The sequence below is a fragment of the Pantoea cypripedii genome (assembly GCF_002095535.1).
Lineage (GTDB): Bacteria > Pseudomonadota > Gammaproteobacteria > Enterobacterales > Enterobacteriaceae > Pantoea > Pantoea cypripedii.
Window position 1 is genome coordinate 2,186,461 of the sequence record NZ_MLJI01000001.1, and the last position, 461,373, is coordinate 2,647,833.

General features: G+C 54.2%; 419 protein-coding genes, 4 tRNA genes, 1 pseudogene and 1 other annotated feature (2 of these 425 cut by a window edge). Of the genes and pseudogenes, 182 read left to right on the forward strand and 242 right to left on the reverse strand.

Translation table 11 applies throughout. From position 1 onward, the window contains the following. The 3 genes in view from rhaD to rhaB are tightly spaced (at most 10 nt apart) and all read right to left on the reverse strand, a layout consistent with a single transcriptional unit that may run on beyond the window. Positions 1-648, reverse strand: the 5' portion of a protein-coding gene (gene rhaD / locus HA50_RS10160) for a rhamnulose-1-phosphate aldolase (RefSeq protein WP_084874920.1). It extends 195 nt beyond the left edge of the window; the window shows 648 of its 843 coding nt (coding positions 1-648); it begins with the start codon at positions 646-648; the stop codon falls past the left edge of the window. A 10-nt stretch (positions 649-658) separates the two neighbouring features. Continuing rightward, entirely contained in the window at positions 659-1,915 is a 1,257-nt protein-coding gene (locus HA50_RS10165; RefSeq protein ID WP_084874922.1) for an L-rhamnose isomerase, read from the reverse strand. Further along, the gene (gene rhaB, locus HA50_RS10170) at positions 1,899-3,380 is read right to left on the reverse strand and encodes a rhamnulokinase (RefSeq protein WP_084874923.1); all 1,482 of its coding nucleotides are present in this window, start codon (positions 3,378-3,380) and stop codon (positions 1,899-1,901) included. The genes HA50_RS10165 and rhaB overlap by 17 nt, the downstream gene beginning before the upstream one ends. A 292-nt stretch (positions 3,381-3,672) precedes the next feature. Here rhaB and rhaS point away from each other — a divergent pair, with 292 nt between their 5' ends. Together rhaS and rhaR are read left to right on the forward strand one after the other, a co-directional pair. After that, the gene (rhaS, locus tag HA50_RS10175; protein WP_084874926.1) at positions 3,673-4,494 is read left to right on the forward strand and encodes an HTH-type transcriptional activator RhaS; all 822 of its coding nucleotides are present in this window, start codon (positions 3,673-3,675) and stop codon (positions 4,492-4,494) included. Between the two features lie 15 nt (positions 4,495-4,509). Next, positions 4,510-5,373, forward strand: a complete 864-nt coding sequence (gene rhaR / locus HA50_RS10180) for an HTH-type transcriptional activator RhaR (protein WP_084874929.1) — start codon at positions 4,510-4,512, stop codon at positions 5,371-5,373. A gap of 37 nt (positions 5,374-5,410) precedes the next feature. On the opposite strand, the gene rhaT is transcribed toward rhaR, so the two are convergent. Further along, the gene (gene rhaT / locus HA50_RS10185) at positions 5,411-6,445 is read right to left on the reverse strand and encodes an L-rhamnose/proton symporter RhaT (protein WP_084874930.1); all 1,035 of its coding nucleotides are present in this window, start codon (positions 6,443-6,445) and stop codon (positions 5,411-5,413) included. 368 nt (positions 6,446-6,813) lie between these two features. Here rhaT and HA50_RS10190 point away from each other — a divergent pair, with 368 nt between their 5' ends. The 3 genes from HA50_RS10190 (at position 6,814) to aldA (ending at position 8,898) form a co-directional block, all read left to right on the forward strand. Further along, a complete protein-coding gene (locus HA50_RS10190) occupies positions 6,814-7,137 on the forward strand; it encodes a hypothetical protein (protein WP_084874933.1) in 324 nt (107 codons plus the stop codon). A gap of 24 nt (positions 7,138-7,161) precedes the next feature. Then, positions 7,162-7,260, forward strand: coding sequence for a YoaK family small membrane protein (locus tag HA50_RS31035; RefSeq protein WP_139807978.1), 99 nt, complete (start codon positions 7,162-7,164; stop codon positions 7,258-7,260). 201 nt (positions 7,261-7,461) lie between these two features. Next, positions 7,462-8,898, forward strand: coding sequence for an aldehyde dehydrogenase (gene aldA / locus HA50_RS10195; RefSeq protein ID WP_084874935.1), 1,437 nt, complete (start codon positions 7,462-7,464; stop codon positions 8,896-8,898). Positions 8,899-8,980: 82 nt separating this feature from the next. Here aldA and HA50_RS10200 read toward each other — a convergent pair whose 3' ends face one another. Then, positions 8,981-10,255: an MFS transporter gene (locus tag HA50_RS10200; RefSeq protein ID WP_084874937.1), complete on the reverse strand. Its 1,275-nt coding sequence runs from the start codon at positions 10,253-10,255 to the stop codon at positions 8,981-8,983. Beyond that, a complete protein-coding gene (locus tag HA50_RS10205; RefSeq protein WP_084874940.1) occupies positions 10,252-11,673 on the reverse strand; it encodes a M20 family metallopeptidase in 1,422 nt (473 codons plus the stop codon). Before HA50_RS10205 ends, HA50_RS10200 begins: the two co-directional genes overlap by 4 nt. Before the next feature lie 150 nt (positions 11,674-11,823). On the opposite strand from HA50_RS10205, the gene HA50_RS10210 reads away from it, so the two are divergent. Together HA50_RS10210 and pepT are read left to right on the forward strand one after the other, a co-directional pair. Beyond that, entirely contained in the window at positions 11,824-12,756 is a 933-nt protein-coding gene (locus HA50_RS10210; protein WP_084874942.1) for a LysR family transcriptional regulator, read from the forward strand. A 100-nt stretch (positions 12,757-12,856) separates the two neighbouring features. Continuing rightward, a complete protein-coding gene (pepT, locus tag HA50_RS10215; RefSeq protein WP_084874945.1) occupies positions 12,857-14,083 on the forward strand; it encodes a peptidase T in 1,227 nt (408 codons plus the stop codon). A 47-nt stretch (positions 14,084-14,130) separates the two neighbouring features. Here pepT and HA50_RS10220 read toward each other — a convergent pair whose 3' ends face one another. Both HA50_RS10220 and HA50_RS10225 read right to left on the reverse strand, forming a co-directional pair. After that, positions 14,131-14,910: an ABC transporter substrate-binding protein gene (locus tag HA50_RS10220; RefSeq protein ID WP_084874947.1), complete on the reverse strand. Its 780-nt coding sequence runs from the start codon at positions 14,908-14,910 to the stop codon at positions 14,131-14,133. Between the two features lie 15 nt (positions 14,911-14,925). After that, positions 14,926-16,092 carry a methionine aminotransferase gene (locus HA50_RS10225; RefSeq protein WP_084874949.1) on the reverse strand — a complete coding sequence of 389 codons (1,167 nt, stop codon included), beginning with the start codon at positions 16,090-16,092 and terminating at the stop codon, positions 14,926-14,928. 130 nt (positions 16,093-16,222) lie between these two features. On the opposite strand from HA50_RS10225, the gene HA50_RS10230 reads away from it, so the two are divergent. Further along, on the forward strand, positions 16,223-17,104 hold the full coding sequence (locus HA50_RS10230) for a LysR substrate-binding domain-containing protein (protein ID WP_084874951.1): 882 nt from the start codon (positions 16,223-16,225) through the stop codon (positions 17,102-17,104). Here the strand turns inward: HA50_RS10230 and HA50_RS10235 are convergent. Beyond that, entirely contained in the window at positions 17,062-18,738 is a 1,677-nt protein-coding gene (locus tag HA50_RS10235) for a methyl-accepting chemotaxis protein (RefSeq protein WP_084874954.1), read from the reverse strand. The two genes, HA50_RS10230 and HA50_RS10235, sit on opposite strands and share 43 nt — an antisense overlap. 213 nt (positions 18,739-18,951) lie before the next feature. Beyond that, a complete protein-coding gene (locus HA50_RS10240) occupies positions 18,952-20,469 on the reverse strand; it encodes a carboxylesterase/lipase family protein (RefSeq protein ID WP_084878468.1) in 1,518 nt (505 codons plus the stop codon). A 192-nt stretch (positions 20,470-20,661) separates the two neighbouring features. Between HA50_RS10240 and HA50_RS10245 the strand changes: the two genes are divergently transcribed. After that, complete coding sequence (locus HA50_RS10245) at positions 20,662-21,096, forward strand: DoxX family protein (protein ID WP_084874956.1); 435 nt, start codon at positions 20,662-20,664, stop codon at positions 21,094-21,096. 32 nt (positions 21,097-21,128) lie between these two features. Here the strand turns inward: HA50_RS10245 and hglS are convergent, their stop codons facing one another. Both hglS and HA50_RS10255 read right to left on the reverse strand, forming a co-directional pair. Further along, positions 21,129-22,466 (reverse strand): 2-oxoadipate dioxygenase/decarboxylase HglS, encoded by a 1,338-nt coding sequence (hglS, locus tag HA50_RS10250; protein WP_208617281.1) that lies wholly within the window; start codon positions 22,464-22,466, stop codon positions 21,129-21,131. A 90-nt stretch (positions 22,467-22,556) separates the two neighbouring features. Then, entirely contained in the window at positions 22,557-23,879 is a 1,323-nt protein-coding gene (locus tag HA50_RS10255; protein ID WP_084874959.1) for an MFS transporter, read from the reverse strand. Positions 23,880-24,203: 324 nt separating this feature from the next. Between HA50_RS10255 and HA50_RS10260 the strand changes: the two genes are divergently transcribed. After that, positions 24,204-25,124 (forward strand): LysR substrate-binding domain-containing protein, encoded by a 921-nt coding sequence (locus HA50_RS10260; RefSeq protein ID WP_084874961.1) that lies wholly within the window; start codon positions 24,204-24,206, stop codon positions 25,122-25,124. Here the strand turns inward: HA50_RS10260 and smrA are convergent. After that, on the reverse strand, positions 25,121-25,687 hold the full coding sequence (smrA, locus tag HA50_RS10265; protein WP_084878472.1) for a DNA endonuclease SmrA: 567 nt from the start codon (positions 25,685-25,687) through the stop codon (positions 25,121-25,123). The genes HA50_RS10260 and smrA overlap by 4 nt on opposite strands. 297 nt (positions 25,688-25,984) lie before the next feature. Between smrA and HA50_RS10270 the strand changes: the two genes are divergently transcribed. Together HA50_RS10270 and uspE are read left to right on the forward strand one after the other, a co-directional pair. Then, positions 25,985-26,737: an FNR family transcription factor gene (locus tag HA50_RS10270; protein ID WP_084874964.1), complete on the forward strand. Its 753-nt coding sequence runs from the start codon at positions 25,985-25,987 to the stop codon at positions 26,735-26,737. A gap of 119 nt (positions 26,738-26,856) precedes the next feature. Continuing rightward, complete coding sequence (gene uspE / locus HA50_RS10275) at positions 26,857-27,819, forward strand: universal stress protein UspE (RefSeq protein ID WP_084874966.1); 963 nt, start codon at positions 26,857-26,859, stop codon at positions 27,817-27,819. Between the two features lie 35 nt (positions 27,820-27,854). Here uspE and pntB read toward each other — a convergent pair whose 3' ends face one another. Together pntB and pntA are read right to left on the reverse strand one after the other, a co-directional pair. Beyond that, positions 27,855-29,243, reverse strand: a complete 1,389-nt coding sequence (pntB, locus tag HA50_RS10280) for a Re/Si-specific NAD(P)(+) transhydrogenase subunit beta (protein ID WP_084874968.1) — start codon at positions 29,241-29,243, stop codon at positions 27,855-27,857. An 11-nt stretch (positions 29,244-29,254) separates the two neighbouring features. Beyond that, on the reverse strand, positions 29,255-30,787 hold the full coding sequence (gene pntA / locus HA50_RS10285) for a Re/Si-specific NAD(P)(+) transhydrogenase subunit alpha (RefSeq protein WP_084874970.1): 1,533 nt from the start codon (positions 30,785-30,787) through the stop codon (positions 29,255-29,257). 540 nt (positions 30,788-31,327) lie between these two features. Between pntA and ydgH the strand changes: the two genes are divergently transcribed. Both ydgH and HA50_RS10295 read left to right on the forward strand, forming a co-directional pair. Continuing rightward, positions 31,328-32,281, forward strand: a complete 954-nt coding sequence (gene ydgH / locus HA50_RS10290) for a DUF1471 family protein YdgH (RefSeq protein WP_084874972.1) — start codon at positions 31,328-31,330, stop codon at positions 32,279-32,281. A gap of 207 nt (positions 32,282-32,488) precedes the next feature. Beyond that, complete coding sequence (locus HA50_RS10295; protein WP_084874974.1) at positions 32,489-33,880, forward strand: basic amino acid/polyamine antiporter; 1,392 nt, start codon at positions 32,489-32,491, stop codon at positions 33,878-33,880. Here HA50_RS10295 and HA50_RS10300 read toward each other — a convergent pair. Beyond that, a complete protein-coding gene (locus HA50_RS10300; protein WP_084874976.1) occupies positions 33,877-34,290 on the reverse strand; it encodes a hypothetical protein in 414 nt (137 codons plus the stop codon). The two genes, HA50_RS10295 and HA50_RS10300, sit on opposite strands and share 4 nt — an antisense overlap. A 177-nt stretch (positions 34,291-34,467) precedes the next feature. Between HA50_RS10300 and rstA the strand changes: the two genes are divergently transcribed. The 6 genes from rstA (at position 34,468) to HA50_RS10325 (ending at position 39,699) form a co-directional block, all read left to right on the forward strand. Next, positions 34,468-35,193, forward strand: coding sequence for a two-component system response regulator RstA (rstA, locus tag HA50_RS10305; RefSeq protein WP_084874978.1), 726 nt, complete (start codon positions 34,468-34,470; stop codon positions 35,191-35,193). After that, a complete protein-coding gene (gene rstB, locus HA50_RS10310) occupies positions 35,190-36,497 on the forward strand; it encodes a two-component system sensor histidine kinase RstB (RefSeq protein ID WP_084874980.1) in 1,308 nt (435 codons plus the stop codon). Before rstA ends, rstB begins: the two co-directional genes overlap by 4 nt. Before the next feature lie 14 nt (positions 36,498-36,511). Next, a complete protein-coding gene (locus tag HA50_RS10315; protein WP_084874982.1) occupies positions 36,512-37,999 on the forward strand; it encodes a carboxypeptidase M32 in 1,488 nt (495 codons plus the stop codon). A 169-nt stretch (positions 38,000-38,168) separates the two neighbouring features. Further along, positions 38,169-38,612, forward strand: a complete 444-nt coding sequence (gene asr, locus HA50_RS10320) for an acid resistance repetitive basic protein Asr (protein ID WP_021183150.1) — start codon at positions 38,169-38,171, stop codon at positions 38,610-38,612. A gap of 83 nt (positions 38,613-38,695) precedes the next feature. Continuing rightward, a complete protein-coding gene (gene ydgU / locus HA50_RS32270; RefSeq protein ID WP_462982560.1) occupies positions 38,696-38,776 on the forward strand; it encodes a small membrane protein YdgU in 81 nt (26 codons plus the stop codon). Positions 38,777-38,892: 116 nt separating this feature from the next. Further along, on the forward strand, positions 38,893-39,699 hold the full coding sequence (locus tag HA50_RS10325) for a trypsin-like serine peptidase (RefSeq protein ID WP_084874984.1): 807 nt from the start codon (positions 38,893-38,895) through the stop codon (positions 39,697-39,699). A gap of 76 nt (positions 39,700-39,775) precedes the next feature. Here HA50_RS10325 and hrpA read toward each other — a convergent pair whose 3' ends face one another. Continuing rightward, positions 39,776-43,672, reverse strand: a complete 3,897-nt coding sequence (hrpA, locus tag HA50_RS10330; RefSeq protein WP_084874986.1) for an ATP-dependent RNA helicase HrpA — start codon at positions 43,670-43,672, stop codon at positions 39,776-39,778. Between the two features lie 243 nt (positions 43,673-43,915). Here hrpA and azoR point away from each other — a divergent pair, with 243 nt between their 5' ends. Next, positions 43,916-44,515, forward strand: a complete 600-nt coding sequence (azoR, locus tag HA50_RS10335) for an FMN-dependent NADH-azoreductase (RefSeq protein ID WP_084874988.1) — start codon at positions 43,916-43,918, stop codon at positions 44,513-44,515. A 51-nt stretch (positions 44,516-44,566) separates the two neighbouring features. Here the strand turns inward: azoR and HA50_RS10340 are convergent, their stop codons facing one another. From HA50_RS10340 to HA50_RS10350, 3 genes are read right to left on the reverse strand one after another with little or no spacing between them, the layout of a single operon-like run. Beyond that, positions 44,567-44,887 carry a YdbL family probable chaperone protein gene (locus HA50_RS10340; RefSeq protein ID WP_084874990.1) on the reverse strand — a complete coding sequence of 107 codons (321 nt, stop codon included), beginning with the start codon at positions 44,885-44,887 and terminating at the stop codon, positions 44,567-44,569. An 11-nt stretch (positions 44,888-44,898) separates the two neighbouring features. Beyond that, entirely contained in the window at positions 44,899-45,087 is a 189-nt protein-coding gene (locus HA50_RS10345; protein WP_013509194.1) for a YnbE family lipoprotein, read from the reverse strand. Then, entirely contained in the window at positions 45,084-47,705 is a 2,622-nt protein-coding gene (locus HA50_RS10350; protein ID WP_084874992.1) for a YdbH family protein, read from the reverse strand. Before HA50_RS10350 ends, HA50_RS10345 begins: the two co-directional genes overlap by 4 nt. Positions 47,706-47,868: 163 nt before the next feature. Between HA50_RS10350 and HA50_RS10355 the strand changes: the two genes are divergently transcribed. Next, positions 47,869-48,861: a 2-hydroxyacid dehydrogenase gene (locus tag HA50_RS10355; protein WP_084874994.1), complete on the forward strand. Its 993-nt coding sequence runs from the start codon at positions 47,869-47,871 to the stop codon at positions 48,859-48,861. Between the two features lie 15 nt (positions 48,862-48,876). Here the strand turns inward: HA50_RS10355 and HA50_RS10360 are convergent, their stop codons facing one another. Continuing rightward, complete coding sequence (locus tag HA50_RS10360) at positions 48,877-49,149, reverse strand: putative hemolysin (RefSeq protein WP_084874997.1); 273 nt, start codon at positions 49,147-49,149, stop codon at positions 48,877-48,879. A 340-nt stretch (positions 49,150-49,489) separates the two neighbouring features. On the opposite strand from HA50_RS10360, the gene nifJ reads away from it, so the two are divergent. Continuing rightward, on the forward strand, positions 49,490-53,020 hold the full coding sequence (nifJ, locus tag HA50_RS10365; RefSeq protein ID WP_084874999.1) for a pyruvate:ferredoxin (flavodoxin) oxidoreductase: 3,531 nt from the start codon (positions 49,490-49,492) through the stop codon (positions 53,018-53,020). A gap of 36 nt (positions 53,021-53,056) precedes the next feature. On the opposite strand, the gene HA50_RS10370 is transcribed toward nifJ, so the two are convergent. Next, the gene (locus tag HA50_RS10370) at positions 53,057-53,257 is read right to left on the reverse strand and encodes a DUF2767 family protein (protein WP_084875001.1); all 201 of its coding nucleotides are present in this window, start codon (positions 53,255-53,257) and stop codon (positions 53,057-53,059) included. Between the two features lie 138 nt (positions 53,258-53,395). Beyond that, positions 53,396-54,601 carry an FAD-dependent oxidoreductase gene (locus HA50_RS10375; protein WP_084875003.1) on the reverse strand — a complete coding sequence of 402 codons (1,206 nt, stop codon included), beginning with the start codon at positions 54,599-54,601 and terminating at the stop codon, positions 53,396-53,398. Positions 54,602-54,776: 175 nt separating this feature from the next. Here HA50_RS10375 and HA50_RS10380 point away from each other — a divergent pair, with 175 nt between their 5' ends. Both HA50_RS10380 and ttcA read left to right on the forward strand, forming a co-directional pair. Then, on the forward strand, positions 54,777-56,006 hold the full coding sequence (locus HA50_RS10380) for a DUF6056 family protein (protein WP_084875005.1): 1,230 nt from the start codon (positions 54,777-54,779) through the stop codon (positions 56,004-56,006). Positions 56,007-56,196: 190 nt separating this feature from the next. Then, complete coding sequence (ttcA, locus tag HA50_RS10385) at positions 56,197-57,132, forward strand: tRNA 2-thiocytidine(32) synthetase TtcA (protein ID WP_084875007.1); 936 nt, start codon at positions 56,197-56,199, stop codon at positions 57,130-57,132. Positions 57,133-57,181: 49 nt separating this feature from the next. Here the strand turns inward: ttcA and HA50_RS31530 are convergent, their stop codons facing one another. From HA50_RS31530 to HA50_RS10395, 3 genes are all read right to left on the reverse strand, one after another. Continuing rightward, positions 57,182-57,328 (reverse strand): hypothetical protein, encoded by a 147-nt coding sequence (locus HA50_RS31530; protein ID WP_167379243.1) that lies wholly within the window; start codon positions 57,326-57,328, stop codon positions 57,182-57,184. A gap of 319 nt (positions 57,329-57,647) precedes the next feature. After that, positions 57,648-58,631 (reverse strand): zinc transporter ZntB, encoded by a 984-nt coding sequence (gene zntB, locus HA50_RS10390; protein ID WP_084875009.1) that lies wholly within the window; start codon positions 58,629-58,631, stop codon positions 57,648-57,650. Between the two features lie 113 nt (positions 58,632-58,744). Continuing rightward, a complete protein-coding gene (locus tag HA50_RS10395; RefSeq protein WP_084875011.1) occupies positions 58,745-60,364 on the reverse strand; it encodes a peptide ABC transporter substrate-binding protein in 1,620 nt (539 codons plus the stop codon). 164 nt (positions 60,365-60,528) lie between these two features. Here HA50_RS10395 and mpaA point away from each other — a divergent pair, with 164 nt between their 5' ends. Next, positions 60,529-61,242: a murein tripeptide amidase MpaA gene (gene mpaA, locus HA50_RS10400; protein ID WP_084875015.1), complete on the forward strand. Its 714-nt coding sequence runs from the start codon at positions 60,529-60,531 to the stop codon at positions 61,240-61,242. Here mpaA and ycjG read toward each other — a convergent pair. Next, a complete protein-coding gene (gene ycjG, locus HA50_RS10405; RefSeq protein WP_084875018.1) occupies positions 61,211-62,197 on the reverse strand; it encodes an L-Ala-D/L-Glu epimerase in 987 nt (328 codons plus the stop codon). The two genes, mpaA and ycjG, sit on opposite strands and share 32 nt — an antisense overlap. 154 nt (positions 62,198-62,351) lie before the next feature. On the opposite strand from ycjG, the gene tpx reads away from it, so the two are divergent. Continuing rightward, the gene (gene tpx, locus HA50_RS10410; protein ID WP_084875021.1) at positions 62,352-62,855 is read left to right on the forward strand and encodes a thiol peroxidase; all 504 of its coding nucleotides are present in this window, start codon (positions 62,352-62,354) and stop codon (positions 62,853-62,855) included. Positions 62,856-62,910: 55 nt separating this feature from the next. Here the strand turns inward: tpx and tyrR are convergent, their stop codons facing one another. From tyrR to pspA, 7 genes are all read right to left on the reverse strand, one after another. Beyond that, a complete protein-coding gene (tyrR, locus tag HA50_RS10415; RefSeq protein WP_084875024.1) occupies positions 62,911-64,476 on the reverse strand; it encodes a transcriptional regulator TyrR in 1,566 nt (521 codons plus the stop codon). Between the two features lie 212 nt (positions 64,477-64,688). Then, the gene (locus HA50_RS10420; RefSeq protein WP_084875026.1) at positions 64,689-65,762 is read right to left on the reverse strand and encodes a YcjF family protein; all 1,074 of its coding nucleotides are present in this window, start codon (positions 65,760-65,762) and stop codon (positions 64,689-64,691) included. Continuing rightward, the gene (locus HA50_RS10425; protein ID WP_084875029.1) at positions 65,759-67,144 is read right to left on the reverse strand and encodes a YcjX family GTP-binding protein; all 1,386 of its coding nucleotides are present in this window, start codon (positions 67,142-67,144) and stop codon (positions 65,759-65,761) included. The genes HA50_RS10420 and HA50_RS10425 overlap by 4 nt, the downstream gene beginning before the upstream one ends. Beyond that, positions 67,125-67,373: a phage shock protein PspD gene (gene pspD, locus HA50_RS10430; protein WP_084875032.1), complete on the reverse strand. Its 249-nt coding sequence runs from the start codon at positions 67,371-67,373 to the stop codon at positions 67,125-67,127. Before pspD ends, HA50_RS10425 begins: the two co-directional genes overlap by 20 nt. Positions 67,374-67,388: 15 nt before the next feature. Further along, entirely contained in the window at positions 67,389-67,748 is a 360-nt protein-coding gene (gene pspC, locus HA50_RS10435; RefSeq protein WP_084875035.1) for an envelope stress response membrane protein PspC, read from the reverse strand. Further along, entirely contained in the window at positions 67,745-67,972 is a 228-nt protein-coding gene (gene pspB / locus HA50_RS10440) for an envelope stress response membrane protein PspB (RefSeq protein WP_084875037.1), read from the reverse strand. The genes pspC and pspB overlap by 4 nt, the downstream gene beginning before the upstream one ends. A 42-nt stretch (positions 67,973-68,014) precedes the next feature. Further along, on the reverse strand, positions 68,015-68,680 hold the full coding sequence (pspA, locus tag HA50_RS10445) for a phage shock protein PspA (protein WP_084875040.1): 666 nt from the start codon (positions 68,678-68,680) through the stop codon (positions 68,015-68,017). A 163-nt stretch (positions 68,681-68,843) separates the two neighbouring features. Here pspA and pspF point away from each other — a divergent pair, with 163 nt between their 5' ends. The 8 genes from pspF to HA50_RS10490 all read left to right on the forward strand — a co-directional run bounded on the left by pspF (position 68,844) and on the right by HA50_RS10490 (position 78,095). Beyond that, positions 68,844-69,830 (forward strand): phage shock protein operon transcriptional activator, encoded by a 987-nt coding sequence (gene pspF, locus HA50_RS10450; RefSeq protein ID WP_084878474.1) that lies wholly within the window; start codon positions 68,844-68,846, stop codon positions 69,828-69,830. Positions 69,831-70,566: 736 nt separating this feature from the next. Beyond that, on the forward strand, positions 70,567-72,189 hold the full coding sequence (gene sapA, locus HA50_RS10460; RefSeq protein ID WP_084875045.1) for an ABC transporter substrate-binding protein SapA: 1,623 nt from the start codon (positions 70,567-70,569) through the stop codon (positions 72,187-72,189). A gap of 2 nt (positions 72,190-72,191) precedes the next feature. Next, positions 72,192-73,157, forward strand: coding sequence for a putrescine export ABC transporter permease SapB (gene sapB / locus HA50_RS10465; protein WP_084875048.1), 966 nt, complete (start codon positions 72,192-72,194; stop codon positions 73,155-73,157). After that, positions 73,144-74,034, forward strand: coding sequence for a putrescine export ABC transporter permease SapC (gene sapC, locus HA50_RS10470; RefSeq protein WP_084875050.1), 891 nt, complete (start codon positions 73,144-73,146; stop codon positions 74,032-74,034). Before sapB ends, sapC begins: the two co-directional genes overlap by 14 nt. Then, positions 74,034-75,029: a putrescine export ABC transporter ATP-binding protein SapD gene (sapD, locus tag HA50_RS10475; protein ID WP_084875052.1), complete on the forward strand. Its 996-nt coding sequence runs from the start codon at positions 74,034-74,036 to the stop codon at positions 75,027-75,029. Before sapC ends, sapD begins: the two co-directional genes overlap by 1 nt. Before the next feature lie 2 nt (positions 75,030-75,031). Further along, positions 75,032-75,835, forward strand: a complete 804-nt coding sequence (sapF, locus tag HA50_RS10480) for a putrescine export ABC transporter ATP-binding protein SapF (RefSeq protein ID WP_084875054.1) — start codon at positions 75,032-75,034, stop codon at positions 75,833-75,835. 141 nt (positions 75,836-75,976) lie between these two features. Next, on the forward strand, positions 75,977-76,765 hold the full coding sequence (fabI, locus tag HA50_RS10485; RefSeq protein ID WP_013509224.1) for an enoyl-ACP reductase FabI: 789 nt from the start codon (positions 75,977-75,979) through the stop codon (positions 76,763-76,765). A gap of 217 nt (positions 76,766-76,982) precedes the next feature. After that, positions 76,983-78,095: a carboxymuconolactone decarboxylase family protein gene (locus HA50_RS10490; RefSeq protein ID WP_084875056.1), complete on the forward strand. Its 1,113-nt coding sequence runs from the start codon at positions 76,983-76,985 to the stop codon at positions 78,093-78,095. Here the strand turns inward: HA50_RS10490 and HA50_RS10495 are convergent. The 3 genes from HA50_RS10495 to HA50_RS10505 all read right to left on the reverse strand — a co-directional run bounded on the left by HA50_RS10495 (position 78,092) and on the right by HA50_RS10505 (position 81,392). Continuing rightward, a complete protein-coding gene (locus HA50_RS10495) occupies positions 78,092-78,988 on the reverse strand; it encodes a LysR family transcriptional regulator (protein ID WP_084875058.1) in 897 nt (298 codons plus the stop codon). The genes HA50_RS10490 and HA50_RS10495 overlap by 4 nt on opposite strands. A 14-nt stretch (positions 78,989-79,002) precedes the next feature. Then, positions 79,003-79,722, reverse strand: a complete 720-nt coding sequence (locus tag HA50_RS10500; protein ID WP_084875060.1) for a YoaK family protein — start codon at positions 79,720-79,722, stop codon at positions 79,003-79,005. A gap of 80 nt (positions 79,723-79,802) precedes the next feature. Continuing rightward, complete coding sequence (locus HA50_RS10505; RefSeq protein WP_084875062.1) at positions 79,803-81,392, reverse strand: PTS transporter subunit EIIC; 1,590 nt, start codon at positions 81,390-81,392, stop codon at positions 79,803-79,805. 247 nt (positions 81,393-81,639) lie between these two features. Between HA50_RS10505 and HA50_RS10510 the strand changes: the two genes are divergently transcribed. The 5 genes from HA50_RS10510 to pdeR all read left to right on the forward strand — a co-directional run bounded on the left by HA50_RS10510 (position 81,640) and on the right by pdeR (position 90,684). Then, the gene (locus HA50_RS10510; RefSeq protein WP_084875064.1) at positions 81,640-83,946 is read left to right on the forward strand and encodes an FdhF/YdeP family oxidoreductase; all 2,307 of its coding nucleotides are present in this window, start codon (positions 81,640-81,642) and stop codon (positions 83,944-83,946) included. Positions 83,947-84,069: 123 nt separating this feature from the next. Next, positions 84,070-86,004 carry an exoribonuclease II gene (locus HA50_RS10515; protein WP_084875066.1) on the forward strand — a complete coding sequence of 645 codons (1,935 nt, stop codon included), beginning with the start codon at positions 84,070-84,072 and terminating at the stop codon, positions 86,002-86,004. A gap of 185 nt (positions 86,005-86,189) precedes the next feature. Beyond that, positions 86,190-88,256, forward strand: a complete 2,067-nt coding sequence (locus HA50_RS10520) for a carbon starvation CstA family protein (RefSeq protein WP_084875069.1) — start codon at positions 86,190-86,192, stop codon at positions 88,254-88,256. Beyond that, a complete protein-coding gene (locus tag HA50_RS10525) occupies positions 88,249-88,545 on the forward strand; it encodes a YbdD/YjiX family protein (protein ID WP_084875071.1) in 297 nt (98 codons plus the stop codon). The genes HA50_RS10520 and HA50_RS10525 overlap by 8 nt, the downstream gene beginning before the upstream one ends. A gap of 156 nt (positions 88,546-88,701) precedes the next feature. Further along, positions 88,702-90,684 (forward strand): cyclic di-GMP phosphodiesterase, encoded by a 1,983-nt coding sequence (gene pdeR / locus HA50_RS10530; RefSeq protein ID WP_084875073.1) that lies wholly within the window; start codon positions 88,702-88,704, stop codon positions 90,682-90,684. Between the two features lie 15 nt (positions 90,685-90,699). Here pdeR and HA50_RS10535 read toward each other — a convergent pair whose 3' ends face one another. The 3 genes from HA50_RS10535 to araD form a co-directional block, all read right to left on the reverse strand. Beyond that, positions 90,700-91,566 (reverse strand): crotonase/enoyl-CoA hydratase family protein, encoded by an 867-nt coding sequence (locus HA50_RS10535; protein WP_084875076.1) that lies wholly within the window; start codon positions 91,564-91,566, stop codon positions 90,700-90,702. Positions 91,567-91,706: 140 nt separating this feature from the next. Further along, entirely contained in the window at positions 91,707-92,690 is a 984-nt protein-coding gene (gene kdgT / locus HA50_RS10540; protein ID WP_084875078.1) for a 2-keto-3-deoxygluconate transporter, read from the reverse strand. A gap of 225 nt (positions 92,691-92,915) precedes the next feature. Further along, positions 92,916-93,614: an L-ribulose-5-phosphate 4-epimerase gene (araD, locus tag HA50_RS10545; protein ID WP_084875080.1), complete on the reverse strand. Its 699-nt coding sequence runs from the start codon at positions 93,612-93,614 to the stop codon at positions 92,916-92,918. A 350-nt stretch (positions 93,615-93,964) separates the two neighbouring features. On the opposite strand from araD, the gene osmB reads away from it, so the two are divergent. Further along, complete coding sequence (osmB, locus tag HA50_RS10550) at positions 93,965-94,180, forward strand: osmotically-inducible lipoprotein OsmB (RefSeq protein WP_084875083.1); 216 nt, start codon at positions 93,965-93,967, stop codon at positions 94,178-94,180. 73 nt (positions 94,181-94,253) lie between these two features. Here the strand turns inward: osmB and yciH are convergent, their stop codons facing one another. The 5 genes from yciH to pgpB form a co-directional block, all read right to left on the reverse strand. Next, complete coding sequence (yciH, locus tag HA50_RS10555; RefSeq protein ID WP_084875085.1) at positions 94,254-94,577, reverse strand: stress response translation initiation inhibitor YciH; 324 nt, start codon at positions 94,575-94,577, stop codon at positions 94,254-94,256. After that, positions 94,577-95,284: an orotidine-5'-phosphate decarboxylase gene (pyrF, locus tag HA50_RS10560; RefSeq protein ID WP_084875088.1), complete on the reverse strand. Its 708-nt coding sequence runs from the start codon at positions 95,282-95,284 to the stop codon at positions 94,577-94,579. Before pyrF ends, yciH begins: the two co-directional genes overlap by 1 nt. Positions 95,285-95,484: 200 nt before the next feature. Continuing rightward, positions 95,485-96,654, reverse strand: a complete 1,170-nt coding sequence (gene lapB / locus HA50_RS10565; RefSeq protein WP_084875090.1) for a lipopolysaccharide assembly protein LapB — start codon at positions 96,652-96,654, stop codon at positions 95,485-95,487. A 6-nt stretch (positions 96,655-96,660) separates the two neighbouring features. Beyond that, the gene (locus HA50_RS10570; protein WP_084875092.1) at positions 96,661-96,966 is read right to left on the reverse strand and encodes a LapA family protein; all 306 of its coding nucleotides are present in this window, start codon (positions 96,964-96,966) and stop codon (positions 96,661-96,663) included. Between the two features lie 125 nt (positions 96,967-97,091). Further along, positions 97,092-97,856 carry a phosphatidylglycerophosphatase B gene (pgpB, locus tag HA50_RS10575; protein ID WP_084875094.1) on the reverse strand — a complete coding sequence of 255 codons (765 nt, stop codon included), beginning with the start codon at positions 97,854-97,856 and terminating at the stop codon, positions 97,092-97,094. Positions 97,857-98,083: 227 nt separating this feature from the next. Here pgpB and ribA point away from each other — a divergent pair, with 227 nt between their 5' ends. Further along, a complete protein-coding gene (gene ribA, locus HA50_RS10580; RefSeq protein ID WP_084875096.1) occupies positions 98,084-98,677 on the forward strand; it encodes a GTP cyclohydrolase II in 594 nt (197 codons plus the stop codon). Between the two features lie 30 nt (positions 98,678-98,707). Here the strand turns inward: ribA and acnA are convergent, their stop codons facing one another. The 4 genes from acnA to topA all read right to left on the reverse strand — a co-directional run bounded on the left by acnA (position 98,708) and on the right by topA (position 106,436). After that, the gene (gene acnA, locus HA50_RS10585) at positions 98,708-101,386 is read right to left on the reverse strand and encodes an aconitate hydratase AcnA (RefSeq protein ID WP_084875098.1); all 2,679 of its coding nucleotides are present in this window, start codon (positions 101,384-101,386) and stop codon (positions 98,708-98,710) included. A gap of 631 nt (positions 101,387-102,017) precedes the next feature. Further along, a complete protein-coding gene (locus HA50_RS10595) occupies positions 102,018-102,176 on the reverse strand; it encodes a YmiA family putative membrane protein (protein WP_084875103.1) in 159 nt (52 codons plus the stop codon). 492 nt (positions 102,177-102,668) lie between these two features. Continuing rightward, on the reverse strand, positions 102,669-103,643 hold the full coding sequence (cysB, locus tag HA50_RS10600) for an HTH-type transcriptional regulator CysB (protein WP_021183095.1): 975 nt from the start codon (positions 103,641-103,643) through the stop codon (positions 102,669-102,671). Between the two features lie 192 nt (positions 103,644-103,835). Then, positions 103,836-106,436, reverse strand: coding sequence for a type I DNA topoisomerase (gene topA, locus HA50_RS10605; protein WP_084875105.1), 2,601 nt, complete (start codon positions 106,434-106,436; stop codon positions 103,836-103,838). Positions 106,437-106,806: 370 nt separating this feature from the next. Here topA and HA50_RS10610 point away from each other — a divergent pair, with 370 nt between their 5' ends. Then, positions 106,807-107,055 carry a DUF2498 family protein gene (locus tag HA50_RS10610; RefSeq protein ID WP_084875108.1) on the forward strand — a complete coding sequence of 83 codons (249 nt, stop codon included), beginning with the start codon at positions 106,807-106,809 and terminating at the stop codon, positions 107,053-107,055. Positions 107,056-107,081: 26 nt separating this feature from the next. On the opposite strand, the gene sohB is transcribed toward HA50_RS10610, so the two are convergent. Further along, entirely contained in the window at positions 107,082-108,128 is a 1,047-nt protein-coding gene (gene sohB, locus HA50_RS10615; RefSeq protein WP_084875110.1) for a protease SohB, read from the reverse strand. A gap of 177 nt (positions 108,129-108,305) precedes the next feature. Here sohB and HA50_RS10620 point away from each other — a divergent pair, with 177 nt between their 5' ends. After that, complete coding sequence (locus HA50_RS10620) at positions 108,306-109,070, forward strand: YciK family oxidoreductase (protein ID WP_084875112.1); 765 nt, start codon at positions 108,306-108,308, stop codon at positions 109,068-109,070. Beyond that, entirely contained in the window at positions 109,067-109,657 is a 591-nt protein-coding gene (gene cobO / locus HA50_RS10625; RefSeq protein WP_084875114.1) for a cob(I)yrinic acid a,c-diamide adenosyltransferase, read from the forward strand. The genes HA50_RS10620 and cobO overlap by 4 nt, the downstream gene beginning before the upstream one ends. A 38-nt stretch (positions 109,658-109,695) precedes the next feature. On the opposite strand, the gene rluB is transcribed toward cobO, so the two are convergent. Further along, entirely contained in the window at positions 109,696-110,568 is an 873-nt protein-coding gene (gene rluB, locus HA50_RS10630; protein ID WP_084875117.1) for a 23S rRNA pseudouridine(2605) synthase RluB, read from the reverse strand. Between the two features lie 821 nt (positions 110,569-111,389). On the opposite strand from rluB, the gene HA50_RS10635 reads away from it, so the two are divergent. After that, positions 111,390-112,046 (forward strand): trypsin-like peptidase domain-containing protein, encoded by a 657-nt coding sequence (locus HA50_RS10635; protein ID WP_167379244.1) that lies wholly within the window; start codon positions 111,390-111,392, stop codon positions 112,044-112,046. On the opposite strand, the gene HA50_RS10640 is transcribed toward HA50_RS10635, so the two are convergent. Next, a complete protein-coding gene (locus HA50_RS10640) occupies positions 112,047-112,667 on the reverse strand; it encodes an L-threonylcarbamoyladenylate synthase (RefSeq protein WP_084875122.1) in 621 nt (206 codons plus the stop codon). A 12-nt stretch (positions 112,668-112,679) separates the two neighbouring features. Further along, the gene (gene rnm / locus HA50_RS10645; RefSeq protein ID WP_084875124.1) at positions 112,680-113,564 is read right to left on the reverse strand and encodes an RNase RNM; all 885 of its coding nucleotides are present in this window, start codon (positions 113,562-113,564) and stop codon (positions 112,680-112,682) included. A 154-nt stretch (positions 113,565-113,718) separates the two neighbouring features. Continuing rightward, positions 113,719-113,823: a sequence feature (Trp leader region), on the forward strand. 23 nt (positions 113,824-113,846) lie between these two features. Here rnm and HA50_RS10650 point away from each other — a divergent pair. The 5 genes and pseudogenes from HA50_RS10650 to trpA all read left to right on the forward strand — a co-directional run bounded on the left by HA50_RS10650 (position 113,847) and on the right by trpA (position 120,409). After that, positions 113,847-115,409 carry an anthranilate synthase component 1 gene (locus HA50_RS10650; protein WP_084875127.1) on the forward strand — a complete coding sequence of 521 codons (1,563 nt, stop codon included), beginning with the start codon at positions 113,847-113,849 and terminating at the stop codon, positions 115,407-115,409. After that, positions 115,409-117,002: pseudogene (gene trpD, locus HA50_RS31685) on the forward strand (bifunctional anthranilate synthase glutamate amidotransferase component TrpG/anthranilate phosphoribosyltransferase TrpD). The gene HA50_RS10650 and the pseudogene trpD overlap by 1 nt, the downstream one beginning before the upstream one ends. 1 nt (position 117,003) lies before the next feature. Beyond that, positions 117,004-118,371 (forward strand): bifunctional indole-3-glycerol-phosphate synthase TrpC/phosphoribosylanthranilate isomerase TrpF, encoded by a 1,368-nt coding sequence (gene trpCF / locus HA50_RS10665; RefSeq protein ID WP_084875134.1) that lies wholly within the window; start codon positions 117,004-117,006, stop codon positions 118,369-118,371. A gap of 44 nt (positions 118,372-118,415) precedes the next feature. Then, positions 118,416-119,606 carry a tryptophan synthase subunit beta gene (trpB, locus tag HA50_RS10670; protein ID WP_084875136.1) on the forward strand — a complete coding sequence of 397 codons (1,191 nt, stop codon included), beginning with the start codon at positions 118,416-118,418 and terminating at the stop codon, positions 119,604-119,606. Then, on the forward strand, positions 119,606-120,409 hold the full coding sequence (gene trpA, locus HA50_RS10675; protein ID WP_084875138.1) for a tryptophan synthase subunit alpha: 804 nt from the start codon (positions 119,606-119,608) through the stop codon (positions 120,407-120,409). The genes trpB and trpA overlap by 1 nt, the downstream gene beginning before the upstream one ends. Before the next feature lie 80 nt (positions 120,410-120,489). On the opposite strand, the gene HA50_RS10680 is transcribed toward trpA, so the two are convergent. Both HA50_RS10680 and HA50_RS10685 read right to left on the reverse strand, forming a co-directional pair. Then, positions 120,490-120,711 (reverse strand): hypothetical protein, encoded by a 222-nt coding sequence (locus HA50_RS10680; protein WP_084875140.1) that lies wholly within the window; start codon positions 120,709-120,711, stop codon positions 120,490-120,492. Next, positions 120,686-121,318, reverse strand: coding sequence for a hypothetical protein (locus HA50_RS10685; RefSeq protein WP_084875142.1), 633 nt, complete (start codon positions 121,316-121,318; stop codon positions 120,686-120,688). The genes HA50_RS10680 and HA50_RS10685 overlap by 26 nt, the downstream gene beginning before the upstream one ends. Positions 121,319-121,606: 288 nt before the next feature. Between HA50_RS10685 and HA50_RS10695 the strand changes: the two genes are divergently transcribed. Further along, complete coding sequence (locus HA50_RS10695) at positions 121,607-121,921, forward strand: BON domain-containing protein (RefSeq protein WP_084875146.1); 315 nt, start codon at positions 121,607-121,609, stop codon at positions 121,919-121,921. Positions 121,922-121,966: 45 nt separating this feature from the next. Here HA50_RS10695 and ompW read toward each other — a convergent pair whose 3' ends face one another. Continuing rightward, entirely contained in the window at positions 121,967-122,599 is a 633-nt protein-coding gene (gene ompW / locus HA50_RS10700) for an outer membrane protein OmpW (protein WP_084875149.1), read from the reverse strand. A gap of 248 nt (positions 122,600-122,847) precedes the next feature. On the opposite strand from ompW, the gene HA50_RS10705 reads away from it, so the two are divergent. From HA50_RS10705 to yciA, 4 genes are all read left to right on the forward strand, one after another. Continuing rightward, complete coding sequence (locus HA50_RS10705) at positions 122,848-123,264, forward strand: YkgJ family cysteine cluster protein (protein WP_084875151.1); 417 nt, start codon at positions 122,848-122,850, stop codon at positions 123,262-123,264. A 27-nt stretch (positions 123,265-123,291) separates the two neighbouring features. Next, positions 123,292-124,026, forward strand: a complete 735-nt coding sequence (locus HA50_RS10710; protein ID WP_084875153.1) for a YciC family protein — start codon at positions 123,292-123,294, stop codon at positions 124,024-124,026. Between the two features lie 52 nt (positions 124,027-124,078). Continuing rightward, positions 124,079-124,618, forward strand: a complete 540-nt coding sequence (locus HA50_RS10715; RefSeq protein WP_084875155.1) for a septation protein A — start codon at positions 124,079-124,081, stop codon at positions 124,616-124,618. A gap of 68 nt (positions 124,619-124,686) precedes the next feature. Beyond that, on the forward strand, positions 124,687-125,103 hold the full coding sequence (yciA, locus tag HA50_RS10720; protein WP_041525794.1) for an acyl-CoA thioester hydrolase YciA: 417 nt from the start codon (positions 124,687-124,689) through the stop codon (positions 125,101-125,103). A gap of 38 nt (positions 125,104-125,141) precedes the next feature. On the opposite strand, the gene tonB is transcribed toward yciA, so the two are convergent. Then, complete coding sequence (gene tonB, locus HA50_RS10725) at positions 125,142-125,888, reverse strand: TonB system transport protein TonB (RefSeq protein WP_208617282.1); 747 nt, start codon at positions 125,886-125,888, stop codon at positions 125,142-125,144. Between the two features lie 205 nt (positions 125,889-126,093). Here tonB and HA50_RS10730 point away from each other — a divergent pair, with 205 nt between their 5' ends. Both HA50_RS10730 and HA50_RS31040 read left to right on the forward strand, forming a co-directional pair. Next, a complete protein-coding gene (locus HA50_RS10730) occupies positions 126,094-126,390 on the forward strand; it encodes a YciI family protein (protein ID WP_084875159.1) in 297 nt (98 codons plus the stop codon). Continuing rightward, complete coding sequence (locus tag HA50_RS31040; protein WP_139810918.1) at positions 126,380-126,562, forward strand: hypothetical protein; 183 nt, start codon at positions 126,380-126,382, stop codon at positions 126,560-126,562. The genes HA50_RS10730 and HA50_RS31040 overlap by 11 nt, the downstream gene beginning before the upstream one ends. A 15-nt stretch (positions 126,563-126,577) precedes the next feature. Here HA50_RS31040 and HA50_RS31045 read toward each other — a convergent pair whose 3' ends face one another. Next, on the reverse strand, positions 126,578-126,751 hold the full coding sequence (locus HA50_RS31045) for a YciY family protein (RefSeq protein ID WP_013509336.1): 174 nt from the start codon (positions 126,749-126,751) through the stop codon (positions 126,578-126,580). Positions 126,752-126,913: 162 nt separating this feature from the next. Here HA50_RS31045 and cls point away from each other — a divergent pair, with 162 nt between their 5' ends. Together cls and HA50_RS10740 are read left to right on the forward strand one after the other, a co-directional pair. Then, positions 126,914-128,374, forward strand: a complete 1,461-nt coding sequence (gene cls, locus HA50_RS10735) for a cardiolipin synthase (protein WP_084875161.1) — start codon at positions 126,914-126,916, stop codon at positions 128,372-128,374. A 36-nt stretch (positions 128,375-128,410) separates the two neighbouring features. Then, positions 128,411-128,740 carry an HI1450 family dsDNA-mimic protein gene (locus HA50_RS10740; protein ID WP_208617283.1) on the forward strand — a complete coding sequence of 110 codons (330 nt, stop codon included), beginning with the start codon at positions 128,411-128,413 and terminating at the stop codon, positions 128,738-128,740. A gap of 41 nt (positions 128,741-128,781) precedes the next feature. Here HA50_RS10740 and oppF read toward each other — a convergent pair whose 3' ends face one another. From oppF to HA50_RS10775, 7 genes are all read right to left on the reverse strand, one after another. After that, complete coding sequence (oppF, locus tag HA50_RS10745; protein ID WP_084875163.1) at positions 128,782-129,783, reverse strand: murein tripeptide/oligopeptide ABC transporter ATP binding protein OppF; 1,002 nt, start codon at positions 129,781-129,783, stop codon at positions 128,782-128,784. Beyond that, the gene (gene oppD / locus HA50_RS10750) at positions 129,780-130,793 is read right to left on the reverse strand and encodes an ABC transporter ATP-binding protein (protein WP_084875165.1); all 1,014 of its coding nucleotides are present in this window, start codon (positions 130,791-130,793) and stop codon (positions 129,780-129,782) included. The genes oppF and oppD overlap by 4 nt, the downstream gene beginning before the upstream one ends. An 11-nt stretch (positions 130,794-130,804) precedes the next feature. Further along, a complete protein-coding gene (oppC, locus tag HA50_RS10755; protein WP_084875167.1) occupies positions 130,805-131,713 on the reverse strand; it encodes an oligopeptide ABC transporter permease OppC in 909 nt (302 codons plus the stop codon). Positions 131,714-131,728: 15 nt separating this feature from the next. Then, positions 131,729-132,649, reverse strand: coding sequence for an oligopeptide ABC transporter permease OppB (oppB, locus tag HA50_RS10760; protein ID WP_084875169.1), 921 nt, complete (start codon positions 132,647-132,649; stop codon positions 131,729-131,731). 79 nt (positions 132,650-132,728) lie between these two features. Then, on the reverse strand, positions 132,729-134,369 hold the full coding sequence (oppA, locus tag HA50_RS10765; protein WP_084875171.1) for an oligopeptide ABC transporter substrate-binding protein OppA: 1,641 nt from the start codon (positions 134,367-134,369) through the stop codon (positions 132,729-132,731). A gap of 162 nt (positions 134,370-134,531) precedes the next feature. Beyond that, positions 134,532-136,166: an ABC transporter substrate-binding protein gene (locus HA50_RS10770; protein WP_084875173.1), complete on the reverse strand. Its 1,635-nt coding sequence runs from the start codon at positions 136,164-136,166 to the stop codon at positions 134,532-134,534. A gap of 575 nt (positions 136,167-136,741) precedes the next feature. Next, the gene (locus HA50_RS10775; RefSeq protein WP_084875175.1) at positions 136,742-137,389 is read right to left on the reverse strand and encodes a YchE family NAAT transporter; all 648 of its coding nucleotides are present in this window, start codon (positions 137,387-137,389) and stop codon (positions 136,742-136,744) included. A gap of 448 nt (positions 137,390-137,837) precedes the next feature. On the opposite strand from HA50_RS10775, the gene adhE reads away from it, so the two are divergent. Then, entirely contained in the window at positions 137,838-140,525 is a 2,688-nt protein-coding gene (adhE, locus tag HA50_RS10780) for a bifunctional acetaldehyde-CoA/alcohol dehydrogenase (RefSeq protein ID WP_084875177.1), read from the forward strand. Between the two features lie 37 nt (positions 140,526-140,562). On the opposite strand, the gene tdk is transcribed toward adhE, so the two are convergent. After that, positions 140,563-141,183, reverse strand: coding sequence for a thymidine kinase (gene tdk / locus HA50_RS10785; protein WP_084875179.1), 621 nt, complete (start codon positions 141,181-141,183; stop codon positions 140,563-140,565). Positions 141,184-141,599: 416 nt separating this feature from the next. On the opposite strand from tdk, the gene hns reads away from it, so the two are divergent. Then, the gene (gene hns, locus HA50_RS10790; protein WP_084875182.1) at positions 141,600-142,007 is read left to right on the forward strand and encodes a histone-like nucleoid-structuring protein H-NS; all 408 of its coding nucleotides are present in this window, start codon (positions 141,600-141,602) and stop codon (positions 142,005-142,007) included. Between the two features lie 97 nt (positions 142,008-142,104). Here hns and HA50_RS10795 read toward each other — a convergent pair whose 3' ends face one another. From HA50_RS10795 to rssA, 5 genes are all read right to left on the reverse strand, one after another. After that, positions 142,105-143,112, reverse strand: a complete 1,008-nt coding sequence (locus HA50_RS10795) for an NAD-dependent epimerase (protein ID WP_084875184.1) — start codon at positions 143,110-143,112, stop codon at positions 142,105-142,107. 14 nt (positions 143,113-143,126) lie between these two features. Further along, on the reverse strand, positions 143,127-144,467 hold the full coding sequence (locus HA50_RS10800; protein WP_084875186.1) for a UDP-glucose dehydrogenase family protein: 1,341 nt from the start codon (positions 144,465-144,467) through the stop codon (positions 143,127-143,129). 23 nt (positions 144,468-144,490) lie between these two features. Next, positions 144,491-145,399, reverse strand: coding sequence for a UTP--glucose-1-phosphate uridylyltransferase GalU (galU, locus tag HA50_RS10805; protein WP_084875188.1), 909 nt, complete (start codon positions 145,397-145,399; stop codon positions 144,491-144,493). Between the two features lie 193 nt (positions 145,400-145,592). Further along, positions 145,593-146,609: a two-component system response regulator RssB gene (rssB, locus tag HA50_RS10810; RefSeq protein ID WP_084875190.1), complete on the reverse strand. Its 1,017-nt coding sequence runs from the start codon at positions 146,607-146,609 to the stop codon at positions 145,593-145,595. Positions 146,610-146,711: 102 nt separating this feature from the next. After that, the gene (gene rssA / locus HA50_RS10815) at positions 146,712-147,617 is read right to left on the reverse strand and encodes a patatin-like phospholipase RssA (protein WP_084875193.1); all 906 of its coding nucleotides are present in this window, start codon (positions 147,615-147,617) and stop codon (positions 146,712-146,714) included. Positions 147,618-147,713: 96 nt separating this feature from the next. On the opposite strand from rssA, the gene HA50_RS10820 reads away from it, so the two are divergent. From HA50_RS10820 to HA50_RS10835, 4 genes are all read left to right on the forward strand, one after another. Continuing rightward, the gene (locus HA50_RS10820) at positions 147,714-148,169 is read left to right on the forward strand and encodes a YchJ family protein (protein ID WP_084875195.1); all 456 of its coding nucleotides are present in this window, start codon (positions 147,714-147,716) and stop codon (positions 148,167-148,169) included. 57 nt (positions 148,170-148,226) lie between these two features. Further along, positions 148,227-149,075 carry a formyltetrahydrofolate deformylase gene (purU, locus tag HA50_RS10825; RefSeq protein ID WP_084875197.1) on the forward strand — a complete coding sequence of 283 codons (849 nt, stop codon included), beginning with the start codon at positions 148,227-148,229 and terminating at the stop codon, positions 149,073-149,075. Positions 149,076-149,219: 144 nt separating this feature from the next. After that, positions 149,220-149,304: transfer RNA gene (locus HA50_RS10830), tRNA-Tyr, on the forward strand. 42 nt (positions 149,305-149,346) lie between these two features. Beyond that, positions 149,347-149,431: transfer RNA gene (locus HA50_RS10835), tRNA-Tyr, on the forward strand. Between the two features lie 51 nt (positions 149,432-149,482). On the opposite strand, the gene HA50_RS10840 is transcribed toward HA50_RS10835, so the two are convergent. Then, positions 149,483-150,376, reverse strand: a complete 894-nt coding sequence (locus HA50_RS10840; RefSeq protein ID WP_084875199.1) for a LysR family transcriptional regulator — start codon at positions 150,374-150,376, stop codon at positions 149,483-149,485. A gap of 102 nt (positions 150,377-150,478) precedes the next feature. Here HA50_RS10840 and HA50_RS10845 point away from each other — a divergent pair, with 102 nt between their 5' ends. Both HA50_RS10845 and xthA read left to right on the forward strand, forming a co-directional pair. Then, positions 150,479-151,108, forward strand: coding sequence for an NADPH-dependent F420 reductase (locus HA50_RS10845; protein ID WP_084875201.1), 630 nt, complete (start codon positions 150,479-150,481; stop codon positions 151,106-151,108). A gap of 138 nt (positions 151,109-151,246) precedes the next feature. Beyond that, positions 151,247-152,053, forward strand: a complete 807-nt coding sequence (xthA, locus tag HA50_RS10850) for an exodeoxyribonuclease III (protein ID WP_084875204.1) — start codon at positions 151,247-151,249, stop codon at positions 152,051-152,053. A 33-nt stretch (positions 152,054-152,086) separates the two neighbouring features. Here xthA and HA50_RS10855 read toward each other — a convergent pair whose 3' ends face one another. From HA50_RS10855 to HA50_RS10870, 4 genes are all read right to left on the reverse strand, one after another. After that, positions 152,087-152,383: a YnjH family protein gene (locus HA50_RS10855; RefSeq protein ID WP_084875205.1), complete on the reverse strand. Its 297-nt coding sequence runs from the start codon at positions 152,381-152,383 to the stop codon at positions 152,087-152,089. After that, positions 152,383-154,311: a DNA topoisomerase III gene (locus HA50_RS10860; RefSeq protein WP_084875208.1), complete on the reverse strand. Its 1,929-nt coding sequence runs from the start codon at positions 154,309-154,311 to the stop codon at positions 152,383-152,385. The genes HA50_RS10855 and HA50_RS10860 overlap by 1 nt, the downstream gene beginning before the upstream one ends. Before the next feature lie 22 nt (positions 154,312-154,333). Continuing rightward, a complete protein-coding gene (gene selD, locus HA50_RS10865) occupies positions 154,334-155,377 on the reverse strand; it encodes a selenide, water dikinase SelD (RefSeq protein WP_084875209.1) in 1,044 nt (347 codons plus the stop codon). Positions 155,378-155,530: 153 nt separating this feature from the next. Further along, positions 155,531-156,082 (reverse strand): NAD(P)H nitroreductase, encoded by a 552-nt coding sequence (locus tag HA50_RS10870; RefSeq protein WP_084875212.1) that lies wholly within the window; start codon positions 156,080-156,082, stop codon positions 155,531-155,533. 169 nt (positions 156,083-156,251) lie between these two features. On the opposite strand from HA50_RS10870, the gene sppA reads away from it, so the two are divergent. From sppA to pncA, 3 genes are all read left to right on the forward strand, one after another. Next, positions 156,252-158,117, forward strand: coding sequence for a signal peptide peptidase SppA (gene sppA / locus HA50_RS10875; protein ID WP_084875214.1), 1,866 nt, complete (start codon positions 156,252-156,254; stop codon positions 158,115-158,117). A 227-nt stretch (positions 158,118-158,344) separates the two neighbouring features. Continuing rightward, a complete protein-coding gene (gene ansA, locus HA50_RS10880; protein WP_084875217.1) occupies positions 158,345-159,358 on the forward strand; it encodes an asparaginase in 1,014 nt (337 codons plus the stop codon). A gap of 16 nt (positions 159,359-159,374) precedes the next feature. Further along, positions 159,375-159,983 carry a bifunctional nicotinamidase/pyrazinamidase gene (pncA, locus tag HA50_RS10885; protein ID WP_084875219.1) on the forward strand — a complete coding sequence of 203 codons (609 nt, stop codon included), beginning with the start codon at positions 159,375-159,377 and terminating at the stop codon, positions 159,981-159,983. A 34-nt stretch (positions 159,984-160,017) separates the two neighbouring features. On the opposite strand, the gene HA50_RS10890 is transcribed toward pncA, so the two are convergent. Both HA50_RS10890 and msrB read right to left on the reverse strand, forming a co-directional pair. Then, entirely contained in the window at positions 160,018-160,299 is a 282-nt protein-coding gene (locus tag HA50_RS10890; protein ID WP_084875222.1) for a YeaC family protein, read from the reverse strand. A 2-nt stretch (positions 160,300-160,301) separates the two neighbouring features. Beyond that, on the reverse strand, positions 160,302-160,712 hold the full coding sequence (gene msrB / locus HA50_RS10895) for a peptide-methionine (R)-S-oxide reductase MsrB (RefSeq protein ID WP_084875225.1): 411 nt from the start codon (positions 160,710-160,712) through the stop codon (positions 160,302-160,304). A gap of 339 nt (positions 160,713-161,051) precedes the next feature. On the opposite strand from msrB, the gene gapA reads away from it, so the two are divergent. Further along, on the forward strand, positions 161,052-162,050 hold the full coding sequence (gene gapA, locus HA50_RS10900) for a glyceraldehyde-3-phosphate dehydrogenase (RefSeq protein WP_084875228.1): 999 nt from the start codon (positions 161,052-161,054) through the stop codon (positions 162,048-162,050). A 73-nt stretch (positions 162,051-162,123) separates the two neighbouring features. After that, positions 162,124-162,999 (forward strand): D-hexose-6-phosphate mutarotase, encoded by an 876-nt coding sequence (locus HA50_RS10905; protein WP_084875231.1) that lies wholly within the window; start codon positions 162,124-162,126, stop codon positions 162,997-162,999. Positions 163,000-163,021: 22 nt separating this feature from the next. Here the strand turns inward: HA50_RS10905 and HA50_RS10910 are convergent, their stop codons facing one another. Further along, positions 163,022-163,873, reverse strand: a complete 852-nt coding sequence (locus HA50_RS10910; RefSeq protein WP_084875233.1) for an aldo/keto reductase — start codon at positions 163,871-163,873, stop codon at positions 163,022-163,024. Between the two features lie 772 nt (positions 163,874-164,645). On the opposite strand from HA50_RS10910, the gene yeaG reads away from it, so the two are divergent. The 6 genes from yeaG to HA50_RS10940 all read left to right on the forward strand — a co-directional run bounded on the left by yeaG (position 164,646) and on the right by HA50_RS10940 (position 173,381). Further along, complete coding sequence (yeaG, locus tag HA50_RS10915) at positions 164,646-166,580, forward strand: protein kinase YeaG (RefSeq protein ID WP_084875236.1); 1,935 nt, start codon at positions 164,646-164,648, stop codon at positions 166,578-166,580. A gap of 90 nt (positions 166,581-166,670) precedes the next feature. After that, positions 166,671-167,948: a YeaH/YhbH family protein gene (locus HA50_RS10920; RefSeq protein ID WP_084875239.1), complete on the forward strand. Its 1,278-nt coding sequence runs from the start codon at positions 166,671-166,673 to the stop codon at positions 167,946-167,948. A 230-nt stretch (positions 167,949-168,178) separates the two neighbouring features. Beyond that, positions 168,179-169,906 (forward strand): potassium/proton antiporter, encoded by a 1,728-nt coding sequence (locus HA50_RS10925; protein ID WP_084878479.1) that lies wholly within the window; start codon positions 168,179-168,181, stop codon positions 169,904-169,906. A gap of 77 nt (positions 169,907-169,983) precedes the next feature. After that, complete coding sequence (locus tag HA50_RS10930; RefSeq protein WP_084875241.1) at positions 169,984-170,217, forward strand: DUF1480 family protein; 234 nt, start codon at positions 169,984-169,986, stop codon at positions 170,215-170,217. 381 nt (positions 170,218-170,598) lie between these two features. Further along, positions 170,599-172,065 carry an undecaprenyl-phosphate galactose phosphotransferase WbaP gene (gene wbaP, locus HA50_RS10935; RefSeq protein WP_084875244.1) on the forward strand — a complete coding sequence of 489 codons (1,467 nt, stop codon included), beginning with the start codon at positions 170,599-170,601 and terminating at the stop codon, positions 172,063-172,065. 122 nt (positions 172,066-172,187) lie between these two features. Beyond that, positions 172,188-173,381 (forward strand): multidrug effflux MFS transporter, encoded by a 1,194-nt coding sequence (locus HA50_RS10940; protein WP_084875246.1) that lies wholly within the window; start codon positions 172,188-172,190, stop codon positions 173,379-173,381. Here the strand turns inward: HA50_RS10940 and dadX are convergent. Together dadX and HA50_RS10950 are read right to left on the reverse strand one after the other, a co-directional pair. Beyond that, the gene (dadX, locus tag HA50_RS10945; RefSeq protein WP_084875248.1) at positions 173,374-174,444 is read right to left on the reverse strand and encodes a catabolic alanine racemase DadX; all 1,071 of its coding nucleotides are present in this window, start codon (positions 174,442-174,444) and stop codon (positions 173,374-173,376) included. The genes HA50_RS10940 and dadX overlap by 8 nt on opposite strands. 21 nt (positions 174,445-174,465) lie before the next feature. After that, complete coding sequence (locus HA50_RS10950; protein WP_084875250.1) at positions 174,466-175,767, reverse strand: D-amino acid dehydrogenase; 1,302 nt, start codon at positions 175,765-175,767, stop codon at positions 174,466-174,468. A 505-nt stretch (positions 175,768-176,272) separates the two neighbouring features. Here HA50_RS10950 and HA50_RS10955 point away from each other — a divergent pair. Further along, positions 176,273-177,808, forward strand: coding sequence for a SpoVR family protein (locus HA50_RS10955; RefSeq protein ID WP_084875252.1), 1,536 nt, complete (start codon positions 176,273-176,275; stop codon positions 177,806-177,808). 53 nt (positions 177,809-177,861) lie between these two features. Here HA50_RS10955 and fadR read toward each other — a convergent pair whose 3' ends face one another. After that, positions 177,862-178,581 (reverse strand): fatty acid metabolism transcriptional regulator FadR, encoded by a 720-nt coding sequence (gene fadR / locus HA50_RS10960; RefSeq protein WP_084875254.1) that lies wholly within the window; start codon positions 178,579-178,581, stop codon positions 177,862-177,864. 210 nt (positions 178,582-178,791) lie between these two features. Here fadR and nhaB point away from each other — a divergent pair, with 210 nt between their 5' ends. After that, positions 178,792-180,315, forward strand: a complete 1,524-nt coding sequence (nhaB, locus tag HA50_RS10965; protein WP_084875256.1) for a Na(+)/H(+) antiporter NhaB — start codon at positions 178,792-178,794, stop codon at positions 180,313-180,315. Between the two features lie 120 nt (positions 180,316-180,435). Then, positions 180,436-180,966, forward strand: coding sequence for a disulfide bond formation protein DsbB (gene dsbB / locus HA50_RS10970; protein WP_084875258.1), 531 nt, complete (start codon positions 180,436-180,438; stop codon positions 180,964-180,966). Positions 180,967-181,004: 38 nt separating this feature from the next. On the opposite strand, the gene HA50_RS10975 is transcribed toward dsbB, so the two are convergent. The 3 genes from HA50_RS10975 to HA50_RS10985 all read right to left on the reverse strand — a co-directional run bounded on the left by HA50_RS10975 (position 181,005) and on the right by HA50_RS10985 (position 182,712). Continuing rightward, positions 181,005-181,451, reverse strand: a complete 447-nt coding sequence (locus HA50_RS10975) for a YcgN family cysteine cluster protein (RefSeq protein WP_084875260.1) — start codon at positions 181,449-181,451, stop codon at positions 181,005-181,007. Between the two features lie 65 nt (positions 181,452-181,516). Next, entirely contained in the window at positions 181,517-182,176 is a 660-nt protein-coding gene (locus tag HA50_RS10980; RefSeq protein WP_084875262.1) for a fumarylacetoacetate hydrolase family protein, read from the reverse strand. 260 nt (positions 182,177-182,436) lie between these two features. Beyond that, positions 182,437-182,712, reverse strand: coding sequence for a YcgL domain-containing protein (locus HA50_RS10985; RefSeq protein ID WP_084875264.1), 276 nt, complete (start codon positions 182,710-182,712; stop codon positions 182,437-182,439). A gap of 153 nt (positions 182,713-182,865) precedes the next feature. Here HA50_RS10985 and minC point away from each other — a divergent pair, with 153 nt between their 5' ends. The 3 genes from minC to minE are packed head-to-tail and all read left to right on the forward strand — an operon-like array spanning position 182,866 to position 184,695. Then, on the forward strand, positions 182,866-183,576 hold the full coding sequence (minC, locus tag HA50_RS10990; protein ID WP_084875266.1) for a septum site-determining protein MinC: 711 nt from the start codon (positions 182,866-182,868) through the stop codon (positions 183,574-183,576). 33 nt (positions 183,577-183,609) lie between these two features. Continuing rightward, positions 183,610-184,422 (forward strand): septum site-determining protein MinD, encoded by an 813-nt coding sequence (gene minD, locus HA50_RS10995; RefSeq protein WP_084875267.1) that lies wholly within the window; start codon positions 183,610-183,612, stop codon positions 184,420-184,422. Between the two features lie 3 nt (positions 184,423-184,425). Continuing rightward, on the forward strand, positions 184,426-184,695 hold the full coding sequence (gene minE, locus HA50_RS11000; protein ID WP_013509389.1) for a cell division topological specificity factor MinE: 270 nt from the start codon (positions 184,426-184,428) through the stop codon (positions 184,693-184,695). Between the two features lie 54 nt (positions 184,696-184,749). Here the strand turns inward: minE and rnd are convergent, their stop codons facing one another. From rnd to HA50_RS11025, 5 genes are all read right to left on the reverse strand, one after another. Further along, positions 184,750-185,871 carry a ribonuclease D gene (gene rnd, locus HA50_RS11005; protein WP_084875269.1) on the reverse strand — a complete coding sequence of 374 codons (1,122 nt, stop codon included), beginning with the start codon at positions 185,869-185,871 and terminating at the stop codon, positions 184,750-184,752. 98 nt (positions 185,872-185,969) lie between these two features. After that, a complete protein-coding gene (gene fadD, locus HA50_RS11010) occupies positions 185,970-187,646 on the reverse strand; it encodes a long-chain-fatty-acid--CoA ligase FadD (protein ID WP_139810976.1) in 1,677 nt (558 codons plus the stop codon). A 210-nt stretch (positions 187,647-187,856) separates the two neighbouring features. Next, positions 187,857-188,450 (reverse strand): Slp family lipoprotein, encoded by a 594-nt coding sequence (locus HA50_RS11015; protein WP_084875273.1) that lies wholly within the window; start codon positions 188,448-188,450, stop codon positions 187,857-187,859. A gap of 60 nt (positions 188,451-188,510) precedes the next feature. Further along, a complete protein-coding gene (tsaB, locus tag HA50_RS11020) occupies positions 188,511-189,209 on the reverse strand; it encodes a tRNA (adenosine(37)-N6)-threonylcarbamoyltransferase complex dimerization subunit type 1 TsaB (RefSeq protein ID WP_084875274.1) in 699 nt (232 codons plus the stop codon). A gap of 53 nt (positions 189,210-189,262) precedes the next feature. Continuing rightward, positions 189,263-191,173, reverse strand: coding sequence for a DNA repair helicase YoaA (locus HA50_RS11025; RefSeq protein WP_084875276.1), 1,911 nt, complete (start codon positions 191,171-191,173; stop codon positions 189,263-189,265). Between the two features lie 124 nt (positions 191,174-191,297). Here HA50_RS11025 and HA50_RS11030 point away from each other — a divergent pair, with 124 nt between their 5' ends. After that, positions 191,298-191,642, forward strand: coding sequence for a RidA family protein (locus tag HA50_RS11030; RefSeq protein ID WP_084875278.1), 345 nt, complete (start codon positions 191,298-191,300; stop codon positions 191,640-191,642). A gap of 13 nt (positions 191,643-191,655) precedes the next feature. Here the strand turns inward: HA50_RS11030 and HA50_RS11035 are convergent, their stop codons facing one another. Continuing rightward, the gene (locus HA50_RS11035) at positions 191,656-191,841 is read right to left on the reverse strand and encodes a YoaH family protein (protein WP_084875280.1); all 186 of its coding nucleotides are present in this window, start codon (positions 191,839-191,841) and stop codon (positions 191,656-191,658) included. A gap of 111 nt (positions 191,842-191,952) precedes the next feature. On the opposite strand from HA50_RS11035, the gene pabB reads away from it, so the two are divergent. The 4 genes from pabB (at position 191,953) to HA50_RS11055 (ending at position 197,255) form a co-directional block, all read left to right on the forward strand. Beyond that, the gene (gene pabB, locus HA50_RS11040; RefSeq protein ID WP_084875282.1) at positions 191,953-193,311 is read left to right on the forward strand and encodes an aminodeoxychorismate synthase component 1; all 1,359 of its coding nucleotides are present in this window, start codon (positions 191,953-191,955) and stop codon (positions 193,309-193,311) included. 1 nt (position 193,312) lies between these two features. Next, positions 193,313-193,891, forward strand: a complete 579-nt coding sequence (locus HA50_RS11045; RefSeq protein WP_084875285.1) for a CoA pyrophosphatase — start codon at positions 193,313-193,315, stop codon at positions 193,889-193,891. Between the two features lie 194 nt (positions 193,892-194,085). After that, positions 194,086-195,450 (forward strand): L-serine ammonia-lyase, encoded by a 1,365-nt coding sequence (locus HA50_RS11050; protein WP_084875287.1) that lies wholly within the window; start codon positions 194,086-194,088, stop codon positions 195,448-195,450. Between the two features lie 242 nt (positions 195,451-195,692). Further along, positions 195,693-197,255, forward strand: coding sequence for an EAL domain-containing protein (locus HA50_RS11055; protein WP_084875288.1), 1,563 nt, complete (start codon positions 195,693-195,695; stop codon positions 197,253-197,255). 29 nt (positions 197,256-197,284) lie between these two features. On the opposite strand, the gene HA50_RS11060 is transcribed toward HA50_RS11055, so the two are convergent. After that, positions 197,285-198,847 (reverse strand): TerC family protein, encoded by a 1,563-nt coding sequence (locus HA50_RS11060; protein ID WP_084875291.1) that lies wholly within the window; start codon positions 198,845-198,847, stop codon positions 197,285-197,287. 510 nt (positions 198,848-199,357) lie between these two features. Between HA50_RS11060 and manX the strand changes: the two genes are divergently transcribed. The 4 genes from manX to HA50_RS11080 all read left to right on the forward strand — a co-directional run bounded on the left by manX (position 199,358) and on the right by HA50_RS11080 (position 202,588). Beyond that, positions 199,358-200,320 carry a PTS mannose transporter subunit IIAB gene (gene manX / locus HA50_RS11065; RefSeq protein ID WP_084875293.1) on the forward strand — a complete coding sequence of 321 codons (963 nt, stop codon included), beginning with the start codon at positions 199,358-199,360 and terminating at the stop codon, positions 200,318-200,320. Positions 200,321-200,381: 61 nt separating this feature from the next. Further along, positions 200,382-201,182 (forward strand): PTS mannose/fructose/sorbose transporter subunit IIC, encoded by an 801-nt coding sequence (locus HA50_RS11070; RefSeq protein WP_084875295.1) that lies wholly within the window; start codon positions 200,382-200,384, stop codon positions 201,180-201,182. 15 nt (positions 201,183-201,197) lie between these two features. Continuing rightward, positions 201,198-202,043: a PTS mannose transporter subunit IID gene (locus tag HA50_RS11075; RefSeq protein WP_013509404.1), complete on the forward strand. Its 846-nt coding sequence runs from the start codon at positions 201,198-201,200 to the stop codon at positions 202,041-202,043. 86 nt (positions 202,044-202,129) lie between these two features. After that, positions 202,130-202,588 (forward strand): DUF986 family protein, encoded by a 459-nt coding sequence (locus HA50_RS11080; protein ID WP_084875297.1) that lies wholly within the window; start codon positions 202,130-202,132, stop codon positions 202,586-202,588. Here HA50_RS11080 and rlmA read toward each other — a convergent pair. The 5 genes from rlmA to HA50_RS11100 all read right to left on the reverse strand — a co-directional run bounded on the left by rlmA (position 202,585) and on the right by HA50_RS11100 (position 205,728). Further along, positions 202,585-203,391, reverse strand: a complete 807-nt coding sequence (gene rlmA / locus HA50_RS11085) for a 23S rRNA (guanine(745)-N(1))-methyltransferase (RefSeq protein WP_084875299.1) — start codon at positions 203,389-203,391, stop codon at positions 202,585-202,587. The genes HA50_RS11080 and rlmA overlap by 4 nt on opposite strands. A gap of 139 nt (positions 203,392-203,530) precedes the next feature. Continuing rightward, positions 203,531-203,740 carry a transcription antiterminator/RNA stability regulator CspE gene (cspE, locus tag HA50_RS11090; RefSeq protein ID WP_001062678.1) on the reverse strand — a complete coding sequence of 70 codons (210 nt, stop codon included), beginning with the start codon at positions 203,738-203,740 and terminating at the stop codon, positions 203,531-203,533. Between the two features lie 79 nt (positions 203,741-203,819). Beyond that, positions 203,820-203,900 (reverse strand): DUF2627 domain-containing protein, encoded by an 81-nt coding sequence (locus tag HA50_RS31055; RefSeq protein ID WP_139810977.1) that lies wholly within the window; start codon positions 203,898-203,900, stop codon positions 203,820-203,822. 529 nt (positions 203,901-204,429) lie between these two features. After that, the gene (locus HA50_RS11095; protein WP_084875301.1) at positions 204,430-205,440 is read right to left on the reverse strand and encodes an MBL fold metallo-hydrolase; all 1,011 of its coding nucleotides are present in this window, start codon (positions 205,438-205,440) and stop codon (positions 204,430-204,432) included. An 18-nt stretch (positions 205,441-205,458) separates the two neighbouring features. Continuing rightward, positions 205,459-205,728 (reverse strand): YebO family protein, encoded by a 270-nt coding sequence (locus HA50_RS11100; protein WP_084875304.1) that lies wholly within the window; start codon positions 205,726-205,728, stop codon positions 205,459-205,461. A gap of 219 nt (positions 205,729-205,947) precedes the next feature. Between HA50_RS11100 and HA50_RS11105 the strand changes: the two genes are divergently transcribed. Further along, on the forward strand, positions 205,948-206,184 hold the full coding sequence (locus HA50_RS11105; protein WP_084875306.1) for a YobH family protein: 237 nt from the start codon (positions 205,948-205,950) through the stop codon (positions 206,182-206,184). Between the two features lie 42 nt (positions 206,185-206,226). Here the strand turns inward: HA50_RS11105 and kdgR are convergent, their stop codons facing one another. After that, the gene (gene kdgR / locus HA50_RS11110) at positions 206,227-207,018 is read right to left on the reverse strand and encodes a DNA-binding transcriptional regulator KdgR (protein WP_084875308.1); all 792 of its coding nucleotides are present in this window, start codon (positions 207,016-207,018) and stop codon (positions 206,227-206,229) included. A 191-nt stretch (positions 207,019-207,209) separates the two neighbouring features. Between kdgR and HA50_RS11115 the strand changes: the two genes are divergently transcribed. Further along, on the forward strand, positions 207,210-208,592 hold the full coding sequence (locus HA50_RS11115; RefSeq protein WP_084875310.1) for an MFS transporter: 1,383 nt from the start codon (positions 207,210-207,212) through the stop codon (positions 208,590-208,592). Between the two features lie 42 nt (positions 208,593-208,634). Here the strand turns inward: HA50_RS11115 and htpX are convergent, their stop codons facing one another. From htpX to HA50_RS11135, 4 genes are all read right to left on the reverse strand, one after another. Continuing rightward, entirely contained in the window at positions 208,635-209,516 is an 882-nt protein-coding gene (htpX, locus tag HA50_RS11120) for a protease HtpX (protein WP_021182993.1), read from the reverse strand. A gap of 211 nt (positions 209,517-209,727) precedes the next feature. Then, a complete protein-coding gene (gene prc / locus HA50_RS11125; protein ID WP_084875312.1) occupies positions 209,728-211,767 on the reverse strand; it encodes a carboxy terminal-processing peptidase in 2,040 nt (679 codons plus the stop codon). A 19-nt stretch (positions 211,768-211,786) separates the two neighbouring features. Next, entirely contained in the window at positions 211,787-212,467 is a 681-nt protein-coding gene (proQ, locus tag HA50_RS11130; protein WP_084875314.1) for an RNA chaperone ProQ, read from the reverse strand. Positions 212,468-212,563: 96 nt separating this feature from the next. Beyond that, positions 212,564-213,064 (reverse strand): GAF domain-containing protein, encoded by a 501-nt coding sequence (locus HA50_RS11135; RefSeq protein WP_084875316.1) that lies wholly within the window; start codon positions 213,062-213,064, stop codon positions 212,564-212,566. A gap of 217 nt (positions 213,065-213,281) precedes the next feature. On the opposite strand from HA50_RS11135, the gene yebS reads away from it, so the two are divergent. The 3 genes from yebS (at position 213,282) to rsmF (ending at position 218,633) form a co-directional block, all read left to right on the forward strand. Then, complete coding sequence (gene yebS / locus HA50_RS11140) at positions 213,282-214,526, forward strand: membrane integrity lipid transport subunit YebS (protein ID WP_084875318.1); 1,245 nt, start codon at positions 213,282-213,284, stop codon at positions 214,524-214,526. Then, a complete protein-coding gene (locus HA50_RS11145) occupies positions 214,495-217,134 on the forward strand; it encodes a PqiB family protein (RefSeq protein ID WP_084875320.1) in 2,640 nt (879 codons plus the stop codon). The genes yebS and HA50_RS11145 overlap by 32 nt, the downstream gene beginning before the upstream one ends. 80 nt (positions 217,135-217,214) lie before the next feature. After that, positions 217,215-218,633, forward strand: a complete 1,419-nt coding sequence (rsmF, locus tag HA50_RS11150) for a 16S rRNA (cytosine(1407)-C(5))-methyltransferase RsmF (RefSeq protein ID WP_084875323.1) — start codon at positions 217,215-217,217, stop codon at positions 218,631-218,633. A 3-nt stretch (positions 218,634-218,636) separates the two neighbouring features. Here rsmF and HA50_RS11155 read toward each other — a convergent pair whose 3' ends face one another. Further along, complete coding sequence (locus HA50_RS11155) at positions 218,637-219,284, reverse strand: metallophosphoesterase (protein WP_084875326.1); 648 nt, start codon at positions 219,282-219,284, stop codon at positions 218,637-218,639. 537 nt (positions 219,285-219,821) lie between these two features. Here HA50_RS11155 and HA50_RS11160 point away from each other — a divergent pair. Then, entirely contained in the window at positions 219,822-220,100 is a 279-nt protein-coding gene (locus HA50_RS11160; protein ID WP_084875329.1) for a DUF6388 family protein, read from the forward strand. A gap of 62 nt (positions 220,101-220,162) precedes the next feature. On the opposite strand, the gene HA50_RS31535 is transcribed toward HA50_RS11160, so the two are convergent. The 3 genes from HA50_RS31535 to HA50_RS11170 all read right to left on the reverse strand — a co-directional run bounded on the left by HA50_RS31535 (position 220,163) and on the right by HA50_RS11170 (position 222,415). After that, complete coding sequence (locus tag HA50_RS31535) at positions 220,163-220,330, reverse strand: hypothetical protein (RefSeq protein ID WP_167379245.1); 168 nt, start codon at positions 220,328-220,330, stop codon at positions 220,163-220,165. A gap of 97 nt (positions 220,331-220,427) precedes the next feature. Continuing rightward, positions 220,428-220,748 carry a hypothetical protein gene (locus HA50_RS11165; RefSeq protein WP_084875331.1) on the reverse strand — a complete coding sequence of 107 codons (321 nt, stop codon included), beginning with the start codon at positions 220,746-220,748 and terminating at the stop codon, positions 220,428-220,430. Between the two features lie 479 nt (positions 220,749-221,227). Beyond that, on the reverse strand, positions 221,228-222,415 hold the full coding sequence (locus HA50_RS11170; protein WP_139810919.1) for a hypothetical protein: 1,188 nt from the start codon (positions 222,413-222,415) through the stop codon (positions 221,228-221,230). A gap of 320 nt (positions 222,416-222,735) precedes the next feature. Here HA50_RS11170 and HA50_RS11175 point away from each other — a divergent pair, with 320 nt between their 5' ends. Next, positions 222,736-223,050: a DUF1493 family protein gene (locus HA50_RS11175; RefSeq protein WP_084875335.1), complete on the forward strand. Its 315-nt coding sequence runs from the start codon at positions 222,736-222,738 to the stop codon at positions 223,048-223,050. A 281-nt stretch (positions 223,051-223,331) separates the two neighbouring features. On the opposite strand, the gene HA50_RS11185 is transcribed toward HA50_RS11175, so the two are convergent. Genes HA50_RS11185 through copC form a run of 3 tightly spaced genes read right to left on the reverse strand, consistent with a single transcriptional unit; the run spans position 223,332 to position 224,971 of the window. Beyond that, on the reverse strand, positions 223,332-223,679 hold the full coding sequence (locus tag HA50_RS11185) for a YebY family protein (protein ID WP_084878481.1): 348 nt from the start codon (positions 223,677-223,679) through the stop codon (positions 223,332-223,334). A gap of 33 nt (positions 223,680-223,712) precedes the next feature. Then, positions 223,713-224,594, reverse strand: a complete 882-nt coding sequence (gene copD / locus HA50_RS11190) for a copper homeostasis membrane protein CopD (protein WP_084875339.1) — start codon at positions 224,592-224,594, stop codon at positions 223,713-223,715. Further along, positions 224,594-224,971: a copper homeostasis periplasmic binding protein CopC gene (gene copC, locus HA50_RS11195; protein ID WP_084875341.1), complete on the reverse strand. Its 378-nt coding sequence runs from the start codon at positions 224,969-224,971 to the stop codon at positions 224,594-224,596. Before copC ends, copD begins: the two co-directional genes overlap by 1 nt. 152 nt (positions 224,972-225,123) lie before the next feature. Between copC and HA50_RS11200 the strand changes: the two genes are divergently transcribed. Next, positions 225,124-225,354 carry a DNA polymerase III subunit theta gene (locus HA50_RS11200; RefSeq protein WP_084875343.1) on the forward strand — a complete coding sequence of 77 codons (231 nt, stop codon included), beginning with the start codon at positions 225,124-225,126 and terminating at the stop codon, positions 225,352-225,354. A gap of 3 nt (positions 225,355-225,357) precedes the next feature. Continuing rightward, positions 225,358-226,026: an exodeoxyribonuclease X gene (gene exoX, locus HA50_RS11205; protein WP_084875346.1), complete on the forward strand. Its 669-nt coding sequence runs from the start codon at positions 225,358-225,360 to the stop codon at positions 226,024-226,026. On the opposite strand, the gene HA50_RS11210 is transcribed toward exoX, so the two are convergent. Then, positions 226,020-228,083, reverse strand: coding sequence for a prolyl oligopeptidase family serine peptidase (locus tag HA50_RS11210; protein ID WP_139810978.1), 2,064 nt, complete (start codon positions 228,081-228,083; stop codon positions 226,020-226,022). The genes exoX and HA50_RS11210 overlap by 7 nt on opposite strands. A 119-nt stretch (positions 228,084-228,202) precedes the next feature. Further along, positions 228,203-228,856: a tellurite resistance TerB family protein gene (locus HA50_RS11215; protein WP_084875350.1), complete on the reverse strand. Its 654-nt coding sequence runs from the start codon at positions 228,854-228,856 to the stop codon at positions 228,203-228,205. 163 nt (positions 228,857-229,019) lie between these two features. Here HA50_RS11215 and purT point away from each other — a divergent pair, with 163 nt between their 5' ends. Then, a complete protein-coding gene (gene purT, locus HA50_RS11220) occupies positions 229,020-230,198 on the forward strand; it encodes a formate-dependent phosphoribosylglycinamide formyltransferase (protein ID WP_084875352.1) in 1,179 nt (392 codons plus the stop codon). A gap of 39 nt (positions 230,199-230,237) precedes the next feature. Here purT and HA50_RS11225 read toward each other — a convergent pair whose 3' ends face one another. After that, positions 230,238-231,017, reverse strand: a complete 780-nt coding sequence (locus HA50_RS11225) for an alpha/beta fold hydrolase (protein ID WP_084875354.1) — start codon at positions 231,015-231,017, stop codon at positions 230,238-230,240. Positions 231,018-231,136: 119 nt separating this feature from the next. On the opposite strand from HA50_RS11225, the gene HA50_RS11230 reads away from it, so the two are divergent. Then, positions 231,137-232,036: a LysR family transcriptional regulator gene (locus HA50_RS11230; protein ID WP_084875356.1), complete on the forward strand. Its 900-nt coding sequence runs from the start codon at positions 231,137-231,139 to the stop codon at positions 232,034-232,036. Between the two features lie 42 nt (positions 232,037-232,078). Here the strand turns inward: HA50_RS11230 and HA50_RS11235 are convergent, their stop codons facing one another. The 5 genes from HA50_RS11235 to HA50_RS11255 all read right to left on the reverse strand — a co-directional run bounded on the left by HA50_RS11235 (position 232,079) and on the right by HA50_RS11255 (position 236,859). Then, the gene (locus HA50_RS11235; protein ID WP_084875359.1) at positions 232,079-232,717 is read right to left on the reverse strand and encodes a bifunctional 4-hydroxy-2-oxoglutarate aldolase/2-dehydro-3-deoxy-phosphogluconate aldolase; all 639 of its coding nucleotides are present in this window, start codon (positions 232,715-232,717) and stop codon (positions 232,079-232,081) included. Between the two features lie 139 nt (positions 232,718-232,856). Beyond that, positions 232,857-234,281, reverse strand: a complete 1,425-nt coding sequence (gene dhaM / locus HA50_RS11240; protein WP_084875361.1) for a dihydroxyacetone kinase phosphoryl donor subunit DhaM — start codon at positions 234,279-234,281, stop codon at positions 232,857-232,859. Positions 234,282-234,311: 30 nt separating this feature from the next. Beyond that, entirely contained in the window at positions 234,312-234,935 is a 624-nt protein-coding gene (gene dhaL / locus HA50_RS11245; protein WP_084875363.1) for a dihydroxyacetone kinase subunit DhaL, read from the reverse strand. A 73-nt stretch (positions 234,936-235,008) separates the two neighbouring features. Then, positions 235,009-236,073: a dihydroxyacetone kinase subunit DhaK gene (dhaK, locus tag HA50_RS11250; protein ID WP_084875366.1), complete on the reverse strand. Its 1,065-nt coding sequence runs from the start codon at positions 236,071-236,073 to the stop codon at positions 235,009-235,011. A 57-nt stretch (positions 236,074-236,130) separates the two neighbouring features. After that, entirely contained in the window at positions 236,131-236,859 is a 729-nt protein-coding gene (locus HA50_RS11255; RefSeq protein WP_084875369.1) for an MIP/aquaporin family protein, read from the reverse strand. 435 nt (positions 236,860-237,294) lie between these two features. Here HA50_RS11255 and dhaR point away from each other — a divergent pair, with 435 nt between their 5' ends. Beyond that, positions 237,295-239,280: a dihydroxyacetone kinase operon transcriptional regulator DhaR gene (gene dhaR, locus HA50_RS11260; RefSeq protein ID WP_084875371.1), complete on the forward strand. Its 1,986-nt coding sequence runs from the start codon at positions 237,295-237,297 to the stop codon at positions 239,278-239,280. A 53-nt stretch (positions 239,281-239,333) separates the two neighbouring features. Here the strand turns inward: dhaR and zwf are convergent, their stop codons facing one another. Then, the gene (gene zwf, locus HA50_RS11265; protein ID WP_084875373.1) at positions 239,334-240,809 is read right to left on the reverse strand and encodes a glucose-6-phosphate dehydrogenase; all 1,476 of its coding nucleotides are present in this window, start codon (positions 240,807-240,809) and stop codon (positions 239,334-239,336) included. A 364-nt stretch (positions 240,810-241,173) separates the two neighbouring features. Between zwf and HA50_RS11270 the strand changes: the two genes are divergently transcribed. From HA50_RS11270 to HA50_RS11285, 4 genes are all read left to right on the forward strand, one after another. Continuing rightward, on the forward strand, positions 241,174-242,052 hold the full coding sequence (locus HA50_RS11270; protein WP_208617315.1) for a MurR/RpiR family transcriptional regulator: 879 nt from the start codon (positions 241,174-241,176) through the stop codon (positions 242,050-242,052). Between the two features lie 108 nt (positions 242,053-242,160). Beyond that, positions 242,161-243,603, forward strand: a complete 1,443-nt coding sequence (gene pyk, locus HA50_RS11275) for a pyruvate kinase (RefSeq protein ID WP_084875375.1) — start codon at positions 242,161-242,163, stop codon at positions 243,601-243,603. Between the two features lie 86 nt (positions 243,604-243,689). Beyond that, positions 243,690-244,922, forward strand: coding sequence for an MFS transporter (locus HA50_RS11280; RefSeq protein ID WP_084875376.1), 1,233 nt, complete (start codon positions 243,690-243,692; stop codon positions 244,920-244,922). A gap of 515 nt (positions 244,923-245,437) precedes the next feature. Beyond that, complete coding sequence (locus HA50_RS11285; RefSeq protein WP_084875378.1) at positions 245,438-246,376, forward strand: omptin family outer membrane protease; 939 nt, start codon at positions 245,438-245,440, stop codon at positions 246,374-246,376. 41 nt (positions 246,377-246,417) lie between these two features. Here HA50_RS11285 and lpxM read toward each other — a convergent pair whose 3' ends face one another. The 3 genes from lpxM to znuA form a co-directional block, all read right to left on the reverse strand. Further along, complete coding sequence (gene lpxM / locus HA50_RS11290) at positions 246,418-247,392, reverse strand: lauroyl-Kdo(2)-lipid IV(A) myristoyltransferase (protein ID WP_084875380.1); 975 nt, start codon at positions 247,390-247,392, stop codon at positions 246,418-246,420. A gap of 126 nt (positions 247,393-247,518) precedes the next feature. Further along, on the reverse strand, positions 247,519-248,853 hold the full coding sequence (gene mepM / locus HA50_RS11295) for a murein DD-endopeptidase MepM (protein WP_084875383.1): 1,335 nt from the start codon (positions 248,851-248,853) through the stop codon (positions 247,519-247,521). Between the two features lie 14 nt (positions 248,854-248,867). After that, the gene (znuA, locus tag HA50_RS11300) at positions 248,868-249,836 is read right to left on the reverse strand and encodes a zinc ABC transporter substrate-binding protein ZnuA (RefSeq protein WP_084875385.1); all 969 of its coding nucleotides are present in this window, start codon (positions 249,834-249,836) and stop codon (positions 248,868-248,870) included. A gap of 77 nt (positions 249,837-249,913) precedes the next feature. Between znuA and znuC the strand changes: the two genes are divergently transcribed. Further along, entirely contained in the window at positions 249,914-250,669 is a 756-nt protein-coding gene (gene znuC, locus HA50_RS11305) for a zinc ABC transporter ATP-binding protein ZnuC (protein WP_084875388.1), read from the forward strand. Beyond that, positions 250,666-251,451, forward strand: coding sequence for a zinc ABC transporter permease subunit ZnuB (gene znuB / locus HA50_RS11310; protein ID WP_084875391.1), 786 nt, complete (start codon positions 250,666-250,668; stop codon positions 251,449-251,451). Before znuC ends, znuB begins: the two co-directional genes overlap by 4 nt. A 681-nt stretch (positions 251,452-252,132) precedes the next feature. Here znuB and ruvB read toward each other — a convergent pair. The 6 genes from ruvB to aspS form a co-directional block, all read right to left on the reverse strand. Continuing rightward, positions 252,133-253,140 carry a Holliday junction branch migration DNA helicase RuvB gene (gene ruvB, locus HA50_RS11315; RefSeq protein WP_084875393.1) on the reverse strand — a complete coding sequence of 336 codons (1,008 nt, stop codon included), beginning with the start codon at positions 253,138-253,140 and terminating at the stop codon, positions 252,133-252,135. An 8-nt stretch (positions 253,141-253,148) separates the two neighbouring features. Continuing rightward, positions 253,149-253,763: a Holliday junction branch migration protein RuvA gene (gene ruvA / locus HA50_RS11320; RefSeq protein WP_084875396.1), complete on the reverse strand. Its 615-nt coding sequence runs from the start codon at positions 253,761-253,763 to the stop codon at positions 253,149-253,151. Between the two features lie 82 nt (positions 253,764-253,845). Further along, positions 253,846-254,373, reverse strand: a complete 528-nt coding sequence (gene ruvC, locus HA50_RS11325) for a crossover junction endodeoxyribonuclease RuvC (RefSeq protein ID WP_084875399.1) — start codon at positions 254,371-254,373, stop codon at positions 253,846-253,848. A gap of 37 nt (positions 254,374-254,410) precedes the next feature. After that, complete coding sequence (locus tag HA50_RS11330) at positions 254,411-255,154, reverse strand: YebC/PmpR family DNA-binding transcriptional regulator (RefSeq protein ID WP_084875402.1); 744 nt, start codon at positions 255,152-255,154, stop codon at positions 254,411-254,413. A gap of 143 nt (positions 255,155-255,297) precedes the next feature. Then, the gene (gene nudB, locus HA50_RS11335; protein WP_084875404.1) at positions 255,298-255,729 is read right to left on the reverse strand and encodes a dihydroneopterin triphosphate diphosphatase; all 432 of its coding nucleotides are present in this window, start codon (positions 255,727-255,729) and stop codon (positions 255,298-255,300) included. Beyond that, complete coding sequence (gene aspS / locus HA50_RS11340) at positions 255,729-257,510, reverse strand: aspartate--tRNA ligase (protein ID WP_084875407.1); 1,782 nt, start codon at positions 257,508-257,510, stop codon at positions 255,729-255,731. Before aspS ends, nudB begins: the two co-directional genes overlap by 1 nt. A gap of 221 nt (positions 257,511-257,731) precedes the next feature. On the opposite strand from aspS, the gene HA50_RS11345 reads away from it, so the two are divergent. The 3 genes from HA50_RS11345 to cmoB all read left to right on the forward strand — a co-directional run bounded on the left by HA50_RS11345 (position 257,732) and on the right by cmoB (position 260,339). Next, positions 257,732-258,553, forward strand: coding sequence for a DUF72 domain-containing protein (locus HA50_RS11345; RefSeq protein WP_084878485.1), 822 nt, complete (start codon positions 257,732-257,734; stop codon positions 258,551-258,553). A gap of 92 nt (positions 258,554-258,645) precedes the next feature. After that, positions 258,646-259,374: a carboxy-S-adenosyl-L-methionine synthase CmoA gene (cmoA, locus tag HA50_RS11350; RefSeq protein WP_084875409.1), complete on the forward strand. Its 729-nt coding sequence runs from the start codon at positions 258,646-258,648 to the stop codon at positions 259,372-259,374. Further along, the gene (gene cmoB, locus HA50_RS11355) at positions 259,371-260,339 is read left to right on the forward strand and encodes a tRNA 5-methoxyuridine(34)/uridine 5-oxyacetic acid(34) synthase CmoB (protein ID WP_084875412.1); all 969 of its coding nucleotides are present in this window, start codon (positions 259,371-259,373) and stop codon (positions 260,337-260,339) included. Before cmoA ends, cmoB begins: the two co-directional genes overlap by 4 nt. 3 nt (positions 260,340-260,342) lie before the next feature. On the opposite strand, the gene HA50_RS11360 is transcribed toward cmoB, so the two are convergent. Further along, a complete protein-coding gene (locus tag HA50_RS11360) occupies positions 260,343-260,963 on the reverse strand; it encodes a LysE family translocator (protein WP_084875415.1) in 621 nt (206 codons plus the stop codon). Positions 260,964-261,138: 175 nt separating this feature from the next. Between HA50_RS11360 and HA50_RS11365 the strand changes: the two genes are divergently transcribed. After that, the gene (locus tag HA50_RS11365) at positions 261,139-262,236 is read left to right on the forward strand and encodes a glycerol dehydrogenase (protein ID WP_084875417.1); all 1,098 of its coding nucleotides are present in this window, start codon (positions 261,139-261,141) and stop codon (positions 262,234-262,236) included. 95 nt (positions 262,237-262,331) lie between these two features. On the opposite strand, the gene HA50_RS11370 is transcribed toward HA50_RS11365, so the two are convergent. Beyond that, a complete protein-coding gene (locus tag HA50_RS11370; protein ID WP_084875420.1) occupies positions 262,332-263,180 on the reverse strand; it encodes a hypothetical protein in 849 nt (282 codons plus the stop codon). A 384-nt stretch (positions 263,181-263,564) separates the two neighbouring features. On the opposite strand from HA50_RS11370, the gene HA50_RS11375 reads away from it, so the two are divergent. Beyond that, entirely contained in the window at positions 263,565-263,753 is a 189-nt protein-coding gene (locus HA50_RS11375; protein ID WP_084875423.1) for a ribbon-helix-helix protein, CopG family, read from the forward strand. A gap of 150 nt (positions 263,754-263,903) precedes the next feature. Here the strand turns inward: HA50_RS11375 and HA50_RS11380 are convergent, their stop codons facing one another. Continuing rightward, complete coding sequence (locus tag HA50_RS11380) at positions 263,904-264,179, reverse strand: hypothetical protein (protein ID WP_244193572.1); 276 nt, start codon at positions 264,177-264,179, stop codon at positions 263,904-263,906. Between the two features lie 304 nt (positions 264,180-264,483). Beyond that, entirely contained in the window at positions 264,484-265,236 is a 753-nt protein-coding gene (gene cutC, locus HA50_RS11385; protein ID WP_084875425.1) for a copper homeostasis protein CutC, read from the reverse strand. An 87-nt stretch (positions 265,237-265,323) separates the two neighbouring features. On the opposite strand from cutC, the gene HA50_RS11390 reads away from it, so the two are divergent. Further along, complete coding sequence (locus HA50_RS11390; RefSeq protein WP_084875429.1) at positions 265,324-266,469, forward strand: MalY/PatB family protein; 1,146 nt, start codon at positions 265,324-265,326, stop codon at positions 266,467-266,469. Here HA50_RS11390 and HA50_RS11395 read toward each other — a convergent pair. Next, positions 266,466-267,026 carry a VOC family protein gene (locus HA50_RS11395; RefSeq protein ID WP_084875432.1) on the reverse strand — a complete coding sequence of 187 codons (561 nt, stop codon included), beginning with the start codon at positions 267,024-267,026 and terminating at the stop codon, positions 266,466-266,468. The two genes, HA50_RS11390 and HA50_RS11395, sit on opposite strands and share 4 nt — an antisense overlap. A gap of 314 nt (positions 267,027-267,340) precedes the next feature. Between HA50_RS11395 and HA50_RS32000 the strand changes: the two genes are divergently transcribed. Further along, positions 267,341-267,463: a hypothetical protein gene (locus tag HA50_RS32000; RefSeq protein WP_276329370.1), complete on the forward strand. Its 123-nt coding sequence runs from the start codon at positions 267,341-267,343 to the stop codon at positions 267,461-267,463. 176 nt (positions 267,464-267,639) lie between these two features. Further along, positions 267,640-269,370: an arginine--tRNA ligase gene (gene argS / locus HA50_RS11400; RefSeq protein ID WP_084875435.1), complete on the forward strand. Its 1,731-nt coding sequence runs from the start codon at positions 267,640-267,642 to the stop codon at positions 269,368-269,370. Positions 269,371-269,406: 36 nt separating this feature from the next. Here argS and flhE read toward each other — a convergent pair whose 3' ends face one another. The 11 genes from flhE to HA50_RS11455 all read right to left on the reverse strand — a co-directional run bounded on the left by flhE (position 269,407) and on the right by HA50_RS11455 (position 285,547). Continuing rightward, entirely contained in the window at positions 269,407-269,802 is a 396-nt protein-coding gene (gene flhE, locus HA50_RS11405; RefSeq protein ID WP_084875438.1) for a flagellar protein FlhE, read from the reverse strand. A 1-nt stretch (position 269,803) separates the two neighbouring features. Next, entirely contained in the window at positions 269,804-271,891 is a 2,088-nt protein-coding gene (gene flhA / locus HA50_RS11410; protein WP_084875441.1) for a flagellar biosynthesis protein FlhA, read from the reverse strand. Continuing rightward, on the reverse strand, positions 271,884-273,038 hold the full coding sequence (gene flhB, locus HA50_RS11415) for a flagellar biosynthesis protein FlhB (protein ID WP_084875444.1): 1,155 nt from the start codon (positions 273,036-273,038) through the stop codon (positions 271,884-271,886). Before flhB ends, flhA begins: the two co-directional genes overlap by 8 nt. A 139-nt stretch (positions 273,039-273,177) precedes the next feature. Next, a complete protein-coding gene (locus HA50_RS11420; protein WP_084875447.1) occupies positions 273,178-273,363 on the reverse strand; it encodes a hypothetical protein in 186 nt (61 codons plus the stop codon). Positions 273,364-273,620: 257 nt separating this feature from the next. Next, on the reverse strand, positions 273,621-274,436 hold the full coding sequence (cobA, locus tag HA50_RS11425) for a uroporphyrinogen-III C-methyltransferase (protein WP_084875450.1): 816 nt from the start codon (positions 274,434-274,436) through the stop codon (positions 273,621-273,623). 11 nt (positions 274,437-274,447) lie between these two features. Continuing rightward, positions 274,448-277,051, reverse strand: coding sequence for a nitrate reductase (locus HA50_RS11430; protein ID WP_084875454.1), 2,604 nt, complete (start codon positions 277,049-277,051; stop codon positions 274,448-274,450). After that, positions 277,048-281,112, reverse strand: coding sequence for a nitrite reductase large subunit NirB (gene nirB / locus HA50_RS11435; RefSeq protein WP_208617284.1), 4,065 nt, complete (start codon positions 281,110-281,112; stop codon positions 277,048-277,050). Before nirB ends, HA50_RS11430 begins: the two co-directional genes overlap by 4 nt. A gap of 10 nt (positions 281,113-281,122) precedes the next feature. Further along, entirely contained in the window at positions 281,123-281,911 is a 789-nt protein-coding gene (locus HA50_RS11440; protein ID WP_084875459.1) for an ABC transporter ATP-binding protein, read from the reverse strand. A 12-nt stretch (positions 281,912-281,923) separates the two neighbouring features. Further along, positions 281,924-282,799, reverse strand: a complete 876-nt coding sequence (gene ntrB, locus HA50_RS11445; protein WP_084875462.1) for a nitrate ABC transporter permease — start codon at positions 282,797-282,799, stop codon at positions 281,924-281,926. An 11-nt stretch (positions 282,800-282,810) separates the two neighbouring features. After that, entirely contained in the window at positions 282,811-284,061 is a 1,251-nt protein-coding gene (locus tag HA50_RS11450; protein WP_084875464.1) for a CmpA/NrtA family ABC transporter substrate-binding protein, read from the reverse strand. A gap of 265 nt (positions 284,062-284,326) precedes the next feature. Further along, positions 284,327-285,547: a nitrate regulatory protein gene (locus HA50_RS11455; RefSeq protein WP_084875467.1), complete on the reverse strand. Its 1,221-nt coding sequence runs from the start codon at positions 285,545-285,547 to the stop codon at positions 284,327-284,329. A 495-nt stretch (positions 285,548-286,042) separates the two neighbouring features. On the opposite strand from HA50_RS11455, the gene HA50_RS11460 reads away from it, so the two are divergent. The 8 genes from HA50_RS11460 (at position 286,043) to HA50_RS11495 (ending at position 295,042) form a co-directional block, all read left to right on the forward strand. Next, positions 286,043-286,534, forward strand: a complete 492-nt coding sequence (locus tag HA50_RS11460; protein WP_244989071.1) for an SH3 domain-containing protein — start codon at positions 286,043-286,045, stop codon at positions 286,532-286,534. A gap of 85 nt (positions 286,535-286,619) precedes the next feature. Further along, a complete protein-coding gene (icmH, locus tag HA50_RS11465; protein ID WP_084875470.1) occupies positions 286,620-287,834 on the forward strand; it encodes a type IVB secretion system protein IcmH/DotU in 1,215 nt (404 codons plus the stop codon). Beyond that, positions 287,834-289,948, forward strand: coding sequence for a type VI secretion system membrane subunit TssM (tssM, locus tag HA50_RS11470; RefSeq protein ID WP_084875473.1), 2,115 nt, complete (start codon positions 287,834-287,836; stop codon positions 289,946-289,948). Before icmH ends, tssM begins: the two co-directional genes overlap by 1 nt. Positions 289,949-289,961: 13 nt before the next feature. Then, positions 289,962-290,660, forward strand: coding sequence for a type VI secretion system-associated protein TagF (gene tagF / locus HA50_RS11475; RefSeq protein WP_084875476.1), 699 nt, complete (start codon positions 289,962-289,964; stop codon positions 290,658-290,660). Positions 290,661-290,696: 36 nt separating this feature from the next. Beyond that, complete coding sequence (gene tagH, locus HA50_RS11480) at positions 290,697-291,827, forward strand: type VI secretion system-associated FHA domain protein TagH (protein WP_084875479.1); 1,131 nt, start codon at positions 290,697-290,699, stop codon at positions 291,825-291,827. Beyond that, positions 291,824-292,600, forward strand: coding sequence for a PP2C family protein-serine/threonine phosphatase (locus HA50_RS11485; protein WP_084875482.1), 777 nt, complete (start codon positions 291,824-291,826; stop codon positions 292,598-292,600). The genes tagH and HA50_RS11485 overlap by 4 nt, the downstream gene beginning before the upstream one ends. A gap of 13 nt (positions 292,601-292,613) precedes the next feature. Next, positions 292,614-293,564: a hypothetical protein gene (locus HA50_RS11490; RefSeq protein ID WP_084875485.1), complete on the forward strand. Its 951-nt coding sequence runs from the start codon at positions 292,614-292,616 to the stop codon at positions 293,562-293,564. Between the two features lie 65 nt (positions 293,565-293,629). Beyond that, entirely contained in the window at positions 293,630-295,042 is a 1,413-nt protein-coding gene (locus HA50_RS11495; protein WP_084875487.1) for a serine/threonine protein kinase, read from the forward strand. Here the strand turns inward: HA50_RS11495 and HA50_RS11500 are convergent. Continuing rightward, positions 295,039-295,716, reverse strand: coding sequence for a gamma-glutamylcyclotransferase (locus tag HA50_RS11500; RefSeq protein ID WP_167379246.1), 678 nt, complete (start codon positions 295,714-295,716; stop codon positions 295,039-295,041). The two genes, HA50_RS11495 and HA50_RS11500, sit on opposite strands and share 4 nt — an antisense overlap. Positions 295,717-295,964: 248 nt before the next feature. Beyond that, a complete protein-coding gene (gene chaB / locus HA50_RS11505) occupies positions 295,965-296,195 on the reverse strand; it encodes a putative cation transport regulator ChaB (protein WP_084875493.1) in 231 nt (76 codons plus the stop codon). Between the two features lie 368 nt (positions 296,196-296,563). On the opposite strand from chaB, the gene chaA reads away from it, so the two are divergent. Beyond that, positions 296,564-297,655, forward strand: a complete 1,092-nt coding sequence (gene chaA, locus HA50_RS11510; RefSeq protein WP_084875495.1) for a sodium-potassium/proton antiporter ChaA — start codon at positions 296,564-296,566, stop codon at positions 297,653-297,655. A gap of 57 nt (positions 297,656-297,712) precedes the next feature. Here chaA and kdsA read toward each other — a convergent pair whose 3' ends face one another. From kdsA to hemA, 6 genes are read right to left on the reverse strand one after another with little or no spacing between them, the layout of a single operon-like run. Continuing rightward, entirely contained in the window at positions 297,713-298,567 is an 855-nt protein-coding gene (kdsA, locus tag HA50_RS11515) for a 3-deoxy-8-phosphooctulonate synthase (protein WP_084875498.1), read from the reverse strand. Between the two features lie 25 nt (positions 298,568-298,592). Next, complete coding sequence (gene sirB1 / locus HA50_RS11520; RefSeq protein WP_084875501.1) at positions 298,593-299,402, reverse strand: invasion regulator SirB1; 810 nt, start codon at positions 299,400-299,402, stop codon at positions 298,593-298,595. Further along, complete coding sequence (locus tag HA50_RS11525) at positions 299,399-299,797, reverse strand: SirB2 family protein (protein WP_084875503.1); 399 nt, start codon at positions 299,795-299,797, stop codon at positions 299,399-299,401. Before HA50_RS11525 ends, sirB1 begins: the two co-directional genes overlap by 4 nt. Before the next feature lie 13 nt (positions 299,798-299,810). Beyond that, positions 299,811-300,641 carry a peptide chain release factor N(5)-glutamine methyltransferase gene (gene prmC, locus HA50_RS11530; RefSeq protein ID WP_084875506.1) on the reverse strand — a complete coding sequence of 277 codons (831 nt, stop codon included), beginning with the start codon at positions 300,639-300,641 and terminating at the stop codon, positions 299,811-299,813. Further along, a complete protein-coding gene (gene prfA / locus HA50_RS11535; protein ID WP_084875509.1) occupies positions 300,641-301,723 on the reverse strand; it encodes a peptide chain release factor 1 in 1,083 nt (360 codons plus the stop codon). Before prfA ends, prmC begins: the two co-directional genes overlap by 1 nt. Positions 301,724-301,758: 35 nt before the next feature. Beyond that, positions 301,759-303,015: a glutamyl-tRNA reductase gene (gene hemA, locus HA50_RS11540; protein ID WP_084875511.1), complete on the reverse strand. Its 1,257-nt coding sequence runs from the start codon at positions 303,013-303,015 to the stop codon at positions 301,759-301,761. Positions 303,016-303,231: 216 nt separating this feature from the next. On the opposite strand from hemA, the gene lolB reads away from it, so the two are divergent. The 4 genes from lolB (at position 303,232) to HA50_RS11560 (ending at position 307,201) form a co-directional block, all read left to right on the forward strand. Next, a complete protein-coding gene (gene lolB, locus HA50_RS11545; protein WP_084875514.1) occupies positions 303,232-303,858 on the forward strand; it encodes a lipoprotein insertase outer membrane protein LolB in 627 nt (208 codons plus the stop codon). After that, on the forward strand, positions 303,855-304,712 hold the full coding sequence (gene ispE / locus HA50_RS11550) for a 4-(cytidine 5'-diphospho)-2-C-methyl-D-erythritol kinase (RefSeq protein WP_084875516.1): 858 nt from the start codon (positions 303,855-303,857) through the stop codon (positions 304,710-304,712). Before lolB ends, ispE begins: the two co-directional genes overlap by 4 nt. A 138-nt stretch (positions 304,713-304,850) precedes the next feature. After that, the gene (gene prs / locus HA50_RS11555; RefSeq protein WP_021182910.1) at positions 304,851-305,798 is read left to right on the forward strand and encodes a ribose-phosphate diphosphokinase; all 948 of its coding nucleotides are present in this window, start codon (positions 304,851-304,853) and stop codon (positions 305,796-305,798) included. A gap of 233 nt (positions 305,799-306,031) precedes the next feature. Beyond that, positions 306,032-307,201, forward strand: coding sequence for a GGDEF domain-containing protein (locus tag HA50_RS11560; protein WP_084875521.1), 1,170 nt, complete (start codon positions 306,032-306,034; stop codon positions 307,199-307,201). 2 nt (positions 307,202-307,203) lie between these two features. On the opposite strand, the gene ychH is transcribed toward HA50_RS11560, so the two are convergent. After that, positions 307,204-307,479, reverse strand: a complete 276-nt coding sequence (gene ychH, locus HA50_RS11565) for a stress-induced protein YchH (protein ID WP_084875523.1) — start codon at positions 307,477-307,479, stop codon at positions 307,204-307,206. A 262-nt stretch (positions 307,480-307,741) separates the two neighbouring features. Between ychH and pth the strand changes: the two genes are divergently transcribed. From pth to HA50_RS11580, 3 genes are all read left to right on the forward strand, one after another. Then, positions 307,742-308,329, forward strand: coding sequence for an aminoacyl-tRNA hydrolase (gene pth, locus HA50_RS11570; RefSeq protein ID WP_084875526.1), 588 nt, complete (start codon positions 307,742-307,744; stop codon positions 308,327-308,329). 112 nt (positions 308,330-308,441) lie between these two features. Further along, the gene (gene ychF / locus HA50_RS11575; RefSeq protein ID WP_084875528.1) at positions 308,442-309,533 is read left to right on the forward strand and encodes a redox-regulated ATPase YchF; all 1,092 of its coding nucleotides are present in this window, start codon (positions 308,442-308,444) and stop codon (positions 309,531-309,533) included. Positions 309,534-309,884: 351 nt separating this feature from the next. Beyond that, positions 309,885-311,567, forward strand: coding sequence for a hypothetical protein (locus HA50_RS11580; protein WP_139810921.1), 1,683 nt, complete (start codon positions 309,885-309,887; stop codon positions 311,565-311,567). Positions 311,568-311,640: 73 nt separating this feature from the next. Here the strand turns inward: HA50_RS11580 and phoA are convergent, their stop codons facing one another. Then, positions 311,641-313,047: an alkaline phosphatase gene (phoA, locus tag HA50_RS11585; protein WP_084875533.1), complete on the reverse strand. Its 1,407-nt coding sequence runs from the start codon at positions 313,045-313,047 to the stop codon at positions 311,641-311,643. 246 nt (positions 313,048-313,293) lie between these two features. Between phoA and HA50_RS11590 the strand changes: the two genes are divergently transcribed. Then, positions 313,294-313,381, forward strand: a tRNA-Ser gene (locus tag HA50_RS11590). Positions 313,382-314,198: 817 nt separating this feature from the next. Here the strand turns inward: HA50_RS11590 and phoH are convergent. Beyond that, the gene (gene phoH, locus HA50_RS11595) at positions 314,199-314,987 is read right to left on the reverse strand and encodes a phosphate starvation-inducible protein PhoH (protein ID WP_084875535.1); all 789 of its coding nucleotides are present in this window, start codon (positions 314,985-314,987) and stop codon (positions 314,199-314,201) included. A 707-nt stretch (positions 314,988-315,694) separates the two neighbouring features. Continuing rightward, a complete protein-coding gene (putP, locus tag HA50_RS11605; protein WP_084875538.1) occupies positions 315,695-317,179 on the reverse strand; it encodes a sodium/proline symporter PutP in 1,485 nt (494 codons plus the stop codon). A gap of 269 nt (positions 317,180-317,448) precedes the next feature. Here putP and putA point away from each other — a divergent pair, with 269 nt between their 5' ends. Continuing rightward, positions 317,449-321,393, forward strand: a complete 3,945-nt coding sequence (gene putA / locus HA50_RS11610; protein WP_084875541.1) for a trifunctional transcriptional regulator/proline dehydrogenase/L-glutamate gamma-semialdehyde dehydrogenase — start codon at positions 317,449-317,451, stop codon at positions 321,391-321,393. 140 nt (positions 321,394-321,533) lie between these two features. Here the strand turns inward: putA and HA50_RS11615 are convergent, their stop codons facing one another. The 10 genes from HA50_RS11615 to HA50_RS11660 all read right to left on the reverse strand — a co-directional run bounded on the left by HA50_RS11615 (position 321,534) and on the right by HA50_RS11660 (position 335,248). Beyond that, positions 321,534-322,616, reverse strand: coding sequence for an acyltransferase family protein (locus tag HA50_RS11615; protein ID WP_084875543.1), 1,083 nt, complete (start codon positions 322,614-322,616; stop codon positions 321,534-321,536). A gap of 366 nt (positions 322,617-322,982) precedes the next feature. Beyond that, positions 322,983-323,735 carry an L-cystine ABC transporter ATP-binding protein TcyN gene (gene tcyN, locus HA50_RS11620; protein ID WP_084875546.1) on the reverse strand — a complete coding sequence of 251 codons (753 nt, stop codon included), beginning with the start codon at positions 323,733-323,735 and terminating at the stop codon, positions 322,983-322,985. Next, entirely contained in the window at positions 323,732-324,400 is a 669-nt protein-coding gene (gene tcyL, locus HA50_RS11625) for a cystine ABC transporter permease (protein WP_084875548.1), read from the reverse strand. Before tcyL ends, tcyN begins: the two co-directional genes overlap by 4 nt. Then, the gene (tcyJ, locus tag HA50_RS11630) at positions 324,400-325,200 is read right to left on the reverse strand and encodes a cystine ABC transporter substrate-binding protein (protein WP_084875552.1); all 801 of its coding nucleotides are present in this window, start codon (positions 325,198-325,200) and stop codon (positions 324,400-324,402) included. The genes tcyL and tcyJ overlap by 1 nt, the downstream gene beginning before the upstream one ends. Positions 325,201-325,336: 136 nt before the next feature. Further along, entirely contained in the window at positions 325,337-326,323 is a 987-nt protein-coding gene (locus HA50_RS11635; RefSeq protein WP_084875554.1) for a D-cysteine desulfhydrase, read from the reverse strand. A gap of 131 nt (positions 326,324-326,454) precedes the next feature. After that, the gene (fliZ, locus tag HA50_RS11640) at positions 326,455-326,958 is read right to left on the reverse strand and encodes a flagella biosynthesis regulatory protein FliZ (protein WP_013509525.1); all 504 of its coding nucleotides are present in this window, start codon (positions 326,956-326,958) and stop codon (positions 326,455-326,457) included. 49 nt (positions 326,959-327,007) lie between these two features. Next, a complete protein-coding gene (locus HA50_RS11645) occupies positions 327,008-327,730 on the reverse strand; it encodes an RNA polymerase sigma factor FliA (protein ID WP_084875557.1) in 723 nt (240 codons plus the stop codon). A gap of 143 nt (positions 327,731-327,873) precedes the next feature. After that, positions 327,874-328,842 carry an HNH endonuclease signature motif containing protein gene (locus HA50_RS11650; RefSeq protein WP_084875560.1) on the reverse strand — a complete coding sequence of 323 codons (969 nt, stop codon included), beginning with the start codon at positions 328,840-328,842 and terminating at the stop codon, positions 327,874-327,876. A gap of 149 nt (positions 328,843-328,991) precedes the next feature. After that, positions 328,992-331,973, reverse strand: coding sequence for an OTU domain-containing protein (locus HA50_RS11655; protein WP_139810922.1), 2,982 nt, complete (start codon positions 331,971-331,973; stop codon positions 328,992-328,994). Positions 331,974-332,308: 335 nt separating this feature from the next. Next, positions 332,309-335,248, reverse strand: coding sequence for an OTU domain-containing protein (locus HA50_RS11660; RefSeq protein WP_139810923.1), 2,940 nt, complete (start codon positions 335,246-335,248; stop codon positions 332,309-332,311). Positions 335,249-335,537: 289 nt separating this feature from the next. Here HA50_RS11660 and HA50_RS11665 point away from each other — a divergent pair, with 289 nt between their 5' ends. Next, positions 335,538-336,719: an ATP-grasp domain-containing protein gene (locus HA50_RS11665; RefSeq protein ID WP_084875567.1), complete on the forward strand. Its 1,182-nt coding sequence runs from the start codon at positions 335,538-335,540 to the stop codon at positions 336,717-336,719. After that, entirely contained in the window at positions 336,716-337,861 is a 1,146-nt protein-coding gene (locus tag HA50_RS11670) for a Gfo/Idh/MocA family protein (RefSeq protein ID WP_084875569.1), read from the forward strand. Before HA50_RS11665 ends, HA50_RS11670 begins: the two co-directional genes overlap by 4 nt. 54 nt (positions 337,862-337,915) lie before the next feature. Here the strand turns inward: HA50_RS11670 and vioA are convergent, their stop codons facing one another. From vioA to HA50_RS11690, 4 genes are all read right to left on the reverse strand, one after another. Continuing rightward, entirely contained in the window at positions 337,916-339,067 is a 1,152-nt protein-coding gene (gene vioA, locus HA50_RS11675) for a dTDP-4-amino-4,6-dideoxy-D-glucose aminotransferase VioA (RefSeq protein ID WP_084875572.1), read from the reverse strand. Next, entirely contained in the window at positions 339,067-342,522 is a 3,456-nt protein-coding gene (locus HA50_RS11680; RefSeq protein ID WP_084875574.1) for a glycosyltransferase family 2 protein, read from the reverse strand. The genes vioA and HA50_RS11680 overlap by 1 nt, the downstream gene beginning before the upstream one ends. Positions 342,523-342,637: 115 nt before the next feature. Then, the gene (locus HA50_RS11685; RefSeq protein ID WP_084878491.1) at positions 342,638-346,165 is read right to left on the reverse strand and encodes a glycosyltransferase; all 3,528 of its coding nucleotides are present in this window, start codon (positions 346,163-346,165) and stop codon (positions 342,638-342,640) included. A gap of 174 nt (positions 346,166-346,339) precedes the next feature. Beyond that, positions 346,340-347,647 carry a FliC/FljB family flagellin gene (locus tag HA50_RS11690; RefSeq protein ID WP_084875576.1) on the reverse strand — a complete coding sequence of 436 codons (1,308 nt, stop codon included), beginning with the start codon at positions 347,645-347,647 and terminating at the stop codon, positions 346,340-346,342. A gap of 338 nt (positions 347,648-347,985) precedes the next feature. Between HA50_RS11690 and fliD the strand changes: the two genes are divergently transcribed. The 3 genes from fliD to fliT are packed head-to-tail and all read left to right on the forward strand — an operon-like array spanning position 347,986 to position 350,187. Continuing rightward, a complete protein-coding gene (gene fliD, locus HA50_RS11695) occupies positions 347,986-349,410 on the forward strand; it encodes a flagellar filament capping protein FliD (protein ID WP_084875578.1) in 1,425 nt (474 codons plus the stop codon). Between the two features lie 10 nt (positions 349,411-349,420). Further along, entirely contained in the window at positions 349,421-349,828 is a 408-nt protein-coding gene (gene fliS / locus HA50_RS11700) for a flagellar export chaperone FliS (protein ID WP_084875580.1), read from the forward strand. Further along, positions 349,828-350,187, forward strand: coding sequence for a flagella biosynthesis regulatory protein FliT (fliT, locus tag HA50_RS11705; RefSeq protein WP_084875582.1), 360 nt, complete (start codon positions 349,828-349,830; stop codon positions 350,185-350,187). The genes fliS and fliT overlap by 1 nt, the downstream gene beginning before the upstream one ends. Before the next feature lie 53 nt (positions 350,188-350,240). On the opposite strand, the gene yedD is transcribed toward fliT, so the two are convergent. Beyond that, entirely contained in the window at positions 350,241-350,708 is a 468-nt protein-coding gene (gene yedD / locus HA50_RS11710; RefSeq protein ID WP_084875584.1) for a lipoprotein YedD, read from the reverse strand. A 180-nt stretch (positions 350,709-350,888) separates the two neighbouring features. Here yedD and HA50_RS11715 point away from each other — a divergent pair, with 180 nt between their 5' ends. Further along, a complete protein-coding gene (locus HA50_RS11715) occupies positions 350,889-351,212 on the forward strand; it encodes a DUF6388 family protein (protein ID WP_084875586.1) in 324 nt (107 codons plus the stop codon). Positions 351,213-351,399: 187 nt separating this feature from the next. On the opposite strand, the gene iraP is transcribed toward HA50_RS11715, so the two are convergent. After that, complete coding sequence (gene iraP, locus HA50_RS11720; protein ID WP_084875588.1) at positions 351,400-351,693, reverse strand: anti-adapter protein IraP; 294 nt, start codon at positions 351,691-351,693, stop codon at positions 351,400-351,402. 126 nt (positions 351,694-351,819) lie between these two features. Here iraP and HA50_RS11725 point away from each other — a divergent pair, with 126 nt between their 5' ends. After that, a complete protein-coding gene (locus HA50_RS11725; protein WP_084875590.1) occupies positions 351,820-352,059 on the forward strand; it encodes a DinI-like family protein in 240 nt (79 codons plus the stop codon). 17 nt (positions 352,060-352,076) lie between these two features. Here the strand turns inward: HA50_RS11725 and HA50_RS11730 are convergent, their stop codons facing one another. From HA50_RS11730 to HA50_RS31385, 3 genes are all read right to left on the reverse strand, one after another. Beyond that, positions 352,077-352,343: a hypothetical protein gene (locus tag HA50_RS11730; RefSeq protein ID WP_084875593.1), complete on the reverse strand. Its 267-nt coding sequence runs from the start codon at positions 352,341-352,343 to the stop codon at positions 352,077-352,079. A gap of 167 nt (positions 352,344-352,510) precedes the next feature. Then, on the reverse strand, positions 352,511-352,759 hold the full coding sequence (locus HA50_RS11735; RefSeq protein ID WP_084875595.1) for a hypothetical protein: 249 nt from the start codon (positions 352,757-352,759) through the stop codon (positions 352,511-352,513). A gap of 51 nt (positions 352,760-352,810) precedes the next feature. Continuing rightward, entirely contained in the window at positions 352,811-352,981 is a 171-nt protein-coding gene (locus HA50_RS31385; protein WP_158087401.1) for a hypothetical protein, read from the reverse strand. 26 nt (positions 352,982-353,007) lie between these two features. Between HA50_RS31385 and HA50_RS11740 the strand changes: the two genes are divergently transcribed. Beyond that, positions 353,008-354,219 carry a diguanylate phosphodiesterase gene (locus tag HA50_RS11740; protein WP_084875597.1) on the forward strand — a complete coding sequence of 404 codons (1,212 nt, stop codon included), beginning with the start codon at positions 353,008-353,010 and terminating at the stop codon, positions 354,217-354,219. A gap of 209 nt (positions 354,220-354,428) precedes the next feature. Here the strand turns inward: HA50_RS11740 and fliE are convergent, their stop codons facing one another. Beyond that, entirely contained in the window at positions 354,429-354,740 is a 312-nt protein-coding gene (fliE, locus tag HA50_RS11745) for a flagellar hook-basal body complex protein FliE (protein WP_084875599.1), read from the reverse strand. Between the two features lie 231 nt (positions 354,741-354,971). Here fliE and fliF point away from each other — a divergent pair, with 231 nt between their 5' ends. The 15 genes from fliF (at position 354,972) to HA50_RS11820 (ending at position 368,847) form a co-directional block, all read left to right on the forward strand. Then, positions 354,972-356,690 carry a flagellar basal-body MS-ring/collar protein FliF gene (gene fliF, locus HA50_RS11750; RefSeq protein ID WP_084875601.1) on the forward strand — a complete coding sequence of 573 codons (1,719 nt, stop codon included), beginning with the start codon at positions 354,972-354,974 and terminating at the stop codon, positions 356,688-356,690. Beyond that, the gene (fliG, locus tag HA50_RS11755) at positions 356,687-357,679 is read left to right on the forward strand and encodes a flagellar motor switch protein FliG (RefSeq protein WP_084875603.1); all 993 of its coding nucleotides are present in this window, start codon (positions 356,687-356,689) and stop codon (positions 357,677-357,679) included. The genes fliF and fliG overlap by 4 nt, the downstream gene beginning before the upstream one ends. Next, complete coding sequence (gene fliH, locus HA50_RS11760) at positions 357,672-358,373, forward strand: flagellar assembly protein FliH (protein WP_084875605.1); 702 nt, start codon at positions 357,672-357,674, stop codon at positions 358,371-358,373. Before fliG ends, fliH begins: the two co-directional genes overlap by 8 nt. Continuing rightward, complete coding sequence (gene fliI, locus HA50_RS11765; protein ID WP_084875607.1) at positions 358,373-359,734, forward strand: flagellar protein export ATPase FliI; 1,362 nt, start codon at positions 358,373-358,375, stop codon at positions 359,732-359,734. Before fliH ends, fliI begins: the two co-directional genes overlap by 1 nt. A 21-nt stretch (positions 359,735-359,755) precedes the next feature. After that, a complete protein-coding gene (fliJ, locus tag HA50_RS11770; protein ID WP_084875609.1) occupies positions 359,756-360,199 on the forward strand; it encodes a flagellar export protein FliJ in 444 nt (147 codons plus the stop codon). After that, positions 360,196-361,476: a flagellar hook-length control protein FliK gene (locus HA50_RS11775; protein WP_084875611.1), complete on the forward strand. Its 1,281-nt coding sequence runs from the start codon at positions 360,196-360,198 to the stop codon at positions 361,474-361,476. The genes fliJ and HA50_RS11775 overlap by 4 nt, the downstream gene beginning before the upstream one ends. A 129-nt stretch (positions 361,477-361,605) precedes the next feature. Next, positions 361,606-362,091 (forward strand): flagellar basal body-associated protein FliL, encoded by a 486-nt coding sequence (gene fliL, locus HA50_RS11780; RefSeq protein ID WP_084875612.1) that lies wholly within the window; start codon positions 361,606-361,608, stop codon positions 362,089-362,091. 4 nt (positions 362,092-362,095) lie between these two features. After that, positions 362,096-363,103: a flagellar motor switch protein FliM gene (fliM, locus tag HA50_RS11785; RefSeq protein WP_013509553.1), complete on the forward strand. Its 1,008-nt coding sequence runs from the start codon at positions 362,096-362,098 to the stop codon at positions 363,101-363,103. Continuing rightward, on the forward strand, positions 363,096-363,506 hold the full coding sequence (fliN, locus tag HA50_RS11790) for a flagellar motor switch protein FliN (protein ID WP_084875614.1): 411 nt from the start codon (positions 363,096-363,098) through the stop codon (positions 363,504-363,506). The genes fliM and fliN overlap by 8 nt, the downstream gene beginning before the upstream one ends. Positions 363,507-363,508: 2 nt before the next feature. Next, positions 363,509-363,907, forward strand: coding sequence for a flagellar biosynthetic protein FliO (gene fliO / locus HA50_RS11795; RefSeq protein WP_084875616.1), 399 nt, complete (start codon positions 363,509-363,511; stop codon positions 363,905-363,907). Further along, positions 363,907-364,638, forward strand: a complete 732-nt coding sequence (fliP, locus tag HA50_RS11800) for a flagellar type III secretion system pore protein FliP (protein ID WP_084878493.1) — start codon at positions 363,907-363,909, stop codon at positions 364,636-364,638. Before fliO ends, fliP begins: the two co-directional genes overlap by 1 nt. A gap of 40 nt (positions 364,639-364,678) precedes the next feature. Beyond that, entirely contained in the window at positions 364,679-364,948 is a 270-nt protein-coding gene (fliQ, locus tag HA50_RS11805) for a flagellar biosynthesis protein FliQ (RefSeq protein WP_084875618.1), read from the forward strand. Next, positions 364,948-365,736 (forward strand): flagellar biosynthetic protein FliR, encoded by a 789-nt coding sequence (fliR, locus tag HA50_RS11810; protein WP_084875622.1) that lies wholly within the window; start codon positions 364,948-364,950, stop codon positions 365,734-365,736. Before fliQ ends, fliR begins: the two co-directional genes overlap by 1 nt. Positions 365,737-366,360: 624 nt before the next feature. Further along, the gene (rcsA, locus tag HA50_RS11815; RefSeq protein ID WP_013509559.1) at positions 366,361-366,996 is read left to right on the forward strand and encodes a transcriptional regulator RcsA; all 636 of its coding nucleotides are present in this window, start codon (positions 366,361-366,363) and stop codon (positions 366,994-366,996) included. Positions 366,997-367,146: 150 nt separating this feature from the next. Beyond that, positions 367,147-368,847: a methyl-accepting chemotaxis protein gene (locus HA50_RS11820; RefSeq protein WP_084875624.1), complete on the forward strand. Its 1,701-nt coding sequence runs from the start codon at positions 367,147-367,149 to the stop codon at positions 368,845-368,847. Between the two features lie 122 nt (positions 368,848-368,969). Here HA50_RS11820 and dsrB read toward each other — a convergent pair whose 3' ends face one another. After that, complete coding sequence (dsrB, locus tag HA50_RS11825) at positions 368,970-369,164, reverse strand: protein DsrB (RefSeq protein ID WP_084875626.1); 195 nt, start codon at positions 369,162-369,164, stop codon at positions 368,970-368,972. A 342-nt stretch (positions 369,165-369,506) separates the two neighbouring features. Here dsrB and HA50_RS11830 point away from each other — a divergent pair, with 342 nt between their 5' ends. From HA50_RS11830 to HA50_RS11840, 3 genes are all read left to right on the forward strand, one after another. After that, positions 369,507-369,740 (forward strand): DUF2525 domain-containing protein, encoded by a 234-nt coding sequence (locus tag HA50_RS11830; RefSeq protein WP_084875628.1) that lies wholly within the window; start codon positions 369,507-369,509, stop codon positions 369,738-369,740. Between the two features lie 364 nt (positions 369,741-370,104). After that, entirely contained in the window at positions 370,105-370,902 is a 798-nt protein-coding gene (locus tag HA50_RS11835; RefSeq protein ID WP_084878495.1) for a mannosyl-3-phosphoglycerate phosphatase-related protein, read from the forward strand. 32 nt (positions 370,903-370,934) lie between these two features. Beyond that, positions 370,935-372,155 (forward strand): glycosyltransferase family protein, encoded by a 1,221-nt coding sequence (locus HA50_RS11840; RefSeq protein WP_084875630.1) that lies wholly within the window; start codon positions 370,935-370,937, stop codon positions 372,153-372,155. Here the strand turns inward: HA50_RS11840 and dgcQ are convergent. The 6 genes from dgcQ to HA50_RS11865 form a co-directional block, all read right to left on the reverse strand. After that, positions 372,152-373,804, reverse strand: a complete 1,653-nt coding sequence (gene dgcQ / locus HA50_RS11845; protein ID WP_084878497.1) for a cellulose biosynthesis regulator diguanylate cyclase DgcQ — start codon at positions 373,802-373,804, stop codon at positions 372,152-372,154. The two genes, HA50_RS11840 and dgcQ, sit on opposite strands and share 4 nt — an antisense overlap. A gap of 133 nt (positions 373,805-373,937) precedes the next feature. After that, positions 373,938-374,117, reverse strand: a complete 180-nt coding sequence (locus HA50_RS11850) for a YodC family protein (RefSeq protein ID WP_021182850.1) — start codon at positions 374,115-374,117, stop codon at positions 373,938-373,940. 181 nt (positions 374,118-374,298) lie between these two features. Next, the gene (locus tag HA50_RS32005) at positions 374,299-374,433 is read right to left on the reverse strand and encodes a hypothetical protein (RefSeq protein ID WP_021182849.1); all 135 of its coding nucleotides are present in this window, start codon (positions 374,431-374,433) and stop codon (positions 374,299-374,301) included. A 45-nt stretch (positions 374,434-374,478) separates the two neighbouring features. Further along, positions 374,479-375,381: a DUF808 domain-containing protein gene (locus HA50_RS11855; protein WP_084875632.1), complete on the reverse strand. Its 903-nt coding sequence runs from the start codon at positions 375,379-375,381 to the stop codon at positions 374,479-374,481. Positions 375,382-375,391: 10 nt separating this feature from the next. Next, positions 375,392-375,667 (reverse strand): hypothetical protein, encoded by a 276-nt coding sequence (locus tag HA50_RS11860; RefSeq protein ID WP_084875634.1) that lies wholly within the window; start codon positions 375,665-375,667, stop codon positions 375,392-375,394. Positions 375,668-375,736: 69 nt separating this feature from the next. Continuing rightward, complete coding sequence (locus HA50_RS11865) at positions 375,737-376,213, reverse strand: very short patch repair endonuclease (protein ID WP_084875637.1); 477 nt, start codon at positions 376,211-376,213, stop codon at positions 375,737-375,739. A gap of 190 nt (positions 376,214-376,403) precedes the next feature. Between HA50_RS11865 and dcm the strand changes: the two genes are divergently transcribed. Further along, entirely contained in the window at positions 376,404-377,807 is a 1,404-nt protein-coding gene (gene dcm / locus HA50_RS11870; RefSeq protein ID WP_084875640.1) for a DNA (cytosine-5-)-methyltransferase, read from the forward strand. 120 nt (positions 377,808-377,927) lie between these two features. Next, complete coding sequence (locus HA50_RS11875; RefSeq protein WP_084875642.1) at positions 377,928-379,529, forward strand: methyl-accepting chemotaxis protein; 1,602 nt, start codon at positions 377,928-377,930, stop codon at positions 379,527-379,529. Positions 379,530-379,569: 40 nt separating this feature from the next. On the opposite strand, the gene HA50_RS11880 is transcribed toward HA50_RS11875, so the two are convergent. Together HA50_RS11880 and HA50_RS11885 are read right to left on the reverse strand one after the other, a co-directional pair. After that, on the reverse strand, positions 379,570-379,821 hold the full coding sequence (locus HA50_RS11880) for a hypothetical protein (protein WP_084875645.1): 252 nt from the start codon (positions 379,819-379,821) through the stop codon (positions 379,570-379,572). Between the two features lie 76 nt (positions 379,822-379,897). Beyond that, entirely contained in the window at positions 379,898-380,596 is a 699-nt protein-coding gene (locus HA50_RS11885) for a phosphohydrolase (protein ID WP_084875647.1), read from the reverse strand. 591 nt (positions 380,597-381,187) lie between these two features. Between HA50_RS11885 and HA50_RS11890 the strand changes: the two genes are divergently transcribed. The 3 genes from HA50_RS11890 (at position 381,188) to HA50_RS11900 (ending at position 382,994) form a co-directional block, all read left to right on the forward strand. After that, positions 381,188-381,865: an ASCH domain-containing protein gene (locus HA50_RS11890; RefSeq protein WP_084875649.1), complete on the forward strand. Its 678-nt coding sequence runs from the start codon at positions 381,188-381,190 to the stop codon at positions 381,863-381,865. A gap of 172 nt (positions 381,866-382,037) precedes the next feature. Beyond that, on the forward strand, positions 382,038-382,814 hold the full coding sequence (gene mtfA, locus HA50_RS11895) for a DgsA anti-repressor MtfA (protein ID WP_084875651.1): 777 nt from the start codon (positions 382,038-382,040) through the stop codon (positions 382,812-382,814). Positions 382,815-382,918: 104 nt separating this feature from the next. Next, positions 382,919-382,994 (forward strand) — tRNA-Asn (locus HA50_RS11900). 61 nt (positions 382,995-383,055) lie between these two features. Here HA50_RS11900 and HA50_RS11905 read toward each other — a convergent pair. After that, positions 383,056-384,087, reverse strand: coding sequence for an OTU domain-containing protein (locus tag HA50_RS11905; RefSeq protein ID WP_084875653.1), 1,032 nt, complete (start codon positions 384,085-384,087; stop codon positions 383,056-383,058). Further along, positions 384,077-385,777 carry an AAA family ATPase gene (locus HA50_RS11910; protein WP_084875655.1) on the reverse strand — a complete coding sequence of 567 codons (1,701 nt, stop codon included), beginning with the start codon at positions 385,775-385,777 and terminating at the stop codon, positions 384,077-384,079. The genes HA50_RS11905 and HA50_RS11910 overlap by 11 nt, the downstream gene beginning before the upstream one ends. Before the next feature lie 309 nt (positions 385,778-386,086). Here HA50_RS11910 and HA50_RS11915 point away from each other — a divergent pair, with 309 nt between their 5' ends. Continuing rightward, on the forward strand, positions 386,087-387,376 hold the full coding sequence (locus HA50_RS11915) for a carbohydrate porin (protein WP_084875657.1): 1,290 nt from the start codon (positions 386,087-386,089) through the stop codon (positions 387,374-387,376). Between the two features lie 146 nt (positions 387,377-387,522). On the opposite strand, the gene HA50_RS11920 is transcribed toward HA50_RS11915, so the two are convergent. The 7 genes from HA50_RS11920 to HA50_RS11950 all read right to left on the reverse strand — a co-directional run bounded on the left by HA50_RS11920 (position 387,523) and on the right by HA50_RS11950 (position 396,120). Continuing rightward, a complete protein-coding gene (locus HA50_RS11920) occupies positions 387,523-388,665 on the reverse strand; it encodes a hypothetical protein (protein WP_084875659.1) in 1,143 nt (380 codons plus the stop codon). Further along, complete coding sequence (locus tag HA50_RS11925) at positions 388,652-390,433, reverse strand: AAA family ATPase (protein ID WP_158087402.1); 1,782 nt, start codon at positions 390,431-390,433, stop codon at positions 388,652-388,654. The genes HA50_RS11920 and HA50_RS11925 overlap by 14 nt, the downstream gene beginning before the upstream one ends. Before the next feature lie 180 nt (positions 390,434-390,613). Next, a complete protein-coding gene (aroD, locus tag HA50_RS11930) occupies positions 390,614-391,498 on the reverse strand; it encodes a type I 3-dehydroquinate dehydratase (protein ID WP_084875663.1) in 885 nt (294 codons plus the stop codon). A 139-nt stretch (positions 391,499-391,637) separates the two neighbouring features. Beyond that, positions 391,638-393,092 (reverse strand): NosD domain-containing protein, encoded by a 1,455-nt coding sequence (locus HA50_RS11935; RefSeq protein ID WP_244193573.1) that lies wholly within the window; start codon positions 393,090-393,092, stop codon positions 391,638-391,640. Between the two features lie 195 nt (positions 393,093-393,287). Continuing rightward, positions 393,288-394,007 (reverse strand): DUF554 domain-containing protein, encoded by a 720-nt coding sequence (locus HA50_RS11940; protein WP_084875667.1) that lies wholly within the window; start codon positions 394,005-394,007, stop codon positions 393,288-393,290. Next, positions 394,004-394,624, reverse strand: coding sequence for a UbiX family flavin prenyltransferase (locus HA50_RS11945; protein WP_084875669.1), 621 nt, complete (start codon positions 394,622-394,624; stop codon positions 394,004-394,006). The genes HA50_RS11940 and HA50_RS11945 overlap by 4 nt, the downstream gene beginning before the upstream one ends. Next, complete coding sequence (locus HA50_RS11950) at positions 394,609-396,120, reverse strand: UbiD family decarboxylase (protein WP_084875671.1); 1,512 nt, start codon at positions 396,118-396,120, stop codon at positions 394,609-394,611. The genes HA50_RS11945 and HA50_RS11950 overlap by 16 nt, the downstream gene beginning before the upstream one ends. A 212-nt stretch (positions 396,121-396,332) precedes the next feature. On the opposite strand from HA50_RS11950, the gene HA50_RS11955 reads away from it, so the two are divergent. Next, entirely contained in the window at positions 396,333-397,220 is an 888-nt protein-coding gene (locus HA50_RS11955; RefSeq protein ID WP_084875673.1) for a LysR substrate-binding domain-containing protein, read from the forward strand. Here HA50_RS11955 and HA50_RS11960 read toward each other — a convergent pair whose 3' ends face one another. Further along, positions 397,221-398,126: a pyridoxal-phosphate dependent enzyme gene (locus HA50_RS11960; protein WP_084875675.1), complete on the reverse strand. Its 906-nt coding sequence runs from the start codon at positions 398,124-398,126 to the stop codon at positions 397,221-397,223. 1 nt (position 398,127) lies between these two features. Continuing rightward, the gene (locus HA50_RS11965; RefSeq protein ID WP_084875677.1) at positions 398,128-398,523 is read right to left on the reverse strand and encodes a RidA family protein; all 396 of its coding nucleotides are present in this window, start codon (positions 398,521-398,523) and stop codon (positions 398,128-398,130) included. Positions 398,524-398,742: 219 nt separating this feature from the next. On the opposite strand from HA50_RS11965, the gene HA50_RS11970 reads away from it, so the two are divergent. Further along, positions 398,743-399,417, forward strand: coding sequence for a helix-turn-helix transcriptional regulator (locus HA50_RS11970; protein ID WP_084875679.1), 675 nt, complete (start codon positions 398,743-398,745; stop codon positions 399,415-399,417). Between the two features lie 68 nt (positions 399,418-399,485). Beyond that, the gene (locus HA50_RS11975; protein ID WP_084875681.1) at positions 399,486-400,301 is read left to right on the forward strand and encodes a lysozyme inhibitor LprI family protein; all 816 of its coding nucleotides are present in this window, start codon (positions 399,486-399,488) and stop codon (positions 400,299-400,301) included. Between the two features lie 9 nt (positions 400,302-400,310). Here HA50_RS11975 and ybiX read toward each other — a convergent pair whose 3' ends face one another. The 16 genes from ybiX to HA50_RS12050 all read right to left on the reverse strand — a co-directional run bounded on the left by ybiX (position 400,311) and on the right by HA50_RS12050 (position 419,453). Further along, positions 400,311-400,988: a PKHD-type hydroxylase YbiX gene (ybiX, locus tag HA50_RS11980; RefSeq protein WP_084875683.1), complete on the reverse strand. Its 678-nt coding sequence runs from the start codon at positions 400,986-400,988 to the stop codon at positions 400,311-400,313. A gap of 50 nt (positions 400,989-401,038) precedes the next feature. Next, a complete protein-coding gene (locus HA50_RS11985) occupies positions 401,039-403,318 on the reverse strand; it encodes a catecholate siderophore receptor Fiu (protein WP_084875685.1) in 2,280 nt (759 codons plus the stop codon). Positions 403,319-403,730: 412 nt separating this feature from the next. Next, positions 403,731-403,898, reverse strand: coding sequence for a hypothetical protein (locus tag HA50_RS31540; protein ID WP_167379247.1), 168 nt, complete (start codon positions 403,896-403,898; stop codon positions 403,731-403,733). 101 nt (positions 403,899-403,999) lie between these two features. Continuing rightward, positions 404,000-405,322, reverse strand: a complete 1,323-nt coding sequence (locus HA50_RS11990; RefSeq protein WP_084875687.1) for an NAD(P)/FAD-dependent oxidoreductase — start codon at positions 405,320-405,322, stop codon at positions 404,000-404,002. 8 nt (positions 405,323-405,330) lie between these two features. Further along, complete coding sequence (locus tag HA50_RS11995) at positions 405,331-406,215, reverse strand: ABC transporter permease (protein ID WP_084875689.1); 885 nt, start codon at positions 406,213-406,215, stop codon at positions 405,331-405,333. A gap of 9 nt (positions 406,216-406,224) precedes the next feature. Next, entirely contained in the window at positions 406,225-407,175 is a 951-nt protein-coding gene (locus tag HA50_RS12000) for an ABC transporter permease (protein ID WP_084875691.1), read from the reverse strand. A gap of 53 nt (positions 407,176-407,228) precedes the next feature. Continuing rightward, positions 407,229-408,911 carry a peptide ABC transporter substrate-binding protein gene (locus HA50_RS12005; protein WP_084875693.1) on the reverse strand — a complete coding sequence of 561 codons (1,683 nt, stop codon included), beginning with the start codon at positions 408,909-408,911 and terminating at the stop codon, positions 407,229-407,231. A 51-nt stretch (positions 408,912-408,962) separates the two neighbouring features. Beyond that, entirely contained in the window at positions 408,963-410,294 is a 1,332-nt protein-coding gene (locus HA50_RS12010; RefSeq protein ID WP_084875695.1) for an NAD(P)/FAD-dependent oxidoreductase, read from the reverse strand. A gap of 132 nt (positions 410,295-410,426) precedes the next feature. Next, positions 410,427-410,900, reverse strand: a complete 474-nt coding sequence (locus HA50_RS12015) for a MarR family winged helix-turn-helix transcriptional regulator (RefSeq protein ID WP_084875697.1) — start codon at positions 410,898-410,900, stop codon at positions 410,427-410,429. A 127-nt stretch (positions 410,901-411,027) separates the two neighbouring features. Then, on the reverse strand, positions 411,028-412,659 hold the full coding sequence (locus HA50_RS12020) for an ABC transporter ATP-binding protein (RefSeq protein WP_084875700.1): 1,632 nt from the start codon (positions 412,657-412,659) through the stop codon (positions 411,028-411,030). A 247-nt stretch (positions 412,660-412,906) separates the two neighbouring features. Continuing rightward, on the reverse strand, positions 412,907-414,322 hold the full coding sequence (locus tag HA50_RS12025) for an EmmdR/YeeO family multidrug/toxin efflux MATE transporter (protein WP_084875703.1): 1,416 nt from the start codon (positions 414,320-414,322) through the stop codon (positions 412,907-412,909). A gap of 114 nt (positions 414,323-414,436) precedes the next feature. Then, the gene (locus HA50_RS12030) at positions 414,437-415,186 is read right to left on the reverse strand and encodes an ABC transporter ATP-binding protein (RefSeq protein WP_084875704.1); all 750 of its coding nucleotides are present in this window, start codon (positions 415,184-415,186) and stop codon (positions 414,437-414,439) included. Further along, on the reverse strand, positions 415,179-416,054 hold the full coding sequence (locus HA50_RS12035) for an ABC transporter ATP-binding protein (RefSeq protein ID WP_084875710.1): 876 nt from the start codon (positions 416,052-416,054) through the stop codon (positions 415,179-415,181). Before HA50_RS12035 ends, HA50_RS12030 begins: the two co-directional genes overlap by 8 nt. Further along, positions 416,047-417,330, reverse strand: a complete 1,284-nt coding sequence (gene livM / locus HA50_RS12040) for a high-affinity branched-chain amino acid ABC transporter permease LivM (protein ID WP_084875712.1) — start codon at positions 417,328-417,330, stop codon at positions 416,047-416,049. The genes HA50_RS12035 and livM overlap by 8 nt, the downstream gene beginning before the upstream one ends. A 10-nt stretch (positions 417,331-417,340) precedes the next feature. Continuing rightward, complete coding sequence (locus tag HA50_RS12045; protein WP_084875715.1) at positions 417,341-418,255, reverse strand: ABC transporter permease subunit; 915 nt, start codon at positions 418,253-418,255, stop codon at positions 417,341-417,343. A gap of 82 nt (positions 418,256-418,337) precedes the next feature. Further along, entirely contained in the window at positions 418,338-419,453 is a 1,116-nt protein-coding gene (locus HA50_RS12050) for a branched-chain amino acid ABC transporter substrate-binding protein (RefSeq protein ID WP_084875717.1), read from the reverse strand. Positions 419,454-419,790: 337 nt separating this feature from the next. Between HA50_RS12050 and HA50_RS12055 the strand changes: the two genes are divergently transcribed. From HA50_RS12055 to HA50_RS12065, 3 genes are all read left to right on the forward strand, one after another. Then, positions 419,791-421,245 carry an AMP nucleosidase gene (locus tag HA50_RS12055; RefSeq protein ID WP_084875719.1) on the forward strand — a complete coding sequence of 485 codons (1,455 nt, stop codon included), beginning with the start codon at positions 419,791-419,793 and terminating at the stop codon, positions 421,243-421,245. Positions 421,246-421,470: 225 nt separating this feature from the next. Then, positions 421,471-422,478 carry an isopenicillin N synthase family dioxygenase gene (locus HA50_RS12060; RefSeq protein ID WP_084875721.1) on the forward strand — a complete coding sequence of 336 codons (1,008 nt, stop codon included), beginning with the start codon at positions 421,471-421,473 and terminating at the stop codon, positions 422,476-422,478. Continuing rightward, positions 422,475-423,197 (forward strand): SDR family oxidoreductase, encoded by a 723-nt coding sequence (locus HA50_RS12065; protein WP_084875723.1) that lies wholly within the window; start codon positions 422,475-422,477, stop codon positions 423,195-423,197. Before HA50_RS12060 ends, HA50_RS12065 begins: the two co-directional genes overlap by 4 nt. Before the next feature lie 64 nt (positions 423,198-423,261). On the opposite strand, the gene HA50_RS31390 is transcribed toward HA50_RS12065, so the two are convergent. After that, entirely contained in the window at positions 423,262-423,423 is a 162-nt protein-coding gene (locus tag HA50_RS31390; RefSeq protein WP_158087403.1) for a hypothetical protein, read from the reverse strand. Positions 423,424-423,512: 89 nt separating this feature from the next. Between HA50_RS31390 and HA50_RS31065 the strand changes: the two genes are divergently transcribed. Continuing rightward, the gene (locus tag HA50_RS31065; protein WP_139810925.1) at positions 423,513-423,779 is read left to right on the forward strand and encodes a hypothetical protein; all 267 of its coding nucleotides are present in this window, start codon (positions 423,513-423,515) and stop codon (positions 423,777-423,779) included. A 117-nt stretch (positions 423,780-423,896) separates the two neighbouring features. Then, a complete protein-coding gene (locus HA50_RS12070) occupies positions 423,897-424,154 on the forward strand; it encodes a helix-turn-helix domain-containing protein (RefSeq protein WP_084878499.1) in 258 nt (85 codons plus the stop codon). A 389-nt stretch (positions 424,155-424,543) separates the two neighbouring features. On the opposite strand, the gene HA50_RS12075 is transcribed toward HA50_RS12070, so the two are convergent. Beyond that, a complete protein-coding gene (locus HA50_RS12075; RefSeq protein WP_217621306.1) occupies positions 424,544-425,842 on the reverse strand; it encodes an NCS2 family permease in 1,299 nt (432 codons plus the stop codon). A 431-nt stretch (positions 425,843-426,273) separates the two neighbouring features. On the opposite strand from HA50_RS12075, the gene HA50_RS12080 reads away from it, so the two are divergent. After that, positions 426,274-427,020, forward strand: coding sequence for a response regulator (locus HA50_RS12080; RefSeq protein WP_084875725.1), 747 nt, complete (start codon positions 426,274-426,276; stop codon positions 427,018-427,020). Here the strand turns inward: HA50_RS12080 and HA50_RS12085 are convergent. From HA50_RS12085 to HA50_RS12110, 6 genes are all read right to left on the reverse strand, one after another. Continuing rightward, positions 426,957-428,009 carry a carbohydrate kinase family protein gene (locus tag HA50_RS12085; RefSeq protein ID WP_084875727.1) on the reverse strand — a complete coding sequence of 351 codons (1,053 nt, stop codon included), beginning with the start codon at positions 428,007-428,009 and terminating at the stop codon, positions 426,957-426,959. The two genes, HA50_RS12080 and HA50_RS12085, sit on opposite strands and share 64 nt — an antisense overlap. A gap of 1 nt (position 428,010) precedes the next feature. Continuing rightward, positions 428,011-428,871, reverse strand: coding sequence for a ketose 1,6-bisphosphate aldolase (locus HA50_RS12090; protein WP_084875729.1), 861 nt, complete (start codon positions 428,869-428,871; stop codon positions 428,011-428,013). Between the two features lie 12 nt (positions 428,872-428,883). Then, positions 428,884-429,567, reverse strand: a complete 684-nt coding sequence (locus HA50_RS12095; protein ID WP_084875730.1) for a D-lyxose/D-mannose isomerase — start codon at positions 429,565-429,567, stop codon at positions 428,884-428,886. 59 nt (positions 429,568-429,626) lie between these two features. Then, positions 429,627-430,565 (reverse strand): ABC transporter substrate-binding protein, encoded by a 939-nt coding sequence (locus tag HA50_RS12100; protein ID WP_084875732.1) that lies wholly within the window; start codon positions 430,563-430,565, stop codon positions 429,627-429,629. Between the two features lie 113 nt (positions 430,566-430,678). Next, entirely contained in the window at positions 430,679-431,662 is a 984-nt protein-coding gene (locus tag HA50_RS12105) for an ABC transporter permease subunit (RefSeq protein WP_084875734.1), read from the reverse strand. A gap of 10 nt (positions 431,663-431,672) precedes the next feature. After that, positions 431,673-433,178, reverse strand: a complete 1,506-nt coding sequence (locus HA50_RS12110) for a sugar ABC transporter ATP-binding protein (protein WP_084875737.1) — start codon at positions 433,176-433,178, stop codon at positions 431,673-431,675. 144 nt (positions 433,179-433,322) lie between these two features. Here HA50_RS12110 and HA50_RS12115 point away from each other — a divergent pair, with 144 nt between their 5' ends. Next, positions 433,323-435,899, forward strand: a complete 2,577-nt coding sequence (locus tag HA50_RS12115) for an ATP-binding protein (RefSeq protein WP_084875739.1) — start codon at positions 433,323-433,325, stop codon at positions 435,897-435,899. Here the strand turns inward: HA50_RS12115 and phnE (HA50_RS12120) are convergent. The 13 genes from phnE (HA50_RS12120) to phnF form a co-directional block, all read right to left on the reverse strand. After that, positions 435,853-436,737: a phosphonate ABC transporter, permease protein PhnE gene (phnE, locus tag HA50_RS12120; RefSeq protein WP_084875741.1), complete on the reverse strand. Its 885-nt coding sequence runs from the start codon at positions 436,735-436,737 to the stop codon at positions 435,853-435,855. The two genes, HA50_RS12115 and phnE (HA50_RS12120), sit on opposite strands and share 47 nt — an antisense overlap. Next, positions 436,734-437,597, reverse strand: coding sequence for a phosphonate ABC transporter, permease protein PhnE (gene phnE / locus HA50_RS12125; protein WP_084875742.1), 864 nt, complete (start codon positions 437,595-437,597; stop codon positions 436,734-436,736). The genes phnE (HA50_RS12120) and phnE (HA50_RS12125) overlap by 4 nt, the downstream gene beginning before the upstream one ends. 149 nt (positions 437,598-437,746) lie before the next feature. Then, on the reverse strand, positions 437,747-438,676 hold the full coding sequence (gene phnD / locus HA50_RS12130) for a phosphonate ABC transporter substrate-binding protein (RefSeq protein WP_084875744.1): 930 nt from the start codon (positions 438,674-438,676) through the stop codon (positions 437,747-437,749). 26 nt (positions 438,677-438,702) lie between these two features. After that, on the reverse strand, positions 438,703-439,533 hold the full coding sequence (gene phnC / locus HA50_RS12135) for a phosphonate ABC transporter ATP-binding protein (RefSeq protein ID WP_084875746.1): 831 nt from the start codon (positions 439,531-439,533) through the stop codon (positions 438,703-438,705). Between the two features lie 786 nt (positions 439,534-440,319). Beyond that, positions 440,320-440,847, reverse strand: coding sequence for a ribose 1,5-bisphosphokinase (gene phnN, locus HA50_RS12140; RefSeq protein WP_084875748.1), 528 nt, complete (start codon positions 440,845-440,847; stop codon positions 440,320-440,322). Continuing rightward, the gene (gene phnM / locus HA50_RS12145; RefSeq protein WP_084875750.1) at positions 440,847-441,983 is read right to left on the reverse strand and encodes an alpha-D-ribose 1-methylphosphonate 5-triphosphate diphosphatase; all 1,137 of its coding nucleotides are present in this window, start codon (positions 441,981-441,983) and stop codon (positions 440,847-440,849) included. Before phnM ends, phnN begins: the two co-directional genes overlap by 1 nt. Then, positions 441,980-442,684: a phosphonate C-P lyase system protein PhnL gene (phnL, locus tag HA50_RS12150; RefSeq protein ID WP_244193574.1), complete on the reverse strand. Its 705-nt coding sequence runs from the start codon at positions 442,682-442,684 to the stop codon at positions 441,980-441,982. Before phnL ends, phnM begins: the two co-directional genes overlap by 4 nt. A gap of 14 nt (positions 442,685-442,698) precedes the next feature. After that, positions 442,699-443,460: a phosphonate C-P lyase system protein PhnK gene (gene phnK / locus HA50_RS12155; protein ID WP_084875754.1), complete on the reverse strand. Its 762-nt coding sequence runs from the start codon at positions 443,458-443,460 to the stop codon at positions 442,699-442,701. Further along, entirely contained in the window at positions 443,450-444,298 is an 849-nt protein-coding gene (locus tag HA50_RS12160; protein WP_084875755.1) for an alpha-D-ribose 1-methylphosphonate 5-phosphate C-P-lyase PhnJ, read from the reverse strand. Before HA50_RS12160 ends, phnK begins: the two co-directional genes overlap by 11 nt. After that, a complete protein-coding gene (locus HA50_RS12165; protein ID WP_084875758.1) occupies positions 444,291-445,367 on the reverse strand; it encodes a carbon-phosphorus lyase complex subunit in 1,077 nt (358 codons plus the stop codon). The genes HA50_RS12160 and HA50_RS12165 overlap by 8 nt, the downstream gene beginning before the upstream one ends. Further along, on the reverse strand, positions 445,367-445,942 hold the full coding sequence (phnH, locus tag HA50_RS12170) for a phosphonate C-P lyase system protein PhnH (protein WP_084875760.1): 576 nt from the start codon (positions 445,940-445,942) through the stop codon (positions 445,367-445,369). Before phnH ends, HA50_RS12165 begins: the two co-directional genes overlap by 1 nt. Next, a complete protein-coding gene (gene phnG / locus HA50_RS12175; protein ID WP_084875762.1) occupies positions 445,942-446,388 on the reverse strand; it encodes a phosphonate C-P lyase system protein PhnG in 447 nt (148 codons plus the stop codon). The genes phnH and phnG overlap by 1 nt, the downstream gene beginning before the upstream one ends. Next, complete coding sequence (gene phnF / locus HA50_RS12180) at positions 446,388-447,101, reverse strand: phosphonate metabolism transcriptional regulator PhnF (RefSeq protein WP_084878503.1); 714 nt, start codon at positions 447,099-447,101, stop codon at positions 446,388-446,390. The genes phnG and phnF overlap by 1 nt, the downstream gene beginning before the upstream one ends. A 312-nt stretch (positions 447,102-447,413) precedes the next feature. Here phnF and HA50_RS12185 point away from each other — a divergent pair, with 312 nt between their 5' ends. Both HA50_RS12185 and HA50_RS12190 read left to right on the forward strand, forming a co-directional pair. Further along, positions 447,414-449,573: a putative bifunctional diguanylate cyclase/phosphodiesterase gene (locus HA50_RS12185; RefSeq protein ID WP_084875764.1), complete on the forward strand. Its 2,160-nt coding sequence runs from the start codon at positions 447,414-447,416 to the stop codon at positions 449,571-449,573. Between the two features lie 197 nt (positions 449,574-449,770). After that, positions 449,771-450,211 (forward strand): transposase, encoded by a 441-nt coding sequence (locus tag HA50_RS12190; RefSeq protein ID WP_084875766.1) that lies wholly within the window; start codon positions 449,771-449,773, stop codon positions 450,209-450,211. Positions 450,212-450,312: 101 nt separating this feature from the next. Here HA50_RS12190 and HA50_RS12195 read toward each other — a convergent pair whose 3' ends face one another. The 10 genes from HA50_RS12195 to HA50_RS12240 all read right to left on the reverse strand — a co-directional run. Next, positions 450,313-451,155 (reverse strand): oxidoreductase, encoded by an 843-nt coding sequence (locus HA50_RS12195; protein ID WP_084875768.1) that lies wholly within the window; start codon positions 451,153-451,155, stop codon positions 450,313-450,315. A 104-nt stretch (positions 451,156-451,259) separates the two neighbouring features. Beyond that, complete coding sequence (locus tag HA50_RS12200) at positions 451,260-453,233, reverse strand: hydantoinase B/oxoprolinase family protein (RefSeq protein ID WP_084875770.1); 1,974 nt, start codon at positions 453,231-453,233, stop codon at positions 451,260-451,262. Position 453,234: 1 nt separating this feature from the next. Next, complete coding sequence (locus HA50_RS12205) at positions 453,235-455,283, reverse strand: hydantoinase/oxoprolinase family protein (protein ID WP_084875772.1); 2,049 nt, start codon at positions 455,281-455,283, stop codon at positions 453,235-453,237. Positions 455,284-455,298: 15 nt separating this feature from the next. Next, positions 455,299-455,745: a GNAT family N-acetyltransferase gene (locus HA50_RS12210; protein ID WP_084875774.1), complete on the reverse strand. Its 447-nt coding sequence runs from the start codon at positions 455,743-455,745 to the stop codon at positions 455,299-455,301. A 223-nt stretch (positions 455,746-455,968) separates the two neighbouring features. After that, positions 455,969-456,481, reverse strand: a complete 513-nt coding sequence (locus HA50_RS12215; RefSeq protein WP_021182786.1) for an Lrp/AsnC family transcriptional regulator — start codon at positions 456,479-456,481, stop codon at positions 455,969-455,971. A 141-nt stretch (positions 456,482-456,622) separates the two neighbouring features. Further along, entirely contained in the window at positions 456,623-457,939 is a 1,317-nt protein-coding gene (gene gabT / locus HA50_RS12220; RefSeq protein ID WP_084875776.1) for a 4-aminobutyrate--2-oxoglutarate transaminase, read from the reverse strand. Positions 457,940-458,070: 131 nt separating this feature from the next. Next, complete coding sequence (locus HA50_RS12225) at positions 458,071-458,997, reverse strand: 2-hydroxyacid dehydrogenase (RefSeq protein ID WP_084875778.1); 927 nt, start codon at positions 458,995-458,997, stop codon at positions 458,071-458,073. Next, entirely contained in the window at positions 458,997-459,845 is an 849-nt protein-coding gene (locus HA50_RS12230; protein WP_084875780.1) for a GNAT family N-acetyltransferase, read from the reverse strand. The genes HA50_RS12225 and HA50_RS12230 overlap by 1 nt, the downstream gene beginning before the upstream one ends. A 10-nt stretch (positions 459,846-459,855) precedes the next feature. Then, positions 459,856-461,187 carry an NAD(P)/FAD-dependent oxidoreductase gene (locus HA50_RS12235; RefSeq protein WP_084875782.1) on the reverse strand — a complete coding sequence of 444 codons (1,332 nt, stop codon included), beginning with the start codon at positions 461,185-461,187 and terminating at the stop codon, positions 459,856-459,858. Between the two features lie 124 nt (positions 461,188-461,311). Next, a protein-coding gene (locus tag HA50_RS12240) for an ABC transporter ATP-binding protein (protein WP_084875784.1) crosses the window boundary here: on the reverse strand, positions 461,312-461,373 show its end. It continues 1,603 nt past the right edge of the window; 62 of the gene's 1,665 nt are visible here — the last part of the coding sequence; its start codon lies beyond the right edge, outside the window — the gene reads right to left on this strand; it ends in the stop codon at positions 461,312-461,314.

Sequence of the window (461,373 nt, forward strand, 5' to 3'; positions counted from 1 at the left end):
GCCAAAGATGCCGTGGAAAGGCCACATCACCAGGCTATGCGTCGCCATTTCATCTGCCGTTGCCTGACCAATGCCATCGGTGCCAGGGACCATCCACGGCAGGATACCCACGCCATCCGGGAACACCACCAGACATTCGGTGCTGCCTTCCCATAACAGACGAGTGAAACGCGCGGAATCCAGCTCTACCACGTAACTCAGCGCCATAAAGTTGGTGGCATGACAATGCATAATCACGCGGTCAGCACCGTGACTCACCTGCTTACGTACGCTGTGCGACTGGAAATGGGCAGCCAGTTCTGAGGTCGGCAAGCCGCCATTGCTCAATCCCCAGTGAATTTTGTACGACAGCCCGCGATCATCAACCTGCAGCAGTACCAGACTGTCGGCGGGATCCAGTTGTACATTGCGGAAAAACTTGCCGGAGCCGGTCACCAGAAACCAGTCATTTGCCAGTGCCGGAGCCGGTTTGCTAAGTTCAATACAACGTGGTTCAGCATAGAAATCCGCAGCATACGGCTGCACTTCTTCTGGCAGCAGACGCAGGCTAACGTTACCGCCGTTGCGCTCGTCCCAGCCCTTCAGCCACATATCACTGGTCGCTTTAACCATTCCCTGTACAAACGCGGAAGTGAGAATACTTTGCATGGTGTGTCCCTTAACGTTGAGCCAGAATTTGTTGTTCGTAATGGCGGACATCGCTCAGCCAGCTGGCATCTGCCGGTACGTCATGGCGCAGGCACCAGGCTTCCCAGACCGCCTGCCACGGCAGCGATTTTTGTTCTTCCAGCAGCGCGAGGCGGGCGGTGTAATCCCCTTCACTTTCCAGTTTGCGCAGCTGTTCCGTCGGCTCCAGCAGCGCGCGCAGCAGGGCTTTTTTGGCATTGCGCGTACCAATCACCCAGGCGGCAATACGATTGATGGAAGCATCAAAAAAGTCGAGGCCGATATGGACTTTGTCGAACAACTTCTGGCGGGCGATTTCATTAGCGATGGCCTGCGTTTCGTCATCCAGCAGCACCACATGGTCGCTGTCCCAGCGTACCGGGCGGCTGACATGCAGCAGCAGGCGTGGTACATACAGCATCGCGGTGGAAATTTTGTCGGAGATCACTTCTGTCGGGTGGAAGTGGCCGGCATCAAGCGTCAGCGCGATCTGACGGCTACAGGCATATCCGAGGCAGAACTCGTTAGAGCCAACGGTATAACTCTCAGCACCGATGCCAAACAGTTTGCTTTCAACCGCATCGATATGATGTTGCGGATTGAGTTTTTCGCTGATGATCTCATCCAGCGCCGCCAGCAGTCGCTGACGCGGTGCCAGCCGATCCACCGTCAGATCTTTCATCCCGTCCGGCACCCAAATGTTCATTACTGACGCCGTACCCAACTGTTCGCCGAACGAAGCCGAAATGCGGCGGCTGGCCTTGCAGTGGTCAATCCAGAACTGGCGGATGTTTTTATCTGCATGCGCCAGAGTAAAACCGTCGGTGCTCAGCGGGTGTGAGAAACAGGTCGGGTTGAAATCCAGTCCCAGTTTGTTGCTCTTTGCCCACTCGACCCAGTTACTGAAATGTGCCGGTTCAATGGCATCACGCTCTACCGGCTTATCGCTTTCCAGATAGATAGCGTGCAGATTGAGGCGTTTTGCGCCCGGAATCAGCGACATCGCTTTATCGAGATCAGCGCGCAGTTCCTCAGCATTACGCGCCTTACCAGGGTAATTGCCAGTGGCCTGGATACCGCCGGTCAGAGCACCTTGTGGGTTCTCGAATCCGCGCACGTCATCACCCTGCCAGCAGTGCATCGACACCGGAATATCATTCAGTTGCGTCATTACCTGTTCCACATCCACGCCGATCGCGGTGTAGCGTTGTTTCGCCAGGTCAAAGGCCTGTTCAATCAGCTTTGTCATAAGCAAGTTCCTTAGCGGGTTGGCTCAGCGCGGCAAAACGTGCCTGGCTGGCACGAAACGCGCTGTTGTTAAGCGGTTCGAATTTTTCTAACGGGAAGTTCTGGCTGATACAGCGACGCAGATCGGCAACATCACGCAGCTCACCGAGAGCGATCAACTGGCAGCCGACATTGCCCAGCGTCGAGGCTTCCACCGGTCCGGCAAACACCGGCAGCTGGCAGGCATCGGCGCAAAGCTGGTTGAGCAACGGATTCTGGCAACCCCCGCCAACCACATGCAGCTGACGCAAAGGTGCTGAACGTAGCTGGCCGAGTTCGCAGATGACCTGGCGATACAGCAAGGCCAGGCTGTCAAAAATGGTGCGGGCCAACGCGGCAGGCGATTGGGGAACCGGCATATGTTGTTCCGCACAGGCGTTCTGAATTTCCTGCACCATACTGGCGGGATTGATAAAGCGGCTGGCGTTGGGGTTGATCAGGGCACGGCAGGCAGGTTCATCCGCCGCCTGCTGAATCAATCCACAGAGATCGCTGATTTGCAGTTCGCTGCACACTCGCTGCAACAGCCACAGGCCCATGATATTTTTCAATACCCGATACCCCTCCGCCCCCCCTTCATTGGTGAAATTGGCGTCGAGCGCGGCACGGCTCAGGCAAGGTTGCAGGCTCTCAATCCCCATCAGCGACCAGGTGCCAGAGCTAAGGTAAGCGGCATCCTCCTGCATTAAAGGCGTTGCCAGCACGGCACTGGCGGTGTCGTGGGTGGCGACCGCCATCACCGGAATCCTGTGCCCACGGGGGCTGGACCAAAAACCGACGGTGTTACCCGGTGCGGAGGGTTTGCCAAACCAGCTGGCATCTACCCCCGCCCAGGCCAGTAAATCCGCGTCCCATTCGCCACTGGTGATGTTCAGCAATTGGGTCGTCGTGGCGTTGGTGTATTCCCAGTTCATGTTGCCGGTCAATTGATAATGCAGATAGTCCGGAATCATCAACGCATGTGCCACCTGCGCCTGCCAGTCTGGCTGTTGCAGATGCAGCGCGCGCAGCTGATAAAGGGTGTTAAACGGCAGAAACTGAATGCCGGTGCGCTGATAAATGGCCGGTTTGCCAAGATCGCTGATCGCCTGCGCCATCTGGCCGTCGGTGCGGGCGTCGCGATAGCTCACTGCCTCACCGACCCGCTGCCCATCGGCATCCAGCAGCACCAGGTCAACACCCCAGGTATCGATACCGATGCTGTCCGGCACGATACCTTCTTCATCCAGCTGTTGCAGCCCGCAACGTATCTCCTGCTCCAGATGGTCCAGATCCCAGCAGTCGTAACCGGCACGGCGCACGCGCTGATTAGTAAAACGGCGCACTTCCCGCAGGGTGATGCGCTGAGACGCGGGAGTCCATTGTGCGAGCATGACGCGCCCGCTGGATGCGCCTAAATCAATGGCAACAATGTTACGCATACTCATGGCGTGTTCTTCCTGTGATGAGATGCGTACAGAGTAAAAATCCTGTCGTCTGGTCACCTTCCCCTTACTGCCAGCGCGCCAATGCTGCTGGCATCGTTGCAAAGATGTTCGTGAGACAGCTCACAGAACCACACAAGCGCCGGGTTGTGACCTTCGCCGCATTTTCCCGAACAACACGCGAGATCTTGAAAAATTAGCCATTTTCCTGCATCGGCCGGTTGAAAATTCAAGGTAAGGCGGCAGCCGCCTGAGTAGACTCGGTTACGGTTTTGTTAATAATGAGAGGCGAGCCATGACCGTTTTACACAGCGCAGATTTTTTCCCTGCCGGGGATTACGCCATCGCCATCGAGCCACGCGTACCGCAGCAGGCGTTTCCTGAACATCACCATGATTTCCACGAAATTGTGCTGGTAGAACAGGGTTCCGGCATTCATGTGTTCAATGGTCAGCCGCAGGCGCTGTGCGCCGGTTGTGTGTGTTTCGTCCGCGATCACGATCGCCACCTTTATGAGCAAACCGACAATCTGTGTCTGACCAACGTGTTGTATCGCAGTCCGGCAGCCTTCCGTTTTCTCTCTGGTCTGCAAGCCCTGCTGCCGCGCGAGGAGGATGGCAATTACGCGTCTCACTGGCGAATTAACCACAAGGTGATGGGCCAGGCCTTGCAGATTGTTACGCAGATGAATCCGCCAGGTGTCTGGTCACTGGAGAAGCAGGCGCGTCAGGAACAGTTATTCCTGCAACTGCTGGTGTTGTTGCGCGAGGCGGGTCACAACGATGAAGCCCAGGATCAGGAAGCCCGATTGCATCGGTTGCTTGACTGGCTGAATGAGCACTACAGTGAAGAAATTGGCTGGGAGGCACTGGCTGACCAATTCTCACTGTCGCTGCGCACGCTGCATCGTCAGATGAAGCAGCAAACCGGGAATACGCCGCAACGCTACCTGAACCGGTTGCGCTTGCTTCAGGCACGCCATCTGTTACGGCACAGCGATTTGCGCATTACGGATATCGCCTTTCAGTGTGGATTTGGTGACAGCAACCATTTCTCCACCTTGTTCCGGCGGGAATTTGGCTGTGCGCCCAGAGCGGAGCGCCAGCAGATGTTGTGATTAGGAGTGACCCTCATGTCGCTAATATTGTCGCGCGAAGACTATTTCCCGGCCCCCTCTTTGCCGATTGCGGTAGCTGAACGCCTGCCGCAGCCTTCCTTCCCGCCGCATCGTCATGAGTTCAGTGAAATTGTGATTGTCTGGCGCGGCAACGGCTTGCATGTGCTCAATGATCGGCCATGGCTGATTACCTGTGGCGATGTGTTTTATATCCGTGATAACGACTGCCACAGCTATGACAGCGTCAACGATCTGGTGCTGGACAATATTCTCTACTGTCGTGACCGCTTTCATCTTGGACTGGACTGGAGCCAGCTGCTGCCGCCTGACGATGCGGAATCGCCCGGTTGCTGGCGCTTAACCACGCGCGGCATGGCGCTGGCACGCGGGGTGATCACCCAGCTGGAGCGGGAAAGCCGCAAAAGCGATCCTCTCTCCATTCAGCTTTCTGAAGCGCTTTTTTTGCAGCTGGCGCTGATCCTGCGACGCCACGGTTATGCAGCGGATCGTCCCTGGGTGTTGCCGGAGGGAGAACAGCTGGACCTGCTGATGTCAGCCTTGCAGGGCGCGATTGACCGCCCTTTCGACCTCGCCATGTTTTGTCAGCAAAATCAGTTGAGTGAACGGGCGCTAAAACAATTATTTCGCCAGCAGACCGGCATGACCATCGGCCATTATCTGCGTCAGTTACAGCTATGCCAGGCAAAATACCTGCTGCGTACTCAGGATTGGCTCATCAGTGAAGTGGCTGCTCGTTGCGGCTTTGATGACAGCAATTATTTTTCGGTGGTATTTACGCGTGAAACCGGCCTGACGCCGAGTGCGTGGCGGCAACGTTTTTTGCCAAACCGCCCGATAATGGTGAATGAAACACATTAAATCATTGCGGCGCGATAATTCGCGCCGCAATGATTAATCAGGATGCCATGCCCAGCCCGACAATATTCGCCGCAATGATGATCACCACACAGCCCAGCGACAGCACACGTACCGGACGTTGCCCAACGGCTTTCCACTCCTTCATGACCAGCCCAACCAGGCCACCGCACAGCACATACAGGCTCATATGCAGCATCCAGCTGACGAAGTCATACTGTGCCGGGATTTTGGCGTGTCCCCAGGCATAGAAGAAGAATTGCAGATACCACATGGTGCCGCCCAGCACGGCAAAGGCGATGTTGGCGAGCAGCATCGGCTTCGCAATTGAGAAATCGGCCCGTACAGAGAGATCCGACTTCACCGCCAGACGGATAAAGCAGTAGGCCAGGTTGACCAGCGCCCCGCCACCCATGATCACCACATAACTGGGCAGTGCCACATACAGCGGGTTAATGCCAAGGGCCGCAGCCGCTTCGTGCATCGGTTTTGCAGCGTCCATCGCAAAAGACATCCCGGCTGAGAAGATGCCGCAAATCACCGCCAGCACCAGCCCCTTCTTCAGATTGAACTCTTCCGCGTTGATACCCAGGGCGCGTTCTTTTAACAATCCGGCGCGTGAGACGATGGCGACGCCAATTAACGCCACAAACACGCCGAGCAACGTTAATCGCCCGCCTTCCGAGCTGAACAACTCAACAAAGCGGCCCTGGAGCAGCGGCGTCATCAGCGTACCTACCACCAGGGTAATCCCTATGGCGATACCGATGCCCATTGACATACCGAGATAACGCATCGTCAGCCCGTAGTTGATGTTGCCGATACCCCACATGGCACCAAACAGAAACACCGGCAGCAACTGCGAAAAGCTGAAGCTACCGTAGTAAGCCCAGAAATTCGGTAACAGCACCGCACTGACCACCCAGGGCAGAATCAGCCATGACATCACGCCACCGACCGACCACATGGTTTCCCATGACCACTTTTTCACCTGTTTAAACGGAGCATAAAAGCATGCGGCACTGGCGGCACCCACCAGATGCCAGAAAATACCTGCAATGATGGCACTGTTCATTGTTATTCCTTCGTAAGGTTGAGGCCAACAGGAAACCGACGGTCTCCCGATTACCCGAGAGTCTACGGCGGTCAGCTTTTACTCAGCCTTTGGATGGTTGCCGGGGAACGGGCGGAGTTGGCAATATCCGGTGGGTATTCAACATTCGGATCACAAATCCGCATTTGCAGGCAGTTACTCAGGGAAAATGGATAACTCATTTATTATTATCGATTTTTTCCGGGAATGTTGTGTTGATCAGCACAGTTTTAACCTGATTGCCAGACTCCCTCTTAACATGGCAATCACACAAAGCACGGATCATGCCTTCCCCCGGCTGCAATTAATCCGTATAACGTTGAGGAAAATCATCAGGACGAAGGATTGGGATGAATACCAAATGGTTGACGCTGATGCTCTCAAGGCCGGTAAGCCGCGTGATGCTGGATGATATCCGCGCGATCGTACCGCCTGAGTCGCTCAACATCTTCATAAATGGACTGGAAGAGATCCGCTATGCCCGTGTTGAATGCGTGCAAAGCGAAGATAACTGCGCCCTGCTGGCGTCGGCTATCGTGGTCTGGCGGCAACTTGGGCATATCCATAGTATTCATTATCAAAAAGGTGAACATCTGCGTGAAGTTGACGATGCCACGCAGTTTCAGCTGTTCAGTATGATGAAAACGCATCGTGCCCTGGTTCAGCTGGGCTGAACCCGCATTCACTTTAGGATAATCATGAAAATCGGACTGCTTTTTCCTATCGCCATTATTGTTGCCGGTGTCAGCTTTCTGGCCTGGTTTATTGCCAGCGGCGCGATGATGCCGGGTTCCTGACGTTTTCAGACTCTGCCGAACCACATAGTAACCTGCTGAATACGCAGCATTTCGCCAGTTATGCTGCGTTTATCATGTTGTTCTTCCCGTCTTTGCCATCCCTTCGCCCGCCGTGGCAGTCATAAAAAGGTGCTACACCTTGATCTGTTTCACTCTGCATTTCACACAAATTTAACGAAACCGATCGCGGAGACCCTACAGATGACAACGCACCATCAACATTTCATTAATGGCGAGTTTGTTGCAAACCAGAATGATAAATGGATTGAAGTGATTAACCCGGCCACCGAAGCGCTGCTGTCACGCGTGCCGGAAGGGACAAAGCAGGACGCCAGCCGGGCTATCGCAGCGGCAGAAGCGGCGCAACCTGGCTGGGAGGCGTTACCGGCGATTGAGCGCGGCAACTGGCTGCGTAAAATCGCCGCCGGTATTCGTCAACATGAGACGGAATTGACCGCTACCATCGTTGCCGAAGGCGGGAAAACCCAGGGGCTGGCGCAAACCGAAGTGCTGTTTACCGCCGATTATCTTGAATATATGGCGGAATGGGCGCGCCGCTATGAAGGGGAAATAGTTAACAGCGACCGCCCCAATGAAAACATTTTTGTCTTTAAAAAGGCAATTGGCGTCACCACCGGTATTCTGCCGTGGAATTTCCCCTTCTTCCTGATTGCGCGTAAAGCGGCACCGGCGCTGGTCACTGGCAATACCATCGTGATCAAACCAAGTGAACTGACCCCCAATAACGCGGCGATCTTCGCCCGCATTCTCCATGACATCAGCCTGCCTAAAGGGGTGATTAACTTTGTTTACGGCTATGGCCCGGAAGTCGGCCAGGAGCTGGCGGCGAACCCGAAAGTCGGGCTGGTAAGCCTGACAGGCAGCGTCAATGCCGGTATCGCCACCATGGAAGCCGCAGCGAAGAACGTCACTAAAGTGTCACTGGAACTGGGTGGCAAAGCCCCGGCCATCGTGATGGATGATGCCGATCTCGATCTGGCGGTGAAAGCGATTGTCAGTTCTCGCGTGATCAATACCGGGCAGGTGTGTAACTGTGCCGAGCGTGTTTATGTGCAGGAAGGCATTTACGATCGCTTTATCAACGCGTTGACCGAAGCCTTTAAGCAGGTGAAATTCGGCAACCCCGCTGAGCTGACCGACATCGATATGGGGCCGCTGATCACCGCTGCGGCACTGGGGCGTGTTGAACAGAAAGTGGCGAAGGCGGTTGAGCAAGGCGGCAAAGTGCTGCTGGGCGGGAAGCGTGCTGGCGATAAAGGCTTCTATTTTGAACCGACCATCATCACCGGTGTGCGTCAGGAGATGGAGATCATGCGTGAAGAGATCTTTGGACCGGTGCTGCCCGTCATGGCGTTTAAAACGCTGGATGAAGCCATCACGCTGGCAAATGATTGTGAATATGGGCTAACGTCGTCGATCTACACGCAAAACCTCAATACCGCAATGATCGCCCTGCGTCAACTGAAGTTTGGTGAGACCTATATCAATCGCGAGAACTTCGAAGCGATGCAGGGTTTCCATGCAGGCTGGCGTAAATCGGGCGTCGGCGGTGCCGATGGCCGTCACGGGCTGGAAGAGTATCTGCAAACCCATGTGGCGTATTTGCAGTTCTCGTAAATAAGACTTGCGCGCTAAATCGCGCCGCTGCGGAACTGTGCGTTTATTGACCGGGTCGGCATCAATGCCGACCCGGTGTTGATTAACTCAGGCGCTGCTTACTGCGCACCAGCGCGATACCACTCAGCAAGGCCACTGCCATCAGATAATAGCTCGGTGCCAGGCTGGTGCCGGTCGCGCTGATCAGCAGGGTACAAATCAGCGGCGCAAAACCACCAAACACCGTCACTGCGATGTTATAGCTGATAGCCATGCCACTTGCGCGGGTACCCACCGGGAACAGATCGGCCATCACCGAAGGCACCGTCGAGAAATATACCGACTTCAGCAGCGCCATCCAGCCCACCAGCAGGATCAGCGTGGTCGGGGTGGTGTGGTTGACCACCATCTTAAACGCCGGATAGATAGTTACCAGCAGCAGAAGCAGCGATCCCCACATCAACGGCACACGCCCGACTTTCTCAGCCCACAGCCCCATCAGCGGCGTAACCACCGTCAAAATTACCCCAGCCAGCAGCGTCGCGGTGAAGGCCACCGACCCCGGCAGATGCAGCGTTTTGGTGGCATAGGTCGGCACATAGTTGAGCATGTAGTTGACCGCAGTGGAGATCACCATCAACCCGATTGCCAGCAACATCAGCTCTTTCTGGCGGCCAAACAGGCGCTTCAGCGGTGCCGCTTCCGGCTGTTGTGCGGCGAAGCTGGCCGGTTCATGCACATGGCGACGGATATAAATGCCCAGCGGACCGATCAGCAAGCCAAACGCGAACGGAATACGCCAGCCCCACTCCTGAATCTGGCTCTCGCTGAGGATCTGCGTCAGACCCAGACCAAACGCTGACGCCATCAGGGTGCTCGCCCCCTGGGTGGCGAACTGCCAGCTGGCGATAAAGGCTTTACGCTCCGGAAAATGCTCAACCAGGAACGCCGTCGAGCTGCCGAACTCGCCACCGGCGGAGAATCCCTGAATCAGGCGCGCCAGCAGAATCAGCACCGGGGCAATCAGGCCAATCGAGGCGTAACCCGGCATAAAGGTAATAATCGCCCCGCCCAGCATCATCAGGTTGATCGACAGCAGCAGCGCCTTTTTACGGCCATGACGATCGGCGTAGTTGCCCAGCACAATCGCCCCCAGCGGACGAATCAGGAACGAAACGCCGAAACTGCCAAAGGTCAGCAGCAGCGATACCGAGGGATCGCTGGTTGGGAAGAAAGCATGGGCAATATAACTGGCGAAGAAGCCATAGACCGCAATATCGAACCACTCCAGCGCATTGCCGATACAGGTGGCGAACAGGGTTTTGTGCAGGCTGGGTTTAACCGCGCTGGCCGGTGCACTTTGGCTGAGGCTGCTCATTTGGCACCTCCGGCATGGGCACGGTGACGGGCCATCAGTTCCTCGCCCTGCTCACCCAAATCCCACAGCAGGCGCGTCATGATTTGCAGACCCTCACGCGCAATGGATTTCAGCATATGTTCGTTAACGCCATGCTGACCACAGGCCGGATACGAGTGCGGCACCCACAACGTCGGCAGTCCGAGGATATCGGAGAACACTTCGTTCGGCAGCGAGCCACCGAGATTCGGCAGCAGCGCCGGTTTTTTCCCGCTGGTCTCCGCCATGCTTGTCAGCACCCAGTGCACCAGCGGATCGGTGGGATCAAGGCGTGTGGCAGGCGATCCACGCATAAACTCCACTTTCACCTGATCAAAGCCATGTTGTTGCAGATGCGCCTCAATGTGTTGCACCAGGTTTTGCCAATCCGTTCCTACCACGAAACGCAGCTGACAAACCGCGCTGGCCTCTCCAGGAATGGCGTTCATCGGCCGTGCCGGATTGCCGGTGAGAAATGCCAGCACTTCCAGCGTGTTCCAGCCATACAGGCGTTCGGTTGGCGTCAGTCCAGGCTCACCCCAGTTAACCTCAATCTGCGGGTCGCCTGGCATGCCCCCTACTTCGATATCACTCAGAATGGCACGCACTTCATCCGTCAGTGAGGTTGGCTTCAGTGCCGCCACCTGTAATACGCCGTTGGCGTTTACCAGCGAGGCAATTGCATTCGCCAGCTGAGTTCCGGGGTTGGTGAGCAGACCGCCCCAGTTGCCGGAGTGGTAGGCATTGTCGCGTGCGTTGATGGTAAGACGAAAATTGACGCAGCCGCGCGAACCCAGGAACAGCGTCGGACGGATCGCATTGAGGCGCGGGCCATCGGAGGCAATAAACAGGTCCGCTTTCAGCAATTCGCCGTGTTCCAGACACAGCTGCGCCAGACCCGGCGAGCTGATCTCTTCACCCATTTCAAACAGCATCTTACAGTTAAAGCCGAGGCGTCCACCGCGTGCCTTAAAGACCTGTTCCAGCGCCGCCAGATTGACGCAGTGCTGGCCTTTATTATCAGCGCTGCCGCGACCGTACCAACGATCGCCCTCTTCGGTCAGCTGCCACGGCGATAATCCGTCGCACCAGTTTTCATCATCGCCAAATACCACATCGCCGTGACCGTAACTCAGCAGCGTTGGCAGCGCCGGATCTTCGATGCGTACCGCGACCAGGAACGGACGCTGGGCGGTGACCGGGTTGTCGATAAAGTGCAAAGTGAAACCGAGTGCCTCAAGTTGCGGCCCGATTTCCTGATGCAGATAGTGATGCAGTTCGTTATCGCGATCCGCACGCTGGCTTTCCGTCACCAGCGCCACGCGGCGCGCCAGTAATTGCTGGAATTCCCCGCTGTCAAAATAGTCGCTGGCCTGATTAACGACCTGTTGTACTGTCATGTTTGCCCTGTCTTTTGTTGGTTTTATCATCATCCTTATCTTTGCGGAAAGGCTGATTTGCCACAATTATCAATTTATCGAGTAAGATTTGCTTTTAAAGCAAAGGTCAGCTGCCCGATTACGAGGCATGCACCATCAGGAGGCAGGTCAGTGCTCAGCAGTGAAATTCGTTATTTTATGACGGTCGCCAATGCCGGATCGCTCAGCGCGGCCAGCGAGCAGTTGTTTGTCGCCATTTCGGCGATCAGCCGCCAGATTCAGCGGCTGGAAGCTGAAGTCGGTGTGCCGCTGTTTGACCGCCACGCCCGTGGCATGGTGCTGAACGAAGCCGGAGAAATCTTTGCTCATCACGTGCGGAAAAATATGCTGGATATGGAATATGCCCTGGCGGAAATTAAGGGACTCACCGCCGTGCGCCGCACGCAGATTCGCGTGGCCTGCACCGATGGCATGGCGTTTACCCTGCTGCCGCGCCTGTTTGCCGATTTCCGCGTCAGTAACCCAGGCGTGCTGTTCAGTCTGAAAGTCGCCAGCACCCAGGGCGTGGCTGAGTTAATTCGTAACGGCGAGTGTGATCTGGCGTTGCAGTTCAGCCTGTATGCCGAGCGTGGCGTTGAAGTCATCGGCTCCTGGCCCGCGCCAGTGCAGCTGGTGATGCATCATAACCATCCACTGGCGCAGGCTGATGAGGTGACACTGGCTGACCTGGGTCAATATCCGCTGGCGTTACCGGAGCAAAACACCACGGTGCGCCAGTTGTTTGATCTCTCCTGCCATATGAGTGGCTATGTCATTGAACCGGTGCTGACCTGCGATAACTTTTCCACCCTGTTCCATTTTCTGCTGCGAACGCCGCTGGCGGTCACCATTTGTAGCCCGTTTACCGTGATGTATGAGGCGAAAACCCACGGGTTGCTATTGCGCACGGTAGGCATTGATCAATTGAACCAGCGTACGCTGCAATTGCAGACATTATCAGGACGGCCACGCAGTGCCGCCCTGAATTTATTCCTGGATTTTCTGCACCAGCAGCTGAACACACTGGAACAATCGAGCGGTCAAAATCCGATTTCTCGCGATTAGTTGACTTCAATGAGTCTGCATCGTTATACAAGGCATTAATTAATAATTTGATTTAGTCGTTCTGCGAACGAACGCCCCGTTAAATTGATAAGGACTCCCGATGACAGATCAACTCGCCCGCCAGCTGACTCAGCGGTTTTACCGTTATCTGGCCGTTTCCAGCCAGAGCGATGCCAAATCCACTACGCTTCCGAGTACCCCCTCACAACATGCCATGGCTGAGATGCTGGCAGCAGAGCTGCGCGAGCTGGGGCTGGAAGAGATCGTCATCGACCAACATGCCACGGTAACGGCACTGAAGCGCGGTAATCGCCCTGACGCCCCCCGCATCGGGTTTATCACCCATATCGATACTGTTGATGTCGGGCTGTCAGCAGATATCCACCCACAAACGTTAACCTTTACCGGCGATGACCTGTGCCTGAATGCTGTGCAGGACATCTGGCTGCGCGTGGCTGAGCATCCCGAAATCGTGCCCTACCACGGCCAGCAAATTATCTTTAGCGACGGCACCAGCGTGCTCGGTGCAGACAACAAAGCGGCGGTCACGGTGGTGATGACGCTGATGGAGAATTTACAGGGCGATCATGGCGATATCGTGGTGGCCTTTGTACCCGACGAGGAAATTGGCCTGCGCGGTGCCAAAGCGCTCGATCTGGAACAACGCTTTGCCGTTGATTTTGCCTGGACCATCGACTGCTGCGAACTGGGCGAAGTGGTCTACGAAAACTTCAATGCCGCCGCCGCTGAGATTATTTTTACCGGCGTTCCGGCACACCCGATGTCCGGCAAAGGCGTGCTGGTCAATCCGCTGCTGATGGCGCATGACTTTATCCAGCGTTTTGATCGTCTGGCGACACCAGAGCATACCGAAGGGCGCGAAGGCTATATCTGGTTTAACGATATGCAGGCCAATGCCAGCCGTGCGGTGCTGAAAGCATCGATTCGTGATTTTGATCTCAATGGTTTTGATGCGAAGAAGCAGCAACTGGTGGAAATCGCCGATGAGATTGCCGCGCAGTATCCCACCGGGCAGGTGGCGCTGAGCATCAATGATGTCTACAGCAATATCAGCAATGCCATCGGTGAAGATCGGCGGGCAATTGATTTAATTTTTACCGCGCTGGCGCAGCTGGGGATTGAACCGAAGGTGATTCCAATGCGCGGGGGGACCGATGGGGCGGCATTGTCGGCTAAAGGCTTGCTGACACCGAATTTCTTTACCGGTGCGCACAACTTTCATTCGCGTTTTGAATTCCTGCCGGTGCCGTCGTTTGTGAAGTCGTATCAGGTGGCAGAAGCCTTGTGTTATCTGGCAGCGAGATAACACCGCGCAATCAGGTGTGCATCATTTTCGATGCACACCTGCATATGTTATTTCGCTACGCTAACGTCGATGCCCGGGAAGAATTTCGCCGCCAGTTTGGTCACGGTGCCGTCAGTCTGCACTTTGGTGATCGCCGCATCCAGTTCCTGTTTCAGCTTGGCATCACCCTTGCGCAGGCCAAAACCGATGCCAGAACCGAGGATAGTATCGTCTTCCACTGGCTTGCCAACGAAAGCAAAGCCTTTGCCCTGCGGCTTATCAAGGAAACCGGACTGACCCGCAGCTGACATCACCAGCGTGCCATCCAGACGCCCGGCGACCATGTCGTTATACACCTGATTTTGATCCTGATAGGACGTTACGGTCACGCCCTCCGGCTCCCAATGCTTTTTGGCATAGGTTTCCTGGATGGACCCCTGCAACACGCCGATGTTTTTCCCTTTCAGCGATTCTGCAGTCGGCAGCAGGCCCTGGCCCTCTTTCGCCACCAGCATGGTCGGAATACGGTAAATCGGTTTGGTGAAGTCGATGCTTTTCGCACGTGCTTCGGTGATGTTCATCGCTGAGTTGATGGCGTCAAACTTCTTCGCCTGCAACGCCGGGATCAGGGCATCAAAGCTGCTTTCAACCCAGCTGCATTTGAAGTTACCGCTCTGGCAAATGGCTTTACCCAGCTCGATATCGAAACCTTCCAGCTCACCCTGAGCGTTGCGGCTTTCAAACGGCGGGTACTGTGATTCCAGACCGTAGCGTAAGGTGTCCTGGGCGAATGCATGCACAGAGGTCATCATGCCCAGCGCCACAAAAAGTACGTTTAATTTTTTCATTGTTATACCCCTAAGTTACCCTTTGACCCGGCAGAGTGCTTCTGCTCCGGCCTGTAATGTCGCGTCGTCTTTGGCAAACGACAGACGGATTAATTTATTGTCTGTGCCATCCATATAAAACGCCGACAACGGAATGGTCGCCACACCGTGATCGACGATGAGACGTTTTACCATTTCGCTATCACTTTCGTCACTGAAATGTCCGTAACTGGCTAAAACAAAGAAAGAACCGGCGCACGGCAGCAGTTTAAACGGCGAATCCGCCATCAATGACATCAGGCGATCGCGCTTCTGCTGATAGAACGGCGACAGCTGCAAATAATTTTCCGGGTGTTGCAGATAGTGGGCGAAACCCACCTGCATCGGGGTATCCGCGGCGTACATCATAAACTGATGCACCTTGACGATTTCCGTCATCAGCGCGGCCGGTGCCAGCGCATAACCGACGCGCCAGCCGGTGACGTGGAAGGTTTTGCCAAAGGAGGAGACAATCACGCTGCGCTGCGCCAGCTCCGGATGCGTTGCCATGCCGCAGTGCGGACGACCATCAAACACGATGTGTTCGTACACTTCGTCGGACAACACCACGATATCGGTATTACGCGTCAGTGCTGCCAGCTGATCCAGATCCGCCGGGGTTAACACCTGCGCACTCGGGTTGTGCGGCGTGTTGATGATGATCATGCGGGTACGCGGCGTAATGGTGGCACGCAGTTCGTCCCAGTTGATGGCAAAATCCGGCACCTGCAATTTCAGGCCAATCGGCGTACCACCCTGCAAACGGACCACCGGTGCATAGCTGTCGAAGGCCGGTTCGAAGAAAATCACTTCATCACCCGGATGCACCAGCGCGGAAATCGCCATATAGATCCCCTGGCTGGCGCTGCCGGTGATCAGCACTTCACTGCCGACATCGTACTGCTGGCCATACAAAGTATGCACCTTCTGCGCCAGTGCCTCTTTCAGTGCAGGCAGCCCCGTCAGCGGCGCATACTGGTTATGCCCCTCGCGCATCGCTTTGCTCACCAGCTCGACCAGCTGAGGATCGCAGGGGAAATTCGGTGCGCCCTGGGACAGGTTGATGGCTTTATGCTGCGCCGAAAGCTGACCAATCACACTGAAAATAGTGGTGCCAACATCGGGTAATTTTGAAGAGGTCTGAACACTTGATTGAAGAGACATCGTAACTCCGCCAGATAGGTTGCATAACCACGTAATAAAATCAGATTTCTATTCAACGGCCTGCTGCTTGAGTCCACAAGCGAATTGTTGTCATAATAGCCATGACTTAAAATCATAGCTTGAGGCTGTTATGTCCCGCTCTGCTCTGCCGCTCAACGCCATTCACGCCTTTCTGGTCACGGCGCGTCACCTTAATCTGACGCGTGCCGCCAGTGAGCTTTGCATTACGCAGGGCGCGGTCAGCCGCAAAATTGCCGCACTGGAGAGCTGGCTGGGGTTCGCATTATTCGAACGTCACGCGCGTGGGCTGCATCTGACCTCGCAGGGGGCGGCGCTGCTGCCTGAGCTGCAACAGGGATTCGCCATGCTGGTCAATGCCACAGAAAAAGCCAGCCGCAGCAATGCTTCGATTCGCCTGAAAGCCCCCACCTGTGCCATGCGCTGGCTGGTGCCGCGTCTGGTGGCGCTGGAGCAACAGCGACCGGACATCCATGTGGCGCTCACCACCACCCTCGATCATGCTTCGCAACTGGATAACTTCGATGCGGCGATTGTCTACGGCATTGCCCCCGCCGAGGCCATCCATTTATTCGATGAGCGTCTGACGCCGGTGCTGACCAGCAGCGTCACGCCACCCGCCAGCGTGGCTGCCCTGTCCCGCTTCACCTTTTTACATCCCACCAATGACACCCGCGACTGGCAATTGTGGCTGCATGCGCAGCAGGCCAGCGTTCCGATGGCGCGCAACCAGCATTTTGCCACCATGGATCTGGCGATCAGTGCGGCGATTCAGGGATTTGGTGTGACGGTGGCGGATGTGTCGCTGGTGCAGAATGATTTGGCAAATGGTCGGTTGATCGCCCCGTTTGACCACTGCGTCTCTACCGGGGCGAGTTATAGCTTATTACAGCGAGCGGAACGTGATGCGCCACCCTTCCTGCAGGAACTGGTGGCGTGGTTGTGTCAGCCTCAGAATGAAACCCATTCGTCGGCGCTGGCGGATTTGGATTGAGCCACCGGTGGCGCGTTGAGCGCCGGACGGCGTAACACGGGGCCAGCCGGGGGTTTGGCAGCGTTCGTAACCGGCGCGCTCGGCGCAAGGCGGAATTTCGCCACTGACGCCTGCAACTCTTCGGTCTGACGCTCCAGCGCGCTGGCCGCCGCAGAAACTTGCTCAACCAATGACGCGTTCTGCTGCGTCACGCTGTCCATCTCCGTCACTGCCGTGCCCACCTGCGAAATCCCTTTGCTTTGTTCTTCCGAGGCGGCGGCAATGTGCTTCATGATCTCATTCACATCCTGAACCGATTTCAGGATGTCATTCATGGTATGACCGGCGTTGTTCACCAGCTCTGAGCCTTTACCGACACGCTGTACCGAATCTTCAATCAGGGTGGCAATCTCTTTCGCCGCATTGGCGCTGCGCTGGGCGAGGTTACGCACTTCGCTGGCAACCACGGCAAAACCACGCCCCTGCTCACCGGCGCGCGCAGCTTCCACCGCCGCGTTCAGCGCCAGGATATTGGTCTGGAAGGCAATGCTATTGATGACGTTGGTGATTTCAGCAATTTTCTTCGAACTGCCGGAAATCCCTTCCATGGTGGTCACCACTTCACCCACCAGACGGCCACCCTGCTGTGCGGTACCAGAGGCAGTTTCCGCCAGTGAACTGGCCTGACGCGCGTTGTCGGCGTTAAATTTCACCGTGGCGGTCAACTGCTCCATGCTGGCTGCGGTTTGCTCCAGCGCGGCGGCCTGCTCTTCGGTGCGGGAAGAGAGATCGTTGTTGCCTGCGGAAATTTCCGCCGCACCACGGTAAATGTTTTCCGTCCCGCTGCGAATGGCGCTCACCGCTTCACGCAGGCTGTCCTGCATCGCGCGCAGTAACGGCACCAGTTTGCCCACACAGTTGCGGCCAAACTCCTCTACCGGCTGGCTAAGATCGCCCTGAGCGATAATGGCGAAGTGATCGCGAATCTTATCCAGCGGCTTAACCAGCATGGTGACCAGGTAACGATCGGTAAACAGCAGGATCAACAGACCGACCCCCACCGCCACCAGAATAATCACCTTCGTCACATTGGTCAGTTTATCGACGGTGACACGGGTGTCTTCCAGTTTGATCGCCGCCGCCTGATTAAAACTTTCGGCGCTGGCACCAAAGGCACGGCTCAACGCTGGCGTGACATTATTGGCCTGCGCACGGTAAGCCTCCAGCGTGCCCTGCTGCGCCAGCGCAACCTGCGGCGCAATCCCTTCATCCAACAGTTTTTGCCAGTTGGCGATCACGTTATTGGCGGTATCCGCATCCATCGGACCCGGTGCCATCGCTTTAAACTGTTCCAGCTGCTGCTTCATGCTGTCCAGCGCCTGTTGCACCGGCCCGAAGGCATCGGCCGGGGGTGTGGCACCAGAGGCACGGATTTCCATCACGCGCGACATACGTGTGACCACACGAAAATATTGATCGTTGCCTTTACTCAGCACCGTCATTTGATTGACCAACTGACGATCAACCTCGTTGCCGTCACCCAGAGCGTTTAGCGAGTGCACGCTAAACAGGCCGACGACGCACCACAGCAGGCAGAACAGCCCAAGAATGGTCAGCATGACGGCACGAATAGTAAAATTTTTTAAGATACCCATACGAAATCCCTTGATGTGAAACGCAATGGAGGCCCGATAAAATCGGGCATATTGCGTTTATCGGCAGCAGATTCAGAAAATGTACGGGTTTTGCAAGCTAATTAATTGCTGGATCAGCTGCGAATCCAAAAGGATTGTCTGAGCTAAATCAGAGGGATGCGAGAAAATTTGCCTTAAAAAAACGTTTGCGGAATTTAAGCATTAGCAAATTAATTAAAGTTTCACCATGCTGCGCATCATCAGGCGGAACAATCGCAGTCGCCCACGCATAAAACGAGGCTGTAACCTCAGGGGATGTTCTGTCTCCTGGCTAAACACCAGCGTCACATCTTCACTGGCACGCCAGGCGGGCCAGGCAATGTCACCCTGCAACTGATGGCTGAACTCATTGGCGTCCCGGGCAAACGTCACCCAAAAAGCGCTGACTTTGGCGGCGAAGGCATGGTCGGCTGCGGTATACGTTCGCCCTTCTGGCGGCGGCAGCGATTGCAGCGTATTGAAGACATAGGGGATTTCGTTGCCATGCCAGGCTCCGTGGGGATAGAGATCGCGTGATTGCTCGGAAACATAATCGAACCAGTAACGCCAGCCAGGCATACCGATATTATGTTGCGCTTTGACGATCAACAGCGGCATCACCGAAAAAGCCATGTCACGCGCCACCGCGCGCCCCAGCAGCCTATCATCGTGAATATCGTACAACCACTTGATCACCCGATAGCTGAAGCGGTTTTTACGCCGTAGCTGCTGGAGCACCTGGGTGGCATCGACGCCAAAAAACTCCAGCACGCTGGCCTCATCGCTATTGCTGCCAATCATCAACGGCACCCGGTGCTGTTTGCCCGCCAGAAAAGTGGCCAGCATCGGCCTGGGCAACACCGCATCGCCACTGATCGGCACCGGCCCCAGCGCCAGTGGACGTTGTAACGGCCAGAACGACTCCGCAGGCAACTCGCGTAACTGAGCGGCCGAGACGTTTTCCGCCAGCCCGAAATGCGCCGCCACCTTTTTGCCCGCCTGCTGCGCTTCTGCACGCGGAATATCCGGCAGACTATAGGCGCTCTGCACAATGCCTTTGTGGAACAATCCCTCAGCCAGCGGGGAACAACATAAAGACAATACGCTACGCGCCCCCGAAGACTCACCAAACAAGGTGATATTGTGGCGATCGCCGCCGAATGCCGGGATATTGCGCTGCACCCATTGCAGTGCCGCAATCTGATCGAGCAGCGCAAAGTTATTCACGATACCATCCGATGGATATTCCGCATCCAGCGCCGGGTGAGCAAAAAAACCGAAATGGCCGAGACGGTAGTTGAGGGTTATCACCACCACGCCCTGCGCGGCCAGCGCTTTGCCACGATAAGGATCGAGGCTGCCAGCGCCAATGGCAAATCCGCCGCCATGTAGCCACACCATGACCGGCAACGGCCTGGAAGGCTCGATATCAGGCGTCCAGATATTCAGATAAAGGCAATCTTCGCTAAAACGCCCAGGATCACCGCCACCTGCCGCGACGCAGTAGTCCCGATTTTGCCAGCTGGCATCACCCCATGCTGTGGCATCATGCACCCCCTGCCAGGGCCGCAATGGCTGTGGTGGCCGCCAGCGCAAGGCGCCAACCGGAGGGGCGGCATAGGGTATCCCCTTGAAGACAAAAAGATCATCATCCATTGTGCCTCTGAGTTCACCTTCCGCTGTCACGATCCTCAGACGTCGTTCGTTTTTCATCTCGGCTTCCCTGATCATGGATTCCTCCATTATTTGCAGGCCCGGCGTGATTGTCCATGTTGCTGAGGAATTTGCAGATTAAGCCGAAAACCCGTGCGCGAGATTCAACACCCCATTCTGATTTTTTGTCGGGTTGCCATTTACCGATTAGATTTAATGTTACAGGTTGACCTGGCGAAATGGAGAAGCGCAATGTTCGGTGGTATTAACCAGCTGTTTACCCGGATGTGTGATCATCCGGACTTCGCTAAATTACTGCTCCGCCTGACGTTTGGCGGATTACTGTTGTTTCATGGTGAATTTAAAGTCGTGCACGGCGTGGCGTGGATTGAGCATCTGCTCACCGTCAGAGGTATGCCTGGCTTCATCGCATACGGTGCTTACATCGGAGAAATTCTGGCACCCGTGATGATGATCATTGGTTTCATGACACGCCCTGCGGCGTTCATTATTGTGATCAACATGATTGTCGCGACGTTGCTGGTAAAAATGGGCGTGGTCTGGCACCTGACGGATGTGGGTGCATGGTCGCTGGAGACGGAAGCCCTTTACACGCTTGGCGCACTCGCCATTATGTTTCTGGGTGCCGGGAAGTACTCGCTGGTGCGGACTCCACGCCTGCAATAATGATACAAAGCCGGTCCGCAGACCGGCTCTTTTTATGCCAGGCCGCAGCGTACCAGGCTGCGCTGCTGCATCTGCTGATACAACACCATTTCATCCTGCACCGCTGCACCCAGCGCGCTTTCAAAGGCTTCGCGGCTGGCGTTGCCCGCACTGCGGACCTGGGCTTCATCTCCCAGATTAGACTGGAAAATCCCCGCTGCGCTTACCGGTAAAAAGTCTTCATAGGTAATGGGTTCTGCCAGCAATCGACCTTCTTTCATCAGCTGTTCCATACTCTCTTCCGCACGCGGAGGAGACTGGATGCCCTGTTCCGTTAACCGATAGCGGAACCACGCCAGCTGCTGTTCCCGCAGGCTGGTTTCATCATCAGGAAAGTCACTGAACACCGCTGCCAGATGTTGCTGATGGTGCTGGTTATCCGGGCCGGTTCCCGCTTCGGCCAGCAACTTATCATACAGCGCGCGGCCTTTCGGCGTCAGCGCCACACCACGCTGCTCGATCTCGCCGAACCGGGCGGTATGCGTCCCCTGAAAGCCATCCTGAAAATGGACCGGTTCTTCCAGCGCCTTGAAGCTGGTCTGGCGCAACAGAATCGGCACCTGACGTTGCGGTGGACCTTCGATCAGCGTTTTAGGATCGATACCGCGTGACGGCATCAGCGCCTGCACGCGGTCAATGTCCAGCGTACGCGGTGTCAGATGGTTGATGTGGCAACCGCGGAAGCACACCACATCGGCGATCAAACGATGCTGCTGACTCAGCGCACGATAGGTGGCGCTGTCAACCGTGGTATGCGCATGCCAGCGGAAGGTTTCCAGTGCTTCTTTGACGAATAACGCGGCATCGGCAGCGGTAAGTCCGCCCTGCTGCTGGTGTTTCGCAATCAGCGCCCGGCAGCCTGGGGTAAAAATATCGCGTGCCGCGAGGATAGCGGCAGCTTTGGCACGCAGCGCCTCATCGTTAATCAACTCCAGCCGCAACAGTGAGGTAAAAACGCGGAAGGGATTACGCCGCAGCGCACTATCGCTGACCGGACGAAACGCGGTGGAGTGCACCGGCACGCCAGCCTGTGACAGATCGTAGTATCCCACCGGATACATACCCATGACGGCAAACATCTGCCGTAACAGGCTTAACTCCGCAGCCGTACCCACACGGATGGCACCATGACGCTCCACGCTTAAGCGGCTGAGTTCATCGGCAGCAGCCAGACGATTTTTCAGGGCGGGATTGGCTTCCAGCGTCCGTTCGTTAACGGCGCTGACCAGTTGCGTCAGAGTGCCATATTGCGGCACCTCTTGCTGGTACATCGCCGACATGGCCTGAGAAAACAGCGTGCGAATGGCATCGCTGGCGAGAAAGTTGTCCATGATCATCACCTCGGGCTAAAGGGTTGTTGCTACTGTAGATCAACCGCTTAACACCGGGTAACAATTTCGTGGAACTGTGATCTCGCCTGCTTACTCCGGGTCACCAAAGCGAAATTTCAGGACCAGCATCACCGTGGTTAACACCGCCGGTAAGGCCAGCATCAGGAAGATATGGCTGAATGACCAGCCAAGCGACAGCAATTCCGCGCCGACAAAGGCACTGAGGATGGCACCGACGCGCCCTACACCATGCATCCAGCTGGAACCGGTCGCACGCGCATGGGTGGGATAATAGCTGGCAGCCAGCGCGTTCATGCCGGTATTGGCACCGTTAAAACAAAAGCCGCTGCAAAAGGCGATGCCACTCATCAACCCGACCTGGGCTGGGGAGAAACCGAGGACGATAATCGCGATACCGCCACAAAAATAGATCACTGCCAGCGCCAGGTTGGCATTGACGCGGTCCATCAGCCAGCCAGCGAACAGTGACCCCAGAGTGCCGCCTGCCTGGTACATCGCGGTGATGATCGCGGCTTCAGTGACCGACATCCCCAGCGTATTCACCAGTGACGGCAGCCAGCTGCCAATCAGATAAACCAGGAACAGCCCCATGAAATAACCGCCCCACAGCATCAGGCTGCCAAACAGGTAGCGGCGGGAAACCACGGTGGCTATCGCGCCATGACGTGCGGTGGCTGGCTCGGCACTGAGAAAATGGCTGTTAGCTTGCACTGCACCCGGCATCATACGATCGAGAATGGCATGAATCCGCGCCGCGGGTGCCCGACGACTGATAAGAAAACGCACCGACTCCGGTAAACCACGCAGCAGGAAAGGCAGTACCACCAGCGGCAGCACGCCACCGAGCAACATCACCGCATGCCAGTTATAACGCGGCAGCAGACAGGAGGCGGCAAAACCACCCGAGGCGGCACCGAAGGTGAAACCGCAAAATACCACGGTGATAATGAAGGAGCGACGGCGTTCAGGGGCGTATTCCGCCACCAGCGTACCCACGTTGGGCATGGCCGCGCCAAGGCCTAATCCGGTCAGAAAACGGAACAACATCATCTGTTCGATGTTTTGTGCCATCGCAGTGGCCAGCGTCCATATGCCGAAGAACAGGACGCTTTGCAGAATCAGCAGGCGGCGACCAAAGCGGTCGGCCAGTGGCCCCGCCACCACAGCACCCAGTGCCAGCCCCACCAATGCGGCGCTGATGACCATGCCGAGTTGATGATTGCTGACTCCCCAGGCGGCTTTGAGCGTCGGTGCGATAAAGCCCATCAGCGCGATGTCCATACCGTCCAGCGCCACAACAATGAAGCAGAGTGCAATCAGGCGCTTTTGCCAGCTGCTTAATGCGCTCTGATTAATGAGCTGGCGGACATCTACTGCTTCAACGCTGGTCACGTCAGAACCCCTGCTTCGGCTTACCGATTTAAACATCAGTTTTGGTAAAAAAAACGGCGCTTATGATAGCTCATCGTTAACAATAGCGGGCAGTAATTTTGAATGTAATTGAGAATTATTCAGGATTTGTGATCTTAACCCTCTGATATTACTGACGGTAATAACCTGGCAGGTAGATTAATATCCGGTATTCCCCGTGATTACAGTGACTTATGCGTTTAGCGCCACACAAGCTAAAATTGTTAATATAATTTTGCAGCGAGGTTAACAAAATTTCAGTTTGCCAGTTGCCTGCGCGCTGGAAATCTCATTAAGTGTGAGGTTATGGACAAAAATATCCTTTTCAATCAGCGCATTCGCTTGCGCCACTTACATACCTTTGTTGCGGTAGCGCAGCAGGGCACACTGGGCCGGGCAGCGGAAACTCTCAGCCTGAGCCAGCCTGCGCTATCGAAAACCCTCAACGAGCTGGAGGAACTGGCGGGTGCCCGTCTGTTTGAACGTGGCCGTCTCGGTGCGCAGCTCACCACGCTGGGGGAACAATTTCTTACCCATGCGGTGAAGGTGCTGGATGCACTGAATCATGCCGGGCAGAGCTTCAACGCCCCGCTGCCAGGACGCCCCATGGTGATCCGTCTTGGCGCACTGACGACGGCAGCGATGGGCATGCTGCCGCAAATTCTCGATCGTTTTCATCAGCAGCAACCCAACACCACGGTTCAGGTGGCGACCCTGCATAACAACGTACTGCTGGCGGGTTTACGCGCCGGGGAATTTGATATCGGTATTGGCCGCATGGCCGACAGCGAGATGATGGCGGGTCTGACTTATGAGTTGCTGTTTCTGGAGTCGCTGAAGCTGGTGGTGCGACCGGAACATCCGCTATTAGGTGACAACGTCACGCTATCCAGAGCGATGCAATGGCCGGTGGTGATCTCCCCGGAGGGCACTGCGCCGCGCCGTATCGCCCAGCAGATGCTGGATGATCAGGATTGTTCCCTGCCCGCCAACTGCGTTGAAACCTCTTCCACCTCGCTGGCACGTCAGCTGGCACTGCGTTACGACTATGTGTGGTTTGTGCCATCCGGGGCCATTAAAGAAGATTTGAGCCATAATGCGCTCTGCGCCCTGCCCATCAGTTCCGGTGGACCTGGCGAGCCGGTGGGTATTATCACCCGCACCGGTAATACCTTAAGCCTGAGCGCAGAAGTATTAATGGCGACGATCCGTAAGTTCCACAGTTAACGGCTGCGCTTGGCATGCCGTTCGCGGTTATCCAGGCGCGCCTTATCGGTTTTACGCAATCCAATGTAGAGCGCGCCCGCACCGCCGTGTTGCGGTTGTGCCACGCAAAAGGTTTGCACTTCATCAAACTGTTGCAGCCAGCGAGCGAGGTAACTGCGCACGATATTGGCATGCGATTCATCCTCCCGCCCCTTGCCGTGAATGATCAGCAGATTGCGTAACCCCTGCTTGCGCGCCTGCATCATAAAGCTGAACAACGACTGGCGGCAGGTTTCCACCGGCTGACGCAGCAGATTGAGGCTGGCATCCAGCGGGTATTTGCCCAGCCGCAGTTTATCCAGCACCCCTTGCTGGATACCATCGGCTTTGTACTCCAGCGGCGTCGCCAGCGGAATAATCTCCAGAAAGCCACGCGTGAGAAAGTTTTCCTGTTCATCATTGCGGTGTGGTTCCCGTGGCGCTTTGGTGGATGGTGCGCGCAGCCACTGGGTATTGGCGCAATCTTTCAACGGTGTCACATCACCCATGGCATCCCGGAAAAGGTCATCATCATCAAGGTTCATGGTTTTTTCCCACATAACAATTCAGCGAAGAAAGAGTAGCAAAAGCTTTCTGGCATCACATCTGTCACTTTTTGCACAAAAATCCAGCTACGAGTGGTGCCAAAAAAGTGTCAACAAATCGTTCCAGATCAAAAAACACCCTTGCGGAAATTATTGGCAAATAGCGGAATTAGCGCTGATCAACTATTTTTGCGCCACCCCCACTTTTTTTGAGGATTATTACTGCTCGGATGAGTGTCCTTTGCACGGAAAAATGTTAAAATTGACCGCAGTCAATAATCATCGAGCGTAGACATTATGATCCCGGAAAAACGCAGCATTCGACGTATTCAGTCTGGCGGTTGTGCCATCCATTGTCAGGATTGCAGTATCAGCCAGTTGTGTATTCCCTTCACGCTGAACGAGCACGAACTGGATCAGCTGGATAATATCATTGAACGTAAAAAGCCGATTCAGAAAGGCCAGACATTGTTCAAAGCCGGTGATGAACTGAAATCTTTATACGCTATTCGCTCTGGCACCATCAAAAGTTACACCATCACTGAACAGGGTGACGAACAGATTACCGGCTTCCATCTGGCAGGTGATTTGGTAGGTTTTGACGCCATTGTCAGCGCCCATCACCCGAGTTTTGCTCAGGCACTGGAAACCGCGATGGTGTGCGAGATCCCCTTTGAGACCCTCGACGATCTGTCCGGCAAAATGCCTGCCCTGCGTCAGCAGATGATGCGCCTGATGAGTGGCGAGATTAAGGGCGATCAGGACATGATTCTGTTGCTGTCGAAAAAGAACGCTGAAGAACGTCTGGCTGCCTTTATCTGGAACCTGTCACGCCGCTTCGGTCAGCGTGGTTTTTCCCAGCGCGAGTTCCGGTTGACCATGACGCGTGGCGATATTGGTAACTATCTGGGACTAACCGTAGAAACCATCAGCCGTTTACTCGGTCGTTTCCAGAAAAGTGGCATGCTGGCGGTAAAAGGCAAATATATCACTATTGAAAACCATGCTTTGCTGGCAGAACTTGCTGGTCAGACTGAACAGGCTGCCTGACACTCAGCCGGATCAATAAATGTTATTTTATTGATCCGGCAACAACTTTTTCCCTTCTGCACTGTCCTAACTTAGGCTATCTTTAACCCAACTTGCTTTGGTTTTGAGGAGATTGCCTTATGTCCCGGTACCAAAATATTCTGGTCGCGATTGATGCACAGCAGGATGATCAACCCGCGCTGCGGCGTGCGGTTTATCTCAATCAACGCATCGGCGGAAAAATCAAAGCTTTCCTGCCTATCTATGATTTTTCATACGAAATGACCACGCTACTGTCGCCGGATGAGCGTGGCAATATGCGCAAAGGCGTGATAAGCCAGCGTACCGAGTGGATCCGTGAACAAGCCCACGCCTACTTAGAGGCGGGTGTCGATATTGAAATCAAAGTGATCTGGCATAACCGCCCCTTTGAAGCGATTATTCATGAGGTCATGACCCATCAGCACGACCTGGTGCTGAAGATGGCGCACCAGCACGATCGGCTGGAAGCGGTGATCTTCACCCCCACCGACTGGCATCTGCTGCGCAAATGTCCGTGCCCGGTGTGGATGGTTAAAGACCAGCCGTGGCCGGAAGGCGGCAAAGCGCTGGTGGCGGTGAACCTTGCCAGCGAAGAACCTCATCATGATGCCCTCAACCAAAAATTGATTCAGGAAACCACGGTGCTGGCGGAAATGGTTAACCATACCGAAGTGCATCTGGTGGGTGCCTACCCGATTACCCCGATAAACATCGCTATCGAACTGCCGGACTTCGATCCCAGCGTTTATAACGATGCGATTCGCGGCCAGCATCTGGTGGCGATGAAAGCACTGCGTCAGAAGTTTTCCATCAGTGAAGAGTTCACCCATGTGGCAAAAGGCTTGCCGGAAGAAGTGATCCCCGATATCGCGGCCCATTTAGGGGCGGGAATTGTGGTGCTGGGCACCATTGGCCGTACCGGATTATCTGCGGCGTTTCTGGGGAATACCGCTGAACAGGTGATCGATCATCTGCGTTGCGATTTGCTGGCCATTAAGCCTGATGACTTTAAATCACCCATCGAACTTGATGATGATGACGAAGAAGACGATGACGAATAACGCAAAGGGCGACCAACTGGTCGCCCTTCCTTTTATTACAGCGCGCGCAGAATGCCTTCTACGCTGGCCTTCGCATCACCAAACAACATTTGCGTGTTGTCTTTGAAGAACAGCGGGTTCTGCACACCGGCATAGCCAGTATTCATAGAGCGTTTGAAGACGATAACGTTCTGCGCCTTCCAGACTTCCAGCACTGGCATACCCGCGATAGGACTGCGTGGATCTTCCTGCGCTGCCGGGTTCACGGTGTCGTTCGCACCGATAACCAGTACGGTGTCGGTATCGCTGAAATCATCGTTGATCTCATCCATCTCCAGCACCACGTCATACGGCACTTTGGCTTCCGCCAGCAGTACGTTCATATGACCCGGCAGACGACCGGCCACCGGATGAATACCAAAACGCACTTTGATACCGCGTGCACGCAGCTTCTCGGTGATTTCCGCCACCGGGTACTGCGCCTGTGCCACCGCCATGCCGTAGCCAGGGGTGATGATCACTGAGGTTGAAGCTTTCAGCAGCTCGGCGGTTTCTTCGGCATTGATCTCACGGTGTTCACCGGCTTCTTCGCTCTCACCACCGACGCTGGTGTCCGTACCAAAGCCACCGGCAATCACGCTGATAAATGAACGGTTCATCGCCTTACACATAATGTAAGACAGGATGGCACCGCTCGAACCCACCAGCGCACCGGTGACGATCAACAAGTCATTGCTCAGCATGAAACCTGCTGCGGCCGCCGCCCAACCTGAGTAGGAGTTCAGCATCGAGACCACCACCGGCATGTCAGCTCCGCCGATGGAAGCCACCAGGTGCCAGCCAAAGGCCAGCGCGATGAGCGTCATCAGCAGCAATGCAAACACCTGCGCCCCAGTGCTTTCCGTGCGGACAAACCACACCAGCAGCGCAAATGAAACCACCAGCGCCAGCAAGTTCAGCTTATGGCGATGCGGCAGCATCAGCGGACGCGATGAAATTTTACCGCGCAATTTACCAAAGGCGACGATTGAACCGGTGAAGGTGACCGCACCGATAAAGATGCCGAGGAACACTTCGGTCAGATGGATGTTTTCCATCACCGCCGACAGGCCCGGTGCGTGGTCGAGGTAGCTATTAAAACCGACCAGTACCGCTGCCAGACCGACGAAACTGTGCAGGATAGCAACCAGTTCCGGCATTTCGGTCATTTCGACTTTCTTCGCCAGACGGACACCAATTGCACCGCCGATCACCATCGCCAGCAGGATCCAGGCAACGTTACCGCTGTTGGGGCCAAAGATGGTTGCAAGCAGCGCGAGAGCCATCCCGCTCATGCCAAAAATGTTACCCTGCTTTGAAGTCTCATGTTTAGAGAGACCGGCAAGGCTGAAAATAAACAGAATCGCGGCAACAATGTATGCTGCAGTGACTAATCCGCCAGACATGTTGTTACCCCTTAATTCTTACGAAACATTTTCAGCATGCGCTGGGTGACAGTAAAGCCACCAAAGATGTTGATACTGGCGATCAGCACCGCGATAAATGCCAGCAGCGTAACCCAACCGCCGTGCCCCATCTGCAACACTGCGCCAACCACGATAATGCCGGAAATGGCGTTGGTCACGGACATCAGCGGGGTATGCAGCGCGTGGCTGACGTTCCACACCACGTAGTAACCCACCACGCAGGAGAGCGCGAACACGGTAAAGTGCGACAGGAATTCCGGCGGTGCGACGTTTGCCAGGCAGGCGAACAACACCACGGCCAGTGCCAGCAGCACAAATTTGCGCCACGGCGATGCCGGTTTTTCTTCAACTTTTTGTTTCGGCGCTGCGGCAGGTTGTGCGGCTTTCGGTGCAGCGGATACCTGAATCGGCGGGGCCGGCCAGGTCACTTCGCCGTCACGGATGACCGTCACACCACGAATCACCACGTCTTCGAAATCGACATTGATTTGACCGTCTTTCTCTTTACACAGCAGCTTCAGCAGGTTCACCAGGTTGGTGCCATACAGCTGAGAAGACTGGGTCGGCAGACGGCTTGGCAGATCGGTGTAACCAATGATCTTGACGCCGTTGCTGGTCAACGTGACCTGATCAGCAACGGTCAACTCACAGTTACCGCCGGTTTGCGCCGCCAGATCGACAATCACGCTTCCCGGATTCATGCTGGCAACCATCTCTTTGGTAATCAGCTTCGGTGCCGGTCTGCCCGGAATCAACGCCGTGGTGACGATGATGTCCACTTCTTTAGCCTGCGCGGCAAACAGTTCCATCTCCGCCTTAATAAAGGCCTCTGACATCACTTTGGCATAGCCGTCGCCGCTGCCCGCTTCTTCCTCGAAATCCAGCTCAAGGAACTCGGCACCCATACTCTGTACCTGTTCCTTCACTTCCGGACGGGTATCGAATGCACGCACGATAGCGCCCAGACTTCCCGCCGCGCCAATCGCAGCCAGGCCAGCCACGCCCGCACCAATCACCATCACTTTAGCGGGAGGCACTTTACCTGCCGCGGTGATTTGACCGGTAAAGAAACGGCCAAATTCATGCGCGGCTTCAACAATGGCACGATAACCGGCAATATTAGCCATCGAGCTGAGTGCATCCAGCGCCTGGGCGCGGGAAATACGCGGCACGGAATCCATCGCCATCACGGTGACCTTGCGCGCCGCCAGTTTTTCCAGCAGTGCCGGATTCTGTGCTGGCCAGATAAAGCTGACCAGGGTGCTACCTGCGCGCGTCAGCTCGATTTCAGCCTCGTCGGGCGCATTCACTTTCAACACGATATCTGACTGCCACACGTCAGCGGTGTTGCTGATGGTGGCCCCTGCGGCAACAAAACTTTCATCATCAAAGCTGGCACGAATACCTGCACCCTGCTCGATAGTGACGCTGAATCCCAGCTTGATCAGTTGCTCAACGGTTTTCGGCGTGGCGGCCACGCGCGATTCATTGGCTAACCGCTCTTTGGGTATCCCAATTAACATACTGTTTCCTTTCATCGGTTAAAGGATGAGGGTCTGTAAGCGGCACAGGCTCAGGTAACTGAAACGATGTTTCAGCTACTTATGAGCGAAATGCGCAATGTAACAAAGTCTTTATAACCTACTGAAAATATGAATAGCGATCCACAGCGATAATGCATACTTATGACATTCACACAAATATTCAGAAGCTAAGATTGAATGCCACGTTTTGCCACTGCATTTTGGTCATATTAAAAAATTATATGCTGTGCAAAATCGTGTCATGGCGAATTTAGTGTTATTAAAAACCTTTATTTAACAATACTTTAACTATTGCAGCACTAAGTGTTACCAGATTTAGTGGTAACGCGCACAAAAAAACGCCATAGCAGATACTGATGACAGCCCAATGAATAATCCGGGTAGATTGTCAATCTCTGTCGGATAAATTGGCTGAGACAGGCCGATTATTACATGTAATAATCAGCGGCTAATCTGTTATACATCAAGAGTCCAGCACGTTTTCGTACTCATTTTTGCGTAAGGCGAAGGATCATTTTTATGAAGCTTAAGAACACTATTCTGGCGTCCACCTTGTTATCACTGCTGGCAGCCAATGCGTTTGCTGCGCAGGAACTGACGCCGGAAAAAGCGGCCGCGTTGAAGCCATTCCAACGTATTAATATCACCGGCCGTTTCAACGCGATTGGCGACGCTGCAGACGCCGTCTCTAAACGTGCTGACGAATTGGGCGCTGCCTCTTATTACATTCAGGGCATCAACGACAGCAATGGCAACAGCGGCAACTGGCGCGTCACCGCAGACCTGTACCACGCGGACGCTCCTGAAGCATCAAAGCAGACTGAATACCTCAGCTACAATGGCGTAAAAGCGCTGCCAAAAGCAGAAGCTTACCGTCTGGAGCCGTTCGATACCGTTTCCGTCAGCGGCTTTTTCCCCAGCCAGCCGGATGTCAACGACGCCATTTCTAAAGCAGCGAAAGAGAAAGGCGCGGCCTCCTTCTTTATTGTGCGTCAGATCGATGCTAACAACGGCGGCAACCAGTACGTTACCGCTTATGTCTACAAAGCCGATGCTAAAGAACGCAAAGTTCAGAGCCCGAACCTGATCCCTGCTGATTCTGAAGCCGGTAAAGCCGCACTGGCCGCAGGTGGTGCAGCGGCGAAAAACGTTGAGATCCCGGGTGTCGCCTCTTCAGAAACCCCAACCTCTAAAGTGGGTCGTTTCTTCGAAACACAAACCTCCACCGGTGAGCGTTACACGGTCACCTTAGCCGACGGCAAGAAAATCCAGGAAGTGAACGCGATTACCGCCGCACAGATGCAGCCGTTTGATAGCGTGACCTTTACCGGTCACTTCGGTTCACCGACTGAAGTGTCTGAAGAAGTGGCAAAACGTGCCGGTGACAAAGGGGCGAAGTATTATCACGTTACCCGTCAGTGGCAGAACCAGAGCGGCGGCAACCTGACTGTAAGCGCTGACCTGTTCAAGTAAACCCCAGGCAGGGCGGCACCCGTCGCCCTGCTGTTTGCATAAAAGCTAACCTTCTCTGCATCATCATTCATTGCCTTCCCGTTGCGTACTCCGTAAAATCTGCCGCCTGATTTTCAGGGTATTCCGTTTTAAACCCGACGATTCGTCGCGTTAATATCCAGCGGAATCCTTTTTACCCAGCATACTCTGCTGCTCAGGAATGGCGTTTTGGATAAAAAATTAGGTCTTAGTGCACTCACCGCGCTGGTGCTCAGTTCAATGCTCGGTGCGGGTGTTTTTAGCCTGCCGCAAAATATGGCCGCCGTCGCCGGTCCGGCAGCGTTGCTGATTGGCTGGTTAATTACCGGTGTGGGAATTCTGTTTCTCTCCCTGGCGATGCTGTTGCTGACACGCCTCAAACCCGAGCTGGATGGTGGTATCTTCACCTATGCGCGCGCCGGATTTGGCGAGTTGATGGGATTCTGTTCGGCGTGGGGATACTGGCTTTGTGCGGTTATCGCCAACGTTTCCTATCTGGTGATTGTGTTTTCAGCGCTGAGTTTCTTTACCGATACGCCGGACCACGTGGTATTTGGTGATGGAAATACCTGGCAGGCGATGCTCGGTGCCTCGGTGCTGCTGTGGCTGGTCCATGCGTTGGTGCTGCGCGGCGTGCAAACGGCAGCCAGCATCAATTTGCTGGCGACCCTCGGCAAACTGGTTCCGCTGCTGCTGTTTGTGGTGCTGGCAGTGATGGCGTTTAACTACGATCGTTTCCGTCTTGATTTCCACGGTTTGGCGCTCGGTAAACCGCTGTGGGAACAGGTTAAGCAGACTATGCTGATCACCCTTTGGGTGTTTATCGGTGTTGAAGGTGCGGTGGTGGTCTCAGCCCGCGCGCGTCATAAGAAAGATGTGGGGCGCGCGACAATGCTGGCGGTGCTGGCCGCGCTGCTGGTTTATCTGCTGGTGACGCTGCTGTCGCTGGGTGTGGTACCGCGCGCGGAGCTGGCGCAAATGCGTAACCCTTCGATGGCTGGATTGATGCAGCATCTGATCGGCCACTGGGGTGACGCAGTCATCGCCGTCGGCTTGATCATCTCGGTATGCGGTGCCTACCTGAGCTGGACCATTATGGCCGCTGAAGTCCCGTTTCTCGCCGCGCAATTGGGGGCTTTTCCGCGCAGCATTGCCCGGCAGAACCGCCATAACTCCCCCGCTGCCTCGCTATGGCTAACCAACGGCAGCGTGCAGGTGTGTCTGATTCTGATTGCCGTCACCGGCGCGGATTACAACACCCTGCTTACCATCGCCTCGGAGATGATTCTCGTACCTTATCTGCTGGTCGGTCTCTATCTGATCAAGGTGGTTCGCGGGCAGCAAAAAACCCTGGCGATGCTGACGGGCATCAGTGCCAGCCTGTACGGTATCTGGCTGTTGTACGCGTCAGGTCCGTTACATCTGCTGCTGTCTGTGGTGCTTTACGCGCCGGGTGTACTGTTGTTTCTGTACGCGCGTCGTGGCGGCCGTGCCAGCCAGGCACTGTCACAGCTGGAACGTATCGCTATCGTCTTGTTAATCGCCGCGTCACTGCCTGCCGTATGGCAGCTGACGAATTAATGAGGCTGACCGGGGATGGTCACGCACAGCAGGTCGCCCTGCTGTGTCAGGTTGAGCGGCTTGCGGTATTCCTGATGGATAGCATCAAGCTGCTCCGCTGACAGCGGATAAGGTAACTGGATATCGAAACGGCTGATGTGCTGCTGTTCAGCCAGGGTGATCAGGCGCGCAATATTGATCTCATCACTGACCTGAGTTGAAATGATTTGTAATGCTAATTCTTTCAGATGATCGTCGCTGGCCTGTAGACTGTGCGCTGATTTACGGGTGACCATGCCAAAAATGGGCAACACACCATAAATGGCGTCAACGAAGCTCCAGCGTTTTTTGCACGAGGCGGAAAGGAAATCACTGTAATTGAAGCAGATGCGGTCACTGTATCCGGCTGAAGCCAGCTCTTTATCAGACACCCTCGCACTCCTCCTGTTTTTCATTACGGTTCCGAACCTTGCGCCACAACGCGCTGCTAATAATGGCACATTTCACGGCCCGGATACCAGAGAGCAAAGGATATTTCGTGCTGTAGCATAGAGCTCGACAGCTGAAAACGCTATGCTGCTGTCCATACTCACCAGTCACAGTGGATTATGAACAAGATTGTATATGTGGAAGATGAACCGGAAGTAGGCGAATTGATCGCTGCCTACCTCGGACGTCATGACATTGACGTGATTGTGGAAACGCGCGGTGACCGCGCAGAAGCCACCATTGCTGCCGCCGATCCCGATTTAGTGATGCTGGATATCATGCTGCCGGGCAAAGACGGCATGACCTTATGTCGCGACTTACGTGCCAGCTGGCAAGGCCCCATTGTGTTGCTGACCTCGCTCGACAGCGATATGAACCACATTCTGGCGCTGGAAATGGGTGCCAACGATTATATTCTGAAAACCACCCCACCTGCGGTGCTGCTGGCGCGCCTGCGTCTCCATTTGCGTCAGGCGCATATCGGCCAGCCGGAAGTCACCCCAGCGGTACAAAGTTCGCAGAAGGTACTGCGCTTTGGCTCGCTGACTATCGATGCGTTGAATCGTCAGGTCACGCTGTTTGAGGAACACATCACCCTTTCCACCGCGGACTTTGACCTGCTGTGGGAACTGGCCAACCACGCCGGGCAGATTCTCAACCGTGATGCGTTATTACAAACCCTGCGTGGCGTCAGCTATGACGGGATGGATCGCAGCATTGATGTGGCTATTTCGCGCCTGCGCAAGAAACTGTATGACAGCGCCACCGAGCCGTTCCGCATCAAAACCATCCGTAATAAAGGCTACCTGTTCGCGCCGCAGGCCTGGGATACCCGTTCCGCATGAGAAAGCTCTTTATCCAGTTCTATCTGTTACTTTTCGTCTGCTTTCTGGTGATGACCTTGCTGGTAGGACTGGTGTACAAATTCACCGCCGAACGCGCCGGACGCCAGTCGATGAACGATTTAATGGCCAGCTCGCTGTTTTTGATGCGCAGCGAGTTGCGCGAGATCCCGCCGCGTGACTGGAACAAAACCATCCGCAGCCTCGATCTCGATTTATCCTTTAATCTGCACATCGAGCCGATGAGTAAGTATGAACTGGACGAGCCGGATATGAAGCGGTTACGTGCAGGCGAAATCGTCGCGCTTGACGATCAATACACCTTCCTGCAACACATTCCGCGCAGCCATTACGTGTTATCCGTTGGCCCGATTCCTTACCTGTTTTACCTGCACCAAATGCGTCTGCTGGATATCGCTCTGCTGGCTTTTATCGGTATGTCGCTGGCGCTGCCGGTGTTTATCTGGATGCGTCCCCACTGGAAAGAGATGCTGCGACTGGAAAAGGCGGCGCAGCGCTTTGGGCGCGGTGAACTGGATGTGCGTACCCATTTTGACAGCACTTCCAGCCTGTTCCGCCTCGGTGTCGCCTTCAACCAGATGGCCGATAACATCAACACGCTGGTTGCCAGTAAGAAGCAGTTGATCGACGGTATCGCCCATGAATTACGCACCCCGCTGGTACGTTTGCGCTACCGGCTGGAGATGAGTGAAAACCTGAGCGAAAATGAATCTGCCGCGCTGAACCGGGATATCGGCCAGCTGGAAAGCTTAATCGAGGAGCTGCTGACCTATGCGCGCCTCGACCGTCCGCGTGTCGATCTCACTCTGAAATCTTTTGACCTCGCCGAATGGCTGCGCCTGCATATTGAAGATGTGCAGGCGGTGAATCCGCAGGCGCAGATCGATCTCGACATTCCGCAGCGTGAAAACTTTGGTGTCGCTGATACCCGCCTGATGGAGCGCGTGCTGGATAACCTGGTCAATAACGCGCTGCGCTACGCACAACAACGGCTGCGCGTCAGCCTGTGGTTTGATGGCAGTATCGGGTGTTTGCAGGTAGAAGATGACGGTCCGGGTATTCCACAGGAAGAACGTGAGCGCGTGTTTGAGCCTTTTGTGCGCCTCGATCCCAGCCGCGATCGTGCTACCGGCGGTTGTGGCCTCGGCCTGGCGATTGTGCATTCCATCGCCCTTGCGTTGCAGGGCAATGTCACTATCGAGAGCAGCCCGCTGGGTGGTGCCAGTGTTCGCTTTTGCTGGCCGGTTGATCTACCCTTGCGGGAAATCCCGTCGCGCTTAACCTAACAAGGAGTTTCCCCGTGTCCTCAGCTTATCAGGAACTTAGCCGCACTTTTCTGCGTCTGTCTCGCTTCGGCCATTTAGGCGCTATCGCCGGTGTGGATATGCAAACCACCATGCCTGCCGGTGGCAGCCGCGCCCGTGGCGAGGCCATGGCCGAGCTGAGCGTATTTATGCACGAAATCCTGACCGATAAACGCCTCGGTGGCTTGTTTGATGCCGCGCAGCAGGAGTCTCTCAATGATGTGGAGCAGGCAAACCTGACGGAAATGCGCCGTGCCTGGCAACAGGCTACCCTTCTCCCGGCCTCATTAGTTGAAGCCAAATCGCTGGCGGGTTCCCGTTGTGAACACGCCTGGCGTCAGCAGCGTCCGGCGAATGACTGGCAGGGATTCGCTGCCAATCTGAAAGACGTGGTGAAACTGAGCCGCGAAGAAGCGCAGCTGCGCGCTGAGGCGCTCGGCGTCTCCCGCTACGATGCGCTGCTTGACGTGTTCGAACCGGGTATGACCAGCGCTCAGCTTGACCAGACCTTTGGCGAGTTAAAAAGCTGGCTGCCGCAACTGCTGCAAAAAGTGGTGGCAAAGCAACAGCAGCATCCCGTCACCACGCCGGTCGGGCCGTTTGCTATCGAATCACAGAAACAACTCGGGTTGAGCCTGATGGGCACCCTCGGTTTCGATTTCAATCATGGCCGTCTCGACGTCAGCGCTCACCCTTTCTGCGGCGGTGTGCCGGAAGATGTGCGTATCACCACCCGTTACAATGAGAATGAATTTCTCAGCGCGATGATGGGGGTGATCCACGAAACCGGACACGCCCGTTACGAACAGAATCTGCCCCAGCAGTGGCGCGGTCAGCCGGTGGCGCATGCGCGTTCCACCGCGATGCACGAATCGCAAAGTCTGTTTATGGAGATGCAGCTGGGACGCAGCCGCGAGTTTCTGCAACGAATCCAGCCGCAGGTGATTGCGCTGATGGGCGATCAACCCGCCCTCGCCAGTGACAACTTTATTCGTCTGACACAACGTGTGAAACCGGGTCTGATCCGTGTCGATGCCGACGAACTCAGCTATCCGGCACACGTGATTTTACGTTACGAGATTGAGCGTGCCTTGATTGAGGGCGAGATTGAGGTTGATGACATTCCGGCGCTGTGGGATGAAAAGATGCAGGATTCACTCGGCATGGATACACGCGGTAATTATCGTGATGGCTGTATGCAGGATATCCACTGGACGGACGGTGCTTTTGGTTACTTCCCGACCTACACACTCGGGGCCATGTATGCTGCACAGCTGTTCCAGGCGGTGAAGCGTGCCATTCCCCAGGTGAGCGAGCTGATTCTGCAGGGGGATTTGCAACCGGTGTTTGACTGGCTGCAACAGAATATCTGGCAGCACGGCAGCCGTTTCCCAACCGGGCAATTGCTGGTCAACGCCACCGGAGAAACCTTAAATCCGCACTATTTCCGCCAACACCTTGAACAACGCTATCTGGCTGATTAAACTGCGCGGCGGCCTTGCTGGCCGCCTTTTCCATTCCTTTACTTTCCTTTGTACATTCCGTTACACGCCGATACCAATCCCTCACGGAAAGAACTTCTGCAATTTCATATAGTCATTTCACCGGCCCCGCAGTGGGCTACACATGAAAAAATAGTTCGAGGAATTTGCAATGAAAAAATTATTTGCGCTGGTGATCGCCGCTGCTATGGGTCTGTCTTCTGTAGCTTTCGCAGCTGAAACCACTGCTACCCCGGCTCCGGCTGCTGCTGCAACCACTACCGCTGCACCGGTTAAACATAAAGCGACTACGCATAAACACAAGAAAGCCGCTGCTCAGAAAGCTCAGGCTGCCAAGAAACACAAAAAAGTAGCGAAGAAAGCTCCGGCTGCGCAGAAAGCTCAGGCTGCTAAAAAGCACCACAAAAAAGCAACCAAACCAGCTGCACAGAAAGCCCAGGCTGCTAAAAAGCACCACAAAAAAGCAACCAAACCGGCTGCACAGAAAGCCCAGGCTGCTAAAAAACACCACAAAAAAGTAACTAAACCTGCTGCACAGAAAGCTCAGGCTGCTAAAAAGCACCACAAAAAAGCGACCAAAAAAGCCGCTAAATAAGGTTGCCTCCGCGCGCCCGACCTTGCATTAATGATTGAAAACACCCGGTTCTGCCGGGTGTTTGTTTACTGGAGTAGCGGAACATGGTGCGTCGCTATCGCTTCGAAATCATTCTGATTGTGGTGATCCTGTGCGGCATTGTCGCAGCCAGCTTTTTTATTTAGTCGTTGTAGCGTGCTGATTATCCCAATATTTCTCCCTTTTTTACCGCTCACCGACTATAGTTATCGCTCAAGCGTGATGACAAAAACCTCTACTTATTCTCGCCATTGAGAGAACTATGCGCCTGGCTATCCTGTTATTTGTTGGTATTTTCAGTTTTAACCTCGCAGCACATGCCGATGATGAAGACGGGCCAAGCCCGGACGAGATTAAAACGCTGTTCTTTGGCAAGGATCACCGCAAAGCCATCACTGATGTCAGCGCTGCGCCCTGGGATGCCATTGGTCAACTGGAGACCGAAAGCGGCAATCTTTGCACAGCGACGTTGATTTCTGCCCATCTGGCATTAACCGCAGGTCACTGTTTACTGACCCCACCAGGCAAATTCGATAAGCCGGTGGCGCTGCGTTTTATGGCTGGCAAAAAAGGCTGGCGCTATGAAATTCATGATATTGATGCGCGCGTGGAACCCTCACTGGCACGCAAGCTGAAAGCCGATGGTGAAGGCTGGATTGTCCCACCTGACGCCGCACCTTTTGATTACGGTTTGATTATCCTGCACAACCCGCCCTCCGCGATTACACCGATTCCGCTGTTTGACGGTTCGCGTAGCGATCTGACGGACGCGCTGAAAGCCACAGGACGTCAGGTAACTCAGGCCGGTTACCCGGCAGATCATCTGGATACGCTGTATTCGCACAGCGATTGTCTGATTACCGGCTGGGCACAGCGCGCGGTATTGTCGCACCAATGCGATACCCTGCCTGGCGACAGTGGTTCACCGCTGCTGCTGAAGAAAGATGACGGCTGGCAATTAATTGCGGTACAAAGCTCCGCCCCTGCTCCCGCCGATCGTTACCGTGCGGATAACCGCGCCATTGCGGTCACCTCATTCCGCGACAAGCTGGAAGAGTTAGCGCAATAACATTGCGCTTTACTCAAAACCCGCGCGATAAATCGCGCCGCTACAATGAATGAGCGTTGCCTGTGGCAACGCGCGATCAGTTTATCTGCTCCATGGTCTGCAAAATGCGTTTATCCGAAATCGGATAAGGCGTCCCCAGTTGCTGGGCAAAGTAGCTGATACGCAACTCTTCCAGCATCCAGCGAATCGCCAGCACTTCCGCATCATCCTGACGCTGCGGCGGCAGCTTGTTACGCCAGCTTTGCCATGCCTGCTCCACCGCCTGCACTTTCAGCATCCGGGCGCGATCGCTGTGCGGATCGACCGGCAATTTCTCCAGACGGCGCTCAATGCCCTGCAAATAACGCAAGGTATCTGCCAGACGCTGCCAGCCGTTGCCGGTCACGAAACCGCGATACACCAGCCCGCTCATCTGATTCTTAATATCCGCCAGTGCCAGCGCCAGTGACATATCCACCCGGCCTTTCAGGCGTTTGTTGATATTGAAAACGCAGGTCAGGATCTGTTCCACCTGTTTCGCAATGGTGACAACCGTCTCGTTCAGTTCGGCACGCACTTTATCGCGCAGCTGCTCAAAGTTCTCCTGTTGCCACGCCGGGCCGCCTGCTTCGCCCATCAGCTTATCCACACCGCAGGCGATGCAGTCGTCAATCAGCTCCAGCACCTTGCCATACGGGTTAAAGTACAAGCCGAGCTTGGCCTTGTTGGGCAGCTTCTCATGCAGATACTTGATAGGCGATGGGATGTTCAGCAGCAATAAGCGACGCTGACCGCGCCACATCATTTTTTGTTGCTCCTGCTCGCTGTCGAACAGGCGAATCGCAACGCTATCTTTCTCATCCACCAGCGCAGGCCAGGCTTTAACCTGATAGCTACCGCGTTTCTGCTCATAGCTTTGCGGTAAATCGCCGAAGCTCCAGATATGCAGACCGCTTTGCTCCAGCCCGTCATCCGCCACTTTGGACAGCGTTTCCTGTACTTTGCCTTTCAGTGCCAGCTTCAGCTGATGCAGGTCTTTGCCTTCCTGTAACTTGCGGTTGTGTTCATCCACCACGCGGAAGGTCATTTTCAGGTGATCGGGCACCTGATCCCATTGCCAGGCTTCGCGGTCAATGGTGACCCCCGTCATCCGGCGGAACTCACGCTCCAGCGCGTCCAGCAACGGCAATTCCAGCGCGGTGACACGACCGAGGAAGGCTTCAGCATAGTTTGGCGCGGGCACCAGATTGCGTCGTACCGGTTTCGGTAACGATTTAATCAGGGCAATCACCAGCTCGCGGCGCACGCCAGGGATTTGCCACTCGAACCCGGCCTCATCCACCTGGTTCAGCAACGGCAGTGGAATATGTACCGTCACCCCATCGGCATCGGCACCCGGTTCAAACTGGTAACTGAGTTTCAGCTTCAGGTTGCCCTGATGCCAGAAATTCGGGTAATCAAGCTGGCTGACTTTTTCCGCACCGTCCTTAATCAGCATCTGTTTATCGAAGCTGAGCAGGTCAGGATTGTCCTTGCTGGCTTTTTTCCACCAGTTGTCAAAATGACGCGCCGAAACGACGTCACTGGCGATACGCCGATCGTAAAAGGCAAACAACGTCTCATCATCGACCAGGATATCGCGCCGACGCGATTTATGTTCCAGATCTTCGACTTCGCTACGCAGCTTCTGATTGTTGCGGAAAAAGGCGTGACGCGTCTGCCAGTCACCTTCCACCAGCGCATGGCGGATAAACAATTCACGGCTCAGCGGCGCGTCGATTTGGCTGTAATTCACCTTGCGTGCCTGCACAATCGGCAAACCGTACAGCGTGACCTTTTCCGTCGCCATCACGGCGCCCTGGGCTTTCTCCCAGTGCGGCTCGCTGTAGCTGCGCTTGATCAGATGCTGTGCCAGCGGCTCGATCCACTCTGGATCGATGCGGGCGGCGATACGTCCCCACAGACGACTGGTTTCCACCAGTTCCGCCACCATGGTCCATTTTGGCGGTTTTTTGAACAGACCGGAACCGGGGAAGATGGAGAAGTGGGCATTGCGTGCGCCAGTAAACTCCTGTTTATCGGCATCTTTCTGGCCGATATGCGATAGCAGCCCGCTCAGCAAAGCGCAGTGAACTTCACGATACGGTGCCGGTTCGCTGTTGACCGGCATCCCCTGCTCACGCACCACCTGGCGCAGCTGGGTGTAAATATCCTGCCATTCACGTACGCGCAGATAGTTGAGGTAGTCGCTTTTACACTGGCGACGGAACTGATTCCCTGACAGCGCTTTTTGCTGTTCCTGTAGATAGTTCCATAAATTCACGAACGTGAGAAAGTCGGACTCTTTCTCTGCAAATCGCCGATGTTTCTCGTCCGATGCCTGCTGTTTCTCCACCGGACGCTCACGCGGATCCTGAATCGAGAGCGCCGCAGTGATGATCATCGCTTCGCGCACACACCCAAATTTCTGCGCTTCCAGCACCATACGCGCCAGGCGTGGGTCCACCGGCAGCGATGCCAGCTGCCGCCCAGATGCGGTCAGTTTGTAGTGCCCGTCTTCATTGACGGTGATCGCCCCCAGCTCCTCCAGCAACCTGACCCCGTCCTGAATATTGCGTTTATCCGGGGCTTCAACAAACGGGAACGCGCCAATATCGCCGAGGCCGAGCGCGGTCATCTGCAAAATAACCGACGCGAGGTTGGTACGCAGAATCTCCGGGTCGGTAAATTCCGGGCGGCTCAGGAAATCGTCTTCTGAGTACAGCCGGATACAGATGCCTTCCGAGACACGGCCGCAGCGGCCTTTACGCTGATTGGCTGAGGCCTGGGAGACCGGCTCAATCGGCAGGCGCTGCACTTTGGTGCGATAGCTATAGCGACTGATACGCGCCGTGCCGGGGTCAATAACGTATTTAATGCCCGGTACAGTGAGCGAGGTTTCCGCCACGTTGGTCGCCAGCACGATGCGCCGTCCGCTGTGGGACTGGAACACCCGGTTCTGTTCCGCATTCGACAGACGCGCATACAGCGGCAGAATTTCGGTATGCGGCAGATCACGTTTCATCAGCGCATCGGCGGTATCGCGGATTTCACGCTCACCGCTCATAAAAATCAGGATATCGCCCCGGCTTTCCTGGCCCAGCTCATCCACCGCATCAAAGATGGCCTGAAGCTGGTCACGATCGGTGTCGTCCGCTTCTTCAACGATGGGACGGTAACGCACTTCCACCGGGAAGGTGCGGCCAGAAACTTCAATCACCGGCGCGTTGTTAAAGTGGCGCGAAAAGCGCTGCGGATCGATGGTCGCAGAGGTGATGATCACCTTGAGATCCGGGCGACGCGGCAGCAGCTCGCGCAGATAACCCAGCAGAAAATCGATGTTCAGGCTGCGTTCATGCGCTTCATCGATGATGATGGTATCGTACTGCAACAACATGCGGTCCTGCTGAATCTCTGCCAGCAGAATACCGTCGGTCATCAACTTCACCTGGGTGGTGTCGCTGACCTGATCATTAAAACGGACCTTATAACCAATGCAGCCACCGAGCGAGGTCTCCAGTTCGTCGGCAATACGGTTGGCGACGGTACGTGCAGCCAGACGGCGCGGCTGGGTATGACCAATCAACCCTTTCACACCCCGACCCAGCGTCAGACAGATTTTCGGCAGCTGTGTCGTTTTGCCCGAGCCGGTTTCACCCGCAACAATCACCACCTGATGGTCGCGAATGGCCTCGGCAATCGCCTGCTGTTTCTGGCTGACGGGCAGATTTTCCGGGAAAGTGATGCGTGGCGTCGCGGCCATACGCTGGGCGACGCGCTGCTCCGCCTGGCTGAACTCGGCCTCCAGCTCGGTAGCAATCCCCTCTTGTGCGGCGGGATTTTTCACTTTGGTTGCGCCATGTAGCCGACGTTGCAAACGCTGGCGATCACGCAACATCAGGTTTTCGAGTCGCGTCCACAACGGGGCCAAAGGAGAAGTAACGGATGATGACATAGTGATGAGTTACCTGTTGTGGCAATGCTCCGGCACTGCCGACCGGAAATACCGGCGGATTCAATCAATTAATGAGCGGCATCATAGCATAATTTGCCCCTGCCGCCCTGACCATGCGTGCTGCCTTATTCAATAAATTCGAACATAGGTCTCGAAATATTGCGCTTTTACCCGGCCCTGAATCTTCGTAGAGTGTAACGCATTGAGCGGTAAGCCTTCCGCGTAAACAAACAGGAAAACACCATGAGCAAAGTATTAGTTCTGAAATCCAGCATCCTTGCAGGTTACTCTCAGTCCAGCCAACTGGCTGATTTCTATGTTGAGCAGGCAAAGAGCAAAGGTGATGAAGTCACCGTTCGTGACCTGGCCGCTGACCCGATTCCGGTTCTGGACGGTGAGCTGGTTGGCGCGCTGCGTCCTTCTGACACTCCGCTGTCACCGCGTCAGCAGGAAGCACTGACTCTGTCAGATGCGCTGATTGCTGAGCTGCAGGCTCATGATGTGGTTGTTATCGCTGCGCCGATGTACAACTTCAACATTCCGACCCAGCTGAAAAACTACTTCGACCTGATTGCCCGTGCTGGCGTCACTTTCCGTTACACCGAAGCGGGCCCGGAAGGTCTGGTGAAAGGTAAACGTGCGGTGATCCTGTCCAGCCGTGGCGGCATCCACAAAGACACCCCGACCGACCTGCTGACCCCGTACGTTAAGGTGTTCCTCGGCTTCATCGGTATCACTGACGTGAACTTCGTGTTCGCAGAAGGTATTGCTTACGGTCCGGAAGTCGCGACCAAAGCAACCAGCGATGCTAAAGACGCGATCAAAGAGATTGCTGCTGCATAAGCAAAACTGTGTCATCTTTTAGCCGGGCCTGAGCGCCCGGCTTTTTTTTGCCTATTTTTGCAGCCATTGCCCGTTAATTCCCTGCACATACTCGCCAGATCCGGCACGATTCACCAGTTTTTCTCCGGCAATGCGCGCCACTTCACCGGTGGTCAAATTGTTCTGCTGCGCCACGCGCTGATATTGCTGGCTACGTCCGTCGTTGATGCGTTTGACCAGCGCCAGCGTCTCACTGTCCTGCTGACGCGCCGCAATATATCCGCTCAAAGTTTCACCGACCCGCCCCTGCTGGCGGGCCTGATCGAGCGTCAGCGCCCAGGCGGAAGGCACCAGTAACAGCGCCAATAGCAGAACTATCCCTTTACGCTTCATCGCCCCCCTCCTCAAAATAAACCGCTCTGATTCTTCAGCAGGGCTTCCACATCTTTATCCACCTTGATGTGAATTTCATGCTCGATTTTTACATTCATATTGATGGTGATCGGCTCTTTCGGTGCCGCGACTTCAATACGCGGCACGCAGCCAATCAGCGGCAGCCCGGCTGCCAGCACCAGTAATGCCCTCAGGCTCATGGTTGGGGGTCCTTTTTGGATGGCAGGGTGGCATTTTGCTCCACCCAGGATTGCAAATTATCGCCAAAGCGCAGGCTGCGCCACAGCTGGAACAGATTTTCCTGATGACGGTAGTTAAGGTTGACCGATTGTCGGCGATTGCTGAACTGGCTGGTGCCCTTCACCTCCGATTGCATGGTCAGATTGCCGAAGTTATCCAGGTCCAGCGTGGCCCATGAACGGGAGATCTCCATATAACGTAGCCAGTCCATCGCCGCACCGGCGGCAAAATTGTTGCTGGTGATGGCATCCGCCATGTCTTTATCCATGCGAAAGGTCAGCGGGCCGCTGTTGGCGATCCAGCCTTTCTCTACCAGCCAGCGTGGATTATTCACCCACAACGGCAATTCGCCATTAACCTTGCCGGACATGGCGAACTGTTTCGGTTTAATCGCGGTAATCAGGCGACTCAGGTCGATATCACGCAGTGAAATACGCGCGGGGTCATGCTGCGGCAGACGCAGCTCCGGCAGGCTGACGTGGCCACCTAACAGGTCGAGGTTAACATTGGAGAGCGTCAGCGGCTGCCGCTCCTGCCACGGATAATGGCCCTGCAAATCGGCGGTGATATTCTGCAAAGCAAACTGATTTTTCACTTCCGCGATGCGCAGGGATACCGGCCCGCGTCGGCCAAGCTGCCATTGATGATCTTTCAGGCGGAACGGCAACGAGAAATCGATACCATTAATTTCGCTATCTGGCATCCAGACGCTGCCGTTTTTCACCACCCAGTGCCCACCCGCCTCGAATCCCTGATCGCTGGCAGCTGAAAACGCCACCTGCGCCTGAAGATCGCCCGACTGAATGCGCATCTTCAGATCGCTGCTGAGTAAAGGCTGAAACACCGCCAGCGATTGTTTTGGCCACCAGGCTTCACCACGTAATCGTTCGCCATCCCAGCGCCCATGCACCCGCAACGGACCGATATCGCCTGCCTTGAGCTGACCACGCCAGATAAACTGGCTCGGGTCGCTGCCTTTCGCTTCAAAATCGAGTTCCGAAGGCGGCAACCAGCCACCGTAACTGAAGCTGGTCTGACCCGACTTCAGAGCAAAGCCGCCGTTAAAAGCGGGCTGCTGTGCATCGCGCTGCCAGCGTACCGGCGCGGTGAGGGTAAGACGTGGTTTGCTCACCTCAACCATGCCGTAAGCCAGCTGATCAAAACCGGTGTCCAGCGTATCGAGACTGATGAGTTGGTCCTGCCAGCTGCCGGTGCCTTTCACATCCCATTTGGCATTCAGCGGCTCCATCACCCCGTCGCCCCAGTAGCGCCAGTTCCAGCGTCCCCGATCGGGCCAGAATTGTGTGGCCCGACCATCAAGATGCAGTCTGAAGCGGCCAAAGCTGGGATCGTGTGCCTGCAGGATCGCCTGCAACCGTCCGTTTATCCCCGCCGTACTCAATGTCACCCCGGCCAACGGCCAGCGTGCCTCATCCACTTGCAGTGTCGAAAGCAGACGGCCACGCAGGCGCAGCAAGGCACCGGGCCTCAGCGCCAATTGCGGATCGGTCAGCATCCCCTGCAATACGCCCGGAATAGCACCGTATAATTGCAGCTCAGAAAATTTGCTTTCACCGGTTAACTGGAACGGTAAATGGCTGTTTTGCAGGCTGAGGGAGCCGGGTCCGACGCTCAGTACCAGGTTGCCCTTGCCGCCCTTGCCTTGCGTCAGCAAATTGAAGCGTCCCTCGATCTGCGTGTTTTCCAGCCCCTGCTGCCAGTCAGTCAGCGTCAGCGCCAGCCCCCCCGCCAGCGGTTGTCCCTGCTGCGGCCAGCGCCATTGTCCCTGGGTAATACGGATGTGTTGATCGTCGATCTGCCACGGCAGTTGCAGCAAGGGCTGTTCGTCATCCTGCTGACGCACCGTCAGCTTACCCTGCTGCTGTTGCCAGTTGAGCGCCAGGCTGAGCGGCTGTGGCCACTGCGTCAGGCTGATATCGCCACTGAGTTCACCGGCCACCGGCAGACCATCGGCAAAAGTGGGTAACGTCAGAGTGCCATGCACATCCAGCGGTTTGGGCAGTAACGGGTGGGTTAATTGCAGCTGCGCCAGTTGCAGTTGCTGACCTTGCAAACGTGCGTCAACCTGAAGATTGTCGCCCTGATAACGGAGGTGCTGCGCGTCTTTGTCGAGAGTCAGGTCAAACTGACCGGCGTATTGCTGCCACGGTAAAAGAACCAGTTGATCAAGATGGATATCCGCACCGGGCAGCATCGACTGCCATTGCGCCAGAGTACGCGGGGCGTCGCTGGGTACGCTGCTTTGCGGCAACGATTGCAGGCAGTCACTGTTGAGTTGTAGCTGGCGGGCGGCGAGTTGCCAGCGATGCTGATGCCAGCCGAGCCGGGCATCACTGACTTTAGCAAGCTCACAATCCCCGGCCAGGTAGCGGACTTCAGGAATAAACAGACCGCCCTGTTGCCAGCTGGGCGCAGCGTTCAGTTCCACGCGGGTATTGTCCGGCAGCCAGATACCGACCAGACGTGGCAACCATTGCGTCACCGTCAGTAACAATCCCAATAGCAACAATGTCAGCGCCAGCAGCGCAGCAAGTAATCGGCGTAGGCCCCGCGTCATGGCAGCTCACTTTCCTGTTCTTAACACAATCCTGACGAAGATGATGGCATGTTATGCCGGGTTATTGAAGGCTTAAACCCTGCTTCGGGTATTCACCAGCAAAGTTACGCAGAAACCGTTATCCTGTGAACATACCTGCATTCCATTTTTCAGGAGCGAAACAATGAAAGTTGCGGTTTACAGCACCAAACAGTATGACCAGAAATACCTCGAACACGTCAACGCCAGCTACGGTTTTGAACTGGAGTTCTTTGACTTTCTGCTGACAGAAACCACCGCCAAAAACGCCGTCGGCTGTGATGCCGTGTGTATTTTCGTGAATGATGATGGTGGCAAAGTGGTGCTGGAGGAACTGGCTGCGCTGGGGGTGAAATATATCGCGCTGCGCTGTGCCGGATTCAATAACGTCGATTTGACCGCCGCTGCGGCGCTTGGGTTACAGGTCGTGCGCGTACCCGCCTATTCGCCGGAAGCCGTAGCGGAACATGCGGTGGGCCTGATGATGACGCTGAACCGCCGCATCCATCGCGCTTATCAGCGTACCCGTGACGCTAACTTCTCGCTCGATGGCTTAACCGGTTTTAATATGCACAATAAAACCGCAGGCGTGGTCGGCACCGGTAAGATTGGCGTGGCTGCCATGCGTATCCTGAAGGGCTTCGGTATGCGCCTGCTGGCGTTTGATCCTTATCTCAGCCCGCAGGCGCTGGAGCTTGGCGCAGAATATGTGGATTTGAAAACCTTATTTGCCGAGTCCGATGTCATTACCCTGCACTGCCCGTTAACGCCAGAAAATCACCATTTGCTGAATGCCCATGCTTTCAGCCAGATGAAAGATGGGGTGATGATCATCAACACCAGTCGTGGTGGCTTAATTGATTCTCAGGCCGCGATTGACGCGCTGAAGCAGCAGAAAATTGGCGCGCTGGGGATGGATGTGTACGAAAACGAGCGGGATCTGTTCTTTGAAGATAAATCGAATGATGTGATTCAGGATGACGTGTTTCGTCGCCTCTCGGCATGCCACAACGTATTATTTACCGGCCATCAGGCATTCCTGACGGCGGAAGCCTTAACCGCCATCTCCGAAAGCACGCTGAGCAATCTCGGCCAGCTGGAACGGGGGGAAGAGTGTCCTAATCTGGTAAAAGCCTGACTGTGTGCGCCTGCGTTAGCGGGCGCATCTCCCACCCATCAGCGCCTGCTCATCACAACGACGACCATTTGCCAACTGGCACATCCCGATACGGGAACCATCGAGCTGACGTGAAAACGCCAGTGTACCCCCGGCATTCGAGCAATTCGATTCCGCCAGCGACGACATCACCACCTGCGGTTGTATATGTGCGGCAGTCGCCTGTTGCGGCGGTTCATTATCACTATTGCTGCTGCAGGCAGAAAGTAACAGTGCAGCACCGGCCAGCAGGAAGGAAGCGGCTTTCATCGTTCAGGCTCCGGGCGGATGGGGAAAAATTCGAACCAGCATATGTCAGGCGCCGCAAGGGGTCGAGAGGCGACACAGCTTTTTACAAAATTTTCTTTCCGGCTTTGCAACCAGAATTATCCTGATTGACGTTTTTTTACTACTTAACGGCGAAAAATGCCCGCCTTTCAGGCCCACAGCAATCTGGCGTAAGTGGTATAAAAAGCAGCAAAGTTAGATTTCGGTGCGCAGGATTCCGCACACCACACAGATAAGAAAGTGACGGCAGGACGCTTTGCTAGACTGAAATGATTAACCCCGGCAATTTTACGGGCATTCTCAGCTTAGCAAAGGACGATTTATGATTACCGTCGACGGCAACGGTGCTGTGGCTTCTGTCGCCTTCCGTACCAGCGAAGTTATCGCCATCTACCCCATCACGCCCAGCTCAACCATGGCAGAGCTGGCGGATAGCTGGGCGGGCGTTGGCCGCCGCAATATCTGGGGCGACGTCCCGCGTGTGGTGGAGATGCAATCCGAGGGCGGTGCGATTGCCACCGTACACGGTGCACTGCAAACCGGTGCACTTTCCACCTCGTTCACCTCATCGCAGGGCCTGCTGCTGATGATCCCGACGCTCTACAAACTGGCCGGGCAACTGATGCCGTTTGTCCTGCATGTGGCGGCACGTACCGTGGCTACCCATGCCTTATCGATTTTCGGCGATCATTCTGACGTGATGGCGGTACGCCAGACCGGTTGTGCGCAACTTTGTGCCTCCAGCGTACAGGAAGCGCAGGATTTCGCCCTGATTGCGCAAATGGCATCGCTCAATAGCCGCATCCCGTTTATCCATTTTTTTGACGGTTTTCGTACTTCGCACGAGATCAATAAAATCGTCCCGATCAGTGACGAGACGCTGCTGGCACTGATGCCACCGGAAGCGATTGCGCAGCATCGGGCCCGCGCGCTTACCCCGGACCACCCCACCGTGCGCGGCACCTCAGCCAATCCGGATACGTATTTCCAGTCACGCGAAGCCACTAACCTGTGGTACGACGCCTGCACCGGGCATGTGATTAATGCCATGGAAGCGTTTGCCGGGCAAACCGGCCGCCGTTATCAGCCGTTCGAGTTTTACGGCCATCCGCAGGCGGAGCGGGTGATTATTATGATGGGGTCCGGCTGTGGCACCACCGAAGAAGCCATTGATGAGTTATTGCAGCGTGGCGAAAAAGTCGGCCTGGTCAAAGTCCGCCTGTATCGTCCGTTCTCCGCCAGCCATCTATTGACCGTGCTGCCTGAATCTGTGCAGCGCGTGGCGGTGCTGGATCGGACTAAAGAACCCGGCGCGCTCGGCGAACCGCTGTTTCTGGATGTGATGACCGCACTGGCGGAAGCCTACAGTCGTGGCGAGCGCAGCACGTTGCCGCGCGTCTGCGGTGGACGCTACGGTTTATCATCGAAAGAATTCGCACCTGACGCGGTGCTGGCCGTGTTCCGCGCCCTGCAACGTCCCGAACCACCGGCCCGCTTTACCGTCGGCATTTATGACGATGTCACTCATCTGTCGCTGCCGCCGGAAACCAATATTGTCCCCAATCGCGCCCACCTCGAAGCCTTGTTCTACGGGCTGGGCAGCGATGGCAGCGTCAGTGCCACCAAAAATAATCTGAAGATTATCGGCAATGCCACGCCCTGGCAGGTGCAGGGTTATTTTGTCTATGACTCGAAAAAAGCCGGCGGGCTGACGGTTTCGCATTTGCGTGTCAGCCAGCAACCGATCCAGTCGGCCTATCTGATTCAGCAGGCCGATTTTATCGGTTGTCATCAGTTACAGTTCATCGACAAATATTCGATGCTGGATCAACTCAAACCCGGCGGCATTTTTCTGCTGAATACCCCTTACGCGGCCGATGAAGTGTGGTCGCGTCTGCCACAGGAAGTGCAGACGCAGCTGAACGACAAACAGGCACGTTTTTACGTGATCAACGCCGCCCGCATTGCGCGCGAATGCCAGTTAGGGGCACGCATCAATACCGTGATGCAAATGGCTTTCTTCCAGCTGACGCAAATTTTGCCGGGTGACAGCGCCCTGACCGAGCTGCAAAACGCCATCGCCCGCAGCTATCGCAGCAAAGGTGAGGAACTGGTGCAGCGCAACTGGCAGGCGCTGGCGATGGCACAACAGGCGCTGGAAGCCGTGCCGTTGCAAGCCGTCGATACTCGCAGCCCGCATCGCCCCCCGGTGGTCGCTGATAACGCACCTGATTTTGTCAAAACCGTGACAGCAGCGATGCTGGCCGGTCTGGGTGACAAATTGCCAGTATCCGCCTTACCCCCCGATGGCAGCTGGCCGACCGGCACCACCCAATGGGAAAAACGCAACATTGCCGAGGCTGTACCCATCTGGCAGCCCAATCTCTGCACCCAATGTAACCATTGCGTGGCGGCCTGCCCGCACTCCGCGATTCGCGCCAAAGTCGTGTCGCCGGAAGCGCTGGAGGGTGCGCCCGCGACCCTGGCCTCACTGGATGTTAAATCGCGCGATATGCGCGGACAAAAATACGTGTTACAGGTCGCCCCCGAAGATTGCACCGGCTGTAACCTGTGCGTTGAAGTGTGCCCGGCCAGCGATCGTGAACATCCGGAAATCAAAGCCATCAACATGAAATCGCGTCTGGAGCATGTTGAAACGGAAAAAATCAATTACGACGCCTTCCTTGCCCTGCCGGAGATCACCGCTGAGCAACTGGAGCGTATCGATATCCGTACCTCTCAGTTGATTACCCCGCTGTTTGAATATTCCGGTGCCTGTTCCGGCTGCGGCGAAACGCCTTATATTAAGTTGCTGACTCAGCTCTACGGCGACCGGCTGTTAATCGCCAATGCAACCGGCTGTTCCTCCATCTATGGCGGTAATCTGCCGTCTACGCCTTATACCACCAACGCTGACGGGCGCGGTCCGGCCTGGGCCAACTCCCTGTTTGAAGATAACGCCGAGTTTGGTCTGGGGTTCCGGCTGAGCGTTGATCAGCAACGTCAGCGCGCGTTGCGTCTGCTGGATCAGTGCGCCGCACATTTGCCAGAAGATCTGGTTGCCGCCCTTAAAGGTGACAATGTCACGCCATCATTGCGCCGTGAACAAATCGCGCAACTGCGTACCTTGTTACAAAGCGCGACGCAGCAGGAGGCCCAGGCGCTAATGACCGCAGCCGATGCGCTGGTGGATAAATCGGTGTGGCTGATTGGCGGCGATGGCTGGGCCTATGACATTGGTTATGGCGGGCTGGACCATGTGATGAGCCTGAGTGAAAACGTTAATGTGCTGGTGCTCGATACCCAATGCTATTCCAATACCGGCGGCCAGGCCTCGAAAGCCACCCCGCTGGGGGCCGTCACCAAGTTTGGCGAACAGGGCAAACGTAAGGCGCGTAAAGACCTTGGTATGGCAACCTTGCTGTACGGGCATGTTTATGTGGCGCAGATTTCACTCGGTGCCCAGCTCAACCAAACGGTGAAAGCGATTCAGGAAGCCGAAGCCTGGCCGGGGCCGTCATTGATCATCGCCTACAGCCCTTGCGAGGAGCATGGCTATGACCTGGCCTATAGTCATGAACAAATGCGCCTGCTGACCACCAGTGGATTCTGGCCGCTCTATCGCTTCGATCCACGTCGTGCGGAACAGGGCAAAGCCGCGTTGTCACTGGATTCACGCCCACCCAGCTCTGAGCTGGAGCAGGCATTGATGAATGAGCAGCGCTTCCGGCAGCTGCAAACCAGCGAGCCGGAAGCCGCTGCTCAGTTGTGGCGCGATGCCAGCGACGCTGCTACGCAACGTTATCAGCGGCTGGCAGAACTGGCAGGGAAAGCAGAGAAAAACGAGTCATAAACAAAGCCCGGCACACATGGCCGGGCTGATCGCACATCAACAGGGCTTGAGTTGGGTAATCGCCATCTCCACTGCCCGGTTCGGAGAGCCGGTTAATTCGCGATAACGGAGTTGCAGATTTTGTAGCTCCGTTGCCAGCACATCTTTTTCTGTCGCCGCGCCACGCTGCGCCAGTTCCAGGTAACATTGCCCCACCAGGCGGCACGCTTCTTCAAATACCATGTCGTACGTTTGCATCTGCCTCTCCTCACCTTTAGAAACTAAAGTAACTTATGCTTCCATCCTGTCAGTGCAGACAAAGCAAAATCTTCGCGCAGATCAATAAATGCACAAATAATTCAGGCAAAGAATGCTGATCCGGTTCCAGTGGCTGACTTAGCCAGAAAACCGTGGCTTCTCCATGCGGAATCCCAGCCCGATCAGGCGACCAAAGACAAAACGCAGAAAGGGAAAGCGGCGGATAAGACCCGGCATCGGGCTTTTACTGCCGGGCTTACGTTTATTGCTGCTCATTTTAATTTGCAGAAATTGTGTTGCCACCGTCGGAAACTGACGGCGTTTCTGTACCTTCGCCAAATCGCGCAGACTGACATCTCCCTGACGCAGCGGTTCCGTCAGATAATTGGCGGCTGCGACCGCATCCTGAATTGCCAGATTGACGCCAACCCCACCTATCGGCGACATCGCGTGCGCCGCATCGCCGATGCAAAGCACGCCGGGCTTCATCCAGCTATCGAGCCGGTCAATACGGATCGACAGTAGCTTAAATTGCTGCCACTCCTCCAGCATTGACATCCGTTCCACGCTAAAGGGTGCCACGGCAGCGATAGCCTGTTTAAACTGATCCAGGCCCGCCGCCTTTAATTCCTCAAACTGGCCTTTCGCAATGGTGTAGCCGCATTGCCAGTAGCTGCCGCGATCGATAACGATAAAGTTTTGCCGTGGCCCCTTATGCCCCATTCCCCAGGTCGGATCGCCCGGCTGTTTATCCAGCCGAAACCACACCACATCCTTTGATGCGCCAAACGCCCGACTGGTCAACCCGGCGGCGAGACGGACCGCTGAATTGCGGCCATCAGCCCCCACGACCAGCGGAGCCTGAATTTCCACCGGGCCGTTTTCAGTGTTCGCCCGAATGCCCCGCACGGTGTCATGCTGGTAGAGAAAGCGGTCGAAAGTGGTGGATTGCAGCAGGGTGAAACCGGCAAACTGCGCGCTTTTCTGCGCCAGAAAGTTGAGAAAGTCCCATTGCGGCATAAACGCGATAAAACGGCATTGCACGGGCAATCGGGTGAAATCGGCCATGGTAACTTCCTCACCGGCCAATTCAGCCTGCAACTTTTCAGCACGCTGATGTGGTAAGAGTAAAAGTTCGTCCAGTAAACCGAGCTGATGCATGATTTCAAGCGTAGATGGATGAATGGTGTCCCCGCGGAAATCACGCAGGAAGTCGGCGTGTTTCTCTATCACCACCACACGTAACCCAGCACGCACCAGCAGATACCCCAGCATCAACCCCGCCGGGCCTCCGCCAACAATGCAGCAATCGGTTTTCAGGATGTCATTCGCTTCGGGCTTCATAACCACTCCTTTATTAGCACTCGACCAGTTTATGATAATAATTATCATTTGTGTATAGATGATAATTCTGCGCTTATCATGATCATACCCATCTTTTTCCCGTGCCTCGTACCTGATAAAATATAACGTCAGCAGGGTTCTAATACTTATCAGGTACGCAAGGTAGAAAAAAACAATGACACGGAGTTTCACAGCTCTTTTTTTTATTATTTTCCTGTGCGCATTTTCTTATTTAAAGCTAAAAGGCATTTCCCACTATTCAGATGATGTCTGGTTTTCTAATCAGGCACACACGCCAGATATTTTCCAGTGGTTAGTCATACGCTATCAGACCTGGTCTTCCCGCACACCGATTGAATTTGCGTTATTAAAAATAATAAACCACAAACAAACCTGGGCTTTTTTAAATGCATTTTTTATCGCTATAACAGTGTGTTCATTTTCCGCGATCGTGGCGAAAAATAAAAAAGAGGTCATTTTATCAAGCCTGACTTTTTTACTGATCATACTTTTCACGATCAAGAAAGGATTTATCAATGAAGGCATCCTGTGGATGACGGGTTCGGTTAACTATTTGTGGCCGTTTGCCCTTGCCATATTGGGTTTTGCTCTGCTTAAACGATGCACGACAGAGCAGCATCTCTACAGAAATGCGTTGTTCACCGCGATAATCTTTTTCTTGTCGTCGTTCAGCGAACAGCTTGTGGTCATCAATCTCTTTCTGTTGCCGACAATCGCGTTACTCTACCGGGGGCCAGTGCAAAAAATGGCACTCCTCTCTCTGGCCACCACTTTGCTGGCCTTGACGTATATAATACTTAGCCCAGGAAATGCCAATAGATTACATCTTGAGATTGGGCGCTGGATGCCTGATTTTGTTAATCTCAACTTTGTTGATAAAGTCCTCATGGGATTAAACCTGGCCTTTGACCAGATGTTCACCGTTCAGCCAATCGCAGTCGGTATTATTTATTTATGTTTAGCCCTGATACTCCGTAACAATAAAAAGGCGCAAATATTTTCTCTGTTACTGCTTATTGCAACCATCATCTTGTCACTGATTGAACGCAGAGTTTTTGCTACATCAAATTTTGATGCCATCTATAAGTTCAGTTCAGAGAATATAACCAGCACTTTCGCCATTGCCAGAGCCGCGACGGTTATCATCTTTGCTCTCGCCACTACCCTGCTGGTGTTCCTGGCGCAACAGGAGAGGAAAGCGGCATGGCTCATTGCGATAGCCTATATCGTCTCGTATTCAGGAACGGTGATGCTCGGCCTGTCACCTACCATCTACGCTTCAGAGCAACGAGTGCTGATGGTGTCAGGAATGATGGTGTCTGCGCTGGCAGCGTATCTGGCTCTTCAGGCGTGTGCAATGCGTCGGAGCAAGCTGCTCCGGTGATTATCGCGGCAGAATGCAGGCACTTTATCTGAAGAATCTCAGTAGCCGTATCACCAGGATAACTGCAAAATGCGCTGGCGTTCAGCGCTGCAATCCGTACCATACGCACTCATGTCAGAGGGGTTTTCAGTCGTGGGATGCGTTCTGCGATGCTTCACACCTCAAGCCGTCATTGTAAAGCGTGAAAATAATGTCAGAAAATCAAGAAGTCACAAAAAAAGAGCAGTACAACCTGAACAAATTACAAAAGCGTCTGCGTCGCAACGTGGGCGAAGCGATTGCCGATTTCAATATGATCGAAGAAGGCGATCGCATCATGGTGTGTCTGTCGGGCGGCAAAGACAGCTATACCATGCTGGAAATCTTACGCAATCTGCAACAAAGCGCGCCGGTTAACTTTTCACTGGTGGCGGTGAATCTTGATCAGAAGCAACCAGGCTTCCCGGAACACATCCTGCCCGCGTATCTGGATAACCTCGGTGTTGAGTATAAGATTGTTAACGAAGATACCTACTCCATCGTTAAAGAGAAGATTCCGGAAGGCAAAACCACCTGTTCGCTGTGCTCGCGTCTGCGCCGCGGCATTCTCTATCGCACCGCGACTGAGCTGGGTTGTACCAAAATTGCCCTTGGCCACCATCGCGACGATATTCTGCAAACGCTGTTCCTCAATATGTTCTACGGCGGCAAGATGAAGGGTATGCCACCGAAGCTGATGAGCGATGATGGCAAGCATATCGTGATCCGCCCGCTGGCCTATTGCCGCGAAAAAGACATCATCCGTTTCTCTGAGGCCCGTCAGTTCCCGATTATCCCGTGTAATCTGTGTGGCTCCCAGCCTAACCTGCAACGTCAGGTGGTGGCCGATATGCTACGCGACTGGGATAAACGCTACCCAGGCCGTATCGAAACCATGTTCAGCGCGATGCAGAACATCGTGCCTTCCCATATGGCCGACATTAACCTGTTTGACTTCAAAGGCATTCAGCATGGTGATGCGGTGATTGATGGTGGCGATCTGGCATTCGATCGGGAAACGCTGCCCGTGCAACCTGCTGGCTGGCAGCCGGAAGAGGAAGACGCTGTCGATTTGAGCGTCCGTCTGGACGTTTTGCAGATAAAGTAATTCGCCCCGACAGAAAAAGGCGCGTCGCTTCGGCTACGCGCCTTTTTTATTAACGATGCGGGGGTGGATCGATAATCGGTGGAAACTCAGGATCGTACGGCGGATCGGGTTCAGGAATGGGTTGTGGATGCGGAATCGGTTCCGGAATCGGTGGTGGATCGGTTGGAATGGGATCGGTGGCGCGAATAACAGACATGCCCTTCTCCTTGTCGCTGAATGTCTTATAAGCATAGGTAAAGATAAGCGGCACTGGCAAACGGACAAAAAAAAGCCGGCGGATTAGCCGGCGTTGTACGAATCAAATGTGCTATGCAGTAATTCAAAAAAGGAAGTAAGACAATATGGAGCGCAACGCCCATCGCTTGACGTTGCATTCACCTGCGAGAGAGAGTTTGCTCCTGTTGCCTGATATGGATATTGACGTCGATCAGTTTTTTTACGCTTTTTTGCCCTCGCATCCTTAATTTACAGCGGGTTACCTTCTGCTAACCCGCTATTAACATCAGTAATGGCGCTTATAGCCATTTGCGTTGTCTTAGCCACCAGGCCAGTCCCAGCACCATTACCAGCAGCAACAGACAAAACACGCCAAAGCCCAGATGCCAGCTGCCGCCGGGGATACCGCCCAGGTTGACGCCGAACAGGCCGGTTAAAAACGTGGTCGGCAGGAAAATCATCGCCAGCAATGACATTGTGTAGGTACGCCGGTTCATCGCTTCCGCCAGCACCGCGGCGATTTCATCGGTCAGCACTGCCGTCCGGGCCACCCCCGCATCCAGATCGTCCAGCCCGCGGCCGAGGCGGTCGGCAATGTCCTGCATGCGACGACGGTTGTCATCATCCATCCACGCCAGTTTTTCACTGGCCAGCCGCGCATAAACATCCCGCTGCGGGGCCATATAACGACGCATCACAATCAGTTGCTTGCGCAGCAACGCCAGTTCACCCCGGGCCGGGACCTGTTGGTCCATCAGGGCATCTTCCAGCTCGATTATCTTGTCATGCATCTCTTCAATAAATTCGCTGGCATGGTCGGTCAGCGCGTCACACACATCCACCAGCCAGCTGCCGCCGTCTACCGGGCCATTACCGTTTTGTAGATCGGTCAGCACTTCATCGATGGCGTAAACTTTACGACGCCGCGTCGAAACAATCAGTTTGTCATTAATAAATACCCGCATCGCCACCAGCTGATCCGGTCGTGAATCACTGTTGTGGTTAACGCTGCGCAGCACAATCATAAAACCATCGCCGAGACGCGACACACGCGGTCGCATGCTATCGCCAGCCAGCGCATCACGCACGGCGTCGGGGATGAGTGGAGTCTTTTGCAGCCATTCAGCGCTCTGCTCCTGGGTGTAATTCAGGTGTAACCAGCAGGGACGTTCACAATTGATGACCTCAGAGTCATCAATGGCGATCACCCCACCTTTACCGTCGAGCTGACAAGCCACAATGGCATCTGAAACCTGCAATGCTTTACCTTCAATGACGTTCACGAACTCGCCTCTCCATCAAAATCAATACGATACAGTCTAGCGTGGCGACGACGAGTTGCAATCTTCAGGCTGTGAGCAAACATGACAGGCGGCCAGAGTGGCCGCCAGGGAGATTAGTGTTTTTCAATCCACATTTCGCGGCTGTAGGCCACGTCTTCCGGATTGGTGATCGGGTAGCCTTTCACCCAGGGTTTAATCAGACGTCCGTTGGTGTACTGATAAATCGGCGCAATCGGTGCCTGTTCAGCCAGAATTTGCTCGGCACGGTTGTAGTCCTGATTACGTGCCTGGGCGCTGGTTTCGTTACTGGCTTTTGCCAGCACGGCATCGTAATCGGCATTATGAAAACGCGCGATATTGCCGCTATGGCTGGAAGTCAGCAGGCTGAGGAAGGTAGAGGGTTCGTTATAATCTCCCACCCACGAGGCACGAATGACGTCAAAATTGCCGCTGTTGCGGCTATCGATATAAGTCTTCCATTCCTGATTTTGCAGCGTGACATCGACACCCAGATTCTTTTTCCACATCGATGCCACCGCAATGGCGATTTTCTGATGGCTTTCTGAGGTGTTGTACAGCAACGTCAGATGCAGCGGTTTCGCCGGTCCGTAGCCCGCTGCCGTCAGCAGCGATTTAGCCTGTGCATTAAGCTCCTGCTGACTATGCTGCTGCATGTAACTTTTCTGCGGCGTAAACCCTGCGGTCACATCCGGGGTAAAACGCCAGGCGGGCTTCTCACCGGTGCCCAGCACTTTCTCGGCAATGATGCGGCGATCGATGGTCCATGTCAGCGCTTTACGCACGCGGATATCGGCTGTGGGGCCTTTTTCGGTGTTAAAGGCGTAGTAATAGGTGCCAAGCTGGTCCGGGGTATAGACCTGGCCCGGCAGCTCTTTTTTCAGCAGCGCGGACATGTTTTTCGGGAAGGATTCGGTGATATCGATGTCGCCAGCACGATAACGTTTGGTGGCGCTGGATTCCTCATTAATTGGAATGAAGGTGACTTTAGTCAGTACCGAGTGCGCATCATCCCAATAATGGCTGTTACGGATCAGCACAATTTTTTCATTCACGACACGATCCTGGAGCTGATAAGCCCCGTTACCGACCAGCTTACCGGGGGCCGTCCAGCCATCACCCTGTTGTGCAATGACTTTTTCCGGCACCGGAAACAATGCTGCATTGGCTACCATGCTGGGAAACCACGGCACCGGACGTGACAATGTCACCTTAAGGCGATTACCATCCAGCACGCTGACACCCAGCTTGTCGGGGCTCATCTGCCCTTTGGTGATGGCTTCAGCGTTCTCGATGCCGCTCAGCGTCGCAAACCAGGCTGAAGGCGAGCTGTTTTTCGGATCAACCAGCCGTTGCCAGCTGTAAACAAAATCCTGGGCGCTGACCGGATCGCCATTGGACCAGCGGGCATCTTTGCGCAGGTTAAAAATCCAGGTCTTGTTATCGTTACTGCTCCAGCTTTGCGCCACACCCGGCACAATATGACCCTGCGCATCCTGATTGGTCAGCCCTTCGAATAAATCACGCATGACCTGAATTTCCGGCAGGCCGACGGCTTTCATCGGATCAAGCGATGCGGGTTCATCTTTAATATGGCGCACGATTTCCTGTACCGGTGCCAGTTGTGCGCCCGGCGGCACATTGGCGGCGAATACCGGCGCAGTTGCACCGATAACCATTAAGGCAGCAAGCGTCTTGCGAAAAGTTATTTTCATCACCACTCCTTTACCCAAAAAAAGGCGGCCGCCAAAAAAAATGCGCCACCAGCGACTTTCGGCACTTTATCGCAAATTGCTGATTGATAAATAGCTATTTTCCCGCGCGCTGTTTACCGTTATGTTGAGGCTGGATCCCCGGTCACAATTTGAGGAAGTTTGTTATGTCGTCACTACACCCGCGCCCACTGCGCGGCAAGCTGGATGCTGTCTGGCAACAATATGGGCAATCGGTGCTGGGTGCGCCGCTGCTGTGGTTTCCTGCTCCGGCTGCCGATGCCGAGAGCGGTCTGATTATCGCGGGCACCCACGGTGACGAAAATGCCGCAGTGGCAACGCTATCAGGTGCCATGCGCACTCTGCCGGAGTCTCTGCGCCGTCATCACGTCATTCTGGCGGTCAATCCTGATGGCTGTCAGCTGGGCCTGCGCGCCAATGCCAATGGTGTCGATCTCAACCGAAATTTTCCGGCGGCGAACTGGCAAAGTGGTGACACCGTATACCGCTGGAACAGCGTGGCTGACCAGCGGGACGTGGTGTTGTCTACCGGGGAACGTCCCTCATCAGAACCAGAAACCAGCGCGCTGTGTCAGCTGATTCATCAGATCAAGCCGCGTTGGGTGGTGACCTGGCATGAGCCACTGGCCTGCATTGACGATCCGCACAACAGTGAACTGGCGCAGTGGTTGTCGCAGCAGACGCAACTGCCGGTGGTCAGCAGTGTCGGGTATGCCACCCCCGGCTCATTTGGTAGCTGGTGCAGTGATCTTGACCTGCTGTGCATCACCGCCGAGATGCCACCGATTTCGGTGGACGAAGCCACCGAGGTGTATCTGGAAGCCATGATTAATCTGCTGCGCTGGCAGCCGCAGGGATAAGCACCCCGTTAGCAAAATGCAGCGACGGTTCCACATCCGCAGCCAGCCAGGTGGGACCGTCGAGATCGGCAAACTGCGCCAGCGGCGTCAGTGGAAGCGCCGCACGGATGGCACGCGAAGTGCACAACATGCAGCCCAGCATAATGCCGAATCCCTGCTGTCGCGCACTGACGGCCAGCGCCAGTGCCTCCGTCAACCCACCGGTTTTATCCAGTTTGATATTGACCATCTCATAGCGCCCTTGCAGAGCGGCGAGGCTTTCGCGGGTATGGCAGCTTTCATCGGCGCAGATCGGCAGCGGGTGAATAAAATTTGCCAGCGCCGCATCCTGGGCAGCAGGGAGTGGCTGTTCTAGCATCGCCACCTGAAGATCGGCCAGCAGCTGACAGCGTGCCGCCAGTCCCTCCGCCTGCCAGGCCTCGTTGGCATCGACAATCAGCGTGGCTTCCGGTACGGCGCTACGAATCGCCACCAAACGTTCGCTGATAAAGTTATTGTCCAGCTTGATTTTTAATAGCTGTGCACCGTGCTGCCACAGCGCCAGCGCGCTGCTGGCCATGGCATCAGGCGTGTCGATGCTGACGGTATGCGCGGTGACGATGCGGCTGGCGAGACTGACGCCACATAACTCCGCCAGGCTTTGCTGTTGCTGCTGGCGCTCCAGATCCCACAATGCACAATCAACGGCATTACGCGCTGCCCCCGGCGGCAGTGCCTGTTGCAAGGCTGCCCGTGTCATACCCGCCTGCAACTGCGGCAGCACGCTGGCAATTTGTGCCAGCACTGAGGCTTCGCTTTCACCATAGCGCGCATAAGGTGTTGCCTCGCCCACGCCACGAATCCCCTCATCTTCAATTTCCACCACCACCACTTGCGCTTCAGTGCGGCTGCCTCGGGAAATAACAAACGGTGAATGCAACGGCCAGGCTTCCGGATAACTCTTTACTGTTCTCATTATTTCTCCTTTAATCCGTCACTTAAATGCGAGGCGGCTCAGTAATCGCTACGATTTGCTCTCGTAAACCCTTAAAAAATATGTCATAAACAACGGCTATACCTGTACTGACGTGTTAAAAAGTCAGCTATTTTCATCGTTAAAAGGAAATCGTATGTCTCAGAATGTTCACTTCCAGGGCAACCCGGTGCCAGTTGCAGGCCAGTTCCCGCAGGCAGGCACCCAGGCTAAACCGTTTTCTCTGGTAGCTAAAGATCTCGCTGATGTGACTCTTTCTCAGTATGCAGGCAAACGCAAAGTCCTGAACATTTTCCCGAGCATTGATACCGGCGTCTGTGCCGCTTCTGTGCGCAAGTTCAACGAACTGGCGGGTAAAGCCAACAATACCGTGGTGCTGTGCATCTCCGCTGACCTGCCGTTTGCCCAGTCACGTTTCTGCGGTGCAGAGAGCCTGAACAACGTGGTTACGCTGTCTACCCTGCGTGGTGCTGAGTTCAAAGAAGAATACGGTGTGGCGATTGCCGAAGGCGCGCTGAAAGGTCTGACCGCACGTGCGGTGGTGGTGATCGACGAGAACGACAAAGTGATTTATAGCGAACTGGTGAACGAAATCACCAGCGAGCCAAACTACGATGCGGCGCTGGCTGCGCTCAACTAAGTCGTAAGATAAAAAAAACCGTCTTCAGCAATGAAGACGGTTTTTTTATGCCGGATTATTCGCTTTCGTTGCGTTTCTGGCTTAACCCATATTCGCGCAACTTATTGGCAATGGCGGTATGCGACACGCCCAATCGCTTCGCCAGCTTACGCGTGCTGGGATAAGAGAGATACAGGCGCGTCAGAATCGAACGCTCGAAACGACTGGTGATCTCATCCAGCGTCCCTTCCATCGCCTCTTCTCCCATCGACACATCCAGCGCCTGCTCCGGCAACACGATATCCTGCGGACGTAATTCGTAACCTTCCAGCTGCGTCAGCGCACGGTACAGCGCATTTTTTAGCTGTCGCACATTGCCCGGCCAACTGTAACGCGTGAGGAAGGCTGTCAGCTGCGGAGAAAGACGCGGACGTGGCAACCCCTGCTCATCAGCAAAACGGGCGACAAACATTTCGGTGAGCGGCAGGATATCCTGTGGGCGTTCACGCAGCGGTGGCAGATTCAGCGTCAGTACATTCAGGCGATAGAACAGGTCTTCACGGAATTCGCCACGTTGTACCAGCTCAATCAGGTTCTTTTGCGTGGCACAAATCACGCGCACATCAACATGCACCTCATGCTCTTCACCGACACGACGGAAAGTGCCATCGTTCAGGAAGCGCAACAGCTTGGTCTGCATCCGCGGTGACATCTCACCAATTTCGTCCAGCAGCACCGAACCGCCATTAGCCTGCTCGAAGAACCCTTTTTTCCCTTCCAGCGCATTAGGATAGGCACCCGCCGCGTGACCAAATAATTCACTTTCCGCCACATCATCGGGCAACGAGGCGCAGTTCAGTGCCAGGAAAGGTTTCTTGCCGCGTGCGCTGCGCAAATGACAGGCGCGCGCCAGCATATCTTTACCGGTGCCGGTATCACCGACAATCAGCAGCGGTGCATCGTGCATCGCCAGCTTACGCGCCTGATCCAGCACCTGACGCATTTTTGGCGTGACCGCTACGATATGGTCGAATTCCGACTCATCGGTTACCGTCAGGTTCTGTAGCTGACGGCCCATACGCGCGGTGGATTTCAGGGTGATCATCGCCCCCACCGGCTGATCGCTCTGGCCTTCTTCTTCAGCGAGGTAAATCGGGCGTGCTTCCAGCAGGAAATCACGTCCCTGAATCACCACGTGCTGCACCTCAGCATCAACCCGATCATTCTCAATCCAGCGCTGGAAGTTAAAGCCGCTGATCAGCGTCCCTGCGTTCTGGTTGCGGATTTTTTGTTCGTCGAGATTAAACAGATTTTGTGCCGCCGGATTCGCCAGTTCCACTTTGCATTTAAGGTCGATGGATAATACCGGTTCCGGCATCGCCACCAGTAACGCGCTCAGCGCCCGGTGTTCACGTTCTGATGGCATGTAAGCCACGGTGCGTACATCTGTCACGCCAGGTGTACGGCGAATTTCCGCCATCAGTGAGCTGAATGGTTCGAATTCCAGTGCGGAAAAGTTGAGGTAGATGCGCCCGAGTGGCGCAATTTCAATGCCGCGCAGGTCGATATTGCGGGCAACCAGCAGGTCGAGCAGCTCGCGCGCCAGCCCGATACGGTCCTGGCAGAAAACTTCCAAACGCATTGCGATGGCCTTATTCAGGTTTTGATTTTAGTGATAATACGCTAACTTGCGACGCCTCAGAAGGGGCCTGTCAGGAAAAGTTGACAGTATGAAGCCGACGATTGACAAAAGTGTAACGGAACAACCAATAATAATCCCGTCAAAAATCACAATTAACAAAGAAAATCTCACCTTTCACACCTTTTTCAGTGTGAAAGGTGAACATGGGTTGATTATTTAGCACTCTGCCCTGCTTTGCCCTCGCTTTTGCTGAGGGTTTCTTTCAACTGGCCAATCAGTTCCCGGCGGAAATCACCCAGCCGTGGTTTGTCATCTTCCAGCCATGGCAGCGGTCGACACAGCTCCATCGCCTTAATACCCAGGCGCGCCGTGAGCAGACCGGCACCAATCCCCTGAGCAGCACGGGCAGAAAGGCGCGCGGCAATATCCTGCGATACCCAATCCATGCCCACTTCACGTACCAGCTCGGAAGCGCCGGCAAAGGCCATATTCAGCAGCACCAGACGAAACAGGCGCAGACGGCTGAAGTAACCCAGTTCGATGCCGTAAAGGGTGGCGATACGGTTCACCAGGCGTAAGTTACGCCAGGCGATAAACGCCATATCCACCAGGGCCAGCGGGCTGACGGCAATCATCAGGGTCGCTTCCGCCGCATGACGGCTGATTTCACGCCGGGCCTGACGATCCAGCACCGGCTGCACCAGTTGCGCATACAGCGTCACTATCTCACGATCGTTATGCGTTTCATGCAACGCGGCATGCCAGCGCTGCAATGCCGGATGCGCCTGATCCAGCTGCGCCTGCTGTGCCAGTTTTTCACAGAAGGCACGTCCTTTACCGATACCGTGGCTATGCAGTAACTCACGCCCTACATCACGCTCCTCAGCGCGCTGCCGCAATCGATATAACCGACGCCACTCGCTAATCAGCGCACCCGCCCCGGCGGCGATGATCAAGCCACCGGCAACGCCGCTGCCGAGTGCAAACCAGTCACGTGTCAGCCAGGCATCGTGCATCCACTGCACTCCCTGAGCCACCACGCTGACGCCAAAAATGCCCAGGCCCGCACCCACCATTTTGCGCCACAGGCTGCGTTTCGGACGCAGCGCCGCTTCAACCACTTTTTCACCCGCCCCCTCTTCCAGCGGCTCCTCTTCACGGGTGGCGAGAAACGCCACGTCAGTGTCGGCGCTGAAGGTTTGCGCCGCACGCAGCGGTTTATCTGCTTCGCGATCCAGAGGCCGGGCAAAGTCGATACGCGGTTTTAACGGGGTTTCATCGTTCATCGCAACTTATCTCCCAACAAAAATTCCAGCGCCGAATCCATACGAATGTGTGGCAACGGACGGTCAACGTCGAGTTGCTGCGGGCGGAATTGTTCAAACTGAAATCCCTGCTGTTGCCAGAAGGTGTGACCAGGCAGGCGTGGCGGCACTTCGCCGGGATAGAAAGTCAGCGCTTCACCATCGTCGAGACGGTTACCACGCAGCGCGGGGAGCTTCTCGCCACGATGATCAACCAACCCGCTTTCGGTCGCCTGCACCGAGGCCAGACCAAGACAATCCATGGTGATGCCTTCGAATGCGGCGTTCTGCCACGCATCCTGCACCAGCTGCTGCAATAACGACACCATATTGGCGTGCTGATCGGCGGTGATGTGATCCGCTTTGGTGGCAGCGAACAGCAACTTGTCGATAACCGGCGAAAACAATCGGCGAAATAAGGTGCGCTGGCCGTAATGAAAGCTCTGCATCAGTTGTGTCAACGCCAGACGCATATCGTTAAACGCCTGCGGTCCGCTGTTCAGCGGTTGCAGGCAGTCGACCAATACAATCTGCCGGTCAAAGCGCAGGAAATAATTTTTATAGAAGCCTTTCACCACATGCTGGCAGTAATAATTAAACCGCTGTTGCAGCATGGCGAAATTACTGCCCGCCGGTGCCTGTCGCTGGATATCCTCCACCTGCGGCCACGGAAAAAACTGTAATGCGGGCGCGCCAGCCATATCACCCGGCAACACAAAACGCCCCGGCTGAATAAAATGCAGACCCTCAGCTTTGCATTGATGCAGATATTCGGTCCAGGCGGCGGCGATGGCGGCCAGACGGTTTTCATCGGCCTGGGCATAAGGATCGAGATCGGCACACAGGCTGCGCCAGCGCTGTGCCCATTCGGCGCGATCGCCCTGCAACAATCCGAGCATCTGCCGCGACCAGCCAGCATAATCCTGCGCCAGCATCGGTAAATCGAGCAGCCATTCGCCGGGATAATCGACAATTTCCAGATACAACGTGGCGGTGTCTTTGAAGTGACGCAGCAGCGATTCATCCGGGCGATAGCGTAACGCCAACCGCATTTCACTGACGCCGCGCGTCGGTGTGGGCCAGCTGGGCGGCACACCATAAAGTTGGGCCAGACCTTCGTCATAGGTAAAACGTGGCGTACCCAGTTCGCGTTGTGGCACACGTTTGACGCCGAGCAGACGCTCCTCACGCACCACAGAAAACAGCGGCAAACGAGAGCCGCTGTGGACATTCAGGAGCTGATTAACCAGTGAGGTGATAAAGGCCGTTTTGCCACTGCGGCTCAGGCCCGTCACGGCAAGGCGCAGGTGACGGTCAACTCCCCGATTCACCAGCGCCATCAATTCATTTTGCAGTCTTTTCATCGTTCTCCCTGATGAAACGCGCCGACAGGCGACTAAACACCTTCGTCAGCAACGGTTCCAGCGCAAACGCCAGTAACAACTTTAACGGACGCCGCGCCACCGATTTCACTGCCCAGCCAGCAAGGCCGCCAGGGGCGTAAGTGACTGCACTGATGATGATAAATTTTCCCGCCGACTTCAACGCAGGTGCTGCGCGGCGACGCAGAGTTGTAAAACGTTGGGCGGACAAGGCAACCTCCGGCGATTAAATTTGACGAAAACGGCTACGCACACTGAACGTTTCCGAGGTGACGTAGCGCTCAATATCACGCACATGACGTTCATCGACCTGTAGCGCTGCATCCAGTTGATCCAGCAACTCGCTGGCGCTGGGTTTATGTACGTCCGGCGCATCATCCGGTTTCACATCCAGCACGAAGCCGAGGATAAAATAGATGATCACCGTAAAGGCGAACAGACCAAAAAACAGCGACAGCACCACAATCACCCGTAACAGCGTGACCGGAATATCCAGATATTCCGCCAGGCCAGCACAGACGCCGCGCACCTTACCTTGCTGCGGGATGCGCCATAGCTTCCGCCCTTTCAGGCTTCCTCCGCTCATGGTTGCCTCCAGTTCGGGTGTTCGGCATCAAGAATCGCTTCCAGCGCTTCGACACGCTCGCGCATCCGGCGAGCATCCTGAGTCATCTGTTGCAGACGTTGCATATCGTTCGATGAAAGCTCTGCACCGCCGTTGCGTTTGTTGCTGTAGTGGAGCCATAACCAAATCGGTGCAACAAATAGCACGAAGATGGTCAGCGGTATGGCCAGAAAAAGTGCGCTCATTGACTCTCCTTAATCATTTAACCCGTAACTGGTTCAGCACCATTATTCGCTGCGATTCATTTTGGCTTTCAGGGCCGCCAACTGCTGGCTGATTTCATCATCGGCTTTCAGCTCGGTGAACTCCTGATCGAGGCTTTTCGGTTTGCCAAAACGCTGGCTTTCCGCTTCTGCTTCCATGTGATCGATACGGCGTTCAAACGATTCGAAGCGTGCCATCGCATCATTCAGTTTATTGCTGTCGAGTTGACGACGAACATCGCGTGATGAAGAGGCTGCCTGGTGACGCAGCGTCAACGCCTGCTGACGGGCACGGGTTTCGCTGAGTTTTTTCTCCAGCTCACCAATTTCCCCTTTCATACGTTCCAGCGTCTCTTCCACCTGTGACACTTCCTGTTGCAGCGCAGCGATCAAATCGGTCAGTTTCTGTTTTTCAATCAGTGCCGCGCGCGCCAGGTCATCTTTATCTTTGCGCAAAGCCAGTTCGGCTTTTTCCTGCCATTCAGCCTGCTGAATATCGGCCTGCTCAATACGGCGCAGCAATTGTTTCTTTTCGGCCAGAGCACGGGCCGAGGTGGAGCGCACTTCCACCAGCGTGTCTTCCATTTCCTGAATCATCAGGCGTACCAGTTTCTGCGGATCTTCGGCGCGCTCCAGCAGAGAGTTGATATTAGCGTTCACGATGTCGGCGAAACGAGAAAAAATACCCATAATGATGTTCCTCAGAGTGTAATGTGGTTGCGTAAGACGCTCATCACTAATACAAAAGGCGTGCCAGTTTTTAACTGTATGAATTTATTGACCTTGATTGTTTTACATCCTGCCAGCATTCGCATAAGGTAGTGAAATTGATTAACTGATGGTGAAATTCATCATGGCAAATGGTAACGACAACCTGCTAGGCGAATCCAACAACTTTCTTGAAGTGCTGGAACAGGTTTCGCGGCTCGCTCCACTGGAAAAACCGGTGCTGGTGATTGGCGAACGCGGTACCGGTAAGGAGTTGATTGCCAGCCGTTTACATTATTTATCCGATCGCTGGCAAGGTCCGTTCATCTCCCTTAACTGCGCTGCATTGAATGAAAATCTGCTCGATTCTGAATTGTTCGGCCATGAAGCCGGTGCCTTTACCGGTGCGCAGAAACGCCATCTCGGTCGTTTTGAACGCGCCGATGGCGGCACGCTGTTTCTCGATGAATTGGCGACTGCGCCGATGCTGGTGCAGGAGAAGTTGCTGCGCGTGATTGAATATGGGCAGCTGGAGCGCGTCGGCGGCAACCAGTCACTACAGGTCAATGTCCGTCTGGTGTGCGCCACCAATGAAGATCTGCCCGCGCTGGCAGCGGAAGGCAAATTCCGTGCGGACCTGCTCGATCGTCTCGCCTTTGACGTCGTACAGCTGCCACCGCTACGCGAGCGCCGCAGTGATATCCTGGTGATGGCAGAACATTTTGCCATTCAGATGTGCCGCGAATTGGGTTTGCCGCTGTTCCCCGGTTTCAGCGAACAGGCGCAACAGACGTTGTTGCACTACAACTGGCCGGGAAATGTGCGTGAACTGAAAAACGTGGTGGAGCGCTCGGTGTATCGCCATCACAGCATTGAGGAGCCGCTGGATAACATCATTATCAATCCGTTTGCACCGCGCAGCGCGCCGGTTCCGGTGACGGCCAGTAGCGAAAATAGCCAGCCCGCTCTGCCACTCGATCTGCGCCAGTGGCAGAACCAGCAGGAACGTCAGCTGGTGGAACGCAGCCTGGCGGAGGCGAAATATAACCAGCGCCGGGCGGCAGATTTACTGGGGGTTACCTATCATCAACTGCGGGCAATGATGAAAAAGCATGGGGTTGAAATTAATTAAATAATAATTAAATCAACATGCTAATTAAATTCGCGAGGCCCTGAAAGTGAAAGATAAACAATGATTTAAGCGCCCGACGCAGGGCGCATTATCATCATTGCCGGAATGCTTCCGAAGTTTAGTTAATATCGTATATCTCGTATTTTTTCAGCTTCCGTCTGATATAGCGAATCTCAAATCCCAGAACGGTAACAGCAATAACAAGCATCCCCACTACAACACTCAGTACAATCATAAGTCATCCTTGTCTTAACGAAATTACCCAAGCAAATTGTAACCTACCGTTACTATCAGTAGCTATCAAATTCACAATTCAAGTGATGAGAGTTTACCGCACGATTTTTCGAAATAGTTTGCGTTGTAGCAAGGCGGCAAGGGAGTGAGTCCCTGGGAGCATACATAAGTATGTGACCAGGGTGAGCGAGTGCAGCCAACACAGCTACAACGCAAAGTATGAAGAAAAAAAAGCCCGCAATAAGCGGGCAACAAATACTGGAAGCAATGTGAGCAATGTCGTGCTCTTCTTCGGTAGAGCCACCGTCGAAGCGCAGAAGAATAATAATCATTCTTATTATCATCTGTAAACCCCTAATTGAGAATTTTTCTCATCTCCACACTAACGTTGTGATTACCCCACCCTCAGTTTGCTGAAAAAGACACCAGAACTGTCCTTAATTTGGGGAGTGCCCAGCGTTTGCGATACACTCTCGCTATTGCCTCAGAATCGTTGAGTTCTATGCCAAAATTATTCCCCACGCTGTTGCTTGGTCTCAGCGTATTGAGTGCGTCTGCATGGGCGCTGCCTGCGAACGATATTCGCCACACTGGCTTCGTTTATTGCGTCAACGGCACGGTGAATACCTTCAATCCGCAGCTGGCCAGCAGCGGGTTAGTGGTCGATACCCTTGCCGCGCAGCTTTACGATCGCCTGCTGGATGTCGATCCCTATACCTATCGCCTGATACCCGACCTGGCGCAAAGCTGGGAAGTGCGGGATAACGGCGCGACGTATCGCTTCCACCTGCGTAAAGATGTGGCCTTTCAGCACACCAACTGGTTTACGCCGACACGGAAAATGAATGCCGACGATGTGGTGTTCAGCTTTGCCCGCATGTTTGATCGCCAGCATCCGTGGCATAACGTTAACGGTGGCAGCTACCCTTATTTTGATAGCCTGCAATTTGCCGACTCGGTGCAAAGCGTGAAAAAGCTCGATGACGATACCGTCGAGATTCGCCTGAACAGTCCGGATGCCTCGTTTCTGTGGCATCTCGCCACCCATTACGCGCCGGTGCTCTCCAAAGAATATGCCGATCAACTGACGGCCAAAGGTCAGCAGGAAAGACTGGATCGGGAACCCGTTGGCACTGGCCCATTCCAGCTCAGCGAATACCGCACCGGGCAATATCTGCGCCTGGCGCGCAACCCGCAATACTGGCGCGGGGTGCCGCGTCTCCAGCAGGTGGTGATCGATCTTGGCGTCGGCGGCACCGGTCGCCTGTCGAAATTACTGACCGGCGAATGCGACGTGCTGGCGTATCCAGCCGCCAGCCAGCTCAGTATTCTGCGTGACGACCCACGTTTACGGATGACGTTGCGTCCCGGCATGAATATCGCTTATCTGGCCTTTAACACCCGCAAGCCACCGCTGGATCGCCCCGAAGTACGGCACGCGCTGGCGCTGGCGATTAACAATGAACGTCTGATGGAGTCGATTTATTACGGCACCGCAGAAACCGCCGCGTCGATCCTGCCGCGCGCCTCGTGGGCATATGATAATGAAGCGCGCGTAACAGAATATAACCCGGCCAAATCGCGGGAAGCATTGAAGGCACTCGGCGTGGAGGATCTGCATTTGCGTCTGGTGGTGCCCACCGCGTCGCAGTCGTGGAACCCCAGCCCGTTGAAAACCGCCGAGTTGTTACAGGCCGATCTGGCGCAGGTCGGGGTGCGCGTCACCATCGTCCCGGTGGAGGGCCGTTTTCAGGAAGCACAGCTGATGGCGATGAACCATGATATTACCCTCACCGGCTGGGCCACCGACAGTAACGACCCCGACAGCTTCTTCCGTCCGCTCCTGAGCTGCGCGGCGATTCGCTCGCAAACCAATTACGCGCACTGGTGCTCACCCGCCTTCGATGAGGTGCTGCAACAAGCGCTGCTGTCACAGCAGCTTGCGGCGCGCATTGAGAGTTACGATACGGCGCAGCAGATGCTGGCACAGGAGCTGCCGGTGCTGCCACTGGCCTCCTCACTGCGGTTACAGGCTTATCGCCACGATATTAAAGGCCTGGTGCTGAGTCCGTTTGGTAACGCCTCATTCGCAGGCGTTTATCGTGATGAAAGCAGCGAGGAATAAGCATGATCATCTATATATTGCGTCGCCTGCTGTTGTTGATCATCACGCTGTTTTTGCTGTCGCTGGTCAGCTTCAGCCTGAGTTATTTCACCCCCAATGCCCCGCTGGAAGGCGCGTCCTTGTTTGATGCCTGGTGGTTCTGGTTTAAGGGGTTGCTTCAGTTTGATTTTGGTGTGTCCAGCACCAATGGCCAGTCGATTGATATCCAGCTGCGCGAGGTGTTTCCCGCCACGCTGGAGCTGTGCGTTCTGGCTTTTATGCTGGCGCTGATGGTCGGGATACCTCTCGGAATCTGTGCCGGGGTGATGCGTAATAAATGGCAGGACAAAGCGATTAGCGCGCTGGCGCTGCTCGGCTTCTCGATGCCGGTGTTCTGGCTGGCGCTACTCTTCACGATGTTTTTCTCGTTGACCCTCGGCTGGTTACCGGTATCTGGCCGCTTTGATTTGCTCTATCCGGTGCAGAACGTCACGGGTTTCGCGCTGATTGATGCCTGGCTGAGTCATTCACCGTGGCGGCATGAGATGCTGATCAGCACCCTGAACCATATGATCCTGCCGGTGGTGGTGTTGGCCGTTGCCCCGACCACTGAAGTGATTCGCCTGTTGCGCAGCAGCACCAGCGAGGTGATGGATAAAAACTACGTTAAAGCGGCGGCAACGCGTGGGCTGTCGCGTTTTACCGTTATCCGCCGCCATGTGCTGCATAACGCGCTGCCGCCGGTGATCCCCCGTCTGGGTTTGCAGTTCTCCACCATGCTGACGCTGGCGATGATTACGGAAGTGGTGTTCAACTGGCCGGGCCTGGGGCGCTGGCTGATCAATGCTATTCGCCAGCAGGATTATGCCGCAATTTCTGCCGGTGTGATGGTGGTAGGCGGCCTGGTGATCGTGGTTAACGTGCTGTCAGATATTGTCGGCGCAGCGCTTAACCCGTTGAAACATAAGGAATGGTATGCCCTACGATAATATCTACGCCGAAAAACGGCAGCCCGGCACCTTCCGACTCAGCTGGCAGCGCTTCTATCACGACACCAGCGCAATGATCGGCTTATATGGCTTCGGTGCCATCCTGTTTCTGTGTCTGTTTGGCGGCCTGCTGGCGCCTTACGGTATCGATCAGCAGTTCCTTGGCTATCAGTTGCTACCGCCCTCATGGTCACGCTATGGCGATGTCTCGTTCTTCCTTGGCACTGACGATTTGGGGCGCGATGTCCTCAGCCGGTTGCTGAGCGGCGTGACGCCAACCGTGGGTTCGGCGATTCTGGTTACGCTGCTGGCGGCGATCTGCGCGCTGGTGCTCGGCGTGCTGGCTGGCATTACCCACGGTCTGCGTTCGGCGGTGATGAACCACGTGCTGGATACGCTGCTGTCGATCCCCTCGTTGCTGCTGGCGATCATTGTGGTGGCGTTTCTTGGCCCACGGCTGGAACACGCCATGCTGGCCGTGTGGCTGGCGCTGATCCCGCGTCTGGTGCGCGAAATCTACACCGCCGTGCACGATGAGATGGAAAAAGAATACGTGGTGGCACTTCGTCTGGATGGAGCACGTAACTTCAATATCCTGTGGAGCGCGGTATTGCCCAACGTCCTGCCGCTGCTGGTAAGTGAATTTACGCGTTCGCTGTCGATGGCGATTCTCGATATCGCCGCGCTCGGTTTTCTCGATCTTGGCGCACAGCTGCCTTCGCCCGAATGGGGCGCGATGCTGGGTGACTCGCTGGAACTGATTTACGTTGCCCCCTGGACAGTAATGTTGCCGGGTGCTGCACTGATGGTGAGTGTATTGATTGTTAACCTGCTGGGCGATGGCATCCGTCGCGCCGTAGAAGCGGGAGCTGAATAATGCCGTTACTTGATATCCGCAATCTGACCATCGAATTTATGACCGCAGAAGGCCCGGTCAAGGCGGTCGATCGCATCAATCTGACCCTCACCGAAGGCGAAGTACGTGGCCTGGTGGGCGAATCCGGTTCCGGCAAGAGCCTGGTCGCCAAAGCCATCTGCGGCGTCACCAAAGATAACTGGCGCGTCACCGCTGACCGTATGCGCTTCGACGATATCGATCTGCTGCGCCTGTCCCCGCGCGAACGCCGTCGTATTGTCGGTCATAATGTATCGATGATTTTCCAGGAACCGCAGTCCTGTCTTGACCCCTCGGAAAGTATTGGCCGCCAGCTGATGCAGGCGATACCACGCTGGACATTTAAAGGCCACTGGTATCAGCGTCTGTGGTTCTGGCGCAAAGCGCGCGCCATTGAGCTGCTGCATCGCGTCGGTATCAAAGATCATAAAGACATCATGCGCAGCTTTCCTTACGAGCTGACCGAGGGTGAATGCCAGAAAGTGATGATTGCTATCGCCCTGGCGAACCAGCCACGGTTGTTGATTGCCGATGAGCCGACTAACGCCATGGAACCGACCACCCAGGCGCAGATTTTCCGCCTGCTCAGCCGCCTCAATCAGAACAACAACACCACCATTCTGCTGATCAGCCATGATTTGCGCACCATGAGCCAATGGGCCGATCGCATCAACGTGATGTATTGCGGCCAGACGGTGGAAACCGCGCAGAGTGATGATCTGATGGGGACGCCCCATCATCCTTATACCCAGGCGCTAATCCGCGCAATGCCGGATTTTGGTAGTGCCCTGCCGCACAAAAGCCGTCTGAATACCTTGTCCGGCGCGATCCCATCGCTGGAACATTTACCGATTGGCTGCCGTCTTGGCCCGCGCTGCCCGTATGCGCAGCGTAAATGCATCGAAACACCGCGTCTTAGCGGCAATAAAGCGCATCTGTTCGCCTGTCACTTCCCGCTGAATATGGAGGGTCAGTAAACATGGAAACGTTGCTGGAAGTGCGCAATCTGAGCAAAACCTTCCGTTACCGTACCGGTTTGTTTCGCCGCCAGCATGTTGAGGCGGTGAAGGAGGTCAGTTTTACCCTGCGCGAAAAACAGACGCTGGCGATTATCGGAGAAAATGGTTCCGGTAAATCCACGCTGGCGAAGATGCTGAGCGGCATGGTGCCACCCACGGATGGACAAATCCTGATTGACGATCATCCGCTGGAGTATGGCGATTATGGTTATCGTAGCCAGCGCATCCGCATGATTTTCCAGGACCCGACCACCTCGCTGAATCCACGCCAGCGCGTCAGTCAAATCCTTGATTTCCCGCTGCGCCTGAATACCGATTTGGATGACGACGCGCGGGAAAAACGCATCATTGCCACGCTGCGCCAGGTGGGCTTATTACGCGATCATGCCGGTTACTATCCCCATATGCTGGCTCCGGGGCAGAAACAACGTCTGGCGCTGGCACGTGCCTTAATCCTGCAACCCAAAGTGATTGTCGCCGATGAAGCGCTGGCTTCGCTGGATATGACCATGCGTTCTCAGCTGGTGAATCTGATGCTGGAACTCCAGGAGAAGCACGGTATCTCCTATATTTATGTCACCCAGCACATCGGCATGATGAAGCACATCAGCGATCAGGTGCTGGTGATGCATCAGGGCGAAGTGGTGGAACGTGGCGGCACCGCCGATGTGCTGGCCTCCCCGCTGCACGAACTGACCAAACGGTTGATCGCCAGCCATTTTGGTGAAGCCCTGACCGCCGAAGCCTGGCGGCGTGAGCGTTGATTGTTCACTGCGTCGCGGAAAACGCGGCGCGATTTACCGCATTTGACAGAGACGTGCTAGAATCCGCACGTCGATTAACGTCGGTCGCGCACTTTTTAACCATTGCGGCCGCCAACAACAATGACCATAAGGATTACAGCTATGGGTTTTCTTTCCGGTAAGCGCATTCTGATTACTGGCGTTGCCAGTAAACTTTCCATTGCCTACGGTATTGCGCAGGCGATGCACAAACAGGGCGCAGAGCTGGCTTTCACCTACCAAAACGACAAACTGAAAGGTCGTGTGGAAGAGTTTGCTAAAGACTTGGGTTCAGACATTGTTCTGCCGTGCGATGTGGCAGAAGACGAGAGCATCACTGCGCTGTTCACCGAACTGGCAAAAACCTGGCCAAAATTTGACGGTTTCGTTCACTCCATCGGTTTCGCTCCGGGCGACCAGCTGGATGGCGACTATGTAAACGCCGTTACCCGTGAAGGCTTCAAAATCGCTCACGACATCAGCGCCTACAGCTTTGTTGCTATGGCGAAAGAGTGCCGTGCGATGCTGAACCCGAATTCAGCGCTGCTGACCCTGTCTTATCTGGGTGCTGAGCGCGCCATCCCGAACTACAACGTGATGGGTCTGGCTAAAGCGTCTCTGGAAGCTAACGTACGCTACATGGCGAACGCGATGGGTCCGGAAGGTGTGCGTGTTAACGCCGTGTCTGCGGGTCCGATCCGTACACTGGCTGCCTCTGGCATCAAAGATTTCCGTAAGATGCTGGCACATTGCGAAGCCGTTACCCCGATTCGCCGTACTGTGACCATCGAAGACGTAGGTAACTCTGCGGCCTTCCTGTGTTCTGACCTGGCGGGTGGTATCACGGGTGAAGTGGTACACGTTGATGGCGGCTTCAGCATTGCCGCGATGAACGAGCTGGAACTGAAATAAGTTCCTGAGGGCGAGCCTGGCTCGCCCTTTTTATTTTAAAATCCGCGCGATAAATCGCGCCGCTACTTCCCCCTTATACATTCTTGCTATTAATTATCACCGATCATTCTTTTGCCCCGGACAGCCCTTCGGCGACGATAAGCTAGCCCTTCGGTGCGCGCCCGTTTTCGGATTGCGGCCACCGCTACCGAGTCCGTTTTTTGCAAAAGGAATGACCATGGAACAACGCCGTTCTCCAGGCCATGACCAGTGGTTTTACGAAAGTCAGACCCGCCCGCAACATAGCGCTGCGGCACCGCTGGTCCCTGAAGCTGCCCATATCGAGGATCGTTTTCTGCTCGGTTTGCAGCAGGAAGCGACCGCCTTACAGCCGTTGTTTATTCGCTTTCAACCCGCCCTGCTGGCGGCGCGCGATCTCAGCCAAATTCTGTTTCCCGATACCCTAAGCCCCACCCTAACACATACCCTGACGCTGTATGACCGTCTCAGCACCGCGCTGACCGTGGCACAGGTGGCGGGCGTGCAACGCTTATGCAATCACTATGCCGCGCGACTGAACCCGCTGCCAGGTCCGGACTCCTCCAGAGAAAGTAATAACCGGCTGACGCAGATCACCCAGTACGCGCGCCAGCTGGCAATGCAACCGGCGCTGATTGCTGCCAGCAGTATCAGCGCGCTGGATGCCGTCGGCCTGACCGAACCGGATATCGTCACCCTTAATCAACTGGTGGGCTTTGTCAGCTATCAGGCGCGCGTGGTTGCCGGATTACAGGCGATGATCGGCCTGCCGGTACGCTGGATCCCCGGCGTATCGCCACCACCTGATGCCGACGCCGCATTGTTTCAGCAACCCTCCCACTGGCAGCACGCGCTGAAACCGGTCGAGCTGCGTTATGCCACGGCGGAACAGCTGGCGGCCATCACCTTTTGTCAGGGCATCGATGGGCTGGACGACGCGGTGTGGTTGCTGGTACATGATGCCCAGGCCTTGTACGGCTGGGCGACGTTGCATCAACGTTTAAGCGAGCATTTTGACGCGGATGAGGTTCAGGTGCAGGCGGTGAGCGCACGAATTCTCGGCTGCCAGCGCCAGTTTGATCGCCATGCCGGAGAGAAGCGCGACACGCTGATTAATGAGATTGCCGGTGACGAGCCGCTCACCGCGTTGAGCGCACAGCTTACCCGGCTGCCTGAGCGTTTTAGCGCTGCCCATCTGCAACCGCTGCTCAATGCCGGTTGGGGAACAGAAAAGATCTTTACCCTGCTCCAGGCGGTGGCGCTGGCAAACTGGCAGGACCGCCTGCTGATGGCGCTGGGCGAGACACGTTAATCGGGCAAATGCCCACGCGCTTCATCGAAAAAATGCTGAGCCAGCGGCGTTGCCCGGCCTGGCTCAGCAATCACCAGCGCCGCCTGACGTCCCATCGGCGCGATCTCAATTGGCCGACGTTGCAGATTTTGCAGCATTTCTGGCAACAGATGCCCACAGGGCGAGACCATCACCCCTAACCCCACCTGCGCGCTTTGCAGCAGTTGCATGATTGACGCACTCTCAACAATCACCCGTGGCTGGAGCCCAGCCGCGCGCAGCTGGCTATCGAGATAACGGCGGAAATAGCGTGTCGGTTCAGCGAGACACAGCGGCTGGGTAGCAAGCAGCGCCAGATCAAGCGTCTGATGTGCCAGCAACGCGGGGAAAACCTCGGGATTGAACACCGCCTCGACGCCGCGATCCTTCAATAGCGCCGTCTGGAAATGCAGTTCACGCAGGGCATTGAGTTCAAAAAAACCGATGCCGCCATCCACCGTATGGCTGTTCAGCGCATCCAGCAACTGATCGGCGCTCATTGCCGACACGCGATAATCCAACTGCGGATAGCGTGCCTCAACCGCCTTCAGCAGCGCCGGTAGCGCCACACTGCACTGCGGCATCACCCCGAGACGCAGGGTGCCATTCACACCGTGTTTCAGCGATTCAACTTCCAGCTTAAGTCCCTGATACACCGAGACGATTTCCCGCGCCCAGGCCAGTACCCGCTCACCTTCCGGGGTAAAGCCATCAAAGTTGTTGCTGCGGTTGATCAGCGACAGACCCAGCTCGCGTTCAAGATTTTTCAGGCGCATCGATAGCGTCGGCTGGCTGACAAAGCTGGCCTCCGCTGCCCGGCCAAAGTGGCGCTCACGTTCCAGATTGCAAAGATAAATTAACTGTTTGATATCCATGTATTTTCACAAAATTACAGCGACACCTGGCGTGCGCGTCTGAGGGCGGTCAGAGACATCATCGTCAACATCAGGCCGATCATTAATAACAATTTAAAACTGATGGCCTTCAGCAGCACGATACCCACCACCCCGCCGCCAAGGAACGCCAGCACCGTGTACAGATGCAGCTTCAGCCGCTCAATATATAACGGCGCATCTTTAGGCGATTCCTTGCGCCGCAGCACATCAAATAACATCGCCAGCTCGATACCGATATCCGTCGAGGTGCCGGAAACATGGGTGGTTCTGACGCGTGCGTTAGAAATTCGCGTTACCACCGCGTTTTGCAGTCCGAGCAGAAAACTCAGGCTGAAAATCAGCTGCACCCCGGAATCACCGTTAGGAAACCAGCTCTCCAGCACGCCCAGCACCAGTAACGCGATGCCTTCGATAAAAATATTGATGGCGTAAATGCCACGAATTTCACGCCGCCGTCCGGCGTTGATAATCAGGGTTGAGACCGAGGAGCCCGCAATAAATAGCAGGATAATCAGTAGAAAAAACAGGCCGATATGCAGGTCAACTTTTGCCAGATGATCCGATAACAGCGAGACGTTACCGGTCATATTGGCGGAGAAAAAACCCACGGTTTCGAACGCTGCCGTGTTCAGTGCGCCAGCCACGGCCGCAAGGGTACAGGCCAGACTACGGTCGGTATTATAGGTTCTGGAACTCTCAGTGCTTACCAGCATGGCATTTCCCTGACTACCATCAACCCGGCTATCATCCTGCCAGCGCTGAATATTCTCAAGCGCTTCGGTTCTTTTTCCCGTCAAGCCACACCCAGCGCACTTTTCACTTCATTGGCGATCTTCTCCACCTGCGGGCCGTAAATCACCTGCACATCATGCTCGCTGACCCGGTTCACGCCATTCGCGCCGGTGGTCATCAGCGTCTGATCGACAACTTCATTCATCTGCTTAACGCGCACCCGCAGACGGGTAAAACAGCAATCGACATCCTCGATATTGGCCTCCCCACCCAGCCCGCTGATGATCACTCTGGTGCGCTCGTCGGCCGCCACCTGCTCCGGCTTCTGCTCATCCTCAGATTCGCGCCCTGGGGTTTCTACCCTCATCCGCGTGATGATAAAACGGAAGCCATAGTAGTAAATCGGCACATAGATGACGCCGAGAACCAGTGTCCACCACCAGTGCGTTTTGCTGCCGCCGAGAATGCCAAACACCACCAGATCAATAGCACCGCCCTGCACGTTGCCAATCATCAAATGCAGCATCGACATCAGCATAAACGACAGGCCCATCAATAGCGCATGCAGGAAATACAGCACCGGTGACACAAATATAAAGCAAAACTCCAGCGGCTCGGTGATGCCGGTGGTAAACGAGGTGAGTGCACCGGCCAGCATCAATGCTTTGACGCGCTGCTTATGTTCCGGGCGGGCGGTGTGATAGATCGCCAGTGCGGCGGCGGGCAAGCCAAACATCATCACCGGAATCTTGCCCTGCGCGAGGAATTGGGTGGCGGTGCGTACCGTCTCATCCGGAATCGCCCCTGGGTTGGTCAGTGAGGTGTTGAAGATATTCAAGGCTCCAACGATGGTCTGTCCATCCACGGTCGCCATGCCGCCAATTGGCGTGAAACGCACGGTTTCATTGAGGATATGATGCAAACCGGTCGGGATCAGCAGACGTTCGCAGGCACCAAGCAGAAACGCGCCGTACTGGCCGCTTTTGCCGATCATCTGCCCCACCCAGGCGATACCGGCACCGATGGTTGGCCAAATCAACGCCAGCAAGATTCCCACCAGCGGCAACACCACCACGGTGATAATCGGCACAAAACGTCGTCCACCAAAGAAGCTGATGGCGGTGGGTAGTTGCTGGGTATAAAAACGGTTATGCAATGCCACCGTAATCAGACCCGCAATCACCCCGCCGAGTACGCTCATGTTGTAGGTAAAAATGCCCAGCATCTCGATATATTCCGCCGAGGTCATCATCGCCGTGGTTTGATCCATCCCCGACTGCTGCAGGGCGGCGGCGGTGGTGGTGGCCGCTGTCATGCCCTTCGCCGCCAGGGTGGTGCTGATGCCCACATTCATGGCGATAAAACCAATCACCGCGGCAAACGCAGCGGTAGGTTTCTCAGCTTTTGCCAGACCAATCGCACTGGCAACGGCAAAAAACACCGGTAGATTGGCAAATAACGCCCCCGCCACCTTACGAATAAATCCAATAATGAGCTGAGGGATTTGCATATGCGCGAAGGCATCGCCCGTAATCGCCGGGTTTTGCATCGCGGCGGCAAGACCGAGGAATATCCCGGCGGCGGCAATCACCGAGATAGGCATCATCAAGGCTTTACCGAAGGCGTGAATTTGGCTGGCCATATTCTTCATGGTTCAGACCCTTGCAATAATTGAAAGTACAATTATTAGCCAGTTATTCACTGCACACGTAAAAGCCCGCCCGCAGTAGCCGGTAAAGTTTGAACCAGCTCACGCTTCTGTCCGATTAGCGCGATAAACGCCACCTATCGCACCATTAAGTCAATCAATTAGACAACTTTTGCTGTCAGTCGCACACTTTGCGTCAACAGTCGTCATATCCTGATAACAACTCCTAAACAATAAGCCTGCATTTACTATGAAATTTAAACGTAAGATTCAGCCCTACCGTGCTGCGGCCGGTGGATGGGGCTCTTTGGAAGCGACCACCCGTTTCGTCTTCGACAGTAAAGCTGCACTGAAAAACATGCGTAACCTGCTGCGTATGAACAAAGCACGCGGTTTTGACTGTCCGGGCTGTGCCTGGGGCGATGACAACAAAAGCACCTTCAGTTTCTGTGAGAACGGTGCCAAAGCGGTGACCTGGGAAGCCACCCGCCGCGTGGTTGAACCGGCGTTCTTCGCCCAGCACAGCGTCAGCACGCTGTATCAGCAAAGTGATTATTTCCTCGAATATCAGGGCCGTCTGACCCACCCGCTGCGCTACAACCGCGATACGGACCATTACGAGCCGATCAGCTGGGATGACGCCTTCGCGCTGATTGCCAGCCATTTACAGGCGATGGACCACCCTGACCAGATGGAGCTGTATACCTCTGGTCGCGCCAGCAACGAAGCCTCCTGGCTGTATCAATTGTTTGGCCGCGTGATGGGCACCAACAACTTCCCTGACTGTTCCAATATGTGCCATGAAGCCAGTGGCTCCGGTCTGAAACGCAGCATTGGCGTGGGCAAAGGCACCATCCGTCTCGACGATTTTGATCATGCCGATGCGATTTTTGTCTTCGGCCAGAATCCCGGCACCAACCACCCGCGTATGCTGCACAGCCTGCGTCACGCCGCCGACCACGGTGCGCGTATCGTCACCTTCAATACCCTGCGCGAGCGTGGTCTGGAGCGTTTTGCCGATCCGCAAAAACCGCTGGAAGTGGTGACGTCCATGGCGGGCACCATCAGTTCCGCCTATTACCAGCCTAATCTGGGCGGTGATATGGCAGCCATCCGTGGCATGGTAAAAACGCTGCTGGAAACCCATCGCGCACTGATCGCGGCCGGAGAAAAAGGTCTGTTTGACGAAACCTTTATCAACGCTGCCACTCAGGGCGTGGAAGCCTATCTGACCGCGGTGGATAACACCCGCTGGGACGACATTGTGCGTCAGTCCGGGTTGAGCGAAGCGCAGATCCGTGAAGCGGCCGCCATCTATCAAAGTGCCGACCGGGTGATCTGCACCTGGGCAATGGGGATCACCCAGCATAAACATTCTGTCGATACCGTGCGTGAAATCGTCAACCTGCAACTGCTGTTTGGTCAGCTGGGCAAAAAAGGCGCAGGTCTGTGCCCGGTGCGCGGCCACAGTAACGTGCAGGGCAACCGCACCATGGGTATTGATGAAAAACCCAGCAAGGCGTTCCTGGATGCGCTGGGCAAACATTTTGACTTTGAACCGCCGCGTGAGCACGGTCATAACACCGTGGAAGCGCTCAACGCCATGCTGCGTGACGAAGTGAAGGTGCTGATCGCCCTGGGTGGCAACCTGGCGGCAGCGGCACCTGACTCGCCGCTGACCGAAGAAGCACTGCAACGTTGTGGTTTGACCGTGCATATCAGCACCAAACTGAACCGTAGCCATCTGGTGCCCGGCCACGAAGGTTTGATTCTGCCAACGCTGGGCCGTACCGAGCGTGACCGTCAGGCAACGGGCAACCAGTTCATCACCGTGGAAGATTCATTCAGCATGGTGCACGCGTCTGAAGGCGTCGGTATTCCGCTGGCGGACACCCAACGTTCAGAAACTGCGATTGTCGCTGGTATCGCTCATGCCACCCTCGGCAAGGCGAAAATTGACTGGCTGGCGCTGGCCGATGATTACAATCTGATCCGTAATCACATTGCCGCCACCATCCCAGGCTTTAGCGATTTCAACACCAAATGTGATCTGCCGGGCGGGTTCTACCTCGGCAACGCCGCCGCAGAACTGCGTTTCAATACCCCGTCACAGAAAGCCGAGTTCAGCAACGCGGCCCTGCCCACTTCGCTGTTCCCACAGCTGGGTGATGTCGAGGTACCGTTTACGCTGCAAACCCTGCGTTCCCATGACCAGTACAACACCACCATTTACGGCCTCGATGACCGTTATCGCGGTGTGTACGGCCAGCGTGAAGTGGTGTTTATTCACCCGGACGATTTACAGGCGCTCGGTTTCAGTGAAGGCGAACTGGTGGATATCGAAACCCTGTGGAACGACGGTATCACCCGCCGGGTGAGCGGTTTCAAACTGGTGCCTTATAATATTCCTCGTGGCAACCTGGCTGCTTACTACCCGGAAACCAACCCGCTGGTGCCGCTTTCCAGCTACGGTGACGGTAGCGGCACCCCGACTTCGAAGTCAGTGCCGGTGAAGCTGGCCTTAACTGCCGCTGTACCAACCCAACGTATTGCCTGACGCCGGGTTATCAGAAGGTAAAAAGCCGCGTAAAGCGGCTTTTTAGCCTGTTTTGGCCTTGCCGCGCGGGCATGATTCGCGTAAAACTGTCAGCCGCTCTTAGGCCACGAAACTAAAAAAATTATGTTCCAGGATAACCCGCTGCTCGCGCAGCTGAAAGAGAAGCTCCACGCGCAGACCCCGCGCGCCGAAGGCGTGGTGAAAGGTACGGAAAAAGGATTTGGCTTTCTGGAGGTTGATGCTCAGAAAAGCTACTTCATTCCACCGCCGCAGATGAAAAAAGTGATGCACGGTGACCGCGTGGTTGCTGTGATTCACACCGATAAAGATCGCGAGAGCGCCGAGCCGGAAAGCCTGGTCGAGCCGTTCCTGACGCGTTTTGTCGGCCGCGTACAGAAAAAAGATGATCGTCTGTCTATCGTGCCGGATCATCCGCTGCTGAAAGATGCTATTCAATGTCGCGCTGCCCGTGATGTCACCCATGACTTCCAGGCCGGTGACTGGGCCGTGGCCGAAATGCGTCGCCATCCGCTGAAAGGCGACCGTGGTTTTTATGCTGAACTGACCGAATTTATCACCACCGCTGACGACCATCTGGCGCCGTGGTGGGTGACGCTGTCGCGCCATAATCTGGAGCGTGAAGCACCGGAAGTCGGTTTTGGTGAAATGATTGACGAGCATCTGCAACGTGAAGACCTCACCGCGCTGGATTTCGTCACTATCGACAGCGCCAGCACCGAAGATATGGACGATGCGCTGTACGCAGAAGAGACTGCCGAAGGCAACCTGCTGCTGACCATCGCCATTGCCGATCCGACCGCCTATGTCGCGGAAGGCAGCGCGCTGGATAAACTGGCCGCGAAACGCGCCTTTACCAACTACCTGCCGGGCTTCAACATCCCGATGCTGCCGCGTGAACTGTCTGACGATGTGTGTTCACTGCGTCCGAACGTGCGCCGTCCGGCGCTGGCCTGTCGCGTCACCGTACTGAAAGACGGCAGCCTGGCTGACGACATTCACTTCTTCGCCGCATGGATCGAATCCAAAGCCAAGCTGGTGTATGACGAGGTTTCTGACTGGCTGGAAAACAGCGGTAGCTGGCAGCCAACCAGCGACGCCATTGCCCAGCAGATTCGCCTGCTGCATCGTCTGTGCCTGGCGCGCAGCGACTGGCGTCAGACGCACGCGCTGGTGTTCAAAGATCGCCCGGATTACCGCTTCGTGCTGGGTGAAAAAGGTGAAGTGCTGGATATCATTGCGGAGCCGCGCCGTATCGCTAACCGTATCGTCGAAGAAGCGATGATCCTGGCTAACGTCTGTGCCGCCAAAGTGCTGCAACAGAAGCTGGGCTTCGGTATCTACAACGTACACACCGGTTTTGACCTCGCTAACGCGGAACAGGCGGCAGGCGTGCTGGCCGGCCACGGTATCACCGTGGATCCGCAGGCCATCACCACGCTGGACGGTTTCCGTCAGCTGCGTCGTGAGCTGGATGCCCAGCCGACACAGTACCTCGACAGCCGTATCCGTCGTTTCCAGTCGTTTGCCGAGATCAGTACTGAACCTGGCCCGCACTTCGGCCTTGGTCTGGAGGCCTACGCCACCTGGACCTCACCGATTCGTAAGTCTGGCGATATGATTAACCATCGCCTGCTGAAAGCGATCATTCGTGGTGAATCGATCGCGCGTCCGCAGGATGAGCTGACCGTGACCATGGGTGAACGTCGTCGTCTGAACCGCATGGCAGAGCGCGATGTGGGTGACTGGCTGTACGCACGCTTCCTCGCACCGTTTGCCGGTAGCGATCGCAAGTTCAGCGCCGAGATCATTGACGTTTCCCGTGGCGGCATGCGTGTGCGTCTGCTGGAAAATGGCGCCGTTGCCTTTATCCCTGCGCCATTCATCCACGCCGTGCGTGATGAGCTGGTGTGCTCACAGGAAAACGGCACCGTGCAGATCAAAGGTGAAGTCGCTTACCGTGTGACTGATGTGATCGACGTGACCATCGCCGAAGTGCGTATGGAAACACGCAGCGTGGTGGCACGTCCCGCCGCCTGAGCATGAAATTGTGCGGGATAACAGTCGTTATCCCGCATTTTTCCCCACCTGTTTAAACAATTGTTAAATTTGTACTCCGCTTCACACTTCTTCATCGATTCCCTGTCGCTTACATTCCATTACATTATTTTTAACTTGTTGTATTCGATCGTTTATTTTTCCCGGTCCCTACAAGGAGTTAACTCATGAACAACGTCAAAACCGGAATCATCTGGTTAGCGGTGGCGTTAATTGGTGCCGCATCGTTTGCCATGCTGGCACTCAGCCGCGGCGAACACGTTAATGCGGTGTGGCTGGTGATTGCTGCCGTGGCCTGCTACAGCATTGCTTATCGCTTCTACAGCCTGTTTATCGCCCGCCGGATCTTCGAGCTGGATGATCGCCGTCGTACCCCGGCGGAACGTTTCAACGATGGTCTGGATTATGTGCCGACCAATAAGTGGGTGTTGTTCGGCCATCACTTTGCCGCCATCGCCGGTGCCGGTCCGCTGGTCGGCCCCATCCTCGCCGCACAAATGGGTTTTCTGCCTGGCACCATCTGGATCCTGGTTGGCGTGATGCTGGCGGGTGCGGTACAGGATTTCCTGGTGTTGTTTATCTCCACCCGTCGTGATGGCCGTTCGCTGGGCGAAATGGCGCGGCAGGAACTCGGTGCCTTTGCCGGGGTGATCACCATGCTCGGCGCGTTCGGCGTAATGATCATTATTCTCTCAGCCCTCGCGCTGGTGGTGGTCAAAGCGCTGGCAAACAGCCCGTGGGGATTATTCACCATCGCCGCCACTATCCCGATCGCCTTGTTTATGGGCGTGTATATGCGTTTTCTGCGTCCGGGAAAAATCGCTGAAATTTCAATTATCGGCTTTGTGCTGATGATGGCGGCGATCATTTTTGGCGGCGATATCGCACAACATCCCTTCTGGGGACCGTTCTTCACCCTGAAAGGCACCGAGCTGACCTGGGTGCTGGTGATTTACGGCTTTGTCGCCTCGTCGCTGCCAGTGTGGTTGCTGCTGGCCCCACGTGATTACCTCTCCACCTTCCTGAAAATTGGCGTCATTCTTGGTCTTGCGGTGGGTATTTTGTTTGCCATGCCCGAACTGAAGATGCCCGCCGTCACCAAATTTATTGACGGCACCGGCCCGGTGTTTTCCGGCGCGTTGTTCCCGTTCCTGTTTATCACCATCGCCTGTGGCGCGATCTCCGGCTTCCATGCGCTGGTCTCCAGCGGCACCACCCCGAAACTGGTGGAGCGTGAAAGCCATATCCGTTTTATTGGCTACGGCGCGATGCTGATGGAATCCTTTGTCGCCATCATGGCGCTGATTTGTGCCTCAGTACTCGATCCGGGCGTCTACTTCGCCATGAACTCACCAGCGGCGCTCATCGGCACCACGGTCGAGAATGCCGCACAGGTGATTAATGGCTGGGGCTTTGTGGTGACACCGGAAATGCTGACCTCCATTGCCGGAGAAGTGGGCGAACAAACCATTCTGTCGCGTGCCGGTGGCGCGCCGACCTTTGCCGTCGGCATGGCACATATCATCACCGAGGTGTTTAACAGCCGCGCGATGATGGCGTTCTGGTATCACTTCGCCATCCTGTTTGAAGCGCTGTTTATCCTGACTGCCGTGGATGCCGGTACGCGCGCCTGTCGTTTTATGGTGCAGGACCTGGTGGGAACCGTGGTACCGTCACTGGCGAACAACCGTTCATGGCTGGGCAATATGGCCGGGACAACCGTGGCGGTAGCTGGCTGGGGATTCTTCGTCTATCAGGGCGTGGTGGACCCACTCGGGGGGATCAATACCCTGTGGCCACTGTTCGGCATCGGTAACCAGATGCTGGCCTCGATGGCGCTGATCCTCGGTACGGTGGTGCTGTTCAAAATGAAGAAACAGCGTTACGCCTGGGTGACCATTTTGCCCACCGTCTGGCTGTTTATCACCTCGATGACCGCGGGCTGGCAGAAGATTTTTCATGAGAAACCCTCAATTGGTTTTCTCGCTCAGGCCAGTAAATTCCGTAAAGGCCTCGACGAAGGCGTGATTATCGCACCGGCCAAAACCGTGGCGGATATGCAAACCATTGTCTTCAGTAACCAGATAAACGCCTTGCTGTGCGGCTTCTTTATGCTGGTGGCGGTGACCATGCTGATCGCCGCGTTCTTCGTGATTCGTCGTGCATTACGCAGTGAAGTGCCGACCGTACATGAATCAGCGGTGTCACTGCGTAAGGAGGTGCGTAATGTCTGATGCTATTCATCAGCCGCGAAAACCGGCAGGAACCTGGCAAATCCGCCAGTGCCTGCCACTGGCTGGTGTGGCGAGGGATGCGCCACGCACGCGCTGGCAACGATTGTGGCGAGGTTTGCAGCAAAGCTTCCGCTTAATGGTCGGTGTCCATGATTATCAAAATTATCTGCAGCATATGCGTCTGCATCATCCTGACCAGACACCGATGAATGAGCGCGATTTTTATCGCTACTGTCTCAATGCCCGCTTTCCCAGTGAGCCAGGAAAACTGGGCAAATGCCCTTGTTAATGCTGCGTAGCCCCAAATTTTTGGGGCTTTTTCGTGCCATTCATTTCTCTAAACAAAAATATATGCGGATTGCATCTTGTGCTTACGCAAGAGGATGAATACTGTTGCTAAAATAATGAGATACCGCCTGCTGAGCATTCCCCGGAGGAAGTTTCCATGACCGATGAACAAGGGCAAACGTTGCTTTACACCTTGTTTGGCACCACCAGCCCTCATTGGCGTCTGACATCGGACAGCGATGCATTGCACTTTGCTGAAGAGGAACATGCGCACACTAACCTCGCCGTCCCTCTGACCCCGGCGCAGGCGAGTTTGCTGCGTGCCATGACGGTCATTACTTCCAGTATTAACCTGACGTTATCCCTGCACGGCACCCCTGTGCCAATGCATTTTGTCGGCCGCAAAGTGAATCAGGCCACCTGGGCGGGCACTGCTTCTGCGTGGGGTGACACCTCCTCTGTCGCACGCGATTTGACCCTCGGACTTTCCTTTGCGGAACAAGTCGTTTCTGAAGCAAACTCGGTAATTGTCATCCTTGACCAGCGAGGAAACATCCAACGTTTCAACCGGTTAAGTGAAGAATATACTGGTCTCAAAGAACACGAAGTGATTGGCCGTAATGTATTCCAGCTGTTTATGACCAAACAGGAGGCCCAGGCCTCACGTCGCAACATTGCCGGGTTCTTTCGTGATGGCAGTTCTTACGAAGTTGAACGCTGGGTGAAGACCAAAAAAGGTCAACGACTGTTTCTGTTTCGTAATAAGTTCGTCCACAGTGGCAGTGGTAAAAATGAAATATTTCTCATCTGTTCAGGAACGGATATAACAGAGGAACGCCGCGCCCAGGAGCGTCTGCGCGTACTCGCCAATACCGATACCGTCACCGGTTTACCCAATCGCAACGCCATCCATCAGCAAATTAGCCTGGCTCTGGAGATGGCGAAAGGCGCGCAAACCGGCGTGGTTTACCTCGATTTGGATAATTTCAAAAAGGTGAATGACGCCTACGGCCATATGTTTGGCGACCAGTTGTTGCAGGCCGTTTCGCTGGCCATCCTCAGTTGCCTTGGCAAGGATCAAACCCTGGCACGCCTTGGTGGCGACGAGTTTGTGGTACTGGCGGAAAACACCAGCCAGGCCGCGCTGGAAGCCATGGCCTCGCGCATTCTGGAACGGCTGCGTCAGCCATTCCGTATCGGCCTGATTGAGGTGTACAGCGGTTGCTCAATCGGCATCGCCCTCGCCCCGCTGCATGGCGAAGATCGTGAAAGCCTGATTCGTAACGCCGATACCGCGATGTATCACGCGAAAGAAAATGGTCGCGGTAAATTTTGCGTCTTTGCCAGTGAAATGAATCAACGCGTGTTTGAATACCTGTGGCTCGACACCAATCTGCGCAAAGCGCTGGAGCAGGATCATCTGGTGGTGTATTACCAGCCAAAAGTGGATCGCGATGGCGAGGTGCGCACGGCCGAGGCGCTGGTGCGCTGGAATTCACCGGAACGCGGTCTGGTGCCTCCCGGGGATTTTATTGCTTACGCGGAAGAATCCGGCCTGATTGTGCCGCTTGGCCGCTGGGTGATGCTCAACGTGCTGCAACAGGTGATTACCTGGCGTGAGGAAGGCATCTGGTTACGGGTTGCCGTGAATGTCTCAGCAAAACAGCTGATCGATCAAAGTATTTACAGCGATCTGAAGCAGGCGCTGGCAGAAAGCGGCCTGACGGATTGTCCGATTGATATCGAACTGACCGAAAGTTGCCTGATCGAGAACGAAGCCGACGCACTGAAGCTGATGAAGCAGTTTCAGGAGTTGGGTGCGCAGGTCCATCTCGACGATTTCGGCACCGGTTACTCATCGCTGTCACAGCTGGCGCGCGTACCGATTGACGCCATCAAGCTGGATCAGAGCTTTATTCGTAATATCAATAAGCAGCCGGTGGCACAGTCGCTGGTGCGTGCCATCATGGCAGTGGCCAAAGCCCTTGAGTTGCAGGTGATTGCCGAAGGTATTGAAACCAAAGCCGAAGAAAAATTTGTTATGGCTAACGGCGTCGATGGGCGTCAGGGTTATCTTTATGCGAAACCAATGCCCGCAGACCAGCTCGGGCATTGGCTTAAGCATCCTGCCCGCGTTTAACGCTGGTCTGCGAGATTATCCGGCTTTGCGCAGGGATGCGCTATGACGGTTCTGCAGTTGTACCAGACGCTCCATGTAGGCAATGTCTTTCGGTTCCAGCGTGAAAGCATAATCAACCCAATCCTCCGTAATATCCATTAACTCTGCCCTGGAGAGCTGCAATACACGCTGACGCGCTTTCAGCATTGCCCGTACGCCATTCAATTTCGGACGCAGGGTATCGATGAAGGTGCGCGTGGCGCGGTAGCTATCACCAGGCTGGAACACTTTATCCACCAGACCGCGGGTTTCATACCATTCCGCGCTGTGTGACTCCCCTTCACAAATTAACTCTTCTGCCAGCTTCATCCCGGCACGGCGCGCAACTAACGAGTACCCGCCCATCCCCGGGAACAGATTGAAGGCAATCTCCGGGAATCCCAGACGCGCGCTGTTCTGCGCCAGAATGAAGTGGTGTGCCAGAGCGGCTTCAAAACCACCGCCAAGCGCACTGCCTTCAATCATGGCCAGCGTTACCGCCCCGGTGTCGAAACCCTTCGCAGCTGAATGGATGCAGTCCACACAGGCACGGGCATAGGCACGCAATGCTTCCCGCCGGTTGTTACGAATGCATTCAACAAAGAAACGCAAATCGCCCCCGGCGTTAAACATTTGTGGTACCAGCGATCCCGTCACCCAGAAATCAATCGGCAGACCGGAACGCTGCGCAGAGTAGCTCAGGTTCATGATCTCCTCGATGAGTTCGTGGTTAAAGCTGGGACGCGGTTGCGCCCGCAGCATCATCCACATGGTGTGCCGCCCTTCCTCATAATAGGCAGCCAGCTGCGTGGTTTGTCCGACTTCGGTGAACAATCTGCATGTAGGTTGGTTAATCACTGTCATAGTCTCATCCTCTGTTTATATGATGCGTTGAACGCAATATCAGCGTAATCCAGAGTGAGGCCAGACCAAATGAGAGATTGATTTATATAGCAAATTCCAGAGATTTCCCCGACACAGGGGTCGGGGAAAGATTAGCGGGGTTACTTGATGGCCGCGCGTTGCCCTGCCGCAACATGAAAACGCTTAACGCGCCGTGAATAAAGCGCCGTAATGATGGGGACCAATACTGAAGTGACAATAACCGATGTCGCCACCAGCGCGGTAGCCGCCGGGGCAACCGGTTTAAACTGTGGCAGCATTTCGGCGATCAAGACCGGCGTTGCCACCGCTGCACCCGCGGTGCTGGAAGCAGCAATGCCTGCGGTACCGTCTCCACCGCCAATCAGACGATCGGCAAGGATTAACGGAATGCCGGTGATGATGATGACTGCCACGCCTAACAGAACCCCGAGTAAACCGGTCTGCGCGATCACCGTTAAATCAATGGTATTGCCAAGCGCAAAGGCGAAAAACGGAATCAGGGTATGCACCGCTTTGCCGAAGAAATCCCGCAACTCCGGGTCGAGGTTGCCGAGGGCAAAACCCACCAGGAATGGCAGCACCGCGCCGACAAACACATGGGGTTCAAACGAGGCGATGCCTGCGGTTCCGAGAATCACCATGGTCATCAGTGGCCCTGATTCCAGCGACATCAGCACAAACGCGCCCGCTTCTTCTTTGGAACCGTATTGCTGCATGATCGAGGCATACAAACCGCCATTGGTCATATCCATCGCCGCCACTAACGCCAGGGTGGAAAGGCCCGCGAACATGCCAACTTCCACCCCGTTTTCCGGCATCACGCGTGAGGCAATGGCTGCCACCACCCAGGCCACAGCGATTTTGGTCAGCACCAGCGTACCGGATTTGCGTAATACCGTACCGGTGGCGCTGAGTTTAATGGATGCCCCCATGCAGAAGAACCATACCGCCAGAATGGGGACGGTGCCGCTCATGAGTCCATTGGTGAACGAGCCGAAGTATTTGCCCGCGCCGGGCGAAAAGGTGTGGCACAGTGCGCCAAGAAACAGCGGTATCAACATCATACCGCCTGGGATTTTATCGATTGCACGTTTGATATGCATATTAGTGTCACCTGTACTGAGCCAGAGGGAGGTGCGTTAAACTTTGCCAACAGGCATAGCAGGCAAGATAACGGCTCAAGGCGGGTAAAAAAGTGATCCCCAATATATTTATGAAACGTTGTTTTACTTTTATTGGTTTATCATTTTATTTTTTGATCGTGCTCGCCATACCAGTTGGATTAGGCCGATAAAAAAGGGCGCCATCTGGCGCCCGGTCGGTGTTTGCTACTTCTGCCCATACCAGGCATTTTTACCGTGCTTTCTCAGATAGTGCAGGTCAAGCAGGGTTTGTGAGATGGAGGGCAGCTCCTGACGTAGCTGTTCCGTGTGCAGCGCCATATAGGCGACTTCCTCCAATACCACAGCGCTGTGAACCGCGGCATCTGCATCTTTACCCCAGGCAAAGGGGCCATGAGAATTGACTAACGCTGCGGGGATGGCCGTCGGGGCAATCTCGCGCTTGGCGAACGTCTCGATAATCACCTGCCCGGTATTCCACTCATATTCCTGCTCAATCTCTTCCCGCTCCATCGCCCGGGTACAGGGAATGGTGCCGTAGAAATCGTCGGCATGCGTGGTTCCCCATGCCGGTATATCCCGCCCGGCTTGCGCCCAGATGGTAGCGTGACGCGAATGGGTGTGCACAATGCCACCGATCTCCGGCCAGGCAAGATACAGCGCGCGGTGCGTTGCGGTGTCTGAAGATGGCCGCATTTTCCCCTCCACCACGTTGCCGCTTTCCAGTTCCACCACCACCATGTCATCGCGCTGCATGTTGGCGTATTTCACCCCGGATGGTTTGATCACCAGTAAGCCGCTGGCACGGTCGATAGCACTGACATTGCCCCAGGTAAAGGTCACCAGGTTATAACGGGGCAAATCCAGATTGGCTTCCAGTACCTGTTGTTTCAACGCTTCCAGCATGTTTTTTCTCCTGCAAGATGTGATGGAGAAATTGTGCAAAGCCTGCGACAAAAACGTTATGGAGGGAATGGCTGTAAAAGCAGCGGAAAGTGGCTGAGGGCGTAAAAATGTGGCGTGAATTAGGAGTTTTCTATCTTCGGAAAAATTCCGTAATGATTAGACTTGTCTCCAGCCACCCGTGGAGCGATTTTGCTCCCATACGGCAGGGTTAACACGCTGTTTTCGCATTCGGGCTGCGGATTGCAGGCTTAAGGATGAGGACCGTGATGACATAACGGTGTGAAACAGTTTCAGGGAGCAACACCTATACTTAACGGGTTGCCTCTGTATGTACAATCAAGGAGAAGTTTATGACAACAACAATGAAACGTCTGACCGCGGCCGTTCTGGCGACCACCTTAGTTATCGCCCTGAGCGGTTGTTCAAACTGGTCCAAACGCGATCGTAATACCGCCATTGGTGCGGGTGCTGGCGCGATTGGTGGTTCGGTTCTGACTAACGGCAGTGCATTGGGTACCATTGGTGGTGCCGCAGTGGGTGGCATTATCGGCCATCAGGTCCACTAAAGGACCTTACATAATATAAGGCTACGCAGCGCATCTACAGTACAGGGCCACTCATTGAGTGGCCCTTCTTTGTTTAGCCGCCAGCGAGTTTAACCTTCATCCCTTTAGCTTCCAGCAGCGATTTCAGCAGGTCGCGCTTGTCGCCCTGGATTTCAATTACGCCATCTTTCACTGCGCCACCACAGCCACACTTTTTCTTCAGTTCGGCAGCCAGTTTCGCTAACGCATCATCATCCAGATCGACACCGGTGATCAGGCAGACGCCCTTACCTTTGCGGCCACTGGTCTGACGCTGGATACGCACCACGCCATCACCTTTAGGACGTGGTGCTTTTTCTTCGACGGGCGCAATACGCCCGCTTTCGGTGGAGTAAACCAGCGGATTGTCCTGAGCCATTAGCCCTCCTGTAAACTGCGCAGAATTTGCTGCAATGTCGCCGCAGGATCGGCTGATTGGGTGATCGGACGCCCAATTACCATATAATCAACCCCTGCCTGCTGCGCTTGCTGCGGTGTCATAATGCGGCGCTGATCGCCCGCATCGCTGCCTGCCGGACGAATACCCGGCGTGACCAGCGCAAAATCCCTGCCAATCACCTGTTTAAAATGCGCCGCTTCATGCGCGGAGCAGACCACGCCATCAAGACCGCAATCGTGCGTCAGGCGCGCCAGACGTTCTGCCTGGGCTGCCGGTGACAGAGTGATGCCCAGACCTTTGAGATCCTCTTCATCCATGCTGGTCAGTACCGTGACGGCAATCAATAACGGAGCATCGTTACCATATGAGACCAGCGCCTCACGCGCCGCATTCATCATGCGCGCCCCGCCACTGGCGTGCACGTTCACCATCCACGCCCCCAGGTCTGCTGCCGCTGCAACCGCATGTGCCGTGGTGTTAGGGATATCGTGAAATTTCAGGTCGAGGAAAATTTCGAAACCACGCGCCTGTAACGTTTTGACCAACGAAGGGCCAAACAGCGTGAACATCTCTTTGCCAACTTTCAGACGGCATTGGCTGGGGTCGATCCGATCGACAAATTGCAGTGCGCTGTCGAGATTATGATAGTCGAGTGCCACCAGAATAGGTGAAGTGGTAACAGGCATAACGTTTCCTCAGTTACAGGCACCCGCAGGCGCGTTAGACAAACGGCAAGCATTCTACCTGCGTGTCCTGGTGACGACAATCGCAGTGCTGCGATTAACCGGCTGATTGAATACTGGCTGCACAAGGCTTGAAGTTATTGAGTTGTAGCAGCCATTAGTATGTTGTAACTATGATAGCATTTTTTTTAAACTGACGACCATTACTGGCCGTCAAGTCCGCGAATAGGTTTCACTGATGACCAGGTGCGGCATGAAGGACAATGCCAGTACAGCGCATGCGCCGTAAAGCCACATTTCTGGCAGCGATAACGCGGTTTGGTGCGAATTTGCTCGCCAACCATATCCCGCAGCACCATCAGACTTTCTTTTGCACGGCCATCCTCCGCTTCATGCAGGTGAAAATCCATCAGGCGATGGAACACACGCATGGTTGGATGACGTTGCAGCTGGCGGTTGATATAGAGCTGCGCCGCTTCCGGGCCTTGCTGCTGCTCAAGGATATCGGCAAGATACAGTTCTGCTGCCGCTCCGGTGTTCTCCTCCACACAACGTTGCAGGAATTGCGCCCATTGTTCCGGCTCCTCCATCCGTTGATAGCAGGTTTCCAGCATCGGCATGGTTTCGCTGACCAGCTCTTTATCCTGCTCCAGCACCCGTTGCAGACGCTCCACCGCTTTTGCGTATTCGCCCTGCTCCATCAGGATGCGTCCGGTCATAATTGAAACACGCGCACTCTGACGATCGGCCGCCTCGCCTTTTTTCAGCAGCGACATCGCACGATCGAGGTCATCACTGCTGAGCGCCTGCAACGCCAGTTCACAATAGAAGTGAGCAATTTCACCTTTCTGCTTATCCTTGCCCAACTTGACCAACTTTTCAGCCACCTCAATCGCCTGCTGCCAGTCACTGGTTGCCTGATGGATTAACAGCAACTGTTGCAACGCGCCAATGCGGAAATCGGTCTCATCCACCAGTTGGCTGAACATATCTTCCGCACGGTCATACAAGCCAGCCGCCATATAATCGCGACCGAGCTGTTGTATCGCCAGCAAACGCTGTTCATAGCTGAGGGAGGCACTTTCCATTAATGACTGGTGAATGCGGATGGCGCGGTCAACTTCACCGCGGGAACGAAACAGGTTACCCAGTGTAAGGTGGGCTTCAACCGTGCCACTATCCTCTTTCAACATGTCGAGAAAGAGGTCAACAGCCTTGTCCTGTTGGTTAGATAGCAGAAAGTTAACCCCTGTAACGTATTCACGTGACAGGCGGTTGGCTTCCTGTTGCTTATCCTGTTGTGCACTGCGTCGGCCCATATACCAGCCATACGCTGCAGCGACAGGAAGAAGCAAAAACAGCAATTCAAGCATCGAAGCTTAATCCCGACGACCGGAGGAAGGTGAGGTCGTCACCGCGGTCGATTGTTCATTCTGCGCCTGCATACGTTTCAGTTTGCGCTGCGCGTGTGCCAGCGATACCCGTAACCGTAACCAGAACAGCCCACAAATTGCCCAGCCCAGCAAAAATCCGGCACCAAATAGCCCAGCCAGCAATGTTGAAATGCGAAATTCGCCCTGCGCCAGCAGATAGTTAAAAGTGATGATTTGATCGTTATGCGCCCCGAGCGTAACGGAGACGATGAAAATGACCAATACCACGAGAAAAATCAGCAAATATTTCACAATGCATCCTGTCTGAGGTTATCCAATAGAAGTATGCCAAAAAAGCGACGCCGATGCTGCTATCACCGCATCAAACGGCCTGATTTACGCAAGTGCAATCAATAATATGGGGCTGGATGGGAAAATTACAATCCGTCTTCCCGTTGTGCAATCTCTTTTGCCTCCGGCGGCGGGACACTAAGGGGACCACAAAACCGTTGGGCCAGCCATGTTGCTACCATCACCAGCAACCAGGAAATCAGCGTTGCCATCACCAAATCACGTGGCCAGTGCATCCCCAGCAACAGGCGGCTGCCCATCACCAGACTCGCCCAGACAAACACCACCACGATAGTCAGGGTGTGACGCCGCGGCCACAGCAAACCGATCACCAGCAACGCCCAGCTGGCGGCAAACAGGGTATGACCGGAAGGAAAAGCAAAACCGGTTTCAAATGCCCAGTGTTTTTTTAACCAGCCAGGCAGCGTCGTATCATTCGCCAACAGTTGTTCCACCACCTTGCTGCGCTGCTTACGTTTTAGCTCGTAAAACTGCTGTTCATCGAGACCATGGCTTTTTGCCAGCCACATCACGTAGGGACGAGGCTCCTGCACCTGATCTTTAATAAAGGATTTGGTGTACTGCCCGGTGAGGATAGCGCCATTCATGATGATGAGCAGCAAAATCGCGGGCCTGAGACGGAAGCGCAGGCACCATAATACCCAGGCGCTGAGAAGCAGGCTGGTGAGTGTTCCCCAAGGGCTGGTGACCGTTTCCGTCATCCAGAACAGGAATTTCAACAGCGCACCGTGGGACCCCGGCTGCCACTGCCAGCCAGAAAGCCAGACGCTCAGTGGCATTATCAGCAATAAAAACGCCCCAATCGTCGTGCGTTGTACAATCTTTAACATCCACTTTCCCTTACAACCGCGTAAAATACTGTGCAATGCATAACTTTAGCTGAAAAAAGAATAACATAACCATTGCGGCTTAGATAATTGTGCTTTATCACTACAATAACTCTGACTGATTAACTGCCTGATGTCAGGTTGTGGCACAATATTGTCAGTTTTGGGGCCACACAGGCCCATGCGTTATCATGATGATAGCGCATCCTATGAAGGTTCTGGAGAGTCAAATGCAGCTTAAACGGGTAGCAGAAGCCAAACTGCCCACGCCATGGGGAGATTTCCTGATGGTTGGTTTTGAAGAACTGGCAACCGGTCACGACCACGTCGCGCTGGTTTATGGTGATGTTAGCGATCACACTGCGGTGCTGGCGCGTGTCCATTCTGAATGTCTGACGGGTGACGCTTTATTCAGCCTGCGCTGTGATTGCGGGTTTCAGCTTGAAGCGGCGCTGACGGCGATCGCCGAAGAAGGCCGCGGCGTACTGCTTTATCATCGTCAGGAAGGTCGCAATATCGGCCTGTTAAACAAGATTCGTGCCTATGCACTGCAGGATAAAGGCTTTGATACCGTAGAAGCCAACCATCAGTTGGGCTTTGCCGCAGATGAACGTGATTTCACGTTATGCGCTGATATGTTCAAACTGCTGGGTATCAATGAAGTGCGCTTGCTGACTAATAACCCGCGCAAAGTGGAAATCCTCAGCGAAGCTGGCATCAATATTGTTGAGCGCGTGCCGTTAATCGTCGGCCGCAATCCAAAGAATGCCCATTACCTCGATACCAAAGCGGAAAAGATGGGGCATCTGTTGCCGAAGTCGTAATAAAAAAGCCGGGATCATCCCGGCTTTTTCTTAGTTCAGCATGTTACGAATCACGTAGTGTAAAATGCCATCGTTCTGGTAATAGGTCAGTTCATTCCCCGTATCAATACGACAGCGCGTCTCCAGCGTCTCACTGCTGCCATCGGCGCGAGTCAGGGTCACGTTGACGGTACACCCCGGTTTGAGCTGCGCCAGGTTTGCCACATCAATATGCTCCTCACCGGTCAGTTGCAGCGTTTTACGCGTGACCCCCTGAGGAAACTCCAGCGGCAGAATCCCCATACCAATCAGGTTTGAACGATGGATACGCTCAAACGACTCGGCAATCACCACGCGCACGCCTTGTAAACGCGGGCCTTTGGCCGCCCAGTCGCGACTGGAGCCGGAGCCGTACTCTTTGCCCGCTATCACCGCCAGCGGTATCCCCTCCTGCTGATACTTCATGGCAGCATCGTAAATCGCCAGTTGTTCATTGCTGGGGAAATGTTTGGTATAGCCCCCTTCCACGCCAGGGACCATCTCATTACGAATACGAATATTGGCAAAGGTGCCGCGCATCATCACTTCGTGGTTACCACGACGCGAACCATAGGAATTGAAGTCGTTGCGCTCCACACCATGTGCCAGCAAATAACGTCCCGCCGGACTTTCTGCCTTGATACTGCCGGCCGGTGAGATGTGGTCGGTGGTGACTGAATCACCGAGCATCGCCAGAATGCGCGCACCGGTGATGTCCTGCACCGGTTTGGGTGTTTTTTCCATATCGTCAAAAAACGGTGAAAGCCGAATATAAGTTGAACCTTCATCCCAGTCGTAGGTGGCGGCTTCGCTCACCTTGATTTGTTGCCATTCCGGTGTGCCGTCAAACACTTCGGCATACTCTTTATGGAACATATCACTGGTCACCTTCTGTACCGCCTCGGCAATTTCTTCCGGCGATGGCCAGATTTCTTTCAGATAAACATCATGGCCGCGTTGATCCTGGCCGATCGGATCGCTCTGCAAATTGACTTTCATATTACCCGCGAGAGCGTAAGCCACCACCAGCGGCGGCGAAGCCAGCCAGTTGGTTTTTACCAGCGGATGGATACGGCCCTCGAAGTTACGGTTACCGGAAAGCACTGCGCCGACGGTCAAATCGCCCTCTTTGATCGCGCTCTCGATACTATCCGGTAGCGGTCCCGAGTTGCCGATACAGGTCGTACAACCGTAACCGACCAGATTGAATCCCAGCTCGTCGAGGTAAGGAGTCAGCTGCGCGACAGCCAGATAATCAGAAACCACTTTGGAACCCGGTGCCAGCGATGCCTTCACCCAGGGTTTACGCATCAGCCCTTTTTCCACCGCTTTTTTCGCCAGTAATCCCGCTGCCATCAGCACGCTGGGATTTGAGGTATTGGTGCAGGAGGTAATCGCCGAGATCACCACCGCCCCATCATCCAGCTGATAGCTGTCACCGGTTTCGCTGTCGCGATAACTGACGCTTTTATGCGGTTTCTGTGCCTGGTTGAGTTCCAGTTCATTACTGGCGGCAAAAGCGGCAGGGACATCCCCCAGAGAAACACGGTCCTGCGGACGTTTTGGACCGGCGAGGCTGGATTCAACATCATTCATATCCAGCGCCAGTGTGCTGGTAAAGATGGGCTCGTCCCCTGGGTTACGCCACATTCCCTGCGCTTTAGCGTAGGCTTCCACCAGTTGCACCTGCACACTATCGCGGCCAGTCAGCGTCATATAACTCAGGGTGACGTCATCAATCGGGAAGAAACCACAGGTTGCACCGTATTCCGGTGACATATTCGCAATGGTGGCCCGATCAGCCAGCGGCAGATCCGCCAATCCATCACCATAAAATTCGACGAATTTACCTACCACGCCATGCTTACGCAGCATCTGCGTGACGGTTAAGACCAGATCAGTTGCGGTGATGCCGGGACGCAATTTTCCGGTAAGTTTAAAACCAACCACATCCGGGATCAGCATCGATACCGGCTGGCCGAGCATCGCCGCTTCTGCTTCGATACCCCCTACTCCCCAGCCCAGCACACCGAGTGCGTTAATCATGGTGGTGTGTGAATCGGTACCGACCAGCGTGTCGGGATAAGCCACCTCCGTACCGTCCACATTTTCATGCCAGATGGATTTACCGAGATACTCAAGATTCACCTGATGGCAAATGCCGGTGCCGGGTGGCACAACGCGAAACCGATTAAAGGCTTTTTGCCCCCAGCGCAGGAAAACGTAACGCTCATGATTACGTTCCATCTCTAACCGGACGTTTTCCTCAAAAGCTTCATCGTCACCAAAGTGGTCAACCGTGACCGAGTGGTCAATCACCAGGTCTACCGGCGACAGCGGATTCACCTTTGCGACATCGCCGCCGAGACGTTTTACTGCTTCACGCATTGCCGCCAAATCGACCACTGCTGGTACGCCGGTAAAGTCCTGCATCAGCACCCGCGCCGGGCGATAAGCGATCTCACGATCGGCATGCGCATCTTTTTGCCATGCCACCAGCGCCTGAATGTCTTCCGCCGTTACTGAGTCCTCATCCTGCCAGCGCAGCAGATTTTCCAGCAGAACTTTCATTGATTTGGGTAGACGATCGATATTGCCTAACTGGTGGGATGCTTTTTGCAGGCTGTAATATTGCCAGGTATTTTTACCAACTTTCAGCGTCTCCTGGCTCTGCTCGCGTAACGTCGACATAGCTCCTCCTTAATAATGACACTCTTAACCTCAGTAACCACAAGGTTTAGCTTAAAGATAGACCACATTCTCGTTAACGTTTTGATAACAACACGAAATGACACATTCAGCTATGTATTTAACTACAAACAAAAATGCCCCGACGATGAGTCGAGGCATTTAAAATGCGAAACAATTTGAGTTATTGGATTACATTATCATCCACACGGCAGCGGCCCAAAAAAGGAATGAAAAGGCATATATGCTGAACCATGACATTGTTGTTGTTGCATTCATAGAGTCACTCCCTCCCGGATTCCGGGTAAAAAGGGATAACGTCCTCAGCCAAAGCTGATGACACCATTTTTATATGCTGAGTGTGAAAAGAGGGGCTTTAAAGTTGCCCACCGGATAACCCGGAAAAGAAGGACTACTCGTTGATATAAAAAGAGCAGAACGCAGACCTGCGTTATTTGGACTTCGGATCCATGAATGATTCAATAAACTGACGCTGCTTTTCACTCAGTTCCCACGATGAAGGGATCACTCCATCCTGCTCAGTGCTGACAGCATCTTTCGCTTTACACGCAGGCGTGTTGGGCTGACGTGCAGAAACCGGAGATTTACTGCTGAGTGTATTTGCCCACATGGCTTAACCCCACATACGCCAAATCATTAGTGCCACCACTACCCAGAACAAGGCTGATGCAGCGAAGACAGTCAACCAGGCTTTGCGACGGATGTTACCTGAACGCCCAACCTTGGTGCTTTTAGCCCGGAAATCCGGTTGTACAGTTAATCTCGTAGCCATAGTTTTTGATAATCACTCTCAATAAAACGATTGATGACATCGATTAAGATTTAGGACGAATCCTAAACGCGTTAAGACCAAAAATCCAGTTATTTTTATTGAGCACAACGATTAATGCTATTTATCAAAATGTCAGAAACTGATGAGATAAATTTAATAACTAAGCAAACTATTAATTAAATAGTTACATTGTAAATTTGGGTTAAATCAAAATTAGATCCAATCTTAATTCAACCTTAATTTACCGGGCCAGATAAAAAGCCCTTCCCCATCAACTCTTAACTGGAGTATGGGAATATTCCTGGGATCTCGCAAAGCGGTAAAGTAAAAAATGTGTACTAATTCGCATTTAAGAACTAACAATGAAAAAACATGTGACCGATGTTTCATTTACAAAAAAATAATGAAAATTTTTGAGCTACGGCTGGCGCTAAGTAAGGAATAAACTGAGGGTGCCAGTCAGGCACCCCGGAAAAATAATGACTTAGCGGATCACTTGAAAGGTAACTTGATGTCACGGAACATGGCTTCAATATCTTCATTGGAGCGCAAGGCGACTGCGGTATCTACCACATCACGGGTCAGATGCGGAGCAAAACGCTGAATAAAATCATACATATAACTGCGCAGGAAGGTACTGCGTCTGAAACCAATCTTCGTGGTGCTATTGGTAAATATCTCTGATGCTTCAATGCGGACTAAATCCGGGTCGGAAACCGGGTCTACCGCCATGCTGGCAATCACTCCCACCCCTAATCCTAAACGGACATAGGTCTTGATGACATCAGCATCGGTGGCAGTAAAGACAATACGTGGCGTCAGTCCCGCGCGATTAAACGCGGTATCCAGCTCGGAGCGTCCGGTAAAACCGAAGGTGTAAGTCACCAGAGGGAACTCAGCCAGCTCCTCAATCGTCACCTGCGCTTTCCCCGCCAGCGGATGGTCCGGCGTCACCACTATTGCGCGGTTCCAGTGATAGCACGGCAGCATAATCAGGTCGTCGTAGAGATGCAGCGCTTCAGTGGCAATAGCAAAGTCAGCATTGCCTTTAGAAACCGCTTCAGCAATCTGGGTCGGTGACCCCTGATGCATATGCAGGGACACGCGTGGATAGCGTTCGATAAAGCCTTTAATTACCCCTGGCAGCGCATAACGGGCCTGAGTATGGGTCGTCGCGACATACAGTGAGCCTTTATCTGGCCAGGTATGCTCACCGGCAACCGATTTGATCGCATCGACTTTAGATAGCACTTCACGGGCAATGCGAATGATTTCCTCACCCGCTGGAGTCACCTGGGTCAGATGTTTACCGCTGCGGGCAAAAATCTGCACGCCCAGTTCATCTTCCAGCATTCTGACCTGTTTACTGATGCCTGGCTGCGAAGTGTATAAGCCTTCTGCGGTGGAAGAGACATTGAGGTTGTGATTGACCACTTCAACGATGTAACGCAACTGCTGCAATTTCATAGTTATATCTTCCCGGTAGGCGACAGAGTAGCAATCCCCCATGAGCGTGTTTCCGCCCTGGTTGAGGTATTTCAGGGAATGCGCGTCAGCGAAACGTAAAATCTATAACCACTATATCAGTTAAAGAAAGAATGTAGAACGATTAGCTATAAGGATGGGAAAAAGGCCAGCGAATGCTGGCCTTGAGGAGGATTACTTCTTCGCTTCCTGCCATTTACCGTCGATATAGAAGGCAGACCAACCGGTCGCTTTGCCCTCTTTTTCTGAGGCAACATATTGCTGCTTAGTCTTGCGACTAAAGCGCACCATGGTTTTATTGCCTTCCGGATCGGCGGCCGGTGCTTCTGCCAGATATTTCAGTTTTTCCGGCAGGCGGTCAGCGAAACGCTGTAACTCTTCCACCAGCGGCGCACGGGTTTCGCGCGATTTCGGGAAGGTATTGGCGGCCAGGAATACACCGGCTGCGCCATCACGCAGGACGAAATACGCATCCGACTTCTCGCACGGCAGTTCCGGCAACGGTACCGGATCTTCCTTCGGCGGCGCGACTTCACCGTTACGCAGGATTTTGCGGGTGTTTTTACACTCGTCGTTGGTACAGGCCATGTACTTACCGAAACGTCCCATTTTCAGGTGCATTTCAGAACCACATTTTTCGCATTCAACGATCGGGCCGTCATAACCTTTAATACGGAACTCGCCCTGCTCGATTTCGTAGCCATCACATTCCGGGTTGTTACCACAGACATGCAACTTGCGCTGATTATCAATCAGGTAACTGTCCATCGCAGTGCCACACTTCTGGCAACGGCGGCGGGCGCGTAATGCGTTGGTTTCCGCATCGTCGCCTTCCAGCACGTTCAGCACTTCGTTTTCCGGGATCAGGTTGATGGTCTGCTTACAACGCTCTTTCGGCGGCAGCGCATAACCGGAACAACCGAGGAACACGCCGGTGCTGGCGGTGCGAATACCCATCTTACGTCCACAGGTGGGGCAATCGATGGAGGTCAGCACCATCTGGTTCGGCTGCATGCCGCCTTCTTCCGGCTCTTTTTCGGCCTGATCCAGCTGCTGGCTGAAATCGCTAAAGAAAGAATCCAGCACACCTTTCCACTCAGCCTGGTTGTTTGCCACCTGATCGAGACTGTCTTCCATGTGCGCGGTGAAGTCGTAGTTCATCAGCTCACGGAAGTTTTCTTCCAGGCGATCGGTGACAATCTCACCCATTTTTTCCGCGTAGAAACGACGGTTCTCGACGCGCACATAACCACGGTCCTGAATCGTCGAGATGATGGAAGCATAGGTAGAAGGACGACCAATACCGCGCTTTTCCAGCTCACGCACCAGCGAAGCTTCACTGAAACGGGCTGGCGGCTTGGTAAAGTGCTGGCTTGGCAGCAATTCTTTCAGATCCAGCACATCGCCAACATTCACCGGTGGCAACGTCAGATCTTCATCATTCTTGCGCAGCGCAGGCATCACGCGAGTCCAGCCATCAAAACGCAGAGTGCGTCCTTTGGCTTTCAGTTTGAAGTCAGCTGCGCCCACGGTCAGCGTGGTGGAGTCATACTGCGCTGGCACCATCTGGCAGGCAACGAACTGACGCCAAATCAGCTGATAAAGCTTCTGCGCGTCCGCTTCCATATCCTTCAGCTTATCCGCCACGATTTCCACGTCAGAAGGACGAATCGCTTCGTGCGCTTCCTGCGAATTGTCTTTGCTGGCGTAAGTATTAGGCGCCTCTGGCAGATATTTCTTACCAAAATTCTGGTCGATATAACCGCGTGCCATAGCAATGGCATCCTGACTCAGGTTGGTGGAGTCAGTACGCATATAAGTGATGTGGCCCGCTTCGTACAGACGCTGTGCCATCATCATGGTTTTCTTCACGCCGAAGCCAAGACGCGTGCTGGCCGCCTGTTGCAGGGTTGAAGTAATGAAAGGCGCAGAAGGCTTGCTGCTGGTCGGTTTATCTTCACGATCCAGCACGTCATAACGGGCTTTCTGCAACAGGGCAACTGCCGCATGGGTCTGTTCACGGTTAACCGGACGGAAGGCTTTATCACCCTGATGCGTCACCTGCATCGCCAGCGCATCGCCTTTGGGCGTAACGAAGTCAGCATCGATTTCCCAGTATTCTTCCGGGACGAAAGCTTTGATTTCGCGCTCGCGCTCTACCACCAGACGCACTGCGACTGACTGCACACGACCGGCAGACAGGCCACGGGCAATTTTCTTCCACAGCAGCGGAGAAACCATATAACCCACCACGCGGTCCATAAAACGGCGCGCCTGCTGGGCATTAACACGTTCGATATTCAGCTCGCCCGGCTTATCAAACGCCTGACGAATCGCATTTTTGGTGATTTCGTTAAACACCACGCGGCTGAAACGTTTGTCGTCGCCACCGATAACCTCGCGCAGATGCCAGGCAATGGCTTCCCCTTCGCGGTCAAGGTCGGTTGCGAGATAGATGTGATCAGCATCGGCCGCAAGGCTTTTCAGTTCTGAAACAACCTTCTCTTTACCCGGCAGAATCTGATAATCCGCCTGCCAGCCATGCCAGGGATCCACGCCCATGCGGTTCACCAGCGCGGCTTTTTCATCTTTCTTTACCTTCTTACCGGCGGGTTTCGCTTTTTCCCCGTCGGCACTTTTACGGGTCGTTGAACCACTGGTCGGCAAATCACGGATATGACCGACGCTGGATTTCACCACGTAGTCATTACCGAGGTATTTATTGATTGTTTTGGCCTTTGCCGGGGACTCAACGATGACGAGTGCTTTACCCATATGTACCTTTACCTAATTGAAACGTCCTGATAAACGGGAGAGGATTGGAGACCCTGAAACCCAACGGGTTCAATATTGCTGCCACTTTTTCACTTTTCAAGGCAACCGGGACAATCTCAGGTCAGATTGCATCGACTTATGCAACTTTATGATTAGGAGCGAGTTTTCCATCTGACAGTATCACACATCCCGGTGTGATCTCCCTGAAATCTGAATCGCCCACACTCTACCTGATAAAATCCGTTACGCAACTTAATTAGCACTCTGTTTAATTTTGCGCCAGTTTTGTCTGTTGTCACTGATTTGCACCTCCCACTCACTGGCAAGTAATATAGAAGGAGAAAAGTGACTGTCAAAAAAGGAGTGAATAATGTCAGCATTTACGGAATCCATTTCACGCCAGGTGTTACTGGAAAAAGCCAATCAGCTTATCAAAGAGCACGATGATTATTTCGCCGGTATGGAAGCAAATGAGGTCATCCAGCAAGGCGATGTATTGGTGTTTCGCGGCCCGTTCTTTCTTGATGAACAAGGGTTACCCACCGCCAAAACCACTGCCGTTTTTAACGTGTTCAAATACCTGGCGCTGACCTTTTCTTCCCACTATCACCTGGAATAAAAAAACCCGGCCGGAGCCGGGTCGTTTTACAGTAGCGGCTTATTACCACGCTGCCACATTTTCAGAATTACCCGCTCCGCTGCCAGGCTGGCACTGTGTGTCACCCGGTCAATCATTTTACGTTTGCGGGCATAGTGCACGCCGAGCACGGTGAAGCGGTCCATCTGATGGATAATCAGCGCATCACTGGTGCCAATTTCGTCAACCAGCCCCAGATCCAGCGCCTGGCGACCATACCAGTGCTCGCCGGTCGCCACCTTCTCCAGGTCGAGGGTTGGGCGCATCTGATGGACAAAATCTTTAAACAGCTGATGCGTTTCGTTCAGATCTTCGCGAAACTTTTCCCGGCCTTCATCGGTATTTTCACCAAACAGTGTCAGGGTACGTTTGTATTGACCCGCAGTGTGCAGCTCGATATCGATGTCGTTACGTTTGAGCAGACGGTTAAAGTTGGGGATTTGCGCCACGACGCCAATCGAACCCACGATCGAGAACGGTGCCGCAACAATGCGATCGGCGACACACGCCATCATGTAACCACCACTGGCGGCCACCTTATCGACCGCCGCCGTCAGCGTCAGGCCCGCATCGCGAAGCCGTTGCAACTGCGACGCCGCCAGGCCATATCCGTGTACCACCCCGCCGGGGCTTTCCAGCTTCAGCAGCACTTCATCGCCCGGTGTGGCCACCGCCAGCACCGCAGAGATCTCTTCACGCAGTGAGCTGACTTCCCCGGCATCCATACTGCCTTTAAATTCCAGCACATACAGCGTCGGCTTTTCCGCTTCCGCTACACCGGCTTTGGCATTGCGTTTAGCGGTTTTTGCTTTCTGCTTCTCTTCTTTTTTATGCTGTTTCAGCCAGACTTTTTGCATCTGAGGCTTCATTTTCGCCAGCTGCAAATCCTCTTTCATCTGGCGGTAGTCTTCATCCAGATGGGTTAAGCGCAGCTGACCGCCGCTGTGACGTTTACGCAGCGCCGCATTGAGCACAATCAGAACAATAGCTGCGATCGTCACCACCACGGTGACGGCCTTGGCCAGAAATAATCCATAGCTGGAGAGTAAATCCATTCTGCCGCCTTATTAAACAGTGAATTACAGACAAAGGCTGAGTTTACCCGCTTTACCCGCGTTCGTCGCCTGAATTGCCCGCAGGCGGCACAGAATGCACGGTTGAGCGATTGCACCGAACGCCAATTTGAGGCATAAAACCAAAAAAACCCTCTGACCTGTGCAAAGGACATCGCTGTGCATTATCAACCGAAAAGCGATCTGCTTGAAAATCGTATTATCCTGGTCACCGGCGCTTCTGACGGTATTGGCCGCGAAGCCGCTTTAACCTATGCGCGTTATGGCGCGCAGGTGATCCTGTTGGGCCGTAATCCCGATACGCTGCAACAAACGGAACAGGCGATCAATCGGCTTAACAAAAAGCCCGCATCATCCTTGCTGCTGGATTTTTCCCATGCCACGCCAGAAAGTTGCCAGCAACTGGCACAACAGCTGGCCCAGCAGGTACCGCGCCTGGATGGCGTGCTGCATAACGCCGGCATTCTCGGTGAAATTGTGCCGCTTGCCGAACTGGAGCCACATATCTGGCGTCAGGTGATGCAAATTAACCTCGATGCCACCTTTTTTCTCACCCAGGCTCTGCTGCCATTGCTGCTGAAATCCGATGCTGGCTCCCTGATCTTCACCACCTCCAGTGTCGGACGGGTGGGCCGTGCGGGCTGGGGGGCCTATGCCGTGTCAAAATTTGCCACCGAAGGCATGATGCAGGTGTTGGCTGATGAATATAAAAATCGCCATTTACGGGTAAATTGCATCAATCCTGGCGGTACTCGCACCAAAATGCGCGCCAGTGCGTTCCCGGATGAAGACGCCAGCCTGCTGAAGACCCCGACTGATTTGATGCCGCTCTACCTTTATTTAATGGGTGATGACAGCAGACGGAAAACCGGCATCAGTTTTGACGCGCAGCCAGGACGCAAACCCGGACCGGCCAGCGCATGAGTGAACAACGTCATCAGCAACGCCAGCAGCGTTTAAAAGAACAGGTAGATGCACGTATCGCGGCAGCGAGTGAAACCCGTGGCATTCTGATTGTGTTTACCGGCAATGGTAAAGGCAAAACCACCGCAGCATTTGGCACCGCATTGCGCGCCTGTGGTCATGGCAAAAAAGCGGCGGCGATTCAGTTCATTAAAGGTGAATGGCCCAACGGCGAGCGCAATCTGCTGGAGCAACATGGGGTGGAGTTTCAGGTGATGGCAACGGGTTTCACCTGGGAAACGCAGAACCGGGCCACCGATACCGCTGCCTGCCAGCAGGTGTGGCAACATGCGCAACGCATGCTGGCGGATCCGCAGTTGGATCTGGTGATTCTTGATGAGATCACCTACATGGTCAGCATGGATTATCTGGATCTGGATGAATTGGTGACGGCTTTAATCGAGCGGCCACTGGAGCAAACGGTAATCATTACCGGTCGCGGTTGTCACCGTACATTACTGGAGATGGCGGATACCGTGACGGAGATGCGCCCGGTGAAACACGCGTTTGATGCCGGGATTCAGGCTCAACAGGGCATTGACTGGTAAAAACAACTGACGCCGCAAAAGCGGCGTCAATTATTCAATCAGGAACCGCGTTTACTGCTACGACGTGGCGAGTTGCTGACCTGGCTGTGACGTTTCACTGCACGGCGAATCTGGTTCGCTTTGGTGCGGCGACGATCTTTTTCCACCGCCACTTTGGTCACCGTCTCTTCCGGCATCTCAACCAGGGTACGCAGATAGTTTACCGCTGGTAATTCCAGCTCCATCCAGCCACCGCGCGGCAGGCCTTTAGGCAGTTGGATATCGCCATAACGCACACGCATCAGACGGCTCACCTGCACGCCGACCGCTTCCCATAAACGACGTACTTCACGGTTACGGCCTTCGGTCAGCGTCACGTTGTACCACTGGTTGATACCTTCACCGCCTGCGAAGCGCAGCGTTTTGAACGCCGCAGGACCGTCTTCCAGCTGCACACCTTTGCTCAGCTGACGAATTTTATCATCGCCGACTTCACCGAACACGCGCACCGCGTATTCGCGTTCAACTTCGCGGCTCGGGTGCATCAGGCGGTTCGCCAGTTCACCATCGGTGGTGAACAGCATCAGGCCGCAGGTATTTACATCCAGACGACCGACAGCTATCCAGCGCGATCCACGCAGGCGCGGCAGACGGTCAAACACCGTCGGACGCCCTTCCGGATCGTTACGGGTGCAGAGTTCACCTTCGGGTTTGTAATACGCCAGCACCCGACACACTTCAGTGGTGGATTCAGCGATGGAAACCACATGGCCATCAATACGGATTTTCAGGGATTTATCATTTTCGATGCGATCGCCCAGCGTCGCCAGTTTGCCATCAACGCTGACGCGTCCGGCAGAAATCATTGTTTCGATTTCGCGGCGCGAACCATGACCGGCACGCGCTAATACTTTCTGTAGTTTTTCGCTCATTGAGCTGCCTCGTTGTCGCCTTCCCAGGCGTCGTGGTAAGAAGGTACAGATACAGGGATTACCAGTTCCCGTATCGGAATCTGTATCACCCGCGCGACATCAGCTGTCAGGTCGGCAGGCGGCCCGCGATTTTACACTAAGCATAGCAGCGTTAACACCTTTTCCTTTGCTGCCGATAATAATGGCCGCAGCCAGGTCTGGCTATTTTATCAGCAAACCCCATACATTCGTCTTACTGATAGATCGCACCCACCACACCTCCCCTGCCGCAACTCAAGCCCCTGAATTTTTGTTATTTTAAAATGCGTTATTTCTGCGACAACTTAGCGGTACTTAAACAACCTGATACATTAGCCGCTTTCAAGACTGATCCGATAGCAGAGGCATCCAGACTTACAGATAATCACCAATACATAGACTGAAATACATAGACAAAACAGCATAAAAACTAAATAAGTGGGTTAATTAAGACTTATCAGATCACCAAATAAAAATTATCAGCTTATTAATATTTCACGTTGGATTAAGTCTCTATTTTCTGAATTATTTTCCATGAATTAAAATTGATGAATTGTTCTGAATAAAAAACTGTGTAAAATTTGAACCTGAAATTCGATGCATCGTGATAATAAAAACATTATCCTGACAATTTAGATTTAATTTCCTAACAGTTTGTTAACGATCATCGTGTAATTTCATTGATAATATAAACCGGCGCGCGCGGGAGTTGTTGCGTTAATTCATTCAGGTACGAATTAAACTTGCATGCCAAAAATCTTCACCAGGGATTTTACCGGCATGCCTGAATAAAGATCACTATCATGAGAACTTCTCTGCTTTGGCCTGCGCTCGCGTCGCTGGCACTGAGCGGTTGTTCCGTGGGCCATACTGAGTATAGTCGTGCGGCGCTGCAACACGTTGATATGAGCGTGACCGGCATCCCGACGGTACTGGGTTTAGGTGTCCTCGGCACAACCATCCCCTTAACGCCAGAATACAGCCTGACGGCCGCTCACGTAGCCACCACCGCCGTTCAGCGTGTAAAGGCGTATCATCCTTATTGTGATGTTGCCATTATTTATCACAAAAACGATCCTAAGACGTTGGTTAAATTCCGCAAAAGTGCCATTGGCGAACCGATTAAGATGTACGGTTACAGTTTTATTTCTGCCATGCCGGTTGAGTCAAATGGTGTGAATTTAGCGCGTACCGCAATCAATAATCACTGGAATAAAAAACCCTGCGTGGCGATGGCGACAAATGCTGGCGTGGTTCAGGGAATGTCAGGTGGTGCGGTATATAATGCCGACCAGACCATGGCGGGCGTTATTGTCGGCTATAGCCATGAAATCGATAATGTGCGCAGTGGTAAAACGGTATTGAAAGATGTATCGCTCTATATTCCGTATGGCGAATTCAGAACCTGGCTGGAAACCAATATTAGCCAGACGCCGGAGACGACGCCTGGCCACGCCTAATTACTGGAAGGGGCGAATATCACCGACACCTTCGCGCACGATGACGGGAGCATCGCTGGTGAGATCGACCACCGTGGTCGGCTGTTGTCCCAGCGTACCGCCATCGATGATCAGATCGACCAGTTTGCCAATGCTGTGCTGGATTTCTTCCGGATCGGATTCGGTAAAGTCATTACCCGGCAGCATCAACGAAGTCGACATCATCGGCTCATTGAGTGCCTCCAGCAGCGCCAGCGCCACCGGATTTGAAGGCACACGCAAACCAATGGTCTTACGTTTATCGTTCATTAAACGACGCGGAACTTCTTTGGTGGCTTTCAAAATAAAGGTGTAGTTACCGGGCGTATTATTTTTGATGAGACGAAACGCCGAGTTATCTACCTGCGAGTAAGTCGAGAGTTCTGACAGATCGCGACACATCAGGGTGAAATTGTGGTGGCCATCCAGCTGTCGGATACGGCAGATGCGCTCCATGGCATTTTTCTCTTCGAGACGGCACCCCAGCGCATAACCGGAATCGGTCGGATAGACAATAACCCCGCCTTTATTGAGATAGTCAACCGCCTGGTTGACCAGACGCGGCTGCGGATTATCCGGGTGAATATGGAACAGTTGACTCATAAAAACCTCATATCACCTGTCTGCTGGAACCAGATCAGGCGCAAGTGCAGGAAAACGTTCCCAGATCGGTTCAACACCGCCGGGTAACCACAACTTACGCCCCAACTCGATCCACGGACAGGGTTGGTGAAAATCAGATCCCTGCGACGCCGCCAGTTGATGATCGCGGGCATAGGTTGCCAGCTGACTGCGTTCATTAGGTGCCTGCTGGCATTGCGCCACTTCCATCGCGTCACCGCCCACCTCTGCGAAATGGGCGATCAGTCGTCTCAGCCATTTGCCGGATAGACCATAACGCCCCGGGTGAGCCAGCACGGCATAGCCACCGGAATCATGAATTGCATCAATGGCTTGTTTAATTGTACACCATTGTGGCGGCACATAACCGGTTTTACCGCGTGCCAGGTAGTTCTTAAACACCTGGGCCAGGTTGTCCGCTTTACCGATTTCCACTAAATAGCGGGCAAAATGACCACGGGTAATCACCCCACCCTGCGCCAGCCGTTGCGCTCCTGCCAGCGCATCAGGAATACGTGCACGCTCCAGGCGCTCGGCAATCAGCAGCGCCCGTTCCACCCGGCATTGATGTTGTTGCGCCAGAAATTGCGTCAGTTGCGGATGCTGGCAATCCACATGCAGCCCAACGATGTGGATTTCATGGTTCTCCCACAACGTGGAAGCTTCCAGTCCGGCCACCACCTTGAGCGGTAGCGCCTGCTCCAGCGCCGTTAATTGTGCTTCCGCCACCCCGGCAACGGTGTCGTGATCGGTAATGGCGAGCACACCAACACGCATTTCTGCCGCGCGCTGCACCAGCGCCGCCGGGGTGAGCAGGCCATCAGACGCCAGGGTATGGCTGTGTAAATCGTAAAGGGGAAAACGGGGGATGTCCGTCAAGATAACTCCAGCAACTGCATGAACCGGCAGGCATGATAACGATTTTGCCCTGAACTGAAAAAGGGTATTGACTTTTTTCAGCCGAACCAGTTAACTAGTACACAAGTTCACACGTAACGGGTATTTAATCATGGCTGTTGTTCATACGCATTCAAATGGTTGGTGGCGCGATGTTCCCGAACACGGGCGACGTCGTCGTGCACAACTTGCGTAAACGCTGTGCAGATACCTAAGCCCGCCACCGAGCGGGCTTTTTTTTGAGCTAAATTCAGAGAAATCATCATGCCAAATGCGAAACCTACATTGAAGTTGATTACCGGCACCGCGCCCTACCGCGAAGATCCGGCCGCAGTGTTTCATCAGTTATGCGGCGCACGTCCGGCAACCTTGCTGCTCGAATCCGCTGATATCGACAGTAAACGTAACCTGAAAAGCCTGTTAATCGTTGATAGTGCTCTGCGTATTAGCGCGCTGGGCAACGTGGTCACTATTCAGGCGCTGTCGGAAAATGGCCGGGCGTTGCTGGCGCTGCTGGATGAAGCGCTGCCACAGACGGTGCGTATTGAAGTGCGTCCGGATGGCCGCGAGCTGCACTTCCCACAGCCTCGGGATTTGCAGGATGAAGATTCCCGTTTGAAAGCGCTGTCGGTGTTTGATGCGCTGCGCCTGATCCCCCAACTGGTGCAAAGTCCGGTGGAAGAACGTGAAGCCATGTTCCTCGGCGGGTTGTTTGCTTACGACCTGGTGGCAGGATTTGAAGATCTGCCTGAATTGCAGAATGACCAGCGCTGCCCGGACTATTGCTTCTATCTGGCTGAGACCCTGCTGGTGATTGACCATCAGGAACGCAGCGCCCGTCTGCAGGCCAGCCTGTTCTGCCCGTTCACCAGCGAGTTCCAGCGTCTGCAAAGCCGTATCGAACAATTACGCGGACAGATGACGCAGGCCGCCCCCGCTCTGCCGGTGCAGACAGTGGAACATATGGTGTTAAGCACCAACCAAAGCGACGAGGTTTACTGCAACGTTGTCAGAGAAATGCAGGAAGCGATTCGCATTGGTGAAATTTTCCAGGTGGTGCCTTCACGCCGCTTCTCACTGCCGTGCCCGTCACCGCTGGCCGCTTATGACACGCTGAAGAACAGCAACCCCAGCCCGTATATGTTCTTTATGCAGGACCAGGATTTCGCGCTGTTCGGTGCCTCACCGGAAAGCTCGCTGAAATACGACGCCACCAGCCGCCAGATTGAAATCTATCCGATTGCCGGTACCCGCCCGCGCGGCCGCCATGCTGATGGCTCGCTGGATCGCGACCTGGATAGCCGTATCGAGCTGGAAATGCGGACTGACCATAAAGAGCTGGCCGAGCATCTGATGCTGGTGGATCTGGCGCGTAACGATCTGGCGCGCATCTGCGTACCTGGCAGTCGTTATGTGGCCGACCTGACCAGCGTGGATCGCTACACCTTTGTGATGCATCTGGTCTCACGCGTAGTCGGTACGCTGCGTCATGATCTTGACGTGCTGCACGCTTATCGCGCCGTGATGAATATGGGCACCCTGAGCGGCGCACCCAAAGTGCGCGCCATGCAACTGATTGCCAATGCCGAAGGCACCCGCCGCGGCAGCTACGGCGGCGCTGTGGGTTACTTCACCGCGCATGGCGATCTCGACACCTGCATCGTGATCCGTTCGGCCTGGGTAGAGGATGGTGTTGCCACCGTGCAGGCCGGGGCCGGTGTGGTGCTGGATTCGCAACCCCAGGCGGAAGCCGATGAAAGCCGTAATAAAGCCCGCGCCGTGCTGCGCGCCATTGCCACCGCCCATCACTGCAAGGAGATTTTCTGATGGCCGATATCCTGCTGCTCGATAATATCGACTCCTTTACTTACAACCTCGTTGATCAGCTGCGGACCTTCGGCCACAACGTGGTGATCTACCGTAACAATCTGCCCGCCGAACTGCTGATTGAGCGTTTGCAGCAGATGGAAAACCCGGTGCTGATGTTGTCTCCCGGCCCAGGCGCACCGAAAGATGCCGGTTGTATGCCTGAACTGTTGCAGACGTTACGCGGCCGCCTGCCGATTATCGGCATCTGCCTCGGACATCAGGCGATTGTTGAAGCCTACGGCGGTCATGTCGGCCAGGCGGGTGAGATTCTGCACGGGAAAGCCTCGTCGATTACCCATGATGGCATCGGCATGTTTGCCGGCCTGAGCAATCCGCTGCCGGTCGCGCGTTACCACTCGCTGGTTGGCAGCAATACCCCCGCTGAACTGACGGTAAATGCCAGCTATAACGGCATGGTGATGGCTGTGCGCCACGATGCCGACCGCGTGTGCGGTTTCCAGTTCCATCCTGAATCTATTCTGACCACCCAGGGCGCACGTTTGTTAGAACAAACGCTGGCCTGGGCGCTGGCGAAGTAATAGGGAGATAATGATGCAAGCTATTCTGGAAAAACTTTATCAGGCCCAGACACTGACCCAGGCCGAGAGCCATCAGCTGTTTAGCGCCATTATTACCGGTCAGCTGGAACCCACCCAGCTGGCAGCCGCGTTAATCGCCATGAAAGTACGTGGCGAGCGCCCGGAAGAGATCGCCGGTGCCGCCTCCGCGCTGCTGGAAGATGCCAAACCCTTCCCGCGTCCGGATTACACCTTTGCCGATATTGTCGGCACCGGTGGCGATGGCAGCAACAGTATCAATATTTCCACGGCCAGTGCTTTTGTCGCGGCCACCTGTGGGCTGAAAGTGGCGAAACATGGCAACCGCAGCGTGTCGAGCAAGTCCGGTTCGTCCGACCTGCTGGCAGCGTTCGGTATCAATCTGGATATGCCAGCAGAACAGGCGCGGCGTGCGCTGGATGATCTGAATGTGTGTTTCCTGTTTGCCCCGCAGTATCACAGCGGTTTCCGCCATGCGATGCCGGTGCGCCAGCAGTTGAAAACCCGCACGCTGTTTAACGTACTGGGTCCGTTGATCAATCCGGCGCGTCCACCGCTGGCGGTGATCGGTGTCTATAGCCCGGAGCTGGTGCTGCCCATCGCCCAGACGCTGAAAGTGCTCGGCTATCAGCGTGCAGCCGTGGTGCATGGCGGCGGTATGGATGAAGTTGCGCTGCACAGTCCGACCCAGGTAGCGGAGCTGCGCGACGGTGAAATCACCGGTTATCAGCTAACCCCGGAAGACTTTGGTTTCCGTTACCACGACAAAGAAGCGCTGGCGGGCGGCACCCCGGAAGAAAACCGTGACATTCTGACGCGTTTACTCCAGGGTAAAGGCCAGCAAGCCCACGAGGAAGCCGTGGCGGTCAACGTGGCGATGTTGCTGAAAGTATTTGGTAATGAAGATTTGCGTGACAATGCGCAGCGTGCCCTTACCGCGATTCGCAGCGGCCAGGCATACGAACGCGTTGTCGCCCTGGCAGCGAGAGGATGAGATGAGCATTAAGGGAACCGTGTTAGAAAAAATTGTGCTGGATAAAGCCGAATGGGTGGAAGCGCGCAAAGCGCAGCAGCCACTGACGACCTTCCAGAACAGCCTGCAACCGGCCGAACGCCATTTTTACGATGCGCTGCGCGGCACGCGTACCGCTTTTATTCTGGAATGCAAAAAAGCGTCCCCGTCGAAGGGTTTGATTCGCGAAGACTTTGATCCCGCCACCATCGCTGGCGTCTATCGTCATTATGCTTCTGCGGTATCAGTGCTGACCGATGAGAAATACTTCCAGGGCAACTTCGAATTCCTGCCCATCGTCAGTGCAGCGATTACCCAGCCGGTACTGTGCAAAGATTTTATCATCGATCCTTACCAGATTTATCTGGCGCGTCATTATCAGGCCGATGCCATCCTGCTGATGCTGTCGGTGCTGGATGATGATCAGTATCGCCAGCTGGCTGCCGTGGCCCATAGCCTGAAAATGGGCATTCTGACTGAAGTCAGCAATGAAGAAGAGCTGGAGCGCGCCATTGCACTGGAAGCGAAGGTGGTCGGTATCAATAACCGCGACCTGCGCGATCTGTCGATTGACCTGAATCGTACACGTCAGTTGGCCCCCCGTCTCGGCCATGGCGTAACGGTGATTAGCGAGTCCGGCATTCATAACTATGCCCAGGTACGTGAGCTGAGCCATTTCGCGAACGGTTTCCTGATCGGTTCCGCTCTGATGGAAGAAGACGATCTCAATGCTGCGGTACGTCGCGTGCTGATGGGTGCGAACAAAGTATGTGGCCTGACGCGCGCGGAAGATGCCCGCGTCGCACATGAAGCCGGTGCTATCTACGGCGGCGTGATTTTTGCGGCCGGTTCACCGCGCCAGGTCAGCACTGAACAGGCTCAGGCAGTGATTGCTGCCGCACCATTGAAGTACGTCGGCGTATTCCGTAACAACAGCATCAGTGACATTGTCACGCAGGTTACGGCACTCAATTTATTTGCGGTTCAGTTGCATGGTGATGAAAACCCGGCGTTTGTTGCCGAATTACGCCAGACGCTGCCTGCTAATGTGCAGATCTGGAAAGCACTCAGCATCAAGGATGCGTTGCCTGCTCGCGACTGGCCACACGTCGACCGTTATGTCTTTGATAATGGCCAGGGTGGCACCGGTCAGCGTTTCGACTGGTCACTGTTGCAGGGCCAGAAACTGGACAACGTGCTGCTGGCCGGTGGATTAAGCGCCGACAACTGCGTCGAAGCCGCACAGCTCGGCTGTGCCGGTCTTGATTTCAACTCTGGTGTGGAATCGGCCCCTGGCATTAAAGATGCCAGCAAGATCGCCGCAGTATTCCGCACATTACGCGCCTATTAATTTCTCTTGCCCGCCGGAGCGGGCTGGATAAGGAAGATGAGAAGATGACGTTACTGAATCCCTATTTTGGCGAATTTGGCGGCCAGTATGTGCCGCAAATCCTGATGCCGGCTTTGCGTCAGCTGGAGGCCGCGTTTGTCGAGGCTCAGCGCGATCCGGAATTTCAGGCGGAATTTACTGACCTGCTGAAAAACTATGCGGGCCGCCCTACCGCACTGACATTGTGCCGCAACCTGACCAAAGGCAGCAAAACCCGCCTGTACCTGAAGCGTGAAGACCTGCTGCACGGTGGCGCGCATAAAACCAACCAGGTGCTGGGCCAGGCGTTACTGGCAAAGCGCATGGGTAAAAACGAAATCATCGCCGAAACCGGAGCCGGTCAGCACGGTGTGGCTTCAGCGCTGGCCTGTGCGTTGCTCGGGATGAAGTGCCGCATTTATATGGGTGCGAAGGACGTCGAACGTCAGTCACCAAACGTGTTCCGTATGCGCCTGATGGGTGCCGAAGTTATTCCGGTACACAGTGGCTCGGCGACACTGAAAGACGCCTGTAACGAGGCCCTGCGCGACTGGTCTGGCAGCTATGAAACGGCCCACTACATGCTCGGTACCGCTGCCGGTCCACACCCGTTCCCGACCATCGTGCGCGAATTCCAGCGTATGATCGGCGAAGAGACTAAAGCGCAGATTCTGGAAAAAGAAGGACGTCTGCCGGATGCGGTGCTGGCCTGTGTCGGTGGCGGCTCCAACGCCATCGGTATGTTTGCTGATTTTATCGATGAAACCAGCGTTGGCCTGATCGGCGTGGAACCGGCAGGTCACGGTATCGAAACCGGCGAACACGGTGCACCGCTGAAGCACGGCCGCGTAGGGATCTACTTCGGTATGAAAGCGCCGATGATGCAGACTGAAGAGGGGCAGATTGAAGAATCCTACTCCATCTCTGCCGGTCTCGACTTCCCGTCTGTCGGACCGCAGCATGCTCATCTCAACAGCATCGGTCGTGCTGAATATGTGTCGATTACCGATGACGAAGCGCTGGATGCCTTTAAGCAGCTGTCGCGTTCAGAAGGTATTATCCCGGCACTGGAGTCCTCCCATGCGCTGGCCCATGCGCTGAAGATGATCCGCGAGAACCCGGAAAAAGAACAGCTGCTGGTGGTTAACCTGTCCGGCCGCGGTGATAAAGATATTTTCACCGTTCACGATATTCTGAAAGCGAAGGGAGAGATCTGATGGAACGTTATAATCAGCTGTTTAAACGTCTGTCGGCGAACAAAGAAGGTGCGTTCGTTCCTTTCGTTACCCTCGGCGATCCCTCACCGGAAATGTCGCTGAAAATTATTGATGCATTGGTTGCCGGTGGTGCCGATGCGCTGGAGTTAGGCATTCCCTTCTCCGATCCACTGGCGGATGGCCCAACCATCCAGAACGCCACGCTGCGTGCTTTTGCTGCCGGTACCACCACCGCGCAATGCTTCGAAATCCTCGCCAGCGTGCGCCAGAAATACCCCGACCTGCCGATTGGTCTGCTGATGTACGCAAACCTGGTGTTCAGTAAAGGGATCGATAATTTTTACGCGCAATGTGAAGCTGTGGGTGTGGATTCCGTGCTGGTGGCAGATGTCCCGGTGGAAGAATCAGCCCCGTTCCGCCAGGCAGCGATGCGTCACAACGTCGCACCCATTTTTATCTGCCCGCCGAATGCCGATGATGACCTGCTGCGCGAGATTGCCTCACATGGCCGTGGCTACACCTATTTTCTGTCACGTGCCGGGGTAACCGGTTCTGAAAACCGTGCTCACGTGCCGCTGCAGCATCTGATCGACAAACTGCATGAATACCATGCTGCGCCGCCATTGCAGGGATTCGGTATCTCAGAACCCGGTCAGGTGAAAGAAGCTGTCGCGGCCGGTGCAGCCGGTGCGATTTCAGGATCGGCGATTGTGAAGATCATCGAGCGTAACCTAAACCAACCTGATGTGATGCTGAGCGAGCTGCAAACCTTTGTCAGCAACCTGAAAGCCGCCACGCGTTAATGCCCTGCCCACCTTATCCGCTAATGCTGCGGGTAAGGTGGTTTTCCTCATGAGGATCATTTCTCGTTTATAGCAAAAGATTACGTCTGATCCCGATGTTCTCCACGCAGCTTACCTAAGTAGTAAGCCGCTAAATATCCGACAATCATAGAACCAAAAAAACCTGCCAGCTTCATCGTGAGGCTGTCAAAAATATAGAATGAAGCCAGGGCGACAAAACTCATTGCAACGGTAATTGTTCCCTCTAATGCATGGGCCAACAACCACCCGATGGCCTTAACCAGCCAACTTGCAAATCTCATGGTTAATCCTTTTACACATTTCTGGGTGACTGGTGATGAACTCAAGATAAGGTTGTAACTGATCCTCAACGAGGAAATAAATCATATCGAGTCCTTGCGGCTGTACTTTCCAGTATATGTGAGGGTAATGATGCTGCATCCTGCGGCTTGCTAATGCGGCTTCTTCAATGAATCCCTGCCACAATCCGGCACTAATCGTGAAGCTGGTACCGAAGCGATATAATGTCTTCCATGCATTGCTGCCGCGAGCAAATTTCACTATTGATGCAGCAACAACCTGAGAAGTCAGTATCTGAGCACCAACGCGGCCAGCTAATCTGCCAGTACCGTATCCAATCTGATTATGGACGACCTGTTTACCCTGCTCATCCAGTTTGTTGTAGAACTCAATGATGACAATGGTAATCAATCGGCGCAAAGGTTCTTCATTTTGAACTAATGACTTGATAACCCTATAAAAACGTTCATTTTCCTGATCATTACGAATTCTACGTTCAAAACCTAATGCACCAGAACTGATATACGTTCGTTTTACACCGTAGTAAAAACTCTTCGGTATTCCCTTTACACTATCCCAGATACCTTCAGCGATCTTAGAAGCATCCATAGCCACAATCCTTAGTTGCCCGATGTAGCGCCAATCATATCTAAATCAGTTTAAATTGCACAAATTCCATCAAATTTATTAATGATTTGTGTCCTCTGTCACCCTGGTAAACAGATTTAATTTTGCAGAATAATGCAAAGGACTCACTTCCCAAGTCCCGATTCCTCGCCATTATGATCATTTCGCGTTTTTTCGCTGTGCTGATTTGACCATTTCCCGTTGCCACACCACACTTTAAGCGCACCGTCACATCGCGGTGAAACATCATGTATGACAGGGAGATAACCAATGAAACTGTTCAAAATCGTTGCGGGATTGCTGATGGCTGCGGTGATGGCGCTGGCTCTCAGCGCGTGTGCACCTACGTCGACACAGGAAGGGACCGGTGGTTATATCGATGACACCGTGATCACGACGAAAGTGAAAACTGAATTGCTGAAGGATGACTCGCTGAAATCAACCGAGATCAATGTAGAAACCTTCAAAGGTCGGGTGCAGTTAAGTGGTTTTGTCAGTTCACCGCAGATGGCGAACCGTGCGGTGGCCGTTACGCGCAGCGTCGCGGGTGTGAAATCCGTGGTGAATAATATGCAAATCAAATAAGTAATCGGGCGGCCACTGGGTCGCCCGACTTATTTCTTGTCCCGGTCAGAAGCGGTAACCTACACCAAAGAAGAAAACAAAAGGATTAATATTGGTATGGATATTCTGTTGTTCACCAGCCGCTTTAAATTTCACATTGGTATCAATATCCATGTACCACAGTGATGCGTTCAGCATCCAGTCCCGGTTGATTTGATAATCAACACCAACCTGTCCCGCCAGACCCCATGAATTTTTCATTTTGAGATCGCTCAACCCGGCATCTTGCCCGGTTTGGTTGAAACTTTTATCAAAGAACATCGTGTAGTTAATACCCGCACCCACATAAGGCCGGAATTTACTGTTGCTGTCTAAGAAATAGTATTGCGCCATCAGCGTTGGCGGTAGCTGATGGACGGTCGCAATATTACCGGTCGCATTCAGGCCGACTTTATGTCTGAAAGGTGTAGCCGCCAGCAATTCAATACCAATGTTATCGGTTGCCATGTAGGTGAAGGTCAGGCCCATCTGGGTGTCATTGCTGACGTTAAATCCCCCCAGGCCCAACACATTTTGCGAACTTTCAGTGGGGCGTACCGTTGCGGTACCCACACGCATAAAGAAATCACCTGCTTCGTGAGCCAGTGCCAGTTGTGGAATTGCCAGTGCCACCAGCAGCGCGCATTTTGCCAGTTTCATATTCACTCCTTTGCCGATTTGTTTTTGATGTAGTGACGAAGTTTGTGGCAAGAGATCTATCGCGTTTCTTGACAAATTGCATCTGAATCATTTCAGATAAATCACTTATAAAACAATGAATTGATTCAGATCAATTTTGGCGTTACAGCAGGAAATAAAAATCTGCTTGCGAAAATTTCGCGCCGTGACTACTTTGCTGAATCCTGCCGTTGATTTTGGTTCGATGCTTAGGAGAAGCGGGCGATCAAATGAGCGATTCATTCAACCCTTGTATGACCTGTGGCGCCTGCTGCGCCCATTTCCGTGTGTCTTTCTACTGGGCCGAGGCTGACGATGGTGGCGGCGCGGTACCGGTGGAATTAACCGAGCCTTTAAGTCTGCTGATGCGCAACATGCGTGGTACTAACGCGCGTGCGCCGCGCTGTGTGGCGCTACAGGGTGAAATCGGTGGTTGTGTCTCATGTGGCATCTATCAACAGCGCCCGTCACCCTGTCGCGAGTTTTCGATGTCAGGCGAGCAAGGTGTGCTGAACGAAGCCTGCGATCGGGCCAGAGCACGCTATGGTTTGCCTGCGCTTTTTTGCCCATCTTTACCAGACATGACAGAAAGTTATCCTAATGCGGGTGCCAGCATGCCCGCAGAACATGTACAATCGCCGGGTTAATTAACCCGGTTCCTTCAAGGAGTGTACATGTCTATCACGGCAAGCTCGTTATACCGTGACACAGGAAATTTTCTGCGCCATCAGCTGATTACCGTTGTGCTGATGGCGTTGCTTACCTCGTTTATTACCGTGATTATCGGCCATGCCCTGACCCCCGGTGCCGACCAGTTGTCACTGCTGAGTCAGGGTGATGACAGCGCATCCTCGCTGTTTGAGCTGGTACAGAATATGTCGCCGGATCAGCAACGCATTTTGCTGCGTGCTTCCGCTGCAGGCACCTTCGCGGCGCTGGTGGGCAACACGCTGCTGCTGGGTGGCATGTTATGTCTGATTCCGATGGTTTCGGCGGGTCAGCGAGTTAGCGCCCTGCGTGCTATTGGTGCTTCCGCACCACTGCTGCCGAAATTGCTGCTGCAAACCTTCTTAATCACTTTACTGGTTCAGCTTGGCTTTATGGTGCTGATGGTGCCTGGCGTTATTTTGGCGATCCTGTTTTCGCTGGCGCCGGTAATGCTGGTCAGTGAAAAGATGGGTGTCATGCGCGCCATGCGTACCAGCATGCGTATGGCATGGAAAAACGTCAAAGTGATCGCCCCGGCCATCATTGTCTGGTTGCTGGCAAAAATCGCGCTGATGTTCTTCTTTTCTTCGCTGACGGTGTTGCCAGCCAATGTGGCTTCAGTAGTACTGAACGCGCTGGGGAACCTGGTTTCCGCCATTCTGATTATCTATTTGTACCGGCTCTATATGCTGTTACGTTAAGGATTATGGCGCTCATTGAGCGCCTTAATTGCCGCCCCTGACTGGATATCCTATGAAGCAGTTACTCGATTTTCTTCCACTGGTCGTTTTCTTCATTTTCTACAAGCTCTACGACATTTTTGTCGCCTCCGGCGCACTGGTGGTTGCCACCGGCATTGCGCTGATCGTCAGTTGGGTGCTGTTCCGCAAGCTGGAGAAAATGACCATCTTCACTTTCGTGCTGGTGGCAGTGTTCGGCACTCTGACGCTGGTGTTCCATAACGATGAATTCATCAAGTGGAAAGTGACCGTGATCTATTCCCTGTTTGCGCTGGCATTGCTGTACAGCCAATGGTTTATGAAACAACCGCTGATTCAGAGCATGCTGGGGAAAGAATTGCAGTTACCGGATGGTGTCTGGCGACGTCTGAATGTGGCCTGGGCCATTTTCTTCCTCGCCTGCGGTCTGGCAAATATTTATGTTGCATTTTGGTTATCACAGGAATTTTGGGTTAACTTTAAAGTGTTTGGTCTGACCGGTCTTACCCTGCTGTTTACCCTGTTAAGTGGCGTGTATATCTGGCGACACATGCCGCAACAAGAAGAAAAATAATGAATGATGCCCGGCAATTGCCGGGTTTTTTGGCGCCTGCCGCCATCACCTGCATAAGAACTGAAGCAATGGACGAAAAACACAAATTGCCGCAAGGCGAAATGGTGCTGCGCACGCTGGCAATGCCAGCCGATACCAACGCCAATGGTGATATCTTTGGTGGCTGGCTGATGTCGCAGATGGATATGGGCGGTGCGATTCTGGCAAAAGAGATTGCCGAAGGTCGCGTAGCAACCGTGCGCGTGGACGGTATGAGTTTCCTCAAACCGGTTGCGGTGGGTGATGTGGTGAGCTGCTATTGCCGCTGTATCCGTACCGGCAACAGCTCCATGACCATCAATGTCGAAGTGTGGATCAAAAAAGTTTCTTCAGAGCCGATTGGCCAGACCTACTGTGCCACCGAGGCGGTATTTATTTATGTCGCCATCGACAACACCGGTAAGTCACGTCCGTTGCCGCCGGGTAAAGCCAACCTCAGCGATTAACGGCGATAAAAAAGCGGTCATCTGACCGCTTTCCCACCTTATTCGATATTCGCGCCACCGTTGATACGGAACACAATATTCATCGTCAGATTCGTGCCGGGACGTCCGGGCTGATAACGCCATTTCTTCATCGCCTGCTTCACTTCGCGTTCGAACATATTGCGTGGTTCAGCCGAGAGAATCTGAATATTGTCGACGCGACCATCACTATCAACATCAAACTGCACCCGCACCCGGCCTTCCACGCGCAGCGCAAAAGCGCGTGCAGGATAGGCAGGTTTACTCACGCTCAATGACTTAGGACCGTCAGAAACGGATGGCGTCGAGGTCGGATTGGTTTTCGGTGCCGTTGTCGGTCGCGTCTGCGTGGTTGGCGCGTCGGTTTTTACCGGGGCCTGTGGCTTCGTTTCCTCACGTGGTTTTACCTCACGCTTCGGTTCGTGCTTTTTCTCCACCTTCGGCTTAGGTTTTGGCTTCGGCTCAGGTTTCGGAATGGGAATCGGTACCGGCTCGGCTTTGGGCGGTTCCGGGGCCACTTCAGGAACCGGTTCCGGTGTGGGTTCCGGTTCCGGCGGGGGCGGTGGTGTCTGGACCGTTGGCGTAGGTTCTGGCTGCACTTCCGGTGCCACCATGCTTACGCTAATCGGTTGTGATGCTTTGGGAACCTCAATGACCTGATGAAACGATGCATAGAGAATGCCAGCAATTACTGTGCCGTGAAGTACCACGGACAACAGCAGAGAAACGGGGGTACGTTTTGGGAAAGGCGTAGTCAGCGTCGTCATAACAGTCATGTTCATTGAGTGAAGCGCAGATTTTAAATGCAAATAGCAATCAGTTTCAATAAGCAGTGTTAAGTGCGTACCAGTAAATGCCTTTTTTAGCCCTATTTGCGCAGAATGGCGTGGGAAATATCTTTCGTTTGCACTCTGTTTACCGATCACTTAACGTGTTTCGCAAATCTGACCAGTATAACGGGAGTTCCCAATCGTGCTTTATGTCATTTATGCGGAAGACAATGCTGATTCACTGGAAAAACGTACTTCTGTACGCCCTGCCCACCTGGCGCGTCTGCAACTGTTGCAGGATGAAGGTCGTCTGATTGTGGCAGGTCCGATGCCTGCGGTTGATAGCAATGATCCCGGTGCCGCCGGTTTTACCGGTTCAACCGTGATTGCCGAGTTCCCATCGCTGGAAGCGGCACAATCCTGGGCCAATGATGACCCGTATATTGCAGCCGGGGTGTATAAGCAGATTGCGGTCAAGCCGTTTAAGCGTGTTTTCTAAAATGTGGCGCGCACTGGCTCTGCTGATCATTGTCTTCGCATTGCTTGGCAGAGCACTCTGGATATGGCGTCGGCAGGGCTTTCGCCGCGCCCGTCAGCACATCGTGATGTTGATTGTGCTGGCCGCCGCGCTACAGATGGTAAACCTGACCTTAGTGTTACGCGGCGTTTAACGCCGCGCTTTCCCATCAGGTATTTTGGGTGATGAACAGGATGGAGCGGCGGTGTTGCTGCGCAACCTGGTGACGAATGGCGTGAATTCGTTTATAGCGCCGGGATTGCCCTTCCAGCCAGCGCGCACGACGGCGCTGCACCTGACGTAACATTCTCCAGCGAGCCACTTCATTTCTGCTTCGTCTCATCACATCCTCTCTGACTGGCTAATCACCGGCTCGCATTATAGTGATCTGCCATAAAATGCCAATTCGAATCGCTTATCGTTAACCCGTTATGATTAAAGGTTTCGCTACTGTTCATCAACACGTAAACTTTGCTCATCAAAGCGCGAACGGGACGTCCACTTAATGACCACATTTTATACCCTGATCAGTTGGTTACTACTGTTTGGCTACTGGTTGCTCATTGCGGGTGTGACACTGCGAATTCTGATGAAACGCCGTGCTGTCACGTCTGCCATGGCCTGGTTGCTGGTCATCTATATTCTGCCGCTGGTGGGTATTATTGCGTATCTGTCATTTGGTGAACTGCATCTGGGCAAGCGCCGTGCGGAACGGGCGCGCACCATGTGGCCGTCAACGGCCAAATGGCTCAACGACCTGAAACAATGCCGCCATATCTTCGCCACGGAACACAGCGATGTCGCCCTGTCCTTGTTCCAGCTGTGCCACCATCGTCAGGGTATTGCCGGTGTGAAAGGCAACCAGCTGCAGTTGCTGACCAATTCCGATGATGTGATGCATGCCTTAATCCGCGATATTCAGCTGGCTCGCCACAATATCGAGATGGTGTTCTATATCTGGCAACCCGGCGGGCTGGCGGATGAAGTGGCTGAATCGCTGATGGCGGCATCACGTCGCGGCGTGCACTGCCGCCTGATGCTCGATTCCGCAGGCAGCGTGGCCTTTTTCCGCAGTTCGTGGCCCGGCATGATGCGCAATGCGGGTATCGATGTGGTAGAGGCGTTACAGGTCAGCCTGCTGCGTGTGTTCCTGCGCCGCATGGATTTGCGCCAGCATCGCAAGGTGGTGCTGATTGATAACTACATTGCCTACACAGGCAGCATGAATCTGGTTGATCCACGCTTCTTTAAACAGGATGCGGGAGTGGGTCAATGGATTGATATGATGGCCCGTATGGAAGGCCCGGTCGCCACCACCATGGGCATTGTCTACTCATGCGACTGGGAGATTGAAACCGGCAAGCGCATCCTGCCGCCCGCCCCTGATGCCAATATCATGCCGTTTGAGCAGGAGAGTGGTCACATCATTCAGGTGATTGCTTCCGGTCCCGGCTTCCCGGAGGACATGATCCATCAGGCGTTGTTAACGGCGGTCTATTCCGCACGCCACCAGTTGATCATGACGACCCCCTACTTCGTGCCCAGCGATGATTTGCTGCATGCCATTTGTACTGCGGCGCTGCGCGGGGTGGAAGTCAGCATTATTGTGCCACGGCATAACGATTCCCTGCTGGTGGGCTGGGCCAGCCGCGCCTTCTTCACCGAGCTGCTGGAAGCCGGGGTGAAGATTTATCAGTTCGAGGATGGGCTGTTACATACCAAGAGCGTGCTGGTCGATGGTCAGCTCAGCCTGGTGGGCACCGTGAATCTGGATATGCGCAGCCTGTGGCTCAATTTTGAGATTACCCTGGTGGTGGATGATGCCGGGTTTGGCAGCGATCTTGCTTGTGTCCAGGATGACTATATCGCCCGCTCACGCCTGCTGGATGGCGCTCGCTGGGCAAAACGTGCCTGGTGGCAGCGCATCGTCGAACGACTGTTTTACTTCTTCAGTCCTTTACTGTAAAACGAGCGGAAATATTTACCGCCGCAGGGCACGCAAATGACCATGGATTTAAATAATCGCCTGACCGAAGATGAAACGCTGGAGCAGGCTTACGATATTTTTCTGGAACTGGCAGGTGACAACCTCGATCCGGCCGATATCATTCTGTTCAATTTACAGTTTGAGGAACGGGGTGGCGCGGAGCTGTTCGATCCCTCGGAAGACTGGCAGGAACACGTCGATTTCGACCTGAACCCTGACTTTTTCTCTGAAGTGGTGATTGGACTCGGTGAGGCGGACGGGGAGCCGATTACCGATGTCTTTGCGCGCGTTCTGCTGTGTCGCGAGAAAGACCATAAACTCTGCCATATCCTGTGGCGCGAGTAAGGTTAACCAAATAACGCCGGGCAATTGCCCGGCGTTTTGTTTTACATCGGGTCCACCTTCAGACAGGACACCGCATGGCGGAAGCTGCCTTCAAGTAATGGACGCGTTTTCGCGCACTCTGGCCCGGCAATCGGGCAGCGAGTACGGAATACGCAACCTGATGGTGGATTGATCGGCGACGGCAGCTCTCCTTCCAGCAACTGGATCTGTTTATTCTTTTCCAGATCCGGGTCGGGAATCGGCACCGCCGACATCAGCGCGCGGGTATAAGGATGCTGCGGGTTGTTGTACACCGCATCATACGTCCCCAGTTCCACCGCATGGCCGAGGTACATCACCAGCACGCGGTCGGAGATGTGTTTCACCACCGCCAGATCGTGGGCAATGAAGATCAGCGATAACCCCATCTCACGTTGCAGCTGCTGCAACAGGTTCACCACTTGCGCCTGAATTGACACATCAAGTGCCGATACTGGCTCATCACAAATGATCAGTTTCGGTTCCAGAATCAGCGCGCGAGCGATCCCAATACGCTGGCACTGGCCACCGGAGAACTCGTGAGGATAACGGTTGATAAGGTTGGGCAGCAGGCCAACCTTCATCATCATGTTTTTAACCTTATCCTTCACTTCCTGACGTGACATCTTCGGATGATAGGTACGCAGCGGCTCCGCAATAATATCGCCGATGGTCATACGCGGGTTGAGCGACGCTAACGGGTCCTGGAAGATCATCTGGATATCGCTGCGCGCATTGCGCCACTCTTCCTGACTCTGTCCCAGCAGATCCCGCCCCAGCCAGGCAACACGCCCTTCGGTGGCCTTCACCAGCCCGATAATGGCACGCGCCAGCGTTGATTTACCGCAGCCAGATTCCCCGACCACGCCCAGGGTCTCCCCTTCATATAAGCGCAGGCTGACGCCATCGACCGCTTTCAGGGTCTTGGCGGGCTGCCAGAACCACTGCTTGCCATCTTTGATCTCGAAATGCACCTTCAGATCGGCGATTTCCAGTAACACTTTCTTTTCCGCTACGGTGTTCATACTAATTCCTCCACCGGCTTAAAGCAGGCACGCAGGCGTCCTTCGCCAAAAGGTTCCAGCGCCGGGGCTGTGGCACAGATATCCATCGCATGCGGGCAGCGAGGCTGGAATGGACACCCCTGCGGCAGGCGCAACAGGTTAGGTGGATTGCCTGGAATGGTCATCAGCGACTCGCCTTCAGCATCCAGACGCGGCACCGCGCTCAGCAAACCAATGGAGTAAGGATGCGCCGGTTGATAGAACACATCGCGCGCCCGGCCATATTCCATGGTACGTCCGGCATACATCACCAGCACCTTGTCACAGATCCCCGCTACCACGCCCAGATCGTGGGTAATCATGATGATCGCGGTGTTGAACTCGCGTTTGAGTTCATTCAGCAACGTCATGATCTGCGCCTGCACCGTCACGTCCAGCGCGGTGGTTGGCTCATCGGCGATCAGTAATTTAGGACGGCACAGCAATGCCATGGCAATCATCACGCGCTGACGCATCCCACCGGAGAATTCGTGCGGGAACATTTTCATGCGTTTGCGCGCTTCCGGCATTTTTACCGCATCCAGCATACGCACCGACTCTTCAAACGCCTGTGCGCTGTTCATCCCTTTGTGCAGCTTCAGCACTTCCATCAGCTGTTCACCGACGCGCATATACGGGTTCAGCGAAGTCATCGGATCCTGGAAAATCATCGCGATCTGCTCGGCGCGCAGCTTGTTCAGTTGATTTTCCGGCAGGTTGAGAATCTCCTGGCCGTTAAACTTTGCCGACCCACCAATACGACCGTTTTTTGCCAGCAGCCCCATCAGGGCAAAGGCCGTCTGCGATTTACCCGAGCCGGACTCCCCTACTATCCCGAGGGTTTCACCGGCACGCAGCGAAAAGTTGAGGTCGTTGACGGCGGTGACGTCACCATCGTGGGTGCCAAAAGTCACACGCAGATCTTTAACGTCTAACAACAGGTTGCTTCCCGCACGGGCCGCCATTGCTGGCTGAAATTCATGAATGGTCATCGGGAAACTCCTCAACGATCTTTCGGGTCGAGGGCATCACGCAGGCCATCGCCGATAAAGTTAAAACAGAACAGCGTGACCACCAGGAATCCTGCCGGAAACAGCAGCAGCCAGGGTGAAACTTCCATAGAGTTAGCACCATCGCTCAGCAGCGCGCCCCAGCTACTCAGCGGCTCCTGGGTACCCAGTCCGAGGAAACTCAGGAAGGATTCAAACAGGATCATGCTGGGCACCAGCAGCGAGGCATACACCACCACCACACCCAATACGTTAGGCACGATATGGCGCAGCACGATATTGGTGGTGGATACCCCACCGACCTGGGCCGCTTCAATAAACTCTTTGCGTTTCAGGCCCAGCGTCTGGCCGCGCACGATACGCGCCATATCCAGCCACGACACCATGCCGATGGCGACAAAGATCAGCAGGATATTACGGCCGAAGAAGGTCACCAGCAGAATGACGAAGAACATAAACGGGAAGGAGTTGAGGATTTCCAGGATACGCATCATCACCGAGTCGGTTTTACCGCCGAGATAACCGGCAGCCGAGCCATACAGGGTGCCGACCAGCACGGCAATCAGTGCCGAGGCAATCCCCACCATCAGCGAGATGCGGCCACCGATAGCCACACGCACCAGCAGATCGCGGCCGGAAGAATCCGTGCCAAACCAGTGTCCGGAGGTGGTATCTGGCGGCGCGGACATCATGCCCCAGTCGGTATCGTCATAGCGGAACTGCGACAGCATCGGGGCGAACACCACGAACAGCGCGATCAGTACCAGCACCAGCAAACTCAGCAGCGCAGCACGGTTATGAATAAAGCGACGACGCGCATCCTGCCACAGGCTGCGGCCCTCAACTTCCAGCTTTTCACTGAAGGCATCCAGAGCTTCGCTGTTTTTCTTACTTAACATCATGGGCGAACTCCAGCATCAGTAACGAATCTTCGGATCGATCACGGCATACAGCACGTCAACGACCGCGTTAAACACAATGGTCAGCACACCGACCAGGATCGTCAGGCTCATCACCAGCGAGTAGTCGCGGTTAAGCGCGCCATTCACGAACAACTGACCAATTCCCGGCAGGCCATAGATCGACTCGATAACCATTGAACCGGTAATGATGCCGACGAATGCCGGGCCCATGTAGGAGATGACTGGCAACAGCGCCGGTTTCAGCGCATGACGCAGCACGATACGACGCAGCGGTAGCCCTTTGGCCCGCGCGGTGCGGATAAAGTTGGAGTGCATCACTTCAATCATCGAACCACGCGTTATGCGCGCGATGCTGGCGATATACGCCAGAGACAGGGCCACCATCGGCAGCAGCATGTATTGCACTTGTCCGCCATTCCAGCCACCACCAGGCAGCCAGCGCAGGGTGATGGCGAACACCAGGACCAGCAATGGTGCGACCACAAAACTCGGTATCACCACGCCGGTCATGGCGACCCCCATCACCGCATAATCCCATAAACTGTTTTGTTTCAGAGCGGCGATCACGCCCGCGGTAATCCCCAACACCATCGCCAGCACAAAGGCCGCCAAGCCGAGTTTGGCTGATACCGGGAACGCATGCCCTACCAGATAGTTAACGCTATAGTCCTTGTACTTAAACGAGGGGCCGAAATCGCCATGCGCCAGCTGAATCAGGTAATCAACATATTGTTTGCCGATGGGATCGTTGAGATGGTATTTGGCTTCGATATTCGCCATCACTTCGGGCGATAAGGTGCGTTCGCCGGTAAATGGGCTACCGGGTGCCAGTCGCATCATGAAGAAGGAGATGGTAATCAAAACGAAGAGCGTCGGAATCGCTTCCAGAATCCGTCGCAGGATGAATTTTAACATTGCCGTACCTACCAGGCTGTTGCTTCACAAAGTAATAGGCGGTGCCGCAGCACCGCCACTGTCGATAGCCTGTGTGCTATTAGTGTTTAATTATATAAAAGTTCTTATCGAGGGTTTTATCCAGCGGATCTTTGCCGGTGTAACCGCCGACATAAGGTTTCACCAGACGCGCGTTCACGTAGTAGTAAACCGGCACGATGGTGCTGTCCTTATCGAGGATCTGTTCTGCTTTTTGATAATCCGCCGCACGACCTTTGGCGTCAGGTGCCTTGATGGCATCTTTGATCACCTGGTCATACTCAGCGCTCTTATAGTGCGAGGTGTTACTGCTGCTGTCCGAAAGCATGATGTTCAGGAACGACGTCGGTTCGTTGTAGTCCGCACACCAGGCCGCACGTGAAACGTCAAAGTTGCCCTGATGACGGGTATCCAGGAAGGTTTTCCACTCCTGGTTTTCCAGCTTGATGTTCACGCCAATGTTTTTCTTCCAGATCGATGCCGCGGCGATGGCCAGCTTTTTGTGCAGGTCGGAAGTGTTGTACAGCAGGTTGAAGGTCAACGGTTTGTCTGCGGTATAACCGGCTTCAGCCAGCAATTTCTTCGCTTCAGCGTTACGTTTTTCCTGTGACCATTTGAACCAGTCCGGCGGCAGAATTTCCATGCCATCGGTGGCCGGCGGGGTGAAGCTGTAGGCAGGCATCTGACCCTGTGCCAGTACTTTGTTCACCATGATGTCGCGATCCAGACCCAGTTTCAGCGCTGCACGTACGCGCGGATCGGTGAATGGTGCTTTCTGGTTGTTGATTTCGTAGTAGTAAGTACACAGGTACGGGTCGACATGCAGCTCTTTGCCGTTATCACGCTGCAGCTTTTTGAACAACTCAATCGGCATGTTGTTATAGGTCATGTCGCTGCCGTTCTCAGAGAAGTAACGGTTAACATCGCTCACTTCAGAGTTGATCGGCAGGAAGGTGACTTTGTTCAGTACGGTGTGGGCGTTATCCCAATATTCCGGGTTACGTACCAGCGTAATACGTTCGTTGATTACGTGATCCTGGAGTTTAAAGGCACCATTACCGACCCAGTTCTGCGGCTGAGTCCACTGCTCACCAAATTTCTCAATCGCCGGTTTGTAAACCGGTGACATCACGGAGTTAATCAGCAGTTTGTCGAAATACGGCACTGGCTCACTCAGGGTGACTTCCAGCGTGTGATCGTCCAGCGCTTTCACGCCCAGATCGGTGATCGGTTTTTTACCGGCGATGATGTCATCGACGTTAGCAATATGACCATACTGCGGATAGCTGGCATACGGGGACGCCGTTTTCGGGTCAACCAGACGCTCCCAGCTATACACAAAATCCTGTGCCGTTACCGGCGCACCGTTCGACCATTTGGCATTTTTACGCAGATGGAAAGTCCAGACTTTGTAATCTTTGTTTTCCCAGCTTTCCGCCACGCCCGGCACCGGTTTGCCGTCGCTGTCGCTCACCAGCAGACCTTCATACAGGTCACGCGCGACGTTATCTTCCGGCACGCCTTCAATTTTATGCGGGTCCAGTGACTGCACTTCGTCACCATTACCGCGCACCAGCTCCTGCTTTGCTGCCAATTGAACGCCTGCTGGCACTGTCGCTGCCAGCGCGGCATTCCCTGCCAGCGCGCCAATCGCCGCAACCACACCTAAGGCGATCAGGCTTTTCTTCGTGATGTTGTTCATTATTACGCTCCAGTTTTATTATCGTCACCGGGTCGGTCTGAGCCGCCCGGCGTACCCCGTATCCGGGAATCTCCGCCCTGTCTGGTCAGAGATTGCAATCCCCCTTGCAAGGGTTGCCACGGTAACGTGCCGCCCGACTGTAGCGCCGGATCAGCCCGTTACTCAATGTTTCTTTATGTAATAGTATTTCAGATTAATCAGATCCTGCGGATCCTGCCTGGTAAAACCACCCACCCAGGGCTTCACCAGTCGTACGCTGACGCGGTAATACACCGGGATAATCGCTGAATCTTTGTCCTGCTGATTTTCTGCCTGCTGATAGAGCGCGGCGCGTGTCGCGTCGTCCGGTGCCGTCAGCGTTTGCGCCATCAGCCGATCGAATGCCGGGCTGCTGTAGAAAGCGGTATTGATCGACGCGCCACTCAGCAGAATATTCAGGAAGGTGGACGGTTCGTTGTAGTCTGCACACCAGGTGGCGCGCACCACATCGTATTGCGCCTGATGGCGTGTCTCCAGCAGCGTTTTCCATTCCTGATTTTCCAGGGTCACCACCGCGCCGAGGTTTTTCTGCCACATTGAGGCAGCAGCAATGGCCTGCTTTTTGTTTTGCTCAGAAGTGTTGTAAAGCAATGAGAAGCGCAGCGGGTGTTGATCGTTAAAACCGGCCTCAGCCAGCAGTTTTTTCGCGCTGGCATTGCGTTCTGCCTGGGTTTGATTGAACCAGGCAGGCGGGGAGAGCTTCACGCCGTCAGTAAAGGGTGGGGTCAGGCTGTAGGCTGGGATTTGTCCCTGCCCCATCACTTTTTGCGCGATGATGTCGCGGTCCAGCGTCAGCTTCAGCGCAGTACGCACCCGGGCATCATTAAATGGGGCTTTTTTGTTGTTTATTTCATAGTAGAAGGTACACAGCAGCGGGCTGACTTTGACCTGGTCGCCAAGATCCTGGCGCAATTTATGGTACATATCCGGCGGTACCACGCTGTTGGTCATATCCGTGCCGCCACTGCGATAACGGTTAATATCGCTATTTTCCGACGATAGCGGCAGATAGACGCCCTCTTCAATCACGGTGTGGGCATTGTCCCAGTAGAGCGGATTGCGCTTCACCACGATTTTTTCATTCACCACCCATTGGCTGAGGGTGTAAGGACCATTGCTGACGTAATGATCAGGTTGCGTCCACTGCTCGCCCCACTTCTCCACCGCCGGAGGATAAACCGGCTTCATGGCGGTATTTGCCACCATGGAGAGGAAATAAGGAACGGGTTCTGTCAGTGTCACCTGAAAATGGCGATCGTCCAGCGCTTTGACACCCAGCTCAGCAGGTTTGGCTTTACCCGCCATGATCGCATCAACATTGGCAACATGCGCGGCCTGCAAATAACTGGCGTACGGAGAAGCCGTTTGCGGATCGGCAAGGCGTTGCCAGCTGTAAACAAAATCAGCTGCTGTGACGGGTTCACCATTACTCCAGCGGGCATTTTCTCGCAGAGTAAAAGTCCACACGCGCCCTTGTTCGCTGTGCCAGCTCTCCGCTACGCCAGGGACAATTTTGCCGTTGTTGTCGGTGTTCACCAGACCATCGAGCAGGCTTTGAATCACATTGGATTCCGGTACACCCTCAATCTTCTGTGGATCGAGAGACGCTACTTCGCTGCCGTTATTAATCACAATACGCTGTGTGGCGGATAATTGTGTCCCTGCCGGGATATCAGCCGCCTGACTCTGGCTCAAAATACCCCACAGGCAGAGGGCGAGAGGTGAAAACGCCGTGGCCTTCGCTACCATCCATTTCATCAACAGAAATCAACCTTCAACATAAACCTGATAGCGAGTAAGCAAGAACCGTACACATTTTTGACTATCAGATAAAAAAATTGCGATGTTCCGAAAATTATCAGAACAAATGCCCATGCGCCAAAGCTAAACCACAAAAATGTTATCTAATTCTCTTTTATCACGTCTTATTGCTAAGGAAAAGTGTTAATTCTTAACCAAAATTATCACTTAATATATTGATTTATATCTATTTAATGGTGAATTTGCTGTCATTGTGTGCAGAGTTAAATGCAGAATGGATAAAATGTGTTTTATGTCACTGAATAGTATGAACATGGGATATATGAATGGAAAAATCCCCGACAAAGCGAGATTTATTTATATCTTACCCTGATAATCAGAATATGATGCTGTGATAATTATCACAGTAAAATACAGTGAATGGTTAAACAAGGATTAAGACAGTAGCAAAATTGATAACCCACCAGTGATATTAAGCCCGATGAATATCAGCACCAATATGGTGCGAAATTATCCTTTTTCGCACCATATTGGATCATGAAAAGATGACGTGTAGAAAATTAAGGCGATTTTTAACTTAATAAACCAGGGAAAATGGCTTTTAGTCCGGTGACCACAAACTCAATACCTAACGCCATCAGCAATAAGCCCATAATACGCGTAATCACGTTAATTCCCGTCTGCCCCAGCACTCGGACCATCAGCGGAGCTGCGCGGAACAGCAACCAACAGCAGAAAGCAAAAATGGCAATCGCCAGGGTGAATCCCAGCAGGTTTTGCCAGTTATGGTAGCGCGTACTCCAGACAATAGTGGAACTGATCGCACCGGGTCCAGCCATCAGCGGTAATGCCAGCGGCACGACGCCAATGCTTTCACGGATCGCGGTTTCTGATTTTTCCTGTTTGTTCTGCTTATCCTCCCCCAGCTTACCGCTGATCATCGACATGGCGATGGTCACCACCAGGATGCCACCGGCAATACGGAATGAATCAATGGAGATACCGAACAGGTGCAGAATCGCGTCGCCGAGGAACAGCGAGGTCCACAATATAATGGCCACAGCCAGATTCGCCGTCAGGTTGGTTTTATTGCGTTCTACCGCACCCTGATAGCTGGTCATGCTGATAAAGACTGGAATGATGCCGACTGGGTTCACCAGGGCGAACAAACCGACAAAAAACTTAATATAGCCGGATAGATCAAGTAGCACGGGGGTCACAGTCAGCTCCACAATGGGTCACAGTAAAAATCGCGCATAATGTAGTGCAAATCACTGGCTAAAAACCAGCGCTTTCAGCAGAAATCTATGCTGCCTCTGAGGCAAAAAACCAGTGCATTTATCTGCCGTTAACGTTGGGTTACTGCTTTGCTACTGTTCGGTCCTTATTGTGTGGCGGGCTGCGATTACTTTAATTGCAAAAGTGGGTGCTGAATGGTGTCAGCTTAGGACAAAATTGATCTGCGTCATAATTCTTATACCTCATCAGGGGTAATCTTACCCCATCGAAACAATATCCTGAGGCACCAGCTTCCAGAACAGTAAACCTTTTTAGTAAGCAACCGCGAGTTCACTCGCCACCCTGACCAAACAGCGTTCTATAGCGCGACTATACTTCTGGATCCAGGCTTGTTTACTAAAAAAGTTTAACTTCCTTCAGGAGAGCACCATGGCCGTAACTAATGTCGCCGAACTTAATGCACTGGTAGAACGTGTTAAAAAGGCACAGCGCGAATACGCCAATTTTAGTCAGGAACAAGTTGATGCCATCTTCCGCGCCGCTGCCCTTGCCGCCGCTGATGCACGAATCCCGCTCGCTAAGATGGCCGTTGCCGAATCCGGCATGGGCATCGTCGAAGATAAAGTGATCAAAAACCACTTTGCTTCTGAATATATCTACAACGCTTATAAAGATGAAAAAACCTGTGGTGTGCTCGACACGGATGACACCTTTGGCACCATCACTATCGCCGAACCTATTGGCCTGATTTGCGGTATTGTACCGACCACCAACCCGACTTCTACTGCCATTTTTAAAGCGCTGATCAGTCTGAAAACCCGTAACGGTATTATCTTCTCACCACATCCGCGCGCCAAAGATGCGACCAACAAAGCCGCTGATATCGTGTTGCAGGCTGCCATCGCTGCGGGTGCACCAAAAGATATTATCGGCTGGATTGATGCCCCGTCAGTGGAGCTGTCCAATCAGTTAATGCATCACCCGGACATCAACCTGATCCTCGCTACCGGTGGCCCAGGCATGGTGAAAGCCGCCTACAGCTCCGGTAAACCCGCGATTGGTGTGGGTGCCGGTAATACCCCGGTCGTGGTGGATGAAACAGCCGATATCAAACGCGCTGTGGCGTCAATTCTGATGTCAAAAACCTTCGATAACGGCGTGATTTGTGCTTCTGAGCAGTCCGTTATCGTCGTCGATTCCGCCTATGACGCGGTACGTGAACGTTTCGCCACCCACGGCGGTTATATGCTGCAGGGCAAAGAACTGAAAGCCGTGCAGGATATCATCCTGAAAAATGGCGCACTTAACGCCGCGATTGTGGGACAGCCCGCGCCGAAAATTGCTGAAATGGCCGGTATTACCGTCCCGGCAAACACCAAGATTTTGATTGGTGAAGTGAAGCTGGTTGATGAGTCAGAACCTTTTGCTCATGAGAAATTATCGCCGACACTGGCGATGTATCGCGCCAAAGATTTCCAGGACGCGGTTGATAAAGCAGAAAAACTGGTAGCAATGGGCGGTATCGGTCACACCTCCTGCCTCTACACCGATCAGGATAACCAGAACGAACGCGTGCACTACTTCGGCGACAAGATGAAAACCGCACGTATTCTGATTAACACCCCGGCTTCACAGGGTGGTATCGGTGACCTGTATAACTTCAAACTGGCTCCGTCACTGACGCTGGGTTGTGGTTCATGGGGCGGTAACTCCATTTCTGAAAACGTGGGACCGAAACATCTCATCAACAAGAAAACCGTGGCCAAGCGAGCTGAAAATATGTTGTGGCATAAACTTCCGAAGTCTATCTACTTCCGTCGTGGTTCTCTGCCAATTGCGCTTGAGGAAGTGGCGACTGACGGGGCCAAACGTGCTTTCATTGTCACCGACCGTTTCCTGTTCAACAATGGCTATGCTGACCAGGTCACCCGCGTACTGAAATCACACGGTATCGAGACTGAAGTTTTCTTCGAAGTAGAAGCTGACCCGACGCTGAGCATCGTGCGTAAAGGTGCTGAGCAGATGAACAGCTTTAAACCCGACGTGATTATCGCTCTCGGTGGTGGTTCACCGATGGATGCCGCCAAAATCATGTGGGTAATGTACGAACATCCGGAAACCCACTTTGAAGAACTGGCACTGCGCTTTATGGATATCCGTAAACGTATCTACAAATTCCCGAAAATGGGTGTGAAAGCACGTATGATCGCCATCACCACCACTTCCGGTACCGGTTCTGAAGTCACACCGTTCGCCGTCGTCACCGATGACGCGACCGGTCAGAAATATCCGCTGGCCGACTATGCTTTGACCCCGGATATGGCGATTGTCGATGCTAACCTGGTGATGGATATGCCGCGTTCACTTTGCGCCTTCGGCGGTCTGGATGCAGTGACTCACTCACTGGAAGCCTACGTTTCGGTGCTCGCCAATGAATACTCCGACGGCCAGGCTCTGCAGGCACTGAAATTGCTGAAAGAAAACTTGCCTGCCAGCTATAAAGAAGGGGCGAAAAATCCGGTAGCGCGTGAGCGTGTGCACAATGCCGCTACTATCGCGGGTATCGCGTTTGCTAACGCCTTCCTCGGTGTATGTCACTCCATGGCACATAAATTGGGTTCAGAGTTCCATATTCCGCATGGTCTGGCGAACGCCCTGCTGATTTGTAACGTTATTCGCTACAACGCCAATGACAACCCGACTAAGCAGACCGCATTCAGTCAGTATGACCGTCCGCAGGCACGTCGTCGCTATGCCGAAGTGGCTGACCATCTGGGCCTGAGTGCTGAGGGTGACCGCACTGCGCAGAAAATTGAAAAACTGCTGGCATGGCTGGAAGAGATGAAAACCCAGTTGGGCATCCCGACCTCCATCCGTGAAGCAGGGGTTCAGGAAGCTGACTTCCTCGCCAAAGTAGACAAACTGGCTGATGATGCCTTCGATGATCAGTGCACCGGTGCTAACCCGCGCTATCCGCTGATTGCTGAACTGAAACAAATCATGCTGGATACCTTCTACGGTCGTGAATTTGTCGAAACCACCGCTGAAGTGACAGAAGCAGTGGATCTGCAACCGGTAAAGTCAGTAAAGACTGAGAAGAAAACGAAAAAGGCGTAAGCCGCGATAACCTAGCTAGCTAGATATTCACTGTTTTTTACAGATGGGGTTGATTCGCCCCATAAATGGCTTTTAATGAGCCTTCATCAATTGCCTGTTTATAATGCTTACGGCAAACGGATATATAACGTTCATTACCGCCGATCACCACCTGCTCACCTTCACTAAAGGGTTTTCCGTTGGCATCCAGACGTAAAACCATGCTGGCTTTACGCCCGCAATGGCAGATAGTTTTTAGTTCCACTAACTTATCCGCCCATGCCAGTAAGTATTGGCTGCCGACAAACAATTCACCACGAAAGTCGGTGCGCAGTCCATAACACAACACCGGAATATCCATATTATCGACCACATCGGACAAGGCTTTTACCTGCTCACGGGTCAGAAACTGACTTTCGTCCACCAGCACGCAATGTACCGGTTGTCGGGCATGTTCAGCCGCTATTTCTGCATCCAGTTGAGTTTGCGCATTATATAAAAACGCCGGTGAAGAGAGACCAATACGCGAACTAACCTTACCGGCACCGAAGCGATCGTCAATTTCAGCGGTATACACCAGGGTACGCATACCACGCTCCTGGTAATTATAGGAGGATTGTAGCAAGGCCGTTGATTTGCCCGCATTCATCGCCGAGTAATAAAAATAGAGTTGCGCCATTGGAAAATCTCATCAGAGCCTGAATCAGTTGCGCGCAAGTCTACCATAAAGACAGCATGACGGTAGCGATGGCTTAATTTTTATCATTTGCTCAAATTACCTACGTCAGACCACTTCCTTTATTGACCAGGAGGCACCAACACCGCACGAAATGATAAAGCGACGATGTTTGTTTTTTATTCACACTTATTCTCTTGCCCGTGTAGTTACCTTGCAACGGCTGGTTATAAACCACAAAATTTAAGGGTTAAGGAATACAAAAGAGAGAGTTAAATAGTGTCTGGAGGTTGCTAAAAAAGTCTCATCAGTTTTAATTTACGTTTTACTTTATAATTTTACTATTGCAGTTATTTTTACCCACCACTATTATGAGCGGGCAGAACAACTCCCATTAAATATATTTTGAGATTAGGACAATGAGCGAAGCACTTAAAATTCTTAATAATATCCGTACATTGCGCGCGCAGGCTCGGGAATGCTCTCTGGAAACACTGGAAGAGATGCTGGAAAAACTTGAGGTTGTGGTGAATGAACGTCGTGAAGAAGAGTCGCATGCAGAGGCAGAAAATGCTGAGCGTAACCGCAAGCTGGAACAATATCGTGAAATGTTGATTGCTGACGGTATCGATCCCAACGAGTTACTGAATGCGTTATCTGAAACCAAAACTGCAGCTAAAACCAAGCGTGCAGCGCGCCCGGCTAAATATCAATACGTTGATGAAAATGGTGAAAACCGTACCTGGACAGGTCAGGGTCGTACACCAGCCGTGATTAAAAAAGCCATTGAAGAACAAGGCAAACAACTGGACGATTTTCTGCTGTAAATCCCCAGTGCTTCGCAATGATTGTGACTACACACCCGTTTGGTGAATTCACCAGGTAAGAAAAAGGAAGCCGCTGGCTTCCTTTTTTTATGCATCATTATTGCTGGTAAAATTCGCGGTACCAGTCAACAAATTGCTGCACGCCCTCTCGCACGCTGGTCTGCGGGCGGAAATTGATCACTTCCTTCAGGGCTTCAGTATCTGCGCTGGTTTCCAGCACATCTCCGGGCTGCAGCGGCATCATATTTTTCTTCGCTTCCATGCCCAGCGCACTTTCCAGCGCTTCGATATACGCCATCAATGTCACCGGCTGACTGTTGCCGATATTGTAGACGTGATACGGCGCAGAACTGGTGGCTGCCGATCCGGTTTCAACGGTCCATTGAGCGTCTGGCTGTGGAATCACATCCTGTAAACGGACAATCGCTTCAGCAATATCATCAATGTAGGTGAAATCACGCATCATCTGCCCATTGTTGTACACATCAATAGGCTCCCCTGCCAGCATGGCGCGGGTGAACTTGAACAGCGCCATATCAGGACGCCCCCACGGACCGTACACGGTGAAAAAACGTAAACCGGTGGTGGGCAATTGATAGAGATGCGAATACGTATGGGCCATTAACTCATTGGCTTTTTTGGTCGCGGCGTACAGCGAAACCGGATGATCAACCGAGTCGTCGGTTGAAAAAGGCATTTTACGGTTCAGACCATAGACGGAACTGGAAGAAGCATAAAGCAGATGGCCGACTTTATGATGGCGGCAACCTTCAAGAATATTGAGATGGCCGATGAGATTGGATTCGGCGTAGATATGCGGATTCTCGATAGAATAACGCACCCCGGCTTGTGCCCCTAAATGAATGACACGATCAAAGCCATGATGTTCAAACAAAGAAGAAATGGCCTGGCGATCTGCCAGGTCCATTTTACTGAAACTGAATGCGGGATGAGAGGCTATCCGATCAAGGCGGGCTTGCTTCAGGCTAACATCATAATAATCATTCAGGTTGTCGATGCCGACAACCTGGTGACCGGCAGCCAGCAGACGCTGACTAACATGAAATCCAATAAAACCTGCCGCGCCGGTAACCAGAAACTTCATACATCCCTCATTTATTACGCAATTTGAATAGAAGCTCCGCGGCCGATTGCATAATAAACGAAGCCGCGTTTGCTGATGCGTTCCGGATCATACAGGTTACGACCATCAAAAATCACGGGTTGTTTTAATGCCGTTTTAATGACATCAAAATCAGGTGCGCGGAAATTCTGCCATTCGGTACAGATGACCAGGCCATCTGCGCCCTGCAACGCCGCTTCTTTGGTGCCCATGAGTTTCAGATCGCTACGGTGTCCGTAGATACGTTGCGCTTCATCCATCGCTTCCGGATCGAATGCCTGAATAGTCGCACCCGCTTCCCACAGCGTTTCCATCAAAACGCGGCTGGAAGCTTCACGCATATCGTCAGTATTCGGTTTAAATGCCAGGCCCCACAGCGCAAAGGTCTTACCACGCAAATCATCGCCAAAGTGGCGTTTGATAAAGGTGGGCAGTTTGCTTTTCTGTGAGTCGTTAACATCTTCAACCGCCTGCAACAGACGCGGTTTATAACCGATAGACTCAGCCGTACGAATCAGCGCCTGAACATCTTTCGGGAAGCAGGAACCGCCGTAACCACAGCCCGGATAGATAAAGTGGTAGCCAATACGGGAATCAGAACCGATACCCTGACGCACTTTCTCAATGTCCGCACCGAGGCGTTCAGCCAGGTTGGAGATCTCATTCATAAAGCTGATTTTGGTTGCCAGCATGCAGTTTGCTGCGTACTTCGTCAGCTCTGCGCTGCGGATATCCATCAAAATCATACGATCATGGTTGCGGTTGAACGGCTCATAAAGCTCGCGCAACAACTCAACCACTTCATCGTTATCAGTACCGACCACGATACGCTCAGGACGCATGCAGTCACTTACCGCTGCACCTTCCTTGAGGAATTCCGGGTTAGAAACCACATCAAACGCGATATTGGCATCACGATTTCTCAGGGTTTCCGTCATCACCGAGCGCACTTTATCTGCTGTGCCAACCGGTACCGTTGATTTATCGATAACCACTTTGTGGCCATCCATGTACTGCGCAATGGTACGTGCCACAGCAGTCACATATTTCAGATCGGCTGAACCGTCTTCATCTGGTGGTGTACCCACAGCGATAAACTGCATCACACCGTGGTTTACGCCTTCTTCCGCATTGGTACTGAATTTCAGGCGTCCTGACTCATAGTTCGCCATTACCAGAGGAGTGAGTCCCGGCTCAAAAATCGGGATGATGCCTTTTTTCAGGTTTTCGACTTTATTCGCGTCGACATCAATACAGAGAACGTCATGTCCGACTTCGGCCAACACCGCAGCCTGAACCAGACCGACATAGCCGATACCAAATACAGTGACTTTCATTGAATTATCCTGTGCTTAATGAGTTACTTTTTATTTCCTACTTCGCCTTCAAGCCACTGTGCAAAATCTTTGCCCAGGACCGGGTGGCGAACACCGTACTCAACAAAAGCCTGCATATAACCGAGCTTGTTACCGCAGTCATGGCTCACACCCGTCAGGTGATAAGCTTCAACGGTTTCTTTCTCCATCAGCATCGCAATGGAGTCAGTCAGCTGAACTTCACCGCCAGCACCCGGAGGGGTTTTCGCCAGCAACGGCCAAATATCCGCAGACAGCACATAACGACCAACCACTGCCAGGTTTGATGGCGCTTCAGACGCTTTCGGTTTCTCAACAACACCCACCATCGGCGCACTTTCGCCCGGGCTGAGATCCGCACCTTTGCAGTCAACCACACCGTAGGCGGTCACATCGGCAACCGGCTCAACCATAATCTGGCTACGGCCACTTTCTTCATAACGCGACAGCATTTCTGCCAGGTTGTCTTTGGTCGGGTCAGATTCGTACTCATCGATGATCACATCCGGCAGAATAACGGCAACCGGCTCATCACCGACCAGCGGGTGTGCACACATCACAGCGTGACCCAGACCTTTGGCGATGCCCTGACGCACCTGCATGATGGTAACGTGAGGCGGACAAATTGACTGGATTTCATCCAGCAGCTGACGCTTAACACGTTTTTCCAGCATTGATTCCAGCTCAAAACTGGTATCAAAATGGTTTTCGATCGCGTTTTTAGACGAATGGGTTACCAGCACAATCTCGTTAATGCCAGCAGCAATACACTCATTCACGACATACTGGATCAACGGCTTATCGACCAGCGGTAACATCTCTTTGGGAATCGCTTTCGTGGCAGGGAGCATACGCGTACCCAGACCAGCAACAGGGATTACCGCTTTTTTTACTTTAGACTTAAAGGCAGACATCAAGATACCTCTCTTATAGGCCGCTCAAGTTAATACTTGATATGTCGGTTTAAAAAACGAAATGAGTATATCAGCTACTCACTGACGGATTTATCCTGGATGGAGTTAATCCGCGGAATTTAAGACTATTACCCAAGTGTAAAGCTAACCCCTGGCCCTGTCTCCAGCCCGCATAAAATATAAATCTAATTGCTTATTCTTCAGCCGATAACATCAGACGTAGCCTGCCACCAGAGCCCCATACATGGCATTGCCAGGATTCTGCACGCTGACTAATTTGATTGAGGTGGGTGCTGCCCATAGTGCCAAGCGGAACCCCATTACTGAGTTGAATTTGGTGGGTGTTAATGTGCAGTGTGGCGTTAAGACCTGCCGACACCAAAATAAGATTTTTAAGTTGCCGATGATAATAACCCACCAGCAAGGGAAATTGCCCATTCAGGTTTGCCTGACGCAACAACATATTCACCTGACGCAGCAAACCATTTAACTCCGGCAGGCGCTGTTTCTGACCGGAAAGCTGTTCCTGCAGCAAGCCGTTAAACAACGCGCGCAACAACAAGGCGGCCAGCACCCCATTATCCCCCGCCCTGGTCACATCAAGACAATAAAACGCCAGGTCTTTATCGGATAACGCGGCAATATCCAGTACCAATCCTGGCTGCTCTGCCATGGTGAGCTGGCGATAATTAATCCGGCAGTTAGCAATAGTTTGCTGCACCGGGGGTTGCAGTTGCTTCAGAAGTTTGGAAGCCGCCAGCGGATCACGTACCAGCGCATCCCAGTCCTGGAAGAGCTGTTCATCTTCCTCAACCTTGGAGGTAAACATGGAAGGATAAAGGCACTCATACACCGCTTCACGAAAGCGTTCGAGGTTCTTCAAAGGCTTGAGCAGGACATCCTGCACACCAAGGCGTAAGACATGGGCAATATCGGCCATGTTTTGTGTCGCTGAGATGATCAGAATTGGCACGCTGTTGCCACGACTGCGAATCCGCTCGACAAACTGAATGCCACCCATGCGCGGCATTTCCAAATCGCAAATCACCAGATCAACCGGTTGTGCGGTGAGTAACGTCAGGCCATCGAGGCCATCACCCGCCTGCATCGTCTGAGCGCCGAGACTGACTAATAAGTTGTCCAGCATCGAACGGAAAACGACCTCATCTTCGACAATGAGTATTTTTTTGCCGATTAGTGGTTTTTCCATTCTCTCCCCCTGCGTACCAGATATTTCAATAGTGGTTCATAAAACGCAGTTGCGCCTTTCAGAATTAACTGAAGTAACAACATCTGTGAATGAACAACCTGACTATCTGCTACGAACCAGTGGCAATAGTTCATCCATTTTCTTCTCAACGGCGGCCTTGCCTGCCGCAATGGCTTCTTCAGCACGGTGAAAGTCCAGCGTAGAAATTTGTGGACAGAATGGCTGAATCAGCACATCCGGCGGATCGCCTGCCATACGGTTACGCTTCAGGCGATTTTCCAGTACCTGGATGGAGGTAGACATAATTTCCATCGCACCAGGTGTTTGATTAGCGCGGCGCTGAGCTAATCCCAGCAACCGCTGGCGCAGTTTTTTGCCCCAGCTAAGTGCTTCTGCCGCCGCCTGTTCTTCACCACTTTGTGGCGTTACCGACAGCAGATCTTGTTGCATCAGGTGCGCGTCATGTTGCAAATCAACCGCAATAACGATATCCGCGCCCAGCGCCCTGGTGAGCGAAATCGGCACCGGATTGACCACCGCACCATCCACCAGCCAGTAACCATTGTAGCCAACGGGTGGTAATAAGCCTGGCATACTACAGGAAGCACGTACCGCCTGATGCAGGTCACCCTCGGTTAACCACAACTCACGGCCGGTACTAAGATTGGTGGCGACCACGCCAAAAGGTTTGTCGCATTGCTCAATAAAATCATTCGGGATCAGTTGCCGGACGTGACTAAACACCCGATCGCCCCGCAACAGGCCACCGCGCTGCCATGACAGGTCCATCAGCCGGATCACATCCCAGTAACGAAAGGCGCTCACCCAGCGTTCCATCATACCCAGACGGCCATTAACGTAAGCTGAACCAACCAGCGCACCCACAGAACATCCGGCGACCACATCGACCTCGATACCGGCCCGCTCCAGCGCATTGATCACGCCAATATGTGACCAGCCTTTGGCGGCACCTGAACCCAGGGCCAGCCCGATCCTCACCTTTCTCATCTTACCTCGGGTTTTGCCTGGTACGTAGCATCGCGCCTGACACTCGGCTACCATAGCGCGCGCAATCTTTAACTTTAATCACCCTCTGGAGATGACGTGTACGAAAAGTGCCCCTGCTGCAGCGGAAAGCAGTATAGCCTATGTTGCCAACCCTTTCTGACCGGGCAGAGCTCCCCCGCCAGTGCTGAGCAACTGATGCGCTCACGCTACTGCGCTTACGTGGAGAAAAACGCGGCCTGGCTGGTCGCCACCTGGCACCCCAGCCAGCGGGTGGCCGAACTTGAGACGTTATTATCTGAAAGTTTTTCCGGCACCGAATGGCTGGGCCTGAATGTAACCCGTTGTAATCACGGAAGCCATGAGAACGAAGCATTCGTGACTTTTTTTGCGCGCTTTATCGAAAAAGGACGCACATCGGCCATCTATGAATGTTCACGCTTTCTTCGTGAGGATCAACGCTGGTACTATGTTGACGGAACAACGCCTGAATTGGGGCGTAACGATCGCTGTCCTTGTGGCTCCGATAAAAAATACAAAAAATGTTGTGGCTGATTTGGACATTCACCCAACGGCTTTACCATTCATCGCTTTGACAGGACTCTGATCGAGATGCAAGCGCAAACCATGCAACGAAAAGTATTACGTACCATTTGCCCCGATGCGAAAGGTCTGATCGCCAAAATCACCAACATTTGTTACAAGCACGAACTCAACATCGTGCAGAACAACGAATTTGTCGATCACCGTACCGGGCGCTTTTTTATGCGCACAGAGCTGGAAGGCATTTTCAACGACAACACCCTGCTCGCGGATCTCGACAGCGCCTTACCGGTTGGATCGGTACGTGAGCTGAACAGCGCCGGACGCCGTCGTGTGGTGATTCTGGTGACCAAAGAAGCGCATTGCCTTGGCGACCTGCTAATGAAAAGCGCGTTTGGCGGTCTCGATATGGAAATTGCCGCGGTTATCGGTAACCACGAAACGCTGCGCTCGCTGGTCGAACGCTTCGATATCCCGTTTGCGCTGGTCAGCCATGAAGGGTTGACGCGTGAAGAGCACGATAACCGCATGGTCGAAGAGATTGATCGTTATCAGCCGGATTACGTGGTGCTGGCTAAATATATGCGCGTATTGACCCCGGCGTTTGTGCAGCGTTACCCGAACCAGATCATCAATATTCACCACTCCTTCCTGCCCGCCTTTATTGGCGCGCGTCCTTATCATCAGGCCTACGAGCGTGGCGTGAAGATCATTGGTGCCACCGCGCATTATGTGAACGACAACCTCGATGAAGGTCCGATCATTATGCAGGATGTCATCAACGTGGATCATAGCTACACCGCAGAAGAAATGATGCGCGCGGGCCGCGACGTTGAGAAGAATGTACTGAGCCGTGCGCTTTACAAAGTGCTGGGCCAGCGTGTGTTTGTTTACGGCAATCGTACGATCATTCTTTAATCACTCTGACGCTGAACTGTGCAAGGCTTCAGCGTCACGCGTAAAAAGTGGGCAATCGATTCATAAATTTAGCGTGGGCGCTTTACAGACTGAGCGCATTTGGTATTATGCGCCCCGCTTTCAGGCGTAATGATTCAGGCCAGTGGTGGGATTCCCGAGCGGCCAAAGGGAGCAGACTGTAAATCTGCCGTCACAGACTTCGAAGGTTCGAATCCTTCTCCCACCACCATCTGAATCGCCGCGACCTGTAGCCACAATATGTATCATCCCTGGTGGGATTCCCGAGCGGCCAAAGGGAGCAGACTGTAAATCTGCCGTCACAGACTTCGAAGGTTCGAATCCTTCTCCCACCACCATCCAGATATTTTCCCTTATCAAACTCCAGTACCACCATCCAGATATTCCCCTTAGTTATTCACAAACTCACTTCTGAGTGCCTCGACAAAACAACGTATTTTTGCCGTTTGTTTGCGTGCCGAGGGAACCAGGACATGCATTGGACGTGACGGGCCTTCGTAATCCGGTAATACCCTGACCAGTTGACCTTTATTGATCTCCTCTTTCAGTACATCTTCTGGTCCCAGTGTGACGCCATAGCCTTCCAGCGCCGCATGCATCAGCGCCTTCCAGTCATTAGATCTTAACCGCCCTTCTGGTCTCACTTCTTCCGTTTTCCCCTCTTTGCGGAACATCCAGCGACAGGGCATAGCGGCCGACCACAGTCCATACACCAGACAGGCATGGTGCTGCAAATCTGACGGTGTCAGGGGTAAGCCATGCTGTTGAATATAGGAGGGAGCAGCACAGGCAATCAGCCGGTAAGGTGACAACGGCCATGCCACCATCGAGCTGTCGGCCAGTTCGCCAATGCGGATAATCACCTCGGCCTCTTCTTCGCCAGGATTGATGGTTCTGTCACTCAGCGTCAGTTCAACCTGCACCTCCGGCCAGGTCGCCAGATAGCGGGTGATAAAAGGAGCAAGTGCGTATGAACCAAACGTCACCGGGGCATTCACCCGAATGATGCCGGAAGGCGTGGCCTGCATATTCAGCACCACGGCATCCGCCTCTTCCACTTCCGCTAACACCACCCGACAGCGTTCGTAATAGCTGCGCCCGATATCGGTCAGATGCTGACGGCGCGTGGTGCGGTTGATCAGCGCCGTACCTAAGCGCGATTCAAGCGCGGCAATGTGTTTCGCCACCATCTGTGGTGACATCTCCAGCGCATCAGCGACTGCCGCAAAAGACCCCAGTTCTGCGGCTTTAACGAATACTTTCATTCCCGCCAGCCTGTCCATGATTAACCCCTTTGAGTTGTTTTAAAAACAACAGTAGACCGATTTATCTTCTTTTATGAGGGAATCATAGTAGACCACAGGTCAAGCCCCTGTGGAGGAATAATGAAAATTGGAATTATTGGTGCCGGATTCGTGGGCCGTGCGGTCGCTAAACTGGCAATTCAGGCCGGGCATCAGGTCATGCTCAGCAATTCACGTAGTCCTAAGACGCTGTTCAGTCTGCGTCCGATGATCGGTTGTGAAATAGGTACGGCAAGCGAAGCCGCCAGATTTGGTGATATCGTGCTTATTGCAGTGCCACTGACCGCCATCGATGCACTGCCGGTAGATGAACTGAGAGGAAAGCATCTTCTCGATGCCGTTAACTACTATCCTGATCGCGACGGTAATGTCGATGTGCTGGCAAGGCGACAGACCACCACCAGTGAACTGCTGGCCAGCCACTTACCCGATAGTCAGATTACTAAGGCCTTTAACGCTATCCCCATGACCCAACTGGAGAGTGATGGATTACCGGCGGCTACACCGGGTCGCCGCGCACTGCCGCTGGCAGGCGACGATAAAGAGGGCAAAGCTGTCGCTGCCGCGCTTTACGAAGCTTTTGGCTTTGATACCGTCGATGCCGGTCCGCTGGCTGAAGGCTGGCGTTTCGAGCGCGGAATGCCCTCCTACTGCGTGCGGATGACCAGTCAGGAGTTAGCAACGGCACTGGCTCAGGCCAGAAAGGACTGAATCACCACCTGCCGCCCGGCAGCATGCGGGCGGCAAGTAAACCACACGCCTTACCTTTTCTGTCGATTCTGCCCATGACATTTATGACAAAACTCGCTACCATCCCGCCATACTTATCACGGATAAAATGGCTGCCTCATGAAATTTATCTCATTTAACATCAATGGCTTACGGGCGCGTCCTCATCAACTCGAAGCGCTGGTTGAGCAACATCAGCCAGACGTGATTGGCCTGCAGGAAACCAAGGTCCATGATGATATGTTCCCGCTCGAAGACGTGAGCAAACTCGGTTACAACGTGTTTTATCATGGACAAAAAGGCCATTACGGCGTCGCTCTGTTGACAAAAGCACAACCGGTGGTGGTTCATCGTGGTTTCCCGGATGATGGTGAAGATGCCCAACGCCGTCTGATCATGGCGGAGATCCCCAGCCCGATTGGCGATATCACGGTTATCAATGGCTATTTCCCGCAGGGAGAAAGCCGCGACCATCCGATCAAGTTCCCGGCGAAAGAGAAGTTTTATCAGGATCTGCAAAATTACCTGCAAAATCAGCTGGCCGCCGATAAGCCGGTGCTGATTATGGGTGATATGAATATCAGCAGCACCGATCTCGATATCGGCATCGGGGAAGAGAACCGCAAACGCTGGCTGCGTACCGGCAAATGCTCGTTCCTGCCGGAGGAGCGTGAGTGGATGGATCGCCTGCTGAACTGGGGCCTGGTGGATACCTGGCGTGCTAAATACCCGGAAACGGCAGACCGTTTCTCATGGTTTGATTACCGCTCCAAAGGTTTTGATGATAACCGTGGTCTGCGTATTGATCTGCTGCTTGCCAGCCAGCCGCTGGCCTCACGTTGCATCGCAAGCGGCATTGATTATGACATTCGCAGTATGGAAAAACCGTCCGATCACGCACCGGTGTGGTCAACGTTCGGTTTTTGATAATGCCGGGTGGCCTGTCACAGGCCACCCCGATTATTTGATAATCTTCCAGATTAACGGATTGGTACCCATCACTTTCTCATCGCGTGAACATTGCAGCAGCACGCCTTCCGCTTTGACCACTGCCCCTTCAGAATAACTGCGATTCTCATAAGTGCAGCACTGCATGCAGTTGCTTTGCTGATTATTCTGTCCCTGCGTCCAGACCTCAGGTGGCAGATCAACCACCACATCGGTATTGCCGGTCCTCCCCACTTCAGGGGTGCGATTGGCCTGCGCTGCGCTGCTAAACAGCAGTACGCCACTCAGCAACAACATCAGATAACGCATCACTCGGTCTCCTTCATTTTGCGCCGGGCGGGTTTGCGTGAACGCTTTTTCTCACTCGCTGTGCCGCTCGCGGCAATGCCACGAAATGCCTGCAACGATGGCTGCTGACGCGCCTGCCCAATCAAACCGATTAAGGTGCTGACCAGCGGCTGCATAAACTCATCGTAACGACAGGCTTTTTCACTGATGCGGGTCAGCGTCGATTCCCAGTGCGCCGTCATATCAGGCCGTGCCGCCATTTCGGGCAGCGCGTGAATCAATGCTCTGCCCGCTTCAGTGGAGTGAATATAACGGCCCTTCTTCACCAGGAATGTTCGCCGGAACAATAATTCAATAATTCCGGCGCGCGTCGCTTCCGTTCCTAAACCATCGGTCGCACGCAGCACTTTCTTTAGATCTTTATCCTGAACAAAACGCGCAATGCCGGTCATCGCCGAGAGTAAGGTCGCATCGGTAAAAGGACGCGGGGGCTGAGTCTGCTTCGCCAGCACCTCCCCGCGTTCACACAACAGCTCATCCCCTTTGCTGACCACTGGCAATGGGGTGCCATCGTTTTCTTCATCACGCTCTTTACTGCCCAGTAATGCCCGCCAGCCTGCTTCAGCCAGGAATCGGGCTTTCGCGACAAATTTGCCACCGGCAATGTCGAGATCGATTACGCACTTGCGGAACACCGCATCAGGGCAGAACTGCATCAGGTACTGGCGTGCAATCAGCCCATAAATATTGGCTTCATTTTCGCTCAGGTTAACCTTGCTGGCACGCGCGGTTGGAATGATGGCGTGGTGCGCATCCACTTTTTTATCGTCCCAGCAGCGATTGCGCTGATCGGCATTGAAATCCGCCGGTGGCGTCATCTCCGGCTGGTGTGCCTGGATGGCGTTCAGTACCGCATGCCGACCGGCAAAATGCTCTTCGGGCAGATAACGACAATCAGAACGTGGATAGGTAATCAGTTTGTGGGTTTCATACAGACGCTGGCAGCAATCCAGTACATTTTGCGCACTCAGGCCAAAGCGTCTTGCCGCTTCGATTTGCAGGCTCGACAGTGAGAACGGCAACGGCGCAATTTCTGATTCCCGTTTATCATTATATCCGGTGACCAGCGCGGGCTTGCCGTTGATCCGTTCCAGCACATGATCCGCCAGCGAACGGTGTAGCAAGCGACCTTCTTCATCCTGCCAGGGTTCACAGGCGTCACTTGGCACCCAGCTTGCGATGAAGCGTTCATCTTTAGGCGTCACAATGTGCGCTTTGACTTCGAAATAGTCCTTCGGAATAAAGTTTTCGATCTCTTCATCACGGCGGACCACCAGCCCCAGCACCGGTGTCTGCACCCGACCAACCGAGAGTACGCCGTCGTAGCCAGCGTTGCGTCCCAGCAGCGTCCAGGCACGGGTCATATTGATGCCGTACAACCAATCTGCACGCGCACGCGCCAGCGCTGAAACGCACAGTGGAATAAACTCTCGGTTTTCACGTAAACGACCTACCGCCCGCTCCACCGCCTGCGGATTGAGATCGTTAATCAAACAACGCTGCACCTTTTGACGTTTTTCCGCTGACAGCTGGAGATAGTCGATCACTTCATCCACCAGCAGCTGACCTTCACGATCCGGGTCACCGGCGTGCACCACTTCCGTGGCCTGCGCCAGCAATCCTTCAATCACCTTCAGCTGTTTTGCCACCGATGGGCGTGGTTGCAAGCGCCACTTTTCGGGAATGATCGGCAGATCGGCAAGATTCCAGCGGGCGTAACGACTGTCATAACTGTCTGGCTGGGCCTGCTCCAGCAAATGCCCGACACACCAGGTCACCACCTGGTCATTACCGCAGGCGATAAAGCCATCGCCACGTCGGTGCGGTTTTGGCAACACGTCAGCGATGGCGCGTCCCAGACTGGGTTTTTCTGCAATAAACAAACGCATGAATGGCGTCGTTCCTTAAACGTCAGTTAACTACGGTAATCAGTGGCAGATGCGATTCTGCCGCAAAAAGCTCGCCGATGGCGGTGGCAGTGACACCCGCCAGCATGGCACAGCGCTGAAACTCCTCGATGGCCGAGGGTTGCACCGCCACCAGCAGGCCACCAGACGTTTGCGGATCACATAACAGCGCGCGCGTCGCATCATCCATCGGCGACACATGTCGGCCATAGCTGGCAAAGTTGCGGCCGGTCCCACCGGGGACAGCACCCGCAGCGATATACGCATCAACGCCGGACAGACGCGGCACCTGCGCGACCCTCACTTCGGCACGCAAATCCGATCCCTGGCAGATCTCACTCAGATGGCCCAGCAAGCCAAACCCGGTGACATCGGTCATGGCGGTGACTCCCGCCAGTTGCGCGAACTCAGCACCGGCTTTATTCAGCTGGCACATCACTTCTGCCGCCAGCGTCTGATGCTCAGGACGCAGCATGCCTTTCTTTTCTGCCGTGGTCAGAATGCCAATACCGAGGGGTTTGGTCAGGAACAGTTGACACCCGGCCTGCGCCGCGCTGTTTTTCTTCACGCGCGCCACATCGACGATGCCGGTCACAGCGAGGCCGAAAATCGGTTCAGGGGCATCAATGGAATGGCCGCCCGCCAGCGCAATACCCGCCGCCTGACACGCCGCGCGACCGCCCTCCACCACCTGCTGCGCCACTTCCGGGCTGAGCACATTGACCGGCCAGCCCAGAATCGCGATAGCCATAATGGGTTTACCGCCCATGGCATAGATGTCACTGATGGCGTTGGTCGCGGCAATACGGCCAAAGGTGTGGGGATCGTCAACGATCGGCATAAAAAAGTCGGTGGTACTGACCACCGCGCTGCCGTTGCCTAAATCGTAAACCGCTGCATCATCACGCGTTTCATTCCCCACCAGCAGATGGGGATCATGGAAGGCGGTCAACTCGCTATGCAGGATGGTTTCCAGCACCTGGGGAGATATTTTACAACCACAGCCAGCCCCGTGGCTGTACTGGGTCAGGCGAAGAGGTTCACTCATGGCGGGTTCCTTATGCACTGGCAGATAGCGCTATGTTAGCCTGGCTGCCAGCATGTGGTAAGTGTTGCGCGGTTACAGTTCGATCAATCGCACACGCGATGTGCAATCCCTGCAACGTCACTCAGCCTGCCGCACCAGCCCGCCATTTGTCTGTCAGAAATAACTGACAAATTCCGCCGTGTCAGGCGGGAGTACAGTGGTGCTGGATTTCAGCTGTGGCGTGCCCAGATAAAGGAAGCCGACAATCGCATCCTGCTCACGGCAACCAAAGGCTTCGCGTACCTGAGGATGGTCCGTCCAGGGGCCACTGCGCCAGATGCCATTGAAACCCTGCGCGGCGGCGGCCATTTGCATCGCCATCACCGCACAACCTGCGGAAATCAGTTGTTCCCAGCGCGGTACCTTCGGGTGATCTTCGCAACGCGCCACCACGGTGATAATCATCGGTGCGCGGAACGGTGACGAACTGGCTTTCTCTATCGCCTTATCATCCATCGCGCTGGCACGGGCAGCCTGCTCCAGCAGCTGGCTCATACGGTCGCGTCCTTCTTTCTCAACAATAATGAAGCGCCACGGCTGTAATGTGCCGTGATCCGGTGCGCGCATACCTGCACGCAGAATGTTCTCCAGCGCCTCACCCGCCGGTGCCGGATCGGCCAGACGTGAAGCCGAGCGACGATTAACTAACAAATCAAGTGCATCCATTATCTTCTCCCTTGTGTAAAAGCGTTGCCTAATCCTGGCATACGACGATCTTTTGTAACAGTCTCGCGCGATTTCCTGCTGACATTTAGCACGCTGCTCTTTAGGATGAGGGCGACATCGGGGCTGCCAGCATGCTGGCGGTCTTCGGCTACGTGAATATGGAGAGTCTATGCGCACACTGTGGCGAATTATTGCAGGCCTGTTCCGCTGGGGCTGGCGGGTGCTGAATTTTATCCGGGAATTTATCCTTAATTTATTTCTTATTGTTTTGATCCTTGCAGGTGTTGGGATCTGGTTGCAGGTGAGCGGTTCCAGCAGTAGCGAACCGGTGCAACAAGGTGCGCTGAAAGTAGACCTCACCGGTGTGCTGGTGGATAAACCTTCGGTCAGCAATCGTCTGAGCCGTATTGGCCGTCAATTGCTCGGCAGCAACAGCGACCGTTTGCAGGAAAATTCCCTGTTTGATGTCGTCGATGCTATCCGCCAGGCAAAAGGTGACAAAAACATCACCGGGATTGTGCTCGACCTGCGTGATTTTGGCGGTGGCGATCAGCCTTCGCTGCAATATGTCGGCAAAGCGTTGCGCGAGTTCCGTGACAGCGGCAAACCGGTGTATGCCATTGGCGATAACTACAGTCAGGCGCAATATTATCTCGCCAGCTATGCCAACAAGATTTACCTCTCACCGCAAGGCACCGTGGATTTACACGGTTTCGCCACCAACGGGCTGTACTACAAAACGCTGCTGGATAAGCTGAAAGTTAATTCACATGTGTTCCGCGTTGGCACCTACAAATCAGCCGTGGAACCTTTCCTGCGTGACGATATGTCACCGGAAGCACGCGATGCTGATAGCCGCTGGATTGGTCAGCTTTGGCAGAACTACCTGAACACCGTCTCGGCAAATCGCCAGATCACGCCGGAACAGCTGTTCCCTGGCGCCGCAGGCATCATCAGCGGATTACAGGCTGTGCAGGGAGATACCGCCAAATACGCGTTAAACGGTAAGCTGGTGGATGCGCTGGAGAGCCGTGCTGTTGCCGATCAGGAGATGATCAAGACTTTTGGCTGGGATAAGCAAAACAACGATTATCGCAACGTCAGCATTTATGATTACACCGTTAAACAACCGCCGACGCAGCAGGATGGCAATATCGCTGTGGTGATGGCAAGTGGTGCGATCATGGACGGTGAAGAAACCGCCGGTAATGTCGGTGGCGATACCACGGCCGCCCAGATCCGCGATGCTCGTCTCGACCCGAAAATTAAGGCGATCATCCTGCGCGTGAACAGCCCTGGTGGCAGCGTCACCGCCTCAGAAGCGATCCGCGAAGAACTGGCGGCTGCCCATGCAGCGGGTAAACCGGTAGTGGTATCGATGGGTGGCATGGCAGCATCAGGCGGTTACTGGATCTCCACGCCAGCTGATTATATTGTGGCCAACCCCAGCACCCTGACCGGCTCCATCGGTATCTTTGGTGTGATTAACACTGTCGAAAACAGCCTGAGCACCATTGGCGTGCATACCGATGGCGTTGCCACTTCACCGCTGGCGGATGTGGCGACCACTAAAGCGCTGCCACCGGAAGTGCAGCAGTTGATGCAGCTGACCATTGAAAACGGCTATCGTAACTTCGTTGGTTTAGTCGCCGCCTCGCGCCATAAAACGCCAGAGCAGATCAATGATATTGCTCAGGGCCATGTCTGGACCGGTAGCGATGCCAAAGCCAATGGGCTGGTGGATGCGCTGGGTGACTTTGATGATGCGGTCAAGAAAGCGGCTGAGCTGGCTAAAATCACCACACCACAGCTGAGCTGGTATCAGGATGATCCGGGCATGCTGGATCTGCTGCTGAACCAGATGAGTGCTTCGGCTAGCGCCATCATGCCACAGGCACTGAAAGTGTGGCTGCCAGCTCCGATGCTGGATGTGATGAGCGCCATGAAGCAACAGCCTGGCCTGTTCGATAACCTCAACGATCCGCAAAATCGTTACGCTTTCTGCCTCAACTGCGGCGACGTAAACCCTAAATAATTCGCGTCCCCTGGAGGGGCCTACTTTTGGTGCAGGAAGGCGGCAAGCGAGTAAATCCCCAGGCGCTTACGCAGGTAAGTGACTGGGGTGAATGAGCGCAGCCAACGCACCTGAAGCGCGAAGTATCACGGGTGTGAGATAATCTTTACAGTCCGGCCTCTGGTCGGGCTGCTTTTCCCCGGTAATCCCCTTATACTGCGCGTTTTACGGCAAGTCTGAGTTCATTCATGCAAAAGAAAAATATCTACGTCGCCTACACTGGCGGGACCATTGGTATGCAGCGTTCCGCACAGGGCTACATTCCGGTGTCAGGTCACCTGCAACAGCAGCTGGCCAATATGCCCGAGTTCCACCGTCCGGAAATGCCAGATTTCACCATCCACGAATATCACCCTCTGATGGATTCCTCCGACATGACGCCGGAGGACTGGCAGGCCATTGCCAATGATATCAAACAGAATTACGACCATTACGACGGTTTTGTGATTCTGCATGGTACCGATACCATGGCCTTCACCGCATCAGCACTCTCCTTTATGCTGGAGAACCTTGCCAAGCCGGTGATCGTCACCGGATCACAGATCCCCCTGGCAGAATTGCGCTCAGACGGCCAACAGAATCTGCTTAACTCGTTGTATGTGGCGGCTAACTATCCGATCAACGAAGTGACGCTATTCTTTAATAACACCCTGTTCCGGGGTAACCGCACCACCAAAGCGCACGCTGATGGCTTCAACGCGTTTGCCTCGCCAAACCTGCCACCGTTACTGGAAGCGGGTATTCATATTCGCCGCCTGAATACCCCACCGGCACCGCCAGGCAAGGGGGCGCTGATTGTTCACCCGATCACCCCACAACCGATTGGCGTGGTGACCATTTACCCAGGTATTTCTGCGGAAGTGGTACGCAATTTCCTGCGTCAGCCGGTAAAAGCCCTGATTCTGCGCTCGTATGGCGTCGGCAATGCACCGCAAAATGCGGAGTTCCTGGCCGAGCTGCAACAGGCAAGTGAGCGTGGCATTGTGGTGGTTAACCTGACGCAGTGCATGTCTGGCAAAGTGAATATGGGGGGGTACGCCACCGGTAACGCGCTGGAACATGCTGGCGTGATCAGCGGTTTTGATCTCACTGTTGAAGCAACATTAACAAAACTTCACTTTTTACTGAGTCAAAACCTCACCAGCGCAGAAATTCGTGCCAGAATGCAGCAGAATTTACGTGGCGAACTGACAGAAGATTGATACGGAGCGAGATGTAATGAAGCGGGCATTGATAATCATCGATATACAAAACGATTTTTGCCCCGGTGGCCCAATGGCAGTGCGTGAAGGTGACCTGACGGTTGCTGTTGCCAATCGCTACGCACGTGAATTTCGGGCCAGGGGCGAGTGCGTGGTGGCATTGCAGGACTGGCACCCGAAAAACCATGGCAGCTTTGCCTCTGTATCCGGCGAGCCGGTGTATACCTTAGGGGAACTGAACGGACTGGCGCAGATCTGGTGGCCAGACCACGGCATTCAGGGTTCTGCAGGGGCCGATTTCCATCCGGAGCTGGATCGTTCGCTGATTGATGCGGTGTTCCATAAAGGACAGGATGTGGATGTCGATAGCTACAGCGCCTTTTTCGACAACGGCCATCGCCGTAAAACCGAGCTGGACAGCTGGCTGCGCGAGCGTGATATCAGCCATTTAGTGGTGCTGGGACTGGCAACCGATTACTGCGTTAAATACAGCGTACTGGATGCGCTGGAACTGGGTTATCAGGTCGAAGTGGTGGAAGAAGGCTGCCGCGGCGTCAACCTCAACCCCGACGATAGCGCGATTGCCATTGAGCAGATGCGTAATCAGGGTGCGGTAATTATCTGAAAATCAGGGCTGGTGTTCACCAGCCCTTCAGCAATCAGTGCAGGTTGATGCGGGTTACGTCGGTCTCGATGCCGAATTCTTCTTTCAGCTCTTTCTTCGACTTCATCACCATCTCACCATCTTTGCCAATGGTCATATGCTGCGGTGCATCGTTGTGACGCGCCTGCCACAACATGACCAGCTGCAGGCAGTTTTCACGCTGCTCCGGAGTCAGTGCCACACCATCCGGCCACTTCCCCGTCTCCACCGCGGTGGCAAGACGCTGGTAAACTTCTGGCGTCATCGCCGCCAGCATCGCTTCCAGTTCCTGTTTCATGCTTACCCCTGCTGTTGCTTGCCCTGCTCATCAGTGAAGCTGAGCGAGGCGGAGTTGACGCAATAGCGCTCACCGGTCGGCTGTGGTCCATCCGGGAACACATGCCCCAGATGCGCATCACAGTTACCGCAGCGAATTTCGACGCGGTGCATGCCATGGGTATCATCTTCGAGGTAACGAATGGCGTCATCGCTGACGGGCTGGTAGAAACTTGGCCAGCCGCAGCCAGAGTCATATTTGCTCTCGGAGAGGAACAGCGGCGCGTTACACACCAGGCAGTGGTAGATACCCTCCTGCTTGTTATGCAAAAGAGCGCCAGTAAAAGGAGGTTCCGTTCCGCGATGCTGGGTTACATAGCGCTGTATTTCGGACAGCTGCGCGATTTTTTCCGCAGGTGCGGTGTCTTTAGCCATTTTAGGATTCCGGGATGTCATTCTGAAAAAATCGACTAGTATTCTAACAAACGAATAACATCATCCGGGTCTTTTTTCGTGCGAACGCATTCGTCTCGCAGAGCACAGCACGAATTTGTGATGCCGATCACCCTTTACAATACACATCCCTTTATAGTCGGCGATCGGCAGATCTGGCTCTGGAATAATCGCCGTTGCGCAAGCGATTGCGCAACGAATAATTCCTGTCAGTGGAATTGACCTGTCGCAACAATTGACACGATTCCGCTTGACGCCTGGTAAGGTTTTTGTAATTTTACAGCCAACCTTTTATTCACTAACAAATAGCTGGTGGAATATATGACTATCAAAGTAGGTATCAACGGTTTTGGCCGTATCGGTCGCATCGTTTTCCGTGCTGCGCAGCAGCGTTCTGACATCGAAATCGTCGCGATCAACGACCTGCTGGACGCCGATTACATGGCTTATATGCTGAAGTATGACTCTACGCACGGTCGTTTCGACGGCACCGTAGAAGTTAAAGACGGCGCGCTGATTGTTAACGGTAAAAAAATCCGTGTTACCGCTGAGAAAGACCCGGCTAACCTGAAATGGGACGAAGTGGGTGTTGACGTGGTTGCAGAAGCAACCGGTATCTTCCTGACCGACGAAACTGCACGTAAACACATCGCAGCTGGCGCGAAGAAAGTGGTTCTGACTGGCCCGTCTAAAGATGACACCCCGATGTTTGTTCGCGGTGCTAACTTCGACAAATATGCTGGCCAGGATATCGTTTCTAACGCATCCTGCACCACCAACTGCCTGGCTCCGCTGGCAAAAGTCATCAACGACAAATTCGGTATCGTTGAAGGTCTGATGACCACTGTTCACGCGACCACCGCTACCCAGAAAACCGTTGACGGCCCGTCTCACAAAGACTGGCGCGGCGGCCGTGGTGCTTCTCAGAACATCATCCCGTCTTCTACCGGTGCGGCTAAAGCCGTAGGTAAAGTTCTGCCAGAACTGAACGGCAAACTGACCGGTATGGCGTTCCGCGTTCCGACTCCGAACGTCTCTGTTGTTGACCTGACCGTTCGTCTGGAAAAATCAGCCTCTTACAAAGAAATTTGTGCAGCCATCAAAGCCGCTGCTGAAGGCGAAATGAAAGACGTGCTGGGTTATGTTGAAGACGACGTGGTTTCAACTGACTTCAACGGCGAAGTGCTGACTTCAGTATTCGATGCTAAAGCCGGTATCGCGCTGAATGACAACTTTGTGAAACTGGTTTCCTGGTATGATAACGAAACTGGTTACTCCAACAAGGTTCTCGACCTGATTGCTCTGGTTGCTGCTAAGTAAGATAACCAGTGAAATGGACAAGGGGCGACTTAGGTCGCCCTTTTTTTTGGCTAGCTAAAGAGAAGGTCTTTGTATGCAAGAGTCGCTTTTTTCGCTACCCGTGGTGACGCAGATTACCCCTTATCTGTCACAACGTCAGATTGGTGATTTACCCGTCATCGTCGTCAACCATCCCCGCGTCCGCGCCGCCATTACTTTGCAGGGTGCCCATCTGCTCGCCTGGCAACCGAGCGGTCAACAGCCGGTGCTGTGGCTGAGTGACAAAACACCCTTTGCTGAAGGGAAAGCTATTCGCGGCGGCGTGCCGATTTGCTGGCCATGGTTTGGTCCGGCCGGTGAACCGGCACACGGCTTTGCCCGTAACCTGCCCTGGACGTTGTCAGCGCATGATGAAAATGAAGAAGGTGTCCTTCTGACCTTCGAGCTGAAAAGCAACGCGCAGACCAAAAAGCTCTGGCCGCACGATTTCACCCTGTTTGCCCGCTTCCGTATCGAATCCCATTGCGAGATCGAACTGGAAGCACACGGTGGTTTTTCAGCCACCGCAGCGCTCCACAGCTATTTCCAGATAGCCGATATCGCCCAAACCGAGGTGAGCGGCCTGGGTAACGCGTTTATCGACAAAGTGGACAGCAGCGCGTCCGGCGCATCAAATGGCCGCCAGACTTACCCAGGCCGGATTGATCGCGTATTTACCGCGCCGGATGATTGCAGCGTGATCCATGATAAAGGTGGCAACCGGCTTATCGAGGTTTACCATCATTATCAAAGTGACGTTGTCACCTGGAATCCGGGACCCGAATTGTCATGCAGCATGGCTGATATGGCTAATGATGGTTACAAAACCATGGTGTGCGTGGAAACCGCGCGCATTAATCAGCCGTTAGTGAGCGCTGGTGAATCCCCTGCCCGCCTCGCCACCACCTTCCGGTTGCGCAGTAAAGCCTGATACAAGCGGCGCTGATGCGCCGCTAGACCACATCCAGCGGCAGCTTATCCTGCGGCGGTGGAAACGCCTGGTTCAGCAACGCCAGTTCTTCCCCGCTTAACACCACATCAAGCGCTGCCGCATTTTCCCGCACATGAGCCACACTGCTGGCTTTCGGAATGGCGATCACCCCGTCTTTACGAATCACCCATGCCAGCAGCAATTGCGCTACGCTAATGCCCTGCTGTTGTGCAACCTGCTGCACGCGCGCATCGCTGAATAATGACTGACGCAGACGCCCCGCCTGAGCTAACGGGCAGTAGGCCATGATGGGGACATCACGCTGCTGACATTCCGGCAGCAAATCATATTCGATCCCCCGCGAGGCGAGATGGTAGAGCACCTGATTGGTCAGACAGGCGCTACCGCCGTCTTCTCCCCACAGCTCCTGCATATCATCAGTATCGAAATTCGATACTCCCCAGTGGCGGATTTTCCCCTGCTGTTGCAGGGTTTCCATCGCAAGGATGGTTTCTTCCAGGGGAATGTTGCCGCGCCAGTGCAGCAAATACAGATCGAGATAATCGGTCTGTAAACGGCGCAGACTGCGCTCACAGGCATCAATGGCATCCACTGCTCCGGCGTTCCACGGGTAGACCTTTGACACCAGCCAGGCCTGATCGCGTCGTCCTTTTAATGCCTCACCCACGACAATTTCCGCCCCACCCTCAGCATACATCTCAGCGGTATCAATCAGCCGTAGCCCGCAGTCCAATCCGGCCTGTAACGCTGCCACTTCCTGCTGGTGTGTCGCCGGGTTTTCCCCCATATACCAGGTGCCCTGACCGATCGCCGGCAGGGGTAATTCCCCTTTAAACTGAATTGTTCTGGTCATAACCCTCCAAATGCACCACATTGAAGCCCAATATTGGTGCAATGTAGCAAAATCGCCCCATCACGGAGCGCACATGCAAAACCAACAGAAAATAGAGCAACGAACCGCAGTCTGACATGGTGACTGACAGGTTGCAGAAGGTGTTCCAGCACGCGAAACGCATTGTTGCTCCGAACCGGGAGCAACGTCTCCTCCTGACTTTATTCCCCCTCGCCACCGACAAAAAACGGCCCTGACCACCACGATAAGGTGATTCGTCATAAATAACAAAGGCACCAGGAGATAAGGCAACGGCAGAGGTGCTGAAAGCCGCAAAATATCAGGATCCCGGCACAGTAAGCACTTTAAGTTTGAAATGGTTCACAATTTATTCGGTCTATTAATATAACAATCACACGCAGAGTCTAACCAAATTCTGCCAATGGTTTAACTTTTAATGAGGGTGCTTCTCAATCGCAGCAGAATTGTCTCAAATCGACGATACCGGCCCGAAATGAGGTCCTGGTTTTCCATAGCTTATGAGACTTTGTTATTGATATATCGCTAAATAAGGAGAAAAGACGGAGGAAATTTCTTAAATGCCTTCTACAGTTAAAAGTAAGACGAGACTTTTTGTACGAGCAGAGTAACCATAAGAATTGTGTATCCCGATAAAAAAACGTCAGGTTGGCATAAGGGTTGCTGTACTCAATAGAGAATATCTTCCGGGAGCTGCAAGAGCATCTTATTACGCTCCTTTACCTGTGCTAAAAACGAAAGGACGGGCATCGCTATGAATATATTCGATCACTATCGTCAGCGTTATGAAGCTGCCAAGGACGAAGAGTTCACACTGCAGGAATTCCTCGCAATCTGTAAGCAGGATCGCAGTGCATACGCCAACGCTGCAGAGCGACTGTTGATGGCCATTGGTGAGCCAGTGATGGTTGACACTGCTCAGGAGCCACGCCTTTCCAGAATATTCTCGAATCGCGTCATGGGACGCTACCCTGCGTTTGAAGAGTTCTACGGCATGGAAGAAGCGATTGAACAGATCGTCTCTTACCTGAAACATGCCGCGCAGGGGCTGGAGGAGAAGAAACAGATCCTTTACCTGTTGGGTCCGGTGGGTGGCGGTAAATCTTCCCTGGCCGAACGCCTTAAATCGCTGATGCAGCGCGTACCGATTTACGTGCTCAGTGCCGATGGCGAACGCAGCCCGGTGAATGATCATCCGCTGTGCCTGTTCAACCCGCAGGAAGACGCCAACATCCTCGAAAAAGAGTATGGCGTACCGCGGCGTTACCTCGGCACCATCATGTCTCCGTGGGCGGCGAAACGCCTGCACGATTTTGGCGGCGATATTACCCGCTTTAAGGTGGTCAAAGTCTGGCCGTCTATTCTGGAACAGCTGGCGATTGCCAAAACTGAACCGGGTGATGAAAACAACCAGGACATCTCCGCGCTGGTGGGTAAAGTGGATATCCGTAAACTGGAGAACCACGCCCAGAACGATCCCGATGCTTACGGCTACTCCGGCGCACTGTGCCGTGCTAACCAGGGCATTATGGAATTCGTTGAGATGTTCAAAGCACCGATTAAAGTGCTGCACCCCCTGCTGACCGCTACGCAGGAAGGTAACTACAACGGTACTGAAGGGATCTCCGCACTGCCGTTTAACGGCATCATTCTGGCGCACTCCAACGAATCAGAATGGGTCACCTTCCGTAACAACAAAAACAATGAAGCGTTCCTTGACCGTGTGTACATTGTCAAAGTGCCTTACTGCCTGCGTGTTTCCGAAGAGATTAAAATCTACGAGAAACTGCTGAACCACAGTGAGCTAGCCACCGCGCCTTGCGCGCCGGGAACACTGGAAACCTTAGCGCGTTTCTCCATCCTTTCGCGCCTGAAAGATCCGGAAAATTCCAGTATCTACTCCAAAATGCGCGTCTACGATGGTGAGACACTGAAAGATACCGACCCGAAAGCCAAGTCATGGCAGGAGTACCACGACTACGCTGGCGTGGATGAAGGGATGAACGGTCTTTCTACCCGTTTCGCCTTTAAAATCCTGTCACGCGTGTTCAACTTCGACCATGCCGAAGTGGCGGCTAACCCGGTGCACCTGTTCTATGTGCTGGAACAGCAAATTGAACGTGAGCAGTTCCCGCAGGAGCAGGCTGAGAAATATCTGGAGCACCTGAAAGGTTACCTGATTCCGAAGTACGCCGAGTTTATTGGCAAAGAGATTCAGACGGCTTACCTCGAATCTTACTCGGAATATGGTCAGAATATTTTTGATCGTTATGTCACCTATGCCGATTTCTGGATTCAGGACCAGGAGTACCGCGATCCAGATACCGGACAATTGTTTGATCGTGAATCACTGAACGCCGAGCTGGAAAAAATCGAGAAACCTGCCGGGATCAGCAACCCGAAAGATTTCCGTAACGAGATTGTCAACTTTGTGCTGCGCGCCCGTGCGCAGAACAGCGGACGCAATCCGAACTGGACCAGCTACGAAAAACTGCGCACGGTTATCGAGAAGAAAATGTTCTCGAATACCGAAGAGCTGCTGCCGGTGATTTCGTTCAATACGAAAACCTCAACGGACGAACAGAAAAAACATGATGATTTTGTCGATCGCATGATGGAGAAAGGCTATACCCGCAAACAGGTGCGCCTGCTGTGCGAATGGTATCTGCGTGTGCGTAAATCGTCATAATTCGGTTTGTAAGCTAAACGGCGCCGGTGCGCCGGAAGAGGAAGGTCGGGTTCGCCCGACCTGGCTTGCACTGTAGTTTGGGGGAACTTTATGGCCTATTTCATCGATCGGCGTCTGAACGGCAAGAATAAAAGCGCAGTCAATCGGCAGCGCTTTCTGCGCCGTTACAAGTCGCAAATCAAGCAGTCGATCTCCGAGGCCATCAACAAGCGTTCGGTTACCGACGTGGAAAGCGGCGAGTCCGTCTCCATTCCAATTGACGACATCAACGAACCGATTTTCCATCAGGGCCGGGGCGGCAGCCGCCATCGCGTCCATCCCGGTAACGATCATTTTGTCCAGAATGACCGCGTCGAGCGCCCGCAGGGTGGTGGCGGCGGTGGCGGAGCCGGTCAGGGCAATGCCAGTCAGGATGGTGAAGGCCAGGATGAGTTCGTCTTCCAGATTTCGAAAGATGAATATCTTGACTTACTGTTTGAAGATCTTGCGCTACCTAACCTGCGTAAGAATCAGCATCGCCAGTTGAACGAATACAAAACCCATCGGGCAGGTTTCACCTCCAATGGGGTCCCGGCCAATATTAGCGTGGTGCGTTCGTTGCAGAATTCGCTGGCACGCCGTACCGCCATGACGGCGGGTAAACGCCGTATGCTGCATGAACTGGAAGCCACACTCAGCGAGGTGGAAAAAACCGAGCCTGCGCAGCTGCTGGAAGAGGAACGACTGCGTAAAGAGATCGCGGAGTTACGCGCGCGTATTGAACGCGTGCCGTTTATCGACACCTTCGATCTGCGTTACAAAAATTTCGAGAAACGTCCCGAACCTTCCAGCCAGGCGGTCATGTTCTGTCTGATGGACGTTTCTGGCTCCATGGACCAGGCCACCAAGGACATGGCGAAGCGTTTTTACATTCTGCTCTATCTGTTCCTGAGCCGAACCTATAAAAACGTTGACGTGGTGTATATCCGCCATCACACCCAGGCAAAAGAAGTGGATGAACAGGAGTTTTTCTACTCGCAGGAGACCGGCGGCACCATCGTCTCCAGCGCCCTGAAGTTGATGGACGAGGTAGTGAAAGAACGTTACGACCCGTCGCAATGGAACATCTATGCTGCACAGGCCTCGGATGGCGATAACTGGGCCGATGACTCCCCGTTGTGCCACGAGATTCTGGCGAAGAACATTCTGCCGGTGGTGCGTTATTACAGTTATATCGAGATCACTCGCCGCGCCCATCAAACCCTGTGGCGCGAGTATGAACATTTGCAGGCAATGTTCGATAACTTTGCGATTCAGCACATCCGTGAGCCGGAAGATATTTACCCGGTATTTAGAGAACTTTTCCACAAGCAAGTTGCAGAAGCCTGATAAGCATAGCCGGTCACTGACCGGCTTTTTCTTTCCCGCAGCCACGACATTCCTGCCAAACGACGCTGATTTTACCGACAAATTTAACTACAGATGCCCCAACACCTGCCGATATTAAAAAATGTGTAATTTTGCGCTGACAAGCTATTGATAAGGCATTATCTTTTGTCTTCATCCGTGTGAAACTTACGCACTACATCTGATTTGCCACCCGCCGCAGGAGAATGCCGTTGAATGCCAGCATGGTTTACAGTTTGTTCATTATTGGTTCAGTGCTGGTAGCGGCAAGTATTCTGCTTAGCTCGTTTTCATCACGTCTCGGTATCCCGATCCTGGTGATCTTCCTGGCGCTGGGGATGCTGACCGGGGTCGATGGTATCGGTGGCATCGCTTTTGATAACTATCCGGTCGCCTATCTGGTTTCAAACCTGGCGCTGGCGATCATCCTGCTCGACGGTGGGATGCGTACCAAAGCCAGCTCGTTTAAGGTCGCGCTGGGTCCGGCGCTGTCGCTGGCAACGGTTGGGGTGATGATCACCGCCGGTCTGACCGGACTGGCCGCCGCCTGGCTGTTCCATCTCGATTTGATGCAGGGCTTTCTGATTGGTGCCATTATCGGCTCCACCGACGCCGCAGCGGTCTTCTCCCTGCTGGGCGATAAGGGTCTGAACGAACGCGTTAGCGCCACGCTGGAGATCGAATCAGGCAGCAATGACCCGATGGCGGTGTTTCTGACCATCACCCTGATCGACATGATTCAACAAGGACAAAGCGGCCTGAGCTGGATGTTTGTGGTGCATCTGGTGCAGCAGTTTGGTCTGGGAATTGTGCTGGGGCTGGGGGGTGGCTGGGCGCTGCAACAGCTGATCAATCGCATCAACCTGGCGCAGGGGCTGTATCCGCTGCTGGCGCTGAGTGGCGGGATCATTGTCTTCGCGCTGACCACGGTGATGGAAGGCAGCGGAATTCTGGCGGTTTACCTGTGTGGCTTCCTGCTGGGCAATAGCCCGATTCGCAACCGCCATGGCATTCTGCAAACTTTCGATGGTATGGCGTGGCTAAGCCAGATTGGCATGTTTATCGTGCTCGGGCTGCTGGTTACGCCTTCGGACCTCTGGCATATCGCCATTCCGGCAATGCTACTGTCATTGTGGCTGATTCTGGTGGCACGCCCGCTGTCGATTCTGGTGGGATTATTGCCGTTTAAAGGTTTTACCGGGCGCGAACGCATCTTTATCAGTTGGGTCGGACTGCGCGGCGCGGTTCCCATCATCCTCGCGGTATTTCCGATGATGGCCGGGCTGGAGAATTCCTCGCTGTACTTCAACATCGCCTTCTTTGTGGTGCTGGTGTCCCTGATGCTACAGGGCACCTCCCTGGGCTTTGCCGCGCGCAAAGCCAAAGTGGTGGTCCCACCGACCGCCTCCCCAATTAGCCGGGTCGGACTGGATATACATCCGGAAAACCCGTGGGAGCAATTTGTCTATCAACTCAGCGCGGATAAATGGTGTATCGGTGCTGCACTGCGCGATTTGCAGATGCCGCGTGAAACCCGTATCGCTGCGCTGTTCCGTGACAATGTGCTGATGCATCCCAATGGCAGTACGCGGCTTAAAGAGGGAGATGTGCTGTGCGTGATTGGTCGCGAGCGCGATCTGCCCGCCCTCGGCAAGATGTTCAGTCAGTCGCCGCCGGTGGCACTCGACCAGCGCTTCTTTGGTGACTTTATTCTGGATGCCGATGCACGCCTGCGTGATGTTGCACAGATTTACGGGCTGGACCTCGATGAAGAAACCAATGATCAACAGTCACTCGGCCAGTTGGTGATGTCCCTGCTGGGCAGCACACCGGTGGTGGGTGACCATGTTGAATGGAACCAACTGACCTGGACGGTGGCGGAGAAAGAAGACAATCACATTCTGAAGATTGGCGTCCGCCCGACGGAAGAGAAGGAATAATCCGAGGCCAGACCACTCGTAAACCGAGCCAGAACGACTATGATCACAGTTCCACCCAGTGCAAACGGGAGATTCCTATGGGACATGTGGTTAAGATTGGTCGTTACGAGATCATTGATGCGGAACTGAACGCCGAGAAACTCGACACCGTCAGTATCCCCTGCCTGACGAATCCCGGCCTCAGCTATCAGCTTGACGGCTGGGATCATGAAACCAGTGTACCGGCCTGGATCGATGGTGAACCCGTTGATCTGGAAATTGGTCACTATGATAAGCAACAAGACCGCTGGGTACTAAAGAAACCCGCCTGAGTCATTTTATTTACCGCCATCCGTTTCGAATGGCGGTTATTCCTAAAATCAGTCTTAAAATGAAGCGTTATATACGATATTTTTTAGATTTTATTACACAGATTCATCAGGTTACATCACTCCCGCACCAGGCATTTCTTTTCTTTTCAGACTATTTCCATATTAACTCCGTCAGATAACTCCTGCATAATCTTAATCGTCGCTACAGAATTTCGTGACAATTATCACGTTTTTAGCGGTCTTTCTAAGCGCAACGCTAATGGCAGCATCGACTCACATTTCGCTGACAAATCATATCTTTCCTTATTCAGCGATTCACACCTGAACGCGTACTTGATTCTGGTCAGGCCATCTTTTACTGAAGAAAAGAGAGCAGGTTTTATGGCAAGTACATTGGTATTGAACAATGCAGCCCGCTCATGGAGCGGCTTGCGAAAAAATCTTATTGCGAAGGTTGCCCTAAGTATTTCTGATTTAATTGCATTAAATCTGGCACTTTTTTTATCTGCCGCCACCGTCCAGGGTATTTGGGGAGAACTGGATAGCTTTATTCCTCCACAACAGATTGAATATCGTTTTATTGCCCAGTTAGGCCTTTCACTCCTTTGCACTCTCTGGTTTTGGGTGCGCTTACGTCATTACACTTATCGCAAGCCTTTCTGGTTCGAGCTGAAAGAGGTCGTCAAAACCCTGTTCGTCTTCTCCCTGCTCGACCTGGCGCTGATCGCCTTCTCGAAATGGGACTTCTCTCGCATGGTATGGGTGTTCAGCTGGAGTTATGCCTTACTGCTGCTGCCACTGATGCGTGCCGGGGTCAAACGCGCTATCAACCGCGCCGGGCAATGGCAAAAAGAGACCATCATCATTGGTTCCGGTAAAAATGCCATGGAAGCTTATGCCGCCCTGCAAAGTGAAGAAATTCTCGGCTATAACGTACAGGCGTTTATTGCCCTTGAGGACGATAAACATCCGGAAAGTGTCAATGGCGTACCGGTCATCACCTGGGAAGATATTAACTGGCAAACCATGGACCGCGATAATACCCAATTTATTGTCGCGACCGAGTTTGAACAGCAGGTGGTGCGTGATAAATGGCTGAAGTTTTTGTCAAAAATGCAGTGCCGCTCGGTATCCGTTATCCCGACACTGCGTGGTGTGCCGCTGTACGGCACTGACATGTCATTTATCTTCAGCCATGAAGTCATGATTCTGCGCGTCAGCAACAATCTGGCTAAACGCTCCTCACGCTTCCTGAAACGAACCTTTGATATCGTGGTAGCGTCTCTGCTGCTGCTGTTCCTTGCCCCGGTTTTCGGCCTGCTGTGCTGGATGGTGAAACGCGACGGCGGGAATGCCATCTACGGACATGAGCGCGTCGGTTTTGAGGGTGAAAAGTTTAAATGCCTGAAATTCCGTTCGATGGTGACCAACTCACAGGAAGTGCTGCAAAACCTGCTCGCCACCAGCGAGGAAGCACGGGCTGAATGGGATCGTGATTTCAAACTGAAGAATGATCCACGCATCACCAAAATTGGTGGCTTCCTGCGTAAAACCAGCCTTGATGAACTACCACAATTGTGGAACGTGATTCGCGGTGAGATGAGTCTGGTGGGACCACGTCCGGTAATTGAGGCGGAGCTGGAACGCTATGCCGGGGATGTGGACTACTACCTGATGGCTAAACCGGGTATGACCGGGCTGTGGCAGGTCAGTGGCCGTAACGATATCGATTACGACACCCGCGTCTATTTCGACTCCTGGTACGTGAAAAACTGGGCGCTGTGGACAGACATCGCGATTCTGTTCAAAACCGCTGGCGTCGTGCTACGTCGCGACGGAGCATACTAATACCCTCGACGCGATGTCTGTTGCAGTCTGGCAGACATCGCCTTTTCTTTTTTACCCCCTTTCTTTTTTTCCGCTTAATCATTACCCTTCCCGCTCAATTAACAGGACGTTTCTGGTTCGTAATGCAAAAATTTACCCTACTACTTTTAAGCCTGGTGCTGCTGGCACCGCTCGGCATTGATCTTTACCTGCCAACGCTACCGCAAATTGCCGAGGGGCTGAACAGCCCGGTTAGCCTGATTCAAACCACCATTCCGCTGTTCCTGCTGGTGATGGGGTTGGGTCAGCTGATCACCGGCCCGCTGGTGGATAACTTTGGTCGCAAACCTATCGCCCTGATTGGCCTGGCGCTGTATATCATCGGCAGCGCGGTCGCCGCGACCGCCACCGTCTGGCCGATGTTCGTGCTGGCGCGCTTGATTCAGGGCTGCGCGGTATGTTGCACCGCAGTGGTGGCGTTTAGCGGTGTGCGCGATCGTCTCAGTGGCGAAGCCGCCGCACGCGCTTATGGTTTCCTGAATGGCGCACTGAATATTGTCCCGGCGCTGGCCCCGTTGCTGGGAGGATTGCTGGCAGATGCCTTTGGCTGGCGCGCGCCTTTCTGGTTCCTGTGTGCCTACGCGGTGGTGATTACGCTGATCGTACTGCTGTGGTTGCCTGAAACGCGCCCGGCGAATACGTTGCGCGTTGCCGGACTGCCGCTGGCGCAATATCTCGCCATCGCGCGTGAACCACGTTTTCTCGCTTTTGCCTTTGCCAATGCCGGAGCACTCGGCATGGTGCTGACCTATGTCTCACTGGCGCCCCATGTGCTGATGACGGAAGGAGGACTTACGCCGCTCCAGTTCTCCTTTGCCTTTGGTGCCAATGGTTTCTGGATCATGCTGGTCAGTGCTTTTGTCAACAAAACCATTCGCAAAGCCGGACGCCCTTTCTGCCTGGCGATGGGTTTTGTGGCGATGCTGGTCGGCGCGCTGCTGCTGACCGCAGGCATGACCTTGTTGCCGGATAGCTGGCAAACCCACTGGTCGCTGTACATGATCCCGGTGGCGATTTCAGTCGCAGGTCTGGCGTTCACCGTTGGACCGGCCACCAGCTATGCGCTGGAACCGTATCAACAGCAGGCTGGTGTCGCCTCTGCGTTACAGGGATTTATTCAGATGGCATGCGGTGCGGGTGGCAGCCTGCTGGTGGTTGCCTTCCCGCTGGCAGAAAAATCTGCGCTGGCATTGATGATGCTGATGGGTGCAGCGCTGGCGCTGATCGCCTGGCGCTGCAGTAAAGGAATGCACGGTTCTCTGACTGCGGTTAAATGATTTCCACCGGAACGCGTGGTGCCAGGGCACACATCAACTCGTAGCCCACCGTTCCGGCTGCTTTGGCCACGTCGTCGATTTTCACCTGCTCGCCCCATAGCTCCACTTTCGAACCAATGCCCGCCTGCGGACAGGGTTCCAAATCAATCATTATCATATCCATGGAGATGGCACCGAGGGTGCGGGTTCTCACGCCATCGACCGATACCGGCGTACCGGTTGGCGCATGACGCGGATAACCATCAGCATAGCCACAGGCCACTACCCCAATACGCTGGGCAGCTGACGCATGATAGCGATAGCCGTATCCCACCCCATCACCCGCCTGCAACTGCTGAACACCGATGATTTCACTGGTCAGAGTCATCACCGGTTGCAACCCGGTACTGGCGATATCCTGCCAGTTACCACTTGGTGAGGCGCCGTACAGTACGATACCCGGACGAACCCAGTCAAAATGCGCTTCCGGATGCCACAATGTCGCTGCCGAGTTCGACAACGACCGCGGGCATTGCAGCCCTTCTGCCGCCTGCTCGATGCGTTTCATCGGCTCGATCAGTCCCTGCGGATTTTCCGCATCGGCAAAATGTGCCATCAGCGTCATCTCAGCCACATTCGGCAGTGCGCGCAGAGCCTGCCACGCCGCGTTAACCTGCTCCGGGCGGAAACCCAGACGGTTCATGCCGCTGTTCACTTTGACGTAGATATCGACCGGGGCTGATAGCTGCGCCTGCGTCAGCGCCTGGATTTGCCAGTTACTGTGTACGCTGGTGGTCAGGCGATAGCGGTCAATCAGTTGCAGATCCTCAGGCTTGAAGAAACCTTCCAGCAGCAGAATCGGTTTTTTCCAGCCCTGCTCACGCAGCAGGATGGCCTCTTCCATATTCAGCAACGCGAATCCATCGGTCTCAGCCAGGCTCTGCCAGACGCGATGGATACCATGGCCGTAGGCATTGGCCTTAACCACCGACCAAACGCGTGATGACGGAGCCGCCTGACGAACGACGGCCAGATTATGTCGCAGCGCCTGTTGATTAACGGTGGCGACAATAGGACGTGACATACTCTTGCTCTCCCTGAATGCTCAGCGCGCTACGTTAGCATTACGCAGCGGCGAAGTGTTTGGCTCAAAACCCGGCAAATAACGCAATACAGACAAATCGTCAAAGGCGATAGCCGGTTTCTGGCCGGAAATCAGATCGGCCAGCAGCTGACCGGAACCACAGGCCATGGTCCATCCCAGCGTACCGTGACCGGTGTTGAGATAGAGGTTGGAGAGCGGCGTACGTCCAACAATCGGTGTACCGTCCGGCGTCATCGGGCGCAATCCGCTCCAGAAAGTGGCCTGTTCAACATAACCGCCTTCAGGATAGAGATCGCTGACCACCATCTCCAGCGTTTCACGTCGTGCCGGTAACAGTTTGGTGTTAAAACCAACAATTTCTGCCATACCGCCCACGCGGATGCGATCATCAAACCGCGTCACGGCAACTTTATAGGTTTCATCAAGAATGGTGGAAACCGGTGCGGCGTCCGGATTTTTAATCGGGATGGTCAGGGAATAGCCTTTCAGCGGATAAACCGGGATGGAGACAATATCTTTCAACAGCGCGGTGGAGTAAGAACCAAACGCCACCACGTAAGCATCGGCTTTGATCACTTCATCGCCGCACTTCACGCCGTAAATACGGTTGCCTTCACGCAGCAGGTGATCAACCGGGGTATCGAAGCGGAAGGTGACACCCGCAGCTTTAGCCATCTCAGCCAGACGCTGGGTAAACAGCTGGCAATCGCCGGTTTCATCATTCGGCAGACGTAAACCGCCTGTCAGCTTATGCGCTGTCGCCGCCAGCGCAGGTTCCGCACTCGCCAGCTGATGTGACTCCAGCAATTCATAAGGCACGCCTGCTTCTTTTAGCACGGCAATATCTTTGCTGGCACTGTCGAACTGCTGTCGGGTACGAAACAGCTGCAACGTACCGCCCTGACGCCCTTCGTAAGCGATGCCGGTTGACTCGCGCAACGCTTTCAGACAATCACGGCTGTATTCGGCGATACGCACCATGCGGCTTTTGTTTTCCTGATAATGACGCATATCGCAGTTACGCAACATGTTCCACATCCACTCCAGCTGGAAGCGGCTGCCATCGAGGCGGACGGCTAACGGCGCGTGACGCTGGAACATCCATTTAACCGCTTTTAGCGGCACACCGGGAGCAGCCCAGGGAGCGGCATAGCCGGGAGAAATCTGTCCGGCGTTGCCTGCACTGGTTTCCAGTGCCGCACCCGGCTGGCGATCAATGACGGTAACCTCATGTCCGGCCTGCGCCAGATACCAGGCGCTTGCGACGCCGACCACTCCACTTCCCAGAATCACTACGCGCATAAGACCCTCGCCACCCCAATAAAAGCATAATTGACCACATAATCCGCCTGGCACAGCATAACCAGACACCTGATAAAACCTCTCATCTGCCAATGACATTTCACATGTTTTTTACCATTCTGGTAACTAAAATCATGCCACCACGGCAAAATCAGGATTTTTTATGCTAAAAAATCATTAACCAGCAATTTATGATGCGCCATCCAGTGATTTTCTCTTTTTTCAGGAGAAAGCGCCGCAGTCATATAATGCACTTATAAACAGAATTTTATTCTAATAATTGGAGCGTTATTGATATTTGGGTTTACGAAATCATCTGCGGGGTTTAATTGAATGATTTTGTGCCAAAAGAATTCGTTTGAGTTCCGGTTTCGGATAAGCGACAGTGGACTATCATTGATGTGTTCGCTCAGTTTTTTTGGGCTGTCTTTCTCAGGATGAAGCCTTAAACGTTCGTGACAGGTGACATTCCGTTGCCTGCCACTCTGCAAAACAGAGGTGCGCTATGACGACAATCTTTGACGAGCCAACCAGGAACAGTAAACGACTCAGTGACGGACCTGACTGGACATTCGAACTGCTCGATGTCTATCTGGCGGAAATTGACCGCGTAGCCAAACTCTATGGGCTGGATACTTACCCGCACCAAATCGAAGTGATTACCTCTGAGCAGATGATGGATGCTTACTCCAGCGTGGGTATGCCAATCAATTACGCCCACTGGTCCTTCGGCAAGAAATTCATTGAGACTGAGCAACGATATAAGCACGGCCAGCAGGGCCTTGCTTATGAGATCGTGATTAACTCCAACCCCTGTATCGCCTATCTGATGGAAGAAAACACCATGACGATGCAGGCGCTGGTGATGGCGCACGCCTGTTACGGTCATAACTCCTTCTTCAAAAATAATTACCTGTTCCGCAGCTGGACCGATGCCAGTTCAATTGTCGATTACCTGCTGTTTGCGCGTAATTACATTACCGACTGCGAAGAGCGCTACGGCGTTGAAGAGGTGGAACGCCTGCTGGACTCCTGCCATGCGTTGATGAATTACGGTGTCGATCGTTATAAACGTCCGCAAAAAATCTCGTTGCAGGAAGAGAAAGCCCGGCAGAAAAGCCGTGAAGAGTACCTGCAAAGCCAGGTGAATACCTTGTGGCGTACTTTGCCGCGTAAAGAGAAGGAATCCGTGCATATTGAAGCGGCACGCTATCCCTCTGAGCCACAGGAAAACCTGCTGTATTTTATGGAGAAGAATGCGCCGTTGCTGGAATCGTGGCAGCGTGAAGTGTTGCGCATTGTACGCAAAGTCAGCCAGTATTTTTATCCGCAGAAACAAACCCAGGTGATGAACGAAGGCTGGGCCACTTTCTGGCATTACACCATCCTCAATCATCTTTATGACGAAGGCAAAGTGTCGGAACGTTTTATGATGGAGTTCCTGCACAGCCACACTAACGTGGTGTTCCAGCCGCCTTACAACAGCCCGTGGTACAACGGCATCAACCCCTACGCTCTGGGCTTTGCCATGTTCCAGGACATCAAGCGTATTTGTCAGTCACCGACCGAAGAGGATCGCTACTGGTTCCCGGACATCGCCGGATCCGACTGGCTGAAAACGCTGCATTTCGCGATGCGTGAGTTCAAGGACGAGAGCTTTATCAGTCAGTTCCTGTCGCCGAAGGTGATGCGCGATTTCCGTCTGTTTACTGTGCTGGATGATGATCGCAACAATTATCTGGAGATTGCCGCCATCCACGATGAGGCAGGCTATCGTGCCATTCGCCAGCAGCTGTCTGCACAATACAACCTGAGCAATCTGGAACCTAATATCCAGGTTTACAATGTTGACCTGCGCGGCGATCGTTCGCTGACGCTGCGTTATGTGCCGCAGCAGCGTGCACCACTGGATAAGAGCCGTCGCGAGGTGCTGAAACACGTACATCGCTTGTGGGGCTTTGACGTGATTCTTGAACAACAGAATGAAGATGGCAGCGTTGAGCTGCTGGATCGCAGCCCGGCACGCGGCCCGGCGCTGTGAGATAACGAAAAACGCCATCAGATTTGATGGCGTTTTTTTAACTGAAAAATGGGTTAGCGCTTGCTGCCCAAATCCTCCGGCATACTTTTCTGCATGCCGTGCCAGATTTCACCACTGCGACGGCCATAATCACGCACGCAATCCACAATCTGTTCCTGCGTCGGCACCACGCCGCACAGGTTAGCCAGCTGTTGATAAAAACTGCGGGCCAGTTCGCGTGCTTCCGGATTAGAGAAGTAATGGCGGCCTACGCGGGTATACAAACCTTTCAGGCCATTGAGAATCAAACCGTAGATCGGGTTACCAGAAGCGAAAGCCAGACCGCGGAACACCCGATAATCCAGCTCGGTGTAAGCCTCGGCCTGATCATCGGAGCTGAGCGCCGTTTCCAGCACGTCACGCGCCTTATCCGGGTGATGACGCAAGGCGCGACTGATAAAGATCGATGCGATGTTGGTGCGCACTGACAGCAAATTATCAATCAGCTGCGGCACGCTGTCGTGATCGAGACGCGCCAGCGTTTCCAGAATGTTTAAACCAGAGGTTTCCCAGAAATCATTCACACGGGTCGGTTTTCCGTGCTGGATAGTTAACCAGCCATCACGAGCCAGACGCTGCAATACCTCGCGCAGCGTGGTACGGGTGACGCCGATCAGTTCAGAAAGCTCACGTTCGGCAGGCAGAATTGATCCCGGCGGAAAACGACTGTTCCAGATGCTTTCAATAATATACTCTTCAGCAAATCCTGCAGGGCTTTGCGCCTTAATCACCATAGCATTTATTTCTCGTTGCTTTCTTTGTCGTAATTGGACTCATCATACCAGAGGGGCTATAGCGGATATAGCCTGGCAACAGATTAAAAGCGCGCGCTGTCGCAAATTTCAACATCAATGATTTACCCCGGAAACTGCGTTTGCATGACGCGCCCGGTCGCATTACCCTTTGGCAAAATTTATAACATGGCATGACCTCTGGGAGAGTCGATGGAACTCAGCTATGCGCAGGCATTCAGGCGCAATTTTCTTGGGCAGTCGCCCGAATGGTACAAACTTACCCTGATTGTTTTTTTGGTGGTCAATCCGCTGATTTTCCTGTTTATCAGTCCGTTTTTAGCGGGCTGGTTACTGGTGGCGGAATTTATTTTTACCCTGGGCATGGCGTTAAAATGCCATCCACTACTCCCCGGTGGCTTGCTGGCAATTGAAGCCGTTGCCATCGGTATGGCCAGTGCCGATCAGGTGAAAGCCGAACTGGCGGGGAATATTGAAGTGTTACTGCTGCTGATTTTTATGGTGGCGGGCATCTTCTTTATGAAACAACTGCTGCTGTTCGTTTTCACCCGGATATTGCTGTCGATACGCAGCAAGGTGCTGCTCGGTCTGACTTTCTGTCTCGCCGCCGCCTTCCTCTCGGCTTTTCTCGATGCGCTCACCGTGCTGGCGGTGGTAATCAGCGTGGCGATGGGTTTTTACGAGATTTATCACCGTGTAGCGTCCGCTAATCCTGGGCAGCATGATGAGGCGCGCGCAACGCTGGAAAAATTCCGTGCTTTTCTGCGCAGCCTGATGATGCAGGCTGGCGTGGGTACTGCTCTCGGCGGTGTGATGACAATGGTGGGAGAACCACAGAATCTGATCATTGCCCACGCCGCGGGCTGGAACTTCAGCGAGTTCTTCCTGCGTATGGCGCCTGTCACCGTCCCTGTGCTGCTGTGCGGTATTGTGACCAGCATGCTGGTGGAGCGTTTCCGCTTATTTGGCTACGGTGAAACGTTGCCGGATGCGGTTCGTACCATTTTGCTGGACAGCGATCGCCAGGCCAGTGCACAACGCACCCGCCAGGAAACCCTGAAACTCGGGGTACAAGCGCTGATTGGCGTATGGCTGATTATCGCGCTGGCTTTTCATCTGGCGGAAGTGGGCCTGATCGGCCTTTCGGTGATTATCCTTGCCACGTCACTCTGCGGCGTCACTGATGAACACGCGTTGGGTCAGGCGTTTACCGAAGCCCTGCCCTTTACGGCGTTGCTGGCGGTTTTCTTTGCCATTGTGGCCGTGATCATTGAACAACAGCTGTTCCAGCCATTGATCCATTTTGTATTACAGGCCGACCCGGCATCCCAGCTCAGTTGGTTTTATGTGTTTAATGGCCTGCTGTCGTCGATTTCCGATAACGTTTTCGTCGGTTCGGTGTATATCAATGAAGCGAAACATGCCTTCCAGAGCGGCGTTATTGACCTGCGTCAGTTTGAATTACTGGCTGTCGCGACTAACACCGGAACGAATCTGCCCTCTGTGGCGACGCCTAACGGGCAAGCGGCATTTCTGTTTCTGCTCACCTCGGCTCTTGCTCCACTGATCCGCCTTTCTTATGGTCGCATGGTGTGGATGGCTTTACCCTTTACCCTGGTGCTGTCACTGGTTGGTTTTTTCTGCATTAATGAGTGGCTGGTGCCTGTGACAGATTATTTCATGCAACAGGGTTGGCTTAGCGCCGCACAACTCTGAGGTTTTTTGGCCTGGATCAGGATAAGTCATTTTTCTACATGATTTTTTCCCGCGTCCAGGCTGGCACGCACGCGCTTTTGGTTTACACTGCGATGCATTAACGACTACAGGAACAGCACTATGTTGCGATATTTGAACCAATGTTCGCGGGGACGCGGAGCCTGGTTATTGTTGGCACTAACGGCACTGGCTCTTGAACTGACTGCACTCTTTTTCCAGCACGTAATGGGGTTACAACCCTGCGTAATGTGCATTTATGAACGTTGCGCGCTGTTTGGCGTGATGGGCGCGGGTATTGTCGGTGCCATCGCACCGAAAACGCCGCTGCGCTGGGTGGCGTTGCTGATCTGGCTTTACAGTGCGATTGAGGGGTTAAGACTCTCCTGGGAGCACACCATGATCCAGCTGCACCCGAATCCGTTTGTCACCTGCGATTTTGCCGCACGTTTCCCGAGCTGGCTGCCACTGGATAAATGGCTGCCTGCGGTATTTGTGGCGCATGGTGACTGTTCTGAACTGGGCTGGACCTTCCTCACCTGGAGCATGCCACAGTGGCTGATCGTGACTTTCGGTGCCTATCTGCTGGTGGCCCTACTGGTGCTGATTGCTCAGCCGTTTAAAGCCAAACGCCGCGATTTGTTTGGTCGCTAATCAACATAAAACAGGCAGCCTGCGCTGCCTGTTTTTTCTCAGCCATGGCGATCAGGCCGATCAATAATATGCTCTTCCCAGTCTCTCACTTCACTTTCACGCACCGCGATATAACGCACTGAAATACGCTGCGCATGCATCGCTTTTTTCGAACCCGCAATCAGCGGATGCCAGGCTGGCAAGGTTTTCCCTTCCCCCAGTAACCGATACGCACAGGTACGCGGTAGCCAGTTGAAGGTGGTGAGATTTTCCCGCGTCAGCTTGATGCAGTCTTCTTCATACTCAAACCGCCGTTCGTAGTTACGGCACTGGCAGGTTTTGATATTGAGCTGATTACAGGCCACGTTAGTGAAGTAGATTTCATCGGTGTCCGCATCCTGCAGTTTATTCAGGCAGCACTGACCGCAGCCGTCGCACAGCGATTCCCACTCGGCGTCGTTCATTTGGTCAAGGCGTTTTGTCTGCCAGAAAGGCTGTTCGGTCATGATGGCGGTCCGGATTAACGTAAAGACCGCACCTTATACAAGGTTCAGGTGCGGCGATGCAAGTTTTACAGTACGCGAGTGGTGATACCGTGGCCGGCGAGGGAGATTTCAAGCTTATCACCGGAACGCATTGGTCCCACCCCTTCCGGGGTACCGGTGAGCACCACGTCGCCTGCGCGCAGGGTAAAATACTGGCTCATATAGGCAATCAGCGGCAGAATTTTGTGGATCATGTCAGCGGTGGTGCCATGCTGACGCACTTCACCGTTTACCACCAGCTTTAACTCCGTGTTCTGCGGATCGCCACTGAATTCAGAGACCGGGATAAAACCAGACAGCGGACAGGAGTTGTCAAAACCTTTCGATTTCTCCCACGGACGGCCTGTTTTCTTCAGACCGGCCTGCACATCACGCAGCGTCAGGTCCAGTGCGACACCGTAACCGGCAATGGCTTTCGCCACATGTTCTTCGCTCGCCTGCTTCAGCGTCGCGCCGATCAGCACGGCCAGTTCAACTTCATGATGCACTTCACCAAAATTGCCCGGAATGGACAGCGGCTGACGCAGATCGCACAATGCCGTTTCCGGTTTGATAAACACCACCGGCTCGTCGGGCGTTGCACTTCCCATCTCCTTGATATGATTAGCATAGTTGCTGCCAACACAGACCACTTTGCTGGCCGGATAATCCAACAGAGCGCCCTGCCAGTTACGATGCTGATACATGCTATTCCCCTGCTTTGATTTGAGTATGACGCCAGTTGAGCTGGCGCGTTGTGTCTGCTTCAGTGCCGGAACGCGGCAGGCTGAGGGTCAATATATTAAGCTGCTTTGTGGCTAAGGAGTGTGCGTAAATTGTCAAAAGACGTTAATCGATATCGCCATGGCCAGGCGATATTGCCTGCAATTAAGGGTTAACCGCAGGCAAATTAATAAAGCGACCACGCTGATGATTAAATCTGGATATATTTACAGATGAATCCGAATTAATCTTTTTTGCTTTGCTGAAGATGTATGTTCAACAGACTTTCCGGCGGCGGCGGCAATTGTAAATAATAGCCCTGATCGCTCAATGCCTGCTTAACTTTATTGATATCTGCCCCCGCCAGTTTGTCGCGTTTTTCCAGCGACAGCACCATAGATAGCTGGGGTTTGCCGAAGCCACGGAGCAATTCTTCTGGTACGCGAGAAAAATCGTCTTTTTTTTCAACATAAAGATAAGTCTGGTCACGTTGCGGGCTTCTGTAGATCACACAAAACATATTTTTTACTCGAATTAACTGATGGCGTCACTTGCCTGAATATAGCAGTAACTATAACATGCTTGCTGAACTTCGAATATTGACCGCAGGGTGTTAATGACGATTTTATCGGCGTTCATCAAGCGGTAGTGAAAACAGGACGAGTCAGGACAGATGTCGCAAATGCCAATCGAATTCAAGGGAAGCAGTTTTACCCTGTCAGTCGTTCATCTGCACCATTCGCAACCTGAGGTGATTCGTCAGGCGCTGCAGGACAAAATCGACCAGGCGCCCGGCTTTCTGAAAAATGCACCGGTGGTGCTGAATGTGTCGGCATTGAACGGCGACATCAACTGGAAGCAGATGCAGCAAGCCATCAGTGCAACCGGGTTGCGCATCGTTGGCGTCAGCGGTTGTAAAGACGATGCGCTGAAAAAGATGATTGCGCGTGCCGGATTGCCGGTGCTGTCTGAAGGGAGCGATCGCAAAAAGCGCAGTGATGCGCCAGCGGCTGAACCCGAGCCAGCCCCCGCACCCGTGGTGGCGGAGAGCGTCAATAAGACCCGCATCATTAATACGCCAGTCCGTTCTGGCCAGCAAATCTACGCCCGCAATGCGGATTTGATTGTCACCAGCAGCGTGAGCGCCGGTGCCGAACTGGTTGCCGATGGCAACATTCATATTTACGGCATGATGCGCGGTCGCGCCCTGGCAGGTGCCAGCGGCGATCGTGACTGCCAGATTTTTTGCACCAACCTCGCCGCAGAGTTGGTCTCCATTGCCGGGGAGTACTGGATCATGGATCAGATTCCGGCTGAGTTTTTTGGTAAAGCTGCGCGTTTATGCCTCAAAGAGGGCGCGCTCACCATTCAGACACTTAATTAGGCCCCTTTTCTTTCGTTAAGGAAATCAACATTTATGGCACGCATCATTGTAGTTACATCCGGTAAAGGGGGCGTTGGCAAGACCACGTCAAGCGCGGCCATCGCCACTGGACTCGCGCAAAAAGGCAAAAAAACCGTGGTGATCGATTTTGATATCGGTCTGCGTAACCTCGACCTGATCATGGGCTGTGAACGTCGTGTTGTTTACGACTTCGTCAATGTTATTCAGGGCGATGCCACATTGAACCAGGCGCTGATTAAAGATAAGCGCACTGAGCAACTGTATATTCTGCCCGCGTCGCAAACCCGCGACAAAGACGCCCTGACCCGTGAAGGCGTGGAAAAAGTGCTGAACGACCTGGCGACGATGGAGTTCGATTTCATCGTCTGCGACTCACCGGCTGGTATCGAAACCGGTGCCCTGATGGCACTGTATTTCGCCGATGAAGCGGTCATCACCACCAACCCGGAAGTGTCCTCGGTACGTGACTCTGACCGTATTCTCGGCATCATTTCGTCCAAATCCCGTCGGGCGGAAAACAGCCAGGAAGCGGTGAAAGAACACCTGCTGCTGACCCGTTACAATCCGGGCCGCGTGAGCCGTGGTGATATGCTGAGCATGGAAGACGTGCTGGACATCCTGCGTATTCCGCTGGTCGGTGTGATCCCTGAAGATCAATCGGTGTTACGCGCTTCCAACCAGGGCGAACCCGTGATCCTCGATACCACCTCAGATGCCGGTAAAGCCTATGCTGATACCGTAGACCGCCTGCTTGGCGAAGAACGCCCCTTCCGCTTTATTGAAGAAGAGAAGAAGGGTTTCCTGAAACGCCTGTTCGGGGGATAACCAATGGCATTATTAGATTTCTTTTTATCCCGTAAGAAGAACACAGCCAACATAGCCAAGGAAAGGCTGCAGATTATTGTGGCTGAACGCAGAAGGGGCGACAGTGAGCCCCACTATCTGCCGCAGCTCAAGCGCGACATTCTGGAAGTGATTTGCAAATATGTGAAAATTGATCCGGATATGGTGACCGTTCAGCTGGATCAGAAAGGGGATGATATCTCGATTCTGGAGCTGAACGTTACGCTACCGGAGACGGAAGAAGTCACCAAATGACGCCAGCGGTTTCCTGATTTTCCCCTGCGCAGTTTGCAGGGGAAAAAACCGCGCTTACAGGGCTTGCAGAATCTCGTCGATGCGCGCTTTCAGCAAATCGCCGCGCCAGCCTGTGAGCAATTCCGGGGTGCGCGATGCGGTTTTCAATCCCCAGTACACACTCAGCACCTGATTGATCTGACGGCGTGAAGCCAGCAATTCCTGACTAAATCCGGTTTCCTCACTGACTTGCTGCACCAGCGCTTTAATCGCTTTGAATGTCTGTTTGTATTGCGGATGGTCGATCAGATTGCCCAGCGGTTGCGGCAGCGTGGCCTCATCCTGCGCCTGTGCTTCGGCGACCAACGCCACCATTGCTTTACCGTGGAAGCGAATCTCGTGCCCATTCAGACCAAGATGATCCAGCTCGCCCAGGCTGCCCGGCATAAAGCGCGCCACTTTCCACAGATTCTCTTCACGTACCACAAAGTTGACCGCCATATCTTTCTGACGTGCCAGGTTCAAGCGCCACTCGGCCAGGCGTTGCAATGCCGCCAGCTGACGCGGACGCAGCTGCCAGGCATTGGTGATATCACGCCACGCCTCGTTGGGTGCCTGCACATCAAGACGGCGCTGGCACAGGTTTTCGCATTCGCTGAGTGCCGCCGCCATATTGCCCGCCGCTTCAGTTTGCGCCATTAACTGATGAGCAATCGGCAGCAGATAGGCTACATCGGCAGCCGCATATTCACACTGTCGTGCCGTCAGCGGACGAGCCAGCCAGTCAGTGCGCGATTCGCTTTTATCCAGTTCAACCTGGTCGAAATGCATCACCATCGCCGCAAAACCCCATGACAACGGCTGACCGGCAAATGCCGCCAGAATCTGGGTATCAATCATCGGGTCCGGCAGGCAACCAAAACGATGCAGGAACACTTCCAGATCTTCACCACCCGCGTGCAGGAATTTCGTGACCTTTGTATCACGCAACAGCTCGATAAACGGCGTCCAGTCACTGATGTGGAGGGGATCGATCAGGACCAATTGCTCACTATCAAACAGCTGGATCAGGCCCAGCTGCGGATAGTAAGTACGGGTGCGGACAAATTCGGTATCCAGCGCCACGGCAGCATGCTGACGTGCTTTGTCGCACACCGCAGCCAGTTGGTCATTTTGGTCGATCAGGGAATAATTCACGTTATGTTTTCGCCGCGACTAACTGCGCGCAGCGCTCCATGTTAAAAGCAATAAAAACGCCGGACATTGCCGGCGTTAACCATTGAGCGAGGTACGCACTACTGCCCTTCCCGCTTCACCTCATCACGCAATTCGCGACGTAAGATCTTGCCCACATTGGTTTTAGGCAGCTCGTCACGAAACTCGATAATCTTCGGCACCTTGTAGCCGGTAAGCTGACGCCGACAGTGATCCAGCACTTCTTCTTTGGTCAGGCTGGGATCTTTCTTCACGATGCAGACTTTCACCGCTTCACCGGAAAGATCGCTTGGCACACCAATCGCGGCAGCCTCACGCACCTTCGCGTGCTGCATCAGCACATCTTCGATTTCGTTAGGATACACGTTAAATCCCGACACCAGAATCATGTCTTTTTTACGATCGACGATGCGGATAAAGCCTTCGCTGTCCACGGTAACAATATCACCGGTATGCAGCCAGCCATTTTTCAGCACTTCTTCCGTGGCCTCCGGACGTTGCCAGTAGCCGATCATCACCTGCGGACCGCGAATGCAAAGTTCGCCAGGCTCGCCGGGTGCCACATCATTATCCTGTTCATCCACGATGCGCACATCGGTGGAGGGTACCGGTAAACCGATGCTGCCGGTGTGGCAGGTAATGTCATACGGATTGACCGACACCAGCGGCGAGCATTCGGTCAGGCCATAACCTTCCAGCAAATAGTGACCGGTCAGTTTTTCCCAGCGTTCAGCCACCGCCTTCTGCACCGCCATTCCCCCACCCGCAGACATGCGCAGGGTAGAGAAATCCAGCTTATTGAAGTTGGCATCGTTCAACAGCGCATTGAACAACGTATTCACGCCGGTGATGGCGGTAAACGGGAACTTCGCCAGCTCTCTGACAAAACCCGGAATATCTCGCGGATTGGTAATCAACAGGTTCTGCCCGCCGAGGTCGAGGAACAACAGGCAGTTCACCGTCAGGGCAAAGATATGGTACAGCGGCAGTGCAGTGACAACGCACTCCTGACCCGGACGCAGCAGTTTGCCGTAGGTGGCCTTCGCCTGTTCAAGGTTGGCCTGCATGTTGCCGTGGGTCAGCATCGCGCCTTTCGCCACTCCGGTGGTCCCACCGGTGTATTGCAAAAACGCCAGGTCATCATTGGTCACGTCAGGACGCTGGTAACTCAGCTGTTCACCCTGCTGTAGCGCCTGACGAAACGGCACCGCGCCCGGCAGATGGTATTTCGGCACCAGTTTTTTCACGTAGCGGACGATAAAGTTAACCAGCGTGCCTTTAATCGGGGCCAGCTGATCGCCCATGCGCGTCAGCATCACATGTTTAACCTGCGTCTCTGCGACCACTTTTTCCAGCGTGTGGGCAAAGTTCGACACGATAACAATCGCACTGGCTCCGCTGTCATTAAGCTGATGCTTCAACTCGCGCGGCGTATACAGCGGGTTAACATTGACTACCACCATCCCGGCGCGTAACACACCAAACAGCGCCACCGGATATTGCAGCAGGTTCGGCATCATCAGCGCCACCCGATCGCCGGCTTTCAGCTTCAGCCCATGCTGCAACCAGGCGGCAAAGGCGCGGCTTTGCTGCTCCAGCTGGCGATAGGTCATGGGCTGCCCCATGTTAACGAAAGCGACCTGATCGGCATATTGCGTTGCCGCATGCTCAAAAAGATCGATTAACGATGTATAGCGGTCAGCAGTAATTTCCGCTGGTACATCTGGCGGATAGCGTTTCAGCCAAACCTTAGTCAAAGATTCACCCCGATATTCTTGTTGCTTAGCCATCGCCGCCTCTGCCCATCAGTGTTATTAACAATATTTTAACTGATTGTACCAGTTTGCCGGGTTCGACCTGTTCAGGTTGCGAGGCTCATCACTAAATTTCGCGCTTCGGTTGCGTGCGCAATAAAAAAGCCCGGTCGCGAGCGCCGCGATCGGGCCGTAAATAACTGAAATAAAATATTATTCAGTCAGAATGGTTTGTACCTGTGCCGGACCGCTACTGTACATGCCCCAGTAAGGGTTAGGTCCCCAGTATCCAGGGTGATGGCGCGTCGGTCCGTAAAATATCCAGGGATCGATGGGCTGCGGTGGCGTCATCACTTGCTGGGTTAAATGCCAGCGCTGATAGCCTTTCACATCAATCACCACAAAATTATAGCTGGCCTGGCCTACGGTGCCTTTTTCGCTACCTTTAATGTTGCCCAGCACCGTGACGTACTGATTATTAACATCGGTCGGATCGACAAACCCGTGGATGTCGGCAAAAATGCGTCCCACCGATGCCGAGCCAAGGCGCGGACGCCCGCTGTCATCCAGCGGCTGAGTGGCGATTTCCAGACGCGTCAAACCATTCAGATTGGTGACGTTCACCACTTTACCGCCAAAGCGTGATTCCTGGCCGACGTAAAGCTGCGGCGCATTCATCACCCGTAATAAATCTTGCTGTGGAAGCGGAGAACTCCCTTTAATGGAATCCGGCACCGAAACACAACCGCTGAGCAACAGCGTGCAGGCTAACAGAGCGCCAGACATCCCTTTACGACTGATTGGCATAAAAGCCTCCTGTTATTTCTCAGATTAGACTGAAAGCGCAGCGATAAGTTGCGTGGTGGCTTAACGTCCCGGCAATTTTTTCCATGCCACTTCATTGCGCAGATAGACCGGTTCGGCGTGCTCCACGGCGACGGTTTCCCCTCGTTGCCAGGCCGCTACGGCCAGCGGCAGCATATCTTCGGCCGCCGGTAAGGTGATTTCGCTGGTCAGCAATTGTGCGCCTGGCGAGGTGAGCAGGTGCGGCCAGGCCTGCCAGCCAGTACCGACGGTAGTCCATTCGCCGCTCAAACTTTGGATACGTGCCTGGGCCGCTTCTGGCGACAGCACCGCTTCGGTCTCTGCACCCTGCCATTCGCCATTGGCGTCACGCTGATACTCTGCCCAGTAGACTTCGCCCATCCGTGCATCAATCGCCGCCAGTACGCGCGTCGCGCCATTTTTACGCCATGCGCCCTGCGCCATCGTGGCTAAGGAGGAGATGCCAATCATCGGCAGATTCGCCCCCAGTGCCAGTCCCTGAGCAATGCCAATACCAATACGCACGCCGGTAAAGCTGCCTGGTCCACGCCCAAAGGCCAGCGCATCGAGCGCCGTCAGTTCCAGCTGCTGCGCCTGCAACAGCTCCTGAACCAACGGCAGAATGCGCTGCGTGTGGTCACGCGGGGCGATTTCGAAACGGGCATCGATGTGCTGTTGATTCAGCAGCGCGGCAGAACAGGCTTCTGTCGCCGTGTCCAGGGCTAAAATTCGGGCGGACATAACAACCTCGGGAGATTCAAAATGGCGCGCATCTTACCACAGCCTGGCACAAATTAGTGACTCTCCTGCTCGCGGGCGAAGCGGATGGCGCGGTCAAGATCGCGGGTACGTGGCGTGGGAGGCAAACTATTGAGGAACAGCGCACCATAGGGACGCGACACCAGACGCTGGTCGCAAATCACCAGCACGCCACGGTCGTCGGTATCACGGATTAAGCGCCCCACCCCTTGCTTCAGGGTGATGACCGCATCCGGCAGCTGGACATCGTTAAACGGATCGCCGCCACGGATACGGCAATCTTCCATGCGCGCCTTGAGCAGCGGATCTTCCGGCGAGGTAAACGGCAGCTTATCAATGATCACCAATGACAGCGCATCTCCCCGCACATCCACCCCTTCCCAGAAACTACTGGTGGCCACCAGCAAGGCATTGCCCGCCTCAATAAACTGCTTCAGCAGCTGGCCTTTGCTGGTTTCGCCCTGCAACAGCACCGGCAGCGTCATGGAGGCACGAAATTCGGCTGCCAGTTCACGCATCATCATGTGTGAGGTACAGAGGAAGAAACAACGTCCCTTATTGGCGTCGATCAGTGGTTTCATCATCCGTGCCAGCTGACGGGCACCTCCGGGGCGGTTTGGCTCCGGTAAGTTGCGCGGCACGCACAGCAACGCCTGACGGGCATAATCGAACGGGCTGTTGAGGATCAGCGTTTTCGCTTTATCGACCCCCAACCGGCTGGAGAAATGGCTCATCTGTTCATTGACCGCCAGCGTGGCTGAGGTGAACACCCAGGCGGCTTTACGATTATCCATCACTTCCCGGAAGCGTTCCGCCACCGAAAGCGGCGTCAGCGCCAGGGTGAAATGTCGGCTGGAGCATTCATACCAGTAACTAAAACCGGGTTCATCGATAGCGCGCAGACGTTTCAGGCGGGTTCGGTAGAGCGCGGCACGCTCAAAGGCGGCATCCAGCAACGCGGAGCGTCCCAGCGACAGTTTGATCACGTCATAACAAAGCTCCAGCGCATCATCCAGCAGAGTCAGCATGCGCATCACGTTGTTATCGTTTAGCAGATCGCGCAGATTGCCTCGGAAGCCCGGATCCCCGAGCGTCAGACGGAAATCCTGGGTGCATTGCGCCAGCCGGTCGGCGGATTTCTGTAGCTGCTGCACATCACGCACTTCGGTACGGTAGGCAATGATGATGTCTTTGACTAAATCGAGTAGCTGACGGCTGGAGAGTTGCTGGCCGAAATACTGGCTGGCGATATCCGGTAACTGGTGCGCTTCGTCGAAAATCATCACCTCAGCTTCCGGGATCAACTCCGCAAAGCCGCTCTCCTTCACCACTAAATCGGCGAGGAAAAGATGATGATTGACCACCACCACGTCCGCATCCATGGCCCGTTTACGCGCTTTCACCACAAAGCAATCTTTATACAGCGGGCAATCACTGCCGAGGCAGTTGTCGTTGGTGCTGGTGACATAAGGCCACACCGGGCTGTCTTCGGCGACACCGATACAGCTGCTGATATCACCGTCAACGGTTTCTGATGACCAGCCGCGCAGGGTAATCAAATCCCCCAACGCCTGAACACTGAGGTCGCCACCGGTTTGCGTTTGCTGTTCCATCCGCTCAAGACACAGATAGTTGGAGCGGCCTTTCAACAGCGCGGTTTTGCCTTTAAATTTCAGGGCGCGGGCAATGGTGGGGAGATCGCGGTTATACAGCTGGTCCTGCAACGCTTTCGAGCCGGTGGAGATAATGACTTTTTTGTCAGCACGCAGTGCGGGGGCAAGATACGCATAGGTTTTCCCGGTGCCGGTACCGGCTTCCACCACCAGCTCACCCCCGGTTTTCACCGCCTCAGCGACCGCCTGTGCCATCTCGCGCTGCGCTTCGCGTGGTTTAAAGCCGGGAATTGCCAGCGCCAGCGCGCCGTCAGCTGCAAAATCGTCTGCCACACATCCTCACCGATTACTCAAAAAGTACTGTAATTATGTCAGGATTCCACTGCTGCGACCACAACAGATGACAGCACACCAGCGGATGTGTCAGGCTAGCAGCGCGAAAATTAAGGAGAAAATCATGACTATTACGCGTATCGATCCGGAACACCGCATGTCGGAAGCCGTTGTTCATAACCAGACCGTGTATTACACCAGCGTACCGGAAAACCTTGATGAGGATGCGGAAGCGCAGACGGCCAATGCGCTGGCGGTGATTGACGCGATTCTGACCCGCGTCGGTTCCGACAAAAGCAAAATCCTCGACGCCACCCTGTTCCTCGTCGACAAAGCCGACTTCCCGGCGATGAACCGCGCCTGGGATGCCTGGGTATCACCGGGCAACGCACCGGTGCGCTGCACCGTTCAGGCTGGTCTGATGAATCCGAAATATAAAGTCGAAATCAAGATCATCGCCGCGCTATAACGCGTTTCGGGCGTCAGACGTCGTCTTCGTCGTCTTCAAAACGCGCCCGAATCTGCTCACCCTGGTGGCTCTGGCGAATTTCATGCGCCACCTGGGCAATCGCCTGGCCGCTGGCCATACCGCCCGCCATCAGTTCCTGAATACGCTCGACAGCCTGTTGTTGCTGTTCGTGAGATAATGCCGGAAGACCTGAAAACATAACTCGCTCCTGGGAAAAAGGGGACGCATTATTCCATGCGGAACAAACAGGTGCCAGCAGCAAAAAAATATGTCAGGCTAACGCCCTTGTTGCTGTTATCTGATTTGTCCCATGATCGTAAAAACCCTCGCTCTGAATTATACGCCGGATACGCTGCCACAGCTTTTTTCCACCCTTGCTCATCAGCCATGGGCGATGTTGCTGACGTCGGGCCATGCCGATCATGCCGATAACCGTTTCGATATCATGACCGCCGACCCGCGCGTCACCCTGGTGACCCGTGGCCCGGCGACAGAAATTACCCAGCAGGATACCACGCTCAGTTCAGCCGACGATCCGCTCACGCTGGTACAACGCTATTGTGATGCCCTCGGTGTTCAGCCTGCTTTTACGGCGGACTTACCGTTCCAGGGCGGTGCGATCGGTTTATTCGGTTACGATCTGGGTCGTCGTTTCGAACACCTGCCACAGCTGGCGCAACAGGATCTCAACACCCCGGATATGGCGGTGGGCATTTATGACTGGGCGTTAATTGCCGATCATCATCAGCAAAAACTGACACTGGTCGCGCTTGATGACCCCGAGGCACGCTGGCAGTGGTTACAGGCACAAACCGCCCCTGCGCTTCAGCCCTTTGCCCTCACCAGTGACTGGCAATCCAACCTGAGTTTTGACCAGTATGCTCAGCGCTTTGCCGCTGTGCAGGCTTATATCCAGGCGGGTGACTGCTACCAGGTGAATCTGGCCCAGCGTTTTCAGGCCAGTTATCGCGGCGATGAATGGCAGGCGTTTCAGCGCCTGAACGAAACTAATCGCGCACCGTTCAGCGCCTTTTTGCGCCTGCCGGACAGCGCGATTCTCAGCCTGTCCCCGGAGCGTTTTCTTTCTCTGCAACAACGGGTGATTGAGACCCGACCGATCAAAGGGACCCGCCCGCGCATGGCCGACCCGCAAGCCGATCGTCAGCAGGCGCAGGAACTGGCTGACGCCGAGAAAGATCGCGCCGAGAACCTGATGATTGTTGACCTGCTGCGTAATGATATTGGTCGTGTCGCCGAACCGGGCAGCGTCAGCGTGCCGGAACTGTTTGTGGTGGAACCTTTCCCTGCGGTGCATCATCTGGTCAGCACGGTGCGCGCACAGTTACCGGCGACCCTTGCCGCCACTGACCTGTTGCGCGCCTGTTTTCCGGGCGGTTCCATCACCGGCGCACCGAAAATCCGTGCGATGGAGATCATTGAAGAACTCGAACCTCATCGCCGCAATGCCTGGTGTGGCAGTATTGGTTACCTCAGCCTGTGTGGCCGTATGGATACCAGCATCACTATACGCACGCTAATTGCCGAAAATCAGCAGTTGTATTGTGCAGCGGGTGGTGGTCTGGTGGCTGACAGCGTCGTCGCGGCGGAGTATCAGGAAACGCTGCACAAAGTGAATCGTATTCTGCCCAGCCTGCAGGAGCCATTTTAAGATGAACGGAGCACTGACCCTCGACCAATTTCTGAGCCGTTTTGTGCTGCAACCCCCGGTTGCTGCGCCGAAAAGTGTGATTAACGGCCGACGCGCTGCGGTGCTGGTTCCGTTGATTGACGATGTCGAGCCGGGGTTGTTGCTGACACGTCGATCCACACATCTGCGTAAACATGCCGGTCAGGTGGCTTTCCCCGGCGGCATGCAGGATGCCAGCGATGACTCGCTGATCCATACCGCCCTGCGTGAGGCGCAGGAAGAGGTGGGGATTCAACCCGATCAGGTGCAGGTGGTCGGCGTGTTGCCTGCCGTTACCAGCAGCACCGGGTTCGCGGTGACGCCAGTGGTGGGGATTATTCCCGCCGGGCTGCCGCTCAGCATCAATGCCGACGAAGTCGAAAGTGCCTTTGCCATGCCACTGGCCGAGGCTTTGCGCCTCAGTCGCTACAGCGACCTGACACTGCGTCGGGGTCACCGGCAGCATCAGGTTTGGCTCTCCTGGTATGAAGATTATTTTATCTGGGGCATGACCGCTGGCATTATTCGCGCGCTCGGCCAGCAAATCGCCCTTCCTGCCTGATTTTCCTCTGTGGCATGGCAGCTTGCCATCCTGTCATTTGCTGTTTTTCGCGCCAGCAACGGATAACTATTTCTGTGCTGTATAATTAGTTTATTTCATGCGAAAAGCTGATCCTGTTGCAGCACCTGCGATTACTATTAGCCGCATAAAACGGCCTGCGCCGTACTAAATAAGATTTGTGAGGAGTGTCACCGGTGATTAGTGTTTTTGACATGTTCAAAGTGGGCATCGGCCCATCCAGTTCGCATACCGTCGGCCCGATGAAAGCGGGTAAACAGTTTGTCGATCTGCTGGCCGAACAGGGTAAGTTGCAGGATGTCACACGCGTTGCGGTCGATGTCTATGGCTCCCTGTCACTCACCGGTAAAGGTCACCATACCGATATCGCTATCATTATGGGTCTGGCCGGTGCTGAACCCGCTACTGTGGATATCGATGGCATTCCGGCATTTATTCAGGATGTCGAACAGCGCGAGCGTCTGCTGCTGGCGAACGGTGCGCATGAAGTGGATTTCCCGCGTGAAGGCGGCATGGTGTTTCGCAGTGAAAACCTGTCTCTGCACGAAAATGGCCTGACGCTGTACGCCTTTGCCGGCGATCTGCTGATTCTCAGCAAAACCTACTATTCCATCGGTGGCGGTTTTATCGTCGATGAAGAACATTTTGGCCAACCGGTGCTGGATCAGGTGTCGGTGCCCTGGCCGTTCCACTCCGCCAAAGATTTGCTGAGCCACTGCCGTGAGAGTGGCTTGTCCCTCTCTGGCCTGGTAATGAAAAATGAGCTGGCGCTGCACAGCCGTGAGGAAATCTACAGCTACTTCGCTAACGTCTGGCAAACCATGCAGGCCTGTATCGATCGTGGCCTGAACACCGAAGGCGTGCTGCCGGGTCCGTTGCGTGTGCCGCGTCGTGCGGCGTCATTGCGCCGTCTGCTGGTTTCCTCGACCAAGCTTTCCAATGACCCGATGAATGTTATCGACTGGGTCAATATGTTTGCCCTGGCGGTAAATGAAGAAAATGCCGCCGGTGGCCGCGTCGTCACTGCCCCCACCAACGGTGCCTGTGGCATCGTGCCTGCGGTGCTGGCTTATTACGATCATTTTATTGAAAACGTCACACCGGATATTTATATCCGCTATTTCCTTGCTTCCGGTGCCATCGGCGTACTGTATAAAATGAACGCGTCGATTTCCGGCGCTGAAGTGGGTTGTCAGGGGGAAGTGGGCGTGGCTTGTTCGATGGCAGCCGCCGGTCTGGCGGAGCTGCTGGGGGCCAGCCCGGAGCAGGTCTGCGTCGCTGCCGAAATCGGCATGGAACATAACCTGGGTCTGACCTGTGACCCGGTAGCGGGCCAGGTGCAGGTGCCCTGCATTGAGCGTAACGCTATTGCCTCCGTCAAAGCCATCAACTCCGCCCGTATGGCGCTGCGTCGTACCAGCGAACCGCGCGTGTCGCTCGATAAGGTGATCGAAACCATGTACGAGACCGGCAAAGATATGAACGCCAAATATCGTGAAACCTCACGCGGCGGCCTCGCCATCAAGGTGCAGTGCGACTAGTTCTCCTCTGACACAGCAGCTTGCTTCGGTGCGCAAAAAAACACCGATTGAACTTTTTTATGCAACTGCTGCTACCTCCGTCTGGTTAAACCAGATAGAGTGATTTACACGCGGCCCTCGTTGGCCGCGTTGCTTTTTCAGTACCGCTTTTTTTCCTGAGCCGTGCTAAACCTGGCCGCCGCTATGCCGATAACTTATACGTTACTTTGGCTTTATTCTTAGTCCTTGCAAGGTGGTTACTGATGCTCATAGCCCAGCAATTTGTTGGTCAATTTCGCCGTAAGCGTTTGCTTATTGCGTTAGTGATCGCCGCGCTGGTATTAATTCTTACGCTGACTTTTCGTTATATCGAAGAGAAGTCACGTATTGAGCAGCAGTCACTGGATTTTGCGTCACGCGCCATCGAACGTTTTGACCGTATGTTTTCACCGCTGGATGTCTCCGCCAATAATACCCTCGGCCTGGTTGGCGTATCCTGCCCCGAAGTGCGTTTCCCACTGATTGAAAAAATCGCCGCGCTACAAACGGTGCGTTCAATACAGCTGGTGCAAAACGACATCCTGTATTGTTCCAGCATTTATGGTCCGGGTCATATTTCTTTCAGCCAGACCTACCCCGAACTGGCGATTAATAATCAGCGCATGATGTTAACCACCGATGATTACCTGTTAAAAGGTTCTCCGGTGCTGTTGTTGTGGACGCCTAAGTCGCTGGATAACCGCGAAGGTCTGCTTCAGGTGATTAATATCGAACTGATGACCAATTATCTGCTGGAACCGCAGTTGCCGTGGGTCGAACGCGCCATTTTCAACGTTGGCGGCCAGAGTCTGGAGTATGGCAATCCCCTGATTGAGCCGACCGTGCCGTCAGAAGATGAGGTGGCCTACGACCAGGCATCTCTGCGTTACCCCTATACCATTACCCTGTATGGCCCCTCGCCCGCCCGTCTGGCGCTGAGTACCATGCCATCGCAGTTACCACTGGCGGTGCTGCTGAGCTTGTTGATGGGTTATATCGTCTGGCTGGCGACCGCTAACCGCATGAGCCTTAGCTGGCAAATTAGCTATGGCATCACCGCCAATGAATTTATGGTTTATTGTCAGCCGCTGATTAATGCCAAAAGCGGCGAATGTGATGGTATCGAATTACTGCTGCGCTGGCATAATCCGCGCCAGGGCTGGATCGCGCCCGATGTATTTATTCCGCTGGCTGAACGACAAAATTTAATTGCCCCGCTAACGCGTTTTGTCATCGCTAAAGTGGTGGATGAACTCCCGAACCTGCCGCGTTGCCCCTCCTTCCATATTGCGATTAACGTCGCCGCCAGCCATTTCCACGATCGGGCGATCGTCGAGGATTTACAGCGCATCTGGTGGCCGGCAAATCCCCTGCCGGGCCTGGTGGTGGAATTGACCGAGCGCGATGCTTTACCCATCATTGATCAGTCGGTGGTGGCCCAATTGCATGAGATTGGTGTCAGGCTGGCGATTGATGATTTCGGCACCGGACACAGCTCGCTGGCCTATCTGAAAGACCTCAAGCCGGATGTACTGAAGATCGATAAGATCTTTACCGCAGCCATCGGTACCGATGCTATTAACGCGACCGTGACTGATATGGTGATTTCACTGGCACAGCGTCTGAATATCGCGCTGGTGGCGGAGGGCGTGGAGACGGCGGAACAGGCGCATTATCTGCGCGAACGTGGTGTGGATCATTTGCAGGGCTACTTCTATGCCCGTCCAATGCCGATCGAAGATTTCCCTGACTGGCTGGAACAACATCAGGCCCAGTTAAGCGCATAAAAAACGGCACCCGCAGGTGCCGTTTGGTTTTAGGCTTCTTCTTCCTCATCGTGCGGTCGATCGCGGGTCACACGAACCAAATCCACCCGATAATCTGTCGCTTCGATAATCTGGAAATGCAGCGGCGGTAAATCAATCACTTCTCCCGGCACCGGCAACTGACCTTTCTGATCAATCAACAGACCCGCCAGTGACGCATGGTCATCTTCTGCTTTCACCAACTCGTGATAATCCAGCAGCTGTTGCAGGGAGTGTAAATCGGTGCCGCCTTTTACCAGCCAGCCATCACCATCGGCGATAATGTCCGGGGTTTCATCTTCGTCAGGGAATTCACCGGCAATCGCTTCCAGCACGTCAAGCGGGGTAATCAGACCCTGCACCACACCAAATTCGTTGGTGACGATCACGAAGCTGCCTTTGGCACGACGCAATACGCCTAACAGGTTGATCGGGTCCAGCGTTTCCGGCACCACAATCGGTGGCGTATTGGCAGCGAAAGTCGCCACATCCATGCCGTGCTCCAGCGCGACCAGCAACTCTTTGGCGCGCACCACACCGATGATCTCATCCAGCTCACCACGACACACCGGGAACAGGCTGTGTGGTGTATCCAGCAATTGAATGCGGATTTCGTCCAGCGGACGCTCCACATCTACCCACGAGATTTCACCGCGTGGCGTCATGATGCTGCGAATCGAACGCTGTGCCAGCGTCAGCACGCCGTTGATCATATAACGCTCTTCATCTTTAAAGGCTTCCTGCGGCAATGCCTCCACCAGCGCTGACTCTTCCGTGTTGACGGCTTGCTTACGCTGGCGTCCACCCATCAGACGCAGAATCGCTTCTGCGGTACGTTCACGCATCGGACGATGCGCCTGATGACGAATAAAGTTACGACGCGCAATCTGGTTAAACAGCTCGATCAGGATCGAGAAGCCAATCGCGGCATACAGATAACCTTTCGGAATATGGAAACCAAAACCTTCCGCCATCAGCGACAGGCCGATCATCAACAGGAAGCTGAGACACAGCACCACCACGGTGGGATGCGCGTTAACAAAACGCGTCAACGGTTTCGAGGCCAAAAGCATGACACCCATGGCGATCACTACCGCCGTCATCATCACCGGCAGATGGTTCACCATCCCCACAGCGGTGATCACCGCATCCAGTGAGAACACCGCGTCAAGCACCACAATCTGCGTCACCACCGCCCAGAAGCTGGCATAGCTGCGGTTGCCCTGATGCTCCAGATGGCGGTTTTCCAGTCGCTCGTGCAGTTCCATCGTTGCCTTGAACAACAGGAAGACACCACCGGCCAGCAGAATTAAATCGCGCCCGGAAAAGCTGAAATCGCCTACGCTGAATAGGGGTCGCGTCAATGTCACCATCCAGGAGATGAGTGACAGCAGGCCAAGTCGCATCACTAATGCCAGCGACAGACCGATCAGACGCGCTTTATCACGCTGCTTCGGTGGCAGTTTGTCCGCCAGAATGGCGATAAAAACCAGGTTATCGATGCCGAGAACAATTTCCAGCACGATAAGCGTCAGCAAACCCGCCCAGATTGAGGGGTCGAAGAGAAATTCCATCAATGACTCCTTACCAGGGAAATGCGCACATGCGATCGGGCCTGCGCAGTGAAGCGAGACAGCAGGTCGTTAACGGGTTGGATAACGCCGGAAGGCGTGAAAGCTTGCGCCAGCGGGCGCGGAGAAAGTGTGAAGCGACGTCGGTGACGGTCCATAAAGGTGAGCTAAAGCCCGGTACTCCTGAGGAATAAACAGAACGTTAATGTATCAGTTACATTTCTGGCGTCAAAAAATTTTCTTACATTTACAAACAGTAACAGCCTGAAAGGAGGAGAGATAAAAGCACAAATAAACCCCGTTACGCTCTCAATAACTGACAAACATCACATAAATTATTTTTTCACTCACTAAAATAAATCGCGACCTTATCGCTGTGCAGCGGAAAGTTTTGGCTTATTAATCGATGCTTTTCTTCATCTTAGCCCGAAACGATCCACATGAATCAACAACGGTAATTTTCATCGATTCCCGGCAAAGCCAGAGAATCTCTCATGCGAACGGAGGTAGCAAGTGACCATTGCTATTGTAATTGGTACACATGGCTGGGCGGCAGAACAACTGCTAAAAACAGCAGAAATGCTGTTGGGTGAGCAGGAAAATGTCGGATGGATTGATTTCGTTCCCGGCGAAAATGCAGAAACGCTAATAGAAAAGTATCAGGCACGACTGGTGAATATGGACACCTCAAAAGGTGTGCTGTTCCTGGTTGATACCTGGGGTGGCAGTCCCTTCAACGCGGCAAGCCGCATCGTGGTAGATAAACCGGATTATGATGTCATCGCCGGTGTCAACATTCCGATGCTGGTAGAAACCCTGATGGGACGTGATGACAATCCCTCACTGGAGGAGTTAATTCACATCGCGGTCGAAGCCGGTCGTGAAGGCGTGAAAGCGCTGAAAACCGAAACGGCAGAACCCGCTCCCGCTGCACCGGCCGCCAAAGCCGCACCGCAGCCGCAGAAACCGCTGGCCCCTGGCGAGCATATGAAGATTGGTCTGGCGCGTATTGATGACCGTCTGATTCATGGCCAGGTCGCTACCCGCTGGACCAAGGAAACCAACGTCACACGCATCATTGTCGTCAGCGATGAAGTTGCCAACGACCATGTGCGTAAAACACTGCTCACCCAGGTCGCCCCTCCCGGCGTCACCGCGCATGTGGTGGACGTCGACAAAATGATCCGCGTCTGGAACAACCCGAAATATGGTCGCGATCGCGTCATGCTGCTGTTCACCAACCCTACCGATGTGGAGCGTATTGTTGAACAGGGTGTGGATATCAAATCCGTCAATATCGGCGGGATGGCGTTCCGTCAGGGCAAGACTCAGGTCAACAACGCGGTCTCTGTCGATGAAAAGGATATTGCCGCTTTCCGCAAACTCAATGATCGGGGTATTGAACTGGAAGTGCGCAAAGTTTCTAACGACCCGAAACTGAAAATGATGGACCTGATTGCGAAGGTAAATCCGTAATTCGCCATCTGCGCCTGCGTACGTGGGCGAAAATTCGTGACCTTTGCTTAGGAGAAATGCAATGGAGATAACCTCGCTACAAATCGTTTTGATATTTATTGTGGCCTGTATCGCCGGGATGGGTTCGATTCTTGATGAGTTCCAGTTCCACCGTCCGTTGGTGGCCTGTACCCTGATTGGTGCGGTGCTCGGCGATATGAAAACCGGCATCATCATCGGTGGTACGCTGGAAATGATTGCACTCGGCTGGATGAACATCGGTGCCGCCGTGGCCCCCGATGCTGCCCTCGCCTCCATCATCTCAACCATTCTGGTTATTGCCGGTGGTCAGAGCGTCGGTGCAGGTATCGCGCTGGCAATTCCTCTGGCAGCCGCTGGCCAGGTACTGACCATTATCGTTCGTACTATCACCGTAGCCTTCCAGCACGCGGCCGATAAAGCGGCCGAGAAAGGTAATCTGTCGGCGATTTCGTGGATTCACGTTTCCGCTCTGCTGTTGCAGGCGATGCGTATCGCGATTCCGGCGTTAATCGTCGCCATTTCGGTCGGCACCAGCGCGGTTCATACCCTGCTGAGTTCGATTCCGGAAGTGGTAACTAATGGCCTGAACATCGCCGGTGGCATGATCGTGGTGGTTGGTTATGCGATGGTAATCAACATGATGCGTGCGGGCTACCTGATGCCGTTCTTCTACCTCGGCTTCGTGACTGCCGCCTTCACCAACTTCAACCTGGTGGCACTGGGCGTGATTGGTGTGGTGATGGCAGTGCTGTATATCCAGCTGGCGCCGAAATATAACCGTGTTGCGGGCGCTGCTGCGGCCGGTCCTGCGCAAAACGACCTCGACAACGAACTCGATTAAGGAACAGGTGACATCATGGTTGATACAACTCAGTCTCAAAAGAAACTCACCCCCGGCGATGTCCGTGGTGTGTTCCTGCGCTCCAACCTGTTTCAGGGTTCGTGGAACTTTGAACGTATGCAGGCGCTGGGCTTCTGCTTCTCAATGGTGCCGGTGATCCGTCGTCTTTATCCGGAAAACAATGATGACCGTAAACAGGCCATCAAACGCCACCTGGAGTTCTTCAATACCCACCCGTTTGTGGCAGCACCGGTACTCGGTGTCACCATGGCGATGGAAGAACAACGTGCCAATGGTGCAGCCATTGATGATGGTGCCATCAACGGTATCAAAGTTGGCCTGATGGGCCCGCTGGCCGGTGTTGGTGACCCGATTTTCTGGGGTACAGTGCGTCCGGTGTTTGCGGCGTTAGGTGCCGGGATCGCCATGAGCGGTAGCCTGCTTGGCCCACTGTTGTTTTTCCTGTTGTTCAATATCGCGCGTTTGCTTACCCGTTATTACGGCGTGGCTTACGGTTACCGTAAAGGGGTGGATATCGTTAGCGATATGGGCGGCGGCTTCCTGCAAAAACTGACGGAAGGAGCGTCCATCCTCGGCCTGTTTGTCATGGGGGCTTTGGTCAACAAATGGACACATGTCAATGTGCCGCTGGTGGTCTCGCGCATCACTGACCAGACCGGTAAAACCACCGTTACCACGGTGCAGTCGATTCTTGACCAGTTGATGCCGGGCCTGATCCCACTGCTGTTAACCTTCGGCTGTATGTGGCTGCTGCGCCGTAAAGTTAACGCCCTGTGGATTATCGTCGGCTTCTTTGCGATTGGTATTTTCGGTTACTGGATCGGTTTGCTCGGCCTGTAAAAGACTTAGCCGGGAGCATGTCTCCCGGCTGCTTATTGACGTTACCTGAGCGCCAACGTTCAGGTAACTTCTGTTAAGGAATCATCATGTCACTGACTGACGCCCTGATTGTCCTGCTGATTGCGGGACTGCTGCTGTTCGCCATCTACGATGAAGCCATTCTGCCGCGCCGTAAGGGCCCCACCAAATTGCGGGTGGCACTGCGTCGCCGTCATAAAATCGATAGCGCTATCTTTATCGTGCTGTTAATGATTCTGCTCTGGAACAACGTCAGCCATCAGGGGCCGCAACTGACCACTACCCTGCTGATGGTACTGAGTTTTATGGCTGTCTGGCTGTTCTGGCTGCGCAGTCCGAAACTGCTGATGAAAAACGACGGCCTGTTTTTCGCTGGGGTCTGGATTGATTATCACCGCATCCAAAGTATGAACCTGTCCGAAGATGGCATCCTGGTGATGCAACTGGAGCAGCGACGTCTGCTGATTGCGGTGAAACAACTCGACGATTTAGAACGCATCTACAACACGCTGGTGGAAGCGCGTTAATCACGCTGCCAAAGTGTCAGGGTGAAATCCGCGTCACAACTGAACTCAGTCGCCTCTGCCAGGGTTTGCCACACGTCTTCACGCGCACGCCAGGCGAAAGGTGTCATTTGCAGCAAGGTGGTTGCCGCTTTGCCGCTCAGTGTCATGGTGTACGCCAGATTTTGCTGTTCAACCTGATGAAAACCGGTATACGCCTTCTCCTCCGCCACATGCAGTTGCACTTCGCGATAAATTAACGCTTTAAATTGCTGTAAATGATGCGGGCCAGGGGTCACCGTCAGCAGATAGCCACCCGGCTTTATCACCCGGCTGAGTTCGTCTTCATTGCAGGGCGCATAAATGCGCACAATCGCGTCCAGTGAGGCATCGGCGAATGGCAGGCGCTGGCTTGAAGCCACGCAAAACTTTACTGAGCGATAACGCTTCGCCGCCATGCGAATGGCTGCCTTCGCCACGTCCAGGCCACAGACCTGCGCTGACGGCAGCGCAGCCGCCATGGCTGCGGTGTAGTAGCCCTCACCACAGCCAATATCCAGCAGTTGCGCGGAGGCACCCTGCAGACGCTGCGCCAGCCATGAGGCAAGGTGATCGCGTAATGGCTGATAATATCCGGCGTCGAGAAACTCACGTCTTGCCAGCAGCATTTCCGGGCTGTCACCTGGCTGGCGAGAACCTTTATGCTGTACAGGCAGCAGATTGACATACCCTTCTTTGGCCTGATCGAACTGATGGCCGGCATCACAGCGGTAGCTGGTGGCCTGCAACAGAAGTGGCTGGTGACAAAGGGGGCAAATCAAAGACATAGATAACTCCGGGTTAGCGATTCGCGGCGCAGTGTACCCTGATCATCTGGTAACAGAAAGGACAAAGAAAAGCCCCGGTCAGTGACCGGGGCTTTAGGATTCGTTTCAGCGGTGCATGGCACCCAGCCTGGCGACGAAATCAGATAGCAGTGACGTTAACTGCTGCAGGGCCTTTCTGGCCATCCTGGATTTCGAATTCAACGTTTTGGCCTTCGGCCAGAGTTTTAAAACCATTGCCCTGGATTGCAGAGAAGTGTACGAACACATCTTTGCTACCGTCAGCAGGGGTGATAAAACCAAAACCTTTAGACTCGTTGAACCACTTAACCTGACCTTTAATTTTTGCCATTTTTGCAAATTCCTTAGAGTGTTTATATTGCCCGAAGGCAGACTTACAGAGAAACCAGAGACATTTACTGCATGAGGCACTAATTTAAGGTTTCGGCAAGGAAGCGGTATTCAACGTCAACGTCTTTACTCGTAACTTCTTTACTGAAGATGCCATACATAAACAGAACTGTACCTCGTTTAACCCACGATTCGTTATCACATATCCGCAAATTAATGGCAAGCCATTTTTAAAAGGTCATCGACTTGCCGCACATAATTGCTAGCCAGGGCACACAGTTTACCTGTTTCGCTTCCGCCGCCGTTTACCGCTACTGCACAAAAAAAGGTTATTGATCAGTATCATTACAGCCAAAAATTGTTGTAGTCGAATTAGGATAAACTGTCCAATTCGCCACTATTTAAACGGATAAACATACGCAAAAAATATTGCAAAAATATGGCATAGATAATGTAATCCACCAAAATGTTAACGTCTGACGCAACATATGTGCACCGCGCAAATCCTGTACAATAGTTTTTATTCAGTACAGCTTATTAATAGTTTTGCACCAAAATCAGGAAAATATAAACCTGCCTGCCCCAAATATAAGCACAAATTTGATTTGGCATTTATCTCATTTTTTTCTAACGTCACAACAATTAAATGTTAAAAAAACGCACCAGCTGACGAGATTTAACAAAATGGGCTTAGGACAAATCTGAATCGATATTCGGCAAATTGCGGCTCTCACCTATTCTCCACGGCGCAAAGTCGCTCCCCGTCTCCCCTGCATTGCGCAGTGCCTGTACCAGCACTGCGGGCGGTTCATCCAGCGATTCATCTGCAAGTTCAAACACTCCCCAGTGAATAGGGATGGTTACTGGCCTGCCAATTTGCTGCCACAGCTGCACCGCCTGATCCGGGTCCATATGCTGACCGCGCATGAACCATTTTGGTGCGTAAGCACCGATCGGCAAGGCGGCAAGGTTAAATGGCCCCAGCTTTTGCGCGATGGCCGTGAGATTTTCACTGTAACCACTGTCACCCGAAAACCAGAAGTTTAACGTGGTATTCCTGACCACCCAGCCACACCACAGGGATCGGTTACGATCAAAGAAAGAACGCATACTCCAGTGACGTGCAGGTACCGCAGTAAAGTGGATACCGGCCAGCTCAATACTTTGCCACCAGTCCAGTTGGGTCACATGACGGACGCCCCGGCGACGGCACCAATCTTCCATACCGAGCGGCACCAAAAAATGCGCCTGCGGAAATTGTCGCGCGATGCGTTTCACCGTCGGGCGATCCAGATGATCATAGTGATTGTGCGAGATCAGCACGTAGTCGAGATGCGGTAACTGCGCAACGCTGAGTGGTGCCGGGGTTTTACGTTGTGGACCCACAAACGGCAGCGGTGACGCGCGTTGTGACAGAGCCGGGTCAATCAGCACGTAACGTTGATTAACACGCAGAAGTAAGGCGGCATGGCCCAGCCACCAGATACGATCGTCATCACCACTTAAATCAACCGGCTGGCACCAGTCACTGATAAATGCCGGATAACCCGCCTGCGGTGGCAGAGGTAACCCCTGCTCTTTGCGCTCACGCCGCCAGCGTTGTAAATCCCCAGGATGCCGTAACTCCTCTTCCGGATTACGGAAGCCCTGCGGCGTGTGGTGCATTTTTGCCGCATCGTACCAGGGGTTCTGCCAGGCCATTACCTCTCCATTCGATAATTAACGTTCCGGGATCAAGCGAATAAAATCGCGCTTTTCACTCTCTTCTTCGCTTTTTGTTGCGGTGTCCGGCTGTGCATCGGCCAGACGGCGTAGTAGCGCATTTTGTTTCTTTTGTTCTTCCAGCAGCGCTTCCAGCAATTGGATCTGCTCACTGGCACGCACGCTGGCTCGATTCACAAAGAACCAGGCGATAAAGGCCACAACGATAATGATGGCCAGTACGCCATAGCTGAACAGCGGACTGGGATTTGCGGCTAACTCATTCATAACTGCCTCAGATTACTGATTAATGTCAAATACTCACTCAGCTGCTGATTCTACGCCTTGCGACGGCAAAAGATAATGGGCACGAACGGAAAGCAGAATTTCCTGTGCGGCATCTTTCAGTTATCTCTGATCGATCTGGCGAGGAAAGCGAGGCATGCTGCTACTATAGAGATGGCAGCAACATCTGGACAGCTGCGTTATGTATCACATGGAGACAAAATGAAACTATTTATCCGGGCGATAGTGGTCATCGCCGTTATCTGGCTGGCAATGTTATTCACGGGCTATGGCGTGTTAACCGGCAGCAATAAAAATGCGGCTGGACTCGGTCTGCAATGCAGCTACCTGACAGCACGTGGCATGATCACTGCGCAGTATCTGCATACCGATAGCGGTATCGTCGGCGTGACAGACTGCCCGCTGCTGAAAAAGAGCGGTGAAGTGGTCGATAACTGATCCGTAAACGGGCTGGTAACGCAGCCCGTTTATCGCATCGGCTTAAAAGGGATAATCGTGATAGCCCATCTGTTCAGAGACAGCACGCGCGGCACGATGCAGCATGGCAACATACTCGTTTTTGCCATCTTCCGAGAAACGAATCGTCGGGAATGAAATGCTCAGACCGGCAATGACGACGCCAAAGCGGTCAAACACCGGCACCGCAATGCAACGCAACCCCTCTTCCTGCTCCTCATTATCTTCACCGAAGCCCTGCACTTTCACCTGGTCAAGCACCTTCAGTAACGCCTCAGCGCTGACGATGGTATTGGCGGTGCTGCGACGAAATTCTACTTCACGCAGGATCTCCTGCACTTCGCTGCGATCGCGCCACGCCAGCAAGACTTTGCCAATTGCTGTGGTGTGCAGCGGATTACGGCGACCAATCCGCGAATACATGCGCAGGTTGTAGAGCGAGTCGATTTTATGAATATAGACAATGCTGTCTTCTTCCAGCGCACCAAGGTGGATGGTCTCTTTGGTCAGGCGTGACAGCTCACGCATCTGCACATCAGCACTACGAATCAGGTCAACATTTTGCAGCGCCTTGGCACCCAATTCGAATAACTTGAGCGTCAGCGAGTATTTTTCCGTTTCACCTTCCTGTGCCACATAGCCCAGCGACTTCATGGTCTGTAAAAAGCGATAGACGGTGCTTTTTGACATCATCACGCGCTGAGAAAGCTCGGTAATGCCATGGTCACGCTCTTCCCCCAGCGCCTGCAAAATACCAAACACCTTCATCACCGAAGAGACGGAATCGGGCTGTTTATCGTTATCAGCGTTCGCCATCGCGTATCCTTTTATAAGGTTGTTTCAAAAAAAACGGAACAGAAGCGCCAGTATATGCGTTTCAGGCCGCAGGCGGCAATGCACAGCACTAAGCGACACATTCACAGATACTTTTTTGTCATGTAATGCGATGCTTTCCGGCATAGAATTGATTAGCATGATGATATTCACTTACTTCACTTATTCCTTCTATGTCCGCAACCTCACTTCAGGATGGTTTACCCGTTCCACAACGTTATGGCGCAATCATTACTATTGCGCTTGGCATTATGATGGCGGTGTTAGATGGCGCGATTGCTAACGTCGCCTTGCCCACCATCTCACGCGAATTAAACGCCAGTCCGGCTGAATCGATATGGATTGTCAACGCCTATCAAATCGCCATCGTGATCTCGCTGCTTTCGCTGTCGTTTCTCGGTGACATGCTCGGTTACCGCCGGGTCTATCAGGCTGGCCTGGCGCTGTTTATCGCGACATCGCTATTCTGTGCGCTGTCGTCGTCACTGAATATGCTCACCCTTGCCCGTGTACTTCAGGGATTCGGTGGCGCTGCACTGATGAGCGTTAACACCGCACTGATACGCATCATCTATCCACAGCGCTTCCTTGGGCGCGGCATGGCGATCAACTCGTTGATCGTGGCCGTGTCCACCGCCGCAGGCCCGACGGTAGCAGCTGCTATTTTATCGGTTGCCAGCTGGAAATGGCTGTTCCTGATCAACGTGCCGCTGGGGATTATTGCTCTGTGGCTGGCACTGCGTTTCCTGCCGGATAACCAGCAGAAAGCGAAGCAGCAGAAGTTTGACGTGGCCAGTGCCATCATGAACGCGCTGTTCTTTGGCTTGTTGATCTCGGCGCTGAGTGGTTTTGCGCAGGGTCAAAATCACTGGCTGACGCTGGGTGAAGTCGTGGCGCTGCTGTTGGTGGGCGTGGTGTTTATTCGTCGCCAGTTAGCGATGCCGGTACCGCTGCTGCCGGTGGATCTGCTGCGCATCCCCATTTTCACACTCTCTCTCGGCACCTCTATCTGTTCATTCTGCGCCCAGATGCTGGCAATGGTTTCGCTACCTTTCTTCCTGCAAAACGTGCTGGGACGTGATGAAGTGGCCACCGGCCTGCTGTTGACTCCCTGGCCGCTGGCAACGATGGTAATGGCCCCAATTGCCGGTCGTCTGATTGAGAAGGTACATGCGGGTCTGCTGGGTGGGCTGGGACTGGCGATGTTTGCGGCCGGTTTGTTTCTGCTGGCCCTGCTGCCCGCGCAGCCAGCCGATGCCGATATTATCTGGCGCATGATGCTGTGCGGTGCGGGTTTTGGCCTGTTCCAGTCGCCTAACAATCACACCATTATCTCCTCCGCACCGCGTAATCGCAGCGGTGGTGCCAGCGGTATGTTAGGAACCGCACGTTTGCTGGGACAAAGCAGCGGTGCCGCGCTGGTGGCGTTGATGTTCAACCTGTTCAGTGAAAGCGGGACTCATGCCTCGCTGATTCTGGCTGGTGTCTTTTCAAGCGTCGCTGCGGTGGTGAGTATGGCGCGCATGACACAATCGCGTGAAACTGCCGAATCATAAAAACTAAGGGCGCCTGCTGAGGCGCCCTTTTCGTTGTTGCTATTACTTCAGATATGCACCGCTGCGTAACGCTTCGATACGCTTATCCAGCGGCGGATGTGACATAAACAGCTCGCTGAGCGATTTACCTTTACCATTGATACAGAAGGCCATCATGCTGCTCGGCTCCTGCGGTTCATAGCTGGTTTTCAAACGCTGCAACGCGGCAATCATCTTCTCACGACCGACCAGCTTCGCTGACCCTGCATCGGCATGGAACTCACGATGACGCGAGAACCACATAGTGATGATGCTGGCGAGAATGCCGAATACCAGCTCCAGCACGGTGGCAACGGCAAAGTAGACCAGCGGGTTACCGTTGCTACTTTCTTCACCATCACGGTTGCCCGACAGGAAACCGGAAGCCACCTGGGCAATGATACGTGAAATGAAGATCACGAAGGTGTTCACGATCCCCTGAATCAGCGTCATGGTGACCATGTCGCCGTTAGCGATATGGCTGATTTCATGGGCCAGCACCGCTTCTGCTTCATCACGACTCATGTTTTGTAACAGCCCGGTGGATACCGCCACTAGCGATGCATCGCGACGTGCACCGGTGGCAAAGGCGTTGATATCGGGCGCGTGATAAATGGCAACCTGCGGCATCGCAATGCCGGCCTGCTGAGCCTGGCGGCCAACGGTGTCCATCAGCCAGCGTTCCGTTTCGTTACGGGGTTGTTCAATCACTTCACCACCGACCGAACGCAACGCCATCCATTTAGACATCAGCAGTGAAACAAACGCACCGCCAAAGCCAAACAGACCTGCCATAATCATCAGACCCTGAACACTGCTTGACTGGATTCCTGTCAGACTGAGAATCAGTCCGAAAACCAACATCACCGCCAGGTTGGTGATCAGGAAAAGAGCAATACGCATCATAAACGTTAATCTTCCTCAGTTGTGCTCGCGCTTATACGCGGATATACATCCTAGGGTCATTACGCAGCATTTCAAGCAACCTTAATCTTTAAGTGTCTAAAAAGACATAACTTTACATTCAGTAATGTCTCTGCGCCTGGCAAACATTAAGCGGATTAAGGGATAAAAAAAAGCACCGCATTGAGCGGTGCTTGTGATTTGCGCGTAACGATTATTTACTGCCCGCTGCCTGCGGCTGGGATTTCTCCAGCTGCGCCAGGTCATTGGCAATTTTCACCGTTTCATCCAGATACGGATCCGGCTCTTTGTAATCCTTCGGCAGATCGTCGAGGCTCTTCAGCTGCGGTTTGCCTTCCGCCTGATAACGCGCGTTGATGCGTTCCAGACGTAATGCATCTTCATCATGGTTCTCTTTCTCGCGCTGAACAAGATTGAGGGACACGATATTGCGTTTGTCTTTGGTCGCGTTGAAGCGCGCAATATCTTTCATGATGTACTGGAACTCACGATCTTTGGCGATGCGATCGTCATGCTCTTTAGTCAGTTCCGGTACCAGCGGAGTGATATCACCCGTTTTGGTGTAGGTCGCGGCATTGACGCTATCCCACGGTAAGGCGTTATCTTCAAATTTCTCACCGGTCTCTGCCGCTTCAACGCCGGTCGGCATCAGCAGATCCGGCGTGACGCCTTTACGCTGAGTACTGCCGCCATTGATACGGTAGAACTTCTGAATGGTGTACTGGACAGAACCCAGTGCAGGCCATTCCGGACGCAGCATCTGATCGTAGATACGGTTCAGCGAACGATATTGCTGCACGGTACCTTTACCGAAAGTCGGCTCCCCGACAATCAGCGCACGGCCATAATCCTGCATGGCGGCGGCAAAGATCTCAGACGCGGAAGCACTGAAGCGATCCACCAGCACCACCAATGGGCCTTTGTAGTACACGATGCCGTCATTATCACTGTCCTGACGCACGCGACCATTGTTGTCACGCACCTGCACAACCGGGCCACTCGGAATAAACAGACCTGAAAGCGATACCGCTTCAGTCAGTGCGCCGCCGCCGTTGGTACGCAGGTCAATCACGATGCTATCGACATTCTGCTTCTGCAGTTTCTGCAGCTGTACTTTCACGTCATCCGTCAGGCCCACGTAGAAGCCCGGGATATCCAGCACGCCGACTTTTTCTTTGCCGACGGTCTGCACCGTGCCTTTCACCGCGCGGTCTTCCAGGCGGATTTTCTCACGCGTCAGGGTCACAATGCGGGTTTTGGTCCCTTTGCCAGCAGGCAGGATTTCCAGCCGCACTTTGCTGCCTTTCGGCCCTTTGATTTTGGCTACCACATCATCGAGACGCCAGCCGATGACATCTTCCATCGGTTTACCGGGTTGAGCCACGCCGACAATACGATCGCCTACGCTGATCGATTTGCTCTTCGCCGCCGGACCACCCGCTACCATCGAATTGATTACCGTATAATCATCATCCATCTGCAACACAGCACCAATGCCTTCCAGTGACAGGCTCATCTCGGTATTGAATTGCTCGGTGTTACGCGGTGACAGATAGTTGGTATGCGGATCGATTTCGTGTGCAAAGGCGGTCATCGCCAGCTGGAACACGTCTTCACTGTTGCTCTGCGCCAGACGACGGATAGCAAAGTTATAACGCTTGGTCAGCGTGTCGCGAATTTCTTTGTCATCTTTACCGGTCAGCTTGAGGCTCAGCTCATCAAATTTGACCTTCGCATCCCACAGCGCATTCAGCTCATCGGTGCTTTTCGGCCACGGTGATTTGCTGCGATCAATGTCGATGGTGTCATTGCCGGTAAAGTTCATCGGGCGATTCAGCACGCTCAGCGCGTACTGATAGCGCTCAAAGCGGCGTTTCTGCGCCAGATTGTATAAATCGTAAAAAACATCCAGCTTGCCGCTGCGCAGTTCATCACCCAGCGTGGTCTTCTTATCGGCAAACTGCGCGATATCTGAAGCCAGCAGCACATTGTGGTTGTAATCGAGCAGATTCAGGTAGCGATCAAAAATTTTCGCAGAAAAATCCTGATTCAGATCGAACTGGCGATAATGCGAACGGGTAAAACGCGAGGTAACGCGTTCACTGACGGTGGGATGCTGTGGTTCTTCGTGTAACTGGGGAATCTGGTCTGCGCGGGTAATGTTATCCGCGGCAAAACTGGGGCCTGCCAGCAGCAGGCCCGCGATCATACCGATCTTAAAAATATTGTTCATGCCAGGGTCAGCCTCCGTTTCAGAACTGCAAATGTTCTGCGCGCACAATCATTGCCATGCCGGAAGCGAGCTGTACCCGAACGCCATCTTTAGTAATTTCAAGAATGGTTGCGTCCATCGCACTTTTGCCTGCTTTAACTTTAATATTCTGGCCGGGTTGCAAAGTTGAGGTATCAGTGATGGGTTTGGCTCGCGGTGGGCGTGGCGCAGCATTACGTTCAGCAGAAGCCGCACGCGGTGCCTGCGGACGCGGTTTACGCGGCGCATCACCTTCAGCGGTTTTGCGCGGAGCCGGTTTGCGCGGACGACGTTCGCCCGTCTCTTCACCTGCTTCACGTTTCTTCGCTTTTTGCTGCTCGCGCTGAACCTGAACACGCGCTTTCGCTTCTTCCAGCTGTTTGCGCGCATGTTCAACATGTTGCTCATCCAGCACGCCACAGGCGTTGCCGTCGAGGTCAACACGGATGGCACCCGCTTTAATGCCGTAAAGGTAACGCCAGCTTGAGGTATAAAGACGTAAGGCCGAACGCAGTTGCGTCTTGCTCAGGCCCATATCGCCCTGAACACGCTCGACCAGATCCTGAAAGATACCGATTTTGAGCGGACGCGCTTCACCTTCGGCGCTAAAGCAGTGCGGAAAACGCTCCGCCAGAAAGGCGATCACTTCTTTACTGCTATTCAACTTAGGTTGATTTTCCATGAAATTTCCTGATTACAACGGGTTTGCCGACCAGAGCAGGCATGAACAGGCGACATTATAATGACAACATCGCCAAATGCTATGTGATCCAGTCGATTAGCTGCGCGTCAGTTGAAGAAATTTTTCAATGTCGCTGCCCGCCAGTACTTCACAAAGCCCGTCAGTAAGGGCCACCAGCCCCGCTTCATCCTCACTATCGAAGCGAGAATAAACCGTACTGTCGATGTCCAGCACACCGACTAACGTGCCATTCACTTTCAGAGGAATCACGATTTCCGCATTACTGGCGGCGTCACAGGCGATATGACCGGGGAAAGCGTGCACATCTTCCACGCGCTGCACTTTCTCTTCTGCAATCGCCGTGCCACAAACACCCTTGCCTACCGCAATACGCACACAGGCAATTTTGCCCTGGAAGGGACCCAGTACCAGCGTATTCGCTTCAGTCAGCAAATAAAAACCTGCCCAGTTGACGCCTTCCAGGCGTTCAAACAGTAACGCGCTGCAATTACCCAGCGCGGCGAGGAAAGAGGTTTCACCCGCCAGCAGCGCACGCGCATCGCGATTTAAATCCTCGTAAAAGGCTTTTTTGTTCATTGTTTAACCATAATTCGACGCAGCGAAGCCGCGTGTGTCACTCAGTTGTTAAAATAAGCACTAATTATCCAGCGTCACAAGGTGAATCATTGTGTTAGTTACTATACCCTTAGCTTTCTGTGGATCGAACTTCATGCCACCACAGATGTCTCAGCCAGCAACCTGCTGCCTGACATGCCGGTAACTGTAACGAACGATGGGCCACTTGCGTCACCCTATGAAAATTCACGCTATCAGCCAGACGTTGCCCCACGCACGTTATCAGCGTTGTCCGCAATGCGATACCCTTTTTTCCTTACCGGATGTTAAATCGCATCAGGCGGCCTACTGCCCGCGTTGTCACGCTCGTATTCAAAGTGGTTTTGACTGGTCAATGACGCGTCTGACCGCCATGGCGGTCACCATGCTGATGCTGATGCCGTTCGCTTTTACCCTGCCGCTGGTGGATATCCGGCTGTTGGGTATGCGCATTAATGCCAGCCTGCTGGAAGGGGTGATACAGATGACGCAGCAAGGCGATGTCATCACCGCATCCATCGTGGCGTTTTGCACCATTGGCGCCCCCATGACGCTGGTGGCGGGCATTAGCTATTTGGGCATCGGTCATGCGCTGGGGATGAATCTGCGTCCGGTGTTGCTGATGCTGGAGAAGCTGAAAGAATGGGTGATGCTGGATATCTACCTGGTCGGTGTCGCGGTGGCTTCGATTAAAGTTCAGGACTACGCCTCGCTGGAGGTGGGTTATGGCATGGTGGCGTATATTGCGCTGACGGTACTTAGCGTGCTGACGCTGATTCATCTTAATGTCGAGCAACTGTGGGAGCATTATTATCCGCAGTCAGTGCCCACCTCACCGCCTGAGCAATGGCAGGTTTGCCTGAACTGTCATCACACCGGTATGGCTGATGATCGCGGGCGCTGTACCCGCTGCCATACGCCGCTGGATTATCGCCGCCGCCACAGCCTGCAAAAATCCTGGGCATCGTTAATTGCTTCCATCGTACTGCTCATTCCTGCCAATCTGCTGCCGATTTCAGTGGTGTATGTTAACGGGGCACGGCGCGAGGACACCATTTTTTCCGGTATTCTCGGCCTGGCTTCCGGCAATATTCCGGTGGCAGCGGTGGTGTTTATCGCCAGTATCCTGGTGCCCTTTACCAAAGTGCTGGTGATGTTAACGCTGCTGCTCAGTATTCACTTCAAATGTGAACAGGGGCTGAAAACCCGCATCCGCTTGCTGCGTGCCGTGACCTGGGTGGGTCGCTGGTCGATGCTGGATCTGTTCGTCATTTCATTAACCATGTCGCTGGTCAATCGTGACCAGCTGCTGGCATTTACCATGGGACCCGCCGCGCTCTATTTTGGCGCGGCAGTGATCCTGACCATTATGGCTGTAGAGTGGCTTGACAGCCGCCTGATCTGGGATGCACATGCAACAGGAAACGCCGACTACACCGACTAGCGCAAATCTGCGAAATAAACGCAAGATTTCGCCGTTCTGGTTACTGCCCATTATCGCCCTGCTGATTGCCGCATGGCTGTTATGGACCAATTATCAGGAACGCGGGACCATCATCACCATCAACTTCCAGACTGCGGACGGTATCGTGCCGGGGCGTACGCCTATTCGCTATCAGGGTGTGGAAGTGGGTACGGTGCAGGGTATCGTGCTGAGCAATGACTATCGCAGCATCCAGATTAAAGCCAGCATTAAGAGCGACATGCGTGACGCACTCCGCGACAACACCCAGTTCTGGCTGGTGACGCCGAAAGCCTCGCTGGCCGGGGTCTCCGGGTTAGATGCGCTGGTGGGAGGCAACTACATCAGCATGATGCCGGGCAGCGGTAATCCGCAGGAACACTTTACGGCGCTGGATACGCAACCGAAATACCGTGTGAATACGGGTGAGTTGTTGATTCATCTGCGTGCGCCCGATCTCGGCTCGCTAAATACCGGTTCGCTGGTGTATTACCGCAAAATTCCGGTTGGCCGGGTCTATGACTACAGCATCAATAGCAATACTGATGGCGTGACCATTGATGTATTGATTGAGCGCCGCTTCATTAATCTGGTGAAAAAGCAGAGCCGATTCTGGAACGTCTCTGGCGTTGACGCTGATGTCAGCCTGAGTGGTGCCAAAGTCAAGCTGGAGAGTCTGGCGGCGCTGGTTAATGGTGCTATTGCCTTCGATTCCCCCAACGAAGGCCAGCAAGCCGACACCGATGAAAACTATCAGCTCTATCCCGACCTGGCACAAAGCCAGCGTGGGGTGCAGGTCAGCCTCGACTTGCCGAGCGGTGATAACCTGAAAGCAGACAGCACACCGCTGATGTATCAGGGGCTGGAAGTGGGCACCTTAACCAAACTGAATTTGCTGCCTGGCGGTAAAGTGACCGGGGAATTGACCGTTGACCCGTCTGTCGCCGGATTGATGCGCACGGGCACCCGCATTGAAATGCGCTCGCCAAAAATCAGCCTGACAGATACTAATCTCAGCAGCCTGTTAACCGGCAATACCTTTGAACTGGTGCCCGGTGAAGGCCAGCCACAGGATCACTTTAGCGTATTACCGGCCAGTGAATCTTTGCTGCAAAAACCGGATGTTCTGACGCTGCAACTCAATGCGCCAGAAACCTATGGTATCGACGCCGGGCAACCGGTGATGCTCTACGGCATGAAGATAGGCCAGGTGATCTCACGGGAACTGGACGAAAAAGGCATCAGTTTTGTGGTGGCCATCAATCCGGAATATCGCCATCTGGTGCACGGTGACAGCAAATTTATCGTTAACAGCCGTATTGACGTGAAGTTCGGTCTTGATGGCATGCAGGTACTGGGTGCCAGCGCACGTGAATGGGTGGATGGCGGCATCCGTCTGGTGCCGGGGGCCAAAGGCAACCCGCAGAACCGTTATCCACTGTATGGTGATGCCGAACGTGCCGAAGAAGGGATTATTGGCGATCAGCCCCCTGCCACGCTGAAGCTGACAGCCAGCAGCCTGCCTGATGTCCAGACCGGTTCTGTGGTGCTGTATCGTAAATTCCAGGTGGGTGAAGTGGTGAATGTTATACCGCGCGCCGATGCTTTTGAAATCTCGATTCATATCGAACCGCAGTATCGCAAACTGCTCACCAGTGAAAGCGTATTTTGGGCTGAGGGGGGGGCCAAGGTGCAGTTGAATGGTAGCGGTCTGACCGTGCAGGCATCACCACTGAACCGCGCGCTGAAAGGTGCCATCAGCTTCGATAACCTGAGCGGTGCCCAGGCGGCCAAAGGGGTGAAACGGGTGCTTTATGCTTCGGAAACCGCCGCACGCGCTGTTGGCAGCCAGATCTCGCTGCACACCTATGATGCCAGCAAGCTGTCAGCCGGCATGCCAATTCGTTATCTCGGTATTAACGTCGGCCAGGTCGAGTCGCTTTCACTGAGTGCCGATAACAACCAGGTAGTGGCAAAAGCGGTACTGTATCCGGAATACGTCCAGGACTTCGCCCGCATCGGCAGTCGTTTCTCCGTGGTTTCTCCACAGATTTCTGCCGCTGGCGTCAACCATCTTGAGACGTTGCTGCAACCCTATGTCAACGTTGATCCGGGTAAAGGCGCTCAGGCTCGTACCTTTGAGTTGCAGGACAGCACCATTACCGATTCGCGTTATCTCAATGGTCTGACGATCTTTGTTGACGCGACAGAGGCGGGTTCGCTTTCGGTGGGTACACCGGTGCTGTTCCGTGGTGTAGAAGTGGGTACCGTCACCGGCACCTCGCTGGGTAATATGGCGGACCGTGTCCAGGTAGCGCTGCGCATCAGTAAGAAGTATCAGCATCTGGTGCGCAACAATTCGGTGTTCTGGCTGGCATCCGGCTATAACCTGAATTTCGGCCTGATTGGCGGCGTGGTCAAAACCGGCACCTTCCAGCAATTTATTCAGGGCGGAATTCAGTTTGCCACCCCACCAACCGTCCCACTGGCACCGCAGGCGGGTGCGAACAAACACTTCCTGTTGCAGGATGAAGCGCCGAAAGACTGGCGCAACTGGGGAACCGCGATTCCCGACCCCGCACAACCCTAAGCAAATCGGGCAGCCTGGCTGCCCGATTCTTTTTCGCGTGTTACACTTCGCGCTCTGTTTGCTATCCCCGGAAGAAACCCGTGTCCGAACGTTTTCCTGAAGATTTCCTCACGCTGATGCGTGCCAGCCTGCCCAACGATGAAGAACTGCAACGTTTTCTCGCCATCAGCCAGCAACCGTTACGCCGCAGCCTGCGTGTGAATACCTTAAAAATCAGCGTGTCTGATTTTCTGGCAAGTACCGCACATTACGGCTGGCGACTGACGCCCATTCCCTGGTGTGCTGAAGGCTTCTGGATTGAACGCGACGACGAATCGCTGCCGCTGGGCAGCGTGGCAGAACATCTCAGCGGGTTGTTTTATATTCAGGAAGCCAGCTCGATGCTGCCGGTCACGGCATTGTTTGATGCCGCGCCCGACGCGCGTCAGGTGATGGATGTTGCCGCAGCACCTGGCTCCAAAACCACGCAAATGGCGGCATTGATGCACAATAATGGCGCGATTCTGGCCAATGAATACTCCGCCAGCCGGGTAAAGGTGTTACATGCCAATATCAGCCGCTGTGGAGTCAGCAATGTTGCCCTGACCCATTTTGATGGCCGCGTGTTTGGTGCGGCATTGCCCGAGCAGTTTGATGCCATCCTGCTGGATGCCCCCTGCTCCGGAGAAGGTGTGGTGCGTAAAGATGCCGATGCGCTGCGTAACTGGAGCCTGGCCAGCACTGAAGACATCGCCGCCACCCAGCGCGACCTGATTGACAGCGCTTTTCACGCCCTGCAACCTGGCGGCACGCTGATTTATTCCACCTGTACGCTCAACCAGATTGAGAATCAGCAGGTCATCAGCTGGCTACAGCAACGTTATCCTGATGCTGTCGAAATTTTACCGCTGAATGGCCTGTTCGCGGGTGCTGAAAAGGCGCTGACGCCGGAGGGCTTCCTGCATGTGTTCCCGCAGCTTTTCGACAGCGAAGGCTTCTTTGTCGCACGTCTGCGTAAAACCGCCAGCGTACCGGCATTACCCGTTCCAACTTATAAAGTCGGCAAACTCCCCTTTTCCCCTGCCAGCCGGAAATTGACGGCTGAAGTGATGCAGGCGGCAGCAAAAGTTGGCCTGCAGTGGGACGATAATTTGCTGTTATGGCAGCGTGATAAAGAGTTGTGGCTGTTCCCCGCCGCGCTGGAAAGCTGGCTGGGTAAAGTGCGCTTTTCGCGCATCGGTCTAAAACTCGCGGAAACCTTCCCGAAAGGGTTTCGCTGGCAACATGAAGCCGTGGTGGCTCTGGCACAGCCGGATAGTTCGCTGGCCTTTGCGCTGACGGAAGCCGAAGCGGAAAGCTGGTATCGCGGTCAGGATATCCATCCGGAGCACCTGCCCGAGCGGGATGAGGTGATTGTGACCTGGCAGCAGCAGACACTCGGCCTGGCCAAAAAGGTCGGCAATCGTATCAAGAATAGCTACCCACGCGAGCTGGTGCGCGATGGCCGTTTGTTCCGCTAAAGGTTACTGCAGCTGCACCAGCGTGAGCCGGTTGCCGAATACGGCACCGGTATCGATATAATGTTGATTGGCAGCGTTGAGCGGTTGCTCCAGCGGCGTATGGCCGAAATAAAAATCGCTGGCCCCCTCAATTGCTGCCGAGTTACCGCGCTGATGTCGCCCCAGACGATCGCGGCTCCACACCACCTGATGCCAGTCAACCTCCTGCCCCAGCGTGTAGTGACTGGCCGGATAATCCGCGTGGGCAATCACCACCACCCGGTCGGCAAGTTGCAGATGCAAAATCAACGGCAATTCAGCACAGCGTCTTAATGCATGACGCGCAGTAATGACCTCACTGCCGCGCAGTTGCCAAAACCATTCACCCCCATTCATCAGCCACAACATCGGGTCCTCGCCCCGCAACGCCGCGATAGCCATCTGTTCATGATTGCCGCGCACGCATCGAAACCAGGGTTCATCCAGCAATGCCAGACAACCGGGACTGTCGGGCCCCCGATCGATCAAATCACCGACGGAAATTAATAAATCCTGCTGCGTATCAAACTGATGCAGAATCAATTGCGAATCAAGCTGAGTACGACAACCGTGTAAATCGCCAACCACCCAGATATGGCGCCATGCTTCCGCATTGACCGTTTGATAAAACATATTGGTCTCCTGAAAGCTGGTTTACTGGAAGTTTAGTGAATCCGGCTTAAAGTATAGCCTGGCGACCTGCAGGCATCGGAGGGAAGCGTGAACAGCCGTAAACAATTTATTGGCGTATTGGTAGTTATTTTTATCGGCAGCTTATTGCTGTTGGAAACGCTTGCGCGGCTGGTACATTTGCTGGTGGTGGGATAGGGGTGATGTCGCTGGCAGATTCAGCAGCGGCCGCATCCTGCAGCCCCGATGAACGTCCCTTCCGGCGCTTATCTCCGGCACTCATTAAAGGTGTTAGCTCTGCGAGGGACGGCAGCTACTGTAGTTCTTCGGAGTATTCTGATCAAGTTAAATGATATTAACTATCATTCTCATTAAAAACCTCAACCTGACAACAAATCTCTATATAAATCAAATTGTTAGCATTTGACGTTGATCATTGCCTGTTGGTAACGGTGAGATGAAATGGTAAGCATCCACAGCCACATAGCTTCCCCGTTTTTTGCCAGGCTTAATCAAACGTAGTTTGAGAGGGAGCCGTTTATGAAAGATTATTATAAGATTGATTTGGAAACGTTTATGCAAAATAACAAACCGTTAATTGCTGAGATTAAAAGCAAAGCCCCGGTTTATGCTGATGATATGGGGATGGATGAAGTGCAATATATTAACCGCGAAATAAAACGTGCTCATCTGGAATATATTGAGAGTCTGGGTATAAAAGATCCTTACGAGTATTACATTACTCAACACGAAGATGATCGCTATCTCGCCGACCAACTTATCGCACAACACCGTAAGGCACTTCGCCCCGCTTCGTAACCCACCAGGCATGGTTGCCACACTAACAGCGCGGCAACCTGCAGCAGAGGATAAGTCATCAGCTAGCGCGTGATAAAGAAAATCGCGGCCATAAAGCCCAGAAATAATACCGCAAAGGTAATAAAACCCAGCCGCGGCGATTTAGCCCGACCAACCAGCGCGGAAATAAACACCGATAATAAGGTTAATGTGCCAATCATCACCCAGAGAAGGTATTGCGTATTTGCCATGGAGGATCCTTATAAGCAGGCAACAACAATAAAGCGCCACTCTTATACCATTTTTTGGGCGGGCAGGCTCTCAGGATATTTGCGAGTGGACAGCTATCTATGATGCATTGTGGCAACGTACCGCCTCCAGCGCTTCCAGTTGCTGCAATCGTTCGGTGGCCTTTTGGTTGGCTCTGGCTTTAGCAACCCCGTTGCCGATACCGAAATCCCCCACAAAGCCAATCACCGTAAGCGCATCAAACTGCCCGGTCTTTGCAATCTGCTGCTGAACGCCATGGCTTTTGACGATTTCCTGCTGCAATGTCGCGCAATCATCATTTTTAGCCTCTTCATCGCTGACCTTTGCAGATTGCGGGTACTGTTTCAGTGCGCATCCGCTCAGCAGCAGGATGATAAAAAGGCAGGCAGGTTTATACATTGCGGTTCTTCTCATCCTGGTCGGCGGCATATGTATGGCTGGTTTGCCGTTAAGCTACCACAGCGAAAAGATCCTAATCGAGTGATTAACACCCGCAGACAGGTTTTGTTCATCTCTGACAGGGTTGCGGGCGATGAGGCATGGAACAAACCGTAGGTAAAAATGAAAAAGGCCGCATTACTGCGGCCTTTGCCAATGATTAGTACCCCACCCGGCGCTTATCTCCGGCACTCGCTATGGCTTAGCTCTTGAAGGGGCAAATGAATTATCTCAGATTTATCCTAAAAATATACCCCCACAACCGCGGTTTTACTCGTGTTCGTGAAGTCAGTCACAACCATTGGGTATGAGGCGTTCCGTCGTTACTGAAGTGACGATGAACGGACATGGCTCAAGTGCATCTTTATTGACTGCGCGGCCACTATCAGGCTTAGGTCAAGAGGATAATTATCCAGTTGAAGAACGGGTTATCAATAGACTCAATTCTTAATCCGAGCACGCATTTTATCTATTTCACCTAAATAACATTCTCCGATCTTAAAGAAATTAACATCATGTGTCATCGCTTCTGAAATGGCTGAAGCGACGCGTTGTCTAAAGGAGTCTAAAAAGAGCAAATAACCATCCATAGAAGTCACATGATGAATGTTTGACGCTCCAAGAGCATCAAGAATGTAATTATTGAGGTTTTTGAAAAAAGGATACATTGGTAGATTTTTATCTATCGTGAAAATTTTGTGAAGCTCTGTAAGATCACGAATATATAATTCACTTTTAAAGCTATAGGGATAGGTTGAAAACTGAACTTTAGAGAAATCGAAATGGTTTGCATAGTTAACCAGAGCAATAATGGTTTTACCGAGACTAAGATTAGTCGTTAAGTTCACCCTCGTATCAATTTCACAAAAAGTACAAAGTGCATTTACCGCATCTGCAAGAAACACAAAGTCATTATGCAAGTCAATCACATTCAGTACAATAAACTTACCTGCAAATATGATGTCTCCATCCTTTGCAGCTCTCTCAACCGTTAACATTAGCAGAGAATGGAGAGTAGATATGTCATCAACCAGCACATGGGGTGAGTCGAGGTATTCTCCTGATTTCATCTTAGAATTGATACCTTCCACGCAGTTGAGTATATCTTTTAATGATCCGGCTTTCACATATGTCAAATCTACCCTGGTGTCGCACTGCGAGAATGAGTTAGTTGCGAAGATTTTTTTGTAAAAAATCATCCTGGCTTTGAATGCAAAGTTATTAAATGCATCAACTTCCACCTTATCCAGCAGGTCATTAAACATTAACTGATGCATCCTGAATTTTTCAAAATTCATTCTTTCCAGCTGAAAACGCATAAAACTCTCATTCTTTTTAGCCGTTTCCTGATCCATCACAGATCGTTTTTTTGCCTCATCGGAGAGCTGTCTATTTTGAAAAATTGCAAATAGCAGTGTGGCTAAAGCAGCGACTGCACCACTTAAAGTAAATAACCCAGAAAGCAAAGAACCAAAATCTGACCATTTCCCTGAATCACGAGAAACGCCCTCAAAAGAGAACGTAACAGGCATTCCCATAACATACTCTCGATATAGATATAGAACCACCGAAGGGAAAATTAACGTAATAAGCAAAACGAAGCCTAAAATCAAATATTCTTTACGCATTTTATTCCTATTAATGAATTGCTTGCCGATCCGCTGGTGGACAGCTCCAGATTGTATCCATGCCTTGTTTGTAATAATGTACTCAATATGCACACATAAGAAAACATTAACGCAATCCTGTGCAAGCTAATCCACATTGGCACCCTTTTCGCCATAAATCTGGCTGATGATTCGCCAGCGTTTGAAGAAGTTTCGGGGGTATATAGGTCGATAAGTGCTTTAGATAGCCACGGTTATTACCATTTATGATCTGCCGATCATCACGCATAACGTCGTCTATCGTTACATGCTAATCACCGGCGAACGAGGATAACCCCGCCATGCAAACCGCCGAACAGGTACAGATGTTGCTGAAAAAGTACTTCTGGGAAATGCCGGAAGAGGCATCACTCAGCACGGGGAAAATGAGCGTGCTATCGGAAGAAGCCAGCGATTTTATTGATGAATATGCCGAGATGTTGGGTGTAGACATGACCGGCTTTGAATTTAACCGTTATTTTCCCAACGCGGGGATCCGTTTCCTTCCTAATGCGATACTACCCCGGTATCTGCGCACGGACCACCACGCACCGACAGAACTCACCGTTAAGATGCTGATTGCCTCTGCTGAGGCCGGTCGCTGGCTTTATTCGTGACATTTGCCCTTCGAATGAGGGGCAGCAATCAAATATTTCGGACAAAAAAAGACCGAATACGATTCCTGTATCCGGTCCAGGGAAATGGCTCTTGAAGAGCCGTGCGCTAAAAGTTGGCATTAATGCAGGCGAGGTCGCCTTGCCTTTTAAAGGTAGACCACAGGTGATTATTTTCCAGCCAACCATCACATCAGGGAAGGAAAGCTGCCGACTCTGTGATCGCGACGGCAGAATAGCGCAGGAAGGTGGCGTAGCGGGTTGCCACGCCTCTCAGACAGGGATTACTGACTGCACAGCGCCTGAGCGCGGGCGATAATTGGCTCAAGACTCATCTTCTGTCCCGGATGGGTTTTGTCTTCCGCCTGAATTGAACTGATGGACTCTGTGGTGCCACGGCCTGATTTCAGGTTTGCTTCGGCTTTGTCATTCAACGGGTACTGCAACAGCGTGCTGGGGTTGATAGCGAACAACGCACCATCCTTCTCACAGCTCAGCATCACTTCTTCACGCGTGAACGGCCATTTGTCTTTGCCAATCTCAAAACGGCTGATGGTAATAATCTGTGCCGCCATCGCCTGGCTGCACAGGGTCAGCAGCACACAAGCTGGAATCAGTTTCTTCAGCAAAATGTCGTCCTCATACATTCAATCGGTATAGATGATTCAGGCTGGAGCCAGCGTGGCAAAGACGCTAACCAGCCCGATAACAACAACCGCCAGCAGCAGTTCGAACTGCGTCAGGCGAATAAAAATCGTGGAGGCGCGGCTGCCTGCCAGGCGAAAACGCGGCACCAGCCAGTAACGGTTGAACACCGCAACGGTCACCATCAACATCACTAACAACACCTTGGTAATCAGCAACTCACTCCACAGCGTTTGGTGCCATTGCAGTGGTGATCCGGCAATCAATAGGCTATTGAAGATGCCTGTTAACAACGCCAGCGCTACGGCTAAATGCCCATAGCGGGAAAAACGCATCATGCTGCGGATGGCATCGGTGCGGTGCGCTATCTTGCGTGCTTCATGCATCAGCAGCAGGAGTGGCAGCAGTCCCCCGCTCCAGAACGCCGCCGATATCAGATGTAATGCATGATTGGTTTGTTGCAACGTACCCTGCCAGCCATCGTGCATCGCCGCATGCCCTACCCCGGCTAACGTGATGAGCTGCAACAATCCGGTCAGCAACAACCATTGCTGTCGCACGTTGCCGCGCAGCAATAATGCCAGCACACTGAGTAAGGCAAACAGGATCTCCCAGCGCCACACCTGACCAAAACGCGTTCCGAGAACCGCCAGCCAGGTATCCCTGGCCGCAACGTTTTGCCAGTCACCACTCATCAGGCCCGTTTGCGTAGCGAGCATCAGCACGGCGCTGAGTAAACTGACTACCGCACTTAACTTCAGGATGGCTGACAGGCGTTGCGCCAGTATCGGGCGGAAACGCTTCGGTGCCAGCAGTGCGGTGTAGAACGCGCTGCCGGTGAGCAACAACGCGGATAGAAAATGGCATGCCCGCAGGCTGATCCACAGCGTACCCAGGCTCATTACTTCACGCTAAATGTGTAACTGCCTTTGGTTTTATGACCATCTACCGAGAGCACGTGCCAGTTTACCTGATAGCTACCGGCAGGCAGCGGCTGACTGAGCGGAACAATCAGCTGATCATGTTGCTTATCATTGAGCGTAGCCTTGGCTGCTGGCACGACCTGGTTCTGCGCATTACGGATCTCCACGCCACTGAAAGCGGGTTCAACATCTTCCGTAAAGGTCAGCGTTAGCGCTTGCGGCGAGGTTTCAACGGTTGATTTGTCAGCCGGAACCGGCGTTTTAAGGTGAGCATGGGCCAGGGCAAACTGACTAAATGCCAGCGTGGATGATGCCAGCAACAGCGCCGCAATGCGGGATAGGGTCGTCTTCTTCATCAGGTCATCCTCTTTATTGCGGCAATCCACCGCAAGCGTGGCAGCAGGATACGCTGCTGATCTTCGGGTGTCGAGACCTGCAATGCGATCCCTTTTCCCTTGATCCTTAACGATGAAAACATTACTTTTGCCCCTGTTAACAGGAGAAAAGCATGAGTCAAAACCTTGCCCTGCTGTCGCAGGAAGAGAAAGACAAAGTGAATGTCGATCTGGCTGCCGCCGGAGTGGCTTTCAAAGAGCGCTACAATATGCCGGTCGTCGCCGATTTGGTGGAGCGGGAGCAGCCACAAGCGCTACGTGAGTGGTTTCGCCAGCGTTTGATGCATTATCGCCAGGCGTCACTCAGCCTTTCCCGTCTGCCTTACGAACCGAAGCAGAAATAACCTATGTTACGAGTTATCGATACCGAAACCTGCGGTTTGCAGGGGGGCGTGGTCGAGGTGGCGTCCGTAGACGTTATTGACGGACAAATCCTCAATCCAATGAGTGATTTGGTTTGCCCGGATCGTCCAATCAGCCGTGAGGCAATGGCGGTGCATCGCATCACCGAAGCCATGGTGGCGGATAAACCGCCTATTGAACAGGCGATTGGCCGCTATCATGGCAGCGCTCATTATGTGGCGCATAACGCCAGCTTTGATCGTCGGATGCTGCCAGAAATGCCTGGTGAATGGATTTGCACCATGACGCTGGCGCGCCAGCTGTGGCCCGGCCAGAAATATGGCAACCAGGCGCTACGCCATAGCCTGAAGCTGGATGTGACGCCACCGGCTGATTTGCATGCGCACCGCGCGTTGTATGACTGCTATGTCACCGCCGCCTTGCTGATTCGCATTATGGAAAAATCCGGCTGGGACGCGGCACAAATGGTGAGTCGCTGCCAACCCGCACCGGTCGCCGATGATGTTTTTCCGTTTGGCAAATATCGCGGACAGAGCATCGGCAGCATCGCGCGCAAAGATCCTGGCTATCTGCGCTGGGTGCTGGAGAACGTGCGCGATCTGCGCCCACCGTTGCGGCAGGCGCTGCGTAAATATGTGAAGACGGGTCAGTAGTCGCTGCGATCGGGTAATACGCCCTGTGCCAGGCCAATCAGGAAACTAAATTCCAGTGCCACCCCTTCATAGGATTTAAAGCGGCCCGACTTTCCGCCGTGGCCGGAATCCATATCCGTGCACAGCAGCAGCAACGTATCATTGGTTTTTAGCTCACGCAGTTTCGCCACCCATTTCGCCGGTTCCCAGTATTGCACCTGTGAATCGTGCAAGCCGGTGGTCACCAGCAGATGGGGATAAGCTTGTGCGGCCACATTGTCATAGGGGCTGTACTGGCTAATGGTGTGATAAAACTCCGCCTGTTCGGGGTTGCCCCACTCGTCATATTCCCCGGTAGTGAGTGGGATTGAGGGGTCGAGCATGGTCGTCACCACATCAACAAACGGCACCTGCGCCACTACACCGTGGTAGAGCTGCGGTGCCATATTAATCACCGCCCCCATCAGCAAGCCTCCGGCACTGCCCCCCATGGCATACAACTGTTGCGGGTGACCAAATCCTTTTGCCACCAGGGCTTCCGTCACATCAATAAAATCAGTGAAGCTATTGATCTTGTTGTGCAGCCTGCCATCGTCATACCACTGCTGCCCCAGTTCACCGCCGCCGCGCACATGGATAATCGCATAGACAAATCCGCGCTCCAGCAGGCTGATGCGGCTGGTGCCAAAGCTGGCGTCCATGCTGCTGCCATAAGCGCCATAGCCATAAACCAGCAACGGATTATTGCCGGGCTGGAAGTGCTGGCGATGATACACCAGCGAAACCGGAACTTCGGTGCCATCACGAACGGAGATCCAGTGATGTTCACTTTTGTAGTCGTCAGGATTGAAGCCCGGTACTGGCGTTTGCTTCAACACCCGTCGTTCGCCGCTTTCCATGTTCAGTTCGAACAGGGTAGTTGGCGTGGTCATCGACGAGTAGCCATAGCGCAGCGTATCGCTGTCCGGTGAGGGATTGTAGGCCAGCCAGGTGACATACGTCGGATCATCAAACGCGATGCCGGTGCTTTCACCACTTTCCCAGTGAATCTGCCGCAGGCTGGTAACGCCGCGGGAACGCTCCTCAACCACCAGCCAATGCTTGAACAGCTGAAAATCCTCCAGCACCACCTGCTCGCGCGCCGGGATTAGCGTTTGCCAACGGCTCTCCGCCAGCCAGGCGCTGCGGTATAAACCGAAGTTTTTACCCTCGCGATTGGAGCGGATGTAGAACTGATGATTGTAGTGATCAACGGTGTACTCATGATCGCGACGGCGCGGACAAAACACCTGGGGCTGTGCATCGGGGTATTCCGCATCAATCAGCTGGATTTCACTGGTGGTGGTGCTGAATAACGCGATCAGAATAAAGTGCTCGGAGGTGGTTTTGTGCACGCTAAGGTGGAAAGTATCGTCCTTTTCCTCATAAACCAGCTGATCGTCAGATTGCGGATGACCCAGTTCATGACGCCAGACCTGATAAGCCAGCAAGGTTTGCGGGTGTTTACGCACATAATAGATGGTACGTGAATCGTTGGCCCACGCCAGGCTGGACGATGCATCGCTTAACACCTCGGGGTACCAGCTGCCGCTCTGCAGATTACGGAAACGGACCCCGTACTGGCGGCGTGAGAGAAAATCTTCCGCCAGCGCCATCACCTGATTATCAGGGCTTATTGCCAGCGCGCCCATGGTATAGAAGTCACTGTGCGACGCGCGTTGGTTGCCATCCAGCAACAGCTGCCACTCCGCATCGGTGTCAGCCTCTTTGGGTTGACGATAATACGCTGCGTATTCATTGCCGCTTTCATAACGGCTTTGATAACGATAGCCATTTTTGACATAGGGGACGGAATGATCCTGCTGCGGAATGCGGTCAATGATCTCCTTCAGCACCTGATCCTGTAAATGCGTCTGCGATGCCATCATCGCTTTGCCGTAATCATTCTCGGCATGCAGGTAGTCGAGCACCTCGGGGTTTTGCCGGTCATCGTCACGTAGCCAGAAGTAATTATCCGTGCGCGTTTCCCCGTGCAGGGTCATTTGATGGGGGATTTTTTTCGCCTGAGGCTGATTTATCATGGTTCATTTCCCTGAAGAGACAACATTCTGCAAGCGTGGCACCGATTGGGCGCGAAGCCAAGCCATTGCAGCACAGGAAAATGTAAACGAAGGCCACGGATGTGGCCTTCGGCTGGTTAACTGGCGGGGAGTGCCGCTTTCTCTGCCATGAGATCTTTTTGCATTTCCTCGCGTACATCCTGGGGGATTTTCAATGCATCCCCCAACGCGGAGAGGTAGCTGCGCTCCATAAAATGGTCGAGATCAATGGCTGCGCAGCTGAGGAAGTAGAGTTCCAGTGCCTCTTCCTCATTTTTGACATCCGCAGCCAGCCAGTGCGGATCCAGCGGACGATTCATCGCCTGCTGAATCAGCGCTTCAGCCTGCGCGCCATAGCCAGCCTGCTGAATATTCTGTTCGATGTTCGTGCGTTCACGATCGTCAATATGCCCGTCGCTTTTGGCCGCGAATACCAGCGCGGTCACCAGACGTGCTGCGCGCTGGTCCAGCGGTGTTTGCAACTGACCATAACCCGCTTCGTTCTGATGGGTTTCACTCACCCGCTGTTTGTATTTGTTCCACAGCACAGCACCCGCTGCCGCGCCACCGCCAATAATTAACGCTTTTCCGCCATATTTGGTCAGCAGCTTGCGTGAAGATTTGCTGGCGATCAGCAACCCTGCCAGCCCACCTAACGCGCCGGGTGCCAGCATGTCACTGAGGCCACTCCCCTTACCCGCGCTTCCTTGCTTTTTCAGTACCGATTGAATTTGCTGCAACCAGTTATTCATCGTTTAACTCCTGTTTAGGATTCCGGTTTCACATGCTGCCGCAGAAGATGTCAGGAAATGTCAGAGCGGAGAAAAGTAAGGCAAACCTTATCAGGGGGAAAAGGTGAGAACGCAAACGTTTTCGTATATACTGCGCGCGCATTTTGACTGCTAAGGTGAAATTATGACGACTCTCGGAACCGCGCTGCGTCCTGCCGCAACGCGTGTCATGCTGTTAGGTTCAGGCGAGCTGGGCAAAGAAGTGGCACTGGAGTGCCAGCGTCTTGGTGTGGAAGTGATTGCGGTCGATCGCTACGCCGATGCCCCGGCCATGCACGTTGCCCATCGCAGCCATGTGATTAACATGCTGGATGGTGATGCACTGGCTGCGCTGATTGCTCAGGAAAAACCCGATTTTGTGGTGCCGGAAATTGAGGCTATCGCCACGGAAAAATTGCTGGAACTGGAGCTTCAGGGACAAAAAGTGGTGCCCACCGCGCGCGCGGCACGCCTGACCATGAACCGCGAAGGCATTCGTCGCCTGGCGGCGGAAGAACTGTCCCTGCCGACGTCTACCTACCAGTTTGCCGATAGCAAAGAAAACTTTATCGCCGCTACTGACACCATCGGATTCCCGTGCATCGTGAAGCCAGTGATGAGTTCATCAGGCAAGGGCCAGAGCTTTATTCGCGATGCCAGCCAGTTGGATAAGGCGTGGGATTACGCTCAGCAGGGTGGTCGTGCCGGTGCCGGTCGTGTGATTGTGGAAGGTGTGGTGAAGTTTGATTTCGAAATCACCCTGCTGACCATCAGCGCTGTGGATGGCATTCATTTCTGCGCCCCAATCGGTCATCGCCAGGAAGACGGCGATTATCGTGAATCCTGGCAGCCGCAGCAGATGAGCGATCTGGCGCTGCAACGCGCCCAGGACATCGCAGAGAAAGTGGTGAAAGCGCTGGGCGGTTACGGCCTGTTTGGCGTGGAGTTGTTTGTCTGCGGTGATGAGGTCATCTTTAGCGAAGTTTCGCCACGTCCGCACGACACCGGCATGGTGACGCTGATTTCACAGGACCTGTCGGAATTCGCGTTGCATGTGCGTGCCTTCCTCGGCCTGCCGATTGGCGGCATTCGCCAGTATGGCCCGGCAGCTTCGGCGGTGATCCTGCCGCAGCTGGAAAGCAACAATGTGCGTTTCGTTAATGTCGAAGCGGCGCTGGGTGCCGGTCTGCAACTGCGCCTGTTTGGCAAGCCGGAAATCGCGGGTCAGCGTCGCCTGGGTGTCGCACTTGCTACGGGTGAAAATACCGATGATGCCATCGCCCGCGCCATTGCCAGCGCAGCTGCGGTGAAAGTCGAAGGTTAATACCTGAAGCGGTGAGCCCTGTGCTCACCGCTGTTAACTTTATCGCAAGGTTGCCGCAAAATTGTGCACGATGTCGGCGACCGCAGATGCCGCTTCAAGTGGTAACAGGTGCCCTTTACCTGGAAGAATATGCAATGCCGCGCCGGGAAAATGCACGGTGATTTGTCTTTTCACCACTGTCAGTGGGTCAACCTGATCACGCTCCCCTGTCACCACCACCACCGGCACTCTTATGGCAGAAGCCACCGCGTGCAAATCCTCTTTTGAACTGCTATCGAGCCAGCCATTGACCGCTAAAGGGTCCATACGCAAAGCATCCTGAATAAGCTGTTGCTTCGCTTCTGTCGCGATCGGTGAGGCAGTCAGAATATTTTCCACTGTCCAGCGAGCCGCGTCTTCACTGGCATAAGCCGTACGCATCATTTCCCTCTGCTCGTCACTGATAGACATGGGCGCAAGTGGTGATGAGGCAACCAGCACCACACCAGACAGTCCCTGCGGGCGGCGGCTGGCAATCAACTGTGCGACTTTTCCCCCCATAGAATGCCCCACCAGGATATAACGTTGTAATCCCAGAGCCTGAATCACCGCCTGTACATCATCAGCATGATCGCCAGTGTTATAACCACTGGCAGGTGCAGCAGAAGCGCCAGCACCGCGTGCATCAATGGCGACACAACGAAAATCCTCGCTCAAACGCGCCATGACTCCCTGCCATGTCAAAGACGATCCCCCCCAGAAATGCAGAAATACCAGGGCAGTCTCCCCTTGACCATATTCTGTAATATTCAGCTCAACACCGTTCGCAATAATTTTCATTTTCCATCCTGTTAAGAGAAATGTTCATTTTGTTGCGACAGATCTTGCGTCATTACATTTAAATAGGGAATGATCGCCATAGTTCATAGATTACATACTTAAAATACGCATGGGGAATTATGGATCGCTTCACGGAGCTGGCAGTATTCGTGACCGCAGTGGAAGAAGGCAGCATCGCGGCGGCGGCAAGAAAACTCGGGTTATCAGCGGTGATGGCTGGCCGTTATCTCGCCTCGCTGGAGCAAAGGGTTGCCGCGAGATTGGTTGAACGCACGACGCAGCGGTTAAGTCTGACTGACGCTGGGCAAAAATACATGGCCCGGAGCAAACATATTCTTGAAGCCTGGGCAGAGGCTAATCGTGAAGCGGCAGACATACAAAGTAACCCAACCGGAACCTTACGTATCGCAGCCCCTGTAACCTTCGGTACCTTGTATCTCGGCCCGTTGATTGCACAGTTTATGGCCGATTTTCCTGCGGTAAACATTACACTGCAGTTACAGGATCGCTTCATTGATTTAGTGGAGGAGGGTATCGATTTGGCGCTCCGTATCGGCCATCTACCCGACTCAGAGTTAATTGCGCGAAAAATTGCGGATTGCCCATTACTGGCCTGTGCCACCCCAGCCTATCTGGCCGTTGCGGGCTCGCCGGCGACACCGGCTGAACTACACAGTCATACGCTGATAGGTTATATGGGTAATCAGAATGCCGCGCCCTGGCATTTTTATGATGATAAACAGGGATGGATTCAGGCAGATGATAAACGACGTTTTCTCGCCAACAATACCGCGATTATGCTGGAGGTAGCGTTGGCACATGCCGGGATCGCTTATGGCCCGGCTTTTGTTTTTAATCGCCATCTTTCAAGCGGTGAATTAGTCCAGGTTTTACCCGCATGGGCTTGCCCAGCGCTTCCAATGCACGCCATTACCCCCAATGCAAAGTATGTAAATACCAAAACACGCTTGTTTATTGAACGGCTTAAAACAACGTTTGCCAGCAACAGTGAGCATTGATGTACCGGCAGCGCACTGCCGGTAACGGAGAGGGATTATGGCTTACTTAGCGCCAGCCACCGCCTCTTGTGCCAGACGCGTAATACGATCCCAGTCGCCTGCTTCCAGCGCATCATTGGGCACCAGCCAGGAACCCCCGATACACAGCACACTTTTCAACGCCAGATAATCACGGTAGTTAGCCGGTGAAATGCCACCCGTCGGGCAGAAACGCACCTGCGGGAAGGGTCCGCCAATAGCCTGGAGCGCTTTCACCCCGCCATTCGCTTCTGCCGGGAAGAATTTGAACTCACGCAGGCCATAATCCATACCGGTCATCAGCTCAGAGACGGTGCTGATTCCTGGGATCAATGGCACCGGCCCTTCTACTGCCGCGCGCAGCAACGGTTCGGTAATGCCGGGACTGATCACGAACTGCGCGCCAGCATCGGTCACTTCTTTCAATTGCTGAGGATTAATGACGGTGCCCGCTCCAACAATCGCCTCAGGGACTTCTTTAATCATGGCGCGTAACGCATCCATGGCGACGGGTGTACGCAGGGTCACTTCCAGCACACGCACACCGCCCGCAACCAGCGCTTTAGCCATCGGCACAGCGTGTTCGAGTTTGTTCACCACAATGACCGGTACGACCGGTCCGGTTGTCAGGATCTGTTCTGCACTTGTTTTCCAGTTTTTCATCACGTTTCCTAAGGGGGTTTCAGTCAGACCATGAGCCTGGTCTGTGGGATGTTCCTGAGCCGTACCATACAAGATTCGTGTGACTCGCGTCTATTGGCTGCTAAGTATTTTTGAAACTACGGTTCATTCTGCTTAATCGCTACAGCGGTAAAATCTCACCGGAATCGCCAGACAGCCTGACCACGGTGCCATCCCGGTATGCCAGGGTACGCTGAGCGTCATCGATATACACCGGGATGCCGCGCGCGGCTGCCAGCAACGCCGGGTGGGACCAGGCACCGATGCCGGTAAAATAAATGCCCTCAATCCAGGCACTATCCAGCGCCATGATCTCGGAAGGTAATAAATAATTAGCGATAATCAGCGTGGGGGTATGCTGCTGCGGCAAAGTCACTAACGGGTGTCCGAGTAGCAAGCGCAATACCCGCATGCCGACGTCATAAACATCGACATATCTTTCGCGTAAATAAGCATCTTCAATGGCACGATACTCATCCGCCATCTGGCTGATGGTTGCCAGCCAAAGGTGCTCAACAGGCGCGTTTTGCTGGTCCATCTTTTCACAGGTCGCATCATAAAGTTCGCTGTCTTCCAGCATCATCTGATGAGCGGAGAAAATGGCCGCCTCTTTGTCAGATAATTGCTTTTCCGTGGTGGCGACCAATGCCGCCAGCTCCTGTTGCGCGGCCGTTATTGCATCGCTGAGCCGGGCAAGTGCATGTGGTTTTGCTTCAGCCGTTCGCGTCGGGAGCTGCGGCTTCCCCCGTTCAATACGGCAGACGGTGACAGCTACCGATGCTGGCGGTTTTTTCCTCGCATCGTCCACCGCAACGGCCTCCTGCCCCTCATCACCGAATTGTGTCGCAGCCAGTGCCGCAAAAGCGTCTATCGCCTGCTGTGCCTGCGGCCCGCGCGCATGCAGGGTAATCACGTCGCCACATTTGATCGCCAGTCGCGCCACGTTGTTCATACTCTTCGCGTTGAGCACGCGATCACCGTTAGCCAGCTGCACATCGGCGTCAAATTGATTCAGGCAACGGGCAATCGCCGATGCCGGGCGGGCATGGATACCGGTCGGGTTGGTTATGGTCGAGGAAAAGTGCAGGGGATAGTGGATGGTGTCGCTCACCGGCGCGGGTGCACCGGCCAGCCAGTCACTCTGATTCAGCTGGGCATATTTAGCCGCCAGCGCCTGGTGTGCCTCGGTGATCACCTGGTCAATGGACTGACCCGCTGCCGCTGCCACCGCCGCTGCGACAGTGCCTTCCACCAGCGGTGCCGCGCAGACCTGAACCCGCGCCATGGCCTCCTCGCCCAGCAGCTCCTTCGCCATATCGGTACTGAGGATCGCGCTACCCATATCGACCATCACCAGGACCTCGTCATCCATGACATCCTCAATGGCCGCCATTATCGCCACCGGGTCAGTGCCTATCGGATTCTCCGGGTCATCCATCCCCGCCGCTACCGCGAACTTCACTTTTCCCTGCGTCATTTGTGACGCCAGCTCAACAACCCCGTCGGCCAGTTTTCTGCTATGAGAAACCACCACGATATTGACCATATTTCATAACCTTATTGAGGACTGCAACTGTTAACCAACAACCTCACAAAGTGTTTTAAACAGCAAATAGCTGGAGGTGGCACCAGGGTCCTGATGGCCGATGGATCGCTCGCCAAGATAACTGGCGCGTCCCTTCCCTGCTCTCATCGGAATGGTGCTTTTCATTGCCGCCTCAGCAGCCTGCAAAGTAGTACTCAATGCCGTTGCCAATGGCGCGTCCTGCTGGCTTTGCAACGACGTGACAATGGCTGACAGCGTATCCACCATGGTTTTATCACCCGGATGCGCCATACCGCGTGCGCTGATACGATCCGTCCCTTCCCGGTACATGTTGTACAAATCTGTCACTGTCAGCTCTTCTTTCGCCATCACGCACTCGGCGGATTTAATGAAAAAAGTGCCATACAGCGGCCCACTGGCACCGCCGATACTCGACAACAGCACCATGCCGGTATTTTTCAAAATGGTGCCGATATCCTTATCTTCCAGCGTCGGCAGCTTTTCTTTCACCTTTTTGAAGCCACGGTTCATGTTTAACCCGTGATCGGCATCGCCAATCTCACGATCCAGATTGGTCAGAAACTCCTGTTGTTGTTCAAACACCGCTGCCGACGCATCCAGCCAGTCAATCACCTGTTTCTTGGTTACGACCATTGTTATCCCCCGGAGAGTGATTTCATCCGGTGTCGGAGCGGCCCGTCATCAGCGACCAGGCCGCGACACCGCGTTACATTTTCCAGCGTAGCGCTGGGGTGCTGACCGGAAAATCCCACAACGTCAGCATCTCCTCATCGACTTTCAATAACGTAATCGATACCCCCTGCATGTCGATGGAACTGCAGAAAGTGCCCACCAGATTGCGGGCGATATGAATGTTGCGCCCGGTGAGAATCTCTGTCGTTTTGCGATACACGGCATACAGCTCCGACAACGGCGTGCCGCCCAGCCCATTGACCAGCACAATCACACTGTCCTGTTCATTCAGCGGCTCGGTGGTCTGGCTATTTTCCACCCACTCGCCTTTTTCACCGTCCCACTGCCGTAGCACGCGGCTGTAAGGGGTGTTGTCGAGAATTTCGTTGACCATCTCCGTGACCAGCGTATCGCAATCACTGTACTTCTCGCGGCGAATACCGGGCTCACCGTGGATACCTATGCCAAACTCGATTTCATCATCGGCCAAATCAAAACTGGCCCGGCCAGCCGCCGGGACGGTACAGGCCGACAACGCCACGCCAATGGAACGGCCACGATTGCCGATACGTGTGGCCAGCTGCACGCATTCATCGAGGCTGTAACCTTCTTCAGCCGCCGCCCCGAGTATTTTCTCCGCCAGCACGGTGGTCGCGACACCACGTCGCCCGGCGGTGTAAAGGCTATCCTTGACCGCGACATCATCGTCAATCACCGCCACCTGCACCGGAATACCTTCACCGTGTAACAATTCCGCCGCGGTTTCAAAATTGAGAATGTCCCCGGTGTAATTCTTGATCAGTAGCAGAATGCCGTTATCGCTGTTGACCTTTTGCGCACATTCATACATTTGATCGGGGGTCGGTGAGGTAAAAATATGTCCGGGACAGGCACCGTCGAGCATCCCGAAACCGACAAATCCGCCATGCATCGGTTCATGTCCCGACCCGCCACCGGAAATCAGCGCCACCTTCGGTTTATCTGTGCGACGACAGATATAGAAAGGTTCGGTATTCACCAGCAATTCCGGATGCGCCAGAGCAAAGCCTTCCAATTGTTCCCTGACCACATCATCGACTTTATTGATTAACTTTTTCATCAATCCTTCCTCGTATGATCTCCCCCGTCCGAACCTTGCGGCCAGGGGAGCTGACGGTTAATGGGTGGTAAAGACAGGAATCAAGATTGAGTATAATAATGAGCCAGCTGCGCCGCCGATTAGCGGACCGACGATCGGCACCCAGGCATAGCCCCAGTCGGAACCGCCTTTATTTTTTATCGGCAACAACGCGTGGGCCAGACGCGGGCCAAGGTCACGCGCCGGGTTGATCGCATAGCCGGTGGGGCCACCTAACGACAGACCAATACTCCACACCAGCACACCGACCGCGTAAGGTCCGAAGCCGCCAGCAATACCGTTGTGCGAGTTAAAAATCGCCAGTACGCCAAACGTTAACATTGCAGTGCCAATAATTTCGGTAACCAGGTTCCATTTATAGTCACGAATGGCAGGACCGGTACAAAAGGTGGCGAGGATTAACCCTTTATCGTCGGAAACATCATAGTGGCGCTTATAGGTGAGCCAGACCAGAATTGCGCCGAGAAACGCGCCAACAAGCTGGCCGATAAAGTAAACCGGCACCACGCTTGCAGGAATGCCGCCCTGGAGCCAGACAGCCAGGGTTACCGCCGGATTGAGGTGCGCGCCGCTGACCCAGCCGACGGCATAAACAGCGACTGTCACCGCAAAGCCCCAGCCTGCGGTAATGACAATCCAGCCGCTACTTCCTCCTTTGGTTTGTTTTAATACCACGTTGGCCACCACACCGTCGCCAAGCAGGATCAACAGCATGGTGCCGACCATTTCTGATAAAAAGATGTTCATCTTTCTTTCCTTTAATTAACAGGTGATAGTGCTGGTCGTCTTATGCAAGAACAAGGTGAGAATAGAAAGGGGGAAAAAGGCTGTAAAAAAGTTTTTTTTGTTCAATCCGGAAACAGTCTTTTTCCGCGGAAGGTTGCAAAAAGAAACATTCCGCCAGCGAAAAAATAGGTTATTTGACCGCCGTCATACTGTATTAAAAGATGTGAGACACTTCACAGCCACTCAGAGTGAAATTAAAAAGAAGTTAAATTTCAATAAATTATATATCCATTTCTACTGGCTAAACTGCGGAAAAATATTTGCCGATCGATGTCACAAATTGCGACGTCCTTTTCCTGGAAAGAACCAAAATATTCTACATATAGCGCTACGTGCGCGTTACAGACGCGTACCTCAATATTAATCGCTGGATCTTTTTCAGCAGGAAGGCAACGCATGCGTCTCAATATGAAAGCGATATGGCGGGCGTTTGTCGCCAAAGATCCCGGCGAGTTTAGCAACCTCACCAGTCTGGATCGTCTCGATATTAAACCCTGGCTGAAGGAGTCCTGGCTGCGTTGTCGGCGACAACAGCGGCACGACCACTGGCCACCACAACTTTATGCCAAAGGCATCACCTTCGACTCGCTGTGCCGCAACAAATCGGAGATGCTGAATATCTCCTCACCGATTATCGAGGATATTTTCGAATATCTTGATACGCCGGATTGCGCCATCTTCATTACCGACGAAACCGGTTGTACGCTGCGATTTTACGCCACCCCGGCAATGACCACCCGCCTGGCCGCACTGGGGATCCGCGCCAGTGTCTACTGGCGGGAAGGCATGATGGGCAATAATGCCGTTTCCAGCGCCCTGCTGCTGCACGAAACGGTCAGCGTCAGAGGCTATGAACATTTCAACCGGCATCTGCACCCGTTTACGGTTTGTGCCGCACCAGTTTTTGATAGCGACAGCACCGTGATGGGCGCGGTGGGTCTTGTCCTGCTGACCGGTAATGACACCCTGCCGACGCTTGGACTGGCGCTGGTGCACTCCATCGAACAACAAATTACCGCCAGGCTGAATACCGACCTGGTTCTGGCCGAATCCAATCAGCACCTCAGCGAAGTCCATGCACTGCTGGACGGCGTAGAAGAAGGCGTGCTGGCCTGGGACAATAAAGGCACCATTCTGTATCTCAATATTCACGGCAGCGATTTATTTAATGTTAAAGGCGAAAAGATCCTCGGGAAAAATATTCACGACATTATTAAATTGCCGCAAAACATCATTAATGCCATTGAACACAATCGTGAAGTCGATCTGTTTGAAACCGCCATTGAGTTTAATGGCAGTTTTATTTCACTGGCGATCTCCCTGAAGATCGTTAAAGGCCCCAATAATAGCCCGGACCGCTATATCGCCCTGCTGCATCCCATCGATCGCATCCGTGAACTGGTACATCGCCACAGTGGTGTCTGGGCGCGTCTGACCTTTGACGATCTCGACTATGTGGGAAGTTCCAATGCGATTCGGCGCGTGATGCGTCTGGCACAGCAGGCAGCGAAAGGACGAGGTTCGGTGCTGCTGCACGGAGAGGAAGGGCTGGGCAAGTCGCACCTGGCGCAGGCGATTCATAATGCCAGCGAGCGTCAGGATAAGCCTTTTATCACCATTAACTGCCAGGCAATCCTGCGTGAAGCGATGACCAGCGAGTTTCTCGGCGGCGTGATTAACGGTGACAAGCATGTGATTTCTAAATTCGAGCTAGCTAAAGGCGGCACATTGCTGCTGGAGAATGTTGAATATCTGACGGCAGAAGTGCAGACCGCGCTGCTGCAACTGCTGAAAACCGGACTACTTAGCAAAGCCAACCAGCTGCTGGTGCCGCTGGATGTCCGTCTCATCACCACCACCACGGTCGATATCAATCAATACGTCGATGAAAACCGCTTTCGCCGCCATTTACTGTATGAGTTGCAATCGTTTGATATCCATATCCCGCCATTGCGCGAGCGCCGCGAAGATATTCCTACGCTTATAAAGCGTTATCTGAAGATTATGAGCCATGAGGTGGGTAAAAACGTGTCGTTGTCGGACGATGCGTTGCAACTATTAACGCGTTACAGTTGGCCGGGCAATAACCGTGAATTGCGTAATGTGCTTGAACGCGCCTTCAGTTACAGCGACGGCGCAATGATTCGGGCGAAAGATATTCCTTCCTCCCTGATTGAAAGGATTCGCGATATTGGCGTTGCGCCCCCGGCTAATGGTCTGCACAGTCTTAATGATATGGAGCGGGACGCCCTGATCCAGGCCGCTATCCAGTGCAAGGGGAGAGCCATTAAGATCACCGAGGCATTAAAGATCAGCCGCACCTCGCTGTGGCGGAAACTGAAAGCCTTCAATATTCATCTGGAAGATTATAAGACGCGCTGAGGTAATGTCCGCAGGCAAAAAAAAGCCCGCTCAATCGCGGGCTTTTTCGTGGGTTACTCGAATTCGTTCCAGGAACGTCCGTCACGGGTGATCATCGCCACCGAGGCGACCGGTCCCCAGGTGCCGGCCTGATACGGCTTCGGCGCATCCGCATCGGCGTTCCATGCATCAATGATGGAATCCACCCATGTCCATGCGGCTTCGACTTCATCACGGCGCACGAACAACGCCTGAATGCCACGCATGGTTTCCAACAACAGACGCTCATAAGCATCCGCCAGATGCGACTGGTTGAAGGTTTCGGAGTAGCTGAGGTCCAGCTTGGTGGTCTGCAGTTTGTGTTTGTGATCCAGACCCGGCACTTTGTTCAGGATCTCGATATCCACACCTTCATCCGGCTGCAGGCGAATGGTCAGCTTGTTCTGCGGCAGTTCAGCGTAGGAATCTTTGAACAGGTTCATTTCCGGGTTCTTGAAGTACACCACCACTTCAGAACACTTGGTTGGCAAACGCTTACCGGTACGCAGGTAGAACGGTACGCCCGCCCAGCGCCAGTTGTCGATATCAACACGGATGGCCACGAAAGTTTCTGTACCGCTCTGCTTGTTGGCACCCTCTTCTTCCAGGTAGCCCGGTACTTTTTTGCCCTGGACAAAACCGGCGGTGTACTGACCACGCACAGTTTTTTCACGCACGTTAGTCTGATCAATGCGACGCAGCGAACGCAGCACTTTCACTTTTTCGTCACGAATCGCATCGGCGCTCAGGTCGGATGGCGGCGACATGGCGATCATGGTGAGGATCTGCAACAGGTGGTTCTGGATCATGTCACGCATCTGGCCCGCTTTATCAAAGTAGCCCCAGCGGCCTTCGATACCCACCTCTTCAGCCACCGTAATCTGCACGTGGTCGATAGTGCGGTTGTCCCAGTTATTCACGAAGATCGAGTTAGCAAAACGCAGTGCCAGCAGGTTCAGTACCGTTTCTTTGCCCAGATAGTGGTCAATACGGAAGACCTGGCTCTCTTCGAAGTATTTGCCCACGCTGTTGTTGATCTCCTGAGAGGTCTCCAGCGAGGTGCCAAGCGGCTTCTCCATCACCACACGCGCCGGTTTGGCGTTCAGTTTGGCTGAACCCAGACCATCGCAGATGGCACCAAAGGTGCTCGGCGGCATGGCGAAGTAGTTAATGGTGACGCGATTTTTCTGGTCGAGCATTTTGCCCAGACGAGAAAAGTGCGAAGTATCGTTTACGTCGAGGTTACAGAAGTCGAGACGGCTGCTGAGTTTGTCCCACAGCGCTTCATCGATCTTCTCTTTCATGAAGGTTTCCAGCGCTTCACGCACCACTTTGGTGTATGCGTCTTTGTCCCACTCCGCGCGGCCTACGCCGATAATGCGCGTGGTGTCGTGAATCTGACCGGCTTTTTCCAGCTGATACAGTGAAGGCAACAGTTTCCGGCGTGCAAGATCGCCTTTGGCACCGAAAATCACCAGATCGCATGCCTGGGCTGTTTGTGTTACCGCCATTTTCCTCTCCTCGTTGCAGGATATACCCGGTCGAGCGTCCTCATTTACCGGGTCCTTATTGTAATTTTCTTACAGCACAATGTACTTTTTTCCCTGTGCCGGAACAACCCGGACACAGGTTTACGTGTGATAACTCTGAACGCGATTGATGAATAACGTGTGTTGTCACGTGCGCTTTTGACGCTTTTTCTGTTTCTGCTTTTGTCGGGGCAAAACCCATCACGGGTCAAAGTATGACAAAAAAATCGCGTTTACATTTATCCGCAACTGCGTGCGACTGCAGTTTACACGGTATATTGTTGTTAACAGAGCGCCCTTTCATCCATAAATGAAATTGGCAAAAGTGATGAGCGGTCATCGGGTTATCAATATGCTGGAACAGATTCAGGCGCAATTGCAGGCGCTGAGCAAATCGGAACGTAAAGTCGCGGAGCAAATCCTTGCCGCCCCCCAGCAGGCCATGCATTCCAGCATCGCCACGCTGGCCGCTGCCGCCGGGGTGAGTGAACCCACGGTCAATCGCTTTTGCCATCGCATGGGCACGCGAGGCTTTCCTGATTTTAAGCTGCAACTGGCACAGAGCCTGGCGAAAGGCCCAAACTGGGTCAGCCGGGACGTGGAAGAAAATGACAGCGTTGAAAGCTACAGCCATAAAATCTTTGATTCGGCGCTGGCCGGTCTCAATCGCGTGCGCCAGCAGCTGGATATGGCGGTGATTCATCAGGCGGTTCGGGCGCTGACGCGTGCCAATAAAATTGCTTTTTTTGGTCTCGGTGCCTCCGCCGTAGTCGCCCATGACGCCACCAATAAATTCCTGCGTTTTAATCTGCCGGTCATCTGGTCGGAAGATATTGTGATCCAGCGCATGAGTTGCATAAATAGTGGACCAAATGACGTTTTTGTTCTCATATCACATACTGGTCGAACCAAAAATATGATAGAACTGGCTCGCCTGGCGCGTGTAAACGCTTCCACCGTTTTGGCTATCACATCCCCCGGTTCACCGCTTGCGGCAGAAGCCACACTGGCACTGACACTCGATGTTCCGGAAGATACTGATATCTATTTGCCGATGGTTTCCCGCCTGGCGCAATTGACCATGGTCGATGTCCTGGCTACGGGTTTTACCCTTGAGCGCGGCACCTCTTTCCGCGAGAATCTAAAACGGGTTAAAGAGGCGCTGAGAGATTCGCGCCTGGAGAAGCAAGTGCAGACAGAAATCAATGCACGGCAAAATAATTAACATCACATTCACAATGTGAGTCGAATCACAGCCCATCGATCATATAGAATATGTGACCACAACGTGTCCAGATGACAGGGACACGATACTTAGTCAACGGAGTCCTTCATGTCCAGACGTCTCAGAAGAACCAAGATCGTTACAACCCTCGGCCCGGCAACCGATCGCGACAATAACCTCGAAAAAATCATTGCGGCGGGTGCGAACGTTGTACGACTCAACTTCTCCCATGGTTCCCCGGAAGATCACCAGCTACGCGCGAATAAAGTGCGTGAAATTGCGGCCAAGCTGGGTCGCCATGTCGCCATTCTCGGCGATTTGCAGGGTCCGAAAATTCGTGTATCGACCTTTAAAGAAGGCAAAGTATTCCTCAATGTTGGCGACCGCTTCCTGCTGGATGCCAGCCTGAGCAAAGGTGAAGGCGACAAAGAGAAAGTCGGTATCGACTACAAAGGTTTGCCTGCTGACGTGGTGCCAGGTGACATTCTGCTGCTGGATGATGGGCGCGTGCAGTTGAAGGTGCTGGAAGTTCAGGGCATGAAAGTCTTCACCGAAGTCACTGTCGGTGGCCCGCTTTCCAATAACAAAGGCATCAACAAACTGGGCGGAGGCCTGTCAGCCGAAGCGCTGACTGAGAAAGATAAAGCCGATATCCTCACTGCCGCGAAAATTGGCGTAGACTACCTGGCCGTTTCTTTCCCACGCTGTGGTGAAGATATGAACTATGCGCGTCGTTTAGCGCGCGATGCCGGTTGCGAAGCCAAGCTGGTCGCGAAAGTGGAACGTGCTGAAGCGGTAGCAACCCAGGAAGCCATGGATGACATCATCCTCGCTTCTGACGTGGTGATGGTCGCGCGTGGTGACCTCGGTGTGGAAATTGGCGATCCGGAACTGGTCGGCATTCAGAAAGCGTTGATTCGTCGTGCGCGTCAGCTGAACCGCACCATTATCACCGCAACGCAGATGATGGAATCGATGATCACCAACCCGATGCCAACTCGTGCTGAAGTGATGGACGTGGCGAACGCCGTGCTCGACGGCACCGATGCGGTGATGCTGTCAGCTGAAACCGCTGCGGGTCAGTACCCGGCAGAAACGGTTTCGGCGATGGCGAAAGTCTGTCTTGGCGCGGAAAAAATCCCGAGCGTTAACGTGTCCAAGCACCGTCTTGAAGTGCAGTTCGACAACATCGAAGAAGCGATTGCGATGTCCGCGATGTATGCCGCGAACCACCTGCAAGGGGTTACCGCCATCATCACCATGACAGAATCAGGCCGTACCGCGCTGATGACATCACGTATCACTTCGGGCCTGCCGATCTTCGCAATGTCACGTCACGAGCGTACGCTGAATCTGACCGCGCTATACCGTGGTGTGACGCCGGTCTTTTTCGACAGTAACAACGACGGTGTTGCCGCCGCTCACGACGCCATCAACCTGCTGCGTGACAAAGGTTTCCTCGTCTCCGGCGATCTGGTGATAGTGACCCAGGGCGACGTGATGGCGACCACCGGCACCACCAATACCAGCCGGGTGCTGCGCGTAGACTAAATACGCCCACTGACAGCGGCTGTAACAACAAGGAAAACGCGACTGCCCTGGCAGTCGCGTTTTATTTTCTCTGACAAGGAGGCCAGATGGCCCGCTTTCAACCCATTACTCAACTCACCGGACGCGTGCTGCTATTTCCGCTGGCGCTGGTGTTGTTTGAGTTTGCCACCTATATCGCCCACGACATGATTCAACCTGGGATGTTGCTGGTCACCAGTGAATTCAATGTCGGGCCGGAATGGGTTTCCACCTCGCTGACAGCCTATTTGATGGGTGGAGTGGTACTGCAATGGCTGCTCGGCCCACTCTCCGACAAATATGGTCGCCGTCCGGTGTTACTGTTCGGCATTTTGTTTTTTGCCGCTGCCTGCATGCTCACGACGCTGGTACAGAACATCGAGCAATTTGTCACCCTGCGCTTTATTCAGGGTATCAGCCTGTGCTTTATCGGCGCAGTCAGCTATGCCGCGGTACAGGAGGCTTTCGCCGAAGCGCTGGCCGTGCGCATGATGGCGTTAATGGCGAATGTGGCGCTGCTCGCCCCGCTGGCGGGTCCACTGGCCGGTGCGGCCTGGCTTAGCGTCGGTGACTGGCGCAGCATGTTTTGGTTGTTTGCCGCCTGTAGCATCGTGGCCTTCGTGGTGCTGTGGCGCATCATGCCTGAAACGGCCGGTGACCGCAGTCACTCCATTGCCCTGCCCAATCTGGCGCGCGGCTATGGTCGCCTGGCGCGCGATAAACAGGTGATGTACGGCTCCTTCGCGATTGGCCTGGTGTTTATCCCGATTCTCACCTGGGTCGCCCTGTCGCCGGTGATTCTGATGCATGATGAAGGTCTGTCGCGTCTGCATTACGCCTTGCTGCAATTACCGGTGTTTCTGGCAATGATCGCCGGGAACCTGACACTGGGGAAACTGGCGGGACGGGTGCCGATTGAGCAACCGGTGAAATTTGCCGCATGGCCGATTCTGATCGGCCTGAGCATAGCGCTGCTGGCAAACCTGCTGAATAGCCACAGCTATCTGTTGCTGACGGCGGGTCTGAGCCTGTATGCCTTTGGTGCCGGGATGGTCAACGCCGGGCTGTACCGTCTCACCCTCTACGCCAGCAATGAAGGCAAAGGCAGTATTGCTGCAATGCTGGGCATGATCAGTATCCTGACGCTGGCTATCGGCATCGAGCTGGCGAAAAGCGCTTATTTCAGCGGCGGTACACCCTGGTTTAGCGCGATTAACTTCGCCAGCGGTGTGATGTGGTTCGGTCTGGTGACGTTGTTTCTGCGGGAACGCAAACGCCGCAGCCAGGTCACTGAAGTCTGATTAATTAACAGGCGTTGTATTAGATGATCGGATCGGATAATTCAACGCCTGATATTGGGTGATATTTTCAGCAAAAAATTTACCTTAAAAAAAATGATGAAAAGATTTCATGGACATCTGTTGAACTTTATTTTTGGCTAATTTATCACCTGTTTTTCTCATAACGCAAATAGCCCATTAATTCGCCTCGAAAATTAAATCTCGTTCTGAATGATGAAGACAAATTAATTCGCGATAAAAATTAATTCTCTCCTCCCAACCGGCATAGCCTCCCTGAAGATTAGCTTACCTGTTCAACTAACTTGTTGCTTCATCGGACAATTATCCGGACCCGACACCCTCCATCTGCAGGGCGATCGATTATTATCGTCAGAACCTAAACTTTTATTAGTTAATTTTGCTGAACTCTGATCGCACGCTTTCTTAGCGAAAAACTTACACTTGCCTGACATTTCCCTGCACATTAGTCTGTGCGCGCAGTTTAAGGATTAGTTTAATTAAACACGGGATATAACATGAACAAGAATGCTGTTGCGGTAATGATGATGGCCGCGCTTTCAGGGACCGCTTATGCGGAGTCTGCGCAATTCACACCAAACTTTTCACCGGAAAGCCTGAGTGTCGCCACTTCGGTGGGGATGCTGGGCGGTAAATCTAAAGAGCTGGTTTATGATGCAAGCAACGCACGTAAAGTCAGCCAGCTGGACTGGAAAATTAAAAATGTCGCCATCCTGAAAGGTGATATTTCCTGGGATGCATGGTCATTCCTCACCCTGAATGCACGTGGCTGGACTTCTCTGGCTTCCGGTTCCGGCCATATGGATGATTATGACTGGCTAAATGCCAACCAATCTGGCTGGACCGATCACTCATCACATCCGAGCACCGATGTGAATTACGCCAATGAATACGATCTGAATGTGAAAGGCTGGTTCCTGCAGGGCGACGATTATAAAGTCGGTGCGGTGGCAGGTTATCAGGAGACGCGTTTCAGCTGGACTGCCTATGGTGGTTCTTATAACTACGACAACGGTACGAATGTCGGTGTCAATCCACCCGGTGAACGGGGAATTGGTTACAGCCAGCGTTTCTCCATGCCATATATTGGTCTGGTCGGTCATTACCGTATCAATGATTTCGAATTTAACGCCCAGTTTAAATTCAGCGACTGGGTTCGTGCGCATGACAACGACGAACATTATCAGCGTGAACTGACTTTCCGCGAGAAAACCTCCAACTCCCGTTACTATGGTGCGGCTGTGGATGCGGGTTACTATGTCACCGAGAATGCCAAAGTATTTGCTGAATTTACTTACAGCAAATACGAAGAAGGTAAAGGTGGCACCCAGATTATCGACACACCAACCGGTGAGTCAGCGTCTTTCGGTGGTGATGCGGCAGGTATTTCCAACAAAAACTACACCGTTACGGTGGGTCTGCAATATCGCTTCTAATCACTCAACCTGTCGGGTTCATCCCGACAGGTTTTTTTGCGTTATTTGCGGGGATAAAGATCTTTACGCACGTAGGGTTCAATATCCCCCTCTTTGCGCGTCTTCAGCAGCTTGAGAATCCAGGTATATTGTTCCGGATGCGGGCGAACAAAGATTTCCACTTCTTCATTCATACGACGCGCCAGCGTTTTATCATCCGCTTCCAGCAAATCATCCATTGGCGGCCGCACATAGACTTCAAGACGATGTGTCGTGCTGTTATACACCGGGAACAACGGCACCACGCGCGCCCGACACACCTTCATCAGGCGGCCAACTGCCGGTAATGTCGCTTTATAAGTGGCAAAAAAATCAACAAACTCGCTGTGCTCCGCCCCGTGATCCTGATCCGGCAGATAATAGCCCCAGTAGCCCTGCCGCACGGAGCTGATAAAGGGTTTGATGCCATCGTTACGCGCATGCATACGCCCGCCAAAACGACGACGCACCGTATTCCAGACATAATCCATCAGCGGGTCGCTCTGGTTATGAAACATCGCTGCCATCATCTGTCCTTCAGATGCCAGCAGCATCGCCGGAATATCGACACCCCAGCCATGCGGAACGAGGAAAATGACGTTTTCATTATTGGCCTGTAGCTGGTCGATGATGTCGCGACCAAACCAGTCAACACGCTGACGCACCCGCTCCGGGTTGCGTATGCCGAGTTCGGCCATCATCACCATCGCCTGCGGGGCGGTAGCAAACATTTCATCGACGATGGTTTCACGCTCGGCTTCGCTCAGCTCCGGCAGGCAGTAATACAGATTGATCAACGCGCGACGACGCGCACTTTTTGCCAGCTTACCCGCCAGCTTACCCAGGCCGCCCAACAGGGGATCACGCACTTTTGCGGGTAACATAGCCATACCGGCCAGCGCACCAATCGCCAGCCAGTTGCCCCAGTATTTCGGCTTCAAAAAAGAACGTTGAAAAACGGGAATAAACTCAATGTTATTTTTTTTACGGGTTTCCATGCACTCGCCTCTGACAATGACCGGTCAATAATAGTGACGATGACTAATTTTGCAATCTTCGTGCGTCAGATAGCAAAAAACCGACGAATAATCCGTCGGTTTTGCGTTTTTGCCCGTGATAATGCGTTACTGCTGCAGTGCCAGTTGCGGCAGGTAAGTTTTCACATCCGCCAGATAGCTGCTGCGATCTTTACCGGTCAGCCCTTCCATACGCGGCAGTTTCGCCGTGAGTGGGTTAACGGCCTGATTATTAATCCAGATTTCAAAGTGCAGATGCGGCCCGGTTGAGCGTCCGGTATTGCCGGAAAGCGCGATACGATCGCCACGCTTCACCTTCTGCCCTGGCTTCACCAGCACTTTGCTCAGATGCATATAGCGCGTCATGTACTGACGGCCATGACGGATCGCCACGTAATTACCCGCCGCACCGCCGTTCTTCGCCATCACCACTTCACCATCACCCACCGCTAATACCGGCGTACCAATCGGCAGCGCAAAATCGACGCCGCGATGAGGCGCAATGCGGCCGGTGACCGGGTTCAGACGACGTGGGTTAAAGTTGGACGATACACGGTATTGCTTCACCGTCGGGAAACGCATAAAGCCACGCGCCAGGCCGGAACCGTTACGATCGTAGAATTTGCCGTCTTCGGCACGGAAGGCATAGTAATCTTTGCCGCCGGTATGCAGGCGTACGCCAACCAGCTGACTCTGGGCGCTCTTGCCGTCGAGCATTTCACGTGACATCAGCACACTGAACTGATCGCCAGCACGTAGCTTGCGGAAGTCCATCTGCCACTGCATCGCCTTAATCACGTTACTGATTTCCGTGCTGGTCAATCCAGCGCTACGAGCGCTGGCAGCAAAACTGCCGTGCACTTCGCCTTTCATCACGCTGTTTTGCCATTCGCCTTTTTGCAGCTCCTGCTGCATTTTGAAGCTGCCGTCATCCTGACGCTGATAAGTGCGGGTTTCGCGACGATCAAGCTCCCAGCTGAAGCTCTGCAACTGTCCGTCGGCGTTCAGGGTCCAGCTCAGCTGCTGACCCACACGCAGACCTCGCAGATCTTTATCGCTGCTGACTAACGCATTGATGTCACCGAGGTCGATACCGTACTGATTAAGGGCGCTACTCAGCGTATCCCCTGCAGAGACGGTGTAATCGTGCACGTTCGGATTGTCCGGCACGTCTTTATCGATATCGTCTGCCGGGATGTCTTCTTCCGGTGCTGGCGTCGCTTGATCGACCGGCTCACTGTCTTCCGGCAGCAGATTCTGCAATTCGAATTTGTCCAGTGGGACATTTTTGACGATCGGCGTAGAATCATCGGTGGGATGATAAACGTAAGGCCGCCAGACAGCGACGGCCAACGTAATAACAGTTAATGACCCCAGCATAACGCGGTGGGGGCGCGGCAAATTATTAAATGCGAGGGCGACAGAGCGGGCTATCTGCTGCACTTTTACCTATTCCTCTATGCTCCATTCAGGCAGCTTGCATACTGGCTCGACAGCTGTGAGAGGAATTTCACGTAGCTGTCTTTGGTTAAGCTGATTCCCATGCCCAATGGATCCAACGTACCTTTACGCACATTCGTCCCTCGTGACACGGCATCGATGACCGCCGGCCTGAATTGTGGTTCAGCAAAAACGCATGTCGCTTTCTGCTCAACCAACTGTGTTCGTATTTGATTTAAACGCTGTGCGCCCGGTTGGATCTCAGGATTAACGGTAAAATGCCCTAACGGTGATAAACCGTAATGTTTCTCAAAGTAGCTATAAGCATCGTGAAAAACGAAGTAACCCTTATTCCGCACCGGAGCAAGCTGCGCGCCAATGTGTTTGTCCGTATCCGCTAATTCTGCTTCGAAATGCTGCAGGTTGGCGTCTAGTTTGGCCTTGCTTTGCGGCATAAGTTCCAATAATTTTCCGTGGATTGCAACCGCAGATTGCCTTGCGATCTCTGGGGACATCCACAGATGCATATTAAACTGACCATGATGGTGTTCATCAGCGGCATCATGATCAGCGGAATCTGCTGCTGCATGTCCCTGATCGTGCGCATGATCATGCTCATCATCGTCATCCGCACCGGTAATCAGCAGCGGTTTTACCCCGGCAAGATCAGCAATTTCCAGATTTTTATTCGCCGGAAGTTCCGCGGCTGACTTGGTCAGAAAGGCTTCCATTTCCGGGCCAACCCAAACCACTAAGTCTGCGTTTTTTATACGTTTTACATCTGAAGGACGTAGTGCATAATCATGCTCAGACGCGCCATCCGGCAGCAGCACTTCCACCGGCGTTACGCCATCGGCAATCGCAGCGGCGATAAATCCAATCGGTTTAATTGAGGCAACGACCGCAGCGGATGCTGGCAGGGTAAATGAAGCCGCTAGCGCGACCGCAGGAAGGGTAAAAGCAAGGCGCTTTTTATTGTGTAACATAATGCGTCATTCCATCGTGACCAGGTGATGGAATGTGATATTATAACATTCGAAATTCTGTGCAACCTGTAAATATCATGCCTTCACTTGTTACGCTCGAAAATATCTCCGTGAAATTCTCCCAACGTCCGGTCCTGGCGGGTGTCAGCCTGTCACTGGAGCCGGGAAGAATTTTGACATTACTTGGCCCGAATGGTGCCGGGAAATCGACCCTTGTGCGTGTGGTGCTGGGCTTGCTGACGCCTGACACCGGCAGCGTAAAACGTAGCGCCAGTTTACGTATCGGCTATGTGCCGCAGAAATTGCATATTGACCCTACCCTGCCGATCAGCGTCGAACGCTTTATGCGTTTGTCGCGTGGCAGCCGCGCGGACGCCATCTTACCGGCGTTAAAACGCGTGCAGGCCGGGCATCTGCTGCATGCCCCTTTGCAGAAATTATCCGGCGGTGAAACGCAACGCGTATTGCTGGCTCGGGCGCTACTTAGCGACCCGCAACTGCTGGTGCTGGATGAACCCACTCAGGGTGTTGATGTGAACGGCCAGGTGGCGTTGTATGACCTGATTGATCAGCTACGACGCGAACTGAACTGCGGTGTGCTGATGGTTTCACATGACCTGCATCTGGTGATGGCAAAAACTGACGAAGTGTTGTGCCTCAATCACCATATCTGCTGTTCCGGCACGCCGGAGGCGGTCTCGCAGCACCCGGAATTTATCGCCATGTTCGGTCCTCGCGGTGCTCAGCAACTGGCTATTTATCGCCATCATCATAATCATCGTCACGATTTACAGGGACGAATTGTTCTGCGCAAAGGAAATGGCCCGTCATGATTGAACTGTTGTTACCCGGCTGGCTGGGCGGTGTGTTTCTGGCACTGGCAGCCGGTCCGCTGGGCGCATTTGTCGTCTGGCGTCGTATGTCCTATTTCGGTGATACCCTCGCCCACGCCTCACTGCTCGGTGTGGCCTTCGGCCTGCTGTTTAACGTCAATCCCTATTATGCGGTGATTCTGGTGACGGTTTGCCTGGCGCTGGGGCTGGTGTGGCTGGAACGTCGTCCGCATCTGGCGATCGATACCCTGCTCGGTATTATGGCGCACAGTGCGTTATCGCTGGGTCTGGTGGTGGTCAGCCTGATGTCTGGTGTGCGCGTCGATTTAATGGCGTATCTGTTTGGCGATTTACTGGCGGTTACACCACAGGACCTGTGGATGATGGGCGGTGGCGTGGTGATTGTGCTGGCGGTGATGGCGTGGCAATGGCGCTCGCTGCTGTCTATGACCATCAGCCCGGAACTGGCGCAGGTGGACGGGGTTAACATTCAGCGCACGCGCCTGATGCTGATGCTGGTGACGGCGTTGACGATTGGCGTGGCGATGAAGTTTGTCGGGGCGTTGATTATCACTTCACTGCTGATCATCCCGGCCGCTACCGCACGCCGCTTCTCCCGCTCGCCGGAGCAAATGGCAGGCTTTGCGGTGATTATCGGGATTCTTGCGGTGACCGGCGGTTTAAGTTTTTCTGCACTTTACGATACGCCTGCCGGTCCATCAGTGGTGCTGTGTGCAGCCATCCTGTTTATCATCAGCATGGCGAAGAAACCGGCGGCTTAACGCCGGTGCAGGTTTCGCTCGCTACAGTGCCGGTTTCGTTCGCCACGGGCTGGGGCAGTTGCAGTACGCCGGTGCGGCGACCGAGCAAAGGGGACCTGGCCGTCCCCTTTGCATTCCCCGGCCCTGCGCCGCCTTCCTCGCCGCTTCGCGGTCCCTTCGCTTACTCACGCTTCCGACGGACCGGCGTCGATTCGCTCCTGCTCAACGCCGCCTTTCGCCGCATCCTTGCGGCTCATCCTGGAATCGCTCCCGCGTTCAGCGAGTCCGGATGGCGCTCACACCCCCGCTGCACCAGCGATGACTTTCTGGGTTTTTTCCGTTGTTGTTTGTTTTTATGTGATGGTCCTGCAAACGGGGTGTGGGCGGCTTTCGCAGCGCCGAGTGCAGAGTGAAGGCCAGGACGAGCCGACAGGACGTCGGCGAGAGCGCGGTTTGAGCCAGGATGGCGAATCCGCGTGGTCCGTGGGCCTGAGTGATAAGCGAGGGCACAGCGCGCAGCGCTGCGCGAGGACGCCGCAGGGCGCGGATTGCAAAGGTACGCGCCATCGTACCTTTGCCCGTCCGCCTGCACGGTAATGCTGAAACTACCTGATGTCTGGCGGGCGGAACCTGCTCGGTGCCAACTGGCGGCCGGAACCCGCTCGGTGCTAACCACCGCCTGGCGGGCGGAACCCCGCCGGTTTACTGTTCTTCGCGGGTAATCCCAAAGTGACGATACGCATGCTGCGTTGCCATACGGCCACGCGGCGTGCGCTGAATAAAGCCCTGCTGAATCAGGAAGGGTTCAATCACATCTTCGATAGTTTCACGCTCTTCGCCAATCGCTGCCGCCAGGTTATCCAGCCCAACCGGGCCGCCCATGAACTTATCAATAATCGCCAGCAACAGCTTGCGGTCCATGTAGTCAAAGCCCTGGCTATCCACGTTGAGCATATCCAGCGCGCTGGCGGAAACCTCACCGCTCATATCACCATTGGCCCGCACTTCGGCGAAGTCACGCACACGGCGCAGCAGGCGGTTGGCAATACGTGGCGTCCCGCGTGAGCGACGTGCGATTTCCAGTGCACCCTCTTCGCTCAGCGCCAGGCCCAGACAGGCGGCGCTGCGGCCAACGATATGTTGCAAATCCGCCACATTATAAAATTCCAGTCGCTGCACAATCCCGAAGCGATCGCGCAGTGGTGAAGTCAGCGAACCGGCGCGGGTGGTGGCACCAATCAGGGTAAAGGGCGGAAGATCGAGTTTGATGGAGCGCGCCGCTGGCCCTTCACCGATCATGATATCCAGCTGATAATCTTCCATCGCCGGATACAACACCTCTTCCACCACGGGTGACAGACGATGGATTTCATCGATGAATAACACATCATGAGGTTCAAGGTTGGTCAGCATCGCCGCCAGATCGCCCGCCTTCTCCAGCACTGGCCCGGAAGTGGTCCGCAGATTGACGCCCATCTCGTTGGCGACAATATTCGCCAGCGTGGTTTTACCGAGGCCTGGCGGGCCGAAGATCAACAGATGGTCGAGCGCATCACCGCGCAGCTGCGCCGCCTTGATAAAGATCTCCATCTGCTCACGCACCTGCGGCTGGCCAACATATTCAGACAGCAGCTTCGGTCGAATGGCGCGGTCGAGGTTCTCTTCTTCGTTAACACTGCTGGCGGAGACCAGACGATCGGCTTCAATCATGCTTTACCTCAAATGGCTGCGCGCAGGGCTTCGCGGATCAGGGTTTCGCAGTCCGCATCGGGTCGGCCAATCTTACTTACCATACGGCTGGCTTCCTGCGGTTTATACCCCAGCGCTACCAGGGCCGCAACCGCTTCTGCTTCCGCATCGTTGGTCTCTGGCTCGGCAGACGGTGTGGTCAGAGTAAAGGCATTGTCACCGCCGAACAGATCGCCGTGCATCCCTTTGAAGCGGTCCTTCATTTCCACCACCAGGCGCTCGGCAGTTTTCTTACCAACACCCGGTAACTTCACCAGCACCGCAATCTCTTCTTTCTCCACTGCCGTCACGAACTGCTGTGCCGACATGCCGGAGAGAATTGCCAGCGCCAGCTTTGGCCCGACGCCATTCACTTTGATCAGCTCGCGGAACAGCGCACGCTCCTGTTTGCTATTAAAACCAAACAGCAGCTGCGCATCTTCGCGCACCACAAACTGGGTGAAGATAATCGCTTCCTGGTTTAGCTCAGGCAGCTCATAAAAGCAGGTCATTGGCATATGCACTTCATAACCGACGCCGTGCGCCTCAATTAACACCAGCGGCGGCTGTTTTTCCAGAATATTGCCTCGTAAACGACCAATCACCTGAGCACTTCCTTAATCTATGAGTAAGCCTGTTTATATACCATAAAAAATGCTGGATGAATATCCAGCCTTAGGTTTTCATCTAGCCTGACCGCAAACGCCCTCGCGTCAGCACCAGCTTGCTATCACTCATCCGCGCCGCGTTCTGACTGACGTGGCAATGGGTGATGGCGATGGCCAGGGCGTCGGCCGCATCCGCCTGTGGATTGGCCGGTAACTTCAGCAAGGTGCGCACCATATGCTGCACCTGGCTTTTTTCCGCGCTACCGATGCCGGTCACCGTTTGTTTGACCTGGCGTGCCGCGTATTCAAACACCGGCAGATCAAGATTAACCGCTGCCACGATGGCGGCCCCACGCGCCTGCCCCAGCTTGAGCGCTGAATCGGCGTTTTTCGCCATAAAGACCTGTTCGATGGCAAAAAAATCAGGCGAGAACTGGGTGATGATTTCGCTGACGCCAGCATAAATCAGCTTGAGACGGGATGGCAGGTCGGTAACGTTAGTGCGGATACAGCCGCTGCCCAGATAACTGAGCTGGCGGCCGGTCTGGCGGATAACACCGTAGCCGGTGACGCGCGAACCAGGGTCTATCCCAAGGATTATCGCCATGATGCGTCTCCGGCAATCTGGGGTTGAGAAAACGCCATTACAGCGTTTCCGCCACCTCATCGGAAATTTCGCCGTTATGGTAAACTTCCTGCACGTCGTCGCAATCTTCCAGCATATCGATCAGACGCAGCAGTTTCGGTGCGGTTTCCGCATCCATTTCAGCTTTGGTCGACGGGATCATGGAAACTTCCGCGCTATCGGCTTTCAGGCCAGCGGCTTCCAGTGCATCACGCACTGCACCCAGTTCTTCCCAGGCCGTGAACACGTCAATAGCACCATCGTCGTAGCTCACCACATCTTCCGCACCTGCTTCCAACGCAGCTTCCATCACACTGTCTTCATCCTTGCCCGGTTCGAAGGAGATAACCCCTTTCTTGCTGAACAGGTAAGCAACGGAACCGTCAGTACCGAGGTTACCACCGGTTTTGGTGAAGGCGTGACGCACTTCGCCAACGGTACGGTTGCGGTTGTCACTCAGACATTCAACCATCACCGCAGAACCGCCCGGACCGTAACCTTCATAAATGATGGTTTCCATGTTGGAATCATCTTCACCACCCACACCACGTGCAATCGCACGGTTCATGGTGTCACGGGTCATGTTGTTGGACAGGGCTTTGTCCATTGCAGCGCGCAGACGCGGGTTGGAACCGGCATCGCCACCACCCAGTTTCGCGGCAGTTACCAGCTCGCGAATGATTTTGGTGAAGATCTTACCGCGCTTCGCATCCTGAGCCGCCTTGCGGTGCTTGGTGTTTGCCCATTTACTATGTCCAGCCATAAAAATTTCTCTCCGATCTCAAATCTTATGCAGGGTATCTTTCTAACCTGACTGTTCAATTTCGCTGTGCAGTTCTGAAGAACGCACCAGATGCTTTAAATTCTAATAAATGCGCCACCGAAAAAACGCGTGGCGGCTGGCATTCAGATAAATTCTTCAATTGCCTGGCGGTTACTCCAGGACTTAGTCAGGGCTGCTGCATCAGCGGGCGTCAGCCAGCGCGCGGCAAGGTGTTCACTCAGGATCACCTCGCGCTCTGCGGGCAGTGCCAGCCGGAACCAGTGTTCACGGTTGTGGGTAGTGCCCGGCGCGTAGCGATGGCGGTAGTGCGGGAAGATCTCGAACTCGATTTGCTTATGGCAATCTTCCAGCGGCAGCTGTTCGGTTACCACATCGATCGCCAGTTCTTCCTGCACTTCACGCTGGGCAGCCTGAAGCGGGCTTTCCCCGGCTTCAAGGCTGCCAGTGACCGATTGCCAGAAGCTCTCGTCATCGCGGCGTTGCAGCATCAGCACCCGGCCTGAGTCCTGAGCAAAAATCACTACCAGAACCGACACCGGATGCTTATAGCCCATTATTTATTCTCAAGCTTGTCTTTCTTCGGAGCCAGCTGAATCCCGAGATCGGCCAGCGCAGCCGGGTTGGCTTCGCTGGGTGCTTCCGTCATCAGACAGGCCGCCGCGGTGGTTTTCGGGAAGGCAATCACGTCACGGATGTTATCGGTACCGGTCAGCAGCATGGTGACGCGATCCAGACCAAATGCCAGACCCGCATGCGGCGGGGTGCCGAATTTCAGTGCATCCAGCAGGAAGCCGAACTTCTCACGCTGTTCTTCTTCCGCAATGCCGAGAATGCTGAACACCACCTGCTGCATTTTGCCGTTGTGGATACGCACGGAACCGCCGCCCACTTCATAACCGTTGATCACCATATCGTAAGCATTGGCGATGGCCTGCTCCGGGTTTTCCGCCAGTTGCTCAGCCGTCATCTCTTTCGGCGAGGTGAACGGATGGTGCATCGCTGCCAGACCACCTTCGTCATCCGCTTCGAACATCGGGAAGTCGATGACCCACAGCGGTGCCCAGGCTTTGTCATCGGTGATTTGCAGGTCACGACCCACTTTCAGACGCAGTGCGCCCAGCGCATCGGAAACCACTTTGGCGCGATCGGCACCAAAGAAAATCACATCGCCATCCTGCGCGCCGGTGCGCTCAAGAATCGCGGCCACAATCTCAGCATTGAGGAACTTCGCTACCGGGCTTTGTACACCTTCAAAACCTTTCGCCAGCTCGTTGACCTTCATCCACGCCAACCCTTTGGCACCGTAGATTTCAACAAACTTGCCGTACTCATCAATCTGCTTACGGCTCAGGGTGGCACCACCCGGCACGCGCAGCGCAGCAACACGGCCTTTGGCATCGTTGGCCGGGCCAGAGAACACCTGAAATTCGACGTTTTTCAGCAGGTCAGCAACATCCACCAGCTCCATCGGGTTACGCAGGTCTGGCTTGTCAGAACCGTAACGACGCATCGCTTCGGCGAAGGTCATTTGCGGGAAGCTGCCAAGGTCCACGCCCCGGATATCCAGCCACAGTTCACGGATCAGACGTTCCATCACTTCACGCACCTGTTCGGCGCTCATAAAGGAGGTTTCCACGTCGATCTGGGTAAATTCAGGCTGACGATCGGCACGCAGGTCTTCGTCACGGAAGCACTTCACGATCTGATAGTAACGGTCAAAACCGGACATCATCAGCAGCTGTTTGAACAGCTGAGGTGACTGCGGCAGTGCATAAAATTTGCCTTTATGCACACGACTCGGCACCAGATAGTCACGCGCACCTTCCGGTGTGGCTTTGGTCAGCATCGGGGTTTCAATATCAAGGAAACCTTCGTTATCCATAAAGCGGCGGACAAAGCTGGTGATTTTTGCGCGGGTTTTCAGGCGCTGTGCCATCTCCGGACGACGCAGGTCCAGGTAGCGGTATTTCAAACGTGCTTCTTCGCTGTTGACCTGGTTGGAATCCAGCGGCAGCGGTTCAGCACGGTTAATAATGTTCAGGTCATGGGCAAAGATTTCAATCTCGCCTGTCGCCATCTCGCTGTTTTTATTCTTCTCATCACGCGCACGCACGGTGCCGGTGATCTGGATACAGAATTCGTTACGCAGCTCAGACGCCAGCTGGAAAGCCTCCTGACGATCGGGATCGAAGAACACCTGGACGATGCCTTCACGGTCGCGCATATCGATAAAAATCAGGCTACCCAGATCGCGACGGCGGTTTACCCAGCCGCAAAGAGTGACTTGCTGACCCACATGAGACAGATTGAGCTGTCCGCAATATTCTGTACGCATAACGTATCCTTTTAACTTCGCCGCTGCAGCCAGGCAGCATCAGGCCGCGTAACCTTCTGAGATGCTGCCGCAAAAAAGGCGGCTATTATAATGGAAAAAGCCTGACAGGATAAGTAGAGCCGCGCCAAAGCGCTTAAAACATCTGCTTTTGTCACAGGTTGTTATCCCAGTGTGACTAAAACAGGTTAACCTGTCGCTGATTTTTCCGTATGGGGTTCGTTTTGACGCTACGTATTGGCTTACCGCAGTGGCAGCATGCACACTGGAAACAATTTGGTCTGGAAACGCTGGCAGATTATGCGCAGCTGTTCGATTGTGTCGAAGGCAATACCACGCTTTATGCATTGCCAAAGCAGGAAGTGGTGCTGCGCTGGCGCGACATGACCCATGATGATTTCCGTTTCTGCTTTAAATTCCCGTCTACCATCAGCCACCAGGCGGCGCTGCGTAACTGCGATGATTTGCTGGCGGAGTTTTTGCGTCTGCTGGACCCGTTAGCCAACCGTATCGGCCAATACTGGCTGCAACTCCCCGCCGCCTTTTCGCCGGCGCAGCTGAATGATCTGTGGCACTTTCTGGATAGCCTGCCGCGTCGCTTCAGTTATGGGGTGGAAGTGCGCCATGCGGCGTTCTTTGCCAAAGGCGAGGCCGAACGTGCGCTTAATCGCGGTTTGCAACAACGCGGCGTGAATCGGGTGATTCTGGATAGCCGCCCGGTCCATGCCTCGCAATCACAAACCGCCGTGGCCATTCATGCGCGGGAAAAAAAACCTCGCGTACCGCCACATGCGGTGCGTACCGGCAACCAGCCGATGGTGCGTTTTATCGGCAGTGATAGTGTTGATGAATCTGTGCCAATGTTTCAGCCGTGGCTCGAAAAATTGCCCGACTGGCTGGCAGAGAGCGATCCGTTGCTGTTTATTCACACGCCCGATATGGGTGAGGTGTTTCCATTGGTTGAGGCATTGTGGCCCCAGCTGCAACAGCTGGAACCCCGGCTGCCTGCCCTGCCTGTCTGGCCTCAGCAATCCAGCCTGTTCTGACGCCTCGGGCTACACTCATGGGAAACGGGTGCAGCCTGCGGCAGTTTCTGCCAGAATAGCGCCCTTTCCGTTTTCTCTCCGGATATTTCATTATGTCTGACCGCGATACGCTATTTTCCGCACCCATCGATAAACTGGGTGACTGGACCTTTGACGAGCGCGTGGCTGAAGTCTTTCCCGATATGATTCAGCGCTCGGTGCCCGGTTATTCCAACATCATTTCGATGATTGGTATGCTGGCAGAACGCTTTGTGCAGCCCAACAGCAAGGTCTACGATCTGGGCTGTTCGCTCGGCGCTGCCACGCTCTCAGTCCGCCGTAATATTCATGTGCCGGGTTGTGAGATCATTGCTGTTGATAACTCGCCAGCAATGGTTGAACGCTGCCGTCGCCATATCGATGCTTTCCGTGCCGATACGCCAGTGCAGGTGCTGGAGGCGGATATTCGTGATATCCACATCGAAAACGCCTCGCTGGTGGTGCTCAACTTTACGTTGCAGTTCCTGGAACCCGATGCCCGGGTGCTTTTGTTGCAAAAAATTGCCCAGGGTCTGAATCCTGGCGGGGCGCTGGTACTCTCGGAAAAATTCAGCTTTGAAGATGCCGAAGTCGGCGAGTTGCTGTTCAACATGCACCACGACTTCAAGCGCGCCAATGGCTATAGCGAACTGGAAATTAGCCAGAAACGCAGCATGCTGGAAAATGTCATGTTGACCGACAGCGTCGAAGCACACAAAGCGCGCCTCAAGCAGGCGGGTTTTTCCCACGCTGAGCTATGGTTTCAATGCTTTAACTTTGGTTCGCTGGTGGCACTGAAATGATTGATTTTGGTCGCTTCTATCAGCAAATCGCTACAGGCCCGCTCGCCAGCTGGCTGGAAGTGCTACCCGCTCAGGTGGCGGCCTGGCAGCGGGAAAATCTGCACGGTCATTTCCGTAACTGGGAAAAATCGGTCGAGCATCTTCCTGCACTGGTCCCGCAGCAGCTCGATTTACTGCATAGCGTCAGTGCACAACAGGATGATCTAACCGAACGTCAGCGTGCCGGGATTGAAAAGCTGTTACGTAATCTCATGCCGTGGCGCAAAGGGCCGTACTCACTCTACGGCACAGAAATCGATACCGAATGGCGTTCGGACTGGAAGTGGCAGCGTGTACAGCCACACATTTCCCCGCTGGCCGGGCGCATGGTGCTGGATGTCGGCTGTGGCAGTGGCTACCACATGTGGCGCATGGTCGGTGCCGGTGCACAGCTGGTGGTGGGCATCGATCCCATGCAGCTGTTCCTGTGTCAGTTCGAAGCGGTGCGCAAGCTGCTCGGTGACGATCGTCGTGCGCATTTGCTGCCGCTGGGTATTGAGCAACTGCCTGCGCTACAGGCGTTCGATACCGTGTTTTCGATGGGAGTGCTGTATCACCGCCGTTCGCCGCTGGACCATCTGCTACAGCTGAAGAATCAGCTGGTCAGTGAAGGGGAGTTGGTGCTGGAAACGCTGGTGATTGAAGGGGATGAAAACGCGGTACTGGTGCCGGGTGAACGTTATGCGCAGATGCGCAACGTCTACTTTATTCCTTCCGCTGCCGCGTTAAAAAGCTGGCTGGAGAAGTGTGGTTTCGTCGATGTGCGTATCGTTGATTACGCGGTCACCTCGGTGGAAGAACAACGCCGTACCGACTGGATGACCAGCGAATCGCTGGCCGAATTCCTTGATCCGCTCGATAGCAGCAAAACGGTGGAAGGCTATCCAGCACCGCTGCGCGCGGTACTGGTGGCACGTAAGCCCTGATCGTTAACGCCGCGACAGCGCCAGCTTCGCGGCGAAACCGATAAATACGCAGCCCGTCAGACGATCCATCACTTTCAACACGCTCGGACGACGCAGGTGCGCAGCAAAGTAATGGCTGCCACCAATCAGCACCGCATTCCACACCAGACCAATCGCCATATGGGTCAGCGCCATCAGGGTACACCACAACGGTACTGAGGCACCGGCCGGGATAAACTGCGGCAGGAAAGTGACGTAAAACACCCCCACTTTTGGATTCAGCATGTTGCCCAGCAGCCCACGACTAAAGCAGGCGAAATAACTTTGTTCTTTTGTGGTGGTAACCTGCCCGTCATCCGCCTGAGTACGCGGATTCAGCAATAATTTCACGCCCAGCCACAGCAGATACGCCGCTCCCACCCACTTCAACAGGTTATAAGCCATTTCTGAAGCCAGCAGCAACGCACCCAAACCCAGCCCCACCATCACGCCCCACACCAGACATCCCAGGGTCACGCCGAACGCAGTAGCCGAGGCACGTTTCCAGCCCTGGGCCGCCGCAGTACGTAGCACCAGTGCGGTATCAAAACCCGGTGTTAAGGTGAGGATGGTGATAGCAAACAGAAATGAAATCAGTAACGTCATGGCGGGCTCCCTGTAAATTTGCCGCTATCTTAACGCTGCAATTGGAGGAAGACGATAGTTACCTTCCGTGAGTAACTGAGAATAATTCTCAACTTGCCACCAATGGTTAAATTACCGTCATTTTTCTGTGTCAGTTTGATGCCAGTCTCTTTTCTCACCCAAAGGAGTTATGGCTATGAGTAAGTTTATTTTCTCTTCACCACGGAAATATGTGCAGGGCGCTGGCGTGCTGGATGAACTGGGATCCTATATCGCAGAGCTGGGTAAACACGCTTTTCTGGTGGCCGACGATATCGTCTGGCAGCTGATTGGCGAGCGGACACAGCAGGCTTTAAAGGCCACCAGCATCGAATTCAGTCGTCAGCCGTTTAATGGCGAAGCCTCCAGCAATGAGATCAATCGTCTGACGCAGTTGGCAAAATCCACCGGCAGCGATGTGATTGTCGGCCTCGGCGGCGGTAAAACGCTCGATACAGTGAAAGCCGTGGCTGATGAACTGAAGTTGCCAGTGGCGATTGTCCCCACCGTAGCCTCCACCGATGCACCATGTAGCGCGCTTTCGGTGATCTACTCTGACAGCGGCGTGTTTGAAAGTTATCGCTTCTACAGCAAAAACCCGGATTTGGTACTGGTGGATACCGCTGTCTGCGCCAGCGCACCCGTGCGTTTATTCGCTTCGGGCATCGCCGACGGTCTTGCCACCTGGGTAGAAGCGCAGGCGGTCCTGCGTTCACATGCCAAATCGATGGTCAATGGCGATCCCACCATCGCCGGGCTGGCAATCGCCCGTGCCTGTGAGGAAACGCTGCTGACCTGGGGATTCAGCGCTTACACCGCCGTCAGCGAAAAACGCGTAACGCCAGCGGTTGAAGCGGTCGTAGAGGCCAATACCCTGCTCTCCGGCCTTGGCTTTGAGAATGCCGGTCTGGCTGGCGCACATGCCATCCACAATGGTTTTACCGCTATCGACGGGGATATCCACCATCTGACCCATGGTGAAAAAGTGGCTTATGGCACCCTGACCCAGATGGTGCTGGAGCAGCGTCCGGATGAAGAGATCGCCCGTTACATCCGCTTCTACCGTTCGATTAATATGCCAACCACACTGAAAGAACTGCATCTGGAGCATGAGTCCTGGGAGAACCTGGTGCGGGTGGGTGCGCTGGCAAACAGCGAAGGCGATACGCTGAAAAACCTGAATCCGCATCTGTCACCGGAAGATATTGCCAATGCCATTCTGGCGGTAGACGCGTTCAGTAAAACCGTTAAATAATGCCCCTGCGTAGCGGCGCGATTTATCGCGCTTATTTGGCAACAATGCCGGGTCAAAAACGCGCAATAAATTGCGCCGCTACGCATTCATCATGACTACTGTTCTTCGGTCGGCTTATCCCAATACTGATATTTATAAGCCGAACTGAGATGACGCTCGATGGTTCCTTTCTCAAACACTTCGGTTTCGTGCAAATAACTGAGCGTGCAATTTCCTACCTCATCCCACAGCTGACATTCATCCACCGATCGGATAGTACTGACCGGAGTGGTCGCCGTGCCATTCAGACGTAACTCACGCCACTGATTGTCATAGGTGTAGGTATCTTTGCTGCGAGCGCTGATGGCGCTGATCACCAACCCCTGTGGATTCCAGTTGTAGGTGCTCTCCCCGTTAGTCAGCGCATCACTGCCGCGTGCGACGCTTCTCTCCACGCGGAAATGTTTGTCATAACGGTAGGTGGTATCGGTGAAGCCGTTTTTGCCCATACTGGTAAATTTGTCAGAGGAACTGATGATATTACCCCGCTGCCCCATCTGCCAGTTAATGGTGCCCTGCCGGTTATCCACCACCACTTCTTTCCCCTCTTTCAGGACTTTCACCAGATAGGCGTACTCAGCCACCCAGCCGCCCTGCACACGCGCAATATGTTGTTCCATGCTCAGCACGACATTACTTTCGCTTTTATCGTAAGTAATGTCCGCCACCATCAAATCACCACAGGGATCAAACTGCCCCAGAATGCGTTTCTGTGAATCAACGTCTTTACCAAATTCACCGGCAATCACCTGGCGCACGGCACCTTTCGCATTCCCCCCCAGCATAATCCAGTTGTTGCTATTGGTGATGTTCTTGCTCAACGGCGGACAGACGGTGCTGACAGCCAGCGCAGCGCCACTGAGCGGAAAAAGCAGCAGTAAAACGGCACAAGGGATGGATTTCATGATGGTTATCCGTGAATAGCCTTAACTTTCAATGTAAGCATCTTTTTTCATGATGCGCTACGGTCAGCTTGCGGAGATCATCACAAAGGGAGAAGGAGGCTCATCACACAACAGTAAAAGACGAACCGCCCGGATTGAGTTAAAGTTTACTTTGAATATTTAACCCCGGTTTATATCCGCCATTTAATGTTAGCTTCTGCCATTGCAGGATTTCATAGATTTTAAAACTAAAAAAACTCTTCTGAACAAAGTCAAGTCTGATTAACCCATTATAGTGAGGCTATTCATGAGATTAAGCTCACTGCCGCCCATTTATAATCCCTAAGGCAATCTTAATGAGCACAGCCGTACCCTACTATCCCTAACTCTACGGAGGGTTTAAGCATGATTCAATCAGCCAGCGACATTCAGAAACGCAGCGATGAAAAGCGTGGTATGAAGCCCAAAACCTATAAACTCCCCCTGAATACCATCGACCGAATCGAGTTGCTCGCGAGTCATTCCGGGATATCTCAGGCAGCCATCATTGCTAATGCCATTGATATTTACGAACAGTCGCTAAAACGGCAGTAACTTCTCATGTTCTGCTCCTGACGCGTAGCAGCGCGATTTATGGCGCGGGTTGTTATTAACGCGAACGAACATTGCGCGATAAATCGCGCCGCTACGATTAAGACTTTATCCATCATTAAAAGTGATGGCTGGATTTTATTCCGGCTAACATTATCGTGGCTTGCTCCTTATTATCTTCTCACCCTCTTCGGTGAGTCTGACTTCGTAATAACGTGTCATATCACTGACAATCACAACAAAATCAATTAAGCCTTCACGCATCAATGGTGCCAGGCTCCGGCAAGTGACCTCTGTGCGTTTTCTTCGTACATTATCATGTCTGACTTCCACACCGACTGCTTTATCACCTCGTAACTTATAATCCGTTCCGTTTCGCATGCGATTCAGAGTTACAAGCTTCTCCTGTGAAATCATGGTCATATCCATTTACCCCAGCCAAAAGCACTACATTGATGACACACGGATGCTCTGGTTCACAAAATCATCCATGCTTTTAGTTGTAATAAGTTCTTTTCTCTTCACGTCATGGTAATGACAATATGGAAATTATGTGAGTTTAATATTGGCGGGTTGACGGATTTATATTTCTATGATCCATCACATTTCGTCACTGCGCGGAGTCAAACGCTTATTTTAGATAAAAAGAACCCCAGCAAGAAAAACTGGGGTTTGGTACTTGCAAACATCACGTCATGCTTTCGGCGTGCTGCGCGGCAAAATTGGCGCGATTTCAGGCTACCCGGACGGTGTTCATCTGCATCATGCTTTTCATGGCTTCCACCACATCACCATCAACGCAGTAGCGACTGAATTCATCGGTTTCCGCTTCAGAACACATCGACACCCCAGCTTTGCGGTAGCGCATCGGGGAGGCGACTAAGCGGCTTGCCGAGCTATGAACTTCCTGGATTCCACCATCCAGAAACTTCTGCAGGTTGCTAAGACGCACCCCTGCCCCGGCCATAATGATTGGACCCACGTTTTGCTCATTAAGTTCCCGCAATAATGGAATTCCGGTTTCCGCGCTTTGCTGCTGACCCGAAGTCAGAATGCGCGCGATACCCAAATCACTCAGTACCTCAAGCGCACGCTTTGGGCTATGGCACAAGTCAAAGGCGCGATGGAAGGTCACTGCCATGCCGTCACACAACGCCATAATCTGGCGCATACGGGCGACATCCACATGGGCATCTTCATCCAGCATGCCAATAACCAGACCGGGGAAACCCAGTTCACGCATCAGCGCCACATCCGATTTCATCACTTCGAACTCGTGGGCGGTATAGCAAAAATCGCCGCCGCGTGGCCGGACAATGGGATGCACCGGAATCGTCACCTGCCGTCGCGCCGCTTCCAGCACCCCCGCTGAGGGTGTCAGCCCGCCTTCACGGGGTGCGCTGCACAGTTCCACTCGGTCAGCACCGGACAGCTGCGCAGTCATTGCACAGTCGATGCCGTAGCAGCATATTTCCAGTTTCGTCATACTTTTCTCCTTTCACATGACTTCTGGCTCGGGAAGATTGCTTAAGTTAGTCTGCTCAATGAAGACAGTTTACGTGGAAAACTAACTATGGCATTCAATTTTGACCAATGGATAGACCGCCGTCACAGCGATAGTTTGAAATGGCACAAATATGGCGATCAGGATGTACTGCCGCTATGGGTTGCTGACACCGATTTTCGCTCCCCGGAATGCATAATTACTGCGATAAAAAACCGGGCAGAGCACGGTGTTTTCGGTTACGGCACTACGCCAACCGGATTGATTGATATCACGATTTCCCGTCTGGCGCAGCGCTATGGCTGGCAGATCCAGCCGGAATGGATTGTGCTGTTGCCTGGGGTTGTGAGTGGCCTGAATCTTTCGGTCCGCGCATTTACCGACCCTGCGCAAAGCACTGTCGCTCCGGACCCGATTTATCCCCCCTTTCGCGCTGCGGCTAAACTGGCAGATCGACATCAAACCCACTTACCACTGCGGTTAGAAAATCAGCGCTGGCTAATGAATCTGGCGGCGGCGAGTGAACAAATGCAGGGTAACGAGCGTCTGCTGATGCTGTGCAATCCGCAAAATCCGGGCGGCACTGCTTATCGTCGTGACGAGTTGCTGGCACAGCTGGCTTTTGCGCAACAGCATGATCTGATCGTCTGCTCTGATGAGATTCATTGCGACCTGATCCTCAGCCCCGGCGTACAGCACGTCCCCTTCGCATCGCTGAGCGAAGATGCGGCGCAACGCAGCATCACGCTGATTTCACCGTCGAAGACCTTCAACATTGCCGGGCTGGGCGCTTCAATGGCGATCATCCCTAACCCGGAATTACGTGAACGTTTTAATCAGACACGTCAGGGGATTGTGCCCGCGGTGGATATTCTGGCACTGGTCGCAGCAGAGGCGGCCTGGCGAGAGGGGGATGCCTGGCTGGCGGCGCAGCTTGATTATTTGCGCGCCAATCGTGACTGGCTGGTAGAACAGGTTAATGCCCTGCCCGGACTGAGCATGGTGTCCCCAGAAGCGACCTACCTCGGCTGGATCGATGCCAGCCAGCTTGCCGTTGCCAGCCCGGCACTGTGGTTTGAACAGCACGGGCTGGGTTTCTCACCAGGACGCGACTTTGGCGATGATAATTTTGTTCGTTTCAATTTTGGCTGTACCCGCGCCACGCTGGAGGAAGCTGTCGCCCGTCTGCAACGCGCGGTGGCAACCCGGCGTTAAGCCTGTTCGCTGGCGACGATCTCTTCCAGTCGCCACGGATGAAACTTAATGGTGGTTTGCCCATCCGTCACTGCCAGGGTCGGATTGGGCAAACGCTCCTTCTCGCCCTGCGGGGTGCTGGTTTTAAACGAAATTCCCGGTTGCATCAGCGCTTCATCGGCCAGCAGCGCCATCGCCCGCATGCCGAGCGTTTCCGGCTCGCCACGCAACACAATTTCCACATGTTCCCAGCCTTCATGCCGATAGAGTTTTTCACCCGGCCAGGGCAACTCAATCACCTCGACCTGCCATCCCGCCAGCTGTATTGGCTGATGCAATTTGAACAAACAAATCGGGCGACCGTTGATCATTGCTTCAGAGAACTGGCTGCCGATTTGCAACAAACCCTGCTTCCAGCGCTCAGCCGTAGCGTACTGATGGCAACGTACAGCCACATGATCGGCCTCGTGCTGATCGAGCTGCAATCCCAAACGTTCAGCAAATTGTAGTAACGCCTGTTCAAAGCGCAGCAGGTCCTGTTCCAAATCCTTCAGTTCTGAAGGAAAAATCATCGTCATGCGTCAATCACCTCGCGATTAGTTTAGATCTTTTAATCAATGTAGATTCTTGCAGAATCTGAATTTCTCCGGGCATAACTGTCAGAATCATCTGATTTAGACCGTAAAACCCCGTAAAACCTTATAAAACTGCCTTTCAATTCGGATTAATCGTAACCACAGGTCCAAAAGTTACTTTATGAAAGTACCTTAACCACCTGTTTTTAATAAATATAATTAATACAATGAGATAAGTCTTATTTAGCCTGCAAACAATTGCAGCCTGAAATCCTTTCTTATAAATTTGTGACTACTCAAATAAAAGGAATGGCCCTATGTCTATGCTCATTGTTGTCGCGGTCCTGATTGCATTGATGGGATTTGCAATTTCCCGCCACTGGAAGGTGCGTGAAGACAAAAGCGTTAAAAATCCTCGTCGCTTTGCACGGCGCCGTTAATCGGCGCTGTGTTTCCTCTATTTTTCAGTCTGAACCGATTGCTGACGCACTCTATCATTTCACGTATACTTCCCCTCTTATTTTTTCCGTCCCGCCAGCCCGAGAACGCCTCTGCGGGATGACGACAACGGCTCGCTTATGGCAGGCGGGCCATTTCAGCATATGAAGGTAACGCGGTGAATATTCAGGCTCTTCTTTCCGACAAAGTCGGTCAGGCAATGATCGCGGCAGGTGCGCCTGCCGATTGCGAACCCCAGGTTCGTCAGTCCGCTAAGGTGCAATTTGGCGACTACCAGGCGAACGGTATCATGGCGGTGGCAAAAAAGCTCGGTCAGGCACCGCGTCAGCTGGCTGAGCAGGTGATCCAGCATCTTGACCTGCACGGTATTGCCAGCAAAGTCGAAATCGCCGGTCCCGGCTTCATTAATATCTTCCTCGATCGCCAGTGGCTGGCTGAACAGGCGGCGCAGGCGCTGATCTTACCCCGTCTTGGCGTTAGCAGTGTGGCACCCGAAACCGTGGTGATTGACTATTCCGCACCGAACGTGGCGAAAGAAATGCACGTGGGTCACGTCCGTTCCACCATCATCGGTGATGCTGCGGTGCGTACGCTGGAGTTTCTCGGCCACCATGTCATCCGTGCCAACCACGTCGGTGACTGGGGCACGCAGTTCGGTATGTTGATTGCCTACCTGGAAAAACAGCAGAACGAACATCATGAAGATATCGCCCTGGCGGACCTCGAAGCCTTCTACCGCGAAGCCAAACGCACTTATGACGAAGACGAAGCTTTCGCCGAGATCGCACGCGGCTATGTGGTGAAATTGCAGGGTGGCGATGAATATTGCCGCACCATGTGGAAGAAGCTGGTCGACATCACCATGAGTCAGAACCAGAAAGTTTATGACCGTTTAAATGTCACTCTGACGCGTAAAGATGTGATGGGTGAAAGCCTGTACAACGACATGCTGCCGGGCATCGTTGCCGACCTGAAAGAGAAAGGTCTGGCGGTGATCAGTGAAGGCGCAACCGTGGTGTTCCTTGATGAATTCAAAAACAAGGAAGGCGACCCGATGGGCGTGATTGTGCAGAAGAAAGATGGTGGCTATCTCTACACCACCACCGATATCGCCTGCGCGAAATACCGTTACGAAACCCTGCATGCTGACCGTGTGCTGTATTACATCGACTCACGTCAGCATCAGCATCTGCAACAGGCATGGACTATCGTGCGTAAAGCCGGTTACGTGCCTGAGAGCGTGCCGCTGGAGCACCACGCATTTGGTATGATGCTGGGCAAAGATGGCCGTCCGTTCAAAACCCGTACCGGCGGCACCATCAAACTGGCTGACCTGCTGGACGAAGCGGTTGAACGCGCACTGGCGCTGGTCAGCGAGAAAAACCCGGATATGACGCCGCAGGAGTTGCAGGATCTGGCGGAAGTGGTGGGCATCGGCGCGGTGAAATACGCCGACCTGTCAAAAAGCCGCACCACCGATTACGTCTTCGACTGGGACAACATGCTGGCCTTTGAAGGCAATACCGCGCCTTACATGCAGTATGCCTACACCCGCGTGCTGTCGGTGTTCCGCAAAGCCGGGATTGATGCCGACAGCCTGCAAGGCGAGATCGTACTGACTGAAGAACGTGAAGCCCAACTGGCCACTCGTCTGCTGCAATTTGAAGAAGTGATCACTCAGGTTGCGCGTGATGGTACGCCGCATGTGATGTGTGCTTATCTGTACGATTTGGCGGGTCAGTTCTCGGGCTTCTACGAGCACTGCCCGATCCTGTCGGCGGAAGATGAGCAGGTGCGTAATAGCCGTCTGCAACTGGCGGCATTGACAGCGAAAACGCTGAAGCAGGGTCTCGATACCCTCGGCATTAAAACTGTCGAACGTATGTAATACGAAAAACCCGCCAGAAGGCGGGTTTTTTATGGGCTAGTGATAATTCACCGTAACTTCACTGCTCACCACGCGCAGGCCTGGCGGCACGGCGCCCCGGCCGTTAAATCCAAAAGCCAGATGTAGCGTCTCATCTGCAGCGATATGCGCCAAACCGCGCGTCGTCCCGCTCGCCCCCTCCAGCAACACACAACGCTGGGTGGCACAAAGGCGCACCACCAGCCCGGAGGGTGCCGGGCGGCTCAGTTGATAACGCCAGCTCACCTGTGAAATTGTTCCCTGTACCTTTGATGTGGCACGCAACGGTGGAGAAGCCAGCCAGTTACCGCGCGCCCCAAGCGTCGGCCCGCTGGCGCTGGCATGCCACGCACCGTCCGCCGCTACCGCCCACAGGGGTAATAACAGCAACAAACCCGGCCACACGCGACGCATGTTATTTGCCTCCGATGGTGGCGGTCATGCGAATCTGGCGGTTATCCGTCAGCTCCATATTAGACAACACCACCAGCTGCGGCAGATTGCGGCGCAGGAAGCGCGCCAGCAATGCCCGCAGCGGATGGTTAACCAGCAGCACCGGCGGCGCACCCAGCATTTCCTGACGTTGCAGCGCATCCTGTGCCTGATGCAACAAGCGATCGGCGAGACCCGGTTCCAGGCCGCCGCCGCCCTGTAATGCCTGCAACAATAAGCGTTCCAGCGTCGCATCCAAACCAATCACCTGCACTTCCCCGTTGCCTGGGAACCACTGCTGGGTGATGGCGCGGCCCAGCGCCACGCGAACTACGCTGGTCAGTTCCTGCGCATCGGTCTGCACCGGTGCATGTTCGGCGAGGGTTTCGATAATGGTGCGCATGTCGCGAATCGACACACGCTCCGTCAGCAGGTTCTGCAAGACCTTATGCAACGTGGTCAGGGTAATGACGCCCGGCACCAGGTCTTCAGTGAGTTTCGGCATTTCCTGCGTCACGCGATCCAGCAATTGCTGCGCTTCCTGACGACCAAACAGCTCGCTGGCGTATTGTCCAATCAGGTGATTGAGGTGCGTGGCCACCACGGTACTGGCTTCCACCACGGTGAAGCCCTGAATCTGAGCCTGCTCTTTCAGAGCACTGTCGATCCAGATAGCCGCCAGGCCGAAAGCGGGATCGACGGTCGCCTCACCCGGCAGAGTGCCCGCTGCGGTGCCAGGGTTAATCGCCATCCAGCGTCCCGGATAAGCATCACCGCTGCCAATTTCCACCCCTTTCATCAGGATGCGGTAACGGGCAGGCGGCAGTTCCATGTTGTCGCGGATATGTACCACAGGCGGCAGAAAGCCCACATCCTGCGCCACTTTTTTACGGATACTGCGGATACGCCCCAGCAGTTCACCGTTTTGTAAATGATCGACCATCGGAATCAGGCGATAGCCAACTTCCATACCGAGTGAATCTTCCAATTGGACGTCGGTCCATGAAGCTTCAACCGTGGCAGGCGTCTCCTGACTTTTCACTACACTGGACGCTTCCGGTTGTTTCTTCGGCTGCATCTGACGGCCACGCAACCACCAGGCCAGGCCCAGTAACCCTGCGGTAAACAGCAGGAACACGAAGTTAGGCATACCCGGCACCAGGCCCAGCAAACCGATCACCCCACCACTTAGCATCAGCACGCGCGGGTTGTTAAACAACTGGCCCACCATCTGCTCGCCAACGTCCTGGTCGGTGCTGACGCGTGTTACGATGACACCGGCAGCAGTCGAGATGACCAGCGCCGGGATCTGCGCTACCAGGCCATCACCGATAGTCAGCAGCGTATAGGTTTCGGCTGCGTGCCCCAGATCCAGACCGTGCTGAACCACACCCACCAGCAGGCCACCGATCACGTTTATCACCATGATCATGATCCCGGCGATGGCATCACCACGCACAAACTTACTGGCACCGTCCATCGAACCGTAGAAGTCCGCTTCCTGGGTCACCTCTGAGCGACGGCGTTTGGCTTCCTCTTCACCGATCAATCCGGCGTTCAGGTCGGCGTCAATCGCCATCTGTTTGCCGGGCATCCCATCGAGGACAAAGCGCGCACCCACCTCAGCGATACGGCCAGCACCCTTGGTGATAACCATAAAGTTGATGATGACCAGAATGATGAACACCACGATACCAATGGCGAAGTTACCACCGACCAGAAAGTGGCCGAAGGCTTCCACCACACGTCCTGCCGCTGCGGCACCAGTATGACCATCCAGCAGGATGATACGTGTCGAGGCGACGTTAAGCGCCAGACGCAACAAGGTGGAGAACAGCAGAATGGTAGGAAATGCCGCGAAATCCAGCGTGCGCTGGGTGAACATCGCCACCAGCAACACCATGATCGACAGCGCAATGTTAAAGGTAAACAGCAGGTCAAGGATGAACGCGGGTAATGGCAGCACCATCATCGACAGGATCATCATGATCAGTACCGGACCGGCCAGTACCTGCCATTGTGTGTCTTTGAAGTTGCCCGGTAACCGCAGCTTTTCGGCCAGATTAGCCATCGTTTCTGTTCTCTCCTGGAATGTCCATCTCTGCCGGGACCGACAGATTATTAGGTTTCTTCGGTATCATGCCGCCTTCACGCTTCCAGCGTCGCAGCTGCCAGACCCACGCCAGCACTTCGGCCACCGCCGCATAAAGTGCCCCTGGAATGAACTGACCAATTTCGGTATGACGATATAGCGCACGCGCCAGCGGCGGTGCTTCAAGAATGGGTACGCGATGTTCTTTGCCCAGTTCGCGAATTTTCAGCGCCACATCACCCGCCCCTTTGGCGATCACCTTCGGTGCGCTCATTTTTTTCTCGTTATATTGCAGTGCCACCGAGTAGTGCGTCGGGTTGGTGACGATCACATCGGCCTTGGGTACGTCAGCCATCATGCGGCGGCGGGCAGCGGCGCGCATCGCCTGACGAATTCGCCCTTTAACATGAGGATCGCCCTCCTGCTGTTTGAATTCGTCACGGATATCCTGGCGCGACATGCGTAATTTTTTGAAGTAGCTGTACAACTGCCAAAACACATCGAAGCCGACCATCGGAATCAAACCCAACATCACCAGCACACAGCACACGGCGATCATGTTCATGCCATGTTCCAGCGCGTTCATCGGGGATTCACTGATTAAACGCAGCATCTCCGGCCAGTGCGACCAGACATACCAACCAGCCACCGCCCCCACCAACACCGCCTTGAGGATGGCTTTCAGCAGCTCAGCCCAGGTTTGTCCTGAAACCATACGTTTCAGACCACTCAACGGGTTAAGTTTGGTTAAATCGAGGCTGAGAGATTTACCGCTGATGACGATACCGCCCAGCAGCATCGGTGCAGCCATCGCCACCAGCACTAAACCGGCCATCAGCGGCAGCACCGCCAGCACCGCCTGACCAATCAGGGTACTGATATGTGCCACGATCACTTTGTCATCCGTGACCATGCCATGATCAAAACGAAAACCAGTCGCGACCATCGCCGCCAGCCGTCGCGCCATGCTGGTGCCACCCAGCCATAAAATCATAATGCCGGATAACATCATCAGTAATGACGTCAGCTCGCGCGAACGCGGAATCTGCCCCTCTTCACGCGCTTTTTCAAGTCGGTGCGCTGTGGGCGATTCTGTTTTGTCCTCGTCGCTACTGTCTTCAGCCACGACATACCTCTGCTGACTGGAATTCTGAGCATAGGATGCCAAAAGGCGCGGACGCTAAAGCGTGGATTAAGGGGGGAAAATGTCAGCTTATTTAGCCATAAGGGAAATTACCGCCTGCGCAGATGACATCGCGGGGTGTTCAGGAATTGTGTTGTTTTAACTCATCCTCACTGAGGCCCGTCACTTTTATGATGGTGCTGAGAGCCAGTTTTTCCGCCAGCATACGGCGTGCTATTTCCAGTGTGGCTTCCTGACGGCCCTCCAGGTATCCTTCTAGCCATCCTTTCAGATGTGATTCCAGTCGCCACTGCTCTTCAATCGTCATAATCTTTTCCTCAAGTTGCGGTTTGGCTTGTCTCAGTATTTCAACCACCTTGCCCCGATCATCTGTATCTCCATGTCGCAGCAAATAAAAGTTGCCTGGCGACGGGAAGATGACTGGACGTTAGCACAGGTGATCAACCTCCGAAATTTGAGTCATCAAAATGTCAGAGGGATTTAAGGCATTCAGGATGTGTTCAGGAAAGTATCAGCAAAGAGTCATTTCAAAACGATGCCCTTTCAGGACAGGGCATCGTGCTGCTACACCATTGTGTAATGTGTCGCGTTGGCGACGCTGGTCGCGCGATAAAAGCGCACCACGTCACCCACCAGCAACAACGCTGGTGATTGCGGCTGCTCGCGGGCGACTGTCTCGCTAAGCTGCTCCAGGGTGGTGATGAGCACCCGCTGTTCTGGTCGCGTGCCATTCTCAATGATGGCAACCGGCGTGGTCGGTTCTCGCCCCTGCGCCTGCAACTGTACGCTAATACTGGCGCTCCATTTCAGCCCCATATAAAACACCAGCGTCTGATTGGCGGCGGTGAGGCTATGATCATCCAGCTGCGGCTCGCCGGTTTTACCGTGCCCGGTAATCAGTCGCAGCGACTGGGCGCATTCGCGATGGGTCAGTGGAATACCGCTGGCTGCCGCACAACCTGCAGCGGCCGTAATCCCTGGCACCACCTGACAACCAATTCCGGCCTGCTGGAGACAAACCATCTCTTCCCCACCACGACCAAAAATAAAAGGATCGCCCCCCTTCAGACGCACCACATTGCGCCCGCTACGCGCCAGATCCACCAACAGTTGATTGATCTGCGCCTGTTTTAACCCATGGCTGCCAGGCTTTTTACCGACATCGATCGCCAGCGTACTGGCCGGCACTTCCGCCATGACATCATCACTGACCAGCCGGTCATAGACCACCACATCCGCACTTTTGATCAACCGCAGCGCTTTCAGCGTCAGCAGCTCCACATCGCCCGGCCCGGCACCCACCAACCATACCTGCCCCTGTGGCGCTTCCAATCCCGGCGGGTTAAACAGTTTATCCAGTGTCTCAATTGCCTGGGTCATGATGGCCTCCGCTACTGCGCTACCTGAAGCGCGCTGATAAGTTGTTTCAGCTCCGGAATACAGGAGCCACAGTTGGTGCCGCACTTGAGCGATGCGCCCAGCGCTGCCGGAGAGTGGCAACCCTGCTCAATGGCTCGTCGGATGGCGACTTCACCGACGCCAAAACAGCTGCAAATGGTCCGTCCCTGGCTCTCTCCCTGCGCAGGCCGTCCGCCAAGTAACGCATGACGTTGTTGCGCCGTGGCTGGATGTTCGCTGAATCCCAACGCGACAAAGGAATGGTCAATCTCTGGTAACCAGGGAGCGGCATAGAATGCCCGCTCCAGCTGACCATCGCGCCAGCCCAACAGATGCAGCTGCTGTCCTGCACGGGCTTGCTGCCATTGCAGTTCAGCTGCACCGGGCTGTTGCTGTAACCAATCGGCTGGTGAGCCCTGCCCGGCCAGCACATAACGCTGGACACCCGGCTGCGGCGCGCGTGACCAATAATCCACATGCTGTGGATCCGCCTGCTCACGCTGCCACAACCAGCCCTGCCACTGCGGACGCAGCGGTTGCAGACGCACGGCAGTTTGCTTGAGGGCTGGTTGCCCGGAATCCGGACAACAACGCGCCGCCACCAGCCCATCGACATTCGCCTGGGCGCTGTACTGACGCGTCCAGTGCATCGGGATAAACAGCTGTCCACGCGTCAGGCCGTTATCAATATTCACCCGGCCACACCACCAGCCAAGCTGTGATTGCACCCGCGTCAGATCCCCCTGACTCAGGCCATGTGCCGCCGCGTCATGGGGATGCAGCAATACAAAAGGTTCGTCGTAATGCTGCATCAGCCGCGGCACTGCACCGGTACGCGTCATGGTGTGCCACTGATCGCGGATACGCCCGGTGTTCATCAGCAACGGATAATGTTCGGACGATGGGGTAGATAACGGAATGGCTACCGGCAGCAGACGGGCTTTACCCTCTGGATGAAAGAAGCGGCGATCGCTGAACAGCCGGGCAGTACCTGCCGGGGCAGCCGGGTTAACCGGCCACTGCACCGGCTGCAACTGGTCATACTGTTCACGACTCAGCGTTGCCAGGGCGCTGATATCAAACGCACGACGCCCCTGATTTTCAAAGCCAGACAACGCTGCATGTTCAATAAAGATTTCATGGGGATGCTGCCAGCCAAAAGCGTCCTCATAACCGAGGCGCTGAGCCACCTGAGCCAGCAACCACCAGTCTGGCTTCGCTTCCCCGGCGGGTGCAACAAAACTGCGTTGCCGCGAAATGCGGCGTTCCGAATTGGTCACGGTGCCATTCTTTTCCCCCCACCCCTGAGCGGGAAGCAGCACGTCGGCATAAGCGCTGGTATCGGTGGCCGCACTCACCTCCGAGACAATCACCAGCGGGCAACGCGCCAGCGCTTCAGCCACGCGATTTCCCTCCGGCATCGACACCGCCGGATTGGTGCCCATAATCCAGACCGCTTTCACCTCACCACGTTCAACCGCCTGGAACAACTCTACTGCCTTCAGGCCAGGCTGAGAGGCTACCCGCTCGCTGCGCCAGAAACGGGCCAGTCGATCCACCTCTTCCACGCTAAACCCCATATGCGCGGCCAGTTGATTGGCCAGGCCGCCTACTTCGCGCCCGCCCATGGCATTGGGCTGGCCGGTGAGCGAGAAAGGCCCACATCCCGGACGGCCAATTTTGCCGCTCAGCAGATGCACGTTAAGGATGGCGTTGTTATTGTCGCTGCCAGTCTGCGACTGGTTGATCCCCATGCACCATAACGTCAAGACACGGGGATGCGCGGTGAATAGCTGCCAGAAGGCAAGGATGCTGGCCTGATCCAGCTGGCAGGCACGGGCAACGGCGGCCAGATCCCAGTCAGTACAGGCTGCCAGCGTCGCTTCGACATGGTCGAGGTGCGGCAGCATACTGCGATCGATGCCGCCCTCGCTGCTCAGCCAGTTAAGTAATCCGGCAAATAAGGCGCTATCGCTGCCGGGACGCAAGGCCAGATGCAGATCGGCCACATCACAGCTGGCGGTCCGCCGCGGATCGATAACCACCAGCTTCATCTCTGGCCGCTGCTGCTTCGCCTGCACCAGCCTCTGCCAGGCAACCGGATGCGCCCAGGCCGCGTTGGAACCCACCAGAATCACCAGGTCCGTCTGCTCAATGTCCTCATAGCAGCAAGGCACCGCATCGGCACCGAAGGCCCGTTTGTATCCCACCACCGCCGAGGCCATACACAGCCGCGAGTTGGTATCGATATTGGCGGCACCAATAAAGCCTTTCATCAGTTTATTGGCGGCGTAGTAATCTTCGGTCAGCAGCTGGCCAGAGGCATAAAACGCCACTGCCTGTGGGCCATGCTGATGGATGATGTCACGCAATCCTGCGGCCACATAATCCAGTGCCTGATCCATGCTGACACGCTGGCCTTTGACCTGCGGCCACAGCAAACGTCCCTCCTGTCCTAGCGTTTCCCCCAGCGCAGAACCCTTGACGCACAGGCGGCCAAAGTTAGCCGGATGCTGGCGGTCGCCACTGACCGGGGCATCAGGAGCAGGGATCTCGACGCCGCAACCCACGCCACAGTAGGGACAGGTGGTTTTCATGATGCTGCCGCCAGGGCCAGCAGCGGCTGATTACCCAGCCAGACTTTGCCACCCTCAACCCGTACTGGCCAGCAACGTAATTGCAGCTGGGGGTTGTCGAGGCTTTGCCCGTCACGCAGGCGTATCCGCTGCTTATACAATGGCGAGATCACCACCGGCTCCCCGGCCACATCACCGAGAATGCCGCGTGACAACACGCTGGCCTGAGTACCCGGTTCAATATCCTCCAGCGCATAAATGGCACTACCGAAGCGGAACAAGGCCACACGCTGCTGACCCAGCCGCGCCCCGACACCTGCCGCAGGGGGGATCGCCGCCTCATCACAGATGGCGTGCCACGGTTCCGCTGGCAGGGTCAGCACCGGGATGCTTAGGTTATCAACCGGCTGACGCTGGCCACGTACTTCGCTGTAATGCAGGGTTTCGTCCGGCTGGTCGCTGTTGATGGTGGCACTGAACAACGCACGGCGCGACGGGTCGGCCAGCGTGGTGTGCCATTCGCACTGATAACGATCCACCACCAGCTGCATCTCCTGCTCCAGCGTGGCACCGATGCCAAGCGCATCGTCAATCACCACCTCACGCAGATACGCCAGCCCGCCCTCCATGTTGTCCATCCACACGCTGGTGCGTTGCAAACGATCGGCAGTGCGGACATAGAACATCAGGATGCGATCGACATAACGGATCAGGGTGTCGTCATCCAGGTCGCTGGCAAACAGGTCAGCATGGCGGGGTTTCATACCGCCATTGCCGCACACATACAGGTTCCAGCCTTTATCAGTGGCGATCACGCCAATATCTTTGCTCTGCGCTTCGGCACATTCGCGCGTGCAGCCAGACACCGCCATTTTAATTTTGTGCGGCGCACGCAGGCCCTTGTAGCGATGCTCCAGCGCGATGGCAAAAGCGGTGGAATCCTGCACGCCGTAGCGGCACCAGCTCGATCCGACGCAGGATTTTACCGTGCGCAGCGATTTGCCATAGGCATGGCCGGTTTCAAATCCGGCGGCAATCAGCGCTTCCCAGATAGCGGGCAGTTGATCGAGACGCGCACCAAACAGGTCGATACGTTGTCCGCCGGTAATTTTGGTGTAGAGGTCGTACTGCGCCGCCACTTCACCAATCGCAATCAGGCCCTGCGGGGTGATTTCACCACCGGGTACGCGCGGCACCACCGAGTAGGTGCCATCTTTCTGGATGTTAGCGAAGTAGCGATCGTTGGTGTCCTGCAACGGCAGATGCGCGGGTTTAAGCAAATAATCATTCCAGCAGGAGGCCAGCAGTGAACCCACCAACGGCTTGCAGATTTCGCAGCCATGACCACGACCATGCTGGGCCAGCAACTCATCAAACGTGGTGATTTCACCCACGCGGATCAGGTGATACAACTCCTGGCGTGACCAGGCAAAGTGCTCGCAAATGTCCTTCTTCACTTCAACACCGAGGCTGGCGAGCTGATGCTCCATCACCTGCTTCACCAGCGCGCTACAGCCCCCACAACCGGTGGCCGCTTTGGTGCAGCTTTTCAGTGCCGCCATATCGCCACAGCCGCTTTGCACGGCAGTACAGATGTCGCCTTTGCTGACATTGTGGCAGGAGCAAATCTGTGCGCTGTCCGGCAACGCGGCAACGCCGAGTGCTTTGGCTGGCGCACCCGCCAGCTGAGGCAGAATCAGGCTTTCCGGCGCTTCCGGCAGCGCCATTTTATTCAGCATCATTTGCAGCAGGCTGGCGTAATCGCTGCTGTCTCCCACCAGCACCCCGCCCAGCAGGGTTTTGCCATCCTCAGACACCACCAGCTTTTTGTAGATGCCTTTCGGGTTATCGATCCATTGATAGTTCTGGCTGGCCGGAGTACGGCCATGAGCGTCGCCAAATGATGCGACTTCCACCCCCAGCAGCTTAAGTTTGGTGCTCATATCCGCGCCGCTGAAGGCCGTCTCTTCCTGAGCCAGTTGTCCGGCCAGCACCCGCGCCATCTGGTAGCCCGGTGCCACCAGACCAAAAATTTGTCCGTGCCACAGGGCGCATTCACCGATGGCATACACATCGCGCACGCTGGTCGCGCAGTTATCATCAATGACGATGCCGCCACGTTCACCGAGGGTCATGCCTGCCGCCCGCGCCAGCGCATCACGCGGGCGGATCCCGGCGGAAAACACCACCAGGTCGGTATCCAGCAGGCTGCCATCAGCGAAGCGCAGTTGCACGCTGCCGTCCGGCTGGCTCTCAATGGCTTCCGTTGCCTTGCTGGTGTGCACCTGCACCCCGAGGGCGCTGATTTTGCCACGCAGCATTTGCGCGCCACCGTCATCCAGCTGCACGGCCATCAGGCGCGGCGCAAACTCAACCACATGGGTTTCCAGCCCCAGTTGCTTCAGAGCATTAGCCGCCTCCAGACCCAGCAAACCGCCACCAATCACCACCCCGCGTTTCGCCCCACGCGCACAGGCGGCGATAGCATCGAGATCCGCCAGCGTACGATAGACAAAGCAACGCGGCAGGTCATGGCCTGGTACCGGTGGCACAAACGGCACCGAGCCGGTCGCCAGCACCAGTTTGTCCCACGCCAGTTCGTTCCCCTGGCTGTCGCGCAGGCTGCGGCGCTGCGGGTCAATCGCATTGACTTCACAACCGCTACGCAACTCAATGCCGTGCTGCTGGAAAAAATTGTCACTCACCAATGACAGGTCGTCAGCACTTTTGCCGGTGAAATACTCTGTCAGATGCACGCGATCGTAAGCCATCTGCGGCTCGTCGCCGTACACCACAATATGATATTGCTGATGCAGCTCGCGGCTGACCAGTTGCTCAAGAAAATGGTGGCCAACCATACCGTGGCCCACGACTGCGAGAATGGGTTTGCTCATCATTGTGCTTCCTGCAGCCACTGGCTGCGTCGTATTGTTGTCCAGGCCAAACAGCGCATTGATATCAACGCGTTCGGTCCGTTGTAATCGGGTGAGTAACGTTGCTGCCGGACTGCTGTCACCAAACAACAGCACGCCTGAAAGCACGCCATCACGCAGGAACAGCCGTTGGTAGTGTCCCGCTAGCGGGTCGAAGCTGGTCAGCGAAGGGGCTTCACTCATCTCTCCGGCACTGAACATCTCGATGCCGCTGACCTTGAGCCGGGTGCCGCTCTCCTGGTAATAAAAATCATCCACCGGCTCCCCCGCCAGACTTCCGGCCAGCACTGCCGCCTGTGCCAGACAGGGTGCGACCAGACCGAAGGTTTCGCCGTCAATCTCGCAGCATTCACCCAGGGCATAGATACCGGGGATCGCGGTATGCAGCTGGCGATTCACCAGAATGCCGCGTTGACAAGGCACGCCCGCCGCCTGCGCCAGCGCAATCTCCGGAATGACGCCGATGGCAATCACCACCTGCTGTGCGGCGATCTGGCTACCATCGGTGAGCATCACCTGCTGCGCCTCCACCTGCTGCAACGACACCCCGAGACGGCAGTCGATACCACGTGCGGTCAGGTGTTGCTGCAACAGCGACCCGGCGTGAGCATCCAGCTGACGATCCAGCAGCCAGGGACGATGGTGCAGTAACGTGACTGCGCGCCCCTGCTGGCGCAGTGCCGCTGCCGCCTCAACGCCAACCAGGCCACCGCCCAGCACCACCACCGGTCCCACCTCAGCCTGCATTTTTTTCACATCGCGTAAGGTGCGGAATCCCAACACATGGGGCTGGCCGATGCCGGGCAGCGATGGCATCCGTGGCTGCGATCCGCAGGCAAATACCAGCTTGTCCCAGCTCAGGGTGCGCTGGTCGGTGTGCAGCAGTCGGGCGGCGATGTCCACCGACTCGACCTCTTCCCCCGCCAGCAACCTGACGCCGTTCTCCGCATACCATTGCGGGGAATGAATCAGGGTTTCAGCGAAGGTTTTCTCCCCCGCCAGCACCGGCGACAGCAGCACCCGGTTGTAATTTCCCTCGGGTTCGCGGCCAATGACGGTAATCGCATAACGTCCTGGCGCACGCTGCAGCAGGGTTTCCACCATGCGCATCCCCGCCATACCGTTTCCGATGACAATCAGCTGCTGCATGCCCGGCTCCTTACGCGACTGCCGTCTGCTTTTCGTAGAGGAAATGCAGGATTTGCTGACGCAACTGGTGATAACGCGGCTCATCGGCCAGCGCCACACGCGAGCGCGGGCGTGGCAAATCAATCGCCAGAATCTCGCCAACCTGCGCAGCAGGCCCATTGGTCATCATCAGCACCCGGTCCGAAAGCAGCACCGCTTCGTCTACATCGTGAGTAATCAGCACGATGGTGGTGTTGAGTTCCTGCTGGATGCGCATCACGCTGTCCTGCAAATGAGCGCGGGTCAGTGCATCCAGCGCACCAAAGGGTTCATCCAGCAACAACACGCGCGGTTTCATTGCCAGCGCACGGGCAATGCCCACGCGTTGTTTCATGCCACCCGAGATTTCTCCCGGACGCTTATGCATGGCATGACTCATCTGCACCCTGCCGAGGTTGTGCTCAATCCATTCCGCCATCTCGCTGCGGTTCATCTTGCCTTTAAACACCTGCTGCACAGCCAGTTCGACGTTTTGATACGCCGTCAGCCACGGCAGCAGCGAATGGTTTTGAAACACCACCGCACGTTCCGGGCCAGGACCCGTGATTTCACGGTTGTCACACAGCAGCACGCCGCTGCTCGGCGCGGTCAGCCCGGCAATCAGGTTGAGCAGCGTCGATTTGCCGCAGCCGGAGTGACCAATCAGGCTGAGGGTTTCTCCCGGATGGATGTCAAAACTGACGTTGTCGAGGGCGAGGAAATCACCCTGAGCCGTGGCGAAACGCTGACTCACCTGCTGCACACGAATGATCGGATTCATCAGATAGGCTCCTTATTTATCCCAGCTAAAACGACGCGCCAGCAGCATCAGCATCTGTTCGAGCAGCAGCCCGACCACGCCGATGATCACAATGGCAATCAGAATGTTTTCCACATTGAGGTTGTTCCACTCATTCCAGATCCAGAAACCGATCCCCAGGCCGCCGGTCAGCATCTCGGCGGCGACGATCACCAGCCAGGCGATACCGATGGACAGGCGTACCCCGGTCAACACTGCGGGCAACACCGCCGGGAAAAGGATGCGGCGCATCACCGTCCATTCAGACAGTTGCAGCACCCGCGCCACGTTGAGGTAATCCTGCGGGATCCGTTGCACCCCTTCGGCGGTGTTGATCACCATCGGCCAGATGGAGCAGATAAAAATGGTCCAGCTGGAGGCCGGTTCAGCACGCTGAAACAGCAGCAGGCCGATTGGCAGCCAGGCGAGCGGGCTTACCGGACGCAGCAGCGCGATAATCGGGTTGAACATGCGGGAGACAAAGGTGAAGCGACCGAGCAGAAAACCCGCCGGAATCCCCACCAGTGCTGCCAGGCCAAAGCCCACCGCCACACGTTGCAACGACGCCAGCACGTTCCAGCCAATGCCCTGGTCGTTTGGACCGTTGTTATAGAAGGGGTCGGCAAACAGGGTCAGCGCCGCCTGCCAGGTGGCGTAAGGCGTGGGAAAGCCTTTGCTGGATAACGCGGCGATTTGCCATACCAGCAACAGCAGCAGGATGCCGCAACCTGCCGGAATCAGCCGTTGCAACAGTGGCCGCAGCCACGGCTGGCGGACGCTGGGGGCCGTTTGAACCTTGAGAGTGATCACCTGCGCCGTCGGAGTGGCGGCGCTGACCGGCGTTTTCAGGGTGCGCGCTTCAGATTTCATGGCAACTCCTCTTAATGGTGAATAGCGAAACTGGCGGCGTAGGCGGCAGGATTGCTGCCGTCCCACACTTTGCCGTCCATCAGGGTGCTGCTGCGCATGACGCCAGTGGGCAGCGTGACATTGCCCACCGCAGCCGCAGCCTGCTTATAGATGTCGATACGGTTGATTTTCTGTGCCACGCCGAGGTAATCCGGATCGCTTTTCAGCATTCCCCAGCGTTTCAGTTGCGTCAGAAACCACATGCCATCGGAAAGCCACGGGAAGCTGACTTCACCGTCATGGAAGAAACGCATCGCATGTGCGTCCTGCCATTGCTGACCGAGACCATTTTCGTAATGACCCAACATGCGGCCTTCGAGGATTTCCGGTTTGGTGTTGATCCAGGCGCGTCCCGCCAGGGTTTGCGCGGTTTCACGTCGGTTGTCGTCAGAGGCATCAATCCAGCGCGCGGCCTCCAGAACCGCAGCGGTGAGTGCGCGGGCGGTGTTAGGGTTTTCCGTGACCCATTGCGAGCGGGTAGCGAGGATTTTTTCCGGGTGATCCGGCCAGATTTGCTGTGTGGTTGCGGCGGTGAAACCAATGTTGTCGCTGATGGCACGCTGGTTCCAGGGTTCGCCGACGCAGAAGCCGCTCATATTGCCGATCTTCATGTTCATCACCATCTGCGGCGGCGGTACCACCACGGTACGCACATCCTCAATGGGATCGATCCCGGCATTCGCCAGCCAGTAATACAGCCACATGGCGTGGGTGCTGGTGGGAAAGGTGTGAGCGAAGGTGTAAGTCCCTTTGGCGCTGCCCGCGATCAGGGTTTTCAGGCTGGCGGCATCGGTCACCTTCTGATCTTTCAGCTGATTGGCTAAGGTGATGGCCTGGCCATTGTTGTTCAGCGTCATCAGGTTGGCCATCTCGTGCTGCGGACCGGCCACACCCAATTGCAGGCCATAGATCATGCCGTACAACGCATGGGCCGCATCCAGCTCACCGGACGTCAGTTTGTCGCGCACTGCTGCCCAGCTGGCTTCTTTGCTGGGTTGCAGGCTGAGGCCGTATTTTTTGTCGAATCCTTTTACTGCCGCCATGACCACCGGCGCGCAGTCCGTCAACGGGATAAACCCCACCCGCACCGTACTTTTCTCCGGCGCATCACTGCCTGCTGCCCAGACGGCGTTGCGTAACCCAGGCAGCAGATAGCTACTGCCTACCACCGCACTGCCCAGCAAAAACTGACGACGGGAAATCGAAAACCGCGTTTTGCTCATCCGCTTTACCCTGAAAAAAAGGAATAAAAAAAGGCGTCCTCCCACATGCAATCGCACGGGGCCGGACGCCTTTATCCAAAGCACTCGTTCTGCCGCCGTTGGCAAAACAAATGCGTAATGTCATTCAGGATATTGCAAAGGCTGTGCCAGGAAGGTGAAGGGCGGCATTTCAGGCAGTTAAGTGTCTAAGCCCTTTTTTCGTTCAGCGGTGCGCACTGCATTGACGCAAAATACGCACATTGTTTGTGCAGCTAACTCTAATGGGTTATGTCTTTAACGTGGCGGCGACCGCGAGGATCGCCTGAGCGATTTCAAGAATGCGTTTGTTCTGGTTCATGGCGCTTTTACGCAGCGTCTGCCACGCGTCCTGCTCATTGTAGCCATGCTGTTGCATCAACCACCCCTTGGCCTGATCGATGATTTTGCGCTCATCCAGCGAGGCACGCATGCTGGCCAGTTCATCGGCCTGCGTTTGTAAACGCTGCGCCTGCTCACGGATCAGCGACAGCACCGAACGTCCCAACTGGGGGGCCAGGCCATTGCTATCCAGCGTGATATCCTGCCCCGCCAGCCAGTTAGCCCCTGCCACATATAAAGTGAAACCGGCCTCATCTGCCAGCGCAGGCGCGTGGGTATCGTGCTGCTCGCTGGCGGTGATGGCACGCCGGCAGCAGCTCATCAACATGGCGCTCAGACCATCTTCTATCTGTTTCATTTGATCGAGACGTGCGGTGAGCAGCCGGAACCATTGCAGTACCCCGTTCTCGCCACAATGCGCGCCGGTACAGGCGATACGTCGCAGACGTTCAATGTCACTTCCCGCATCCGCCATGGTGCGCCAGCGTTGCAGGTTGTAGGCATCGGCAAACTGACTGAAGGTGGCGAAGCTTTGCTCCTGGGCTTCTATCAATGCCTGCAACCGCTGCCGCTGCTGGTCGCTAAAATGTCCGGCGGCAAAACCTGCTGACCCGGTGGCACGTTCCTGCCCGGCCAACTCTTTCCCCTGCATAAAGCTGAACAGCGCGATCAGCGCGCGTGAAATATCCGGCTCGCTGGCGGTATCCGCCGCTTCAAACACCAGATTGAGTAAGGTACGGATAATGTGGTTGAACGCGTCCATCGCCTGCGCATGCGCCAGTTGCTGGCTTTGTACCTGCAACCGCAGTGCGGGTAATCCTTCCAGCGCCTGTAAACCCGCCGCGATAAGCAGGCAGAAGCGGCTATAGCCTGGTTGCGCATCTGCCGGTGGCAGCACGGCGAGCATGAGTTGCTGACCGCGCTGGACATCCAACGCGCGCGCTTCCAGCTCATCACCAAATAAACGCCCGTCTGAACACAACCAGATGTTGCTGACGCCTCTTTCACGTTGCAACAGATGAATTAACTCACTGATTGCAGTGATTAATTCACCAGTACGCAGCAGCCGTTGCAGGCTGGCAATTTCGCTCGCGCGGCTGGCCTGCAAATAATCCACAGCCTGAGTCATCGCATTCTCCTGGCAAATAACCTTTTCGACTAAAAGACTTAGCAAAAGCCATGCCGGAACTGAAGTTGCAACGGGCCGAATCAGGGGCGGATATTCTGAAAGTAAGAAAATTGTTTACTGCCGCAATCTTTTTTTACAACAGAAAATAGATTAATCTTATTTACCGTTTATTTTTGGTCCTGACAGGCATCAATAGCGCTTACGCTGGCCTGAGCGCCGAATAGCACCAAATAAGTTAAATTGGCTTAACTATCCCCACGCGCACAGTTTTTTTATCACCCAACGATCGTCCCGTTTTCCCCGTTAGCACGGGATTTCATACGGTGCAATGGTTTGAATTCTCAAAAGTCTTAGGTAGACTGACGGGAGCACTATCTTTCTGTAATCTGTCTGTTTTTTTGATGGCTTTCTCACTGCATAATCCGACCTCCTGCGTCCGTTAACCGGCACTCAGGACTCCCCATTATGTAGTTAATCTGATGAAATTTGAGGATCATGGTGAATAAGAGTCTTGTGCTAACACTGCTGGCGGTGCTCACTCTGGCGAGTTGTAAAGCGCCACCGCCGCCAGTGACAGATGACACCCTGGTAACCAGTGAAGTGAATGGGGTTAAACTGGTTCATCGTCATGCGGTGGCAGCACCTGACGAGTTCACGCCGGTCAATGAGAGCTTTCGTGCCTTATATGGCGCATCCATCATGACTACACCCGACTATAGCGGCAAAGTGGTGCGTTACCTGGAAACCGGTAAAACCTTTGAAGTTTTAGGTCGGGTTGAGCATAGCTGGCTGGCGATTGCAGATGAAGCGCAGGGTCAGCTGATTGGCTACGTGCCGCCGAAAGCGGGCGTCGAAAGCAGCCGTTATGATGCCACCGTGCGCAGCGACCGTCCCCGTCCCCGCCGCAGCAAACAGGTCTGTGTAGACGTGGGGGGTGCCAGCAAGGCATGCCGCACCAACGATACCGCGACCTGGATCTTAGACTGAACATGAAATCCGGCGCATATTGCCCGCAGAAGGCTGACTCTCTGCGGGCAGAGAGTTTCACTATTGCCTGGAAGAACACGATTTAATGACTCAGGACGCTCCTGCACGTGATGCGAACGTCGCGGGCAATGATAACCTTTTATTGACTGCCGCAGCCCCAATCCTCAATGCCGTCGTTCAGATTCGGCAGGCCGCTACGCATGACGATCCTGCCGGGCTGCGTCAGCTACTCATCGATGAAGTCCGCCAGTTCGAAAACCGCTGTAAACAAGCCGGTTTACCGTTTGAGATGATTATTGGCGCCCGCTATTGCCTGTGTAGCCTGCTGGATGAAGCCGCTGCGCAAACGCCGTGGGGCACCCGTGGTGTCTGGTCCGGTAATGGCATGCTGGTGACTTTCCATAATGAAAGCTGGGGCGGCGAAAAGGTCTTTCAACTGCTGTCACGCATTTCACAAAACCCGGAACAACATCTGTGGCTGCTGGAAGTGATCCACTATTGTCTGCTGCTGGGGTACGAAGGCCGCTATCGCGGCAGTGAGAACGGCCCTGCGCAGTGCGAAATCATCCGTAAACGCCTGGCGCATTTGATTGCCGAAACCCGTCCGGATAACGCTGCCGCCATGGCTCGCCTGGTGGAGGTCCATCCGCTGGTGAGCAGCTTATCCCGTCCAATGGTGCCGCTGTGGGCCTGCGTCACACTGGCGGCCCTGGTGGCCTGCCTGATCTACAGTGGCCTGAACTGGCGTCTGGGCAACGCCGCAGAACCCTTGCTGCGCGCCATCTATCAAACACCGTTACCGCAAATTACGCCAGGACGCCGCCCGACCTCCCCCCAGGCACTGCTTGACCTGCATCAGCGCCTTAACGATGTGATCGCCGCCGGGCAACTGGAAGTCAGCGATGGTGCATTTGGGAGCAAGGTGATCATCCCCGCCGATAAGCTGTTTGCCGCCGACGGTACGGTCGTCAATCAGGTGGGACGCGCCCTGCTGGCCCACGTCGCCAGTGCAATGAAATCAGTGAAAGGTACGGTGCTGGTCTCGGTGTATACCGATGACAGCGCGGTGGATGGACGCTTCGCCTCCAGCTATGAATTCTCCTTTGCCCGCGCGCGCGCTGTGGCGCAGCTGCTCAATCCGCAGCTGGCTGAGGGGCACAACGTCAAAGCCGAAGGACGAGGCGACAGCAATCCCCTGCTGCCCAACGACAGCAATGAAAACCGCGCCCGCAACCGCCGGGTGGAAATCACCCTATTCGCGGCACCGGAAACCCTCAGCAATCATCAGGGAGGCCAGTGATGCGCGCATCACTTCAGCATTTATTAACCCACCGCCTGCTGTGGAGCTTTATTGGTGTCAGCGCGCTGAGTTGCGTGCTGTGGATACTCGGTCCGCTGTGGAGCTGGGGCGATACCCGCCCGCTCGAACCAGTGTGGCCACGCCAGCTGGTGGTAGGTTTCCTCTATTTTTTCTGGGTTCTGTTCCAGTTTATCCCGGCAATCTGGCGGGGGTGGTTTAACAGTAAACTCCTCACCCGTCTGCAACAGGACAGCAGTGAAGAGTTAAGCGATCGCCAGGCAACCGAAACCTTACTGACACAACGTTTCAGTGAAGCCGCACAGCGCCTGAAGCGCACCCAGTTTGGCCGACGTCCACAGCAAAGCTGGCTGGCACGATTTCAGAGCCACTATCTCTATCAGTTACCCTGGTATGTGATCATTGGCGCTCCAGGAGCCGGTAAGACCACCGCCCTGCTCAATGCCGGGCTGGATTTTCCCCTTACCGATAGCCTTGGCAACGCGGCAATCCGTGGTGTTGGCGGAACACGCCATTGCGACTGGTGGTTTACCGACAGCGCGGTACTGATCGACACCGCCGGTCGCTATGCGTTACAGGAGAGTCAGCGCGCACGCGACGCCAGCGAATGGCAAAACTTTATCCATTTGCTGAAACGCTATCGCACCCGTCAGCCGATTAACGGCGTCATCATTACCATTAGCGTGGCCGATCTGCTGACCGACTCAGCCGAAGCGCGCCATGCTCAGGCCACCGCGCTGCGCCAGCGGATGGTCGAGCTGCATCAGCAAACCGGCATTCATTTCCCGGTGTATGTGATGGTGACGAAAACCGATCTACTGAAAGGTTTTCTCAGCTTTTACGGGGCGCTGACTAAGCAACAGCGCGATGCCGTCTGGGGTTTCACCTTTCCGTGGGATCCAGGTAAACCGCACAAGGACAGCTGGCATCGCAGCTTCAATCAGCATTTCCACCTGCTGGAACAGCGTCTGCAACAGCAGCTGGCGGGGGTGATGGCGCAGGATCGCGATCTGACACAACGTGCCGACAGTTTCCTTTTCCCGCAGGAATTCAGCTCTCTGCGACCGCTGCTGAGCGAATATCTCGATGTGGTGTTTTCCGGCCATCAGGATGCGGTAGCCTGGTCTGCACGCGGGTTGTTTTTTACCAGCGGTACCCAGGAAGGCCTCCCTTTTGACCGCATCATGGGTGAGTTAAACCGTAAATTACAGCTGCCGCTGGCTGGGCAGCACACCATTGCGGCCTGGGATAGTGTCAATCGCAGCAGCCCGATTCCCGGTACCAAAGGACAAAGCTTTTTTATCCGTAATCTGCTGAGTGATTTGGTATTTCGTGAAAGCGGATTGGCCGGGAGTAACCGCCATTGGGAGTATCGCAACCGGTTGTTTCACTGGATTGGCTACGGTGCCCTCACGGGTGCCCTGCTGCTGCTTTCCTGTCTGTGGCTGGCAAGTTATCTCCAGAATCAGCGCTATCTCGACCAGGTCGCCGCTCGCATCGAGCCCATTACCCGCCAGAGCCAGCAGGTGATTCATCAGCCCGCTGATAATATTTTTGATCTGCTACCCTTCTTAAATAACCTGGTTAAATTGCCGCTTTCGGACCGCTTTTCCCTCGACAATCCACCGCTTACCATGCGTGTCGGCTTGTATCGCGGTAATCAGGTGAGTGACGCGGCATGGGTGCTTTATCAAAACGCCTTAAAGTCTTTATTGTTGCCTCGCGTGGCACAGCAAATTACCAATCTGCTGCGTGACGATCCCGGCACCGACAATGAATACAGCCGCAACGCCTTGCGGGCCTATCAAATGTTGTATCAGCCTCGCAATTATGACGGTGAGTTTCTGCGCGGCTGGCTGATGCAAAACCTGCAACGTTCTCTGCCCGCTAATGTCAGCGCTCGCGATTTACAACAACTGGACTGGCATCTCAGCCAGCTGCTGGATCAGCAGATTCAGTCTTCGCCTTATGCCAGCGACAATGCGTTGATGATGCGTAAGCTTGCGGAAAATCTGAAAAATGCAGGTCAGAATGGCAATACGCTGACGCTCGCGCCGTTAAAGGCTGCACAGCGATTGACCGGACGCAGTGAGTAATGGTGAGGTAACGATGGCGACCTATATCGCCCCAGGCTGGTACGGGAAATTGCCTTCAACCGGTGATTTCCTGCGTCAGCGTCTCAGTGAAAATACCGTGACATCCTGGAGCCATTGGTTTCAACAGGGATTGCTGCACGGGCAACCGGATAATGATGCCAGCACCCAGCATTTTCTTGCGGCACCGGTGTGGAATTTTGTTTTGCCGATTTCGCCACTGCGCCAGCAAGTGCAAATGGGTTGCCTGCTGCCCTCGTGCGATCGTGTCGGTCGCGCCTGGCCGTTGCTGGCATTGCACCATTTTCCACTCAACCAGTGGCATCCAGCGCAGCTGGCGATTTCCGGCGAGTGGTTCCAGGAACTGGGCGCGACACTGTGGCACGCAGTGCGTGAAGCACAGACAGCAGAGCAACTGGAACAGGCGATACAGCAGGTTTCACCTTTGCTGGTGCCGGAAAAACGTCGCTCGGACATCATGGATGTCATCGGTTTTGACGATCTGCCCAGCACGCTGAGCTGGCGTGAAGTGGCAGACCAGTTTGATCCCCAGCAGCATATCAGCTACTGGTGGAGTAATCGCAGTGACGGTTTTGCTCACGCCACGCATAAACACAGTGGCCCGCTCACCGCGCAGCTTTTTTCGTTATTGTTTAACCCGGCGTCTGGTGCGCAGCCGGGACGTAACGGTCTTTATCCGCCGATGTTCGAATAAGGCCGCGACGTTTGCCCTCTGAAAACGGGAAGACTCATGGAATTTACCATTGTGCAATGCAATACGGATGTGCCGGCAAAAACGGTGGCGTTTAAGCCCCCCGGCGGCACCATCGGCCGTAGCCAGGATAATGACCTGGTGCTGCCGGATGAATCGCGGGCCATTTCGCGCCTGCAGGCACTGGTACATCTGTCGCCAGAAGGCGAATGCCGTCTGACCAATCAGGGAAGTGTCACCTCGGTGATGTTGAATGGTGCGGCACTACCCCGTGGCGCGCAGGCGGTCCTGCAGCATGGCGACACGCTTAAGATTGGCGATTATGGCCTGGAGGTCCGCGATCCGGTGCGTACCTCCACGCAAAAAGATGATCCACTGGCGTTGTTTGCTGCCAGCGAAAGCGACCCCCTCGGCATGCTGGATGGCCTGCATATTCCTGCTGAGAATGTTATCTCCGAACCCCTGGTAACACGCTCTGAACGCCACAGCGATGCCCGCCTGGGTATCGATCCACAGAGCGATTCCTCCGCCCTGCCTGCCATCATGTCCGGCAGCGACCAGGATAAACTGATTACGGCTTTGCTGGAGGGAATGGGGCTGAATAACGGCCATCAGACGCCGATAAATGAAGACCAAATGCGGGTCACTGGCCGCATGCTGAGTCTGTTCTCGCAGGGAACCGTGGCGCTGCTCTCCTCGCGCTCGATTCTCAAGCGCGGCGTAAAAGCTGACATGACGATGATCCTCAATGAGGCCAATAACCCATTCAAGATCCTGCCCTCCGGTAAAACCGTGTTGATGCAGATGTACCAGAGCCAGATGCCGGGCTTTATGCCACCGGAAACGGCGGTACGTGATGCGCTGGTGGATTTACAGGCGCATCAGCTCGGGATGATCGCCGGGATTCGCGCCATCATTGCGGCGATGCTGCAATCGTTCAATCCGCAACGGCTGGAAGAACAGGCACGGCGCGATGGTGCCATGCCGAAAATGCCGTTTTCCAATACCCGCAAAGCCGCGCTGTGGGACCATTTTTCCCGTCATTATCAGCGCACCGCCGGTGAGATTGAAGATGACTTCCATACCCTGTTCGGCGAAGCCTTTCTTCATGCCTACGACATGGAAGTCAATCAATACAAGGACTCACAAACGCGGACCGAAGACGCATGAAGATGATGTTTGCCAGTCGCTGCCAGCAGGGTATGCGCGATGAAAATCAGGATCGCACCGGTGCGAAACTTGACGAGCATAAAGCCTGTTTTCTGGTCTGTGATGGCGTCGCGGGTTTACCCGGTGGTGACATGGCGGCACAGCTGGTGCGTGACACGCTGCTGGGTGCATTGCAGGACAATGATGACTTCACCCCGGAAGTCACCTGTGAAGCGGTGAAACTTTGCCAGCGCGTGTTGCTGGACGCGCAGGGAAAGAATCCGAATTTTTCCCGCATGAGTACCACGCTCGCCGCCCTGTTTATTGACCGGGAAAAACAATGCGCGTGGTGGGCGCACGCGGGTGACAGCCGGGTTTATCACTTCCGTCACGGTACGCTGCACCAGGTCACTCGCGACCACAGTCTTGCCCAGCAGTTACGCGAAGCTGGCTATGAAAATACCGGCATTAACAGTAATTTACTCTATAATGCGCTGGGCGTTGAACCGGCGAAACCCGCCACATTTAGCGATGTGATTGCGCTGGAGGATGGCGACGCATTTCTTGTCTGCACCGACGGATTTTGGCTCAACCTGACCACCGAAGAAATGGAACAGGCACTGCGCATGGTGAATGCCTGCGAAGAGTGGCTGGCATTGATGGAACAAGCCGTTAACCGCAGCGTAAAAAGCGACAATCTGAGTGCTCTGGCGATTTGGATTGGCGAGCCACAGGAAGCAACGCTGCTTTATTCCCAGGCTGATGCGGCACGTTTTCTGCCGTCACGTTATTGATGCAAGGATTCATATGAAATTGTGGTTGCCGGGCTTAGCGACCTTGCTGCTTACCCTGAATGCACAGGCAGAAGATTATCGGGTGGTGTACTCGCCGAGCCTCTCACTGGAAGTGTATATCGATGACGTGGCCAGTAATGCGCCGAACGACTGGTGTAAAGAGACGCTGCCGCTGCGCATTGTCTCGGGGAAAAGCACCGACTCCAGCGTGCTCACCAGTTTCCTGCCACGCGTCGGGACGTTACTGGCGAATCAGTGCGGCACGCTTGATGTCATTCCGTGGCAAATGACCGATAAAGACGGCAGCGTACTGGCGAACGGCAGTGCCACTAAATTGCAGAACTGGCGACCGATTGTGCTGAATGACGCCACGGCCAGTGCCAGCAACGATAATGCCGCACCGCTTGATTTATCGCGTCCTGCGGACAGCACACCATTGCAGCAATTTGCGCTACCCGGTGGCTGCCATTTCCGGACGTCATGGGATGAGAAAGGGGAATCGTTATTTGTCCCGGAGAGTCCCCAGCAGCATTGCTCCAGTGAAGGCTGGCTGGAAGGTGCAAGCGAACTCACGCTGATGAGTGCCGGACAGACCCGCAAGCAGTCAGTTAATTTTTATCAGGGTTATCCCATCGCCGATCTCAACCTGAGCGCGACAGCATTGCAGGTGGTGGCCGTGAATAACCAGCGCATGATCGTGGCGCGTCCTGATGCTAATGACAGTTGGTTGGTGTTGCCATTTGATGCACAACAGCACCTTTGGCGTTTTACCGGGACTTTACTGATCAAAATGGATAAGACCGCTGGACAGGATAGCGATGCCGTTAAAAAGCGGGTTGATACCTTACGTGGCGTTTGGACGCCACAGTTTATGCCACAGCAAAAAGTGACTGTGTTACTGATTGACACCCTGCATGCGGATCTCGCCGATCCCGCGATTGGTGCCTGGCGTAACATTAATTAATTAGCGGTCGTTGCCCATGTCATCGCGATGGCCGGGCGCTACAGGACGTGTTCAGAGAGTTCACTATGTCGGCAAACGATAATCAGAAAGTACCCAACGCCCTGCCTGCGGGTTACCGGTTCAATGAGTTTGAAATCAAGGATGTGATTGGCGGCGGTGGTTTCGGCATTGTTTACCGTGCCTGGGATCACCAGCTGGAGCGCACTATCGCCATCAAAGAATATATGCCGGTTTCACTGGCCGTTCGTGCTGCTGATCTGTCGCTGGAGCTGCGCGGCGAGCGCTTTCAGAAGCTGTTCAACGCCGGTCGCAACAGCTTTATACAGGAAGCCCGTCTGCTGGCACGTTTTAATCATCCCGGCCTACTGCACGTATTGCGTTTCTGGGAAGAGAACGGCACCGCCTACATGGGGACGCTCTACTACAGCGGCATGACGCTGAAAGAGTGGCAGCTGACCAGCCCGGAAAGCGTCAACGAAGCCTGGATACGTCGCCTGCTGCCGCCGCTGTTTGGCGCCATCAATACTATTCATCAGGCGGGCTACCTGCATCGTGATATCTCACTGGATAATATCCAGATTCAGGAAAACCAGCTGCCCGTGCTGCTGGATTTCGGCTCCGCGCGCAAAGAGATTGGCAACCTGTCCGATGAAACCGAGATTATGCTGAAGCCCGGTTTTGCGCCCATTGAACAATACAGCGAAGAAGGTGAAGGCGAACAGGGTCCCTGGACCGACATCTACGCGCTGGGCGCGGTACTGCATAATCTGATTACCGGCTATGCGCCACCGGTTTCCGTGGTGCGCTGCATTGAAGACAACTATCAGCCGCTGGTAGAACGCAAACCGGCAGGCTATTCGCTGCCCCTGCTGCATGCCATCGACTGCGCGCTGGCGATGAAACCCACTGACCGGCCACAAACCATTGATGCTTTCGCCAGCCTGATCGACTTACCGGTCAGCGATGTCGAAGCGCTGGTAGCCCGCTATACCAGCGTCAGCGAAACGCCAGCGGAACCTGAACCGGCGATCATCATTCCTGAACCCCAGATCATGGGGGTTAACCATGCGGCTGCGGCCATTGAACCGGTCACCCCACGCAATGTGCGACGTTTATCACCTGGCCTGCTGGCAGTCGCTGCCGTTGCGCTGCTGGCGGTGATCGTTGCCGTCTGGAAAGTGAATCATCGTGAAGTGGCAGTGCCATTAGCGAACTCAGGCGCGCCTGCGGCCGCAGAAGCCAGCAAAGCCGTTAGCGGCACACCGATGCTGGCAACCCTCTATCTGCGTTTGCAGAGCGGCGAGAATATCGTGCTGAATGGGAAAGCGCAGAATGTGAAGCCTGCCAGCAACGGATTTGCGTCACTGAGTGTGCCGGCAGGCCAGTACCGTATTGAAGTGCACAGTGGCAGCCAGGTTCACAGCCAGACGCTGACCATTGATAAACCTGGCACCTGGCTGATTAATCCCGGTAATTAAGAGGATAAGCGCGCTGTATGCTGTTGCAGCGCCCGGACCTGGCTGGCAAGCACCGTTAACCCTTCTTCCTGCATACCGCGTTTTGCCAGTTCCTGCTCCAGCGCGAAAAGATATTGCGCGTTGGTGCCCAGCGGGCCGCTGGCCTGGGCAATTAACGGGGCGATAGTTCCGGGGCAGGAGTCGGCTTCAAACAGCGGATGGCGCGGGTCCATAATAAACACCAGCGCGGATACGCTGCGGCCATCGTCCAGCTTCAGCTCACACCAGGTGGGCAGATAGCATCCGGTGATCATTTCACGCTTCCACAGCAATTCCAGCTCTTCATGCAGACGCGCTTCCGGCAGGCGAAACGCCAGGCCACTGGTGCTACCGCCCTCTTTCAGCGCCAGCATGCGGCCAGGGTGCGATGCGGTACCGCGTCCGGCCGTGAGCCGCAGACAGAAAGCACGATGCCAGCCATCAAGATGACCTGACGCCACTTCTTCCGACTCAAAAACCGGGTTCCACATTAGCGAGCCGTAACCGAAAATCCACACCGGACTTTGGTCAGGCCGACAGGCAAGCGTGGCAGCGAGAGAAGCGGCACGTTGCTCACAGCTCCACAGCAGCGTGTCATCAATATCGCCGAATGATGTTTTACAATCCGCTTTTAATAAGAATTCCCGGGTTAGCAATGCGACCTCCTCAACTCCCCTGACATCCTGTCGATTTGGCTCCGCTGAAACTGATTTCATGACCTTTGGCTAGCACAAAGCTGCCTGTTAAGAAGACATTAATGCATTTGTCACAATTTTTTCAAGGTTGATGCCGATCACAAAGGGTAAATTGCCCGTAAATAGCATCGGCTGCCTGGCATGATACTTGAGGTGAGAAAGTCGAATGGGTTGAGAAGTGTGAAGCGGGCCGCAAAGACCCGCACAGATTAGTGTTTGGGATGCCATTTATTGTCGTCGCCCTTCTGGTAATCTTTTTTCACTGCTGCCCAGGCGACCTTATGTGCCACTTTCTCACGCGAATCATTGCCGCGCCGATCGTCTTCATCCTTGTACTCTTCCCAGGCGCTGTTAAACGCTTTCTGATAGATGCTTTGCGCGTGCGCTGGCAGCACGTGGCGGACGCTGTCAGGCAGTTGACGTGTTGATGAATAAGGCATAGTTCCTCCCCTGCGAACACACCTTATAAGTCTGGAACAGATAAATAAAAACGCAAACCGTCACTTTAACCTTATAAAAAGAAAAATATGGTTATAACATCGATTTTTTGTCATTAACCGAAATTAAATAGTAAAAATTCACCATAATCATCTTTATTTATTTACCATTAACACCATGAAAATATTGGCGTAAATAGAGATAACCTTACTTTTTACCCATGTTTGGCATGATTTTATAAAAAGTAAAAACGCGTAAAGATACAACACCAAAGTGGCTGAAAAGTTACACTGCGCATCGCAGTAAAACCACGTATATTTATCAGGCACTGACTGCCTGATTTTGTTCTTTTTTCCGGAGAGGATGGTGAATGGCTGCACATGAGAAAACCCGACATTCTGAGTATTCCCTGATTTTCCCGATTGTCGCCCTGGCAGTATTGAGCTTTTTTGGCGGGCAAACCAACCTGCTGGCCGTAGTAGGCATTAACTTGCTGGCACTGGTCGCTATTCTGAGCAGCGCATTCAGCGTGGTCCGTCATGCTGACGTGCTGGCCCACCGGCTGGGTGAACCCTATGGCTCGCTGATCCTCAGCTTGTCGGTGGTGATTCTGGAGGTCAGCCTGATCTCCGCGCTGATGGCAACCGGCGATGCCGCACCCGCACTGATGCGCGATACGCTTTACTCCATCATTATGATTGTGACCGCAGGCCTGGTCGGCTTTGCGCTGCTGCTCGGCGGACGTAAATTCGCTACCCAGTACGTCAATCTGGTTGGCGTTAAGCAGTATCTGATCGCCATTTTTCCGCTGGCGATTCTGGTATTGGTGTTCCCCAATGCGTTACCCGGCGGCAATTTCTCCACTGCCCAGGCGTTGCTGATTGCGGCAATTTCCGCGGCGATGTATGGCGTTTTTCTGTTGATTCAGACCAAAACGCACCAGAATTTGTTTGTTTATGAGCACGAAGATGAGAGCGATGATGGCGACCCGCATCATGGCAAGCCGTCGGCACACAGTTCTGTCTGGCATACCGCCTGGCTGATTGTGCATCTGATTGCGGTAATCAGCGTGACCAAAATGAACGCCAACACGCTGGAACATCTGCTGACAGAATTGAATGCGCCGGAGCAATTTACCGGCTTCCTGGTGGCGTTACTGATTTTGTCACCGGAAGGACTCGGTGCGATCAAAGCGGTGCTGATGAACCAGGTACAACGCGCAATGAACCTGTTTTTCGGGTCCGTGCTGGCGACAATTTCCCTGACGGTACCCGCGGTGACCATTATCGCTACGCTGACGGGCCAGCAGCTGGTGTTCGGTCTGGAGCCGCCACATATGGTGATGATGAGCGCCGTGTTAATCCTGTGCCATATTTCGTTTTCCACCGGGCGTACCAATGTACTTAACGGTGCGGCCCACCTGGCTCTGTTTGTCGGCTATCTGATGACGATTATGCTGTAACCGAACGCGCAATAAAAAAGGCGTCTCGCGACGCCTTTTTCTCCCTCAACCGGCAAATTAATTGCTGGTATCCAGTTCCGGGAAGCTTTTTACCAGATCATCAATGGCTTTCATCTGTACCAGGAAAGGTTCCAGTTTGTCGAGCGGCAGCGCTGACGGACCATCACATTTGGCGCTGTTCGGCTCCGGATGCGCTTCGATAAACAGACCGGCAATACCCACTGCCATGCCCGCACGCGCCAGTTCACCGACCTGCGCACGACGTCCACCTGATGCCGCACCGAACGGGTCACGGGTTTGCAGCGCATGGGTAACGTCGAAAATCACCGGGCTGTTGTTGGTGACTTTCTTCATGACGTTGAAACCGAGCATATCCACGACAAGGTTGTCATAGCCGAAATTGCTGCCACGGTCGCACAGAATGACTTTATCGTTGCCGCCTTCGGCAAATTTATCCACGATGTTGCCCATCTGACCCGGACTGACAAACTGCGGTTTCTTCACGTTAATCACCGCACCGGTTTTCGCCATCGCTTCAACCAGGTCAGTCTGACGTGCCAGGAACGCTGGCAGCTGAATCACGTCCACCACATCAGCAACGGGCTGTGCCTGCGCCGCTTCATGCACGTCAGTAATGATTTTCACGCCAAACGCCTGTTTCAGCTCCTGAAAAATCTTCATGCCTTCTTCCAGACCCGGACCACGATAGGAATGGATTGAAGAACGGTTGGCTTTATCAAAAGAGGCTTTGAACACGTAAGGGATGCCGAGTTTATCGGTTACTTTCACGTAGTGTTCGCAGATACGCATGGCGAGGTCGCGCGACTCCAGCACGTTCATGCCGCCAAACAGAACAAACGGCAGATCGTTTGCGACCTTGATATCACCAATACTGACTACTTTCTGTGTCATGCCCTTTCCTTATTCAGAGGTACGCTTAGTGCAGCGTGACCTGTTTTTGTTCAATTGCGTGGATCTGCACCCGAATCATTTCGCTCACCGGGTCTTCCGGACACTGCTCAACAAAGTAAGTAAGATCGTTCAGCGCGATATGTTCACATTCCAGCTGAGCGTAGATCAAACCCCGATCGCGGATTTCATACGGGTCATCCGGATCGATTTGCAACAGCACCTGGCTGACATTCAGCGCCAGCTCCATCTTCTTCTCTTCCATCAGCGCCGCTTTCAGCGTATCGAGCATTTTGCGCATCACGCTGACGGTTTTCGCTTCGTCGAGATCGTCCTGATAGAGCTTCGCTGTCGGGCTGATATTGCCCTTCAGCCACACTTCCAGCGTATGGGTATCAAGGGTTTCACCGTTAAACGGATTGATCAGCCACATTTCGCCATCCAGCCAGTCCGCACGCAGAATCATCTGCGTCGGGAAAATTACCGGCATCAGCGGCAACTCCAGCTCCTCAGCGATATGCAGCAGGATCACGCCCAGTGACACTGCCGTGCCCTGGCGGCTTTTCAGCACCTTATCGATCCATAACGCATCCGATAAATTGTAGACGCCACTGGCACCACCAAATCCCCACTGGCGATAAAACAGCTCCAGCAACTTTTCCAGTTGCAGGTCGGCATCCGTTGCACTGCTGACATAAACGCGCGCTTCTTCAACCAACGCAGCCAGCTGAAGCTCAACGGATTGAGCAGAAAAATCTTCGCGGATGGCGCAGGTTGCGCCAATAACCGCTTCACTTAACGGTGTTTGACTGTAATCAAGTTGCTCTGGCGAGGTCATACTATCCCCAATAACGGCACTTTGGTCATCGCCAGCTTATACACGACCAGCAACGCCACGATAGCCAGCAAACAGGCAATCCAGTGGATACTCATCTTGCGTGGGCGACGACTTAGTGCCACGGAACCTAAGGCGATGTAGATAATAACCCCTATCAGCTTCTCCGTCAGCCAGCTTCCTTGTGGTGAGAACGGGTAAAAGTGCGTAATCATGACCAACAGCACGCCGCTCAACAGTAAAAAGGTGTCGTTTACATGTGGCGCAATACGCACCCAGCGACGGTTCAACTGCCCGGAACCGGTACAAAGCCAGTAGAAACGCAGCAAGAACAGGCTAATGGTGATGACCACCGTCAGCAGGTGGAAATGTTTGATCAGTGGATACCAGGTAACCATCTTGCTTCCTTAATCAGAGAAATTGTCCAAGCGTCACACGCGGATTACCGCCGTAATCGTTTACGGTGTTCACCCCTTGATAGCCGTGCTGTACCAGCAAGGTACGCACTGCCTCACCCTGCTGCCAGCCATGCTCCAGCACAAGCCAGCCGCCCGGCAAAAGCCAGTCCGGTGCCGATGCGATAATGACCCGAAGATCCGCCAGTCCGGCATCATCGGCTACCAACGCGCTGAGGGGTTCAAAACGTACATCCCCTTGCTGCAGATGTTCATCGGCGGCATCAATATAGGGAGGATTGCTGACAATCAGGTCAAAACGTTGTGAGGGGAGATCGCTGAACCAGTGGCTGAGGAAAAACGTTGCGTTGGCAATATGCAGACGCTGCGCATTGTCCTGCGCCAGTGCCACGGCAGCGGCAACACGATCGCTGCCGATAACCTGGCAATCCGGTCGCTCACTGGCCAGCGCCAGCGCGATCGCACCGGTACCGGTGCCCAGGTCAAGTATGTTTGCGGCAGCAGCAGGCAGATGGGCCAGCGCCTGCTCCACCAGCACTTCGGTATCAGGACGCGGGATCAGGGTGACGTCACTGACGCGTAACGGCAGCGACCAGAATTCGCGTTCACCCACCAGATGCGCCACTGGCTCACCCCTTGCACGACGTGCCAGCAGGGCATCGAGTTGCTGTAGCTGGGTGTCATCAAGCTGCGCATCATCAAACGCCACCAGCCAGCTGCGGGATTTGCCCGTGACAAACGCCAGCAGAATTTCTGCATCGCGTTTTGGGCTATCGCCACCACTGAGCGTGGTGACGGCCTGCCGGAGCCAATGACGGATGTCCATTAATCCTGTCCAGCCAGCGCCGCCAGCTGATCGGCCTGATATTCCTGCACAATCGGTTCAATCAGGGTATCCAGCTTACCTTCCATGGTTTCGTCCAGACGATAAAGCGTCAGGTTGATGCGGTGGTCGGTCACCCTGCCCTGCGGGAAGTTATAGGTGCGGATACGGTCGGAGCGATCACCACTGCCCAGCAGATTGCGACGCGTTGAGGCTTCAGCTTCGTGGCGTTTCGCCATTTCAGCGGCATGAATGCGCGCACCCAATACGGCCAGCGCTTTCGCTTTGTTTTTATGCTGCGAACGCTCGTCCTGACACTCCACCACAATACCAGTCGGCAGGTGGGTAATGCGGATAGCAGAATCGGTGGTGTTAACGTGCTGCCCACCGGCACCGGAGGAGCGGAAAGTATCAATTTTCAGGTCGCCTGGATTGATTTCCGGCAGTTCGGCTTCCGGCAACTCAGGCATCACCGCCACGGTGCAGGCTGAGGTGTGGATACGGCCCTGCGACTCCGTTTCCGGAACGCGCTGCACGCGATGCCCACCCGACTCAAACTTAAAGCGCCCATAAGCGCCATCGCCAATGACGCGGGCGATAACTTCTTTATAACCGCCGTGCTCGCCGTCATTGCTGCTGACAATTTCTACCTGCCAGCGACGCGCTTCCGCGTAACGGCTATACATACGGAACAGGTCCCCGGCAAAAATCGCCGCTTCATCACCGCCGGTGCCGGCACGGACTTCCACGAAGCAGGGACGCTCGTCGTCAGGATCCTTCGGCAGCAGCAATACCTGCAACTGCTGCTCCAGTATTTCGCGTTTTTCGCGTGAGGTTTTCAGTTCTTCCTGCGCCATGTCGCGCATTTCAGGATCGTCGAGCAACATCTCAGCCGTCTCAACATCTTCCTGTACCTGCTGCCATTCACGGAAACAACGGGTCACGTCAGACAGCTGTGCATATTCGCGTGACAGCGCACGGAAACGGTCCTGATCGGCAATCACGCCAGCATCGCCCAGCATCGCTTCCACTTCTTCGTGACGTTCCTGGAGCGCTTGCAGCTTGGCAACAATAGAGGTCTTCATGTAATTGAGGGTATCCCGTAAAAGGACGTAACAGCCTAATCGAGACCGAGGCTGTCACGTAAGATCTGCAGGCGTTCGCTGTCGCCATCGCGCGCGGCCTGCTGTAGTGATTTGGTTGGAGCGTGAATTAAACGGTTGGTCAGCTTGTGTGCCAACTCCTGCAATACTTTTTCCGCATCCGCGCCCTGACGCAACGCTGCCAGCGCGCGCTCCTGCAATTCTGCGCGGACATCATCAGCCTGGGTACGGTACTCGCGAATGGTTTCAACGGCACTTTGCGCGCGCAGCCAGGCCATAAATTCGCCACTTTCCTGCACCACAATGCTTTCGGCCTGCACGGCGGCGGCTTTACGCTGCGCCATATTCTGCTCAATAATGGCCTGCAGGTCATCCACGCTGTAGAGATAGGCATTGGCGAGTTTGCCCACTTCTGGCTCGACATCGCGCGGTACCGCAATATCCACCAGCAGCATCGGCTGATTACGACGCGCTTTTAATGCGCGTTCTACCATCCCTTTGCCGATAATGGGCAACGGGCTGGCAGTGGAAGAAATAATAATATCGGCATCGGCGAGACGCGAATCAATATCCGCCAGACCAATCACTTCGGCCCCGACTTCATCGGCCAGCAGCTGAGCGCGCTCCCGCGTACGGTTGGCGATCATCAGTTTTTGCACATGGTGTTCGCGCAAGTGGCGCGCCACCAGCTCGATGGTTTCACCGGCACCAACCAGCAACACATTGACGGTGCTGAGCGATTCAAAGATTTGACGTGCCAGGGAACAGGCGGCAAAAGCGACGGAAACCGCGCTGGCACCGATTTCGGTTTCGGTACGGACGCGTTTGGCGACAGAGAAGGTCTTCTGGAACATGCGCTCCAGTTCGCTGGTCAACGCATGACCGCGCTGGGAATCGGCGAAGGCTTTTTTCACCTGGCCCAGAATCTGCGGCTCGCCCAGCACCAGTGAGTCCAGCCCGCTGGCGACGCGCATCAGATGGCTGACGGCGGCGTTATCCTGATGCCAGTAGAGACTTTTGCGCACATCTTCTTCACGCAGCTGGTGATAATCACACAACCAGCGCACCAGCTTCTCCTGCAAATCAGTCTGCTGCTCTACGCTGAGGTAGAGCTCAGTACGATTACAGGTGGAAAGCACCACACCACTTTGCACCATCGGCTGGGACAGCAGGCTGCTAAGTGCCTGATCCAGCGTATCCGGCGTGAACGATACACGTTCGCGCAGTGCAACAGGTGCGGTTTTATGGTTGATTCCGAGAGCAAGCAGCGTCATGGTGATTCTGGTGGGATATCCCAGGTATTGTCATGGTTTTGTGAAGGGCATTCTACAAGATGCCTTGGATCAAGAAAAGCCATACAAAGGCTATGACTGTAATAAGATTAAACTGATCGTGCGCAATAATCCGTACATCAGCATTGACGGCTTAGATGCGGATGGTTAGCGTTACCGGTTACGAAATAAAAACGTGTCTGAGGAGATGACCACGTGATGCACATGCCCCCGCGCAAGCTGTTGCGCCTTTTACCCCTTGCCAGCGTGCTGCTGGCTGCCTGTAGCATCAACAAGCCGCAGCAGGGCCCTGGTCCCAGCACCACCTCACCACAGTGGCAACAACATCAGCAGACAGTGGCGAAAATCAGCCATTATGAAACCCGTGGTGCGTTCGCTTACATCTCTGATCGCCAGAAAGTGTATGCCCGCTTCAACTGGCAACAAACCGCCGCTGACCGCTATCGCCTGCTGCTGACCAACCCGCTGGGCAGCACCGAGTTGCAGCTGGATGCGCAAGGTTCAGTCGTGCAAATCGTCGATAACAAAGGCAAGCGCTATGTCAGCAATGATGCTGAGAAAATGATCTCCCAGCTGACCGGCATGGATATTCCGCTCGCGAATCTGCGTCAGTGGATGATGGGCTTGCCTGGCGATGCCAGCGACTATCAGCTGAACGACCAATATCAGTTGCAGAGCCTGAATTACAGCCGTAACGGCCAGCAGTGGAAAGTCACGATTTCTGATTATGACAGCAAAGTCACCCCACCGCTGCCAGCCAATCTGGAATTGAGCGAAGGTGGTCAGCGTATCAAACTGCGTATGGATAGCTGGACCGTACAATGATCACCACCTGGCCTGCTCCGGCGAAGCTGAATTTATTTCTTTACATCACTGGCCGTCGTCCGGACGGCTATCATAATCTGCAAACCCTGTTTCAGTTCCTTGATTACGGCGATACGCTGACCATCACCCCTGACAGCAGCGGTGATATTCATTTGCTGACGCCACTCGACGACGTACCGGACGAGGAAAACCTGATTGTGCGGGCTGCACGGGCGTTAATGCAGGCGGCAAGCCTGCGCGGCACCCTGCCACCGCAGGCCGGTGCGCAGATCAGCCTGGAAAAGCGTTTGCCGATGGGTGGCGGGCTGGGTGGCGGCTCATCAGATGCCGCGACGGTGCTGGTGGCGCTGAATCATCTGTGGCAAACCGGGTTGAGTGTCGATGAGCTGGCGACCCTTGGCGTGCGGCTGGGTGCCGATGTGCCGGTGTTTGTCCGCGGGCAGGCCGCCTTTGCCGAAGGCGTGGGTGAACAATTGCAGCCCGCCGCCCCGGCGGAAAAATGGTATCTGGTGGCCCATCCGGGCGTCAGTATCGCTACGCCGCAAATCTTTGGTGATCCTGAGCTGACGAGAGATTCACCAACCCGCTCACTTGATGAACTTTTGCAGCTCCCTTTCCACAATGATTGTGAGTCTGTGGCAAGAAAACGTTTTCGTGAGGTTGATGAGCTGGTTTCCTGGCTGCTAGAATACGCGCCGTCGCGCCTGACTGGGACTGGAGCTTGTGTGTTTGCTGAATTTAACACCGAATCCGCCGCTCGTCAGGTGCTGGAGCTTGCCCCGGGATGGATACGAGGATTTGTGGCGCGCGGGCTAAATATCTCGCCGTTGCAGCGTACTCTTTCCGGGATTTAAGCGTATGCGTGACTGTGTCACCCCTGTTCCAGACACAGCACGCGACGCATCAACACACCTGTCTGAACACGTTTTGCGGTATTCGCCGGTTATCGCAGCGTTGTTCATTCGCTGGACGCAAAGCCTGAGGTTCTTCTCGTGCCTGATATGAAGCTATTTGCTGGTAACGCCACCCCGGAACTAGCACAACGTATTGCCAACCGCCTTTACACCAGCCTCGGAGACGCCGCTGTCGGTCGTTTCAGCGATGGTGAAGTGAGTGTACAGATTAACGAAAATGTACGCGGTGGTGATATTTTCATCATCCAGTCCACCTGTGCCCCCACCAACGATAATCTGATGGAGCTGGTTGTGATGGTCGACGCGTTGCGTCGGGCTTCTGCTGGTCGTATTACTGCCGTTATCCCCTACTTTGGCTATGCCCGTCAGGACCGCCGTGTGCGCTCCGCGCGTGTGCCGATCACTGCGAAAGTGGTTGCGGATTTCCTTTCCAGCGTGGGTGTTGACCGTGTTCTGACGGTGGATCTGCACGCCGAGCAGATTCAGGGCTTCTTTGATGTCCCGGTTGACAACGTGTTTGGCAGCCCAATCCTGCTGGAAGATATGCTGCAAATTGGTCTGGAAAACCCGATTGTGGTTTCCCCGGATATTGGTGGTGTGGTTCGCGCCCGTGCGATTGCCAAACTGCTCAACGACACCGACATGGCTATCATTGATAAACGTCGCCCGCGTGCCAACGTTTCTCAGGTGATGCACATTATTGGTGACGTCGCTGGCCGAGACTGTGTACTGGTCGACGATATGATCGACACCGGCGGTACGCTGTGTAAAGCAGCTGAGGCGCTGAAGGAGCGCGGTGCTAAGCGTGTGTTCGCTTACGCCACACACCCGATTTTCTCTGGCAACGCAGTGGAAAACCTGCGCAAATCGGTGATCGATCAGGTTATCGTTTGTGACACCATCCCACTGTCTGACGAGATGAAATCTCTGCCGAACGTGCGTACCCTGACGCTGTCCGGCATGCTGGCCGAGGCGATTCGTCGTATCAGCAACGAAGAATCCATCTCCGCCATGTTCGAACATTGATCGATTGTTCGAATGAAACCGGGCCACGCGCCCGGTTTTATTTCTCTCGCCCTGCTATCGCGTCATCTACCGACTAAGCCGCTCCTGCCGCAGATACTTGCGCGATAAATTTCGTTAAAATTCGCTATTCTCGTTGCCATTCACTGTTTTCTGCCAACACTGACATCCGGACTTTAGCGCTCCCATGTTTAGTGGTATTTTTCACCACACTTTTTTTGAGAACTCCGACCACTATGGCTCTCGACATTTACACACTTTTTGTTTGTGAGCTCTATGTACTGGGGTTTTTAAGCATCATTCTGGTCTTCGCCTGGGTCGGTTCACAATATGATCGCGTGCTGGGCTTCACCTCGCTGACCCTGACGTTAACCTTACTGGCGGTGTTTCTGAGCAGCCTGCGCGCCGCAGGATTGCACTTTCTGCCGGTTGCGGTCGGAAATGTGGTCATGATGCTGGCCTATGGCAGTTTGCTGAATGCCTTCCGCGTGTTCGATAACAAGCCACTGGGATTGAGCTGGCTGGCCGGTGCCCTGCTGTGGGCGATTCTGTGTTGCTTCCCCGCCTTTTATTACAGCCTGCCCAAACGCGTGCTGGTGGTTTGTCTGCTATGTATCATTTACACCGCAGCCTTAATTCAGTTGCTTTGGCGCGCCCGCGCTACATTGACGGTGACATTCTGGCCTGCGCAAACTCTGTTGTGGATTCATCTGTTGTTCCACGTCGCACGTATTTTTCTTGATGATGCCGTGGCGACGCCGGTACATGGGGCGATTGGTGGTTCCAGCTTTTCCGTCTACGTGATTCTTGAATCCATTCTGTTCGTGATTGGTCTGGCCTTTACGATTCTGGCGATGGTGAATGAACGCACGCAAATTGCACATAAGCTGGCATCACTGCACGACCCGCTAACCAGCGTGTGGAATCGTCGGGCCTTGTTCGAGCAGGCAGAAAAGATCATTGCGCGCCGGTTACGTCAGCAACAGCCATTTACCGCGGTGTTGTTCGATCTGGATCACTTCAAAAGCATCAATGACCGTTATGGTCATCAGCAAGGTGATCGGGTGCTCATCGATTTTTGTCAGGTTGCGCAGGCGTTATTACCGGAAGATGGTAAGTTTGCCCGTCTGGGGGGAGAGGAATTTGCCGCCATCCTGCCCGGCGGCAGCGAACAGGCGCAAACGGTATGCGAACGCATCCGGGTGGCGACTCAGCTGTCGCAACCGGATGATATTAGTTACACCGTCAGCATTGGTTTTGCCACTTCCTGTCAGGAAGATAAACATTTCCCGGCATTGCTGGCACTGGCCGATGAAGCACTCTACCGCGCAAAAGCCACAGGCCGTAACCGCACCGAACAGTATCTGGCGCAGTTACAGCCGTTTAATCAGGCTACGCTGGTGTAGCGTTAAGAATGATGGGTATTGCGGCGGCAACGTTTATCGCCGTAATGCCGCAACCAGAAATAACGGTCTTCCACTTTTTCGCGTCCGCTGACGCGTGCGCCAACCAGCCACAGCAGCGCACCGATAAAGATGCTGAACATTGCGCCATGCGCCAGAAATTGCGGCAGATTCAGCGAAGGAATTTGATTAATGATCGAATATCCGACACCGAGTACCATGGTGAGTAAGCCGAGACACATCAGGCCGTTACCCATATAGCGAGTGTGATGACGTTTCATGGTTTACCTCCTTCCTTATGAGCAAAGCTAAGAACAGCACATAACGTTAACTGACCATAAGTTTAGGCAATACCAGGCGGTTAAGATGCGTACAGGATCACACATCTTTCACAATTCTGACAAAACTTTACCGCTTATCGGATTGATTTCGATAGAAAATGATAAATAACGAAGCGTCACTATTCTTCAGCCTCGCCCTTTGTCATCTCCTCAGGCACGCAGTAAACTATCGCCCTTTCGTGATCGAGACAGGATAACCATCGTGAGCAGCATTAAACTGATTGTCGGACTGGCGAATCCCGGCGCCGAATATGCCGCCACGCGCCATAACGCTGGCGCCTGGTATGTGGATCTGCTGGCAGAGCGCTACAATCAGTCTCTGAAAGACGAACCCAAATTCTTTGGCTATACCGCCCGGCTGGCGCTGGCGGGAGAAGATGTGCGCCTGCTGGTACCGACCACTTTTATGAACCTGAGTGGCAAAGCGGTGGCAGCGATGGCGACCTTTTACCGTATTGCGCCGGAAGAGATTCTGGTCGCGCATGATGAGCTGGATTTGCCGCCCGGCATCGCAAAATTTAAGCAGGGTGGCGGCCACGGCGGCCACAACGGACTGAAAGACATCATCAGCAAACTGGGAAATAACAATAATTTTCACCGTTTGCGTGTCGGTATTGGCCACCCTGGAGATCGCAATAAAGTGACCGGGTTTGTGCTGGGTAAACCGCCAGCCAGTGAGCAGAAATTGATTGATGATGCCATTGACGAAGCGGTGCGTTGCACTGAACTCTGGCTGAAAGAAGACAAAATAAAGGCGATGAACCGCCTGCACGCTTTCAAAGCCGGTTAACGCCAATTCCCGCGCCGCACAGCAGCATTTCTGTGTATAATGCGCGAAATTTTTAGAATCTGTCAGCGTTGCCAGCCAGCGCTGCACCCTCAGTGAGAAAGGTAATCAGACCATGGGATTTAAATGCGGTATTGTGGGCCTGCCGAACGTCGGTAAATCCACCCTGTTCAACGCGCTGACCAAAGCGGGTATCGAAGCAGCCAACTTTCCGTTCTGCACCATCGAACCCAATACCGGTGTGGTGCCTATGCCCGACCCGCGTCTTGATCAACTGAGCGACATCGTTAAGCCACAGCGTGTTGTGCCAACCACCATGGAATTCGTCGATATCGCCGGTCTGGTTGAAGGTGCGTCGAAAGGTGAAGGCCTCGGCAACAAATTCCTGACCAATATCCGCGAAACCGAAGCTATCGGCCATGTGGTACGTTGCTTTGAAAATGACAACATCATTCACGTTGCAGGCAAAGTAAACCCGGCTGAAGACATTGATGTTATCAACACCGAGCTGGCGCTGTCGGATCTCGATACCTGTGAACGTGCTATCCAGCGTGTGCAGAAAAAAGCCAAAGGCGGCGATAAAGACGCAAAAGCGGAACTGGCTGCGCTGGAGAAGTGCCTGCCGCATCTGGAAAACGCCGGTATGCTGCGTTCGCTGGATCTGGATGCCGATGAAAAAGCCGCTATCCGCTATCTGAGCTTCCTGACGCTGAAACCGACCATGTACATCGCCAACGTCAACGAAGATGGTTTCGAGAACAACCCTTACCTCGACCAGGTTCGTGCGATTGCTGACGCTGAAGGCTCTGTCGTGGTACCGGTATGCGCAGCGGTTGAATCAGATATCGCCGAGCTGGATGATGAAGAACGTGCTGAGTTTATGGCGGAGCTGGGTCTGGAAGAACCAGGTCTGAACCGCGTTATTCGCGCCGGTTACACCCTGCTCAACCTGCAGACCTACTTCACCGCAGGCGTCAAAGAAGTGCGTGCCTGGACCATCCCGGTAGGCGCAACGGCTCCGCAGGCGGCGGGTAAAATCCACACCGACTTCGAAAAAGGCTTTATCCGCGCCCAGACCATCGCGTTTGATGACTTTGTCACCTACAAGGGTGAACAAGGCGCGAAGGAAGCAGGCAAAATGCGTTCAGAAGGCAAAGAATACATCGTGAAAGATGGCGATGTGATGAACTTCCTGTTTAACGTCTGATTATTTTATAACCTGACGTTGAAAAGCGAGCCCATGCAAATTGCGTGGGCTTTTTTATTTCCGCTATTATCATCAATCAGTTTGTCAATTACCTTCAATACAGTTTACAGATTGAAGACACTCCAGGGATTTTTCCTAATCGCCACCAGAATAATCACTATATAAACTCCAGCACCTTTGTTATACCTTACCCCTGAATTTATTTCAGGATGTTTCCTGTTAAATTAAAAAATGGAGTCGTGGAAATTTTCACGGAATTACATTCTGCGCACCCATTATAAATATATAAAATGGAGATGATAAAAAACTCCATAAAATATTACAAAACTTGAATATTTATACCGGAGAGATATGAAATCCCATTTATTAGCTTTAACTTTAGGCGCAACCCTGGCAGGCAATACTGCCGCCGCGATTACCCCCGGAGGAATGGCGGGCTGGGCCTGGACTGTTGAAGAAGAGAATATAACCAGCCTGACGTTTCCCTTCACCATAAATTCTGCCCCGGAAAGTCCAGGCTATTACTTCGCAAACCAATTCGGTTTTATTGGTGTCACAGCTGCGGGATATATTGGTCTGCAACCTCGTACAGCCAATCAATATTCACTGGTATTTTCAAACTTCGTGTCAGGGGCAACCGTCATTGATAGCGACCGTTGCCGTAGCGGCGCTGATGGCGGTCCGGGGGTCAGCTGCTCAACATTGTATCCCATTAAAGTCGGTAAAAAATACCTCTTTGAGGTTCGCCGTGCAGCGAATGATTGGAACGCCTGGTACGGTTTCGTCAAAGAAGAAGGTAGCACGCAAGAAACACAAATTGGCGCATGGCAGCTCCCTGCGGGTTCTGGAGCTCTGAGGACATCACAAACCGGATGGATCGAATATTATAAAAAAGTTGATACCTGCTACATCCCGGAAGTCGCTCAAATCACGGTTTCCCCACCTTACGTCACCGCCAGCGGTAAGCAGGGAGCATTGTCAAACCGAGGTCAGCGCGGGGTTTGTAATGGCAAATTTGATTATGCCGCCGAGTTTATCGGCAAGGATTTGAGAACGACCGTGGGTCGTCGTATGATCACCAGCGATGCCTATAGCTCAGCACTTTATGATGGTGAACTGAAACCTGATAGTTTTGTTACTATTGGCGTTTACGATAGTGATAATAAAGAACTGGAAAAGCACACGGTTCAGGTTGGTAAAGACTATGTCGGGAAATGGACCTGGCCACATTATACTGCTGGGATTTTTAACAGTAAGCTAAAGAAAATAAAAATTGGTTTGTTCGATAAAGAGACCGGTGAAATAAACGTTAAGAACTGGTCGTCATTCGAGAACCAGATTTATAAAAACAAACTGGAAAATCTGAAAGTTGTCACCACTATTGAAAACATGTGGGTTAACGATGACGCATACAGTGATGATCTGCATTTAGGAAATCTTGAATCGGGTAGTTCAGTGATGATCACGGTTAAAGATCAGGCTGGAAAGTTACTTGAAGATTACACGGTTCGGGTTCCTGACAGTGATCTTGATCGCTGGTTGTGGTCTGGTTATACCGGCATTGAGTTTAATAGTGCTCTGAACAAAATAAAGATTGGTGACATTGATAACAATAACGACATCAGTATTGTCAGAACATCTTCTTATAAAAATAAAATATGGAAAAAGAGTCAGGAGCATTTAACCGTCAAAGCGGAAATCTTTAGTGCCAGTGAAAACCCGTGGATTAACCATGATCTGTTTGGCGATAAACTTGCCGCTGAGCTGCCGTCAGGCAGCAAAGTCACCATTAAGGTGAAAAGCAGCCTGGGTAACCTGCTTGAGGAACATACCGTAGAGCTACCGGATGGTCATCTGGATCGTTATAAGTGGCCTCCTTATGCTGCCAACGAGTTCAACAAAATCTTTAAACAGATTGTTATTGGCGAAAAAGTGGCAGAGGACAAGATCACCGTGATTGCCGGGTCGCAATACCGCAACCTGATCTGGAAAAAAGAGCGTGCAAATCTGACCGTTGAAGTCACCATTGAGTGATGTGGCTTAACCTCCATCATTAAACAAAAATCCACGCCAATGCGTGGATTTTTTATTCGTTAAGTCTGATGTGTTACTTGATGCCCATTGCATCCCGCAAGGTAAAGAACAGGTCAGTCTGATCCGTCAGACCCACCACATTGGCAGCATGAGGGCCGTAAGCCGCGATACGCAGCTGAGTGCCGGTATGCTCCTGAGACTCCTCTTCTGAGTTACCGTAGCTGATGGTCATCACCGCGCCATCTTTGGTATTGACCGCCTGCGTCAGCCCCGGTGCTTTGGTGCCATTTTCAACGATCTGACTGCTGTGAGCGTGGTCCGCAGTCACCACCACCAGCGTGTCACCGTGCTGACGCGCAAAGGCCAGTGCCTGCTGTACCGCTTCGTCCAGGTCCACGGTTTCACCAATCTGACCACAGGGATTGGCGGCATGGTCCTGTTTATCAATCGATGCCCCCTCAACCTGCAGGAAGAAACCTTTGTCATTCTGGCTGAGCAGGTCGAGTGCCTTTTTGGTCATCTGCGCCAGTGTTGGCGTACTGGCCGGGCGTTCTTTATTCACTTCACAGGTCACCACCGGCTTATCCAGGTTACCGTGATAGCTGGCTTTTGGCCCCTGCCAGCGTACCGGCATATTACCCTCCGCAAACAGCCCCAGCACTGGCTTGCTTTGGTCTGCCTGCTGCACAGCATTCATACCATCAAGATTATCCACCAGCTGATAACCCAGTGCCTGTGCCTGCTCACGCAGGGTTTTGCCCTGATATTCACCGGCTTTCGCCACTTCGCTGAAGGATTTCGCTCCGCCGCCCAGCGTGACATCGGCGCGGGTTTTCAGCATCTGTTCGGTAATTGAACCCTTCCCACCCTGCTCCAGCGCATTGGTCGGGCACAGCTCAGAGGTTTTATCCGGGCCATAGCATTTACGTGAGGTCACATGGGCGATCAGTGCTGCGGGTGTCGCATCCTGCAATTCCGCCGTAGAAACGTTACCGGTTGCCTTGCCCGCTGCTTTTGCCAGCTCCAGCAGCGTGGTCTGATCTTTCCCGTTCACATCAACGCCAATGGCACCGTTATAGGATTTGGTGCCGGTTGCCCAGGCCGTGGCAGAAGCGGCTGAATCCGTGACGTAGTTTGGTTTGTGGGTTTTCTTATCCAGTGAATAGTGGGTGTACTGGCCGGTGAGCGGCAGCGCATCAATCCCTGGGAAGAAGCCACCGGCTCCCATCGCCTGGTTACGAGCTGCGGTGATTTCCGAATCCCCCATGCCATCACCAATCAGCAGGATCACGTTTTTAGCCGTGCTGTTGCTGAGCGAGGCTTTCAAGGCTTCGGTTTGATCGCCCGTCAGACGACGCGCACCACCGTGCTGGGTCAGATCGCCGGTTGCGGCGCGAGAGTAAGTTGCCTCATCCGCCACCGCCGCCGAAGCAAACAGTGAAGCGATAAGTGGAACCGTAATCAGAGGTATCTGTTTCATTTATAAGCATCCTTATTCACAAATATAACCAAATGTTTCCGCGGACAAGTCTGCGACAATGGCGTTACACTTTTGTGACTGGCATGCAATGTTTTGATGACAGGATAACCAATGCGAACAGGGTTAACGCGATTCGCTCAGGGCTTAAGCGAATAGAAAAAAAGGAGAAAATAGGGCTTGACCCTTTTAGGCGAACTCCCTATAGTAGCGCCCCGTTGACCCGCCAAGGTCAGCAGCAAAAAATGTGGTGAGGTGTCCGAGTGGCTGAAGGAGCACGCCTGGAAAGTGTGTATACGGTAACGTATCGGGGGTTCGAATCCCCCTCTCACCGCCACAAATTTGAAGAAGAGTCTGAACTTATGTTCAGACTTTTTTTTTTGCATATTCTTCGGGTGAGAGAGGGTGAGAACCCCCGACGGGGTTCGACAACCGGCGCAGCCGGTTGGACAGTTTGGGCGCGCAGCGAACAAACTGCCCGCAGGGCGAGCGAAGCGAGTCAATCCCCCTCTCACCGCCACAAATTTGAAGAAGAGTCTGAACTCACGTTCAGACTTTTTTTTTGCCTGGTCTTCGGGTGAGAGAAGCGAGTCAATCTCCCTCTCACCGCCATCATTTTTATGAACCGGATCCATAAAATGCCGCGATACGGTTCTTAGAGATTGAGTTTTGTTAACTCAGTACCCGGCACGAAGGAAATAAGCAATCATCTCGGGAGACCTCTCTGCGACAGGTTTCACCGCATCATTTTCTGGAGCTGAGTTCACGCTGGGTCCATCAGGAGTGTGTAAACGTGATAAGCATACAGAGTTTCTGATCTTGTAGACCTCAAACATTCCCGGATGGGAGACAGGTTCACTTTCCGGAATCCTTCGCAAGTTTTTCATGGCAACGTCCCTTTCACAAAAAAGGCATGATAACTCCAGGATAAATCTTAGTTAAGGAAAATCTCATTTATATTAATTTTTCTCATATAAAAATCAACTCCATGGAGAGAATAGACACAGATAACCGGCCTGAAATCTATCAGCTACACCGCTAATGATTACCGTTTATTATTCATCGGTTATGTCCACTTACGGCTACTGTCCTGTTCTTAGCACAAAAAAACCCGGCCTGAGCCGGGTTTTGTCTACTGTCCTGATTCTCAATGGTTAACTGTAAGCATGCAGCGTGCGCTGGCAGAGTGCCGAACGGACACAGTCGTCTTTAGCAAAACGGACAACCCCAATCATCTCATCCTCTTCGAAGCGCGCCAGCGCATCTGCAAGGCCTGATAGCACGCCACGCGGTAAATCGCATTGGGTGATATCACCGTTGACGATGACCGTCACGTTCTCACCAAGGCGCGTCAGAAACATCTTCATCTGCGCGGCGGTGACGTTCTGCGCCTCATCCAGAATCACCACGGCATTTTCGAAGGTGCGTCCGCGCATATACGCGAAGGGCGCGATCTCCACCTTGCCGATTTCGGGACGCAGGCAGTACTGCATAAAGGAAGCGCCAAGACGTTTAACCAGAACGTCATAGACCGGCCGGAAATAAGGGGCGAATTTCTCGGAAATATCTCCAGGGAGGAAACCGAGATCTTCATCCGCCTGCAGAACCGGGCGCGTAACGATTATCCTGTCGATGTCCTTATGTATCAGGGCCTCAGCCGCTTTGGCTGCGCTAATCCAGGTTTTTCCGCAGCCGGCTTCACCGGTGGCGAAAATAAGCTGTTTCGTTTCTATGGCATTAAGATAGTGCGCCTGAGCATCATTTCTGGCCTCAATTGGTGAACGATCGCGTACATCCCGCGCCATACCAATTGCATCCAGCCCACCCATCTGCACCAGCGAAGTGACCGATTCTTCTTCACGCTGACGATGACTGCGAGAGTCATTACGAATTACTCTTCTTGCTTCGCGACGCGCTTTGATCACTGCTTTCTGTCTTCCCATAGTGGCACCTTACAGTTGGTTTCATTTATCGCCGCAGGGCTTGTCCTGTTGCGATGACGTGAACGCTTTAGAGGTTTACGTGGCTTCCTTTAGAGCCGTTTCTAGCCATTGAGAAAGGTGTACAACAACGCCAAAACGCTGCCGCGCACCGGTAATGAATTGGGGCCTGAACAAGTCTGAAGATTGAAAAACGAAGAGGAAACTTTCGAGGGAAGAAATCCCCCGCAGTGAACTGCGTATGTTGGAGGGTATTTACCTGTCCTTTGAAGGACCGAATCATGAGCGAACTCCAGTGACCTTAGCCACACTTCTGACAACGCTTATGATTAAAGTGCATCATATTTACGGTCGTTTGCAACAGTAATTTTAACTATCGGCTAACAAAAAGTGACTGCGGCATGCATCCGGCCTGCATCTTAAATTAAATTTAAGATAACTATCAATGAGTTAGTTATTTCAGGTTGGTATGAACTTTTTAGGAGGATTCGGAAACCGCAGGTGCCATGCGAAACTCAGGAAAACCTGACGAGGATGATGTCTGTGCTTCTAATGTGGTAAAACGTGCTGTGTGTTTATTAACCAACTGGTCAACAACCGCCTGCTGGGATAATTGTTTTACCCTGGAAAATATATTCACTCGCGGTTGAACACCTCATCTCGATGGCACTGCAATAAAACCCGCCCCATAAAATGAGGCGGGCAGAGGCTTATTTAGTCTGATACTCGGCTTCTGCCGCCGCAAAGCGCAGTTGCGCCTCCTGCGAGGGCGCCCGGCCCATCAGGCTCACCACCACAATTGCGATGCTGGCAAACAGGAAACCTGGGATAATTTCATACAGATCCAGCCAGGCATATTGTTTCCACACCAGCACCGTCGCTGCGCCAATAATCATGCCCACCAGCGCACCGTTACGTGTCATGCGTTGCCAGCACACACCAAACAGCACCACCGGCCCAAAGGCAGCACCAAAACCAGCCCAGGCATAACTCACCAGACCCAGAACACGGTTTTCTGGATTTGCGGCCAGCGCGATCGCAATCAAGGCAATCACCAACACCATCAAGCGTCCCACCCAGACCAGCTCCCGCTGACTGGCATTTTTCCGCAGGAAACCTTTATAAAGATCTTCCGTCAGCGCGCTGGAACACACCAGCAACTGGCAGCTCAGCGTCGACATCACCGCCGCCAGAATCGCCGACAGCAGAATACCGGCAATCCACGGGTTGAACAGGATACGCGCCAGTTCGATAAACACGCGCTCACCGTTCTGACTGACACCGCCAGCCTGGTCCGGATGGTTCTGGAAGTAAGCAATACCGAAGAAGCCCACCGCCACTGCGCCTGCCAGGCACAGGATCATCCAGGTCATCCCAATTCGACGCGCGGTGCGGATGGAACGATGGGAGTCGGCAGCCATAAAACGTGCCAGAATATGCGGTTGTCCGAAGTAGCCCAGTCCCCAACCGAGTAGCGAGACAATCGCCACAAAATTCAGCCCTTTCAGCATGTTGAGGTTTTCCAGACTTTTAGCCTCAATCACCGCCAGCGAGTCAGACAAGCCACCCACCGCCACAATCACAATCACTGGCGTCAGGATCAGCGCGAAGATCATCAGGCTGGCCTGAACGGTATCAGTCCAGCTCACCGCCAGGAAGCCGCCTACCAGGGTATAGAGAATGGTGGCCGCAGCACCGGCCCATAGCGCCGTCTGGTAATCCATACCGAAGGTGCTCTCAAACAGACGCGCGCCAGCGACCACCCCTGAGGCACAGTAAATGGTGAAGAAGATAAGAATGACCAGCGCAGAGATCACACGCAGAATTTTGCTGTGGTCCTCAAAGCGGCTGGTAAAGAAATCCGGCAGCGTCAGAGCATTGTTATGATGCTCCGTCTGTACCCGCAGACGTCCGGCAACGATTTTCCAGTTCAGCCAGGCACCGATAGTCAGACCAATGGCAATCCAGCTCTCGGAAATGCCCGACAGGAAAATAGCTCCCGGCAACCCCATCAACAGCCAGCCACTCATATCCGACGCCCCCGCAGACAACGCAGTTACCACGCTGCCAAGGCTGCGGCCACCAAGGATATAGTCATCAAAGTTTTTGGTCGAACGCCAGGCAATCAGCCCTATCAACACCATCCCGAGGATATAAACAACAAAAGTCACCAACATCGGTGTACTGACATTCATTTTATCTCTCCACTTATTATTCGATTTCCATAAAGGCGCGGTATCCTGCCGCAAAGCGGTGGCCGGTACAATGCCTTTCATTTCACGCTACAGACGGTTGCACCCCATGAATTTACAATCACCCAAGGTGCAACCCTGGCGAGATTCTTGCAATAAACCTCAGACCAATGACTTAGCGCACAATTAACAAGGTTGCACAAAGTTGCAACATAAGTGATAGTGCAGTTCACACCGGACATCAAACTATTCTTTTTGAGGAACAGGAAAGCATGGGAACCACCACCATGGGGGTGAAGCTGGATGACGCCACCCGCGATCGCATTAAATTGGCAGCACAGAAGATCGATCGCACGCCACACTGGTTGATTAAACAGGCGATTTTTAACTATCTGGCGCAGCTGGAGGCTGGGGATTCGCAGCCGGAGATTCCGTTGCAACCCAGTGATACTGCGCAGGAAGACGCATCAGCTGAAGAGACCCTGCAACCGTTCCTCGATTTCGCCGAGCATATTCTGCCGCAGTCGGTGACACGTTCAGCCATTACCGCTGCATGGCGTCGTCCGGAAACCGATGCCGTCCCAATGCTGCTGGAACAGGCACGCCTCCCTGCCCCGCTGGCGGAAAAAACCCATCAGCTGGCTTACACCCTCGCCGATAAACTTCGGCATCAGAAAGGTGCAACCGGGCGCGCCGGAATGGTGCAAAGTTTGTTGCAGGAGTTCTCCCTCTCTTCTCAGGAAGGGGTGGCGCTGATGTGCCTGGCCGAAGCTTTGCTGCGTATTCCTGATAAACCGACGCGTGATGCGTTAATCCGCGACAAAATCAGCAATGGCAACTGGCAGTCGCATCTCGGTCGCAGTCCGTCGATGTTCGTCAATGCCGCCACCTGGGGCCTGTTGTTCACCGGCCGTTTGGTGTCCACCCACAATGAGGCTAACCTGTCCCGCTCCCTTAACCGCATCATTGGTAAGAGCGGTGAGCCGCTAATCCGCAAAGGTGTGGATATGGCGATGCGTCTGATGGGGGAACAGTTTGTGACCGGTGAAACCATCGCTGAAGCGCTGGCTAACGCACGCAAGCTGGAAGAGAAAGGCTTCCGCTATTCTTACGATATGCTGGGCGAAGCGGCACTCACCGCCAGTGATGCCAAAGCCTACCTGGTCTCCTATCAGCAGGCCATTCACGCCATTGGTAAAGCCTCCAATGGGCGTGGTATTTACGAAGGCCCAGGTATCTCCATCAAGTTGTCGGCACTGCATCCGCGCTACAGCCGCGCGCAGTATGAACGCGTGATGGAAGAACTCTACCCAACACTGAAATCCTTGACGCTGCTGGCGCGCTCTTACGACATCGGTATTAACATCGATGCCGAGGAAGCTGACCGCCTCGAACTGTCGCTCGACCTGCTGGAAAAACTGTGCTTTGAGCCGGAGCTGGAAGGCTGGAACGGGATTGGCTTCGTGATTCAGGCCTATCAGAAACGCTGTCCGTTCGTGATTGATTACCTGGTGGATCTGGCTCAGCGCAGCCGTCGTCGTCTGATGATTCGTCTGGTGAAAGGTGCCTACTGGGACAGCGAAATCAAACGCGCCCAGATCGACGGGCTGGAAGGCTACCCGGTGTATACCCGCAAGGTGTATACCGATATCTCCTACCTGGCCTGCGCACGCAAACTGCTGGCGGTGCCAAACCTGATCTATCCGCAATTCGCCACCCATAACGCCCATACGCTGGCGGCGATTTATCAGCTGGCAGGTAACAACTACTATCCAGGTCAGTACGAATTCCAGTGCCTGCATGGCATGGGAGAACCCTTGTATGAGCAGGTGGTGGGCAAAGTCGCCGATGGCAAACTCAATCGCCCATGTCGTATTTATGCCCCCGTTGGCACCCATGAAACCCTGCTGGCGTATCTGGTACGCCGTCTGCTGGAAAACGGGGCCAACACCTCGTTTGTGAACCGCATCGCCGATACTTCGCTGCCAATCGATGAACTGGTGGCCGATCCGGTCACGGCAGTGGAAAAAATGGGGGCGAGCGAAGGAGCGATTGGCCTGCCGCACGCGAAAATTCCGTTGCCGCGCGAGTTGTATGGCGAAAAACGCGTTAACTCCGCCGGTCTCGACATGGCGAACGAACACCGTCTGGCATCGCTGTCCAGCGCACTGCTGAACAGCGCCAGCCAGCCGTGGCAGGCCCAGCCGCTGATTGACGGCGAGCTGGGTGCCGGTAGCAGCCGTCCGGTGCTCAACCCGTCGGCTCCCGCCGATGTGGTAGGCAGCGTGCGCGAAGCCACGTCTCAGGAGGTGTCACAGGCGCTGGATGCGGCAGTGAATGCCGGTCCGATCTGGTTTGCCACCCCACCGCAGGAACGCGCCGCCATTCTGGAACGCGCTGCGGAAATGATGGAAGGCCAGATGCAGCAGCTGATTGGCCTGCTGGTACGTGAGGCGGGTAAAACCTACAACAACGCCATCGCCGAAGTGCGTGAAGCGGTAGATTTCCTCTACTACTACGCGAGCATGGTGCGTGATGATTTCGACAACGTCACCCATCGCCCGCTGGGTCCGGTGGTGTGTATCAGTCCGTGGAATTTCCCGCTGGCGATTTTCAGTGGCCAGATTGCCGCCGCCCTCGCCGCAGGCAACAGCGTGCTGGCGAAACCGGCCGAGCAAACGCCACTGATCGCCGCCCAGGCAGTACAGATTATGCTGGATGCCGGTGTGCCGTCTGGCGTGCTGCAACTGTTGCCAGGCCTGGGGGAAACCGTGGGGGCTCAGTTGACCGGAGACGAGCGCGTGCGCGGTGTGATGTTCACCGGTTCTACCGCCGTTGCCACCCTGCTGCAACGCAACCTTGCCGGTCGTCTCGATCCGCAGGGCCGCCCAACGCCGCTGATTGCCGAGACCGGCGGGATGAACGCGATGATCGTGGATTCCTCGGCGCTGACCGAGCAGGTGGTGGTGGATATCGTTGCTTCCGCCTTTGATAGCGCCGGACAGCGTTGCTCGGCCCTGCGTCTGCTGTGTGTGCAGGATGATGTGGCCGATCACACGCTGAAAATGCTGCGCGGTGCCATGGCCGAGTGCCGCATGGGGAATCCGGAGCGCCTTTCCACCGATGTGGGTCCGGTGATTGATGCCGAAGCCAAAGCCAATATTGAGCGTCACATTCAGGCGATGCGCAGTAAAGGCTTCACCATTTACCAGGCCGCGCAGGAAAATCCACAGGACAGCAAAGAATGGACGACGGGCACCTTTGTTAAACCGACGCTGATTGAGCTGGAACAGGTCAGCGATCTCGACAAAGAAGTCTTTGGCCCGGTGCTGCATGTGGTGCGTTTCGCGCGTAATAACCTGCCGCAGCTGATCGATCAGATCAACGCCTCCGGTTATGGCCTGACGCTCGGCGTACATACCCGTATCGATGAAACCATTGCGCAGGTCACTGCCGGAGCGAAAGTCGGCAACCTGTATGTGAACCGCAATATGGTCGGTGCTGTGGTCGGCGTGCAACCGTTCGGGGGCGAAGGCTTGTCGGGTACCGGTCCGAAAGCCGGTGGTCCGCTCTATCTCTATCGCCTGCTGGCCAACCGCCCGGACGCTGCACTGCGCACGACTTTTGATCGCCAGGATGCCGAGCGCCCGGTGGACAGCGCACTGCGCACCACGCTGCTCAGCGCCCATCAGGCACTGCAACAATGGGCACAGGACAAACCTGAATTGCTGGCCCTGACACAGCGCTATGAACAGCTGACACAAGCCGGTACGGTACGCGTGTTGCCGGGTCCGACCGGTGAGCGCAACACCTTCACCCTGTTACCGCGTGAGCAGGTATTGTGTATCGCCGATAATGAGCAGGATGCGCTGACGCAACTGGCAGCCGTCACCAGCGTCGGCAGCCATGCGTTGTGGCCGGATGATGAACTGCATCGCACGCTGCGCGCGGCGTTACCTGCGTCAGTTCAGCAACGCATTACGCTGGCAAAAGATGTGCTGGCGGGTGAGTTTGATGCGGTGATCTACCACGGTGATGCCGATCAGCTACGTAGCCTGTGCGAGCAGGTTGCTGCGCGTGAGGGGGCGATTGTTTCTGTGCAGGGCTTTGCCCGCGGTGAAACCAATCTGCTGCTGGAACGGTTGTTGATTGAACGTTCGCTCAGCGTCAATACCGCCGCTGCCGGGGGTAACGCCAGTCTGATGACCATTGGTTGATATTGAGCCGCAAAGCGGCCCTGTAACAGGGCCGCTATGCAGATTTTATTGCGCGATAAATCGCGCCGCTACGGATCTGCACGGTTTGTAGCGGCGCAATTTATTGCGCAAGTTTGTTCTTCAGGCGGCAAAACGCATTGCTACGCTGCGGTTTTCTTACGTTTCATGCCAATCAGGGTGGGGAAAACAAACAGCGACTGCCCCAGACCACGATTGGTTAACGACCACACCAGTACCGAGCACAGCGAACAGATGGTGACGATCGCTATCGGGTAGAGACAGGCCCACAGCACGGAAAACCATGTTTGCTCGAACAGATGATGACGCTGGGCAAACAGAATCGCCGACATGCCAAAGAACTCGATGAAGATGCGGTGAATAACGTAAATCTGCAACGTGTTACGCCCGATCCAGTTGAGCCAGCTCATACGGAAATGGGCATTCAGCCAGCGACAAATTGCTACGCTGCACAGCACCGCAATCAGGCACATAAACAGACTTCTGCTCATACCGAAAATCACATGCACACCCGCCAGGGCCACCAGCAGCGCCCAGGGCACGATGTTTTCACGTCGCCATTCGCTCAGGCGCAGCATCAGCGGGCTCCAGAATGCCCCCATCAGGAAGAACAGAAAATATTGCGCCAGGCTCTGTGGTCCCCAGAACGGAATAATCTTTTCGACTGCCAGATAATTCAGCACCACCGCGACCACCAGCAACGCCATTTTCTGCTTACGGAAGATCCTGGCGAACAGGAAGTAAATGCCCAGACCATACAGATACCAGGAGGTACTCATGGCGAGGAAGGTCAGTTTCAGAAACTCAAGCAGCGAACCGGCATACGCCGCATTCAGGTTTTCCGAGATCCGTTGCCCGGTAATTTCGGAGGAGATACCGACAATTGACCACCACTGAATAAATCCCCATAAAATATAGAGATAGAACAGGTTGGTAATCCGGCTGGTAAACACCTGTTTCCATGGGCGATTCATAATGCCGTTCGCTGCCAGCAATCCCGACACAAAGAAAAAGGCCGGCATACGCAGTGGCGACAGCACCGTATTAAACTTCACCCATAATTCAGCCGGAATCCATCCTGCCGACAGATATTGCACCGTATTCTCAAATCCAGGTAAGACCGTGTGGTAGAGCACAACCAGTAATATGCAGGTCCCTTTAAGGGTGTTCACCCACAATATTTCATCGCTCCTGGTGTTATTCATAAGATTAACTCCCGCTGTGTAGGTCTGAAATGCGAAAATGTGAGGCAGATATATGAACAGTACTTTTTTAGATTAAGGGGGGATTATCGGGCAGGAGATGTTGCATTACTGTAGCGAAACTCTTAAAAGTTTTGCGCTGGTCCTGATATAACAATGCGTTACGTGGTTTTGTCTTTATTGGTAAATAAGCAGGCTAATGATTTACCTCATTTATTTAAACGCTAAACAATCACCTCCCCTGTCAACAGAAAATAAACACAGCCAACAATTAAGAATATTGCACCGCCAATTCAGCCAGAGAATAATCGAGTGATAAGAGGGGTAAGCTGTGGAAAAAACGCCGCAAATAATTTGCGGCGCTGAAGATTATTGATTAAGGAATTTATCGAGAAACTGCCGGGTACGCGCCTGCTGTGGGTTGCTAAACAGCGCTTTTGACGGCCCCTGCTCTACGATGCGTCCCTGATCCATAAAGATCGCGCGGTCAGCAACATCGCGGGCAAAGCTCATTTCGTGGGTGACGATGACCATGGTGCGCTTCTCTTCCGCCAGCGCACGAATGGTATTCAGCACTTCCCCCACCAGTTCCGGATCAAGTGCAGACGTCGGTTCATCAAACAAAATCACCTGCGGCCGCATCGCCAGTGCACGCGCAATCGCCACGCGCTGCTGCTGTCCTCCGGACAACCGGCGCGGGAAGCTTTCTTCCTTACCCTGCAAGCCGACTTTCTCCAGCAGCGAGCGGGCGCGCGCAATGGCTTCCGCTTTCGGCTCTCCTTTAACGATTACCGGCCCCTCAATAATGTTTTCCAGCACCGAGCGGTGAGGAAACAGATTGAAGTTCTGGAACACAAAACCGACCTGCTGACGCAGACGCCGTACCAACTCTTTCTGCTTATGGATGCCCAGCGCGGCATCGACCGAGATATCCCCGACCCTGATGCGCCCACTGTCCGGCACTTCCAGCAGATTAATACTGCGTAACAGCGTAGTTTTACCCGAGCCACTCGGTCCGATAATGGCAACGACTTCACCGGAAGCCACGTCCAGATCGATACCGTGCAGCACCGTCTGGCCGTGAAACTGCTTCACCAGCTGACGAACTTCAATGGCACTCATTTCACCTCCCGATCCTGACGATTTACATGCGCTTCCAGCCGGTTCTGCAACGCAGAAAGCACCGTGGCCATCACCCAGTAAATCACCGACGCGGCCAGATACATGGTGAACACCTCAAGGGTACGTGAGGTGATCAGCTGCGCCTGACGGAATAACTCCGGCACCTGAATGGTCGCCGCCAGCGAGGTGTCTTTCACCAGGCTGATAAAGCTATTGCCCAGCGGTGGCAACGCCGTCCGCGCCGCCTGCGGCAGAATCACGCGCCGCAGTGTCTGCCACGGCGTCATACCGATACTGGCGGCCGCTTCCCACTGTCCCCGTTCAATCGCGGCGATGGCACCACGCAGCGATTCCGAGGCATAGGCTGCGGTGTTAAGCGACAGACCAATCATCGCGGAAGGAATCGGGTCCAGCTCGATGCCAAACTGCGGCAGACCGTAGTAGATCATAAACAGCTGGGCGATCAGCGGGGTGCCGCGGAAGATCGAGACGTAAATGCGGGCCAGCCAGTTAATTGGCCAGAAGTGGGACAGGCGCATCAATGCCAGCACAAAGCCAAGTATCAGGCCAAAGAACATCCCGCCGATACTCAGCTGAAGGGTGAACACCGCGCCCTTGAGGAGAAATGGTGCTGAATCCAGCACCAGTTGTAGGCTTTCCTGCATTATTTAGTGACGTCCGCGCCGAACCATTTCTCGGAGAGCTTGCTCAGCGAGCCATCTTTTTGCATCTCAGCAATGGCGGCATTAATCGCTTTCAGCAAATCATCGTTGCCTTTACGCAGTGCCACACCCGACTCCAGACGGGAGAAAGCCGGACCGGCTACCGCCATGGTATCGCCGGTTTTCTTCACCAGATCCAGCGCCGCCAGGCGATCGACCAGGATGGCATCAAGACGGCCAGAACGCAGATCCTGATATTTGGTCGGGTCATCATCATAGGTGCGGATATCGACACCATTGACGTTATCGCGCAGCCATTGCTCATAGTTAGAACCGAGGCCAACGCCCACTTTCTTACCCGAGAGATCGTCCGGCTTACTGATGCTGCCCGCGTTTTTCTTCAGCGTCAGTGCCTGCACACCGGAGATGGTGTATGGCGTGGAGAAATCATATTTCTTCTTACGCTCGTCAGAAATCGTGACCTGGTTGATGACGACGTCAATGCGTTTTGAATCCAGCGCCGCCAGCATGCCGTCCCATTTGGTCGGTTTCAGGCTGGCTTTGACGCCGAGATGCTGAGCCAGTTGCTGAGCAAACTCGACTTCAAAACCGGTCAGCTTGCCGTTTTCGTCCTGGAAGCTGAACGGTGGATACGTCCCTTCCAGACCCACCAGCAGCGTACCGCGCTCTTTAACTTTATTGAGCAGATTTTCTGCCGCAAAGGTTTTCACGTTGAAGCCAGCGACTAATGCCACCGCCACCACGCCCATCACCAGCTGGCGACGAATCTGTGAGAAAGCCATAGTTACCCCATTTATTATTTGTGAGTTGTGTGTTGTGAGGCGGCAAAAACCACGTCTGCCGCACTATCGTTATTGGCGTTACCTGACCGGGCAAGTCAAATAACGGCCGGATTATAAACCTTTTTTCAGCCGCGCCTCAGACCGAAGGATGATAAGCAAATAACGCGGGCGCACCGCCGGTATGAACAAATAATAGTGGTCCTTCGCGGCGGAAGCGCTGCTGGTTGATACCATCGATGAGACCGGCCATGGCTTTACCGGTGTACACCGGGTCAAGCATGATGCCTTCCAGCCGCGCCAGCAGCTTGACGGCGTCCATCCCTTCTTCGTTCGGTTCACCGTAACGCGGGGCAAAATAGTCGTCCCACAGGGTTATTGGCGCCTGGGCGGTGACCTCCAGCTGCTGCGCCAGCGCACTGCGGATGCGCTCCACCACTGGCAGCTGATCGGCCACTTTACGCGACACCGTCACCCCCACCAGCTCGCTGTCTGGCAGCAACTGCTCCAGACCAACCGCCAGACCGGCATGGGTACCCGCGCTACCGGACGCGACAACCACGGCGGCAAAATCCACCACTCCTTCGCTCTGATGGGCGATTTCCTGCGCGCACTCGACATATCCCAGTGCGCCGAGTGCATTGGAGCCGCCAACGGGCACCACATAAGGACGGAATCCCTGCGCTTCCAGGCGAATGGCCTGCTCCGCCAGCTGTGCGGTTGGGTTGTGCAACGCCTCCACCATCACCACTTCCACATCCATCAGATCCAGCAGCAGGCGATTGCCGTTAGTGAGGTAGTTTTCTGCGGTGGTACCAATCGGGTTTTCCAGCAGCGCCACGCATCTCAGGCCGAGACGTGCCGCGACAGCAGCAGTCTGGCGCACATGGTTCGACTGAATAGCACCGGCGGTCAGCAATACATCCGCGCCTTCGCGCAGAGCATCGGCCGCCAGAAATTCCAGTTTGCGCAGCTTGTTGCCGCCGAATGCCATCGGCGTGAAATCATCGCGTTTGATGAAAATATCACGGCCCAGATAGTCAGACAGACGTGGCAGGTGTTCCAGCGGCGTAGGTGCACCGAGTAATTCAAGACGGGGATACTGGTGCAAAAGATGTAAGGACAATGCAGCCTCCATTCGGGCTAAGTGCGATTATTCTTACAGTGTTGCAGAAGATGAGCGAAGTCGCACCCGGAAATCACCGGGTGCGGTCCCTGTTGCTGACGTCTTCGACAACAACAGGGGGAGGATCACAGTTAACTGCGCTGCCAGCCTAAAAACTGGTCATATTTGCGCAAAGCGATGCGGTAGTTGTTATTACCGGCATCAGGTAAATCGTTCTCCAGACATTCATGCCAGCTATTGCCCCGCAAACGTTCTGCCGGGAAGTTTTTCGCCTTAAGCATGTCATCGAGACGACGTAACCGCACCACGTATTCACGAATGGTACTGTGGCTCATCTCAGTCTGTTCAAAGAGGTATTGTTTGAACGCCATGATATCGAAGTAATTCGGATGAGTATTACAAAAAATATCGCTGCAAAAACGACACAAGGCAGTCAATTCCGGCTGGAGTTTCATCCAGACCTGATCGTCAATCATCTGGTCCATGCGTGCGATGGCCTCTTTGTTGATAATCTGGCCACGGAACACTAACGCCATACGGTCAAGAACTTTGCCACAGTGTGAACAATTGCTTTGGCTGTGCTTGTAGTCTTTAAGGTAGCGACTTAAAGGTCTGGCTTTGGATTTGGCTCCCATTGCTGAGTCCCCGGTTTTATTATTTTTGGATCGCCAGGAACTGATTCTGTCAGCGCGCTCCCGTTAATCGGGCACGCAGGCGTTTGATCGCCTGACTGTGCAGCTGGCTGACGCGGGATTCGCCCACTTCAAGCACCGCGCCAATCTCTTTCAGGTTCAGTTCTTCCTGGTAGTACAGTGTCAGCACCAATTTTTCACGTTCGGGCAACGCCTCGATCGCTTCAATTACGCGCTCACGCAGATTCCCTTCCATCAGTTGATGAAGCGGGTTGGCTTCTTCATGCCCTTCCGTCACCAGCTCTGCGCTGTCACCGTGTTCTTCCCGATACTCGTCGTAGGAGAAGAGCTGGCTGTTGTTGGTATCCAGCAGAATCTGCCGATACTCTTCCAGCGAAACATTCAATTGCTCAGCCACTTCCTGCTCGGTAGCCGCGCGCCCCATCGCTTGTTCTACCTGATGCATCGCACCCGCCACTTCGCGCGCATTGCGGCGAACGCTGCGTGGTGCCCAGTCACGGCTACGCAATTCATCCAGCATTGATCCCCGGATGCGCTGCACGGCGTAGGTGGTAAAGGCGGTGCCCTGTAACGCGTCATAGCGCTCCACGGCATTCAGTAAACCAATGCCACCGGCCTGCAGCAGATCGTCAAGTTCAACGCTGGCTGGCAAGCGCACCTGCAGACGCAGCGCTTCGTGCCGCACCAGAGGAACGTAGCGCTGCCAGAGCGAATGTTTATCCATCACGCCATCGGCGGTATAGAGATCGTTCACGTTGACTACCCTGCGTTAGTAAAGTTATCGGCATGATTATCCAATTCTGTAGGGTGTTTTGATTGGGTGAATAGGCGGGCAAAGCGCGGTTATTTCAAATTTGTAATAGATGGCAGCATCATGAGCCGCCATCCATTGGGTGATTAACGCAGATTACGCAGACGCTGCCGCGTGCCGGGCGGCACCGCATCCCACAGTGCACAGGTTTTACCCTCAAGCACCTGATAAAAAGGATTAATGTTATCGTCGCTTTCCAGCTGTGACTTGAACAATACCTGGCCGGTTTCCGCATCAATGCTTAACATTCGGTTGATAAACAGCCGTTGTAAGTCACTGCGCAGGAACAAACCGTTGTCCACGCTATTATCGGCGAGAAATCCATCATCATTTTCCTGGGTATCGATATGGCAGGCTTCGACCCAGGGCCAGCTATGGCGCTCGGTTAGCCGTGTGCCGGTGATGATACAGGCACCATATCGCGCTTTTACCGCCGCGCTAAATTCGGCCTGGCTGTCGCGCTGGAAAACCCTGGCTTTAACCCGCCTGCCCACTTCGGTGCCGGGCATCACCGCAATCGGCACTTTATGTTGCGGCGTACTCAGCACCACCAGGAATTGCACCTTGCGTGACAGCGGGAAACAGGGATGTGCCTGCGGGTCGAACAACTGCCAGTATTCATCCTCTTCATTCTGGCGCATCAGCACCAGCTTAAAACCGCGGCTCGCCAGCATGTTTTGCGCCTCGGCAGAATGCGGATCAAGCATCGCGTAGACACGGGTTTCCCCCACCACCTTCCAGCGATTTTCTTTCTTTATCTCATCAGTACGACGGAAATAAAGGAAAGCCTGCTGATTTTTCAGGTAATGCTCAAAACGGCGCAGATAGTTTTTACGTTCGTTGTCATCCGAGACAAATAACAGATCTTCCAGCGGACTATTGATCTCCTGCTGGGCAAACACCGCGCGGATAATCAAATTGCGATAGCTGGTTGACGGGCTCAGCAACCCGCGGGAGGTCAGCTCTTTCTCGTCAGGATGCTGTTGCGTGTAGCGCAATGCGATCTCTTCAAAAGTCAGTAGCTCACCGGGTAACAAGTCATAATTGAAGCGCATAGACACCCCAGAAAATGGAAAAAAAATAAGGCAATAATCTGTGTGATTCTGAAAGGGGTTATCGGCAGATTTGGCGGGTTCTGTAACAGGATGGTTACTTTTTTATGGCAGCGGCACGCTGAATCGTGCCGCTACCGGAAAAGCACTTGTCAGACAGGCTTCTGGTCGGTTTTCGTGATGTTATGCATGGCTATAATCTTCTTAGCCAGACGCTCTAACGCCTCCCGGTTTTCTGCATCGTCAGGAAAACGTCCGTGCGTATCGTTAAAAATCGTTGCTTCAGATTCAATCAGGGCGCGCAGTGCGGAAAAATTGGTGTTTTCAAAGCGATAAAATTCCCCGACTGATACACCCTGATCATCGTAGACCTCCAGATAATCCGGGCACAGCAACAGCCAGGGTTCGTTGGGTTCGTTTGCAGGTGGCGTAAAGTTAACCACACCCGATGGCTGATAATCAGCGACAAAATCACGTATCTGATTTTGCTCAACCACCCTGATATTGGTATGTCGGGCCAGATAGTGGCATAGCCGCTCCCAGGGAATATCATTAATGGCGGTCTGCAACACCTGAAGACGCTCTTCGAGCCTTGTCCGATAAGTTTTATCCAGCGCCAGCGAGGTCACCAGTTTTTTCCAGTCGGCGTGGGGGTTGTACGGCAACTCGCCTTCATCACGCTCCTCACTCATCTTCAGCGCAATATCAATGATACCCCGGCCACCATTCACACCGTTCGGGAATAAAAACAGCAGATACGCCAGTTCATCTAATTTGAGAGATAACCGTTCCAGCGTGTAGGGGTGAAGCCCGTCCTGAATGAGTTTTCCGAACTGATGCTCGTCAAATGTCTCTCCATTCAGTTTTTTACCAATCCGTTGCAGTGAGTTGAACAATAATAAACTATCATGATCACCGTTTTGTTCGGGATTTCTGAATGCATGAAATAATAACTCTATCACGTCATCCGGGAAATCATCCATCCAGTGAAAATCAAGCGTACCTGTTTTGGTTATTTTTGGAATAAGGGTATTACTCCACAAGCCAATACGATTGAGACGAATGATGGAAATATTCCGATTATCGATTAATTCCTGATAGAGAAATTTATAGCTCAGTCCCTTATCACCATAGTCGAGACCGTCCAGATTCATGCTGGTAACGGGCGTACCCTCGCCGAAAATAAACGGTGCTCCAATCATATGCTGCCTCAGACTGGCCATTCTGGCGGCGCGATTATTTCTGAGGTGATGCTTAAGGTTTTTTACGCTAAGACGTCCATCATAATACAGCCCCCTCTCATCCGGGTTAATCACACTTCTCGTCATAAATAATGGACTATTATACGCCGCATCCTCATGCAGGTTATTCATCGGGAGACGTTGCAGGTGAAGATGTTCCAGCAAGCGCCTGACACGGTTAGCAATTAAATGTTCTTTAATCACCCCCTCTCTGGCGAGCACATCCTCAAGTTTGTCAGTGTAATTATAATTTTCAGCACTATAATTCTCGTCTAATTGCTGTTCATTCAGAAAGAAATGCCCTTCAAAATCGACGTTATTGACAAAGTGTGCCAGTTCAATCAGATCCTTTTCAAAGCATTCTTTTAAATTATCTATCTGTTCCTGAACCGCAGGCTCCCTGATGCGCTGGCAATTTTCAGGTAAATCGGGGTCTTTCTCCATTTCCCGCACAATTTCTCCCAAATCTTCCAATGCGGTGCCGAGTAATTGGCCCTCTTGTATCAATGTCGCGGCTTCGGTCAGTTCAATGAAAGCCAGCAATTGGTGAGGGCTGATACCGGTTTCTATCAGCACGGTCATCAGATCATGGGTAATGGCATTGGCAAGAATCTTCAGTGAAGCCATTTCCCTGACTTTTTGCCTGCTTGCCTGCTCATTTAACTCAAGGTTGTACTCGCCATCCTGAGCACGCTCGATCCGATATTGTAAACGACCGAGGATTCTCTTTTGCTGAACCGGCTGCAGATAAGCAATTGTTTCTTTTATGCCCTGCAACCTGCTGGCATCATAGATCGATAAAAAATGGTGCAGAACATTTCTCAGGATTCGTTGGTCTTTTTCAGAAACAATCTGTGATGGTGTAGCACTACGCCCGATAAAACTGTGCAAATCCTTTTGCAACGTCGTTAAGAAGTTATCCAGAATAGTATCCTTAACGTGTGGCTTACTGACCGTAAGGTCTGGCAAGAGGTCTTCAAGTTTTTTTTCCTGCCCGGTTGTCTCAGGCGTCCGCTCCAGCGGTACCACCCGAATAAAATCTCTGTAAATCTCATAGTGATTTTCAACATGGTCAGCAGTCTGGCCTCTTAAATAAATCCAGGAATCTTGATCGCCGTACAACGCCAGGGATACTGCCCGAAACAAACAATTGCCATCGGCCGCCACATCTTGCACGTAACCTGCGTTATCGATAAATTGATAATGCTCATAACCCCGAATTCTGACTCGTTGTAAATTGATGGTGCGTTGCGTGTTCTGCTCCTGTCCGGCATCAGCAATCATTCCCACGTCAGCATCATAGATTCGGATGCGTATATTACAGGCATTAGCCAGCGCATCCACTGCAATATCGATGGCATCATGATCCCATCGGCCTTCCTCGCGAATGCAACTTAATAAAGTTTCTTTTGCTTTCTCGCTTTCACTTCTTTCTTTCGTCTGTAATGAAAGTTTTTCCAGCAACTGTGTGGCGTTCTTTTGGATCGATTTTTTTACTTTTGCGTTATGCCTTGCTTCACTCCCTGATTTTAATATATCGCTCGCGCCCCAGCTGGGATCAAAGCGTTTACTTTTAACTTGCTCTGTGCGACCACGGGTAATCTCCATAACTGAAGAGGGTCTTTTCTGCGCGATGCTAAATGGCGCTATTTTCTGAATTGACCGGGTAAGTTTACTCTCCACAGGGTTGCGAAAAGGGAACGATTGACTGGCAGCAGATAATAGATTCCGCTCTGGGCGTAACGGTGGTGGCATGATACGTGAGGAAATTGTTGCGGTGGTATTATTTAAAGATGCAACCGTCGTTATTTTTTTCAATGCAGGTGGGCGGCTGGATAATGTGGACTGGCGATTAAAATTCACTAATGAATGAACATTATGAAAGTCTGGCATGATATATTCCTTATTAAGCCTTGATAATCCATCATTTAATCTGACGCCAGGCATATTTGCTCAGCGACATTACAACAGGCTTTTTATATTCCTGGCGTGAAATAAAGCTCGATAGTTTTTGTTGTCTGAGGCACCTCCTGACAAGGGGATGAAAATAGCTAGCGTTTTGAGCGTCAATCCCTGGTGCGAATAAATTCGCCCCCAACATCTGTAGGGTCGGCATTAATGCCGACCAGGCCAATAACCGCACGAATCCGTAGCGGCGCGATTTATCACGCAATTCTATGCACGATGTCAGTAAAACCCGCGCAATAAATTGCGCCGCTACGGCATTCTTAGCCTTTAAGCCGCGCTAAGATGTTCAGCGCAAAACGTTCCAGCACCTGCCGATTTTCCGCATCAGTGGGTTTGCGTCTGCTCACATTCGCCTGGCGAATAGCATCGATCTCAACAATCGCCCGCAGCACGGAAAAGTTGGAATTCTCAAACCGATAGAATTCTATCGGGTCCATTGACCTTCCGTCATAGGCTTCCAGAGAATTAGAGCGCAGCACCACATAAGGTTGGGCTGGCTGTTCTGCCGGAGGGGTATGCGCCATCCGACCCGACGGCTCAAAAGAAGCCAAAAATTCCTGCGCCTCGCTTTCCTCAATAACGACGATATTGCTTTGCTGGGCCAGATAGCTGTAGAACTCTGTCAGCGGAATATTATCGATTCTTGCCTGTAAGACTTGCAGACGCCTTTCGAGTATTTCTCTGAACCTCCACCTATCAGCCAGTGTGGTGACCAGCATTTTCCAGTCAGCGGCGGGGTTATAAGGTACTTCATCCTGCGCACGCTCTTCATTGATCTGCGCGGCAATATCAATAATCCCCCGTCCCCCATCAACACCATAGGGCAGTAAAAATAACAGCCAGGCCAGCTCATCCAGTTTTAGCGATAACTTCTCCAGCGAGAACGGTGCAAGGCCCTCTTCGATAAGCCCGGCAATCTGATACTCATCGAATGTATCCCCTTTGATTTTCTTACCAATACGCATTAACGACGAGAACAATAATAAACTATCCAGTTCATCGTTATGTTGCGGGTTTCTTAATCCCTGAAATAATAACTCGATCGTGTCGTCTGCTAAACCATCCATCCAGTGAAAATCAAACTTCCCGGTGAGGGTTATTTTTCCAATGACGGTATTACTCCACAGGCCAATGCGATTGAGGCGGAAGATTGAGATAGCCGGATTATCGATCAACTCCCGGTTTAGCATCTCAATACTCAGTCCTTTATCACCATAATTGAGACCCTCCAGATTCATATCGGTGATCGGCATTCCTTCACCAAAAATAAAAGCGGCACCGGCCATATGTTGCTTGAGACTACTTATCCTGCCCGCGCGGTCATTGTTAAGGTGAAGTCTGACACTTCTTTCGTTAATTTGACCATCATAATATAACTCTCTTTGATCCGGGTTAATCACGCTCCTCACCATAAACAGCGGGCGGTTATAAGCCACATCATCAAAAAGATTGTTAATCGCCACGCGTTGCATAAAAAGCTTTTCTAATAAACGCCTGACCCGGTGCGCAATCACATCTTTTTTATTCACCCCTTCTCTGCTCACCACATCATCCAGTTTATCGGTGTGGTTATAATTTTCCGGACTATAATTCGCCTCCAACTCCCGGTCGCTCATAATGAAAAATCCATTAACATCAATGTCATAATCAAATCGGGCCAGTTCTGTCAGATTCTCTTCGAAATCCTCTTTTAAATTCTCAATCTGGCGCTGAACTGCTGGCTCCTTAATGCGCAGGTACTCGCGTGGTAAATCGGGGTCTTCTACCGTTCCCTGCAAGATATCCGCCAGATCTTCACTGGTGGCACCGAGTAATCCGGCATCCTGGATCAGGTTGGCGGCTTCAGTGGTCCCAAGCAGAGCCAGCAGCTGATGGGGATTGATGCCCGTACCCACCATAATGGTCACCAGATCATTGCTAACAGCCGTGGCGAAAATCTTCAGTGAATTTACATCTTTGTGTTTTTGCTGACTGGCCTGCTCACGAAACTCCAGGCAGCGCAGACTGTGCTGAGAACGTTCTGCCAATGTTTGTAAACACCCCAGCTGTCGTTTTTCCTCCAGCGGATCCAGTTGCCAGCTGATGATGGCCTGCTTTATTTCAGCCAATCTTTGCACATCATAGATCGATAAAAAATGATGCAATACGTTTCTTAACGTTATTTCATCTTCCTGAGCAATGACCTGCACCGGTGAAACGTTCCGGTCAATAAAGCTGCATAAGTTCTTTTTCAAATTCCTCGCGGTAATATCAAGAATATTATCCTTGATATGCGGTGTGCTTTCTGTCAATTCTGGCAAGCGTTCATTCAATGTGACATCTTCCGATGATAATTCGATAAACTCCTTATAATCATCCCAATGTTCCCCGACATAATTAGCCGTTTCATTCCTTAGGTGAATCCAGGAATCCTCATCACCATATAACCCAATCGACACTGAAGTGAAAAAGCAATTTCCGTCTGCCGCCACATTACGAACCACACCGGAATTATCGACAAACTGATAATGTTCCTGACCATGAAGCCTGATTATTTGTAAATTTATCGTCTGTTGTGAATGTTGTGCATCCCCTATCTGCACAGTAGAACCCAAATCCGCATCATAAATATTTAAGCGGATTTTGAAAGCCTTCACCAGCGCATCAACCGCAATATCAATCGCCTGATGGTTCCATTTGCCAGGTTGTCGAATGCTGGTCAGTATCTCCTGTTTCAGCTGTTCCTCATGACTTTTCTCGTGCCGGTTCAGTGACAGTTTTGCCAGCTGCTCAGCGGCATTTTTCCTGATAAATTTCTTTTCCTTTACCGCCTGTTTTATATTATCGCCAGATTGCAATATATTCAGCACGCCCCAATCGCTGGTGATGCGCTGTTTTTTATTATTATCATCGCGCCGGCAATCCATTGCCTTTACCGGAGAAGGTCGCTGAGGTGAAGCATGAGTGACAGGTGCCAGGGACCGAATAGATCGGGTAAATTGATTATCCACTTTGCTACGAGAAGATAATACCGGTAAAGACAAACTGGTCGCGCGCGTTAAAACCCGATTGGGTAATAATTGCGGTGGTAATGATAGCCGGGCAGAACTATTCCCGAGGGATGTTACGGCGGTCGTTCTGATATGCGGGGTTACTGGCGTGGATAATGTTGATTGCCGATTAAAATTGACTACCAAACTAACGTTATTAGCGTTTGGCATAATTTTTCCTTATCAGGCCGATAATAATCCATCATAAATCTGGGGCGGGGGGTGTCACCTCAGCGACAATAGCAGCACCTTTTTACCTGAATTCACGCTTTCCTTCCCTGGAACTTGCTCACAAACTGACCTGCATCACGGTTTTACCGTCACACTGTCGCGTCTTAGCGCCACAGCACCGCAGAACCCGGCAAATCAGGCCAAAAAGCCCGTCTGTTTAAGCCATTGTTCCCTCTGTCAGTTGCATAAAATAAAGCCGTCAAATTTACTCAGGCTAAGGTTGGACGCCATGTCTTCACCCTCACGGGCGCTGCTGCTGGATGCGGGATTCGCATCGCTGCCCTTTCTCGATGTGTTACGCCAGCAGGGTTACCGCACCGCGGTCTGTGGCAGTAAAAACCAGGACCCAGGCCATCGTTTTGCTGATGACAGCAGTCCGGTTAACTATGGTGATGTGCAACAGGTGATGGATCTGTGCCGTGAATGGCGCATTTCGGCGTTGCTGCCCGGCGTTACCGATGTGTCTTATCTCACCGGCTCACGCGTGGCGGATCAACTCGGTTTTCCCGGATTCGACGCTCCCGACGTCAGCGACACGTTGTTTCAGAAAGATCAGTTCCGCCATTGGGCGCAGGCTCATCATTTCCCGGTGCCCGCAGCGGTGGATCAACTGAGTGACAGCGACACGCTCCCGTTGCCCTTAATCGTCAAACCCGTGGATGCCTACAGTGGGCTGGGGATTACGCATATCAGCGAACGTGCGCAGTTACCCGCCGCTTTTGCTGCTGCCCGCCAGGCCTCACGCAGCGGCGAGGCGCTGATTGAACAATTTATTCAGGGTTCACTGCACAGTCATTCGGCGTTTATCCGCAACGGTGAAATCGTCTGCGAATTCTTTGTCGATGAGTTTTGCACCGTTTACCCGTGGCAGGTCAACAGCAGCTCCCTCACCACCCAGCTCAGTAGCGCATTGCAGGATCGGGTCAGTGACTGTCTGGCAACGCTAACCGCGCAGCTTGGTCTGGTTGATGGTCTGCTGCACACCCAGTTTATGACTGACGGCAACGATTTTTGGTTGATCGAACTGACGCGCCGTTGCCCTGGCGATCTGTACAGCCGCCTGATCAGTCTCTCCACCGGTGTGCCTTACTGTAGCCATTTTGTCGCGCCCTTTATCGGGCTGGATGACCATTTTGATCAACGCCGTCCGGTGCGCCAGCGTTTTATTGCCCGTCATACCGTTTCGGTGGCCCAGCCCACCCGTTTCCCTGGTTTTCACTTCGCTGCGCTACCGGCACAGATTCTGGATGTGATCCCGCTGAAACTCCCTGGCGATGCGCTGGAACCCGCTCCACGCGATCGCGCGGGCCTGGTGTTTGCCGAATGTGACAGCCTCGCCACACTGGCAGAGCTGACTCCTCATCTGAACCAGTATCTCAATCCGCCGATACAACAGGAGAGATCAATATGACCCAGCCACTCAAGCTCGCTTTCCTCGGTGGAGGCATCAATTCCGCCATCGGTCAGACGCATAAAATTGCCTGCCAGATGGATGGCGAGTTCCAGCTGGTTGCTGGTTGTTTTAGCCGCGATGCACAAATCAACCAGCAAACGGCACAGGCCTGGGGAATCCCGGCTGAGCGCCTGTATGACCATTATGAAACGTTACTGGCTGCCGAACATACCCAGCTGGATGCGGTGGTGATTTTGCTGCCGACCCCCCATCATCTCGATGTGATAGTGCGCTGCCTGGAATACGGCGTCGCGGTCATTTGTGAAAAAGCGCTGGTCGAGTCGGTCGCCAGCGCTCAGGTGGTGCACCACACCCTGCAACGCACCGGTGGTCGCCTGTATGTCACTTATAACTACAGCGGCTACCCAATGGTGCGCGAACTGCGTCAGCGCATCGCGGAAGGTGAACTCGGCGAGATTCAGCAGGTGCTGGTAGAAATGCCGCAGGAAGGCTTCAGCCGCCGCAATCCGGCCGGTGAAGTGGCACGCCCGCAAAGCTGGCGGCAATCCGACGGCGTTATCCCTACCGTTTCTCTCGATTTGGGTGTGCACGTGCATCAACTGGTGGATTTTATCGTGCAGCGCCGGGCCACCGATGTGTATGCCATCAACAGCCACTTCACCTCGCTGCCCAATATCATCGATACCGTGCATGCGGTTTCCCGCTATGAAGACGGCCTGGTGTGTCAGTATTGGTATGGCAAAGCCGCGCTGGGTTACCGTAATGGACTGCGTATCCGGGTGATGGGTGATAAAGGCAGTGCCGAATGGCTCCAGGTGGAACCGGAGACCCTGAAGCTCACCAATGCGCATGGGCAGGTCACGTTAATTGATCGCACCGATAACGCTAACCGCATCGCTAACCTGCCACGCTACTGCCGCTTCAAAGCCGGTCATCCTGCCGGGTTTATCGAAGCCTTTGCCAATTATTACGTGGATATCGCGCACAGTTTGCGCGGCGAGCATAACGAGTACAGCCAGGGCATTGATACCGCGTTGAGTGGCTTAACTTTTCTTGAGAAGACCCAGCGCAGTGCCACGCTGCATCAGCCGGTCACGCTACTGGATCTGCTCAGCCAGCCGGTGACTGCCGCCAGCTAACCCTGCATTAACCGCATCTCCCCGCGTCAGGGGAGATGCTTCTTTCATTTCTCTTCAGGCTGCCGCGATTTGGCTGGCTGCCAGCAAAATATCAATAATGCGCGTCTGCTCGGCTTCGGTCAGGGTCGGATGGATCGGCAGACACAGCACCTGTTGTGAGGTTTCGGTCGCCACCGGCAAATTATCGGGATGGGATGAATCGTAGCCTTTGTACATCGGGAACTGTGAAATCAGCGGATAGAAGTAACGACGCGCATAGATCCCGGCATCTTTCATACGCTGGTACAGTTCATCGCGTGACAGCGGGAAGTGTTCCGGGTGGATAAACAGCGGACAGTAGGCGTAATTCCACTCGGTTTGCGCATCGGAGTGCAACAGCGTGACACCGGGTACGGCAGACAACGCTTCCGCGTAGCGCTGATAAATCCGCTGGCGCACCGCAAAAGCCGCATCAACGTGTTTAAGTTGCAACATGCCAAACGCCGCCTGAAACTCGCTCATCTTGCCATTGATACCCGCTGCCACCACGGTGGTTTCGTCAGCAAAACCGAAGTTTTTCAGGTAATCGATACGGCGTTTAATTTTCTCATCAGGACAGATAATCGCCCCGCCCTCAAAGGTATTAAACACCTTAGTGGCGTGGAAACTCAGCACCGATAAATCGCCATGATTGAGGATGCTGACGCCTTCACGCTTCACTGCGAAGGCATGCGCAGCATCATAAATCACCCGCAGGCCATAGGTATCGGCAATACGCTGGATCGCATCGGTATCGCACGGAATACCGTAGCAATGTACCGGCATGATGGCGCTGGTTTGTGGCGTAATCGCCGCTTCAATTTTGGCCGGATCGAGGTTACAGGTCACCGGATCAATATCGACAAACACCGGTTTGATGCCGTTCCACAGCAGCGAGTGCGAGGTGGCGACAAAGGAGTAAGGCGTGGTGATCACTTCCCCGCCGATACGCAATGCCTGCAACGCCGTCATTAAGGCCAGTGTACCGTTGGAGAACAGGCAAATATGTTTGACGCCGAGGTACTCCGCCAGCGCCGCTTCCAGCGCCTGATGATACGGACCACCGTTGGTGAGATATTTGCTCTGCCAGATATTCTCCAGGTAAGGAATAAACTCCTCCAGCGGCGGCAATAACGGGCTGGTGACCAGAATGTTTTTATTGTCGTAATGTGGCGCGATCTTTTTCATCAAAACCCCCTGTGGGCGGTGTCACGATCAGGAAAATGGATACCCGCCTGCTGCCAGAAGCGCGTGAGTCCGGCTTCCGTCAGTTGATACGCGGGATCAAGCGCCGGAACCGACGGCCATTCAGCCTGCTGGTGCCAGTCGCGCAGTGCGGTAATCCAGAGATTCTCTTTATTACGGATATGGCTCGCCGACCCGCGATGCCTGAGTGAAGCAATGTCGCTGCACAGCACCGGCAGACCCGCCGCCTGGTAATGGAGTAATGACAAATCATCTTTGCCACGGTTTTCGTCCAGATTGAGACGAAACAGCACCGCCATGTTGACGTTGAGGCTGGCAAGTTCCTCAGCAGAAACCGGACCCGGTGCAGCGCGATGGATTTCGCCGATCGACTCAAGCCAGCTGGCTGGCGCTTCACCACGGATCACCCAGTCGATAAATGCGGAGGTCTCACCGACAACCTGGGCAAAAAAGCGTACATCGGCGGCACTTAATTCACGGGTGTCACATAACACGCGCAGGCGTGCGTGACGCGGTGCACTCGCCGGGGGAATCTCAGGCACCATGACCTGCGACGGCAGCAGGAATGCGGTTTGCTTACGTTTTTGCAGCCAAAGCTGTGATTCTTCGCTCCACACCAGCCAGCCATTCAGCCAGTTGGCCTGCAACAGTTCCGAGCCGGATTGCTGGCTGACACTGGCTTCCGGCAGGACATAGCATTGGCAGCCGCTCAGGTTCACCAGCGACGCAATGTTTTCCCGTTGTCGCTCGGCGACGTCGGCGGTAATGATCAACATATCCGGTTGCAGACGCAGCAGCACCCAGGGGGTAAAGGCGTCATAGGTCAGCAGCGCAATCTGTTGTTGCTGAGCCATCACATTCAGGATTTGCAGCAAGCGCACGCTATTGGGCTTATCTTGATCGCCATGCACAAAAGCCACACGGGGAATTTTCGCCTCGCTAAACGCGGGCCAGGTTTGTTTCAGGCTCTCATCCACGCTGAAAGGATCACCGTGCAACGAGTAATTAAGGGGATAGGCCGGATCGCACAGCAGGTCTCGTCCCCAGTGCTGGCGCAGCTGGCTGGCCTCGGGCGACGAAGGGTTGAATCCGCGCGCATGGCCCTCAGTTGCCACCACACTGTGCGGTGTCCAGATACTGCGATAACCGGCTCTGGAAATTTTCAGGGCAAAGTCGATTTCTGCCACGGCGGGATCGCTATAGCGTTCGTCCAGCCCGCCCAGCTGTTGCCAGTCACGCTGGCGGATTAACAAACATTGCCCATTCAGCAGCCGCGACTGGCGATCGCTTTGCAGGTAACCGCCCATCACAGGGGAATCCCAACGTTCTCCGTGACCAATATGTGCCGCCAGCCCGCGATGACCGGCAATAACCCCCGCCGAGAGGATATGCTGTTCGGTGTGGATCAACTTTGGTCCCACCATCGCCACTTCCGGGCGCAGCGCATGGTTCATCAACGCTGCCAGCCAGTTATCCAGCAGGAAAATCAGCTGCGGCTCAATAAAGCACAGGAACTCGCCGTTAGCCTGCGTTGCTGCCGCATTACGCAGGGCAACTGGCTGCCAGCCGGTGGCGACCTCAATCACGCGGATGCGTGTGGGATCGATGGTTGCCAACCCTGCCAGCCAGGTATTCAGGGTGTCATCGTCATGCTGATGATTCACCACCAGCAGTTCGGTATCGGGCCAGTTGTTATGTTGCAACAGACTGGTGATGGCTTGTTCCAGCTGAGCCAGCGAATGCCCCGCCAGCAGAATCAGCGAGACCCGTGGCAACGCGGTGTGACCATACAGCAGCTGCAGGGTCTGACCCGGCTGGATGTGCACCTGGGCGGCGGGATAACCCATCAGGTGCAGGCCATGCTCCAGCACCCGCGCTGTCTCCAGGCTTTCTGTCTCACTTAACTGCGGCTCAGGCAAGATACACAGCGGGTCCGGGTAATGCCGGATCGTCTCAACACCTGCGTGTAAGGCGATCAGCTGCATCAGAGCAACTTCAAATGCCTGCGGATATTGCCGTGCCTCACCCTGCCAGCGTTGCAGTGCCTGGCGTGACAACAAGCATCGCTTCAGATATGCCGCAGGCGTTGCACTGAACAGGTCCCAATCCCAGTGGGGTTTCAGATGTGGCACCGCAGCGCCTGCTGCGTTCAGCCACAGCTCGTCGCTGTACACCGCCAGTGCATCCGTTTGTCTGTTAAGGAAATGGGCCAGTACCGGCCAGCTTTCCGCGCTGTAAAAACTGCCAGCGGGGATGCAATGTAACCAATCATAGGTGGCTTCAACGCTGGCATGTTGCAGCCAGTTGAACCACTCATCCGCATGAATCACCAGTATGTCGGCAGGCAGGGTAAGATCCTGCGCCGCAATCACCACCACCTGTACGAATGCAGGCCGTTGCACCAGCGTGTCGAGGGTGAGTAACAGATGATCAGGATTCGTGGGATCGTTAAACACCGCCACCAGGATACGCGGCGAGCTGGCTAATGCCAGCCTGTCATGCAGAGCGGGTGTCAGGCTACGTTGCACCAGCCAGTTTTCCAGTCGTCCCTGCCACAGCGTCTGCTGGTGCTGGCGCAGCTTCTGCTGAGTCATCTCCACCAGCTGCTGGATCTGCGCCTGAGTCTGCTCACGTCGCTTCAGTAAGGTATCGCGCATCTGCCACAAATTGGCACGCACAGCCTCAAGAGTGGCGGGATGGTCATCCCAGCAGATGCCGACCGAACCATTTTCCGCCAGCGTCGCCTCGGTCAGGGCATATTTTTCGTAACCTGTTGCCGTCAGTGCCACCACCGGGCTGCCACACAGAATCGCCAGCAAGGCGGTACCGGATGATTCATAGGTATAAAACGTCCGCGCCGCTTTCAACTTCGCCGCCAGTTCAGTCAGCGTCAGAGGATTTTGCATTGAGAGGATCTCAATGCCCGGCGGTAAGGCGGAGAAATCAACCGCAGAGAGCGGCACGCGGTTCAGATACAGGATGTCGCAGCTCTTTTCTGGCTGATCATCCTGGAACAGATCCAGGTCATAGCATTCGATATTCAGCAGGTGCGGATTAGCATATTTCCCGGCAAATTCCGGGCGATACCAGAAAAACAGGTCATCAGCACCGGCCTCCAGAGCATTGCCGTTCATGACCCCTTCCCGGTTCAGCATATAACGCACCACCATCGCAGCCTGATGACGATTACCGCTCACCACTTCCGGGTAGATAGCGGTAAACAGGCCGCCGCGCAGACGGTGCTCCCGCAGTTCGATACCGCTAACCACCGGGGTATTCCAGGCCGGATTAACGGCGCAATTGACCATCCATGCCTGTCTGCCACTTTCATTCAACAGATGGCACAAGCGATGCATCACCTGTATGCCAGCCGAAGACTCGCGATAATCCGGCGCGATAATGAAATAAGGGAAGTTTTCGTCCTGAATGGTGGTCATCGTTGTGCGCTTCTTCTGTAGCTGATGTAGCCCGGCAAATATTCCCTATACTAGCGACCCCGTTCTGCCACCAATCCCCAAAACAAAGGGCAAAAACGGGGTATTTACGTCGTTATCAGGCAGTCCAGGCTTTTAACCAGTTATCCAGGTGCGTGCCGGTCAGCATCCACTCATCCCGCACCAGGGTTTGCAGTGCCAGACCATTGCGCTCGCTGGCATCCGCATCGCTGAGGTGCATACGGATCGCATCCACCCAATCTTTGAAGCGATTCTTGACGCGGGTGACCGGCAAATCGGTGTGGCGATAGCATTCCACATCGCTACAGATCACCGGAATGCCGCAGGCACCGTACTCCATCAGACGCAGATTGCTTTTGCAGATGTTAAAGATGTTGTCTTCCACCGGCGCCAGCGCCAGATCGAGATTGAGTGCCGCCAGCGCCGCCGGATAGAGACTGATGTCGACACCAGCATGATGTTCATGCACGTAAGGGCGCAGTTTTTCCGGACACATGCCCATAAATACCCACTCCACATCATTCGCCAGCGCCTTCACCACGTCGGCAATCATTTCCAGATCGCCCTGATGGCTGGAGCCACCGGCCCAGCCCACGCGCGGTTTGCGCCCCTGGCCGCGCAGGCTGTGCAGGTTGCCCCACCAGTTCACCGGCAGACGGTTCAGCACCACCTGGATATCGGGATGGAAAGTGGCGAGTGACTCGGCCAGCGGCGGTGTCGACACCACAAAGCGGTCGAAGTAGCTCAGGCTTTTACGCAGCAGCCCGGAGATCTCCTGGCTGAAATTGGCACGGTTGTAATGCTTCATCGGCAGATTGAGGATGTAATCATCCAGTTCGAACACTTTGAACATATCCGGCATCTTGCCCGCACGTTCGATCCAGCTATGGAAGGCCGGTGCGTAACGGCGCTGGATGATCAGGCTGTCGGGACGATACTGCGCAACTTCGCTCAAATTGAGCAACGATAACGAGGCGTTGCCCTGTGCTTTTCCTTCCATTTGCATGGCATACAGCGGTTGCAACATGCGGTAATGACCACAGCCCGCCGTATCGGAGTGATGCAGCAGCAACTGCGGCAGCGCGGCACGTTGCACCGGACGCCAGTTCATTTCGCTGTCATTGCTGATATCAAAGTGGCGGCTGCGCAGTGACAGATTGGTGTTATAGGCCGGGTCATGCCCTACCAGCGGCAGCCAGCGTTGCAGCAGTTTGTCTTCTTCCTGTTGCTTAAGCTGGGCGGCGGTCTTGATCGTGACACCCGCAAAGGGACTTTTACGCTCAGCGGCACGCATGATACGTGCGTAAGGGGTCCAGACCGTGAGATAACCCTGTTCACGCGCGCGCAAACACAAATCCACATCGCTAAACAGCGGCTGGCTTTCATCGAAACCGTTAAGCGCCGCGAACACGGCAAAACGCACCAGCATAAAGTCGCCAGACACGGCGCTGTAATTCTGATCGAGATGCAGGCGACCCAGCGCACTGGGATCTTTATCATCATGGCCACGCAGCACATCGCCTACCACACCATTGATGCCCAGAATATAACCCGCGTGACGGACTTTATTATTCGCGGAGAGTTGCTTACCGCCAACAATCGCCACTTCCGGACGCTGCCCATGATTAAGCAGATTATCCAGCCAGTCGCCATCGGCAATCGCCAGCTCGCTGTGCATAAACATCAGGTATTCACCCTGCGCCTGCTCTGCGGCCAGATTGCTCATCGCGCCCTGATGCCACGGATGCGGATATTGAATGACGCGAATACGTTGTGGATCCACCGTGGCAATGGCACTGAGCCAGTTGTCACGTTCCGGGCTGTGCTGGCAGTCGGCCACAAGCAGCAGCTCATAATGCTGATAGCGCGTCTTCTCCATCAGGGTGGTCACACAGGTAATCAACGCGGGCAGGCTTTGCCCGGCGAGGATCACGATCGAGACTTTGGGCTGCGCCTCGTGGTTGTAGCGCAGCCGGTAATTGTAGTAATTGTCGAGGGCGATTTCGGCATTGGCGTAACCCCGATTTTGCAGGTGACGCTGGATAATCCCGGCATCCACCGCCACATCGCGTGCACGCAGGTGCGCCGTCAGCAAAGGTTCCGCCAGGTGTCCGACGACATTCAATCCTTGTGATTCGATCAATTTAACCATCAAATCCAGCTCTGCTGCCTGCGGGTAATTGAGGTCAAACCCTTCCGCTGCCAGCAGCAATTCACGGCGAAACAGCCAGTGCTGGGCCATGGTTTTCGGCGAGCTGAGCAGCATGTCGAGGTTGAAGTCCGGGCGGAACGCCAGACCTGAGGGTTCACCGTTGATGAAGAAATACTCATCGGCATATAACGCCAGCACATCATCACGGGAGGGCAAGGTACTCGCCAGTGCGATCAGGCCAGAGGCGTTAAAACGCGTCCCTGCCTCAACAAAGATAAACCAGTTGGCATCCTGATCGTGGATCAGTTGATTGATCACAGGCAAACGTTGCTCGGCTGCGGCTGGAAACGCCAGCACGCCCGCCTGATTATCGCTTACCGCCCCCACCAGCATTGGGAGCAGCGTCAGCAATGGGGAAGAAAATGCCGCCAGCGATGTCACGGTTTCATCAAGCAGGGCCGCATTATCCGGGGTGACCGTGATCACCACCGCCACACAAACCGGTTGCGTGACTTCCGCACTCATCTGCATCAGGGCCGCCTGGTGAGCCGGAGTCAGCTGACGCACCGCATTCCAGTGGTTAAGGGTGCTGTTGCTCAGCGCCTGATACTGCTGCTGACGCATATTGTATTGCGTCGTTTGATCCGGTTGCGTCAGCGAGGTCACCCTGACGATATCCGACGGACCTTTGGCATTGATATACCATACCGCTTTACGCAACTGCTGAATCAGTTTCTCACGGGGAATGCGGATGTGATCTTCCCCCTCTTTCATATGCGGTTGCACATACAAATCTGACACACGCACCGTGCACAGTGCCTGCGGGAACCACACCACATCCCCCTGCGGCAGTAGTTTGCTGTACAACACCAGCGCACCAATTTCTGGCAGCGCCTCACCCTCAATGCTTAATAACGCACCGTTATCTGGCATCAGCGCCAGTAACATGTCCCGACGCATCAACGCAGCACTGAGATCACCGAGCAGGTTGTAGCCGAGACGACACTGGTAACGCAACAGGTCCGTGCCCTTGATCACCCCCGACTCCGGCAAAAACGCGGCGGTGGAGAGGATATCGGCCAGCGGTTCACCGGCTGCATCCATCCGGTTGCGTTTTGATAGCGCCAGTACCGCCTGAGGTGTCGTGTCTAATGCTCCAACCAGGGTACTGATGGCGTTGCTGGCCAGCAGGTCCGTATAACTCAGCACATTAATCAACTCACCCCGCGCTTCCCGGATCGCTTCGGCAATCGCTTCAGGATGTCGCGCTGGATAAATCAGATGACGAACCGGATGACCCGGTTGATTCAGATAAGGTTGCAGCCGTTGTGCGACAAATTCCGTACCGCTGACGTCAGCCACCAGGATTTCACAGTTGGGATGATCCTGCGCCAGCGCACTGTTGAGCGCCCCTTCCAGCCAAACGGGAAAATACGCCGTGATAATAATGCTGACAAGCGGGGAGTGGTTCATGATGGGCCCTTCTCTGGCAATGGTTGCGTCAGCCGTCATCGGCACGCAGCAAGACGATTTTTCCTTATCCTAAGGGTTGCCAGTGAATTCAATCCGCCAAGCAGCGCCACGATTTTGCGGTTATTCAGCCATAAAAAAACCCCGCCGGAGCGGGGTTTGGAAGTCATTAGAGACTTACTGCAGCAGAGACAGAACCTGCTGCGGAACCTGGTTAGCTTTCGCCAACACGGAGTTACCCGCCTGCTGGATGATCTGTGCTTTAGACATGTTCGACACTTCTGTCGCGTAGTCCGCATCCTGGATACGGGACTGTGCTTCTGACAGGTTGGTCGTGGTGTTGTTCAGGTTGGTGATGGCAGAGTCCAGACGGTTCTGCACCGCACCCAGGCTTGAACGGTAGGTGTCAACCTGAGAGATAGCTTTGTCCAGCAGAGCCAGCGGGTCAGCAGTAGATGCACCAGCGAATTCAGCAGTCGCGGTGGTTGCACCACTGGTGCTCAGATGAATGGCCATAGTACCGCTGGTTGATTGAGCAGCGTTATTGCTGTTCGCCAGCACGGCACCGCTTACCGCGTAGTTTTTGTCTTGCAGGGTGGTGTAAGCAGTCACATTACCGCTGCTGTCAGTACCCACTTTAATCAACTGACCACTCACGGTCGCCGGGCTGCCGCTCGACAGACCATTCGCTGCGTCATCATAAGAAACGTCAACGGTGTTCAGTTCAACTTTACCTGCGTTGCTGCCAGTTGTACCGTCGGTATCAACAGAAACAGAGTAATAATCGCTGCCAGACTGTACCACGTATTCGCTGGTGCCAGTGATCTGGTGCAGAGACAGCGTACCGCTGCTCACGCCCAGTTTAGAAGCGACGTCAGTCAGGTCGATATCCTGCATCACGCCGGTGCCGGTATCAGCAACCTGAGTGATGGAGTCAGACACATCCAGAGAGTTTTTAGCAACAGAGAAGCCGCTCAGACCCAGAGTTGAAGAGTCAATCTGCTGCAGGTTGATGTCGATAGTTTCGCCATCGTTTGAGCCAACCTGGATGCTCATTGAACCGTTTTTAGACAGCACGTTCACGCCGTTGAAGGTGGTCTGGCCAGACACACGGTCAATTTCGTCGAGACGTGATTTGATTTCGTCCTGGATTGAAGACAGGTCAGAATCAGAGTTAGTACCGTTCTGAGACTGTACAGTCAGTTCACGGATACGCTGTAAGTTGTTGTTGATTTCAGACAGTGCGCCTTCAGTAGTCTGCGCAGCAGAGATACCGTCGTTGGCGTTACGAGCTGCCTGAGTCAGGCCGTTGATGTTAGAAGTGAAGCGGTTGGCAATCGCCTGGCCCGCTGCGTCATCTTTAGCGCTGTTAATACGAAGACCAGAAGACAGACGCTCGATAGAAGTAGACAGAGCAGACTGGTTCTTGTTGATGTTGTTCTGAGTGATCAGCGAGAGGCTGTTGGTATTAATGACTTGGGCCATGATAAATATTCCTGTTAATCAAGTCTTTCGGTTAAGGTGTGGGCTTCAACCCGCCGGCTTCAGCGCCGTCAAAGTTGTTATCGTCTGCCTTTAAACAACCTTTAGATTTTTTTTAGTACCAGGCAAAAATTTTTCACTTCAGCCTGTCACGCTTATCTTTATCGCCCAGGTCTTGCACTTCTTTAGTGCCGAATGATCACTTTTCTAGCGTCAGAAATACCCTTCTCTATATGCGCTATTCGCTTTATTACTCTCAGGTAAATACTTTTAAACTTTCTCCATGCTAAGCCGATAACCCCGGTATTCACTCTCCGTGTCGACATAAATAAGGAAACAACATGGCAGCTACGATTACTAACCTGGGTGTCGGTTCAGGCCTCGATTTAAGCAGTATTCTGGATAGTCTGGAAACCGCCGAGAAAGCGTCATTAACGCCAATTTCCAATCAGCAGTCGGCGTACACCGCAAAACTGAGCGCGTATGGCACGCTGAAAAGCGCGCTGACCACGTTCCAGACCGCGAACACCGCGTTAAACAGCGCCGACCTGTTCACTGCAACGACGGCGACCAGCACCTCCTCCGCATTCAGTGCGACAACCTCTGGTAGCACGGTAGCGGGCAACTACACCATCAGCGTGTCACAGCTGGCCCAGGCACAGACTCTGACCTCTGCCACGCAAACCAGCAACAGCACTGCGCTCGGCGATAGCTCTGCCAGCAGCCGTACCATGACCATTAAACTGGTTGATGGCACCAGTAAAGACATTACCCTGACCAGCGATCAGACTTCGCTGACCGGTATGCGTGATGCGATCAACAGCGCTGATGCTGGCGTGACCGCCACCATTATTAAAACCGGCGATAGCAGCTACCGTCTGTCACTGACCTCGACGGAAACCGGCAGCGATAACGCCGTCAGCAGTATCACGGTGACCGGTGATGATACGTTGCAGGGTATTGTTGGTTACGACTCCACTGCCAGCAGCAACGCCATGACCGAAAGCGTCACGGCGCAGAATGCCAAACTGACGGTGAACAACGTTGCGATTGAGAACAGCAGCAACACCATCAGTGATGCGCTGGAAGGGATTACGCTCAAGCTGAATGACACCACGACCGGTAACCAGACACTGGCCATCACCAAAGATACATCGAAAGCAGATACTGCCATCACTAACTGGGTGAGTGCTTATAACACCCTGCTGACGCAGTTCGATACGCTAACCAAATATACCGCGGTGGATGTGGGTTCCGACACCCAGGACTCCAGCAACGGCGCACTGCTCGGCGACAGCACCCTGCGGACTATTCAGACGCAGTTAAAAAGCATGCTGACCAATGCGCAGAGTTCATCGACTTATAAAACCCTGGCGCAGATTGGTATCACCACCGATCCGACCTCAGGCCAGCTGGAGCTGGATTCCGACAAGCTGTCCACGGCGCTGAGCACCGATGCTGATGGCGTTAAAGAGATGATTGTTGGCGACGGTAAAACCACCGGTATTACCACCACCATTGGCAGCAATCTGACCAGCTGGCTCTCTACTACGGGTATTGTGCAATCGGCTACCGATGGTGTGAGTAAGACGCTGAACGACCTGACCGATCAGTACAACGACATGAGCACACGCATTGATAACCTGATTGCGCGCTATAAAACGCAATTTACCCAGCTCGACGTCACTATGAGCTCGCTGAATAGCACCAGTACTTACCTGACTCAACAGTTCAGTACTTCATCCAGCAGTAGCTCATCCTCATAAGGAGTGATTCATGTATAGCGCAAATGGCACAAAAGCCTATGCCAAAATCGGCGTTGAAAGCGCCGTCATGAGCGCCAGCCAGCAGCAACTGGTGGTGATGCTGTTTGACGGTGCGCTCAGTGCGCTGGTTCGCGCCCGCCTGTTTTTACAGGACGGTAATATGGAGGGCAAAGGTCGCTCGCTCTCTCATGCGATCAACATTATCGAAAATGGACTCAAACAGGGTCTGGCAGACAGCAACGGTGATGAACTCACCGAAAACCTGTTAGGGCTGTATGCCTACATGGTACGCCGTCTGTTACAGGCTAATCTGCGTAATGACGTGGAAGCCATCGAAGAAGTTGAAGGCCTTCTGCGTAATATCGCTGATGCCTGGAAAGAAGTCGCTCAACCTCAACACCTTCAGGACGCCGTTTAATGACTATCGCACCGCATCTGATTGCCATTTATCAACAGTTACTCGATCTCAGCCAGGGAATGCTGCGCCTTGCCGCAGACGGCGAATGGGATGAATTGATTAAAAAGGAGTTGGAGTATGTCAGTGCGGTGCAAAAGCTAGCCCGATCAACGCAGGATGCTGCACCTTCGCTGCAAACCCAGGAACAGTTGCGCCCGGTACTCCGCCATATCCTCGACAACGAGAGTGAAGTCAGACGTCTGTTGCAGGCTCGTATGGATGAACTGGCACAGCTGGTGGGGCAAACATCACGGCAGAAGTCGGTGATGGGGGCTTACGGCAAGCAAGGCAGCGTGCTGGTGCCGCGCGAATCGGTGTAAGTTTTACCCTCACGCAGCGGCAGAGAAAGACATTTTCCCGCCGCTGCGTCTTTTTATTGCTGAGCGACGCTCTGCGTCGGCCGCAAAATCTCCGGCTCGATGTTCTGAATCACTGCCTCATTGGGGCGTGCCGCCACTTCCTGTAACGCCTGCTGGCACTCTACTGTCGGACGTTCCACTTTACGCATGCGCAAACCGTCGTAACGCAGCTCACCATTTTGCAGTCGCAGCGGCATTACGCGCACCAGACGCGTCACGTTGACCCACTGATCATCAAAGCGCGTCAGTTTGCCCGGCTTGGCGATGACGCGCTGCCATTGACGACAATCCAGCGTATCCCCCTTAGCACCGATGATCAGACTCGCCATCGCCTGGTCGCTAATAAGCTTGCTCTGCGGCCCGGTAGTTTGCCAATAACCCTGCAATTCTGCCGGAGGCGGGGTTTTCACGGCGGCTTCATAGTTGTTAATCTGCGCACAACCGGTCAGCGCCAGCGCCGCCAGTATCATCCACTTTTTCATCTTCGATCCCTACACTCGCTTCAATGGCGGCTACGTTATAATTTTTCCAGTGAGTTTCGCAAGCTATCTGCACGCGGGTTGTTCGTATCACGCTCTTTTTCCGTGATAGAAGCGCGCCCGGGCGACAACCCGGCTGCGGCACGTTACACTACGCGCCGAGTCGATCAGCAGGAATTCCGCATGAAAACACCAGAACAATATTACGCCCAGGCGCGCGAGATGTTTTTTGCCGCCCACCCTGATTTCCAGTCAGCGCTGGATGAACTGACGGAGCAGGATGCCCAGCAGGCGAGCATGACATTAGCCGCCCTGCGCCAGTGGCACGCTGAGCGTATCTACGCCGCGTTTCTCCGCCAGAAAAACCTCGACGGTATGCTGTTTTCCATTCAGCTCGCCGAGCCAGATAAAGCCGTGGCGGCAGAAGCGATCGAAACCTATCTGAAATCACACGCTACGGCGCTGGGAATGACGTGGGAAGAGTTCTGCATCAAAAACGAACTCTGATGCCACGGCACGATTTCACCTGGCCCTAAAAAGCTCAAAATGATCAGGATAAAGTTGTACAACTACATAAAAGTTGTATAACTTAATCTCACGACTTCGGTCGTAGATTGTCCTTGAACGAATGGTGCCTTTGCACCGCCTCTGGAGGTGTTGCTGGATTTCCACCTCCAGAGGTAAAATTTTTTTGCTACTCTTCGCGTTCAATCGCCTTCACTTCAACATAACGCGCCACGGCCAGCAGGCGGTTAATGTGCGTCAGCAACAGATCCACATCTGACTGCAAGAACTCCTGTGATGAGCGTGATGCCGTCACAATCGCGTCCTGCACCGTGTCACTGATGGTCAGCGAATTATCCTGTTTGGCCTGAATCAGCAGCGCAGCAATCAGCAGCGACTGTGCTTCCACCTGCGCCATGAGTTCTTTTGCTTCCACATCCATTTTTGCCATCTTGAGCAAAATATCGATGACCAATTGCCGCATGTTTACCCCCTGGAATGTAAAGTATCCTGATCAAAGATAATATTTTCGTCTTATCCCTTCCCGCCGCTTGATACTGTTTTTATTTACAGTAATATGACGCTCTGATTCATTAAATGGAATGCCCTGATGTTTGTGGAGCTGATTTACGACAAGCGCAACGTAGCGGGATTGCCCGGCGCGCGCGAAATGATTTTGCAGGAACTGGAAAAACGTGTGCAGCGGGTGTTTCCGGAAATTGAAGTGCGGGTTAAGCCGATGGAACGCAATGCCATCGAAACCGACATGAGTAAAAACGAGAAAGCCACCCTGGCACGTATCATCGAAGAGATGTTCGATGAAGCTGATATGTGGCTGGTGGCTGATTAACCACCAGCTCCATCGGCTTAGCTTTCCTGCTCGCTATGATTGATGGCGATTTCCAGATCCTGAATCGCCTGATCAATATCATCCAGCAATTTTCCCTGCCTGTTGATCAACCCGTCAAACCGGGTGGCATACTCTTTATCTTTATATTCACCGGCATCAAAGGCCAGCCAGTGACTGGAAAGCGTTTCAGTATTGGTTTGCGCGTAATGACGCATCTCTTTTAGCTGTGAGGTGACATCACGCAGGTAGTCAGTTTTGGTTTTGATTGCCTCTGAATCACTCATGCTATTTTCCTTTTTCTAAAAATTGCCAGTTTTAATAACGTGCGAATGATTAAAGTTAGTAGAAAATAGCGGTAACGCCTTAGGAATAATCGGAACTGAGTGCGGATCAATATCGGGCAAAAAACCCGCACAGTGGCGGGTCAAATAAGACAAAACTACGGCAAAAATTACAACACGTCGGTCAAGTGATCGACGACAACCCTTCCGTTTACATCGGTTTGCGTAATCCGATAACTGACGCACCAGGAACGCTGGATACACATTTTATCAAACAGGGACACCCGCCCTTTATGTTCGCCATTCGCACCGATAATGCGCCATTCAGTAATATCTTCCTGACCGCGATTGTTAAGCCTTTGCATGCCCTGTTCTACTAAGCGATCGCTATCATCAATCTTCAAATAATCACGCAACATTGTACTCACCTCCCGTTAACGAAGGTCACACTACGCTTTTTATTTGTCGTTTCAATCTAATTTTTTTATCGATGAGTTAGCAACAACCTGATGCAGAAAGAATCCGACTTGACGCAAACCCATCTCCACGTTCCAGCCGGTCAAAGGCGGGAAAAGCGACTGTAAATATAAATCATCTGCAATATCGTCTTTTTCCGTCATCGCTCTGTTAATGTAGGTCACACAAAAATAATGCTGTGGAACCTGCCATGCTCTCAACCGTCCTTTATCGCAGCCATCTGTGCGACCATGTTCCGGTGAAAACTCTGGAAGACATGGTTGATAAGGCCAATAAAAAGAATGAATTATCGGATGTTACGGGCATTTTGTTATTTGATGGTCTGCATTTTTTCCAGTTGCTGGAGGGGCCGCCTGAAGCCGTGCAATCTATTTATGAGCGGATCTGTAAAGACGCGCGTCATGAGAACCTGGTGGAATTGTTGCATGACTATGCCCCCGCCCGCCGTTTTGGCAATTCCGGCATGGAGCTGTTTGACCTGCGCGAGCATGATAAGGCCACGGTATTGCAGGCAGTGCTGAACAAGGGGACATCGAAGTATCAGCTGACCTTTGAAGATCGGGCGTTACGTTTTTTGCGTACCTTTGTCGAAGCCAGAGAAAAAGAAAACTATTTTGAAATTCCTCCGGCCAGCACCTGGGAATTTATCGCTGATACCGAGGAAAAGGTGCTGATTAACGTTATCCCGGATCCCTCAACGCACTGCCACTTTGCCTTTCAACCGATTATCGACCCGTTCTCACGCGAAGTCCTGGCGCTGGAAGCGCTGATTCGCAGCGCAGATGGGGGGCCGCCACAAAAGTTTTTTGCTCCCTACAGCCGCAAGCAGGCCTATGAAGTCGATCTCAAAAGTAAAAGCCAGGCCTTTAAGCTGGCAAAGCAGTTCGACATTCCGGAACTGACGCTGTCGATTAATCTGTTACCGATGTCGTTGGTGATGGTGCCAAACGCCGTGGATTATTTGCTGACAGAAATTCGCGCCAGTGGTCTGGTTCCTGAGCAGATTGTGGTGGAGGTGACTGAGGATGAAGCCATTTCACGGGCCGATGAATTTGCCGCCGCGATTAAGCAACTCAAAGCCGCCGGGATCAGCGTGGCGCTGGATGATTTTGGTGCCGGATTTGCCGGCCTGTCGCTGCTGGCAAAATTTCAGCCCGATAAGATCAAAATCGACCGCAGCATCATCAAAGACGTCCACAAAAGCGGTCCGAAGCAGGCTATTGTGCATGCCATTATTAAGTGTTGCTCCTCACTGGAGATCTCAGTGATTGCTGAAGGCGTGGAAAAAGCGGAAGAGTGGATGTGGCTGGAAGCTGCCGGGATCAGCAAATTCCAGGGTTTCCTGTTTGCCCGCCCGCAGCTAAACGGCATTCCTGCGGTGGCCTGGCCGGAAATCCAATAAGTTTTATCATGCCATAGCAGACAGGCCACCCGCGGGTGACCTGTCTTAAAATTAATGCCCCACCCGGCGCTTATCTCCGGCACTCGTAATTGGCTTAGCTCTTGAAGGGGCAGGACAATCATCTCAGATTATTCCTAGCAAAACTTAGCAATAGTTGCTAAGTTTATTATTAGCCAAGTAACAGTATGTTTCAGGTATTAACTCGGGTTTTACACCGACATATTCATGATGTCGGTGTACGCCGACACCAGCTTGTTTCTGACCTGAATCCCCATCTGCATGGAAATCGATGATTTCTGCAAATCGACCATCACGTCGTTCAGTGCGATGCCGGGTTTACCCATCTCAAAATCCTGCGCCTGAGTACGCGCGTTGTTCTGCGTTTCACTGATTTTATCCAGCGCTGATTTCATCGTGGCCGCGAAATCCACCTGCTGCGTTGCATCACTCTGCTGACCGCTGGCCTGCAACGATGTCAGCTGGAGCTGCTGCAGAACACCATCAATTGCCTGAATCGACATGCCATTACCTCATTGAAGTTGATCCGATTTTTCACGATGGAAAAGTTAGCACACTGTCAATAAGACAAAGGCGCTAAATGACTGCAAAAAACCCGGCTTATTCAGCCATCAAATTTCGCGATTCAGAAAATAATGCAAAGCATTGGAGTGGAATTTCATTTTTCGACGTTTCAGGGAGTCAGTTTTGTCACCACAACACACCCGGTCAATTATGTCAGGCAGGAATCGGTCATGAATGCGAGTGCAGCCGCTACACAGGATACAACAAAGAAAGGCTTCAGTGACCTTATCGCCCGCCTGCGCGCCAATCCGCGAATTCCCTTAATTATCGCTGCCGCTGCGGCTATCGCAGTGGTTTTTGCATTGGTGCTCTGGGCTAAAACCCCGGATTATCGCGTCCTTTATAGCAACCTGTCCGATGAGGATGGCGGCGCAATTGTCACCCAGCTGACCCAGATGAACATCCCTTACCAGTTCTCAGAGACTGGCGGTGCGCTGATGGTGCCTGCCGAAAAGGTGCATGAACTGCGCCTGCGTCTTGCTGAGCAGGGGTTGCCGAAAGGAGGATCGGTCGGTTTTGAACTGATGGATAAAGAGAAATTCGGCATCAGTCAGTTCAGCGAACAGGTTAACTATCAACGTGCGCTGGAAGGTGAACTGGCGCGCACCATGGAAACGCTCGGACCGGTCAAAAGCGCGCGCGTCCATCTGGCGATGCCAAAACCGACGCTGTTTGTCCGTGAACAGAAAGCCCCTTCTGCCTCAGTCACCCTGAACCTGCAACCGGGACGTGCGCTGGATGAAGGCCAAATCCAGGCCATCGTGCATATCGTCTCCAGCAGCGTTCCCGGTCTGCCGCCGGGTAACGTCACAGTGGTGGATCAGGCCGGTCGCCTGCTGACCCGTTCTGACAGCGAAGGTCGCGATCTTAACGATGCCCAGCTGAAATTCACTTCCGAAGTGGAAGCGCGTTATCAGCAACGTATTGAAGCCATCCTTAACCCGATTGTTGGTCAGGGCAACGTGCACGCGCAGGTGACGGCGCAGCTCAACTTTGACCGCAGCGAACAAACTGACGAGAAATATCAACCGAACGGTGGTCCGGATAACTCGGCAATCCGCTCACGCCAGACCAGTACCAGCCTGCAAAACGGCAGCCCGTATCCGGGTGGCGTACCGGGTGCGTTGTCCAACCAACCGGCCCCGGCGAATACCGCACCGGTGACCAACCCGCCCGCCAATAATGCTAACGGCCAGAACGCTAATGGACAGAACAACGCGGCGAATGGCAGCAGCACCAGCACCGCCCAGCAGAACAGCGGCCCGAGCAACTCGCGTCGTGACGACACGGTGAACTACGAGCTGGATCGCACCATCCGTCACACCAAAGTGAATGTCGGTGATGTGCAGCGTCTGTCGGTTGCCGTGGTGGTGAACTATCGCGCTGACGATAAAGGCAAACCTGTTGCCCTTAACGACCAGCAGATTAAGCAGATTGAAGACCTGACGCGTGAAGCGATGGGCTATTCGCAGACCCGTGGCGACAGTATCAACGTGGTGAACTCACCGTTCAACGTGACTGAACCTGCTGGTGGCGACCTGCCCTTCTGGCAACAGCAGTCGTTCTTTGATCAGCTGATGACCGCCGGTCGCTGGCTGCTGGTGGCGCTGGTTGCCTTCATCCTCTACCGCAAGCTGGTCCGTCCGCAGTTGCTGCGTAAACGTGAACAGGAACAGGCTGCCATTGAGGCCGCTGCCGCCCGCGCTGCTGCGCAGGAAGAAGAGCAGGCCTACAACGTGCAGCTCAGCAAAGATGAAGTGGATCAGGAGCGTAAATCAACTAACCGCATGAGCGCGGAAGTGTTGAGCCAGCGCATCCGCGATATGTCTGAAAACGATCCACGCGTTGTTGCGCTGGTGATCCGTGAATGGATGAGTAACGAACTATGAGTCTGACCGGTACTGAAAAAAGCGCCATTCTGATGATGACCATTGGCGAGGATCGTGCGTCTGAGGTGTTCAAACACCTCAACCAGCGCGAAGTGCAACATCTGAGTGCGGCGATGGCCAGCATGAAACAGATCTCGCACAAGCAGCTGACCGAGGTATTACGCGAGTTTGAGATGAACGCCGAGCAGTTTGCCGCGCTGAGTCTCAACTCCAATGAATACCTGCGCACGGTGCTGGTCAAGGCGCTGGGCGAAGAACGCGCCTCCAGCCTGCTGGAGGACATTCTCGAAACGCGTGAAACCACCAGCGGCATGGAAACGCTCAACTTTATGGAGCCGCAGGCCGCTGCGGACCTTATCCGCGACGAACACCCGCAGATTATCGCCACCATCCTGGTCCACCTCAAACGTGGCCAGGCGGCAGATATTCTGGCGCTGTTCGACGAGCGTCTGCGTCACGATGTGATGCTGCGTATCGCCACCTTCGGCGGCGTACAGCCAGCGGCGCTGGCAGAGCTGACCGAAGTGCTCAACAGCCTGCTGGATGGTACCAACCTCAAGCGCGCGAAGATGGGCGGCGTGAGAACCGCAGCAGAAATTATCAACCTGATGAAAACCCAGCAGGAAGAAGCGGTTATCGAAGCGGTTCGCGACTTCGATGGCGAGCTGGCGCAGAAGATCATCGACGAGATGTTCCTGTTCGAAAACTTGGTGGAAGTGGACGACCGCAGTATCCAGCGTCTGTTGCAGGAAGTGGAGTCCGAGCAGTTGCTGATCGCCCTGAAAGGTGCCGAGCAGCCGCTGCGCGAGAAGTTCCTCAAAAACATGTCCGCCCGTGCGGCCGACATCCTGCGCGACGACCTCGCCAACCGTGGCCCGGTGCGTATGTCGTCGGTGGAAAACGAACAGAAAGCCATCCTGCTGGTGGTACGCCGTTTGGCAGAAGCAGGCGAAATGGTAATTGGTGGTGGCGAGGAAACCTATGTCTGATGCCTTTTCCGCCCGTCCGTGGCAGCCCTGGCAGCCTGATGATTTAGGGCGTTCGTTCAACGCGGAACCGGAACCGTTGCCGCTGGAAGTCATCAGCGACGAAGAGCTGAGTCCCGAAGATGAGCAGCAGCAACAGCTGGAACGTCTGCAACAGCAGATGCGCAAAGAAGCTCAAACCCAGGGCTACAGTGAGGGTTACCAGAAAGGCCATGCCGAATCACAGCAGCATGGTTATGACGCTGGTTTCCAGCAGGGACTTGCCGAAGCCCAGCAGCAGCAGGCGCCTTTGCAGGCACGCATGCAGCAACTGGTGACGGAATTCCAGCACACGCTGGAATCCCTCGATAGCGTGATCGCTTCGCGTCTGATGCAGCTGGCACTGGAAGCCGCCCGTACGGTGATTGGCCAGGCGACTACGGTCGATGGCAGTGCCCTGCTGCGCCAGATCCAGCAGCTTATCCAGCAGGAACCGATGTTCAGTGGCAAACCGCAACTGCGTGTCCATCCTGATGATTTACAACGTATCGAGCAGACACTCGGTCCGACACTGGATCTGCACGGCTGGCGTCTGCTGGCCGACAGTTCCCTGCACCCCGGCGGCTGTAAGCTCAGTGCCGAGGATGGCGATCTCGATGCCAGCGTGGCAACGCGCTGGCAGGAATTGTGCCGCCTGGCGGCACCGGGAGAGTTCTGATGACCACGCGCCTCAATCGCTGGCTCGGGGCGCTGGACGCCTTCGAAGATCGTATTTCTCAGGTCCAGACCGTGCGCCGTTATGGTCGACTGATTCGTGCCACCGGCCTGGTGCTGGAAGCCACTGGCTTGCAACTGCCACTCGGCGCCACCTGTGTAATTGAACGCCACGACGGCGCGAATATTACCGAAGTGGAAAGCGAAGTGGTCGGTTTTAACGGCCAGAAACTGTTTCTGATGCCGCTGGAAGAAGTGGACGGCATCTTGCCCGGCGCCCGCGTTTATGCCCGCGTCACCGGTGATAACGCCCACAGCGGTAAACAGCTGCTGCTCGGTCCACAACTGCTGGGCCGCGTGCTCGATGGCAGCGGCAAACCTCTGGATGGCCTGCCCTCACCGGAAACCGGCTATCGCGCCCCGCTGATCACCGCCCCTTTCAACCCGTTGCAACGTACCCCAATCGAAGATGTGCTGGATACCGGTGTGCGCGCCATTAACGCCCTGCTCACCGTGGGTCGCGGCCAGCGTATGGGCCTGTTCGCCGGTTCCGGTGTCGGTAAAAGCGTGCTGCTCGGCATGATGGCGCGTTACACCAAAGCCGATGTGATTGTGGTGGGGCTGATTGGTGAACGTGGTCGCGAAGTTAAAGAGTTTATTGAAAACATTCTGGGTGCAGAAGGCCGCGCCCGTTCGGTGGTGATTGCCGCACCGGCGGATGTTTCCCCGCTGCTGCGTATGCAGGGTGCCGCCTATGCCACGCGTATCGCCGAAGATTTCCGCGATCGTGGTCAGCACGTGTTGCTGATTATGGACTCCCTCACCCGCTACGCCATGGCCCAGCGTGAAATCGCGCTGGCTATCGGTGAACCACCGGCCACCAAAGGCTATCCGCCCTCGGTATTCGCGAAACTGCCTGCGCTGGTGGAACGTGCCGGTAACGGTACCCACGGCGGCGGTTCCATCACCGCCTTCTATACCGTTCTGACCGAAGGCGACGATCAGCAGGACCCGATTGCCGATTCGGCGCGTGCCATCCTTGACGGCCATATCGTGTTATCACGCCGTCTGGCAGAAGCCGGACATTATCCGGCGATTGATATTGAAGCCTCGATCAGCCGCGCCATGACGGCGCTGATCGATGAAAACCACTACGCACGCGTGCGCCAGTTTAAGCAACTGCTCTCCAGCTTCCAGCGTAACCGCGATCTGGTGAGTGTCGGGGCTTACGCCGCAGGGAGCGATCCGATGCTGGACCGGGCCATCAAGCTCTATCCACAAATGGAAGCTTTCCTGCAACAGGGGATTTTCGAACGCAGCGACTACGACGATGCCTGCCTGCATTTACAGGCGATGTTCGGTTAACCTGGGTTTAAGGGGAATGCAATGAAAACGGCCAATGCTATTGATACATTGCGCGATCTGGCAGAACAGGACCTGGAAAAAGCGGTTATTCATCTCGGTGATATGCGCCGGGGTCAGCAACAGGCGGACGAGCAGCTGCATATGCTGCTCGATTACCAGGATGAATATCGCAACAAGCTAAATCAGGACATGTCAGGTGGCATCGCCAGTACCCGCTGGACCAACTACCACCAATTTATTCAGACGCTGGAAAAAGCCATTGAACAGCATCGTCAACAGTTGCAGCAGTGGCAAAAGCGTCTCGATCAGGCTCTCAACAACTGGCGCGAAAAGCAAAAGCGGCTCAATGCCTACCAAACGCTAATCACCCGCGCTGCCGAAAACGCTTTACGACAGGAAAACCGTCTCGACCAGAAACGGATGGATGAATACGCCCAACGGGCTGCATTGAGGAAAGGCGAATGATTACGCTGCCAACAGTGGTGACGCAAACCCCGACTGCGGGTGATGCGGACACTTCAGTTTCGACGGACATTCTGCAGGGGGTGGAAAACCTGCCGCAGGACTTCGTCACCGCGCTGGGAAATAAGCTACTCACGCTGGCACAACAACAAGGCACCAGCACGCAATCGGCTGATTCATCAGCAGAAAGCGATGAAAAATCCAGCAAAGGTGTCTCTCTGAGTACGCTGATGGAGGCACTGGACAAACCAGAGACCCTGAACGCACTTTTACAACCGGAAAATATTAAAGCCACGCTGAAATCAGCCGATGATAAGGATAAGAGTGAGGCAAGTTCGTTAAGCGCCAGCGACTTACAGAATGTTCAGGCCCTGTTCGCGATGTTGCCAGCTGCGGTGGAAAACCGAACCACGCAGACGGCCACCACCAGCGCGCTGAGTGATAGCACCAGCGATAAAAACGCCAGCCTGAATAGTACGTTACTCAATTCGCTGGCCAGCGCGGTGAAAGATGAACAGCCCGAGACAACCACGGTCACCACGCCGGTAACGGCGAAGAAAACCAGTGATGTCGCGGATGCGTTAACCGCGCAGACCAGCACCACAGCGGCCACCAGCAGCACGGCCAGTAGCAGTAGCACGAACAACACGGCCCTGACGCTGGATGAAAGTTTCCAGCAGGTGCTGAGCACGTTGGCTAAGACGGATGATAAGCGTGACCTGAGCAGCAGCAGCGACACGACCACCCCGATCACCAGCGCGCCATTAAGCAGTACCAGTACCCTGACCAGCAGCACCGCGTCGACCAGCACTACGCCATCGACCCCGATGCTTAACGCGCAACTCGGCAGTTCAGAGTGGCAGCAGGCGCTGAGTCAGCAGATTGTGATGTTCAGCCGCAATGGGCAGCAAAACGCCGAATTGCGTCTGCACCCGGAGGACCTGGGTGCAATTCAGATCAGCCTGACCCTCGATAAGGATCAGGCACAGTTAAATATGGTTTCCAGCCACAGCCATGTGAGGGCCGCGCTGGAAGCGGCTCTCCCACAGCTGAAAACGGCGCTGGCGGAGAGTGGCATCAACCTGGGACAGAGTAATGTCAGCAGCGACGCCTCCGCACAGGGCCAGAATTATCAGGGCCAGCAGGAAGGTCGCCGTGATGGACAGTACGGTAGCTTTACCCTCTCCCAGGACAGTGAAAACGAGATAACGCCTATTGCCGTCCCGGCAGCCCTCCAGGCGCGCGCGACCGGCAACGGCGCTGTCGATATCTTTGCCTGACAGCGGCTAACGCTGAAGGTAAGCGTAAAACCCGCGTCTTTTCTTCCCATTGTTTGACTTAAGACGCGGGATAATCTGTCCAGGCGAGCCGAAAGGCTTGCCCATAATTCACAGGAAGTAACTGCAAACATGTCTGATAACGCGAAAGCTAAAGGCCGCAAACGTTCAATATTAATTCCGGTGTTACTGATTGTGACGCTGGCCGCTTGCAGCGTGGCAGGCTATGCAGTCTGGCGAATGATGAATAAACACGAGGGTGATAAGCCGGAAGTGGCGAAAGTTGAGCCGCCACCCGCCCCCGTATTTTTTGCAATGGATACTTTTACGGTTAACCTGGTCAATCCTGACAACGATCCTGACCGTGTGCTGTACGTGGGCTTTACGCTGCGTCTGCCCGATGAGGATACCCGTCGTCGGCTGAATGACTACCTGCCGGAAGTGCGCAGCCGCCTGCTGTTGCTGCTGTCCCGCCAGAGCGCAAGTGCGCTGGCATCGGAGCAAGGCAAACAGGCCCTGGTTGATCAAATCAAACAGGTGCTGTCACCGCCGCTGGTAAAGGGTCAACCTCCGCAGGTGGTCAGTGACGTGCTGTTTACCGCCTTCATTTTGAGGTGATTTAATGGGCGATAGCATTCTCTCCCAGGCTGAGATTGACGCGCTGCTCAATGGCGACAGTGACAGCGCGGAAGTAGAGAAGAGTTCCACCGGGGGCGATGGTGATATTCGTCCCTATGATCCCAATACCCAGCGCCGCGTGGTACGCGAGCGTTTGCAGGCACTGGAGATCATCAATGAGCGTTTTGCCCGTCACTTTCGTATGGCGCTGTTTAACCTGTTGCGTCGCAGCCCGGATATCAGCGTTGGGGCGATCAAGATTCAGCCGTACCATGAGTTTGCACGCAACCTGCCGGTGCCGACCAACCTGAACCTGATCCACCTGAAACCGCTGCGCGGTACCGCGCTGGTGGTGTTCTCGCCGAGTCTGGTGTTTATCGCCGTGGATAACCTGTTTGGTGGCGATGGCCGCTTTCCAACCAAAGTGGAAGGCCGCGAATTTACCCATACCGAGCAGCGTGTCATCCGCCGCATGCTGAAGCTGGCGCTGGAAGGCTACAGCGACGCATGGAAAGCGATTTATCCGCTGGATGTGGAATATGTCCGTTCTGAGATGCAGGTGAAGTTCACCAATATCACCACTTCACCGAACGACATCGTGGTGAATACCCCGTTCCAGGTGGAAATTGGCAACCTGGTGGGTGAATTCAACATCTGTATTCCGTTTTCAATGATTGAGCCGCTGCGCGAGCTGCTGGTCAATCCCCCGCTGGAAAACTCCCGCCAGGAAGATAACCACTGGCGTGACAATCTGGTGAAACAGGTGCAGCACTCGGAGCTGGAGCTGATTGCCCACTTCGCGGATGTGTCGCTGCGTCTGTCGCGTATTTTGCAACTGAAACCTGGTGACGTCCTGCCCATTGAGAAGCCGGATCGCATCATCGCACACGTAGATGGCGTACCGGTGCTGACCAGCCAATATGGCACGTTAAATGGCCAGTATGCGCTGCGTGTCGAGCACCTGATTAACCCGATTTTGAATTCGCTGAATGAGGAACAGCCCAATGAGTGACAGCAAGAAACCGTCCGATGACGACATCTCCGCGGACGATCTGTGGGCTGCAGCAATGAATGAGCAGGCGGCAACCAGTGCGCCGGAGCAAAGCGATGGCGTGTTCAAATCGCTCGAAAGCGGTGCGGCCAGCGGTTCATTGCAGGACATCGATCTGATCATGGATATCCCGGTCAAACTGACTGTGGAACTGGGTCGCACCAAGATGACCATCAAAGAACTGCTGCGTCTGACCCAGGGGTCGGTGGTGGCGCTGGATGGTCTGGCCGGTGAACCGCTGGATATTCTGATCAACGGCTATCTGATTGCCCAGGGTGAAGTGGTGGTGGTCAACGACAAATACGGCGTGCGTATTACTGACATCATCACCCCATCCGAACGTATGCGTCGTCTGAGCCGCTAATAATGTTAAAAGATGCGCAAACCGGTCAGCCGGTAATCCATAGCGAACCGGTGGTTTCGACCAGTTCGGTGGTAGGCCAGGTCAGCAGCGTACTGGCGGTGATTATCCTGCTGATCCTCGTCTGCGGTTGGCTGGCACGCCGCCTCGGTTTTGCGCCGAAAACGGTCAACGGCCAGGCGCTGAAAGTCAGCGCCAGCGTCCTGGTGGGCAAGCAGGAACGCGTGGTGATTGTCGATACTGCGGATGCCCGTCTGGTACTCGGCGTGACCGCGCAGCAAATTACCCATCTGCACAGCCTGCCGCCGGTTGCGCCGGAAGAGCTTGCGGCTTCCCCGGCGCCCGCGCAGGATTTTCGTCAGCTGCTACAGACTTTAGTTAAACGCCCCGGAAAACCCCAATGATGCGTCGATTGCTTCCCCTTCTGCCGCTGCTGTTGCTGGCACCGGTTGCCCATGCGCAACTGCCAGGTCTGGTAAGCCATCCGCTGGCAAACGGCGGCCAGAGTTGGTCGCTGCCGGTGCAGACGCTGGTATTTATCACCTCCCTGTCGTTTCTTCCGGCAGTGCTGCTGATGATGACCAGCTTCACCCGCATCATTATTGTGTTTGGTTTGTTGCGCAACGCACTGGGGACGCCGTCAGCCCCGCCGAACCAGGTGCTGGTCGGACTGGCGTTGTTTCTGACCTTCTTCATCATGGCACCGACCTTCGACAAAATTTATACCGATGCTTATCTGCCGTTCAGTCAGGACAAGATCAGCATGGATGTCGCCATTGATAAAGGTGCCCAGCCGCTGCGTGACTTTATGCTGCGTCAAACCCGCGAAGCCGACCTCGCCTTGTTTGCGCGTCTGGCTAACACGCCACCGATTCAGGGGCCGGAAGCCGTGCCGATGCGCATCCTGCTGCCCGCCTATGTCACCAGCGAGCTAAAAACGGCCTTTCAGATTGGTTTCTCCGTCTTTATCCCCTTCCTGATCATCGACCTGGTGGTCGCCAGCGTGCTGATGGCGCTGGGGATGATGATGGTGCCACCGGCCTCGATTTCGCTGCCGTTCAAACTGATGCTGTTCGTGCTGGTGGATGGCTGGCAGTTGCTGGTGGGTTCACTGGCACAAAGTTTCTATTCCTGAGTGGCGTCGTTCGCCACTTTTCTCAACACAGGAGCGCAACATGACACCCGAATCGGTAATGGTAATGGGACAGGAAGCGATGCGTATCGCACTGATGATGGCCGCCCCGATGTTGCTGGTGGCGCTGGTCAGTGGTTTGTTCATCAGCGTATTGCAGGCCGCCACGCAGATTAACGAACAAACGCTGTCGTTTATCCCTAAAATTCTCGCCGTTGCCGCCACCGCCGTGATTGCTGGCCCGTGGATGCTGAATCTGATCCTGGATTACATGCGCAACCTGTTCAGCAACCTGCCCTATATCATCGGTTAATGATTACCCTCGACAGCAGCCAACTGGTCCACTGGGTCAGTCAGTTTTTCTGGCCGATGGTGCGTTTGCTGGCACTGTTTGCCAGCGCACCGGTTTTGAGTGAGAAAAGCATTCCTAACCGCGTCAAAATTGGCCTGGCGGTGCTCACCACCTGGATTTTGATGCCGCTGCTGCCATCGGTTAACGTCACGCTGTTTAGCGCTGCCGGTTTCTGGCTGCTGCTGCAGCAAATATTGATTGGTGTCGGCCTCGGTCTGACCATGCAGTTCGCCTTTGGTGCGGTGCGCATGGCAGGTGAGGTGATTGGTTTGCAGATGGGGCTGTCGTTCGCGACTTTCTTTGACCCGGCCAGTCGTCTCAATATGCCGATACTGGCGCGTATCCTTGATATGCTGGCGATGCTGTTGTTTCTGACTTTTGACGGCCATCTGTGGCTGATCTCGATGCTGGTCGATAGTTTTCACACCATGCCGATCAGCGATCACCCCCTTAACGCCAATGCCTTTATGGCGCTGGTGAAAGCAGCGGGATTAATTTTCCTTAACGGCATGATGTTAGCGCTGCCTTTGATCGTTCTGCTCCTCACGATCAACATGGCCCTGGGTTTGTTAAACCGTGTTACACCACAGTTATCAATTTTCGTGGTGGGCTTCCCGATAACCTTATCTGTGGGTATCCTCAGCCTGGGTCTGATGATGCCTCTGCTCGCCCCCTTCTGTGAACATCTCTTCAGCGAAGTCTTTGATTTGCTCGCTCAGTTCATGTCAGAACTCTCCCGGCAAGGATGATTAACGATTCTGTAGCCGTCCTTAAGTGATAGTTAAGGATTCAAAATCTATTTGTGCATTTTTCGAACCATATTTCCCAGAAATCAACTGAGGAAATTCTGATAAATGCGCATTTATGGTGAAAATTATTCTTATTAAACGACGCTTCAAGTATTTTAGTCAGACGAATCCTACGATGCCTAAGCGTGTGGATTCGTTGAGAAAATGCCCAAAAGATTGTTTTTGAACAAAAAAAATTTAACAGCGATTTTTCTTGTAAGAATTCTTTTTTTACGGCATTGTCAACACTCGCTGAAGCGTCACACTTTCGCAATTCAAATGTTTTTAAGATTTGTCCTATCAGATTTGTCTGTGACATGCGCGATAGTGACATGGCTCGCAAAAACAGTGCGATTTAAGTACTTAAGGCAACTTCCCGGCGATTCCCACTATCGCGGGGACAAGAGTGACGTTGAAGTAACACAACAAACTTCGCAGGACGGGTCAGGGAAGAGTCATTATGGCGTACGAGTCGCCAGACTGCTGAGCAGAATAAAAAAGTGTCTTTGGAAATCTCTCTCGTACCGCAAACGCGTAATTCATCGTTGATTTAAACGGATAACAAATTTGGTGAGGGTCGCTAACATGCCAACGATTATTATGGATTCATGCAACTACACACGCCTGGGATTATCGGACTATATGTCCGCAAAAGGAGTTAAAAAGAAAAATATTACTTCCGTGTCGGATATCGAGCAATTACAGCAACGCTGTGAACAGCTAAAACCCGGAGTGGTATTTATTAACGAAGAGTGTTTCATTCATGAATCCGATTCCAGTGATCGTATTCGCGGCATTATCATGCAGCACCCTGACACCTTATTTTTCATCTTCATGGCGATTTCAAACATCCATTTTGAGGAATATCTCTACGTTCGTAAGAACCTGATTATTACGTCAAAATCGATTAAAACATCGACCCTGGATTCCTTACTTGGCACTTACCTGCAAAAGAAACTCAATGCAGCGCCGCGAATTTCAGCTGGACTTGATATTCACCCTCTGACATTAAGCCAGACGGAATCGAACATGCTGAAAATGTGGATGTCAGGCCACGATACCATTCAGATTTCAGATAAGATGCAAATTAAGGCGAAAACAGTTTCGTCACATAAAGGTAATATTAAACGCAAAATTAAGACCCACAATAAACAGGTTATTTACCATGTTGTGCGTCTGACGGATAATGTTACTTCTGGCATCTATGTCAACGTGCGATAATTTCACACGGTAAAAATAAGGGCTAATCAGCGGATTAGCCCTTTTTGCGTTTTATCCGTTTTGCGATGCAGATCCCACTCTGCCATCTAATCCTTTCCCCTGCCTTGCCGATGTTAGCTTCAGCACACCTACCTAACTGAGAGCAAGGATATGAAAACAGCATCGATTGATGAGCAACATAAGCTCAGCATCTGGCAGAACCTGCGCCTGATGCCTCTTTTCAGCATGATCTTTGGTGGCATTCTGCTGCTTTTTGCCCTGTGCATTGGACTCGCCAGCTACTTTCTAATTCAAAGTAATACGTCGCTGAATGACGCCACGGATGAAATTCAAATCCGCATGGGGATTTCCAACAGTTCCAACCACTTGCGCACCGCCCGTCTGAATGTGATCCAGTCCGGCGCGGCAGCACGTATTGGTGAGATGGATGGCTACCGTGCCGATCTGGCGCGCACCGAGCAGCGCATTGAACAGGCTCGTGCTGGCTTCAAACTGTATATGGACCGGAAAACCAAAACCGCAGAAGACCTGGCGCTGGATGCACCGCTTACCGAACGCTTCAATGCCTATATCGATAAAGGACTGAAGCCGATGATCGACTCGGCGAAGCAAGGTAGCTTTGAGGGGATTATCGCGCAGGAAACCGACGTAACGCGCAAACTCGATGATGCGTATAACCAGGTTCTACTGAAGGCGATTAAGATTCGCACCGACCGCGCGGATGCGATCAACGCGGAGGCGGCGCACCAGTCACGTATCGGCTTTATCGCGATGGCTGCGGCCTTTGCCGCTGCGCTGGTGCTGGTGTTACTGACCTTCCTGTTCCTGCGCCGCGTGGTGATTAACCCCCTGCGTCAATCGGTGGCGCGTATCGAGCGCATCGCCGAGGGCGACCTGACCGCACCAGAACAGCACTGGGGCCGCAGCGAGATTGGTAGCCTGCTGCATAATCTGCAACTGATGCAGGCCTCGCTGGTGCGTACGGTAGGCACCGTGCGTGAAGGCGCGGTGGCGATTTATCAGGGGTCCAGTGAAATCTCCGCCGGTAATACCGACCTCTCCTCACGTACTGAAGAACAGGCTTCTGCGCTGGAGCAAACGGCGGCCAGCATGGAACAACTGACGGCCACGGTGAAGCAGAACGCAGAAAACGCCCATCATGCCAGCCAGCTGGCGGCGGATGCTTCCGGCAAAGCGCGCAGCGGTGGTGAGCTGGTGAACGGCGTGGTGAAAACCATGAACAATATTTCCGGTAGCTCGAAGAAAATTGCTGAGATTACCAATGTGATCAACAGCATCGCCTTCCAGACCAACATTCTGGCACTGAACGCGGCGGTTGAAGCTGCGCGAGCCGGTGAACAGGGGCGCGGTTTTGCCGTGGTCGCCAGTGAAGTGCGCAGCCTGGCACAGCGCAGCGCCCAGGCGGCGAAAGAGATTGAGTCGCTGATTGGCGAGTCGGTTGACCTAATCAGCAATGGCTCCAGTCAGGTGGGCGCGGCGGGTGCCACCATGAGCGAGATTGTTGAGGCGGTACGTCGGGTGACCGATATCATGGCGGAAATTGCCGCCGCTTCAGATGAGCAGAGCCGTGGCATCCAGCAGGTTAGCCTGGCGGTCACTGAGATGGACAATGTGACGCAACAGAACGCCTCGCTGGTGGAAGAAGCCTCTTCGGCGGCGGCATCGCTGGAAGATCAGGCGGGCAAACTGACGCAGGCCGTAGCGGCATTCCGTTTAAATGACAGTCCGGGATTGCTGGTGCCTACATCACCTGTGCAACCCATGGCAAAAACGTTTAACCCACGTCCGGCACTGGCGGCAACCAGTAACGATAACTGGGAAACGTTTTAATGAGTTGCAGGCCGCAGCGCTACCGATAAACCCCGCGCAATAAATTGCGCCGCTACAACCCAGTGCGATATTGGGTAGCGGCGCGATTTATCGCGCAATCCACGGCTACGGGTGAAACCCTGTTATTCCTCTGCGAAGGGTTCGACAAATATCCCTTCCGCATGATCGCTTTCATTAAAGAACCAAATACCCAGCGGATAATCCTCCAGCGCCACCAGATACATCACCCCTTCATTAAAGGGTTCCACCGCCAGGATTGTCCCGCTACGGCGTGGACCGCCGTCTGTCTTTACCGTCACGCGGTCATTGACCTTCATTGATTACTCTCCAGAAATAGTGCCTCGGACACAGTGTAACGGAAGAAATGGGCAACTGCGTGATCGCGATCAGCATCAGATGATTCGCACGTCAGACCGACTAACGATGTGCCCGGTAAGGGATTTTCACTTTCTTAACGTTTAGTGGCGAGACTTTTGACGCCCTCAGCGCGTAGAATTTTTAGCACTGCACCAACCCCAAAGGCGCAGTCAACCTAAAAGTAACAAGGATTTTTGCCCGCGCAGCGCGGGCTTTTTTTTGCCCGTCAATAAGCCGCCCGCCCATTTCTCCCTGCCGTCTATACTGTTTTAAGACCCCTTGCGCCTTTCAGGAGGCTGATGATGGCAACTGCAAAAGAGTACAGCGATAACGTTCAGCGTGAAGTGAATATCGATGTTGAAGCGTTGCTTCAGGCTATTCAGGAAAAAACCTCGGGTGAGGTGAAAGAGTATATGGAGCCCGAGCACGCGCACCGCGTAAAAGTAGGGGGTGAATCTTTCGACTCCTATACCGAGCTGGCGGAAGCCTTTGAACTGGATATCCGCGATTACACCATCACCGAAGTCAACCGCTAACCTGCGCGGCAAAAAAATACCCGGCGGGATGGCCGGGTAAAGATAAAGCGCTAAATTCGTTACACCAGGAAAATCTCTAACACAGCAGCCAGATTACGCGCTGGTCTGAATAAGACAAGAGCCAGCACTTACTGGAGAGGCAACGCTATGCGCGCTTGCCACGCAGGTTGTTACCGAAAACACCGCGCCTTTGCTGCCTTTTTTCTGCACAATCTTCCAGCATGCACAATTCTGCTATCACTACGTTTTCGGATTTTTCTCAGCCCTGCTTCACGCTGACAGGCGAAAAACTGTGATCGCGATTACGCTATTATACTGATAATTCCTCGCTTTACGCATGCCCAAGGGGGTAAGGAGTGTGATGATGGTCAGCCTTGACCAACCGCTATTGATTGTCACCGACCTCGATGGTTCGCTGCTGGACCATCACGATTATCGCTGGGATGCTGCCAGCGAATGGCTGACGCGCCTGAAACAACATCAAATCCCGCTGGTGATTTGTTCCAGCAAAACCGCGGCCGAGATTATCCCGTTACAGAAGAAACTCGGCATTGCCGGGGCGCCCTTTATCGCTGAGAACGGTGCCCGTCTCGCCTGGGGCGGTGAACAAACCCTGCCCGAAGACCCAAGCCGTGACTATCTCGATCTCTGCCAGCAACTGAAAACCTTGCAGGGGAGATTCCACTTCACTGGCTTTCATGATTTCAGTGACATGGAAGTGGCGAAATTCACCGGGCTGACACCTGCCGAAGCGCGACAGAGCCGGTTGCGCGAGGCATCCGAAGTGGTGCTGTGGCGCGATGAACCCACCCGTCTTGAAGAATTCCGCGCCGCACTGGCACCACTGGGTCTGGCGTTAACCCAGGGGGGGCGTTTCTGGCATGTGATGCCGCAGGGCAGTGGTAAAGGCATCGCCTTGCAACGTCTGCAACAACATCTTGCCCGCCAGGAAGGCCAGACGCGCATCACCATTGGCTTAGGCGATGGTCCCAATGATGCGCCGATGCTGGAACATGTCGATTATGCCGTGGTGATTAAGGGGTTTAGTAAAACGCCGGTCATCCTGCAGCGCGATGATGATGAAAACGTCTACCACACCGCACACGTTGGCCCGCAGGGCTGGCGTGAAGGTCTGGATTATTTTCTTGCCCAACCCGATTAACGGGCCGCACAGCTAATCAGAAGGATGAGGCGATGAGTGACTTTTACCAGAATGGCGTGATTACTAACTTTCATAATCTCACCCACCGCAGCGTTGAATCGCTGGAAAAAGAGATGGTGCGCTTTGCACGCAAACGCAAAATGGGGCTGATTTTACCGTCGCTGTTTTCCGAACTGGAAGGCCCGGCACTGGATAATATCGTCAAGGAACTGGCGAAGGTGCCCTACCTTGATGAAATCGTTATTGGTCTGGATCGTGCCGACCGCGATCAGTTTCTGTTTGCCCGTGACTTCTTCTCCCGCCTGCCGCAACGCCACCGGATTCTGTGGAATGACGGACCACGCCTAAAGGCGCTGGATGCCGAGCTGGATAAAGAAGGTTTATCCCCCAGCCAACCAGGCAAAGGCCGCAACGTGTGGTTCTGCACCGGTTACACCCTGGCCTCTGACCGCACCAGCTGTGTCGCCCTGCACGACTGCGATATCGTCACCTATGAACGCAGCATGCTGGCCCGTCTGCTCTATCCGCTGGCTAACCCGGCTTTTCAGTATGAGTTCTGCAAAGGTTTTTACGCGCGCGTCGCAGGCGGCAAACTGAATGGTCGGGTAGGCCGTCTGCTGGTCGGCCCGTTGCTGCGTTCGTTACAAAAGGTCTACGGCCATTCGGAGTATCTGGATTACCTCGCCAGCTTCCGCTATCCCCTGTCTGGCGAATTTGCCATGCGCACCCATGTGCTGAATAACATCAAAATTCCCGGTGACTGGGGGCTGGAAATTGGGGTGTTGTCGGAGATTTATCGCAACTACACTACCCGTCAGAGCTGCCAGGTAGAGATCGCCGACAACTACGATCATAAGCATCAGCCGCTGTCGGAAGAGGATGGTACCGGTGGATTGAAACGCATGAGTAACGACATTGTACAGTCGCTATTGCGTAAGCTGGCGACAATGGGGGTGCCTCTGACCAGCGATTCGTTCCGGGTGCTGAAAGCCACCTACTACCGCAATGCGCTGGATATGATGGAAATCTACAACCACGAAGCCACCATGAACGGCCTGAAGTTTGACCAGCATATCGAAGAAGCGGCGGTGGAAATGTTCACCCAGGCGATTCTTGACGCCGGTCAGGCGTTTATTGAACGCCCGAATGATAAACCTTTCATTCCCAGCTGGAGTCGTGTGCAATCCGCCTTCCCGGATATCCTGCAACGGATTTATCAGGCGGTGGAAGAGGATAACGACGGTAAAGTTTAATCCTCACTGCACACGCGATTACGCCCACTGGCTTTTGCCAGATAGAGCCTGCTGTCCGCTTTGGCCTGCAGGCTCTCGGCGTGGTAATCATCCTGTTCCTCGCTGCTGGTCACCCCGGCGGATAAGGTGACGTTAAACGTGGTGCTGGCATTCACCAGGATGGTTTTTGCCGCCAGCCGCGCCCGGATACGTTCGGCGACCGCAGCGGCTTCCTCAAGCCGGGTTTCCGGCAGCACAATGCAGAATTCCTCGCCGCCGATACGGCCCGCGCTATCATATTTACGCAACGTATGGCTGATGACGCTGGCGACACGGATCAGCGCCTGGTCACCTGCGTGATGCCCCCAGGTGTCATTCACTTTTTTGAAGTGATCGACATCCAGTTGAATCACCGAAATCGGCTGCCCCTGCTGCTGGCAACGGGCCGCCTGCGCGACGAATTGTTCAAAGAAAGCGTTACGATTAAGCAGACGGGTTAAACCGTCATAGTTGGCACGCCAGGTGAGGCGCGCAGAGAGATCGTCCATACGCCTTACCAGGCGAAAAATCACCTGATGCGCCACCACCAGCAACAACACAAATAACATCCACATGCCAAACAGGAACAACGAAACGCGCCCTAATTCCTGCTGCATCCCCTGCTTCAGGCTTTGTACATTGACGATATACGTATCGACATTCTTCAGCCTGCTCCAGCTGGCAAACTGCGTCCCGAGTCTCAGGATGCCGCTGGGATGCTGCGCCATCAGTATTTTTAACTGCTGCTGCTCCTGCGGCTCCAGCGCTTCATCATCCGGTGCGTAGAGACGTGTCACCTCGTTCAGGCTGCTATCCATCAGGATCAATTTACCCTGCAACAAGGTGTGGCGGGTTTCCACCATCAGTTCACGGATGCGTTGCTGGGTAAAATCCATCGACAGGACGCCATACCAGTAACCCTTGCTGATGATCGGCGCGGAGACGGTAAGCATCAGACCTTCATTAAACAGCCCCTGGTAAGCGGTGGTCCAGCGCAGGCGTGCGCTGGCATTCGCCTGAGGTTGTTGGCTGCGAAAGTAGCTGCGTTGCACCATGGTGGCATAACTCTCTGCCAGTTCCTGGAGGCTTTGTGGCGGACGCGAACTGATAAAAAATCCGGCACGCGAGATGTACCAGAAACGTGAGTGGAAGTCCTGATCGGGATCGCTGAACTGCATAATGAAACTGAACTCCAGCGCGGCACGCAGTTCCTGGCTGATACGCGTTGGATCACGCTGTAATAACGGGTCATGCGCCAGCCAGTCATCACTGACGCCATTGAGTGGCATGCTGCGCGGGCTTTCCAGTTGCAATTGCCATTGCGGCTGCTGACGCAGTCGCTCAAACCGCTGCACGGCCTCACGCGCATTATCTGAATCCAGCGGATGTGCCAGCGCGTAGTTGAGCATTTTTTCGTAATAAACCAGGCCATCCACGCTTTCCTGGAACTGACTGTCGAGGCTTTTCTGGATTTCCGCCAGCTGCGCGCGTTGCCGATCTTCATAATTGGCTTTTAGCTCCAGCGCCTCATGCACCGTGAGCAGGGCTGAAAAGAGAAATACCGCCAGAAAGCAAAGATGCACGCGCAGAAAAGGATGGTCCGACTGCCGGGGAAGTGGCGATTGTGCCATCAGCAACCATGCTCCGGAAAAAGGCGAATTAAAACAGTGTAGTCAGCGGGGAAAAAATGGTACAGGCGGAGAAGCTAAGGAAATTAAATGGAGTGGAAAATAACACGGGACGGCAAAACCGTCCCGGAGGCGGTTAGCTGGCCAGCTGACGCGCTGCGGATAAGTGACAGAGTTCGTCACTATGGAACGCCTCGCGGCGCACGCTATAGCCATCATACCAACGACACTCTACCATTCCGCTGGCATAGCCGGTCACCACCATAGTGGGTCCGCCCTGTTTATGCTGAACTTCGTCACTGATCGCAAAGGTCATTACGCGCCCTCCCTTCTACCGTTGAATGAACCTCATCAGGTATAGCAGGTGGGGGATGTTTTTGCCTATAAGAGTTTGTGATTACAACTGCAATTTAGGAATAAGCAGTTAAAAATGCGGAAAATAAAAAAAGCGGATAAAAATTATTATCCGCTTTGAAATCGTTTCCCGGGTGGGAAAATCAGATTTTGCAGCCTTCGCAATCGGCTTCGTCGCTCAGATCGGTCGGCACTTCGCGCGCTTTTTCAGCCGCTTTCGCCTCAGCCTGTTCCAGCTGTGCATCGATATCAAATTCAAACATATCGTCGTTCATCATCGTTCTCCTGACCCGTGATTAAAAATTTCCTGCGCTTTATAACGATTATCCACGCAATTTGGCAACCAGATTCACCACTAATAGCACGATCGACCCAATCAGAAATCCCAGCACCAGATTAGCGCCGTTACTCAGCAGCGCCGAGATGAGTGCACCAAATCCACTGCTGTACTCGGTAATGGCATGATGCAGCGGCGTTATCCCATGCACCACAATGCCACCCCCGACCAAAAACATCGCTACCGTACCCACCACCGACAGAATTTTCATCAGGATCGGTGCCGCCGCCAGCAACAGCCCACCGACAGCCTGCGCCAGCGTGGATGACTTTTCCCGCAGCCAGTATCCGAGGTCATCAATTTTCACAATCACCGCCACAATACCGTAGACGCCGACGGTGACCAGAATCGCGATACCCGCCAGAATCATCACCTGATTCAGCAACGGTGCCGCAGAAACGATGCCAAGCGTAATCGCTACGATCTCAGCGGAAAGAATAAAATCGGTACGCACCGCACCTTTCACTTTATTCTTCTCAAATTCCCGTGGGTCCTGCTGTGCCAGCTGCTCAAGCCGCTGCTGTCGCGCCTCCGGGCTTTTTTCTGCTTTATCATGATTGAGGCTGTGCAACACCTTTTCTACGCCCTCGTAGCAAAGATACGCGCCGCCAATCATCAGTAACGGCGTAATCAGCCAGGGAGCAAAAGCGGAGATCAGCAGCGCCAGCGGCACCAGAATCAATTTGTTAATAAACGAGCCTTTCGCAACACTCCACACCACCGGCAATTCGCGATTGGCTTTTACACCGGTAACCTGTTGCGCATTGAGCGAGAGATCATCTCCTAAGATACCCGCCGTTTTTTTTGCTGCCACCTTGCCCATGACCGAGATGTCATCAAGCAATGTTGCAATATCGTCCAGAAGCGTCAGTAAGCTGGTTCCTGCCAAAATATTATCCTTATTCCGGTTCGTGATCCTGACAACAGGGGCAACGCTCAACCGCCGTCACCGACATATCGGCGATGCCCGCACAATCCCACTCGACGCGTAACGGTTGCCCTGCCACATCTCCGGCGTGCAAATATTTGCTCACCGGACTTTCCGTCATGCCGGTAATCTCTTCGGTTGCCACCAGCGTATCTCCCAGATAGATACGTGCGGTAGCTCGGGTGTTGACCATCCGTTCGTCACGAAGTTGGTACAGGCGTTTGACCGTCAGTTTGATGCTGCTCATGGCTATGTTCCGCGTCCCAGAGAAAGGGGAGATCTAAACCGTTATGGCGTATAAAAGCAACAATCACCCTTATTCACCGCGATAATGATGCAAACCGGCATGATCAATTTCACCGCTGTGGCTGGCGGCCAGTAACCACTCCTCCAGCCGTTCAATCAGCGCTTCATCATCCAGACGCAGCTTACCGCGCAGCGCGCATTCCCAGATGATCAGCACCTTCCAGCCACTCTCCTGGAGCTGTCGGACATAGCGCCTGTCGCGTTCAACATTGCTGTTAATTTTTCCGGTCCAGAATTCGGTGCGCGTGGCAGGCATCTTGAACAGGTAACAATGATGGCGGTGCCAGAAGCAGCCATGAACAAAAATAATCGCCTGCTGGGCAGGCACAACAAAGTCAGGACGACCCGCTAATGCTTTATCCTGTACCCGATAGATAAAGCCGCGGTCTTTTAAGATCAAGGCGATACGTTGTTCAATTTCAGTATCCTGATTGCGAATCGCGCGCATATTCTTGCTGCGTACATCGCGGGAATGGACGTCGGCCATAACGTTTCCTTCTTCTTGTGGCTCCTGTAACTTTAGCGGTTTGGGGCAAAAGCGAAAGCGTCTGTTCCAATGTCGCTATATCCTGATTTTGGCCGGTTTTTTTTATAGTATTGATAGCTGGCACGGTCGGCCAATTTCTTCATAACGTGATGAGTGATAGCATAGTCGCTTCACTGTTAAGGAAAAACGCATGCACGCCGAAGAGACCGCCGCGACTGCCCCACCCTCCCCGCTCACTGTTTCCACCCATGACGAATCCAGCAACCTGCTGCAACAGGTACTGGCGATTTATGCCGCGCGCGATCTGGTCATCACGCTCAGCAACGCCGGAGGTCGCGACTGGAACGTGCCGCGCCTCAACCGTATCCGTCAGGGAAAAATGGTGGCTCCGGCGCTAAGCAGTGCGGAAGTCGCCAGCCTGCAGGCGTTATTACCCAGCCGACCCGCACATTACGATGCCCCCCGCTTCCAGTTTGTTGACCTGTTCGCGGGCATTGGCGGCATTCGCCGTGGGTTTGAGCAGATTGGCGGCCAGTGCGTCTTCACCAGTGAATGGAATAAAGAAGCGGTGCGCACCTACAAGGCAAACCACTATTGCGATCCCCAGACTCATCGTTTTAACAGCGATATTCGTCAGGTGACACAACCGGCAGGCCTGAACGATGAGCAGGAGATCTATCAGCACATCGCCAGCACCATCCCTGATCATCAGGTATTGCTGGCCGGTTTCCCCTGCCAGCCGTTCTCGCTGGCAGGCGTGAGTAAAAAGAACGCCATGGGGCGAGCACACGGTTTTGAATGTGAGGCGCAGGGCACGCTGTTCTTCGATGTGGCACGTATTCTGGCCGCGAAAAAGCCGCCGTTCTTTGTGCTGGAAAATGTCAAAAACCTCAAGAGCCACGATAAAGGCCGCACTTTTGCCATCATCATGGCGACGCTGGATGAACTGGGCTATGACGTGGCTAATGCGCATGACGATGGGTTACCGGATGCCAAAATCGTTGATGCACGCCATTTCCTGCCACAGCACCGCGAGCGTATCGTGCTGGTGGGTATCCGGCGTGATAGCGGACTCAGCACCGATTTTTCTCTGCGAACCCTCTCCGCGCTTTACCCGAAAAAAGTGCCCGCCCTGAGCAGCCTGCTGGAGCCGCAGCCCGATGCCAAATACACGCTCTCCCCGGTGCTGTGGAACTATCTCTATCAATACGCGAAAAAACATAAAGCCAAAGGTAACGGCTTCGGTTTCGGCCTGAACGACCCGCGTAATCCGACGATTTGCGTGCGCACCCTATCGGCACGTTACTACAAGGATGGTTCGGAAATTCTTATTGATCGCGGCTGGGATAGCGCATTAGGCGAGCAGAACTTTCAGCATCCCGGAAATATGGCGCGCCGTCCGCGCCGTTTAACGCCACGGGAATGCGCGCGCCTGATGGGTTTTGAAGCACCCGGCGAGGCACGTTTCCGCATTCCGGTCTCCGATACGCAAGCTTATAAACAATTCGGCAACTCGGTTGTAGTGCCGGTATTTGCTGCTGTCGCGCAATTGCTGCTGCCATTGATCGAGCAACACACGCGCAACAACGAGTGATTTCGGTCCAGGATTTCCTTTAGGGACGAGTGTTCTGCTGTTTTCCCCGGCAGTCACGCCCCTGTCACCAAACTGTCACACGCCCTGCCAATACTGCTTTTTATTTTTTGGGGGCGTTTGATGTCACTCCTTTCCGTTATCTCACTGCCAGCGCGGCTGCGCGCCCGGTTTTCCCTGCGCATACCTTTGTGGCTCACCAGCCTGCGCAGCCAGTTTTTGCTGTTTATGGTGCTGTTTTGCCTGCTGCAATCGGCAGGTGTGTTGCTGCTTAACAGTAAAGTGAATCAGACCCAAACTTCGCTGCAACAGGCCAGCCTGCTCCGGGATAGACTGGCCCTGCTGGATAAAGCCCGTATTGAGTTACTCACCGCCAGTGATAATAGCCATGGGGCGGCCATCTATCTGATGCAGGATCAGCAAAGCGGTTCGGTGGATAGCTGGAAAAGTCTTGCTGCTGCCGCTCAGGATTCGTTGAACCAGGCACAACAGCTGTTTACGCAATATCATGCCGCAGCCGATAGCCCACTGGCGCAGAGTTTTGTCATGCTGGCTGGTGGGTTGCAGGAGCAGCTCAAAGGTCTCAGCGCCAATGATATCAACGCTTTCTTTATGGTGCCGATGCAGGCATTTCAGCAGCAATTCAACGATGCCTGGTTCAGTGAAATCGAACAGGCCAACCATCAACTCAGCAGTGTGAATCAGAGTACCCTCAGCACCCTGAAACATAGCCGTGATCTGTCGTTGCTGGTCAGTGCGCTGCTGATGGCCCTGTTGTTACTGACGGCGACGCTGCTGATTCGCGGTGTATTACGACCGCTACGCCGCGCCAATGCCCAGCTGGCACAAATCGCCACCGGCGACCTGCTTGCCAGCCACACCTCAGCCGGTCGCCAGTCGCTGGAAACACGTCAGTTATTCCAGTCAATCGATACCATGCGCCAGGGATTGCAGCAGATCGTGAGCGATATCAACACCGTCGCGGTGAGTGTTGCGGCCGGTGCCGAACATATGCAACAGCATAACGAGCAGGTGATGCAGCAACATCAGGCGCAAAACGCCAGCTTCCATCACTTGTCACAGCGTCTGCATCGGGTTTCAGAAGAAGTGGAAAACGGCGCGCGCTTCTCGCAGCAGGCCACCCAGGAAGCCCAATCCGCCGATACGTTAATGCGTAACTGCGCGCGGGAGGTGGATAATATGGAACATCAAATGCAGCAGATCGTTAACGCTTCCGGCGATATCGCCGGAATTGTCGACGTGCTGGATAATCTGTCGCTGCAAACCCGGTTGCTGGCACTGAATGCGGCGATTGAATCAGCGCATGCCGGGGTGTATGGCCGCAGCTTCTCGGTAGTGGCGAAAGAGATTGGGATGTTGTCGCAACAAAGCGGCCAGTCAACACGGCAGATCGATGGTTTGATTCAACATACGCGCCAGCATGTCAGCGACGGTTTCGATAAGGTGAAAACGCTGGAAACGTTGTTTGCGCAAATAAGCCACGCGGTTTCGGGTGTGGTACAACAGCTGGACGATTTGCAAACCAATACCACGGCCCAGAGCCGTCGTGTCAGCACTATTGCCCAGGAAGTGGTGGCGATGAGCGAGCAACTCCAGAAAAATGAAACGCTTAACGCGCAGCAGGTGGACGCTGCTGCGCAGTTGCGTGATCTTTCAGACCGCCTGGCGCAGCGCGCGCAGCAGTTTCGCGTGGAACACGCTTAAATTTCTGAAAAGAAAAACCCGTCAGGCGACGGGTTTATTCTTATTTTTTCTTCTTACCCTGCTTCTTCAGCAGCGTACGAATCTGTTTCAGTTCCGCGGCACTCAGCTGTTCAGCCGGTGCTTCCTCTGTGTCCTGATTATCAATCGCGTCCTGAGACGGTGCCAGTAAGCTCGCCTGCAAGCGATTAACAATCTCCTGGCTCATGGAAATCTGGTTGTCCAGAGCCAGCTGTTTGATGTGTTCTTTCAGCGCAGGATCAATTTTAATGGTTAAGTTAACGGTCTCGGTCATCTTGTTACTCCTTTTTGATTTTCATCAACGTAGCGGAAGATGCCGAAAGTTAACAGGCTGTCATAAAAATTTAATATTAAACCTGTATAGGGCTGAAATCTCTTAATACCGATTCATCAATGGATGTCAGGTTGCCTTGCAGCTCCGCACAGAGCTTGGCCATGTAACGTACCAGGAAGTCAGCGTTGTATTCTGCCAGCTGTCGCCCGGCCTCTGTTTGCATGGTTTCCGGCAGGCGCAGCAGCTTCTTCTGAAAGTGATCCAGCGTCCACTGCACATCATTCAGCTCGCGGTCTTTGCCCAGCGGATCATCGCTATCGAACAGCGGACGACCCAGTGCGCCTGCGGTATAAAAGACGCGCGCCAGTCCAATTGCCCCCAGCGATTCCAGCCGGTCGGCATCCTGCACAATTTTTGCTTCCAGCGAATGGGGCGTGATCCCGGCGCTAAAGCTGTGCGCCTGTACCGCATGGGCCACCGCATCAAGATGGTCGGCGGGGAAATCAGGGAAGTCCTGCTGCAAAATACGACGCGTCTCTTCTGCGGCGTAAGTTGAGGCCAGATGGCGTTCCGGGTGGTTCTTCGGCAGGTTAACTACATCGTGGAAGTAACAAGCAGTGAGCACCACCAGCGGATCGGCATCACTCTGCTGCATAATGCGCGAAGCGCTCATCCAGACGCGGCGCAGGTGGGCGATATCATGGGCTTTATCATCATGCAGCCAGTTGAGCTGCAGCCAGTTTTCAAATCGTGTTTGCCAGCCTGTTAGCGACATCGTGCTTCTCCTGTTATTGCTGTTATAAAGCACCGCCTGGTTCAGGGTGCTACTCCTGCGAATATCATAGCGGCCCGTTGATGACACTATCTTTACACCCCTCCTGCATAAGCAATGAGGAAAAAATGGGATCCTGATCCTGTTATAGCGCTGTTAACTTCGCTTTCCCAGCGTCATGGATGTTTTCGGTATTTCCTCATCCTCGTTTCAGTTAAACGACTCTGTTTAGCAGCCATAATGTTTTAAAGCCATACAGATATAGTGTGTTAATCAATTATTCTGGTTTAACCCGCTAGTTAAAAACGTTTCGGTAAAGCGATCACCCACGGCATATTCTGAAAGAGTTCCCATTTTGTCCGTTATAACGTACTGTATCTGAGAAAAATGTGATTTTGTTTTTCCGTCTAAGCCAAACAAGCATGCTTTTTGCTTATGAGCCATTTTTAAAACTGAAAACGCACGGATGGCCTGACTATAAGGCGACAAATTATTAAGCAAATTTATTTAAACCCATTATGCTAATTCTGCACATCCGCAGACGCGAATGAGGCAGCAGATTCTCCGGGTTCGTGACATAACAAGAGGTAAATCATGAAAGAACGGCCGATTCTTTTTTCCGAACAGCGGGTACGTGCCCTGTTGGTTGGCCAGCAAACACAGACCCGGCGCATTATGAAGACTCAGGCATTTGGTCCGGGTCAGGATCATCACGAAGGTGTGCACGCATTTGACGTCAGCGCGAACCATCTGCACGGCTACAAACTCATGTCGATGGCTGATATCAGTTATCACTGCCCGTATGGCAAACCCGGCGATCGTCTGTGGGTACGCGAAACCTGGCGTGGACCGATTGTCCCTGAAGATCAGCTGACAGAATACGAGCGTGACCCTATCCCGTTCCGCCTGCCGTCGTTCTGCCAGTACCGTGCCGACAGCAATGAACTGGGGCAACTGGATGAGAACATGCAGGACGCCGAGCAATTCGGCTGGCAGACGGCCATCCATATGCCACGCTGGGCCAGCCGCATCGACCTGGAAATTACCTCAGTACGCGCGGAAAAGATTCAGGACATCAGTGAAGACGACATCATGGCAGAAGGCGTCCAGACCGACTCGCACTTCCTGAATAACTTCTTCACCATGAATATGAATGCTGAATCACCGAAAGAGGCCTACCGCAAGGCCTGGCAAAAGCAATACGGTGCCACCAGTTGGGAAGTTAACCCCTGGGTATGGGTGATCGAGTTCCAGCGCGTGGAGCGTGCATAGATTCTTTTCCCCTCTTCCGCCTGCGGGAGAGGGTTAACCTCTCACCTTTGCAATCCCAGTCACAGACAAAATCCTTGCTAACAGGTTGAATAGACAGCTTTGAATCCGCGCTGGTAATTTTCTCTGCACCGCGCGACGATACCGTCTTCCGCCCTGAAGAGTGAGTGATGCAATGTTCAAATGGCCGTGGCATGCGCAGGTAGAATCTTCAGTTGCAGCGCTCCCGTGGCAACAGGCGCTGGCACAGCCTATCTTCTCTCTGCTGGAGGAGGATGAGCACCAGGCCCTGACCACGCTGGCCCAGCGTTTCCTGCAACAAAAAAAGATTACCCCACTTCAGGGTTTACAACTGGATGAGCTGCGCACCGCCCGGCTGGCGTTGCTGTTTTGCCTGCCGGTGTTAAAACTCGGTCTGGAATGGCTCGACGGCTTCCATGAGATCCTTATCTATCCTGAACCCTTCCACGTCGATGACCACTGGCAGGATGAGAGCGGTCTGGTGCACCAGGCCCCAGCCGTGCACGCCGGTCAGAGCTGGACCCAGGGTCCGGTGGTATTGAACGCGCTGGATATTCAGGACTCGTTCGATCTCTCCGGCTATAACCTGGTGATCCACGAAGTTGCGCATAAGCTGGATGCGCGCGGCAGCGGTTATACCAGCGGTATCCCGGCGATTGCGCTGCGCGATGTCGCCAGCTGGGAGAAAGATTTGCTGCACGCGATGGCGCAAATTGAAGCCGAGGTGGAGTTGGTTGGCGAGCAGGCCGCTACTATCGATCCTTACGCCGCCAGCGATGCCGCCGAATGCTTTGCCGTGCTGTCCGAGTATTTCTTTAGCGCACCTGATCTGCTGGCAAACCGCTTTCCCGCGATGTACCACCATCTGCAACAGTTTTACCACCAGGATCCGCTGGCGCGTTTAAACCCCGCACCACCGGAATCTGCTTAAAGCGTGATCGCATTGTATTAATGCTAGCCAGTTGAATACAAATGTGTTTTTAGCTGTTGACACATCTGCCAGTGGCCATTAATATGCGCGCCATCAACACCGATTCCTCTGTAGTTCAGTCGGTAGAACGGCGGACTGTTAATCCGTATGTCACTGGTTCGAGTCCAGTCAGAGGAGCCATATTTAGAGAAGCCCGCTCAGGGAAACCTGAGCGGGCTTTTTGCTTTTCTTCTATACCAGCTTACGGAATCGGGTTCCTTACCGGAATATCGTTAAATACATCCAGGTCCCGAACCAAATCATCAATTAACTTAGTTAAAGGTTGCAGGCGGGTCGCCGGGTTACGAAAACTAAACTGACCTAAAAGTAATTGTTGGAGTTGCTCACGGGAAATTTCAATTCCATAAGTCGCCTCTAATTCATCCATCCATTCACGTGTATATATACGCTTCAGCTGAGCAAGGTAATCAACAACAGCTGTCATATTTTCATAACGGTCGTCCAGTGCAAATGTTTCATTTAGCTCCTCCAAATGACTCTTTTTTCCCTGCACATAATGTTGCCGGATCTTTACATTAGTTATTTGGTAGTTTAACAATGCATTATGCTTATCCGGATCCGAAAGATAAAAGTGAAATACTGAATCGAGGCTATCGTCTCTCGGGTTGAAATGTTGTAACTTCGTTTTACTCTTCTTTCGGTTACAAATACCGCATACAGGCACAAAGTTGTAAATATTCAGGGCGTAATAACTGTATGTCGATTTATCCAGGTAATGGTCGAGTTCACCGTAAAACTGTTTTCCCACATCCAGAAACGCTTTATCGCAGTATGGGCACACCACCGAACTTAGCGACTTAGCAAAACCTGGTGCAGAGACTGAACTTCTGAAGCGCGTATAGCTTTCCTCCATCCATGTATTAAAAACGAGGCGCTGCGGGGATGTCAGGCCACGTAATGCAGCCTCAAAGACCTGGCTTCGCCTGTTTAACCTTTTACCTTGCCATGGTGTGCTAATGAAAGCAGCCTTTACCAAAGCAGCTTCTGATTTGTTGAGGAAAATGCGCAGTGAATCAACTTTTGTTGCTGGTGATTTGACATGCTTCAGTGCGGCAATATCAATATTAAACTGATCATAATCATTCGTCCTTCCGGCGAAAAAAACAGTGATCACCGCCGCTCTCAAATGCCTGTTAACGGCAAACGTGATATTAAATTCGGAGAAATAATTGACCCGCACACACCATTCGAGAAAAGCCGTATCATCCCTCATTGAGTTTTCCTTTTAACAGTGCACGCTGCTGTTCCGTTAACCTTGACAGAAATTGATCTATCTCCTGATTTGCCATATGTTCTGGTGTCCTAAGTTTATTCTGCAAGGCATAAACAACGACTGGCTCCCCTGTTTCAGCAATCAGAAAACGTAACATCTCTTCATCAACCTTCTTGTCCTCCAGCACCTCTCGTATTTTGTTGCTCGCAAATTCACCTACCGAGCGTTCAACGAAGAAACGGTGTTTGAACAAATCGTGAATATTACTGCCAAACGTTTTCCCTAACATTTCAGAAGAAGGGTCTACCGCTATCACACTCGCAGAGGGTAAATCAGAAACAACGATCGGATTATGACTGGAAATAATTACCTGAAAATTCCGTTGCGAATAAGTGGCTAATAAATCAAGCATCGATTTAATTAAACATCTTTGCAGGTCAGGATGCAGATCTGAATCGGGTTCATCAAGCAGTAACTGCATATTATTTGCCCTGGTCCTCGCATCTTTCGCCTTTCGGTGTAAAGTGGCATAAAGATCAATGATTTTCCACTCTCCAGTACTAAATGGAGGCTCTATGGTAAAACGACTTTCACTGACATTTTCTTTTATTTGTGCCATAACAGACAGGATGTTGCGAAATGGCTCATCATTGTATCTGGCAGGAGAGAACTCATAACGAACTGTCCCATTCCGGGTGATATTACCACGCTGCATATTATATAGTGATTTTACTAGCGTGTAAGGATCAACTGAAAAGAAATAATTGCACAGCGGCGAGAACTCATTAAGTAGTTTGAATGCACTCTCTTCCGAGTCAATCTTACTGATGTAATTCAACAAAGAATTATACTTAGGAATTATATGTCTTGCGTCAGGATTTTCTTTATCCACCTTTTTCCAGAAAAAACTATTTTCCCCATACGATTGCGCTATGGCCCATAGCAACCTTAGTGAAACTAATGTTGCTACGTATTTTTTCTTATCATGTAATTTTAAATCGGCAGGCAGCGTTACTTCAATATTACCAAATTTTTGATACCATGAACGCTGTACATTCCACGTAAACAACCGTGATGCCATCCTCTCTTGCAGATCGAGATGCCCCAAAACCTGATAGCAATAAAATACTTCATCCGGACCTGCGTGACTTTTATTACGCCTCCGATACGAAATCGATAAATCGTGTCGTGAGTTTTTGCTCCCTGAGAAACTCAACTGGAGATTATTTGAAGCATAATACCAGGTATCTACGATTGGAGTAATTTTTATCTTCTCACAACCTAATCGCATGATTTTATCGTCACCCAACTTATGTCTTGTCTGCCATAAGCCAGCAACTTTTCCCTGTGTGACTTTTACCACATACAAATAGTCAAACCGGGTAAAAATATAAGTAAAGGCATAGGAACTGGCATCAATTCCGTCTTCCACGGCTTGTCCGATTTTTAACGACGAGCCTGTAAGGTTAAGTATGCCCATCAAACCTGATTTGCCACTACCATTCTTACCGGTGAGACACACGATCTCTGTATTTGCAGAAAAAAATTGTTTAGGTACGGAATCATCACGCAACTCAATATTGATCTCTTGCTTATCTTCATCAAATCTGTAGTGACATTGCAGCGAGAAGTCATACGTTTGTTCGACGATATTGCGCCAGCGTTCAATACTGAGGGAAAGAGCACTCATCTACGTTTCCTTACGAGTGGTTGAATGTGGAAAGGATATCAATATACAGAGTCTATTTCAGAAACATCCTACTCTCGCAAGAAATATTTGGCCAAATCATTACCAGAAAATGCCATGTTAATGACAATAGCGTGAGAGTATTTTCTTTTTTCATCTTATTTTTCCCCGCACAAATTGCTGAAACCTGAAGTTACCCTTCAAGAAATTTAGAAACACTTAGTTTGTCATGAAACGTCAATAAAACAGCGATCTCAAACGAACCGAGCGGTACAATAAGGGTGCATTTTCACTAATCACAATTTACACATCATGAATACCATTCGTTTTAAAATCAGGCCATTGCCTGTAGCATTACTTTGTGCACTGGCTATGCCTGCTGCACAGGCAACCGACTTTTTCCATCAGGACACGATGACCGGCGACTGGGGTGGTGCACGTACCGACCTGGCGCAACATGGCGTCAACTTAACCGGCGATTATGTTTCTGAAACCGCCGGTGTCCTCAGTGGCGGCCAGTCTTACGGCACCCGCTATGCACAGCAAATTCGCCTCGGTGCCACTTTCGATCTAAATCGTCTGTTTAATGCTGAACATGCCGGTACTATCCAGCTCAGCATCAATGATCGTCGTGGACGCAGTACTTCTGCCGATCTGGTGGGCAACCGTCTGCCGATTCAGGAAGTTTACGGCGGCGAATATACCCGTCTCAGTGAATTCAGCTATACCAACACCCTGTTTGCACCGCAGTTGCAGTACAAACTGGGTTGGCTGGCGATGGGCAATGATTTTGGTGGTCTGTCGATTCTGACTAACTTTATGAACGCCGGATTCTGCGCACACCCGCTTTCCATGTCAGGCGGCAGCGGCTGGGGCAACTACCCGAATGCGCATCTGGGGGGTGAGCTGAAGTACACCTTCAATGATAGCTGGGCACTGCAAACCGCCGTGTTTAATGTTAACCCGGAGCAGAACAGCGAATCGTCTCGCGCATTTAAACCCTTCGCGCCAGGCACCACCGGTTACATCGTGCCAATTGAGTTGATCTACAACTTCAACAGCGCCCTGCCCGGCCAGTACAAATTAGGTTATTACTACGACAGCTCCAACGTCGCGCGTATTGACCAACCGGATCGCCGCGCGGATAAACGCTGGGGGGCTTACCTGCTGGCAGACCAAACCATCTGGCAGTCCGCTTCCTCGCGCAGCCAGAATCTGCATGTATTTGGTCAGGCCACCACCACCGATGAAGCCACTTCCCCGTTCCGTCACTGGTACTCCGCCGGTCTGGTGCTGAATGGCCCGTTTGAATCGCGTCCCAATGATGCGATTGCGATTGGTTATGGTCGTGCGGTGTATAACCAGCATAGCCGTGATAATGCCGTCGATAGCCTGCGCGCCAAAGGTGAGTTAGCAGACGCCGCGATGGTGAGCGGTCTGGATATTGGTGAGCAACTGGTTGAAATGACCTATACCTTGCAGGCAACGCCGTGGCTGTCCGTGCGCCCGAGCGTGCAGTACATCAAAGAACCGGGTGCCTTCTCGAATAAAGAGATTAAAGATACCTGGGTAGCGGGTGTACAGGTCAAAGTGAAGTTCTAAAGCAGAGCGCCTTCCGCATTGATTGTGGAAGGCGTATTGATGATGATTAATAGGCGTTCATCACCACATCCATCTTGCGGGTGCGGCAAACAATCAACCTGTTCAACGCGAATAAAATTACCAGTCAAACTTTTAACCGTAATGCACTATAAATCGATAATATCATGGGTTAATTTTGTCAGCGGCTTGCTGGTTAATTCTTCTTCACTTCCAGTTGTATTGAACAAAAGAAGATCCAACTCCTGATCTGACCATGCGCGCAAAAAAATCGTTTCAAGGTGCTGTTTATAGCTATCGGTGCGTAATTTTTTCTTATCAAGTAATTCCGCAACTAATGTTGCATGATTATTGTAAATGCTTTTGAGATTAAAATAATCATGCTGCTGCAACTCGCCATGACTTTGAACAAGATCAATGGTCACATCTGATTTACCATAGAAATCTTCAATCTTGTTAACCTTATAGGTGAAGATTTTATCTTTATTGCTCTTACCATCGTAGGGATAATTAAAAGGGAACATATGGTCATTTTTTATGATCATATTACAATGCGCGCAGGAGGGAACAAAATTTGCCAGCGTAGCGGCATATAAAGGGAATTTACTCTGCGAATAAATATGATCAAGCTGTGCGATGCTAACATTTTTCCCTGTCCTCTTCCGATTCTTATATTTATCAATCCATTGGCGATTGCAATACGGGCAAACGGTCACGTTTATTTTTTCGAGTATCGTAAAGCGCAATTCTTCACTAATGTAGCTATAACGGAAAACCTGACCTATAACCTTATTAATAGCCGCAAACTCAGCATCTATTTGTGAATAGAAATTGAAGTAAATCGATTCATCGCTGATTGCACCTTCTGGAATGCTCAATTTAATCACAGAAGAAAAATCATTTATTAATTTTCTTCTGACAGCATAAAGATATTGATTTTCAGCATCAGGGCCATCATTCTGATCAATGTCGCCTTTATAATATTTCATCTTTTTCAGGAAATCATAATATTCTTCCCCGTGTAAAAGAAAGGTTTTAATTGCCTGATATTCGTTAAGAAACCTGGCGGCACTGGCGTCTTTAAATGTATAGCGGGAGAATGGATTGCATAGTATCCAGTCAATCAATTCTTCGGACATTATCAATCGCTGAACAGTAAATAATTTATTGAGGGGTAAAACCAGGTAATTATTTTTACCTGGGAATTTCTTCGCAATTTTACTTCCAATTGTTTTAAGATAATGATTGACAAAAGCATTATCTTTCAATAATTCATTGTTAATCTTTATCATTTTCCAGCTCCTGTTTAAGCTGTCTGAGGCGATCTTCCAATAGCATGATTTCTTTCTGCTTATCGCCGTTAAACTTACGCTTGCTATCCAACATCTGCAGAAGTTTTTGTTTCACAAAACGATCATCAACAAGATTAATGACAGCGTAAATATTTTCCAACTCTTCTCCCGAAAGAGGCCGGGGACTGTTCAAAATCTTAATGACAGGTTCGATTTTTTGACGTGCAAATTCGCCGATAGTGGTACTCAGGAAGAAATTGTCATTAATAATATCATGAATATTACTTGCAAATCCAAAGGATGAACGGTTGGTCTGGAGAATCCCCTGCTCATTGCGGGTTATTTTAATGACATTATTTGCAGGTAAGTCACTAATAATATAGGGAGCATGCGTCGTCAAAATTACCTGGAACGAATCAGCAGACCGGTAATCCGTCTCACCATTGAACTCTTCCAGTACTTCAAGCAGCATAGACAAAAAACAGCGACTCCATTCGGGATGCAAATGAAGATCTATCTCATCCAGCAAAATAATAAATTTATCCCACCCCTCCTTGATATTTTTGTCAATGGCATAATAAATCGCTGAAAGTTTATTAATGATGGCGCTTTCACCATCACTTTTATAGGGAAAACGTGCCACAACCACCCGTGAAATGGCTTCGTTATCGAGTTCCTGTAAAATAGCACTGATATTTTCATCGCTGTGCTTTAATGATGAACTAATGATAAACTCTGAATCGTTGATGATAAAACATTTCTCATCAAGGCGTTCCAGACGTTGTATGATTTTCATCCAGTCAATATGCACCGAATGTCCGTTAATATTCTCCGCCAATTTGATTACTTTCTGCAATCTTGTTAGCAAATAGTTTTTCAATGTGGGATAGTCAACCTGTGCAGGTTGGACATGCTCATTAAGTTTGATAAACTTTTCGACATGCGCGTGGTCAACTTTAATATCAATTGATTCAGGCAACACTGCACTGACTGTCGCCAGTGTATACTCATTAATTATCATTTCCAGCAAATGGATGACAAATAATTCCTTTCTCTTTTTTATTAATAATCTTTTCTTTTCAAAGGGGAAATTAGAATTAATATCTTCCGTGCAGAACCCCTCCATATCACTATAGAGTTTTACCAGAGCCCCCCCGGAGAATATGTTATTTGAAAAATGTTCGGATATCCGCAGAGTAACGGATTGCTCGGTAATGGTGCTGTCCAGACCTTGATAGCGCCGCGTCAGATAATGATACACCCATGCATCATTTTGTGTCAGATACTCTCGTTTAAATGAGAGGAAGGTGTCTTCCTGATAATTTGGACGACGCACTTTCATGAGCGGAAAATGTAAAAAAACCGTACTTCTGGTCAGCTCATCAAAATAACCCAGCGACGACATATCTGAAGAGAAAGATTGCGCGTGTATATCAGTGTGGAAAAAATAATCTTTCTCTATATAGTAAGGTGCGTTTTTCAGCAGGGAACTGTCCTGACCTTCAACCACAAATGTATTTTCATCGACATGATAGACAGCAAACCACTTAGCAGCGGGTAATTCAACCCGACGATCGACTTTTTTTAGTCCCAACAGCGCGAGTAATGTAGATTTACCACTACCGTTGCGCCCAACGATAGCATTCACATTAACAACTTTGGTACCAAAAAAGTTAATGGGTAATCTTTGCGTGCGCTCAATGATTTTAATTGTCTTAGCTTCATTATCATGTTTAACCAAAAAGCGATCACTGAAATCAAAAGACATGTTCAACTTCTGATCTCGCACTTTTTCAACATATAAGTACAACAACTCCATGTAGCAATCCCTTAATCATTGATCTTACTATCTTATTAGCTTGAACCTCGTCATCATGTCAATATTAAACGGGAAATCAGTTAGATTAAATAATGCCTTCCACATACCATGCGGAAGGCATATTGATGATTAATGACCGTTCAGCGCAACATCAATAGTTTTCAATACCTGATGCAGTTGAGCAGCATCAACCTGACCCGGCGCTGAAGGCGTGCCCAACATACCGAAAGTCAAATCGTCGCCAAACACTTCACCGGACAAGCGTGAAACGGCACCCAGGCCGCCCATCGACATGGTCAGCAGCGGTTTGCGTGAATATTGATTACGAATCTGCGCAGTCGCATCGATCAATTTCACCACATCACCGGAATCATGCGGCATCACCGCGATTTTCAGGATATCGGCACCCATGCTGTCTTGTTTACGCAGACGGGCGACGATCTCACTGGTTGATGGGGTTTTGTGGAAATCATGGCTGGACATCACCACTTTAATCCCCGCCTGGTGGGCCGCAGTCACCACCTGATGAATCACCGCTGGATCGCGGAACATTTCCACATCAAGAATATCGATGAAATGGTCTTTAATCAGCGCCAGATATAACTTGCCATAATCCTTATCGCTGATGGCTTTCGCGCCACCTTCGGATTGAGTACGGAAAGTCAGGATTAACGGTTTACCTTGTACGTCTGCGGCAACCTGTTTACCGAGCGCACCGACCTGGGCGGCGTCAGTGGCAAAATTCAGGTAATCAATACGATATTCAATCAAATCGGCATCCGGGTTGGCACCGATGGCTTTCGCCTGTGCCAAAACCTGGTCGGCTGTCGCACCCGTGGTCGGAATGATGACTTTCGGCATGCCTTCGCCAATCGCAGTCTGGCGGATAACAATCGGTTCTGCGTGACGCACGCTAACTGCGGCTGCAGGTGCGCTGGTGGCAGCGATGGCGTTGGTGACGCCCGGCAAGGCCAGCAGCAGAGAAATCGCTAATACATTTTTACGCAAGTTCATGGGTTGTTCCTGTTTCGCTAAAGACACACCTGACAGGATGAGAGCGGCACGAATGCCGTCTCTTTCCGGTCGGATTATTTTTTTAATTTCAGGTGAATGCTGTCAGGTAATGCGATGTCGAGGCTTATCCAGGAAAGAGTTATTGCATCGGGGCTGGCTTACTTAAAGGTGAAGTTGCTCCGTCATTGGTGGTGGCTGTCGAGGTTACATTCGCAACCTGCAAATCAGCGCTTAGCGGAGTCTGATAGTGAATGGTGCCATTGCCTTGCGCATTAATTGCCACCATTTCATAACCAAGGAAATGTTCAGCTTCATCCATGGTCGGCTTGCTGTTGGAGAAGAACTCAATACGGTATTCGGTATTGGCTTCACCTTTCACATTACCGTCTACGGTCAGCGTGTTCTGGTTACGGACGACACGGGTAATAGCCGGGGCGTGCTGGTCTTTATTCGGAGTCGGTTCACAACCGGCAACGTTGCCATCAATAGCGCAGATTTTTTCCAGTTTGCTGGTGTCATCGCTGATACCACCACCACGATTACCGATAAAGGCCGCATGTTCCAGACCGGGCACATTAAATACAATCGCTCCGGCATAACCCGGCAGGCAACTACCACCGGCAAAGCAACGTTTAATTTCTTTACCGTTGTCGACCATAATATTTTCAGTGATCCGGTTTACCGCAGGTCCGGTAATACGGTTAATACCAAAGCTGCCATCTTTACCCGGCGCACCCTGCGGACGAACAGATACGGCCACGCGGTTACCGGTCATAATATTCCCCGCCACCACATTGCCGGTACCACTTAAGGTGACTGCGGAAGAAAGATTGGTGAAGGTATTATCAGCAATATAGTTACGATTACCCCAGTTCAGCTGGACCCCGTCGGAATAATTTTCAAAGTGGTTATGAATCACTTCGTTGTCATTACCCCATAACATTTCCAGGCCCTGCGACGGTTCCTGATTGTGTACGCTATCCGTGGTGACAAAGTTATCCGCAATCAGATTGAATGAAGCGCCACGGGTGGCTTCCATTGCATCGCCATTGTTAATAAAGGTATTGCGGATAATTTTATTACGTTCGGTGGTGGTTGCCGTGGAGTTGCCTTTACCATCATCGCCGGTCATCATAATACCGGCACCGCCGTGGTTACCGACAATACGGTTATCTTCAATGACGTTATTTTTGGCGCGATTGATCAGGATGCCGATACAGAAATTACGCACCTCTACCCCTTGCAGGGTGACATCATGAGTATCGCGCAGCACCAGACCCGGCATGGTGGTGGTACGGACATTCGCACCATACTGGCCGCTGACGGCTCCCGGACAGGATCGCGGATCGACGCCTTTAATGTAACCCGAGCCGTCAATAGCCACATAGCTGCCATTTTTGAGGAAATCGCTGTTAATAATATCCACCGGTCCTTTAATTTCCGGCAGCGGTTTATTGGGTTTAATAATCAGTGGCTGGTTGTTAGTGGAATGTAATTCGATGCGATAATGACCAGGATTTTGATTATTCTTTTCCAGTGCCCAACGCAGCGTACCATTGCTGCCATCGTCAGCCGGAGAAGTCACCTGTAGCACTTCAAGACCCTGTGTTGCGTTATCCGCTGCGTATGATGCCAATGGCAATAGCAAAGCTATTGCGCAAGTAATTTTATTTTTAATCATGATAAATTCCGATCTTGCTTAAGATGCCGGAAAGTGAAGCATCCGTTTCCGGCCCCTGGATTTATAACAATTGCATCTCATTCTTAACCTGTTATTTACCCTCCCTGATTAAAAGAAACTGGTCCACAACGACGAAATCGGCATGGCTAAAACCAGCGCAGGTAACATATTTGCCACCGGGAAGATTTTAATGCCGCAAATACGGAAGCCAGTAGCGAACATTAATACGCCGCCTACCGCTGAGAAGTCCGCCTGCATCGCTGGGGTGGTCAGCGGTAAAATAAATACCGCGCCATAAGCCAGCAGCAACTGAATAATTAACTGTGGCACCGCCACCACTGCCACGGCAAAACCCAGTGACGTGGCAAAGATCGCCGCAGTGAACAGATCAAGGAACGATTTCGCAATCAGGACGCTGGTATCGCCGGTCATGCCTTCGTGCATTGAACCAAATATCCCGGTGCCGCTGGCGCAAAACAGCACGATAATCGCCACATAGCTTTGCAGAAATTGCTCCTGCGATTCCTGATCCTGCGCACCTGAACTGACAAACATCTCCACCAGCCCACGTGCCTTGCTGCCCAGCTTACCGATGCCTTTTTCGAGATAACACAACTCACCGAGCAGTGCGCCAAGGATTACCGATAGCACCATCACCGGCATATGGCTGACTTTCACCACCAGCACAATCCCCATACACATTGAGGCTGCGCCGAAGATCAGCGGCATGGAGGTTCTGATACGCTCGGGCAAGCGCGAACTGAGCAGCGCACCGACAATGCCGCCAATCAGGACGGCAGAGCCATTGATATAGGGTCCAATAATCACGATTTATTACTCCTGGTCATTAAAGTCACGTCTTCTCCCCAGCGCGGCAGATCGGCACAATCCAGATCCATCAGCCCCAGAGCGCGTGCAACGCTATGCGCAATAATCTCTTCCACACTTTGCGGCCTGGCATAGAGCGCAGGCACCGGCGGGAAAACAATCGCGCCGGATTCGGTCGCCTGTTGCATATTGCGGATATGTCCCAGATGGAGCGGGGTTTCCCGCACCATCAGGACCAGCCTGCGCCGCTCTTTTAATACCACATCAGCAGCACGCGTCAGCAGATTGTCGGTCAGGCCGTTGGCGATAGCCGCCAGGGTATGCATCGAACAGGGCGCCACCAGCATGCCGAGGGTGCGGAATGAACCGCTGGCGATCGCCGCCCCTACGGCACGGATGGGATAAACCACATCGGCTAACTCCGCCACATCCTCTGCGCTGAGGTCGGTTTCATGTTCACGATTAAGATGCCCCGCCGGAGAGATCACCAGATGGCTCTCCACATCCAGCTGACGTAAATAGCGCAATGCCTGTACGCCATAAGAAAAACCGGAGGCACCGCTAATGCCCACAATCACCCGAGGTTTACCACTGTTACGAACTACAGACCCTGACATGCTGCCTCCTTATTTTTGTTAAAACCTGGGATAAAGCGATTTACATCCACTTCGAGAAATTCGCTGCGGTGGAAATTGGCTTTCAGGTGATAAGGCACGGTGCAGTCAAAAATCGTTTTGCAGGCAATACCGTGATCGCGTACCGATGGGCTGTAAGCCGGATCGGAAGACGGATCGAGCGGATGGCAGCGTACGCCAGGGATAAACACGGTATCCACATCGCCCTGGTAGCGGGTGGTCATCGCCCAGACGACGTCGTTGATATCGAACACATCCACGTCTTCATCCACCAGCATCACATGTTTCAGTTCGGAGAAGGCAGAGAAAGCCAGCAGAGCCGCCTGGCGCTGACGTCCTTCATCAGCCGGAGTGCGTTTTTTCACCTGCAACACCGCCAGATATTTGCCGGTACCCGGAGTCGGGCAATGCACGGTCTGCACAAAACCAGGCAGCGCGCGTTCAACCATTTGCAGGATACTGGCTTCGGTCGGGATACCGGCCATGTTGGTGTGTTCATCGCTTGGGCCGATACAGGTTTGCAGAATCGGAGAACGACGATGGGTGATAGCTTTCACTTTAATCACCGGAACTTCGGCCTGGGCTGCACCGGTATAACCGGGGAATTCAGGCATCGCTTTGCCGGAGTTGGTGTTCTGGTCTTCACGTACCCGCACGCCTGGCAGCAATTCGCCTTCAATCACCACTTCAGCATTGGCAATGGCGCGTGCATTTACGGTCACACATTCGGTTAATTCAACCGCCTGGTTGCGCAGGCTACCGGCGATGGACAGCTCATCAAAGCCCAGCGGCGTTGTTGGCGGCTCAAAGCAGGCACCAATCTCAATCGCTGGATCGACACCGATGCTGATAGAAATCGGCAGCGGTTTACCGGCGGCTTCCGCTTTCTGACGGAAGGTATCCAGATGGCGGCCCGGCACGAAATACATCGAGATTTCGTCTTTGCTCTGCACGCATAAACGGTGAATGGTGACGTCGTGCTCGCCGGTTTCAGGGTCGGCGGCATAACACATACCCAGAGTGAAATAGGGACCGGCATCTTCCGGGGTATTGGTCGGCGCAGGCAGAATTTTCAGGATATCGAAATTCGGATCGGTGGCCAGATGAACCACTTCCTGGCAGGCTGCCTGTTCGCGTGGGATGACAATCGGCGCGATCGGGTTAGCAACGGAATCTTTCAACATAAACGCCAGGTTTTCCGGCGTGGTACCAAACAGGCGTGCCACACGTTTACGTGAAGAAAGCAGGCCAATCAGCACCCGCATATCGTTATAGCCTTTGATTTTGTTGAAAATCATAGCCGGACCGATTTGCGTTGGGCGTTTCACGGTACCGTGCGCACCAACATAGCGGTAAACCCCGGATAACTCCGCAATCGGGTCTACTGGTTCATCGGTGTAGATCAATTCATCATCGTACTGGCTTAACACTTCCAGTGCGGAACGCAAATCGGTGACTTTCGTTTGCTTAACAGACATCTCAATGTCCCTCTTAGTCGTGGTAATCGGTGATGCAGCGGCGCAGACAAACGCAGGCACACCTTGAGAACAACAGGAGTGAATTCAGTGGCATAGAACCGGCACCTCCCGTCGTTGCCCCCACAGTTTTAGAGGATCGGTGATAAGAGTCCAATAATAATACCGGCGGTTTTGATAAGGAGTTATTATCAGGAAAAATCAGGAGAGAACCGATGGATTACCGGCATTTACACGCATTCGTGGTACTGGCGGAGGAGCTGCATTTTGGCAAGGCGGCACTGCGCCTCAACATCGCCCAACCGGCGTTAAGTCAATACATTAAGGCGCTGGAAAAGGAGCTGGAATTCGAGCTATTCACCCGTGACAGGCGGCATGTGGCGCTGACTTTTGAAGGCGAACAGCTGGTGGAAGAAGCGCGCATTGCATCAAGTCACTACGTTAAGTTTCGCGACAATGCCCGCAGCCTGCGCCTGGGTTATCGTGGGCAGATCAAGCTCGGTTACGTTGGGTCTTCCATCCTCGATCCGGCGCTCACACTGTTAATTAATGGTTATCGTAAGCGGAAACCGGACATCGATATCGTGATTGAAGAACGTAATGTTCACGAACAACTTACACTTTTGTTAACTAATCAAATAGATGTCGCGTTGGTTCGTTCACCGGTGCCACGATATGATCATCTGGCCTATCTCGATCTTGCCACCCGCCCGCTGATTGCGGTGCTGCCGCGCAGCCATGCGCTGGCCTGCCAGCCGCGTATTGCGTTAGCGCAACTTGCTACTGAACCGTTTTTGATGCAGGAAGACCCGCCAGGCGTCGGGCTGGGCTGGTCGGCACTGAACGCCTGCCAGCAGGCAGGATTTGTGCCGCAAAAAATCCAGCCGACCCGTGATGTCTCGGTGGCCATTGGTCTGGTTTCGATGGGAATGGGGGTGACGCTGGTACCTGAGACCCAGCGTTCGGTGATGATACCGGACGTCAGCTACTGCTTTTTGCAGGATCAGCACGCCACCTCCACGCTGACCATGAGCTGGCAGCAGGAGATAAAAAATAAGGCATTACATGATTTTATCCAGTTTGCCCGCGAGCTGACGCAGTAGTCAGGCATTCAGCAATTGTTCAAGCGACAGCGTTGCGCCGCCACACACCACCACCAGCGGGTTGCGATAAGGCTGCATCACCGCTTTTTGCTGGTATAAACAGGCCAGGCTCGCCCCACAGGCAGGTTCGGTTAGCACCCGATGGTCATCGATAAACAGGCGACAGGCACGCAATGCCTCTTCATCTGTCACCACTTCGCTGATCACCGGATGCTCCCCGGCAAGTTTTACTGCCTGGTCGCAGACCTTTTTCGCGCCGAGGCTGGTGGCAACCGTGTTGATGCGGTCGATTTCAACCGCGTGCCCTGCCCTGATGGCCGCGTGAAACGATGCTGCACCTGCCGTTTCCACCGCAATCACCGGCACATCCGGCAAACCGTTGCGCTGTAAGCCCGCAATAACACCGGATAACAAACCACCTCCACCCACCGACAGCACCACCGCATCGGGGTGCACACCGGCAGCCACTACCTCATCGACCAGCGAGGCATGTCCCTGCCACAGCAACGGATCATCAAAAGGATGAATAAAGGCATCGGTTGCGCTTAACAACGATTGCGCATACTGGTTCGCTTCCTGCCAGGACACGCCATGGACGATCACCTCGGCCTGTTCCAGCCTGAGCAGTTCTCTGGCGCGGATGGGGGTGGACTCCGGCACGATAACCGTCACCGGGATGCCCAGAGTTCGGCCTGCGTACGCCACCGCCAGCCCGGCATTACCGCCGGAGGACGAGATAAAACGACGCGCGCCCTGCTGAACATAGTGATGACAAGCCAGACCCACTCCTCTGATCTTAAATGAACCCGAGGGTTGCAGCGCATCCATCTTTAACCAGACCTGGCTGCCGGTAAGCTGGCTCAGAGGGCGGGAATTCAACAATGGCGTGTTGAGGTGTAATGGCATGTTAACTCACCTGTTCTGCTAAGGTTTTTTGGGCGACGGCCTGCACTTCGATTTCTACATCCAGATCAAAAGCCAGCTTGCTGCTGACCACCGAACGGGCTGGATAACCATGCTCGAACCACTTTGCATATTCCTGATTAAATTCAGCGAAATGCTTCATGTCTGACAACCAGACCGTAACCTTAAAAATACTCTCCAGACTGGATCCCAGCGCTACCAATGTGTGCCGGATACTGGCAAGAATATTGGCGGTCTGCGTGGCAATATCGCCGTACAGCGGCTCTGCATGTGCCGTCATCGACACCTGGCCGGAAAGATAAAGCACACCGTTGGTTTCAGTCGCCGCCGCAAAAGGAAACGGCAGGTTGCTGGCATAATTTTTAACTGCCTGATTCATGATTCCCCCCGAATGCACAGGCTAAGTGGATAACCTAAAATAACAACGAAAAGTTGAAATATCAACATTCAGTTGAATCTATCGCAAAAGCCGTAGCGGCGCGATTTATCGCGCAAGCCCTTGCGCGATAAATCGCGCCGCTACAGCACTCATGTTTATATTTCAACAAATTGTTTATACTCGCAGGCAAAATTTGCTCTTACACCATGAGTTTGGCGCATGACAGACGATCACGAAAAATCACGCCTGATACAGCAACTGAGTGCAGTTATGGATGCCTTTGCTTCGGTCTCAGGTCATCATGTTGAGGTGGTACTTCACGATCTCACCCAGCCTGAATCCTCCGTGGTAAAAATCATCAATGGTCATGTCTCCGGCAGAAAGCCCGGCAGTTCCCTGCTGGATGGCCCGGAGAATGATCGCGGATTTCTCGGCCTGCTGAATCTGGATGCCCTGCCGTCCAGCACTGAACCCGCAGTTTTTCCCAATTACCCGACCGCAAGTTTGCAGGGCACCCCGCTGCGGAGTTCAACCGCATTGTTTAAAGATGAAAACGGCAAACCCGCACTGGCGCTGTGTTTCAACGCTGACAATCATGCGATAGAGGCGGCGCGCGATGCGCTGGCTATGCTCCTTCCGCAGAGCAGCAGCAAAGATGAGGGCGAAGCCGGGCTGGAAGAAAAGATGGATGAGATCATCCGCAGCTGTATCCCTCCAACCGGGCAGCTCAGAACCGGCACCAGTAAAAAAGAGAAAGTTGAAATCGTGCGGCAGATGCAGAACAAGGGAATGTTTATTGTGCGCGGTGGTGTGGAAAAGGCGGCTAAAGTGCTCGGTGTCACCCGCTACACCATTTACAACTATCTGGATGAAATCAAAAAGAAGAGTGCGTAACGCCTGAAGTAAAGTTTGCCTGCCTGCCGCCGATATAACGGAGAGAATCCATCAATCAGGGAATAATGATGTCTCTCCAACGCAATATCCTGGCTTCCATGCTGTTACTCGGCGCAACTGCTCCGGCGATGGCGGCCTCTTTTGACTGCACCCGCGCCAGCACTGCGCAGGAAAAACTGATTTGCCAGAATCCACAGCTCTCGGCATTGGATGAAACCTTAGCCGCCGCTTATCGCAACAAGATGTCTGGCCTTAGCGGCAACGATGCGGCGCAGTTAAAACAATCGCAACGTGACTGGCTGAAACAACTGCGCAGTCACGGTACCGAAGCGAACCAATTGCAGGCGGACTACCAGCAACGTATCGCGGCACTCAGCACCTCGGCGACTTCTCCTGCGGTAGCAGCCAAAGCGCCGGTCGCGGATGTTCCCGCAGCAACTGCTGTCATGCCCGTGTCGCAACAACCGCTCACCAAGGCTCATTATATCTATTATCAGGGCTCCACCACGCCGGAACCCTATAATCCGCCTCGCCGCGCCAATATTACCTACATCCTGCCACCCGATGCGGTGATTATCGTGACCGGCACCTACCAATGCGGCTTCGATAATATCCCGGACCCGGCCAACGGTACCGCCTACACGCTGGTTTCTCTCCAGGTGGGAACCGATAGTATCGATATGCTGAATCAACATTTCTCTTTGGTGCAGATTAAGCATCAGCCTAAAGATCCAAAGCGTAATGTTCCTTCTTTTGTGCTGAAGGAATTTCGCTCTGCCGATAACCAGACTATCACTACCAAGCAATTCGATGAGTTTCATCTGATTTTCACCGGTGTTATCAAGGGCATCAACGTCAGGAAGGCATGCGAGCTTGACCACTGACGTGCAGCTTTACACCTCGGTCCAGCCACGCAGCAAATTGTGATACATATTCAGCAGCGACAGCAGCTCTTCGCTGTCGCCGTGCCGTGCTTTCAGGCTCTGAATATTACGATCCAGCTCAAACAGCATGGCGCGCTGTTTGTCATCGCGCACCATCGACTGAATCCACAGGAAGGATGCCACGCGCGCACCGCGCGTCACCGGTGTGACGCAGTGCAGACTGCTGGAGGGATACAGCACCAGATGCCCGGCCGGGAGTTTGACCTTGTGCTGGCCGTAGGTGTCTTCAATCACCAGCTCACCGCCGTCATAGCTGTCCGGTTCGCACAGGAATAACGTGGCGGAGAGATCGGTGCGCATCCAGCCCGCCGCACCATTGTGGCGTACTGCGCCGTCCACATGAAAACCGTAGGTTTCTCCCTGTTCATAGCGATTAAACAGCGGCGTGGAAATGGTGCGCGGCAGCGCAGCGGAAAAGAACAGCGGGTTGTTGTTCAGCGCCTGCAACACCGCCGCCTGCAAACGATCGTACAACGGCGTACGGGTATCGATTTGCTGGTTGTTTTTTACCGTGGCCCCCTGGCTGCCGACGGTCACCCGGCCATCGACCCACTCGGCCTGTTGCAGCAGGGAACCAAAACTGGTGACCTCTTCCGGCGTCAGCACGGCAGGAATGTGATACATCATCGCGTTATTCTCTCTGAAAAAATGGGGCACAGTGGCCCCACATTAAGCACTTAGAAATGGACGTTGGCGGTCAACAGGAAGGTCCGCGGTTCACCCGGATGGTAGCGGTAACCACTCTTGTTGATCGAGGCAACATAGTTGGTGTCAAACAGGTTGTAGACGTTAAGTTGCAGATCAAGGTTGTTGTTCACCTTATATCCCAGCTTCGCATCAGCTACCCAGTAACCCTCGGTATGATCCGGCGTACCCACCGCACCATCACTGCCACGGCGCAGGCTGCCAACATAACGCGCACCGGCACCGACAGACAACGCATCCGTCGCCTGATAGTTGGTCCACAGCGTAAAGGCATGCTTCGGCGTATACGCCAGCGCAGAAGAACCGTCCTGGGCTACGCTGTCACCTTCGGTGACTGAGGCATGTTGCTGGGTAAATCCGGCAATGATTTGCCAGTCTGGCGTGATATTACCGGTGGCCGACAGCTCATAACCCTCTACGCGTTTCTTACCGTATTGCGAATAAGTACCGTCATCATTTTCCGCCACTTCGTTTTCAATATCAGTGCGGAACAGCGCCGCATTCAGCAGCAGGCGTTTATCCAGCACTTCCCACTTGGTTCCCACTTCGCTGGATTTGGCTTTTTGTGGTTTGAAATCGGTACGGTTGGCGCTATTGCCGCTGCCACCGGCGGCCAGTGCAAAGCTGCTGCCACCCGGCGGTTGCTGGGAGATGGCGTAGTTAACATAGACGTTGCCGTGTTCAGTCAGACGATACAACGCACCCGCTTTCCAGTTCACCAGGTTACCCGATTTCGCCGTATCCACCGTGGTGACCGGCGTACCAGTTGCCACCCCAGCCGGACAGGCCAGCGCACCGCGACCGGTGCCGCCACAGGCGGTGGCGCTGTCGTAATCAGTGTGATAGTTGTCGAGACGAATACCGCCGTTCAGCTCGAAGTTTTTGGTGATCGCCAGGGTATCGAAGGCGTAGATGCCAAAGGTGTCGGTCTGGCCATTGGCGTTGGCACCGTTGCGATTCAGGCCTCCCAGCGAAATGCTGCTGATCGGATGATAGATATTGACCGCAGGCGCGGTAATGGGGCTCACCCCATAGTTGGTCTGATTTTCACGGGTGAACTCCACCCCGGCACTGACATCATGCCCGACCGAACCGGTATAAAACTTCGAGGTGATATTGGTCTGGTTAGTCAGGATGCGATTGCTGACATCCTTCAGGTTGACGTTACGCGTCCAGGTCCAGGTGCCGACATCATTCGGGTTTGGCATGCCGATGGTGCTGCCCATCACCGCCGTCAGCAGATACTCCTGCTTCACCCGCGACCAGCGCGTGGTGTTACGGATGGTGGTGTTATCCGACAGATCATGTTCAAAACGAATCGTGGCGGTATCGGTAGTGGATTTGTCGAAATCCGAATCGGTGCCGTAGTAGTTGCTGGTCGCCACCTTACCGGAATTATTCAGCGCGGAGGTTGCGGCGGTGGGTGAGGAGTAACCCGGCAGGCCGATAGTCGGAATGCCGCCATCCGGGGTGTTGTTCTGGTGCACATGCAGGTAATTGAGGTACAGGCGGGTTGAGGTATCGAGCCCAAACGCCAGCGACGGTGCCACGCCATAACGTTCATTCTGAATATTATCGCGTCCGGCATCGTGGGTTTTTTCTCCCATCAGATTAAGCCGGAAAGCGGCGTTATCGCTGATGGCCTGGTTGTAATCCAGTGTCCCGCGACGCATCCAGGCGCTACCAACGCTGACCGAGGCATCAAGACCGGTATCCAGGCGTGGCTGTTTGCTGATCATATTAATGGAACCAGAGGGTGCGCTGCGACCATAGTCGGTCCCTGACGGACCTTTGATCACCTCGACCTGCTCAGTGTTGAAGGTATCGCGCGTCACGCTACCGATATCGCGAATGCCATCAACATAAATACTGTTCGAGGTATCGATACCACGCATATACACCGCATCCCCGGTGGACGAGCTGCCGTTTTCCCCGGCATAAAACGCCCCCACTCCCGGTACGTTTTTCAGCGCATCGGTGAGGTTATTAACACCCTGATCCTTAATCACCTGGTCAGGGATCACCGTGATGGTACGCGTGGTATCTACCAGCGGTTGGGTGAATTTCGGATCGGCGGAAACGCCTGGTGAATAAAGCGAAGGGGTCTGCGCTTCCACGACCAGGGTATCGTCGGTTTTTTTGCCGGTATTGTCTGCCGCCAGCGCTGCCGCTGGAGAGATACCGATGCACAGCCCGGTGAACAAGGTCAGCGAGTTAAAGCTGCCAAACGGCAAGTTGCGATTTTTATCCATTTTTAAAAGTGTGGGTTTGATTGTTGTTATTGACGCGCACATCAGGCCACAGGGGAAATGACCTGACCCCTTAAATGATAAAAAGAATGGTTATCATTTACTTTCGTATTTTTACACGAGCGCAACGGTAAAGAAAAACATTTCTTTACGCATTTATTACACAATCAATACAGTTGAACGAATCAAGGAGGGTTTGTAAGAATTATTTAAACAATGTGCAGAAAATCGTCAGATTGAGCGCATAAAAAAAGCGCGATAAATCGCGCCATTCTGTGCACGGTGCCGGTAAACCCTGCGTGATAAATCACGCCACTACCACCCGGTGCAATAATTCACTACGGAGTGCAATTATGCTGCTGCCAGCGCGCACAGCTCATTCCAGTAGCTGTAGCGCATCACCAGATGGAATCGTTCATCTTTCATAGTAACGATACACCGAGGGATGGAATTCAATGCCATACAGCTGGCTGATGGGGATAAGCAGCTCAATATGTTTCGCGACATCGATGTCACGCTGTTCCACCGCGCCGCTCTGCGGCTGGACAAGGCGATTAAACCACTGCTGTAGTAACTTTTTCATCGGCTGTTCTCAGAAATGATTGACCATGTCAGTAAAGCGCACCCCGGCTTATAACCAAAACAATTAGTTCTGCGCTTCATTGCCGCAAATTGCATATAACATCAGGCATGGGGTGGCAGCGCGGCACCTTCCATGCGGCAGCGCAACCAATCCCGTGCCCGGTAATAACGCAGCGTCAGTTGTGGGCCAAAGCCCATCCAGAACGGGGCTTTATGCAGCGGTTCAATCTTCAACGCCAGCTCACTTTCCGGCACCTCCAGCGCCCATTCGGCCAGAATGCCGCCCAGCATACTGCCGGTGGGTACGCCTCGCCCGGAAAGACCAGTCAGCGCCACCACGCCGGGTGCCAGCTGATACAGGCGCGGGATGGTGCGCTGCTGCATATCCAGCTCGCCATACCAGAAATATTCCCAGCGTAATGGCTGGTCGATAGCCGGATGCAGCCAGCGCAGCCGGTCACTCATCACCTGATGGGTATAATTCATCTCACGCCCACGCCGCCCCATCGGGAACATCGAGGCAACAATGCGTCCCTGCTGGTTGTATTTGTAAACGTAGATATCACCGCGTCCGTCATGGAGGGTGGTATTCAGGGGCAGTACCTGGCGGCGCAACGCCTCATCCAGCGGCTGGGTTGCCGCCACAAACACCCGCATGATACGAAAACTCTGAGCCAGCTGCGGCCAGCCAGCGACGGTATAAGCACCGGTGGCAAAAATCACTTTATCCGCCAGTACCGCGCCCTGCGGCGTGATCACCTGCCATTTGGCGCCCTGCTTTTTCACCTCACTGACCGGCGATGCACAATAGATCTCCCCACCCTCCTGCACCACCGCGCGCGCCAGGCCACGCGCATAGCCCAGCGGATTGAGGTGTCCCCCTTCATGATGAAACCAGCCACCATAAAAGCGCGGGCTGCCACTGATGCGTTCCGCCTGCGCGGCATCTACCGCTTCGGTATGCGCCCCCACCGCGTTGTACTGGCGGGCTTTCTCTTCGATCAACTTCATCGCCCCTGGCCGTGCCGCTGCCTGCAGATAACCGTTTTGCTGCCATTCGCAGTCAATCTGGTAGTCACTGATCATGGCGCTGACCTGATGATTCGCCTGGGTCTGCCGCGCAATCAGTCGCTCCGCCCAGGGTTCACCGAGTAACCGGCGCAGTTCCGGCAGGGAAAAATGGGTAAAGGTCGGTGTACAGTGACCGGCATTGCGTCCCGAACCACCAAAACCGGCCTGCTGCGCTTCCAGCAGCGTGACTTTTACCCCCTGCTTTGCCAGCGTCAGCGCCGTGGTCAGGCCGGTATAACCGCCGCCCACCACACAGACATCGGCCTGGCGCTCGCCCTGCAACGGGGGCAATGACGGCGCGGCAGCCGCAGTGGCAAACCACAGCGAATCTTCAAACGGGGAGAACCGGGCCATGAGTCACCTCACTCTTTCTCGCTGCGGGCGTCCAGCGCATCGCGCAGCCCATCGCCAATAAAGTTAAAGCAGGTCACCGCCAGGGTAATGGCGATGCCCGGCACCAGCGCCAGCCAGGGCGCGCGAATCAGGTACTGCTGTGCACCGTTGAGCATATTGCCCCAGCTCGGCAGCGGCGGCTGAATACCATAGCCGAGAAAGCTGATATAGGCTTCCAGCAGAATGGCACGCGCCACCGTCAGCGTCGCGGCGACAATAATTGGCCCGACCACGTTGGGCAGCAGCTCACGAAACATAATCCAGCGTCCGGACAGACCCAGCATGCGCGCCGCCAGAATGTATTCGCGTTCACGCAGCGAACGGACTTCCGCCTCAACAATGCGTGCCACTTCCATCCAGCTGGTCACCGCGATAATCACGGTGATCATCGCCGGATCCGGTTTAATAAACGCCGCCAGAGCCAGCAGCAAAAACACGCTGGGAAAAGCGAGAAACGCATCGACGACCCGCATCAGCAACGCACCGACACGTCCACCGTAATAGCCAGCCACAATTCCCACCAGCGTGCCGAGCATGATGCTGAGCAGCATGGCAAAGAAACCCACCAGTAACGAAATGCGCCCGGCCATCAACAGTCTCGCCAGCAAATCACGTCCGAGTGGATCGGTGCCCAGCCAGTGCCAGCCGGTAAGCGGCGGCGCAAAACGTGCGCGCAGGTCGATATGTAAATCATCAAACGGCAGCAATGCGGGGCCAAAGGCGCAGGCCAGTGCCATCAGGATAATCAGCAGCAGACTGGCGCAGGCCAGCCGGTGACGCAGAAAGCGTTGCAGCGTGCGGTTGCCTCGCCAGCGTGACGTGGCGACCGGTGGCGTAATCACAGAAGATGCCATCTTGCCTCCTTAAGCGGGACGAATACGCGGATCGACCAGCGCGGTGATCACATCCGCCAGCAGATTGCCAATCAGCACCAGAATGGCCGAACACATCAGCAACCCCATCACCACCGGGTAATCGCTGTAACCGAGGCTGTCGAGGAACAGACGCCCCATGCCCGGCCAGGTGAACACCGTCTCCGCCACCAGCGCGCCACCGAGAATGGTCGGCAGCTGCATACCCGCGAGGGTAATCATCGGCAACAGCGCATTGCCCACCACATGCTTCAGCAGCACGCGACGTGGGGAAACACCTTTAGCACGCGCGGTTTTGATGAAATCCTGGTTGATCACCTCCAGCGTGGCAGTGCGCATGTAGCGGCTCCAGATCGCCACATCGACAAAGGTCAGCACCAGCACCGGCAAAATCAGATGGCGCAGCACATCAAGCAGCGAACCGTCCCCCACGGTGTACATATTCCCGGCAGGCAGCCATTGCAGCTTCAGCGCAAAGAAATAAATCGCCACCAGGCCGAACCAAAAGGTTGGGATCGACAGCGCCACCATCGCCCCCATGGTCGCCATGCGATCAAACAGGCTGTCACGTTTGATGGCGCTCTGAATGCCGATCCACACGCCGATAGCGATGGAAAACACCATTGAGGTGCACATCAGCAACAAGGTAGCGGGCAGATGTGAAAAGATGATGCTGAGGACCGGCTGACCATCACGATAAGATCGCCCCCAGTCACCGCGCACCAAATGGCTGAGCCAGTCAAAATATTGCACCGGTAAAGGCCGGTTCAGCCCCATTTGGGTGGCGATGCGCTGCATCGCTTCCTGGGTCATCCCCGGCGTTAAGGCGTATTGTGACAGTGGCCCACCGGGTGCCAGGTTCAGTGCGGCAAAGCCGATGATCGACACCAGCAACAATAAAATGATGCTTTGACCAACACGTCGCAGCAGAAATGCGCCCATGGCTCTTCTCCCCGGCGTGACGCGCGATCACGTCACGCACTTTGTGAATGGACTCAGGCTTTTTTGTTCCAGTACCAGGTGTTGACGTTCCAGCTATCGATACGCACGTTGATGTTGGGAATGATATTTTCTGCACCATCCTTGTGCCCACGCACATTGGCAAAGCTGAACAACGTCAGGAACGGCAGGTCTTTACGCACCAGCGACTGGATTTGCAGGTAAGCCGCCTTGCGCTGCTCGGGGGCAAACTCGGCACTGCCCTGCGCCAGCAGCTTGTCCACCTCAGGATTTTTGTACTGGAATACGTTCTGCCCCGCCCCACCCTGCGCCGGAATGGCATCGGAACGCATATAGGTGGCGGTATCGGGATCGGAGCCGGTGAGGTAATTCAGGCCGACAATGGCGCTATCAAATTTCGACAGCATCCAGTAATCGCCCCACATCACCGCCGGTGGCAGGTTGGAGATCTTCATCTCGACGCCAATTTCCTGGAAGCTTTGCTGCATAAACTGCTGCATTTGTTCGCGCAGATGGTTCCCGGCGGTGGTGGAGTTGGTGAACGACAGTTTGACGCCATTCTTCTCGCGTATCCCGCCCGCACCGGGCTTCCAGCCCGCCTTATCCAGCAGCGCTTTGGCTTTATCGAGGCTGAATTCATGGGCCGGTAAGTCGGCGTTAAAATACGACGACTGACGCGGCATATAGGTTTCGGTCGGCTTCGGCAGGCCGTAATACAACGCATCGATAATGGTTTGTTTATCAATGGCATAATACAGTGCTTCACGCACGGCGGGGTCCTGGAACTGTGGACGCGCCAGGTTAAAGGCAAAGTTCTCGATGGTGGCGCTCTGGAACACATCCACCACTTTACCCGGCAGCTTTTTCGCCTCGTCGTAATGGTCAGCCGAGATCCACTGCAACCCGGCAATGTCGATATCGCCGGAGACAAACTGGGTGTACATCACGTTGAGATCCGGGATGTATTTATAAATCAGCCGATCGAGTTTCGGGCCGTCGCCAAAGTAATCTTTGTTCGCCGTCAGTTCGATATGGTCGCCCGGCACACGCTGCTGCCATTTGAACGGTCCGGTGCCCACCGGCGCGCTGTTGAACGGCGCGGTGTTTTTGTCCTGCACGTTGGCAAAGCCATGCTTCGGCACAATGAAGGTGGCGGCAAGAATCGAGGTGTAAGGCGAATAAGGTTTTTCCATGCGCCATTTGATTTCGGTCGGCGAGACGATGGTAATGTCGCGCACCAGCTCATGACCGGAACGGCTCCAGCTACGGAAATTGGGGTCCACCAGCAGTTCCAGGGTGAATTTCACATCTTCGGCAGTGAATGGCTGACCATCGTGCCACTTCACCCCGTCGCGCAGTTTGAGATGGAAATTGAGACCATCGGCGGAGATACCGCCGTTCGCCTGCGTCGGGACTTCTGTCGCCAGGGCCGGGGTGAAATTCCCCTTATCATCGATGCCAAACAGCGGATCGAACAGGCTGAAATGCAGGCCATCGTCGACTTCGATATGGGGCATCAGCGGGTTAAATACTGTCGGTTCCTGCGAGAACCCCACCACCATCTGTCCACCACTTCCCGCCGCCCCGGTCATGGCTGCACGCGCCACGTTGCTGCCGAACAGCCCCGGCAATGCCATCGCTGCGGTGCCCGACGCCAGATAAACCAGGGCTTGCCGACGGGAAATTTTTGGCAGGGAATCTGCAAACTTATCGCTCATTGTTATTCCTCAGGTGAACAGAAACACAACGCCGCGCTGCGGCAATAAGAGTTAGTAGCCGGTCATAATTTCGATCTTTGAACCATCAGTGAAACGGGAGAAACGGAAAGCGTTGGGGTCCACCACCGGGGTACGGTTAAGCACCAAATCGGCGGTGAGGCGTCCGGCTCCGGGTCCGATACCAAAACCATGGCCGGAAAAACCGGTGGCCATCACCAGGCCGGGATAACGTTCGATATGGGAAATCACCGGGATGGCATCCGGCAGCACATCAATGCAGCCAGCCCAGCGCTGGGCGACTTTCAGCCCGGCCAGTGCGGGCAGTTGTTGCTTAAGCTGCTCCAGCACCTTGTCAGTAAGTTTTCTCGATGGCGGCAGGTCGAGTACGCGGCAGTATTCAAACGGGCTGGGTTCATCCAGATGCCAGTGACGCGGCATCCGCCACTCATCATAAAATCGTCCGGTGAGGCGCAGGCGTAATGATCCCCATTCGTGGCGCAGTGCTGGCAGGAAATTGCGGGCAAAACGAAAAGTATCGGGCACAAAATCCACTTCGCTTTCATGGCCGGAGGCGATGGTGTAGCCTCCATCCTGGCGTTTACGAATGGCAAAATCACGCGCCCAGAACGCCGCTTCCGGCCCACCCGCCAGCGGCTCGGTGCGTACCACGCTGTTCAGCACCTTGAGCTGTGGCAGGCGCAGGCCAAAACGCTGCGCCATCAGCCCTGACCAGGCACCTCCGGCCAATACCACGCTCTGACAGGCAATCGCACCGCGTTCCGTCATCACACCAGAAATACGTCCACCGCTGGTTTCGATACCGCGCACCGCACATTCCGTCAGAATATGCGCACCGTGGCGGCGTGCCGCTTCGGCAATCGCCGGAGCCGCTTTCTGCGGTTCAGCACGCCCATCATCCGGGGTATAGAGCGCACCCACGCCCTGAATTTTGTGGCCGGGAAACAATTTCGCCACCCCGTCGCGATCCAGCATCTCAGCACGAAAACCAGTGCCCTCCATATGCCGCGACCAGCTTTGCAGCTCGCTGAATTCCTGGTCAGTGGCGCAGTTAAAAGTGATGCCAGCACGCTGATAACCGGTGTCCGCCTGCACCCGCTGATCCAGTTGCTGCCAGATGCGTAGTGATTCGGCCATCAGCGGGACTTCACGCGGGTCGCGGCGCGCCAGCCGCACCCAGCCCCAGTTACGGCTGGATTGCTCCTGACCGATACCCCCTTTCTCGCATAACGCGACGCTGACGCCCTGTTCGGCAATTTCCAGCGCGGTGGCGCAACCAATAATGCCGCCGCCTATCACCACCACATCGACTTTTTCCGGCAATGTCACATCGCCGTGTACCGGCACAACAAACGGACCAGGCATAATAATTCCCGCAGTTTTATCGTCATTATTTCAGTCTGCTATCAGACGCCATCAGAGATATTTCGACAACAGTTCACCGTGCAGGTGAAATTAATTTCTCACCCACAGAAATATGCAGCTTTTATTCATGCATTACGGCTGTAAGACTTTTTTTAATAAACGGATGACGGTGTGTTTTTCTCTGGCCGTCAGCCGCTGAAAAAAACGATCTTCCTGCTGCTGCGTCAGTTCGCGCACGCGCTGCGCCAGGGCCTTACCGTGCTCAGTAAGAAACAGCGCCTGTGAACGGTTATCGCTGTGGTCTGCCTCACGCGTCAGCAACTGTTGTTGCTCCATCTGCTCCAGCAGACGCGCCATGGCCGAACGGTCACGCTGGATCACATCGGCAATCACCGAAGGCCGGATACCAGGGTGGCGGTCCACCACCAGCAGCGTGCTGATTTTGCCGGTGCCACGCGCCACTTCGAGTCCAGCCAGTTGCTGGTCAAGGTCACGCGACACGGCGATGTTGATGCTACGAATGTAAAAACTCAGCATATTGCCAAGCGGTCCCAAATCCACGTCAACGGCTTGTTGCGGAACAGCAGGTACAGCTGGTTTTATCATTCTGCGCTCCACATACCTGAAAAAAACGTCTCAGAAGAAGGGATTAAGGCAGGTCAAACTTTCACCCAGTATTGGTGAGATAGTGGACAATGACAACGACTTTTGTCATAGCTTTTTCCAATTTCACTTAAGACGCCACCCGCTCTTCCGCATGACCAGGAATGGCGCTAACCAGTTGTTGTGTATAACGATGCTGCGGCTGGCGGAACACCGCCTGCGGCGTGCCCTGCTCAACAATTTCCCCTTTAAACAGCACCGCGATACGGTCACAAATCTGGCTGGCGACACGCAGATCGTGGGTGATAAAAATCATCGCCACCTGGGTTTGCTGCTGAATGCTGCGCAGCAATTCCAGCACCTGCGCCTGAATCGACACATCCAGCGCAGAGACCGATTCATCCGCCACCAGCAGCACCGGGTCGAACATTAACGCGCGCGCAATGCCGATGCGCTGGCGCTGACCACCGGAAAACTCATGCGGGAAACGCTGCCAGGCGCTGGCATCGAGGCCCACTCGTTGCAGCAGTTGTTTGGCTTTGCGCTCCACTTCCTGCGGCGTCATACCGCCCAGCGCCAGCGGTCCGGCTGAAAGAATGGTGCCAATGGTGTGACGCGGGTTAAGCGAGGCGAAAGGGTCCTGGAAAATCATCTGGATATAGCGGCGCAGCGGGCGGAAATCCGCTTCTTTCATCGGCAGGATATCGCGCCCGTCAAACAGGATTTCCCCACTATCCGCTGCCAGTAACTTCAGCAACACCCGGCCCAGCGAAGATTTGCCGGAACCCGATTCACCGACAATGCCCAACGTTTCGCCCTTGTTCAGGCTGAAGCTGACGTTATTCAACGCCTTCACCTCTCGGCTGCGGCTCAGCCAGCCACCGTCGCTGCGGTAGGTTTTTACCAGGTTATTGACGCGTAATACCGTCGGCGTGTCGCGCACGTCTTTGTCACCGGCATGCATACGCGGCACCGCAGCAATCAGCTGCTGTGAATAGGGATGCTGAGGGGCATTCAGCACCTGCTGCGCCGGGCCAGACTCCACCATGCGCCCCTTTTCCATCACGATGACCCGGTCAGCGATCTCCTCCACCACACCAAAATCGTGAGTGATAAACATCACGCTCATTGCCTTGCGCTGTTGCAGGCCACGGATAAGCCGCAGGATTTGTGCCTGGGTAGTGACATCCAGTGCGGTGGTGGGTTCATCGGCAATCAGAATATCGGGGTCGAGCGCCAGCGCCATGGCAATCATCACGCGCTGACGCTGACCGCCGGACAGGCGAAACGGGTGCTGATGCTGGATTTTCTCCGGTTCCGGCAACCCGACTTCCTCCAGCAGCGCCAGTACTTTTTGCTGGCGTGACATGGGGGTGCCGACGTTATGCGCCAGCATCACTTCGCCTATCTGCTCACCAATGGTCATCAGCGGATTGAGCGCCGACAACGGGTCCTGAAAGATGATGGCGAGGGTCTTGCCCTGCAACTGGCGCAACTGCTCGGCACTTTGCTGCAACAGGTTGTTGCCGCGCAACAGAATCTCGCCGCCATCAACGCGCAACGCCTTTGGCAGCAATCCCATCGCCGCATGGGCGGTGACGGATTTCCCCGAACCGGATTCACCAATGATGCAAAGAATTTCCCCTGGCCAGAGATCAAAACTGAGGTTTTCCACCGCAAAACGGCGGTCCATACCGGCAGGCAGCGCCACAGAAAGCTGGCGTACAGAAAATAACGGGGCGATGTTGTCAGGGTTTTCCATATTGACGCTCCTGGTTGCACTGAAAAATAGTTTTTCGGTATCGAAGCCAGCGGTTAAATAACGGAATTGACCAGCAGATGAATTTAATTTTTTAGTTAAGAAGGGAAAATGGCACAGAATAGCGGTGAGGAAATAATAGTTTTTACTTATTTTCCATAAGTTGTAGCGGCGCGATTTATCGCGCGGATTTTTCCAGCACCACGCACGAAATTGCGCGATAAATCGCGCCGCTACGGGAAACGGGGGGTTATCCCCCCCCGTTTTTCGCCAGCATCCGGCGATAATTATTCAGCCAGGTACCGCTGGTCAGACGCCACCAGAAACAAATGCCGCGCACTGTCCAGTCGAGGAACATGCCGAGCCACACGCCAACCACCCCCATACCCAGCACAATACCGAGCAGGTATCCGGCTACCACGCGTGCGCCCCACATGCTGAACATCGAGACATACATGGTGTAACGGGCATCGCGTGCGCCTTTCAACCCGGCGGGCAGCACCCAGGAGGCGGTCCAGATCGGCATAAAGGCGGCGTTCAGCCAGATCAGGTGTTTGGTCACCGTTATCACTTCCGGATCGCGGGTATAGAACTTCGCCAGCAATCCAGCAATCGGCACGGTGATTGCCGCCAGGCTACACAGGCCAATCATCGCCAGCCAGAACACATGCTTGATCTGGCGTTCGGCCTGCATCACCTGATTACGCCCGAGTCGCTTGCCGGTGATGATGGTCGAAGCTGAGCCTAATGCGTTACCGGGCAGGTTAATCAGGGTAGCAATCGAGAAAGCGATAAAGTTACCGGCGATTTCGTTGGTGCCCATCCCGGCAACAAAAATCTGCGTCAGCAGCTTACCGCCGTTAAACAACACCGATTCGATACTGGCGGGCACACCAATGCTTAGCACTTCCATCAGGATGCCGTAATTCCAGCGCCGGAAGTAACTCTGGATGGAGATTTTGAGTGCCGGGTTGATACCCAAATACAGCACGTAAATCGCCGCTATGGCGCCGATATAACGTGAGATGGTCAGCCCGAGACCGGCACCGATAAAACCCAATCCATGCCAGCCAAAACAGCCGTAGATCAGCACGGTACTGATGATGATATTGAGGATGTTCATCCCGCCATTGATCAGCATCGGGATTTTGGTGTTGCCCGCCCCGCGCAAGGCACCGCTGCCGATCAGCGCAATCGCCGCTGCCGGATAGCTCCAGGCCGAGGTTTGCAGGTAACTGAGCGCCAGCTCCTTCACCTGGGGTTCGGCGCTCCCGGCAATCACATCGATGATCAGGTGGCCCCAAATCTCAATGGCGATCACCAGCACAAACGCCAGTACCGTCATTAAGCCCAGCGACTGGCGGGTAGCCGCGCGCGCCCGTTTGCCATTACGTTTGGCAAGGCTGAACGCCACCACCACCGTGGTGCCAAGATCGATGGCGGCAAAGAATGAGATGATCACCATATTGAAGCTATCGGCCAGGCCTACGCCCGCCATCGCTTCTTTACCCAGCCAGCTGACCAGGAAGGTACTGAGGACGCCCATCAGCATCACGCAGAGGTTTTCGATAAAGATGGGCACGGCCAGAGGCGTAATTTCACGCCACAACAGCGTGCGATAAGAACGGCGTTTTGGATACCACGCCGTTTTTCTGATCGCCCGCATCACTGCTACGCCAGGATTTTGCAAGGGAATACCAAATCACTTTGGACAAGAAGAATAATGATGATAGGCCGCTAACAATTATGCAAAGTGTTTCCCGTCAACATTTAATCATTATTACAAACTTTTTGTTCCCGGGGCCGCAGGATCGACCGCACCGCCCAGATACGCACTGCGTACATCCTCGTTATGCAGCAATTCCTCGCCGCTGCCACGCAGCAGAATTTCACCGTTGACCATGACATAGCCACGATCGGCCAGTTGCAGCGCATGGCGGGCATTCTGCTCCACCAGAAACAGCGTCATGCCCTGTTGTGTCAGTTCACGCAGGATGCTGAAGATCTGTTTCACCACCAGCGGTGCGAGACCGAGGCTGGGTTCATCCAGCAGCAGCAGCTTTGGCCGACTCATCAGCGCACGCGCTATCGCCAGCATTTGCTGCTCACCACCGGACAGCGTCATCGCACGTTGCTTACGCCGTTCCAGCAGGCGTGGAAACAACTGGTACATGCGGTCCTTATCCTCGCGCACATGACGATCGCCAATCGAGATGGTGCCCATCAGCAAATTTTCCTCCACCGTCATATCGGGGAAAATGCGCCGCCCCTCCGGGGCCTGGGCAATGCCGCTGGCGGCTATCGCATGGGTCGATTTATGGCTGATGGCTTCGCCGCGAAAGCGAATCTCCCCGGCGGCGATACGCGGCTGGCTGAATATCGACATCAGCAGCGTGGATTTGCCCGCGCCGTTGGCCCCAATCAGCGCTACGGTTTCCCCTTCGTTCACCGTCAGAGAGACCTGTTTCAGGGCCTGCACCGGACCGTAAAACACATCCACCCCTTCAAAACTCAGCATCGGTTCAGCCATGATCACTCTCCTCTTCCGCGCCGAGATAGGCGGCAATCACTTTCGGGTCATGACGGATTTGCTGCGGCGTGCCCTGGGCAATCACATCGCCGTGATCCAGCACCACGATATGGTCAGAGATGCGCATCACCATCGGCATATCGTGTTCGATTAACAACACGCTGATGCGATGGTCAGCGCGCAGACGATGCAGAATCTGGCTTAACGCCCCGGTTTCCACCGGGTTGAGTCCGGCAGCCGGTTCATCGAGGCAAATCAGCTCTGGCCGCGTGCACATGGCGCGGGCAATCTCCAGCCGTCGCTGCTGGCCGTAAGACAAGGTGCCCGCCAGCCGGTTGGCGCTGCCGACCAGGTCCACATTCTCGAGCCAGTAAAACGCCCGATCCAGCGCGCGATTTTCCGCCTCGCGATAACCGCGGGTATTGAGGATGCCCGCCAGCAGCTGGCGGTTAACCTGCATATGTTGCGCTACCAGCAGATTCTCAATCACCGACATTTCACGGAACAGACGGATATTCTGGAAGGTACGCGCCAGACCGGCACGGTTCACCAGATGCGCACCGCCAAACATTTTGTACCAGACGCGTGAACCGAGCCGCGCCGGGTGCAGCCAGTCAGTGGGGTGAATTTTCTGTCCCAGCACCTGAATGACGTCGGTGGATCGCTGCCTGGCGTTCAGGGTGATACGCCCCCCCGTCGCGCGGTAAAAGCCGGTTAAACAGTTAAATACCGTGGTTTTTCCCGCGCCGTTGGGGCCGATTAACGCCGTGACCGAGCCGCGTTCAACGGCCAGGCTGACGTCATTCAGCGCCTTAATGCCGCCAAAGCGCATCATCAGGTTATCCACCTGCAAAATAGCATCACTCATGGCGCACTCCCTTACGCAGCGGCACGCCTACGCGTGCGGTTCGCACCAGCCCGCGTGGTCGCCAGATCATCATCAGCACCATCAGCACGCCAAACAGCAGCACCCGGTACTCGGCGAAGCTGCGCAGCAGCTCGGGAGCAACCGTCAGCACAAACGCCGCCAGTACCACACCCAGCGTCGAACCCATCCCGCCCAGTACCACAATGGCGAGGATCAGTGCCGATTCGAAAAAGGTAAACGAGGTCGGATTGACGAAACCCTGATAGCTGGCAAAGAACACCCCGGCGATACCGGCGGTTGACGCGCCCAGCATAAACGCCGACAACTTGACCAATACGTGATTCAGCCCCATCGCCCGGCAGGCGATCTCATCTTCGCGCAGCGCTTCCCAGGCGCGACCAATCGGCATGCGCGTCAAGCGATGTTTGATAAACAACACCAGCAGCACCACCAGAACCAGCACCACGTAGATAAAGATAAACTTCATGTTCGGGTTGTAGTCGAGGTGGAAAAACTCGTTATACGGCACCCCGCCCTCGCGTGCACGGCGACCAAATTCCAGCCCGAGAAAGGTGGGAGACGGCACCGATACCCCATTGGGGCCACCGGTAAATGTCAGCCAGTTGTTCAGCACCAGACGGATGATTTCGCCAAAACCGAGGGTGACAATCGCCAGATAATCGCCGTGCATCCGCAGCACCGGGAAACCCAATAGCGCACCAGCAAAGGCGGCCATCAGCGCCGCCAGCGGCAACATGCTCCAGAAGCCGAGGCCGAGATACTCATAACCGAGGGCCAGCCCGTAGGCACCGATGGCGTAAAACGCCACATAACCGAGATCGAGCAGACCCGCGAGACCCACCACAATATTCAGCCCAAGACCAAGCAAGACGTAAATCAGCCCGAGAATCGCCACCGTCAGCAGGTATTTACTCGAGAGGAACGGAAACGCCAGCGCCACCACCAGCAGCACAGGCAGGATCCAGCGTAAATGGGAGCGGTGACCTGGTTCGCGCACGTACACGCCATCATCATTGCCTTCAAATTTACGCGCGAAGCGTTGCCCGGCAGCGGATTGCTGAAACAAGCTAAACAGCAGACGACCCACCATCACCACCGCCACCAGCACAGCAACGCGCTGCGGCGAGAGATGAAAACTGTAGCCATCCAGCACCACACCGACAATCGGACCAAACACCACCAGCGCCACCAGCCCGGCCATCACACAATCCAGCAGCGACTGGCGCACATCGATTCGTTGCGTCATTGCACTCATTTTGGCGTCCTCACACTTTGGCAACCAGCGGTCGTCCCAACAGCCCCTGTGGCCGGAAGATCAAAATCACCACCAGCAGGGCAAAAGAGAACACATCTTTGTAATCGGAGTTCACCAGCCCGGCGAACTGCGCTTCGGCCACGCCAAGCAGCAGGCCGCCGAGCATCGCCCCCGGCAACGAACCTATGCCGCCCAGTACCGCCGCAGTAAAGGCTTTGATGCCGATAACGAAGCCAATGTAGAAATCAAAGGTGCCGTAGTTCAGGGTGACCAGCACGCCAGCCAGACCCGCCATCGCCGCGCCAATCATAAACACCAGCGAAATCACCCGATCGGTGTTGATACCGAGAATGGCGGCCATGCGCCGATCCTGTTGCACTGCGCGGCAAATGCGACCCAGCCGCGTGTACTGAATAATCCAGGTGAGCAGCGCCATACCGCACAACGCGGCAATCAGGATAAACACTTTGGTCCAGGTGATTTGCACCACGCCATCGCCAATTTCCATGCGCAACACCCCGGACATCAGGGTGGGAATACCCTGCTGATTCGGACCCTGACTTATTTGCACATAATTTTGCAAAATCAGTGACATACCGATGGCTGAAATCAGCGGTGCAAGGCGGGTGGAGTTACGTAACGGACGATAGGCGATGCGCTCGATAGTCCAGCCGTAGACCGCCGTCACCACAATGGTGAAGATCAGAGTGCCGAAAATCAGCAGTGGGAAGGAGTGAATGCCAAAAAAGCTGAGCAGCCCCAGCCCGATGGCACAAAGATAGGCAGAGACCATATACACCTCGCCGTGGGCGAAGTTGATCATGCCAATGATGCCGTAAACCATGGTGTAGCCAATGGCGATCAGCCCGTAAACCGCGCCCAGTGTCAGGCCGTTCACCAGCTGCTGGAGAAAGAAGGCTTCCATATGCAAGTCCCGTGCTTAAAGGGAGCGCAAACCTCGCGCCCAATCGCGAATGGCCCCGCAACACGCGGGGCCGCGTGTCAGCTTACAGCTGGTGATATTTGCCTTTATCGTCCCACTGATAAACCACGTAATCCGAGACTTTCAGATCGCCTTTACCATCCCAGGCTTTTTTGCCCATCACGGTATCAACGCTATTGGCCTTCAGCCACTCACTGGCTTTGGCGTTATCTTTACCTGCGGCTTTGTAAGCGGCAGCCAGTGCCTGTACTGAAGCGTAGGCATACAGGGTATAGCCTTCCGGCTCAAAACCACCGGCGCGGAATTTGGCGATCACCGCTTTGCCGTCAGGAATCTGACGCGGGTCCTGACCAAATGTCATATAAACGCCTTTGGTGTATTGCGGGCCGCCCGCTGCGGTCACCATATCTTCAGTCACGATACAGTCACCGGAGAAGAAGGCAGCCGTCACGCCCTGTTCACGCATTTGACGTACCAGCGGACCGGCTTCCGGGTGGCAGCCACCGAAGTACACCACATCCGGTTTGACTGAGGCGATTTTGGTCACCAGCGCGTTAAAATCTTTCTCGCCGCGCGACAGACCTTCATACAACACCTCGTTGACTCCGCGCTTTTCCAGTGCAGCCTTGGTGGCATCGGCCAGCCCCTGGCCGTAGGTGTCTTTGTCGTGGATCACCGCCACGCGTTTGGCTTTCAGCTTATCGATGATGTAGTCAGCAGCAATCGCCCCCTGCTGATCGTCGCGGCCACACATACGGAACATGGTTTTCATGCCGCGTTCGGTGATTTGCGGGTTAGTCGAGCCGGGGGTAATCGCCAGTACACCGGCATCGTCATACACTTCGGAAGCGGGCATAGTGGAAGAGGAACAGAAGTGCCCCACCACTGCCAATACCTTGTCCTGGTCTACCAGGCGATTGGCGACGGCCACGGCCTGTTTCGGTTCGCAGGCGTCGTCCCCCTGCACCAGCACAATTTTTTCACCATTCACCCCTCCGGCAGCGTTGATGTCTTCAGCTGCCTGAGTGGCACCCTTCCAGTACTGTGCGCCGTAAGTGGCGTTGGGGCCTGAGAACGGACCGGCCACCCCAATCTTAATATCCGCCTGGGCATAAAACGCCGCGCTCAGGCAACCTGCAATCACAACCTTCAATGGTAATTTTATGAATTTCAAAGACATGCTTTCAATCCTCAACGGGTCAGGAACGGAGCCATACCACGGCCTGGGAGAAATCAATTTCTGAAACTTAACGATGTGCAGTGTGTGACCAGCAGGGCCACGGTTAACAATCAAGCAAAAAGCTCGCCAAAGGTAAGCATTGGTGACAAGTTTTTGCACCGGCATCGCGCCAAAGCGGGAGGGAACGCGTCTGCTGATCTTAACCATAGCCAGCGTTTTAAGACGCACCAGCACTCTGTTGGTGCAGAATGCGGTTGATCACAGATTCTTCATGGTGCTGAGGGGTTTACCCGCTATGCTATAGCCAAATCGACCCAAAATTGATGCGGGAGAACTTATGAATACACAACGGAACGGCATCAGCAGCCAGCAGGCGCTGGATGAACTTGAGCGGCTGTACAGCAACGCGGTAGACGCGTTACGCAACGCCATTCGTGACTTTACCGAACACGGGCGGCTACCTGATGAGGCAGCGCGTCAGCAGGGGTTATTTGTCTACCCGGAGCTGCGTATTACCTGGGCTGGCGATGGGCCGCAACGTAATCGTACCCGTGCCTGGGGTCGCTTTACGCATACCGGCAGCTACAGCACCACCATCACGCGCCCGGCGTTATTGCGTCACTATCTCAGTGAGCAATTGCTGATGATTGAGAAAGAGTACGAGGTGGTGATTGAAGTCGGGCCATCGCAGCAGGAAATTCCTTACCCTTATGTGATTGACGGTTCCGATTTGTCTCTGGACCGCTCGATGAGCGCCAGCATTGCCCGCCATTTCCCCACCACCGAACTGTCGCAGATTGGCGATGAAACCGCCGATGGCCTGTTCAACGCTGACGCGCTGTTCCCGCTGTCACACTTTGATGCATTACGTACCGACTTCTCATTGGCGCGTCTGCGTCATTACACCGGCACCGGTGTGGAGCACTTCCAGCCATTTGTGTTGTTTACCAATTACACACGCTACGTTGATGAGTTTGTCCGCTGGGCGATTGAGCAGGTGCAGGATCCCAGCACCTCCTACGATAGCCTCGCCTGCGCCGGTGATGTGGTGATCACCAAAGACACCCAGGATCCGGAAGCGATGATGTCGGATCTGGCGTGGAAGAAGCATCAGATGCCCGCCTGGCACCTGACCTCACCCAATCGCCGTGGCATTACACTGGTCAACATTGGTGTTGGCCCGTCCAATGCCAAAACCATCTGCGACCATCTGGCGGTGGTACGTCCGCACGCCTGGCTGATGATTGGCCACTGTGGCGGCCTGCGTGAAAGCCAGACCATTGGCGATTACGTGCTGGCCCATGCCTATCTGCGTGACGACCATGTGCTGGACAGCGTACTGCCGCCGGATATCCCGATTCCGAGCATCGCCGAGGTGCAACGTGCGCTGTACGACGCCACCAAAGCGGTGAGCGGCATGCCGGGTGAAGAGGTCAAACAACGCCTGCGTACCGGCACCGTGGTGACCACCGATGACCGCAACTGGGAGCTGCGTTATTCCGCTTCTGCGCTGCGCTTTAATCTCAGCCGCGCGGTGGCGGTGGATATGGAAAGCGCCACCATCGCCGCCCAGGGTTATCGTTTCCGGGTGCCTTACGGCACGCTGCTGTGCGTTTCGGATAAGCCGCTGCACGGTGAAATCAAACTGCCTGGTCAGGCGAATCGTTTCTACGAGGGAGCGATTTCCGAGCATTTGCAGATTGGGATTTGTGCGGTGGAGCTGCTGCGCGCCGAGGGGGATAAGTTGCATTCACGCAAATTGCGAACTTTTAATGAGCCGCCGTTCAGGTAAATAATGTCACCGCTCCTTTGTGAGCGGTGATTTCCGCCCCCCTCCGCCTTCTCCGCCAAAAAGCCCTGTGCCCCTTTACCCTGGGCAAAATGAACCCCGTCCGTTGCTGTAACTTGCGACAACGTTCACATCATGCAACCTAAGCTTTAGTATAGTTAGATGTATTATGGTATTTACTAAGAAAAGTTTTGCCATCTGACCAGGCTAACGACGGAGAGATTTAACATGGCAGCTATACCTGTATTGAAATTATCTTTGTTAGAGGGGAGCCGGAATGATAAAGATAAATTTATCAGCCTGTTAACGGAAGCCGCTCATGATGTTGGTTTTTTCTATCTTAGCGATCATGGCGTCGCAGCATCATTCCTGACGGAAGTTCGTGAACAAACCCGAAAGTTTTTTTTATTATCTGAAGAAGAAAAACTCTCGGTTTCAATGATTAACTCCCCTCACTTCAGAGGATATAACCGAGCTGGTAATGAATTAACCAACGGTAAAGCAGACTGGCGAGAACAATTTGATATCGGGGCTGAACGAAATCCCTATAACTTAACGGATAAGGATCCTATCTGGATGGGCCTGCATGGTTTTAATCAATGGCCTGCATCCTTGCCTGAGTTGAAGAACACCCTTCTTTTCTACAACAATATATTAACCAGCATCTCGCTGAGATTACTCAGAAGCCTTGCATCAGGTCTGGGGTTGCCAGAAAATTCTTTTGACAAAATATACGGTGACACACCTAACGAACATATCAAACTCATCAGATATCCACGCTGTAAAAAAATAACCGAGACTCAGGGTGTGGGGGCTCATAAAGATTCTGGCCTTCTTACGCTAATTCTTCAGGACGAAAATAAAGGCTTACAAGTTAAGACTAACGATAACAAGTGGGTTGATGTTTCCCCAATTGATAATACCTTTGTGGTTAATCTGGGCGAGCTACTGGAGTTAGCCACTAACGGATACCTCAAAGCAACCGTTCATAAGGTTCTGGCTCCGGCAGGAGAGAATGACAGAATTTCTGTGGCCTATTTCTTAGGTGCCAGTCTCGATTCTGTCGTACCGGTATTCAGATTGCCCGCAGAGTTAACCTCAGATTCCTCATTTATCGAAACTGACCCAAACAACCCGCTACTCAGAGATGTGGGTCTGAATTATATGAAGGGAAGGCTGCGCTCTCATCCGGATGTTGCTAAGAAATATTATGCAGAATGGGGCAATTTTCTATGAAAAATAAACTGGTAGTGTTAACAGGCGCCAGTTCCGGATTTGGCGCTGAAGTTGCCAGAGCTCTGAGCAACCGGGGATATTGTCTTGCTCTCCTGGCCCGGCGTATCGATAAACTACATGCGATGAATCTGGCAAACTCCCTGTGTTTTGAAGTCGATGTTACCTGTCGTGAGCAGGTCTTTCATGCTATTCGCAAGGCTGAAGAGAAGTTTGGCGATGTAGATTGCATCATAAATAATGCAGGAGTGATGTTACTGAGTGAATTAGAATATCAGAATCATGACGAATGGAATCGAATGATTGATACCAATATCAAGGGCGTCATCAATGGTATGCAGGCGGTCTTGCCCTCCATGCGCGAACGGAAAACAGGAACAATAATCAATATCTCCTCTCTGGCGGGTCAAAAGACCTATCAATACCACGCTGCATATTGTGCCACTAAGTTCGCCGTCCACGGTTTGTCCGACAGCGTTCGTTGGGAGGTTGCCCCGGACAACGTCCGGGTTATCACTATCTCTCCGGGTGCCGCCGAAACGGAGCTTATCAGCCATATTAGTGACGACTTCGTGAAAAATGATTATATCGAATGGAAAGAAAGCATAGGCGGTGTCATTTCTGCCAAAAATGTTATTGATAGCATCATATTTTCATACGAGCTGCCGCAATCAGTATGTGTGCGCGATCTTAAAATCGCGCCGACAAGACAACAAAATTAGCACTCTTTATTTTTCCTGGAAGGCCAGTTATTCAGAGTCAGTAAATGAGATGACACTTACACATTCAGTGTAAATCTTTTCTTTTATTCAGGATCCTTTTTATCGCTTCCTGCTCTGTTTCTGCGCCTTCTACCTCACCTTCGCAAATAGCAATCCAGTAGTCGGATAGCTTGCCTTTTTGTTGTGGCAAATGAAATGTTTTGAGTTTTTTCTCTTTGTTTTTCATAACAGTGATCGTCCTTGTTAATTGCACACATGCAAAGCATGGCAGCAATATCCTTTCATCAAAAAAATATGAGCGCGAGAACATTCAATATGGCTACTACTGATAGTAGGGTTATTTTTCAGCAACCTCAAGCCGAAGGGTTATTTTTTGAGTGGTTTTGTGATCACCCTATTATTCACTGGAATGCTGGCATTATGTTGGTAAAAAACTCAAATCATGAATTTATCACATCAAACTCAGTATTCAGTAGTTATTCAGGTTACACACCGGAATCCCTCATAGGCCTGAATGATGGAGATATGCCATGGGCAGAAAATAAAGATATTTACATAAATCACGAAAAAGACATTCTATGAATTTTCATAGGTTTTTTTCTTCTGATTTACATCATTTATTACTCCATATATAAATCATCACGTGACGTAGAGATATTCAATTTAAGGGATGAATAGGCAATGGAGCGAAAAGGGAAAATGAGTCTTAAAGACTGGCATATAGAGGATATTCTTGCTGCGGTCAGAAAAAAGAAGAAGTCTCTTGCTGCACTTTCAAGGGAAAATGGACTTGCGGCTGGAACATTAAACAATGCTCTGCGGAGACCCTGGCCACGGGGAGAAAAAATTATTGCGCAGGCTTTAGGCCTGACTCCCGGTGAAATATGGCCCAGTCGGTATTCAGGAGGCAACAAAAAACAAAGAAAACCACTACTTACAAAGAAAATAAAATCTTAACGGGAGACTAGCGGGATGTCCATCCTCATTAACGTCCAGATATCGGCCAGAACCGTGCGATAAATCGCGCCACTAACACCCAGCAGCAACACGAAACCCCAGGATCAGCATAACTGTGACAGCGGTGGGGTGAGCGCCATCCGGACTCGCTGAGCGCAGGAACGATTCCAGGATGAGCCGCAAGGATGCGGCGAAAGGCGGCGTGTAGCGGCGCGATTTATCGCGCGAAAAAGCCGCGAAGCGGCGAGGAAGGCGGCGCAGGGCCGTGGAATGCAAAGGGGACGGCCAGGTCCCCTTTGCTCGGTCGCCGCACTGGCGAACTGAAACTTGCCAGTGCCCGTGGCGAACGAAACTATCTCAGTAGCTAACGAAACCGCCTCAATACGCGATTACGCACTCAACCAACCCAGTTTAATCACAAACAGGATCGACATAATAATCAGCGCCGCATTCACCTCTTTAGTACGACCGCTCAGCAGCTTCACTACCGTCCAGGTAATAAAACCAAACGCAATACCGTTAGCGATGGAGTAAGTCAGCGGCATGGTCAGCGCAGTTACGGTGACCGGGGCTGCGGTGGTGATGTCTTTCCAGTCAATCTCTGCCAGGCCGGATGCCATCAGTACGGCAACAAACAGCAGCGCCGGAGCGGTAGCGAATACCGGTACACTGCCCGCCAGCGGCGAGAAGAACAGGCTGAGCAGGAACAGAATGGCAACCACAATCGCAGTCAGACCAGTACGGCCACCGGCGCTGACGCCCGCTGCCGATTCCACATAACTGGTGGTGGTCGAGGTACCCAGCAGTGAACCAAACAGTGCTGCCGCACTGTCGGCAATCAGCGCACGGCCCATTTTCGGCACGTTGCCCTGCTCATCCGCCAGACCGGCACGCTTCGTCACACCCAGCAGAGTCCCGGTGTTGTCGAACACGTCCACAAACAGGAAGGCAAAAATCACGCTCACCAGGCCGACGTTAAAGGCACCCGCGATATCCAGATGCAGGAAAGTCGGGGCGATTGACGGCGGTGCAGAGAACACGCCACCAAACGGCGTCAGGCCAATGCCCATCGACAGGAAGGTGACGATCAGAATACCAATCAGCACCGCACCGGTCACGCGACGCGCTTCCAGTACCACGATGATAACAAAGCCCAGCAGTGCCAGCAGCGGACCCGGTTTAGTCAGGTCACCCAGCCCCACCAGGGTGGCCGGGTTATCGACCACGATACCCGCCCCTTCCAGCGCAATCAGTGCCAGGAACAGGCCGATACCCGCCGCAATCCCGGCGCGCAATGGCAACGGAATGCTGGCAATAATCCACTCACGAATCTTGAACACCGACAAGGCAAAGAAGATACAGGCAGAGAGGAATACCGCACCCAGCGCGATTTGCCAGGTGTAACCCATGTGCAGTACTACTGTGTAAGTAAAGAAGGCGTTGAGGCCCATACCCGGTGCCAGCGCAATCGGGTAGTTGGCAATCAGGCCCATCAGGACGCAGCCAATCGCCGCCGCCAGACAGGTCGCCACAAAGACCGCACCCTTATCCATGCCCGTCGCACCGAGGATGCTTGGGTTAACGAACAGGATATAGGCCATTGCCAGGAAGGTGGTTATGCCCGCAATAACTTCGGTGCGGACCGTTGTGTTGTGCGCTTTTAGCTTGAATAGTTTTTCTAACATCATCATCTCTCGTGATGGGGAGACGTCACTGACGTGCGTTCTCTTGCCAATGGGGTGTGCATGCGCGTTATTGTTTCGGGAAAAAGCAGACGGGGCTGCATGCTCTGCCATCGATCCGCCTTGTATACAAACTCCTTTCCCCTCAGTCCTCATAGCAATTGCTATGCCATGCCGGGACGCAATCGTTTACCTTCTCAATCACAGCACCGGCTAAGACTATTCTGAACCAGAACGAGGCGCGATTATGGTGCATTGCACCATGTGTGCGCAATCGTTTTCCCACAGGTCAATGGGGGGGTGAAAAAAGATTGCGGTAACGCACGCTTTCGCATTCTGTCAGGCGATGTCGCTCACGTTTCTGTTGCCTGATGCAGCAGGCAAAAGCGGTCGGTATACACTCTCCGTTAACTCTTCCATAACAAAAGAGGCCCGTAATGAAGCCCGCGATTCTGGTAGTGGATGACGATCGTGCCGTCTGCGAACTGCTGCACGATGTGTTGAGTGAACATGTTTTTACCGTTTATAGCTGCCACCAGGGCAAAGACGCGCTGACATTACTGGCCGCGCATCCGGAAATTTCGCTGGTGATGCTGGATATGATGTTACCGGACACCAATGGGCTGCTGGTGTTGCAACAGATGCAACGACAGCGGCCCGAGTTGCTGGTCATCATGCTGACCGGTATGGGATCGGAAGCGGATATGGTGGTCGGGCTGGAAATGGGCGCGGACGATTACATTGCCAAACCCTTCAATCCACGCGTGGTGGTGGCGCGCGCCCGCGCCGCGTTACGTCGTTGCGGACGGCTGGCGCAACCGGACAGCGTCCAGGATGATGGCTGGCAATTTAACGGCTGGCGACTGGATGAAGCACGTTGCCAGTTGTTCAACCCTCAGCGTGAAAGCGTGCCGCTCACCCAGGGCGAGTATGCGCTGTTGCGTGCGCTGGTGTGCCACGCACGTAAAGTGCTGACGCGCGATCAGTTGCTGGAACTCACCCACAGCGAAACCCTGGATGTGTTTGATCGCACCATTGATGTGTTAATTATGCGGCTGCGGCGCAAGATTGAAATGAACCCGCACCAGCCCAGCCTGATTCGCACCATCCGCGGACTTGGTTATGTTTTCTCCGCTGATGTGATGCGTCCGGCGTCGGTCGCGCCAGTCACGCAAATCGCCTGACCCATCCAGCGCTGCATCTCGCTCAAAGGGCGGGTGCCGTCCAGCGCATTGGCCGCATGCAAATTGAAACAGGCGCAGGTGTGCGCCAGCTTTAGGGTGTCGGTCATCGGCCAGCCCTGGTGGCTGGCATACAGCACCCCGGCGCAGAAAGCATCCCCTGCGCCGACGCTGCCGACAATCTCCTCCGGTTGTAACTGCCACGCCGGTTGCCAGTGCCCTTCGCCACCCACCGGCAACCCCCATGCGCCCTCGGGGGCATGGATCACCACGCGCTGCCGTACCCCCTGTTGCGCCAGCCAGCGGGCAGCGGCAGCAAAGCTGGCAGGCGGCGCGAGTCCCTGTTCGCTGCGCAGGCTGATGCCGGTGAGCGATTGCGCTTCCAGTTCGTTAATCACCAGATAGTCGAGCCAGCGTAACGCGGGCACCACCAATGCCTGATACTCCCCGGCACGCGACACCAGATCGAGTGAGGTCAGATAACCGCGCTGCTGCATCTGCGCCAGCAACTGTGCGCTGCGCGTGCCCCAGGTTGTATCCGGTACATCGAGGGCATCCAGCAGCAGCAGATACCCCAGATGGAAGATGCGATGATCGGTATTCACAGCGGAAAAATGCGCCAGATCGAGCTGCGCATTGGCTCCCCGCGCATGGAAGAACGTGCGCTGTCCATCGGGCGTGGTCATCACCTGAGTCATGGCGGTATTCACGCTGCGGGTACGCTGGACAAAACGTCGCTCAACATGATGCTGGTCCAGCAGTTGCACCAGGTAGTCGCCGTCGCTGTCCTCACCGATCATCCCGACAGCCGCCAGCGGCAGGTTGATCTGCATACGTGCCAGGGTGAATAACACATTCGGCACCGCACCACCGCTACACTTTTCGCTGTGGTGGATTTCGGCCAGCCAGCCCTGCTCCGGCCAGTGGCTGATACGCTGCACATGATCCACCAGCATGCTGCCTGCCGCTAAGATGCCGCTGCGTGCCACCATCTCAGGCTCTCACGGCGCTGCCAAATACCCGCATCTGCTGCGCCACCACGTTGGCGATATCGCGCTCCACCGCCATCAGTAGCTCGGCAAAGGCATCGTAACGTGCTTCACGCTGGGCAATCTGGCTCTCAATCGCCCCCAATGCCGCCTGCGACATGCCAGTGTAGAAATTGATTTTATGAATGCCGAGGCTGATAGCGTGACGGAAATCCGCATCGCTGATGCCGGAACCGCCGTGCAGCACCAGCGGCACCCGTGCCGCATCGCGGATCGCCGCCAGCCGGTCGAAATCGAGTTTAGGTTCGCCTTTGTATTTGCCATGCGCATTGCCTATCGCCACCGCCAGGCAATCAATGCCGGTGCTGCGCACAAACTCCGCCGCCAATCGGGGATCGGTAAATTTGTCGCTGTCCGCTTCACCAAACAACGCGCCACCTTCATCCCCGCCGACCGCGCCGAGTTCCGCTTCCACCGACACCCCGAGCGCGTGGCAGATCTTCACCACTTCCTGGGTCTGACGCACGTTCTCGTCATAACTGAGGGTGGAACCATCAAACATCACCGAGGTAAAACCGAGACGGATCGCCTGCATCACCGCTTCGAAATGCAGGCCGTGATCGAGGTTCAGCACTACCGGAATATCGTGCAACGCCGCCTCAGTGCGGATGGCCGCAATCAGATGATCGAGGCTGACATACTTAAAATGCACCTCGGCGATATTGATGATAAACGGTGAACGCTGCTGCTCTGCCGCGTGGAACAAGGCGCGCAGAAAGTGGGTATCGAGCACGTTAAACGCGCCGAGGGCATAACCGTTTTGTTGCGCATGAGCCAGGCCCTGCGCCAGTGAGATCAGTGCCATATCGTTGCTCCTTCAGTCCAGCCAGCGGGCATATTCGTTACACAGCAGCCAGCGCGGGTCTTCATCCTCATCAATCGGGTTGAAGCGCGCCAGCGGGGTGAGAAAGACGTTGTCGTGCTCGTCATCGTTCGGCATGGAAACCTCCCCTACCAGCACGTCACCGTAACCCTCTTCGCCCCAGAAGCTGTGCCAGATACCCGGCACCAGGGTGACGCTCTCCCCCGGCGACAGGCGCAGTTGTGATCCGGCGGCATGGGTCTGACGAATGCCATCAAGGGTGACATTCACCGCTGTGTTGGCCAGCCGGTCGCCATCACGATTGTGCAGCGTGACAATCAGGTTGCCGCCGCCACGATTGATAATGTCTTCCATCTTTTGCGGGTGGTAATGCATCGGCGTCACCTGCCCTTCCCGCACATGCATGATCTTTTCCGCGTAGGGTTTCGCCCACGGCTTGCCGCCGCGCGAACCGTTACGCAGGGTGAACAGGGTTAAACCGGTCTGAAAGAAATCCTGTGCGCCAAAGCTGGTGACATCCCAGCCGAGGTGCAGCGCCAGCAGCTCGTCGGCCGCCGGCTTATCCAGCGCACGCCACTGGCTCAGGCCATAATCAGCCCAGCTGGGCAGATGGACATCCTGGCGCATAAAGAATTCACGGGTGAGTTGCAGAATGGTATTCACTTCCGAACGTTGCATCACTGCGTCTCCGGTCAGTGGAAAGTGGGGGCGGCCCGCATGCGCACCGCCCGCGTCGGTTATTTCACCGTCCAGCCTTTGTAGCTGCTAACGTTGTTGCGGTCGATCATCGACACCGGGATCAGCACCGGCTTATCCGGCGCAGGTTTGCCTTGCAGGATGTCGTAACCGATCTCCACCGCTTTCGCCGCCATTACCTGTGGGTCCTGCGCCGGGGTGGCGACAAACAGCGAACCTTTACGTTTCAGCGCCTCTTCACCGTCCGGGCTGCCATCGACGCCAACAATAAAGAATTCATGGCGCTGCGCCTGTTTAGCCGCTAAATCCGCGCCGATGGCGGTAGGATCGTTAATGGCGAACACCGCATCAATTTTCGGGTTAGCCGACAGCAGGCCGGTCATCACCTCCAGCCCACCTTCGCGGCTGCCTTTGGCGTTCTGGTTGGAGGACAGGATCTTGATATCCGGGTGGGTTTTGAACTCGTTCATGCAGCCTTCCACACGGTTCTGCACCGCTGAAACCGGCGGTCCGTTGATGATTACCACATTGCCTTTGTCTTTCAGGCGGTCAGAGATGTATTTACAGGCCATTGCCCCTGCGGCGGTGTTATCGGAGGTGATGGTGGCATCGGCACCTTCGGCAGCCACGTCCACCGCCACCACCACGATCCCGGCATCGCGGGCGCGTTTGACGGCAGGCGCGATCCCTTTCGAGTCAGCGGCGTTGAGGATGATCATGTCCACTTTGGCGGCGATAAAGTTGTCGATTTGCGCCACCTGCTGGCCGAGATCGTATCCGCTGGAGACCAGCGTCACCTTCACGTCATCTCCCGCCAGCTTGCGTGCTTCCAGTGCCGCCCCTTTGGTGATCTGCACGAAGAACGGGTTGGCGAGATCGCCGACGGTGACACCAATGGCTTTTAACTCTTTGGCCTGGACCAGCGGTGCGCTGAGAAGCGTGGCCGCCAGCAGTCCGGTGATAATCGGATTAAAACGCATAGTCGATGTTCTCCTGCTTTTTTTGTTGGTATTGCGTTGCGCGATAAATCGCGCCGCTACAAAATCGTGCGCCATCCCGTAGCGGCGCGATTTATCGCGCGTTTTTTTCTCTTTCAACCCACGTGATGCCGGGTACGGTACTTGTCGATCAACACGGCAATAATGATCACCCCACCCTTAATCACCAGCTGCCAGAAGTACGACACCCCCATCAGCGTCATGCCGTTGTTCAGCGTGGCGATAATCAACGCACCAATCAGCGTGCCGGTGATGGTGCCGATACCGCCGACAAAGCTGGTGCCACCGAGAATCACAGCAGCAATCGCGTCCAGCTCGTAACCCACCCCGAGGTTGCCGTTGGCGCTGTACAGCCGCGAGGCGCTCATCAACCCGCCCAGCCCGGACAGCAGGCCACTGACGGCATAAACGAACGCCAGCACCGCCCCGACCTTAATGCCGGTGAGACGTGCCGCCTGCATATTGCCGCCCACCGCGTAGATATGAACCCCCAGCGTGGTGCGGCGCAGAATGAACCAGCACAAGGCAATCACCGCAAAGGCAATGACAATCAGCCACGGAATCGGCCCGATATAGCCATTGCCTATCCACTCAAAGTTGATGTCGGAGTTAATCACCGTGGTGCCGTCTGCCAGCAGATAAGCCGCGCCACGCAAGGCGGTGTAGGTGCCGAGGGTAACGATAAACGGCGGCAATCCGGCCCAGGCCACCAGCAGGCCATTGAACAGCCCCATGATGAGTCCTGCTCCCAGCGCCGCCGGGATGGTCAGGCTGGCAAACGCCGGGTCGAGCGAGACCACCATCGCCACCACCGCCGTGGTGCCGAGCATCGAACCGACCGACAAATCAATGCCGCCGGTGAGGATGACAAAGGTCATGCCCGCCGCCAGCACGATGTTGATCGACGCCTGACGAGTGATGTTCAGCAAGTTGGCTTCGGTAAAAAAGTTAGGTGCGACAAAGCCAAACACCGCGACGATCAAAATCAAAATCGGCAGGATGCCGACGGTCTGCAACAGATCCGCCATCAGCGCGCGTTTCAGCGTCGGGTTTTTCATACGGGTGGTTTCACTGGTCATCCGCGTCTCCTCAAGGCTCGACCGGCTGTGCGCCGGTGGCCAGTGTCATAATGTTTTCCTGGCTAATCTGTTCACCGCTCAGTTCACCGGCAATGGTGCCTGCGCGCATCACGTATACCCGGTCGCTCATCCCCACCACTTCCGGCAGTTCACTGGAGATCATCAGAATCGCCACGCCCTGCTGCGCCAGCTGGCTCATCATGCGGTAGATTTCACTTTTGGCACCGACATCCACGCCGCGCGTGGGTTCATCGAGGATCAGAATGCGCGGGGCAATCGCCACCCAGCGCGACACCAGCAACTTCTGCTGATTGCCACCGGACAAGCCTCCGGCGCGCACCTGGGCATGGGGAACACGAATGTTGAGGGTCTGGATCGCCTCACTGGCGATCTTCTGGCCTTTGCGCCGATTGAGCAGGCCATAGCTGGCGTCACGTTCCAGCGTCGCCATCACAATATTTTCCTGGGCGGCCAGTTCGAGAAATAACCCCTGCTCTTTACGGTTCTCGGTAAGAAAGCCAATGCCGTGGGCGATGGCTTCGCGCGGGGAGTGAATTTTCACTTTCTCACCATCAATCCACACATCGCCGCTACTCGGCTTGTGCACGCCAAAAATCAGCTGCGCCAGTTCGCTGCGCCCGGCCCCCACCAGGCCCGCCAGCCCGACAATCTCTCCGGCGCGCACCGCCAGGCTGCTGGGATGGACCTTTTTGCCGTCTGTCAGGTGGTTAACTGCAAGGCGAATTTCACCGAAAGGAATGGTGCGATCTTTGTTAAACAGATCGCTGAGCGGACGCCCGACCATCATGCGCACCAGTTCGCTGGCGTTGAGTTGATCACGCGTCAGACTGCCGACATACTGACCATCACGCAGCACGCTGACGCGGTCAGAGAGTTCATACACCTCCGCCATGCGGTGGCTGATATAGATAATCGCCATCCCCGCGCTGCGCAGACGTTTGATCAAGGCAAACAATTGCTCGGTTTCGCGGTTGGAGAGCGCGGCGGTGGGTTCATCCATCACCAGGATGCGGCTGTTGCGATGCAGCGCGCGGGCGATTTCCACCTGCTGCTGCTCGGCAATGCTGAGACGGCTGACCAGATCGGTGGCGCTGAACTGCGCGCCGAGGCGATCGATCACCTGCTGCGCCTCTTCCGCCATCTGGCGACGTTTGACCAGGCCCACGCGGGTGATTTCGCTACCGAGAAAGATGTTTTCCGCCACCGTCAGATTGGGGGCCAGATTGATCTCCTGATAAATCAGGGTGATGCCTGCCGCCAGCGCGTCTTTCGGTCCTTTAATGACATAGGGTTGACCATCAATCAGGATTTCCCCGCTGCTGGCGGTGTATGCCCCGGCCAGAATTTTCATCAGCGTGCTTTTGCCCGCGCCGTTTTCCCCCATCAGCGCATGCACCTCGCCGGGCCAGACTGTCAGATCCACCCCTTTCAGCGCGTAGAAACTGCCAAAGCGCCGGGTAATTTCCCGCATTTCCAGAATCGGTGTGGCCGCCATCGGTTCGCTCCTGCTGGCAAATCGTGCAGCGAGTTAAGCAATGACAGATAAATGGAAAATGTCAGCCGCCATTCATATTTGTCATAAAGCACCGCCTGGCGACTTCTATACTCGCGCAAATAAAGGCCGGTTGGAGGACGCAGCATGAGTCGAAGTCTGCACTGGCAGGTAGGCGCGCGCGGTCGCCTGCTGCTGTTTAATCTGCTGGTGGTGTGCGTCACCCTGGCGGTGGGTCTGGTGGCGATTAGTGGATTTCGCCACGCCGGTCACATTCAGGAACAGGCGCAGGCGCAAACCCTCGCCGATATGAGTGGCAGCCTGGCGCTGGCACGCGACACCGCCAACGTGGCAACCGCCGCAGTGCGACTTTCCCAGGTGGTGGGCGCGCTGGAGTACCAAAGTGAATCGGCGCGCCTGCAACAAACCCAGCAGGCGTTGCAGCACTCGCTGAATCAACTGGCGCGTGCACCGCTGGCGTTGCTGCAACCGGCCTTGCTGCAACGTATCCGTGAACGCAGCCAGATGCTGGAGCAAAGCATCAATCAGCTGCTGCTCAAGGGCCATGAGCGCCATCTGCAACGCAACCTGATGCTGAGCGGCCTGTGGCAGGCTCAGTTGCTGCTCAACCATATCGATAGCCTGGCAGTGCAGCAGCCCTTTTCCCCCGACCTGCGCCAGCAAACCACCCGCCTGCTTACCGTCGCCATTCAGTCCACGATGCCGCAGGCGGCAGTGCGCCAGCTGAATACGCTATTTGATGCGTGGTCAGCGCTGCCAACGCAGGGGGTACTGGCGGATAAAGTGCAGCAACTGGTCAGCACCGAACGTGCGCTGCTGCCGGTTGCCACCGAGCTGGATCAGAGCGATATCGCCATTGCCTACGCCACCTATCGCATCAAAGCGCTGGTGGCGATGCTCAACGATGACATCACCCATTACGTGCAGCTGGTGGCGCAGCAAACGGATACCCGCAGCCAGGCCACCCATCAGGAGCTGGACTCCATCATCGGCTTTATCGGCCTGTTTATGTTGCTGGCGCTGCTGATCACCGGGTATGCCGGTTACTACATTTATCGCAACCTGGGTTCCAGCCTGACGGCCATCGCCCACGCCATGACGTTGCTGGCGCAGGGGGAGAAAAGTGTCAATGTGCCCGGACTGGCGCGGCGTGATGAGCTGGGGGACCTGGCGCGCGCCTTTAACGTGTTCGCGCGCAATACCGCCTCGCTGGCACACACCTCGCGTCTGCTGAAAGAGAAAAGTAACCAGCTGGAGTCCACCTTTCTGGCGATGCGCGATGGCTTTGCCCTGTTCGACAACAGCGGCGGGTTGGTGGTGTGGAATGCGCAATACGCGCAACTGCTGGGTATCGCGCCACGTGAATTGCATCGCGGCCTGCATTATCAGCAATTGCTGAAGCAACTGGAGATTGAACTGCACGGAATGGGTGAAGCGCAGGAGGTGCGGCTGGCGGATGGCCGCACGCTGGAACTGCGTTTCAGCCCGGTGCCACGGCGTGGTATGGTCAACACCGTGCTGGAACGCACCACGCGCAAAGCGCTGGAAGAGGCACTGCTGCACAGCCAGAAAATGAAGGCGGTTGGGCAACTCACCGGCGGGCTGGCTCACGATTTCAATAATCTGCTGGCGGTGATTATTGGCAGCCTGGCCCTTACCGTCGATCAACTGCCGCCCGGTACCCTCGCCAGCCGTATCGAACGCGCACGCCAGGCGGCGGATCGGTCCGCCCAGCTCACCCAGCGTCTGCTGGCCTTTTCGCGCAAACAGGCGCTGTATCCACGCGCCGTGTCGGTGGTCGATTTGGTGGATAATTTGCAGGGTCTGTTGCAGCACTCGCTGCTGCCGGGGCAGCAACTGGTGATTGAGGCCGAGCGCCCCGGTTGGCCCGCGTGGATCGACGCCGGACAGCTGGAGAATGCGCTGATGAATCTGGTGGTCAATGCGCGCGATGCGATGGAAAAGCAAAGCGGCGAAATCCGCCTGCGTATCTGGCATCAGCGGCGTGACGAAGGCGACCGCGTCACCATTGAAGTGATCGACCACGGTTGCGGCATGTCCGCCGAGGTACAGGCGCAGGTGTTCGAACCCTTTTTCACCACCAAAGCGATTGGCAGCGGCAGTGGGCTGGGATTGTCGATGGTGTATGGCTTTGTGCGTCAGTCCGGCGGGCAAATCGAACTGGAAACCGCGCCCGGCCAGGGCACCACGGTGCGCCTGTTATTGCCGCGCGCGCCTGATGTGGCACAGTCCGCGTCCGCCGTTGCGCCCCAGTTGCTGAGCGCCAGCGCCGACCGGCTGGTGTTGGTGCTGGATGACGAACCGGCGGTGCGCCAGACGTTGTGCGAACATTTACATCAGCTGGGCTACCTGACGCTGGAGTGTGGCGATGGCGAAAGCGCGCTGACGCTGCTGCGCCAGACGCCAGATATCGAACTGCTGATCAGTGACCTGATGCTACCCGGCAACCTTAACGGTGCCGATGTGATCCGCCAGGCGCAGCAGCAGTGGCCGCAACTGGCGACGCTGCTGATCAGTGGGCAGGATTTGCGCCAGACGCCGGTGATGCTGCCGCTGTGTGAGCGGCTGGCAAAACCCTGGCATCAGGCGCAGCTGGTGCAGGCGCTGGAACGCGCCTGGCAGCGTAGTGAACGGCTCAGTCGCGCGCGGCGGGCTGCCACAGCGGCACCGCTTTCCCGGTGATATAGCGTTTACGCAGTCGGCTGGAGATCACATCCATAATCATCACGATCGCCGCGAGGATCACGGTGATAAACATCACCACGTCCCAGTTCCACAGGCGCATATTCTCGGCATACACCAGGCCGACACCGCCGGCGCCAACAAAGCCCAGCACGGCCGCCGAGCGGGTGTTGGATTCAATCTGGTACAGGCTGAGGGCGAGGAAGGTCGGGAACGACTGGGTGAAAATACCGAAGCGGTGTTTTTGCAGGCTGTTGGCCCCTACGGCCCCCAGGCCACGGCTCGGCGAACGTTCCACCGCTTCGTGTCCTTCGGCATACAGTTTGCCGAGCAGGCCAATGTCCTGCATCACAATCGCCAGCACCCCGGCCAGCGGCCCCATGCCGACAGCACGCACAAAGATCAGACCCCAAATCGCCATATCGATGCCGCGCAATATATCCAGCACACGGCGCATCAGCAGCGAAATCGGACGGGTAAGCGGATCGTGCATCACGTTACGCGCCGCCAGGAAGGAGATCGGCAGCGCCAGCAGCGTCGCGGTAAAAGTACCGGCAAACACAATCGCCAGCGTGATACCAATCTGCGACAGGTAATAACCGAATGGCCAGTTGGCGAAATCCTGCCAGACAAACATGCGCAGGAAATAACGTCCCAACTGCTGGCAACCAATCAGCAGACGACTCCATTCGATACCAAAAACTTCAAAGAAAAAGACGTAGTAGAGAATCACTGCCAGTGCGATCAGCGCAATGCGGCGCAGATAGCGCTTTTGTGCGGCAAACAGCGCCGGGTGTTCCTGCTTCAGTTTGCCGATATCCGGGGCGAGAGCAATCATGCGCGTTCTCCTTCCACCACGCGACGGCGCAGCCAGCCAGAGATCGTATCCAGCAGCGACACCACCACGATGATCAGCAGCAGCGTAATGCTGACCTGATCGTAACGGTCGAGTTTGATATTGGTCATCAGCTCCTGGCCGATGCCCCCTGCCCCTACCAGACCCAGAATGGTGGAGGAGCGGAAATTAATCTCCAGACGCATAAAGCTGTAGGAGAGGAAGGTTGGTTTGACCTGCGGCCAGAAAGCAAAGCGCATGCGCTGCAATTTGCTGGCACCGCAGGCGGCCAGGCCGCGTACCGGCTTGTCCGACGCACTTTCAATCGACTCGTAGAACAGCTTGGTCAGGCTGCCAACTGTGTGCAATGCCAGCGCAAGAAAGCCGGGAATGGCACCAATGCCAAAGGCCATCACGAACATCACCGCCCACGCCAGTTCCGGCATGGTGCGCAAAAAGGCAACAAACGCACGGATGGCGAGACGCACGCCAGCGGGAGATTGCGTATTGTCGGCGGCGAAGAAGGCCAGCCCGGCGGCGATAGCCACGCCAATCACCGTGGACGAAATCGCCAGCTGTAAGGTTTCCCAGATCAGCGGCAACTGAATATTCAGGCGATAGCCCCAATACGCGAAGGAACCTTCGGTTTTCACATCAGCAAACAGCACCGGCAAATGCAGCACAGGCATAGTTTCGCCAATGTAATCAAAGAAATGTGGCAATGATTGCCAGACAGTGACCAGGTTGAATTCCGCGATTTTGCCCGCAGCCAGATACAGCGCCACCAGCAACAGCGACCACAGCAACGTGTCACGCTTTTGCTGACGACGGATGCGTTGATAGTAGTGTTCGAAATCGGTCAAAGGGGGAATCCTGTGGTTGATGGGGGGAATTGACTGACGTTCACCCGTAGCGGCGCGATTTATCGCGCAATTCCGTGCATGTTGCCGGAAAAACCTGCGCGATAAATCGCGCCGCTACAGATGGGGGCGATTTATCGCCCCCTGTAACCTTACCCGCGGCTGCCCTTCATCAGGTCACGCTTCATATCAATGATGTTCTGATAGTCAGCGACAGTTGCCGGGCCGATATGCTGCTCACCGCCCACTGCTTTAACAAAGCAGCTGTGATCTTCTTTATCCAGTTTCTTGATGGTTGCCACCACTTTTTCTTTAAAGTCGGCGGGCAGATTGTTGCTCACCAGGATTGGGCCGTTCGGGATCAACGGTGATTTCCAGATGATGCGAATCTGTTTCATCAGGTCCGGGTGGTCCATACGAATCAGACGACCAAACGCACCTGAGGTGTAACCGGTGTTGTAATCACCCACCAGTGAAGTCCAGGTTACCGCGCCGTCAAACTGACCATTCAGCACGCCGAGGATGTCTTGCTCGTGGCCGCCGGAGAAGGTCACGTTAGAGAAGGTGCCTTTGTACTTATCATCCACCGTGCCGCCAAACTCTTTCTTGAATGCCTGGTTCGGCATCAGGAAGCCAGAAGTCGAATCCGGGTCGGCCATGCCGAAGGATTTACCTTTCAGGTCTTCCAGCTTTTTGTACGGGCTGTCCGCTTTAACGATCACTACCGAGTGGTAACCTTGTGAACCGTCTTTGTCATCCACCACGATACCAACGATATCAACCGCTTTCGGGTTTTGCAGGTAGACCGAGGCATAGGATGCCGGTGACATACTCAGTACCAGGTCAATTTTGTTACCCAGCAGGCCCTGAATCACGCCTGAGTAGTCAGAAGAGTTACGCAGTTGGGTGTCAACATTCAGCTCTTTGTCGAAGAAGGTTTTCACACACTGGTTGTCGCCAATCTGCTGCGTGGCGTTCTGGCCACCCAGAATCCCGAGGTTAAGTTGCTTAGGGGCATCCGCTGCGTTAACGCCAAAAGCCATCAAAGCGCCAGTCAGTAAAGCTAAAGAGGTCAGTTTCATTGGTGGTTATTCTCTTGCCGTGGGAGTTAGTGGAGCTGGTTAATTTCGTCGCCGTACAGCTCGTGCAGCAGGCCGTCGGTCAACTCAGAAGGATGTCCGTCAAACAGCACCTTGCCGCGCTGAATACCGATGACGCGGGTGCAGTAGTTTTTCACCAGTTCAATCGAGTGCAGGTTGACCATCACGCTGATGCCCTGCTCGCTGACCTGGCGCAGCACGTCCATGATGCGTTTGGTGTTTTTCGGGTCGAGAGAGGCTACCGGCTCATCCGCCAGCAGGATCTTCGGGTTCTGCATCAACGCACGACAAATCGCCACGCGCTGCATCTGACCACCAGACAGGTTTTCGGCGCGTTGCAGCGCCTGCGGCAGCATGTTCATCCACTGCAACAGCTCGATTGCCTGAGCGCGGTCAGCTTCGGAAAAGACTTTGAAGAAGGATTTCAGTGTCGAGGTCTGGCTGAGACGCCCCAGCAGCACGTTAGTCAACACATCGAGGCGTGGCACCAGGCAAAAGTCCTGAAAAATCATGCCGCACTCGCTGCGCCACTCACGCATCTGGCGGCTGTTCAGCGTCACCACATTGCGTTCCGCTTCGCCGCTACGCTGGGTGAGGATGGCACCCTCACTGGCTGAAATGGTGCCATTCAGCATATGTAACAATGTCGATTTGCCTGCGCCGGAGCGACCAATCACCGCCACCAGTTCCCCCGCATGCAGATCGAAACTGACATTATCCAGTACGCGGTTTTCGCCGTACGCTTTGCACAGTCCCTGCACCGACAACACCTTGTTGCCCTGCTGCAGGTGCGGAACATAAGGATTGTCGACCACGGTTTTCAGTAATGCCTGTGCCATATTCCGCTCCGTTTCATCTGAGGTGTGAATTGCCCGCTTATTACGGCCAAAGGGGATGAAGACTTGATGACAGCAAAATGATCAAACCGTAACAGCGGCGGTTGTGCTCCGCAGGGGGCCGTGCGCCAGGCGGCAGCGGTTGTGCTCTGAGAAGGTTCCGCCCGCCAGGCTTTAGGGAGTTTCAGGGCCGCCTGTGCAGGCGGACGGGCAAAGGTCCGAGGGCGCGGACCTTTGCAATCCGCGCCCTGCGGCGTCCTCGCGCAGCGCTACGCGCTGTCCCCTCGCTTATCACTCAGGCCTGACGGACCGCGCGGATTCGCCGTCCTGGCTCATGCCGCGCTCTCGCCGCATCCATGCGTCTCGTCCTGGCCTTCACTCTGCACTCGGCGCTGCGAATGCCGCCCACACCCCCGCCTGAAAACCCGCAGAAAAAAGAAAAAAGACAAAACAAACAACAAAGGAAAAAACACAGACCGGCATGGCTGTTGCAGCGGGGGTGTGAGCGCCATCCGGACTCGCTGAGCGCGGGAACGATTCCAGGATGAGCCGCAAGGATGCGGCGAAAGGCGGCGTTGAGCAGGAGCGAATCGACGCCGGTCCGTCGGAAGCGTGAGTAAGCGAAGGAATCGCGAAGCGGCGAGGAAGGCGGCGCAGGGCCGGGGAATGCAAAGGGCGCGGCCCAGGGCGCCCTTTGCTCGGTCGCCGCACCGGCGAACTGAAACTGCCTTAGCCAGAAGCGAACGAAACCTGCTCGTGGCGAATGTCTCCACGCGATAAATCGCGCCATTACGCCAGCAATTGCCGTAACTGAGCGAGCGTATCCGCCAGCGCACCATCGTTATTGAGCGGCAAGCTGTGGGCCGGGAGCGGCTCAGCGGCGCGGGCCAGACGGCGGGCGATCTCCGCCTCGCTTTCGCGCCCCCGCTGCCGCAGACGCGCCGCCAGCACCTCGGGTGACACCTGCAACACCAGCGGCAGCAGCTGGCTGCCGTAGCGTTGCTGCGCCACCGGCAGATGCAGACGCGAACCATTGACCAGCACGTTAAGACCGCGTGCCAGCCAGTGGTCGATTTCCTCACCCAGACCATAGCTGAGACCGTGCGCCTGCCAGCTGAGAGCAAATAACCCGAGCGCCTCACGCCGCCGAAACTCGGCTTCGCTCAGCGCCACATGGTTTTCCCCCCCGGCATCTGCCGGACGGGTAATGTAGCGATGGGCGATCACCAGACGCTCTGGCGGTGCTTCACGCAGCGCGTTGAGCAGGCTGTCTTTCCCCGAGCCGGATGGCCCGGTCAGCCAAATCAGGCGCGCCATCAGAACACCAGCCTGCCCTGCGACCACACATGACGAATATGCGGATGACCATGATCGGTGTGCGCCAGTACCAGGTCAGCACGCAGTCCTTCAGCGATGATGCCACGATCCTGCAAGCCGATGGCCCGCGCCGGATTACGTGTCACCAGCGCCACCGCTTGCGGCAGTTCCAGCGTGTTGCGTTCATCCGCCGTTAAGCGGAATACCGCATCCAGCAGGCTGGCCGGGTAGTAATCCGAGGAGAGGATATCCAGCAGACCGGCACTCGCCAGTTCCCAGGCTGCCACGTTGCCGGAGTGCGAACCGCCGCGCACGATATTGGGCGCGCCCATCAGCACCTGCATACCGCAGGCACGCGAGGCGGCTGCCGCTTCCAGCGTGGTGGGGAATTCAGCAATCGCACTGCCGACGTCATGAGATTCGGCAACGTGCGCCGCGGTGGCATCATCATGGCTGGCAATCGGAATGCCGCGCGCCCGGCACATCGCCGCAATGGCGTTGCGGTTCGGCTGTGACCATTCGGCCGCCAGCGCCAGCTGTTCGCGTTCAAACTCGTCCATCTGCGCGTCATTGAGCTGATATTTGCCCTGATAATAATCGCGGTACTTCTCCAGCGAGGCGTACTGACGCTGGCCTGGCGAGTGATCCATCAGCGACACCAGCGACAGTTCCGGCGTGCTTACCAGCGCTTCAAACAGCGTCAGCGTGGTGTGATAAGGCAGTTCACAGCGCAGATGCAGCTGGTGATCGACGCGGTTCAGCCCTTTGCGATTGCTGTCGCGGATGGCGTCGATCATCTTGTTGAGGTTATCGAGGCGATGACCGCCGTCACGCACGTCGCCCACGCCAATCGCATCCAGCACCGTGGTAATGCCGCTGGCGACCATCAGCGCATCATGGCTGCTCATGGCGGAATGGGCAGGCCAGTCCACTTTCGGACGCGGGGTGAAGAATTTATCCAGGTTGTCAGTATGCAACTCCACCAGCCCTGGCAGCAGATACGCCTGTTCGCCATCCAGCGCGCCAGGCTGCTGGCTGTTGCTGTCGCTAAAGCTGGCAATACGCCCTTCGCGGATCTCCAGCGATCCGGCCACCACTTCATTTTCCAGCACCAGTCGGACGTTATTGACGATCATGCTTCTGCTCCTGTTTGTACCGGCTGCATGACGTGCAGGCGATCGGCCACGCGACTGCGCACCGCTTCGTCATGAAAAATACCTACGATGGCCGCACCCCGGGCGCGCGCCTGCTCAATCAGTTCCACCACCGCCGCGCTATTGGCGTTATCGAGGGAGGCGGTCGGTTCATCCAGCAGCAGCACCGGATAGTCAGCGATAAAGCCGCGCGCGATATTGACGCGCTGCTGCTCACCGCCGGAGAAAGTTGACGGTGCCAGCGACCACAGGCGTTGCGGCACATTCAGGCGCGTCAGCAGCTCTTTGGCGCGTTTCTCACAGAAGGCGCGTTCCACGCCACGCTCCAGCAGCGGCTGCATCACGATCTCCAGCGTCGGCACACGCGGGATGACGCGCAGAAACTGACTGACCCAGCCAATGGTATTGCGGCGAATGGCGAGGATCTGACGCGCCGGTGCCTGCGCCATATCGATCCATTCCCCGTCATGTTGCAGCCAGATATGGCCGCTGTTGGCCTGATAGTTGCCGTACAGCGCGCGCAGCAGCGTTGATTTGCCGCTACCGGAGCGGCCATGCAGCACCACACATTCGCCCGCGTTGACTTCCAGACTGGCGTCCTGCAACACCGGCAGCGCCACGCCGCTCTGGTTGTGCAGCACAAAGGTCTTACACAGCTTCTCCACGCGCAATTGCGTATTCATGGTTAACTCCGCCATTAGTTGAGCACCGAAGAGACCAGCAGTTGTGTATAAGGGTGATGCGGATCGTCCAGCACCCGATCGGTGAGGCCGCTTTCCACTACCCTGCCCTGTTTCATCACCAGCAGACGATGCGCCAGCAGGCGTGCCACGCCGAGATCGTGGGTGACAATCACCACCGCCAGATTAAGTTCGCGTACCAGGGTGCGCAGCAAATCCAGCAGACGTGCCTGCACGGATACATCCAGCCCACCGGTAGGTTCATCCATAAACACCAGCGACGGTTGGGTGACGAGGTTGCGCGCAATCTGCAAACGCTGCTGCATCCCGCCAGAGAAGGTGGTTGGCAGGTCGTCGATACGACCCGCCGGGATCTCCACATCCTGCAACCAGCGCATTGCCTCCGCGCGGATATTGCCGTAATGGCGCTGTCCAACCGCCATTAAACGCTCGCCGATATTGCCGCCTGCCGTCACCTGCGGACGCAGGCCGTCAAGCGGATGCTGATGGACCACGCCCCACTCGGTGCGCAGCAGGCGACGCCGGTCGCTCTCGCTCAGCTGGTACAGGTCCTGATTGCGATAAATAATGTTGCCCTGCTGTGGCGCTAAGCGTGCCGACAGGCTGCGCAGCAGCGTGGTTTTGCCGGAACCGGATTCGCCGACAATCCCCAGCACTTCGCCGGGATAAAGTTCAAAACTGACCTCCTCAAAGCCTTTGCCAGGCGCGTAAAGGTGAGTGAGGTTATTGACCGCAAGCAGCGGCTGTTCACTGTGCATGCTGTTGTTCCTGCTGCTGGTGGCAAAAATCGGTATCGGAGCAGACAAACATGCGCGTACCGGCGTCATCCATCACCACTTCATCGAGATAGCTGTGACGTGAACCGCACAGCGCACAGGGTTGATCCCACTGTTGTACGCTGAACGGGTGATCGTCGAAGTCGAGGCTTTCCACTTTGGTATACGGCGGCAGCGCATAGATGCGTTTCTCACGCCCGGCACCAAACAATTGCAGCGCGGGCATCATATGCATCTTCGGGTTGTCGAATTTGGGGATCGGTGAGGGGTCCATCACATAGCGATCGTTGACCTTCACCGGGTAGGCGTAAGTGGTGGCGATATGGCCGTAGCGGGCGATATCTTCATACAGTTTCACCTGCATGATGCCGTACTCTTCCAGCGCGTGCATGGTGCGGGTTTCGGTCTCACGCGGTTCGATAAAACGCAGCGGTTCCGGAATCGGCACCTGAAAAATCAGCACCTGATCTTCCTCCAGCGGCGTTTCCGGGATGCGGTGGCGTGTCTGGATCAGCGTGGCATCCACGGTGCGTTCCGTGGTGGCCGCACCGCTGACACGCTGGAAGAAGCGACGGATCGACACCGCGTTGGTGGTATCGTCTGCGCCCTGGTCAATCACCTTCAGCACGTCCTGATCGCCAATGATGCTGGCGGTGATCTGAATCCCGCCAGTGCCCCAGCCATAGGGCATCGGCATTTCGCGTCCGGCAAACGGCACCTGATAACCGGGAATGGCAACCGCTTTGAGGATGGCGCGGCGGATGGTGCGTTTGGTTTGCTCATCCAGATAGCCGCTGTTATAACCGCTCAGTTCACTCATCATTCTGCTCCTGCTGCTGTTGGCGCAGCCGCTTGAGCAGCTCCAGCTCCGCCTGGAAATCGACGTAGTGCGGCAACTTCAGGTGCGAGACAAAGCCCGCGGCTTCAACGTTGTCGGCGTGGGCCAGCACAAACTCTTCGTCCTGCGCCGGGCTGGTGATGCGTTCCTGGTACTCGCGGGTTTGCAGCGCGCGATCCACCAGCGCCATCGCCATCGCTTTACGCTCGGTACGGCCAAATACCAGGCCGTAACCACGGGTAAATTGCGGTGGGTTATCGTCCTGAGAGGCGAAGCCGTTGACCATCTCACATTCGGTCAGCAGGATTTCGCCAATCTCAATCTCGAAACCCAGTTCTTCCGGGCAGATGGCGACGCTGAGATAGCCAGTGCGGATCTCACCGGCGAACGGATGGTTGCGGCCATAACCACGCTGGGTCGAATAGCCCAGCGCCAGCAGAAAACCTTCATCACCGCGCACCAGCTGTTGCAGACGCGCGGCGCGCGAGGCCGGAAATGATGGCGGTTCACGGGTGATGTCACACGGCTCGCTGCCATCATCTTCCTCACGCGTGGCCAGCCCTTCGGCGGTCATCATGCTGAACATATGCGGACAATGCTGCGGCAGCGCCTGGTCGTCACGCGCGGCTGACGGAGTTTCACCGTTCGCCAGCAGGGTGAAATCCAGCAGGCGGTGGCTGTAATCATAGGTCGGGCCAAGTACCTGGCCGCCGGGCAGATCTTTGTACACTGCCGAAATACGACGCTCGATACGCATCGCATCGGTGTCTAACGCCAGGCTGTCCGCCAGGCGTGGCAACGTGGTGCGATAGGCGCGCAGCAGGAAAATCGCTTCCACCAAATCGCCACTCGCCTGCTTGATGGCCAGCGCCGCCAGCTGTGGATCATAGATGCCGCCTTCGGTCATCACGCGGTCCACTGCCAGCCCCAGCTGTTCAGCCAACTGGTCACATTGCAGTTCCGCCAGCGCACGATCGCCACGACGTAAATCGGCCTGTAATTGATGGGCGCTGGCTATCGCCTTTTCGCCCCCTTTCACCGCCACGTACATCAGCACACCTCCACGTCAGTGGTACGCGGCAACGCCATCATCGCTTCGCCACAGGTGAAAATCAGATCGACGCCCTGCGGGAACGGATGCGGGCGTTCACGCAGATAATGAAGAATCGCCGCAGGCAGCTGGGGGGCGATGGCACGCGGTTCACGCAGGCCCGGCCCGGACAGACGCAGCGTCAGACCACCATTGAGCGACGGCACTTCAATAATCAGCGTGGTGCTTTTTTCCGGTGACAGGTTGTCACCGGCTGCGAAATGCGCCGGATCAGGGTTGGCGCTGGCATGGGTCAGGGCAAAGGGAGCATCGCGCTCGCTGACAATCGGTACACCGGTATGGAAACGCAGGTTGCTGCGCAGGATCTCGTTATCAATCTTCTCATCCAGCCACAGGGCACTTTCCTGATCGACCAGCGTCAGCAGCACCGCAGTGGCCGCCGGTGACAGATCGCCCCAGCCCTGCGCCAGCGGCAATGCCACCATCACGCCCGGCTCACTCATCGCTTTCAGAATGCGACGGAAAGCGCGCTGCGCATCAGCCACCGGATGGTTAAAACTTGCCAGTAATGTCATCAGTTATCTCCGCGAACCAGCGTAAAGAAATCCACTTTGGAGCTGGCGATTTCGCGTGCGCGCAGCTGACGCTGCTCTTCACGCAGGGCCGCCAGCGGGGCAATTATTTTTTCTTCGATCAGCGCCTGGGTTTCCGGCTGCTGTAATAAGGCATCGATCAAGGCGCAACGCTCGGCATGGGCTTTATCGCGTCCCAGCACATAGCTGAACCCGAGGGTGCCATCGTGCAGTTTCACCACTGCACGCGTCACCGTGGCATCGCCCATCACAAAGCGCTTGCCACTGCCCCCCATGCGCGCCTGCAAACGGGTCAAACCGGTTTCCGCCGGACGCACCCGCTCAAAGCTCGGGTTGAGACGGAGCGGGTGCCAGTGCGCGTCAAGCTGGCTGGCTTCGCTGTGAGCCAGCACCGACATCCAGTGCTGACGGGCCGTAGGTTGTTTCATTAGTGCTCCAGGGTCAGTTCAATCATGTCGCCACGCGTCAGGCTGACGGAGTATTCCGCTACCTGGCCGTCGCTGTTTTTATTCAGGGTGCGTACGCACAGCACCGGCGACTGCAAAGCAATCTCCAGCTGCTGGCACTCTTTGGCCTGCGCACGGCGGGTGCTGATACGGGTCTGCGCGCGGGTCAGTTGCAGACCGGTGTGCTGCTGTAAATAGTCGTGCAGCGAACCGCTGTGAAACTGTTGCAGCGCTGGCCACCAGCTCAGCTCAGACAGGTAATGGTTGATGACGCAGACCGGTACGCCGTTAACGCGACGCAGGGTACGCAAATGAATAACGTTATCCCCTTCTCTGATGCCAAGGGCGCTGGCGACGTCACTGCTGGCAGGACGCAGCACCGCCAGCAGACGCTCGCTGGTGGGATGGCTACCCTGCTCCAGCAGGTTCTGACTGAAGCGGGCCTGCGCGTGCAGTGGATAGTCATACGGACGCATCAACACCAGGATGCCGACGCCATGACGCCGTTGTAGCAGCCCTTTGTTAACCAGCTCGTCTACCGCACGGCGCAGCGTGTGGCGATTGACTTCATAATGTGCCGCCAGCTGTTGTTCGGAAGGCAAGTAATCGCCGCAGCGATAGCGTTCCTGTAGCGCCTGCTCCAGTTGGGCGGCGACCGCCTGATATACAGTGGTCGGATGTCTGGATATCTCCATCACCATCAATACCTCGCTCGCGTAAGGTTGTGGAATCGCAGCCAGAGGTGCTGCGGGATGGCGACTACCTTGACGCAGGCAAATGACAAATCCGTGACGCCTCAGTGACGTGCTGATGAATTTGCTTTAAGGCAGCAGGATGCGAGTGATTCAGGTGGGAATTTAATAAAAAATTTTTAACTGTTGCCTTTGTGACATTGTTCAAAAAAATATCGGTCATTTTCATCACATTTACGCTTCCCTTGCGTAATGCAGCTTTCCTGACTTCTGCTAAGTTAGAACATGACTCCTCCTTGTTACGCGACCTATAAAATGATTAATACAATCAAACTGTCAGACGGTTTTCGGCGCAATTTTGTGCGTGAAGTGATCCTGCCGTTAGTGGCGATTCTGGTGCTGACCTTTGCCGGTGCCGGTGCTGGCCTGTTCTGGGGCACCCGGCTGACCAATAACGAAGCGCAGGAACAGCAGCAACGCATGATCGAGGCCTCATTTGAACAAAGCCTGGCGGAGCATTTGCGCCAGCTGCGCAGCCTGACGCGCTGGACACCGCTGGCTAATCAGCTGGATTTATCGCAACCGGATCAGAGCTGGCTGGATGAGAACGTCGGCAGCTGGTTGTATGAAATGTTCGACCATGAGCTGGTATTGATACTGGGGCAGGATAATCAGCGGGTTGAGGTGTGGCGTAATGGCCAGCAGGTGCCGGATCGCCAGGTGGGGCCACAGGTACAGGCGATGCTCGACAGCACGCTGCTGCGTGTCGGTGATCATCCCGCCGATCGCGCTGATTTTGTGCGCATTGGCGACCGCGCCGCCTCAATCGCGGTGGGTGACATCAGCCGTGATGCCAGTCAGACGGGACACTATCGGCTGGTGAGCGTGAAATATCTCGACGACGGTTATCTGAACCGGCTGGCGACGCGCAGCCAGCTGCGGCAGTTGCATTTCAGCGGCAGCACACCGCAGCCCAATGACCGGGCGCATTATCTGCTGAACTCGCAACAAGGCGACCCGGTGGGCTATATCAGCTGGGAGCCAGACCGCCCCGGCGCGCAGATGTTGCGCACCATCGGCCCGTCCACCCTGCTGTCAGTGCTGATGATTACCCTGGTGTGCCTGTTTATGGTCCGGCGTATCTGGACCTCATCACTGAATCTGTCGCAATCCCTGCTCAGGCTGGGGGCCAGCGAAGCGCAGGCGCAGCATCTGGCGTTTCATGATGTGCTCACCGGCCTGCCCAACCGGTCGCTGGTGGAGGACCGGCTCAGCCAGGCGCTGGCGATGGCGGCACGTTATGACCACCGCGTGGCGTTGTTGCTGATCGATCTCGATCGTTTTAAAAACATCAATGATACCTACGGCCACCACGCGGGCGATGATTTGATTATCGAAGTCGGGCATCGGCTGACCGGTCTGGTGCGCGCCAGCGATACCGTTGGCCGCATCGGTGGAGATGAATTCATTATCGTGATGCCGGATGTGGAAAATATCGGCCAGGTGCAAACAGTGGCGAAACGCATCATCGGCGCGCTGAGTGAACCTTACCATTTGTTCGGCAGTGAAGCCTGGATTGGGGCCAGTATCGGCCTGGCACTGGCACCAAAAGATGGGCTGGATCGCCAGGAATTGATGCGCAAAGCGGATATCGCGTTGTATGAAGCGAAAAACGGCGGACGCGGTCAGTATCGCCAGTTTGAGCGGGCGATGGATGAATCGCTGCGCACCCGCCAGCAAATCGCCGCCGATCTGCGCCAGGCGTTGTTGCATTACGACGGTCTGGCGGTGTGGTATCAACCCTTAATGGAGATCAGTGGCCAGCGTGTGGTGGGGGTGGAAGCGCTGTTACGCTGGCAGCATCCCACCCGTGGCGAGGTGGTTCCCGGCGAGTTTATTGCTATCGCGGAAGAGACCGGGCTGATTATCCCACTCGGCGAGTGGGTGCTGCGCGAAGCCTGCAAAACCTCGCTACGCATGCCGCAGTTGATCGTCGCCGTTAACGTTTCGCCAGTACAGTTCCGCGCCAGTGGCTTTGTCGAGCGGATGATTGATATCGTGCAGTCCGAGGGGGCCGATCCGCAGCGCATGGAGCTGGAAATCACCGAAGGGGTGTTGATCGAGGATGAGCATGAGGCACGCAACAACATCATCGCGTTACGCAATGCCGGTTTCCGCATCGCGCTGGATGATTTCGGCACCGGCTATTCCAGCCTGAATTACCTCAGCACTTTCCCGGTGGACAAAATCAAGATCGACCGCTCCTTTACGCAGTCATTAGGGGTGGCGCAGAATTCGGCGGCGATTATTGAATCGGTGGTGCGCCTCGGCCACGCCATGGGGTTAATGGTCACCGCCGAAGGGGTGGAAACCGAAGGCCAGATGAGCGCGCTGGCCGACGCCGGCTGTAATCAATTGCAGGGTTATCTGTTCAGCCAGGCCGTGCCGATCGAGGAAATTGAAAGGATGGTGTGAGGGTTAATTGCGCGATAAATCACAAAACATTGCGCGATAAATCGCGCCGCTACGGCAACGTGCATATTTTTTGTAGCGGCGCGATTTATCGCGCGGTAGTTATCAATATTTACTGGAATCTGCCACGCAGAATGGCAAGCAAACAATGGACTGCCACGTTGTTTCTGACAGCATGCTCCGGCAACAAGGAGGTCAACATGCCACGTCGAAAAAACCTGCGCTTACCAGATTATGACTACTGCACAATGGGTGCTTATTTTATTACCCTGGTCACTCGTTTACGCACGCCATTATTTGGTCATATCATGAATACCCGATTAATCAGTAGCCGCCTGGGCGATATTGCCGGGCATGAATGGAAGGCTTTGCCCTCGCGTATTCCCGGGTTAACGCTGGATGCATTCGTTCTGATGCCGAACCATCTGCATGGCATCCTGTGGCTGGGAGAAAACAAACACTGTCCGCTGTCACGCATTATTGCGTTATATAAAGCAGGGGTAACCCGGCGCTGCGGACAAAAAATCTGGCAATTTAATTTCTATGAGCGAGTCATTCGTGACGAGCGGGAATTGTATTTTGTGCGGCAATATATTGAGCAAAACCCGTTACGCTGGGAGTTGGATCGTTATTTTTTATAATTCCGTGACAAACCGCAAAAACATTGCGCGATAAATCGCGCCGCTACGGCAACGTGTATATTTTTTGTAGCGGCGCGATTTATCGCGCGAAATATTAAATATTATTGCGGAAAATCCGTATCAACCGAAGTTTGTTTCCATGCCTCGACCTGCGCCAGCCGTTCTTTCAGTTTGTTGGTCACCGCGTCATAGCCCCAGGCCCCCATCACCAGATGACGCGGTGGGTTGGGGTTTTCGGTGATGGCAATCATCGCGCTGGCGGCGCGTGCCGGATCGCCCGCCTGGGTGCCGCTGTATTCAGAGGTCGCTTTCATACGCGCAGCGGCGGTTTCGGCATACTCCGGCAGCTTGCTCGGCGTCTGATGCAATGAACGCCCTGCCCAGTCGGTACGGAACGGGCCGGGTTCGACGCAGGTGACGTGAATACCCAGCGGGGCGGTTTCCAGCGCCAGTGAATCGGACCAGCCCTCCACCGCGTGTTTGCTGGCGGAGTAATAACCCGAGCTGGCAAACCCCATAAATCCGGCCACTGAGGTGATATTGATAATGTGCCCGCTGCGTGCCTGACGCATCGCTGGCAGGATGGCGCGGGTCAGCGCAAATAAACCAAACACGTTGGCATCAAACTGGGCACGAATTTCCTGATCCTCGCCCTCTTCTATCGAACTCTGATAACCGTATCCGGCGTTGTTGACCAGCACATCAATGGTGCCGAACGTTGCCAGCGCTTTGGCTACGGCAGCATCAATGCTGGCCTGCTGCGTGACATCCAGCGCCACCGCCAGCGCATTGCTGTGCCCTTCAACCAGATCCTGCACTTTCCCCGGATCGCGTGCCGTCACCACGGTATGGAAACCACGCGCAATCGCCTGCTGCGCCAGTTCACGACCAAAGCCGGTGGAGCAGCCGGAAATAAACCATACGGGATGTTTTGCTGTTGCCATGCTGAGACTCTCCTGAAAAGATCAGACGCCCGATGGACACGCCATCGGGCAAAGAGGTTAAGCCTGGCAGGAAAGCCGCAACGGTTTTAGCGTGTTGTGCGTCATCAAACCATCATCGCCGGATAACGCTGGCGCAACTGGCTGAAGATGGCGTGCATCTGCGCCGCCATGCCCGTCTCTGGCTGGCTATCCGCTGCCACTGCCTTAAACACCTGATGCTTAAGAAAATGACGCCAGCCGACCGGTGCCGCCGCCAGGAAGGCGGTCAGCAGTTGATAACGTTGCGGTGTCCATACCGCTTCAAACGCGTCACGCGCCGCACCGTGATCAAAGTGTCCGGCAGCAGGCTGGCGCATGGCGTGACGCAGTTCAGCGGTCATGACCTCGTCAACCTGGTCATTGACGATCGCCACACCATATTGCTCACGGGCCGCCGCCAGACTGACGAAGCCGCAGCGCACATCCCGCAGCACCGCCTGCACATCACGATCCACTGCCAAGCCGTAGCCCCCCGCTCCCGGACCACACACCTCGACCACATCCCCCGGCTGGCAACGAATCACATCGGTGTTGCCATGTTCGAGGGTGTCACCGTCACGCAGGGTGCGGAAGTGTGACAAAGCACCCGGTGCGCCGCCGAGCACGCCCGCCGAGGCAAATACCGAACGATTACGGTTACGGGCGGTGACCAGCGTGTCCGGGGCAAAAACCTCAAACACCATCTCGCTGGCTAAGCCACCGCGATAACGTCCGGCCCCGGCGCTGTCAGGCACCAGACCATAGCGATGGAAATGGATCGGCACTTCCGCTTCGTTGATCTCAATCGGCGTGTTTTTCAGGAAGGCGGATAAACCGCCGGAGCCATCCGGGCCATCGTGACGTGGCGTACCGCCTGCTCCTCCACCCACCGGGCCGAGCGAGGCCACCACGCTGCGGTTAGCCGCATCGCTGGTGCGAATATTCATGATGGAGTTGCCACCCGGCGAATTGGCGGGCAGACGATCGGGGATCGCCTGGGAAAATACGCCGATGGTGGCGATCTGCGACAGAGCGCAGGTCAGCGAACGCATGCCCACCGCTGCTGGGGCTTCGCAGTTCATCACCGTTCCCGGCGGCAGAATGGCGCGCGTCGGGCGCAGCGTTCCCGCGTTCAGCAACAGGTTCCGGTCCAGAGTGGAGAGCACATAGGTAACGCCCACCAGCGCCAGCGGGTGACGTTCGCGTCCACCGGTTGGCATATTCAGCGAAGAAGCCAGCTGTGGATCGCTGCCGGTGTAATCCAGCTCCAGCGTTTCCCCCTGCACCCGCAGGGTGATCGCCACCCGGCACGGGAAGCCCCCTTCGCCATCCTCGTCGGCAAAGTCAGCATAGAAATATTCACCGTCGGGAATGGTGGCGATAATGCTGCGCGCCTGGCGTTCGGCATACTCCAGCATCCCGTCGATGCCCTGCAGAAAATCCACCACCCCGAAACGGGCGATAATCTCGTGGATTTTACGTTCACCGACGTTCACCGAAGCCAGCTGGGCTTTGAAGTCGCCCCAGTTCTGATCCGGCACGCGCACGTTGAGCCGCATAATGCGCGCCACTTCTTCATTTAACTCACCGTTCCGCACGATTTTCAGCGGCGGAATGCGGATACCTTCCTGCACGATATCGGTCAGGGAACGCGACAGCGAAGCCGGGACCGCGCCGCCGACATCAGTGTTGTGAATATGCCCCACCACAAAGCAGACAATTTCCCCCTGATGAAACACCGGTTTCCAGATATGGATATCCGGCGAGTGGGTTGCCACGTTGCCTGCGTAGGAATCGTTGGTGATGCAGATATCTCCCTCGTCATAATGGTCGATCAGGGCCAGCACCGGACCGTAATCAATCCCGCTATACCAGGGCGCACCAAAGCTGCGCGGTGAGGCAAACGCCAGCCCGTCCCGGCTGACAATCTGGCAGGAGAAATCTTCCGTCTCTTTGACGAAGGTGGAGTGCGCGGTGCGCATCAGGGTAAACGCCATTGCGTCGGCTGCTGCCGCGCAGTAGTTGGCGAGAATTTGCAGGTTACGTCCGTCAATCGCCATCTTAGTGCGCCTCCAGCGGAGTAATCAGTAGGTTGCCAAACTCATCTACCCGCACCTGCATGTGCGGCGGTACGCAGGTGGTGCAGTCATCCTGCGCGATAATCACCGGCCCGAGCAGTTGATGCCCGGCGCGCAGGCTGGCGCGCAGCACCACATCCACCTGATGTTCTGCCCCATCAATCCACGCGCGGGTCTGTTGCGCCACGGCTACCGGCCCGCTGGCCGCAGCCAGACGATTCAGCGTGGGTTTGGGGGTCGGCGAGGCGATCACCAGCCGCAAGTTGATGACCTGCACCGGTGCGCTGGCATCGCAATGACCAAATAGCTGTTGATGCTGGCGATCAAAGGCATCATGCAGGGCGCTGACATTGGCCTGCGCCAGCCAGGACTCCTCCAGCATCACTTCAATTTCGAACGACTGACCGCGATAGCGCATATCGGCGCTGTAGTGCAGGGTGAACGGCATTGCGGCACCATGTTGTTCACTCAGCCAGCCGCGTGCACGCAGGCTGAGCGCTTCCGCTTCCGTCGCCAGCTTATCCGCCAGCGTGGCATCCAGATCGCTGTACAAGGTGCGGATAAAATCATTGCGGATATCCGCCACCAGCCCACCCAGCGCGGACAGTACGCCTGGCGTCGGCGGCACAATCACCCCTTTCATATTCAATTCACGCGCCAGGAAGCAGCCCATCATCGGACCGGCACCACCAAAGGCAAGGAACCAGAATTCACGCGGGTCGAGGCCAAAACGCGACAGCAGGCCGCTGGTATCGCTGTACATGCTGGAAATCGCCAGTTGGATGGCGGTTTCCGCCGTCTCCTCCACCGGGATACCCAGGGTTTCCGCCAGCGGTTGCCAGGCTGCGCGCGCAGCGGCAACATCCACCCTGACGGCGTTATAACCCAGATCGCCATGACCGATCATGCCGCAGGCGGCAAACGCATCGGTAGCGGTCGGCTGCGTACCGCCACGCTGGAAACATACTGGCCCTGGCAGCGAACCGGCGCTGTCCGGCCCCATATGCAGCACACCCTGATTATCGATCCATGCCAGTGATCCGCCGCCCTGCCCGACTGATGTCACCGCCACCGAGGGGATATAGATCGGGAAATCACCGATGATTTCACCATTACCCTGTGCCACCTGGCCATCGATGATCACCGCCACATCGGCGCTGGTGCCGCCAATGTCGAGGCTAAGGATTTTGTCAAAACCACAGGCACTGGCGAGGAAGCTGGCACCAATCACGCCAGATGCGGTGCCGGACAGCACCATCTGCACGCATTCGCTTTTCGCCTGCTCCACTCCCATCACTCCGCCGTTGGATTTGGTGATCCGTGGCGGCGGCGTCACCCCCATAGTGTTCAGGGCGCGTTCAAAAGATTCGAGATAATGGATCACCATTGGCTGAACATAGGCGTTAATGGTGGCGGTGATGGTGCGTTCGTATTCACGGATGATGGGCCAGATATCTGCCGAGCAGGAAGTCAGCAGTTCGGGTGCCTGGTCATTGATAATCGCTTTCACTGCTGCTTCGTTGTGGCGATTGCGGTAGCTGTGCAGCAGCGCCACCACAATGCCCTGGCACCCTGCCGCCCGCGCGCCCGCAATCGCCGCCAGCACGCTGTCACGATCGACATCCTGCAACACGGCACCATTACGGTCGGTACGTTCTTTGATGGCAAACACCCGGTCACGGGAGATTAGCGGCTCTGGTCGGCGTGAGAACAGGTCGTGGATATGGGGTATTTTCAGACGCGCCAGCTCCAGCACATCGCAAAAACCCTCGGTAGCGAACAGCGCCAGTTTGACGCCGCGCCGCTGGATAACCGCGTTAATCCCCACCGTGGTGCCGTGGGTAAAATAGTCGATTTGCTGTGGTGCGATGCCGTCGCGTTGTTCCAGCTGCGCCAGCCCGGTAAGAATTTCACTGCCGGGCTGATCCGGGCGCGACAACACTTTCAAGGTGTGAATCTGATTCGTTTGCTCGTTCAGGACGGCGAAATCAGTAAAGGAGCCGCCAATATCTACGCCAACGCGGTAACCCATGGTGTTTTCCCATTATCAGGAGATCGGAAATTCCATCAGCTTGTGCGGATCCTGCACCACACGCCAGCCGAGGCGCTGGTACAGCTGATGGGCATCATTCGTCGAAAGCATCCAGCGGCGCACCGTTTGTAACTCCGGGTGCTCCCGCACACAGGTCGCCAGCCAGCTACCAAGGCCGTGGCCGCGCCAGTTTTCATCAATGATGACGTCACACAGCCAGCCGAAGCGGGTGTAGTCAGTCACCAGCCGGGCAAAGCCAATTTGTTGATTGTGATGATAGAGGCCAAACGGCAGCGATCCGGCAATCGAGCGCTCGGTTTTCGCCCGCGGCTGTCCCTTTGCCCAGTACGAACGCACCGCCAACTGGTCATGAATCCAGTCAATATCCAGGCGCTGACGTTCGGTGGAGAGAGTGAAGTCATCGCGCTGCCACTGCTGAGCGGGGATGGTTAAGGCGTCCATGACAACTCCTTGTAAAGTGGTGAATTGAGTTTAGAGGCGTTGGGGCAAGCATAACGGCTGAAGCCGGAGCCTGAACAACTAAGATAAAGGGAATTTTGTACGATGGAGAAATTTTATGCTGTGGGGGTGGATTGCGCGATAAATCGCGCCGCTACGCCAGCGTGCAGTCATTTGTAGCGGCGCGATTTATCGCGCGAATTTAAGCAACAGCGGCAAGGCGCAACTACACGCCAAATTCCACCGAATTCTGTTTCGCGATCAGCGACCTCAACGGCACACTACTTTTCATAATCGGCGACTTAATCACGATATAACTGAAATACTTATCGATGCCGATTTGCGCATCCAGCATCTTCTCAATCACTTCCTGGTAATGTTCAATGCTGCGGGTAATAAAACGCAGCAAATAGTCATATCCGCCGGTGATCAGATGGCACTCCATCAACTCATCCACATCACGTACCGCGTTTTCGAATTTCATAAAATCTTCGCGGCGATGGCCGGACAGGGTCACTTCGGTAAACACCGTCACCGAGTCGGTAATTTTGGTGAGATTGATATGCGCTTCATAACCGGTGATAAAACCCGCCTGCTCCAGACGTTTCACCCGTTGCAGGCAGGGGCTGGGTGAAAGTCCAACGGCGTCGGCCAGGTTGACGTTGCTGATACGGCCATCTTTTTGTAGTTGCACCAGGATGTTGATATCGATGCGGTCGAGTTTCATTAAGCCGTTCATAGCACCCCTCATTGTTGACCAACTGTGCAGGTTATCCCGATGGTATATCACGCTTTAATGTGGCTGCGCCAGCACTGACGCACGCCACGATTTTCGGGAAGCCTGAGAATAATTTCAGCAATATCAATGAGGAAGCCGGATTTATCCGAGTCGGCCGCTGGCGCGTGCCAGCGCGATATCAAAGATATGCAGCGCTTCTTCCAGCTGCGAATCCGTCGTCACCAGCGGTGCCAGGAAGCGGATGGTGCTGCGGTGCAGACCACATTTAATCAGCAACAATCCTTCCTGGCAGGCGCAGTCGAGGATCTTCTGCGTCATCACCGCGTCAGGACGTTTGGTTTCGAAGTCGATAATTTCGACCGCCTGCATAAAACCGACGCCGCGCACATCGCCGATACAGGCATATTTTTCCGCCAGCTGTTGCAGATGCGCATTGAGCTTGTCACCCAATTGATTGCTGCGCGCCAGCAGGTTGTCGTTTTCCAGCAGATCAAGCACCGCCAGTGCCGCCGCACAGCCCAGCGCATTGCCGCCATAGGTGCCGCCCAGCCCACCCGGTAACGGTGCATCCATCATCGCCGCTTTACCGACTACGCCGGAGATGGGCAGACCGCCACCGAGGCTTTTCGCCACCGTGATCAGGTCCGGGGTGATACCTGAATGCTGGAAGGCGAACATTTTGCCGGTACGACCAAAACCGGTCTGCACTTCATCACAAATCAGCAAAATGCCGTGCTTCTCGGTGACACGACGCAAAGCCTGCATAAAGCTGGCCCCGGCAGGCAGGAAACCGCCATCGCCCTGCACCGGTTCGATGATGATCGCGGCAACGCGTTCCGGCGCAATCTGCACCGCAAACAATTGATCCAGCGCTTGCAGACAATCTTCATCACTCACGCCATAAAACGCGTTCGGGAACGGCAGGCGATACACCTCGCCAGGGAATGGACCAAAATTCTGTTTGTAAGGCTGACTCATCCCGGTCAGGGTACAACCCAGCAGGGTGCGGCCATGGAACGCACCGTCAAAGGCGATGATGCCGGAGCGCTGGGTATGGGCACGGGCAATTTTCACCGCATTTTCTACCGCCTCCGCGCCGCTGGTGAAAAACACGCTTTTGAACGGCTGACCATTACCTACCAGTTGATTCAGACGCTGTGCCAGCTCGATATAACCCGGATAGGCCACCACCTGGAAACAGGCGTGCGACACCAGCCCCAGCTGGCGGGTGACGGCATTCACCACCGCCGGATGGTTATGGCCGACATTAAGGACACCAATGCCGCCGACGAAATCAAGGTAGCGATTGCCCTCCACGTCCCACACTTCGCTGCCTTTTGCCCGCTCGATCACCAGCGGATGCGCGGTGACTACGCCACGCGGCACATGCTGCTCACGCGCGTCCAGTAACAGGCTGTTATCGGAATATGTTTGCTGCTCCGCCATGACATTCTGCATTTTTAACCCTCATCCACGTAACGTTCGGTTGGCTCAAGTATCGCAACCCGTTGGTTTCTCACGCTGCCGTAATTGCCGGAGCAGCGGCATTTCCTGTCAAAATCGTCAGCCTTTTTAGCAGGGAAATGTTTTCAGTATCCCCGGTTGCGATCGATGACACCGACCATCGGTTCGCCGCGTTGATAGCGGCGCAGATTGTCGAGCAGCGCCGCCACCGCGCTGTCGGTTTGCGTCTGGCTGGCGATGTGCGGCGTCAGCCAGATGGCCGGATGGTGCCAGAACGGATGTCCGGCTGGCAGCGGCTCAGGATCGGTCACGTCGATCACCGCCGCACTGAGCTGACCGCACGCCAGCGCCGCCAGCAGATGATCATCATTGAGCTGCGGTCCACGTCCCACCTGCACCAGCGCCGCCCCGCTGGGCAGCCGGGCAAAGAGTTCAGCATTGAGTAGCCCGCGTGTGCTGTCGGTAAGCGGCAGCAGGCACACCAGAATGTCGCTATGGGCAAGGAAATCATTCAACTGATCGCTACCGTGCCAGCAACGTACTCCATCGATGTCACGCGGGGTCCGGCTCCAGCCTGCGCAGTTAAAACCGAGCGACACCAGCTGTTTCAGCGCGGCCTGGCCGAGTTCACCCAGCCCCATCACCCCGACCCGGCGTTCTCCGGCGGTGTGTATTTTGTGGGTTTGCCACTGCTGTTCACGCTGCTGTTGGAAGTAGCGCGGCATATCGCGATGCAACCCCAGCACGGCAAAAGTGACGTACTCCACCATGCCCTGGGTCAGGCCGGGTTCGATCATGCGCACCACCGGCAGATGCGGCGGCAACGTGCTAAGGTCAAACTGGTCAGCACCCGCGCCTACCGACAGCAGCGCTTGCAGATTAGGAAAGGTCGCCAGCACATCTTCCGGTGGCTGCCAGGCAATCAACACCTCCACCTGGGTGGCATCGCCGGTCTCTGGCCAGATATGCAGCTGGATATCTGGCGCATGCTGCGCCAGCCAGCGTTGCCAGTGCGCCCCGCGCACCGGGTCCGATTTATAGACGATATGCATCAGGCCATCGCCTGGGTCATTAACCCGAACGCCTGCATCTCACCGGCCTGCGGTGACCACGGCGTTCCCCGTATCATGGTGGTGGGCGCATCAACCTGATCCAGTCCCAGCGTTTCCAGCCAGGCGGCCAGCGGCTGCGCACCGTCGGTATCGATACGAACAAATTCGCCGCCCAGCCCCTGCATCAACGCGGCTACCAGCGCCTGCGCCACTGGCAGGCTTTGTGCGATCACCGGGCCAATCGCCCAGCCATGACCAAAACGCCGCAGGCTGGCAAAACCGTGGATACGCTGCTGCGCGTCCTGCAAGATCACCGTCTGGCTATGGGCAATCAGCTGGTTGAGTAAACGCGGACGCCACATGCCATGCGCCTGGTGATCCAGTTCGGTCAGCAAATCCGCATCCGCCGGGGTCGCGTTACGCAGCGTCAGCCCGGTCGGGATAGTCACCTGCGGTACCGCCGCCAGCGCACGTGTCTGGTGCTGCTGGATATGGCCGGTAACGTTGAAACCGAGCTTCGCATACAGCCCTTTGCCCATTTCCGTGGCGTGCAGGCGTACGTTGCAGCCAGGAAATTTCTCCAGCAACGCCAGCATCAGCTGTTTGCCGACACCGCGCCCCTGGAACTGGTCATTGACGATCACCAGCCCGATGGTGGCGGACTGCTCACCCCAGCGCCAGCCGATGGCGCTGCCGAGGTAAGCACCGTCTTCTTCCGCCACCACGCCTTCGCCCAGCTGTTGCGCCTGCAACCAGTCTTCACGCCGGTGCGGCCATTTCAGGTGTTGCGTCATGGCAAAACCCTGTTCAATGTCGTCCGCCGTCATCGCGCGTAATGTGATACTCATGTTGTGCTCCTTACATCATGCCTGGCGCGTCGAGGCCACTGCCATCAACCAGACGGGAATAACGATATGGGGTCGGATCCACCACCGGCGTGCCGTCGGTCGCCAGATCGGCGGCCAGCCGCCCGGCTCCCGGACCAATACCAAAACCGTGTGCGCTGTACCCGGCTGAGATCACCAACCCCGGTAGTTTCGCCACGGTGGAGATCACCGGAATGGCATCGGGGGTGCTGTCGATCATGCCGCCCCAGGATTGCGCCAGCTTGAGATTAGCCAGCGCCGGATACTCTTTACGCATCGCCGCCAGCCCTTCTTCAACGATGCTGGCATCCGCTGCCGGGTCGAGAATACGTACCCGTTCAAACGGCGACTGGCGATCAAACTCCCAGCTACCCATTGCTTCCGGGCCAGAAAAGAACGGTTTGATGCCAGGATTGAATTTAAGGTTTTTGCGGCGGCTTTTGAAGGTCGGAAAGAACTGACGCGCGTAACGAATGCCCTGCGCACCGGGTTCAAGACGACCGCGACCGGACACCGAGACAGTGTAGCTGCCGTCGATCTGCGGGCGGCAGGCAAAGCCGGGGGTGTACAGCGGCATCGCAATTGCCTGTTCGATCGGCTGGGTGCGGAAGGCCGTGCCGATCACATTGCCAAGCGGCAGATCGATACCGTGACGGCGACAAAACATCGACGTCCACGCCCCGGCGGCGCAAATCACCCGGCTGGTTTTGATCAGGCCACGCTCGGTCCACACGCCGCTGACCCGGCCTGCCGCAATATCCAGACCACGCACCGCGCATTGCTGGAACACCTTTGCGCCAAGACGCTGCGCACCGATCACCAGCCCGGCGGAAGCCAGTCGCGGCTCGGCATGGCCATCGGTAGGCGAGGAAACTCCGCCGAGCCAGGCGGTGGTGCTGCCCGGCGTCATCGCTTTGGCCTGTTCGGCGCTGAGAATGTCGCTGCGCACGCCGTAATTTTTTGCCATCCGGCCCCATTTTTCCCAGGCAGCGATGTCTTCCTCGTTGCGCGTGGCATACACCAGCCCGCTGCGACGAAAACCCAGTTCTTCCCCGGTGGCCGCGTTGAGTTCACCCCAGCGCTGGAGCGCATAGATAATCAGTGGCAGCTCACGTTCATCGCGGTTCTGCTGGCGGCACCAGCCCCAGTTACGGCTCGACTGTTCCGCGCCCACCAGCCCTTTTTCCACCAACACCACTTTTAACCCCTGCTGGGCCAGCTCCCAGGTGGCGGCAGAACCGGCGATACCGGCACCAATCACCACCACATCGGCGGACTCCGGGAAATCAGCACTGTCCTGTACATAACGAATCGGCGCAGGCATAACGTTGCTACCTCAATATTGAAAATTTTTCTGCGATTCGTAGCGGCGCGATTTATCGCGCAATGCCGAAACGCGTTGGTTGTTGAAAAACCGCGCGATAAATCGCGCCGCTACATTCGTGCTGTTATTCCGCCTTCAATACTTCTTCGTGCTCATCGAGCCAGCCCTGACGCAGCTCCGGCACCG

Bases quoted from the DNA above. Each gene is read 5' to 3' on its own strand.
- HA50_RS12230 (WP_084875780.1), bottom strand. From the start codon at position 459,845: ATGAGTATCACATTACGCGCGATGACGGCGGACGACATTGAACAGGGT.
- tyrR (WP_084875024.1), bottom strand. From the start codon at position 64,476: ATGCGTTTGGAAGTTTTCTGCCAGGACCGTATCGGGCTGGCGCGCGAG.
- selD (WP_084875209.1), bottom strand. From the start codon at position 155,377: ATGAGTGAACCTCTTCGCCTGACCCAGTACAGCCACGGGGCTGGCTGT.
- sapC (WP_084875050.1), top strand. From the start codon at position 73,144: ATGCCCTACGATAATATCTACGCCGAAAAACGGCAGCCCGGCACCTTC.
- HA50_RS11030 (WP_084875278.1), top strand. From the start codon at position 191,298: ATGACTATTACGCGTATCGATCCGGAACACCGCATGTCGGAAGCCGTT.
- HA50_RS11045 (WP_084875285.1), top strand. From the start codon at position 193,313: ATGAACGGAGCACTGACCCTCGACCAATTTCTGAGCCGTTTTGTGCTG.
- sohB (WP_084875110.1), bottom strand. From the start codon at position 108,128: ATGGATTTACTCTCCAGCTATGGATTATTTCTGGCCAAGGCCGTCACC.
- rhaT (WP_084874930.1), bottom strand. From the start codon at position 6,445: ATGAACAGTGCCATCATTGCAGGTATTTTCTGGCATCTGGTGGGTGCC.
- HA50_RS10380 (WP_084875005.1), top strand. From the start codon at position 54,777: ATGACACGGAGTTTCACAGCTCTTTTTTTTATTATTTTCCTGTGCGCA.
- HA50_RS11420 (WP_084875447.1), bottom strand. From the start codon at position 273,363: ATGACGATTGAAGAGCAGTGGCGACTGGAATCACATCTGAAAGGATGG.
- HA50_RS11995 (WP_084875689.1), bottom strand. From the start codon at position 406,215: ATGGCATCTTCTGTGATTACGCCACCGGTCGCCACGTCACGCTGGCGA.
- uspE (WP_084874966.1), top strand. From the start codon at position 26,857: ATGTCCCGGTACCAAAATATTCTGGTCGCGATTGATGCACAGCAGGAT.
- HA50_RS10225 (WP_084874949.1), bottom strand. From the start codon at position 16,092: ATGTCTCTTCAATCAAGTGTTCAGACCTCTTCAAAATTACCCGATGTT.
- purU (WP_084875197.1), top strand. From the start codon at position 148,227: ATGCAAGCGCAAACCATGCAACGAAAAGTATTACGTACCATTTGCCCC.
- dcm (WP_084875640.1), top strand. From the start codon at position 376,404: ATGCACGCCGAAGAGACCGCCGCGACTGCCCCACCCTCCCCGCTCACT.
- fliQ (WP_084875618.1), top strand. From the start codon at position 364,679: ATGACACCCGAATCGGTAATGGTAATGGGACAGGAAGCGATGCGTATC.
- mtfA (WP_084875651.1), top strand. From the start codon at position 382,038: ATGTTCAAATGGCCGTGGCATGCGCAGGTAGAATCTTCAGTTGCAGCG.
- phnF (WP_084878503.1), bottom strand. From the start codon at position 447,101: ATGGAGATATCCAGACATCCGACCACTGTATATCAGGCGGTCGCCGCC.
- HA50_RS11910 (WP_084875655.1), bottom strand. From the start codon at position 385,777: ATGAGTGCTCTTTCCCTCAGTATTGAACGCTGGCGCAATATCGTCGAA.
- phnD (WP_084875744.1), bottom strand. From the start codon at position 438,676: ATGAAACTGACCTCTTTAGCTTTACTGACTGGCGCTTTGATGGCTTTT.
- HA50_RS11225 (WP_084875354.1), bottom strand. From the start codon at position 231,017: ATGAAAATTATTGCGAACGGTGTTGAGCTGAATATTACAGAATATGGT.
- cspE (WP_001062678.1), bottom strand. From the start codon at position 203,740: ATGGCAAAAATTAAAGGTCAGGTTAAGTGGTTCAACGAGTCTAAAGGT.
- dhaM (WP_084875361.1), bottom strand. From the start codon at position 234,281: ATGGTCAATATCGTGGTGGTTTCTCATAGCAGAAAACTGGCCGACGGG.
- HA50_RS10715 (WP_084875155.1), top strand. From the start codon at position 124,079: ATGAAGCAGTTACTCGATTTTCTTCCACTGGTCGTTTTCTTCATTTTC.
- ribA (WP_084875096.1), top strand. From the start codon at position 98,084: ATGCAGCTTAAACGGGTAGCAGAAGCCAAACTGCCCACGCCATGGGGA.
- HA50_RS10695 (WP_084875146.1), top strand. From the start codon at position 121,607: ATGAAACTGTTCAAAATCGTTGCGGGATTGCTGATGGCTGCGGTGATG.
- nhaB (WP_084875256.1), top strand. From the start codon at position 178,792: ATGGAACTCAGCTATGCGCAGGCATTCAGGCGCAATTTTCTTGGGCAG.
- rhaS (WP_084874926.1), top strand. From the start codon at position 3,673: ATGACCGTTTTACACAGCGCAGATTTTTTCCCTGCCGGGGATTACGCC.
- HA50_RS12050 (WP_084875717.1), bottom strand. From the start codon at position 419,453: ATGTCTTTGAAATTCATAAAATTACCATTGAAGGTTGTGATTGCAGGT.
- HA50_RS10360 (WP_084874997.1), bottom strand. From the start codon at position 49,149: ATGAAAGCCGCTTCCTTCCTGCTGGCCGGTGCTGCACTGTTACTTTCT.
- HA50_RS31530 (WP_167379243.1), bottom strand. From the start codon at position 57,328: ATGTCTGTTATTCGCGCCACCGATCCCATTCCAACCGATCCACCACCG.
- HA50_RS10420 (WP_084875026.1), bottom strand. From the start codon at position 65,762: ATGAACGATGAAACCCCGTTAAAACCGCGTATCGACTTTGCCCGGCCT.
- HA50_RS31390 (WP_158087403.1), bottom strand. From the start codon at position 423,423: ATGAAAAACAAAGAGAAAAAACTCAAAACATTTCATTTGCCACAACAA.
- HA50_RS11985 (WP_084875685.1), bottom strand. From the start codon at position 403,318: ATGGATAAAAATCGCAACTTGCCGTTTGGCAGCTTTAACTCGCTGACC.
- HA50_RS11925 (WP_158087402.1), bottom strand. From the start codon at position 390,433: ATGTCTTTTGATTTCAGTGATCGCTTTTTGGTTAAACATGATAATGAA.
- HA50_RS31065 (WP_139810925.1), top strand. From the start codon at position 423,513: ATGGCTACTACTGATAGTAGGGTTATTTTTCAGCAACCTCAAGCCGAA.
- tcyL (WP_084875548.1), bottom strand. From the start codon at position 324,400: ATGCAGGAAAGCCTACAACTGGTGCTGGATTCAGCACCATTTCTCCTC.
- HA50_RS10950 (WP_084875250.1), bottom strand. From the start codon at position 175,767: ATGCGCGTAGTGATTCTGGGAAGTGGAGTGGTCGGCGTCGCAAGCGCC.
- HA50_RS11970 (WP_084875679.1), top strand. From the start codon at position 398,743: ATGACAGACGATCACGAAAAATCACGCCTGATACAGCAACTGAGTGCA.
- kdgT (WP_084875078.1), bottom strand. From the start codon at position 92,690: ATGCATATCAAACGTGCAATCGATAAAATCCCAGGCGGTATGATGTTG.
- rluB (WP_084875117.1), bottom strand. From the start codon at position 110,568: ATGAGCGAAAAACTACAGAAAGTATTAGCGCGTGCCGGTCATGGTTCG.
- HA50_RS12020 (WP_084875700.1), bottom strand. From the start codon at position 412,659: ATGGAAAACCCTGACAACATCGCCCCGTTATTTTCTGTACGCCAGCTT.
- HA50_RS10395 (WP_084875011.1), bottom strand. From the start codon at position 60,364: ATGAAAATAACTTTTCGCAAGACGCTTGCTGCCTTAATGGTTATCGGT.
- HA50_RS12045 (WP_084875715.1), bottom strand. From the start codon at position 418,255: ATGGAAGCCTTCTTTCTCCAGCAGCTGGTGAACGGCCTGACACTGGGC.
- HA50_RS11095 (WP_084875301.1), bottom strand. From the start codon at position 205,440: ATGGCCTGGCAGAACCCCTGGTACGATGCGGCAAAAATGCACCACACG.
- HA50_RS11875 (WP_084875642.1), top strand. From the start codon at position 377,928: ATGTCACTCCTTTCCGTTATCTCACTGCCAGCGCGGCTGCGCGCCCGG.
- cobA (WP_084875450.1), bottom strand. From the start codon at position 274,436: ATGACCCAGGCAATTGAGACACTGGATAAACTGTTTAACCCGCCGGGA.
- fliE (WP_084875599.1), bottom strand. From the start codon at position 354,740: ATGTCGATTCAGGCAATTGATGGTGTTCTGCAGCAGCTCCAGCTGACA.
- HA50_RS10535 (WP_084875076.1), bottom strand. From the start codon at position 91,566: ATGACAGTGATTAACCAACCTACATGCAGATTGTTCACCGAAGTCGGA.
- HA50_RS11175 (WP_084875335.1), top strand. From the start codon at position 222,736: ATGCAAACCGCCGAACAGGTACAGATGTTGCTGAAAAAGTACTTCTGG.
- HA50_RS12055 (WP_084875719.1), top strand. From the start codon at position 419,791: ATGAATACACAACGGAACGGCATCAGCAGCCAGCAGGCGCTGGATGAA.
- pntA (WP_084874970.1), bottom strand. From the start codon at position 30,787: ATGTTAATTGGGATACCCAAAGAGCGGTTAGCCAATGAATCGCGCGTG.
- fliN (WP_084875614.1), top strand. From the start codon at position 363,096: ATGAGTGACAGCAAGAAACCGTCCGATGACGACATCTCCGCGGACGAT.
- HA50_RS12030 (WP_084875704.1), bottom strand. From the start codon at position 415,186: ATGGCTGAACCGATGCTGAGTTTTGAAGGGGTGGATGTGTTTTACGGT.
- rstB (WP_084874980.1), top strand. From the start codon at position 35,190: ATGAGAAAGCTCTTTATCCAGTTCTATCTGTTACTTTTCGTCTGCTTT.
- pyk (WP_084875375.1), top strand. From the start codon at position 242,161: ATGTCCAGACGTCTCAGAAGAACCAAGATCGTTACAACCCTCGGCCCG.
- trpB (WP_084875136.1), top strand. From the start codon at position 118,416: ATGACGTTACTGAATCCCTATTTTGGCGAATTTGGCGGCCAGTATGTG.
- nirB (WP_208617284.1), bottom strand. From the start codon at position 281,112: ATGCAGCAGCTGATTGTCATCGGAAACGGTATGGCGGGGATGCGCATG.
- HA50_RS11820 (WP_084875624.1), top strand. From the start codon at position 367,147: ATGAAAACAGCATCGATTGATGAGCAACATAAGCTCAGCATCTGGCAG.
- tssM (WP_084875473.1), top strand. From the start codon at position 287,834: ATGCGCGCATCACTTCAGCATTTATTAACCCACCGCCTGCTGTGGAGC.
- HA50_RS10860 (WP_084875208.1), bottom strand. From the start codon at position 154,311: ATGCGTTTGTTTATTGCAGAAAAACCCAGTCTGGGACGCGCCATCGCT.
- HA50_RS10920 (WP_084875239.1), top strand. From the start codon at position 166,671: ATGGCCTATTTCATCGATCGGCGTCTGAACGGCAAGAATAAAAGCGCA.
- chaA (WP_084875495.1), top strand. From the start codon at position 296,564: ATGGCTGCACATGAGAAAACCCGACATTCTGAGTATTCCCTGATTTTC.
- pntB (WP_084874968.1), bottom strand. From the start codon at position 29,243: ATGTCTGGCGGATTAGTCACTGCAGCATACATTGTTGCCGCGATTCTG.
- HA50_RS11215 (WP_084875350.1), bottom strand. From the start codon at position 228,856: ATGAATAACTGGTTGCAGCAAATTCAATCGGTACTGAAAAAGCAAGGA.
- znuB (WP_084875391.1), top strand. From the start codon at position 250,666: ATGATTGAACTGTTGTTACCCGGCTGGCTGGGCGGTGTGTTTCTGGCA.
- topA (WP_084875105.1), bottom strand. From the start codon at position 106,436: ATGGGTAAAGCACTCGTCATCGTTGAGTCCCCGGCAAAGGCCAAAACA.
- gapA (WP_084875228.1), top strand. From the start codon at position 161,052: ATGACTATCAAAGTAGGTATCAACGGTTTTGGCCGTATCGGTCGCATC.
- HA50_RS10595 (WP_084875103.1), bottom strand. From the start codon at position 102,176: ATGGCTACGAGATTAACTGTACAACCGGATTTCCGGGCTAAAAGCACC.
- fliJ (WP_084875609.1), top strand. From the start codon at position 359,756: ATGAAAACGGCCAATGCTATTGATACATTGCGCGATCTGGCAGAACAG.
- tonB (WP_208617282.1), bottom strand. From the start codon at position 125,888: ATGACGACGCTGACTACGCCTTTCCCAAAACGTACCCCCGTTTCTCTG.
- phnH (WP_084875760.1), bottom strand. From the start codon at position 445,942: ATGACATTACTGGCAAGTTTTAACCATCCGGTGGCTGATGCGCAGCGC.
- HA50_RS11015 (WP_084875273.1), bottom strand. From the start codon at position 188,450: ATGCCAATCAGTCGTAAAGGGATGTCTGGCGCTCTGTTAGCCTGCACG.
- HA50_RS10740 (WP_208617283.1), top strand. From the start codon at position 128,411: ATGACCATGGATTTAAATAATCGCCTGACCGAAGATGAAACGCTGGAG.
- HA50_RS10520 (WP_084875069.1), top strand. From the start codon at position 86,190: ATGAACAACGTCAAAACCGGAATCATCTGGTTAGCGGTGGCGTTAATT.
- HA50_RS31055 (WP_139810977.1), bottom strand. From the start codon at position 203,900: ATGTATGGCATCTTCAGTAAAGAAGTTACGAGTAAAGACGTTGACGTT.
- ydgH (WP_084874972.1), top strand. From the start codon at position 31,328: ATGAAGCTTAAGAACACTATTCTGGCGTCCACCTTGTTATCACTGCTG.
- yeaG (WP_084875236.1), top strand. From the start codon at position 164,646: ATGAATATATTCGATCACTATCGTCAGCGTTATGAAGCTGCCAAGGAC.
- pspB (WP_084875037.1), bottom strand. From the start codon at position 67,972: ATGAGCGCACTTTTTCTGGCCATACCGCTGACCATCTTCGTGCTATTT.
- HA50_RS11200 (WP_084875343.1), top strand. From the start codon at position 225,124: ATGAGTCAAAACCTTGCCCTGCTGTCGCAGGAAGAGAAAGACAAAGTG.
- HA50_RS11560 (WP_084875521.1), top strand. From the start codon at position 306,032: ATGGCTCTCGACATTTACACACTTTTTGTTTGTGAGCTCTATGTACTG.
- phnC (WP_084875746.1), bottom strand. From the start codon at position 439,533: ATGGCACAGGCATTACTGAAAACCGTGGTCGACAATCCTTATGTTCCG.
- HA50_RS11665 (WP_084875567.1), top strand. From the start codon at position 335,538: ATGTCTTCACCCTCACGGGCGCTGCTGCTGGATGCGGGATTCGCATCG.
- HA50_RS12110 (WP_084875737.1), bottom strand. From the start codon at position 433,178: ATGGCGGCCACACCGATTCTGGAAATGCGGGAAATTACCCGGCGCTTT.
- yciA (WP_041525794.1), top strand. From the start codon at position 124,687: ATGGACGAAAAACACAAATTGCCGCAAGGCGAAATGGTGCTGCGCACG.
- HA50_RS12190 (WP_084875766.1), top strand. From the start codon at position 449,771: ATGCCACGTCGAAAAAACCTGCGCTTACCAGATTATGACTACTGCACA.
- fliD (WP_084875578.1), top strand. From the start codon at position 347,986: ATGGCAGCTACGATTACTAACCTGGGTGTCGGTTCAGGCCTCGATTTA.
- dhaK (WP_084875366.1), bottom strand. From the start codon at position 236,073: ATGAAAAAGTTAATCAATAAAGTCGATGATGTGGTCAGGGAACAATTG.
- HA50_RS31045 (WP_013509336.1), bottom strand. From the start codon at position 126,751: ATGAGACGAAGCAGAAATGAAGTGGCTCGCTGGAGAATGTTACGTCAG.
- HA50_RS11105 (WP_084875306.1), top strand. From the start codon at position 205,948: ATGAAACTATTTATCCGGGCGATAGTGGTCATCGCCGTTATCTGGCTG.
- kdsA (WP_084875498.1), bottom strand. From the start codon at position 298,567: ATGACACAGAAAGTAGTCAGTATTGGTGATATCAAGGTCGCAAACGAT.
- HA50_RS10845 (WP_084875201.1), top strand. From the start codon at position 150,479: ATGAAAATTGGAATTATTGGTGCCGGATTCGTGGGCCGTGCGGTCGCT.
- rlmA (WP_084875299.1), bottom strand. From the start codon at position 203,391: ATGTCTTTGATTTGCCCCCTTTGTCACCAGCCACTTCTGTTGCAGGCC.
- HA50_RS12080 (WP_084875725.1), top strand. From the start codon at position 426,274: ATGAAGCCCGCGATTCTGGTAGTGGATGACGATCGTGCCGTCTGCGAA.
- HA50_RS12105 (WP_084875734.1), bottom strand. From the start codon at position 431,662: ATGACCAGTGAAACCACCCGTATGAAAAACCCGACGCTGAAACGCGCG.
- HA50_RS10325 (WP_084874984.1), top strand. From the start codon at position 38,893: ATGCGCCTGGCTATCCTGTTATTTGTTGGTATTTTCAGTTTTAACCTC.
- HA50_RS10340 (WP_084874990.1), bottom strand. From the start codon at position 44,887: ATGAAGCGTAAAGGGATAGTTCTGCTATTGGCGCTGTTACTGGTGCCT.
- HA50_RS10495 (WP_084875058.1), bottom strand. From the start codon at position 78,988: ATGGATATCAAACAGTTAATTTATCTTTGCAATCTGGAACGTGAGCGC.
- HA50_RS11890 (WP_084875649.1), top strand. From the start codon at position 381,188: ATGAAAGAACGGCCGATTCTTTTTTCCGAACAGCGGGTACGTGCCCTG.
- HA50_RS10910 (WP_084875233.1), bottom strand. From the start codon at position 163,873: ATGACCAGAACAATTCAGTTTAAAGGGGAATTACCCCTGCCGGCGATC.
- HA50_RS31035 (WP_139807978.1), top strand. From the start codon at position 7,162: ATGAAAATCGGACTGCTTTTTCCTATCGCCATTATTGTTGCCGGTGTC.
- pgpB (WP_084875094.1), bottom strand. From the start codon at position 97,856: ATGTTAAAGATTGTACAACGCACGACGATTGGGGCGTTTTTATTGCTG.
- HA50_RS11035 (WP_084875280.1), bottom strand. From the start codon at position 191,841: ATGTTTTCAGGTCTTCCGGCATTATCTCACGAACAGCAACAACAGGCT.
- ntrB (WP_084875462.1), bottom strand. From the start codon at position 282,799: ATGAAATCTGAAGCGCGCACCCTGAAAACGCCGGTCAGCGCCGCCACT.
- galU (WP_084875188.1), bottom strand. From the start codon at position 145,399: ATGTCTGCCTTTAAGTCTAAAGTAAAAAAAGCGGTAATCCCTGTTGCT.
- pspC (WP_084875035.1), bottom strand. From the start codon at position 67,748: ATGAGCGGAGGAAGCCTGAAAGGGCGGAAGCTATGGCGCATCCCGCAG.
- HA50_RS10515 (WP_084875066.1), top strand. From the start codon at position 84,070: ATGTTCCAGGATAACCCGCTGCTCGCGCAGCTGAAAGAGAAGCTCCAC.
- HA50_RS11690 (WP_084875576.1), bottom strand. From the start codon at position 347,647: ATGGCCCAAGTCATTAATACCAACAGCCTCTCGCTGATCACTCAGAAC.
- ompW (WP_084875149.1), bottom strand. From the start codon at position 122,599: ATGAAACTGGCAAAATGCGCGCTGCTGGTGGCACTGGCAATTCCACAA.
- fliM (WP_013509553.1), top strand. From the start codon at position 362,096: ATGGGCGATAGCATTCTCTCCCAGGCTGAGATTGACGCGCTGCTCAAT.
- HA50_RS11680 (WP_084875574.1), bottom strand. From the start codon at position 342,522: ATGACCACCATTCAGGACGAAAACTTCCCTTATTTCATTATCGCGCCG.
- flhA (WP_084875441.1), bottom strand. From the start codon at position 271,891: ATGGCTAATCTGGCCGAAAAGCTGCGGTTACCGGGCAACTTCAAAGAC.
- HA50_RS10260 (WP_084874961.1), top strand. From the start codon at position 24,204: ATGGACAAAAATATCCTTTTCAATCAGCGCATTCGCTTGCGCCACTTA.
- dadX (WP_084875248.1), bottom strand. From the start codon at position 174,444: ATGTCACGTCCTATTGTCGCCACCGTTAATCAACAGGCGCTGCGACAT.
- prfA (WP_084875509.1), bottom strand. From the start codon at position 301,723: ATGAAGACCTCTATTGTTGCCAAGCTGCAAGCGCTCCAGGAACGTCAC.
- HA50_RS31535 (WP_167379245.1), bottom strand. From the start codon at position 220,330: ATGGCAAATACGCAATACCTTCTCTGGGTGATGATTGGCACATTAACC.
- araD (WP_084875080.1), bottom strand. From the start codon at position 93,614: ATGCTGGAAGCGTTGAAACAACAGGTACTGGAAGCCAATCTGGATTTG.
- HA50_RS11060 (WP_084875291.1), bottom strand. From the start codon at position 198,847: ATGGAATTTCTCTTCGACCCCTCAATCTGGGCGGGTTTGCTGACGCTT.
- fabI (WP_013509224.1), top strand. From the start codon at position 75,977: ATGGGTTTTCTTTCCGGTAAGCGCATTCTGATTACTGGCGTTGCCAGT.
- HA50_RS10650 (WP_084875127.1), top strand. From the start codon at position 113,847: ATGCCAAATGCGAAACCTACATTGAAGTTGATTACCGGCACCGCGCCC.
- livM (WP_084875712.1), bottom strand. From the start codon at position 417,330: ATGAGTGCAATGACGCAACGAATCGATGTGCGCCAGTCGCTGCTGGAT.
- putA (WP_084875541.1), top strand. From the start codon at position 317,449: ATGGGAACCACCACCATGGGGGTGAAGCTGGATGACGCCACCCGCGAT.
- yebS (WP_084875318.1), top strand. From the start codon at position 213,282: ATGAAAATTCACGCTATCAGCCAGACGTTGCCCCACGCACGTTATCAG.
- rhaB (WP_084874923.1), bottom strand. From the start codon at position 3,380: ATGAGTATGCGTAACATTGTTGCCATTGATTTAGGCGCATCCAGCGGG.
- HA50_RS11725 (WP_084875590.1), top strand. From the start codon at position 351,820: ATGTTTGTGGAGCTGATTTACGACAAGCGCAACGTAGCGGGATTGCCC.
- copD (WP_084875339.1), bottom strand. From the start codon at position 224,594: ATGAGCCTGGGTACGCTGTGGATCAGCCTGCGGGCATGCCATTTTCTA.
- HA50_RS11490 (WP_084875485.1), top strand. From the start codon at position 292,614: ATGAAATTGTGGTTGCCGGGCTTAGCGACCTTGCTGCTTACCCTGAAT.
- HA50_RS10955 (WP_084875252.1), top strand. From the start codon at position 176,273: ATGACGACAATCTTTGACGAGCCAACCAGGAACAGTAAACGACTCAGT.
- HA50_RS11860 (WP_084875634.1), bottom strand. From the start codon at position 375,667: ATGAGCAGCATCAAACTGACGGTCAAACGCCTGTACCAACTTCGTGAC.
- HA50_RS11115 (WP_084875310.1), top strand. From the start codon at position 207,210: ATGTCCGCAACCTCACTTCAGGATGGTTTACCCGTTCCACAACGTTAT.
- HA50_RS10190 (WP_084874933.1), top strand. From the start codon at position 6,814: ATGAATACCAAATGGTTGACGCTGATGCTCTCAAGGCCGGTAAGCCGC.
- HA50_RS10710 (WP_084875153.1), top strand. From the start codon at position 123,292: ATGTCTATCACGGCAAGCTCGTTATACCGTGACACAGGAAATTTTCTG.
- ttcA (WP_084875007.1), top strand. From the start codon at position 56,197: ATGTCAGAAAATCAAGAAGTCACAAAAAAAGAGCAGTACAACCTGAAC.
- HA50_RS11365 (WP_084875417.1), top strand. From the start codon at position 261,139: ATGAGTAAGTTTATTTTCTCTTCACCACGGAAATATGTGCAGGGCGCT.
- HA50_RS12060 (WP_084875721.1), top strand. From the start codon at position 421,471: ATGGCAGCTATACCTGTATTGAAATTATCTTTGTTAGAGGGGAGCCGG.
- HA50_RS11450 (WP_084875464.1), bottom strand. From the start codon at position 284,061: ATGAGCAAAACGCGGTTTTCGATTTCCCGTCGTCAGTTTTTGCTGGGC.
- fliH (WP_084875605.1), top strand. From the start codon at position 357,672: ATGTCTGATGCCTTTTCCGCCCGTCCGTGGCAGCCCTGGCAGCCTGAT.
- HA50_RS11775 (WP_084875611.1), top strand. From the start codon at position 360,196: ATGATTACGCTGCCAACAGTGGTGACGCAAACCCCGACTGCGGGTGAT.
- chaB (WP_084875493.1), bottom strand. From the start codon at position 296,195: ATGCCTTATTCATCAACACGTCAACTGCCTGACAGCGTCCGCCACGTG.
- zwf (WP_084875373.1), bottom strand. From the start codon at position 240,809: ATGGCGGTAACACAAACAGCCCAGGCATGCGATCTGGTGATTTTCGGT.
- znuA (WP_084875385.1), bottom strand. From the start codon at position 249,836: ATGTTACACAATAAAAAGCGCCTTGCTTTTACCCTTCCTGCGGTCGCG.
- nudB (WP_084875404.1), bottom strand. From the start codon at position 255,729: ATGGGCTATAAGCATCCGGTGTCGGTTCTGGTAGTGATTTTTGCTCAG.
- HA50_RS11660 (WP_139810923.1), bottom strand. From the start codon at position 335,248: ATGCCAAACGCTAATAACGTTAGTTTGGTAGTCAATTTTAATCGGCAA.
- HA50_RS10235 (WP_084874954.1), bottom strand. From the start codon at position 18,738: ATGGGTATCTTAAAAAATTTTACTATTCGTGCCGTCATGCTGACCATT.
- HA50_RS12070 (WP_084878499.1), top strand. From the start codon at position 423,897: ATGAGTCTTAAAGACTGGCATATAGAGGATATTCTTGCTGCGGTCAGA.
- HA50_RS10350 (WP_084874992.1), bottom strand. From the start codon at position 47,705: ATGACGCGGGGCCTACGCCGATTACTTGCTGCGCTGCTGGCGCTGACA.
- hglS (WP_208617281.1), bottom strand. From the start codon at position 22,466: ATGGACAACTTTCTCGCCAGCGATGCCATTCGCACGCTGTTTTCTCAG.
- HA50_RS12000 (WP_084875691.1), bottom strand. From the start codon at position 407,175: ATGGGCGCATTTCTGCTGCGACGTGTTGGTCAAAGCATCATTTTATTG.
- HA50_RS11975 (WP_084875681.1), top strand. From the start codon at position 399,486: ATGTCTCTCCAACGCAATATCCTGGCTTCCATGCTGTTACTCGGCGCA.
- HA50_RS12095 (WP_084875730.1), bottom strand. From the start codon at position 429,567: ATGCAACGTTCGGAAGTGAATACCATTCTGCAACTCACCCGTGAATTC.
- HA50_RS11670 (WP_084875569.1), top strand. From the start codon at position 336,716: ATGACCCAGCCACTCAAGCTCGCTTTCCTCGGTGGAGGCATCAATTCC.
- fliF (WP_084875601.1), top strand. From the start codon at position 354,972: ATGAATGCGAGTGCAGCCGCTACACAGGATACAACAAAGAAAGGCTTC.
- mpaA (WP_084875015.1), top strand. From the start codon at position 60,529: ATGTCGTCACTACACCCGCGCCCACTGCGCGGCAAGCTGGATGCTGTC.
- HA50_RS11070 (WP_084875295.1), top strand. From the start codon at position 200,382: ATGGAGATAACCTCGCTACAAATCGTTTTGATATTTATTGTGGCCTGT.
- fliT (WP_084875582.1), top strand. From the start codon at position 349,828: ATGACTATCGCACCGCATCTGATTGCCATTTATCAACAGTTACTCGAT.
- HA50_RS11235 (WP_084875359.1), bottom strand. From the start codon at position 232,717: ATGAAAAACTGGAAAACAAGTGCAGAACAGATCCTGACAACCGGACCG.
- HA50_RS11330 (WP_084875402.1), bottom strand. From the start codon at position 255,154: ATGGCTGGACATAGTAAATGGGCAAACACCAAGCACCGCAAGGCGGCT.
- flhE (WP_084875438.1), bottom strand. From the start codon at position 269,802: ATGCGTCGCGTGTGGCCGGGTTTGTTGCTGTTATTACCCCTGTGGGCG.
- aspS (WP_084875407.1), bottom strand. From the start codon at position 257,510: ATGCGTACAGAATATTGCGGACAGCTCAATCTGTCTCATGTGGGTCAG.
- HA50_RS11360 (WP_084875415.1), bottom strand. From the start codon at position 260,963: ATGACGTTACTGATTTCATTTCTGTTTGCTATCACCATCCTCACCTTA.
- icmH (WP_084875470.1), top strand. From the start codon at position 286,620: ATGACTCAGGACGCTCCTGCACGTGATGCGAACGTCGCGGGCAATGAT.
- HA50_RS11145 (WP_084875320.1), top strand. From the start codon at position 214,495: ATGCAACAGGAAACGCCGACTACACCGACTAGCGCAAATCTGCGAAAT.
- HA50_RS11945 (WP_084875669.1), bottom strand. From the start codon at position 394,624: ATGTCAGGGTCTGTAGTTCGTAACAGTGGTAAACCTCGGGTGATTGTG.
- oppD (WP_084875165.1), bottom strand. From the start codon at position 130,793: ATGACCATTCATGAATTTCAGCCAGCAATGGCGGCCCGTGCGGGAAGC.
- HA50_RS10975 (WP_084875260.1), bottom strand. From the start codon at position 181,451: ATGACCGAACAGCCTTTCTGGCAGACAAAACGCCTTGACCAAATGAAC.
- phnM (WP_084875750.1), bottom strand. From the start codon at position 441,983: ATGATCGTCAATAACGTCCGACTGGTGCTGGAAAATGAAGTGGTGGCC.
- tdk (WP_084875179.1), bottom strand. From the start codon at position 141,183: ATGGCGCAACTCTATTTTTATTACTCGGCGATGAATGCGGGCAAATCA.
- cysB (WP_021183095.1), bottom strand. From the start codon at position 103,643: ATGAAATTGCAGCAGTTGCGTTACATCGTTGAAGTGGTCAATCACAAC.
- HA50_RS12115 (WP_084875739.1), top strand. From the start codon at position 433,323: ATGAGTCGAAGTCTGCACTGGCAGGTAGGCGCGCGCGGTCGCCTGCTG.
- HA50_RS10680 (WP_084875140.1), bottom strand. From the start codon at position 120,711: ATGAGATTTGCAAGTTGGCTGGTTAAGGCCATCGGGTGGTTGTTGGCC.
- oppA (WP_084875171.1), bottom strand. From the start codon at position 134,369: ATGAACAACATCACGAAGAAAAGCCTGATCGCCTTAGGTGTGGTTGCG.
- lolB (WP_084875514.1), top strand. From the start codon at position 303,232: ATGCACATGCCCCCGCGCAAGCTGTTGCGCCTTTTACCCCTTGCCAGC.
- phnE (WP_084875741.1), bottom strand. From the start codon at position 436,737: ATGATTGCTCTCGCCCCGGATATCGGCAAACTGAAGCAGGAACACCCG.
- HA50_RS10980 (WP_084875262.1), bottom strand. From the start codon at position 182,176: ATGTATCAGCATCGTAACTGGCAGGGCGCTCTGTTGGATTATCCGGCC.
- pyrF (WP_084875088.1), bottom strand. From the start codon at position 95,284: ATGCCTGTTACCACTTCACCTATTCTGGTGGCACTCGACTATCATAAT.
- sppA (WP_084875214.1), top strand. From the start codon at position 156,252: ATGCGCACACTGTGGCGAATTATTGCAGGCCTGTTCCGCTGGGGCTGG.
- pspF (WP_084878474.1), top strand. From the start codon at position 68,844: ATGGCAAATGGTAACGACAACCTGCTAGGCGAATCCAACAACTTTCTT.
- HA50_RS10230 (WP_084874951.1), top strand. From the start codon at position 16,223: ATGTCCCGCTCTGCTCTGCCGCTCAACGCCATTCACGCCTTTCTGGTC.
- HA50_RS11165 (WP_084875331.1), bottom strand. From the start codon at position 220,748: ATGTATAAACCTGCCTGCCTTTTTATCATCCTGCTGCTGAGCGGATGC.
- HA50_RS11440 (WP_084875459.1), bottom strand. From the start codon at position 281,911: ATGAATCCGATCATTCGTGTGCAGCAGGTGAGTCAGCGTTTCGCCACG.
- ychF (WP_084875528.1), top strand. From the start codon at position 308,442: ATGGGATTTAAATGCGGTATTGTGGGCCTGCCGAACGTCGGTAAATCC.
- HA50_RS11495 (WP_084875487.1), top strand. From the start codon at position 293,630: ATGTCGGCAAACGATAATCAGAAAGTACCCAACGCCCTGCCTGCGGGT.
- HA50_RS11950 (WP_084875671.1), bottom strand. From the start codon at position 396,120: ATGTCTGTTAAGCAAACGAAAGTCACCGATTTGCGTTCCGCACTGGAA.
- HA50_RS10985 (WP_084875264.1), bottom strand. From the start codon at position 182,712: ATGTTTTGTGTGATCTACAGAAGCCCGCAACGTGACCAGACTTATCTT.
- lapB (WP_084875090.1), bottom strand. From the start codon at position 96,654: ATGCTTGAATTGCTGTTTTTGCTTCTTCCTGTCGCTGCAGCGTATGGC.
- HA50_RS12185 (WP_084875764.1), top strand. From the start codon at position 447,414: ATGATTAATACAATCAAACTGTCAGACGGTTTTCGGCGCAATTTTGTG.
- HA50_RS10855 (WP_084875205.1), bottom strand. From the start codon at position 152,383: ATGCGTTATCTGATGTTGTTGCTGAGTGGCGTACTGCTGTTTAGCAGC.
- znuC (WP_084875388.1), top strand. From the start codon at position 249,914: ATGCCTTCACTTGTTACGCTCGAAAATATCTCCGTGAAATTCTCCCAA.
- HA50_RS10165 (WP_084874922.1), bottom strand. From the start codon at position 1,915: ATGACAAAGCTGATTGAACAGGCCTTTGACCTGGCGAAACAACGCTAC.
- HA50_RS11170 (WP_139810919.1), bottom strand. From the start codon at position 222,415: ATGCGTAAAGAATATTTGATTTTAGGCTTCGTTTTGCTTATTACGTTA.
- proQ (WP_084875314.1), bottom strand. From the start codon at position 212,467: ATGGAAAATCAACCTAAGTTGAATAGCAGTAAAGAAGTGATCGCCTTT.
- ruvB (WP_084875393.1), bottom strand. From the start codon at position 253,140: ATGATTGAAGCCGATCGTCTGGTCTCCGCCAGCAGTGTTAACGAAGAA.
- osmB (WP_084875083.1), top strand. From the start codon at position 93,965: ATGACAACAACAATGAAACGTCTGACCGCGGCCGTTCTGGCGACCACC.
- HA50_RS11485 (WP_084875482.1), top strand. From the start codon at position 291,824: ATGAAGATGATGTTTGCCAGTCGCTGCCAGCAGGGTATGCGCGATGAA.
- HA50_RS11460 (WP_244989071.1), top strand. From the start codon at position 286,043: ATGGTGAATAAGAGTCTTGTGCTAACACTGCTGGCGGTGCTCACTCTG.
- msrB (WP_084875225.1), bottom strand. From the start codon at position 160,712: ATGGCTAAAGACACCGCACCTGCGGAAAAAATCGCGCAGCTGTCCGAA.
- HA50_RS11965 (WP_084875677.1), bottom strand. From the start codon at position 398,523: ATGAATCAGGCAGTTAAAAATTATGCCAGCAACCTGCCGTTTCCTTTT.
- cls (WP_084875161.1), top strand. From the start codon at position 126,914: ATGACCACATTTTATACCCTGATCAGTTGGTTACTACTGTTTGGCTAC.
- HA50_RS12085 (WP_084875727.1), bottom strand. From the start codon at position 428,009: ATGGTGGCACGCAGCGGCATCTTAGCGGCAGGCAGCATGCTGGTGGAT.
- rssA (WP_084875193.1), bottom strand. From the start codon at position 147,617: ATGAGAAAGGTGAGGATCGGGCTGGCCCTGGGTTCAGGTGCCGCCAAA.
- HA50_RS11840 (WP_084875630.1), top strand. From the start codon at position 370,935: ATGAGTGACTTTTACCAGAATGGCGTGATTACTAACTTTCATAATCTC.
- HA50_RS10490 (WP_084875056.1), top strand. From the start codon at position 76,983: ATGGAACAACGCCGTTCTCCAGGCCATGACCAGTGGTTTTACGAAAGT.
- HA50_RS11135 (WP_084875316.1), bottom strand. From the start codon at position 213,064: ATGAACAAAAAAGCCTTTTACGAGGATTTAAATCGCGATGCGCGTGCG.
- sapB (WP_084875048.1), top strand. From the start codon at position 72,192: ATGATCATCTATATATTGCGTCGCCTGCTGTTGTTGATCATCACGCTG.
- fliL (WP_084875612.1), top strand. From the start codon at position 361,606: ATGTCTGATAACGCGAAAGCTAAAGGCCGCAAACGTTCAATATTAATT.
- gabT (WP_084875776.1), bottom strand. From the start codon at position 457,939: ATGCAGAATGTCATGGCGGAGCAGCAAACATATTCCGATAACAGCCTG.
- ydgU (WP_462982560.1), top strand. From the start codon at position 38,696: ATGGTGCGTCGCTATCGCTTCGAAATCATTCTGATTGTGGTGATCCTG.
- HA50_RS10685 (WP_084875142.1), bottom strand. From the start codon at position 121,318: ATGGATGCTTCTAAGATCGCTGAAGGTATCTGGGATAGTGTAAAGGGA.
- HA50_RS11455 (WP_084875467.1), bottom strand. From the start codon at position 285,547: ATGACTCAGGCTGTGGATTATTTGCAGGCCAGCCGCGCGAGCGAAATT.
- HA50_RS11390 (WP_084875429.1), top strand. From the start codon at position 265,324: ATGGCATTCAATTTTGACCAATGGATAGACCGCCGTCACAGCGATAGT.
- exoX (WP_084875346.1), top strand. From the start codon at position 225,358: ATGTTACGAGTTATCGATACCGAAACCTGCGGTTTGCAGGGGGGCGTG.
- HA50_RS11230 (WP_084875356.1), top strand. From the start codon at position 231,137: ATGGATCGCTTCACGGAGCTGGCAGTATTCGTGACCGCAGTGGAAGAA.
- HA50_RS12205 (WP_084875772.1), bottom strand. From the start codon at position 455,283: ATGGGTTACCGCGTTGGCGTAGATATTGGCGGCTCCTTTACTGATTTC.
- HA50_RS12235 (WP_084875782.1), bottom strand. From the start codon at position 461,187: ATGCCTGCGCCGATTCGTTATGTACAGGACAGTGCTGATTTCCCGGAG.
- sapD (WP_084875052.1), top strand. From the start codon at position 74,034: ATGCCGTTACTTGATATCCGCAATCTGACCATCGAATTTATGACCGCA.
- tcyJ (WP_084875552.1), bottom strand. From the start codon at position 325,200: ATGGCTTTCTCACAGATTCGTCGCCAGCTGGTGATGGGCGTGGTGGCG.
- acnA (WP_084875098.1), bottom strand. From the start codon at position 101,386: ATGTCGACGTTACGCGAGCAGAGCCAGGAGACGCTGAAAGTTGGTAAA.
- pdeR (WP_084875073.1), top strand. From the start codon at position 88,702: ATGACCGATGAACAAGGGCAAACGTTGCTTTACACCTTGTTTGGCACC.
- xthA (WP_084875204.1), top strand. From the start codon at position 151,247: ATGAAATTTATCTCATTTAACATCAATGGCTTACGGGCGCGTCCTCAT.
- HA50_RS12025 (WP_084875703.1), bottom strand. From the start codon at position 414,322: ATGCGGGCGATCAGAAAAACGGCGTGGTATCCAAAACGCCGTTCTTAT.
- sapA (WP_084875045.1), top strand. From the start codon at position 70,567: ATGCCAAAATTATTCCCCACGCTGTTGCTTGGTCTCAGCGTATTGAGT.
- HA50_RS11685 (WP_084878491.1), bottom strand. From the start codon at position 346,165: ATGAACCACTCCCCGCTTGTCAGCATTATTATCACGGCGTATTTTCCC.
- HA50_RS10245 (WP_084874956.1), top strand. From the start codon at position 20,662: ATGTTCGGTGGTATTAACCAGCTGTTTACCCGGATGTGTGATCATCCG.
- copC (WP_084875341.1), bottom strand. From the start codon at position 224,971: ATGAAGAAGACGACCCTATCCCGCATTGCGGCGCTGTTGCTGGCATCA.
- HA50_RS12160 (WP_084875755.1), bottom strand. From the start codon at position 444,298: ATGAGTGAACTGAGCGGTTATAACAGCGGCTATCTGGATGAGCAAACC.
- HA50_RS11735 (WP_084875595.1), bottom strand. From the start codon at position 352,759: ATGTTGCGTGATTATTTGAAGATTGATGATAGCGATCGCTTAGTAGAA.
- HA50_RS11955 (WP_084875673.1), top strand. From the start codon at position 396,333: ATGGATTACCGGCATTTACACGCATTCGTGGTACTGGCGGAGGAGCTG.
- fliS (WP_084875580.1), top strand. From the start codon at position 349,421: ATGTATAGCGCAAATGGCACAAAAGCCTATGCCAAAATCGGCGTTGAA.
- HA50_RS11740 (WP_084875597.1), top strand. From the start codon at position 353,008: ATGCTCTCAACCGTCCTTTATCGCAGCCATCTGTGCGACCATGTTCCG.
- HA50_RS11155 (WP_084875326.1), bottom strand. From the start codon at position 219,284: ATGTTTTATCAAACGGTCAATGCGGAAGCATGGCGCCATATCTGGGTG.
- cobO (WP_084875114.1), top strand. From the start codon at position 109,067: ATGAGTGAACAACGTCATCAGCAACGCCAGCAGCGTTTAAAAGAACAG.
- HA50_RS11160 (WP_084875329.1), top strand. From the start codon at position 219,822: ATGAAAGATTATTATAAGATTGATTTGGAAACGTTTATGCAAAATAAC.
- oppC (WP_084875167.1), bottom strand. From the start codon at position 131,713: ATGATGTTAAGTAAGAAAAACAGCGAAGCTCTGGATGCCTTCAGTGAA.
- HA50_RS11080 (WP_084875297.1), top strand. From the start codon at position 202,130: ATGTCACTGACTGACGCCCTGATTGTCCTGCTGATTGCGGGACTGCTG.
- vioA (WP_084875572.1), bottom strand. From the start codon at position 339,067: ATGAAAAAGATCGCGCCACATTACGACAATAAAAACATTCTGGTCACC.
- HA50_RS10500 (WP_084875060.1), bottom strand. From the start codon at position 79,722: ATGCTGGTAAGCACTGAGAGTTCCAGAACCTATAATACCGACCGTAGT.
- HA50_RS10940 (WP_084875246.1), top strand. From the start codon at position 172,188: ATGCAAAAATTTACCCTACTACTTTTAAGCCTGGTGCTGCTGGCACCG.
- HA50_RS12075 (WP_217621306.1), bottom strand. From the start codon at position 425,842: ATGATGTTAGAAAAACTATTCAAGCTAAAAGCGCACAACACAACGGTC.
- tpx (WP_084875021.1), top strand. From the start codon at position 62,352: ATGTCTCAGAATGTTCACTTCCAGGGCAACCCGGTGCCAGTTGCAGGC.
- HA50_RS12010 (WP_084875695.1), bottom strand. From the start codon at position 410,294: ATGCCTGGTCCGTTTGTTGTGCCGGTACACGGCGATGTGACATTGCCG.
- HA50_RS10200 (WP_084874937.1), bottom strand. From the start codon at position 10,255: ATGAGCAGCCTCAGCCAAAGTGCACCGGCCAGCGCGGTTAAACCCAGC.
- phnG (WP_084875762.1), bottom strand. From the start codon at position 446,388: ATGAAACAACCTACGGCCCGTCAGCACTGGATGTCGGTGCTGGCTCAC.
- minC (WP_084875266.1), top strand. From the start codon at position 182,866: ATGTCGCAAATGCCAATCGAATTCAAGGGAAGCAGTTTTACCCTGTCA.
- HA50_RS10610 (WP_084875108.1), top strand. From the start codon at position 106,807: ATGTCAGCATTTACGGAATCCATTTCACGCCAGGTGTTACTGGAAAAA.
- HA50_RS12005 (WP_084875693.1), bottom strand. From the start codon at position 408,911: ATGAGCGATAAGTTTGCAGATTCCCTGCCAAAAATTTCCCGTCGGCAA.
- HA50_RS11830 (WP_084875628.1), top strand. From the start codon at position 369,507: ATGGCAACTGCAAAAGAGTACAGCGATAACGTTCAGCGTGAAGTGAAT.
- fadR (WP_084875254.1), bottom strand. From the start codon at position 178,581: ATGGTGATTAAGGCGCAAAGCCCTGCAGGATTTGCTGAAGAGTATATT.
- htpX (WP_021182993.1), bottom strand. From the start codon at position 209,516: ATGATGCGTATTGCTCTTTTCCTGATCACCAACCTGGCGGTGATGTTG.
- HA50_RS10795 (WP_084875184.1), bottom strand. From the start codon at position 143,112: ATGAAGTTTCTGGTTACCGGCGCGGCAGGTTTTATTGGATTTCATGTT.
- ycjG (WP_084875018.1), bottom strand. From the start codon at position 62,197: ATGAGAACAGTAAAGAGTTATCCGGAAGCCTGGCCGTTGCATTCACCG.
- trpCF (WP_084875134.1), top strand. From the start codon at position 117,004: ATGAGCATTAAGGGAACCGTGTTAGAAAAAATTGTGCTGGATAAAGCC.
- HA50_RS11395 (WP_084875432.1), bottom strand. From the start codon at position 267,026: ATGACGATGATTTTTCCTTCAGAACTGAAGGATTTGGAACAGGACCTG.
- HA50_RS12210 (WP_084875774.1), bottom strand. From the start codon at position 455,745: ATGGACGCCTTAACCATCCCCGCTCAGCAGTGGCAGCGCGATGACTTC.
- HA50_RS32000 (WP_276329370.1), top strand. From the start codon at position 267,341: ATGTCTATGCTCATTGTTGTCGCGGTCCTGATTGCATTGATGGGATTT.
- phnN (WP_084875748.1), bottom strand. From the start codon at position 440,847: ATGGCGCGCCTGATTTGGCTGACCGGGCCATCCGGCTCGGGGAAAGAC.
- HA50_RS11375 (WP_084875423.1), top strand. From the start codon at position 263,565: ATGATTCAATCAGCCAGCGACATTCAGAAACGCAGCGATGAAAAGCGT.
- phoH (WP_084875535.1), bottom strand. From the start codon at position 314,987: ATGGGAAGACAGAAAGCAGTGATCAAAGCGCGTCGCGAAGCAAGAAGA.
- HA50_RS11055 (WP_084875288.1), top strand. From the start codon at position 195,693: ATGCTCATAGCCCAGCAATTTGTTGGTCAATTTCGCCGTAAGCGTTTG.
- HA50_RS11655 (WP_139810922.1), bottom strand. From the start codon at position 331,973: ATGCCAGACTTTCATAATGTTCATTCATTAGTGAATTTTAATCGCCAG.
- HA50_RS10800 (WP_084875186.1), bottom strand. From the start codon at position 144,467: ATGAAAGTCACTGTATTTGGTATCGGCTATGTCGGTCTGGTTCAGGCT.
- dhaL (WP_084875363.1), bottom strand. From the start codon at position 234,935: ATGGTCGTAACCAAGAAACAGGTGATTGACTGGCTGGATGCGTCGGCA.
- cmoA (WP_084875409.1), top strand. From the start codon at position 258,646: ATGTCTGACCGCGATACGCTATTTTCCGCACCCATCGATAAACTGGGT.
- HA50_RS11880 (WP_084875645.1), bottom strand. From the start codon at position 379,821: ATGACCGAGACCGTTAACTTAACCATTAAAATTGATCCTGCGCTGAAA.
- HA50_RS10370 (WP_084875001.1), bottom strand. From the start codon at position 53,257: ATGCAAACGTACGACATGGTATTTGAAGAAGCGTGCCGCCTGGTGGGG.
- purT (WP_084875352.1), top strand. From the start codon at position 229,020: ATGACGACTCTCGGAACCGCGCTGCGTCCTGCCGCAACGCGTGTCATG.
- tcyN (WP_084875546.1), bottom strand. From the start codon at position 323,735: ATGAGTGCCATTGAAGTTCGTCAGCTGGTGAAGCAGTTTCACGGCCAG.
- hrpA (WP_084874986.1), bottom strand. From the start codon at position 43,672: ATGTCATCATCCGTTACTTCTCCTTTGGCCCCGTTGTGGACGCGACTC.
- dgcQ (WP_084878497.1), bottom strand. From the start codon at position 373,804: ATGGCACAATCGCCACTTCCCCGGCAGTCGGACCATCCTTTTCTGCGC.
- hns (WP_084875182.1), top strand. From the start codon at position 141,600: ATGAGCGAAGCACTTAAAATTCTTAATAATATCCGTACATTGCGCGCG.
- HA50_RS10770 (WP_084875173.1), bottom strand. From the start codon at position 136,166: ATGAAATGGATGGTAGCGAAGGCCACGGCGTTTTCACCTCTCGCCCTC.
- HA50_RS12225 (WP_084875778.1), bottom strand. From the start codon at position 458,997: ATGCATATCGTCTATAAATCGGACCCGGTGCGCGGGGCGCACTGGCAA.
- ispE (WP_084875516.1), top strand. From the start codon at position 303,855: ATGATCACCACCTGGCCTGCTCCGGCGAAGCTGAATTTATTTCTTTAC.
- pncA (WP_084875219.1), top strand. From the start codon at position 159,375: ATGAAGCGGGCATTGATAATCATCGATATACAAAACGATTTTTGCCCC.
- fliR (WP_084875622.1), top strand. From the start codon at position 364,948: ATGATTACCCTCGACAGCAGCCAACTGGTCCACTGGGTCAGTCAGTTT.
- HA50_RS12195 (WP_084875768.1), bottom strand. From the start codon at position 451,155: ATGGCAACAGCAAAACATCCCGTATGGTTTATTTCCGGCTGCTCCACC.
- HA50_RS11850 (WP_021182850.1), bottom strand. From the start codon at position 374,117: ATGACCTTTGCGATCAGTGACGAAGTTCAGCATAAACAGGGCGGACCC.
- minE (WP_013509389.1), top strand. From the start codon at position 184,426: ATGGCATTATTAGATTTCTTTTTATCCCGTAAGAAGAACACAGCCAAC.
- HA50_RS11730 (WP_084875593.1), bottom strand. From the start codon at position 352,343: ATGAGTGATTCAGAGGCAATCAAAACCAAAACTGACTACCTGCGTGAT.
- adhE (WP_084875177.1), top strand. From the start codon at position 137,838: ATGGCCGTAACTAATGTCGCCGAACTTAATGCACTGGTAGAACGTGTT.
- HA50_RS10220 (WP_084874947.1), bottom strand. From the start codon at position 14,910: ATGAAAAAATTAAACGTACTTTTTGTGGCGCTGGGCATGATGACCTCT.
- HA50_RS32005 (WP_021182849.1), bottom strand. From the start codon at position 374,433: ATGATGAACGACGATATGTTTGAATTTGATATCGATGCACAGCTGGAA.
- tsaB (WP_084875274.1), bottom strand. From the start codon at position 189,209: ATGTCCGCCCGAATTTTAGCCCTGGACACGGCGACAGAAGCCTGTTCT.
- HA50_RS10375 (WP_084875003.1), bottom strand. From the start codon at position 54,601: ATGAAGCCCGAAGCGAATGACATCCTGAAAACCGATTGCTGCATTGTT.
- prc (WP_084875312.1), bottom strand. From the start codon at position 211,767: ATGAACAATATTTTTAAGATCGGTATGATCGCGGGCCTGCTGCTGGCA.
- rssB (WP_084875190.1), bottom strand. From the start codon at position 146,609: ATGGAAAAACCACTAATCGGCAAAAAAATACTCATTGTCGAAGATGAG.
- HA50_RS11075 (WP_013509404.1), top strand. From the start codon at position 201,198: ATGGTTGATACAACTCAGTCTCAAAAGAAACTCACCCCCGGCGATGTC.
- HA50_RS10205 (WP_084874940.1), bottom strand. From the start codon at position 11,673: ATGACAGTACAACAGGTCGTTAATCAGGCCAGCGACTATTTTGACAGC.
- HA50_RS11380 (WP_244193572.1), bottom strand. From the start codon at position 264,179: ATGGATATGACCATGATTTCACAGGAGAAGCTTGTAACTCTGAATCGC.
- putP (WP_084875538.1), bottom strand. From the start codon at position 317,179: ATGAATGTCAGTACACCGATGTTGGTGACTTTTGTTGTTTATATCCTC.
- rstA (WP_084874978.1), top strand. From the start codon at position 34,468: ATGAACAAGATTGTATATGTGGAAGATGAACCGGAAGTAGGCGAATTG.
- phnL (WP_244193574.1), bottom strand. From the start codon at position 442,684: ATGAATACGCAATTGCGCGTGGAGAAGCTGTGTAAGACCTTTGTGCTG.
- ychH (WP_084875523.1), bottom strand. From the start codon at position 307,479: ATGAAACGTCATCACACTCGCTATATGGGTAACGGCCTGATGTGTCTC.
- fliI (WP_084875607.1), top strand. From the start codon at position 358,373: ATGACCACGCGCCTCAATCGCTGGCTCGGGGCGCTGGACGCCTTCGAA.
- HA50_RS11865 (WP_084875637.1), bottom strand. From the start codon at position 376,213: ATGGCCGACGTCCATTCCCGCGATGTACGCAGCAAGAATATGCGCGCG.
- fliO (WP_084875616.1), top strand. From the start codon at position 363,509: ATGTTAAAAGATGCGCAAACCGGTCAGCCGGTAATCCATAGCGAACCG.
- HA50_RS10640 (WP_084875122.1), bottom strand. From the start codon at position 112,667: ATGAGTCAACTGTTCCATATTCACCCGGATAATCCGCAGCCGCGTCTG.
- HA50_RS11990 (WP_084875687.1), bottom strand. From the start codon at position 405,322: ATGGCCCGGTTCTCCCCGTTTGAAGATTCGCTGTGGTTTGCCACTGCG.
- iraP (WP_084875588.1), bottom strand. From the start codon at position 351,693: ATGCGGCAATTGGTCATCGATATTTTGCTCAAGATGGCAAAAATGGAT.
- HA50_RS10870 (WP_084875212.1), bottom strand. From the start codon at position 156,082: ATGGATGCACTTGATTTGTTAGTTAATCGTCGCTCGGCTTCACGTCTG.
- phoA (WP_084875533.1), bottom strand. From the start codon at position 313,047: ATGAAACAGATACCTCTGATTACGGTTCCACTTATCGCTTCACTGTTT.
- rhaR (WP_084874929.1), top strand. From the start codon at position 4,510: ATGTCGCTAATATTGTCGCGCGAAGACTATTTCCCGGCCCCCTCTTTG.
- smrA (WP_084878472.1), bottom strand. From the start codon at position 25,687: ATGAACCTTGATGATGATGACCTTTTCCGGGATGCCATGGGTGATGTG.
- dhaR (WP_084875371.1), top strand. From the start codon at position 237,295: ATGCGTCTCAATATGAAAGCGATATGGCGGGCGTTTGTCGCCAAAGAT.
- HA50_RS11280 (WP_084875376.1), top strand. From the start codon at position 243,690: ATGGCCCGCTTTCAACCCATTACTCAACTCACCGGACGCGTGCTGCTA.
- HA50_RS12090 (WP_084875729.1), bottom strand. From the start codon at position 428,871: ATGGCACTGATCTCACTGGCGCAGGGCCTGGCTCATGCGCAACAAAAC.
- pepT (WP_084874945.1), top strand. From the start codon at position 12,857: ATGACAGATCAACTCGCCCGCCAGCTGACTCAGCGGTTTTACCGTTAT.
- HA50_RS11370 (WP_084875420.1), bottom strand. From the start codon at position 263,180: ATGAAATCCATCCCTTGTGCCGTTTTACTGCTGCTTTTTCCGCTCAGT.
- nifJ (WP_084874999.1), top strand. From the start codon at position 49,490: ATGATTACCGTCGACGGCAACGGTGCTGTGGCTTCTGTCGCCTTCCGT.
- HA50_RS12100 (WP_084875732.1), bottom strand. From the start codon at position 430,565: ATGCGTTTTAATCCGATTATCACCGGACTGCTGGCGGCCACGCTTCTC.
- HA50_RS11580 (WP_139810921.1), top strand. From the start codon at position 309,885: ATGAAATCCCATTTATTAGCTTTAACTTTAGGCGCAACCCTGGCAGGC.
- HA50_RS31540 (WP_167379247.1), bottom strand. From the start codon at position 403,898: ATGAAAAAGTTACTACAGCAGTGGTTTAATCGCCTTGTCCAGCCGCAG.
- pabB (WP_084875282.1), top strand. From the start codon at position 191,953: ATGATCGTAAAAACCCTCGCTCTGAATTATACGCCGGATACGCTGCCA.
- asr (WP_021183150.1), top strand. From the start codon at position 38,169: ATGAAAAAATTATTTGCGCTGGTGATCGCCGCTGCTATGGGTCTGTCT.
- HA50_RS11100 (WP_084875304.1), bottom strand. From the start codon at position 205,728: ATGAATGAGTTAGCCGCAAATCCCAGTCCGCTGTTCAGCTATGGCGTA.
- HA50_RS11920 (WP_084875659.1), bottom strand. From the start codon at position 388,665: ATGATAAAGATTAACAATGAATTATTGAAAGATAATGCTTTTGTCAAT.
- fliG (WP_084875603.1), top strand. From the start codon at position 356,687: ATGAGTCTGACCGGTACTGAAAAAAGCGCCATTCTGATGATGACCATT.
- HA50_RS12035 (WP_084875710.1), bottom strand. From the start codon at position 416,054: ATGAGTGATGCTATTTTGCAGGTGGATAACCTGATGATGCGCTTTGGC.
- phnK (WP_084875754.1), bottom strand. From the start codon at position 443,460: ATGCACAGTGAACAGCCGCTGCTTGCGGTCAATAACCTCACTCACCTT.
- HA50_RS10840 (WP_084875199.1), bottom strand. From the start codon at position 150,376: ATGGACAGGCTGGCGGGAATGAAAGTATTCGTTAAAGCCGCAGAACTG.
- pspA (WP_084875040.1), bottom strand. From the start codon at position 68,680: ATGGGTATTTTTTCTCGTTTCGCCGACATCGTGAACGCTAATATCAAC.
- azoR (WP_084874988.1), top strand. From the start codon at position 43,916: ATGAGCAAAGTATTAGTTCTGAAATCCAGCATCCTTGCAGGTTACTCT.
- HA50_RS11905 (WP_084875653.1), bottom strand. From the start codon at position 384,087: ATGAGGGATGATACGGCTTTTCTCGAATGGTGTGTGCGGGTCAATTAT.
- HA50_RS12200 (WP_084875770.1), bottom strand. From the start codon at position 453,233: ATGGCGATTGACGGACGTAACCTGCAAATTCTCGCCAACTACTGCGCG.
- rcsA (WP_013509559.1), top strand. From the start codon at position 366,361: ATGCCAACGATTATTATGGATTCATGCAACTACACACGCCTGGGATTA.
- HA50_RS10425 (WP_084875029.1), bottom strand. From the start codon at position 67,144: ATGAAAAGACTGCAAAATGAATTGATGGCGCTGGTGAATCGGGGAGTT.
- HA50_RS10890 (WP_084875222.1), bottom strand. From the start codon at position 160,299: ATGAAACAGGAACTGGAAGCGATGCTGGCGGCGATGACGCCAGAAGTT.
- HA50_RS10240 (WP_084878468.1), bottom strand. From the start codon at position 20,469: ATGAAAAACGAACGACGTCTGAGGATCGTGACAGCGGAAGGTGAACTC.
- HA50_RS10270 (WP_084874964.1), top strand. From the start codon at position 25,985: ATGATCCCGGAAAAACGCAGCATTCGACGTATTCAGTCTGGCGGTTGT.
- HA50_RS10905 (WP_084875231.1), top strand. From the start codon at position 162,124: ATGCAAGAGTCGCTTTTTTCGCTACCCGTGGTGACGCAGATTACCCCT.
- HA50_RS11835 (WP_084878495.1), top strand. From the start codon at position 370,105: ATGGTCAGCCTTGACCAACCGCTATTGATTGTCACCGACCTCGATGGT.
- HA50_RS11285 (WP_084875378.1), top strand. From the start codon at position 245,438: ATGAACAAGAATGCTGTTGCGGTAATGATGATGGCCGCGCTTTCAGGG.
- fliP (WP_084878493.1), top strand. From the start codon at position 363,907: ATGCGTCGATTGCTTCCCCTTCTGCCGCTGCTGTTGCTGGCACCGGTT.
- HA50_RS10635 (WP_167379244.1), top strand. From the start codon at position 111,390: ATGAGAACTTCTCTGCTTTGGCCTGCGCTCGCGTCGCTGGCACTGAGC.
- hemA (WP_084875511.1), bottom strand. From the start codon at position 303,015: ATGACGCTGCTTGCTCTCGGAATCAACCATAAAACCGCACCTGTTGCA.
- HA50_RS12015 (WP_084875697.1), bottom strand. From the start codon at position 410,900: ATGATAAAACCAGCTGTACCTGCTGTTCCGCAACAAGCCGTTGACGTG.
- aldA (WP_084874935.1), top strand. From the start codon at position 7,462: ATGACAACGCACCATCAACATTTCATTAATGGCGAGTTTGTTGCAAAC.
- wbaP (WP_084875244.1), top strand. From the start codon at position 170,599: ATGGCAAGTACATTGGTATTGAACAATGCAGCCCGCTCATGGAGCGGC.
- HA50_RS10345 (WP_013509194.1), bottom strand. From the start codon at position 45,087: ATGAGCCTGAGGGCATTACTGGTGCTGGCAGCCGGGCTGCCGCTGATT.
- HA50_RS12065 (WP_084875723.1), top strand. From the start codon at position 422,475: ATGAAAAATAAACTGGTAGTGTTAACAGGCGCCAGTTCCGGATTTGGC.
- minD (WP_084875267.1), top strand. From the start codon at position 183,610: ATGGCACGCATCATTGTAGTTACATCCGGTAAAGGGGGCGTTGGCAAG.
- HA50_RS11255 (WP_084875369.1), bottom strand. From the start codon at position 236,859: ATGAACATCTTTTTATCAGAAATGGTCGGCACCATGCTGTTGATCCTG.
- HA50_RS11525 (WP_084875503.1), bottom strand. From the start codon at position 299,797: ATGGTTACCTGGTATCCACTGATCAAACATTTCCACCTGCTGACGGTG.
- oppB (WP_084875169.1), bottom strand. From the start codon at position 132,649: ATGTTAAAATTCATCCTGCGACGGATTCTGGAAGCGATTCCGACGCTC.
- HA50_RS10525 (WP_084875071.1), top strand. From the start codon at position 88,249: ATGTCTGATGCTATTCATCAGCCGCGAAAACCGGCAGGAACCTGGCAA.
- HA50_RS11885 (WP_084875647.1), bottom strand. From the start codon at position 380,596: ATGTCGCTAACAGGCTGGCAAACACGATTTGAAAACTGGCTGCAGCTC.
- HA50_RS11650 (WP_084875560.1), bottom strand. From the start codon at position 328,842: ATGCGCTTCAATTATGACTTGTTACCCGGTGAGCTACTGACTTTTGAA.
- yciH (WP_084875085.1), bottom strand. From the start codon at position 94,577: ATGGCTCAGGACAATCCGCTGGTTTACTCCACCGAAAGCGGGCGTATT.
- ybiX (WP_084875683.1), bottom strand. From the start codon at position 400,988: ATGATGTATCACATTCCTGCCGTGCTGACGCCGGAAGAGGTCACCAGT.
- sirB1 (WP_084875501.1), bottom strand. From the start codon at position 299,402: ATGACCTCGCCAGAGCAACTTGATTACAGTCAAACACCGTTAAGTGAA.
- HA50_RS11960 (WP_084875675.1), bottom strand. From the start codon at position 398,126: ATGCCATTACACCTCAACACGCCATTGTTGAATTCCCGCCCTCTGAGC.
- HA50_RS10510 (WP_084875064.1), top strand. From the start codon at position 81,640: ATGAAATTTAAACGTAAGATTCAGCCCTACCGTGCTGCGGCCGGTGGA.
- HA50_RS11430 (WP_084875454.1), bottom strand. From the start codon at position 277,051: ATGAAAACCACCTGTCCCTACTGTGGCGTGGGTTGCGGCGTCGAGATC.
- kdgR (WP_084875308.1), bottom strand. From the start codon at position 207,018: ATGGCGAACGCTGATAACGATAAACAGCCCGATTCCGTCTCTTCGGTG.
- dsbB (WP_084875258.1), top strand. From the start codon at position 180,436: ATGTTGCGATATTTGAACCAATGTTCGCGGGGACGCGGAGCCTGGTTA.
- HA50_RS11715 (WP_084875586.1), top strand. From the start codon at position 350,889: ATGAAAACACCAGAACAATATTACGCCCAGGCGCGCGAGATGTTTTTT.
- ansA (WP_084875217.1), top strand. From the start codon at position 158,345: ATGCAAAAGAAAAATATCTACGTCGCCTACACTGGCGGGACCATTGGT.
- HA50_RS11915 (WP_084875657.1), top strand. From the start codon at position 386,087: ATGAATACCATTCGTTTTAAAATCAGGCCATTGCCTGTAGCATTACTT.
- ruvC (WP_084875399.1), bottom strand. From the start codon at position 254,373: ATGGCGATAATCCTTGGGATAGACCCTGGTTCGCGCGTCACCGGCTAC.
- HA50_RS10930 (WP_084875241.1), top strand. From the start codon at position 169,984: ATGGGACATGTGGTTAAGATTGGTCGTTACGAGATCATTGATGCGGAA.
- HA50_RS11615 (WP_084875543.1), bottom strand. From the start codon at position 322,616: ATGAATAACACCAGGAGCGATGAAATATTGTGGGTGAACACCCTTAAA.
- prmC (WP_084875506.1), bottom strand. From the start codon at position 300,641: ATGGACATCCGTCATTGGCTCCGGCAGGCCGTCACCACGCTCAGTGGT.
- yedD (WP_084875584.1), bottom strand. From the start codon at position 350,708: ATGAAAAAGTGGATGATACTGGCGGCGCTGGCGCTGACCGGTTGTGCG.
- dsrB (WP_084875626.1), bottom strand. From the start codon at position 369,164: ATGAAGGTCAATGACCGCGTGACGGTAAAGACAGACGGCGGTCCACGC.
- cmoB (WP_084875412.1), top strand. From the start codon at position 259,371: ATGATTGATTTTGGTCGCTTCTATCAGCAAATCGCTACAGGCCCGCTC.
- tagF (WP_084875476.1), top strand. From the start codon at position 289,962: ATGGCGACCTATATCGCCCCAGGCTGGTACGGGAAATTGCCTTCAACC.
- cutC (WP_084875425.1), bottom strand. From the start codon at position 265,236: ATGACGAAACTGGAAATATGCTGCTACGGCATCGACTGTGCAATGACT.
- lpxM (WP_084875380.1), bottom strand. From the start codon at position 247,392: ATGGAAACCCGTAAAAAAAATAACATTGAGTTTATTCCCGTTTTTCAA.
- trpA (WP_084875138.1), top strand. From the start codon at position 119,606: ATGGAACGTTATAATCAGCTGTTTAAACGTCTGTCGGCGAACAAAGAA.
- HA50_RS10355 (WP_084874994.1), top strand. From the start codon at position 47,869: ATGAAAGTTGCGGTTTACAGCACCAAACAGTATGACCAGAAATACCTC.
- aroD (WP_084875663.1), bottom strand. From the start codon at position 391,498: ATGAACTTGCGTAAAAATGTATTAGCGATTTCTCTGCTGCTGGCCTTG.
- tagH (WP_084875479.1), top strand. From the start codon at position 290,697: ATGGAATTTACCATTGTGCAATGCAATACGGATGTGCCGGCAAAAACG.
- oppF (WP_084875163.1), bottom strand. From the start codon at position 129,783: ATGAACACCGTAGCGGAAAAGAAAGTGTTACTGGAAATCGCCGATCTG.
- HA50_RS10705 (WP_084875151.1), top strand. From the start codon at position 122,848: ATGAGCGATTCATTCAACCCTTGTATGACCTGTGGCGCCTGCTGCGCC.
- fliZ (WP_013509525.1), bottom strand. From the start codon at position 326,958: ATGGGAGCCAAATCCAAAGCCAGACCTTTAAGTCGCTACCTTAAAGAC.
- sapF (WP_084875054.1), top strand. From the start codon at position 75,032: ATGGAAACGTTGCTGGAAGTGCGCAATCTGAGCAAAACCTTCCGTTAC.
- HA50_RS10505 (WP_084875062.1), bottom strand. From the start codon at position 81,392: ATGAAGAATATGGCCAGCCAAATTCACGCCTTCGGTAAAGCCTTGATG.
- HA50_RS12165 (WP_084875758.1), bottom strand. From the start codon at position 445,367: ATGTACGTGGCGGTGAAAGGGGGCGAAAAGGCGATAGCCAGCGCCCAT.
- HA50_RS12215 (WP_021182786.1), bottom strand. From the start codon at position 456,481: ATGAACGGCTTAATGAAACTCGACCGCATCGATATCAACATCCTGGTG.